The sequence below is a fragment of the Bifidobacterium sp. JNUCC 75 genome (assembly GCF_054819865.1).
Window position 1 is genome coordinate 1,843,032 of the sequence record NZ_JBTHIF010000001.1, and the last position, 429,932, is coordinate 2,272,963.

General features: G+C 60.0%; 344 protein-coding genes, 9 tRNA genes, 2 other RNA genes, 9 pseudogenes and 1 riboswitch (1 of these 365 only partly in view). Of the genes and pseudogenes, 219 read left to right on the forward strand and 145 right to left on the reverse strand.

What is annotated here, in order from left to right:
• Positions 1–330: the 3' end of an ATP-dependent helicase gene (locus ACVWNW_RS07300; protein WP_454482001.1), read on the forward strand. It extends 1,161 nt beyond the left edge of the window; 330 of the gene's 1,491 nt are visible here — the last part of the coding sequence; its start codon lies beyond the left edge, outside the window; it ends in the stop codon at positions 328–330.
• 25 nt (positions 331–355) lie between these two features.
• Here the strand turns inward: ACVWNW_RS07300 and ACVWNW_RS07305 are convergent, their stop codons facing one another.
• Positions 356–1,993: a zinc-dependent metalloprotease gene (locus ACVWNW_RS07305; RefSeq protein ID WP_454482003.1), complete on the reverse strand. Its 1,638-nt coding sequence runs from the start codon at positions 1,991–1,993 to the stop codon at positions 356–358.
• Positions 1,994–2,087: 94 nt separating this feature from the next.
• Here ACVWNW_RS07305 and ACVWNW_RS07310 point away from each other — a divergent pair, with 94 nt between their 5' ends.
• Both ACVWNW_RS07310 and ACVWNW_RS07315 read left to right on the forward strand, forming a co-directional pair.
• Positions 2,088–2,954 (forward strand): S16 family serine protease, encoded by an 867-nt coding sequence (locus tag ACVWNW_RS07310; protein ID WP_141650048.1) that lies wholly within the window; start codon positions 2,088–2,090, stop codon positions 2,952–2,954.
• A gap of 51 nt (positions 2,955–3,005) precedes the next feature.
• Complete coding sequence (locus tag ACVWNW_RS07315; RefSeq protein ID WP_024627263.1) at positions 3,006–3,422, forward strand: DUF3052 domain-containing protein; 417 nt, start codon at positions 3,006–3,008, stop codon at positions 3,420–3,422.
• Between the two features lie 146 nt (positions 3,423–3,568).
• Here ACVWNW_RS07315 and ACVWNW_RS07320 read toward each other — a convergent pair whose 3' ends face one another.
• Positions 3,569–5,113, reverse strand: a complete 1,545-nt coding sequence (locus ACVWNW_RS07320) for an MDR family MFS transporter (protein WP_198229588.1) — start codon at positions 5,111–5,113, stop codon at positions 3,569–3,571.
• Between the two features lie 120 nt (positions 5,114–5,233).
• Between ACVWNW_RS07320 and ACVWNW_RS07325 the strand changes: the two genes are divergently transcribed.
• The 9 genes from ACVWNW_RS07325 (at position 5,234) to ACVWNW_RS07365 (ending at position 15,848) form a co-directional block, all read left to right on the forward strand.
• Positions 5,234–5,307 (forward strand) — tRNA-Val (locus ACVWNW_RS07325).
• Between the two features lie 100 nt (positions 5,308–5,407).
• A complete protein-coding gene (locus ACVWNW_RS07330) occupies positions 5,408–7,180 on the forward strand; it encodes a DivIVA domain-containing protein (protein ID WP_052733284.1) in 1,773 nt (590 codons plus the stop codon).
• Positions 7,177–8,451 (forward strand): 1-deoxy-D-xylulose-5-phosphate reductoisomerase, encoded by a 1,275-nt coding sequence (gene dxr, locus ACVWNW_RS07335; RefSeq protein ID WP_248004213.1) that lies wholly within the window; start codon positions 7,177–7,179, stop codon positions 8,449–8,451. The genes ACVWNW_RS07330 and dxr overlap by 4 nt, the downstream gene beginning before the upstream one ends.
• Positions 8,448–9,677, forward strand: coding sequence for a flavodoxin-dependent (E)-4-hydroxy-3-methylbut-2-enyl-diphosphate synthase (ispG, locus tag ACVWNW_RS07340; protein ID WP_176694635.1), 1,230 nt, complete (start codon positions 8,448–8,450; stop codon positions 9,675–9,677). The genes dxr and ispG overlap by 4 nt, the downstream gene beginning before the upstream one ends.
• Before the next feature lie 101 nt (positions 9,678–9,778).
• Positions 9,779–11,431: an alpha/beta hydrolase family protein gene (locus tag ACVWNW_RS07345; RefSeq protein ID WP_313840265.1), complete on the forward strand. Its 1,653-nt coding sequence runs from the start codon at positions 9,779–9,781 to the stop codon at positions 11,429–11,431.
• A gap of 15 nt (positions 11,432–11,446) precedes the next feature.
• Positions 11,447–12,169, forward strand: a complete 723-nt coding sequence (gene recO, locus ACVWNW_RS07350) for a DNA repair protein RecO (RefSeq protein ID WP_198207233.1) — start codon at positions 11,447–11,449, stop codon at positions 12,167–12,169.
• 3 nt (positions 12,170–12,172) lie between these two features.
• A complete protein-coding gene (locus ACVWNW_RS07355; protein ID WP_046322639.1) occupies positions 12,173–12,967 on the forward strand; it encodes an isoprenyl transferase in 795 nt (264 codons plus the stop codon).
• 165 nt (positions 12,968–13,132) lie between these two features.
• Positions 13,133–14,563, forward strand: a complete 1,431-nt coding sequence (locus ACVWNW_RS07360) for an amidohydrolase (RefSeq protein WP_198190585.1) — start codon at positions 13,133–13,135, stop codon at positions 14,561–14,563.
• Between the two features lie 88 nt (positions 14,564–14,651).
• On the forward strand, positions 14,652–15,848 hold the full coding sequence (locus tag ACVWNW_RS07365) for an MFS transporter (RefSeq protein WP_198190586.1): 1,197 nt from the start codon (positions 14,652–14,654) through the stop codon (positions 15,846–15,848).
• Positions 15,849–16,056: 208 nt separating this feature from the next.
• Here ACVWNW_RS07365 and ACVWNW_RS07370 read toward each other — a convergent pair whose 3' ends face one another.
• The 4 genes from ACVWNW_RS07370 to ACVWNW_RS07385 form a co-directional block, all read right to left on the reverse strand.
• Positions 16,057–17,580: a glycoside hydrolase family 32 protein gene (locus ACVWNW_RS07370; protein WP_198190587.1), complete on the reverse strand. Its 1,524-nt coding sequence runs from the start codon at positions 17,578–17,580 to the stop codon at positions 16,057–16,059.
• Between the two features lie 52 nt (positions 17,581–17,632).
• Positions 17,633–18,925, reverse strand: coding sequence for an MFS transporter (locus ACVWNW_RS07375; protein WP_198190588.1), 1,293 nt, complete (start codon positions 18,923–18,925; stop codon positions 17,633–17,635).
• Between the two features lie 263 nt (positions 18,926–19,188).
• Complete coding sequence (locus ACVWNW_RS07380; protein ID WP_198190589.1) at positions 19,189–20,262, reverse strand: LacI family DNA-binding transcriptional regulator; 1,074 nt, start codon at positions 20,260–20,262, stop codon at positions 19,189–19,191.
• Between the two features lie 60 nt (positions 20,263–20,322).
• A complete protein-coding gene (locus ACVWNW_RS07385; RefSeq protein ID WP_046322648.1) occupies positions 20,323–20,658 on the reverse strand; it encodes an MTH1187 family thiamine-binding protein in 336 nt (111 codons plus the stop codon).
• A 197-nt stretch (positions 20,659–20,855) separates the two neighbouring features.
• On the opposite strand from ACVWNW_RS07385, the gene ACVWNW_RS07390 reads away from it, so the two are divergent.
• The 16 genes from ACVWNW_RS07390 (at position 20,856) to glnA (ending at position 39,225) form a co-directional block, all read left to right on the forward strand.
• Positions 20,856–22,373 carry a glycine--tRNA ligase gene (locus ACVWNW_RS07390; protein WP_046322650.1) on the forward strand — a complete coding sequence of 506 codons (1,518 nt, stop codon included), beginning with the start codon at positions 20,856–20,858 and terminating at the stop codon, positions 22,371–22,373.
• 31 nt (positions 22,374–22,404) lie between these two features.
• The gene (gene dusB / locus ACVWNW_RS07395; protein ID WP_232339376.1) at positions 22,405–23,538 is read left to right on the forward strand and encodes a tRNA dihydrouridine synthase DusB; all 1,134 of its coding nucleotides are present in this window, start codon (positions 22,405–22,407) and stop codon (positions 23,536–23,538) included.
• Between the two features lie 231 nt (positions 23,539–23,769).
• Positions 23,770–24,948 carry a cell division protein FtsZ gene (gene ftsZ / locus ACVWNW_RS07400; RefSeq protein WP_198190591.1) on the forward strand — a complete coding sequence of 393 codons (1,179 nt, stop codon included), beginning with the start codon at positions 23,770–23,772 and terminating at the stop codon, positions 24,946–24,948.
• An 18-nt stretch (positions 24,949–24,966) separates the two neighbouring features.
• Complete coding sequence (locus tag ACVWNW_RS07405; protein WP_121913743.1) at positions 24,967–25,434, forward strand: cell division protein SepF; 468 nt, start codon at positions 24,967–24,969, stop codon at positions 25,432–25,434.
• Positions 25,435–25,475: 41 nt separating this feature from the next.
• Positions 25,476–25,760, forward strand: a complete 285-nt coding sequence (locus ACVWNW_RS07410; RefSeq protein WP_198190592.1) for a YggT family protein — start codon at positions 25,476–25,478, stop codon at positions 25,758–25,760.
• Between the two features lie 91 nt (positions 25,761–25,851).
• Positions 25,852–27,156, forward strand: coding sequence for a DivIVA domain-containing protein (locus tag ACVWNW_RS07415; protein WP_198190593.1), 1,305 nt, complete (start codon positions 25,852–25,854; stop codon positions 27,154–27,156).
• A 30-nt stretch (positions 27,157–27,186) separates the two neighbouring features.
• Entirely contained in the window at positions 27,187–27,699 is a 513-nt protein-coding gene (locus ACVWNW_RS07420; protein WP_198190594.1) for a signal peptidase II, read from the forward strand.
• Complete coding sequence (locus tag ACVWNW_RS07425; RefSeq protein WP_198190595.1) at positions 27,696–28,625, forward strand: RluA family pseudouridine synthase; 930 nt, start codon at positions 27,696–27,698, stop codon at positions 28,623–28,625. Before ACVWNW_RS07420 ends, ACVWNW_RS07425 begins: the two co-directional genes overlap by 4 nt.
• A gap of 43 nt (positions 28,626–28,668) precedes the next feature.
• Positions 28,669–32,226 carry a DNA polymerase III subunit alpha gene (gene dnaE, locus ACVWNW_RS07430; RefSeq protein WP_198207208.1) on the forward strand — a complete coding sequence of 1,186 codons (3,558 nt, stop codon included), beginning with the start codon at positions 28,669–28,671 and terminating at the stop codon, positions 32,224–32,226.
• 82 nt (positions 32,227–32,308) lie between these two features.
• Positions 32,309–33,706 carry a histidinol dehydrogenase gene (gene hisD / locus ACVWNW_RS07435; RefSeq protein WP_198207206.1) on the forward strand — a complete coding sequence of 466 codons (1,398 nt, stop codon included), beginning with the start codon at positions 32,309–32,311 and terminating at the stop codon, positions 33,704–33,706.
• A complete protein-coding gene (locus tag ACVWNW_RS07440) occupies positions 33,703–34,851 on the forward strand; it encodes a histidinol-phosphate transaminase (RefSeq protein ID WP_198207204.1) in 1,149 nt (382 codons plus the stop codon). Before hisD ends, ACVWNW_RS07440 begins: the two co-directional genes overlap by 4 nt.
• Positions 34,852–34,950: 99 nt before the next feature.
• A complete protein-coding gene (gene hisB / locus ACVWNW_RS07445; protein WP_046322665.1) occupies positions 34,951–35,553 on the forward strand; it encodes an imidazoleglycerol-phosphate dehydratase HisB in 603 nt (200 codons plus the stop codon).
• Positions 35,550–36,302 (forward strand): hypothetical protein, encoded by a 753-nt coding sequence (locus tag ACVWNW_RS07450; RefSeq protein ID WP_313840274.1) that lies wholly within the window; start codon positions 35,550–35,552, stop codon positions 36,300–36,302. The genes hisB and ACVWNW_RS07450 overlap by 4 nt, the downstream gene beginning before the upstream one ends.
• A gap of 32 nt (positions 36,303–36,334) precedes the next feature.
• Complete coding sequence (hisH, locus tag ACVWNW_RS07455; RefSeq protein WP_454482015.1) at positions 36,335–37,108, forward strand: imidazole glycerol phosphate synthase subunit HisH; 774 nt, start codon at positions 36,335–36,337, stop codon at positions 37,106–37,108.
• 1 nt (position 37,109) lies between these two features.
• Positions 37,110–37,841: a bifunctional 1-(5-phosphoribosyl)-5-((5-phosphoribosylamino)methylideneamino)imidazole-4-carboxamide isomerase/phosphoribosylanthranilate isomerase PriA gene (priA, locus tag ACVWNW_RS07460; protein WP_198207198.1), complete on the forward strand. Its 732-nt coding sequence runs from the start codon at positions 37,110–37,112 to the stop codon at positions 37,839–37,841.
• 46 nt (positions 37,842–37,887) lie between these two features.
• Entirely contained in the window at positions 37,888–39,225 is a 1,338-nt protein-coding gene (gene glnA / locus ACVWNW_RS07465; protein ID WP_110425037.1) for a type I glutamate--ammonia ligase, read from the forward strand.
• A 9-nt stretch (positions 39,226–39,234) separates the two neighbouring features.
• Here glnA and ACVWNW_RS07470 read toward each other — a convergent pair whose 3' ends face one another.
• From ACVWNW_RS07470 to ACVWNW_RS07480, 3 genes are read right to left on the reverse strand one after another with little or no spacing between them, the layout of a single operon-like run.
• Positions 39,235–40,122: a hemagglutinin gene (locus tag ACVWNW_RS07470; RefSeq protein WP_198207196.1), complete on the reverse strand. Its 888-nt coding sequence runs from the start codon at positions 40,120–40,122 to the stop codon at positions 39,235–39,237.
• A complete protein-coding gene (gene hrpA, locus ACVWNW_RS07475; RefSeq protein ID WP_198207194.1) occupies positions 40,119–44,210 on the reverse strand; it encodes an ATP-dependent RNA helicase HrpA in 4,092 nt (1,363 codons plus the stop codon). The genes ACVWNW_RS07470 and hrpA overlap by 4 nt, the downstream gene beginning before the upstream one ends.
• Entirely contained in the window at positions 44,207–44,869 is a 663-nt protein-coding gene (locus tag ACVWNW_RS07480) for a class I SAM-dependent methyltransferase (RefSeq protein WP_046323699.1), read from the reverse strand. The genes hrpA and ACVWNW_RS07480 overlap by 4 nt, the downstream gene beginning before the upstream one ends.
• Before the next feature lie 84 nt (positions 44,870–44,953).
• Between ACVWNW_RS07480 and hflX the strand changes: the two genes are divergently transcribed.
• The 3 genes from hflX to ACVWNW_RS07495 all read left to right on the forward strand — a co-directional run bounded on the left by hflX (position 44,954) and on the right by ACVWNW_RS07495 (position 48,619).
• Positions 44,954–46,558, forward strand: a complete 1,605-nt coding sequence (gene hflX / locus ACVWNW_RS07485; RefSeq protein ID WP_408610680.1) for a GTPase HflX — start codon at positions 44,954–44,956, stop codon at positions 46,556–46,558.
• Positions 46,559–46,655: 97 nt separating this feature from the next.
• Positions 46,656–47,618 carry an L-lactate dehydrogenase gene (locus ACVWNW_RS07490; protein ID WP_198207190.1) on the forward strand — a complete coding sequence of 321 codons (963 nt, stop codon included), beginning with the start codon at positions 46,656–46,658 and terminating at the stop codon, positions 47,616–47,618.
• A gap of 71 nt (positions 47,619–47,689) precedes the next feature.
• Positions 47,690–48,619, forward strand: coding sequence for a cation diffusion facilitator family transporter (locus ACVWNW_RS07495; protein ID WP_121913731.1), 930 nt, complete (start codon positions 47,690–47,692; stop codon positions 48,617–48,619).
• A 3-nt stretch (positions 48,620–48,622) separates the two neighbouring features.
• Here ACVWNW_RS07495 and lexA read toward each other — a convergent pair whose 3' ends face one another.
• Complete coding sequence (lexA, locus tag ACVWNW_RS07500) at positions 48,623–49,336, reverse strand: transcriptional repressor LexA (protein ID WP_232346878.1); 714 nt, start codon at positions 49,334–49,336, stop codon at positions 48,623–48,625.
• Between the two features lie 839 nt (positions 49,337–50,175).
• On the opposite strand from lexA, the gene nrdR reads away from it, so the two are divergent.
• Positions 50,176–50,658, forward strand: a complete 483-nt coding sequence (gene nrdR / locus ACVWNW_RS07505) for a transcriptional regulator NrdR (RefSeq protein WP_198190605.1) — start codon at positions 50,176–50,178, stop codon at positions 50,656–50,658.
• 164 nt (positions 50,659–50,822) lie between these two features.
• Here the strand turns inward: nrdR and ACVWNW_RS07510 are convergent, their stop codons facing one another.
• Entirely contained in the window at positions 50,823–53,057 is a 2,235-nt protein-coding gene (locus ACVWNW_RS07510) for a HelD family protein (RefSeq protein ID WP_454482020.1), read from the reverse strand.
• Positions 53,058–53,334: 277 nt separating this feature from the next.
• On the opposite strand from ACVWNW_RS07510, the gene mraZ reads away from it, so the two are divergent.
• From mraZ to ACVWNW_RS07570, 12 genes are all read left to right on the forward strand, one after another.
• Entirely contained in the window at positions 53,335–53,817 is a 483-nt protein-coding gene (gene mraZ / locus ACVWNW_RS07515) for a division/cell wall cluster transcriptional repressor MraZ (protein ID WP_198190607.1), read from the forward strand.
• Between the two features lie 11 nt (positions 53,818–53,828).
• Complete coding sequence (gene rsmH, locus ACVWNW_RS07520; protein ID WP_454482023.1) at positions 53,829–54,920, forward strand: 16S rRNA (cytosine(1402)-N(4))-methyltransferase RsmH; 1,092 nt, start codon at positions 53,829–53,831, stop codon at positions 54,918–54,920.
• A complete protein-coding gene (locus ACVWNW_RS07525; protein ID WP_046322682.1) occupies positions 54,917–55,408 on the forward strand; it encodes a hypothetical protein in 492 nt (163 codons plus the stop codon). Before rsmH ends, ACVWNW_RS07525 begins: the two co-directional genes overlap by 4 nt.
• Positions 55,405–57,186: a peptidoglycan D,D-transpeptidase FtsI family protein gene (locus ACVWNW_RS07530; RefSeq protein ID WP_454482025.1), complete on the forward strand. Its 1,782-nt coding sequence runs from the start codon at positions 55,405–55,407 to the stop codon at positions 57,184–57,186. The genes ACVWNW_RS07525 and ACVWNW_RS07530 overlap by 4 nt, the downstream gene beginning before the upstream one ends.
• 46 nt (positions 57,187–57,232) lie before the next feature.
• Positions 57,233–58,114: a hypothetical protein gene (locus ACVWNW_RS07535; RefSeq protein WP_046322684.1), complete on the forward strand. Its 882-nt coding sequence runs from the start codon at positions 57,233–57,235 to the stop codon at positions 58,112–58,114.
• Between the two features lie 9 nt (positions 58,115–58,123).
• The gene (locus ACVWNW_RS07540; RefSeq protein ID WP_454482028.1) at positions 58,124–59,650 is read left to right on the forward strand and encodes a UDP-N-acetylmuramoyl-tripeptide--D-alanyl-D-alanine ligase; all 1,527 of its coding nucleotides are present in this window, start codon (positions 58,124–58,126) and stop codon (positions 59,648–59,650) included.
• Between the two features lie 74 nt (positions 59,651–59,724).
• A complete protein-coding gene (gene mraY, locus ACVWNW_RS07545; protein ID WP_110425045.1) occupies positions 59,725–60,828 on the forward strand; it encodes a phospho-N-acetylmuramoyl-pentapeptide-transferase in 1,104 nt (367 codons plus the stop codon).
• Positions 60,829–60,908: 80 nt separating this feature from the next.
• Positions 60,909–62,348, forward strand: a complete 1,440-nt coding sequence (gene murD / locus ACVWNW_RS07550; protein ID WP_454482030.1) for a UDP-N-acetylmuramoyl-L-alanine--D-glutamate ligase — start codon at positions 60,909–60,911, stop codon at positions 62,346–62,348.
• On the forward strand, positions 62,332–63,555 hold the full coding sequence (locus ACVWNW_RS07555; RefSeq protein ID WP_121913723.1) for a peptidoglycan glycosyltransferase FtsW: 1,224 nt from the start codon (positions 62,332–62,334) through the stop codon (positions 63,553–63,555). The genes murD and ACVWNW_RS07555 overlap by 17 nt, the downstream gene beginning before the upstream one ends.
• 70 nt (positions 63,556–63,625) lie before the next feature.
• Positions 63,626–64,858 (forward strand): UDP-N-acetylglucosamine--N-acetylmuramyl-(pentapeptide) pyrophosphoryl-undecaprenol N-acetylglucosamine transferase, encoded by a 1,233-nt coding sequence (locus ACVWNW_RS07560; RefSeq protein WP_454483432.1) that lies wholly within the window; start codon positions 63,626–63,628, stop codon positions 64,856–64,858.
• A gap of 130 nt (positions 64,859–64,988) precedes the next feature.
• Complete coding sequence (gene murC / locus ACVWNW_RS07565; protein ID WP_415873612.1) at positions 64,989–66,566, forward strand: UDP-N-acetylmuramate--L-alanine ligase; 1,578 nt, start codon at positions 64,989–64,991, stop codon at positions 66,564–66,566.
• Positions 66,563–67,840, forward strand: a complete 1,278-nt coding sequence (locus ACVWNW_RS07570; RefSeq protein WP_332461916.1) for a cell division protein FtsQ/DivIB — start codon at positions 66,563–66,565, stop codon at positions 67,838–67,840. The genes murC and ACVWNW_RS07570 overlap by 4 nt, the downstream gene beginning before the upstream one ends.
• On the opposite strand, the gene dtd is transcribed toward ACVWNW_RS07570, so the two are convergent.
• From dtd to ACVWNW_RS07585, 3 genes are read right to left on the reverse strand one after another with little or no spacing between them, the layout of a single operon-like run.
• On the reverse strand, positions 67,833–68,333 hold the full coding sequence (dtd, locus tag ACVWNW_RS07575; RefSeq protein ID WP_198207174.1) for a D-aminoacyl-tRNA deacylase: 501 nt from the start codon (positions 68,331–68,333) through the stop codon (positions 67,833–67,835). The genes ACVWNW_RS07570 and dtd overlap by 8 nt on opposite strands.
• A gap of 18 nt (positions 68,334–68,351) precedes the next feature.
• On the reverse strand, positions 68,352–69,218 hold the full coding sequence (locus ACVWNW_RS07580) for a helix-turn-helix domain-containing protein (protein ID WP_461196365.1): 867 nt from the start codon (positions 69,216–69,218) through the stop codon (positions 68,352–68,354).
• A gap of 57 nt (positions 69,219–69,275) precedes the next feature.
• The gene (locus ACVWNW_RS07585) at positions 69,276–71,594 is read right to left on the reverse strand and encodes a beta-L-arabinofuranosidase domain-containing protein (protein ID WP_198199018.1); all 2,319 of its coding nucleotides are present in this window, start codon (positions 71,592–71,594) and stop codon (positions 69,276–69,278) included.
• A 458-nt stretch (positions 71,595–72,052) separates the two neighbouring features.
• Between ACVWNW_RS07585 and ACVWNW_RS07590 the strand changes: the two genes are divergently transcribed.
• Entirely contained in the window at positions 72,053–73,618 is a 1,566-nt protein-coding gene (locus ACVWNW_RS07590) for an oligopeptide:H+ symporter (RefSeq protein ID WP_198190616.1), read from the forward strand.
• A gap of 215 nt (positions 73,619–73,833) precedes the next feature.
• Here the strand turns inward: ACVWNW_RS07590 and ACVWNW_RS07595 are convergent, their stop codons facing one another.
• Positions 73,834–74,352 carry a GNAT family N-acetyltransferase gene (locus ACVWNW_RS07595; RefSeq protein WP_454482035.1) on the reverse strand — a complete coding sequence of 173 codons (519 nt, stop codon included), beginning with the start codon at positions 74,350–74,352 and terminating at the stop codon, positions 73,834–73,836.
• Between the two features lie 69 nt (positions 74,353–74,421).
• Positions 74,422–74,739: a DMT family transporter gene (locus tag ACVWNW_RS07600; RefSeq protein WP_454482037.1), complete on the reverse strand. Its 318-nt coding sequence runs from the start codon at positions 74,737–74,739 to the stop codon at positions 74,422–74,424.
• A gap of 8 nt (positions 74,740–74,747) precedes the next feature.
• Positions 74,748–74,811: riboswitch (guanidine-III (ykkC-III) riboswitch) on the reverse strand.
• A gap of 202 nt (positions 74,812–75,013) precedes the next feature.
• Here ACVWNW_RS07600 and ACVWNW_RS07605 point away from each other — a divergent pair.
• On the forward strand, positions 75,014–76,453 hold the full coding sequence (locus tag ACVWNW_RS07605) for an FtsX-like permease family protein (protein ID WP_454482039.1): 1,440 nt from the start codon (positions 75,014–75,016) through the stop codon (positions 76,451–76,453).
• Between the two features lie 323 nt (positions 76,454–76,776).
• On the opposite strand, the gene ACVWNW_RS07610 is transcribed toward ACVWNW_RS07605, so the two are convergent.
• From ACVWNW_RS07610 to ACVWNW_RS07630, 5 genes are all read right to left on the reverse strand, one after another.
• The gene (locus tag ACVWNW_RS07610; RefSeq protein ID WP_454482041.1) at positions 76,777–77,055 is read right to left on the reverse strand and encodes a type II toxin-antitoxin system RelE/ParE family toxin; all 279 of its coding nucleotides are present in this window, start codon (positions 77,053–77,055) and stop codon (positions 76,777–76,779) included.
• Positions 77,048–77,302 carry a type II toxin-antitoxin system RelB/DinJ family antitoxin gene (locus ACVWNW_RS07615; RefSeq protein WP_454482043.1) on the reverse strand — a complete coding sequence of 85 codons (255 nt, stop codon included), beginning with the start codon at positions 77,300–77,302 and terminating at the stop codon, positions 77,048–77,050. The genes ACVWNW_RS07610 and ACVWNW_RS07615 overlap by 8 nt, the downstream gene beginning before the upstream one ends.
• Before the next feature lie 240 nt (positions 77,303–77,542).
• Positions 77,543–77,941, reverse strand: a transfer-messenger RNA (tmRNA) gene (gene ssrA / locus ACVWNW_RS07620).
• Positions 77,942–78,344: 403 nt separating this feature from the next.
• On the reverse strand, positions 78,345–78,563 hold the full coding sequence (locus ACVWNW_RS07625; RefSeq protein WP_454482045.1) for a hypothetical protein: 219 nt from the start codon (positions 78,561–78,563) through the stop codon (positions 78,345–78,347).
• 807 nt (positions 78,564–79,370) lie between these two features.
• On the reverse strand, positions 79,371–80,372 hold the full coding sequence (locus tag ACVWNW_RS07630) for a LacI family DNA-binding transcriptional regulator (protein ID WP_082097731.1): 1,002 nt from the start codon (positions 80,370–80,372) through the stop codon (positions 79,371–79,373).
• Between the two features lie 307 nt (positions 80,373–80,679).
• Here ACVWNW_RS07630 and ACVWNW_RS07635 point away from each other — a divergent pair, with 307 nt between their 5' ends.
• The 4 genes from ACVWNW_RS07635 to ACVWNW_RS07650 all read left to right on the forward strand — a co-directional run bounded on the left by ACVWNW_RS07635 (position 80,680) and on the right by ACVWNW_RS07650 (position 86,495).
• Positions 80,680–83,085 (forward strand): glycoside hydrolase family 3 N-terminal domain-containing protein, encoded by a 2,406-nt coding sequence (locus tag ACVWNW_RS07635; RefSeq protein WP_454482047.1) that lies wholly within the window; start codon positions 80,680–80,682, stop codon positions 83,083–83,085.
• 108 nt (positions 83,086–83,193) lie between these two features.
• Positions 83,194–84,474: an ABC transporter substrate-binding protein gene (locus tag ACVWNW_RS07640; protein ID WP_198207153.1), complete on the forward strand. Its 1,281-nt coding sequence runs from the start codon at positions 83,194–83,196 to the stop codon at positions 84,472–84,474.
• A gap of 128 nt (positions 84,475–84,602) precedes the next feature.
• On the forward strand, positions 84,603–85,622 hold the full coding sequence (locus ACVWNW_RS07645) for a carbohydrate ABC transporter permease (RefSeq protein ID WP_454483434.1): 1,020 nt from the start codon (positions 84,603–84,605) through the stop codon (positions 85,620–85,622).
• Between the two features lie 9 nt (positions 85,623–85,631).
• Positions 85,632–86,495 (forward strand): carbohydrate ABC transporter permease, encoded by an 864-nt coding sequence (locus tag ACVWNW_RS07650; protein ID WP_232346793.1) that lies wholly within the window; start codon positions 85,632–85,634, stop codon positions 86,493–86,495.
• A gap of 362 nt (positions 86,496–86,857) precedes the next feature.
• Here the strand turns inward: ACVWNW_RS07650 and ACVWNW_RS07655 are convergent, their stop codons facing one another.
• A complete protein-coding gene (locus ACVWNW_RS07655) occupies positions 86,858–87,757 on the reverse strand; it encodes a carbohydrate kinase family protein (protein ID WP_313840295.1) in 900 nt (299 codons plus the stop codon).
• Positions 87,747–89,024, reverse strand: a complete 1,278-nt coding sequence (locus ACVWNW_RS07660) for an ROK family transcriptional regulator (RefSeq protein WP_454482050.1) — start codon at positions 89,022–89,024, stop codon at positions 87,747–87,749. The genes ACVWNW_RS07655 and ACVWNW_RS07660 overlap by 11 nt, the downstream gene beginning before the upstream one ends.
• A 409-nt stretch (positions 89,025–89,433) precedes the next feature.
• On the opposite strand from ACVWNW_RS07660, the gene ACVWNW_RS07665 reads away from it, so the two are divergent.
• The 11 genes from ACVWNW_RS07665 to ACVWNW_RS07715 all read left to right on the forward strand — a co-directional run bounded on the left by ACVWNW_RS07665 (position 89,434) and on the right by ACVWNW_RS07715 (position 112,275).
• Positions 89,434–91,440 carry a glycoside hydrolase family 20 zincin-like fold domain-containing protein gene (locus ACVWNW_RS07665; protein ID WP_454482052.1) on the forward strand — a complete coding sequence of 669 codons (2,007 nt, stop codon included), beginning with the start codon at positions 89,434–89,436 and terminating at the stop codon, positions 91,438–91,440.
• A gap of 453 nt (positions 91,441–91,893) precedes the next feature.
• A complete protein-coding gene (gene xylA, locus ACVWNW_RS07670) occupies positions 91,894–93,237 on the forward strand; it encodes a xylose isomerase (RefSeq protein ID WP_045935202.1) in 1,344 nt (447 codons plus the stop codon).
• A gap of 1,149 nt (positions 93,238–94,386) precedes the next feature.
• Positions 94,387–97,545 (forward strand): alpha-mannosidase, encoded by a 3,159-nt coding sequence (locus ACVWNW_RS07675; RefSeq protein WP_454482054.1) that lies wholly within the window; start codon positions 94,387–94,389, stop codon positions 97,543–97,545.
• 30 nt (positions 97,546–97,575) lie between these two features.
• A complete protein-coding gene (locus ACVWNW_RS07680) occupies positions 97,576–100,722 on the forward strand; it encodes an alpha-mannosidase (protein ID WP_121913702.1) in 3,147 nt (1,048 codons plus the stop codon).
• 21 nt (positions 100,723–100,743) lie between these two features.
• On the forward strand, positions 100,744–102,018 hold the full coding sequence (locus tag ACVWNW_RS07685) for an ABC transporter substrate-binding protein (RefSeq protein WP_454482056.1): 1,275 nt from the start codon (positions 100,744–100,746) through the stop codon (positions 102,016–102,018).
• Positions 102,018–102,992 carry a carbohydrate ABC transporter permease gene (locus ACVWNW_RS07690; RefSeq protein WP_121913700.1) on the forward strand — a complete coding sequence of 325 codons (975 nt, stop codon included), beginning with the start codon at positions 102,018–102,020 and terminating at the stop codon, positions 102,990–102,992. Before ACVWNW_RS07685 ends, ACVWNW_RS07690 begins: the two co-directional genes overlap by 1 nt.
• Entirely contained in the window at positions 102,982–103,815 is an 834-nt protein-coding gene (locus ACVWNW_RS07695; RefSeq protein ID WP_454482058.1) for a carbohydrate ABC transporter permease, read from the forward strand. Before ACVWNW_RS07690 ends, ACVWNW_RS07695 begins: the two co-directional genes overlap by 11 nt.
• 16 nt (positions 103,816–103,831) lie before the next feature.
• Complete coding sequence (locus ACVWNW_RS07700) at positions 103,832–105,100, forward strand: glycoside hydrolase 5 family protein (RefSeq protein WP_454482060.1); 1,269 nt, start codon at positions 103,832–103,834, stop codon at positions 105,098–105,100.
• Between the two features lie 87 nt (positions 105,101–105,187).
• On the forward strand, positions 105,188–107,743 hold the full coding sequence (locus ACVWNW_RS07705) for a glycoside hydrolase family 31 protein (protein WP_454482062.1): 2,556 nt from the start codon (positions 105,188–105,190) through the stop codon (positions 107,741–107,743).
• A 58-nt stretch (positions 107,744–107,801) separates the two neighbouring features.
• On the forward strand, positions 107,802–108,896 hold the full coding sequence (locus ACVWNW_RS07710; protein WP_232350488.1) for a LacI family DNA-binding transcriptional regulator: 1,095 nt from the start codon (positions 107,802–107,804) through the stop codon (positions 108,894–108,896).
• Between the two features lie 55 nt (positions 108,897–108,951).
• Positions 108,952–112,275, forward strand: coding sequence for a glycoside hydrolase family 2 TIM barrel-domain containing protein (locus tag ACVWNW_RS07715; RefSeq protein WP_461196354.1), 3,324 nt, complete (start codon positions 108,952–108,954; stop codon positions 112,273–112,275).
• Positions 112,276–112,294: 19 nt separating this feature from the next.
• Here ACVWNW_RS07715 and ACVWNW_RS07720 read toward each other — a convergent pair whose 3' ends face one another.
• Positions 112,295–113,836: a xylulokinase gene (locus tag ACVWNW_RS07720; RefSeq protein WP_454482066.1), complete on the reverse strand. Its 1,542-nt coding sequence runs from the start codon at positions 113,834–113,836 to the stop codon at positions 112,295–112,297.
• A 192-nt stretch (positions 113,837–114,028) separates the two neighbouring features.
• Between ACVWNW_RS07720 and ACVWNW_RS07725 the strand changes: the two genes are divergently transcribed.
• The gene (locus ACVWNW_RS07725) at positions 114,029–115,264 is read left to right on the forward strand and encodes an ROK family protein (RefSeq protein ID WP_454482068.1); all 1,236 of its coding nucleotides are present in this window, start codon (positions 114,029–114,031) and stop codon (positions 115,262–115,264) included.
• A gap of 40 nt (positions 115,265–115,304) precedes the next feature.
• On the opposite strand, the gene ACVWNW_RS07730 is transcribed toward ACVWNW_RS07725, so the two are convergent.
• Together ACVWNW_RS07730 and ACVWNW_RS07735 are read right to left on the reverse strand one after the other, a co-directional pair.
• Complete coding sequence (locus tag ACVWNW_RS07730; protein ID WP_261254219.1) at positions 115,305–115,847, reverse strand: NUDIX hydrolase; 543 nt, start codon at positions 115,845–115,847, stop codon at positions 115,305–115,307.
• A gap of 3 nt (positions 115,848–115,850) precedes the next feature.
• The gene (locus ACVWNW_RS07735) at positions 115,851–117,452 is read right to left on the reverse strand and encodes an aminopeptidase P family protein (protein ID WP_454482071.1); all 1,602 of its coding nucleotides are present in this window, start codon (positions 117,450–117,452) and stop codon (positions 115,851–115,853) included.
• Between the two features lie 155 nt (positions 117,453–117,607).
• Here ACVWNW_RS07735 and ACVWNW_RS07740 point away from each other — a divergent pair, with 155 nt between their 5' ends.
• Together ACVWNW_RS07740 and smc are read left to right on the forward strand one after the other, a co-directional pair.
• Positions 117,608–119,029 (forward strand): bifunctional folylpolyglutamate synthase/dihydrofolate synthase, encoded by a 1,422-nt coding sequence (locus ACVWNW_RS07740; RefSeq protein WP_198229444.1) that lies wholly within the window; start codon positions 117,608–117,610, stop codon positions 119,027–119,029.
• A complete protein-coding gene (gene smc, locus ACVWNW_RS07745) occupies positions 119,029–122,667 on the forward strand; it encodes a chromosome segregation protein SMC (RefSeq protein ID WP_454482073.1) in 3,639 nt (1,212 codons plus the stop codon). The genes ACVWNW_RS07740 and smc overlap by 1 nt, the downstream gene beginning before the upstream one ends.
• Before the next feature lie 177 nt (positions 122,668–122,844).
• Here the strand turns inward: smc and ACVWNW_RS07750 are convergent, their stop codons facing one another.
• Positions 122,845–124,413: a UDP-N-acetylmuramoyl-L-alanyl-D-glutamate--2,6-diaminopimelate ligase gene (locus ACVWNW_RS07750; RefSeq protein WP_454482075.1), complete on the reverse strand. Its 1,569-nt coding sequence runs from the start codon at positions 124,411–124,413 to the stop codon at positions 122,845–122,847.
• A 206-nt stretch (positions 124,414–124,619) separates the two neighbouring features.
• Positions 124,620–125,378, reverse strand: a complete 759-nt coding sequence (locus ACVWNW_RS07755) for an exonuclease domain-containing protein (protein ID WP_454482077.1) — start codon at positions 125,376–125,378, stop codon at positions 124,620–124,622.
• 154 nt (positions 125,379–125,532) lie between these two features.
• Between ACVWNW_RS07755 and ACVWNW_RS07760 the strand changes: the two genes are divergently transcribed.
• Together ACVWNW_RS07760 and ACVWNW_RS07765 are read left to right on the forward strand one after the other, a co-directional pair.
• On the forward strand, positions 125,533–126,153 hold the full coding sequence (locus ACVWNW_RS07760; protein WP_046323714.1) for a sigma-70 family RNA polymerase sigma factor: 621 nt from the start codon (positions 125,533–125,535) through the stop codon (positions 126,151–126,153).
• Positions 126,154–126,192: 39 nt separating this feature from the next.
• Positions 126,193–126,480, forward strand: a complete 288-nt coding sequence (locus ACVWNW_RS07765) for a hypothetical protein (protein ID WP_232348604.1) — start codon at positions 126,193–126,195, stop codon at positions 126,478–126,480.
• A gap of 158 nt (positions 126,481–126,638) precedes the next feature.
• Here the strand turns inward: ACVWNW_RS07765 and ACVWNW_RS07770 are convergent, their stop codons facing one another.
• Positions 126,639–126,713, reverse strand: coding sequence for a 50S ribosomal protein bL37 (locus ACVWNW_RS07770; RefSeq protein ID WP_099327425.1), 75 nt, complete (start codon positions 126,711–126,713; stop codon positions 126,639–126,641).
• An 85-nt stretch (positions 126,714–126,798) separates the two neighbouring features.
• A complete protein-coding gene (locus ACVWNW_RS07775; protein ID WP_454482079.1) occupies positions 126,799–127,767 on the reverse strand; it encodes an aldose 1-epimerase family protein in 969 nt (322 codons plus the stop codon).
• 172 nt (positions 127,768–127,939) lie between these two features.
• Between ACVWNW_RS07775 and ACVWNW_RS07780 the strand changes: the two genes are divergently transcribed.
• Complete coding sequence (locus ACVWNW_RS07780; protein ID WP_454482080.1) at positions 127,940–129,007, forward strand: 4-hydroxy-3-methylbut-2-enyl diphosphate reductase; 1,068 nt, start codon at positions 127,940–127,942, stop codon at positions 129,005–129,007.
• A gap of 19 nt (positions 129,008–129,026) precedes the next feature.
• On the opposite strand, the gene ybaK is transcribed toward ACVWNW_RS07780, so the two are convergent.
• Positions 129,027–129,533, reverse strand: coding sequence for a Cys-tRNA(Pro) deacylase (gene ybaK / locus ACVWNW_RS07785; RefSeq protein WP_198207115.1), 507 nt, complete (start codon positions 129,531–129,533; stop codon positions 129,027–129,029).
• 76 nt (positions 129,534–129,609) lie between these two features.
• Here ybaK and ACVWNW_RS07790 point away from each other — a divergent pair, with 76 nt between their 5' ends.
• Positions 129,610–130,206 carry a DedA family protein gene (locus ACVWNW_RS07790; RefSeq protein WP_261254232.1) on the forward strand — a complete coding sequence of 199 codons (597 nt, stop codon included), beginning with the start codon at positions 129,610–129,612 and terminating at the stop codon, positions 130,204–130,206.
• Between the two features lie 73 nt (positions 130,207–130,279).
• Here ACVWNW_RS07790 and gap read toward each other — a convergent pair whose 3' ends face one another.
• From gap to ACVWNW_RS07815, 5 genes are all read right to left on the reverse strand, one after another.
• On the reverse strand, positions 130,280–131,335 hold the full coding sequence (gene gap, locus ACVWNW_RS07795) for a type I glyceraldehyde-3-phosphate dehydrogenase (RefSeq protein ID WP_110425080.1): 1,056 nt from the start codon (positions 131,333–131,335) through the stop codon (positions 130,280–130,282).
• Positions 131,336–131,524: 189 nt separating this feature from the next.
• Positions 131,525–131,950, reverse strand: coding sequence for an arsenate reductase family protein (locus ACVWNW_RS07800; RefSeq protein WP_454482083.1), 426 nt, complete (start codon positions 131,948–131,950; stop codon positions 131,525–131,527).
• A gap of 42 nt (positions 131,951–131,992) precedes the next feature.
• Positions 131,993–132,793: a thiamine diphosphokinase gene (locus ACVWNW_RS07805; RefSeq protein WP_461196355.1), complete on the reverse strand. Its 801-nt coding sequence runs from the start codon at positions 132,791–132,793 to the stop codon at positions 131,993–131,995.
• Positions 132,793–133,149, reverse strand: a complete 357-nt coding sequence (locus tag ACVWNW_RS07810; protein WP_454482087.1) for a branched-chain amino acid transporter permease — start codon at positions 133,147–133,149, stop codon at positions 132,793–132,795. The genes ACVWNW_RS07805 and ACVWNW_RS07810 overlap by 1 nt, the downstream gene beginning before the upstream one ends.
• Entirely contained in the window at positions 133,146–133,883 is a 738-nt protein-coding gene (locus tag ACVWNW_RS07815) for an AzlC family ABC transporter permease (protein WP_454482089.1), read from the reverse strand. The genes ACVWNW_RS07810 and ACVWNW_RS07815 overlap by 4 nt, the downstream gene beginning before the upstream one ends.
• A 172-nt stretch (positions 133,884–134,055) precedes the next feature.
• Between ACVWNW_RS07815 and msrB the strand changes: the two genes are divergently transcribed.
• The 13 genes from msrB (at position 134,056) to ACVWNW_RS07880 (ending at position 146,491) form a co-directional block, all read left to right on the forward strand.
• Positions 134,056–135,033, forward strand: coding sequence for a peptide-methionine (R)-S-oxide reductase MsrB (msrB, locus tag ACVWNW_RS07820; protein ID WP_144176855.1), 978 nt, complete (start codon positions 134,056–134,058; stop codon positions 135,031–135,033).
• A gap of 238 nt (positions 135,034–135,271) precedes the next feature.
• On the forward strand, positions 135,272–135,967 hold the full coding sequence (gene infC / locus ACVWNW_RS07825; RefSeq protein ID WP_082097735.1) for a translation initiation factor IF-3: 696 nt from the start codon (positions 135,272–135,274) through the stop codon (positions 135,965–135,967).
• Positions 135,948–136,142 carry a 50S ribosomal protein L35 gene (gene rpmI, locus ACVWNW_RS07830; protein ID WP_015021617.1) on the forward strand — a complete coding sequence of 65 codons (195 nt, stop codon included), beginning with the start codon at positions 135,948–135,950 and terminating at the stop codon, positions 136,140–136,142. Before infC ends, rpmI begins: the two co-directional genes overlap by 20 nt.
• A gap of 48 nt (positions 136,143–136,190) precedes the next feature.
• On the forward strand, positions 136,191–136,574 hold the full coding sequence (gene rplT / locus ACVWNW_RS07835; protein WP_015021618.1) for a 50S ribosomal protein L20: 384 nt from the start codon (positions 136,191–136,193) through the stop codon (positions 136,572–136,574).
• 291 nt (positions 136,575–136,865) lie between these two features.
• Positions 136,866–138,452 (forward strand): spermidine synthase, encoded by a 1,587-nt coding sequence (locus ACVWNW_RS07840; protein ID WP_461196356.1) that lies wholly within the window; start codon positions 136,866–136,868, stop codon positions 138,450–138,452.
• 109 nt (positions 138,453–138,561) lie between these two features.
• Positions 138,562–139,491 (forward strand): site-specific tyrosine recombinase XerD, encoded by a 930-nt coding sequence (gene xerD / locus ACVWNW_RS07845; RefSeq protein ID WP_454482094.1) that lies wholly within the window; start codon positions 138,562–138,564, stop codon positions 139,489–139,491.
• 45 nt (positions 139,492–139,536) lie between these two features.
• Positions 139,537–140,376 (forward strand): ParA family protein, encoded by an 840-nt coding sequence (locus ACVWNW_RS07850; RefSeq protein WP_046322744.1) that lies wholly within the window; start codon positions 139,537–139,539, stop codon positions 140,374–140,376.
• Positions 140,373–141,176 (forward strand): segregation and condensation protein A, encoded by an 804-nt coding sequence (locus ACVWNW_RS07855; RefSeq protein ID WP_454482096.1) that lies wholly within the window; start codon positions 140,373–140,375, stop codon positions 141,174–141,176. Before ACVWNW_RS07850 ends, ACVWNW_RS07855 begins: the two co-directional genes overlap by 4 nt.
• Complete coding sequence (scpB, locus tag ACVWNW_RS07860) at positions 141,173–141,835, forward strand: SMC-Scp complex subunit ScpB (RefSeq protein WP_454482098.1); 663 nt, start codon at positions 141,173–141,175, stop codon at positions 141,833–141,835. The genes ACVWNW_RS07855 and scpB overlap by 4 nt, the downstream gene beginning before the upstream one ends.
• A 114-nt stretch (positions 141,836–141,949) precedes the next feature.
• Positions 141,950–143,869 (forward strand): translational GTPase TypA, encoded by a 1,920-nt coding sequence (gene typA, locus ACVWNW_RS07865; RefSeq protein WP_454483438.1) that lies wholly within the window; start codon positions 141,950–141,952, stop codon positions 143,867–143,869.
• A gap of 71 nt (positions 143,870–143,940) precedes the next feature.
• A complete protein-coding gene (locus tag ACVWNW_RS07870; protein WP_454482100.1) occupies positions 143,941–144,405 on the forward strand; it encodes an alcohol dehydrogenase in 465 nt (154 codons plus the stop codon).
• Entirely contained in the window at positions 144,402–145,388 is a 987-nt protein-coding gene (locus ACVWNW_RS07875; protein WP_454482102.1) for a prephenate dehydratase domain-containing protein, read from the forward strand. The genes ACVWNW_RS07870 and ACVWNW_RS07875 overlap by 4 nt, the downstream gene beginning before the upstream one ends.
• 65 nt (positions 145,389–145,453) lie before the next feature.
• The gene (locus tag ACVWNW_RS07880; protein ID WP_454483440.1) at positions 145,454–146,491 is read left to right on the forward strand and encodes a prephenate dehydrogenase; all 1,038 of its coding nucleotides are present in this window, start codon (positions 145,454–145,456) and stop codon (positions 146,489–146,491) included.
• Here the strand turns inward: ACVWNW_RS07880 and ACVWNW_RS07885 are convergent.
• A complete protein-coding gene (locus tag ACVWNW_RS07885) occupies positions 146,481–146,753 on the reverse strand; it encodes a DUF6725 family protein (RefSeq protein WP_454482104.1) in 273 nt (90 codons plus the stop codon). The two genes, ACVWNW_RS07880 and ACVWNW_RS07885, sit on opposite strands and share 11 nt — an antisense overlap.
• A gap of 78 nt (positions 146,754–146,831) precedes the next feature.
• On the opposite strand from ACVWNW_RS07885, the gene ACVWNW_RS07890 reads away from it, so the two are divergent.
• The 13 genes from ACVWNW_RS07890 to acnA all read left to right on the forward strand — a co-directional run bounded on the left by ACVWNW_RS07890 (position 146,832) and on the right by acnA (position 166,238).
• Complete coding sequence (locus tag ACVWNW_RS07890) at positions 146,832–147,803, forward strand: tyrosine recombinase XerC (protein WP_232339324.1); 972 nt, start codon at positions 146,832–146,834, stop codon at positions 147,801–147,803.
• A 137-nt stretch (positions 147,804–147,940) separates the two neighbouring features.
• Positions 147,941–149,620 (forward strand): peptide ABC transporter substrate-binding protein, encoded by a 1,680-nt coding sequence (locus ACVWNW_RS07895; protein WP_454482106.1) that lies wholly within the window; start codon positions 147,941–147,943, stop codon positions 149,618–149,620.
• 193 nt (positions 149,621–149,813) lie between these two features.
• Positions 149,814–151,484, forward strand: coding sequence for a peptide ABC transporter substrate-binding protein (locus ACVWNW_RS07900; protein WP_454482108.1), 1,671 nt, complete (start codon positions 149,814–149,816; stop codon positions 151,482–151,484).
• Positions 151,485–151,613: 129 nt separating this feature from the next.
• Entirely contained in the window at positions 151,614–153,275 is a 1,662-nt protein-coding gene (locus tag ACVWNW_RS07905; protein ID WP_454482110.1) for a peptide ABC transporter substrate-binding protein, read from the forward strand.
• Positions 153,276–153,465: 190 nt separating this feature from the next.
• Complete coding sequence (locus ACVWNW_RS07910) at positions 153,466–154,392, forward strand: ABC transporter permease (RefSeq protein WP_015021632.1); 927 nt, start codon at positions 153,466–153,468, stop codon at positions 154,390–154,392.
• 31 nt (positions 154,393–154,423) lie between these two features.
• Positions 154,424–155,413, forward strand: a complete 990-nt coding sequence (locus tag ACVWNW_RS07915; protein ID WP_454483442.1) for an ABC transporter permease — start codon at positions 154,424–154,426, stop codon at positions 155,411–155,413.
• 11 nt (positions 155,414–155,424) lie between these two features.
• Positions 155,425–157,422: a dipeptide ABC transporter ATP-binding protein gene (locus ACVWNW_RS07920; RefSeq protein ID WP_454482112.1), complete on the forward strand. Its 1,998-nt coding sequence runs from the start codon at positions 155,425–155,427 to the stop codon at positions 157,420–157,422.
• A gap of 37 nt (positions 157,423–157,459) precedes the next feature.
• Positions 157,460–158,308, forward strand: coding sequence for a DUF3710 domain-containing protein (locus ACVWNW_RS07925; RefSeq protein ID WP_454482114.1), 849 nt, complete (start codon positions 157,460–157,462; stop codon positions 158,306–158,308).
• A gap of 4 nt (positions 158,309–158,312) precedes the next feature.
• The gene (locus ACVWNW_RS07930; RefSeq protein ID WP_110425098.1) at positions 158,313–158,999 is read left to right on the forward strand and encodes a DUF3159 domain-containing protein; all 687 of its coding nucleotides are present in this window, start codon (positions 158,313–158,315) and stop codon (positions 158,997–158,999) included.
• Positions 158,992–160,278, forward strand: coding sequence for a class I SAM-dependent RNA methyltransferase (locus ACVWNW_RS07935; RefSeq protein ID WP_198207093.1), 1,287 nt, complete (start codon positions 158,992–158,994; stop codon positions 160,276–160,278). Before ACVWNW_RS07930 ends, ACVWNW_RS07935 begins: the two co-directional genes overlap by 8 nt.
• Position 160,279: 1 nt before the next feature.
• Positions 160,280–160,924 carry a substrate-binding domain-containing protein gene (locus tag ACVWNW_RS07940; protein ID WP_198207091.1) on the forward strand — a complete coding sequence of 215 codons (645 nt, stop codon included), beginning with the start codon at positions 160,280–160,282 and terminating at the stop codon, positions 160,922–160,924.
• On the forward strand, positions 160,908–163,394 hold the full coding sequence (locus tag ACVWNW_RS07945) for an HAD-IC family P-type ATPase (RefSeq protein WP_454482117.1): 2,487 nt from the start codon (positions 160,908–160,910) through the stop codon (positions 163,392–163,394). The genes ACVWNW_RS07940 and ACVWNW_RS07945 overlap by 17 nt, the downstream gene beginning before the upstream one ends.
• A gap of 111 nt (positions 163,395–163,505) precedes the next feature.
• A complete protein-coding gene (gene acnA / locus ACVWNW_RS07950) occupies positions 163,506–166,238 on the forward strand; it encodes an aconitate hydratase AcnA (protein ID WP_454482119.1) in 2,733 nt (910 codons plus the stop codon).
• A 51-nt stretch (positions 166,239–166,289) separates the two neighbouring features.
• Here the strand turns inward: acnA and ACVWNW_RS07955 are convergent, their stop codons facing one another.
• The 3 genes from ACVWNW_RS07955 to ACVWNW_RS07965 form a co-directional block, all read right to left on the reverse strand.
• Positions 166,290–167,093 carry a Bax inhibitor-1/YccA family protein gene (locus tag ACVWNW_RS07955; RefSeq protein ID WP_454482121.1) on the reverse strand — a complete coding sequence of 268 codons (804 nt, stop codon included), beginning with the start codon at positions 167,091–167,093 and terminating at the stop codon, positions 166,290–166,292.
• Positions 167,094–167,191: 98 nt separating this feature from the next.
• Positions 167,192–167,329: a hypothetical protein gene (locus ACVWNW_RS07960; protein WP_261254253.1), complete on the reverse strand. Its 138-nt coding sequence runs from the start codon at positions 167,327–167,329 to the stop codon at positions 167,192–167,194.
• 60 nt (positions 167,330–167,389) lie between these two features.
• Positions 167,390–170,950: an RCC1 domain-containing protein gene (locus ACVWNW_RS07965; protein WP_454482123.1), complete on the reverse strand. Its 3,561-nt coding sequence runs from the start codon at positions 170,948–170,950 to the stop codon at positions 167,390–167,392.
• A 324-nt stretch (positions 170,951–171,274) separates the two neighbouring features.
• On the opposite strand from ACVWNW_RS07965, the gene ACVWNW_RS07970 reads away from it, so the two are divergent.
• Positions 171,275–172,114, forward strand: coding sequence for an aldo/keto reductase (locus ACVWNW_RS07970; protein WP_454483444.1), 840 nt, complete (start codon positions 171,275–171,277; stop codon positions 172,112–172,114).
• A gap of 120 nt (positions 172,115–172,234) precedes the next feature.
• Here the strand turns inward: ACVWNW_RS07970 and ACVWNW_RS07975 are convergent, their stop codons facing one another.
• Positions 172,235–172,945 carry a GTP pyrophosphokinase gene (locus tag ACVWNW_RS07975; RefSeq protein ID WP_046322765.1) on the reverse strand — a complete coding sequence of 237 codons (711 nt, stop codon included), beginning with the start codon at positions 172,943–172,945 and terminating at the stop codon, positions 172,235–172,237.
• Between the two features lie 151 nt (positions 172,946–173,096).
• Between ACVWNW_RS07975 and miaB the strand changes: the two genes are divergently transcribed.
• From miaB to ACVWNW_RS07990, 3 genes are read left to right on the forward strand one after another with little or no spacing between them, the layout of a single operon-like run.
• A complete protein-coding gene (gene miaB / locus ACVWNW_RS07980) occupies positions 173,097–174,497 on the forward strand; it encodes a tRNA (N6-isopentenyl adenosine(37)-C2)-methylthiotransferase MiaB (protein WP_454482125.1) in 1,401 nt (466 codons plus the stop codon).
• Positions 174,484–175,488, forward strand: coding sequence for a tRNA (adenosine(37)-N6)-dimethylallyltransferase MiaA (gene miaA, locus ACVWNW_RS07985; protein ID WP_454482127.1), 1,005 nt, complete (start codon positions 174,484–174,486; stop codon positions 175,486–175,488). Before miaB ends, miaA begins: the two co-directional genes overlap by 14 nt.
• A 34-nt stretch (positions 175,489–175,522) precedes the next feature.
• Positions 175,523–176,044, forward strand: a complete 522-nt coding sequence (locus ACVWNW_RS07990; RefSeq protein ID WP_454482129.1) for a MerR family transcriptional regulator — start codon at positions 175,523–175,525, stop codon at positions 176,042–176,044.
• A gap of 10 nt (positions 176,045–176,054) precedes the next feature.
• On the opposite strand, the gene ACVWNW_RS07995 is transcribed toward ACVWNW_RS07990, so the two are convergent.
• Entirely contained in the window at positions 176,055–176,786 is a 732-nt protein-coding gene (locus ACVWNW_RS07995) for a Fic family protein (RefSeq protein ID WP_454482131.1), read from the reverse strand.
• A 100-nt stretch (positions 176,787–176,886) separates the two neighbouring features.
• Between ACVWNW_RS07995 and ACVWNW_RS08000 the strand changes: the two genes are divergently transcribed.
• The 8 genes from ACVWNW_RS08000 (at position 176,887) to ACVWNW_RS08035 (ending at position 184,414) form a co-directional block, all read left to right on the forward strand.
• Positions 176,887–179,586, forward strand: coding sequence for an FtsK/SpoIIIE family DNA translocase (locus ACVWNW_RS08000; protein WP_454482133.1), 2,700 nt, complete (start codon positions 176,887–176,889; stop codon positions 179,584–179,586).
• Between the two features lie 107 nt (positions 179,587–179,693).
• Complete coding sequence (pgsA, locus tag ACVWNW_RS08005; protein ID WP_046322772.1) at positions 179,694–180,299, forward strand: CDP-diacylglycerol--glycerol-3-phosphate 3-phosphatidyltransferase; 606 nt, start codon at positions 179,694–179,696, stop codon at positions 180,297–180,299.
• Positions 180,300–180,310: 11 nt separating this feature from the next.
• Entirely contained in the window at positions 180,311–180,865 is a 555-nt protein-coding gene (locus ACVWNW_RS08010; protein WP_046323724.1) for a CinA family protein, read from the forward strand.
• 256 nt (positions 180,866–181,121) lie between these two features.
• The gene (locus ACVWNW_RS08015; protein WP_110425112.1) at positions 181,122–181,640 is read left to right on the forward strand and encodes a helix-turn-helix domain-containing protein; all 519 of its coding nucleotides are present in this window, start codon (positions 181,122–181,124) and stop codon (positions 181,638–181,640) included.
• 145 nt (positions 181,641–181,785) lie between these two features.
• Positions 181,786–182,019 carry a DUF3046 domain-containing protein gene (locus ACVWNW_RS08020; RefSeq protein ID WP_024627845.1) on the forward strand — a complete coding sequence of 78 codons (234 nt, stop codon included), beginning with the start codon at positions 181,786–181,788 and terminating at the stop codon, positions 182,017–182,019.
• Between the two features lie 228 nt (positions 182,020–182,247).
• Entirely contained in the window at positions 182,248–183,402 is a 1,155-nt protein-coding gene (gene recA, locus ACVWNW_RS08025; protein WP_046322775.1) for a recombinase RecA, read from the forward strand.
• Between the two features lie 275 nt (positions 183,403–183,677).
• Entirely contained in the window at positions 183,678–183,974 is a 297-nt protein-coding gene (locus tag ACVWNW_RS08030; protein ID WP_218054071.1) for an intermembrane phospholipid transport YdbH family protein, read from the forward strand.
• Positions 183,975–183,976: 2 nt separating this feature from the next.
• A complete protein-coding gene (locus ACVWNW_RS08035; protein ID WP_454482137.1) occupies positions 183,977–184,414 on the forward strand; it encodes a regulatory protein RecX in 438 nt (145 codons plus the stop codon).
• 36 nt (positions 184,415–184,450) lie between these two features.
• Here ACVWNW_RS08035 and rnpB read toward each other — a convergent pair.
• An RNA gene (gene rnpB, locus ACVWNW_RS08040) (RNase P RNA component class A) lies at positions 184,451–184,828 on the reverse strand.
• A gap of 177 nt (positions 184,829–185,005) precedes the next feature.
• Here rnpB and hpf point away from each other — a divergent pair.
• The 4 genes and pseudogenes from hpf (at position 185,006) to trpD (ending at position 190,191) form a co-directional block, all read left to right on the forward strand.
• Positions 185,006–185,680, forward strand: a complete 675-nt coding sequence (gene hpf, locus ACVWNW_RS08045; protein WP_454482139.1) for a ribosome hibernation-promoting factor, HPF/YfiA family — start codon at positions 185,006–185,008, stop codon at positions 185,678–185,680.
• A gap of 225 nt (positions 185,681–185,905) precedes the next feature.
• Positions 185,906–188,414, forward strand: a pseudogene (gene secA, locus ACVWNW_RS08050) (preprotein translocase subunit SecA); the annotation flags it as partial.
• A gap of 251 nt (positions 188,415–188,665) precedes the next feature.
• Positions 188,666–188,860 (forward strand): annotated as a pseudogene (locus ACVWNW_RS08055) (SEC-C metal-binding domain-containing protein); the annotation flags it as partial.
• A gap of 230 nt (positions 188,861–189,090) precedes the next feature.
• Positions 189,091–190,191, forward strand: coding sequence for an anthranilate phosphoribosyltransferase (gene trpD / locus ACVWNW_RS08060; protein ID WP_110425116.1), 1,101 nt, complete (start codon positions 189,091–189,093; stop codon positions 190,189–190,191).
• Positions 190,192–190,287: 96 nt separating this feature from the next.
• On the opposite strand, the gene ACVWNW_RS08065 is transcribed toward trpD, so the two are convergent.
• Positions 190,288–190,833, reverse strand: a complete 546-nt coding sequence (locus tag ACVWNW_RS08065) for a hypothetical protein (RefSeq protein ID WP_454482141.1) — start codon at positions 190,831–190,833, stop codon at positions 190,288–190,290.
• Positions 190,834–190,881: 48 nt separating this feature from the next.
• On the opposite strand from ACVWNW_RS08065, the gene ACVWNW_RS08070 reads away from it, so the two are divergent.
• Entirely contained in the window at positions 190,882–191,571 is a 690-nt protein-coding gene (locus ACVWNW_RS08070; RefSeq protein WP_454482143.1) for a lysophospholipid acyltransferase family protein, read from the forward strand.
• Between the two features lie 25 nt (positions 191,572–191,596).
• On the opposite strand, the gene ACVWNW_RS08075 is transcribed toward ACVWNW_RS08070, so the two are convergent.
• Both ACVWNW_RS08075 and ACVWNW_RS08080 read right to left on the reverse strand, forming a co-directional pair.
• Positions 191,597–193,846: a protein kinase domain-containing protein gene (locus ACVWNW_RS08075; RefSeq protein WP_454482145.1), complete on the reverse strand. Its 2,250-nt coding sequence runs from the start codon at positions 193,844–193,846 to the stop codon at positions 191,597–191,599.
• On the reverse strand, positions 193,839–195,074 hold the full coding sequence (locus ACVWNW_RS08080) for a polyprenyl synthetase family protein (protein ID WP_198207065.1): 1,236 nt from the start codon (positions 195,072–195,074) through the stop codon (positions 193,839–193,841). Before ACVWNW_RS08080 ends, ACVWNW_RS08075 begins: the two co-directional genes overlap by 8 nt.
• Positions 195,075–195,265: 191 nt before the next feature.
• Here ACVWNW_RS08080 and ACVWNW_RS08085 point away from each other — a divergent pair, with 191 nt between their 5' ends.
• The 5 genes and pseudogenes from ACVWNW_RS08085 (at position 195,266) to ACVWNW_RS08105 (ending at position 204,910) form a co-directional block, all read left to right on the forward strand.
• Positions 195,266–195,871, forward strand: coding sequence for a DUF4192 domain-containing protein (locus tag ACVWNW_RS08085; protein ID WP_454482149.1), 606 nt, complete (start codon positions 195,266–195,268; stop codon positions 195,869–195,871).
• A 113-nt stretch (positions 195,872–195,984) separates the two neighbouring features.
• Positions 195,985–197,406 carry an RNA polymerase sigma factor gene (locus ACVWNW_RS08090; protein WP_232346789.1) on the forward strand — a complete coding sequence of 474 codons (1,422 nt, stop codon included), beginning with the start codon at positions 195,985–195,987 and terminating at the stop codon, positions 197,404–197,406.
• 130 nt (positions 197,407–197,536) lie between these two features.
• A pseudogene (locus ACVWNW_RS08095) lies at positions 197,537–198,260 on the forward strand (ATP-binding protein); the annotation flags it as partial.
• Positions 198,261–198,562: 302 nt separating this feature from the next.
• A pseudogene (locus ACVWNW_RS08100) lies at positions 198,563–199,951 on the forward strand (toprim domain-containing protein); the annotation flags it as partial.
• 48 nt (positions 199,952–199,999) lie between these two features.
• On the forward strand, positions 200,000–204,910 hold the full coding sequence (locus ACVWNW_RS08105; RefSeq protein ID WP_454482151.1) for an ATP-dependent helicase: 4,911 nt from the start codon (positions 200,000–200,002) through the stop codon (positions 204,908–204,910).
• Between the two features lie 17 nt (positions 204,911–204,927).
• Here ACVWNW_RS08105 and ACVWNW_RS08110 read toward each other — a convergent pair whose 3' ends face one another.
• A complete protein-coding gene (locus tag ACVWNW_RS08110) occupies positions 204,928–207,561 on the reverse strand; it encodes a DNA gyrase/topoisomerase IV subunit A (protein WP_454482153.1) in 2,634 nt (877 codons plus the stop codon).
• A gap of 112 nt (positions 207,562–207,673) precedes the next feature.
• On the opposite strand from ACVWNW_RS08110, the gene ACVWNW_RS08115 reads away from it, so the two are divergent.
• Positions 207,674–208,897, forward strand: a complete 1,224-nt coding sequence (locus ACVWNW_RS08115) for an alkaline phosphatase family protein (RefSeq protein ID WP_454482155.1) — start codon at positions 207,674–207,676, stop codon at positions 208,895–208,897.
• A gap of 23 nt (positions 208,898–208,920) precedes the next feature.
• Here the strand turns inward: ACVWNW_RS08115 and sepH are convergent, their stop codons facing one another.
• Positions 208,921–210,006 carry a septation protein SepH gene (gene sepH, locus ACVWNW_RS08120; protein ID WP_454482157.1) on the reverse strand — a complete coding sequence of 362 codons (1,086 nt, stop codon included), beginning with the start codon at positions 210,004–210,006 and terminating at the stop codon, positions 208,921–208,923.
• A gap of 167 nt (positions 210,007–210,173) precedes the next feature.
• Here sepH and ACVWNW_RS08125 point away from each other — a divergent pair, with 167 nt between their 5' ends.
• The 3 genes from ACVWNW_RS08125 to ACVWNW_RS08135 all read left to right on the forward strand — a co-directional run bounded on the left by ACVWNW_RS08125 (position 210,174) and on the right by ACVWNW_RS08135 (position 213,375).
• On the forward strand, positions 210,174–210,467 hold the full coding sequence (locus ACVWNW_RS08125; protein ID WP_024627827.1) for a DUF4193 domain-containing protein: 294 nt from the start codon (positions 210,174–210,176) through the stop codon (positions 210,465–210,467).
• Positions 210,467–210,931: a dUTP diphosphatase gene (gene dut, locus ACVWNW_RS08130; protein WP_454482159.1), complete on the forward strand. Its 465-nt coding sequence runs from the start codon at positions 210,467–210,469 to the stop codon at positions 210,929–210,931. The genes ACVWNW_RS08125 and dut overlap by 1 nt, the downstream gene beginning before the upstream one ends.
• 83 nt (positions 210,932–211,014) lie before the next feature.
• Complete coding sequence (locus tag ACVWNW_RS08135) at positions 211,015–213,375, forward strand: RelA/SpoT family protein (protein WP_232348601.1); 2,361 nt, start codon at positions 211,015–211,017, stop codon at positions 213,373–213,375.
• Between the two features lie 217 nt (positions 213,376–213,592).
• Here the strand turns inward: ACVWNW_RS08135 and ACVWNW_RS08140 are convergent, their stop codons facing one another.
• On the reverse strand, positions 213,593–215,155 hold the full coding sequence (locus ACVWNW_RS08140) for a DUF349 domain-containing protein (protein ID WP_454482161.1): 1,563 nt from the start codon (positions 215,153–215,155) through the stop codon (positions 213,593–213,595).
• Positions 215,156–215,239: 84 nt separating this feature from the next.
• Here ACVWNW_RS08140 and hisS point away from each other — a divergent pair, with 84 nt between their 5' ends.
• The 7 genes from hisS to ACVWNW_RS08175 all read left to right on the forward strand — a co-directional run bounded on the left by hisS (position 215,240) and on the right by ACVWNW_RS08175 (position 224,929).
• Positions 215,240–216,625, forward strand: a complete 1,386-nt coding sequence (hisS, locus tag ACVWNW_RS08145; protein WP_454482163.1) for a histidine--tRNA ligase — start codon at positions 215,240–215,242, stop codon at positions 216,623–216,625.
• 39 nt (positions 216,626–216,664) lie between these two features.
• Positions 216,665–218,467, forward strand: a complete 1,803-nt coding sequence (aspS, locus tag ACVWNW_RS08150) for an aspartate--tRNA ligase (RefSeq protein WP_454483447.1) — start codon at positions 216,665–216,667, stop codon at positions 218,465–218,467.
• 183 nt (positions 218,468–218,650) lie between these two features.
• Entirely contained in the window at positions 218,651–219,466 is an 816-nt protein-coding gene (locus ACVWNW_RS08155; RefSeq protein ID WP_454482165.1) for an amino acid ABC transporter ATP-binding protein, read from the forward strand.
• 43 nt (positions 219,467–219,509) lie between these two features.
• A complete protein-coding gene (locus ACVWNW_RS08160) occupies positions 219,510–220,340 on the forward strand; it encodes a glutamate ABC transporter substrate-binding protein (protein ID WP_046323731.1) in 831 nt (276 codons plus the stop codon).
• 1 nt (position 220,341) lies between these two features.
• Positions 220,342–221,019, forward strand: coding sequence for an amino acid ABC transporter permease (locus tag ACVWNW_RS08165; RefSeq protein ID WP_110412705.1), 678 nt, complete (start codon positions 220,342–220,344; stop codon positions 221,017–221,019).
• A gap of 6 nt (positions 221,020–221,025) precedes the next feature.
• A complete protein-coding gene (locus tag ACVWNW_RS08170; protein WP_198190685.1) occupies positions 221,026–222,216 on the forward strand; it encodes an amino acid ABC transporter permease in 1,191 nt (396 codons plus the stop codon).
• Between the two features lie 109 nt (positions 222,217–222,325).
• Complete coding sequence (locus ACVWNW_RS08175; RefSeq protein ID WP_454482168.1) at positions 222,326–224,929, forward strand: DEAD/DEAH box helicase; 2,604 nt, start codon at positions 222,326–222,328, stop codon at positions 224,927–224,929.
• Positions 224,930–224,939: 10 nt separating this feature from the next.
• Here the strand turns inward: ACVWNW_RS08175 and ACVWNW_RS08180 are convergent, their stop codons facing one another.
• Positions 224,940–225,755, reverse strand: a complete 816-nt coding sequence (locus ACVWNW_RS08180) for an amino acid ABC transporter ATP-binding protein (RefSeq protein ID WP_121913337.1) — start codon at positions 225,753–225,755, stop codon at positions 224,940–224,942.
• Entirely contained in the window at positions 225,752–227,266 is a 1,515-nt protein-coding gene (locus ACVWNW_RS08185) for an amino acid ABC transporter substrate-binding protein/permease (protein ID WP_183122257.1), read from the reverse strand. Before ACVWNW_RS08185 ends, ACVWNW_RS08180 begins: the two co-directional genes overlap by 4 nt.
• Before the next feature lie 268 nt (positions 227,267–227,534).
• Here ACVWNW_RS08185 and ACVWNW_RS08190 point away from each other — a divergent pair, with 268 nt between their 5' ends.
• Positions 227,535–228,929: a replication-associated recombination protein A gene (locus ACVWNW_RS08190; protein ID WP_046322803.1), complete on the forward strand. Its 1,395-nt coding sequence runs from the start codon at positions 227,535–227,537 to the stop codon at positions 228,927–228,929.
• 185 nt (positions 228,930–229,114) lie between these two features.
• A complete protein-coding gene (locus ACVWNW_RS08195; RefSeq protein WP_454482171.1) occupies positions 229,115–230,512 on the forward strand; it encodes an MFS transporter in 1,398 nt (465 codons plus the stop codon).
• Between the two features lie 129 nt (positions 230,513–230,641).
• Here ACVWNW_RS08195 and ACVWNW_RS08200 read toward each other — a convergent pair whose 3' ends face one another.
• On the reverse strand, positions 230,642–231,082 hold the full coding sequence (locus ACVWNW_RS08200; RefSeq protein WP_046322805.1) for a MarR family winged helix-turn-helix transcriptional regulator: 441 nt from the start codon (positions 231,080–231,082) through the stop codon (positions 230,642–230,644).
• A gap of 403 nt (positions 231,083–231,485) precedes the next feature.
• On the opposite strand from ACVWNW_RS08200, the gene ACVWNW_RS08205 reads away from it, so the two are divergent.
• Complete coding sequence (locus ACVWNW_RS08205; protein ID WP_046322806.1) at positions 231,486–232,064, forward strand: haloacid dehalogenase-like hydrolase; 579 nt, start codon at positions 231,486–231,488, stop codon at positions 232,062–232,064.
• Between the two features lie 86 nt (positions 232,065–232,150).
• Here the strand turns inward: ACVWNW_RS08205 and ACVWNW_RS08210 are convergent, their stop codons facing one another.
• From ACVWNW_RS08210 to ACVWNW_RS08230, 5 genes are read right to left on the reverse strand one after another with little or no spacing between them, the layout of a single operon-like run.
• Positions 232,151–233,197: a Gfo/Idh/MocA family protein gene (locus ACVWNW_RS08210; protein WP_454482174.1), complete on the reverse strand. Its 1,047-nt coding sequence runs from the start codon at positions 233,195–233,197 to the stop codon at positions 232,151–232,153.
• Positions 233,163–233,654: a very short patch repair endonuclease gene (locus tag ACVWNW_RS08215; RefSeq protein WP_454482176.1), complete on the reverse strand. Its 492-nt coding sequence runs from the start codon at positions 233,652–233,654 to the stop codon at positions 233,163–233,165. The genes ACVWNW_RS08210 and ACVWNW_RS08215 overlap by 35 nt, the downstream gene beginning before the upstream one ends.
• 12 nt (positions 233,655–233,666) lie before the next feature.
• On the reverse strand, positions 233,667–234,206 hold the full coding sequence (locus ACVWNW_RS08220; protein WP_211120363.1) for a peptidylprolyl isomerase: 540 nt from the start codon (positions 234,204–234,206) through the stop codon (positions 233,667–233,669).
• Between the two features lie 13 nt (positions 234,207–234,219).
• Positions 234,220–234,591 carry a YccF domain-containing protein gene (locus tag ACVWNW_RS08225; protein WP_110425138.1) on the reverse strand — a complete coding sequence of 124 codons (372 nt, stop codon included), beginning with the start codon at positions 234,589–234,591 and terminating at the stop codon, positions 234,220–234,222.
• Positions 234,582–235,355: a TetR/AcrR family transcriptional regulator gene (locus ACVWNW_RS08230; RefSeq protein WP_110425139.1), complete on the reverse strand. Its 774-nt coding sequence runs from the start codon at positions 235,353–235,355 to the stop codon at positions 234,582–234,584. The genes ACVWNW_RS08225 and ACVWNW_RS08230 overlap by 10 nt, the downstream gene beginning before the upstream one ends.
• Before the next feature lie 182 nt (positions 235,356–235,537).
• Here ACVWNW_RS08230 and ACVWNW_RS08235 point away from each other — a divergent pair, with 182 nt between their 5' ends.
• The 16 genes from ACVWNW_RS08235 (at position 235,538) to ACVWNW_RS08310 (ending at position 254,085) form a co-directional block, all read left to right on the forward strand.
• Positions 235,538–237,193 carry an MFS transporter gene (locus ACVWNW_RS08235; RefSeq protein ID WP_461196357.1) on the forward strand — a complete coding sequence of 552 codons (1,656 nt, stop codon included), beginning with the start codon at positions 235,538–235,540 and terminating at the stop codon, positions 237,191–237,193.
• An 84-nt stretch (positions 237,194–237,277) separates the two neighbouring features.
• A complete protein-coding gene (locus tag ACVWNW_RS08240; RefSeq protein ID WP_110425141.1) occupies positions 237,278–238,951 on the forward strand; it encodes an NAD+ synthase in 1,674 nt (557 codons plus the stop codon).
• A gap of 5 nt (positions 238,952–238,956) precedes the next feature.
• The gene (locus ACVWNW_RS08245; protein ID WP_144176940.1) at positions 238,957–239,193 is read left to right on the forward strand and encodes a hypothetical protein; all 237 of its coding nucleotides are present in this window, start codon (positions 238,957–238,959) and stop codon (positions 239,191–239,193) included.
• Positions 239,194–239,435: 242 nt separating this feature from the next.
• Entirely contained in the window at positions 239,436–241,811 is a 2,376-nt protein-coding gene (pflB, locus tag ACVWNW_RS08250) for a formate C-acetyltransferase (protein WP_046322815.1), read from the forward strand.
• Between the two features lie 98 nt (positions 241,812–241,909).
• Positions 241,910–242,791, forward strand: a complete 882-nt coding sequence (gene pflA / locus ACVWNW_RS08255) for a pyruvate formate-lyase-activating protein (RefSeq protein ID WP_015021700.1) — start codon at positions 241,910–241,912, stop codon at positions 242,789–242,791.
• Between the two features lie 351 nt (positions 242,792–243,142).
• Positions 243,143–244,429 (forward strand): HRDC domain-containing protein, encoded by a 1,287-nt coding sequence (locus tag ACVWNW_RS08260; protein ID WP_046322816.1) that lies wholly within the window; start codon positions 243,143–243,145, stop codon positions 244,427–244,429.
• Positions 244,430–244,478: 49 nt separating this feature from the next.
• Positions 244,479–245,855 (forward strand): trigger factor, encoded by a 1,377-nt coding sequence (gene tig, locus ACVWNW_RS08265; RefSeq protein WP_454482181.1) that lies wholly within the window; start codon positions 244,479–244,481, stop codon positions 245,853–245,855.
• A gap of 181 nt (positions 245,856–246,036) precedes the next feature.
• A complete protein-coding gene (locus ACVWNW_RS08270) occupies positions 246,037–246,624 on the forward strand; it encodes an ATP-dependent Clp protease proteolytic subunit (RefSeq protein ID WP_029678947.1) in 588 nt (195 codons plus the stop codon).
• A gap of 9 nt (positions 246,625–246,633) precedes the next feature.
• Positions 246,634–247,302 carry an ATP-dependent Clp protease proteolytic subunit gene (locus ACVWNW_RS08275; RefSeq protein WP_015021704.1) on the forward strand — a complete coding sequence of 223 codons (669 nt, stop codon included), beginning with the start codon at positions 246,634–246,636 and terminating at the stop codon, positions 247,300–247,302.
• A 144-nt stretch (positions 247,303–247,446) separates the two neighbouring features.
• On the forward strand, positions 247,447–248,760 hold the full coding sequence (gene clpX, locus ACVWNW_RS08280; RefSeq protein WP_198207026.1) for an ATP-dependent Clp protease ATP-binding subunit ClpX: 1,314 nt from the start codon (positions 247,447–247,449) through the stop codon (positions 248,758–248,760).
• A 70-nt stretch (positions 248,761–248,830) separates the two neighbouring features.
• Entirely contained in the window at positions 248,831–249,769 is a 939-nt protein-coding gene (locus tag ACVWNW_RS08285; RefSeq protein WP_046322819.1) for an NAD kinase, read from the forward strand.
• On the forward strand, positions 249,769–251,541 hold the full coding sequence (locus tag ACVWNW_RS08290; protein ID WP_454482184.1) for a DNA repair protein RecN: 1,773 nt from the start codon (positions 249,769–249,771) through the stop codon (positions 251,539–251,541). Before ACVWNW_RS08285 ends, ACVWNW_RS08290 begins: the two co-directional genes overlap by 1 nt.
• Before the next feature lie 6 nt (positions 251,542–251,547).
• Entirely contained in the window at positions 251,548–251,793 is a 246-nt protein-coding gene (locus ACVWNW_RS08295) for a hypothetical protein (RefSeq protein WP_461196358.1), read from the forward strand.
• Positions 251,794–251,985: 192 nt separating this feature from the next.
• The gene (locus ACVWNW_RS08300; protein ID WP_454482188.1) at positions 251,986–252,393 is read left to right on the forward strand and encodes a GntR family transcriptional regulator; all 408 of its coding nucleotides are present in this window, start codon (positions 251,986–251,988) and stop codon (positions 252,391–252,393) included.
• A 22-nt stretch (positions 252,394–252,415) separates the two neighbouring features.
• Positions 252,416–253,372 (forward strand): ABC transporter ATP-binding protein, encoded by a 957-nt coding sequence (locus ACVWNW_RS08305; protein WP_454483449.1) that lies wholly within the window; start codon positions 252,416–252,418, stop codon positions 253,370–253,372.
• Positions 253,369–254,085, forward strand: a complete 717-nt coding sequence (locus ACVWNW_RS08310; RefSeq protein WP_454482190.1) for an ABC-2 transporter permease — start codon at positions 253,369–253,371, stop codon at positions 254,083–254,085. The genes ACVWNW_RS08305 and ACVWNW_RS08310 overlap by 4 nt, the downstream gene beginning before the upstream one ends.
• Before the next feature lie 17 nt (positions 254,086–254,102).
• Here ACVWNW_RS08310 and thrC read toward each other — a convergent pair whose 3' ends face one another.
• Positions 254,103–255,584, reverse strand: a complete 1,482-nt coding sequence (thrC, locus tag ACVWNW_RS08315; protein WP_454482192.1) for a threonine synthase — start codon at positions 255,582–255,584, stop codon at positions 254,103–254,105.
• A gap of 202 nt (positions 255,585–255,786) precedes the next feature.
• Between thrC and glyA the strand changes: the two genes are divergently transcribed.
• The 12 genes from glyA to ACVWNW_RS08375 all read left to right on the forward strand — a co-directional run bounded on the left by glyA (position 255,787) and on the right by ACVWNW_RS08375 (position 266,782).
• The gene (gene glyA / locus ACVWNW_RS08320; protein ID WP_454482194.1) at positions 255,787–257,094 is read left to right on the forward strand and encodes a serine hydroxymethyltransferase; all 1,308 of its coding nucleotides are present in this window, start codon (positions 255,787–255,789) and stop codon (positions 257,092–257,094) included.
• A 119-nt stretch (positions 257,095–257,213) separates the two neighbouring features.
• Entirely contained in the window at positions 257,214–258,527 is a 1,314-nt protein-coding gene (locus tag ACVWNW_RS08325; RefSeq protein WP_454483451.1) for a glutamate-5-semialdehyde dehydrogenase, read from the forward strand.
• Complete coding sequence (locus ACVWNW_RS08330) at positions 258,524–259,081, forward strand: phosphoribosylglycinamide synthetase (protein WP_121913321.1); 558 nt, start codon at positions 258,524–258,526, stop codon at positions 259,079–259,081. Before ACVWNW_RS08325 ends, ACVWNW_RS08330 begins: the two co-directional genes overlap by 4 nt.
• Positions 259,082–259,086: 5 nt before the next feature.
• Positions 259,087–259,767 carry a nicotinate-nucleotide adenylyltransferase gene (nadD, locus tag ACVWNW_RS08335; protein ID WP_121913372.1) on the forward strand — a complete coding sequence of 227 codons (681 nt, stop codon included), beginning with the start codon at positions 259,087–259,089 and terminating at the stop codon, positions 259,765–259,767.
• A gap of 103 nt (positions 259,768–259,870) precedes the next feature.
• On the forward strand, positions 259,871–260,887 hold the full coding sequence (locus ACVWNW_RS08340) for a ribose-phosphate diphosphokinase (protein WP_029676331.1): 1,017 nt from the start codon (positions 259,871–259,873) through the stop codon (positions 260,885–260,887).
• A gap of 82 nt (positions 260,888–260,969) precedes the next feature.
• Positions 260,970–261,040 (forward strand) — tRNA-Gln (locus tag ACVWNW_RS08345).
• Between the two features lie 67 nt (positions 261,041–261,107).
• Entirely contained in the window at positions 261,108–261,905 is a 798-nt protein-coding gene (locus ACVWNW_RS08350; RefSeq protein WP_015021717.1) for an HAD-IIA family hydrolase, read from the forward strand.
• Between the two features lie 14 nt (positions 261,906–261,919).
• The gene (glmU, locus tag ACVWNW_RS08355) at positions 261,920–263,296 is read left to right on the forward strand and encodes a bifunctional UDP-N-acetylglucosamine diphosphorylase/glucosamine-1-phosphate N-acetyltransferase GlmU (RefSeq protein WP_461196366.1); all 1,377 of its coding nucleotides are present in this window, start codon (positions 261,920–261,922) and stop codon (positions 263,294–263,296) included.
• 41 nt (positions 263,297–263,337) lie between these two features.
• Positions 263,338–263,814 carry a ribosome silencing factor gene (gene rsfS, locus ACVWNW_RS08360; protein WP_110417073.1) on the forward strand — a complete coding sequence of 159 codons (477 nt, stop codon included), beginning with the start codon at positions 263,338–263,340 and terminating at the stop codon, positions 263,812–263,814.
• On the forward strand, positions 263,807–264,547 hold the full coding sequence (locus ACVWNW_RS08365) for a histidine phosphatase family protein (protein WP_198216539.1): 741 nt from the start codon (positions 263,807–263,809) through the stop codon (positions 264,545–264,547). The genes rsfS and ACVWNW_RS08365 overlap by 8 nt, the downstream gene beginning before the upstream one ends.
• 94 nt (positions 264,548–264,641) lie before the next feature.
• Positions 264,642–265,568, forward strand: coding sequence for a hypothetical protein (locus tag ACVWNW_RS08370; protein WP_454482198.1), 927 nt, complete (start codon positions 264,642–264,644; stop codon positions 265,566–265,568).
• 128 nt (positions 265,569–265,696) lie between these two features.
• Positions 265,697–266,782 carry a glycerol dehydrogenase gene (locus ACVWNW_RS08375; RefSeq protein WP_454482200.1) on the forward strand — a complete coding sequence of 362 codons (1,086 nt, stop codon included), beginning with the start codon at positions 265,697–265,699 and terminating at the stop codon, positions 266,780–266,782.
• A 92-nt stretch (positions 266,783–266,874) separates the two neighbouring features.
• On the opposite strand, the gene ACVWNW_RS08380 is transcribed toward ACVWNW_RS08375, so the two are convergent.
• From ACVWNW_RS08380 to ACVWNW_RS08390, 3 genes are all read right to left on the reverse strand, one after another.
• A complete protein-coding gene (locus ACVWNW_RS08380) occupies positions 266,875–267,840 on the reverse strand; it encodes a PfkB family carbohydrate kinase (RefSeq protein WP_267444613.1) in 966 nt (321 codons plus the stop codon).
• Entirely contained in the window at positions 267,833–269,299 is a 1,467-nt protein-coding gene (locus ACVWNW_RS08385; RefSeq protein WP_267444614.1) for a purine-cytosine permease family protein, read from the reverse strand. The genes ACVWNW_RS08380 and ACVWNW_RS08385 overlap by 8 nt, the downstream gene beginning before the upstream one ends.
• A 153-nt stretch (positions 269,300–269,452) precedes the next feature.
• Positions 269,453–270,448 (reverse strand): ADP-ribosylglycohydrolase family protein, encoded by a 996-nt coding sequence (locus ACVWNW_RS08390; protein ID WP_198203898.1) that lies wholly within the window; start codon positions 270,446–270,448, stop codon positions 269,453–269,455.
• A 457-nt stretch (positions 270,449–270,905) separates the two neighbouring features.
• On the opposite strand from ACVWNW_RS08390, the pseudogene ACVWNW_RS08395 reads away from it, so the two are divergent.
• A pseudogene (locus tag ACVWNW_RS08395) lies at positions 270,906–272,070 on the forward strand (IS1249 family transposase).
• On the opposite strand, the gene ACVWNW_RS08400 reads toward ACVWNW_RS08395, so the two are convergent.
• From ACVWNW_RS08400 to ACVWNW_RS08415, 4 genes are read right to left on the reverse strand one after another with little or no spacing between them, the layout of a single operon-like run.
• On the reverse strand, positions 272,045–273,403 hold the full coding sequence (locus tag ACVWNW_RS08400) for an ABC transporter ATP-binding protein (RefSeq protein ID WP_101433109.1): 1,359 nt from the start codon (positions 273,401–273,403) through the stop codon (positions 272,045–272,047). The pseudogene ACVWNW_RS08395 and the gene ACVWNW_RS08400 sit on opposite strands and share 26 nt — an antisense overlap.
• Before the next feature lie 8 nt (positions 273,404–273,411).
• Positions 273,412–274,857, reverse strand: a complete 1,446-nt coding sequence (locus ACVWNW_RS08405) for an FtsX-like permease family protein (protein WP_045924218.1) — start codon at positions 274,855–274,857, stop codon at positions 273,412–273,414.
• A 47-nt stretch (positions 274,858–274,904) separates the two neighbouring features.
• Entirely contained in the window at positions 274,905–275,603 is a 699-nt protein-coding gene (locus tag ACVWNW_RS08410; RefSeq protein ID WP_045924347.1) for an ABC transporter ATP-binding protein, read from the reverse strand.
• 51 nt (positions 275,604–275,654) lie between these two features.
• Positions 275,655–276,002, reverse strand: a complete 348-nt coding sequence (locus ACVWNW_RS08415; RefSeq protein WP_454482204.1) for a class III lanthionine synthetase LanKC N-terminal domain-containing protein — start codon at positions 276,000–276,002, stop codon at positions 275,655–275,657.
• A 465-nt stretch (positions 276,003–276,467) separates the two neighbouring features.
• Between ACVWNW_RS08415 and ACVWNW_RS08420 the strand changes: the two are divergent.
• Positions 276,468–277,632, forward strand: a pseudogene (locus ACVWNW_RS08420) (IS1249 family transposase).
• Between the two features lie 126 nt (positions 277,633–277,758).
• On the opposite strand, the gene ACVWNW_RS08425 reads toward ACVWNW_RS08420, so the two are convergent.
• Positions 277,759–277,831 (reverse strand) — tRNA-Ala (locus tag ACVWNW_RS08425).
• Positions 277,832–278,044: 213 nt separating this feature from the next.
• Here ACVWNW_RS08425 and ACVWNW_RS08430 point away from each other — a divergent pair.
• From ACVWNW_RS08430 to ACVWNW_RS08505, 16 genes and pseudogenes are all read left to right on the forward strand, one after another.
• Positions 278,045–279,070 (forward strand): D-2-hydroxyacid dehydrogenase, encoded by a 1,026-nt coding sequence (locus tag ACVWNW_RS08430; protein WP_454482206.1) that lies wholly within the window; start codon positions 278,045–278,047, stop codon positions 279,068–279,070.
• Positions 279,071–279,075: 5 nt separating this feature from the next.
• Positions 279,076–279,888, forward strand: a complete 813-nt coding sequence (locus ACVWNW_RS08435; RefSeq protein ID WP_454482208.1) for a DUF1287 domain-containing protein — start codon at positions 279,076–279,078, stop codon at positions 279,886–279,888.
• A gap of 106 nt (positions 279,889–279,994) precedes the next feature.
• Positions 279,995–280,945 (forward strand): magnesium transporter CorA family protein, encoded by a 951-nt coding sequence (locus tag ACVWNW_RS08440; protein ID WP_046322833.1) that lies wholly within the window; start codon positions 279,995–279,997, stop codon positions 280,943–280,945.
• A gap of 9 nt (positions 280,946–280,954) precedes the next feature.
• Positions 280,955–281,785 carry a glutamate ABC transporter substrate-binding protein gene (locus ACVWNW_RS08445; RefSeq protein WP_313840365.1) on the forward strand — a complete coding sequence of 277 codons (831 nt, stop codon included), beginning with the start codon at positions 280,955–280,957 and terminating at the stop codon, positions 281,783–281,785.
• A gap of 75 nt (positions 281,786–281,860) precedes the next feature.
• Entirely contained in the window at positions 281,861–284,830 is a 2,970-nt protein-coding gene (gene leuS / locus ACVWNW_RS08450) for a leucine--tRNA ligase (RefSeq protein WP_454482211.1), read from the forward strand.
• 99 nt (positions 284,831–284,929) lie between these two features.
• A complete protein-coding gene (locus ACVWNW_RS08455; RefSeq protein ID WP_198229376.1) occupies positions 284,930–285,595 on the forward strand; it encodes a ComEA family DNA-binding protein in 666 nt (221 codons plus the stop codon).
• Between the two features lie 1,184 nt (positions 285,596–286,779).
• A pseudogene (locus ACVWNW_RS08460) lies at positions 286,780–287,589 on the forward strand (ComEC/Rec2 family competence protein); the annotation flags it as partial.
• 223 nt (positions 287,590–287,812) lie between these two features.
• Entirely contained in the window at positions 287,813–288,790 is a 978-nt protein-coding gene (gene holA / locus ACVWNW_RS08465; protein ID WP_454482213.1) for a DNA polymerase III subunit delta, read from the forward strand.
• Positions 288,787–289,389, forward strand: coding sequence for a tRNA (adenosine(37)-N6)-threonylcarbamoyltransferase complex ATPase subunit type 1 TsaE (gene tsaE / locus ACVWNW_RS08470; RefSeq protein WP_454482215.1), 603 nt, complete (start codon positions 288,787–288,789; stop codon positions 289,387–289,389). The genes holA and tsaE overlap by 4 nt, the downstream gene beginning before the upstream one ends.
• Positions 289,386–290,174 carry a tRNA (adenosine(37)-N6)-threonylcarbamoyltransferase complex dimerization subunit type 1 TsaB gene (tsaB, locus tag ACVWNW_RS08475; RefSeq protein ID WP_121913309.1) on the forward strand — a complete coding sequence of 263 codons (789 nt, stop codon included), beginning with the start codon at positions 289,386–289,388 and terminating at the stop codon, positions 290,172–290,174. Before tsaE ends, tsaB begins: the two co-directional genes overlap by 4 nt.
• Positions 290,171–290,683, forward strand: coding sequence for a ribosomal protein S18-alanine N-acetyltransferase (gene rimI / locus ACVWNW_RS08480; RefSeq protein ID WP_454482218.1), 513 nt, complete (start codon positions 290,171–290,173; stop codon positions 290,681–290,683). Before tsaB ends, rimI begins: the two co-directional genes overlap by 4 nt.
• The gene (gene tsaD / locus ACVWNW_RS08485) at positions 290,676–291,719 is read left to right on the forward strand and encodes a tRNA (adenosine(37)-N6)-threonylcarbamoyltransferase complex transferase subunit TsaD (RefSeq protein WP_110425172.1); all 1,044 of its coding nucleotides are present in this window, start codon (positions 290,676–290,678) and stop codon (positions 291,717–291,719) included. Before rimI ends, tsaD begins: the two co-directional genes overlap by 8 nt.
• Positions 291,720–291,797: 78 nt before the next feature.
• Positions 291,798–291,870: transfer RNA gene (locus ACVWNW_RS08490), tRNA-Asn, on the forward strand.
• 371 nt (positions 291,871–292,241) lie between these two features.
• Positions 292,242–293,777 carry an arabinosylfuranosidase ArfA gene (gene arfA / locus ACVWNW_RS08495; RefSeq protein WP_454482220.1) on the forward strand — a complete coding sequence of 512 codons (1,536 nt, stop codon included), beginning with the start codon at positions 292,242–292,244 and terminating at the stop codon, positions 293,775–293,777.
• Between the two features lie 194 nt (positions 293,778–293,971).
• Complete coding sequence (locus ACVWNW_RS08500) at positions 293,972–294,640, forward strand: M23 family metallopeptidase (RefSeq protein ID WP_454482222.1); 669 nt, start codon at positions 293,972–293,974, stop codon at positions 294,638–294,640.
• A gap of 110 nt (positions 294,641–294,750) precedes the next feature.
• Entirely contained in the window at positions 294,751–296,586 is a 1,836-nt protein-coding gene (locus ACVWNW_RS08505; protein WP_121913305.1) for an AMP-dependent synthetase/ligase, read from the forward strand.
• Here ACVWNW_RS08505 and ACVWNW_RS08510 read toward each other — a convergent pair.
• Both ACVWNW_RS08510 and ACVWNW_RS08515 read right to left on the reverse strand, forming a co-directional pair.
• Positions 296,556–298,118, reverse strand: a complete 1,563-nt coding sequence (locus tag ACVWNW_RS08510; protein ID WP_454483455.1) for a type 1 periplasmic-binding domain-containing protein — start codon at positions 298,116–298,118, stop codon at positions 296,556–296,558. The two genes, ACVWNW_RS08505 and ACVWNW_RS08510, sit on opposite strands and share 31 nt — an antisense overlap.
• A 235-nt stretch (positions 298,119–298,353) precedes the next feature.
• Positions 298,354–299,604 carry an NADP-dependent isocitrate dehydrogenase gene (locus ACVWNW_RS08515; protein WP_121913304.1) on the reverse strand — a complete coding sequence of 417 codons (1,251 nt, stop codon included), beginning with the start codon at positions 299,602–299,604 and terminating at the stop codon, positions 298,354–298,356.
• 163 nt (positions 299,605–299,767) lie between these two features.
• On the opposite strand from ACVWNW_RS08515, the gene ACVWNW_RS08520 reads away from it, so the two are divergent.
• The 24 genes from ACVWNW_RS08520 (at position 299,768) to ACVWNW_RS08635 (ending at position 321,248) form a co-directional block, all read left to right on the forward strand.
• A complete protein-coding gene (locus ACVWNW_RS08520; protein ID WP_046322843.1) occupies positions 299,768–300,892 on the forward strand; it encodes a GuaB3 family IMP dehydrogenase-related protein in 1,125 nt (374 codons plus the stop codon).
• Positions 300,893–301,043: 151 nt separating this feature from the next.
• A complete protein-coding gene (locus ACVWNW_RS08525; protein ID WP_121913303.1) occupies positions 301,044–301,598 on the forward strand; it encodes an Rv3235 family protein in 555 nt (184 codons plus the stop codon).
• Between the two features lie 38 nt (positions 301,599–301,636).
• On the forward strand, positions 301,637–303,619 hold the full coding sequence (locus ACVWNW_RS08530) for an AMP-dependent synthetase/ligase (protein WP_046322845.1): 1,983 nt from the start codon (positions 301,637–301,639) through the stop codon (positions 303,617–303,619).
• Between the two features lie 3 nt (positions 303,620–303,622).
• Positions 303,623–304,105 (forward strand): peptide deformylase, encoded by a 483-nt coding sequence (locus ACVWNW_RS08535; protein WP_015021747.1) that lies wholly within the window; start codon positions 303,623–303,625, stop codon positions 304,103–304,105.
• A gap of 225 nt (positions 304,106–304,330) precedes the next feature.
• Positions 304,331–305,200, forward strand: coding sequence for a 30S ribosomal protein S2 (gene rpsB / locus ACVWNW_RS08540; protein ID WP_046323753.1), 870 nt, complete (start codon positions 304,331–304,333; stop codon positions 305,198–305,200).
• A gap of 50 nt (positions 305,201–305,250) precedes the next feature.
• A complete protein-coding gene (gene tsf / locus ACVWNW_RS08545; protein WP_110412759.1) occupies positions 305,251–306,102 on the forward strand; it encodes a translation elongation factor Ts in 852 nt (283 codons plus the stop codon).
• Between the two features lie 228 nt (positions 306,103–306,330).
• The gene (gene pyrH / locus ACVWNW_RS08550) at positions 306,331–307,086 is read left to right on the forward strand and encodes a UMP kinase (protein ID WP_198190762.1); all 756 of its coding nucleotides are present in this window, start codon (positions 306,331–306,333) and stop codon (positions 307,084–307,086) included.
• A gap of 116 nt (positions 307,087–307,202) precedes the next feature.
• Positions 307,203–307,757, forward strand: coding sequence for a ribosome recycling factor (gene frr / locus ACVWNW_RS08555; protein ID WP_046322848.1), 555 nt, complete (start codon positions 307,203–307,205; stop codon positions 307,755–307,757).
• Positions 307,758–307,781: 24 nt separating this feature from the next.
• On the forward strand, positions 307,782–308,771 hold the full coding sequence (locus tag ACVWNW_RS08560; protein WP_198190763.1) for a phosphatidate cytidylyltransferase: 990 nt from the start codon (positions 307,782–307,784) through the stop codon (positions 308,769–308,771).
• A gap of 70 nt (positions 308,772–308,841) precedes the next feature.
• Complete coding sequence (gene rlmN / locus ACVWNW_RS08565; RefSeq protein WP_415873492.1) at positions 308,842–310,029, forward strand: dual-specificity RNA methyltransferase RlmN; 1,188 nt, start codon at positions 308,842–308,844, stop codon at positions 310,027–310,029.
• A gap of 114 nt (positions 310,030–310,143) precedes the next feature.
• The gene (gene hisF / locus ACVWNW_RS08570; protein ID WP_198190764.1) at positions 310,144–310,920 is read left to right on the forward strand and encodes an imidazole glycerol phosphate synthase subunit HisF; all 777 of its coding nucleotides are present in this window, start codon (positions 310,144–310,146) and stop codon (positions 310,918–310,920) included.
• Positions 310,921–311,082: 162 nt separating this feature from the next.
• Positions 311,083–311,517 (forward strand): phosphoribosyl-AMP cyclohydrolase, encoded by a 435-nt coding sequence (gene hisI / locus ACVWNW_RS08575; protein ID WP_046322851.1) that lies wholly within the window; start codon positions 311,083–311,085, stop codon positions 311,515–311,517.
• A 43-nt stretch (positions 311,518–311,560) separates the two neighbouring features.
• Positions 311,561–313,666 carry a tryptophan synthase subunit beta gene (gene trpB / locus ACVWNW_RS08580; protein ID WP_144176996.1) on the forward strand — a complete coding sequence of 702 codons (2,106 nt, stop codon included), beginning with the start codon at positions 311,561–311,563 and terminating at the stop codon, positions 313,664–313,666.
• On the forward strand, positions 313,666–314,547 hold the full coding sequence (gene trpA / locus ACVWNW_RS08585) for a tryptophan synthase subunit alpha (RefSeq protein ID WP_198191114.1): 882 nt from the start codon (positions 313,666–313,668) through the stop codon (positions 314,545–314,547). Before trpB ends, trpA begins: the two co-directional genes overlap by 1 nt.
• A 37-nt stretch (positions 314,548–314,584) precedes the next feature.
• Positions 314,585–315,496, forward strand: coding sequence for a prolipoprotein diacylglyceryl transferase (gene lgt / locus ACVWNW_RS08590; protein ID WP_198190765.1), 912 nt, complete (start codon positions 314,585–314,587; stop codon positions 315,494–315,496).
• 90 nt (positions 315,497–315,586) lie between these two features.
• The gene (rpe, locus tag ACVWNW_RS08595) at positions 315,587–316,252 is read left to right on the forward strand and encodes a ribulose-phosphate 3-epimerase (RefSeq protein WP_198190766.1); all 666 of its coding nucleotides are present in this window, start codon (positions 315,587–315,589) and stop codon (positions 316,250–316,252) included.
• Between the two features lie 31 nt (positions 316,253–316,283).
• Positions 316,284–316,547, forward strand: a complete 264-nt coding sequence (locus tag ACVWNW_RS08600) for a phosphoribosyl-ATP diphosphatase (RefSeq protein WP_046322855.1) — start codon at positions 316,284–316,286, stop codon at positions 316,545–316,547.
• 49 nt (positions 316,548–316,596) lie between these two features.
• Complete coding sequence (gene hisG / locus ACVWNW_RS08605) at positions 316,597–317,448, forward strand: ATP phosphoribosyltransferase (protein WP_198190767.1); 852 nt, start codon at positions 316,597–316,599, stop codon at positions 317,446–317,448.
• Between the two features lie 4 nt (positions 317,449–317,452).
• On the forward strand, positions 317,453–318,067 hold the full coding sequence (locus ACVWNW_RS08610) for a CDP-alcohol phosphatidyltransferase family protein (protein ID WP_198190768.1): 615 nt from the start codon (positions 317,453–317,455) through the stop codon (positions 318,065–318,067).
• Positions 318,060–319,016 (forward strand): DUF881 domain-containing protein, encoded by a 957-nt coding sequence (locus ACVWNW_RS08615; RefSeq protein WP_198190769.1) that lies wholly within the window; start codon positions 318,060–318,062, stop codon positions 319,014–319,016. Before ACVWNW_RS08610 ends, ACVWNW_RS08615 begins: the two co-directional genes overlap by 8 nt.
• Before the next feature lies 1 nt (position 319,017).
• Complete coding sequence (locus ACVWNW_RS08620; RefSeq protein WP_015021764.1) at positions 319,018–319,350, forward strand: small basic family protein; 333 nt, start codon at positions 319,018–319,020, stop codon at positions 319,348–319,350.
• A gap of 4 nt (positions 319,351–319,354) precedes the next feature.
• Positions 319,355–320,188 carry a DUF881 domain-containing protein gene (locus ACVWNW_RS08625; protein WP_082097744.1) on the forward strand — a complete coding sequence of 278 codons (834 nt, stop codon included), beginning with the start codon at positions 319,355–319,357 and terminating at the stop codon, positions 320,186–320,188.
• A gap of 6 nt (positions 320,189–320,194) precedes the next feature.
• Positions 320,195–320,638, forward strand: a complete 444-nt coding sequence (locus ACVWNW_RS08630; protein WP_046322859.1) for an FHA domain-containing protein — start codon at positions 320,195–320,197, stop codon at positions 320,636–320,638.
• Between the two features lie 13 nt (positions 320,639–320,651).
• Positions 320,652–321,248, forward strand: coding sequence for a MerR family transcriptional regulator (locus tag ACVWNW_RS08635; RefSeq protein ID WP_046322860.1), 597 nt, complete (start codon positions 320,652–320,654; stop codon positions 321,246–321,248).
• Positions 321,249–321,484: 236 nt separating this feature from the next.
• On the opposite strand, the gene ACVWNW_RS08640 is transcribed toward ACVWNW_RS08635, so the two are convergent.
• The 7 genes and pseudogenes from ACVWNW_RS08640 to ACVWNW_RS08670 form a co-directional block, all read right to left on the reverse strand.
• Positions 321,485–322,201: an HAD hydrolase-like protein gene (locus ACVWNW_RS08640; RefSeq protein WP_454482233.1), complete on the reverse strand. Its 717-nt coding sequence runs from the start codon at positions 322,199–322,201 to the stop codon at positions 321,485–321,487.
• The gene (locus tag ACVWNW_RS08645; protein WP_045935333.1) at positions 322,194–322,541 is read right to left on the reverse strand and encodes an RNA polymerase-binding protein RbpA; all 348 of its coding nucleotides are present in this window, start codon (positions 322,539–322,541) and stop codon (positions 322,194–322,196) included. The genes ACVWNW_RS08640 and ACVWNW_RS08645 overlap by 8 nt, the downstream gene beginning before the upstream one ends.
• 84 nt (positions 322,542–322,625) lie before the next feature.
• On the reverse strand, positions 322,626–325,190 hold the full coding sequence (locus ACVWNW_RS08650; RefSeq protein ID WP_454482235.1) for a DEAD/DEAH box helicase: 2,565 nt from the start codon (positions 325,188–325,190) through the stop codon (positions 322,626–322,628).
• A gap of 13 nt (positions 325,191–325,203) precedes the next feature.
• Positions 325,204–325,527: a hypothetical protein gene (locus tag ACVWNW_RS08655; protein WP_110425190.1), complete on the reverse strand. Its 324-nt coding sequence runs from the start codon at positions 325,525–325,527 to the stop codon at positions 325,204–325,206.
• Positions 325,528–325,548: 21 nt separating this feature from the next.
• A pseudogene (locus tag ACVWNW_RS08660) lies at positions 325,549–326,646 on the reverse strand (helix-turn-helix transcriptional regulator); the annotation flags it as partial.
• Positions 326,647–326,720: 74 nt separating this feature from the next.
• Positions 326,721–327,504: pseudogene (locus ACVWNW_RS08665) on the reverse strand (helix-turn-helix transcriptional regulator); the annotation flags it as partial.
• Positions 327,505–327,647: 143 nt separating this feature from the next.
• A complete protein-coding gene (locus tag ACVWNW_RS08670; protein ID WP_454482237.1) occupies positions 327,648–329,078 on the reverse strand; it encodes a UTP--glucose-1-phosphate uridylyltransferase in 1,431 nt (476 codons plus the stop codon).
• Between the two features lie 179 nt (positions 329,079–329,257).
• Between ACVWNW_RS08670 and ACVWNW_RS08675 the strand changes: the two genes are divergently transcribed.
• Positions 329,258–329,331 (forward strand) — tRNA-Pro (locus tag ACVWNW_RS08675).
• A gap of 388 nt (positions 329,332–329,719) precedes the next feature.
• On the opposite strand, the gene ACVWNW_RS08680 is transcribed toward ACVWNW_RS08675, so the two are convergent.
• The 3 genes from ACVWNW_RS08680 to ACVWNW_RS08690 all read right to left on the reverse strand — a co-directional run bounded on the left by ACVWNW_RS08680 (position 329,720) and on the right by ACVWNW_RS08690 (position 334,544).
• Positions 329,720–330,310, reverse strand: coding sequence for a helix-turn-helix domain-containing protein (locus ACVWNW_RS08680; protein ID WP_454482239.1), 591 nt, complete (start codon positions 330,308–330,310; stop codon positions 329,720–329,722).
• Positions 330,311–330,990: 680 nt separating this feature from the next.
• Positions 330,991–332,571, reverse strand: coding sequence for an ATP-binding cassette domain-containing protein (locus tag ACVWNW_RS08685; protein ID WP_454482241.1), 1,581 nt, complete (start codon positions 332,569–332,571; stop codon positions 330,991–330,993).
• Between the two features lie 1,163 nt (positions 332,572–333,734).
• Positions 333,735–334,544, reverse strand: a complete 810-nt coding sequence (locus ACVWNW_RS08690; RefSeq protein ID WP_211120591.1) for an alpha/beta fold hydrolase — start codon at positions 334,542–334,544, stop codon at positions 333,735–333,737.
• A 656-nt stretch (positions 334,545–335,200) separates the two neighbouring features.
• Here ACVWNW_RS08690 and ACVWNW_RS08695 point away from each other — a divergent pair.
• On the forward strand, positions 335,201–336,217 hold the full coding sequence (locus ACVWNW_RS08695; RefSeq protein WP_461196359.1) for an alpha/beta hydrolase family protein: 1,017 nt from the start codon (positions 335,201–335,203) through the stop codon (positions 336,215–336,217).
• Positions 336,218–336,285: 68 nt separating this feature from the next.
• Here the strand turns inward: ACVWNW_RS08695 and ACVWNW_RS08700 are convergent, their stop codons facing one another.
• From ACVWNW_RS08700 to ACVWNW_RS08720, 5 genes are all read right to left on the reverse strand, one after another.
• Entirely contained in the window at positions 336,286–336,960 is a 675-nt protein-coding gene (locus tag ACVWNW_RS08700) for a response regulator transcription factor (protein WP_454482245.1), read from the reverse strand.
• Complete coding sequence (locus ACVWNW_RS08705; RefSeq protein WP_461196360.1) at positions 336,957–338,237, reverse strand: sensor histidine kinase; 1,281 nt, start codon at positions 338,235–338,237, stop codon at positions 336,957–336,959. The genes ACVWNW_RS08700 and ACVWNW_RS08705 overlap by 4 nt, the downstream gene beginning before the upstream one ends.
• A 108-nt stretch (positions 338,238–338,345) precedes the next feature.
• The gene (locus ACVWNW_RS08710) at positions 338,346–339,146 is read right to left on the reverse strand and encodes an ABC transporter permease (RefSeq protein ID WP_454482249.1); all 801 of its coding nucleotides are present in this window, start codon (positions 339,144–339,146) and stop codon (positions 338,346–338,348) included.
• Positions 339,143–339,994 (reverse strand): ABC transporter permease, encoded by an 852-nt coding sequence (locus tag ACVWNW_RS08715; RefSeq protein ID WP_454482251.1) that lies wholly within the window; start codon positions 339,992–339,994, stop codon positions 339,143–339,145. The genes ACVWNW_RS08710 and ACVWNW_RS08715 overlap by 4 nt, the downstream gene beginning before the upstream one ends.
• Entirely contained in the window at positions 339,991–341,010 is a 1,020-nt protein-coding gene (locus ACVWNW_RS08720; protein WP_454482253.1) for an ABC transporter ATP-binding protein, read from the reverse strand. The genes ACVWNW_RS08715 and ACVWNW_RS08720 overlap by 4 nt, the downstream gene beginning before the upstream one ends.
• Positions 341,011–341,362: 352 nt before the next feature.
• Between ACVWNW_RS08720 and ACVWNW_RS08725 the strand changes: the two genes are divergently transcribed.
• Together ACVWNW_RS08725 and ACVWNW_RS08730 are read left to right on the forward strand one after the other, a co-directional pair.
• The gene (locus ACVWNW_RS08725; RefSeq protein ID WP_454482255.1) at positions 341,363–342,166 is read left to right on the forward strand and encodes a MerR family transcriptional regulator; all 804 of its coding nucleotides are present in this window, start codon (positions 341,363–341,365) and stop codon (positions 342,164–342,166) included.
• 84 nt (positions 342,167–342,250) lie between these two features.
• On the forward strand, positions 342,251–342,778 hold the full coding sequence (locus ACVWNW_RS08730) for a VOC family protein (RefSeq protein WP_454482257.1): 528 nt from the start codon (positions 342,251–342,253) through the stop codon (positions 342,776–342,778).
• A 221-nt stretch (positions 342,779–342,999) separates the two neighbouring features.
• On the opposite strand, the gene ACVWNW_RS08735 is transcribed toward ACVWNW_RS08730, so the two are convergent.
• The 15 genes from ACVWNW_RS08735 to ACVWNW_RS08805 all read right to left on the reverse strand — a co-directional run bounded on the left by ACVWNW_RS08735 (position 343,000) and on the right by ACVWNW_RS08805 (position 357,825).
• Entirely contained in the window at positions 343,000–343,629 is a 630-nt protein-coding gene (locus tag ACVWNW_RS08735; RefSeq protein ID WP_454482259.1) for a response regulator, read from the reverse strand.
• On the reverse strand, positions 343,626–345,008 hold the full coding sequence (locus ACVWNW_RS08740; protein ID WP_454482261.1) for a sensor histidine kinase: 1,383 nt from the start codon (positions 345,006–345,008) through the stop codon (positions 343,626–343,628). The genes ACVWNW_RS08735 and ACVWNW_RS08740 overlap by 4 nt, the downstream gene beginning before the upstream one ends.
• Positions 345,009–345,125: 117 nt before the next feature.
• The gene (locus ACVWNW_RS08745; protein ID WP_198208556.1) at positions 345,126–346,751 is read right to left on the reverse strand and encodes an MFS transporter; all 1,626 of its coding nucleotides are present in this window, start codon (positions 346,749–346,751) and stop codon (positions 345,126–345,128) included.
• A gap of 509 nt (positions 346,752–347,260) precedes the next feature.
• Positions 347,261–347,665, reverse strand: coding sequence for a DUF2511 domain-containing protein (locus ACVWNW_RS08750; protein WP_015021789.1), 405 nt, complete (start codon positions 347,663–347,665; stop codon positions 347,261–347,263).
• Between the two features lie 17 nt (positions 347,666–347,682).
• Positions 347,683–348,582, reverse strand: a complete 900-nt coding sequence (locus ACVWNW_RS08755; protein WP_454482264.1) for an ATP-binding cassette domain-containing protein — start codon at positions 348,580–348,582, stop codon at positions 347,683–347,685.
• 31 nt (positions 348,583–348,613) lie between these two features.
• Complete coding sequence (locus tag ACVWNW_RS08760) at positions 348,614–349,372, reverse strand: murein hydrolase transporter LrgB (protein ID WP_454482266.1); 759 nt, start codon at positions 349,370–349,372, stop codon at positions 348,614–348,616.
• On the reverse strand, positions 349,369–349,986 hold the full coding sequence (locus ACVWNW_RS08765) for a hypothetical protein (protein ID WP_454482268.1): 618 nt from the start codon (positions 349,984–349,986) through the stop codon (positions 349,369–349,371). Before ACVWNW_RS08765 ends, ACVWNW_RS08760 begins: the two co-directional genes overlap by 4 nt.
• 107 nt (positions 349,987–350,093) lie before the next feature.
• Complete coding sequence (locus ACVWNW_RS08770; RefSeq protein WP_454482269.1) at positions 350,094–350,939, reverse strand: hypothetical protein; 846 nt, start codon at positions 350,937–350,939, stop codon at positions 350,094–350,096.
• 14 nt (positions 350,940–350,953) lie between these two features.
• A complete protein-coding gene (locus ACVWNW_RS08775) occupies positions 350,954–351,550 on the reverse strand; it encodes an RNA polymerase sigma factor (protein WP_454482271.1) in 597 nt (198 codons plus the stop codon).
• A gap of 201 nt (positions 351,551–351,751) precedes the next feature.
• On the reverse strand, positions 351,752–352,285 hold the full coding sequence (locus tag ACVWNW_RS08780) for a ClbS/DfsB family four-helix bundle protein (RefSeq protein ID WP_144177066.1): 534 nt from the start codon (positions 352,283–352,285) through the stop codon (positions 351,752–351,754).
• A gap of 312 nt (positions 352,286–352,597) precedes the next feature.
• Positions 352,598–353,983: an ABC transporter permease family protein gene (locus ACVWNW_RS08785; protein WP_454482273.1), complete on the reverse strand. Its 1,386-nt coding sequence runs from the start codon at positions 353,981–353,983 to the stop codon at positions 352,598–352,600.
• A gap of 32 nt (positions 353,984–354,015) precedes the next feature.
• Positions 354,016–354,747 (reverse strand): ABC transporter ATP-binding protein, encoded by a 732-nt coding sequence (locus ACVWNW_RS08790; protein ID WP_229281689.1) that lies wholly within the window; start codon positions 354,745–354,747, stop codon positions 354,016–354,018.
• Positions 354,748–355,062: 315 nt separating this feature from the next.
• Positions 355,063–356,103 (reverse strand): zinc-dependent alcohol dehydrogenase family protein, encoded by a 1,041-nt coding sequence (locus ACVWNW_RS08795; protein ID WP_454482276.1) that lies wholly within the window; start codon positions 356,101–356,103, stop codon positions 355,063–355,065.
• A gap of 303 nt (positions 356,104–356,406) precedes the next feature.
• Complete coding sequence (locus tag ACVWNW_RS08800; RefSeq protein ID WP_454482278.1) at positions 356,407–357,030, reverse strand: endonuclease III domain-containing protein; 624 nt, start codon at positions 357,028–357,030, stop codon at positions 356,407–356,409.
• Between the two features lie 120 nt (positions 357,031–357,150).
• Positions 357,151–357,825: an HAD family hydrolase gene (locus tag ACVWNW_RS08805; protein ID WP_261254367.1), complete on the reverse strand. Its 675-nt coding sequence runs from the start codon at positions 357,823–357,825 to the stop codon at positions 357,151–357,153.
• Positions 357,826–358,109: 284 nt separating this feature from the next.
• On the opposite strand from ACVWNW_RS08805, the gene ACVWNW_RS08810 reads away from it, so the two are divergent.
• The gene (locus tag ACVWNW_RS08810) at positions 358,110–358,448 is read left to right on the forward strand and encodes a metalloregulator ArsR/SmtB family transcription factor (protein ID WP_045924406.1); all 339 of its coding nucleotides are present in this window, start codon (positions 358,110–358,112) and stop codon (positions 358,446–358,448) included.
• Positions 358,449–358,458: 10 nt separating this feature from the next.
• Positions 358,459–359,187, forward strand: a complete 729-nt coding sequence (locus tag ACVWNW_RS08815; protein ID WP_454482281.1) for an SdpI family protein — start codon at positions 358,459–358,461, stop codon at positions 359,185–359,187.
• 446 nt (positions 359,188–359,633) lie between these two features.
• Here the strand turns inward: ACVWNW_RS08815 and ACVWNW_RS08820 are convergent, their stop codons facing one another.
• The 3 genes from ACVWNW_RS08820 to ACVWNW_RS08830 all read right to left on the reverse strand — a co-directional run bounded on the left by ACVWNW_RS08820 (position 359,634) and on the right by ACVWNW_RS08830 (position 363,235).
• A complete protein-coding gene (locus ACVWNW_RS08820) occupies positions 359,634–360,110 on the reverse strand; it encodes a GNAT family N-acetyltransferase (protein ID WP_454482283.1) in 477 nt (158 codons plus the stop codon).
• Positions 360,111–360,356: 246 nt separating this feature from the next.
• Positions 360,357–362,465: a bifunctional cytidylate kinase/GTPase Der gene (gene der, locus ACVWNW_RS08825; RefSeq protein ID WP_454482285.1), complete on the reverse strand. Its 2,109-nt coding sequence runs from the start codon at positions 362,463–362,465 to the stop codon at positions 360,357–360,359.
• Positions 362,462–363,235: a pseudouridine synthase gene (locus tag ACVWNW_RS08830; protein WP_144177075.1), complete on the reverse strand. Its 774-nt coding sequence runs from the start codon at positions 363,233–363,235 to the stop codon at positions 362,462–362,464. The genes der and ACVWNW_RS08830 overlap by 4 nt, the downstream gene beginning before the upstream one ends.
• 170 nt (positions 363,236–363,405) lie before the next feature.
• On the opposite strand from ACVWNW_RS08830, the gene ACVWNW_RS08835 reads away from it, so the two are divergent.
• Positions 363,406–364,674 carry an MIP/aquaporin family protein gene (locus ACVWNW_RS08835; protein ID WP_454482287.1) on the forward strand — a complete coding sequence of 423 codons (1,269 nt, stop codon included), beginning with the start codon at positions 363,406–363,408 and terminating at the stop codon, positions 364,672–364,674.
• Between the two features lie 30 nt (positions 364,675–364,704).
• On the opposite strand, the gene ACVWNW_RS08840 is transcribed toward ACVWNW_RS08835, so the two are convergent.
• The 17 genes from ACVWNW_RS08840 to ACVWNW_RS08920 form a co-directional block, all read right to left on the reverse strand.
• Positions 364,705–365,052 carry a hypothetical protein gene (locus ACVWNW_RS08840; protein ID WP_046323764.1) on the reverse strand — a complete coding sequence of 116 codons (348 nt, stop codon included), beginning with the start codon at positions 365,050–365,052 and terminating at the stop codon, positions 364,705–364,707.
• A 160-nt stretch (positions 365,053–365,212) separates the two neighbouring features.
• Positions 365,213–366,586, reverse strand: a complete 1,374-nt coding sequence (locus ACVWNW_RS08845; RefSeq protein WP_454482289.1) for an NAD-dependent succinate-semialdehyde dehydrogenase — start codon at positions 366,584–366,586, stop codon at positions 365,213–365,215.
• A gap of 131 nt (positions 366,587–366,717) precedes the next feature.
• On the reverse strand, positions 366,718–368,319 hold the full coding sequence (gene purH, locus ACVWNW_RS08850) for a bifunctional phosphoribosylaminoimidazolecarboxamide formyltransferase/IMP cyclohydrolase (protein WP_454482291.1): 1,602 nt from the start codon (positions 368,317–368,319) through the stop codon (positions 366,718–366,720).
• A 52-nt stretch (positions 368,320–368,371) separates the two neighbouring features.
• On the reverse strand, positions 368,372–369,748 hold the full coding sequence (locus tag ACVWNW_RS08855) for a cell division protein PerM (protein ID WP_454482293.1): 1,377 nt from the start codon (positions 369,746–369,748) through the stop codon (positions 368,372–368,374).
• Positions 369,745–370,668 (reverse strand): succinate--CoA ligase subunit alpha, encoded by a 924-nt coding sequence (sucD, locus tag ACVWNW_RS08860; protein WP_144177084.1) that lies wholly within the window; start codon positions 370,666–370,668, stop codon positions 369,745–369,747. Before sucD ends, ACVWNW_RS08855 begins: the two co-directional genes overlap by 4 nt.
• Positions 370,665–371,879: an ADP-forming succinate--CoA ligase subunit beta gene (sucC, locus tag ACVWNW_RS08865; protein ID WP_144177086.1), complete on the reverse strand. Its 1,215-nt coding sequence runs from the start codon at positions 371,877–371,879 to the stop codon at positions 370,665–370,667. Before sucC ends, sucD begins: the two co-directional genes overlap by 4 nt.
• A 22-nt stretch (positions 371,880–371,901) precedes the next feature.
• Positions 371,902–372,486 carry an adenine phosphoribosyltransferase gene (locus ACVWNW_RS08870; protein ID WP_144177088.1) on the reverse strand — a complete coding sequence of 195 codons (585 nt, stop codon included), beginning with the start codon at positions 372,484–372,486 and terminating at the stop codon, positions 371,902–371,904.
• Between the two features lie 108 nt (positions 372,487–372,594).
• Entirely contained in the window at positions 372,595–373,218 is a 624-nt protein-coding gene (locus tag ACVWNW_RS08875; protein ID WP_144177090.1) for a preprotein translocase subunit YajC, read from the reverse strand.
• Positions 373,219–373,284: 66 nt separating this feature from the next.
• The gene (gene ruvB / locus ACVWNW_RS08880; protein WP_232346972.1) at positions 373,285–374,361 is read right to left on the reverse strand and encodes a Holliday junction branch migration DNA helicase RuvB; all 1,077 of its coding nucleotides are present in this window, start codon (positions 374,359–374,361) and stop codon (positions 373,285–373,287) included.
• Between the two features lie 3 nt (positions 374,362–374,364).
• Positions 374,365–374,976: a Holliday junction branch migration protein RuvA gene (ruvA, locus tag ACVWNW_RS08885; RefSeq protein ID WP_144177092.1), complete on the reverse strand. Its 612-nt coding sequence runs from the start codon at positions 374,974–374,976 to the stop codon at positions 374,365–374,367.
• A 42-nt stretch (positions 374,977–375,018) separates the two neighbouring features.
• The gene (gene ruvC / locus ACVWNW_RS08890; RefSeq protein ID WP_110412913.1) at positions 375,019–375,600 is read right to left on the reverse strand and encodes a crossover junction endodeoxyribonuclease RuvC; all 582 of its coding nucleotides are present in this window, start codon (positions 375,598–375,600) and stop codon (positions 375,019–375,021) included.
• A 4-nt stretch (positions 375,601–375,604) separates the two neighbouring features.
• The gene (locus ACVWNW_RS08895; protein ID WP_110425236.1) at positions 375,605–376,360 is read right to left on the reverse strand and encodes a YebC/PmpR family DNA-binding transcriptional regulator; all 756 of its coding nucleotides are present in this window, start codon (positions 376,358–376,360) and stop codon (positions 375,605–375,607) included.
• 61 nt (positions 376,361–376,421) lie between these two features.
• The gene (locus tag ACVWNW_RS08900; RefSeq protein WP_144177094.1) at positions 376,422–377,708 is read right to left on the reverse strand and encodes a glycosyltransferase family 4 protein; all 1,287 of its coding nucleotides are present in this window, start codon (positions 377,706–377,708) and stop codon (positions 376,422–376,424) included.
• Complete coding sequence (locus ACVWNW_RS08905; RefSeq protein ID WP_144177097.1) at positions 377,683–378,693, reverse strand: phosphatidylinositol mannoside acyltransferase; 1,011 nt, start codon at positions 378,691–378,693, stop codon at positions 377,683–377,685. Before ACVWNW_RS08905 ends, ACVWNW_RS08900 begins: the two co-directional genes overlap by 26 nt.
• Before the next feature lie 4 nt (positions 378,694–378,697).
• On the reverse strand, positions 378,698–379,372 hold the full coding sequence (pgsA, locus tag ACVWNW_RS08910) for a phosphatidylinositol phosphate synthase (protein WP_144177099.1): 675 nt from the start codon (positions 379,370–379,372) through the stop codon (positions 378,698–378,700).
• A 3-nt stretch (positions 379,373–379,375) separates the two neighbouring features.
• Positions 379,376–381,421 carry a threonine--tRNA ligase gene (thrS, locus tag ACVWNW_RS08915; RefSeq protein WP_144177101.1) on the reverse strand — a complete coding sequence of 682 codons (2,046 nt, stop codon included), beginning with the start codon at positions 381,419–381,421 and terminating at the stop codon, positions 379,376–379,378.
• A 77-nt stretch (positions 381,422–381,498) separates the two neighbouring features.
• Complete coding sequence (locus ACVWNW_RS08920) at positions 381,499–382,329, reverse strand: PAC2 family protein (protein ID WP_024628113.1); 831 nt, start codon at positions 382,327–382,329, stop codon at positions 381,499–381,501.
• A 162-nt stretch (positions 382,330–382,491) separates the two neighbouring features.
• Here ACVWNW_RS08920 and ACVWNW_RS08925 point away from each other — a divergent pair.
• The 4 genes from ACVWNW_RS08925 to ACVWNW_RS08940 all read left to right on the forward strand — a co-directional run bounded on the left by ACVWNW_RS08925 (position 382,492) and on the right by ACVWNW_RS08940 (position 382,861).
• Positions 382,492–382,564, forward strand: a tRNA-Gly gene (locus ACVWNW_RS08925).
• A gap of 27 nt (positions 382,565–382,591) precedes the next feature.
• Positions 382,592–382,662: transfer RNA gene (locus tag ACVWNW_RS08930), tRNA-Cys, on the forward strand.
• Between the two features lie 23 nt (positions 382,663–382,685).
• Positions 382,686–382,757 (forward strand) — tRNA-Val (locus ACVWNW_RS08935).
• Positions 382,758–382,788: 31 nt separating this feature from the next.
• Positions 382,789–382,861: transfer RNA gene (locus ACVWNW_RS08940), tRNA-Val, on the forward strand.
• Positions 382,862–383,418: 557 nt separating this feature from the next.
• On the opposite strand, the gene ACVWNW_RS08945 is transcribed toward ACVWNW_RS08940, so the two are convergent.
• The 3 genes from ACVWNW_RS08945 to ACVWNW_RS08955 form a co-directional block, all read right to left on the reverse strand.
• On the reverse strand, positions 383,419–384,072 hold the full coding sequence (locus ACVWNW_RS08945) for a helix-turn-helix transcriptional regulator (RefSeq protein WP_144177103.1): 654 nt from the start codon (positions 384,070–384,072) through the stop codon (positions 383,419–383,421).
• Between the two features lie 723 nt (positions 384,073–384,795).
• Positions 384,796–388,236: an InlB B-repeat-containing protein gene (locus ACVWNW_RS08950; RefSeq protein ID WP_186363884.1), complete on the reverse strand. Its 3,441-nt coding sequence runs from the start codon at positions 388,234–388,236 to the stop codon at positions 384,796–384,798.
• Positions 388,237–388,520: 284 nt separating this feature from the next.
• Positions 388,521–389,396: an undecaprenyl-diphosphate phosphatase gene (locus tag ACVWNW_RS08955; protein ID WP_144177105.1), complete on the reverse strand. Its 876-nt coding sequence runs from the start codon at positions 389,394–389,396 to the stop codon at positions 388,521–388,523.
• Positions 389,397–389,541: 145 nt separating this feature from the next.
• Between ACVWNW_RS08955 and ACVWNW_RS08960 the strand changes: the two genes are divergently transcribed.
• A complete protein-coding gene (locus ACVWNW_RS08960) occupies positions 389,542–390,336 on the forward strand; it encodes a fructosamine kinase family protein (protein WP_144177106.1) in 795 nt (264 codons plus the stop codon).
• Between the two features lies 1 nt (position 390,337).
• Here ACVWNW_RS08960 and dnaJ read toward each other — a convergent pair whose 3' ends face one another.
• Together dnaJ and hrcA are read right to left on the reverse strand one after the other, a co-directional pair.
• Entirely contained in the window at positions 390,338–391,474 is a 1,137-nt protein-coding gene (dnaJ, locus tag ACVWNW_RS08965) for a molecular chaperone DnaJ (protein ID WP_144177108.1), read from the reverse strand.
• Positions 391,475–391,558: 84 nt separating this feature from the next.
• Positions 391,559–392,632, reverse strand: a complete 1,074-nt coding sequence (gene hrcA, locus ACVWNW_RS08970; protein ID WP_454482302.1) for a heat-inducible transcriptional repressor HrcA — start codon at positions 392,630–392,632, stop codon at positions 391,559–391,561.
• A 184-nt stretch (positions 392,633–392,816) separates the two neighbouring features.
• Here hrcA and tkt point away from each other — a divergent pair, with 184 nt between their 5' ends.
• The gene (tkt, locus tag ACVWNW_RS08975) at positions 392,817–394,919 is read left to right on the forward strand and encodes a transketolase (RefSeq protein WP_198190816.1); all 2,103 of its coding nucleotides are present in this window, start codon (positions 392,817–392,819) and stop codon (positions 394,917–394,919) included.
• Positions 394,920–395,076: 157 nt separating this feature from the next.
• Positions 395,077–396,186, forward strand: a complete 1,110-nt coding sequence (gene tal, locus ACVWNW_RS08980) for a transaldolase (protein ID WP_198190817.1) — start codon at positions 395,077–395,079, stop codon at positions 396,184–396,186.
• A 77-nt stretch (positions 396,187–396,263) separates the two neighbouring features.
• Here the strand turns inward: tal and hemH are convergent, their stop codons facing one another.
• From hemH to ACVWNW_RS09040, 12 genes are all read right to left on the reverse strand, one after another.
• A complete protein-coding gene (gene hemH / locus ACVWNW_RS08985; RefSeq protein WP_454482304.1) occupies positions 396,264–397,187 on the reverse strand; it encodes a ferrochelatase in 924 nt (307 codons plus the stop codon).
• Complete coding sequence (locus ACVWNW_RS08990; RefSeq protein ID WP_198190819.1) at positions 397,180–398,526, reverse strand: MFS transporter; 1,347 nt, start codon at positions 398,524–398,526, stop codon at positions 397,180–397,182. The genes hemH and ACVWNW_RS08990 overlap by 8 nt, the downstream gene beginning before the upstream one ends.
• A gap of 57 nt (positions 398,527–398,583) precedes the next feature.
• Positions 398,584–399,342 carry a hydrogen peroxide-dependent heme synthase gene (gene hemQ / locus ACVWNW_RS08995; protein ID WP_198190820.1) on the reverse strand — a complete coding sequence of 253 codons (759 nt, stop codon included), beginning with the start codon at positions 399,340–399,342 and terminating at the stop codon, positions 398,584–398,586.
• A 363-nt stretch (positions 399,343–399,705) separates the two neighbouring features.
• Positions 399,706–399,954, reverse strand: coding sequence for a preprotein translocase subunit SecG (gene secG, locus ACVWNW_RS09000; RefSeq protein WP_046322919.1), 249 nt, complete (start codon positions 399,952–399,954; stop codon positions 399,706–399,708).
• 60 nt (positions 399,955–400,014) lie between these two features.
• Positions 400,015–400,797 carry a triose-phosphate isomerase gene (tpiA, locus tag ACVWNW_RS09005; RefSeq protein WP_121913405.1) on the reverse strand — a complete coding sequence of 261 codons (783 nt, stop codon included), beginning with the start codon at positions 400,795–400,797 and terminating at the stop codon, positions 400,015–400,017.
• A 90-nt stretch (positions 400,798–400,887) separates the two neighbouring features.
• Positions 400,888–402,084, reverse strand: a complete 1,197-nt coding sequence (locus tag ACVWNW_RS09010) for a phosphoglycerate kinase (RefSeq protein ID WP_110425251.1) — start codon at positions 402,082–402,084, stop codon at positions 400,888–400,890.
• A gap of 79 nt (positions 402,085–402,163) precedes the next feature.
• Positions 402,164–403,123 (reverse strand): DNA-binding protein WhiA, encoded by a 960-nt coding sequence (whiA, locus tag ACVWNW_RS09015; protein WP_046322922.1) that lies wholly within the window; start codon positions 403,121–403,123, stop codon positions 402,164–402,166.
• A gap of 120 nt (positions 403,124–403,243) precedes the next feature.
• Complete coding sequence (gene rapZ / locus ACVWNW_RS09020; protein WP_121913408.1) at positions 403,244–404,137, reverse strand: RNase adapter RapZ; 894 nt, start codon at positions 404,135–404,137, stop codon at positions 403,244–403,246.
• Between the two features lie 2 nt (positions 404,138–404,139).
• Complete coding sequence (locus tag ACVWNW_RS09025) at positions 404,140–405,183, reverse strand: shikimate dehydrogenase family protein (protein WP_454482309.1); 1,044 nt, start codon at positions 405,181–405,183, stop codon at positions 404,140–404,142.
• A 60-nt stretch (positions 405,184–405,243) separates the two neighbouring features.
• Positions 405,244–407,544 carry an excinuclease ABC subunit UvrC gene (gene uvrC, locus ACVWNW_RS09030; protein ID WP_454482311.1) on the reverse strand — a complete coding sequence of 767 codons (2,301 nt, stop codon included), beginning with the start codon at positions 407,542–407,544 and terminating at the stop codon, positions 405,244–405,246.
• Entirely contained in the window at positions 407,541–410,498 is a 2,958-nt protein-coding gene (uvrA, locus tag ACVWNW_RS09035) for an excinuclease ABC subunit UvrA (RefSeq protein WP_454483457.1), read from the reverse strand. Before uvrA ends, uvrC begins: the two co-directional genes overlap by 4 nt.
• A gap of 126 nt (positions 410,499–410,624) precedes the next feature.
• Complete coding sequence (locus ACVWNW_RS09040; protein ID WP_454482313.1) at positions 410,625–411,227, reverse strand: DNA-3-methyladenine glycosylase I; 603 nt, start codon at positions 411,225–411,227, stop codon at positions 410,625–410,627.
• A gap of 184 nt (positions 411,228–411,411) precedes the next feature.
• Here ACVWNW_RS09040 and ACVWNW_RS09045 point away from each other — a divergent pair, with 184 nt between their 5' ends.
• Both ACVWNW_RS09045 and ACVWNW_RS09050 read left to right on the forward strand, forming a co-directional pair.
• A complete protein-coding gene (locus tag ACVWNW_RS09045; RefSeq protein WP_454482315.1) occupies positions 411,412–412,644 on the forward strand; it encodes a TspO/MBR family protein in 1,233 nt (410 codons plus the stop codon).
• 117 nt (positions 412,645–412,761) lie between these two features.
• Complete coding sequence (locus ACVWNW_RS09050) at positions 412,762–414,363, forward strand: ABC-F family ATP-binding cassette domain-containing protein (protein ID WP_046322930.1); 1,602 nt, start codon at positions 412,762–412,764, stop codon at positions 414,361–414,363.
• A gap of 49 nt (positions 414,364–414,412) precedes the next feature.
• Here ACVWNW_RS09050 and ACVWNW_RS09055 read toward each other — a convergent pair whose 3' ends face one another.
• Positions 414,413–415,102: an MgtC/SapB family protein gene (locus ACVWNW_RS09055; protein WP_046322931.1), complete on the reverse strand. Its 690-nt coding sequence runs from the start codon at positions 415,100–415,102 to the stop codon at positions 414,413–414,415.
• Positions 415,103–415,236: 134 nt separating this feature from the next.
• Between ACVWNW_RS09055 and ACVWNW_RS09060 the strand changes: the two genes are divergently transcribed.
• The 3 genes from ACVWNW_RS09060 to ACVWNW_RS09070 are packed head-to-tail and all read left to right on the forward strand — an operon-like array spanning position 415,237 to position 418,920.
• Entirely contained in the window at positions 415,237–417,144 is a 1,908-nt protein-coding gene (locus ACVWNW_RS09060; RefSeq protein ID WP_454482318.1) for a bifunctional ADP-dependent NAD(P)H-hydrate dehydratase/NAD(P)H-hydrate epimerase, read from the forward strand.
• Positions 417,145–417,174: 30 nt separating this feature from the next.
• On the forward strand, positions 417,175–417,957 hold the full coding sequence (locus ACVWNW_RS09065; RefSeq protein ID WP_454482320.1) for a 2,3-bisphosphoglycerate-dependent phosphoglycerate mutase: 783 nt from the start codon (positions 417,175–417,177) through the stop codon (positions 417,955–417,957).
• Between the two features lie 24 nt (positions 417,958–417,981).
• Complete coding sequence (locus ACVWNW_RS09070; RefSeq protein WP_198229309.1) at positions 417,982–418,920, forward strand: LysR family transcriptional regulator; 939 nt, start codon at positions 417,982–417,984, stop codon at positions 418,918–418,920.
• A gap of 110 nt (positions 418,921–419,030) precedes the next feature.
• On the opposite strand, the gene ACVWNW_RS09075 is transcribed toward ACVWNW_RS09070, so the two are convergent.
• The 9 genes from ACVWNW_RS09075 to ACVWNW_RS09115 all read right to left on the reverse strand — a co-directional run bounded on the left by ACVWNW_RS09075 (position 419,031) and on the right by ACVWNW_RS09115 (position 429,932).
• Positions 419,031–420,146 carry a DsbA family protein gene (locus ACVWNW_RS09075; RefSeq protein WP_454482322.1) on the reverse strand — a complete coding sequence of 372 codons (1,116 nt, stop codon included), beginning with the start codon at positions 420,144–420,146 and terminating at the stop codon, positions 419,031–419,033.
• Between the two features lie 156 nt (positions 420,147–420,302).
• Positions 420,303–421,049, reverse strand: a complete 747-nt coding sequence (pyrE, locus tag ACVWNW_RS09080) for an orotate phosphoribosyltransferase (RefSeq protein WP_454482324.1) — start codon at positions 421,047–421,049, stop codon at positions 420,303–420,305.
• Positions 421,046–422,017 (reverse strand): dihydroorotate dehydrogenase, encoded by a 972-nt coding sequence (locus ACVWNW_RS09085; RefSeq protein WP_261254307.1) that lies wholly within the window; start codon positions 422,015–422,017, stop codon positions 421,046–421,048. Before ACVWNW_RS09085 ends, pyrE begins: the two co-directional genes overlap by 4 nt.
• Positions 422,014–422,859: an iron-sulfur cluster-binding protein gene (locus tag ACVWNW_RS09090; RefSeq protein WP_261254305.1), complete on the reverse strand. Its 846-nt coding sequence runs from the start codon at positions 422,857–422,859 to the stop codon at positions 422,014–422,016. The genes ACVWNW_RS09085 and ACVWNW_RS09090 overlap by 4 nt, the downstream gene beginning before the upstream one ends.
• Positions 422,856–423,917: an orotidine-5'-phosphate decarboxylase gene (gene pyrF / locus ACVWNW_RS09095; protein WP_454482327.1), complete on the reverse strand. Its 1,062-nt coding sequence runs from the start codon at positions 423,915–423,917 to the stop codon at positions 422,856–422,858. Before pyrF ends, ACVWNW_RS09090 begins: the two co-directional genes overlap by 4 nt.
• Positions 423,905–425,338 carry a dihydroorotase gene (locus ACVWNW_RS09100; RefSeq protein ID WP_454482329.1) on the reverse strand — a complete coding sequence of 478 codons (1,434 nt, stop codon included), beginning with the start codon at positions 425,336–425,338 and terminating at the stop codon, positions 423,905–423,907. Before ACVWNW_RS09100 ends, pyrF begins: the two co-directional genes overlap by 13 nt.
• A 1-nt stretch (position 425,339) precedes the next feature.
• Positions 425,340–425,753, reverse strand: a complete 414-nt coding sequence (locus ACVWNW_RS09105; protein WP_454482331.1) for an aspartate carbamoyltransferase regulatory subunit — start codon at positions 425,751–425,753, stop codon at positions 425,340–425,342.
• Positions 425,750–426,757, reverse strand: a complete 1,008-nt coding sequence (gene pyrB / locus ACVWNW_RS09110; protein WP_046322941.1) for an aspartate carbamoyltransferase — start codon at positions 426,755–426,757, stop codon at positions 425,750–425,752. The genes ACVWNW_RS09105 and pyrB overlap by 4 nt, the downstream gene beginning before the upstream one ends.
• A gap of 70 nt (positions 426,758–426,827) precedes the next feature.
• Positions 426,828–429,932, reverse strand: coding sequence for a bifunctional [glutamine synthetase] adenylyltransferase/[glutamine synthetase]-adenylyl-L-tyrosine phosphorylase (locus ACVWNW_RS09115; RefSeq protein ID WP_454482333.1), 3,105 nt, complete (start codon positions 429,930–429,932; stop codon positions 426,828–426,830).

Genomic DNA, 429,932 nt, shown 5'->3' on the forward strand with positions numbered 1-429,932 from the left:
ACGGAGTCAGGCTGGCAGAACCAGTCGGTCGATCTGAGCAAGCAGGAGGTGCTGGAGCAGCTGGAGGGTGGCATGGGCCAGGGGAGGGTCACGGTCTCCACCATTCATGCCGCCAAAGGATTGGAGTTCGCCCATGTCTTCATCGTGGGCTGTGCCGAGGGGCTGATTCCCTTTGGCTCACCGCCGGAAGGGGATGCCCTGGAGGAGGAGCGTCGCCTCATGTATGTAGGGGTGACCCGGGCCGAGGACACTCTCCACCTTTCCTACGCGGAGCACAAGGACGGCAGCGCCTTCGTCCGACGCGCCCCAAGCCGGTTCATTCACCACTGAGCGCTACCGATTCGGCCCCCGGAACTCAGGCTTGGTTGCTGTCTGAATCGCCTCTGTCTGGGTCATCCTGGTCGGTATTGCCGTTGTCGGTGTCCTTGGAATCCTTGCCGGCACTCTTTTGGTTGCCCGGGACCTCATGGTCCGAAGGTTCCTGATCATTTGAAATGTCGGAATCAGAAGCTTCGGAGTTGGCGGAAGCGGTCGAATCGGCAGAGGAATCTTTCTCCTCGGCATTCAATAGCTTGTCCAGCTCGGCATCCCAGTCCACCGAGGTGGCGGAAGTGGCGGTTTTCTGCTCGGATTGCCCGTCTGCAGAGATCGAAGTCCGACCTTGGCCGCCTTCATCCTTGACAGGCAGGGAGGGCAGTAGATCAGGATGGGACCAATGGCTGTCACGGCCCTGGACTCCCTCCTCGGTGGTGATGCGTTCCCAGAGGTCGGCGGCCTCACGTAGCTGCTTGGGGTGAAGATGCAGGCCCAGCAGGGACTCGAAGGTCTGTTCGGCCGGTCCGCCCACGGCGCGCTCGCGTCGGGTCATCTCCCGCAGCTGTTCCAAATGGGGCAGGTGGGCCATACCGGCGTTCCAGACCACGCAATCTACCCAGCCGTCGACTAGTGCCAGCAGGTCGCCCAGGCTGTGCAGGGCCTCCTTCTGCTCAGGGGTGTCCTCGATGCCGACATTGCTGAGATTGATGGCGCCAGCGATGGATTCGGGGTTGATTTGCTCAGCATCGCGCAGCTGGTCCTCCACAGCGTCCAGGTCGATGGAGACTCCACGGGCGTACTTGCCAATCAGGGCCTCGAAGCGTGGCATCAGCCAGGGGACGGCGGCGTAGAGCCGGGCATGGGCGGCTTCCTTAAGGGCCATGTAGCGGGTGACCTCGTCCAGATCCAGCTCCAGGGATTTGGCGTAGACCTTGATGTTCTGCGGTATGAGGGCTCCAGCAGGGTTCTTCAGTAGCGGGATGCCCTGGTCGAATCCTCCGCGGACCTCCTTGGCCAGCTCGCCAGCGGCCTGCCCCAGCTGCATGGCGAATGAGGTGTTCCCCAGCAGCCTCATCAGCGTGGTCGGATCCTTGAGGTTGTCGGGAAGGGGGATGGGCACAGGTCCAGCGAACATTCCTGAAATCTCGCCTTGGTCGAAGCCATGGAAGCGTTGGCTTATGACGGAGGTCAAGGCCTCGCTGACCGCCTGGGCCACTGGCGAGGCGAACTGAACCCAGGCGTCTATGCTGCCCTCGATCCATCCGGCACGGGTCAGGGCTTCGGTTTGGCCTGGGGCGGGGTCAAAGGCACAGACGGTGTCTAGCCAAAGGTTGGCTTCGCTCATGACTCGGGCCACCCGGTCGCTGTCCTCGGCTGTGACAGTGGTGTCAGACTGGTCGGCCCGGGTGCGCCCCAAGGCGATGTTCTTGGCCAGTGCAACGTTGATGGGCCCCTGGTCGGCCTGGGCCTGCATGTCGGCCGGGGTATTCAGCCCTCCGGCAGTAAAGGCTTGGATCAGGGCCTGGACCTCGGCGGGTTTGGGCAGCTGATCGGCTCCCTGGGCCGCCATCTGGGAGCGGATGGACTCAGGCAGTTGAGAGAACTGACTCCAGGCCAGCTCGCCCTGCACCGGGCCGAAGCACTCGATGAGCCATTGGTGGATTGCATTCTCGTCCATTGCTTTGTTTCCAGTCCTCGCCAAGGCAGGTCGTCCGCCATCAAGGTTGGCGCCTGCCGGGATTATCGTCTTCATCAACCATAATATTGGAGCTATGACACTTCCGCACGGGAAATCGGATCACTGCGCCACAGGCGCACCCGAAAGGCGAATCGGGACGCTTGGCGGACCCACCCGGAAAATGCTGGTCGGCGGTCTTTTGATCATTTTGGCCCTCTTGGTGCTTTTCCTCCCCTCGCCTTATACCATCGAGACACCGGGCCCTACCCAGGATGTGCTGGGAAGTTCAAAAGGCTCACCGGTCATCAAGGTGAAAGGCGGGCAGGTCCACCATGACAAGGGCCGCTTGCTGATGACCACGGTCAATGCCCGCGGAATCCCCGGCTACCCGGCCTCCAATCTGGATGCCCTGGTGGGCTGGGCCGACCCCCACGCGACGGTTCTTCCACAGGAGGCCGTGGTGCCTCCCGGGCAGAGCGTTGAGGAGTACAAGCGCCAGGAGCAGGGCGACATGCACGGCTCCCAGAAAGCCGCCTCGGCCCAGGCCCTGGCCTTTCTCAAGGCTCGTGGGTATGACGTGTCAGGCCTGCAGTTCAGCATGAGAGTGGCCGACATCGGCGGTCCCTCGGCGGGGCTCATGTATACCCTGGGGGCCATCGACAAGATCACCCCTGAGCAGGAAACCGGCGGTTTGACCATCGCCGGAACCGGCACTATTAACCAAAAGGGACAGGTCGGTGCTATCGGCGGCATCCAGCTGAAGATGCTGGGCGCCAAGCGGGACGGCGCCACCTGGTTCCTGGCCCCGGCGGCCAACTGCTCACAGGTGGCAGGCCATGTGCCACAGGGGCTGCGTGATGTGCGGGTGTCCACCTTGGACGAGGCTTACAAGGCCCTGGTGGCCATCGGCCATGGCCAGGGGGAGGGGCTGCCCCACTGCACGGCCACCAAGGGCAAATAAGACAAGGCCGGTCCAATTGGTGAATTCCGGCAGTGTTGTTATGCTGAAACCGTGGCTGAGACTACAACCTATACAGCGGAAGAGTTCGGGTTTCATCCCGGCGATATTGTTCAGGAATGGATGTGGGACGACGATGTCGACGACGGGATTCGGACCAGGATCGAGGATCTGACCGGCGAAGAGCTGGTGGATGAGGACTATGACGCAGCCGTGGATGGGGTCATCATCTGGTGGCGGGACGGCGATGCCGAGGACGATCTGGCGGACACCATAATGGATGCCTCGGCCATGGTCAACAAGGGCGCGCCTTTCTGGGTGCTGACCCCGAAACCAGGCAGACCTGGGGCATCGGCGCCGGGGGTCGTCTCCAATGCGGCCAAGACGGCGGGCATGAACGCCTTAATGCCTACCACCGTCAGCAAGGATTGGAACGCCACTCAGCTGCGGGCCTTCGGTAAGGGCAAGTAAAACTTCTGGCTGTTCCGAGGCTTACGGCAGTCAGACATATTGCATAAGCGCCAATGAACGAGGTGGTGGGCATCGGTTGAGCCCGATGCCCACCACCTCGTTTTCATCATGAGAAATTCCCGAAGGAATCCGGACGGCCAATGGAATTACTGCTTGTCCTTCTTGGCAACGGCAGGAGCCACCGTCGTGGCCTTGTTCTGATATTCGGCCAGCAGGGTCCGCGAGCGTATGTCGCAGAGGTTGGCCACCAGAGCCATGAGCAGGATGATCAGGCCCACTAGGAAGATCCAATGCAAACCGTTGAAGACGATGGTGCGGGCTGGGCCAAGCAGGCGGGAGGGGATGCTCCCTGCCGTAGCCGGGTTGATCATGCTGTTCATCATGTCCTCAGTCAGTCCCTTATGCTGAGGCACCTCGCGAGCAATTACCGTGTTCATGACGATGCCGAAGATGGAGACCATCAGGGTTTGCCCCAGGGAACGGGCCAGGGTGTTGAAGCTGGTCGAGGCGCCTACGTCGCCTGCGGGCACCACGCTCTGGGCGGTGATGGTTGATGTGGTGATGGTTAGGCCGAAGCCGAAGCCGACCACGGCCGAGATGATCAGAAAGACCCAGTAGGCGGTGGCCTGGGGAACGGCTATGTAGCAGATGCAGGCCGTCAGGATGAAGGCCAGGCCGATGTTGGTGGCCCGGTGTGGCGGATGGTGCATGGTCAGCGGTCCAGCAAGGTAGGCGCCCAGGAGCCAGAGAATGGAGGATGGAGTGACCACAAAGCCGCCCAGGGAGGGGTTCATCCCCAGCACGGATTGCATCCAGATGGGCATGTAGGTGTCGAAGCCCATGAGGAATCCGGCCACCAGGAGCATGCAGATGTTCTGGATGACGAAGGTCCTGATGCGGAAGAGTCGCAGAGGCAGGATGGGATCCTCCTGGTGGCCCTCCACATGAAGAAGCAGGGCAAAGGTGACCACGGTGGCCGCAGCCAGGATCAGGGTGATGCGCGCATCGCCCGCCGAACCCAGGCTCTGCAGGCAGAGCATGAGACAGATCAGGCAGATGCTGAGCAGTCCGATGCCCATGTAGTCGACGCGGGTTTCACGCGCCTGGATATGCTCGCTCAGGAAGAGCTGAATCATGATGATGACCAGCAGTCCGATGGGCACATTGATGGCGAAGACCCAGTGCCAGCTTATCTGCTGGACGATGAAGCCTCCCAGCAGAGGGGCGATGATGGAGGCGATGCCCCAAGCCGAGCCGTTCAGGCCGATCATGCCCGCCCGCTTGTCCAGTGGATAGATGTCGGCCAGAACCGTGTAGGTCAGCGGCTGGATGGCACCTGCCCCCAGGCCCTGCAGAAAACGGGCGCCGATCAGCTGGGGCATGGACTGGGACAGGGCACACAGGGTGGACCCGATGACGAAGACCAGCAGGCCGATGGTCAGCAGCGGTTTGCGGCCAAAGCGGTCTGAAAGCTTGCCGTAGATGGGCGTGGTAACCGCCGTCATGAGCAGATAGATGGAGTAGACCCAGTTCATGATGGACAGCCCATGCAGGTCCCCGATGATGGTGGGCATGGCGGTGGAGACGATGGTCCCCTCGATAGCCGTCATAAAGGTGGCAATGAAGACCGCCACCGTCACCAGGGTGCGATTGGTCTTCCTGCCACTGCCTGTATCGACTGTCTGTGACAATCCGAACCCCCTGTCGTATGGTGTGTTGCTCTTGTTTGCGGACAATGGCCGCGAATTCCTAGTGGATTATAGCCGCACCGTGCGGCCTTGTCACCGTGTATTCTGGTAAGGTAGTGTGCTGGTCCCGTGGCTCAGTTGGTTAGAGCGCCACCTTTACACGGTGGATGTCCCCGGTTCGAGTCCGGGCGGGACCACAGGGGTCATTAGGGGGCGTGCCCGAAGTCGAGTCTTAACGCTCACGTAGAATCGATGCACGACGATCGTTGACAAGAAAGGTCAGGAGGTCGATGCCTGATGTCAGCTAAGCCTGATGCCCGTGGAACCGAGGCGACCATCGCGCGCTCGGGCAAGCGCAAGTGGGGATATGACACCAAGCAGGTGGATGCCTTCCTGGAGCGGGCGCACTCACTTTATGAGAGCCAGGACCCTGATTTGACCCAGGAGGAGATAGCCAATGCCTCCTTTGACCTGTGCAAGAACGGCTATATCATCACCCAGGTAGATGCTGCCCTCTCCCGACTGGAGAGGGTGATTTCCGACAGGCAGACCAGTCTGGAGATAGCCCGGGTGGGCGTGGATGGTTGGACGACCAGGATGGTCAGTCTGCAATCAGAGCTGACCGCTCATGCCGGCAGACCCTCGGGCAGCGTTTTCAAGCGCGGGGATGCTGGTATGCCCTCATACGACTGCAGGCAGGTGGAGCGGCTGATCGAGCAGGTTCTCAACAAGACTTCTGACCAGCTCAACCTGCAGGAGGGTCGGAAGACGGACTCGGGCAAGTCGAAGAACACCGACATCACGGCTGACCGCGTCTCCAATGTCATCTTCACTCAGCGGCGAGGGTCCAAGGGTTATGACGAGCGTCAGGTGGACTTCTTCCTGGCCAAGGCAGTTGAGCTCCTGGAGCAGCTTGAGTCCTTTGCGCGGGTTAGCGAAAAGGCAAAGAGAGCCAGCGAGAGTTCGACGGCGCCCGCTGCTGTTCCTGCGCAGCCGCGGCTTCCGGTCCAGGACTCTTCATCTTCCGGCGTTCAGCCGCTGATCGGACAGAGCCAGGCACCGGCATGGAGCACTCCCAGTGCCTCCGCTCTTGCGGGTGACCAGAGCAGTCAGGATGATTTCGCTCAACTGCACCAGGCAGAGCGGGCCATCTTCGAGGCTCCGGCCGCCAGCACGAAGACGACACCTACGACGCCGACGGCGCAGCCCAACAGTTCTCTGAGTGCTCTGGCTTCGGCGGTCAACCAGCGGCTTGCCCAGGAAGGCGCTGGGGCAGCCGTAGGTGCTGGCGCCACAGCTGTCGGTGCAACGGGTGTTGATACACCATCTTCGGCAGCGGCGGCGGCAGCTCCTGCCTCTTCTTCTGCGAGGTCGGCCTCATCGTCCGGATTCAGCGGTGGATCTGCTATTGCCCCTGCCAATCCCGCAGTCTCCGGTCAACAGGAATCGGTCATGCCCGCTTCGGTGCCGCCAGCGGCTACAGACCCGGCATCTGCACCAGCCCGTACCACTCCTGCGGCACCTGCGTCGGCTGTACAATCAGTGCCGTTCAGCTCTGCGGCACCTTCTTCCTCTTCTCCCGCACTGCAGACTCCAGAGCCGACGGTATTCCACCAGACCGAATCGGCACCTGTCGCTTCCGCCCCCTCCACCTCGGCTGGGACTGCGTTCGTCCCCTCCGCAAGGCCAGAATCGCCAGCGTCTGCCTCGGCAGGTGCTGACGCTGCCGCTTCGTCTACACCAGGTGCCGCCTCGGTTATCTCTTCGCCATTCGTCGATGGCCATCTGGGCGCGGGCGGACCCTTGGGCAGTTATGAGGAACCGGCACCAGCAGCGCCTGAGACCCGTGAACGTCCCTGGGCAGAAACAGCCGGAAGCAGCACAGATACGCCCGACTGGGCCAAGCCCCGGTATTCGCAAAACACGCGTGGGAATAAACAGGACCAAGATCCGGATTCTTATCTGGCCTCCCTGCTCAATCAGGATCTGCCCAAGATGGATCTGGACATCCCCGATATTTCTTTCCCCGCCTTCGGTGACGAGGGAGAGCAGGATAAAGGCGGTCGATGAGTCATCTTGCAGTGATGAGTGAAGGTAGGCAGGCCGATTTGTTGGCCGGTAGTGAACGCACCTTGGCAGATTGGTCGCCCAGGGATGATGACCAGGAGCCTCGTAGCCTGGTCATCCTGGGATCCACAGGGTCCATCGGCACGCAGGCTCTGGATCTAATAAGTCGTCATAGGGATCGGTTCCAGGTGACTGGATTGGCCGCTGGCGGCGCGCATGTCGAGCTTCTGGCCCGCCAGGCCCGCGATTTTGGCGTGACTCGTCTGGCTCTGGCCGACAAGGCCCAGGTTCCGGCTCTGCAGCAGGCTCTCGAAGCCATTGGATTGACTGGCATCCAGGTGGAGGCAGGCATGGAGGCGGTTCAGGCTCTGGCCGGTTCCGGCAGTGATCTGGTCCTCAACGGCATCACTGGATCTGTCGGTCTGCGTCCATCCATTGCGGCCCTGCAGGCCGGATCCCAACTGGCTCTGGCCAACAAGGAGTCCGTGGTGGCCGGAGGCCATCTGCTCTTTGACGCCGAGATACGGCCGGGCCAGATCAACCCGGTCGACTCCGAGCATTCGGCCATCTGGCAATCCCTGCGTTCGGGGCAGCATGGAGAGGTGGCCCGTCTGGTGGTCACTGCCTCAGGAGGTCCCTTCCGGGGTTGGAGTCGTCAAGCCATGCGTGAGGTCACCCCTGAACAGGCCTTGAACCATCCGACCTGGTCCATGGGTCCGGTGGTCACCATCAACTCCTCCACCATGGTCAACAAGGGTCTGGAGGTCATCGAGGCCAGCAGGCTCTTCCGCATCGAGCCCGAGCGGATCACCGTGGTGGTCCACCCCCAGTCCGTGGTCCACTCCATGGTCCAGTTCCAGGACGGGGCCACCATAAGCCAGGCCTCGCCTCCTGACATGCGTCTGCCCATTGCCTTGGGCCTGTCGGCGCCCGCCCGTCTTGACAATGTGGCTGCGGCTTGCGACTGGTCCAAGGCCAGCACTTGGACTTTCGAGCCGCTGGATGACGAGGCCTTCCCGGCGGTAAACCTGGCCAGGCGGGCTCTGGGAAGCTGCGAGCCCATGACTGCGGTCTTCAATGCCGCCAACGAGCAGGCGGTCCGGGCCTTCCTGAATCATCAGCTGCCTTACCTGGACATCGTCAAAACCATTCGTTCTGTCATGGACGCCATGGAAACGCATCTTCCGGGAACATTCACATCCGTGGAGGTAATGGAGCAAGTCGAGCATGAGGCACGCCAAAGGGCCGATGCTTTGATAGACATGACAGCGTGAGTAGCATTCTCAAGACCGAACAGTCAACATCTTCCCAAGGGTTCCGCAAGACAGGCGAGCAGGCCATCAGTCAGACTCCGCTGCATCCTCGTCGCCGTTCCCGTCGGATCATGGTGGGGCCTGTGCCGGTCGGCGGGGGTGCCCCAATTTCGGTGCAGTCCATGACCAACACGGTCACCGCTGACATCAATGCGACCTTGCAGCAGATCGCCGAGTTGGCCGCCGCCGGCTGCGATATCGTACGAGTGGCCGTGCCCAGTCAGGATGATGCCGACGCGCTTCCCATCATTGCGAAGAAGTCGCCCATCCCGGTCATCGCCGACATTCACTTCCAGAGCAAGTACGTTTTCCAGGCCATCGACGCGGGCTGCGCAGCCGTCAGGGTCAACCCGGGCAACATCCGCAAGTTCGACCAGGTCGGTCCAGATATCTGCAAGGCTGCTACGGATGCGGGCATCTCCCTGCGCATCGGAGTCAACGCCGGCAGCCTCGACAAGGACATCTACGCCCGCTACGGCGGCCCCACCCCTGAGGCCCTGGTGGCCTCGGCCTTGAAAGAGGCCCACATGTTCGAGGACGTGGGCTTCCACGACTTCAAGATCTCCGTCAAGCACCACGATCCCGTTACCACGGTCCAGACCTACAGGCTCCTGGCATCCAAGGGCGACTGGCCCCTGCACCTGGGCGTGACCGAGGCCGGACCATCCTGGCAGGGGACCATCAAATCCTGCCTGGCCTTCGGCGCGCTCCTGGCTGAGGGCATCGGCGACACCATCCGGGTATCCCTGTCCGCACCGCCTGTGGAAGAGGTCAAGGTGGGCTGCAAGATTCTGGAATATCTGGGGCTGCGCCAGCGCCATTTCGACATCATCTCCTGCCCCTCCTGCGGCAGGGCCCAGGTGGATGTGATCGAGCTGGCCAAGGAAGTGACCGAGGGTCTCAAGGACATCACCGCCCCCATCCGGGTGGCTGTCATGGGTTGCATCGTCAACGGCCCAGGTGAAGCCAGGGAGGCTGACCTTGGGGTGGCTTCGGGCAACGGCAAGGGCCAGATCATCATCAAGGGCAAGGTGGTTCAGACAGTGCCTGAGGATCAGATCGTCCCCACCCTGCTGGAACGGGCCAAGGAAATCGCTGCCCAGATGGATGCCAAGGCGGCGGTCCAGGGTGAAACCCTGCCGGAGGTAGGTCCCATGGTGGTTCCGGTCACCGGCCGTGCCAGCTGAGCGCGTAAGCACCATCCTCGCCACCGGTTACAATGGCCGTCGTGTCCCAAGAGGTTGAGCGTTCCCTCCCCGCGATCCGGTGGAGCAGGGTCAGGCGGCTGATGACCAGTCTGCCTGTCTTCGTCATCCTCATGGGTCTGCTGGCCTCTGTCTCCCACCTGACCGCCGTCCCCTGGAAATACGAACCAGTGGATCAGAATTTTCCCACGCTGACGCCGGACACCGCGGTCACCTTCGACTGGCCTGCCGGGGTTGCCAGGGATACCGTGGGGCAGTATCAGGTCGAATCCCGCCACCAGGAAATGAGCGTGGAGAGGCCTGCCACAGGTGAGCACCAACGCATCCGAATATTGATTCGCACTCCTCAGGGGGCTTCAGGCCATAGGCCGGCTGTAGTTTTCATGCATGGCGCCGGTTACGGCACCTGCGATAACTCCTTCGGAGACGTAGCCCGGACCCTGGCCTCTGCTGGCTTCGTCACCGCCGTGCTGGACAAGCCGGTCTGGTCTACGACGGATGCTGATCGGGATTATCCAGCCTCAGCCAGGGCCTACGAGCGGGTTGCCAATCTGCTGCGCGACCGGGATGATGTGGATGCATCCAAGGTAGGCATATATGCCACCAGCGAGAGCACTTGGATCGCCGCCATGTTGCTGACCATGGATCACAGGATCGCCTTCCAGATCCTGCTGAGTCCCATGGTCTATTCACCACGGCATGCTATGGGCTTCTTCGTGGCCCAGGACTTTGCAATTGCCGGGGCCAACCAGGGCTATCAGTCGGTGGTCCGTCGGCTCTTCAGCACTGATGCCACCCTCTTGGGCCTGAACAATCTGGACATAGACCCTACCGACCGCTACACCTATGCCATTCCCACCCTGCTGGCCTACGGGGCCAAGGATGTCATGACTGCCCAGGTTGAAGGGGTGCAACGCGTGCTTTCCCAGGCCCACGCCTCTGGCAATGAGAACGTAACTGTGCGGTCCTACCCCGTCTCCAACCATGTGCTGCGGCTGGGGGATGAGGCCCAGACCGGCACGCCCCTAGCCGACCACTACCAGCAGGACATGATTGACTGGGCGGTGGGTCAGGTCCATGGCCTGCATCAGACCAGTCCCAGTGTGGGTGGGGCCACCATCCACCAGTCCATTGCCGTGCCTACTGACCTGCGGGGGCGGCGTTCGCTGACCATCTATATGCTGGTCCTGCATATGCTGACCCTGGTTCTTTTGCTGGCGGCCCTGGTCATGGCAGCGGTGGCAGGTCTGATGAAATTGTTCCGTCTGCGCCGACGCAAGGACCCGGTTCTGGGTTTCAGCCATGGTTTCGGCGGCACCTTGGTCACCATCACTGGTACCACCCTAGCTACCCTGGTCCTTTTCGGAGCTGGTCTGGGTCAGGTCATCATGGCCGTGGTACGCCTGGGCTGGGGTGGCGTGCCCGACCAGGCGGGGGTCAGCTACTGGAGCTGGCCGGTCATCCAGGTGGTCTGCGCACTGGTCATCTGGGCCTGGTCGCGCACCTTCGCCCGTATGGTTGAAGTAGCCTCCCTGAGGGGACTGAACCGGCTGCCCGACCAGGTCCGCACAAGCAAGGCTGGCGGCCCCACTTTGCGCCAGCAGATGCGCAACCTGGATCCCAGGCCTGTTTTGGCTTCCACCCGCTTCGGCGTTGCCCTCTTCGTCGTCACCACTCTGGCCATGTTCGGAGTCCTGCTGATCTTTGCTTTCTGGGGCCTGTTCATCTACCAATGAAAGGACGGGGCCGTCGTGGCCATCTATCGTGACGAGGGGCTGGTCCTCAGAACGGTCAAATTGGGCGAGGCCGACCGCATCGTCACCATTCTTACCAGGGGGCACGGCAAGGTCAGGGCCGTTGCCAAGGGGGTGCGACGGACCAAGTCCCGCTTCGGTGCGCGGCTGGAGCCCTTCATGCGTGACGATCTGCTCATCTCCCGAGGCCGCAACCTGGACATCGTCTCACAGGCGGTCTGCATAGCCCCCTATGCGGATGCCATATGTGCCGACTACGACCTCTACGCCAACGGGGGCGTCATGCTTGAGACCGCCGACAAGCTCGTGGTGGGTGAGCACGAGCCGGCCCCGGAGCAATACCGTCTGCTGGTCTCCGCCCTGGCCAGCCTGGCAGGTCATCGACATGACCCCCGTGACATCGGCTCCTCCTACCTGCTGCGCTCCCTGGCGCTGGCGGGCTGGCGGCCCCGGCTGGATTCCTGCATCGTCTGCGGCCGTACCGACCAGCTGACCCACTTTTCTGTGCCCGGCGGCGGGGTGGTCTGCAGTCGGGACAGGCCTACCGATGCTGTGGCGGTGGATCCCGCCACACTGGCCCGCTTCCGGGCGCTGAGCAGTGGGGACTGGTCCAATCTGGACGGCAAAGGCTCCACCCCCCTGTGCGACGGTCTTGTTGAGAAATGGGGCGAATATTACCTGGAGCGGCCCATCAGGTCCCTTAGGCTATTAGATTCTTGAAGCATGAGCTTTGACCCCGTCGACTACACCTCCCTGGATGTGCCTGCAGCCCCATTCTCCGACCCAGCGCGTATTCCGCAATTCCCCGAGGGCTCAGTCCCGCGGCACCTGGGTGTGATCATGGACGGCAATGGCCGCTGGGCCAAGCAGAGGGGTATGGAGCGTACCCAGGGTCATCGGGCTGCCGAGCCTGTGGTCTTCGACACCATAGCCGGGGCCATCGAGGCCGGGGTCCGATATCTGAGTCTGTATACCTTCTCCACGGAGAATTGGAAGCGCTCGCCGGCCGAGGTGCATTTCCTGATGGGTTTCTCCCGGGACATCATCCATCGGCGTGTGGCCCAGATGGACGACTGGGGAGTGCGCGTGCGCTGGGCGGGCCGTCGCCCTCGGCTTTGGAAGTCAGTCATCGACGAGCTGGAGGCGGCCATGGAGCGTACCCGCCACAACACCAGGATCGATGTGATCTTCTGCATCAATTACGGGGGCCGGGCTGAGCTGGCCGACGCAGCCACCGACATCGCCCGGGAGGTGGCGGCTGGGCGGATCAAGGGCTCCAAGGTGACGGAAAAGATGATCGCCCAGCATCTCTACAACCCCGACATACCGGACTGCGACCTGGTCCTGCGCACCTCGGGGGAGCAGCGCACCTCCAACTTCCTGCCCTGGCAGGCGGCCTATGCGGAGCTGGATTTCGTGCCCGAGCTCTTCCCCGACTGCGGGCGCGAGGTGCTTTGGCGGGCCATCGACGATTACATCCATAGGGACAGGCGCTTCGGAGGCGTGGAGAATGCCTGAGAAAACAAGGCATCTCAATTTGTGAAGTTAGCCATAGTCGTCCAAATTTACATGTCTGAACACTCTCGTAATGCCCTTGAAAGGTAGTCTGTGTCATATCGCAGCGGAGCAAGCCTTATCCGCTGTGGCGATTAGGGCAGCAAACGAAGCGAAGGAGTGACAGGCGTGGACGACAAGCAACGCATCATGCAGATCATCGAGGACAAGTCACAGGAGTTCATCGATGCCGCCGACCATATTTGGGGTACCCCCGAGACCAGATTTGCCGTGAGGGAGTCGGTCCAGCAGCATTACAAGGTGCTGGAGCAGGAGGGCTTCGACATCGAAAAGGGCGTGGGCCATATGGACTATGCCTACGTGGCGACCTGGGGCTCGGGTCGTCCGGTAATCGGCATCACCGGCGAATACGACGCCCTGGGAGGCCTCAGCCAGGTGGCTGATTTGGGCGAGCACAAGCCCTTGGTTGAAGGCGGCAACGGGCAAGGTTGCGGTCACAATATTCTGGGTATGGCAGCTGTCGCGGCCGGAGTGGGGATCAAGACCTTCATGGAGGAGAAGGGACTCAAGGGGACCATCAAGGTCTTTGGCTGCCCAGCTGAGGAGTCGGGCTACGGCAAGGCCTTCATGGCCAGGGACGGGGTCTTCGACGGGCTGGATCTGGCCCTGTCCTGGCACCCCTCGGATGTGACCCAGGCCTGGGGCTCCTCCAGCCTGGCGGTCCTGCAGGCCTACTTCGACTTCACCGGTGTGCCGGCGCACGCGGCTGCGGCCCCTGAGCTGGGCCGGAGCGCCTTGGATGCCGCGGAGCTGATGAACGTGGGAGTGCAGTTCCTGCGTGAGCACATGATCGATGAGGCCCGCGTGCACTACGCCTTTATCGACGCAGGCGGCGAGTCGGCAAATGTGGTGCAGTCCCATGCGCGGCTCTACTATTTCGTGCGCGCTCCCAGGATGGATCAGGCTCAGGATCTGTTCAAGCGTGTGGAGAAGATCGCCCAGGGTGCAGCTCTGATGACCGAGACCCAGGTCAAGGAAGAGTTCGACGCGGCCTGCTACAACTTCATCCCCAACCATCCGCTGACCGAGGCCATAGACAGGAACCTGGACATCGTTGGCCCCCTGCCTCTGGACCAGCAGGAGCTGGACTATGAGCGCCGCTACACCGACACGGTCCCTGAGGCCGGCAAACAGCGGGTGCTCAGCCGCACCAAGGCTACCTTCCCTGATCTTCCGGATGAGGAAGTCAGGAAGATGGCCGAGTCCACCATGGCCCTGAAGAAGTATCCACTGGCCTTCACCGATACGGCATCGGGGTCCACAGACGTCGGCGATGTCAGCTGGCAGACACCCACCGCCCAGTTCAGCGGCGGCTTCGAGCCTCAGGGTACCTCAGCTCATTCCTGGCAGTGGGCGGCCAACGGCAAGTCCTCGGTGGCCCACAAGGGTCTGCTTGCGGCAGGTAAGACCCTGGCTCTGACTGCTTATGATGCATTTACCAACCCGGATCTGGTCAAGGCTGCCAAGGAGGACTTCAACAAGACATTCGCCGGCCAGGAGTACAAGGTCGTCATCCCAGACGATGTGATGCCCCACTGACCTACTATTCGGCTGTCGCCGTGCCCTGTGATCCCTGCGGATCACTCCGCCCGGCGGTGGTTGGCTTCGACTGAAGGATGACGGACCAATGGCAATCAAGCAATCCTCAAAAACGGCGAGCGGAACGCTGATCTTCTCCCTGATGGCCGGTTACTCGATCGTGTACATGGACAAGAACATGATCTCGACCGCCATCATCCCCATCTCCGAGCAGTTCCACCTTGACTCGGGGCAGACAGGCATCATCATGTCGGCCTTCTTCCTGGGCTACTCGCTCATGCAGATACCCAGCGGCTGGTTGGCCGATCGGCTTGGGGCCAAGCGTGTGCTGATGGCTTCGATGATCATCATCGGCCTGTTCAGCTACCTGTTCGGCCTGGCTAATGGTCTGGTCTTCTTCATCATCGTCCGGTTCTTCGCTGGCATGGGCCACGGCGGCTACCCGCCCTCCTGCTCCAAGTCGATTGCGGAGAACTTCCCGCAGGAACGGCGTACATTCGTTCAGTCCCTGATTCTGTCGACCTCGGGCATCGGCGGCATCCTGGCCTTCGTTCTGGGCGCCAACCTGGTCGCCATCAACTGGCACCTGGCCTACGGTGTGCTGGGCACCCTCTATCTGCTGGCTTTTGTCTGCATCCTGATTTTTGTGCCCTCCCAGCCTCGCCAGCCCGAAGTCGACCTGAAGCCGGGAGCCAAGGGGGCAGGGTTCCTTGAGGTCTTGAAGAATCGGAACGTGCTGGTCCTCTTCGTGGCCATGCTCCTGCTCAATATCCTCTTGTACGGCAATATTTCTTGGATGCCCACCTTCATCAAAAATACCTTCGGGCTCTCGATTGGTCAGGCCGGCATCCTGCTGGCGGTCAATTCGGTATTCACGACCGTCGCCACCATCTATGCCGGCCAGTTGCTCTCGAAGCTCTTCCTGGGCAGGGAGAAGGTGGCCATCCTGGGCGCCGGGGTAATCAGTGCCGTCCTGGTTGTCTGTTTTGTCTTCTCGCGCAACATCTGGCTCTCCCTCCTGCTGCTGATCCTGGTCTCCTGCGTCTCTGTGGTGGCCTTCACCGGCATCTTCACCTGGCCGCACAAGATCATGGACCCGCACATCATCGGTTCCGCCATAGGCATCATCAACACCGGTGGCACCTTGGGCGGATTCCTGGCTCCCATGATCATCGGCTACCTGGTCAAGGCAGCCGGCGGCTCCTTCGTTGGAGCCTTCCTCTTCATGGGTGCAGCAGCCATCGTTTCGGGGCTGATGGCTCTGCTGGTTAAGGTCGGCAAATAAAGCCGAAGCCGGATCGACCGCATCAACGGCTTCTGATCTCGAAGATCAAACATCTGTGGAGTTATTGTCAAAGGGCCAGTGCTCCTTTTGGGAGTTTCGATGCTTTGGTTCTGACCACAGGTGCTTGTAGGTGGATGTTTGCCAGAGAAATGCCCGTCCCTGAGTAATTTCAGGAACGGGCATTTCTCTGTCGACCAGAGGAGTTGGGTCAGCGATCCGGCTGCTCCCAGATGGTGTCCAATTTGGCGATGGAGAGGGAGTCGATCAGCGCCTTGCCCTCGCCGGACTCGGCGATCAGTCGAATGCCGCGTGGTCCTTGGGCTGGGAAGGAGTAGGAGGACATGATCTCCAGCCCGTCGTTGACGACGACCTCGATCGAGCCCCTGTCCACTATGACGCGTAGCTTGAGTTTGCCCGAGGACTTGTCGACGGGAGCGGTGCGGTAACCCCGGTCCCCGTAAGTGTTGCAGTGGCGGTCGAGCACAACGCGGCCCAGCTGGTCGTCATAGCAGACCAGCGTATGGTCGCCTGATTGTGTCCGATGAATCTCCAGGCCGATGCGCTCGGCCTGGGACTTGTTCAGATCGATCTCCATATTGATGTCGGCGGTCTGCGCGTCGTCCACCAGATTCCGGCTGCCGTTGACCTCCAGCTCGATGGGACCGAAGTTCTGCTGGTCTTGGTCCAGGTTGGAGAACTCGCGTACGGGCAGGCAGCGCAGATGATCACCGGCCAGGGTGACCTCGCGGGGCACGGTGAACTGGCCGCACCAGCTATCCTCCTGCATGGGGATGGGTTCGGTGAAGGGGCTCATCCAGCCGAAGACCAGCCGACGGCCGTCAGGGGCTTGGAAGGTCTGCGGTGCATAGAAGTTGTGACCGTCATCCCAGAGGTGGAACTCAGTCTCCTGATGAAAATCGCCGCCGGGCTGCCAGCTGCCGATCACATAGCCGGCGTTGTTGTGGTTGCGGGCTTCGAATCCGTGGGGCTTCAGGCCCATGGCCGAGTAGCAGACCACCCACTTGTCCTCCAGGGGGAACATATCGGGGCATTCCAGCATGAAGACCTGAGGGTCAGGATGCCGGTAGATCACACGATCGAAGGTCCAGTGCTCCATGTCGTTGGAGGTATACATCCAGATTTCGCCCCGATGGGCGGGAGTGCTGACTCCGAAGACCATGTACCAGAGCCCGCCCATCTTCCACACCTTGGGATCGCGGAAGTGCAGGATCTTCTCGTCGGGGCAGGGGACTACAACACCCTTCTTTTCGAAGTGGATGCCGTCTGAGGAGACCGCCATGCACTGCTCCTGGAGGTTGCCGTCGTCATCGTTTACCCCGTTGCGCCAGCGGTGACCGGTGTAGTAGATGGTCAGACGGCCGTCGTCGCCCACCACGGCCGATCCGGAGAAAACCCCGTCCTTCTCGACCTCCAGGGTGGGTGCCATGGCCAGAGGCTCGCGCCGCCAGGTGACCAGGTCGGCGCTGGACACATGCCCCCAGTGCATGTTTCCCCATTCGCTCCCGTAGGGGTTGAGCTGGAAATAGGCATGATAGCGGCCCTGGTAATAGATCAGACCGTTGGGGTCGTTGATCCATCCGGCCTTGGATGCAATGTGGCACTGGGGATACCAACGATCATTGCGGGTGGTGAAGAGCCGATCGATGCTTTTCTGGGCCTTATCCAGCTGATCGCTCATATCGGTGTTTTCTTTGGTTGCTGCTTGGTTCATCCTTGAATCCTTTCGGGGTTGGGCGGGGTGCTGATGATGGTCGATCTGCGAATCAGCCCTGCGTTATGGCGGACTTCTGTGAGTCCCTGATGAAGGGATCGCCCTCCACCTGCTGATCGTCGCGCTTGAGTACGAAGATTCCGTAAATCAGGGCGACCAGCACCACCAATGAGATGGTGTAGAAAGTGACCCGGTCGCCGGCCCGATCGTGGAGCATGCCCAGCGGGGTGGACAGGGCCACCTGACCGACCTGGGAGGCAATCTGGAAGCCCACCATGTAAAGGGTGGCGGACAGCTTGGGGTTGAAGTGCAGGGTGAAGTAGCGGAAGGCCGGCAGGCTGAAGAGCGGGACCTCGATGGAGTGGAAGAGCTTGACGATGGAGACCATGACCGGGTCGTGGAAGAAACCGCACAGTCCGATTCTGGCGAACATGACCGTAGCGCCCAGCAGCAGGGAGTTGCGGACGCCGATCTTGCGCATAATGACTGGAACTACGCCCATCATGGCCGATTCAAGGAATACTTGGAAGGAGTTGAGAATGCCATAGATCTCGTGACCCTGTTCCGGGGTGGGGAAGAGGTTGGCATAGTAGTTGGGGAACATCTGCTGGTCGAAGACCGTGTAGAAGGTGTTGGTGAAAATCATGAAGACAATCAGGAGCCACAGGGCGGGCATGCCCAGGACATGGATCATGTCGCGCAGGGAGGGCTGGGACTTTTCGCCCTCGGGGGTGGATTCCCGCTTGATTTCTTCGCGCTGCTCATCAGGAATCCAGAAGGCATAGACCAGGAGCATGCACGCGCCGAAGGCTGAGCCCAGCCAGAAGTTGATCATCGGGTTGACGTTGAAAGCGAACCCGGCAATCAGGGCCACAATGGCGTAGCCGAAGGAGCCCCAGGCGCGGGACTGGCCGTATTCGAATCCGAATTTACGACTGTACCGCTCGGTGAGGGCTTCGATCAGAGAGCAACCTGACATGAAACCTGCGGATAGAACGACCGAACCGAGTAAGGCTCCCAGGATCAAGTTGGAATGCATGAGGGGGGCGTAGACGAACTGCACGAAAGGCCCAACCAGCGCCGCAATGGCCGCGATGAATATGGCGAGCCTACGCTTGACTCCCAGCTCGTCCTGGATTACCCCGTAAACGAACATTATTATGAGTGTGCCCACGGAGTTGATGGAGTAGATTTTGCCAACCTGGGTGTTGGTCATACCGAGGCCGTTGATCAGCCAGGGCGAGTAGAAGGACCACCAGATGCCCCAGGCGCAGAAGAAGAAGAATATTCCGGTGGAGGATTCCAAATATGATGGGTTCCTCCATGCTGATGATTTGGCGGCCATGCTAACCCTCTCTCCTTGTTGTGCACCGCTTCTCCGCAGTGCCTCACGGTCCGATGCACTTACTGTGTGCAGAGCGAATCCTGGTAGGTATAGTAGGTCGTCAATCGATTTACGTCAAACGATTGACGATTATTGCATCTCCCTATCGAAGACGATGAGCAACTAGCAGGGGATGCTGACTGATTGGTGACTGGCGACAAGCCAGCCGGATCTGAACTTGGTTCGCCATCTTGCGGCGGGAAAGGGGAGATGTGATTCTGGCATTAGTGGTTGGCCGAGACTGGGTCCGAGGTGGCATCTAGGCGGGTGGAACCCTTACGGATCAGGGCGCAATGGATGCGCACCCCGCCAGCTTGATCAAGCGGCGGCAGGACGGCACGGGTATCGGGCAGCGGTAGGGCAACGCGACGCGGGTTGATTTGTGCCAGCAGTCGCCGCGCCGCCCAGAATCCCATCTCGTAGTGGGGAAGCTCGACCGTGGTCAGTGGGGGTGCCGTGGTTTCTGCGATGACCTGGTGGTTGTCCACGCCTACCAGGTTCAGATCTCTGCCGATTATCAGATGGCGGGCTGCGGCGGCCTGGTATAGGTAGAAAGAACGTGAATCATTGAAGCAGAAGACACCATCGGGGTGCTGGTTCTCCATCAAATCGTCCACTTGGTCCATGGCTTCCTGGTTGAATCCCACCAGTCGGATCAAGGCCTTACTTGCAGGTAGGCCGGCCTCCTTCAGGGCGGTCTGATATCCGCGCATTCTGTCTTCTTGCGCTGGCAGATTCTGTGTGGTGCCTAGGTAGGCCACCCGGCGGCAGCCTGATTCAATCAGGTGATGGGTGGCATCGTAGCCGATTAGAAACTCGTCAGGTGCGATGCTGGGACAGCGTTCGGCGCGCTCCACTGCGTTGACCACCACGGCAGGGCAGGAGCGCAGAGCCTGGGGCAGGTCGATATTCTGGTCGTACATTTTGGCGAAGAGGAAGCCGTCCACCCCATAGCGCTTTAATGCCTGGATCTGTTCGGCTTCCCGAACGCCCTCATCAGTGGAGACGGTGAGAAGCAGATAGCCGCGCTCAGCGGCCGCATCCTGTGCGCCCTGAATGATGGCGCCCGCGTAGGGCGTGGTGGCTACCTTTTCGCTGATGAAGCCCAGCATGCCGGTCTTGCTGGTACGTAGCGACCTGGCCATGGGATTGGGCCGATAGCCCAAGGCTTTGGCTATGCTGCGCACCTTTCGTGCTGTATCCGACTTGACTCTGCCCTTATCGCGGCCGTTGAGCACCAGAGAGACTGTGGAGACGGATACGCCTGTGCGTTCGGCGATCTGCTTCATCGTGATCATGGGCACACCTTAACTTGTTCAGGCGATTTCAGCCCGACTGATCTTCAGCGACAGGGAGTTTTAGCGGTTTTCCCCGCCCAGGATCCGATCGATCCGTTCCACCTTTTCGTGGATCTGGTCCCGCTTCCCGGGACGGATGTCCAGCCTGAGGCTGACGCCGGTCCGATATCCCTGTTCGGCCAGGACCCGTGTAGCTTCTTCCACGACCTCCATGACCCGATGCAGATCCCCTTCGACGACGGTGCTCATGGCATTGGTCTGATTGGGCAGACCTGAATCCCTGATGACCTTGATGACCTGGGCCACATAGGTGGACAGCTCCTCACCCTGACCAGAGGGAGCAATAGTGACCTCGGCTACGGTGTTTAGATAAGATTGGTCATTCGTATCTGGCATATCGGAAACCTTTCCACATCGATTGGTGTTCGTAGGCAGGATGCCCGGTGTCCCCAGCGGTCACCTGCGCGGCCTCCCGCACATGCCTCGATGGTAGGCCTCTACGCTGACAGCAGGTCACCCGTCGAAGGTATGCTGGAGGCCGGTCATCAGGTCGTATGCCCCAAGGAGGGGCTCCCGAACAGAAGGTGTAATCAGTGGCAGTATCGAAACTGGATGAGGTCATCTCCCTGGCCAAGCGCCGAGGGTTCGTCTTTCCCGCAGGGGAGATCTATGGCGGGACGCGCTCGGCCTGGGACTATGGCCCTTTGGGCGTGGCCCTCAAGGACAACATCAAGCGTGAGTGGTGGCGGACCATGGTGGTCACCCGCGACGACGTGGTTGGCGTGGACACCTCGGTCATCCTGCCCACGGCGGTCTGGGAGGCCTCGGGCCATGTCTCCGTTTTCAACGACCCCCTGATCGAGTGCCTGAACTGCCACAAGCGGCACCGAGCCGACACCCTGGAAGAGGCCTACGTCGAGAAGCACGGCCATGATCCGGAAAACGGCCTCAAGGACATCCCTTGCCCGGACTGCGGCACCAAGGGCCAATGGACCGAGCCTCGCGACTTTAACATGATGCTGCAGACCCACCTAGGTCCTGTCCAGGACGAGAAGAGCCTGCACTATCTGCGCCCCGAGACCGCCCAAGGCATTTTCGTGGACTTCAAGTCCGTCATGGCCTCATCGCGATCCAAGCCTCCTTTCGGCATCGCCAACATGGGCAAGAGCTTCCGCAACGAGATAACGCCCGGCAACTTCATCTTCCGCACCCGCGAGTTCGAGCAAATGGAGATGGAGTTCTTCGTCCACCCTGGCACCGACGAGGAATGGCATCAGTACTGGATCGATGCCAGGACCCGTTGGTACGTGGACCTGGGTGTCAAGCCGGAGAACCTGCGGCACTATGAGCACCCCAAGGAGAAGCTGGCCCACTATTCCAAGCGGACCGTGGACATCGAGTACCGGTTTGGCTTCCAGGGTTCCGAGTGGGGCGAGCTGGAGGGCGTGGCCAACCGCACCGACTACGACCTCAAGGCCCATGCCGAGCACTCGGGCGAGGATCTGAGCTACTTCGACCAGGCCAGCGGGGAGCGTTACATCCCCTATGTGATTGAGCCTGCGGCCGGACTGACGCGCTCGCTGATGGCCTTCCTGGTGGATGCCTATGACGTGGACGAGGCTCCCAACACCAAGGGCGGGGTCGACCGGCGCACCGTGCTGCGTCTGGATCCGAGGCTAGCCCCGGTCAAGGCCGCCGTCCTGCCCCTGTCCAAGAAGCCAGATCTGCAGCGGATCGCCCATGACCTGGCCGCCGACCTGCGCCAGAATGAGTGGATGGTGGACTATGACGAGTCCGGCGCTATCGGCCGCCGCTACCGTCGTCAGGACGAGATTGGCACGCCCCTGTGCATCACCGTGGACTTCGACACCCTGGACGACAAGGCGGTTACCATCCGTAACCGTGACTCCATGCAACAGGACCGAGTGGCCTTGGACCAGGTGGAGAACTACGTGCGTCGGGTCGTCGGCGAACAGCGGGTGCGCTATCCCATGGGCCCCTCCGACCTGACCGGCGCGCGCGCCGCCGACGGCTACACGGACCTAGCCAGCGAGCCGGGCACGGACGAGAGCGAACCCATCAAGGTGGCCGAGGCCGGTGGCCGGTACTGAGACTGATCACTCGACCCAGAAGATCGCTCCGATGCAGCTGGGCCCTATAACCGTGCCTGTTCCGGTCATGCTTTCGCCCATGGCGGGTGTGACCAACTGGCCTTTCCGTTTGCTCTGCAGGGAGTATGGACCGGACGGACTGTATGTGGGGGAAATGGTTACGGCTCGGGCCCTTGTGGCGCGCAACCCCAAGGCCTTCCGGCTGTGTCGCTTCGCTCCTCAAGAGAAGGTGCGCTCACTGCAATTGTATGGGGTGGATCCTCAAATCATGGAGCAGGCCACCAGAATGGTGGTTGATGCGGGCTGGGTCGATCATATCGACATGAACTTCGGCTGCCCAGTCCCCAAGGTCACCAGACATGGTGGGGGATCCGCCCTTCCCTGGAAGACCGACCTCTTCACCGAACTGGTTCATCGAGTGGTTGCTGTCTGCTCGCCTGCCGGAATCCCCGTCACCGCAAAGATCCGGGTGGGCATCGACCACCAGCACGAGACCTTCTTGGAAGCGGCTCACATCGCCCAGGAAGAGGGTTGCGCCGCCGTGACTTTGCATGCCAGAACCACGGCTGAATACTATGGCGGCCATGCCGACTGGGATCGGATCGCTCAGCTGGTCCAGTCCGTAGACATCCCCGTCTTCGGCAACGGCGACATTTGGACAGCCGAGGATGCCCTGGACATGTTCGCCCAGACAGGCTGCGCAGGCGTGGCCATCGGTCGGGGCTGCCAGGGCCGTCCCTGGCTCTTCGCCGACATCGCTGCGGCCCTGGCCGGCTCGCCGGAACGGCAGGAGCCCACCTTGGGTCAGGTCGGGGCGATCATGGCCCGCCATGCCCGGCTCCTGGTCGAGTTCTACGACGGCGACGAGCGCATGGCCGTCCATGATATGCGCAAGCACGTGGCATGGTACCTCAAGGGTTTCGCCGTGGGTGGGCAGGTGCGCCGCGACTTCATGGCATGCGAGAACCTGGAGGATCTGGATCACTGCATCGCCGACCTGGACCAGGACATGCCCTATCCGCGTGCCGTGGCCGGCAAGCCCCGGGGCCGAGTCCGCTATGCCAAGAAGGTTCGCCTGCCCTATGGCTGGCTGGATTCGCGGACTACCACCCATCAGGAGCGCGAAACGCTCTTTGGCAATGATCCCATGGACGCCTCCTACTGAAGCCGGAAATATCCCTCTCGCCAAGCATGTGCATCCGGGTCTAGAATCAGGGTTTAGAATACGGACAGAACGGCGTGGAGGTTCTTTCGGAAGACCAGGGCGGTTGGCTCTGACCTCCCGGACCCTAGGCCCACGGCCGTCAGGGAGGGTCGGAACGCCTGTGGGCAAATGCGTGTTGGCGTATATGACCTGCGCTAGAGTTGAGCGTAACGTGAGTGACGGGAGCATACTGTGAGCGAGATTGCCCAGAATGACAATTTCAATGACAAGACCAACATCAAGGTCGTTGGTGTTGGTGGAGCCGGTGGCAATGCTGTCAATCGCATGATCGCCGAGGGTCTGCAGAATGTCGAGTTTGTGGCCATCAATACCGATGCCAAGGATCTCCTGCGCTCAGATGCCGATGTGAAGATCTCCCTTTCTGATGCCAACAGCCGTGGCCTGGGGGCCGGCGCTGATCCGGAGAAGGGCGCCAAGGCTGCCCAGGACCATCAATCTGACATTGAAGAGGTCCTCAAGGGTGCCGACATGGTCTTCGTCACTGCTGGGGAGGGCGGCGGCACAGGCACCGGCGCCAGCCCCTTGGTTGCGCGTGCAGCCCGTCAGCAAGGCGCGCTCACCATCGCCGTGGTCACTCGGCCGTTCACTTTTGAAGGGCCCAGGCGCTCCGCTTCCGCCGAATCGGGCATCGAGAACCTGCGCAAGGAGGTCGATGCCCTTATCGTTATCCCCAATGACCGGCTTCTGGATCTCTCGGATCGCACGGTCTCGGTCATGGATGCTTTCAAAACCGCCGACACGGCCCTGCTGGCCGGCGTTCAGGGCATTACCGACCTGATTACCATGAACTCCTACATTCACGTGGACTTCTCCGATGTCACCGCTATCTTGAAGGATGCCGGCACTGCCCTCTTTGGCATCGGCGCAGCCAGGGGTGAGGATAGAGCCACGCAAGCTGCTGAGATCGCCATCTCCTCCCCGCTCTTGGAGGAGAGCATCGAGGGCGCCCATGGAGCTCTTATCAATGTGGCCGGCCCCAGCGACCTGAGTATGCAGGAGGCATCTGCTGCCGCCCAGCTGGTTCAGGATGCCATCCATCCTGAGGCGCAGATCATCTGGGGTCTGGCCTTGGACGACGCCTATGGGGACGAGGTGCGGGTCACGGTCATCGCCGCCGGATTCGATCCCACCCCAAAGAAAGATGAGATCAAAGCCTCCGTAGCAGACTCGGCCACTGCACCGGTAGCGGCCACCCCGGTCCAGGAGCCCCAGCAGCCTATGGCGGATCCGTCCGTCCAGGCGGAGTCGGAGTCCGATGAGACCTCCGAACACGATGTGGTGCCCCCAGCCTCTGGCGATGACGGCACCTCCGACCCGGGATATCTGGATATCCCTGACTTTCTGCGGTAATCAGGCGAAGGAGCAGATATGGCAGGATTGATGAAAAACGCGATGTCTTTTTTCGGCATGTCGGATGTCGTGGACGACGATGACGACGATCTGGCCGACGATGACGAGGCTCGCGACGGTTTCGACACCGATCACTCTGTGACCCCCATGGCTCAGCAATCTGCATCCAACAGCCAGGAAGCCGAGCCCACACCTTTCCAGAGCCGGATCAACCGCATCACTACCATTCATCCCAAGTCCTACGAGGATGCCCAGATGGTCGGTAGGGCCCTGAGGGACGGGGTGCCGGTGGTCCTCAACCTGACTGGGGTGTCCGAGTCTGTGGCCTACAGGATTGTCGATTTCTCCGCCGGCGTGGTCTTCGGGGTACGCGGGTCCATTGAGCGGGTCACTCCAAGGGTCTTTCTACTCAGTCCTGCACAGGTCAACATCAAGGTGGAGGAGCCTGAGTCGGGCTCTTCGGCCAAGGGGCTTTTCGCCCAGTGACTGACACCCTGGCAACCGTGTCCGCAGGAGTCTGAAGACGCATGCTTGTACCTTTTGTTCGTTATCTGGTAGACATCCTTATCGAGACCTACCTGCTGGTTCTCTTCGTGCGGATGATTCTGGACTGGGTTCTGGTATTGTCGCCTCGCTGGTACCCTCGTGGCTTCGTAGCCTCGCTCATCCGGGTTATCTATGCCTTGACTGAGCCGCCGCTTCGCTGGCTTCGCCGGTACATTCCGCCCCTGCCCATGGGCAGGATCCAGCTTGATGTCTCCTTCATGGTGCTCTACGCCGGACTGATCATCATCCAGGTGCTTATAGGCTAGAGACAAGACCGCGGATACGGCATACTCCGTGCTAGCATGCAGTAAGAGAACACAATCGGGCTGGTTGGCCTGAAGCGAGGTGGAGAAACATATGGCTCTATTGACGCCTAATGATATAAGGGAGCATACCTTCCAGACAGTGCGGTTCAAGGAAGGCTACGACGTCGACGAGGTCGACGACTTCCTGGATCAGGTCACAGACACGGTTGAAGCGTTGGGCAAGCAGGCCGTGCAAGGAAGTGCCGCTTCCACCCAGTCCCTGGGCACCGATGTGGCCTCGTTGAACTCCAAGATCTCCGATCTGACGGCTCAGGTGGAATCGCTGCAAAAGGAGAATGGGGATCTGAAACAGGCCCAAGGCTCCGCAGCCCAGCAGCCCGCCGTGGATGCGCAGACCAAGCGGTTACTGGCCGAGTCCCAGAGTCAGGTCAAAACCCTGTCCTCCCAGAATGACCAGCTCAAGCGTCAGGTCGAGCAACTCAACTCCCAGATCGACCAGCTGACTGCTCAGGCCGCTGCGGGCAACAACACCCAGGCTCTGACCAACCAGCTGACGGCCATGCAAAAGGAACGCGACCAGGCCCGCCAGCAGGTCCAGGCTCTGACCAACCAGCTCAATGCCTCCCAGCAGAGCATGGCCACGGCCCGCCAGCAGATCGCACAGGCTCAGAAGGCCTCTCAGGAGCAGCAGCAGCGTACTGAGCAGCTGAACAAGCAGCTAGAGGAATCCCGCAAGCGCGAGGAGCAGTTGCGTGAGCAGGTCTCCAAGGCCGAGCCATCCACCGAAACGGGCAGTCTACAGCGGATTGCGGGCGCTGGCGCTGAGGCCAACAGCGAACCCGAGAGGGCCACCGCCATGCTCACGCTGGCCATGCAACTGCACGATCAGTACGTGGACAAGGGTAAGGCCAACGCCTCCCAGCTGGTGGCCGAGGGCCATGCCCAGCACGACGACATTGTCAAGAAGGCTGAGGACTACTCCAAGAGGACCCGCGCCGAGGTGGACGAGTACTCCAAGCGTGTGCACTCCGAGGCCGATGGCTACTCACAGCGCGTACGCTCCCAGGCCGACGAGTACTCGGTCAAGACCCGTTCCGATGCTGACGCCTATTCCAAGCGCCAGCACACCCAGGCCGACGAGTACGAGACACAGGTGCAGACTCGGGCGCAGGAGTACGACAAGAACACCCGCGACAGCGCGGATCGTTATGCCGCCGATGTCAAGAACAAGCTCATGGATCAGTCCAAGGTTCTCGAGGAGAACATCCAGGGGCTCAAGCAGTTCGAGGCGGGCTACCGCAGCAAGTTGACCGAGTTCCTCAACCAGCTGATCAACCAGATTTCAGACACCAGCAATTACCAGTCCATGGAAAAGAAGTCCGAACAGGCTCACTGATTCCATCCGGTAATGACGAAGAACACATCTATGAGACGGCTGCGCGGACGCGTGGCCGTCTTCGTCGCTCTGGCGGCAGTGGCCATAGCCCTGGATCAGCTGACTAAGGCCCTAGCACTGGCCCGGCTGGGCAACGGCATCAGGGTGGCTCTGCCGGGTCCCCTACGCGGTCTGCGACTGGTACGCAACCCCGGTGCATCCCTGGGATTGGGGTCTGGGAGTACCTGGGTCATATCCCTGATCGCCTTAGCGGCCTGTCTGCTCATCATTGTTCTGGCTCTGCGCACCACCTCCATGGTCTGGACCTTGGTCCTCTCCCTGGCCTTCTCCGGGGCAGCAGGCAATCTGATCGACAGGGTTGCCTATGCCTCCGGTTTTCTTGACGGTGCCGTGGTCGACTTTCTGGACTACGGCTGGTCGGTGGGCAACGTTGCCGACGTCTATCTGACTCTGGCAGGCGTGGCCGTAGTGGTGCTTATTATCTGTAATGTGCGGTTCAGCGACCGGTCCAAGACACTAAAACATGGGGGAGCGGCAAAGTGACACGGCTTCTTCCTGCGCCGGATGCCTTGGTAGGTCGGCGCTTGGATCTGGCCCTGTCCAAGATGCTGGGCCTGTCCAGGGCCAAGGCCAGCGATCTGGTGGCCCAGGGTCATGCGCGGATCATGGGCCGCCGGGTGAACAAGGCCACCACCTTGATGAGCGGTGATCTGATAGAGCTGGACGAGCCCGAGTCAACCAAACAGGTGGAGCCGGTGGCTGAGGACATGCCCGTGGTCTACGAGGATGAGGACGTGGTCGTCGTCGACAAGCCGGTGGGGGTGGCTGCACATCCCTCCATAGGCTGGACCGGTCCAACCGTTCTGGGCAGCCTCCTGCAGCGGGGTACCCACATCACCTCCATGGGAGCCCAAGGCCGCCAGGGTATCGTCTCTCGTCTGGACGCGGGCACCAGCGGCCTCATGCTGGTCTGCAAGTCCGACCTGGCCTACAAGGAGATGCGTCGGCAATTCGCCCGGCATGAGGTGATCAAGATCTACCATGCCCTGGTCCAGGGCAATCTGACCGAGGACAAGGCCACCATCGAGGCTCCCATCGGACGCGCCCGGGTCTCGGACTTTCGCTTTACGGTCACCCCTGCAGGCAAGGAGGCCATCACCCATTGGGATGTGCTGGAACGTTTCGGCTCGGCCACCCTGGTCAGCGTCAATCTGGAGACTGGGCGCACCCATCAGATACGCGTGCACTTCTCCTCCATAGGCCATCCACTGGTAGGTGATCACATGTATGGGGCCAACCCCGACCTGGCGGACAGGCTGGGCCTGAAGCGGCAGTGGCTACACGCCATGCGCCTGGAATTCCGCCATCCCCGCACCAAAATCTGGACCAAGGTGGTCTCCTCCTACCCGGCTGATCTGCGCCGCTCCCTGCAGATCGAACGTCAGGGCGCCACCGGTATACGCAGCTAGCGGACTCCGGCGATTCGGCCAGAGGCCTGGGTAAATTGGAGATATGTCCTCAACCCGGTCAGACTTCGTTCACCTTCACACCCATACCCACTATTCAACCTTGGACGGGGCCAGCAGAATACCCGACCTGGTTGCCGAGGTGGGACGGCTGGGGCAACCGGCTGTAGCCATTACCGATCACGGCAACATGCACGGGGCTTATGAGCTTTGGCGCACAGCTGTAGATGCTGACATCAAGCCCATCATCGGCATTGAGGCCTACGTGACCCCTGAGACTGCCCGCCAGGACAAGAGCCGGGTCCACTGGGGAACCGACGAGCAGCGTTCTGACGATGTCTCCGGCGGTGGCTTCATCACCCACATGACCCTCTGGGCCAGTGACGACACGGGCCTGGTCAACCTGATCAAGGCCTCATCGGTGGCCAACCTGGAGGGTCTGGTCGGCAAGTGGCCCCGTATGGACAAGGATTTGCTGTCCACCTATCACAAGGGGGTCATAGCCACCACCGGCTGCCCCTCGGGCATCGTCCAGACCAGGCTGAGGTTGGGCCAGTTCGACGAGGCTCTGCGGGCCGCCGGGGAGTTCCAGGACATCTTCGGCAAGGAGAACTACTACGTCGAGCTGATGGACCATGGGCTGGAGATCGAGCATCGGGTGACCAAGGATCTGCTGGAGATCGCCCGTCGTCTGGATGCCCCCCTGGTGGCCACCAACGACTCGCACTATGTGCGCAAGGAGGATGCCTCGGCCCAGGACGCCCTGCTCTGCATCAACTCGGGATCCCGGCTGACCGACCCCGGCCGCTTCAAGTTCGACGGCAGCGGCTACTACATCCGCTCGGCCCAGGAGATGCGTGAGATCTTCAAGGAGTTCCCCGAAGCCTGCGACAACACCTTGGAGATCGCAGAACGCTGCAACGTCATGTTCGACGACCACGAGGACGGGGCCTTCATGCCCCGTTTCGACTGCCCGGAAGGCTGGGACGAGACCTCCCTTTTCCTGAAGAAGGTGGACGAGGGGTTGAAGAACCGCTACCCGGACGGGGTGCCCGAGGAGGTATCCCACCAGGCCGACTACGAGTGCGGGGTCATCTGCCAGATGCAGTTCACCGGATACTTCCTGGTGGTGGCTGATTATATCAACTGGGCCAAGAACCACGGAATCATGGTGGGACCGGGCCGTGGATCGGCGGCAGGGTCCATGGTGGCCTACGCCATGGGCATCACCGAGCTGGACCCGCTCAAGCATGGGCTGATTTTCGAGCGATTCCTCAACCCTGAGCGCGTCTCCCTGCCTGATATCGACGTGGACTTCGACCCCGAAGGGCGCATGAAGGTCCTGGACTACGTGGGTCGTAAGTACGGCTCCGACAAGGTGGCCCAGTGCGTGACCTACGGCACCATCAAGACCAAGCAGGCCCTGAAGGACTCAGCCAGGATCATGGACTACGAATATTCCGTGGGCGACCAGGTCACCAAGGCCCTGCCGCCTACGGTCAATGGCAAGGACATGAGCCTCAAGGAGATCTTCGATCCCCAGTCCAAGCGCTACCCGGAGGCCAAGGAGTTCCGCGACTTATACGAGTCCAACCCGGACGTCAAGCGGATCACTGAAGAAGCCAAGGGCATCGAGGGCATCATCCGTCAGACCGGCGTGCATGCCTGCGCCACCATCATGGCCTCCAATCCCATCACCAATACCTCGCCGCTGATGGAACGCACCGACGGCACGGTGACCACCACCTTCGAGTACCACACCTGCGAGACCCTGGGGCTGGTCAAGATGGACTTCCTGGGGCTGTCCAACCTGACGGTCATCAGGGACACGGTCAACAACATCAAGCGCAACGGCAAGGAGCCCATCAGCATCGAGAAGGTCCCCCTGGACGACAAGGAGACCTACCAGTTGCTGTCCCGGGGCGACACCCTTGGCGTCTTCCAGCTCGATGGCGACGGCATGCGCTCCCTGCTGCGCATGCTCAAGCCTGACAATTTCAATGACATATCCGCCCTGATCGCCCTCTACCGGCCGGGGCCCATGGATATGAACTCGCACATCAACTATGCCAAGCGAAAGAACGGGCTGCAGAAGATCGAGCCCATCCATCCCGAGGTGGCCAAGCCCCTGGCGGGCGTGCTCGACGAGACCTATGGCCTGATCGTCTATCAGGAGCAGGTCCAGTCAGCGGCCCGAATTCTGGCCGGCTACTCCCTGGGCCGAGCCGATGTGCTGCGGAGGGCCATGGGCAAGAAGAAGCCTGATGTCCTGGCCAAGGAGCAAGTTCCCTTCTTCGAGGGCATGAAGGAGCACGGATACTCCCAGGAGGCGGCCCAGGCGGTCTGGGATGTCCTGGTGCCCTTCTCCGGATACGCATTCAACAAGGCGCACTCCGCGGCTTACGCCCTGATCGCATACTGGACCGCTTATCTGAAGACCCACTATCCGGTGGAGTTCATGGCCGCCCTGCTGCAGAACGAGCGGACCAACAAGGACAAGACCGCACTCTACCTGGGCGAGGCCAGAAGGATGGGCATCCGCATCCTGGCGCCTGACATCAACGAGTCCGTGTCCGAGTATTCCGCTGTCGGCGACGTGGTCCGCTTCGGCTTGGGAGCCATCCGCAATGTGGGCGACAAGGTGGTGGCGGACATCATCAAGGAGCGCCAGGGACCCCGGGGCAAGTATGTCAACTTCATGGACTTCATCAAGCGGGTGCCCATGGAGGTGCTCAACAAGCGAACCGTGGAATCCCTGATCAAGGGCGGTGCCTTCGACGGCATTGACCCCAACCGGAGGGCGCTTTTCCAGATTCACGATGAAGCCGTCGACCAGGTCATGCCCATCAAGCGCAAGCAGGCCGAGGGCCAGTTCGACCTCTTCGCCGACGCCGATGAGGACGCCCCCCAGCAGGATGCCTTGGGCGATGCCCAGGTGACCGTGCCCGACATCGACGAGTGGGACAAGTCCACCAAGCTCAACTTCGAGCGGCAGATGCTGGGCCTGTATGTGTCTGACCACCCGCTGAGCGGCATGACTTCGGTTTTGGCTGGTATGCGAGACATGTCCATCGCCCAGCTGCTCAACCGGTCTAACAGCATGGACGGCAAGGCGGTGACCCTGGCCGGGCTGGTCACTGCTGTGGACCGCCGGGTCTCCAAGAAGGGCAACCCCTGGGCCATCGTCACCATCGAGGACTTGGAGAGCTCCATCCAATGCATGTTCTTCGGCAAGGTCTACGACGCCCACTCCGACGACCTGGCCCTGGACTCGGTCATCAGGGTGAGGGGAGTGGTCGAGCTTCGTGACGAGGCCACCAACATCCGCGTCAACGATATGGAGGTGCCCGTCCTGGAGTCGGCGGATGAGCGGCCTCTGACCATAACCCTGCCCAAGCAGGCTCTGGACCGGGGGCACATGGAGCGGCTGGCTCGGATACTCAAGTCCCACCCCGGTTACTGCCAGGTCCGTCTGGCCGTCACCGACGACCGGGGCAACGTCCGTCTGTTGACCTTTGGAGACGGATTCCGCACCCGGCACGACACCTCCATGATGGCCGAGATCAAGTCCGTCTTCGGACCCTCCTGTCTGCCATCGGCCTAGGACGCACCCGGAGCTGTCTCACCATTTGGGACGGTGGTGAGTCGCTGGCTTTGGCGACACAAAAGTTCACTACCATCAAAGTATGTCAAAGCTCATCATGAGAACCATGGATCTGCGCGGGAAAACCATGTCCCGCGCCCAACTCCTCGCCGCCATGCCCCGAGCCGATATGGGTACACGGGAGGCCAGCGCCCAGGTGCAGCCCATACTGGACCAGGTGCGTGAGCATGGGGCTGCGGCCCTGCGCGACCTGGAGGAGAAGTTCGACCATGTGCGTCCCCATGATCTGAGGGTGCCGGCATCGGCCATGCAGGAGGCCCTGAGGCAGCTGGATCCGAAGGTCAGATCGGCAATCGAGGAGTCCGTTACCCGCATTCGTAAGGTCTGCACTACCCAGGTGCCCAAGCCTATGGCCACCGACCTGGCGCCCGGTGCCCGAGTCAGTGAGCGGTGGATCCCGATTGAACGGGTCGGTCTGTACGTGCCGGGAGGCAAGGCCCTGTATCCCTCTTCGGTGATCATGAACGTGGTGCCCGCCCAGGTAGCCGGCGTCGATTCCCTGGCCGTGGCCACTCCGCCCGAATCCGGCGATCCTCGCGGTCTGCCAGCGGCCATCATCCTGGCCACCTGCGCCATCCTGGGGGTGGACGAGGTCTATGCCGTGGGCGGCGCCCAGGCTGTGGCCATGTTCGCATATGGGGCCAGAGGGTCGGAACCGCAGGACGGAGAGATTCTCTGCGACCCGGTCGATAAGATCACCGGCCCGGGCAATATCTTCGTGGCGACGGCCAAGCAGATGGTCTCCGGTATGGTGGGAATCGATGCCGTGGCCGGACCTACGGAAATTGCCATTCTTGCCGACGGGCAGGCCAACCCCGACTGGGTTGCTGCAGACCTGATCGGCCAGGCCGAACATGACGAGCTTGCCGGTTCGGTGCTGATCACCGACAGCCAGGAACTGACCCAGGGCGTTCAGGAGGCTCTGGGGCGCAGGGTGCCTCGGACCGAGCATGCCGACCGGGTGCGCACCTCCCTGGGCGGCAACCAGTCGGGAATCATCCTGACCGACGGGATCGACCAGTCCATCGACGTGGCCAATGCCTATGCTGCCGAGCATCTGGAGGTTCAGACGGCCGATCCTGATGCCGTCATCGACAGGATTCGGAATGCCGGCGCCATCTTCCGCGGCCCCTATTCCCCTGTGCCTCTGGGCGACTATATGTCCGGGTCCAACCACGTTCTGCCCACTGGCGGCACAGCCCGGTTCGACGTGGCCCTGGGCGTCCACACCTTCATGAAGCCTGTCGAAGTCATCGAATATGACGAGGAAGGGCTCAAGCCCATCGCGGCCAAGATCAATGATTTTGCCGTATCCGAAGACCTGCCCGCCCATGGCGAGTGCATCCTGAGCCGGTTCCTGGACGACCCCTACAACAAAGCCGACCTGGAAGCCAACGAAGAGAAGGCTGGTCTGCTGTGAGTGCCATACCAGCTGATCTTCCCCTCCGCATGGACCTAATTGGGGAAGAGCCTTACGGCGCCCCCCAGCTGGATGTTCCGGTCTGTCTGAACGTCAACGAGAACCCCTATCCCCTGGACCAGGAGGTGGTCGATGCCATTTGCCAGCGTGTGCGCCAGGTGGCCCCCGGCCTCAACCGCTATCCGGACAGGGAGCATGAGGACCTGCGGCGGGCCCTGGCCGTCTACCTGAAGAAGGAGTCTGGTGCCTCGCTTGAACCCAAGCAGATCTGGGCGGCCAACGGGTCCAATGAGATCATGCTTCAGCTCTTCCAGGCCTTCGGCGGGCCGGGTAGAACCGCCTTGGGCTGCGACCCGACCTACTCCATGTATCCGGAGTACGCCCGTGACACCTTCACTGACTGGGAGTTGGCCCACCGGCTGCCTGATTTCAGCCTGGATATTGAAACGACTATCGGGCGCATCAAGGCTTTGAGACCAGCCATGGTCCTGGTAACCAGCCCCAACAATCCCACGGGGACGGCCCTGCCCATGGATCAGCTGACCAGGCTCCTGGAGGTCTGCTCTAAGATTCCCGTGGCGGGCGCGGACCCGTCCGCCCGGCCCATTGTCGTCGTGGATGAGGCCTACATCGAATTTCGAGACCCGGGCACGCCCTCGGCGGTCAGCCTGATTGGTCAGTACGACCATCTGGCAGTCAGCCGGACCATGTCCAAGGCCTTCGCCTTCGCCGGCGCCAGGGTGGGTTACCTGGTTGCATCCCAAGGAATAGTCGACGCAGTCCGCATCGTCCGAATGCCCTACCATATGAGCGCCCTGACTCAAGCTGCGGCCCTGGCTGCCCTGGAGCACACGGACCTCCAGCTGGCTCGGGTGGATCAGCTTCGCCAGACCCGTCGGCAGACAGCCGAGTGGCTGGCCGGACAGAAGTTCCATGGTCAGCCCTTGACTGTGGTTCCCTCGGCCTCCAACTTCATCCTCTTCGGCATTTTCCCCGACCGGGATGCCGTATTCGAGGCCATGAAGGATGAAGGCGTGTTGATCCGGGCCGTAGGTCCCCAGGGCTACCTGAGGGTCTGCATGGGCACGGACGTGGAGATGGAGCGATTCCGCCAAACGCTGGTCCATGTCCTCAAGCGGTTCTAGGAGGATGCGGACCAGCGGCACGGCTATGCTGGTGGTCTAGACGCCGCGCAGAAGATACAGCGCGAACTGGAGTGTGCGGCAGAAAGCGGAGGAGCAGCAATGGCAGGCAGAACAGCCACCATCACCCGCCAGACCAGTGAATCCAAGGTGAGCCTGAGTCTGGATTTGGATGGCACCGGGGTGACCGATATCGACACCTCGGTTCCTTTCTATGACCATATGATGACGGCCCTGGGCAGGCATTCCCTGATCGACCTGACCATCAAGGCAAGCGGGGACACCCAGATCGACGTCCATCACACCGTCGAGGACGTTGCCATCGTCTTTGGCGAGGCCCTGGCTCAGGCCCTTGGCGACAAGCGGGGTATCAAGCGCTTTGCCGATGCCACCGTCCCTCTGGACGAGGCCCTGGCACGAGCCGTGGTCGATATTTCCGGCAGGCCCTATGCGGTCTGCACGGGCGAGCCTGAGGGGTTCCAGTACGCCATGATTGGCGGGCACTTCACCGGCTCCTTGGTCAGGCACGTCATGGAGTCCATCGCCCTACATGCCGGCATCTGCCTTCACCTGACCCTCTTGTCGGGCAGAGATCCGCACCACATCGCCGAGGCAGAGTTCAAGGCCGTAGCCAGGGCTCTGCGCTTCGCGGTGGAGCCTGATCCCAGGGTGAAGGGCATCCCCAGCACCAAGGGGTCGCTATGAGCGCGGATGAATATGACAACAATGACAGCAGGGATCAAGACCTGCCGGATTCCGGCCATCATCTGAGTGAGGAAGAGGTTGAGCGGGCTCTGGCCAGCTTTGAGGCTGAGTTCAATGAGGGCCAGAATCAAGCGGATCAGCCCGTTGATCACTCCGGATCAGGCGTGGATGACGAGGCTGGTTTGGATTCCGCGCCCGCTGACGAATCTTCGGTGAAACCGGATGGGGCTGATGGCGTTGCTGCCGATTTCGACCAAGAGCTTGAAGGCCTGATCGGCAACCGGGCCAAGGCCGCCGTAATGGTGACACGCCTGGCATCGGCAGAGCTTCTGGCGGCTTTCTGCCAGATATCCGATATCTCCGCCTATTGCATCCAGGCCCGTGAGGGTGCTGTGGCCGTCCTGAGAAATCTGGACGGGGACGGACCCGAGGCAGCCATCCGCGATTTGACCACGGTCGTATCCGGGCTCAGCGCCATCCTGGCCGTCAACCGGGCGGACAAGCTCGAGGTGACCCTATGGATCAGCGGGCAGTCGGGACAGACGCTCGCGCCGCCCATCCTCTTTGCCGCCACTGCAGACTTCGTAGAAGACCTGATGATCGGGACCACCACAGTGGATAGGCTGCGCCAGGATGGAGCCGCCATCTTCGACTCGGGGGAGTACAACCGCGAGAAGGCCATGGGCATCATCGCCTCGCACACCAGGTTCGGGGCCGGAGGATCGACTCGCAAGGGTCGCGTCGAGTAATCGCGCAAGCAAACGGCTTGGCTAGGAGGAACATGACCAGGATACAGGTGCTTGACTATGGGTTCGGCAATGTCAGATCCATGGTGCATGCCCTCTCCCAGCTGGGGGTTGATGCGCAAATCAGCGCCGACCCGGACCTGGCCATGAAGGCCGACGGCCTGGTCATTCCCGGAGTGGGGGCCTACGGGGCCTGCATGGCGGGGTTACGGGCTGTCGGCGGCGACCGCATCATCCTGGATCGACTGGCCCAGGGGCTGCCGGTTCTTGGGGTCTGCATAGGCCTTCAGGTCATGTTCCAGTTCGGGGACGAGGACGGCCACAGCGAGCCCGGTCTGGGTTTGATACCCGGTCGGGTGACGAAACTGGACGCTGATGTAGTGCCCCATATGGGCTGGGATCATGTCCAGGCGCCCCAGGGAACACGACTCTTGGCAGGGGTCCAGGATCAACGCTTCTACTTCGTCCACTCCTATGCCGCCATGGCGGCGAAGGGGGATGACCGATCCGTTGGGACCCAGCCCGATTTGTCCCTACGAGTGTCAGCATTTACTCGAACGAGTGACAGCCAGCCAAGGTTAGCTCAGTCAGTGTCTGAAAAGATTTCACAGGGTGCTTCTTTCGGTGAACCGCTGGTTACCTGGGCCACCTATGGACGCAGCAGGTTCGTGGCGGCCTACGAATGCGGACCCTTGAGCGCCACTCAGTTCCATCCTGAAAAGTCCGGCCAGGCCGGAGCACGGTTGCTGACCAATTGGGTACGGACCCTTTCTGGGGCTTTCGGACTCTCCTGCGAGAAAGGTGAATGAGATGCTCACGCTTTTACCGGCTGTCGATGTCCGCGACGGAAAGGCGGTTCGCCTAAGGCAAGGGATCTCCGGCTCCGAGAAGGTCTACGGTGAGCCTGCCGATGCAGCCAAGACTTGGGTCGACCAAGGTGCCGAGTGGCTCCACCTGGTCGACTTGGATGCGGCCTTCGGCACCGGAGACAACCGTGACAAGCTGGCTGCCCTGGTCAACGAACTGGGGGATCGTGTCAAGGTGGAGCTCAGCGGCGGCATCCGCGACGATGCAAGCCTGGAGGCTGCCCTGGACGCAGGTGCCACCCGGGTCAACATCGGCACGGCGGCTCTGGAGGATCCAGAGTGGACCAGCCAGGTCCTGGGTCGTTACGGCGAAAGGGTTTGTGTGGGTCTGGACGTACGCGGACACACCCTGGCCGCCCGGGGTTGGACCAGACAGGGTGGGGACCTTTTTGATGCCATGGAGCGACTGGACCGGGACGGGTGCAGCCGATACGTGGTCACCGATGTGACACGCGACGGGATGATGACCGGCCCCAACCTGGATTTGCTGGGTCAAGTGGCTGACCGGACTCCGGCCAAGGTGACCGCCTCTGGGGGCATATCCAGCCTGGATGACCTGAGCAGGATTCTGGACCTGGCCGATCGGGGCGTGGACAGCGCTATCCTGGGCAAGTCCCTTTATGAGGGGGCCTTCACCTTGCAACAGGCGCTGAACCTGGTCTCGGGTCATTGTTAACGCTATAAGCAAGTCTGCGAAATATAGGAATGGGAGCATAAGCTCTATGGATAAGCAAGAGGAGTTCGCGCTGCGCACTGTCGAGGAGCGCGATGTCCGGTTCATTCGTCTCTGGTTCACTGACGTATTGGGCACCCTGAAGTCGGTGGCCATAGCGCCCACCGAGCTGGAGGTGGCCTTCGAGGAGGGGCTGGGTTTCGACGGCTCGGCCATCGAGGGCATGACCAGGGTCTCCGAGGACGACATGATCGTCAAGCCAGATCCGTCCACCTTCCAGATACTTCCCTGGAGGGGCGGGCCACAGGGCACAGCGCGGATCTTCTGCGACGTGCTCACCCCGGACGGCGAGCCCAGCAGCGGGGATCCCCGACACGTGCTCAAGCGGGCCCTGGCCAAGGCCAAGGAGAAGGGCTTCATCTTCTATACCCATCCGGAGATCGAGTTCTACCTGTTTGAGAACCAGGATGATTGGTCCCAGGTCCCGACCCCTATCGACGAAGGCGGCTACTTCGACCACGTGCCCCGTAGCCCGGGGATGGACTTCCGTCGGGCCTGCGTCAATATGCTGGAGCAGATGGGCATCTCGGTGGAATACTCCCATCACGAGGCCGGTCCGGGGCAGAATGAGATCGACCTGCGCTATGCCGACGCCCTGACCACCTCTGACAACATCATGACCTTCCGGACCGTGGTCAAGGAGATCTCCCTGGAGCGGGGAATCTACGCCAGCTTCATGCCCAAGCCCTTCACCGATAAGCCAGGATCGGGCATGCACACCCATCTGAGCCTGTTCGAGGGGGACACCAACGCCTTCTACGAGGTGGGCCAGGAGTTCAACATGTCCCAGACGGCCCGGCAGTTCGCCGCCGGCATTCTGGCCCATGCGGCCGAGATCTGCGCGGTGACCGACCAGTATGTCAACTCCTACAAGCGTCTCTGGGGCGGGGCTGAGGCACCCAGCTACGTCTGCTGGGGTCACAACAACCGGTCTGCCCTCTTACGCATCCCGCAGTACAAGCCCGGCAAGGGAAACTCGGCCAGAATGGAGTTCCGCGGGCTGGATCCGGGGGCCAACCCCTATCTGGCCTACTCGGTGCTGCTGGCTGCCGGACTGGACGGGATCGAGCAGAAGATGACCCTGGGCGAGCCTACCAGCGACGACGTCTGGGAGCTGACCGACGCCGAGCGGCAGGCCATGGGCATCGAGCCCCTGCCTGACAGCCTGGACGCGGCGCTCAAGGTCATGGAGAAGTCGGATTTCGTGGCCCAGGTGCTGGGCGAGCAGACCTTCGAGTACTTCCTGCGCAACAAGCACCGGGAGTGGGCCGGATACAGCCGGCAGGTCACCCCCTATGAGCTGGCCTACTACCTGCCCAAGCTTTGAACCCGGGGCCTACTGGTCTGATCGGCCGAACCAGCTGTTGTAGATGATGACGAAGTTGCGGTTGCCATAGCTCGAGCAGCTGTCGCCCTCGCCGTCGCCTGCCCGTAGCGCTGCCTCGTTGGGCTGGTAGGGCGTGTAGATGTAGAGCAGGGCAGTGGCATCGTTCTCGATGTAGACCTTGCCGCTGCCACAGGAGGTATCGGGGCTGAAGCGCACATCGTTCAGGGCCTTGGTCTGGTAGGCGTAATGGTCCCGATGGGCTTGGTAGTAGCGGAATCGATGGGCGGCTCCGTAGACCTGGTTGAAGAATCCGGCATAGCTGGCGTCACAGTGTGAATCATCAGGGCAGGAAAGGCCCATGGCCGACTTGAGCTGGACCTGGGTGGCGGGCTGGTCTGTGGCCACCAGGTGCTGCTCTTTTTGCAACATGGTCAGAAGGACCTTCTGACTGATTCCACAGGAGCGGGCGGACCCGTCGATGATCTGAGCCGCGCTCTGCCCCTTGCCGCCCTTGTAGGCATCACATAGACCGTCGCTGGGGCGGTCAGGGACATCCATATGCAGGCTGCGCAGGCAGGTGGATCCGTTGCAGGATGCCCCCTTCTGGTCCAAGAAAGCCTGGACGTCGTCGGCATTCATGTCCAATGTGTCATGGAAGCGGTGATCGGTGATGATTCTGCCCGGATTGAAGACGTACTCCTGGGAGAGCTGCTCCTGGTGGCGGATGGCGCGGCCGACCATCAGCCGGTAGGAGACGAAGCGGACGGCCAGGATGCATAGGGCGACCACCAGGACTATCGCCATCAGGGTGGCCCCCAGGGTCTGCGCGCGGCGGAGGGTCATTCGTCCGCGTTTGGTGCCGCCCCTTTGTCTTCGTCCCGATGGCCTTGTGCTCATGGTTTTTCTTCCAGCGCCTTCCTGATTCGTTGCAGGCTGACAGGAATGGCCGTCCCCAACTCCTGGGCCCAGATGGAGACAAAGTACTCCTCCATCATCCAACGTCCCCTTCGCGCACGGTCCATGGCCTGGTCTCGTCCGGGACCGGCGGGTAGAGCCTGGGCCGCCTGGGCCGCCTGGTCTACCAAATCCTGGGCGGTCTGCGCCTGCCACGCCCATCGTACGTCACGGTCCTTATCCCTGCGGGCCTTGTCCAAGCGCATCAGATCCGCCTTCAGATACGTGCGCAGGCGGGGGATGGCATAGGGCGGGTCGGCACCGATGAAGCCCTTGGCTACCAGATCCGCCGAATGCTGGCGTATCCACTGCAGGACAGAGAGTAGGGGAAGATCGGCCGGGCCAGACACGGCCTTGTCCACCTGGGCCGAGGTCTCCAAAATGGCGACCACATCCTTGGCCACCTGGTAGACAGTGTCCTCGTAGACCTGGCTGACGCCGGTCACAGCCTCCTGCAGGGTCTGGTCGTTGGTGATGGCCTCGGTGTGGGGGATCAGGCGCTTGACGGCGGCCATCTGCAAGTCCTCGGCCAGGGCGGAGGTATCGGGATAGGGGGCCGATGCCAGCATCAGGGCCTCCCGGCTCAGCCAGCGCGAGGAGATCCGCTGTGCAGGCAGGTGGAGCTTGTCAAGGGCGGCCTGCCAGATCAGTTCCTCGCGCGGTTTGGTCGTGGCGCCGGACTTGTGGAGCAGATCGGCGCTTTTGACCACCTGACCCTGACGGGCGGCCTTGCTGGCCTGGGAGTCCACCCGGGACCGGGCCGACTGCCGGGCCTGTCCGGCCAGGTCACGCTGCAGATCGGTCAAGGACTTGGACCGGCCCAGGACCTTGGGGCGGCCTTGGCTCTTGCGGCCGGGGCTGTGGCCCTGGCGCCGATCATCCTCCACCTGGAAGGTGGGCCGCAGGTAGTCGGGCAGTCGTTCCAGCCTGGCTTGAGTGAAGACCTCCGGATGCAGCTGGGCTCCGATCGTGTCTATGGCAGCGGCGGTGAAGGCCTGCTCGAAGTCCGGCCAGCCCCCGGCGGGGATGGCTCCGGCACCGTTTTCATCCCTGGGTACAGAGTGCTCTGCCGACCCGTAGGTGGCCTGTTCTGCCGACGCAGGGTCGGTGCCGGGCAGCAGGGGATAGTGACCGTCTATCCAGGCGCGGATGGTCCGGGCGGCGTCTGGTGCGGGAACGAACTGGACTCGCAGGGCCTTGGGCAGGGACTTGATGGTGGCTGTGATCAGATCGTCCAGAAGGCCTGGCACTGTCCAGGTGAATTGTCCGGGTGTCAGCTGGTTCAGGCAGTGCAAGGGGATGTGAACTGTGATGCCGTCATCCGGTTCTCCCGGCTGATAGCGATAGGTCAGGGGCAGATCCATGGGCCGACCGTCGATGCCCAAGGTGTGCCAATGGTCGGGGTAGTCCCCGGGTCGGTAGGAGGCGGACTGGTCGTTCAGACGCTCCACTTTGTCAGGATCGAAGTCCAACAGGTGCGGGTCCGCATCGTGATGCTTCCGCCACCAAGAGCCCAGTGCGGCCAGTGATGTGGCCTCCTGGGGAATGCGCTCCTGGTAGAAATCGTAAAGGTCCTCCTCGGTGACGGTGCTGGTTACCTGGCGAGTCCGGCTGGTCTGCTCGCCGGCCTCGCTGAGCACCTGCCGGTTGGCCTTGATGAAGCCGTCATGCGGGAAGCGCTCGCGCACTTCGCCCTGGACCAAGCCCTGGCGTATCAACATGTCCCGGGCTTGGCCGGGGTTGATCCGGGCCCATTGGACCGTCCTGTCGCGCACGATGGGCAGGCCGTAGAGCAGGACCTTGGAAGTGGCCACTGCGGCGCCACGGGAGGCCGACCAGTGGGGTTCGGCGTAGGTGGTCCTGGTCAGGGACTTGGCCAGCGGTTCGGCCCAGGCCGGATCGATGGCCGCACAGCAACGTGCCCAGAGCCGTGATGTCTCCACCAACTCGGCAGCCATGATCCAAGGCGGATTGGCCTTGGCCAGGGCAGAACCGGGGAAGATGGCAAAATGCGTGCCGCGCGCCCCTTGATAGTCGTTCTTGGCTTGCCGGCGCGCCCGTTTCATGGCCTTGGTCCGTGCTGCGCCATGCAGGCCAGCGAAATCGGAAGCCTTGGGCTCGTGGACCACCTGCATGCCCATGCTGGAGAGTAGACCGGCCAGCATGGACCGGTGGATGCCCTGGTCGTCCCAGGAGCAGACCAGGGCATGGGCTGCCTGCTGCCCAATAGGCAGGGCCAGCAGGGCCTGATCCGGTGCTTTGACGGGGACGGGGGAGCCTACCTTCATATGCAGACCCCGGCACATCTGGGTCAGCTGCTGGTAAAGGTCATGCCACTGCCGCATGCGCAGGAAGGCCATATACTCCTGCTTGCAGGCCTTGCGCAGAGCTCCGTTGGAGGGCTCTTTGTCCTGCGGGAAGAAGCGGTTCCAGATGTTCAGTGCCGTCAGGAAATCGCTGGAGGGGTCCTCGTAGCGGGCATGAATCCGGTCGGCCTCCTCGCGCTTCTCTTCCGGGCGTTCACGAGGGTCCTGCAGGGAGAGGAAGGCTACGACCACCAGAACGGCGGCCAGGGTGTCCGGGGTGGCATCCTGGCCGGCCTGCAGGATCATTCTGCCTAGACGGATGTCGATGGGGATCCTGGCCAGCTGTCGTCCCAGCTTGGTCAGCCGGATAAGGCCTTGCTGGCGGGAGATGGCCTGCAGCTCGGTCAGTTCACGCAGACCATCACTGACTGCCCGCGTGTCGGGTGGATCGATGAAGCCGAAGTCGGTGACATCCTCGGCCGTATGGGCCACGCCTACCGAGAGCATGTGCAGGATGACCGAACCCAGGGAGGTTCGCAGGATCTCCGGGTCGGTGAACTTGGGGCGGGTGTCATAGTCGTCCTTGGCATAGAGGCGGATGGCAATGCCGTCGGCCACACGTCCGCAACGGCCCGCACGCTGATCAGCCGAAGCCTGGGAGATGGGCTCTATGGGCAGCCGCTGGACCTTGGCCGACTTGGAGTATCGGCTGATCCTGGCCAGTCCAGGGTCCACCACGTATCGGATGCCCGGCACCGTCAGGGAGGTTTCGGCCACGTTGGTGGCAATGACGATGCGCTGATGGCCGTGGCGTTCGAAGACCCGGTGCTGCTCTTTGGCCGACAGGCGGGCGAAGAGCGGGATGATCTCCAAAGCGTCCGGGCGGCGCATGTCGGAGGTCCGCGGGCCGAAATGGCGCCGCAGTGCGGTTTCGTACTCGCGGATGTCGCGCTCGCCGGCGGCGAACACCAGGATGTCCCTGGGGCCGTCCGTGTGGGTGGAGTGAATGACCAGCTCGGCGCAGGCCCGGGCCACCGCCTTGGGAATGTCCGGATCCTCCCTGTCCTGGCCATCCTCGGAGTCGAATCCGGGGACGTGTCGCATCAGGGCCGGAGCCGATCCGGCGGGCTCATAGAGGGTCTGGACCGGATAGGTGCGGCCCGAGACCTCGAGTACGGGCACCTTAGCGTGCAAGGCCTTGGCGAAGTGATCGCGGAACTTGACCGAATCGATGGTGGCCGAGGTGATGATCAGTTTCAGGTCGGGCCGTTTGGGCAGCAGGGCGGTCAGATACCCCAGCAGAAAGTCGATGTTCAGGCTGCGCTCGTGGGCCTCGTCGATGATGATGGTGTCGTAGGCCCGCAGCTGGGGATCGCCCTGGATCTGCGCAAGCAGGATGCCGTCGGTGACCACTCGCAGGCGGGTGCTGCGGCTGGACTTGTCGGTGAAACGCACCTGGTAGCCGATCTGGTCGCCCAGCCTGGTGCCCGTCTCCGAGGCAATGCGCTCAGCTACGGTTCTGGCGGCGATCCTTCTGGGCTGGGTGTGCACGATTTGGCGGCCGTGGTCGCCGCGACCCATTTCCAGGAGGATCTTGGGGATCTGAGTGGTCTTGCCCGAGCCGGTCTGACCCGAGACGATGACCACCTGGGAGGACTGCACGGCATGGACGATGTCCTCCTTGGCCGCGCTGATGGGTAGCTCGGCAGGATACTCGAACCTCATGCCCGGCCCACCTCGATGATCCTGTAGCCCTTGGCTGAGGCATACTTCTCGGCCGTCCAACCGGGGCCCAGGGCGTCAGCCAGCCAGGGGATCAGGGAGTCGGCACCAAGATTGCGTTGGACCACCAGATAGGCCCGGCCCTGGGGCTTCAGTCTGGGCAGGTAGGTCATCAGCAGGTCGTGCAGGACCGTCTTGCCCACTCGGATGGGCGGGTTGGACCAGATCAGATCGAAGCGCAAATCGTCCGGCACCTGCTCCGGGGTCAGGGTGCGCACCTTGTCAAGGTCCTGGGATCGGGCGTTGCGGGCAGTCAGATCCAGGGCCCGCAGGTTGGTGTCCACAGCGTAGACGTTGGCCTTGGGCGACTGCATGGCCATGCTCAGGGCGATGGGCCCCCATCCGCAGCCCAGGTCCAGAAAGTCGCCCTCTGTCGGTGGCTGAGGGACGCGTTTGAGCAAGACCGAAGTGCCCAGATCGAGCCTGCCCGACGAGAAGACCCCGTGAGAGACCTCCACCTGGCAGGTGCGGTCGGCCAAGTCCACCTTGATGGTCCGCCGTTGGTCGGGGGAGGCCGGACGGGCCACGAAGTACTGTTCGCCTCCGTCCGTCTCGGTCCTGGAGGATTGCCCCCGGCTGCTGCCATGGTCCCTGTGCGTCATGTCCATCCCATCCGTCTTTGAAGTCTGCCCGTCCCTCGGGCACCCGCTGATGTCTGCTAAGAAGATGATAATAAAGACTGTGTCATGATTCCGCCTATACCGGATTCGTTCCCTAGTCCACAGATCAACGCAGAGGTGCCTTTGACCCAAGAAAAACCGACCCAAGAGCATGGTTCAGCAGTTGACGATGCCCATCAGGACCCGCTCTCTCACAAATCCGAGGTACTGACCGGCAGTGAAGGGCAGGCCGGGCAGGACCAGGATCAGGAGTGGGAGGAGCGCAGTCGGCGCAATGCCTTCCGCCATGTCGAGGGGCTGGGTGAGCTCCAGGACGTGACCGAGGTGGAATACCGCAAGGTCCGTCTGGAGCGGGTGGTCCTGGTCGGCGTCTGGTCGGGTTCGCGGACCACGGTCGGTCAGGCCGAGGAGTCCCTGCGCGAGCTGGCTGCCCTGGCGAGGACTGCCGGGGCCGAGGTGCTTGACGGACTGCTTCAGCAGCGGGTCAAGCCGGATCCGGCCACCTACCTGGGTTCGGGCAAGGCGCGGGAGCTGGCAGATATTGTGGCCCGGCTGAGCGCCGACACCATCATTACCGATGACGACCTTCATCCCTCCCAGCGACGTGCCCTTGAGGATGTCACCAAGGTCAAGGTGGTCGACAGGACGGCCCTGATTCTGGACATCTTCGCCCAGCATGCAACAAGCCGCGAGGGCAAGGCCCAGGTGGAGCTGGCTCAATTGGAGTATATGTTGCCCAGGCTGCGTGGCTGGGGTGGATCCCTCTCCCGCCAGGCTGGTGGCCAGGCTGCCGGGCAGGCCGGCGGCATAGGCTCGCGCGGCCCAGGCGAGACGAAGATCGAAACAGACCGGCGTGTCATCAGACGGCGGATTTCCCGGCTGAAGCGCCAGATCGCCCAGATGGCCCCCTCTCGTCAGGTCAAGCGCGGATCCCGGCGGCGCTACCAGCTGCCGGCTGTGGCTGTGGTGGGGTACACCAATGCCGGCAAATCCTCGCTGACCAACCGGCTGACCGGTTCCGAGGAACTGGTGGAGAACGCCCTCTTCGCCACTCTGGATACGGCCGTCAGGCGCACCAAGGCGGCAGACGGCCGGATCTACGTCTATGTGGACACCGTTGGGTTCGTCCGCCGCCTGCCCACCCAGCTGGTCGAGGCCTTCAAATCCACGCTGGAGGAGGTGGGGCAGTCCGATTTGATTCTGCACGTCGTGGACGGCTCCCACCCCGATCCTTTTGGCCAAATCAGAGCTGTGGACGCCGTACTGGCAGACATCCCCGGCGCCGAGTCCATTCCCCGCCTGCTGGTCTTCAACAAGGTGGATCTGATCGACCAGGATGCCCGACAGCGGCTTGCCAATCTTGAGCCGGAGGCCTTCCTGGTCTCGGCCAGGCAGGGTCAGGGTCTGGAAGCTCTGCGCAGGCGGGTGGAGGAGTTGTTGCCCGCCCCTGCTGTGCATGTCCAGGCCATCCTGCCCTATACCAGCGGCTCCCTGCTGGAGCAGGTACGGCAGTTGGGACGGGTGGATTCATTGGAATACCGGGCCGATGGGGTTGCGCTGAGCGCTGACGTGGATGACCGGCTGGCGGCTGCCGTGCTTGACCAGGCCATTGATCAGAAGCCCTTGCAGGCTCCAGCGGGTGACACGCCATCGTCCGGACTGAACTCGTAAGGGCAGAAGCGAACCAGGTCACCTATGCTGGGTAGACTACGTATGTTGTCAGCGGCAAACCCGTTTATCGGGTTCCGATAAGAGAGGTCCATAAAATATGGCGGAATCATCAATCAAGCCAACCAAGCTAGCGATCGTGGGAGCTGGAGCCGTAGGGTCGACTCTGGCCTTTTCAGCGGCCCAGCGCGGCGTGGCTCGAGAGATCGTTCTTGAGGATATCAACGCCCAGCGTGTTGAGGCCGAGGTCCGCGACATGCAGCACGGATCCAGCTTCTACCCCACGGTCACCATCGACGGCTCGGATGATCCGCAGATCTGCGCCGATGCCGACATGGTGGTCATCACGGCCGGAGCCAGGCAGAAGCCGGGGCAGACGCGGCTGGATCTGGCAGGCGCCACCATCAATATGATGAAGTCCATCATCCCTCAGATGGTCGAGGTGGCCCCCAATGCCATCTTCCTGCTGATCACCAACCCCGTCGACATTGTCACCAGGGTTTCGCTGGAGCTGTCCGGACTGCCTGTCAACCAGATGTTCGGTTCGGGCACCAACCTGGACTCCGCCCGCCTGCGCTACCTGATCGGTCAGCAGACCGGGGTCAATGTCAAGAACGTCCATGCCTACATCGCTGGCGAGCACGGCGACTCCGAGGTCCCGCTCTGGAGCTCGGCAACCATCGGCGGCGTGCCCATGTGCGACTGGATGGAGCTGCCCGGCCATGAGCCTTTGGATGCGGCCAAGCGCGAGAAGATCCACCAGGAGGTGAAGAACGCCGCCTACCAGATCATCGAGGGCAAGGGGGCGACCAACTTCGCCATCGCCATGTCCGGCGTGGACATCATCGAGTCCATCCTGAACGGCACCGACCGGATCCTGCCGGTCAGCTCCCTGCTGGAAGACTTCCACGGCATATCGGACGTGTGCATGTCGGTGCCCAGCGTGCTCAACCGCGAAGGGGTCAACACCCACATCAACACCCCGCTGAGCGACGGCGAGCTGGCCGCTCTGAAGCGTTCCGCCGAGACCCTCAAGGAGACGGCAAGCAAGTTCGGCTTCTGAGTATTTCACAGAAAACTCTTGCCTCGCAGTCCCTGGTGGCATACCTTGGTGATTGATGAAACGGGGTATGCATGAGCGCTCATGAAGGTGTTGTTCAGGGTGGCGGATCCGCCCATCGTCGACAGTTGCTGACGACCTTGGCTCTAACTGGGTCGGTCTTCGTAGCTGAAGTCGTCGGCGCCTTGGTCACCCGCAGCCTGGCCTTGCTGGTCGACGCTGGGCACATGATGACCGACATGGCCGTGCTGATCGCATCCACTGTCACCGCTGTGTTGATGGAACGCCGCCCCACAAATCGGCGGACCTGGGGCTGGTCCCGTCTGGAGGTCATCACGGCGGCTGGCGGGGCTTTGGTTCTGTTGGCTGTGGGAATTTACGCCATTGTAGAGGCCGTCTTGCGGCTCTTGTCACCCGGGCGGGACCAGGTCCAGCAACGGGGGCTCCTGCTCTTCTTCGGCATCTTGGGTCTGGCTGCCAATGTGGGGTCCATCCTGGTCCTGGCCTCCGGCCATAAGGACAACCTGAACATGCGTGCCGCTTTTCTCGAAGTGGTCAACGACGCATTGGGCTCTGTGGCGGTCCTGGTATCAGCCGTGGTCATGATGGTCACCGGCTGGGCTGGATTCGATGCTGTAGCGGGAGGCGTAATTGCTCTGCTGATGATTCCCCGCGCAATCAAATTGCTGGCCAGCAGCGTCTCTGTACTTCTTGAGGAGACCCCAGCGGATCTTGATATGGCCAAGGTCAGGAAGCACCTAGAGGGCGTACCCGGCGTACTTGAGGTTCATGACCTGCATGCCAACAGTGTCTCCACCGGCCTGCCGCAGCTGACAGCACACGTGATTGTGCGTCAGGGCACCTCGCCTGTCGAAAACGAACGTATTCTGACCAGCATGCAACGCTGCCTGCGTGATCATTTCCCAGTCTCGGTCGAGCACACTACCTTTCAGATAGAACAGCAGGGGCACCGGGACAGTAGCGGCGAGCATTTGGACATGTAGCCTTCAGACTTTGCGCAGGACGGTGACCACCTTGCCCATGATGACGGCGTGGGTGCCGTCAATGGGGGAGTAGGCAGGGTTGTGGGGAATCAGCCAAACGTGACCGTCCTCGCGGCGGAAGGTCTTTACCGTGGCCCCATCGTCCAGCAGGGCTGCGACGATGTCTCCGTTTTCAGCCTCCTGCTGGCGGCGGACGACCACAAAATCTCCGTCGCAGATGGCGGCATCGACCATGGAATCCCCGTGGACCTCAAGCATGAAGAGCTCGCCGGATCCAGTCAGACGTTCGGGCAGACGCATGACATCATCCACATGCTGCTCGGCCAGAATGGGCTGACCGGCGGCGATTCTGCCGACCAGGGGCACGTCGCGCGATTGCATGATGGCCTCGTCGGTCTGCGTGTCAGGGAAGGGCACGATCCTGGCGGTTCCTGCAGTCGGCTCAGGCTGGTCCTGGACCAGCTCTATGGCACGGCCCTTGTTGGCAGTCAGGCGAATGTATCCCAGATCCTGCAAGACCTGAAGCTGATGCTTGACGGAAGAAGTGCTGCGTAGTCCTGCGTCTTTGCCGATTTCCCTATAGGAGGGCAGGAATCCACGCTCTGACAGGTGCCGCTTGATAGCTTCCAACACCCTGGCCTGGCGATCAGTCAGCTTGGGCCTGGACCCATGCTTCAGGCTCTCGGCGCCGGCTGCTTTTTCTTTCGTTGTGTTCATGGCTGAAGTTTCGGCTGTTTTCTGAGAGTCGGTGCTCTTAGACGCAGTGGATTGGTTGAGAGAGCCCATGGGCGTGGATCCGACAAAAGGGATGGTACTCACGATGGGCTCCTTTCCTAGGAAACTGAACTCAGTCTAACCCGCTTGAAGTGAAAAATCAAACAAATGTTCGAATCGGCCTTGCCAAATGACTATCGCGGTGCCAGAATGAGAACATCTGTTCGATAGAACAAATGTTCGAAAGAGGTGTGCCATGGTTGTTCGTACCTGTGCCAGTTCCAGCATGTCTGCGCCGTCGAACCTGTTTTCGGCCTGCCGGGCGTATGTAAGATCTGTGTTCTCGTCCGTCATGGCTCGTCTTCTTGGAGCTGCAAAAGTATGTGTGTCCGGGCAAGGTTTTGTAGGCGTCATTGTGCGTAGATTCGCGGTTTCTTTGGCTGTCGGCGCTCTGACCCTTGCTGGGGTCGGATGGATGGCTCGACCGGCCAGCTCCGCTCCAGGACCGCAGGAGGTTGTCACCAGAACGGTTCGACCGGGTGATAATGTCTGGTCCTTTGCGACTTCGATCACTCCGCAAGGCGAGGATGTCACAAAAAACGTAGACCGTATCATGCAGATCAACAATATGTCCTCGCCCAATCTGCGCGTTGGTGACCGAATTCTGATTCCCAGTGACGATTGAGGCAGTGTTTTTCGATCCAGGAAATAAATGACGGGACTTCAATGATTTTTCGCATGGATGAATGCACTAGCTGAATTCGAGGAGTATGTCCAGGGTTGTATGCTGATAGGCCCGGTATACGTGGGTCTTGCGGTCCTTAGGCGCTATGATATTGCATATGCACTGTCCTTTCTGCCAGAATCCCGATACCAAGGTTGTAGATACGCGAATCAGTGACGACGGCCATGCCATCAGGCGTCGTCGTGAGTGTCCGCAATGCTCGCGTCGGTTCACCACGGTGGAGACTTCAATCCTCCTGGTCATGAAACGCTCAGGCAATGCTGAGCCCTTCAACCGCGACAAGGTCATCTCTGGCGTGAGGAAGGCCTGTCAGGGCAGGCCCATCGATGAGAATGACCTGAAGCTCCTAGGCCAGCAGGTTGAAGAGGATCTGCGTTCACGCGGCCTGGCTCAGGTCGATTCGGAAGAGGTTGGCAGGGCCATCCTCAAGCCCCTCAGGGAGCTGGACGAGGTGGCTTACCTGCGCTTTGCTTCGGTTTACCGCAACTTCAGCAACCTGGAGGACTTCCAGCAGGCCATTGACACCCTGCGCGCTGAAGATCAGTCTGCTGAAAGCCAATCTCCTACTGTGCGGTCCTGAAATTAGCAATTTTGCCACCGGCCATTGTGACCGGAACAGGTCCACATTGCAGCAGGCTAGTTGCCTCTGTGGGCGTGCGATGGGATTGGCCTATGGCGGGATTGAACTGTGACGGGGAATAAACAGAGGAGCCAGGCATTATGCAGGCCTGGCACCCAGGTACATCATCCCAGATCCAGCAGCCTCTGATCCTCAGAAGTCTGGGCGATGACCAACTCCTGAGTGGGTCGCGTCATGGCCACATAAAGGTCGGCCGCTGCGCTCAGCCTAGAAGGGGCTTCATTCTGGATGGCTCCAGGCTCAACCAGAACCACGGCATCGAATTCCAGCCCTTTGGTGTGGCTGGTGGTAGTGACCGTGATTTGGTGCTCCTGAGCCTTATCAATATGCAGCCGTGAGCTGACCTCCGCTTCCAGAGCGTTGGGAACGATGATCGCCAGGCGTCCGGTACCGTCTTTGCCCAGATGGCGTTCCGTCAGTTCGCCCACCAGGGCAGGCAGCTGGTCCAGCAGGTTGGCCTGATCGTCAGCTCGCAGGTGGCTGACCGATCCTTCAACCTCGCGGACTGCCTTCAGCGTTGAAACCTCGAGACCCTCGGAGGCTGCGAAGGAGGAGGCCAGGTTGGATACCTGACGAGGGTTGCGATAGTCGATGGTCAGCTGCCTCAGGTCCCATCCGTCCGGACCGAAAAGCGTGTCCATGGTGGAGGCCCAGGACCGTGTGCCGCCAAGGGCCGCCGTCTGGGCCACGTCTCCTACGATGGTAAAGGACCGGGAGGGGCAGCGCCGGACCAGCATCCTCCAGTCCATGGCCGTCAGCTCCTGGGCTTCGTCGACCACGATGTGTCCGTAGACCCATTCCCGGTCGGCGGCCGCCTGAGTGGCTGCCTGGTTATCGTCCTGGCCATTGATGGAATCCAGCAGCATCTGCGAGGTCACGATGCCTGTGCCGATGCCGTTCTGGGCCAAAGTGTCGCTGGCAAACCGGCGTTCCTCTTCACGCCGGGCCTTTTCGGCCTGATCACGATCCGCTTGGCGTGGGTCGGGGCCCAGCAGTTCCATGGCCTCATCCAGGATGGGGATGTCGGATACGGTCAATTCGGCACCATCCTGGCGGGTCAGTAGGTCAATCTGTTCCGGGGTCAGCCAGGGGGCGAACCGGCGCAGACGATCCGGCCTGGACCAGAGGTCGTTGACCAGCCAGCGTGGGTTCATAGGCAGCCAGGCCAGATTGAGGGTCCTCCGCACCTGGTCGTTAAGCCGCAGCAATGAGGTGACCCGGGCGAGTTCCTCGGCTCCGGGCTCGTAGTCCACTCCTTCGGCATAACGGGCGGTCATGGCGTTCAGGGCCGAGCGCACGAAGGTGTTTCTGGCCTTGTTGTGGGGCTGGTGGCTGCGCCGGGCATCGACCAAAGCTTGTTCCAGGTCAACTGCAAGCATGGGTACGGCAACCCCGTCCACCTTGACCGTGGGCAGGGAGGCAGGCACCCGCTCCCGAGAGGCGACGGCGTTGGCTACGGCCTCGGCCATGCGGATGTCTCCCTTGAGCCGGGCCACGTGCGGATCCTCCTGGCGTTCGGTGCTGATGCCGGGGATGAGGTCGCCCAAGGTACGACTGAGCACTCCGGTCTCGCCCAGGGAGGGCAGGACCTGGTCGATGTAGTGCAGGAAGGCGTTGCTGGGCCCGACGATCAGTACGCCTGAACTTTCCAGTCTGCGCCTATGGGTGTAGAGCAGATAGGCTGCCCGATGCAGGGCCACGGCCGTCTTGCCGGTGCCGGGTCCTCCCTGGACCACCAGCGGGCGGGTCATGGGGGAGCGGATGATCCGGTCCTGTTCAGCCTGGATGGTGGCTACGATGTCGGTCATCAGCCCGGTCCGGCGGCTGGACAGGGAGGCCATCAGCGCACCCTCGCCGGCAAGCGTACCGCCCTGGGCTGCCTTGTCTACCTCAGGGGCCGACAAGTCCAGGACCTCATCTTCGATGCCGGTGACCTGGCGGAAGTTAAGGGTGATGTGCCGACGCATGACGATGTCACCGTGGTCCGCCGGTGTGGCCTCGTAGAAGGGGCGTGCGGCCTCGGCCCGCCAGTCGGTCAGGATGGGCTCGTGGTTGCTGTCCAGAAGGCCCAGCCGTCCGATATATCGCCGGCTGCCCTGGTCAGTATCCAGTCTGCCGAAGACCAGACGGTCCTCCACGGCCCGCAGTTGGGTGAGCCGGTCCTCATACATGTTGGCAAAGGAATCCCGCTCGGTGCGCTGGGTAGGGGATCCGTGGGAGCCGGCGGCCCGAACCGCGTCCAGTCTGGTCCTGGCCTGCGTCCGCAGCTCGTCCAGACGGCCGTAGGCCCTGTCCACCGCCGCCTGCTCTTCATGCAGCTGTGAGGAATAGCTCGACATGTGTGTCCGTTCTGTGGAATGTTCAAAAATCGGATGATCCAATATACCGCTCGACCTCTACTTTTTCAGCCCGGCAGACCCTTGGTCGCATCGTCTTTGCCGGGTGGCGAAACGCCGAGGCGGACCCTTTGGTGAGGCAAATGGTTGGGTTTGGGCCTGAAGTGGTGCCGCGGTGGTGAGCAATGGGGATAAGTGGGGTAAAGTGGGGAGCATTGCGTAGGGGACGCTACCCGATGGGGCCGTCTCTTGATTACCAAACTGGCATTGGAGGTGGGGCATGGCCGATACATACAACGCAGATGCCGCCTCGCCTTCCCTGCCGCCCATGCTTCTGGGCACCTACTCGCCCAAGATGGATTCCAAGGGCCGCCTGGCTCTGCCGGCCAAGTTCCGCGCTCAGCTGGGTCAGGGCCTGGTTATGTCCCGCGGCCAGGAACGCTGCGTCACTCTGTTGCCCCCTGAGGAATTTCAGCGGATGGCCGTGCGCATCCAACACACCTCCATGGGCGACAAGTCGGCCAGAGACTACCTGCGTGTATTTCTGTCCGGCGCCGTCGACCAGGTCCCTGACAAGCAGGGCCGCATCCTGGTCCCGCCCATGCTTCGATCTTATGCACGGCTGACCGGCCCTGTTGTGGTCATCGGTGTGGGCACCCGTGCTGAGATCTGGGATCAGGATTCCTGGACTGCCTACTTGGAGAGCAAGGAGCAGGGCTACGCCGATATCGCTGACGATGTTCTTCCGGCGGTGGATTGCTGATGGAGACCCTCATGGAAAATCGCAATCCACTCGACCAGGAAGCTGTGGACAGGGGCATGGTCCACCGTCCCGTTCTGCTGGAGCGTTGCCTTGCACTGGCTCGGCCTGCCTTGGAGCACCCGGGGGCGGTGGCTGTGGATTGCACGCTGGGTTTGGCTGGTCATGCCACCGCCTTCCTCAGGTCCTGCCCTGAGGCCCGTCTTATAGGCATTGACAGGGATCGTCAGGCCCTGGGTCTAGCCACTGGCCGGATGCGTGACGAGGGTCTTGCCGATCGCTTCACGCCGGTGCACGCCCCCTTTGACCAGCTGGACCAGCAGCTGGATGCGCTGGGAGTAGGCCAGGTGGATTTGGTCTTCATGGATCTGGGGCTCTCCTCCCTGCAGATTGACCAGCGCGACAGGGGATTCACCTACCGGCAGGACGCTCCGCTGGACATGCGCATGGATACCAGCCAGGAGCTGACGGCCGCGCAGGTTCTGGCCGAGTATGACCAGGAACACTTGGCCGACATTTTCTCCCGGTATGGGGAGGAGCGCTATGCAGGACGCATCGCACGGGCCATCATCGAGGCCAGGCAGGAACAGCCACTGACCACCTCGGCGCAGCTGGACCGCCTGGTCGACAGGGTCGTGCCGCGTGGCCACCGTCCCCCGGGCAATCCGGCCAAGAGGGTTTTCCAGGCGCTGCGCATCGAGGTCAATGGGGAACTGGACCGTCTGAGGCGCACCTTGCCCCAGGCCATTCTGCGACTGGCTCAGGGAGGTCGTTTGGTCGTGGAGTCCTATCACTCCCTGGAGGACCGCATGGTCAAGCGCTTCATGGCGCCCGGGCTGCATGTGGACCTGCCGGCAGGCATGCCGGTGGTGCCCGATCAGGCCCGCCCCTATCTGTCGGATCTGACTCATGGGGCCATCAAGGCCGATCCTGCCGAGCGGGAACGCAACCCCCGGTCCGCCTCAGTACGCCTGCGGGCCGTGGAGATGATCGGATCCATTCCCGAGGAGCGTCGTCGTCGGCTTCAGGCCGAGGCACGTGGTGAGGTTTCAGATGGTCGCCACCGCCATGTTGGCCATGGTTCGGAATCGAGGCGCCGGTCATGAGCATGCCAGCACGTTCAGTCCGTTCCAAGGCATCCCCGGACAAAGGGCATCCCCGCATCCAAGAGATGCCCACCAGGCCTGAGCTCAGTCTGATCAAGGGCACAGGCAAGGCAGGCAAGGCGCGCCAGCCGGAACGAGGTCCAGTGGCTGAGGGAGCCCGGCGTCTGATCGGCTGGACGCGAACCCGCGGCAATCCTCTGCTGCGTATCATGACCTCGGTTGTTTTTCTGGCAGCCTGCATGTTCGGTTCCCTGATGTTGCGCACCCAGATGGTTCAGGACTCTTTCGAGGCCACCCGGGTCCAGCATGAGATCAGTAATCTCAACCAGGATGTCCAGGATGACCAGAACAAGCTCGACCAGCTCCAGGCCTCCCTGCCGGACAAGGCCCAGGAGTTGGGCATGCAGCCCCAGCAGGGTCTGAACTCCATCGATCTGCAGGGCTACAAGCCTCCTCAGAACGCCCAGGGCAAGGCGGGGCAACCATGAGCCGCAAGGGAACCAAGGGTTCTTGGCACATCTCCTTCTGCAAGCGTTCGTTGTCTGTAGGCCTGATCCTGATCGTGGTGGCTGCATTGGCCCTGGGCAAGCTGGCCTACATCCAACTCTTCGATGGAAGGTCCATAGCCCAGGCCGCTGCGGCGAGTCGCACCGTGCCGCACACCATCAAGGCCCAGCGTGGCCGCATTCTGGATGTCAATGGCCGGGTGCTGGCCCAGAGCCTGGAGCGTTACAACATCATTGGTGACCCCGAGGCTGCGGCTTCCTTCATACCTATCAACTGCACCAAGCGCACAGGAAGCGACTGCCACAGTATCAAGGGTCATCCAGTGGGCGCCGACGGTGCTGCCGGCGTGGCCCGCCTCCTGGCGCCGGCCCTGGGGATGAACGCCATGGAGCTGGGTGGCAAGCTCAGCGTCCCTGGAAGATATGTGGTCCTGGCCAAGCGGGTGACTCCCGAGGCCAAGCGCGCTATTGACAAGCTCGGGTTGCAGGGGATCATCACGGCCGAGCTGAGCAGTGAACGCACCTATCCGCATGCGGATCTGATGGGGGCCCTGATCGGGGGCATCGACGACAGCGGCAAGGGCGTGGCCGGGATCGAGCAGATGGAAAATCGGCGGCTGACCGGCACTGACGGCTATACGGTCTATCAGCAGGGAATGCTGGGCCAGGAGATCCCGGGAACCTTGACCCGTCAGCGCAATCCGGTCAACGGCAAGGACGTGACCCTGACCATTGATCAGGACGTGCTTTGGTACGTTCGTCAGGTCCTCAAGTCAGGCTGCCAGCGCTATCAGGCGGACTGGGGCTTGGCGGTGGTTCAGGACACCCGCACCAATGAGATCGTGGCCCTGGCCGACACTGACGATTACCAGGCGGGCAGCGACCAGGCCAAGGTCAACTCCTCCAGGGCGGTCGCGGAGACCTTCGAGCCCGGTTCCATAGGCAAGACCATCTCTGCCGCAGGCATGCTCCAGGAGCAGTTGCACTCCATGGGCGACCGCTTCACCGTGCCCGACCACATCACCGTGGACAACCAGCAGTACAAGGACGCCTTCTACCATCCCGCCGAGCACTGGACCCTGGCCGGCATTTTGCAGAACTCCTCTAACGTGGGCATGATCATGGCCGCGGATCACTACTCTGATCAGAAGCGTTACGACTATCTGACCCGTTTCGGCATCGGTCAGGCCTCGGCCCTGGGCCTGCCAGGGGAGTCCAAGGGCCTGCTGACCACGCCTCAGACCTGGGACCGCCGCACCCGTAACACGGTTCTGTTCGGCCAAGGCTATGCCACCAACGCCGTTCAGTTGACCAATGCTGTCGCCACCCTGGCCAACAAGGGGGTCCGGTCCGACCAGACCATCATCCGCGGGCAGGGCGCGGTCAAAGCCAATCAAGTCAGGGTCGTGGATGAGAAGGTTGCGGCTGCGGTCATGAACGGCATGGAATCGGTGGCCGAGAAGTACGAGAACACGGCCAAGGTGGAAGGCTATCGGGTGGCTTCCAAGACCGGAACCGCCGAGGTGGCTGACAGCTCGGGTCACCTGGGCGGCATCATCAGCGACTGGGTGGGGATCCTGCCCGCCGACGACCCCCATTTTGTGGTCACTGTGGCGCTGAAGAACCCTCACAGTAGCGATGGGGTTTTCGGCAGTATGACCGCCGGACCCATCTTTGCCCAGATCGGTGAATTCCTTATGCAGAAATACCAGGTACCCGCGTCGCAGCCAAGGACCGATGCTATCCCGGTAACATGGTGATACCGGCAGGCATCATGGCGTTCCCGGACGAAGGAGAGATTGCAGCATGAGCGCGCTGAGTGAATCAATCTCCCGACGGTTGACCCTGGGGCAGCTCAAAGGGCGCTACGGGTTGACCCTGGTCCCTGACTTCGCTGAACCAGTCACGGTTACCTCATTGGTGGACGACCTGCCCTCAGTGCGCCCCGGCAGCCTGTACGTGCCTGCAGACCAGCAGGTGGACCAGGGCATGATCGAGGAGGCCGAGCGCCGTGGGGCCTATGCAGCCCTGCTGCCGACTTCGGCTCGCCAAGAGGTGGGACGAGCCCGCATACCCCTGCTCTTCGGCACCATGCACCCCTGGCAGATGGGCCAGCTGCTGGCCAATGCCGCAGGGGATCCTTCGGGAGCCCTGGCTGTCTTCGCCTTGGTCGGTTCCCAGGTGCAGGACCAGGTGGATCTCCTGGCCGACTTCCTGCACGTGTTGGGCAATCCCGTCGGCATTCTCAGTGCCAAGGGCTCGTATTCGCTGGATCGCCGGTTGGACCTCGAATATCCCCTGAGCATGTTCGATGTGCAGCGCAGTCTGTCCATTACGCTGGAGGACGGGGCGGCCGCTGTAGTCATCTCCGTGGATGAACAGACCCTGGCCAAGGATGCCCTGCAGGCGGTGGATCTGGATGTGGTGGCTCTGGGCGCCCAGGAGGGCTCCACCCGCGATATGCGACACTTGCGGCTGATTTCCAAGGCCCGCCGATATGGGTTCAACCTGGGCGGGCACACCATCGTGGCCCGGCGCAACGAGGAATCAGACGGACTGGCCCGCCAGTCCCTGCCCGCAGACGCAGAAAGCGACGACCTGTCCCTGTGCATCGCCATGACCATGGCCGCCGGCGTCAAACGCAACAACATCAGGAGCGCCCTGCGCGTCTCCCGTGAAATGTCCTGAGAGGTGAGGATGAGTCAGTCTGTAGGGGCCGGGTCCATGCCTATGACCCTGGAAGAGGTCGTCGAATATGTGCACGGTCGGCTGGTCGAGGCCGGTCCTGGTCGCGAACCCGATCGCAGGTCTGTGCGCATGCGGGTGGTGACGGACTCCCGGCAGGTGGAAGCCGATGGGCTCTTCATAGCCATCAAGGGCGAGCACGTGGACGGGCATGACTATGTTCCCGGCCTGGGGGCCAAGGGCTGCCGCGCGGCCTTGGTCGATCACCTCGTTCCGGGCGCTGACCTGCCGCAGATTCTTGTGGACGATACGGTTGCTGCCCTGGGGCTGCTGGCACGGGCCAACATAGACCGTCGGCGCAAGGACTCAGGCCCCTTCACGGTCATCGGCATCACCGGTTCTGTCGGCAAGACCACGACCAAGGATCTGCTGGCTTCCCTGCTGGGCCTGTTGGGTTCTGTGGTGGCTCCGGTCGGGTCTTTCAACAACGAGATCGGTCTTCCTCTGACTGCCTTGGAGGTCGGGCCGGACACCCGCTACCTTGTGGCGGAGATGGGTGCCAGCCACGTGGGCGAGATAGCCAGCCTTACCAGGATTGTTCCTCCGGACATGGCCCTGGTCCTCAAGGTGGGGGTGGCCCACCTGGGTGAATTCGGCTCCGTGGAGCGCATCGCCCAAGCCAAGAGCGAGATCGTGCAAGGTTTGGTGCCGGGTGGGACCGCCGTGCTCAATGCAGACGATTCCCGGGTGGCGGCCATGGCCGATCTGGCCTCTGGGCCTGTTCTGCGGTTTGGCTTGGCCACTGAGGACAGCGGGCAGGACCGCGACCTGGATGGTTCGGCTCGCTACTTGGACAGTGACAGCCTGGACAGGCCGACCTTCGAGCTGCGCCTGTGTGGCCAGCAGCCGGTTCGGCTTCGTCTGGGCATCCCGGGACGGCACAATGTCATAAACGCCCTGGCTGCCGCCACGGTGGCCCATGCCCTGGGTCTGGACGCAGAGCGCATCGCCGATGAGCTCGGTCGACAGCGCCGGATCAGCCCGCATCGGATGGCCGTGTCTTCGGTCCAGCTGCCGGGTGCCTCCTTCACTCTGATCGATGATTCCTTCAACGCCAATCCCGACTCCGTGCGGGCAGGTCTGGATGCCCTGGCCGCCTGGAGGGGATTCGATGGCCCGGTCTATCGGATAGCGGTCCTGGGGGTCATGCTTGAGCTGGGCGATCGAGGGGAGCAGCTGCACCAGGAGATCGGTGCCTACTGCCGTCGTCAGGACATTGATGCATTGGTCGCAGTGGGTTGCCGGAATCAGCAGATGGACGGTTTGGTCCAGGCCTTGGTCCGTGGTGCCGGCGGCCCATCTGATCCGAGCGATGATCAGCCGGGGGCCATGCGGGTGCTCTTTGCTCAGGACGCTGACCAGGCTGACCAGATGGTCCGCCGTCTGTGCGCCAAGCATTCGGACCGGAAGAATCTTGTCCTGCTCAAGGGCTCGCACATGTCCGGCCTGTCCGCTCTGGCCGACCGGTGGCAGGGCTGAGCTATGAATCTACTGGCATCCCCGCAGCGGGGTCTAATGTTCAAGGACAGAATCCAAGAGTTGGAGTACACACTGTGATTGCCCTCATCATCGGAATCCTGGTCGCCCTAGTGGTGACGCTGGCGGGGACCCCCCTGCTGATACGGCTGGTCCATCGGTTGCACTACGGCCAGTACATCCGCCAGGACGGGCCCAAGTCCCACCTGGTCAAGCGTGGTACGCCGACCATGGGCGGGCTGGTTATCAACCTGGCCATCCTGCTGGGCTGGGCAGCCTCGGCGCTTTACCGCTACCTGTCGCGGGGGGAATCCGTGTCCCTGTCGGCCATGCTGGTTCTGTTCGCCATGCTCTCCATGGGCTTACTGGGCTTCATTGACGACTTCGCCAAGGTGCGCAAGAAGCAGAACCTGGGCCTGTCGGTCAGGGCCAAGTTCACCGGCCAGTTTATTTTGGCCACCATATACGCAGTGCTCGCCCTGAAACTGCCCACCAAAAATGGCTATCCCAGCGCACAGGCGGGCATATCCTTCGTGGAGCAGCCCATCATTGACTTCCGAATGGCGGGCAGCGTCCTGTCTGTGGTGCTATTCATCATCTGGGTCAATCTGCTGATGACGGCTTGGAGCAATGCGGTCAACCTGACTGACGGCCTGGACGGGCTGGCGTCGGGCTCCTCCATGATCGCCTTCGTGGGTTACACGATCATCGCCTTCTGGGAGAGCTACCACTTGAAGGGCGGCGGCCATCCAGGCCATGCCTACGCTGTCTCAGACCCCCTGGACCTGGCCATCATCGCCTGCTGCGCGGCTGTGGCCTGCTTCGGCTTCCTCTGGTACAACACGAATCCGGCCTCCATCTTCATGGGAGATACGGGATCCCTGGCTCTTGGCGGGCTCTTCGCAGCCCTGTCCATCGCTACTCATACCGAACTGCTGGCGGTCATCCTGGGCGGGCTTTTTGTGGGAGAGGCCGCCTCCGATGTCATCCAGGTGGGCTACTTCAAACTCACCCACAAGCGGGTCTTTAAGATGGCGCCCATCCACCACCACTTCGAGCTGATGGGCTGGCAGGAGTCCAAGGTGGTTGTCCGGTTCTGGATGGTGGACCTGATCTTCGTCCTGTTGGCCTTGGTCTGCTTCTATGCAGACTGGGTGGTTCGCTCCGGGTTGCCCATCTGAGTGTGTCCATTCACGGTACCGGACTTTCGGCAGCCGGTATCATGCCAAGCAGATGCCGGAGCTAGCGGAATGAGGTGTTCATGGATATGGACTTGAGCCAGAAGCGTGTACTGGTTGCCGGGCTGGGCATTTCCGGACGGAGCGTGGCCGCAGCCCTGCGAGATCGGGCGGCCGGTGTGACCACTGTGGACCAGCGCGCCCCGCAGGCCGATCTTCGTGACTTTGACCAGGTGGACTGGAGTCGGGTGGATCTGGTCATGGCTTCGCCAGTCTTCAATCCGCGCACCCCATTTATCCTTGAGGCGCAGCGTCGGGGCATCCCCGTGGTCAGCGAGGTGGAGATGGCTTGGCTGCTACGGGTGCCCTCGGCCCGGACAGGCCGGCCGGCACCCTGGATCGGGATCACCGGCACCAACGGCAAGACCTCGACCACCAGGATGGTCTCCGCCATGTTGCAGGCCAGCGGGTTCACGGCCCCTGCGGTGGGCAATATCGGCAAGGCCGTCTCCACTGCCGTCCTGAATCCCGACAATGACATGCTCTGCGTTGAGCTGAGCTCCTTCCAGCTGCATTTCACCTTCTCGCCGGCCCTGGAGTGCGCGGCCATCACCAATCTGGCCGAGGACCACCTGGATTGGCACGGGGGCTTCGAGGCCTACGCGGCCGACAAGGCACGCATCTACCGTGGCGTGCGCAAGGCCCTGGTCTACAACGCCGATGACTCCCGGGTCTCCAACCTGGCCAGACAGGCGCAGCCAGCCCCAGGTTGCCGACTGGTGGGCTTCACCCTGGGCCGGCCTGAGTCTGGGCAGCTGGGCGTGGAGGACGGCTGGGTCATGGACCGCAGCGGAATGACCGGTCAGGACCGTGATGAGGGCGTCAGGCTGGTCCGGGTGGCCGACCTGACGGATCTGTGTGAGCCTGACGGCACGGTCTATCCTCACCTGCTGGCCGACGCTCTCTGTGCCCTGGCTCTGGCACTGGGTGCTGGAGCCAAGGTCGATGCGGCGATCGAGGCCATGCGCGCTTTCACGCCCGGCGACCACAGGATCAGCACCGTGGCCTCTCTGGGCCAGGGTGCGCAGGCCATCCGCTTTGTAGACGATTCCAAGGCCACCAACGCCCATGCAGCCGAGGCTTCCCTGGCCAGCTACCATGACGGCCAGGTGGTCTGGCTGGCCGGCGGACTGGCCAAGGGCGCCCGCTTCGACGATCTGGTCCGGTCCCGCAGGTCCAAGCTGGCCGCAGCCGTGGTCATCGGTCAGGACCAGCAGCCTATGGTCCAAGCCATCAAGGACCAGGCGCCCGATCTGCCGGTTACCCTGATCGATCCTGGTGCTGGAGATCAGGTTATGGCCCGGGCTGTTCGTGCGGCCGGCTCCTATGCACAGCCCGGCCAGGTGGTTCTGCTGGCACCTGCCTGCGCCTCAATGGATCAGTTCGCCTCCTATGCTGACCGGGGCGACCAGTTTGCCCAGCAGGCCAAACAGTGGGTCCACGAGCATGAAACGCGACACTGATCCGAGCAAGGCCCACTCACGAGGGTCTGGCGGCAAGGGGGACTACCGGGGCTGGCGGGCCATTCTCAACCCGCTCTGGTGCTACTACGGCTTTCTGGCCACAGTCGTCGCCACCACGGTCTTCGGCCTGATGATGGTATTCTCCTCTTCGGCTGTGGATCTGGTCGCCCAGGGCAGCTCACCCTGGAGTCAGGTCATTCGCCAGACCATATACGCAGTGTTGGGGCTTTTGCTGGCCCTTCTGGCCGTGAGGATCAGCATTGATCACTACCGGAACTGGAGCACCTGGTTTCTGATTGCCAGCCAGGGCATCCAGCTGTTGACTCGCACCCCGCTCGGGCGCTCCGCCAACGGCAACGAGGGATGGATCTCGATAGGGGGCATCTCCATGCAGCCGGCCGAGCTACTCAAGCTGGCCCTGTGTCTGTGGCTGCCCCAGGCACTGATCGAAGCCCAGCGGCAGGTCGGCAAGGATTCCGATCTGAAGAGCCTGGCCAAGGCTTATGCCAAGCCGGCCTTCGGCTTTCTGATCAGCTTCATGTTCATCATGCTGGGCAAGGATCTGGGGACCGCCATGATCATCGTCATCATTGGCTTCGTGGCCTTCCTGGTCTCAGGCTTCCCCTTGCGATGGCTGCTCAGCCTGGCGGTCCTGGGGATGGCTGCGGTCATCGGTTTTTCGGTCTATGGCAACAGTAACCGGACCCAGCGGATCATGGCCGCCTACGGCAAGTGCTCGGCGGATGACATTCAGGGTGTCTGCTACCAGTCCATCCATGGGCTCTACGCCATGGCTTCGGGAGGATTGACCGGGGTCGGTCTGGGCAACTCCAGGGAGAAGTGGAACTATCTGCCCGAGGCGCACAATGACTTCATCTTCGCTGTCATCGGCGAGGAGCTGGGTTTTGTCGGGGCGGCTATGCTTATTCTGGTCTTCGTGGTCATGGGCTGGTGCATGCTGAGAATCGCCCTGACTACCAGGAACCGATATGCGGGCATGGTGCTGATTTGCCTGGATGTGTGGCTGGTGGGCCAAGCCCTGATCAACATCTGTGTGGTTCTGGGTCTGCTGCCGGTCATTGGGCTGCCCCTACCCTTCGTGTCGGCTGGAGGGACCGCCCTGATCTCCTGCCTGGCTTCGGCAGGGGTGGCTCTAAAGATGATTCGGACCCAACCAGACGTGATGGCGGCCACAGACGGGTCCTGAGATGCGGAATGGACATGGCGGAAAGGAAGCGGATTCGCGGATGACGACAGCGACGAGGACCGAGAAAGGGATGCCTGGGGATGCCCGGGAGCATTCCGGGAAAGGTGCTGGTCCCCATCTGGTGCTGGCCGGGGGAGGGACGGCAGGGCATGTCAACCCCCTGCTCAGCGTGGCTGCGGCCATTAGGGAGCGCTGCCCGCAGGCTTTTGTCAGCGTAATTGGCACTGCTGTCGGGCTGGAGCACGACCTGGTGCCGGCCGCCGGACTTCCCCTTGACCTGATTGAGAAGGTGCCCTTCCCTCGCCGTCCTGGCAAGGCCGCACTGGACTTCCCCCGGCGTTGGCGGCGTGAGGTGCAGCGAGTACGAGGGTATTTGCAGGATCGGTCAGCCGACCTGGTGGTCGGCTTTGGCGGTTATGCCTCGGCGCCGGCATACAGGGCCGCACGGAACCTGGGTCTGCCCATCGTCGTCCACGAGCAGAACGCCCGGGCGGGCATGGCCAACAAGCTGGGTGCCCGCTGGGCCGATTTCGTAGGTACGGCCTATGAGAATACAGGCATACGGGCCAGGTCCGGAGTACCAGTGCGCCGCGTGGGTCTGCCTTTGCGGCCGACCATCGCCCGACTGGCCAAGCAGATGGAGGCTGACCATGCAGGAGCCCGCCGGGAGTCTGCGCATTCTCTGGGGTTGGATCCCGATAGGCCCATCCTGCTGGTGACTGGAGGATCCTTGGGAGCGCTCAGCCTGAACAAGGCGGTGGCTGGCGCAGCCCGGCAGCTGCTGGATCGAACACAGATCATCCATCTGACGGGCCGTGGCAAGGCCGCCCAGGTCAGGGAGCAGGTGACGGCTGACCTGGGCGATGCGGCTATCAACAATCTGGACCCGGCTCACCGGGGCCAGGGGGACTACCACATGGCTGAATACCTGGAGCGGATCGATTTGGCCTTCGCCTGTGCTGATCTGGTGGTCTGCAGGGCTGGTGCAGGCTCTGTCAGCGAGCTGGCCGCCCTGGGCGTGCCGGCCGTCTACGTGCCCCTGCCCATCGGCAATGGTGAGCAGCGGTTCAATGCCCAGCCGGTCGTTGATGCCGGGGGAGGACTCATGGTCGATGATGCGGCCCTGGACGCTAAATGGATAGCCAGCCACATTCCTGCTCTTATGGCCAATGGGGATAGGCTGGCTGACATGCGCCGCCGAGCCTGGGGGTACGGGATTCGCGATGCCGCTCAGGTGATGGCCGAGCAGATCCTGACCATGGCCGACCAACACCTTGCCCGCAAGGACTCTGGGAGGGACTAATCGGGCATAATGGAGGCAGAAGATGCGCGGCCGTCCTGAATGGTCCTGAACTGTTGGAGGAGATGCAACAACTGTGCCCAAGCATGAATTGAATACAGTGCCCGGTCGGCAGGACGGCGGTGACAGGTCCCTGCCGGTCCTGGATCCCCGCCTGCCCGCTCTGGCCCAGGCCGGAGTGTGCGACCCAAAGGATCTGGGGCCCACACACTTCATCGGCATCGGCGGGGCCGGGATGAGCGTGCTGGCCGAGATGCTCCACCAGGAGGGGGTGCAGGTCTCCGGATCCGACCGTGCTGAGGGGGACAAGACCCGACGCCTGCGTCAGCTAGGAATCCGGGTCGTCATCGGTCAACAAGCCAGCAATGTGGCCGGGGCCCGCACGGTGGTCTGGTCCAGTGCCATCAAACCTGACAATCCCGAGATTCTGGCAGCTCGTGACGCGGGCGCCCGGCTAGTCCATCGCAGCGACATTCTGGCCCTGCTCATGGCCTCTAGGATTTCGGTCACCGTGGCCGGAGCCCACGGCAAGACCACCACCAGCGCGCTCTTGGCTCACCTGCTGACCAAGGGCGGCCGAGGGGATCTGGCTGATCCCAGCTACGCCATCGGGGGCAGCCTCCAGAGCAGCCAGGGGCCCATGGACGGCGGGCATGTGGGAGCCGGACGGGTTCTAGTGGCCGAAGCGGACGAGTCCGACGGCAGCTTTGGCAAGTACACTCCCGACATCGCCATCATCACCAACGTGGAGCCCGACCATCTGGACCACTACGGCACGGCTGATGCCTTCCACCAGGCCTTTGTGGAACATGCCCGGCATGCCCGACGTTTCCTGGTGGTTTGCGGGGACGACCAGGGGGCCCTGGAGGTGTTGCGGCGGCTGCAAGGGGACTGCCGCGCCAAGATTATCGTCTATGCATCAGATCCCCAGCTGAGCATTGACTCCCTGCCTGGGGTTCTGGGCTTGGTCCGCATCGGGTCCGAGTCCGAGAGCAGCGGCAGCGGCCGTGAACATTGCCGTCTGGCTCTCCCCGTGCAGGTGCTTCAGGCGGCAGGGTTGGATGCCAGCAAGCCGCTCGATCTGCAGGTGGATTTGGCGATTCCCGGCATCCACAACGCCCGCAATGCAGCAGCAGCCGTCATCGCCGCCGTCCTGCTGGGGATGGATCCTGATACGGCCGCCGCTTCCGCCGCCGACTTCCGTGGTGCCTCTCGACGCTTCGAGGTCCGCGGATGCCAACATGGGGTCACCGTAGTGGACGATTACGCCCATCATCCCACGGAGATCGCCGCCCTGCTCACCGCCGCCAGGCGACGCTATCCGGGCCGGACCATCAGGGTGCTCTTCCAGCCTCACCTGTATTCGCGCACCGCCATCTTCGCCGACCGGTTCGCTGCCGCTCTGTCCCTAGCGGACGATGTGACGGTAACTGATATCTTCCCCGCCCGTGAGCTGGCCAGCGATTTTCCGGGCGTGGATGCCGGCACCATCCCTGCCGCCGCCCGCAAGGCATCGGACCACAAGCCCCAGGACTCAGGGCATAAGTCGACTGAGACCGTCTTTCGGGCCTGCTCGGACATGCGTCAGGCCGCTCTTGAACTGGCCGAACGAGCGGAACCTGGGGATGTGATCCTGACCGTGGGCGCCGGCGATGTCACGGCCATGGGGCCGGTCATTCTCGACAAGCTGGCTGAACGGGATGAGCAGTGAAGAACGGCAAGAGTAGCAGGGCCTCCAGCGGAGCCTCGTCCAGAACCAGGGCAGTCCGGGCTGCAAAGGCCGCACGGACTGCCCGGTCTAGGCGCACCAGGCCTTCGGAAGAGGAGCAGCGGACCGGTAGAACCGCCAGATCGGGCAAGTCGGCCGCCTCCGATGCTTCGGCACAGGCCAGCCGGTCCAAGGTGGAAAAAACAGGTGGTGAGGGCAGGCGCCTTAAGCGGTCCAAGCGTTTCAAAGGTTCGAAGCGTTTCAGGGGTCGTCCGAGTCGTTCCAAGAATACAAGCGGCACACGGACTCGTAGCGCCAGATCCGCCTCATCATCCTCCCGCTCTCTGATAAAAGGCAGTAGCGTATCAGTTTCCAGGTCTGCGGCATCCAAGTCCGCGACCTCACGCTCGACAAGTTCGGCCGGAGGATTCGTCGATGCCCGGGCCATACCGCCGGACCGACCCGTCTCAGGCAGAATAGGCACTGATCAGGAAGATCAGGGGCTGGGGATTTTTGTTCGGCCCAAGGTTCTGGATTTTCAGGCTCGGGTGCGCGAGAAGAAGAAGGTCAGCCGCAGGCTGGTCCTGATCCGGACGGGTGTCGTCGTCGTGGTCATGGCTCTGATAGCAGGACTGGCATGGTTGCTCTTTCTCTCGCCGGTCTTTCGCCTGCAAACCGACAAGATCGATGTCAGTGGCGGCAATGCCTGGGTGTCCAACGATCGAGTGGTCTCAATCGTGGCCAATCAGGGTGATCGCTCTCTGCTGCTGATTTCCACCAATGGCGTCGAGCAGGAGATCAGCGGCATGGCCGGGGTGACCGATGCCAAGGTCCGTAAGAGTTTTCCGCATGGTCTGGAGGTGACCTTCGATGCCCAGGAGCCTACTGCGGTCTTCAAGGATGCGCAGCGGAAACTGACGGCTGTAGACAGACAGGGCAGGGTGCTCAATACTGTGTCCAAGCCAGTGGAGGGGGTGCCGGTCATCCAGGTTACCACTGTCAAGCGTGCCCAGCAGGATCAGGCGGTCAGGCAGACTCTTCGGATTCTGTCAACCATGCCGGAGGCCATGCGCCATTCGGTGACCAAGGTGACTGCGAAAACCCAAGACTCCATCACCACCGAGCTGGACCAGGGCAAACATGTCATCATCTGGGGTGACGGCTCCGATCTGAAGCTCAAGCAGGCCGTGGTCGACAAGATTATCAACGATCCATCCAAGATTGGCGATAAGCATCAGCTGGATGTGTCGGCGCCTCTTAGGCCCATTGTCAAATAGTCGCTGAAGGAGCTGCCGGCTTCATCAACCTGTCGGTGTCGAGCAGGATGGTCACCGGTCCGTCGTTGACCAGATCCACTCGCATGTGGGCGCCGAAGCGTCCGACGGCAACCGGCACACCGGTTACCGCCAGGGCCCGGTTCAGATCCTGCCAGACGCTTTGGGCATGTTGGGGCTCTCCCGCAGCCATGAAGCTGGGACGGTTGCCGCGACGAAGGTCCGCGTAGAGAGTGAACTGGGAGATGGAAAGGATGGAGCCGCCGCAATCAAGGATTGACCGGTTCATCCGGCCCTTCTCGTCGGGGAAAATGCGCATCTGAGTCAGCTTGCGGACGGCATAGTTCACTTGCTCAACCCCGTCTCCATCCTGGACGGCTACCAGGAGCAAGAGCCCCATGCCGATGCTCTGGGGTTTAAAATCGGGATCCGGCCGCCCTTGCTCATCGACCACATCGACCCGGGCACGGCTGACCCGCTGTATGACGATTCTCATGGTTCCAGTCTAAGGACTTCAGGCGTTGTTGTAGTGTCGCTGGGAAAAGCTGGATCGGTATCTGGTTGGGGTCAGGCCGGAGAACCGTTTGAAGACGCGCATGAAATATTTGGGGTCGTCATATCCGCAGGCTTCGGCTATCTGTCTGACGCCCATAGAGGTCGACAGGAGCAGCTCCTGAGCTCGTTCGATGCGGATCCGCCTGATCTGTCCGGTGATACCGATGCCGAACCGCCGCTTATAGATGGTCGACAGGTACGAGGGCGAATAGTTGAAGTTTTCTGCTACGCTGGCAACACTGATCCGGTCGCAGGCGTTGATACGGATCCAATCTTGGACCTTCTGGAGGGTGCTGTCCTCGTCGTCAGCTTCTTGACGGTCCTTGGGCGCGGGCCTTCCCATGGCGATCTCCATGAGCAGGCAGGTCATGAAATAGCTGCAGTAGGGGCTGGGATCCGGGTAGGTGCGCTGGTAGATGTCAAGCAGCTGGTTGAACATGACGGTCAGCCGATTGTTGTCTGCCAAACGAAAATCCAGGGGCAGCACCACGCGTGCCGCGCCCTGGTCATTTCCATCCCTTTGTTCGTCAGGCAGGCCTTGAACCCTATGCCAGTCAGGCAAGGTGAAGTGGGCCCAGTAGAAGGTCAGAGGCTCCTGTCCCAGCCGTCGACTGCCCTCATGAGGGGTGCCGGGCGGGATCAGCAGCAGGCCGCCTGCCTTCAGATCATGATGCCGTCCGGCTACGGTCAGCGGAAGGATGCCCTCTTCAACCAGAATCAGCTCAAAGCTGTCAACGGTGCGGCGCTCGTGGATCCATCCGGGGGTGCCGATGAAGCGCCCTGCGGATTTGAAGACCGCCGCATCGTTGGGGAAACTGGTGATGATTGCCTGATCCGTGCTGACCGTCCTCCCTGTAGCTGAAACCTTGGCCTTGGGACGCGGTCAGTGGCTGGCCACTTCGACGTAGGCATGATATGGCTGGTTTTCGTCAATGGTCCAGAGGGGGACGAATTCCAGGCCGCTGTCCCGGTGACGGAAGACCAGCTTCTCGCCCTGGCGCTCGAAGGCGGACCCAGGATCCTTCCGGTCGATGTTAAGGCTCTGCATATCGGTGCTGGGGCTCAAGGCGGCAAGCACGTAGGGTCCCCAGGCCACGGCAGCCAAGGCGGGTCTGTCCGGGGTGCCGATCAACCGGATGGTCGGGTCGAATGTCAGCGTAATGGTGGTTCCTGACCAGGAATTCAGACCGCAGGCGCTCGCATCAAGGACCGCTACAGCTGGGTCGGTGCCCATGAGAGCCTGGGACACCGGGGTTCCGTCGATGTCTATGTGGACCCTGCCGCGGGTCCAGGCGGGAATGCGAAGGGCCAGGCGCGGTCTGTCCAGGGCTTCTATGGTGATGGTTACCTTCTCGGGGTGGCGGTCGTCCACGTCCACGCTCAGCGCCATCTTCTGGTCGATGTCGTTCAGGCTGCAGGGCAGATACTGCTCGATCCACAGGGTCTTCTCATCTGTGTAGAAGGCTCCGTCGGCGTAGTAGAAGTGCGATTCCAGGCCGGTGCCGTGGCAGCAGCTGTTCTCCTCATCAAACTCCTTGCGACCGCCCGGCTGGGTGGGGAAGAAGTAGAGACTGCCGCCCTGGGGCACATGGTCGGTGCTGGCGGCGATGTGGTTGAGTGTGGTCAGCTCGGTGTAGTCTGCATACTCCTGATCCGGGTCGAATGAGAACAGGAGCGCTGACAGCTTGAGCAGGTTGTAGGAGGCGCAGGACTCGGCGGTGTTGTCCTTGAGCAGGGCGCCAATCACGTCGGGCTGCTGGAACATCTCGCCCTGCCCGGAGCCGCCCATGGCGTAGATGTGATGACCCATGACCGACTTGAGGAAGAATTCCGCCTGCTGCAGGTAGTAGGGCAGACCGGTCTGGCGGAAGAGCTCCACCGAGCCGATGACCTGGGGGATGTGCTGGTTGCCATGCAGTCCGCCCAAGGCATCCACCTTCTGACGCATGGGAACCATGAGGCGGTCGTTGTCGAAGAGCCGGGCGGCATCCAGGTGCTCCTTACGGCCGGTGATGGCATACAGATGGGCCAGAGACTCGTTCATGCCGCCAAACTCGCCGGCGATGTACATGCTCCACATGTTCTGGAGCTGCTCATGGGGGAGCCGGTGGACGCGGTCATAAACCCAGTCACCCAGGTCCGAGGCCACACGCAGAGCCGTTTCATTGCCCGCGAAGTGGTAGGCGTCGATCAGCCCGGCCAGGATCTTGTGCAGGGTGTAGTAGGGCGCCCAGATGGTGGGGTAGGGCGCATACTGCTCCAGCTTGTCGAACTGACTCTCGTCGTAGGCCGACAGGAAGCCCGGCTTGGTGGTCCCGCTCTTTGCGAAGGCGGCCTGGACCTCAGCCAGCCCGTCGACCAGATAGGTCAGCTTGGTCCGAATGTCCTCGTCGCCGGTGGCGGCATATCCCAGGGCATATGCGGACAGAACATGCCCGGTGGTGTGGCCGCGCAGGTTGGAGTCCGGAGCGTCCCAGCCGATCATGGGCTTGGCTCCCTTGGTGTCCAGGTGGGCGGCCCGGCGGAACTCCACCAGGAGCTGATCGTCGTCCAGAGTCTTCAGGAAAGCTATCCGTCGGCGCTGGTTGCCTGCCAGCATGCCATCACCGGTCAGCCGCACCCGGGAGATGGGCACGCGGCGGACCTTAGGGCTCGAATCTACTGGTTGTTCGGGGTCTTCATCGATCACCAGAACCTTGCATTGCACACGGATGTCGCTGCCGTCGATGGATCCTTGGAAATCGTGCTCGCCGGTCTGTTCGTCCCGCTGCTCAACGCCTTCGTCCCAGTTGACCCGCTGGGAGACCTTCTGCCCGTCTTTGGTCAGCACGGCCGTGAACATGGGCAGATAGTAGGTGGCGCCCTTGCGCGCCTTGATCTCGATGGGGTAGACCTTGCGCACTTCGATCTTGTTGGGCATCTGCAGCACGGTCACATCGAAGTTGCGCTGCGCCTTGGCGCCGCCCTTGGTGACGGTCGCGGTCAAGGTTACATTCCGGTCGCCTCGACCATATTCGGGTTGATTGACCTTGCCTTGAGGGTTCACCCATCGATCGTCGCTGCTGGCCCATTCGATGGTGGTTCCCTCCACCCCCTCGGTCGGTAGTTTCAGGTCGAAGTCCACGGTGCCTGTGTTGCCGATGTAGATCTGACGGGCCGCCTCGTCAACGCAGTCCTGATCAGTGTGCATGGATGATGTCATGATGAATTACCTACTTCCTCCGTTGCCAGGCGGATTCTGGCCGGTCATGGTTTCCGTCGGGTCGTCTCCGATCCGTCGGCGCCGCTCTGCCCCGACGCCTTCGTGCGCCTTACCTCATCAGTCTATGGACGGAAGCCCGACCAGGAAGGTGGGGGAAATCGTCGAATGGGTGGACAATCTTGTGCCTTTGGCTTGGAGTTGTTCTGGTTAGCTTCTATTTCTTCCCAATCCTTGCAATGGCGGGCTTTCTGAGCAAGGAACGACCTGCCCGGGAAGCCTTGTCCGGTAGCGGCCAGGTGGCATTACCGAGAAATATCCACCTTTTTCCGCTCTCTTTGCACCTACGCCCGACGGGATGAGGATTTACGGTTCAGAGTGGAACAGCCTGTGGTTCCACGCAGAGCAAAGGGGTGCCCGCACAACGAGGGTAGGCACCAGTGAGAAGCGAGGAGAAACGTATGGCAACACCAACGGAAAACGGCGGCGAACAACCGGACATTGTGGTCGATGAATCCGGCCTCAAGGTTGACCGACGACAGGAGGAGGAGCTGAACCAGCTGAGAGCGGACCGCTCCTTCTTCGGCTACCCCAAGGGCATCGGTGCCCTGGCAGCCGGCAATTTCTTCAATTCGATCTGTTGGGCCTCTTATGGGGCCGTGACGATCTACTACCTTTATAAGCCTTGGACCCAGGGTCTGGGATTCAGCCAGGGGGAGGCAGCACAGCTTATAGCCATCGTTGCGGCCATCAATTCCATGTTCGGCATCGTGGGCAGCTGGCTGGCGGATAGGGTGTTCGGTGCGCGCAAGGCCCTTGTCATCGGCAACATCGTCAAGGGACTGTCCTGCGGGCTGTTGGCCATTCCGGCATTCTCGATCGGTCAGGGCCGAGCCATGGCCATCGTGGGCATGATCCTCATGAACCTGCCCATCATGGGGGCATCGAACGCCTCGCTGACCGGCATGCTCTTCCACCGCAAGGACAACCGTCGTGACGGCGCTTTCGCCATTCACGCCATTGCCAACAACATCGCCGGGTTCATCACCCCAATCATCTCTGCTCAGCTCGGTCTGCTCAACTATCATTACGGATTCGCCATCGGAGCAGTAGCCGCGCTGATTTACGCCGCCATCATCGGCGTGCCGGGCAATCGTTTCTTCGGTTCGCTGGGCTCCAAGCCCTCACGCCCGCTCAACAGCCAGGAGCGTAAACGCTACGGATGGGGTGCCCTGGGTGTGCTGGTGGTGATCGGCCTGTTCATCGCCGTCCTTCTTGTCACCCACAAGATCAGCGTCAATGCGCTGGCCAATACGGTCAGCTCCTGCACCTTCGTGGTGGCCATCGCCTTCTTCTTGGTCATCTGGCGTTCCAAGAGAATCGTCGGTGTGGAGCGTCGTCGGCTCAAGGCCTTCGTACCCATCGTGATCATGCAGATTGTTGCAGGGGTGGATTACGCCATTCAGGGCACCACCCTGCTCATGTTCCTGGACCAGCGGATCAACAGAAAGTTCGGCAGTATTGAAATCGCGCCGGGCTCCTTCAACACTCTCGTGGGCATCATCGCCATGCTGGCCGGCATCTTCTTCAGCTGGTTCTGGCTGACCGACACGGGCAAGCGTTGGAAGTCCACCAACCGTCTCTGGTTCGGATTCGCTTTCTTCGGCATCTCTAATTTGCTGCTGATCGTTCCCACTGTGGTGCTCAATCCTCATACGGCTAGATATTCCGTGCTCTGGCTGCTGCTCTACTATGTGGTCTCCAACTTCGGCGGCTTCCCCTACGGCGTTGCAGCCAACTCGACTGTAGCGGCCATAGCCCCCAAGTCCTATGAGACACAGATGCAGACCGCTTTCACCCTGTCAGCTGCCATCGGCACGGCTATCATGCTGCTGGTTTATGGCAAACTGACCACCCTGGACCAGCAGCTGCCGTTGATGCTGATCATCGGCATCATTGAAATCGTCGTGGCTGTGGCGGTCATGCTCTTCCGCGGCAAGATCGACGCGACGGTCATGTCGGATTGAGCAACTGGTTCCCTGCCGGAAGATCGGCCTTCTGCAGGGAACCGTGATACATGACTGTTGTGTGTATGAATGACCTGCGCGTCTGGTGCTCGGGTCAGGGCTGATTGCTCTGATTCAGGCGTCAGACGCGCAAGTTTGTGCTTGGGATTGGTGATGCCGGGTATCGCCGATTTCTAAAGCGGGACCCGGTCCTCGTGTTTGCACAGAGGTAGCCATCAATTGACCGCTGCGGTCATAATCCAGTCGGTCTGAATGTCTGTGCCCAAGGTGAATGTGTGCTCGCCGGTCCGTTTGAAGCCCATGGCTTGGTAGAAACGTTGAGCGGGTTCATTGCGCTCCCATACGCCCAACCAGATTTTGCTCAGATCCCGGTTCCTGGCTCGTTCGAAGGCCTGATTGACCAGCATGGTGCCCAGTCCCTGGCGTTTGAAGTCTGATAGAACGTATAGCCGCTCGATCTCCATGGAAGTGTCACCGAACTGCTCCGTCTGGGCCTTCCCAGTGTTGAGCTGCATGTAGGCTGCGGGAGTGCCGCCCACGCTGGCCAGCATAAAAACGGATTCGGGTTCAGACAGTTGCGACTTGACCAGTTCGGGGGAGAAGGAGTGCCGGAGGTAATCTTCTATGTTCTCCCGGCTGTTGTCGGCGGCGAAGGTGTCACGGAAGGTGGTCATGCCCAAGGAACGTATCAGCCCGGCATCATCCGAAGTGCATTGCCGTATTACTGCGGTCATGATGGCGACTCCTTTCCTCTTGATTTTGTATGTTGTTGGGATATATCTGTGTTGATGGGGGCATTATTCTCAATTGACGATCTTGAGCCCGATCACGCAAGCGACCAAGCCGATGATGAGCAGAATTCGGGCAAGCGAAATTGGCTCCGATCCTGTAGCCATGGCGTATAGGGCAGTCAAGGCAGCTCCGATACCGACCCAGACCGCGTAAGCTGTACTGGTAGGGATGCTGTGCATGGCAAAGGCCAGACCAACCATGCTGAGAATCAATCCCACGATAAAAACGATGTCAGGGACGATTTTGGTAAAGCCTTGGGACTTGCCTAAGGCGGTGGCCCAGACCGATTCACAGATGCCGGCGAGTATGAGTACAATCCACGAGGACATGGCTTCCTTTCGGCAAGTCTTGTCGCTGTCCGGGTACTTGACCATCGTCCGGGAACCTGCACTAGATTCTGAGCATCAGAATAGCGCGGGGCAACACTCTGATGCTTGAATGAGCAGGGGGAGTGGCCAACGGTCCATTGTAAGAAGGAATCAGGGTTAATTCAGGGTCGTTTCAGGGGTTTGCCGGATGTTGTCTCCCGCGCCGATCGGCTATTCATATAAATAGAGGGATCTGGCAGAGTGTCCGCACGAGGATGTGGCAGGTGAATGAATCATGACTTGGGCCTTACGTGATCTGAAAGCCAATAGCGGCATTTGGGCTGGCGTCTTTATCGTTCTTGTGGTCACGCAAACTCTGCTCTGTGCCATGAGTGTGAGCATGGGAGTCAACAGCTATTACCAAGGTCTGTCGGTCAAGACCAGGGATCCTGCCAAGAGTCTGGCTTCGGCCCTGAGTCTGGTCTTCCTCACGGTCATTGTGCTCGGCTGTTTGGTGATCAAGCAAACCCTGCAGGCATCAATTCGCCAACGTCGGCAGGGGCTGGCCCTTCTCTCGCTGCTGGGAGCTACGCCTAAGCAGGTCCTGGTGCTTACACTTTTGCAGGTGATGATTTTGTTTCTGCCGGCCTCCCTTATTGCCGTGGCTCTTTCACCTGCGCTGGCTGGAAGTATCCTCGATTGGTATTCCACCGGGATGCGAATGTCGGTACATTTCGCTTTTACCTGGCACAGGTTTCCCAGGTCTGCCCTGACTGGTCTTGCAGTGGGATTGGCCACGGCCGTCTTGGCGACCAGCCGGACATTGCGGGATTTGGAAAAGATGACACTAGTCCGGATGGTGCACCGTGCTGAGGAGAGCGAATCGGTTGAACGGCCGAGACATGGAGGTGGTCTTGTGGCCCTTTTCCTTGGGCTGGCCTTGCTGCTGTTGCCGTTGCCTGTCTTTGCCTATCTTTCGCACAGCGGCTCTGGGCCCTTGGATCCTAAGCGAATCCGGGCGGTCATAAGTGCCGTTGGAAGTGGACCGCTTTTCGCCATTCTCTTGCTGCTGATAGCCTTGGCTCGCGCTGGTGGGCCGGTTATAGGCAGGGTCACTCAACTCTGGACTGCTCTGGTGCCGTCATCGTCTGCCGTCTGGCGGGTAGCGCGTTCACAGGCTGTGGTCAGAAGCAAAGACACGACATTCGGCTCAACGGTCATAGCGTTGACCGCCTGCATGTTTCTGGTCGGCGGTCTGCTGACTGCCGGAGGCACCAGTACCGTCGCCATGAACAAGGTACCGGGAATACCGAGTGCCACAGCGGGCGGGACTTTGGAGTTGCTCTATGGTTTCTGGGCAGCGCTGCTGGTCGCCCTGGTCGGCGTGATCGCGGGGTTCGCCATCGCCGCTCGGGATCGTGACCTTGATCTGGCGCTCCTGTCAATCGCTGGGGCAAACCCGCAGCAGCTTACTGCTATATCTACATTGGACGGCACCATCGTGATGACTACAGGCATTATCATCGCAGCAGGCGGCACCGGACTGGTCGGACTGAGTACAGCCATGGTCTATTGGCCGCTTGTCCACAGTTTGTCCATAGTCTTTCCTTGGCAGTTCTTCCTTATATGCGGGTTGCCGATCATCATTGTCGGGTCACTGGCGACCATGCTGACGGCGCGGCCTGCTTTGAAGCGCTCGCCCATAGCCATTTTGCAAGGTGCTATAGGCGAATGATCGGCAGTGAGCTTTAATTGTTGGGTCCGCGATGTGTAGTTGAGCGGTCTTGCCAAGCATTGATTTCGGCCATGGCTGTGTGTGGCATATTCATCAACGGGCAGTTCCTTGTCGTATAGGCCAACACAGGTCAATACGACAAATACATGCTGGACGCTCGAAGATGAGTATCGCCATTATGGCAAGTTAATCTTTAGGAGATCCTGTGGACGGTTAACCTTTAACATAGGAGTAGATAAACAATTGGCGGTCAAGTTTGTGTATTGAGTAAAGTGAGTCGTGTCAGTCGGAACAAGGCTTGATTGCCGAGACTTTCACTTATGTCACAGTGTTTGGTCGTTGCTGCCGGTGGTCATCAAGGTAAGAACCATTCGATTCTTATCGTGCTTGTACACTAGGAGCCAGTCTGCGTCGACATGGAGTTCCTCGTATTCGGACCAGCGTCCTTTCGACTGGTGCTTTCGATATTTACGTTTAGGCAGTGCTGAATTGTAGTTAGTCAAATCGTCGAGCACTTGATCGAGCATGCTTAAGTCAAAATGCTTTTTCTTGGTTTTCTTGACATCGCGCAGGAATTTTTGCGTATATGCAAACTCATACATGATGGATGATGTCTTTCATATTCTCTACATCACCCATGTGAGTGACCGGTGAAGCCTCGGCCTCCTCCATTTCTCTGTCAAATTTGGAAAGTTGAGAGCGGAATGGAAGCCCTCCCTCGCGCAACGACTGAGAGAGGAACATCTTAATTGCCGTGCCGAGATCAAGGCCTAGGTCTTCAAAAAGCTGTGAGGCCCGACGTTTCATATCCTCGCTGGTGCGAATTTGAATTCTCGCTGTCTCTTTCATTGCTTTCACCTGCTTCAATTGCTCAATTATTTGTCTTAGCTCCAAAATTATATCATTATTGCTCCGGATGGAGTTATCTTGGAGTCATTTAAACACTGCAAGTAAAGAAACGAGAATGGCCTGAGATTCATGATTAAGGTTATTGACAATGTGATGCACAAAGTAATCCGGAAAGATGGATCCTTGAACTGTAAAACGGTATGATAAGGGCCAGCCAAGTTGCCTCGGCTGGCCCTTATCTTGTGGAGCTGCGGGGAATTGAACCCCGGTCCGGTGACCGCACCCTCAGTCTTCTACGTGCGTAGTCTGCTGGCCTTTGTGGCTATCTGTCTGCCCCCACCTGTGTCGCAGACAACCGGTGGCGGGCATAGCCGCAGAAAAAGTCCCCGAACCGCCCTGTGGCGCGGCAGTCCAGGCAAGTCTTCTTAATGACGCTCAGCATCCCCCCGAAGGCGAAGGGGAGTGAACGGAGCAGCTGCTCACTGGTTAATCCTGGCGCGAAGCTCAGGCAGCGAGAGCGAACTCAGTGCGGTTAGATTTAGCACTTGTTGTTTGCGGGAGGACATTAACGAGCGGACCCCCGCGTTCTCGGCACGCTTCCCTGCGACGAACAGGTCACCGTCGAAACCGATCAGCCCCAATCTTGAATTATCAAGCTCCGCTGGTGCCATTGTGGACCAGCCTCGTCAGTATACAACAGATGGACGCTGTGTATATTCCCGCTTCTCCCTGGGCATTGTCTTGGAACCCGATCAAGCCACAGAACCCAGTCGGCTGGCGGCATAGTCGCTAAGGCGTTCACCTCCTCCACGTCCTCATGGAAGGCCTTCCGTTTGGTGTCGTTGAAGAGGAAGATGTTGAAACGGGGCATGTCATCGCCGACAAAGGGAATGAAGCGCAGACCGTCGCCAGGGATGTACGCCGGCCTAGGCGATCAGGCTGCAGATCAGGCCGGAGTGGATACCATTTTCAGAGTTTCCACGTCGGAGACCTCGATCAGGTGGCTGACTGGTTCAGATAGGTGAATCAGCCGTTCCGCTGCTTAGGTATGGACGAAATTGCGGTTGAGGGTGGCGAAGGGGACATTCCCTGGGAGCATGGACAGATTCTTGGGGTGCAGACTGGTCATTTCTGCCGCACCCAATCGTTCGTCCATGGACTGGGTACAGCCCATGCCGAAAGGGAGGGAGGCCGGCTTGGTCGTTTCAACGCCATCCACGCCCAACGGCTCGTCGACGCTGGCCACAGCCCAATAGTCCACGCGGTGGGCCTCTATCTGACTCAGCAGCTTTTGGGATCCTATGGTTTCTACGAGCCTGTTCTTGTCTGGTTCACACTGCTCTTGCTGCCCTTGTCCGGAGCTTGGCAGCGATGAGACGATAGGCGGCAGGGCAATGCTTCCGTACGTTGTTAGTCGCGTGCTATCTCCGGCGCCAAAACGCTGACATTGGACCCAGGCTTGCCCCCCCCCCCCATTATTCTTTTCCAACCTGCTGATGTACTTTGAAATCGCAGGCTGCGATAAAGCCACCTCCAACGCGATGTCGTCGGAACTGTCATATTGGATCAACTGGGTTGGTTGCTCGTTTCATATGTGTATAGGTCATAGGTTGTTTCCCGGATTGTTGTTCATTCGTCCAAATTTTGGCGGAAGGATGCATAAATTGCGCTATAACTGTTGGTAAGATGCGTGCCGATTAGCACTTGAGAAAATTGATCTGATTTCAAACATGACTGGAACCTTTTGTCACACTCCAAGGTTTATTGGACGAAGCCGCCATGAAATTGCCGTAGCGATTGTATCCGACTCAACCGAATGGGTTGGCTACACAGTCAGGATTTCCTGCGTGGTTTTACGATTAGTGTCAATACATTTCATCATTAAGTTTGTGTTGTCACAGTTAGGGCAAATTCAAGACACATATTTTGTTGTTCTAGTTATATAGAAATGGTTAAGTGATGGTGTTGTCTTCTTACCGATCTTGATTTGGATAAATCGTACATCTCATATAACTTTTAAAACCTGATGAAATTGGTTGACTTTCGAATTTCTCTAAACCCTGTACACCTAGTCTATGGATTGCGTGCTGTTGCGTATGATGAGTGAGGTAGGCAAAATGACAGAGTTGTGTGTCTGATTCCTTCCTTGTCTGGACTTGAGCAGCATTTCGGCGGCACAGCTGGCCATTTCTCTCAAGGGTTGTCGGACGGTGGTCAAAGAAGGGCCCATGTATGCAGCCGTTTGTATGTCATCAAAGCCCACAACTGATAAGTCTTGAGGAATGCTGAATCCTAACCTCCTGGCTGCTTCATAAACTCCCATTGCCTGGCGATCGCTGCATGTGAAAATTGCTGTCGGCGGTTGCCTCATGCTTAACAGTGACTCACCTTGAACTAGCCCGCCAGTTTCTTGGAAGTTGCCTTCTCGACACAAGTTATCATCTATTTTAATTTCAGCTTCTTCAAGTGCGGCATGATAGCCATCGAGGCGTGCTTTGGAGCACAGCATATTGCTCGGACCTGTAATGATGCCGATTCGGCGATGGCCTAATGCGATTAGGTGTCTTGTAGCCAAGAGGCCTCCTGTCCAGTTGTCGGCTCGAACTGACATGCTGTTGGGAGAGGGTGCCCCTGATGGATCAAGGATGATGAAAGGTATGTCCTTTGAGGAGAGAAGGCTGGCTTCGTTTTCGGTTAAGCTGGAGAAGACAAGGATAACGCCGACTGGATTTCTTGCGATAACTCCGCTTGCCCAATCACTAGCAGGATGTTGGTGGTCGCCACTTTCTGTGACTACGACACTCAGACCGTGTTCGGCGGCGCATTCGGTCAGACCACGCAGCACCTCGATCTCCCATAAGTTTTCCAATTCCTGGAAGACGATTTCTATGCATTGGGCTTTTTTATTTTGTGCCTTTTTGCGATAACCGCTGTCTTTCAGTGCCTGCTCTACTTTCTTCTTAGTGGCTTTGGATACATCAGGTTTATCATTGATAGCCTTTGAAACAGTCGCTGTAGATAAATCGAGGGATTGCGCGATTTGGGCAAGCGTGGGTTTGCCGGCACCCATGTTCTTTGTCCCGGCAATATGAACATTTGTAGGCACTAATCCTCCTCTAATCAGCATAAATACGACCTATAAAATAGTGTACTAATGGTGTTTACGTAATATTTCGTAGACCAACATTCCTTATCTTCTATAAGCGTACAAAATTTCAGAATCTCCGATGGTTTGAGACAGCAGAAAAGCTGAAATCTATAACAAAACCGCAAAGTTCATGATTTCGTTTGACATTACTTAATATTCGACATATATTAAGTAAATAATCAATGTAGCTTTCGTTGCGACGTAGTCGCCGTCATTTATGGGAGAAGAAATGGCATCCGATTCAAAGCAAGTGGACAAAAAGATAGATTCTGTTGATAAAACAGTCTTGAGAGGACCATGGAATGATCCAGAGTTAGCGGTAGAAAAGCGCGTTAACAGCTTGCTGGAGGTAATGAATCTTCACGAAAAAGTTTCGCAACTGACTTCGATTTGGATTGGGGCAACGACAGAAGGCCAAGAAGTTGCACCCCAACAAAACGAAATGATGGATTACGTGGATTTCAACAAAGCAGTTGACGGAGGAATCGGACAGGTCACCCGTCCTTATGGCACTGCCCCGGTTAGTGCAAAGAAGGGTGCTCGCCGGCTGTCTCAAATACAAAGAGAGATCGTCAAATCTAATCGTTTCGGGATTCCGGCTTTCGTGCATGAGGAATGCTTGTCGGGTTTTACTGCCTATGGTGCGACTACCTATCCAATACCTCTGTCTTGGGGAGCTTCCTTCAATCCTGAGCTCATTGAGAATATGGCGAAAGCGATAGGAAGCACAATGCATGAGCTAGGCGTGCACCAGGGGCTGAGCCCCTTGATGGATGTAACTCGCGATTTGCGCTGGGGTCGTTGTGAAGAAACCATAGGTGAGGACCCCTATTTGGTCGGCAGCATAGGAACAGCTTATGTTAAAGGGTTACAAAAATCGGGGATCGTGGCAACCCTGAAGCATTTTGCTGGATACTCGGCCAGTAAGGGCGGGAAGAACCATTCTCCCTCACAGATCTCTACCAGGGAGCTGTTCGATGTTTTCCTCCCACCTTTTGAGATGGCGATCTCCGAAGGCCACGCACAATCTGTCATGCCTGCTTATACGGCAATAGATGGCGTGCCATGCTCAGAAAATCGAGCTCTGTTAACCGATGTGCTCAGGAAAGACATGGGCTTTGATGGTACGGTCGTTTCAGATTATTTTGCGATCATTCAGCTGGCCGTTAATCAGCATACTGCGTCCGATCCGACTGAAGCAGCTCGACTGGCATTTATGGCCGGCATGGATGTTGAACTTCCTGGAATGAAGTGTTTCGATGAGGATTTCGAGCATCTTATCGAATCTGGAGATGTGCCGATCGAGATGGTAAATGCTGCCGTCGGTAGGGTTTTAAGGCAAAAAATTGAATACGGTCTCATGGATGAAGATTGGAATCCTGATCCGCATGTACTGCGTGCCGATATGTCTATGCAGAAATCTGTTGACTTGGATCCTCCGGAAAACCGTGCGCTCGCAAGGCATGTTGCTGAAGAATCTGTCATTCTGCTCAAGAACGACGGGGTTCTGCCTTTGGATGCCAATAGTCCTAAGCGTATAGCAATCGTAGGTCCAGCCGCTAATGACTACAGACCGTTTTTGGGTTGCTACAGTTTCGAAATGCATGTCAGGGCAAACCATCCTGAGTGTGAGCCCGGTATTCGTATTCCTACGGTACTGGATCGAATTCGTGATGAGTTTCCTCTTGCCAGCATCTCTTATGCGCAGGGCACCTCCATCCTTGCTCATAATGAGGGGGCTTATCCTGATGAGAAGGAACAGATAAATGAAGCTGCAGCGTTAGCAGCAAGCTCTGATGTAGCCATAGTTGTAGTAGGCGATATAGCCGGTCTGTTCGGCGCAGGGACTACAGGCGAGGGTTCTGATGACTGCGACCTGCACCTCGCGGGTCACCAACAAGAACTCGTGCAAGCTGTTGAAGCGACGAATACACCAGTAGTCCTTGTCCTGTTAACTGGTAAGCCCAGAATTCTAAGCGAAATCGAACCTGGGGCAAGCGCGATATTGCAAGGTTTTTACCTCGGTGAAGAGGGAGCCGAGGCTGTGACCAAAGTAATATCCGGGGCGGTTAATCCATCAGGCAAACTGCCAGTATCAGTTCCGTTGGTTTCAGGATTACAACCTTCTACATATTGGGTTGCGCCTATAGAGCGCAACGAGCATGTTACTGATGTGGACAGTTCTGCCCTTTTTCCATTTGGATTCGGGCTTTCTTATACATCCTGGGCACTTTCTGACGTGTGCTGGGGGGCGACAAGGATGAAAACTGATGGGTCTCTCGATGTAGAAATGACCTTAACTAATACTGGCGAACATGCAGGTGCGCAAGTGTTACAGCTCTATGTTGAGGATGACATTACGAGTGTAGTGAGGCCGATCAAATTCCTGGCAGGCTATTGCAAGCTTCATCTAGATCCCGGGGCTTCAAAGCGTATTCACTGCCATTTAAGTTCTGATGTCTTAAGTTTCGTGGGGAAGGATTACCGAAGAATCGTAGAACCTGGAACAATCCAACTTGTTCTGGGCTTCGATTCTGAGGAAGTGCAAGCGCAACACACGGTCCAGGTTACTGGGCCTGTACGTGAAGTCGGCTCCAAGCGCGATTTCGCTGCAGAAATCACAGTGTTGGCGTGATGCGCTAGCTGGAAGGAGGCATATTCGTAAATCTGGCCAGAGGATTGTTGGGAACCAGATGAAGTCTGGATTTCAGAAAAAGAGTCAAAGTCGACTTAAGGAGATTTTATGAAGCTCAAAGTAGCAGCTGCTTCTCTACTTTCCGTTGTGTTGCTAGCAACGTGCGCGGCCTGCGGAGGCAATTCCGCTAGCGGTGATGGAAAAGTCAATATGACAATGATGCATAACTCGACATTGGCATCGGGTAAGAATTACTACGAGAAAATGGCAAAAGAATTTGAGAAGGCCAATCCAAACGTTTCCATCCAAATACAGGCTATACAAAACGAGGATTACGAGGGAAAGATTCAGACAGCAATGCAGGACCAAGATTCTGCACCTGACATCTTTTACTCTCGTGGTGGGCAGAAGTTGCGCGATATGGTAGAGGCGGGGCAGGTTCAGGACATCACCGATACCATATCGTCCACGGTCAAACAGCAGATGAAGACTGGCTTGGCTTCCCATACGGTCGACGGCAAAGTTTATGGTGTTCCGTCTTCGATGCAACCAGGAGGCTTCTGGTATTCAAAGGACTTGTTTAGCAAAGCCGGAATTGCGCAGCCCCCGAAAACACTGGCCGAGTTGAAAACTGATGTGCAACTGCTGCAATCAGCTGGTATAACTCCAATTGGCTTGGCTGCAAAGGATGCCTGGCCTGTGGGCCATTGGTGGTACCACTTTTCGATGCGGGAATGCCCAACAGCTGTTTTTAAGAAGGGCATGATTGACAAAAAATTTGATGATCCATGCTGGACCAAGGCCGGCGATGATTTGAAGAATGTCATTGGCTGGGATGCCTTCAACAAAGGGTACTTGACTACATCGGCTCAGCAAGGTGCTAGCTCTTCAGCCGGCCTATTGGCCAACCACCAAGTGGCTATGGAGCTCACAGTTGCCAGCGAACCTGGCGTGATCAAGGACTTAACCGCTGATGGCAAGGATATGACAGACTTAGGCTTTTTCGCTTTTCCTGCTGTAGATGGTGCCAAGGGTGATCAGACTGCCATGATGGGTGGAGCCGACGGCATGGCGTGCAGCGTCAAGGCACCGAAAGAGTGTGTAAAGTTTCTGAACTTCCTGTCTGAGAAGCAGAATCAGGAGGAGTACGCAACCGTCATAGGTACGATTCCTGCTTCAGTAGAAGCACAAGGCGTAGTAAAGAATCAAGCCTTAAAAGAAGACATAGATGCGTTCAATAAGGCTTCGACAATGTACTTGTGGATGGATACACAGCTGGGGACCAACGTTGGTACTGCTCTCAATACGTCGGTTGTCAATTTGCTGACTGGCAAAGGTTCACCTCAGGACATCGTCAAGGATGTCAAGGAGGCAGTAAAGAAGGGTTGATTCTCTGTGGGACAGTGGGGTAGCAGCTTGTGTCTGCCCCACTGGTCTTCTATCTATAAGGAAAGGTCAGCTTAATTATGGGTCAGCGAAAACTGCGAAAAAATGAGGCAACGAAGCCTCGTCTCAATATGAAGAGGCAAAACCGTAATGTTGGCACAATTGGGATTTCAGCACGGAAAACCATGGAAATCACCGTACTATCTGCCCCGGCATTAATTGTCTTTCTTGGATTCGTTATTCTACCGGTCATCTTGGCCATGTATTACGGGTTCTTTAAGTGGAAAGGCTTTGGGACGCCATCAGCCAACGGGAAGTTTATTGGTTTTGAGAACTACAGGGTCATCCTTGAAGATGTCAACTTCCAGCAGGCGGTTTACCATAACGCATTCATTGTGATCGGCTCGCTGATCGTGCAGCTGCCATTTGCTATTTTGTTTGCCCTGCTGATCAACCAGAAAATGAAAGGCCGTGGGCTCATTCGTACGCTGATTTTTGTACCTTATGTCGTTTCGGAGGTCATAGCTGGAACCGGCTGGTCTCTAATGTTGAAAACGACAGGCGCAGTTAATGACTTGCTTTCACGTTTCGGGTTACATGGTCTGGATTGGATAGCTGATCCAAAAATTGCTTTGTGGACCCTGCTATTTATTATCTCTTGGAAATATATAGGTTTTTATGTGATACTCATGCTCGCTGGCATGCAATCCATACCGGAAGAGTTATATGAAGCAGCCGAGGTGGACGGCGCAGGTTTTTGGCGAAGGCAGTGGAGCATTACACTTCCTCTGCTTGGTCCCACTATCCGAATCGCTGCCTTCCTGTCTATGATCGGTTCTCTGCAACTGTTCGATTTGGTCTATGTGATCTGGGGACAGTACGTCTCTGCAACTGCAGGTACATCAACGATGGCGACCTACATGGTACTGCAGGGCAGGATGGCTTCTAATTATGGATACGGCAGTGCTGTTGCTGTAATTATCTTCTTCATCTCCTTGGTACTTGCTCTGGCCTATCAGCGCATATTCCTGAGCCGGGATCTGGAAGGAGCAGTCACGAAAGATGAGTCGAGACAGAAAAAACACAAGTTTAGTGCCGACAGATTTCTAATTGCCAAAAAAGCAGGCACGCAACAGGTTTCAGTCAAGTAGGTGAGTAATTTGTCACAAGGCAAGAAAGTTACGGCTGAACTGCGTCGTTCAGCGAAGAACCCTTGGGGTAGCCCATTGGTGTACTTCCTCTCTTTAGTTCTTATCGGTATCTGTGTTGGTCCGGTTCTCTATATTATTTTCGGTGGTTTCAGAACAAACTCGCAAATTACCTTACGTCCTGCAGGGTTGCCGGATCCTTGGGTTTTAAGTAATTATGCCGCAGTGTTGTCCTCTAGTGAGTTTTGGACTGAACTTGTCAATTCTCTGATCGTTAGTGTCTTCACGATGCTAGGGACCGTGGCCCTAGGTCTTATGGTCGCTTTTGTCATTGCCCGCTATGAATTTAAGCTGAACACAGCAATGTATATGTTGTTTACAGCTGGGCTCATGTTCCCAATCACCGTAGCGATTACTCCACTTTATCTGCTTATCAAAAATATCGGCCTTTCTAATTCCCTTCTAGGACTTATCCTGCCTCAAATCGCCTTTGCTTTGCCGCAAACGGTTATCATACTGGTGCCTTTTCTCAAATCCATACCTATGGAACTTGAAGAAGCGAGCGCTCTAGATGGATGTAGCAGACTTGGGTTCTTCTGGCGTATGGTGATTCCTCTTTCCATGCCCGGCGTAGCTACGACAGGCATACTTTCCTTTGTCACAAGTTGGAATTCATACATGTTGCCACTATTTATTATTAATTCAAGCAGTAAATATACTTTGCCTCTAGGCGTGCAACTGTTTAGCTCGCAATACTCTGTGGATACAGCCAAGGTGCTGGCATTCACTTCTGTATCAATGATTCCTGCATTGGTCTGTTTTACGGTCTTCCAGAAGCAGATCGTTGGAGGACTTACCGGGGCCGTAAAAGGTTAGAGCGTTATAGACTTTCACGGTGTTGTTTGCGGGTTTCTTCGTTTGCGGCTGTTACGGCAGTTTCTTTTTACTACTGTTATACCTGAGCTGAGGACGTAGCTATGGAATTCATGTAGTTAAAATACATTGCCTGCGAACAAGCGATTGTGTCGCAGGCAATGCTATACCTGCTCTGCACTGACTTATTTGGTTTCAGCAAATTGTTTCTATGCTGAATAGCGTATTACACCTCTCTGGCTTTTTTGTGCAGACATATAACTGAAGTAGGTCAAGCATAGAGCGCAGGATAGCTGCCTTTTGTCTTGAACTTCCCGTCGGAGTCGCGCAACCTCACTCGACGGGAAGATCATGAACTCAGCTTATCAATTGCCTTGTTCACCCAGATAGTCGGGGATATGCTCAGGATATTCGGGCCAAGCGCCCTGCTGGGTGCAGACGAAGGCAGCGGTGTTGACTGCAGCCCGGTGGGCCTGAGTCAGGGAGGCCCCCAATAGGCGGTTGATTGCGAAGGTGCCGGAGAAGGCATCGCCGGCCCCGACCGTGTCAGCCACGGTGATTTTAGGCGTGGGCAGGTGTGAGGACTGGCCGTCCGCCAAATAGATCGTGCTGTAGTCGCTGCCGGCGGTCAGCACGATGGTGTCCAGATGCCACTGGTCCATGAACCAGCTGCAGAGTTCGTCGTCGGTGGCCCCAGGAATGTGGAACATGTCGCGCAGGGTGACCAGTTCCTCGTCGTTGAGCTTGAAAACCGTGGCCATGTCCAGCAGTTCCTGGATCAGATCCTTGCTGTAAAAGGTGCCGCGCAGGTTGATGTCGAAGAAGCGCATGGCATGGCTCTTAGTGTGGCGCAGGACCTGCAGGCAGGTTTCGCGGGACCCACTGCTGCGCATGCTCAACGTGCCGTAGCAGACGGCGTCGGCCTTGCTGGCCAGCCCGGCCAGGTCATCCGTGTATTCCAGATGATCCCAGGCCACATCAGGCTTGAAGACGTACTGGGGGATGCCCTCGGTCAGTTGGACCTCGACGGTGCTGGTGGGGTGGTCGTTGTGCTGTAGGAAGGCATCGACGCCGGCCTTCTGGACCGCCTCCTCAAGCTCCCGGCCCAGGTCGTCCCGGCCCACGGCGCTGAAGGCATAGCCTTCCGCACCGTTCTTTGCGGCATGATAACTGAAGTTGACCGGTGCTCCACCGGCCCGCTTGCCTGTTGGCAGGACGTCCCAGAGGATCTCGCCGATGCTGAGGACCACGGGTTTACTGGTCATGGTGTTCCTTTCCTGACGACGGGCGATGTGCCCGCCTTGTGTTTGCTGATTTCACAGTTGTGCGGCCCATGCTGGCCGGGTGCTCCAAAAATTGGCTGGCCGCCACCGCAGCGGCTCCGGTCAGTGTGGCATCGGCTGGAAGACGGGAGAGCATAATCTGCGTGTGCTCGCGCAAGCCGGGCAGGGCGCGTTGGGATACTATGGTTCGAACTCGTTCCAGTAGGCGGGAACCAGCGGCGGCCACCATGTCTCCGATGACGATTTGAGCAGGGTTGTAGGCGTTGACGATGGTCACGCAGCCATAGCCCACGTAGTCGGCTATTAGATTCACTAAGGTCTGGGCGACCTGCTGGCCTGAGCGGGCCTGATCGAACAGACTTGCGCAGGCCTTGGCGTGGGTCATGGCTTCGATTCCAGGGAAGTGATCCCGCATATCCGGCTGGCACATGCGGCGGTGGATGGCTACCGCCGAGCAGTAGCATTCCAGGCAGCCGCGGTTGCCGCACTCGCAGGGCAGGCCATTCAGGTCGATGCTGACGTGGCCGATTTCGGTGGCCGCTCCCTGGCTTCCGTCCACCAGGGTGCCTCTGTCTATGACTCCTAATCCCACGCCTTCGCCCACCAGGAAGTAGGCCATGCTGGAAGCGCTCACGCGGGGGTCGAAGAGGCTCTGGGCCAGCGCGCCAGCTCGTGCATCCTGCTCGATGAAGGTGGGTACGCGGAAAGCCTGGCCGAATTCGTGTATAAAGTCCACGCCACGCCAGCCGGGCATGCTGGTAACCAGGGCGATGCGGCCGGTCTCTCGCAGGTAGGGGCCCGGCACAGCCATGCCCACGGCCACGATGGTGGGGTTTGTCTCCAGACGTTTTCTCACTCGTGTTCTGACTTCAGTTACTGTGCCGGGGATGTCATCGGGATTGACGGGGGGCAGCTCCTCCGAGTCCAGGAGATGGCCGCTGATGTCGAAGAGTCCGATGCTGACCAAACTGCGGGCGAACTTGACTCCGATGACCTGGTAGCGGTCGGCGTTCAGGGCCAGGCCGATGGATCGACGGCCGCCCTCTGAGTCCATGCTTCCGGTCTCGCTGATTAGGCCCAAGCTGATTAGGCGGGCCACCAGCTTGCCTACGGCCGCCGGCGTCAGGTTGAGGTCCCGTGCCATCTGGGCTCGTGAACTGGTGCCGTGCTGATGCAGATATTGGACGATGCGTGACTGATTGAGTTCGGAGAGGGCCTTTGGTGTGCTGGCGTATGGACTGCCGCGCATGTCGACCTCCTCCTTGAGTAGTACAGTCTCACGATCTTCGTGCACTTTATGAACAACGTTTATATATTAACACTGTTTATTATCCTTGCACAAACTTTCAAAGTTGTTCAAGGTTTCTCGACAAGACAATCCCGTCGTTGGCCGCTTCATCGCAGCCAAGAAGTTCATCAGCCTCTGCTTCTTCACCAGTGCGATGGATAGCAGGTTCTTGTAGGCTCGCAGTCCTAAGCGAGCTGCTTGTGCGGTGGATATCTGGCTCTGCCGGTGCCCGTTCGCCCTAAACACCGGAATCTTTTCTCGTCTCCGGCGTATGGGTAGACTGATGAAGTGGCCATCGCTGGCCATGGCTGGAGCATGTCAAGGACGCGGTCGTCAGTGGCATCAGCCTGTTACAGGAAAGGTATGGATCATGAGTCTTGATAATGGTATCGACGCCGTCGTCGATCCGTCGATGGAGCGACCGTTGGCCTTGATTCCTCGGCCGCTTCACATGCAAAGGGATCGGGGTCAGCTGCTGTTGCCAGTGGCGGGTAGAATTGTCTGCGGTTCAGCAGTTGACCAGGAGCTGGGTTCCGTCCTGAGCGACCAGTTGGCAGGTACCATCAAGCAGGCTACGGGGATGGTCTGGGATCATTCGCGAGGGGGGGCTTGGACTGGCGCAATCAGTCTGGACCTGGACCAAAAACTTGGTCCTCAAGAGTATCTTCTGCGCATCGCCGATCAGGGGGAGCGCCGCCCGATTGTGGATGTCCGCGGCGGCGACGGTCAGGGACTGCGATGGGGGGTACAGACCCTCCGCCAGGTCATCATGCAATGCGGTCCGGTGCTTCCCGCCTTGCACATTCAGGACCGCCCCGCCTATCCAACGCGCATCTACAGTCTGGATGTGACCCGCGGTCGGGTGCCCACCATGGAATGGCTGCGGCACTGGGCGGACATATTGGCCCTGTATAAGTTCAATCAGCTGCAGCTCTACATTGAGCACACCATGGCTTTCCCGGGCATGAGCGAGGCCTGGAGGGGCACAAGCCCTCTGGAGCCCGGGCAGATCACCGACTTCGATGACTATTGCGCCCGCCTGGGAATCGAGTTGGTGCCTTCGATTTCCACCTTCGGCCACCATTACACCAGCCTTCGCACTCGCGGATTCAGGGATCTGGGCGAGTTTCCCGAGCAGGCGGACCGGCCCTACTCTTTTATAGAGCGCCAGGAGCATCACACCATCAATGTCAACCATCCACAGGCCCTGGCATTCTCCACTGGGCTGATTGACGCCTATGCGCCGCTTATGCGTACGCGTAACTTCAATATCGGCGGAGACGAGACCTTCGATCTGGGCAAGGGGCGTTCGCGGCAGGATGGTTCCAGTAAGGATCCTGCTGACATGTATGCCGATTATCTGATCAGCCTGTGCGATCACCTGCATGCGCAGGGCCGCCATCCCATGTTCTGGGGCGATGTCGCCGTGTCCATGCCCAAAGTCTTGGACAGGCTGCCCGAGGACTGCACGCTGCTCAACTGGCTCTATGATCCGCAGGTAGGGCCGGACAAGGTTGCCCTTGTAGCCTCGACGGGGGCCCGGCAGGTAGTCTGCTCGGCCGTTCACGCCTGGAATCTTCTCCTTCCTGGAATCGACAATGCCTGGAAGAACATCAGCCGTCTGAGTCAATATGGGATCCAGTACGGTGCCGTTGGAGCCATGGTTACCGACTGGGGCGATTATGGGCACATCAACGACCCGCGCATGAGCTTGCCTGGCATGGCCTACGCTGCGCAGTGCTTCTGGAACCCCAATGACGATGATCGAGACCGGGTGGACAGGGATCTGGGTCTGCTGGTCTATGGGGATGCGGCGGGGGACTATCTGCCGGCACTGATCCAAGCTGGCTCCAGTGCGGTCTTCGGCTGGGACGATATGGTGCGTTACTGGGAGCTTGATGACGGACATGGGGGCCTCAACCAGGATGTGGCCTCTACATTGCCGGGCGCAGGCGTGCCTGCACTGGATTCGTCTGCCGATCTCGACGAAGCTCGACGGAGCCTGCTTAAGGCTTTGCGCATTCGTCTTGAGCAGGTGGATCAGCGTGACGCTCTGCTGGTCGACGCGGCTGTACGCATGGGCAGGGCGGCCGCCGGATGCCGGGCTGATGCGCGCAGAACTTTGCAGGCTCAGTTGATAGCTGTCCATGGTCAACGCCTCTTTAACGCACTGGGTCGTAGTCTGGCCGTTCGCTATGGCGTTCTGCCTGGAGCTCCGGATGCAGAAGGCGATCGGGGCCTGGCCGATGCTTTTGAGATCTGGTTTGAGTCTTACGCTACGGTCTGGCGTCAGGTCAGTCGGGAATCGGAGTTGGGAAGGATCGCCTCTGTGATTTGGGGCTTCGCCGACATTCTTCGGAAGGGAGCGAACTCCTAATCGGATCGATTGCGAGTTCATATCGAAAGGCGGGAAGAGCGCGAGAATGATCATCAATGAGTAGAGTATGGCTCTGCGGCTTTTTGGACGTTTCTTGCACGGAGTCTTAGGATTGCATAAATCTCGAGCCAGGAAAATGGTCTGTGCCTTGCCTGACGGTTTCAAGCTTTGGCCGGTTTTTATGCCAAAGCTTGAAACCGACAGGATAATTGTCCTACCAAGACGCGTTCGGCTTTCATCGTTCGATGCTAGTTGAGTACTGGGTCTTATACGGCGAAGGAGCTTCTCGAAATCAGCTGAGTAGTATCAGGGGTAGTGATACCGCTTCTATATAATTCAACGAATTGACAAAATCGATTCATCCCTCTACCCTTGATGTTCAGGAGGCAGGAACTGATTTCCTCCCCTGTGAACGCCGTAAAGGCAAATGCAATAGGCAAAGGAGCATTTCGGATGGGTTTGTGGGACGTTGACAAAATCGAATACGTGGGTCGCCAGGGTGTCAAGGAAGGCCTGGGATTCCGTTACTACGACAAGAACAAGGTGGTGGCCGGCAAGCCCATGAAGGACTGGCTGCGTTTCGCCGTGGCCTGGTGGCACACCTTCAACCAGGGTCTGGTGGATCCCTTTGGCGATCCCACCGCTCAGAGGCCCTACTACCGCTACACCGATCCCATGGATCAGGCGCTGGCCAAGGTGGATTACGCTTTCGAGCTCTTCACCAAGCTGGGGGTCGAGTTCTTCTGCTTCCACGACCGTGACCTGGCTCCCGAGGGCGACACTCTGCGCGAGACCGATGCCAATTTGGACAAGGTGATCGACCGTATCGAGGCCGCCATGAAGGACACGGGCGTCAAGCTACTATGGAACACCTCGTCGCTTTTCACCAACCCTCGTTTTGAGGCCGGTGCCGGCACCTCGCCTTTCGCTGATATCTATGCATATTCGGCAGGCCAGCTCAAGCACAGCCTGGAGATCGGCAAGCGGCTCGGTGCTGAGAATTACGTCTTCTGGGGTGGTCGTGAGGGCTACGAATCCCTTTGGAACACCCGGATGAAGGAAGAGCAGGACCATATGGCCGCCCTCTTCCACATGTGCGTGGACTATGCCAAGGAGATCGGCTTCGACGCGCAGTTCCTGATTGAACCCAAGCCCAAGGAGCCTACACTCCACCAGTACGATTACGACGCGGCCACCACCATCAACTTCCTGCGCACCTACGACCTGCAGGATAACTTCAAGCTCAATATCGAGGGCAACCACGCCAACCTGGCCATGCACACCTATCAGCATGAGGTCCGCGTAGCCCGAGAGGCCGGCTTCCTGGGATCCCTGGATGCCAACCAGGGCGACAAGCTGATCGGCTGGGACATGGACGAGTTCCCCTCAGACCTTTACGATGCCACTGCCGTCATGTGGGAGGTGCTGGCCAATGGGAGCATCGGGCCCCGCGGAGGCTTGAACTTCGATGCCAAGCCGCGCCGTTCCTCCTTCCTGCCTGAGGACCTCTTCAGGACCCACATCGTGGGCATGGACACCTATGCCGCTGGTCTGCTGGTCGCTGCCAAGATGCATGAGGATGGTTATATCGAGCAGCTACAGCAGGAGCGCTACTCCTCCTTCGAATCCGGCATCGGCGCCACTGTTGAGGACGGCACGGCCACGTTGGCCTCCCTAGAGGAGTACAGCCTTGACAAGCCACAGGCCGAACTGATCGCCGCCGACAAGTCCGACCATCTTGAAGTGGTCAAGGCCACCATCAACAACTATATTGTCGAGGCTCTGGCTCAGGCCTGATGATAAGAACATTCTGTTTTCGGCCTCATGCGATGCTCCTGGCACTGTGTGGGGCCGAATTCTCTTATTTGAGGTCTTGTGCCTGCAGGTTCGCGATGAATTAGGACTAGTCATATTTGGTCCTCGTATCGTTGACTGAAGTTAAGAATGATGGCTATGTCAGGCGTGCTAATGGTGCCTCCCGGGGTCTGCATTAAGTAAGCAGGTGCCGCCATTGCCAATTCCATGCAATGGCGCAACGACACTAGTCAGGAATTTATCTAGTCCGCCAACCCGTCGAATCCCAACCTAAACAGTTCAATGTGAGTGCTCCTCGGTTCCAAGTCTTCACGCGGCCACTGTCTTGTCGGCCGCGCCTCCCGAATACATCGAGAGGCTGCCGGTCAGCGCCGTATGTCAGGACTAAACAACTGGCAATGTCTGTCGGTTTTGTCAAGCGGCCGATTGATTCTTTTGAATTCATTAATCTCGCCATAGTTTCAGGAGCCTTTGCCAGCGTTTTCAAAGATTTGAATGCTCAGGACTTCATGGAGGGGGGGCAGACTATTTCGATGGTCAACGAGTTAATGAGGACTTTAATCAACACTCAAGAATATTCGCTTAGCCTGGCAATTCCAGCTTTATCGGGTCTGTGTCAACTCTAGTGTGAACAGTACAATCGGCAAGACCTATGAAGGCTGAGCCTGCTTCAAATACATGCTGAAAGTCTTCCAAAAGGATTTGGTTAAGAAGAACAATGAAATAGTTTTACGCAGTGACGGATCTGTGATTCGATTCATAGGGTAGATCCCCTTCTGGTACGAAAGATAAGGCTCGTCAAAGATATCTTAAAACTTGAACAGGGGAAATGGTATCGGTATCTCAATCGTGTACTGACAGTCGAGTTGCGTCAATGGGTTTTTCGTTGGCATGGTCTATGTTCGTGCGCTGCCTACTTGCACCTCAGACAGTAGTCTGAAGATTAGTGATTGCTCTGAATTTTCTCCGTTTGATCATCGGCCTTTGACGACACGCCGGCAATTTCGGTTATCAGCCTGGATTATCGGGTTTTATCGTGTGAGTCATTGCTTCTCTGCGAATCGTGCTACAATTTAACTAAACCGCTTTAGTTATCAATGTTGAATCGGCTGAAACGAGGAGGTTTGCGGGATGCAGCTAAACGTGAGGCGTGAACTCGACAGGTGCGATCGAGTCATGAGGCAACGACTGTTGCCCTATGTCGATCGGCCGGTTGGCCATTGCAATGTCAGGGCCTACCGGATTCCTGGCGAGCCTATTGCTTCCCAGGACTTCTTCGCTCGCTTGGCTAAAGGAGATATTCCCTTTGAGCACATGGCCGTAGGTGAATCCTGGGGGACCACCTGGGGGACCACCTGGATGGAAATTTCAGGAAACATTGACCAGGATCACCGCGATGAGACCCCGTTGGAACTAATCGTGGACCTTGGATGGCAGCCAGACTCACCGGGGAGCCACTACGAGGCAGAGGCTTACCGTCCCGATGGTTCCATAATTAAAGCCGTTAACCCGAAGAATAAATGGATTCCCCTGGATGGCAGAGACTGGAAAGGGTCAGCCATTGATGAAGAACCTTCGCTTATCAGGTCCGATGGCACTTTTACCCTCTATCTGGAGGCAGCCTGCAACCCGCTCATTCTCGGGGTTCCTCCATTCGTTAAGACTCGTTTGGGTGAAGGCACCACGGGCCGACCCGACGAGCCTAACGCTCTGAATCAACTGGATGTCTGTCATTTCGATTATGAGATGTGGAACTATGCCATGGATCTGGAAGCGGTCAGCCAGATCATCCGGGAGTGCGACCCCAAGCAGCCACGCTATTGGAGGCTGGGTAAGGCCCTGCAGACTTCCTTGAACAGCTATCGGGAGGGTGATGCAGCTAGTCTGCAACAGGCCCGTACGGCCCTGGCCGAAGAACTCAGCCTGCCGGCTGTGTCAAGCAGTTTGGATCATGCAGTGGTAGGTCATTCACACATTGATTCGGCCTGGCTTTGGCCCAAGCGTGAAACTCGCCGAAAGGTAGCCCGTACAGTCTCTAATATGCTGGCGCTGATGGAGCGAGATCCCGATTTTATCTATGTAATGAGTTCCCCACAACAGTATGCCTGGCTTGAGGCTGATCATCCAGATCTGTTTGTTCGCCTTTTGCGTCGCATCAAAGAGGGACGCTTCATTCCTGTGGGTGGTATGTGGGTCGAATCTGATGGGATGTTGCCAGCGGGCGAATCATTGACACGCCAGTTCAGCTATGGAAAACGCTACTATCGTGAGCATCTAGGCGTAGATACCGATGTAGTCTGGGAGCCTGACAGTTTCGGCTATACGGGCCAGTTCCCTCAAATTGCCCGGCGTGCTGGCATGCGTTACTTCCTTTCGCAAAAGATCTCATGGAATGACACTACAAAGTTCCCTCATCATACTTTTGACTGGCAGGGTATCGATGGCACGCCTATATTCACTCACTTTCCACCGATGGATACCTACTCCTCAAGCATGACTGCCCGGGAGCTTAATCATTCTGAAGAAAACTACCAAGACAAGGACTTCTCCGATAGAGCCATAGTCCTGTGCGGCTATGGTGATGGAGGCGGCGGCACTACTCGCGAAATGCTGGGTCGGTTTGACCGTCTGCACGATGTGGAAGGTGTTGCAAAGGCACGTTATGAGACTCCGGATGATTTCTTCCGTGAGTCCTGTCAACAGATTCATCAGCGCGCTGGTCGAGAGATGCCGGTCTGGAAAGGCGAACTCTACCTGGAGCTCCATCGTAAGACACTGACTTCCCAGCAGGATATGAAGCGTGGCTGCCGGCAGGAAGAAGCCATGTTGCGTACTGTGGAGTACTTGTGCGCTTATGCTTCCCTGGCTGATGCGAATTATGACTATCCTGACACTGAGCTGGATCAAATCTGGCGAACTTTGCTGCTGAACCAATTCCACGACATTCTGCCCGGTTCAGCCATCTCTTGGGTTCATCGACTCGCTCGCGAGGATTATCAGCGTGACATTGATCGCCTGCGAGAAATCGGTCAAGAGGCCGCTAGTGTAATCGCCAGAGTACAGAGGGGGATTCAACGTGTGCCTGCTGCTCTAATAAACCCAATGGATACTGACGGGGACGACGCTTGGCGGGCTGTACCGTCAGTGCCCAAGACAGGCGGTCCAACGTCTATGGTCCAAGTTTCTGCTAACGAGCAGGGATATATTCTGGACAATGGCCTTATCAAGGCGGTTGTGGGGACTGATGGCACAGTCCACTCCTTGCTGGATGTCGTTTCCGGACGAGAGCTGATTCCCAGGGGTTCAACAATGGGTGGCTACGAACTGCTCAAGGATGAGCCCACTATGTGGGATGCGTGGGATTTGGAACGTGACGCCCTTCTTACCGCCATGCCGGTGGATGACCCTGTTCAGATCACTGCAAAGAAGTCCGGGGTGGACGTGGTTCGAAACCACGGTGACACGCGGATCACTACTGGCATCAGCCTGTCGCCTGGGGCCAGGAGGCTGGACTTCACCGCTTCCGTGGACTGGCATCAGGATGAGCAGTTGCTGAAAGTGGATCTTCCCTTGGCTATCCAAGCACGTTATGCCCAGTTTGAATGTCAATACGGATTCATTGACCGGCCTATACAGAAGAACAATGCGGCCGAAGAGGCGCAATTCGAAAGTTGCACCCACAGGTTTGTGCGGGTTAGGGATGACGACCTAGCCGTTGGCGTGGTAAATGCCTCGACCTATGGCGGCGATACCACACCTATTCCAGCTGATCCGGCTCGTGGTAAGGAGGCAGGAACCTTAGTTCGCCTGACACTGCTTTCTGCACCTGTTTTCCCTGATCCGGATACTGACCGGGGTCATCATGAGTTTGCCTGGTCCGTGGTTCCTAACGAAGACCAAAACGCTGTTCTAGCCCAAGCTTATCGGCTTAATGCTCCTATCTTCCTAGATGGTCTGCCTGACGCAGAGCCTCTGGTGAGTTTGGACACCATCTCTGGAAGGCTAGTCATTGACTGGATGAAGATGGCTGACGATGGCAGCGGTGATCTGGTGATTCGTGTGTATGACCCTGATTCCTCTCCTGCCCGTGGTCGTCTGAAACTGGGGCCGTTGCTGAAGGGAGCTACGGTACGAGAGACCGATTCCTTGGAGGAGTCGCCCTTGCCTGACGATTTGCGTCATGGATTGGTAGATAAAGGTGAGGTGAATGCTGAAGGTGCCTCTCTGGAGTTTATGCCTTTCCAATTCACCACCCTCAGACTGCATCAATCACAAATTACCGGCAAATAAGATCGAAAGAACAATGAAGGGTCATTGATTATGTTGCTTAAAGTACAGCGTGAGGTTGATCGCTGCAAGCGGGTCATGAATGAGCGGGTACGCCCTCATATCCACCATGTGCTCGCCCAGTGCGATGTACAGGCTGTTTGTTATACGGGGGAACCGGTGAATCCGTCAACGTTCCTTGATGAAGCACGGCATGGCGGTGTGGCATTCACCCCTCTTGCCGTCGGTGAGCCATGGGGCACCACATGGGGGACGACGTGGATGAAAGTGACTGGACAATTGCCTCGGAGCTCGGGCAATGGACACCCGATTGAACTGCTTTTTAACCTGGGTTGGCTGGATTGGCCAGTTGGCGGACACATCGAAGGAATGGTGTATCGGCCTGATGGCTCGGTGATCAAGGCCATCCATCCACGTAACTACTGGATTCCATTGGTTGATGATCAAGGCAAAGCGGACCAAGTCGTTGATCATGACGGAGCCTTCACTGTCTACGTTGAAGCGGCATACAATCCTAACGTCCCGTCTTTCACGGTTACGAGTCTCGGTGATGCCCCCACGGGCAAGGCGGATGAGCGTTACGTCTTTGAATCGGTGCAAATCGCCGAATATGATCACGAAGTCCACGAATACTGGATAGACCTCGACATCGTCAGCGGCGCTGTAGAACAGTTGGATGCCGGTTCGCCACGGTATTGGAAGCTGGCCAAGGCGCTGCAGCGTTCCATGAACATCTTTGATGGAGCTGATGAAGAGACTGTGAGAGCCACCCTGCCTGCTGCGCGTGAAGCGCTGGAAGCGGTGATGAATAAACCCTCCGCACCTTCTGCTTTGCAGCTATCCGCCATGGGGCATGCTCACATCGATTCAGCTTGGCTTTGGCCTGTGCGTGAGACCAAACGCAAGGTAGGACGGACAATCGCCAATGTGCTGACCCTCCTGGATAACGATCCAAAGTTCTGCTACGTCATGAGTTCTGCCCAGCAGTATGCCTGGCTCGAGGAACGGCACCCGGATTTGTTCAAACGTGTGCAGCGCTACGTACAGGAGGGAAGGTTTATACCTGTAGGAGGCATGTGGGTTGAATCGGATGGAATGGTTCCCTCAGGCGAGTCGCTGATTCGTCAGCTTTCTTATGGGCAACGGTATTTTAAGCAAAAGTTCGGCGTCGAAACCCATGGGGTTTGGCTGCCGGACAGTTTTGGATATTCAGGTTCATGGCCCCAAATCGCTCGCCGATCGGGAGCACGTTGGTTCCTGACGCAAAAACTCTGTTGGAACGATACAACACGATTGCCGCATCATTCGTTTATGTGGGAAGGGATTGACGGTTCCAGGATCTTCACCCATTTCCCTCCGGCAGATAAGTACGATTCTGACATGTCCCCCAAGGACCTGCACTATGCGGAACAGAATTTTAAGGATAAGGATCTGTCGGATCACGGGATTCTGCTGTTCGGCTATGGAGACGGCGGTGGTGGACCGACGAGAGAGATGACCATGAGGGCTGAGCGGCTTCGTAGCTTCGAAGGTCTTCCTCGAGTGGAATATGACAATCCAGATCATTTCTTTGACGTGGCTTATCACGATATGGCTGACCAGGCTGGCAGTGAGATGCCCACTTGGAAAGGCGAGTTGTATCTCGAGCTCCATCGCAAGACGTTGACCTCCCAGCAGGACATGAAACGTGGTTGTCGCAAAGAGGAATCATGGCTGCGCATGGCGGAATATTGTTGTGCCTATGCCGAATTGGTCAATGAGGAATATGTTTATCCGCGAGAAGAGCTTGACAGAATTTGGAAGACCTTGTTGCTCAATCAGTTCCATGACATTTTGCCTGGATCCGGTATCGCATGGATATACCGAGTGGCTCGCAAGGAGTATGCAGAAGATATAGTCCGGCTGCGGGAGTTGACCGCCGAAGCCTTGCGTGCGGTCGAAGCATCTACTAAGACCAGAATTCGGCCTGAGGCACGAATCATGCAGGTCGGACGAGCTGAATCAGGACAGGCATCCTGGAGTCCGGTTAATGCAAAGGGAATAGTCAGGAATGCTTCAGCCGTCGCTGTATCTCATAATGCAAACAGCGAGTTGATTCTGGACAACAGCCTTTTGCGCGTTGTCATTGCTCAATCTGGAGCAGTGACATCCATATGCGATCTGACAACCGGCAGAGAAATGGTGGCACCTGGCCAATCCTGTGGGCTTTATCAGGTACTCAAAGATGAGCCCGGCGTCTTTGATGCTTGGGATGTAGAGCGCGATGCATTCTTGGCTGTCTCTGATTTGGATCAAGGCCAAATCGAAGATGTGAAGACTGACGAGGACGGTACTGTTCACGTCCATGTGATCAATAAGTACCGCGCCAGCACTATTCGGACCAGCATCAGTTTGCGTCCCGGTTTGAGGCAGCTTGATTTTCATGCTGACGTTGATTGGCTCGTTCCGGAAAAGCTGCTCAAGGTTGCTCTTCCACTTGCTGTCAGAGCAGACCGTGCCCAGTATGAAACACAATTCGGCCTTATCGAACGTCCTATCGTGAAGAATACCGAGGGTGATGAGGCACGTTTCGAGAGTTGCACGCATCGTTTCGTCCGCATAGCTAATGAAGAATTTGGCGTTGGCATCGTCAATGGATCGACTTATGGATCCGATGTGTCCGCTATATATGGACCAGAGAATGGTCCGGAAGTCGGCACTCAGGTACGCCTGACCTTGGTAGGTGCTCCTAAAGCACCAGACCCCCATGCAGATCTGGGCCACCATGAGTTTGATTGGGCTCTGGTGCCTGGTCATGATCTGGATTCGACCTTGGCTGCAGCTGCGGAAATCAACGCACCAGTGTTGAAGGATGTGCCTGATATGGAGCCCTTAATTGGTCTGCAAAATGTGAAGGGCTTGCCTGTCGTCGATTGGATCAAGATGGCTGACGATGGCTCAGGTGATTTGATAGTGCGTATCTACGAGGCCAACGGCCAACCGGCATCTGCATCGCTGGCAGTGAATGGCCCCATGGTGGGGGCACAGGTCTATGAGACCGACTTGCTGGAGCGGGACCGCCACTATCAGGGTGAGCCTGATGCTCTCAAACAGCCTGGGGCTGCTGAGGGGGCTCGGCTTGATCTGGGACCTTTCCAGATTGCTACTCTTCGGCTTTCTCAAGCCGGAATTCAAGGATGAATTAGTAAAGGAGAAATCACAATGAACAAAACTATAAAAACGGCGCTGTCGTTGCTGTGCTCAGCAGCGGCAGTCGTGAGCTTCGGAGGATGCGGGGGAAGCGCATCCTCCGGGTCTGGTCCTATCGAACTGAAGTTCCAGACATGGAATCTCAAAAACGACAAGTTCACAGGATACTTCCAGGATCTGATCAAGCAGTTTGAAAAGGAGAACAAAGGCGTCCACATTAAGTGGGTTGATCAGCCGGCTGACAACTATGAGGACAAGCTCTCAACCGATGCCGCTGCAAATTCCCTGCCCGATGTAATTGATATGGGGCCTGAGGCTGCGTATACCTTGGCTGGTGCTGGTGCGTTGCTCAACATTGCCAAGGAGGAGCCAAACGCCAAGGATCAATATCTTGATGCTGCATGGCAATCAGCCACTTTCAAAGGCCCCCATCTGGAGGAGGGCACCTATGGGTTGCCTTGGTACCTGAACACAGGCCCTACCCTCTATAACAAGGCCTTGCTCGATGAGTGCGGGCTTGACTCAAGCAAAGTGCCGAAGACTCAGGATGAAATGTTTGCCAATGCTGAAATCTTCGGGCCGAAGTGTGGTGGCAAGTATGCTATGACCACTGGCCTTCCCAGCATCCAGGATTTCGGTATGTACGGCGTTCCCCTGATGAATAAGGATCACACCAAGTTCACCTTTAATGACCCTAAGGGAGTGGCCTTTGTCCAGCATTATGTGGACATGTATAAGGCCAAGGCCTTTACTGACGAGATGCTGAACACCTCCAATAGCGGCGAGTCAAAGAGCTTCAACTCAGGCTCACAGGTTTTCCTCAATGGCAGCCTGTACAGCATTGACGATATGAAAAAGAATGCCCCCAAGGTTTATGAGCATATGGGCATTACCAGCATGGTCGCCAACACTCATCCGAACATGATGATGGAAATGATGACTGTCAATGCCAATTCCAAGCATAAGGATATGGCGCTGAAGCTGGCCAAATTCGTGACCAACTCCAAGAACCAGCTGGCCTTCGATAAGAAAGCCAATGTCTTCCCATCCTCTAAGGGCACCATTGATGATCCATTCTTCAACCCATCTGGTGACGATATGAATGCTGTAGGCATGAGAATGGTCGCCAAGCAGGTGCGTGAAGGACGTATATGGGGTCCTCCGCAGTTTACTGCAGTAGACGGCACCAGACTTCAAGAACAAATCGCCCAGGCCCTGCAGGGCAAGGTGACTCCCAAGCAGGCACTGGACAATGTTGTTGAGTACGCCAACGGCAGGTTGAAGTAATGGTCCAGTCGTCTCATAGACAGCATAAGGGCGTCGGTTCCGCCGGCGCCCGGCGCCTTAACCCTGACGGCACCTATGTGCACCCTTTGGGAGCCAACAGGAGCGGTCGTGTCGCTCCATGGCTCTTCGTGACTATCCCGATTTTGTGGATTCTGGTCTTTTCCTTGTTGCCGTTCCTGAACACAATCCGCTTGTCCTTCACGGATTCGACCTTGTTGCGTCCTGGAAAATTCATCGGATTCCAGAATTTCATCGATATGTTCCATGATCCACATTTCAGAACGGCAATGACAAACTCATCTCTGTATGTCGTCTGCGTTGTGCCCTTCATGATTATCCTGCCGTTGATTCTTGCGGCGTTGGTGGCCGAAAAAACCAGAATAATGGGATTCTTTAGAACATCGTTCTATGTCCCGGTAATCATGTCCAGTGTGGTGGTCGGATTGATTTGGACCAACCTGCTGGATTCCAAGGGTCTGGTCAACGGTCTGTTCCGTGCCTTGCACTGGATAAGCAAGCCCATTCCATTTCTCACTGATCGTTGGTTGCTCTTGTTCAGCGCCATGACTATTACCATTTGGACCGGCCTGGGCTACTACATGATTATCTATTTGACGACTATCGCCAATATTGACCCGGTCTTGTATGAGGCTGCACAAATTGACGGAGCAGGCGCAGTTCGTCAATTCATCCATGTAACCCTACCTGGATGCACCTGGACTATGATTCTGATCTCCCTGCTGTCTTCTATGTCAGCTTTCAGAGTCTTTGGTGAAATTTACATGTTGACTAATGGCAGCGGTGGAGTCGGCGGGGCCGACATAACGATGACAATGCTAATCAAGAACGAAGGCACTGGCATCAATGCCCGAACCGGATATGCCGGGGCATTGGGTCTGGTTATGTTCTTTGTGCTCGGTGCTCTGATTCTCTTCGAATGGTTCCTGGAATCGAGGTCCTCTGATGACGAGTAAGCATATAACAGTGGGCAAGGTCGTGAAGTATGCCGTCTTGGTCCTGCTCTTCCTTTTCCTTGCCTGCCCGTTGCTATGGCAGATATCCTTGGCTTTCAAGGGTCCTAAGGATGATATGTATGCAGTTCCGCCATACTTCTGGCCTCGCGACCCTACGGTCAGTAACTTCAGCGGAGTCTTCAAGCGTCTGCCGATAGTTGGCTATGCCTTAAACACACTGGTCGTGGCTGCTATCAATATTATCGGCAATGTCATCAGCGGCACTATGGCCGGCTATGCCATTGCTTTGCTCAAGTTCAAAGGCAAGCGGATCGTAGTAGGAATTCTGTTCCTCTCCATGCTGATTCCTGGAGAAACAGTTATGATTACGCAGTTCCTGATCATCCGTTCTTTGAACTTACAGAACAACTTGATAGGTGTCGCCTTGCCCGGCATTGTAAGCGCGATGAACATTCTGCTGTTCGTTAATGCATTTCGTGCGATACCTCGAGATCTGATTGAGGCCGCGGAAATGGATGGCGCTAACGTTTGGCAAAGGTTCACCATGATTTGTGCGCCGCAGGTCAAGGGGACCATGGCTCTAGTGGCTATCTTCTCATTCATGGGTTCGTGGAATGACTTCCTCTGGCCTCTGATTGTTCTGACAGACGACAGTCACTACACATTGACGCTAGGGATGTCTCGTTTGCAGGGAACATTTGTCTCGGATCCCAGATTGGTAGCCGCAGGGACTGTCATTGCCCTGGTGCCTATTCTCATCTTCTTCTTCGTCTTCCAGCGCTATATTTTCCACGGACTGGAAGTCGGCGGGGTTAAGGAATAACGGAATACAGATACTCATGAAATACGGCGTTAATTACACACCATCCGCCGGTTGGTTCTATACATGGCTTCATCCTGATTGGGGACGTATCAGAGAAGATCTGGAACAGATAGCCTCGATTAGGGTGGACCATGTAAGGATCTTCCCTTTATGGCCTATCCTGCAACCGAACAGAAACTATATCAATCCTCAAGCGCTGGATGACTTACGGCATATGGGGGAACTGGCAGCGGAAGCAGGTTTGGATTGTTATGTAGATGTGCTTCAGGGGCACTTGTCCAGTTTTGATTTTCTTCCATCCTGGCTGCGCTCTTGGCATTCTCGCAATATGTTTGTCGATGCTCAAGCTGTACAGGCTCAGATCCAGCTGGTTATAGCCATCTATGACGCTATGGCTGATGTTCAAGGCTTTGCCGGATTGACTCTAGGCAATGAATGCAACCAGTTCGCGAGTATGACGCATCCTTCGCCAATGCCACTGACAAAGGCGCAGGCTGATGCCTGGCTTCGCGCTTTGCTGTTGCCTTTGCAGGAACGTGCCCACCACGATGGGAGAGTACTTCTGCACAGTGAGAATGATGAGGTCTGGTATGCCGACGGTCATCCATTTACTCCCGGCCAGGCAGCGAATCTGGGAGATGTGACAGCTATCCATTCGTGGGTCTTCAACGGAACTGCCCAGCATTACGGTGCTCTGAGCGTCGAAAGTGTTGGTCATGCTGAATACCTTGTCGAATTGTCCAAAGCATTCGCACGTCATGATCATCGGCCGGTATGGGTCCAAGAGATTGGGGCTCCGAATAATGTGATAACCAATAGTGAATCTGGGGTTTTCTGCTGTCGCTCAATCCAGAGGATGCTGCGTTGCAGCGATCTCTACGGTATTACCTGGTGGTGTTCCCACGATGTCGATGGGCGTTTTGTTGACTTTCCGGAATTGGAGCATCACCTGGGTCTGTTTGATCTAAAAGGGAATCTAACGGAGGTCGGCAAGGCATTTTCTCAGATAGTGGCTGAGCCCTTGCCCATGGTTGTCAATAGACAGGTCGCTGTAATAGTCGATGTGGACGAGCAGGGATTGCCGCTGTCGCGGGGCTCCTTGGCTCCTGGAGGATCTGTGTTCGAAGCCTGGATGCAGTTGTCGCGCTCAGGAGAGCATCCTGCAGTGGTCACATCTGCCTGTGTGCATGACGAGCAGAGCCTGAATGCAAGGGGCATACGTGAATGCCTGCCAGTTGAGCTTCGTACAGGGAATGTGTACAGCAATGTAGCCCGATCGGATTGAATCTAACTCGGAGCGCGACAGTGGGGATCCTTCGAGAACGAACGAAGGATCCCCACTTGAAGCAAGTAAACAAAGGGAGATACACGGATGGTTGATTCTCGCTTGTTCTCGTTGGAGAGCATGGGGGCGCATCCTCGGATGTGCGAAGGTTCGGTTGTGCAGGGCGACCGATGGAGAATAGGCATTCTTACGGATGCGCTCATACGTTTCGAGTGGTCAGATACTGGGGTGTTTGTCGACGATGCCACGACTATGGCCATTAATCGGCGATTCGAGCCAGTTCCGGACTACACAGTCACGCACAATGACGATGGTTCGTTGGAAATTGAAACTTCAGAGTTAAGAATATTCTACGACAGGCAGCCCTTCAGTTCTGAGGGACTGTACATCTATATGAAGCATTCTGGAGCTCAAGAGAGTACCTGGCATTATGGAGATGAGCAGAAAGGCAATTTGGGAGGAACCACCAGAACTCTCGATCAAATCGACGGCTCCACTGCATTGGATCCAGGCCTGATATCCAAATATGGTTGGGCAGTGATTGACGATAGCCGAACCAGCCTGATACGCAAAGCGGATCAGGTAGGAGGGAAGCCCAATCCTTTCGGTACCTGGGTATTCCCTAAGGAAGGGCCGAGCCAGGATTGGTATTTCTTTGGCTACAATCAGAAGATAACCGAGGCTGTAAAAGATTTTTATCATTTGAGCGGGCACACTCCGCTCTTGCCTAGATACGTCTTGGGTAACTGGTGGAGCCGATACCATCGGTACTCGCAGGATGAGTATGAACAGCTTATGGAACGGTTCAACCATGAAGGCATTCCATTCACCGTAGCCGTCATCGATATGGACTGGCATCTTGTCGACATTGATCCCAACTTAGGCTCAGGTTGGACGGGCTATACCTGGAACAAGGAGCTATTCCCCAATCCAAAAGACTTTCTGCATTGGTTGCACGATCATGGCATGCGAACCACGCTCAGCCTACATCCGCGTGATGGGGTTCGGTCGTTTGAAGAACCATATGAGCGTGTAGCTAGAGCCGCCGGAATCGATCCTGCATCGAAGAAAACAGTTGAATTTGATGTGACTTCGCCCGTCAGTATGAACGCTTATTTTGATGCCCTTTTGCACCCGATGGAAGAACAGGGTGTTGATTTTTGGTGGATTGATTGGCAACAGGGATCAGTTGCCAAGCAGAAGGATTTGGATCCGTTGTGGTTGCTGAATCATCTGCATTATTTGGATTCTGCTCATATGCCGGGGCATAGACCTCTGACTTTCTCCAGATATGCCGGTCCTGGCTCGCACCGTTATCCGGTAGGATTCTCTGGCGATACTGTTGTTAGTTGGAAATCACTCAGATTCCAGCCATATTTCACTGCCATGGCCAGCAATATCGGTTATGGGTGGTGGAGTCATGACATCGGCGGCCATATGTTCGGTTACCGTGATGAAGAGTTGGAGGCTCGATGGTATCAGTTGGGGACCTTCAGCCCCATCAACCGATTGCACTCAAGTTCGTCACCTTTCAATGGCAAGGAACCTTGGAACTTCCGCGTGGATGTTGCTCAGAGTATGGTCGGGGCCCTTAGACTGCGGCATGCGCTGATTCCATATTTGTATTCCATGAATAGACGTGCCGCATATGAGGATCTGCCATTGGTGGAACCGATGTACTGGCATTATTCCGGCGGCAATGTGCCCACTCAGTTCATGTTCGGCACCGAGTTAATCGTCTCTCCCATCCTGGAACCGGCTGATCGTGCCTTGCAGAAAGCCAAAGCACAAGTTTGGTTTCCACATGGTCTTTGGTTCGACTGGTTTGATGGCCGCCATTATGACGCAGAACAGAAGAATGGGCGCAACATGGAAGTCTGGCGTGGGCTGGACCGGATGCCGGTTTTTGCCAAGGCAGGAGGCATCGTTCCGCTTCAGAGTCACATTGACCATAGGGTACAAACTGATGACGATTACGATTACTCGTTGAACACAGTGGAAAACCCTCAAGGTCTAGACTTGCGTATTTTCCCTGGCGATGATGGGCATTTCACCCTTTGGGAGGATGACGGTGCACCCCAAGGCAGGATTACATGGGTGCGGACTGATCTGGACTTGAACTGGAAAGAGGGAAAGTTCACTATCAGTCCGGCTCAAGTATGTCCGGAAGAGGGGGCAGCGGGGGTGTCCAATGACCCGGGGCTCGTAGTGCCAAAGCGCCGGGATTGGACACTGACTTTCCGCGGCTTAGCCCCAGTGGACGCATCGAGGATCACAGTACTGTCAGACGGTCAGGCGGTTCCTTTTTCCTGCACCTACGATGAGGAACGACTCAGCTTGATTGTATCCTTACGAAGTCTGTTGTGTACTTCGCAAATTGATCTGGTCTTCAATGATCGACCACAAGTTGCGCACAACCCTATGAATCATGATGCTCTGCAATTGTTGCAAGGTGCACAAATGTTCTACTTCACTAAGGAGCAGGCCTGGGATCAAGTCAGGAATCTTGGCGTCAAAGCAGTGTCAGCACTTCATACTCTCGAAATGCCTCCTGGAGATTATGGTGAACCTTCCTGGTTCCAATCTCACATGCCGCAGGAGGTAATACGAGGTCTGGAGGAAATTTTCCTTAGGGATCAGTAAGTTATCTGAACGTTCAGGGTAAGGTGACGGTCAGTTGGCGATGGAGCGGGGGAAGGGTATGAGTCGAGTCAAAACAGATATGGAGCGACAGGATTCGTCTTCGGAACCACAGCGTGTCAGTCTGAAGGATATCGCTAAAGAGCTTGGCATATCCCAGACGGCTGTTTCGTTTGCGATCAATGACAAGCCTGGCGTCTCCAGGCGCACCAAGCGACGGGTCAAGGATGCAGCGGCCAGGCTTGGTTGGAGTCCTGTGTATGCGGCCCAGGCCCTGGGCTCCTCTCGTACCATGACCATTGGGTTTGCTCCAGCGCGATCGATAGATGCTTTCCAGACGGAAACTTTCATGTTGCATTTCATGGCTGGAATTCATGCATCCCTCAGCGATCACGGGTATGGCCTTTTGTTTCGGCCCTGCCGTTCCTTGGAGGAGGAATTAACAACATACGAGGATTGGGCTCGACGCAAAAGAGTTGACGGGGTCATCCTCGTGGATTCGTTGATTGACGATCCGAGACCGGGCAGACTCAAGGCTCTGGGAATGCCGGCCGTCTTGGCGGGTGGTCCCGATACCCATCATGAACTGCCTTCACTCTCGATTGATGATTCCAAAACCATGACCACTATTCTCAAACATCTGAGATCTCAAGGCCATAGGCGAATTGCTTACCTTTCCGGAGATCCAAAGTTGGATTACAGCAGGGCTAGGGCCTCAGCATTCCATCATTTTGCGCAAGGTAATGGCCTGGATTCAGCTATAGTCAAATTCACGGATTTCGATCCTGATGAAGCCGTAAACCAGACATTATCGTTGTTTTCGGGCGCGCACCCTTATACAGCGTTTATCTATGAGAATGAAATTCTGGCGGCTGCAAGCCTGCGATCCCTAAATATGCGTCGTTCGGATGACGCTGCTGTAGATCTTCCAGCTAGGACTGATGCGCTGCCGGGTATCGTCAGTTTCGAGGACAGCTTCATCTGTCAGTCCACCAGTCCATCGATAACCGCAGTACATCGTGATGCAGGGCTATACGGTACAAAGGTCGCCAATCTGCTATTAAAGGTCTTCGACGGCGGTGCTGTTAGCAGCAACCGCCGAATTCTGACCCCCAAGCTGGTCATCCGTGAGAGCACGGCACGTCCAGTGCGATGAAATCCGTGACAACCCCCGGGAAGTCTGTGCTATGGCACCGGTATCATGGTCGCATGTGAGCGTAAACAGTCATACCTGTGAAACGTCTGCTGCCAAGGCCACCGAGGAGGATGGAGTCGTCATGTTCATACCACGTTATTACGAGGATCCAGCCACACTGCATGTGGGAACCGAGCCCAACCGTGCTTATTTCGTGCCGGCCAGCGCCTCCATGGACACGCGTGGCGACCTGCGAAGGCGCTCTGATCGGTACCTGGATCTGGATGGAAACTGGGACTTTCGCTATTACGCCAGCATCGACCAGCTGGATGCCGAGGTTCAGTCCGCCAACGAGGCTAAGGATCCGGTCTTTTTCGAGGCCGACTACAGCCCTTCTCGGGATGCGGGCCAAGGGGTATACCAGCCCATCCATGTGCCAGGAGTCTGGCAGACCCAGGGCTATGACAACCCCCAGTACACCAACGTGCGTTATCCGTTCCCATACGATCCGCCCAGGGTGCCTGCCGACAATCCCTGTGGCATCTACCTGCGCGCTTTCGACTACGAGCCTGATTCCTCGGCGCCCCAGGCCTTGCTCAATTTTGAGGGAGTGGACTCTTGCTTCTATCTCTGGGTCAATGGTGATCTGATCGGCTACAGCCAGGTCTCCCACGCCACCAGCGAGTTCGATGTGACCGACCACCTGCGGCCGGGCCGCAACCAGCTGGCCGTTCTGGTGCTCAAGTGGTGCGATGGCAGCTATCTGGAGGATCAGGACAAGTTCCGGATGAGTGGCATCTTCCGCGATGTCTACATCCTGCGTCGACCCAAGGCACGTCTGCGTGACTGGTTCGTCCACACCGACCTGGACGAGGACATGAGTCATGCCAAGGTGACCCTGGACTTGGATCCGACCGGCGTATCGGGCCAGAACGATGCTGCTATTGATGTCCAGGCTCTGCTGGCCGACCCCGATGGGGTGGAGGTGGCCCGGGCCGAGCTGACAGGTTGCAAGGAGCCTGCGCAATTTGTCCTGAAAGTCAGCCATCCTCGCCTCTGGAATGCTGAGGATCCTGAACTCTACCGGCTGACGCTGACGACTAGGTCCAGCGCATCTGACACCGGCGATTCTGCTGAGTCCATGCCGGGGGAGCATCCCGACGAGGTCATCACCGAGTACATCGGTCTTCGCACCATCAGTGTGGACGGCCAGGTGGTCAGGGTCAACGGCAGCCCCATCAAGATTCATGGGGTCAACCGCCATGACGGGGATCCACGCACCGGCTTTGCCATCAATCAGGAGCAGATCATGCGCGACCTGACTCTGATGAAAGAACACAACGTCAATGCCATCCGCACCTCCCATTATCCCAACAGCCCCCAGTATTACGCCCTCTACGACCAGCTGGGCTTCTACCTGATCGCCGAGGCCGACCTGGAGACCCACGGCATCGAGACCCTCTACCATAGTCCGGACTGGAAAGAACCCGATTACTGGAATGGCCGCATCGCTGACGAGCCGCGCTTCACCAAGGCTATCGTCGATCGGGTCCAGCGCAGCGTGGAGCGGGACAAGAACCATCCTTCGATTCTGATCTGGTCCATGGGCAACGAAAGCGGATACGGCTGCGGCATCGAGGCGGCTCTGGCCTGGACCAAGTCTCGGGACCCCTCCCGTCTGACTCACTACGAGTCGGCCATCCACGGTTCGCCCCGGAAGGATCTGGACTATAGCAATCTGGACATCACCTCAAGGATGTATCCCAGCATCAAGCAAATCAAGGATTACTTCACGCCGGAGGGTCCTCACGGCATCAGCAGCCACGGGGATGACGGGGACGGAGGCCGTCGGCCTTACTTCCTCTGTGAATACTGCCATGCCATGGGACTGGGCCCAGGGGATCTGGAGGACTACTTCCGAGTCATTCAGGCCTATCCAGGGCTTCTGGGCGGCTGCATCTGGGAGTGGGCCGACCATGCCATCGATCAGGGCAGGGACCGCAAGGGCCGTCGGATCTATGCCTATGGTGGCGACCACGGTGAGTACCCCCATGATGACAACTTCTGCATGGACGGCCTGGTCTACCCCGACCGGCGGCCCCATACTGGCCTCAGGGAGTTCAAGAACGTTTTCCGCCCGGCCCGTCTAGTCGGATACGATCCCCAGACCCGGCTGCTCACGCTGCACAACTATCTGGACTTCACCTTCTTGGATGAGTACCTGAGCCTGAAGTGGACCCTTCTGTGCGATGGGGAGCCGGTGGCCTCCGGAACTCCGGAGCTTGACCGAGGGACCGGCCTGCACATCGCCCCCCATGCCGAGGGCACCGTGGGTCTGCCGACGATGGATCCGCCCGAGAAGGGCCGTCTGACCCTGCTGGTGGAGTACGCTCTGGCCAAGGCCGATCCAGTGCTTCCGCAAGGGCATCTGCTCGGCTTCGATCAGCTTGAAGCTGCCGATATGGGAATGCCTGAACGTCCCAATGGCGTGGCCAGGGTCATCAGTTCCGATCCCGGCAGCGGAGCCCGGGGCGCCCACCGGCCGGTGGTCAGGCAGACTGATGCCCGCTTCGATGTGGAGGGGGCTGATTGGCGCTACATCTTCAACCGCCGTACCGGCATGGTGGAATCAATGAGCGTCGACAACCGTTCGCTCTTGACCGCCCCTATGGAGATCAACCTCTGGCGGGCGCCCACCGACAATGATGCCACCATCAAGCAGGAATGGCGCAAGGCCGAATACGACCGTGCCAGTACCAGGGCCCTATCCTGCCAGCTGCAGACTGATCAGGAACGGGGGTTGACCACAATTAAAGCTGAACTGTCCTTGGTGGCACCTTTCATTCAGCCCATGGGCAGCATCCTTGCTACCTGGACACTGAGCGACCAGGGTGGGCTGGATCTGAAGATGGAACTGCACCGTGATCCTGAGTTCCCCTATCTGCCCCGGTTCGGCCTGCGGCTCTTCCTGCCCAAGAGCCTGCAGCGGGTCACCTACTGCGGCTATGGGCCCTATGAAAGCTACCGGGACATGCACCGTGCCAGCCACTACGGCGTTTTCCGCAACACTGCGTCAGGCATGGTAGAGCACTACCTGCGTCCCCAGGAGAACGGCTCCCATTATGGCTGCGACTACGTCCTGGTGGAGGATGACCGTTCCCTGCTGCAGGCAGCGGGGGATGGGCCCATCAGCTTCAACTGTTCCCCCTACACCCAGGAGGAGCTGACCGCCAAGGGGCACGACCACGAGCTGGAGGAGTGCGACTCGACCGTGCTCTGCCTGGACTATGCAACAAGCGGCGTAGGCTCCAACAGCTGCGGACCCGAGCTGGATCCCGCTTACCGCTTGGATGAGACCGATCTGGTCTTCGGACTGCACCTGCGGGTCCGTTCCAAGTGACCAAGGCTGGCGGGGCCTTTCATCCCCGCCAGCGCAGATACTGCTGGTAGACCTGCTCGCAGGGGGCTCCCGTCAGCGTGGTGTCGATGTTTACCGACCAGACGGGAGGCTCCTGTTCTCCAGTCAGAGCCCAGGCCGCCTGGCGAGCCGCACCGATGGCCACATACTCATCCGGCTGCGGCAACTGCACATCCATGCCTAGGATTCCTGGGGCATAGGCTCTGACTGCTGGAGACTTGGCGCCGCCGCCGACCAGGAGAATTCTGGAGACCGTGGTGCCCAGCCGTTTCAGCAGCTCCAGACAGTCGCGTTGGGAGCAGAGCAGTCCTTCCACGAATGCTCTGGCCAGGTTGGTGCGCGTCGTGTTGGCCAGGGTCAGTCCCTCCAGTCTGGCGTGGGCATCAGGGCGGTTGGGTGTGCGCTCGCCGTCGAAGTAGGGGATCAGAGTGATTCCTCCGGCCCCCGGCGAGGACTTCTCCGCCAGCTCGGCCAGACCGTCATAATCCGTCCCGAGAGCGGCCAGACCTGCGTCCAGGATGCGTGACGCGTTGATGGTGCAGGCCAGGGGCAGCCAGTGGCCGGTGGCATCCGCGAATCCGGTCACCGAGGCGCTCATGTCATAGGCGGGAACCGGGCTGACCGCTGCAGCGACACCCGAGGTTCCCAAGGAGATTGAGACGTCGCCCACCTGCATAGCCAGGCCCAGCGCTGTCATGGCGTTGTCGCCGCCGCCCGGTGCGATGATGCAGCCGCCTGGTACATCTCTGCCGGCGATGCGTGGGTCAGCCTTGGCTCCGACCTGGTGGGGGCCAAGGACCTTAGGCAGAATCACACGCTCGGCCATGCCCTCGGGCAGGGCCATGTCCAGCAGGTCACGCCGGTAGCAGTCAGCGGCAGGGTCGTAGTAGCCCGTGCCGGAGGCATCCGAGCGATCGGTGAAAAGGTCTTCCAGCCCTGGTTCGGTCTCCGGGTCGGCTGCGGGGCCATGACCGGCGATGACCCAGCTCAGCCAGTCGTGGGGAAGGCATATGGCCGCGATAGCCCTGGCATTATCCGGCTCCACCCTGCTGACCCAGGCCACTTTGGTGATGGTCAGCGAGGCAACGGGGGAGGAGCCCACAGCCCGCACCCAGGCTTGTTTGCCGCGCATGGCCAGGTCCTGATCCGAGTTCGGGTCCTTGCTTGGCCCGTCGTTTTCCGTTTCGGTGCTTTCAGCTTCTCCGGTCTTGGACTTGGCTAGCCGGATGATGAGATTGTCGGCATCAGGAGCCGAACGCGTATCGTTCCAGAGCAAGGCATCCCTGATTACCTGCCCCTGACGGTCCAGCAATACCATACCGTGCTGCTGGCCTCCCACGCTGATGGCTGAGACATCGTTCAGACCTCCTGCCTGGGCTGAAGCCTCCTGAAAGGCCTTCCACCAGGCCATGGGGTTGACGCTGGTGCCTGCCGGGTGTTGAGCTTTGCCGAAGCGGACCAGCCGACCGGTCCGGGCCTCGGTGACCCTCACCTTGCAGGACTGGGTCGATGTGTCCACTCCCGCCACCAGGATCTCATTCATGTCAGCCTCCTTGCTTTCCGGGCTCCGGTCATTGGAGCACTCCATCATAGTATCTCAATTATTAAATCGATAAACTAAATGTCGTTGCTCAGGGCATCTCAATTGCTGAACTGCCGTCAGACTGGAACGTAAGATATTGGAGAGGCCCAGAATTTAGCGGGCCTATGTTCGTTCATGAAAGGTTGTTGAACCGTGACTGCCCTGCGCTCTATCAATCAGGATGATCTGAGGAACCACAACCTCTCGGTCATCATCGACACCATTCTGCGGTCGCCTACCTCGCTCAGCAGGGCGGATCTGGCCAAGGCCACCGGGCTGACCAAGGCCACCATGTCGCTCCTGGCGGGGCTCCTGCTCAGGAATCGGGTGGTGCGCGAGGAGGAGCCTGAGACCTCGCAGAGCAACCACGGACGACCCAGCACCCCGCTGTCCATCGCACACGGGCGCTGGGCCGGCCTGGGCTTGCAGATCAATACCGACGGCTACGGCTGTCTGGCCATGGATCTGGATGGGACCCTAATCGATTCAGCCTGGGTCAAGGACGATATGCACGAGGCGGAGCCCGATCAGGTCTTCACCAACTTGGAAAAGCTGGCCAAGCCCATCGAACGTAAGTTGTCACGTCGCCATTACCTTACAGTGGGTTCGGGCCTGGCCCTGCCCGGTCTGGTCGGCGGCGACACCACCCTGCTTATGGCCCGCAATCTGGGATGGGAACGTCTGGATTTGCAGGACTTCCCCCTGGTTCGCCGTCTGGCCCCCCGAGTGGGCAACGAGGCGCGTCTGGCAGCCCTCGCACAGATTCCCGGCTACGCTGCCCAGCGTCCCGCTGACGGGCATGAGGGACCGCTTTCACCCACAGACTCTTTTATCTACATTTCAACTGACATAGGTATAGGCGGGGCTGTGGTGCGCCGTGGAGCCGTGGAGACAGGGGATCACGGGTTCGCTGGCGAATTGGGACATGCCTCGGTGGATCTGAACGGGCCCACTTGCCGTTGCGGTCGCCGTGGGTGCCTGGAAACCTATGCCGGGCGCAGGGCTCTGGTTGAGGCAGCGGGCATCGCCACCGGAGCCGAGGCGGTCACGCCCCAGGCCATGGAGGAACTCTACCAGCGCTGGCAGCAGGGAGACGCCAAGGCCGTTGATGCCATTGACCGTGGGCTCGATGCCATGATCTCGGTCATCGCCTCTGCCATCAACATTGTGGATGTGGATACAGTCATCCTGGGGGGATTCTGGTCGCACTTCGGGGGAAATCTGGCCCAACGTCTGCAGGATCGTCTCAATCAGCTGACGCTAGGTCGGGATGCCGTGGACATCCGTGTGCTCATTCCCGCCCAGGCCGATTACCCGGCCCTCAAGGGAGCAGCGCTGGTAGGTCTGCGCCGATTCATCGACGATCCGCTTGATTTCTTCGAGGACTGAGTTGCCAAGACCTGAGCCGTGCAAGGGTTCAATGACCAACCTAAGATTGGTCGGAATTGGCGGGCAGCTGTCTGCCACCGACCTTGAAGAGGGCATGGGCATCTCCGCCATGCAGGCGTTTCAGATAGGTTCGGGCCCGAGCCATGCGTTCTACAGTAGTCTGGGCCAGCGGGTCTGGGAGTTGATTGGAGTCGAACCAGCCGACTGACAAGCTTTCCTCGTCACCGACATAGGGGTCGGCATTGCCGTTGAGGTCGGGCCGGCAGATAAATAGATGATCCATGTACATGGTCCGGTCACCGTTGGCATAAGTAACCACCTGTCGGGAGGATGTGACCGCTGCCAGGTCAGAAACGATCACATCCACTCCGGTTTCCTCTTTGACCTCGCGGACCACGGTGTCGGCCGGGTCCTCGCCGGGTTCGTTGATCCCGTAGACCAAGGCCCACTGGCCGGTGTCAGAACGCCGGCCCAGCAGGACGCGGCCCTGGCCGTCAGTGACGAAAGCCGTCACGCCGTTCAGCCAAAGCAGGTCATGGCCTATGGACCGGCGCAGTCTGAGCACGAAGTCAGGGGTGGGCATGTATCAGTCCCGGCCCGGATCAGCCAGAGCGGCCCGCTCCGCCATCCAGGCCTCCACCTCTTCCACGGTCTTGGGAATGCCTGCAGACAGCCACTGGGGCCCCTGTTCGGTCATGAGCACGTCGTCCTCTACGCGCACGCCAATGCCGCGGAACTCCGGAGGCACCAGCAGGTCGTTCTCCTTGAAGTAGAGTCCGGGCTCGATGGTGAAGATCATCCCAGGGGCGATGGGGGCACCCTGGTAGGACTCGTACCTGGCCTCCGCGCAGTCGTGCACGTCCAGGCCCAGGTGGTGGGCACATCCGCAGGCGTGCCAGCGGCGGTGCTGCTGGCCTTGCGGGGAGAGCGACTCCTCCACACTGACCTTGAGGATGCCCCACTCGTGCAGCGTTTCGGCCAGCACCCGCATGATGGCATGGTGGATGTCCGAGTAGGTGGCGCCGGGCTTAGCGGCTTCGAAGCCGGCCTGCTGGGCCTTGAGCACGGTCTGGTAGATCCGCTTCTGCAGGGGGCTGAAGGTGCCGCTTACAGGGAAGGTGCGGGTGATGTCAGCCGTGTAGAGGCTGTTGACCTCCACGCCCGCATCGATCAGGAGCAGGTCGCCCTTCTGGACTGTCCCATCGTTGCGCATCCAGTGCAGGATCGGGGCGTGCTTGCCCGAGGCGATGATGGAACCGTAGCCCACGTCGTTGCCCTTCTCACGGGCGTTTGCGTTGAAGACACCCTCCAGCATCCGCTCGGAACGGGGCTTGCCTACCACTTGAGGCAGATGGGTCAGGATCCGGTCGAACCCGTCCTTGGTGGCCGCTATGGCCTTGCGCAGCTCGTTTACCTCATAGTCGTCCTTGATCATACGGGCCTCTGAGGTGAACTCTTCGAGCTTGTCGTCGGCTTCCTCATTGCGGTCCGGACCACCGATGCCGTTGGCCTTGCGGGCGGCCTCCACCTGGTTCAGGACCTCCTGGTCTGCAGTACGGATCACACGCAGCTTGACCGCTCCCTGGTCAGGCCCCAGATCCTTGGCGATGGCATCAGGGAAGGAGGCAATGTCCTTGGTGGGGATGCCGGTCATGACGGCCAGCTCCCGCAGACCTGCCCGGGGACCCACCCAGTACTCTCCGTACTGAGCGGACCGATAGTAGTCGCGGGTGGACTGATCGGCCCGGGGGTGGACGAAGAGCTCAGGGGTATGGGTCAGGCCCTTGGCGGCCTCAGGACTGTCAGGGTCCACCGGGTCCAGGACCAGGATGGCTCCGGGTTCGTAGTCCTCGCCCAGGCCCGTGTAATAGGCGAAGGTGGTGTCTGGGCGGAAGGCGTAGTCGTTGTCGTTGTTTCGGGTCTTGTAGGAACCAGCGGGGATGACCAGACGCTCACCGGGGAAACGCCGGCCCAGCTCACGCAGGCGGCGCTCGGTGTATTTGCTGGATTCCAATGGCTCGATCTGGGGCTCCTGGGCCTGCCAGCCGGTGGTCATGAACTTCTGGAAGGCGGGGGAGTTGGGTCGCAGGGTTCGGTTGTTCACCCGATCGTCCATGTTCTGCTCATCCAGGTCCACGTTCTTGGGATCGGTGTCTCCTTGTAAATGCTCCTGTGCGGATGCGGTCACGTCCGGCCTCCTTGAAATTTCGGTTCTTACTATGTTGGTTCCATGGTAGTGCGTTTGGCCGATGTGACAGTCGGCTGTTTCGGCCTTCAATCGGGGTCGGTCGCGCATAGAATAGGCGGGAAGCATCCACAGCCAGCAGGAGGCGCAGGCAGAATATGTCATTCGAACACCCCAATAGCAAGGGTCAGAATATTCGCGATGTCGAACGGGCCATCATGGCGCGTCCCGCTGAGCATGACAGCCCCAATCTGGACTTGGACAGGATGGGGATGATGCTGGACCTGCTGGGCCACCCTGAGCACAGCTTCCGGGTCATCCATGTCACCGGGACCAACGGCAAGGGATCCACCGCGCGGATGGCCGAGGCTCTGGTGAGGGCCTACGGTCTGCGCACCGGGCTCTATACATCGCCCCACCTGGAGCGGATCAATGAGCGGATCGCCATCGACGGCAAGGAGCTCTCAGACGAGGACTTCGTAGACCTTTACCAGCAGATTGAGGATTTCATCGCCATGGTGGACGACCGCTTCGCTCAGAAGGGCAGGGCTCCCATGAGCTTCTTCGAGGTCCTGACCGCCATGGCTGTCTGGGCCTTCGCTGATGCCCCCGTGGATGTGGCCATTGTCGAGGTGGGGATGGGCGGCCGCTGGGATGCCACCAACGTCCTCGATGGCGATGCCTCCATCATCGGGCCGGTGGACATGGACCACATGCAGTGGCTCGGAGATACGGTCGAGCAGATAGCAGGGGAGAAGGCCGGGATCATCAAGCCCAAGTCCACGGTCATCGTCGGCGCCCAGCCTCATGAGGATGCCGTCATGCCCATCATCGAGCAGGCTGTGCGCGAGCAGGGTGCCCCCACTCTGCTGAGGGACGGCAACGAGCTGGAGGTGGTCTCCCGCATGCCCGCAGTGGGTGGTCAAGTGGCCACCTTGCGCACACCCCAGGGGCTCTACAAGGATGTGCCCATCGACAAGTTCGGGGAGCACCAGGCCCACAACGCCTTGGCAGCCCTGGCGGCAGCCGAGACGGTCATCCCCGTTAACGGGGCCCTGGACCAGGATCTGGTGGCCGAGGCCTTAAGTCAGGTGCGCATTCCTGGACGGATCGAACAGGTGCGCACCTCGCCCACCATCATCATCGATGGCGGACACAACTTGAACGCGGCCCAGTCCCTGCGTGCAGCCATCGAGGAGAACTATGACTTCAAGCAGCTGGTGGGCGTGATCTCCATGATGGCCGACAAACAGGTGGAGGATTATCTGGGCATACTGGAGCCCGTGCTGGACAGCGTCGTGGTAACCGAGAACTCTTGGAAGGGCCGGGTCATGCCGGCCGAGGATTTGGAGCGGGTCGCCGTACGGGTCTTCGGAACCGACAGGGTGGTCCGGCGCGACCGGATGCCCGATGCCATCCAGACGGCCGTCGACATGGTCGACAGCGAGGATCAGACCGGCGTGGGCTATGGCCGTGGGGTGCTGATCTGTGGCAGCTTCGTCACCGCCGGCGATGCCCGCACCCTGCTGGCCGAGCGTCCCAACCCCGATCTGGCCAAGCCTAAGGCGGAGCGCGCCTGATGTATCTCAAGGAGCTGACCCTCAAGGGCTTCAAGTCCTTCGCCTCGGCTACCACCCTGCGCTTCGAGCCGGGCATCACCGCTGTGGTGGGCCCCAACGGATCAGGCAAATCCAACATAGTCGACGCTTTGGCTTGGGTCATGGGCGAGCAGGGGGCCAAAAGCCTGCGCGGCGGATCCATGGAGGACGTTATCTTCGCAGGCACCTCCTCCAGGCCGCCGCTGGGCCGGGCGCAGGTCACCCTGACCATCGACAACACCGATCGGACCTTGGATATCGACTACACCGAGGTCACCATCAGCCGGACCATCTACCGCAACGGCGGGTCCGAATACGCCATCAACGGTTCCGACTGCCGCCTGCTTGACATCCAGGAGCTGCTCAGCGACACCGGGCTAGGGCAGCAGATGCACGTGATCGTCGGCCAGGGGCGGCTGGATGCCATCCTGCGGGCTGATCCCGCCGGCCATCGGGCTTTCATCGAGGAGGCGGCCGGCATCCTCAAGCACCGCAAGCGCAAGGAACGGGCCCTGCACAAGCTGGCCAACACCGAGGCCAATCTTTCCCGTCTGGATGATCTGATTGGCGAGATTCATCGGCAGTTGGGACCGCTGGGTCGCCAGGCCAAGGTCTCCCGCCGGGCAGACATGATCCAGGTCAGTCTGCGGGACGCCCAGGCTCGTATCCATGCCGATGATGCTCTGACTTCGCAGAAAAAGCTGGAGGATCTGCGTTCGCAGATGGTTGAGACCCGGGGGCGGCTGGCCAGGGGACAGGAGGACCTGACCAGGGTCAAGCTGCGCATCGAACAGCTGGAGGGGCTGGATAGGCAGTCCAGTCCGGCCCTGGATGCGGTCAACCAGCAGTGGAATGACCTGACCAAGCTCGGTGAGCGTGCCGGGTCCCTGGCATCCCTGGCCAGGGAGCGTAGCCGTTCGCTGGAGGCAGGCATGGTGGCCGATCAGGGTCAGGATCCTGGGTTGCTCAGGCGGCGGGCCGACGAGCTCAAGGGCCAGGCCGACCAGGAGGAGGGCCAGGTCGGAGCCGACCGGATCGCCCTGGATGGCTGCGTTCAAGCTCGTGCGGATCTGGAGCGGCGGCTGGCCGCTCACCGGCAGACCATGACCGAGCTGCGGCAGGCTGCCAGGAAGCGACAGGCTCGGCTTGGTGACCTGGCGCAGCTGGTGGCCAAGGAGGAATCGGCCCTGGAACTTTCCAGGCAGCGTGAGCGCGACCTGACCCGCCAGCAGGATCAGGTCAGGGAAGGCCTGGAGCGTGCTAGAAACCGGGTGCGAGATCTGGATAATCAGGAGGAAAACCCTGAGCAGGACGGCAGACAGGCCCTGGATCAGGCGGGTCAGGTCAGGGACCAGGCCCGCAGCAGACTCAACGATCTTCAGGAGCGGGAACGTCGAATTCAGTCCGATGCCATCTCTGCTCAGGCCAAGGCTGATGCCTTGGCGGACACGCTGGACCATCGCGGCGCCGGCGAGGCCCTGTCCCAGGCCGGGGATCCGGCCCTGCTGGGCCTGCTGACCGACTTCGTCCGAGTAGAGGATGGCTGGGAGGAGCCCCTGGCCCAGGCCCTGCATGACTATGCCTCGGCCCTGGTGGCCAAGGATGAGCAGACGGTCGATCGAACCCTGGAGCGGGCCCGCCAGGATCGCTTGGGACGCGCCGCGCTGATCTCGGCATCAGGCCCGATCAAGGGTGCAGGCGTAAGGCATGGTGACGGCCCCTGGCGGCCGGCCGCCGACCTGGTGACCCTGCGGGAACATCCTGCCGATCCTGACCGGGCCCAGGGGGTGCTGGATGCTGTCCGCAGTCTGCTGGCCTCTACAGCTGCCGTCGATGACGTTAATCAGGCCCATCATGCCCTGGAGGACGGGTGGCAACAGGCGCTGACTCGCCTGGGCGACCTCTACGACCGGGTAGGCGCCGTAGGTGGATCCGCTCCAGCCACCAGCGACTTGGCGCTGACCGCGCGTAGGGATAAGGCCCTGGCGCAGGTTGAGGCCCTCCAGGAGGAATCCAAAACACTGCAGCCCCAGATGGAAGCGGCACGTGCCGTCCTTGAGCAGGCAGAGCAGAAGCTTCAGGAGGCGCGCAACCAGTGCACTGAGGCCCGGGTCAAAGCTGAGCAGGCCGCCCGGGATCTGGCGGCAGCCCGCAAGGAGTCTGATCGAGCCCAGGCCGGAGTCAAGGATCTGGATGACCGGCTGGCCCAGGTGCGCGACCAGGTGCGCACCCACGAACTCAAACTGGAAGATCTCAAGGCCGGCCTGGCCCGTGCCCAGGAAGACGGGGAATCTGACCCTGATGACCCGGAGGGCATGGAAGACCGGCAGCATGAATTGGAGACGGCTCTGGACCAGGCCCGCACCGCCGAGATGGAAGCCAAGCTGACCTGGACCGAGAGCGACCGGCGGCATGCCTCCCTGCTGCGTCAGATCGATCTGCTGCGGGATCAGGCCGAGCAGGCCGAACGCCATCGTCAGCGAATAGGTGAGGAGAATCGTCGGCGCAAGGCTGGCATGGCTTCCCTGGGGCTGATCGCTCTCAGGGCAGACCTGCTGGCCCAGCTGATCAAGGAGAGGATGGAGCGTGCTGCCCGCCGCCGGGATCAGCTCAGGGCCAAGGCCTCGGCCCATGACAAGGAACTGACAGATCTGCGTGCCAGCAGGGACGCTCTGGAACCCAAGGTGGCCGGTCTGCGCCAGGATGAGCACGGTCTGGACCTGGAGCGGGAGCGTCTGGCAGGTGAAGACGGCCGTCTGCGTCAGCGCATCCAGGATGACCTGGGCATGGAGCCGGAGGAACTGATCCGCGAATATGGCCCCGACCGTCCGGTTCCTGTTCTGGATGACGAGGGCAACCCGGTGCCCCTGGACCAGGAGGGGATGGGCGAAGATGGGGATTCGCCAGCTTTCAAAACAGTGCCCTACCGGCGCGGTGAGCAGGAAAAACGGCTGGCCAAGGCCAAGCGGGACCTGGCCGCCCTAGGCAAGGTCAACCCGCTGGCCACCGAGGAATACGAGGCTCTAGAGTCCCGCAACCGCTACTTGCACGAGCAGCGTCAGGATGTAATAGGCTCACGGGATGACCTGATGGCCTTGGTCAAGGATCTGGATTCGACCATGGTCACAGTCTTCAAGGAGGCCTTCGACGACACCGCCCAGGCCTTCGAGCGTATCTTCGCTACCCTCTTCCCAGGCGGGCGCGGGCGACTGCGGCTGGAGGACCCGGACGACCTTCTGACCACCGGTGTTCTGGTCGAGGCCAGTCCGGCCGGCAAGAAGGTCCGCAGGTTATCCCTGCTTTCGGGTGGAGAGCGGTCGCTGACGGCCCTGGCCCTGCTTCTGGCCATCTTTACGGCCCGGCCCAGCCCCTTCTATGTCATGGACGAGGTTGAGGCCGCCCTGGACGACGTCAACCTGACCAGGCTGCTCAAGGCCTTCGAGCAGCTGCGGGAGCATGCCCAGCTGATCATCATCACCCACCAGCAGCGGACCATGGGCATCGCTGACGCTCTCTATGGGGTCACCATGCGGGGGGACGGGGTGACGGCCGTCATCTCCCAGCGGCTGAAGGATCCGGATCGTTCAGGCCGCAAAGAGTCCGAACCCGATCAAGGTTGACCTGTGTCAGGACCGCCTGAGAGTCCACGATGGGCCGCTGCGGCATGGCGGGATCCTTCTCTGCCCTGTATGACCGGCTGGAATTCTTTGATCTATTTGAAACCACCTGCCAGGTGGTCGTGCGTCCAGTTCTGCCACGGGGCATCGGATTCCCGTCTTAGGGGCTTGTCGGGATAGTCATCCCTGGGCTGTTCCGGTGGCTCCCAGATTGTAGCTTTTCGTACCCAGCAGGCGAGCCACCACATGGTCGTCGCCCTCATAGGGCACGTGGCTGCCGTCCTTCTTGATCCAGCGTTCCTCGCCCTTACCGATGACCAGGGTGACGCGTAAACGGTCCCCTGGCCGGCCCGGATCCCCTACGGCCTGCTTGATGGCCTGGGCCCTGTCCGGCTCGATGCTGACATCCAGGTTGGGGTTGGTCACAAAGCCCAGCATCTGCTGGTCCACCTGGTCCGAGCTCTCTCCGTCCTCATCGTCGGCGGTCAGGATCAGCCGATCGACACGGTCCTGGGCGGCGCTGACGATGCCCTCCCTGCGATCGATGGCCTTGCCGCCAGCGGAACCGGAAACCAGAGTAATCAGGGGTTTACGCTCGCCGTAGCGCTCATCTACAAAATTCAGAAGAGCTGTGACCGAGGCCTTGTTGTGGGCGTAGTCGACGTAAACCACCCGGTTGTCGGCCTTGAAGTGTTCCATCCTGCCGGCGATTCTGACGTTCCCCATGGCCTGGATGGCTCCGGAATCAGGCTCCAGACCTAGACGGGTCAGCATGGCCAGGGCGGCGGCCGCGTTCAAGGCGTTGAAATCCCCGTCCATGGACAGACTGACCGGTCGCAGGGTTCCGTCGGAGGGCCCTATCAGGTAGTCGTCGCCCTCACCGGGAGCCTTGCGGACCAGGAAGTCGGCCTGTCGAGTTCCATCGCCGAAGGTGGTCACTGGAACTCCGGCGGCGCGGGCATCCTGACGGATCAGGTCGGCTCCGCGCGCATTGGCTCCCAGGACCAGCTGCCGGCTGTTGTAGGTTATGCGGCGCTTGCAGTAGAAATAGTCCTCAAAACTGGGATGCTCGATGGGGCTGATGTGGTCTGGGGAGATGTTCAGGAATGCCCCCAGATCGAAGGTCAGCCCATAGACCCGGTCCACCTTGTATGCCTGGGAAGAGACCTCCATGACCATGTAGCGCATGCCCGCATCCACCGCATGGCGCATCATGCGGAAGAGGTCCAGCGACTCGGGAGTGGTTAGCTGGGATTCCTGGTAGTGTCGGCCGTCCAGGCAGTTGTCCACCGAGGAGAGCAAGGCGGCGCGGCCCCCGGAGAGCCTGGAGAGCATGGCTTGCAGGAAGTAGGCAGAGGTGGTCTTGCCCTTGGTGCCGGTGATTCCCACCAGGGTCAGCCGGTCCTGGGGGCGGCCATAGAAGGCTGAGGCCAGCAGGCTCATGGATTTGCGCACGTCGTTGACGATGATCCCCGGAGCTTTGGTGTGTGCGGACAGATCCTGCTGGGCCACGTAGGCCGCCGGTCCTTCCGGGCCGCAAGAATCCAGATATTCAGGCCGGAAGTGTCCCTTGCAGAAGAGCAGGCTGCCAGGTCCCGCCTGACGGGTGTCGTAGGTGACATCGGTGAAGGGCCTGGATGGCTGGATATCCTCGGGCGAATCCAAGGTCCACCGGTCGCCTTGGATAACCTCGCGCAGCTGATCATGCTCTTGCAGTAGCTCCAAGGTCGAAGCCATCGTCAGCGCCATGCCGTTTTTCCCCCTTGTCCGTTGGGTTGTGCCTGTCCCGATAGGAGATCTGACCGAGACCAGACCCAAGTCTATAACCCCGTTGAGGCCGAAGAAGGTGGGTCCGGCGACCCTTTGACTGAATGGTCAAATGCGGGTAGCCGCTTATCTTGATCACTCCTTGCTCTGTATTTCCAGGCAGAGGCCTGTGGGCATTAGGGCCGGGGTCAGAGCCAGTTGTCAGTGACCGGTCGACGCCCTTGTGAGATCAGGTGCTGGTTGAACTGGTCCCGCCACTTGGCCTGCGCCTGCCGCTGCCAGTCCATAAGGGAGTCCATGGTGATTCGGGCCACCTGGGGGAAGAGGGTGGTCATTGGTTTAATCAAATCCACTGCCGCCACCGTATCCGCCGTGGCATTGTGGAAGTTGCCATGGGGGATGACGCCGTAGTACTCGCTGGTCATTCCCAGGGTGCGGCGGCCCGACCGATGGGAGATCTCCCTGTCCAGGACCAGAGGGTCCACCACCAGCAGATCCCCTTCGCTCAGGGGCTTGACTGACCCTGAGCACCAGTGGGCGATGTCCCCGTCCAGCATCTGCACGTCGAAGGGGGCGTTGTAGGCCAGCAGGGGGATGCGCTTGTTCTGGGCACAGGCGATGAATCCGGCCATCTGCTCGGTGGCCAGCTCAGGCTTCATGCCCTCAGTGGCCAGCTGATCATCGGTGAACCCGTTGACCCTGCTGGCCCCCTTGCTGATATGCCGATGCGGATTGACTATCCAGGTGGCTACTACATCCCCTGCGTAGCCCTTGGTCGGGTCACGCAGAACCAGACTGGCCGAAACAATGCCGTCCTTGCCTGGTTTGGTGCCCGTGGTCTCGGTGTCGAACCCCAGAAGCCAGGAGTCCCCTAGGCGTGTCGACCCCTCCTGTTGCGGGGCTGACTGAAGCGCCTGCTCCATGCTTGTGTACTCGGTGTTTTCCATAAGCGTGATTTCTCCTCAGTCTTTATGGTAACCGAGGAGCGACCGGCCCGCGACCGGGTCGGAACCGCGACGGGCGAGGGGGGATGGCACAATAGGGGATGTGGCAGATACCAGCAAACTCGAAAGCAGAAAACGTCAATTCGAGGCCCTGGCCATGCCTGCGGTCGATGTGCTTTACCGACAGGCCATGCGCCTAACCAACAACCCCGACGATGCCCAGGATCTGGTTCAGGATACTTTCGAGCGCGGATTCAAGGCCTTCGACCGCTTCCAACCCGGCAGCAATTTCGAGGCCTGGATGACCACCATCGAGCGCAACGCCTACTTCAATCAGTATCACAAGGCCAAGCGGCGTCCGCAAAGGGCCAACGACTCGACTGGCGAGTACAACGACTGGGATATTTATTCGGCATCGGAGCACGGGTCCGAGGGGCTCAAATCCGCTGAGCAGGAATACATGGAGACCTTCGCCCCCGAGGAGATCATGGCCGCGCTGAATCGGCTCAGTCCGGAACGCCGGCGGGTCTTCATCGACGCTGCCATCGATGGCAAGAGCTACCAACAGGTCGCCGACGAGGAGGGCATCAAGATCGGCACAGTCATGAGCCGACTGAACCGTGCACGCTCGCAGCTACGCCAGGAGCTGGAGCGGTATGCCAAGGAGCGTGGCTACCAGCAGGAGCGCGGGGCTGCAGGCAAGCCCTCAGCGGAACGCCATGGACCTGTTGAGGTCAGGCCTAGTATAAAAAAAGAGATCAGCAGCAAGGGGCATTGAGGGCCCCCGAAGATCGGGTATCAGGAAGTGGGCAGGAGCATGGACGGACGCGTGGAGATGAGTCACTACGCATACGATGACGGCGGCTCTGTCAGGGTGACCCACACCAGCCTTCGCATCTACCAGGATGCCTCCTGCGTTGACCCCAGCGACTGCTTCGATCCGGATTCCTGCTGCGACGAGCGGGAGCGCATGGTCATCGAGGAGCTGCGCCGGTACCTGCGTCCCGAATGTGCACCAGACTGTCTGCTGGACCGGCTCAGGCACATGTTCGATCAGATGGATGAACTGGAGCAGGGGACCACGGAACGCACTGCGGACAAGTAGATTCAGTTAGGTAAATCTCGTCGATTCCTTGGCAGTACGACGGTTCTATCCGACTGTTCAGGCTATTGCAGGGATCATGGTCATGTCTATGCAACCATGGTTTTTTTTTTTTATGTATATATGCAAAACCCCGGCACCGTTGGTGCCGGGGCAGACGATCAGGTGTTCGGCCTCTTGCCGTGATTGGCGGCCTTCTTGCGGCGATCCCTGCGCTTGCGTCCGCGCATGCCCATGATTGGACTCCTTTGCTACTGATGAACCTATAAGCCTTGCCGATTATCGCACACCGGGCTGACCTTTGTCGATCAACCAGTCTGTTCAGACCTCTTGTGCCCGGTAACCCACCTGGGTGGTGTAGACGGCTGCAGGCTGCAGAATGACCAGATTCCGACCAGTTCTGAAGGCGTTGGCATATGCGGTCATAGGCTCCACGGCAACACCGGCCGGGCGCATGTCCGCCTCAAAGCCGGTTCCAGTGCAGACCTGCCATGAGGTGATGGTCTCATCGCCCCAGAGCTGAATTCGGATGCCATCCGGCCTGGTGAACCAGGCTGAGCAAGTGCCGTCGTCGTCCCGCTCCACATCAGTCCAGGCGTCGTCGAAGTCCGCATCCTCACCCAGCGCAGGGCCTTGGCGCAGATCTGTTCGCCCTTGGACGGGTTCGGTACCGGTGGGCAGCAGCCTGTCGGGATCGACCATCACGTGGGTACGGCAGGGAATGGACAGGGTGCAGGGGGCGTTGTCTTTCTGAATCTGGTCACCGACGCCCTGTTTGCCGTTGGCTAGCCAGGGGTGGATGCCGAAGGCCCAAGGCGCAGCCTCGTCGCCTAGGTTCAGAGCACGGGTGGTCATGGTCAGCCCCTGGTCGTCCAGGGTGTAGGTGACGGTAACCACCACGTCGAAGGGGTATCCGCCCATGTCTGGCACCCGCCAGGAGAGGCTGACGGAGTCCTCGGTCAGGGCTTGCAGCCGCCAGTAGGCCCGGTATCCGTAGCCGTGAATGGCGGTGTTCCGTTCATGCTCGTCGATGGGTAGGGTGTAGGTGTGGCCCTGAAATTCGTAGGTGCCATCCTCGATCCGGTTGGGGAAGGGTACCAGCACGTTCCCGTTGCTACATGGTACGGTTCCATCCGGGTCAAATGAGGCCAGCAAGTCTTTTCCCCGGTATTTCAGGAAACGCAGGATGGCTCCCAGCTCGGTCACCACCGCCTCGTAGTCCCCATGACGGATGCTGTACTGCTGTCCTGTCCGGGGCACGGCCCCGCCCATCATCTCGTTCGTATGCATGCTCCCACTTCCATAGTGCCGTTGATGCTTGGTACGCCACCATCCTAGCGCCTGGGCGGTCTTGGCTTCTTGGTGAAAGAGTGGCGAATGGACTATCGGGGGCCGCTCTGGCTTTCTACCATGGATTTGCAGCGTCCGGAACCGTCCGGATTGACATCGATAAGGAGCGGCAGTGGCAGGATTTCGGACCACCGTGTGCGAACAGCCGATCCCGCAGGGGCATGGCCGGGTCATCCTTGCTGATCCGCGCGGGTTCTGCGCGGGGGTGGACCGTGCCATTCAGACTGTGCAGACCATCCTGGATGCAGACAACCCCCACCAGGGTCTGCCACCGGTCTATGTGCGTCGGCAGATAGTCCACAACCGGCATGTGGTTGAGGACCTGTCCCGGCGTGGGGCCGTGTTCGTGGATGAGTTGGACCAGATTCCCGACCAGGCCGTCCGCGCCGGGGTTCCCGTGGTCTTCTCAGCCCATGGCATCGCCCCCTCGGTCGTCAAGGAGGCCCAGCGGCGGGGGATGCGCGTGGTCGATGCCTCATGCCCCCTGGTCAGCAAGGTCCACCGGGAGGTCCAGCGTTTCGTTCGGGACGGCTACTCGATCATTTACATAGGCCACCGGGGGCACGACGAGGCTATTGGAGTCATGGGGGAGGCACCTGACCGGGTTCATCTGGTGGAGCATGAGGCCGATATCGAGGCTTTGGATTTCGGACCGGACACGCCTCTGGTCATGCTGACTCAGACCACACTGAGCCTGGATGAGACCGCCGATCTGGCTGCGGCTCTGCGTCGACGCTTCCCCTGGATAGAGGAGCCGCCGGGTTCCGACATCTGCTATGCCACCCAGAACAGGCAGCAGGCGGTCAAGCTGGTGGCCGGTCAGGCGGACTGCATGATTGTGGTGGGGTCGGCCAACTCCTCCAATTCAGTGCGTCTGGTCGAGGTGGCCCGTCAGGCCCTGAATGCGCGCTTTCCTGGTCAGGGTGAGCAGAGGGCCCACCGGGTCGACGATGCGGGTGAACTGGATCCGATCTGGCTGCAGGGCATGGACTCGGTAGGGCTCACCTCGGGTGCTTCGGTTCCAGAAAACCTGGTTCAGGGGGTGCTGGAGACCCTGGCATCCCGAGGATTCACCCGGGTAACCCGAGAACGAGCAGTCGACGAGCACATGCATTTCGTCCTGCCTACGGCTCTGCGCTCTGCACGTGCATCCAGGAAAGTTCCACAGCCGCAGGGCTAAGCTCCAGCGCTAAAATCTCTCAGTTGGTGGCCAGAGGTGCGGTTTTGGCCTTGAGGACACGGATAAGATCTCGGGGGTCCAGACCCAGGCTGATGCCGCGCTTACCGCCGGAAACCATGATGGTGTCGAACTCTAATGCGCCCTGGTCCAGCACGGTGATGTGTGCGGTGCGTTGGCCGAAGGGCGAGATGCCGCCCAAGACATATCCGCTCTCCCGCTCGGCCTGGGCCTTGTCGGCCATACGAGCCTTTTTGGCACCCACGGCAGCGGCCAGGTGCTTGAGGTTCAGATGGCCGGTCACCGGAACAATGCCGATGACCCGCTCCTTACCCGTGTCGGCCATCAGGGTCTTGTAGACCGTACGCGGATCCAGGCCCAGTTTTTTGGCAGCCTCGATGCCGTACCCCTGGTCCATGTGGTCAGCATTGTGATGATACTCGTGGACGGTGAAGGGAACCCCTAGACGCTCCAGCTGGGCCATGGCCGGCGTCGCGGCATCCGAGTCTGCCCGCTTCTTCTTGCTCATGACTCCATGCTAAGGTACTGACCGTTTGCGTAGGCTTAGGGGTGTCTTTGGTGCGATCTCGCGGAAAGGGTAGTCCATGACCGCTGTCAATGCCTGGCTGCTCGATGCGGTGACGGGCGGATGGGGGCTAGCCGTGCTTTTCCTGGCAGCTTTTCTGGATGCGCTGATCATTCCCATACCTACGGAGCTTATGGTCCTGGCCACGGCTTCGGCCTTTCGAGCCTCGGGGCGACCCCTTCCCATCCTGGTCTTTCTGGTTTGCGCCCTGGCCTTTGCGGGCGGCGATGCCTGCACCTATGGGCTGGGGCGACTTGTCCCGTTGAATCGTCTGGCCGTCTTTCGAGGTGCCGCAGGCAAGACTGTGACATCATGGGCCCACCGGGCGCTACTGCAGGGAGGCGGCTTCTTCACACTAGCCTCGCGGTTCGTGCCCTCGGGCCGGACCGTGGTAAATCTGACTGCCGGGGCGGCGCGGTATCCGTTGACCCGTTATCTACCCCTGGCTGCACTGGCTGGTCTGCTCTGGTCCATGTATATGTGGACCTTGGGGTATCTGGCCGCCTCTTGGCTGGAAAACAACCCTCTGGCCGTCATGGCCATCGGGTTTCTGGTGGGCATGGTCGTAGGCCTGGTCTGCGACTTGGCCATGCGGGCGCTCACCCGGAGGCGCTGATTATAAGCAAGAGGTCCGCCCCCGAAGGGAACGGACCCCGAAATCGCCATGGCCGGAGGAACCGGCCGGATGCTCAGTCGCCCAACTTGGCGAAGTAGAGCAGGGTGCGGATCATGTTGCTGGTGAAGCCGTACTCGTTGTCATAGAAGGCAACGGTGCGAACCAGCTGGTCGTCACCATAGGTGTTGACATCAGTCTGCGTGGGGTCGAAGATGCCACCGTGGGTGTCGCCGATCACGTCGGAGGAGACGATGCCCTCGTCGTTGTAGCCGAAGTAGTCCTTGCCTTCGAAGGCCTTCTTGGCGGCGTTGTTGATCTCGTCGACGGTGACCTTCTTGTCCAGGACGCAGGTCAGCTCGGTGACGGAGCCGGAGGGAACGGCCACACGCTGTGCATGGCCCTGCAGCTTGCCGTCAACGGAGGGAACGACCTTGCCGATGGCCTTGGCGGCACCGGTGGAGTGCTCAATGGTGTTGATGGCAGCGGCGCGGGTGTTGCGTGGCTTGTTGCCCTTGGGGCCGTCCAGCAGCATCTGGGAGCCGGTGTAGGCGTGAATGGTGGTCATGTAGCCAATGCGGATGCCGAAGTTGTCATCCAGCATCTTGACCATGGCGGCCAGGGAGCCGGTGGTGCAGGAGCCGGCGGAGATGATCTTGTCGGAGGGCTTCAGGGTCTCCTGGTTGACGCCATAGACCACGGTAGGAGTGGTGTCGTCCTTGGCAGGGGCGGAAATCAGAACCTTCTTGGCTCCGGCGTTCAGGTGGGCCTGGGACTTCTCGGCCGAGGTGTAGAAGCCGGTGCACTCCAGCACGTAGTCCACGCCGTCGTTCTTGACCCAGGGGATGTTGTTGGCATCCTTCTCGGCGTAGACCGGGTACTCCTTGCCGTCCACTACAATGGCAGTGTCGGTGGAGGTGACCGAGACAGGGGTGCCATCGTCGTGACGGAAGGTGCCCTGGGTGCTGTCGTACTTGAGCAGATAGGCCAGAATGGCCGGGGTGGTCAGATCGTTGATGGCGGCAACCTCGATGTTGGAGGCGTCGCCGCCACGGGCCTGGAGCTCAAAGATGCGCCGGAAGGCCAGACGACCGATACGTCCGAATCCGTTGATGCCAATCTTTACTGTCATTCAATTCTCCCTTGGAGATTGGCCGTATACAGCACAAAAATTACCGGACCGTATATGGCCGATTACTGATAACATCTCATAGTTTATAGAACCCTGTGTACTTATAGCAAGCGATTACGCGGGTTGTGCCGAGGAAAAAACGAACAAAAAAAATGGTAGGTTTTGTTGTTTGTTTGTGCAACAAAACGATCAGGAATTGTGAGAATTTTCGTTCGTATTGGCCAGCCAATCCTCCCACTGCTGCTGACGGAATCCGACCAGGACATGCCGGCCATCCAGCAGAATGGGACGCTTGACCAGCATACCGTCGGTGGACAGCAGCTGCAGAGCCTGCTCCGTGTCCATCTGCGGCAGGCGTTTGCTCAACCCCCGACTGCGATAAGCCTGACCTGAGGTGTTGAAGAATCGCCGGACGGGCAGGCCGCTCATGTCCAACCAAGCGGTCAGTTCATCCTGAGTGGGGCGGTCCTCCTTGATGTCGCGCTCGGTGAAGTCCACATTGTGGTCACGCAGCCAGGTGCGGGCCTTGGCGCAGGTGGTGCAGCGGCTGTAGCAGATGAAGAGCGGGTGCTCGGCTGTCGGGGTCGTTGGCTGCTTGGTTGATGATGCTGTCATAGATTGTTCCTTTCCACGTGGGTTTTCAAGTCAAAAGAGGGCTCAGGCCAGACGACGGGAGGGTCGGGTCTCCAAGGGGCCCAGGTCGGCCTTGGGTTCCAGACTGGTGCTCCAGACCGGCTCGGGCGCTGATGTGGGGTAGGTGACGAACACTGTTCCTTGCTTCAGTGCTATGTGGGCCGGTCTGCTGGGCAGGAACTCGTTGCTGACACCGGTGACCTGCTGGTTGGTCATGGTCATGCCGTCCGTCTGGTATTTGAGGCCCTGCTCGACCACACCCAGAGCCTGGTCGTCGGCCGCCAGGACGGAGACCATGGACCTGGGCGGGCAGTCCCAGGCCGGAAAGTCCAGGCTTCCGGGTCCAAGAGCCGTGACCAGCATTCCCTGGCCCCAGAGTTCGGCCCGGCCACCGCTGGCAGCAATCAGATGGATCAGGTTCAGATTGGCCAGCGTGTGGTCCATACGCCCGCCCAGACCACCATATATAAGGAATCGTCGGCAACCCCGCTGCCAGCCTACCTTGACTGCGGCCAGCAGGTCGGTGTCGTCCTTTTCAGCAGGCAGGACACGGCGCGGGATGTCTGTGCGCAGCTTTCGGCTGCCAGCGGGCAGGGAGTCGAAGTCGCCTACGACCAGGTCGGGTTCGTCACCGTGCTCCAGAGCCGGCTCCAGTCCTCCATCCGCTGCTATGACCAAAGCTTGTTCGCCGCGTGCCGTCTCTTCACCGAAGTACTGTCCGGCACCCCAGATTCGGCAGAGCGATGCCTGGCCTGTACGGTCCGACTGACCGTCATCCTGCATAAGATTCTTCTTTCTGCGCTCGCCCATTGGACGCACACTCATCATCCCAGACCAACCAGACGGATCAGGAAGAGCAGCCACCCTTGCACCAGGGCCATGTAGGTCAGGGTGCCGCAGGCGATGCTGACCATCATGTTTCGCCAGCGCAGGTGGACCAGGGCTGTGACCAACAGAGCCAGGGCCTCGTAGAGCCCGTGGTCGTCTCCGACCAGGTTGGTGTGCCTCAACGAATAGACCACCAGCAGTCCCATGACGGCGGCTGGCAGCAGACGTCCCAGCCTGGTCACCAGGGCCGGTGGCCGACGTCCCTCCGGCCAGATTATGAAGGGCAGGAATCTGGTGGCCATGGTTCCCAGGACCACAATGCCTATGGTGATCAGTTGCTGTGCAGTGGTCATGAGGCCTCCCTTTGGCTGCGGAAGTCCAAGAGGATGAAGACGGCCAGGATGACAGCCATGGACGGAATGATGAACCGGTCAGGTCCAAAGACCAGCAGACAGGCCAAGGAGGCCAGAAGACCGATCAGGGCCGGCACACGGGCCTCGGCCTGCCGCCACTGTTCCAGGAAGAGCACCAGGAACATGGCGGTCAGTACGAAATCCAGTCCCCGGGTGTCGAAGTTCGCCAGGTTGCCCAGCACAGCGCCCAGGGTGGCGCCGCCCACCCAGTAGATTTGATTGAGCAGAGTGACGAAAAAGAGGTACCAGCCCTTGTCGGTTCCGGCCGGGTGAGGATCGGCGGACTCCAGGGCGAAGGTCTCATCGCACATGCCGAAAATCAGGTAGGGTTTCTTCCGGCCCGTCCCTCGAAAGACCGGCAGCATGGCCAGGCCATAGAAGAGATGGCGTGCATTGACCATCAGGGTCAGCATCAGCGCGCCCCAGGGATTGAAGGTGGACATGAGCAGGTCCACGGTCACGAACTCCATGGATCCGGCGTAGATCAGGGCACTCATGGCCAGCGGGTAAATCACCGGGAATCCGCGGCTGGTCATCAGGAAGCCGTAGGAGATCCCCAGCACCAAGAATCCGGCCATGATGGGCAGGGTCCGTGGGAAGGCCGCAGCCAGGGAGCCCAGGATGGTCCCGGAGGACCTCGTGTCTTCGTCAGCGTCTTGCTGCACTCGTGGCATGACCCGCCTCCTGACTTCGATTTGGAGATGGTCATATGATAATCGCCTCTTGCGCCGCAAGGACAGACTGGTCGACAATGTGAGAAGGCTGTCAAGAGGCTGGAAGGACGGAATAGGGGCTCTCCGGATTTTGTTGAAGCTAGCGATAGGTACCGGTATGTGAGGAGGAATCATGGACAAGAACAAGATTTCGACCAACAACCCGGCCACGGTCGTTCTGGCCGGGGGATGCTTCTGGGGCATCGAGCGGTTCTTCCAAGAGGTGGACGGGATTATCGACACTCAGGTGGGATACGCCCAGTCCACAGTGCCCAACCCCAGTTATGAGCAGGTCTGCAGCGGTGTCACCGACGCTGTGGAGAGCGTGCGGTTGACCTATGATCCCCAGACGGTCAGTCTGCGGACCCTGACCCTGCTTCTGCTGGATCTGATCGACCCCTTCTCGGTGGATCGGCAGGGCAATGACCGGGGCAGGCAGTACCGCAGCGGCCTCTACTGGGATTCCGAGCATCGCGAGCAGGAAGAGCCTGTCTTCCGTCGCGCTCTGGAGGAGCTGGAGCGCAGGACCGGCCGTCAGCCAGCTGTGCAGGTGGAAGCCTTGATCAACTTCTATCCGGCGGAGGAGTCCCACCAGGACTACCTGCTCAAGAACCCCGGCGGATACTGCCACATTCCTCTGGAGGCCATCGCCAACGCCGCCTCCCGCCAGCGCTACATCGAGCGCATCTGGTCCCTGGACCCTGAAAGCTACGAGGTCACCCAGCACTCGGCCACCGAACGGCCCTTCGCCAACGCCTACGATGGGGAATTCCGCCCGGGCATCTATGTGGACGTGGTCAGCGGGCAGCCACTCTTCTCCTCGGCGGACAAGTACGACTCGGGTTGTGGCTGGCCGGCATTCACCAAGCCCATAGATCCCGACCTGCTGGTCAACCGCAAGGACTACAAGCTGCTGGGTCGTCCTCGGATCGAGGTGCGGACGGCACAGACCGGAATCCATTTGGGACACGTCTTCGACGACGGCCCGGCTGACCGTGGCGGGCAGCGCTATTGCATGAACTCCGCCGCCCTGCGGTTCGTTCCGCGGGACCGGATGGAGGAGGAGGGTTACGGAGACTACCTGCCCCTGGTGGACGGAGCAACCGCCTGACTAGGCCCGGTCCTAAGGGTTGTGTTATACTACTACTCGGCTTGAGAAATCAAGAAAGCGGATGATCCCACCTGGGAGCCTTCCATGGCTTCGGGTTCGACCCGCGCCGGTGACGGTTGACCGTCAGTATTACGGTGCAGGCATTGACGGTTTCGTTGCTATACGGCTGCGACGGTCATGTTCGAAACCTATGGGTTCTTCGCCGGGCAGTGGATGTTGTGGTATTTGAGAAGGAGTCATCATTAGCGACGAACCAAGGATTAACGACGATATACGAGTGTCTCAGGTACGCCTGATCGGGCCCAACGGCGAGCAGGTGGGAATCATTGCGACCTCCGTCGCCCTCAACCTGGCCAAGGAGGCCAACCTTGACCTGGTCGAGGTTGCGCCCAAGGCCAAGCCTCCGGTCGCCAAGCTCATTGATTACGGCAAGTTCAAATACAACGAGAAGATCAAGGCTCGTGAGGCGCGCCGCAACCAGAGTATGTCGGAGATCAAGGAGATCCGCTTCAGATTGAAGATCGACGACCACGACTTCGAGGTCAAGGAAGGGCATGTGCGCCGCTTCCTGTCCGCCGGAGACAAGGTCAAGGTCACCATCATGCTGCGTGGACGCGAGCAGTCACGGCCCATCGGCGGCGTGGAGCTCCTGCGCAAGCTGGCTGACGACGTCGCGGATCTGGGCTCCATCGAGTTTGCCCCCAAGCAGGAGGGGCGCAACATCATTATGACCCTGTCACCCAAGGGCAAGAAGGTCCACACCCAGTCCGAGCAGCGTCGGCGGGGCGGACAGGCCCGTGCCGAGCGCAAGGCCCGTCAGGCGGCCCATCTGGCTGCCAAGGCCGATGAAAAAGAGACTGCGGGCTCCAACAACAATACTTCTCCCAAGCAGATGAAATCCAAGGAGGGCAGCAATGCCGAAGATGAAAAGTAACTCCGCCGCATCCAAGCGCGTCCGGACCACGGGTTCGGGCAAGCTTATGCACGCCGGGACCGGTATGCGCCACAATCTGGAGCACAAGTCGGCCAAGAAGCGTCGTCACCTGTCCACTGACGAGGTGCTCGCTCCGACCCAGTCCAAGAACATGAAGAGGATGCTGGCCCGCTGAGCGGGTGCTGTCGCGTCGAGTGAGATTTTAGAAAGCTGAGGAATATCTATGGCACGAGTCAAGCGGGCAGTCAACGCGCATAAGAAGCGTCGGGTCGTCCTGGAGCGGGCGTCAGGCTACCGTGGCCAGCGCTCCCGTCTCTACCGCAAGGCCAAGGAGCAGCTGCTCCATTCATATACATACAATTTCCGGGACCGCAAGGCTCGCAAGGGCGACTTCCGCAAGCTGTGGATCCAGCGCATCAACGCCGGATGCCGCGCCCAAGGAATCACCTACAACCGCTTCATCCAGGGTCTGCGCCTGGCCGGGATCGAGCTGGACCGCCGCGCCCTGGCCGACCTGGTCGTCAACGACATCGACACCTTCAACGCCATCGTGGCTGAGGCCAAGAAGGCCCTGCCTGCCGACGTAAATGCTCCGGTCGCTGCCTGATCAGCGGACCTGAACACTGTATTGCAAGAACCTCGCCTTTCGCGGGGTTCATTGCATATTTGACCATTCCTCAGGGGAACGGTAAGTTGATTGACGACAATGATGCCGGGAGCCGCCATGAACGATAACCACAGCCTAGACGCGTCGGCTGTCCCGGCAGAATCAGCAGGTCAAGCCGGTCCATCATCTCGCAGCGGTACATCCATACTGGCCAGAATTAATCAGCCGCGCCCCATCCTTCGGTCGCGGATCTTTCTTTATGTGACGGAGTTCTTTTCTGGCATGGCCGTCATGGCTGCCGAGCTGGGGGCCTCCCGCCTATTGGCTCCTTACTTCTCGTCCTCCCAGATTGTATGGACCATCATCATCGGGACCATCATGATCGCCCTGGCCCTGGGTGCCGTCGTCGGAGGCCGCTGGGCCGACAGGAACCCAGACCCGGACAGGCTCTACCTGTGCATTATGGCTGCGGCCGTCTGGATCGCCCTGATTCCTTTGGTCGGCAAGTATCTGATCATCCTGGTTTCAGGACTGCTGATCGTGGCCGTTTCCACCAACTTCCTGGTCCTGGCGGCCTTTATCTCCTGCCTGATAATCTTTGTTCCGCCTCTCTTCCTCCTGGGCACCATCACCCCGGGCCTGGTCAAAAGCGCCACCGACTCCCTGGACGACAACGCCTCGGTGGTCGGCCGGCTCAGCGCCTGCAATACCGTGGGATCCATCCTGGGCACCTTCCTGCCCACCTTTGTGACCATCCCGGCCGTGGGGACCTTCGTCACCTTCCTGATCTTCTCCGGAATACTGCTCCTAGTGGCCTTGATCTACTTTCTTTCCTCCCACGTGCATCGCCTGGCCTGCTTCATGGCCACGGTGGCCTTTGTCATCTCGGCCGCCCTGTCGCCGATGACGGGGTTCGCCTTCTGGGAAAAGGGCCTGGCATATGAGGGCGAGTCCATCTACAACTACCTGCAGGTCAAAACCCAGGCGGATAGAACCATCCTTTCCACCAACGTCCTCTTCGGCGTCCAGTCGGTGACCATGAAGCACCCCGGGATGACCGGCATGTACTACGACACGGCTTTGGCAGCGCCGCTCATGGCCAATCAGGCCCGCTCGGCCCTGATCCTGGGCATGGGGACCGGGACCTACGCCCGGCAGCTGAAGCGGTACTATCCGCGGATGGCCATCCAGGGGGTGGAGATCGACCAGTCCATCAGCAACCTGGCCATCAAGTATTTCGACCAGCCTGCTGATGTTCCGGTTTCGACCTATGACGGCCGAGCATGGCTGGCGGCCAGTCGCCAGTGCTACGACCTGATCATGGTCGACGCCTATCAGGACATCACCATACCCTTCCAGATGAGCTCCACCGAGTTCTTTACCCTGGTTAGGAACCACCTGAATCCTGGCGGGGTCATGGTGGTCAACATGAACATGATCGACGACGGTCAGGGGTCCATCAATGCAGCCCTGACCAATACCATCACCAGGGTCTTCGGCTCCGATGCCATCCTGACGGCTGATGTGCCCCAGACCACCAACCGCGAGCTCTTTGCACGTCGCCCCGCTTCCGAGGATTTTTCGGGAGCAGGAGGGGATAAGAGGGAGGCCATGAGGGACTATCCTGGTTCCGACCTGCTGGCGGAGGCCGCTGCCAGGGTCAGCCCTGATCCAGACCTGTCCGAGATGATGAAGCAGGTCAGCTCCCGCCTGAACACGGTTGGGGAAGTAAATGGGAGGGTATTGACTGATGACAATGCGCCAGTGGAGCTGCTTGGCATGCACGCCATTGACGGAATCATCAGCAGGGAGGCCGGCCCCTATCGACGGATCCTTCGGCAAGAGGGGATTCAAGGACTGATCCGGGATGTTTCCTGAGCTGCCGCCTCAATCCCAAGCACGTTGGATGTATGGGAACAGGGGAGTGGAGCGTTAGAATATGCCCTAAAGACCAGCACTGATGAAGAGAACCGGAGGTTAAGCAGTAGTGGACGGTGATCATCAGGAGGGGCTGACTGCATTGCTGGATCAGTTCCTGGCTTACACCGGTCTGGAGCGGGGCCTTGCCCCTGCCACGGTCAAGGCTTATAAGTCCGATCTGACTATGTACATCAACTGGTTGTCCGGCCACGGCATCACCAGCATGGGGCAGATCCAAACCGCCGATGTGGAGGGTTTCCTGGCCCATCTGGCCGACGAGAGTCCAGCCAGCCGCTCGCGGAGGATGGCCGCCGTCCATGAGTGGCACCGGTTCGCTCTCAAGCAGGGAGTGACCGACCAGGATGTTTCCCGTACGGTCAAGGCTCCCAAGGGCACCTCGGCCCTGCCGGATGTGTTGGACGTGGATCAGGTGACCCGTTTGCTGGATGCGGCTGCGATGGGCGGGTCCAAGGATCCAGTGGTCCTGCGGGACAAGGCCCTGCTTGAGTTCATGTACGCAACCGGCTGCCGGGTCTCGGAGGCCGTCGGCACGGATCTGGAGGACATGGACTTGGACGAGCGGGTGGTCCGTCTGACCGGCAAGGGCGACAAGCAGCGTCTAGTGCCGATAGGTTCCTACGCTTGCCAGGCCATGGAGGCCTACCTGAATCTGGGACGGGCCAGCCTGTGTGATCGAGCCACCAGGAGCAGGGAGCTGAGGGCAGTCTTCCTTAACAAGCGGGGCAAGCGGCTGACCAGGCAGACCGTCTGGCAGGTGGTCAGGGACGCCGGTCGCCGGGCGGGCCTGAACAGACCTCTGCATCCCCACACCCTGCGGCACTCTTTCGCCACTCATCTGTTGGAGGGAGGCGCCGATGTGCGTTCGGTCCAGGAGCTGCTGGGCCATGCCTCGGTGACCACGACACAGATTTACACACACGTCAGTCCCCAGGCCCTTATGGAGACCTACCAGACGGCCCATCCCCGCGCCCGCTGACCCGCCAACCCGCGAATGCGGGTGGAAACTTGATAGGGTAGAGGCATGCCTACGGATTTGTTAGGGCGCGAGTATGAGACGTTCGCTGCCCCGGAGCCTTTGAAACAGCACGGCCCGGCCCGTGTCCTCGCCATGTGCAACCAGAAGGGCGGTGTGGGCAAGACCACCTCATCAATCAACATCGCTGGGGCCATGTGCCAGTATGGGCGAAGGGTGCTAATTGTGGACTTTGACCCCCAGGGTGCAGCCACTGTGGGTCTGGGCATCAATGCCAACAGCGTGGACAACACCATTTACACTGCCATGTTCGACCCGTCACTGGATGTTCACGAGGTAGTCAGGCACACCCGTTTTGACGGGCTGGACATCATCCCGGCCAATATTGATCTGTCGGCCGCCGAGATTCAGCTGGTTACCGAGGTCGGTAGGGAACAGGCTCTGGCAGCCACCATCCGGCCCCTGCGGCAGGAGTATGATGCCATCATCATCGACTGCCAGCCCTCGCTTGGACTGCTGACCGTCAATGCGTTGACTGCCGCGGACGGGGTCATCATTCCCGTGGCGGCCGAGTTCTTCGCCCTGCGCGGCGTTGCCCTGCTCATGCAATCCATTGAGAAGGTCCGTAGCCGCATCAATCCTGACCTGCAGGTTTACGGTGTTCTGGTCACCATGTACACCAAGACCCTGCATTCGGACGAGGTGCTTCAGCGTATCTACGAGGCCTTCAGGGGCAAGGTCCTGCACTCCATCATCAGCCGGTCCATCAAGCTGCCCGACGCCACGGTGGCCGGTGAGCCCATTACTATGTTCGCACCCGAGCACAAGACCGCCAAGGAGTATCGGGAGGTTGCCCGGGAGCTGATCGCCCGCGGCATCGTGGCGTGAGCGGATCAGCGGACGGCTTCGCCGTCGACCTGGATGTCTACCAGGGGCCCTTCGATCTGCTGCTGGGCATGCTGGCCAACCGAAAGCTCTCCCTGACAGAGGTTTCGCTGGCCTCCATCACTGGGGAGTTTCTGGACTACGTGCGCACACTGGACTTCAGTCAGGGTCTGGATCAGGCCAGCGCCTTCCTGGACGTGGCCTCTGTTCTGGTAGAGGCCAAGAGCGCTGCCCTCCTGCCTGTGGAGGATGAATCCATGCGTGACCAGGCCTCCATGGATGCCCTTCGTGAGCGTGATCTGCTCTTTGCCAGACTTCTGCAGTACAAAGCCTTCAAGCAGGCTGGACAGGACTTTCGAGCCAGGCTGGCCGCCAACTCGGGCCGCTATCCTCATCCCGGCCATCTGGAGCCCCAGCTGGTCCATCTGTTGCCTGATCTGGTCTGGACCCTGAAGCCAGAGGATCTGGCCCTGCTCTGTGCCAATGCCCTGGTCAACGCTCCGGCCTCCCAGGTTCGTCTGGACCAGTTGCACGTGCCCCTGGTCGACCTGAACAAGGAGGCCGACCAGGTTCGCCAGGCCCTGCTGGCGCAGCCCGGTCAGCCTGTGGCTTTCGCCGACCTGGTCGCCTCCTCGAAGGGCCGGGCGCAGGTGGTGGCCCGATTCCTGGCTGTGCTGATTTTCTTTAGGCAGGAGCTGATCCAGTACCGTCAGGATGGCCCCTACCAACCGCTCTATCTGCGCTGGGTTGGGCCTATCCAGGAGCCGGAAATGGCCTTGATCAGTGAGGGGGACTTCGCATGAGCCAATCCTCGGCTCCCGATACCCGTCCCGAATATGTGGACTTCGACGTGCAGGACTTTCCCGGCGGGCTGGCCACCTGTCTGGAGGCTATTTTGGTGGCCACGGATCGGCCGCTGACTGCAGAGGACTTCTCCCGGGTGCTGGCCGTGGATCCGGGTCCGGTCAATGTCGCCCTGGAATCGCTGGCCGAATCCTATAGCGACCGAGGATTTGAACTGCGCCGGACCGCCCGAGGCTGGCAGTTGACCAGCCGGGCCGCCTATCAGCCCGTGGTGGCGGCCTTCGTCAAGGACGGTCAGACGGCCAGACTTTCCCAGGCGGCCCTGGAGGCCCTGGCCATCGTGGCCTATCGCCAGCCCATGACCCGTGCCCAGGTGGGCCAGATTCGCGGGGTCAATTCAGACGGGGTCATCCGGGCCCTGCTGGTGCGTGGCTTGGTCCGGGAGGAGGGGCTGGATGAGCAGACCCACGCCGCGCTGCTGGTTACCACCGACCTCTTCCTTGAACGGATGGGCCTGCAATCCTTGGAGGATCTGCCCTCCCTGGCCCCCTTCCTGCCCGATGAGGACTCGGCTCTGGCCCAAGTACGCCAGGAGCTGTCTGGGCAGCCCGAATCCCCGGATCCTGCCCAGGGTTCTCCCCAGGGCGAGGGGGAGTGAACGCCTGTCACACAAGGCGGTTACACTTGTCTCTGTTTGTCCAATTCCTGGACCACGCCAGCCGGCAGCTAGGCCGGTGGGGGCATGGATAGCATTCACGAGAATGAGGTTTTGATGGCGGTACGCGGCGATATACGAAATGTGGCGATTGTGGCACACGTTGACCACGGCAAGACCACCCTGGTCAACGCCATGTTGCAGCAGTCGCACGTCTTCTCCGAGCGGGAGGAGGTGCCCGACCGGGTCATGGACTCCAACGACCTGGAGAAGGAGAAGGGCATCACCATCCTGGCCAAGAACACCGCCGTCAAGTACACGGGCCCCCTGGCAGCCAAGCTGGGCGAGCCTGACGGCATCACCATCAACGTGGTGGACACCCCTGGCCACGCCGACTTTGGCGGCGAGGTGGAGCGCGGCATCTCCATGGTCGACGGCGTAGTCCTGCTGGTGGACGCCTCCGAGGGGCCTCTGCCCCAAACCCGCTTCGTCCTGCGTAAGGCCCTGGAGGCCAAGCTGCCAGTCATCCTGGTCATCAACAAGACCGACCGTCCCGATGCCCGCATCTCCGAGGTGGTCTCGGAATCCACCGATCTGCTCCTGGGTCTGGCTCAGGACGTGAGCGAGGAGGGGGTGGACCTGGATCTGGATTCCCTCCTGGACCTGCCGGTCATCTACTGCGCTGCCAAGGCTGGTAAGGCGTCCGTCAACCAGCCGGCCGACGGCGCTGTGCCAGACAACGACGATCTGGAGCCTCTCTTCGAGGCCATCCTGAATAACATCCCCGCCCCGGAGTATGAGGAAGGCGCCCCCCTGCAGGCCCATGTGACCAACATTGACGCGTCCGATTATTTGGGCCGTCTGGGTCTGGTACGCATCTACAACGGCACCCTGGCCAAGGGCCGCCAGTACGGCCTGTCGCGTGTGGACGGATCCATTGAGAACTTCAAGCTGACTGAGATCCTGCGCACCAAGGGCCTGCAGCGCTCCCCAGTGGACGAGGCAGGCCCCGGCGACATCGTGGCTGTGGCCGGTGTTGAGGACATCATGATCGGCGAGACCATCGTCGACCAGGACGATCCCCGCCCCCTGCCTCTGATTCACGTTGACGACCCGGCTGTCTCCATGACCTTCGGCACCAACGACTCGCCGCTGGCCGGCACTGAGGGCAAGGACCATAAGCTGACCGCCCGCATGCTCAAGGACCGTCTGGACCGCGAGCTGATCGGCAACGTCTCCATCAAGGTGCTGCCCACCGATCGGCCCGACGCCTGGGAGGTTCAGGGCCGTGGCGAGCTGGCCCTGGCCATTCTGGCTGAGCAGATGCGCCGCGAGGGCTACGAGCTGACCGTAGGTCGTCCCCAGGTGGTCACCAAGACCGTGGACGGCAAGATTCAGGAGCCCATGGAGTCCGACACCATCGATGTGCCCGAGGAATACATGGGCGCAGTCACCCAGCTCATGGCCGATCGCAAGGGTCGCATGGAGACCATGACCAACCACGGCTCCGGCTGGGTCAGGATGCAGTTCACCGTGCCCTCCCGTGGCCTCCTGGGCTTTCGCACCGCCCTGCTGACCGCCACCCGCGGCACCGGCATCTCCTCGTCGATCTCCGCCGGCTACGCCCCCTGGGCAGGTGACATCAAGACCCGGCAGAACGGATCCATGGTTTCCGACCGCTCCGGCAAGGCCAGCCCCTATGCCATGCAGAAGCTCCAGGCCCGCGGTGAATTCTTCGTCAAGCCGCAGTCGCCCGTCTACGAGGGGCAGATCGTGGGGATCAACAACAAGCCCGGCGATTTGGACATCAACATCACCCTGGAGAAGCACATGACCAACATGCGTTCCTCCACCGCCGACGTGTTGGAGACCCTGACCCCGCCCATCGACATGAGCCTGGAGGAGTCCCTGGACTTCGCCAACGATGACGAGTGCGTGGAGGTGACACCCGAGTCCATCCGCGTGCGCAAGATCATCCTGGACAGGGACGCCTGGTATAAGTGGAACGCCCGTCAGCGCAGGGCCAACAATAAGTAAGCCTTCTATCAAAATCAGATCAGTCCGACCCGGCCGCCCCATGGTGACCGGGTCGGACTAGTCTTGAATCCATGAAGTCTCAGGTTTCCAAATCCAAGGACCAGACCGTCTCCCATTCGACGGGGGAGTCTGGCAAGGCAAGTCCCTTCCGTTGCCTGCTTGGCCTGCCCATCGGGCTGGCGGTGGGCGTGCTAGGGACTCTGGTCCAGCGCTCCGGAGCCGCTCAGGGTCTGCCTTGGGGGATGGTCCTGGCCTATCTGCTGGTGGCCCTGGCCGCCTGGTGGGTTCGTTGCGATAGCGGCATCATGGGCCTGGCCCTGCATCTGGTGGCCTCCACGGTCACGGTCTGGCTGCTCTCCATGCGGGGGCCGGGCGGCGATGTACTCATGCCCTATGCCAACTTCCCTACATTCTTTGCCAAGTATGCGGTCTTCCTCTGGATGGGCGGGCTGGTCCTGATCCAGACCTTGGCCATCTGCCTGCCGGCCTCCTGGTTTTCTGACGGCCCCTTGCGTCGTCAGGGGCGATCCGCATGAGCCAGGCTCTGTCAGAATCACCGGCGACTCTGCCCGACCGTATTCCCCTGCACTTCCTGGGACCCGTGGGGACCTTCACTCATCAGGCCGCCCTTGAGGCCGCCAACCTCATGGCAACAAGGCTGGGCTGCCAGGCGGATCTGAGGCCCTGTACGGATGCGGCTGCCATTGTGGCGTCCGTGGAGGAGGGCCAAGGCTGGGGAGTGCTGGCCTGGGAGAACAACGTTGAGGGCCATGTGGTGCCCAACATGGACGCCTTGATTGACGCTCAAGCGGTAGCGGGCTTCGGCATGGTCCGCCTGCCCATTGTCTTTGACGCCTTCGTCCGGGCTGATCATGGCCGCCTGCGCCAGGTCGGTGCCCATCCCCACGGACTGGCCCAGTGCAAGGGCTTCATCAAAGAGACCGGCTTCAATCCGGTGCCGGCCAATTCCAACGCTGCCGCCTGCCGTGATCTGGGCTCCGATCAGGTGGCTCTGGGGCCGCGCATCTGCGGGAGCCTCTACGGGCTGGAGACCTATCGGCGTGAAGTGCAGGACTATCAGGGGGCCCGAACCGACTTTCTTCTGTTGGCTCCCCGGGATCAGGCCGCGGGGCTGGCACGCCGCCTGGCGCCGGGCGGTGATTTCGAGTCCATCATCACCTTTATTCCCCTGAATACGGGGCCGGGTGTGCTGGCCAACCTGCTGGACCGTCTGCGCGATGCAGGCCTGAACATGACCTCATTCATGTCCCGGCCCATCAAGGGGCACGACGGGACTTACAGCTTCGTAGCCAGCATCGATGCCGCACCATGGCAGAAGGGTCTGCATCAGGTGTTGGCCGACCTGCTGGAAAGGGGAGACTGGCTCAAGACACTGGCGGTTCATCCGCGCACCCCGCATCCAGCCCCACCCATTCGTGAATGGATGTTGCCCAGGGCGGGGGCCTTCCGGGGTGAGGACCCCGATTCCGAAACAATCAGCAAGGAGTTGTTATGGTAGATGAATCCGCGCCTTTCCCACATATGGACCTGTCTGGGCCCGAGCACATGCACCCGATAGCAGGCATGGCCGCCTCGCCGGTGCTGACTTCGGCCCACAAGATTGCCATTGCGGGGCTTGGTCTAATCGGCGGATCGCTGGCCCGACGCCTGGCCGCCCGGGGTCGATTCGTGATTGCTTGGAACCATAACGACCGTCCCTACGAGCAGGCCCGCAGCCAAGGGATCCATTGTGTGGACACCTTGGAGGAGCTGGCTAAGGGCAAAGCAGACGTGCTGGTACTGGCCACACCCTTGCGTGCCATGCCCGACGTGCTCAAGGTCTTGGCGCCGGTGCTGACCCGTGGTACCACCCTGACCGACGTGGGCAGCGTCAAGGGTCCGGTCCGTTGTCAGGTCGAACAGGCAGGTCTGGCCGATCGTTATGTAGGCGCCCATCCCATGGCCGGCAGCGAAGGTTCCGGCTATGAGGATTCGGACCCGGCCCTCTTGGAAGATGCCCTCTGGGCCCTCTGCGTCGATGAGCATACGGATTACAGCCGCTTTTTGACGGTGGCCGACATGGTCACCCAGGGGCTGGGCAACCGGCTGATTGCCCTGGACGATGCCACTCATGACCGGGCTGCGGCACTGATCTCGCATATGCCTCATGTGGTGGCCACCGCCCTGGCCAACATGCTGACGAGATCGTCTGACCGTCGTGTGGCCTCGGCTCTGGCGGCCGGATCCTGGCGGGACATGACCCGTGTGGCCCTGACCGACCCGGAGCGGACCCGGGCCATGGTGGAGGAGAACGCCGACCAAGTGGCCGATCTTCTGGATGTCCTGGTCGAGAATCTGCAGAGCATAGCTTCTCTTTTGCGGGACCAGGAGCCAGAGGCCGATGAAAAGCGTCAGGACTTCTTCCTTCAGGCCGATCCCTTCCGGCGCTACAAGGCAGCCATGGTCGACCAGGAGCAGATGTCCGCAACTGATTTGGAATTGGATCCGCAGGAGGGCAACTGGCGGCAGGAGCTGCTGGATTCGGCCTTGCGCGGTGAGCAGGTCTCGGCCTTCCTGACCACCAGCAGGGCACGGGTGCTGCACCCACCGGTCATCGACTGAAATTCTGGGGGTCCGGGCGAGGTGAACGGCGTTCCGGAACCGGCTTCAGTGCCACCATGTCTTCTGCTTGGATGGTCACGCGCTCCCCGGGACGCGATCCGTTGGCCGCTGGATCCCTGTCCAGGATCAGCCGCCGTCCGTTCCAGTCAACCACATGCCCTATGTAGTCGCGGAACTTGGGCCTTCCGTCTTCCGGGTCTGGCCCCAGAGCAATCCTGACCACCAGCCGCGCTCCGGCCGGTATGGTTGCTGGCAAACGCATGGCCATCCACCTCCTGGATCAGTATCACCTGCGGCTGCGACGAGGACGAAAGCGCCTAGACTGTATTGCACATACTGCATGGAGATGAAAGGCAGCCAAGCGAAGGGAGTGCCCGCAGTGGACCAGGATTTGCAGGACTTCACCGACTATCTTTCCCGGGTGGCAGGCAAGAGTCCCAACACCGTGCGCTCCTACCGGGCCGACTTGGCGGGCTTTCTGCACCTGATGCATCTGCATGGCATTGATGACCCCTCGCAGATCGATCTGGCCACTATCAGGTCCTGGCTGGCCCACGAGGCATCGACCCACGCCCGCTCGACCATGGCCCGAAAGACGGCCGCACTGAGGTCCTTTTTTGGCTGGCTGAGCCGGCACGGCCGGATCCAGGCCGACCCCACCCTGGCCCTGAGCAGTCCCAAGCAGTCCGAGCACCTTCCACGGATCCTGACACACGATCAGGCTCGCACCCTGATGGATACGGTCGACCATAGTTCGGTTGAACCCCAGGAGAATGAGAAAGTTCAGGCGGCCCTACAGGTGCGTGATGCCGCCATGCTGGAACTGCTGTACGCCACGGGTATGCGTGTTGCCGAGCTCTGCGGACTGGACTTGGATGATGTGCACCAACACAGCCGCACTGTAAAGGTCCTGGGCAAGGGTTCCAAGGAGCGGGTTCTGCCATATGGTCTTCCCGCCGATCGTGCGCTGGATCGCTGGCTGGGGGAGGGGCGGCCGGTCCTGGCGGGTGCAACGGCCAAATCGGCCCGCAAAGCAGGTCAAGCCCTCTTTCTGGGTCAGCTGGGCGGCAGGGTTGGCCAGCGGCAGGTCCGCAAGGTGGTTCATCAGGCGGCTGGTAAGGCCGGGGTTCCCGACATAGCCCCCCATGCCCTTCGTCACTCGGCAGCCACGCATATGCTTGATGGGGGAGCCGACCTGCGCGAGGTTCAGGAGATGCTGGGTCACTCCTCCCTGCGGACCACCCAGCGTTACACCCACGTCTCCATCGAGCAGCTGCGGGCCCGGTACAGGCAGGCTTTTCCACGGGCTTGAGATTCGGCAAGTGAGACAAGACTTGTCTTGGGAAACATCCTGGTATCAGAATGTGGCGTATCGCAGCCTACACGTCAGTCAGGAACCTTCGAAGTGTACGCGCGACATTGAGAACCGGCAAAAGGGGAGCAGTAGCAATGAAAAAGGGCTCAAAGCTAACGCTCGTATCCGCAACCGTCTGTGCCTTGGCACTCTTGGCCAACGGCTGTGGCAGTGGCAGCAGCGGTACCAACACCGAGGGTGCCGAGCAGTCGTCCAGCACCCAGTCCAGCAACAACGCCGTGGTCTCGGTCCACGGATGCGAACCGGCCCAGCCGCTCATTCCCAGCGGCACGGCGGAGAGCTGCGGCGGGCAGGTCGTTGATGCCATCAACTCCAGACTGGTCCGCTTCGACGACCAGGGCAAGGCCCACAATGATCTGGCCTCGGAGATCAAGGGCAACGATGACATGTCCCAGTACAAGATCACCCTTGCTAACGGACGCAAGTTCTCGGACGGCACTCCTATCAACGCCAAGTCCTTCACCAGGGCCTGGTCCTGGGCTGCCAATGTGAACAATGGCCAGCTGAATGCCAGCTTCTTTGCCAACATCAAAGGCTTTGAAGATCTGCAGAAGCAGGGTGTGCCTGCGGATGCCCAGTTCTCCGGATTGAAGGTCATCGACGACAAGACTTTCACCGTGGACCTCATCTCGCCCTCGTCCACTTTTCCCATTCAGGTGGGCTACGGCGCTTTTGCGCCGCTGCCTGAGTCCTTCTACAAGGATCCCAAGGCCTACGGGGAGAACCCGGTCAGCTCGGGTCCCTACAAGTTTGAGTCCTGGCAGCACAACGCCATGGTCAAGCTTCGCAAGAACAGCGATTACGGCGGGGAGGTCAAGGTTCAGAACGGCGGCATCGACTACAAGGTCTACACTGATATGGGTTCGGCATATTCCGATGTGCAGGCAGGCAACCTGGATGTGATCGACAGGATTCCAACCTCTGCTGTCAAGACTTTCATGACCGACAGCATGGTGCAGAGCTATAACAAACCCGGTTCCGGCCTGCAGATGTTCACCATCCCCACCGCCATGGAACACTTTGGGCAGGATCAGGAGGGCCACCTGCGCCGTCAGGCCATCTCCATGGCAATTGACCGCAAGATGCTGATTGACAAGGTTCTGGGCGGTCTGGGTGTGCAGCCCACCGACTTCACCGCACCGACTATCCCAGGCTATGCCAAGCACCTCAAGGGTTCGGACAACATCAAGTACAACGCCAAGAAGGCCAAGGAGTACTGGGCAAAAGCTGATGCCATCAGCAAGTGGCCTGCTGACAGGAGCTTCCGGATGCTCTACAACGCCGATGGCGGTTCCAAGGACTTCTATGACGGCATGGCCAACTCCATCAAGAACACGCTGGGCATCAAGGCCGAGGCCACCCCTGTGCCCACCTTCAGTGAGTTCCGTGGCAACATCAAAAAGCGCCTTTACAATGATGCGGCCTTCAGATCCTCCTGGTCGCCTGACTATCCCTCGCCTGAGAGCTACCTGATGAGCAACTTTGCCAGCTCTGCGGCCGATGGCAACGGGTCCAACGACGGCGATTACAAGAATCCCAAATTCGACTCGTTGCTGAAGCAGGCTGCCAAGGCCAAGGACACCAGTGAAGCCAACAAGTTCTTCCAGCAGGCCGAGGAGATCCTTTTGCAGGACATGCCTGCGGTGCCACTCTACAACCCCACCAACAATGGCGCCTCCGCCAAGAGGGTCCATGGGATGCGTCTGGGCTGGGACGGTTACCCGATCTTCGCGGAGCTTTCCAAGGACCAGTGATGACAAGTAGCTGCGGGCCTGAGACCGGCTAATGAGATGAGACTTGCCTTACGAAACATCTTCGTACCAGAATATGGCGTATTGTGGCTTACACGTCTGTCAGGGATCTTTGAGGTTCGGTCATCCTAGTGTCCTTGGTTGGAGACGTTATGTTGACACTCAGCAAATTATATAAATATAGGGAGTAGCAGCAATGAAGAAAGGTTCACAGCTTACGCTCGTGTCCGCGACCATCTGTGCTTTGGCGCTTTTGGCAAGCGGCTGCGGTGGTGGTTCAGACACCAAGGGCGCACAGCAATCGTCCAGCAGCCAGTCAGGCAACAATACCGTCGTTTCGATCCATGGGTGCGAGCCTGCCAAGCCGCTCATTCCCAGCAACACAGTGGAGAGCTGCGGCGGGCAGGTCGTTGATGCCATTAACGCCAAGCTGGTCCGCTTCGACGACCAGGGCAAGGCCCACAATGATCTGGCTTCAGAGATCAAGGGCAACGATGACATGTCCCAGTACAGGGTCACCCTGGTTGACGGGCGCAAGTTCTCGGATGGCACTCCCATCACGGCCAAGTCCTTCACCAGGGCCTGGTCCTGGGCAGCCAATGTGAGCAACGGCCAGCTGGGCTCCAGCTTCTTCGCCAACATCAAGGGTTATGACGATCTGCAGAAGCAGGGCGCGCCCGCGGACGGGCAGTTGTCCGGCCTGAAAGTTGTGGATGACAAGACCTTTACCGTGGATCTGAGCTCGCCCTCGTCCACCTTCCCCATCCAGGTGGGTTACACCGCCTTCGCGCCGCTGCCTGAGTCCTTCTATAAGGACACCAAGGCCTATGGGGAGAACCCGGTCAGCTCGGGTCCCTACAAGTTTGAGTCCTGGCAGCACAACGCCATGGTCAAGCTCCGCAAGAACACCGCCTACAAGGGCGATGTCAAGGTCCAGAACGGCGGCATCGACTACAAGGTCTACACCGATGTCGGTTCGGCATACTCCGATGTGCAGGCAGGCAACCTGGACGCGATCGATACCGTCCCCACCTCGGCCCAGAAAACCTTCATGACTGACAACTTGGTTCAGGGCTACAACAAGCCTGGTTCCGTTCTGCAGATGTTTACCATCCCCACCACTATGGAACACTTCGGCCAGGATGAGGAGGGCCACTTGCGTCGTCAGGCCATCTCCATGGCTCTGGATCGCAAGATGCTGATTGACAAGGTTCTGGGCGGTCTGGGGGTGCAGCCCACCGATTTCACCGCGCCGACCATCCCTGGCTACTCCAAGAATCTCAAGGGCTCCGATAATTTGAAGTACAACGCCAAGAAGGCCAAGGATGCTTGGGCCAAGGCCGATGCCATCAGCAAGTGGCCTGCTGACAAGAGTTTCCAAATGGTCTACAATGCCGACGGCGGTGCCAAGGACTTCTATGACGGCATGGCTAACTCCATCAAGAACACGCTTGGGATCAAGGCCGAGGCCACTCCCGTACCCACTTTCAGCGAGTTCCGTGGCAACGTCAACAAGCGCGCCTACAAGGATGCGGCCTTCCGGTCGGCCTGGTCACCCGACTATCCTTCTCCTGAGAGCTATCTGTTGAGCAACTTTGCCAGTTCTGCGGCCGATGGTAACGGGTCCAATGATGGCGATTACAAGAACCCCAAGTTCGATGATCTGCTAAAGCAGGCAGCCAAGGCTAAGGACACCAGTGAGGCCAACAAGCTTTTCCAGCAGGCTGAGGAGATCCTTCTGCAGGACATGCCTGCGGTGCCGCTCTACTACGCCAATAACAAGGGAGCGTCTGCCAAGAATGTGCAGGGATTGACTCTGGGCTGGAACAGCTATCCAAACTTCGCGGAGTTAACCAAGAAGAAGTGATGATCGTGCCGGAAACGGCATAATCCGTCGTCGCTGACCCGGCCGGATCCACACCAAAGCGGATTCGCGCCCGGGTCTTATGTACTGGCAGCGGATTCGGGAAACCAACTAAAGGAAAGAGCAGTATATATGAAGAAGCAATCGGCCCTGACCATTGCTGCCGCCGGACTGTGCGTCATGGCGCTCACGCTGGGCGCCTGCGGCGGTTCCGGCGGATCCGACTCCTCAGCCAAGGGGACCAACGGTGGTAGCTCGGATGCCATGATCTCGGTCTTCAACCCGGAGCCGGCCAATCCACTCATCCCCAGCATGACCAACGAGGTGGGCGGCGGCAACCCCATCGACGTCATGTTCTCCAAGCTGGTCCGCTTCGACGACAAGGGCAAGCCAGCCAACGAGATCGCCAAGCAGATCAAGGCCAACGAGGACAACACCCAGTACACGGTGACCATCAACGACGGCTGGAAGTTCTCGGACGGCACCCCGGTCACCGCACAGTCCTTCACCAAGGCCTGGTCCTGGGCATCCAGCATCGCCAACAAGCAGCTGGGATCCAGCTTCTTCGCCAACATCAAGGGCTATGACGATCTACAGAAGGATGGCACCCCTAGTGATGCCCAGTTGTCTGGCCTTAAGGTCATCGACGACAAGACCTTCACCGTGGATCTGACCTCGCCCTCCTCCACCTTCCCCATCCAGGTGGGCTACACCGCCTTCGCGCCGCTACCTGAATCCTTCTACAAGGACACCAAGGCCTTCGGCGAGAAGCCGGTGACCGTGGGACCTTACAAGTTCAAGTCCTGGGAGCATAACAAGTCCATTAAGCTGGTCAAGGATCCTTCATACAAGGGCGGCGTCAAGGTCAAGAACGGCGGCGTTGAGTTCCGCGCTTACACCGATGCCACAGCAGCCTACCGCGACGTTCAGGCCGGCAACTTGGACGTGCTGGATACCCTGCCTGCCTCGGCTCGCAAGACCTTCCAGACCGACAACACGGTCCAGGCCATCAACGACCCGGGCTCGGTCATCCAGATGTTCACCATCCCGACCTACATGAAGCACTTCGGCCAGGATCAGGAGGGCAAGCTCCGTCGCCAGGCAATCTCCATGTCCATCGACCGGCCAACCATCATCAAAAAGGTGCTGTCCGGAACCGCCAAGGAGGTCCACGACTTCACCGCCCCAGTCATCCCCGGCTATTCAACCAGCATCAAGGGATCCGACGTGCTCAAGTACAACCCGTCCAAGGCCAAGGAGCTCTGGGCCGAGGCCAACAAGATCTCCCCATGGGGCGAGGGCGACACCTTCAAGATCGCCTACAACGCCGATGGTGCCCACAAGGAGATCTACGACGCCGTCACCAACTCCATCAAGAACGCCCTGGGAATCCAGTCTTCAGGCAATCCTCTGCCTACCTTCAGCGAGTTCCGCTCCAATGTGCAGAACCGCAAGTTCACCGACTCGGCCTTCCGCTCCGGTTGGCAGCCTGACTACCCCTCGCCTGAGAGCTATCTGTCCAGCAACTTCGCCAGCTCGGCCGCCAATGGCAACGGGTCCAACGACGGCGACTACAAGAACCCCGAGTTCGACGACCTGATGAACAAGGCAGCCTCCGCCAAGGGTATTGACGAGGCCAACAAGATCTATCAGCAGTCCGAGGAGCTGCTCTTCCGTGACCTGCCCGCAGTCCCGCTCTACTACCAGAATTCCAACGGCGTGGCCGCCAAGAACATCAAGGGATTCTCCTTCAATTGGAAGGGTGTTCCCGCTTACTACAACATCAGCAAGTGAGGTGGCGGGAGCCTGAATCCCGCACCTTAAAACTGACACCGCCCGGGCCGGCGCGGAAGGATTTACTCCGCGCCGGCCCTGGTGTTCTTACACCCCTGTTGAGGTGTGCTGGTAGACTCAAACAAGAATTTTTGCGGCGGCCCCGATCCCCATGCCGATCCCGGTCGCGGATGACAAAGGAGAATAGCCGATGGGAAAATATCTTCTGCGACGTATTCTGCAGATGATCCCCGTCGTTCTCGGCACGACACTGCTGATATACGCGCTGGTCTTCGCGCTTCCTGGTGACCCTGTGGCCGCCATGTTCGGGGACAAGCCGGTTAACCAGGCCGTTGCCGCACAGATACGTTCGGAATATAATCTCGACAAGCCCTTCATCGTGCAGTATGTGCTCTTCCTGAAGAACGCGCTAACACTGAACTTCGGTAACACTTTCGCCGGTCAGCCCGTGATCAGCGTAATCGGCAGGGCCTTCCCGGTAACCATCAAACTGGCCCTGATGGCCTTCGTCTTCGAGGGCATCTTCGGTGTGATCTTCGGCATCATCGGCGGCCTGACCAAGGGCAAGTGGTCGGACAACATCATCCTGGTCCTCTCCCTGCTGCTGATTTCGGTACCTACCTTCGTCACCGGCTTCATCCTGCAGTACTTGTTCGGGGTCAAATGGCATCTGCTGCCAGCCACGGCCGGGGCCAATCCGGGCTTTATTGATCTGCTCATGCCGGCCGTCGTGCTGGGGTCGGTTTCCATGGCCTCCATCATCCGTCTGACAAGGACGGAGATCACCTCTAACATCTCCGAGGATTACGTACGCACGGCCCGGGCCAAGGGCATGAGCAACCGGTCCGTCATCGTGCGGCACGTGCTGCGCAACTCCCTGATACCCGTGGTCACCTACCTAGGCGCCGACATCGGCGGACTCATGGGCGGAGCCATGATCACCGAGCGCATCTTCAACATCCAGGGAGTGGGCAACACCCTCTACCAGGCCATCCTGAGGGGCGAAGGCACCCTGGTGGTTTCCATCGTGACCATTCTGGTCCTGATCTTCGTCATCACCAGCCTCCTGGTCGACCTGCTCTACGCAGTGCTCGATCCGCGAATCCGGTATGCGTGAGGGAGAGGGACCGACTATGAGTGAAACGGCAATGAACGAGTCAAGCGAACAGAACGAAAGCCAGGTCCACGTATACTTCCCGGACCCCCTGCCGGGGCAGGAGCGGTTCGTGGCCCCCATTGACGAGACGCCACTGCGCGAGGTGGATTCGGTGGATGAGGACGTGCCGCCTACCAGCATGTGGGCTGATGCGTGGAAGACCCTGAGACGCAACCCGCTCTTCATCATCTCTGCAATCCTGGCGATTGTGGTCATCCTGGTGGCCCTCTTCCCCAACCTCTTCGCCAAGCAGGACCCCATGGCCTGCAACCTGTCCAACTCTGTGGAGCCAGGTCGGCCGGGACACCCCTTCGGTTTCGACCTGCAGGGCTGCGACGTCTACAGCCGCGTCATCCACGGTGCACGGACCTCGGTGGCCATCGGCATCATGACCACCATCCTGGTCACCGTCTTCGGCGGACTCATCGGCGCAATCGCCGGATTCTTCGGGGGCTGGGTTGACGCAGTGCTCAGCCGCATCACCGACATCTTCTTCGCGATCCCCATGATCCTGGGTGCCATAGTGCTCCTGCAGATGTTCCGTACCTCCACATCACTGTGGAAGATTATACTGACTCTGACTCTCTTCGGCTGGGTCAACATGGCGCGTATCACCCGAAGCGCCGTCCTGGAAGCCAAGAACCTGGAGTTCAATACCGCATCCACGGCCTTGGGCTCCACGCCTCTGCGCAACCTCTTCCGGCATATCCTGCCCAACTCACTGGCTCCGGTCATTGTCATGGCTACCATGTCGCTGGGTAGCTACATCGTCTCTGAGGCCACTCTGAGCTTCCTGGGCATCGGCCTACCCTCCACCGTGGTCTCCTGGGGAGGGGATATCTCGACGGCCCAGAGCCTCCTGACCACCAATCCCTCGGTCCTCTTCTATCCCTCCGCAGCCCTGGCCATCACTGTGTTGGCCTTCATCATGATGGGTGACGCGGTCAAGGATGCGTTGGATCCCAAGAGCAGAACGGCCTGAGTGGAGGAAGCATGACTGAAGCAGACAAGAACATGACCACCAATCAGGAGAATCAGCCCCTGCTCGATGTACGGGACCTGCAGGTGGACTTCACCGCCGATGGGCGCACCGTCCACGCAGTTCGCAATGCCTCTTTCAACGTCTATCCCGGCCAGTGGGTGGCCATCGTGGGGGAGTCCGGCTCGGGCAAGTCCACCTCGGCCATGGCTGTGCTTGGTCTTCTGCCTGGCACCGGCAAAGTGACCGGCGGCAGTATCCGACTCAAGGGTCGCGAGCTGGTGGGCTTGGACCGCAAGGACTACGAGGCACTACGCGGCTCCCAGGTAGGCCTGGTCCCGCAGGACCCCATGAGCAATCTGAACCCGGTCTGGCGCATCGGTTCCCAAGTCAAGGAGGCGCTGACCGCCAACCACATGGATGTCTCCCGGGAGAAGCGCTCCCGGCTGGCCAAGGCTCTGGCTAGCGACGAAGAGGTGAAAGTAAAGAAGTCTGACGACGAGCTCTTCATCTCCTCCAAGGACCTGCCTGGTCTGCTCGAGGCCGCTCGCCAGGCCCTGAGCGACGCCGGGGTTGCCGACGTGGACAAGACCATGGAGGCCATGAAGGCCGAGTGGGATGTGGGTTCCGAGACCCGATGGGGTGTGGCCAAGTCCCTGATCGATGCCGGTGTGAATGACGACAAAGCCTGGACGCTGGCCAAGGAGCATGTGACCGGATCGGATATGGATGACCGTATTGCCGGTCTGCTGTCGGAGGCCGGGCTGCCTGAGGCCGCCACCAGGGCCCGGCAGTATCCGCATGAGTTCTCCGGCGGCATGCGCCAGCGCGCCCTGATCGCTATCGGCCTGGCTTCCCGCCCTGACCTGCTGATTGCGGATGAGCCCACCAGCGCCCTGGATGTGACGGTCCAGAAAAGGATTCTGGACCACCTGCGCAGCCTGACCGAATCCCTGGGCACCGCGGTGCTCTTCATCACCCACGACCTGGGTCTGGCAGCCGAGCGCGCCCAGCACATCGTGGTCATGTACCGGGGTCAGGTGGTGGAGTCAGGGCCTAGCCTGGAGGTCCTGCAACACCCCCAGCACCCTTACACCAAGCGGCTTGTCCAGGCTGCGCCCTCGCTGGCCTCCCAGCGCATCATATCCGCCAAGCAACGTGGTCAGGATGCCGAGGGGCTGCTGGAGCATCATGTCAAGGGCGAGAGCACCCTGGAGCGCAGCGAGCACGTCATCACTGTGGAGCACTTGACCCGCGAGTTCAGGCTGCCGCGTCGTAAGGAGATGTTCAAGGCAGTGGACGACGTCTCCTTCTCGGTCAAGCGGGGAACCACCCTGGCCATCGTGGGGGAGTCCGGCTCGGGCAAGTCCACCGTGGCCAACATGGTTCTGCACCTGCTCAAGCCCACCTCGGGCCGCGTGACCTACGAGGGCCAGGACATCGCCGACTTCGGCAGCCGTCAGCTCATGGAGTTTCGGCGGCACGTGCAGCCGGTCTTCCAGAACCCTTACGGCTCCCTGGACCCCATGTACTCCATCTACCGCTCCATTGAGGAGCCCCTGCGCATCCACAAAATCGGCAACGCCAAGTCCAGGCAGAAGCGGGTCAAGGAGCTGCTGAACATGGTGGAGATGCCCGAGTCGGTCATGGGGCGCTATCCCAACGAGCTTTCCGGCGGTCAGCGTCAGCGCATAGCCATCGCTCGGGCCATGGCCCTGAATCCGGATGTGATCATCTGCGACGAGGCCGTCTCCGCCTTGGACGTGCTGGTCCAGGACCAGGTGCTGCGGCTGCTCAACGACCTTCAGGCCGAGCAAGGTCTGAGCTACCTGTTCATCACCCACGATCTGGCCGTGGTCAGGCAGATCGCCGACGAGGTGGTGGTCATGCAGCACGGTCGGCTGGTGGAGCACGCCACCACCGACGAGGTCTTCGACCATCCGCAGCGCCAGTACACCAAGGATCTGCTGGACGCGATCCCAGGCGGTAAGCTGCGCCTGGGTCTCGACTAGGTATCCTTTGCACAGACTCACAAGGAAATGAGGCATCATGGGATTGTTCGGTTTCGGCAGGAAACGCGCCAAGAGGCAGGCAGAGGAGGACGTCAAGGATGAGGAGGACAAGTCCAAGGGGCTCGACAAGTCCAAGGACGCTGAGGAATCCACTGAGCAATCTGATCTGACGTCAGAGACGGATCGTGACGAGACGGCTGCGAAGCAGGACGAAGCCGAGCAGAGCGGCCAAGGCCCTTGGGACAGCATCGATCCCGAGGCGCCCGACACCGATGAGTACCTGGACATCGGCGCCCTGATGCTTCCCTTCCTGCAGGGCAGCGAGCTGAGGCTCAAGGCCAACTCGCAGACCGGCGACGTGCTGGGAGCCACCATCACCTATAAGTCTTCCAGTCTGGAGTTGGAGCCCTTCGCTGCCCCCAAGTCCCTAGGCCTGTGGGACGAGGTTCGGGCCGACCTGCTAAAGGCCAACCCCTCCTGCAAGGAGGTGGACGGCGTCTTTGGCAAGGAGCTGACCCTGCCTGTCAAGGTCAAGGGCAAGAACCTGCTGACTCGGGTGGTGGGCATCGACGGACCCCGTTGGATGCTGCGTGGCATCTTCTCCGGCCCGGCAGCCAAGGGCGGCAAGGAGAAGGATGTTCTTGACGGTTACCTGGCCGACCTGGTGGTGGTCCGTGGCGATGAGCCTCTGGCCCCTCGTGACCTGGTTCCCATGCATGCGCCCATCACCCCCAATCAGCGCCGCGGGGAAGCTGAAGACTCGGAGTCCAAGGACGATGAGAGCGCGCAGATCCCTGGCAAGCCGGAGGGGCCCTTCGACTCGGACCAGCAGACCGAGGTGAAGACCACACTGTCTCGCGGACCCATGTTCTCGGAGGTTCGCTAAGGCTGTGAAGCAGAAGCATTCCGGGCTGGCAGCGCTGGCCGACGACGATTTCTCCGTCATGGAGGCCATCGGCGGATGGCGGGGGATCGTCGAGTCCCTGCTGCCAGGACTGGTATTTCTGCTTTTCTTCCTGGTGACCGGCCGTCTGGGTCTGACCGTTGCGGTTTCAGCAGCCCTGGCCCTGTTGCAACTCTTGATTCGTCTGGTCCAGCGGCAGTCTTTTCTGGGAGCTCTGACCGGTTTGCTCTCGGTGGGCATCTGCTTGGTGGCTGCATGGTTGACCCGGGATGCCCGCAACTATTACCTGCCAGGATTCCTGACCAACGGATTCTGGATTATCGTTTTGGCCGCCTCACTGCTGGCACGGATGCCCGGCATAGGCCTGCTGGTGGAGTATTTGCGCCGACCCGTCGTCTCAGGCTGGAAGCAATGGCTGGTCTCCTGGCGGGGCGAACCTGATCTGATTCGGGCCTATACCCAGGCCACCTTGGTCTGGATCGCCGTCTTTGCGCTTCGTCTGCTGGTTCAGCTGCCGCTCTACATGGCCGGCTCCGTCGGGTTCCTCGGCGCAGCGCGTTTGATCCTGGGCCTGCCCCTGTTTGCTCTGGGCATCTGGATCAGCTGGCTGCTGATCGGAGGCCCTTATCATCGTCGCCAGGTCGACCAGGAGGTCCATGCCGATCATGACTGAAACCAGGGTTCGTCTGCGCATCGAACGCTATGCCGACCAGGGCCGTTGCGTGAGCCACTTGGAGGACGGCCGGGTGGTCTTCGTCCGCTTTGCCCTGCCTGGGGAGCTGGTGGAGGTTCTTTTGGACGAGCCTCACGGCCGAGCCGGTAGATTCGCCACAGGCGAGACAACTCAAGTGCTGGAGGCCAGTCCTGACCGCCGTGAGCCAGTCTGGCCCCTGGCTGGACCGCTGGCCTGGGGAGGAGGACTGGGCGGCGCCGATTTGATTCACGTGAGCCTTCCCGGTCAGCTGGCTTGGAAGGCCGATCTGATCGGCCAGCAGATGGCCCGGCTGGGTGGGGTGGATGTCCAGGTGCCTGTGGCTCGGGTTCCAGGCGATGAAGAGTTGGGCGGTCTACACTGGAGGACCCGAATCGAGCTGGTGGCCGACGAACAGGGCCGTCCCTCCATGCGTCGGAGGGGTTCGCATGACCGTCTACCGATTCAGACCATGCCCCTTGCTACGCAGGAGCTGCTGAAGCTGGCCGAGGACCTGGGTATCTGGGAAGGCGGCCTGCCCGCCGGTGCACGCATACGCCTGGCCGTGCCACAGTCACGTGATGGGGGACCGGTCGGCGATAACTACGCCCTGCTGGTCAATGGCCGCTTGCGCCAGGGGAGCCGCCTGCTAACAGAGCGGTTGGAGGCAGGGACGGGACCTGAGTACCGGGTCCAGGCTGACGGATTCTGGCAGGTTCACCGTCAGGCTCCGGTCGTACTGGCCAAGGCGGTATTGGACCAGGCTAAGCGGGCCCTGGCTGGGGTCGCTGAGCCGGTTATCTGGGATCTTTACTGCGGATCAGGTCTCTTCACCCTGCCCCTGGCTGCCCTGGCGGACGGACGAGCCCGGCTCCTGGCTGTGGAGGGTTCCGCCGGAGCCATTGCCAGTGCGAAAAACAATGTGAAACGGGCTGGACTGGACCGAGTGGTCCTGCGTCGAGGGGATGTGGCCAAGGTTTTGACTGGAGGTCCGGCCAAGGGACTGGGCCATCCCGACCTGATCCTACTTGATCCTCCTAGAGCCGGCGCCAAGGCTGCGGTCTGTCGACTGCTGGCCGCCAGCGGGGCTGGGACCATCATCTATGTGGCCTGCGATCCGACCAGCCTAGCTAGGGATACGTCCACCCTGATTTCCCTAGGCTATAGTCCCAAGCATCTTGAGGCCTTTGACATCTACCCGATGACCCACCACGTGGAGACGGTGGCGGTCTTCACCCGCACGGCGGGAAGGCGGCGCTGACTTGAACCGCGCCGGGCGGGTCTTGGCAGTGGTCAGGCGGCTCTGCGGTCTGTTGATGGCGGTCGCCCTGTTGGCAGGCTTGCCCATGCTGACCGGCTGTGCCCCAAAGGGCAGGGCAGTGGGCGACTCCTGGAATGATGGCACCGTGCCCCATGACGGTGTCGATCGCTCCGACATACTAGTGGCTTTGATTGGCTGCCCGCAGACAGGTGACAAGGACCCAGATGCCGGTCTTGACAGCCGCATCCTGGCATCGTTGAAAGCGGAGCGTATAAAGGGCTATTTCTCCTCAGCGCAGTCCACTAGCGATCAGCAGGATGGGGTGCAGGACGCCGTCAACCGGGGTGTCAGTCTGATTCTGATCCGTCGGCCCGGGGCCGGGAACTGGACTCCCGTCCTGAAGGCGGCCCGGAAGGCGGGCATCCCTGTGGTAGAGTTCGCTCAAAGCGCCAAGGCTTGGACCCCTGACCCAGGTAGGCTCTACTATGCGGCTACGGTCCACCCGGTGGATCCTGCTGGGCATCCGCACTCGCCTATGTTGGCTGACGCTCTGCAGACCATAGTGGACGACGGGCCGCATGCCAGGATCATGGCCGTGCGCCTGAGCGCCGACCGAGAGGGGGCCGAGGATGAGCACAGGCAGTGAGCAAGAGCCGACAGTGGGCACAGGCTTTCCTGACACTGACCGGCCGGGGCTGAGCTCGCAGGAGGTGGAGCAGCTGAAGGCCCAGGGTCTGGTTAACGTCTCCCAGGACCAAACCTCGCGCAGCCTGGGCCAGATTATCCGTGACAACGTCTTCACCCTCTTCAACGGGATCATCCTGACCGCCATGGTGGTGGTCCTGCTGACCGGGCAGTGGAAGGACGCGGTCTTTGGCCTGATCATCATCATCAACACCGGCATTGGCGTGGCCACTGAGCTCAAGGCCAAGCACACCCTGGACGGACTGTCCATCCTGGTGGCCTCCGATTACACGGTGCGCAGGGATGGGCGCAACTTGACCGTGCCCCACGATGCCATAGTCAAGGGGGACCTGCTCTGGATCCGCTCTGGGGACCAGGTGCCCGCAGACGCGCAGATCATCGACACCTACGGTCTGGAGCTGGACGAGTCCATGCTGACCGGTGAGTCGCGCACAGTCAAGCACAAGCCGGGCGACCAGGTCTACTCGGGTTCCACAGCCGTCTCGGGCATGGCTCTGGCCCAGGTGACCGCCGTGGGCGCCGACTCCTACGCCGCCACGCTGACGGCCAAGGCCAAGGTCTACAAGAAGGTTCGCTCTGACCTGAACGAGGGCATCAACACCATCCTCAAGGTCATGACGGTAGTGGTCATTCCCCTCTGTCTGCTGCTCATCTTCACCCAGATGCGGACCGTGGGCGGCTTCCAGACGGCGCTGGCCACGGGAGCCTGGCGGCAGGCTGTGGTGTCTGCCGTGGCCGGTGTTGTGGGCATGATCCCCGAGGGTTTGGTCCTCTTGACCTCCCTGAACTTCGCCCTGGCCGCCATCCGCCTGGCCCGGCATCAGACCCTGGTCCAGCAGATGGAGTCCGTGGAGACCCTGGCCAGGGTGGATGCCCTGAATCTGGACAAGACCGGCACCATCACCGACGGGGGCATCGTCTATGACGACCTGCACCAGCTGGCCGAGGATCTGCCGGCACAGCAGCTCCGGCAGGCCCTGGTGGACGTCTGCGCAGAGGAGAGCCCTAACGCCACCGGCCGAGCCATCCTCAAGGGGATGGATGATCCGCACCCCGGCAGAGCCGTCAGCCGCCTGCCCTTTTCCTCGGCCCGCAAGTGGAGCGCCGTGGCCGACCAGTCCGGGCGGATCTGGTACTTCGGCGCCCCGGAGGTGCTCCTGGCATCCCAGGCGGGCAGATGGCCCCAGGTGGATCAGCAAGTGGCCGACCTAGCCGACCGCGGCTACCGGGTGCTGATGCTGGCCGCCCCCGATGGGTATCCGAGCACCGACCAGTCTGACTACTTCACCAGCAGTCCCGATCTGCCCGGGAACCTGAAGCCCCTGGCCCTGATCACCTGCTCTGAGCACATCCGCGACGACGCTGCCGAGACCCTGGCATGGTTCCGTCAACAGGGCGTGCGCTGCCGGGTCATTTCGGGCGACAACCCGGCCACGGTGGCGGCCATCGCCAGCAAGGTGGGTCTGACCGGCGACCGGGCACCCCGGGCCATGGATGCCCGTCAGCTGCCTGAAGACACGGCAGCTTTGGCCGAGGTTCTGGAGGACGTGGACGTGCTGGGCCGGGTTTTGCCCGACCAGAAGAAGGCCATCGTCCAGGCCCTGCACTTGAAGGGTCACACGGTGGCCATGACCGGCGACGGGGTCAACGATTCCCTGGCCCTGAAAGAGGCGGACCTGGGCATCGCCATGGGCAATGCGGCGGCCGCCACCAAGGCCGTGGCACAGCTGGTCCTGGTGGATTCGCGCTTCTCCCATCTGCCTGACGTAGTGGCCCGGGGTCGGCAAGTCATGGCCAACATGGAGCGTGTGGCCGGCCTCTTCCTGGTCAAGACTGTCTACTCGGCCCTGATCTCCCTGGGCGTGGTCCTGACCGGCATCCCCTTCCCCTACCTGCCACGGCACATCACCTATATCGGCGCCCTGACCATCGGCACGCCGGCCTTCTTCCTGGCGCTGGCCCACAACACCAGGCGCTACCGGCCCGGCTTCCTCAAGCGGGTGGTTACCTTCGCCCTGCCCTCGGGCATCGCCACGGCTTTCATTGTGCTGGCGGCGGCCTGGAGCCTGCCCGGTCTGCTGGGCCTGAACCTGGCTCGGCCCGGGGATCTGGGACGCTGGCGGTCCGTCTGCGCCATCATTCTCTTCTGCATGGGCGTGCTGGTCCTGACCCAGGTGGCCCGACCCCTGCGCTCCTGGAGGGGCCTGCTGGTCCTCTTCTTCACCGCAGTCGGAGTGATCGGAGCCCTGATTCCCATAGTGGCGCAGTTCTTCGCCATCAGTCTGCCCACCGGTCCTGCCCTGGCCGCCACCGTGGCCTTCGCCCTAGTTGGTGCTCTGCTCATGGTCCTGGCCGTCCTGGGCTATCCAGCATGCGCACGTTACATCCGTCAGGTAACACATGGGCGTTAAGAATGAACCTCAAAAGCACAGATAAGCGTCGCTGACGGCTTGGGGTTCTCCCGCCGCCGGTCCACATGGGCGCAAGGACTAATGCCTGAGCGTCCAAGGAAGGGGTGGTGCATGTCAGAATCCGCACAAGATGCCGGTCGTTCCAAGCTCAAGGTGGGCTCTGAGGAGTTCGAATACTACCGGATCAGCGATTTACCGGGAATCGACCACCTGCCCTACAGCCTGCGCATCCTGGCCGAGAACCTGTTGCGGCACCAGAACGGAACCACGGTGACCCGCGACCAGCTGGATCAACTTCTGGACTGGGACCCCAAGGCCCAGCCCGACAGGGAGATCCAGTTCAGCCCCGCCCGGGTGCTCATGCAGGACTTCACCGGCGTGCCCTGCATGGTCGACCTGGCCACTATGCGTGATGCCGTCAATGTCCTGGGCGACGATCCCTCCCTGGTCAACCCGCTCATCCCTGCGCAGATGGTCATCGACCACTCCGTCCAGGTGGACAGCTCCGGCGTGCCCGGCGCCCTGGAACACAATATGGACATGGAATACCGGCGCAACAGTGAGCGTTACCGCTTCCTGCGCTGGAGCCAGCAGGCCTTCCAGAACTTCCGCGTGGTGCCCCCGGGCACCGGCATCATCCACCAGGTCAACCTGGAGTACCTGGCCCAGGTGGTCATGCGCAGGGACAGGACCAAGGGGGAGGGGCCGGCCCTGGTCTACCCGGATTCCTGCGTGGGCACCGACTCCCACACCACCATGGTCAACGGCCTGGGCGTGCTGGGCTGGGGCGTGGGCGGCATCGAGGCCGAGGCGGCCATGCTGGGCCAGCCAATTTCCATGTTGGTGCCCCAGGTCTTGGGCTTCAAGCTGACAGGATCCATTCCCGAGGGGGTTACCGCCACCGACGTGGTGTTGACCGTGACTCAGATGCTGCGCGAGGTGGGCGTGGTCGGCAGGTTCGTGGAGTTCCACGGCAAGGGCCTGGCCCAGGTCCCCCTGGCCAACCGGGCCACCCTGGGCAATATGAGCCCTGAGTTCGGCTCCACCTGCGCCATCTTCCCCATCGACCGAATCACCTTGGACTACCTGCGTCTGACCGGCCGCAGCGACGAGCATGTGCGCCTGGTGGAGGCCTATGCCAAGGCCAACGGCCTGTGGATGGACCCGGAGGATGCCGACTGCCCCGAGCCCGAGTATTCCCAGGTGCTGGAGCTGGATCTGTCCACGGTGCGTCCGTCCATTGCCGGCCCCCGGAGGCCCCAGGACCGCATCCTGCTGGACCAGGCCCAGCAGACCTTCCATCGGGACTTGAAGGATTACAGCGACCAGGACAGGGACGGCGACGGCGAGGCTGTGCCGGTCAAGAAGGCCGACGGCAGCGAGTTCAGCCTGCGGGACGGGGATGTGGTCATTGCGGCTATCACCTCATGCACCAACACCTCCAACCCCTCGGTCATGGTGGCTGCTGGTCTTCTGGCCCGCCTGGCACGCGCCCGGGGCCTCAAGCCCAAGCCCTGGGTCAAGACCTCATTGGCTCCTGGCTCCCAGGTGGTGACGGACTATCTGACCCGGACCGGCTTGAGCGAGGACCTGGACGCCCTGGGCTTCGAGCTGGTCGGCTACGGCTGCACCACCTGCATCGGCAACTCCGGCCCCCTGGACCCGGCCATTCACCAGGCCATCGCCGATCATGACCTGACGGTGACGGCTGTGCTCTCGGGCAACAGGAACTTCGAAGGGCGCATCAGCCCGGATGTGAAGATGAACTACCTGGCCTCGCCGCCCCTGGTGGTGGCCTACGCCCTGGCAGGCACCATGGACTTCGACCCCTGGCGCGACCCCCTGGGCCAGGACAGCCAGGGCAAACCAGTCATGCTGGCGGACATCTGGCCCTCCCAGGAGGCCATCGAGTCCGTGGTGGGCACCGCCCTGGACCGGGACATGTACCTGCGCGACTATGCGGATGTCTTCGGCGGGGATGAGCGCTGGCGGAAGCTGGAGGTGCCGGAGGGCGAGCTCTTCCACTGGGACCAGGATTCCACCTACATCCGCCGCCAGACCTTCTTCGACGGCATGAAGGCCCAGCCCGACCCCCTGGAGGACATCCATGGGGCCCGGGTGCTGGCCCTGCTGGGGGATTCGGTCACCACCGACCACATCTCGCCCGCAGGGGCCATCAAGGCCGACGCACCGGCCGGCCGCTACCTGCAGGAGCATGGCATAGCCCCCAGGGACTTCAACTCCTACGGCTCCCGGCGCGGCAACCACGAGGTCATGGTCCGGGGCACCTTCGGCAACATCCGCCTGCGCAACCAGCTGCTGGCCTCGGCGGGGCTGGATGTGCGCCCGGGAGGGTTCACCTACGACTTCCTGGACGGTCAGGAGACGACCATCTTCGAGGCGGCACAGGACTACGCCAGGCAGGGCACGCCCCTGGTGATACTGGCCGGCAGTGAGTACGGCACAGGCTCCTCAAGGGATTGGGCGGCCAAGGGCACAAGGATGCTGGGCGTGCGAGCCGTCATCGCCAGATCCTTCGAGCGCATCCACCGCAGCAACCTGATTGGCATGGGCGTGTTGCCGCTGGAGTTCCCAGCGGGTCAGTCGGCCCAGAGCCTGGGTCTGGATGGCCAGGAGACCTATGACCTGATCGGCGTCGATGCCCTGAACAGCTCCCTGCCCGAGCAGGTTCAGGTGCGGGCTCAGCGGCCCGATGGTAGCAAGGTGGAGTTTGCGGCCAAGGTGCGTATCGACACACCTGGCGAGGCCGAGTATTACCGCAACGGCGGCATCCTGCAGTACGTGCTGCGTGGTCTGCTGTCCAGAGCTAACCAGGAAGCCTGAAGAAGATATAAAAAATCCCCGCCACCAATGCCAGGGGCGGGGATTTCCTTGTCAGTTGCGATCGCCGACCAGGTCCAGGATGTAGAGGAAGAGATTGACGAAGTCCAGGTAGAGGTTGAGTGCGCAGAGGATGGAGACTCGCTTGATGGCTTCCGGCCCCTGGCTGCGGTAGGTGGCGAAGATAACCCTGGTCTGTTGGGCGTCGTACATGGTGAGCCCGGCGAAGAGGATGATGCCGATGGCCGAGACCACGCGCAGGGCCGTGTTGGAGGGGGCCACGAAAAGCATGACCACCTGGACCAGGATCAGCATGAGCAGGCCGGCCATGAAGATGGACCCCATGCCCAGCATGTTGCGCCGCGTGGTCAGCCCCAGCATGCTCAGGACGAAGAAGAAGCCTGCGCTGATCACCAGGGTCAGCATGATTGACGGCAGGGAGTAGGTCATGAAGATGGTGCTCAGGGTGAAGCCCATCAGGGCCGCATAGATGTAGAACATGACCCGGGCGGTGGAGGTGCGCATGCGCATAACACGGACGCTCAGGACCATGGCGAAGGCCACCTGGACCACGGCCATGCCGATCCAGCCCAAGGTGCCCGTGGCCTGCATGAAGGCCAAGAGCAGACCGGTCCGAGCAGTCAGGTAGGCGGTCAGGGCGGTGACCAGCAGGCCGACGGCCATCTCCGCATAGGCACGGGACATGGAGACCCGTTCCGCCTTTTCAAAGCTGTATGCTGCGTTGGTGTCGATGGGCGAACCCATGCCGTAGGGTTCACCACCCTGCGTGGTAGGCATCGGTTGCTGTGCGTACTGACTGTATGGGGCCTGCGGCCGCGGATTCCCGTTGAAAGCCATCTGCTCCTCCTTGTCGTTCCCGCCTGTGGCGGATGATCATCTTGTTCAATTCTACATGGCCGGTTTGGCCATATAAAAGGTATTTGCTCTGGCTGGAATCAGGCGAGGATGGCTGCCATGGCGGGATGGTTGCATGCCCACTTCTCGTCGTCGCGGTTGCCCAGCACTTGGCAGGATGGACGTGGTGGGGCGCGGGAGGAGTATCGGCCCCGGGGGGTTTGAGCCTTGACTGGCACGTTCCTCCCTGCTCCCCTGTGTAGGTCAGGGCGGGGGATTGATACGCGTCCTGGCCTCTTTTATTCGGGCGAAGCGTGTGACAGCTGTTGCTGTTCTCTTCGGTGACGGCGGGATGCCAGGACCCCGCCCATGCTGGTCATGCCGGTGGTCAGGACGAGCAGGATGCCTTCCCCTCCGGCCTGGGGGAGTACGCCCGCAGGCGTGTACGTGTATTTGAGGGAGGTGTCCGGCTGCTGGGGTGCGCCGCACAGCGTATAGTCTACGCTGACCGTGACCGTGCTCGGCAGGTGTTCGGGCGTGGTCACGGTGACGCTGTTGCCATCGCCGCTGGTCAGCCCTGATACGGGGGTCTGGTCGAACCAGACATCAGTGATCACCAGCTGCAGTTTGAAAGCCACTGGCACAGGAACACTCGAGCTGCTCGTGGTGCCGTCGCCGAGCCGTCCAGAGTCGTTGCGTCCCCATGCTTTGGTGTTTCCGTCCGTGTCGATGGCCAGCGAATGCTGGTCACCGGCGATTATTTGCACGGCGTGCAGCCAGGGGCCGGCCTTGCTCGAGGACTGCTCGGAGGCGAGCACCTTCACAGGGTAGGAATAGTAGCCGCTGGTTGCGTTGTTGCCGAGCTGGCCCTTGTCATTGTTTCCCCAGGCGTAGGCGTATCCGTCGCTGCCCACGGCCAGCGAATGCTCGTATCCGCCGTCCACCTGCGTGGCTCGCAGTCCTTTATCATCGTCATTAGGGCTGGCGGGGTCGCGCACGTGCACAGGAACAGTTGAATCCGTTGTGCTGTTGTTGCCGAGCTGACTACAGTAGTCGAATCCCCAAGCGTAGGCGTATCCGTCACTCCCTACAGCCAGCGAATGAGAGTATCCGCCGCTGATCTGGATGGATTGTAGTCCTTTGCTTGCGTCCTCGGGGCTGGCGGGATCGCGCACCCGGACAGGAACAGGATTCGCATTCTCGCCGCTGATGCTGTTGTTGCCGAGCTGCCCATTTTTGTTGTATCCCCAGGCGTAGGCGTAACCGTCGCTGCCGATTGCCAGCGAATGCCTCCATTCCGCGCTCACCTGAATGGCTTTCAGTCCTTTGCTTGCGTCAGCGGGGTCGCACACGTGCACAGGAACATCAGACGGATGGTTGTTGTTGTTGCCGAGCTTGCCATACTCGTTGTATCCCCAGGCGTAGGCGTGTCCGTCGCTGCCCACGGCTAGCGAATGAGAGTATCCGGCGCTCACCTGTACGGCTTGTAGTCCTTTGCTTGCGTCCTCGGGGCTGGCTGGGTCGCGCACCCGAACAGGAACAGGATTCGCATTATTGCCGCTGGTTGTGTTGTTGCCAAGCTGGCCATACGGGTTCCATCCCCAGGCGTAGGCGTATCCGTCGCTGCCTAAGGCCAACGAGTAATAGCTTCCAGCGCTGACCTGCACGTAGGTGAAATCCGCCGGCAGGTCCGTATACGTCTTACGATCAGGCTTCTTCACCATGACTGGTGTATGCCGGCTGGTGGTCGTGCCGTCGCCGAGCTGGCCATACCTGTTGTCGCCCCACGCGTAAGCGTTCCCGTCACTGCCCACAGCCAAGGAAAAACCATAGGGAATACTGCTGTCGTTTTTTGATCCGCTGATTTGGTTGAATCTGACGCCTCGACTCGTGTTGTCAGGCGGGGTGATGGTGGTGGTTTCGTTGCCCAGCTGGCTGCCCCTGTCGGGGTTGATGGTCCATCTGCCTGGCGTCCATTTGGCGGTGAGGGTGAGGTTCTGGGTGACGGGTTTGCTGAAGTCGTAGGCGACCTGCCCGGTGAACCATCCGTCGAACTGGTAGCCGTCGCGTACCGGGTCGGGGGAGGGTCGTTTGGCCCTGCCGTACGGGTAGGTGACCTGCTGGTCTGCGGGTTTGGTGTTTGCTTCGCCTGTGTCGAAGGTGACTGTATGGGTGGTGTCTGTAGTGGTGTCTCTGGTCAGGGTCTGGTCGACCGTGTAGTCCAGGCTCCTGGTGAAGGGCTGGCCGTATTGGTTGCCGGTGATGGTGATGGGGGCTGGTCCGGGCTTGCGGGCGGGCATGTCCGTCTGCCAGGCGTCGCCGGTGTTGGTGAGTGTGAGCGTCTGGCCGTCCAGGCTGGCTGTTTCCAATGTGGGCGCGGTGCTGGTGTCGAGCTTGGATGGCTTGCCGGGCTTGCCTTGAGCGTCCGGGCTCCACTGGTATAGGCTGCCTTGTCTGCTGATGGCGGTGATCCTGCCGTCGGCTTCGGCGGCCTGCGTGTACTGCTGGCTGCCGTCGTCCGCCCGCTTGGGTGCCTCGCCGGGCTTCCAGGCCCGGATGCAGCCGTCCGTGCCGGTGATGATGGCCTGGTCCTTGTCGCCGGCGATCCTGCCGGCTTTCATGCTTTCCGGCAGGCTGGCGGCTGTTATTTTGGTCGAGCCGTCGGCCAGGTACCAGGCGTGTCCGTCCGCGTCCAGGAGGATGAACCCCTTGTTGAGGGCTTGGGCTTGGATGATGCGCCTGCCCTGGCCCTGCATGACGCGTTCGAGTTCGGCTTTCCCAATCTTGCTCGTCTCCCAGGTCCAGGCCTGCCCGTCCGCGTCCAGGATGAGGATCCGCTGGTCGGAGGCCACGGCGGTCACGGCATGCGCCTGCCCGGGAAGGCCGGCCCTGACCTGCTGGGTGAATTCCGGGGTCTGGTCCTGGCTGCCGGCCTGGTAGGCGTGGACGTATCCCTGCCGATCCACCGCCAGGAGGCGGTCGTCATTCATGCTGATGCTGGTGAACCCGGTGTTCCGGTCGGTATTGAGGATCGTGGGCGTTGCTTGTTGGCTGGTCCAGGCGTAGATCCGCTGGTCGGATCCCAAAGCGGCCTGCAGTCCGCTGCCGGCTGCGGCCTGCAGGTAATGGAACCCGCTGGGAGCCCGGGCGGGGAAGGGAACCTGTTTGGGCGGGCTGTCTTTCGTCCATGTGTAGATGCGGCCGTTGCCGGTCAGGCCGACGGTCTGGCCGCCTACTGCGTGGATGCTGACGTAGTACGGCTTCTGCAGGCCGGGCGGGCTGATGGTCAGCCTGGTGCCGGAGGCGGGACCATGGTCCGGACTCAGCGTCCAGTCCGTGGTTTTCGACCACCGGGCTTTCAGAGTCGTGTCCTGGAGGATGGGGGTCCGCAAGTCGAAAGGCTGACCGTCAAGCGTCCACCCGTCGAACCGGAAGCCCTCACGCTGAGGATTGTGTTCCGGAGGGGAGGCGAGAATCCCGGTCTTCACGCTCGCCTGGGTTGGCTTGCTCCCGTCGGCCGGGTCGAAACGCACCGTATGCGAGGCCTGGTCATCCGTCTGATCGGATGGCTTGTCTGAAGCGGAGTCTGTGTTTTCTGGTGTGCCCGTTGGTGATGACGATGTTGTAGCGCTCGGCGTGGGGTTCAGCGGCGAGGCGGTTTCCAGAGGTGAGGGTGAAGACAGGGGGGTGCTGGGTGTGCTGCTGGGGAGAGAGGCGGGATTTTGCTCAGCTACGCGAGGGCCTGATCCGGCGGGTGCAGGAGCGTCCGCTTGGGCGGATGCGACGCCCAGGCCCGCCAGCAGGCCCAGCAGGACAATCATCATCGCACAGATGCGACGCAGACGGGAAACCAGACGCATGAAACCAACCCCCCACCGGCACCATGCAGAATCAGCGCCGTTTGCCTCCTAAAGTTCTGCCTGTCGGAAGCCCTTCTGCCTGCCGACGTAAGATGTGTATCAGATTGCGCGAATCCCGGCGGAAGCCAGTCGTCTCTCGACATCCCGCCCTTTACCCTACCACCAAGACAACAGATAATGTGCGAGTTGTAAATGCATAAAGTTAGGCGTGTGCAGCAGCCGCCAATCGATAAAGTCGTGATTGGCATTTTTCCATCTTGCCTGCCAGCTAGAATGAACACAACACGTCGCGACCTTCGATTGGTCGACAAGGAGTATGCCTATATGACAGGAAACGTCACCGATACCGTCACCACCCTCAACAACGGGGTCAGTATTCCTCAGCTGGGGCTCGGGGTCTTCCAAACGCCCGATGGCGAAGCCACCAGCCAGGCCGTCACCTGGGCTCTGCAGGCTGGTTATCGCCACATCGACACGGCCATGATCTACGGCAACGAGCAGTCAGTGGGGGAGGGTCTGCGTCGCTCTGGTGTAGACCGGCGGGATGTCTTCCTGACCACCAAGCTTTGGAACGACGATATCCGTGCAGGGCGGGCCAAGGAGGCCTTCAAGGAGAGCCTGGACCGGCTGGGCGTGGACTACCTGGACCTCTACCTGATTCATTGGCCCGCCAAGGGCTGGCAGCAGGCTTGGGAGGACATGGAGGAGCTTTACACCCAGCGGCGGGTGCGGGCCATCGGGGTCTGCAACTTCCAGAAGCACCACCTGGACGAGCTGCACACCATCAGCGGCACCAAGCCGGCGGTCGACCAGATCGAGTCCTCGCCCCAGTTCGTCAACGACGACCTGATCGACTACTGCCATGGCACCCTGCGCGTGGATGTGGAGGCCTACAGCCCCCTGGGCGGCACCGGCGGCAACCTGCTGGCCGACCCCGAGCTCAAGGCCATGGCCGAGCGCTACGACCGCTCCCCGGCACAGATCGTGCTGCGCTGGCACCTGCAGCGCGGGGTCATCGTCATCCCCAAGTCCACCCACAAGGAGCGGATCGAGCAGAACGCGCAGGTCTTCGACTTCGAGCTGAGCGACGAGGACATGAAGGCCATCACCGCCATGAACAGGGACGAGCGCACCGGCGGGGATCCCGACAACTTCGACTTCTGAGTGATGGTGGTACAGGAGGAGACCCGACCTTGAAGGCGGGGCCTCCTCCCGGGACCCGGCAGAAGCCCCAACCCTTCCACCTGGCCTGATTCCTATGGTAAAGGATTTGTGAGGATTCAGCTAATCGTTATTCCCACTGATGGCTTCGTCGTCGGACTCCTGCTCCTGGGGCGAACCTGAAATGTCTCGGTGGATGGACTGCATCTGCACCTCGATGTTCTGCAGGGAGCGGGCGCAGTCCAGCAGGGTCTGCGAATGTTCGGCCAGGCGGGCGTCGGGCAGGTCGGACTTGTAGCGCAGCTGGTGCTCCAGGGAAGCCCAGTAGTCCATGGCGATGGTGCGAAACTGCACTTCGACCGGCGTGTAGTGGGGGCCCGAGGTCAGAAAGACCGGCACGGCGTAGATGACGTGCAGGCTGCGGTAGCCGTTCATCTTAGGGTTGCGGATGTAGTCCTTGACCCTCAGCACCTGGATGTCCGACTGGTCGGAGAGGTAGCGGGAGACCGAGTAGACGTCGTCCCGGTAGTTGCAGATGACGCGCACGCCGGCCACGTCGAAGATGTGATCGCGCACCGAGGGGATGGTGACGGGCAGGTTCTTGCGGTGCAGCTTGCCGATCAGGGAGTCCACGCTCTTGAGTCGACGCTCCATGTGGTGGATGGGGTTATGACTGAACCGGACCTGGAACTCGGTGTCCAGCACGTCCAGCTTGGTCGAAATCTCGTACATGGCCCCCTCGTAGGTCTGCATGAGATTGACGAATTCCGTTATCTCGTCGATGTCCAGCTTGGGACGGTCCTTTTCGTCCAAGTCTGACAGTCGCTGCTTCATTTCGGATGCGCTCATGGCACTGTTACGGTCAAGTATCACATGAACCTCCCATGCCGCCGTTCGTAACCAAGACTCATGGTACGCACAGGCCCCGATGGCCGCGGGACCCGACCTGCGCATACAATCATTGCTTATGGAAGCAGGCGAGGGTATGAGCGTGACCGCTCAGCGTAAGGACAGCAGGGGCGTCTACTATGTACGGACCCTGGGCTGCCAGATGAACGAGCACGATTCCGAGCGGATCGCTGGGGTGCTCCGGGACCAGGGCTACCAGCAGGCTACGCCCGAGCAGGTTCGCGCGCGCGAGGTGGATGTGATGGTGCTCAACACTTGCGCCGTACGCGACAACGCCACCCAGCGCATGTACGGGACCATCGGACGCTGGCACAGGTTCAAGCAGCACAAGCCCGACACGCGCATCGCTGTGGGCGGCTGCATGGCCCAGAAGGACCGGGAGCGGATCGTAAAGGCGGCGCCCTGGGTGGATGCGGTCTTTGGCACGAGGGACATTGGCTCGTTGCCCGGCTTGCTGGACAAGGCTCGCAGGGACGGGCGACCCCAGGTGGGGGTTTCGGAGGAGTTGCGGGATCTGCCCGGGAGGCTGCCGGCGGTCAGATCCTCGCGCTCGCAGGCCTGGGTGTCCATATCGGTCGGCTGCAACAACACCTGCACCTTCTGCATCGTGCCCTCCGTGCGCGGGCGGGAGCGGGACCGGTCCATGGACGACATTCTGCAGGAGGTTGAGGACTGCGTGCGATCCGGGGCCCGCCAGGTGACTCTGCTGGGGCAGAACGTAAACTCCTACGGCTGGTCCACGGGGGATCGCTACGCCTTCGCTCGGCTTCTGCGCGCCTGCGGCCAGGTGCCTGGGCTGGAGCGGATCCGCTTCACTTCGCCCCACCCTGCGGCCTTCACCGACGATGTGATCGCGGCCATGGCCGAGACGCCCACGGTCATGCACCAGCTGCACATGCCCCTGCAGTCGGGCTCGGACCGGATTCTGCGGGCCATGAGGCGCTCCTACCGGTCCCAGCGTTTTCTGGACATACTTGACAAGGTGCGGGCCGCCATGCCCGATGCCCTGATCACCACCGACATCATCGTAGGTTTCCCCGGAGAGACCGAGGAGGACTTCCAGGCCACCATGGATGTGGTGCGCCGGGCGCGCTTCTCATCGGCCTACATCTTTGAGTATTCGCCCCGTCCGGGCACGCCGGCCGCGCGCATGCCCCAGCTGCCCAAGGCCGTGGTTCAGGACAGGTTCGAACGGTTGCAGGCCCTGCAGGAGTCCATCACCATGGAGTACATGCAGGCCTTCCTGGGCAGGCAGGTGGAGGTACTGATCGGCGACGGGCACGGTCGGCATGACGGCAGCACCCATCGGGTGACCGGGCACGAGCGCACCGGCGTGCTGGTCCACGTCGGCGTGCCCAAGGGGATGCCTGCGCCAAAGCCCGGGGACCTCGTGACCTGCACCGTCACCCAGGCCGGACCCCACTATCTGATTGCTGATCCGGATCCCCAGGCGGGGCAGGTCTATGACATCCGCTGAACCCCGCATCGTCTCCATCGTGGGTCCCACAGCCTCGGGCAAGACCGCCCTGGGCGTGGCCCTGGCACAGGCTCTCCAAGCCCGCGGGCAGACGGCTCATATCGTCAATGCCGACGCCTACCAGATGTACCGGGGGATGGATGTGGGCACGGCCAAGCCTTCGGTAGGTGAGCGGCAGGCGGTGGTCCACCACCTGATCGACATCATCGAGCCGGAAGAGGCCATGAGCGTGGCCCGCTTCCAGGCCATGGCCCGGTCCCTGATAGCCGACCTGCGGGCTCAGGGAATCAGGCCCATTCTGGTGGGAGGCTCAGGGCTCTATACCCGGGCGGTCATCGACGATCTGTCCTTCCCCGGCACCGACCCGGCGGTCAGGGCCAGGCTGGAGGAGCGGGCCCAAGAGGAGGGACCCGGGCTGCTCTTCCGCGAGCTGCAGGAGCGGGACCCGGAGGCTGCGGAGCGGATGGACCCTCGGAATGTGCGGCGGACCGTGCGGGCTCTGGAGGTCATGGAGATCACCGGACGGCCCTATTCGGCCAGCCTGCCCCGGTACCGCTACCTGCTGCCCGCCCTGCAGCTGGGGCTGGACCTGCCTCGGGAGGAGCTGGACCGCAGGATCGACCAGCGCACCCAGGCCATGCGCGACCAGGGGCTGGTCGACGAGGTGAGCGGGCTGCGGAACCGCCTGGGGACCACGGCCTCACGCGCCCTGGGCTACCAGCAGATTCTGGACTACCTGGACGGCCGCACCGACCTGGATGCCGCCTTCGGTCTGATAGCGCAGAAGACCAAGCGCCTGGCCCGCAAGCAGATGGGCTGGTTCGGCCGGGATCCGCGCATCCACTGGCTGAATGCCTTGGCTCCGGACCTGGCCCGGCAGGCCCTGGAACTGGTGGACCAGGCTGACTGCGGCTGCTTCGACCAGACGGACGTCCAGACCGACCAGTCGGACCAGGGGAGGGTGACCAGACACCATCTGGGCGCGCTTTGACTTCAAGTACTTGAAGTTCCTAGGCTGGACGGGTATGACCACCATCACGCAGCCTCAGGCTCAAACTCAGCCCGACCAAACCCAGCCCGACCAGGGATCCGGTCCTTGGTACACCATCCGCCAGGCCTCGCTGATGTCAGGGATGCCGGAGACCACCCTGCGCTACTACGAGACCATCGGCATCATTCCGCCTATCACCAGGGACCCTTCGAGTGGCCACCGCTGTTACAACCAGGATGATCTGGACCTGCTGGAGACCGTCTCCTGCCTGAGTGCCACGGGCATGTCCCTGGAGCACATGCGGGAGTATCTGGGCAACCGCGCGGGGGGAGCCGAGGCCGCCGGACGGCAGATCGAGCTTCTGGCCGAGCAAGGACGGCGGCTGGACCAGCGGATGGCCGACCTGCGCGCGCGGAGGCGATATGTACAGCTCAAAATACAATACTGGGGGCGCGTCCGCGACCACGATCAGGCCGGGGCGACACAACTGATCAATCAGAGTGCCCCGATCATCGAGGCCGCCAAGCGCAGCGGCAACGAGCGGCTGCCAGGCTGAGGCTTTCGGCTCAGTGGGCCGGACCCTGGTCCCATCCGGCGATCAGAAATATACGGGTTGGGTTGACCGGGCGGACCATGCCTGCAATCAGTGCTTGCATGTCATCGATGTTGCCCCTGAGCGCTCGCTGCATGGCCCGGCGGTGGGTGATCGGATCAGCCCGTCCCCAGTCCAGGTCCCAGCCGGCATCGTGGGACAGGCGCGAGAGGAAGATGCGCAGGGTCATGCCGTTGCAGTCGGCGAAGGGGTGCAGGTAGGAGAGCTCATCGTAGTAGTGGGCCAGACGCTGCACGAAGACCGGACGGTCCAGGCTGGCCAGGTTGCATTCGGTAGCCAGTTCCTGACCGATGGCTGCTGCTCCCTGCTCCAGCATGGATGCCGGGTACAGACTGGCATCGTCGTCTGGTTGAGATCGGCGCAGGATCTGTTCTTCTGACAGGCCTGGCAGCAGTCGGCGGTGGATGGCCCGCAGCTCTGCGAGATCGCCCTCAGTCGCCCAAGGCCGCTGACAGACCAGGATGGTCCGCAGAAAGAGGGCATCCGTCGGGGCATTCGCCCCGGCGTTCATGCTGCCACCTTCGGTCTCCAAGCGTCGGGCCTGATCGGCCAGCGCCTCGGCCTGCCTTCTGCCCGCCATAAAGTCGCTGGCCACCTGAAGGGCCCAAGGACCGGGCTGACGGTCATCCAAAAGCAGGTTGCGCAGGGCGAAGGCCACGGCGCTCTGACGTTCGGCTGGTATCATGCCAACGATGCTAGCCCTGCAGGCCCCCGTCTGGAAGAGTTGTGCACACTGATCGGTCGGGCCCGACGCGGACTGGGGTTCTGGGTAGGCTGAAGGGGTTATGACACGTAAGCAGCAAGCAGACGCACGCGGTCGCGGCCGGACCACAACCAAGGAGAGCCAGGACTCGGAACCCTTCTGGCACAAGGCCTTGCTGGCCCTGCCCCGGGGCTTGGGATCCCTGGTGCGTGCGGTGGCCGGCAAAAATGGCGACAACTCCGCCTACCGCAAGGACGGGCTCTGCTTCGTGCTGGTCATTCTGGCCGTGCTTTTCTGTGCCAGCGAATGGTTCCGCGTCAACGGCTTCCTGGGGCGGGGGCTGCACGCCCTGGCTGCGGGCGTTCTGGGACTCTGCAGCATCATCCTGCCGGTGGTCCTGCTCTTTGCAGCCTTCCGGCTGGTCTGTTACACCGGGCGCGAGGCCGGCAACCTGCCTGTGGTGGGCGGTCTCATGATGGTGCTCTGGTCGGTCTGTTCCATTCTTGACGTGCTCATGGCCTCGGATTATCGCGGCTTCGACATGAAGGCCATAAGCGACTCAGGCGGCCTTCTGGGGTTTGCCCTGGGGTCGCCCCTGGCCTGGGGGCTGTCCAAGGTCTTCGCCGTCATCATCTTCGTCCTTGTGGCCGTTTTCGGTCTCTTCATCACCTTTAGATTCCATATGAGCGACCTGATGGCCTGGCTGCGAGGCAAGAGGACCAATGCCTCCAGCTCGGCTTCCGCTCCGACCGCTCCCAACGAGGTCAGGCTGGGTGATAATACCCTGCCCCTGGCTCCCGGCGTGCCCACCCACCAGGAGCCGGATCAGGAGGTTGCCAAGGACTCCGGCCGGGGCGGGTTGGCAGGATGGTTCAGTCGCTTGCTACATGGCCGTATCGGCAAGGATACGGACACCCATCTTGAGCGTTACGAGGCTGATGAGCCCTTCTCCCAGGCGGCTTCGCTGGAGGGGGCTGACCAGGGTGATCAGTTGGCGCAGGGTCCCGAAGCCGACCAGGTGTCCACGCAGAACATGCCTGCGGTGGAGGCCCCGGCTACGGCCGCCCTTCTGGATGCCAGGGAGCAGGGGCACCCCAAGGTGGATGCGGCCGCCCTGTCCGGCGTGGGAGCATCGGATCCATGGGCCGCTGCCGCAGCTGCAGCCGACACCGTGCAGATGGAAGCCCAGACCGCTCCGGGAGCAGGGGACCAGACCCAGGCTGCCGACGCTTCAAGCTCCTCCGATGACCGCCAGGTGGACGAGAGCCGGCCCTATGTGCTGCCCAGCACGGACCTGCTGGTCAAGGGCAAGCCCCACGCAGTCAGAACCTCGGCCAACGATGCGGTCATCAAGGCCCTGCAATCAACCTTCCAGCAGTTCGACGTGGACGCCAAGGTGGTGGGCTTCCTGCGCGGTCCCTCGGTCACCCAGTACGAGGTGGAGTTGGGCCCGGGCGTCAAGGTGGAGAAGGTCACCAACCTTCAGCGCAACATCGCTTACGCGGTGGCCAGCTCGGACGTGCGCATCCTCTCGCCTATTCCTGGCAAGTCGGCCATCGGCATCGAAATTCCCAACGTGGACCGCGAGATCGTCCACCTTGGTGATGTGCTGCGCTCCGACAAGGCCCAGCAGGACGACAACCCCATGATGACCGCTGTGGGCAAGGACGTGGAGGGCCACTATGTGACCGCCGACTTGACCAAGATGCCTCACCTGCTGGTGGCCGGTGCTACGGGTTCGGGCAAGTCAAGCTTCATCAACTCCATGCTGGTTTCGCTGATCATGCGGGCCACGCCGGAGCAGGTCCGCCTGATCATGGTGGACCCCAAGCGCGTGGAGCTGAGCGCCTACGCCGGCATTCCCCACCTGCTCACGCCCATCATCACCGAGCCCAAGAAGGCCGCCCAGGCCCTGGAGTGGGTGGTCAAGGAGATGGATGCCCGCTACGACGACCTGCAGTTCTTCGGATTCCGGCACATCAAGGACTTCAACAAGGCCGTGCGCGAGGGCAAGGTCCACGCCCCGGCCGGTTCCAATCGCAAAGTAGCCCCTTATCCCTACCTGGTCGTGGTCGTCGACGAGATGGCTGATCTGATGATGGTGGCCAAGAACGACGTGGAAAGCTCCATTCAGCGGATCACCCAGCTGGCGCGTGCCGCCGGCGTCCACCTGGTCCTGGCCACCCAGCGGCCTTCAGTGGATGTGGTCACCGGCCTGATCAAGGCCAACATTCCCTCCAGGCTAGCTTTCGCCACATCTTCCTCCACGGATTCCCGAGTCATTCTTGATGCCACTGGCGCTGAAACCCTGATCGGCCAGGGCGATGCCCTCTTCTTGCCCATGGGCCAGGCCAAGCCCACCCGTGTCCAGGGAGCCTGGGTTTCTGAGTCCGAGATTCGCAAGGCGGTGGATTATGTGCGCACCCAGCGCAAGCCCCACTACCGCGAGGACATTGAGCAGATGGCCGATAAGGCCGACCACAAGAATGAGATCCAGGAGGAGATCGGCGACGACATGGACGAACTGCTCCAGGCGGCCGAGCTGGTGGTGACGACACAGTTCGGATCCACCTCCATGCTCCAGCGCAAGCTGCGTGTGGGCTTCGCCAGGGCAGGGAGGCTGATGGACCTGCTGGAGTCGAGGGGAATCGTAGGGCCATCGGAGGGTTCCAAGGCCCGCGAGGTGCTCATTCAGCCGCCGCAGCTGCAGCAGGCTCTGGCCTTCATCCGCGGTGACGCCACCTCCATGGATCCCGCCCCGGATGAGCAAGCGCAGGGCTGAACATCGGTCCAAAAAGCTAGGCCTGGTCTACCGTTATGATGAAACTGCCGTCCGGCAAGTATTGTTGGACGGCCCGAGCGCACCAGTATCGCGTATAAGGAGTGGCAATGCAGGAGCATGCCGAGTCAGAGACCGGTCGTGAGAGGCGCAGGCTTCTCGAAGGATGGAATTCACCCCCAAATCTGGTCACCTACACCCGTATCCTCCTGGTCCTGGTCTTCATCGCCCTGGATCTGATGGCCGGTCCCTGGGGGGAGCGCAGGCCTGGTATGCGGTGGACCGCAGCAGTGCTCTTCATCCTCGCCGCCTCGACCGACAAGCTGGACGGGTGGCTGGCCCGCCGGTACAACCAGGTGACCGAGCTGGGCAAGCTTATGGATCCCATCGCCGACAAGTTGCTGATCTGCTCGGCGCTAGTTGTGGCATCCGTCTTCGGCGAACTCTGGTGGTGGGTCACCCTGCTCTTCCTGGTGCGGGAATTGGGCATTACCCTGCTGCGGGTCCTGGTCATCAATAGGCAGGGACGGGTCATCGCCGCTTCCCAGGCTGGCAAATACAAGACCTTGTTTGAATGCATCGGTCTGGGCATGCTCATGGTGCCCCTGTCGCCGGTCTGGCCCTGGTACCTGGTGACCACCCGCGTGGTAATTCTGGTGGCCCTGGCCCTCTGCCTCTATTCGGGAGCGGAATACGTGATAGGGATGCGGCGATGATTGGCAAGAGCATGCAGGGCCGCTGCGATGACCTGGCTGGAAGGATTATCGACACCTGCCGTGATTCGGGCCTGCTGCTGGCCGCTGCCGAATCGCTGACCGGGGGACTGCTGGCCGATGCTTTCGTCAGGATCCCCGGCGCATCAGACGTCTTCCTTGGGTCAGCCGTCACTTACGACATCGCCGCCAAGGCTGCCATCCTCAAGGTGGATCAGGACCTGCTGGCCACCCAGGGCGCAGTTCATCCACGCGTCGCCCAGGAGATGGCCGAGGGCACGGCCAGGCTCTACACCCGGCCAGGGCACGAGGACACGGTCATCGGCATGGCCACTACAGGTGTAGCTGGTCCGGGTCCTGATGGGGATGATCCAGCCGGACTGGTCTACATCGGTCTGGCCCTACCAGTCCGGGTGATGGGTGGCCGTATGGAGACTGGCCTTCAGTCCCATGCCTACCGGACCTATGCTTATGAGTTGCACTTGGATGGCGACCGGGAACAGGTGCGCAGGGGCACGGTCATGAGGATTCTGGACCAGCTGGATCGGGCCCTGCATTCGCGGGGCTGAGGGCATGATGTGGTAAGTTGCTTTTACAGCTTCTGCAAGCCGATGCCGGGTCTTGCGCCTGCAGTATTTGCTGTAGCTGGCAGGCCTAGGGAAAGAGGCTAGCTGTATTGAGCCATCCCTCCTGGCTCTGGTCTTTCACATACGTGACGTTGGTCACAAAACGGGCCTTTCGGGTTCCTCCCCTGGAATAATCTATGGGCTCGTCTGTTGGTCATTGCGTAAGAAGTTGAACGCGATAATGGCGAAAGGGGCTGCTATGGCCAGCACCGAGACCGTGATGACTCGAACCAACAATACCTATGATGTCAAGCCAGCCGCACCCGGAGTGGAGCGCAATGCGCGGGTTCGTGATCTGACACCCGCCCAGCGTCGTGCCGTTGTCTTCGCCCAGCAGCAGGTGATTCGTGCCAAGGCCGCTAAGAAGGCCAAGGAGGAGCGCCAAGCCAACCTGAACAAGATGTGGATGGAGGAGGACGGCATGGAGGCCAGCCGTCAGCGGGCAGCCTCCGCCAACGACGGCCGTGCCGTCACCCACACCGTCTCTCTGCGCGAGGCCCTGGGCCACGTGCTGCGCGAGCTGAGAACTAATGATCACAAGACCTTGCGTGAGGTCAGCGAGAAGGCAGGCGTCTCTCTGGGCTACCTGTCCGAGGTGGAACGTGGTCAGAAGGAGGCCAGCTCTGAACTGTTGAGCTCCATCGCCGACGCGCTGGGCCTGGGTGTGCCTCAGACACTGCGGATGGTGGCGGACTATCTGGAGTCTACTCAGGAGTAAGCACGTCCGATCCGGCTGGTTGATCCGGCGGACCGTTCTTGAGGGCGTCCGGTTCTTATGAACCAGGCGCCCTCTTCTGCTGACTGTCGGTTGCTACCGTAGAAGGGGTGTGACAAGGTGGGCCTTGGACGAAAGGTGATGTCGGGTGCGTGAACGGGAATTCTGGCAACTGCTGGAGGAGGTCTTTGGCCGGGTCTACGGACGCAGTCTGGCCCGCGACCAAAGGCTGACCGCCTTGGATGCCATGACCGTTATAGAGGCCCTGGATGCAGGCGTGGAGCCGCGCGTAGTTTGGAACGTGCTCTGCGATCAGATGGAGATCCCAGACTCCCGCCGCTGGGGGAAGGACCACAATGCGCCGCCCTTGCCGGCAGCCTGATCAGCGGGTTTTATCCTCCGCGAATTTATTTCCTGCCCCAGGCGATTTTCGAACATTTGTTCGCATGGTCGGGTATACTGATACCCATGGTCCGGTGACCATCGGCACGTTCGACCACATCGGGCGCCGGGACTGCAGACGGGTTCCGACGACGGATAGGCTGTCAATCGTGAGGTTGTCAATCAGGATGTCGTCATCGTGAGGTCGGTTACGAAGAAGGAGAGCCATATGGCACGTCAGAGCAACAGTGGCAAGGCGAAGAAGGAAGAGGAGAGCGGGATCGACCCCCGTCGCCAGGCAGCCTTGAACACGGCCCTCGCGCAGGTGGAAAAGAGCTTCGGCAAGGGTTCGGCCATGCGCCTGGGTGATAAGCCTGCCCAGGACGTGGAGGTCATCCCCACCGGGTCCCTGGCTTTGGACATGGCCCTGGGCATCGGTGGACTGCCCCGCGGCCGCATCGTCGAGATTTACGGTCCTGAGTCCTCGGGCAAGACCACCCTGGCCCTGCATGCGGTGGCCAATGCGCAGGCTGGCGGTGGAGTGGCTGCCTTCATCGATGCCGAGCACGCTTTGGATCCCGAGTACGCCAAGAAGCTGGGTGTGGACACGGACTCTTTGATCGTCTCCCAGCCAGACAACGGCGAGCAGGCGCTGGAGATTGCCGACATGTTGATCCGTTCGGGCGCCTTGGACGTTATCGTCATTGACTCGGTAGCCGCCCTGGTGCCCAAGGCCGAGATTGAGGGCGACATGGGCGACAGCCATGTGGGTTTGCAGGCCAGGTTGATGAGCCAGGCCCTGCGCAAGATGACCGGTGCCCTGTCTCAGGCCAACACTACGGCCATTTTCATCAACCAGCTCAGGGAGAAGATCGGCGTCTTCTTCGGCAGCCCGGAGACTACCACTGGCGGCAAGGCCCTGAAGTTCTATGCCTCGGTCCGCCTGGACATCCGCCGTATCCAGACTCTGAAGAACGGCGACGAGGCGGTGGGCAACCGCACCAAGGTCAAGGTGGTCAAGAACAAGATGGCTCCGCCTTTCAAGGTGGCCGAATTCGACATCCTCTACGGAGAGGGCATCTCCAAGGAGGGTTCGGTTCTGGATATGGCCTTGCAGACCAATATTGTCAAGAAGTCGGGGTCCTGGTTCACTTATGAGGGCGATCAGCTTGGTCAGGGCAGGGAGAACGTCCGTCAGTTCCTCAAGGACAACCCTGGCTTGACTAAGGAGATTGAGGATAAGGTCAAGGTTGCCTTCGGCCTTATCCCTGCTCCCTCCGAGGATAACAACGACGATCAGGCTGATGCCGACCAAGGCAGCAAGGAAGACGACTCAGCTCCTGTCGACGTCAACGGCACTGTGCCTACTGCCCAGGCTGCATGACCCGATGATCTCGGCTGAGGACTTCCTCAAGGAAAATCCTGTCCGACTGGTTCAGGCCGAGGATTCTGCCGACTCCAGCACAGAGCCGCGGGATTCTCGACCGGACCGGTTCCAAGCAGACTCCGCAGGTGCGCCTGGCTCGACAGGTTCAGTAGGTGTGGCGGGTATGGGAACAGTCCCAGATTTCGCTACTGATTCGCGGTCTGACTCAGGCTTTCCGCATACCGTAAATTCCCCGCCCACTGCGGATGTTCGCCTCGTTGCTAGCCAGAAGAATGACAGCTACAAGGAAGACAGCAGCCCAGTGCAAGCCGCTGCCCTGGGGCTGGAGCATGGCGCTCGATTTGGAGGGAGTCTGGAAGATATTGACAGTGCTGCCAATACTGATATGTCTGACGAATCACTGGCAGGTCACCATCCTTCCCAGGGGCACCGTTCTTCCCGGGGTTTTGACAGAAAGGCCCGCCGTCGTGGCCGTCACCCACGTGCTGGCGGCTTTGGCGGAGGTTCTGCGCCTGCAGTCCCACGAGCAGATGCGGATGACGCAGATGTTTGCAGGGAGGCTGCCCTGACTTTGCTGGATGCGGCGGCCCGTTCAAGCGGAGCCCTGGCCCGTCGTCTGGCCGACAAGGGGTTCGACACGAACGTGATCAATCAGGTGATCGACCGGTTGACCAGACTGGGTCTTGTGAATGACCGGGCCTATGCCCAGGATCTTCTGCGTTCCTGCCTGCATCGAACACTGGGGGAGCGGGGCGTGCTCTCGGAGATGACCCGCAAGGGTCTGGATTCAGGACTGGCTGCGCAGGTGGTGGCCCAGGCCTCTCGTGAGGGACTCTTCGTCGACTCAGCCTATGAGCTCGGTCGCAAGGTGGCCCGCAAGACAGCCGGACTCGATCTCAAGGTACGCAAACGGCGATTCTGGAGTGCTGGATCCCGCAAGGGCCACAGTCCCGACCTCCTCAACCAGGTCGCAGCAGACCTTTTCGCTTCTGACGACCCTCTTGATTGAGCTGATTGCTGCCAAAGCACCACACAGTAGAAGAGAAGATGAGACCTCTCATATACCCCGGGTTCTGTCATCGACCGGATAGAAATCCGGACGACGGATGGCCATCCATCTCGACCTGACGTTGCCGCCAGGCTCTAGCGGCCTACCCGAAGGCGGGACGAGCAACCCCTGAATGCCTTCTGCTTGGCCTTGCTCCCGATGAGGCTTGCCATGCGGTCGGCGTTACCGTCGACCCGGTGGTCTCTTACACCGCCGTTTCACCCTTACCCGTCTTTACTGGACGAGCGGTCTGTTCTCTGTTGCGCTATCTCTCAGGTCGCCCTGGGCGGACGTTATCCGCCATCGTGCTCTATGGAGCCCGGAAGTTCCTCAACCCTTCCCAAGAGGAGGGGCCGCGGCCATCCGAGAGGTCTCGGGGATACAGCATAGCGGAACTGAACGACCGTACCAGTGGTGATGATTCCGCTGTGGCCTCAAGCTCAATCAGTGAGTCAGCCTTGCTCTTCGGATACAATCGGAAGCACAGTCGATGGTGACTAAGTCCGCCATCGCACCAGCGGTTCGTCCGCTCACGAGTGCAAGGAGATTCCCATGGAGATCGTCATTACCGGTCGACATACCCAAATCAAGCAACGGTTCCGCGATGTTGTGGACAGCAAGATGAACAGGGTGACGGCCATCGCCCCCGATGCCCAGCGCATCCAGGTCGTTCTGACACATGAAGGCAATCCCCGCCAGGCTGACAGCGCCAAGAGGGTGGAGCTCACTGTCCAGGCCGGCAAGACCGTGATTCGCGCCGAGGCCTCCAGCGCCGACGAGTTCAGCGCGCTGGACATGGCTTTGGACAAACTGACCCAGCGTCTGCGGCGAGTCCGCGACCGCCGCAAGGACCACCGCCGTGGACTGGAGCATCCGCCCCTGCCCGTCGATCTGCCCGTGGATGACCAGGCAGGCGATCAGGGAGAGCAGGGCCAGGAGTCCAATCCCGACAACAGCGCCCAGAGCGCCGTGGCCTCGGACCTGGCGCCGGGCCAGTCGGTCGAAGTGCAGGTGGGGGACACCCCTATCGTCATTCGCCGCAAGCTGCACATCGCAGAGCCCATGAGTATCGACGAGGCCCTATACGAGATGGAGCTGATCGGCCACGACTTCTTCCTCTTCGTCAACAAGGAAACTAAGCGGCCATCGGTGGTCTACCGTCGGCACGGATGGAGCTACGGCGTCTTCGAGATCGATACGCCTGAGCATGTAGGCCGGAAGCGGTAATCGAAGAACGGATATTGAACTGTGGGGCGATTCCCCGGCGGCAGGTTGTCTGACCTCCGGAGAATGGCCCTTCTTCAATGCCCGGTCCGGCTGCCAAGGCCACAGCTGGGTTTGTGGAACAATCGGTTTCGAGAAAATCGGTGCATTCGCGTAAGATAATCAAGGTCTGGGCCTACGCCAGCTGAGGGCGTGTGAAGGCCATAAAGAAACGGTAGGGAGCGCAACGTGGTAGCAGTCTTGGACAAGGTCCTCCGTATGGGCGAGGGTCGTCAGATTCGCAAGCTTCAGGGGGTGGCCAAGGCGACGAACGCCTTCGAGGATCAGATCTCGGCCATGAGTGATGAGGAGCTCAAGGCGCAGACGCCTAAGTTCAAGCAGCGATTGGAAAACGGCGAATCCCTCGATTCCCTAATGCCCGAAGCCTTCGCCACAGTACGCGAGGTTTCCAAGCGCACCCTGGGCCAGCGGCATTTCGATGTCCAGCTGATGGGTGGAGCGGCCCTGCACTGGGGCAACATAGCCGAGATGAAGACCGGAGAAGGCAAGACCTTGGTGGCTACCTTGCCCAGTTATCTGAATGCCCTGGAGGGTAAGGGCGTGCATGTGGTTACGGTCAACGACTACCTGGCCTCCTACCAGAGCGAGCTTATGGGGCGCATCTTCCGCTTCCTGGGCATGAGCGTGGGCTGCATCATCACCGACCAGCGCCCCGCCGAGCGCCGCAAGCAATACCAAGCGGATATCACCTACGGCACCAACAACGAATTCGGCTTCGACTACCTGCGCGACAACATGGCCTGGGACAAGGACGAGCTGGTTCAGCGCGGACACCACTTCGCCATCGTGGACGAGGTGGACTCCATCCTGATCGACGAGGCACGAACTCCTCTGATTATTTCCGGCCCGGCCGAAGGCGACGTGACCCGATGGTATCGGCAGTTCGCCAAGCTGGTCCCCAAGCTCACCAGGGATGAGGACTACGAGGTCGACGAGAAGAAGAAAGTCGTCGGCATCCTGGATCCCGGCATCACCAAGGTGGAGGACTACCTGGGCATCGACAACCTCTACGAGCCCGCTAACACCGCCCTGATCGGGTACCTGAACAACGCCATCAAGGCCAAGGAGCTCTTTCTGCGCGATCGCGACTATGTCGTCCAGAACGGAGAAGTCCTGATCGTGGACGAGCACACCGGCCGTTTGCTCAAGGGACGTCGCTACAACGAGGGTCTCCACCAGGCCATCGAGGCCAAGGAGGGTGTGGAGGTCAAGGCCGAGAACCAGACCTTCGCCACCATCACCCTGCAGAACTACTTCCGTATGTACGACAAGCTGGCGGGCATGACCGGCACGGCAGAGACCGAGGCCGCCGAGTTCATGAATACCTACAAGCTGGGTGTGCTGCCCATTCCCACCAACAAGCCCATGATCCGCAAGGATCAGGACGATCTGATCTATCGCTCCAAGAAGGAGAAGCTGGCCGCCATCGTCCGCGATGTTGCCAAACGGCATGCAAAGGGCCAGCCGATTCTGCTGGGCACCGCATCCGTGGAGTCCTCCGAGGTGGTCTCCTCCCTGCTGGACGTGGCCGGCATCGACCATCAGGTCCTCAACGCCAAGCAGCATGCGCGTGAGGCTGCGGTTGTGGCAGTCGCAGGGCGCAAGGGGGCCGTGACCGTGGCCACCAACATGGCTGGACGCGGCACCGATATCATGTTGGGCGGCAATGTGGAGTTCCTTGCCGATCAGAAGCTCAAGGAGCAGGGCTACTCGCCAGACGACACACCAGAGGAGTATGAGAAGCGCTGGCCCAAGATGCTGGACTCCGTTAAGGAGCAGGTCAAGGACGAGCATGAGGAGGTCGTCAAGCTGGGCGGCCTCTATGTGCTGGGCACCGAGCGGCACGAGTCCCGCCGAATCGACAACCAGCTGCGCGGCCGTTCCGGCCGTCAAGGCGACCCCGGTGAGTCCAGGTTCTATCTGAGCTTGGAGGATGACCTGATGCGCCTGTTCAACACCCAGCTGGTGGCCCGAATGATGTCCTCCAAGAGTCTGCCCGAAGGTCAACCCATTGGCACCAAAAGTGTCTCCAAAGGTGTGCGCAATGCACAGAAGTCCGTTGAATCCCGCAACTACGAGATTCGCAAGAACGTGCTCAAGTACGACGACGTGATGAACAAGCAACGTCAGGTCATCTATGGCGAGCGTCAGGCCGTGCTCAAGGGTGAGGACATTCATGAGGACATCCTCCGCTTCATCCGAGAGACCGTGACCTCATACATCCGCGGGGCTCAGAACGGTTCGGACAAGCCAAAGGACTGGGATGCCGACGGGCTCTGGAAGGCGCTGGCCTCCGTGTATCCGATCAGTCTTGATCAGGATGAGACCATGGACTCCTTGGAGGATCTAAAGGGAGACAAAGCAGTTAAAGCCTTGGCCGACAAGGTCGTGGAGGATGCCGATTCCATCTACCAGGAGCGTGAGGATGAGCTGGGCGAGAAGGGCTCCAGGCAGCTGGAGCGCCAGGTGGTCCTCTCCGTCCTGGACAGCAAGTGGCGTGAGCATCTCTACGAGATGGACTACTTGAAGGACGGCATCGGCCTGCGCGGCATGGGTCAGCGTGACCCTCTGGTCGAGTACCAGCGTGAGGGCTACCAGATGTACAACTCCATGATCGATGCCATTAAGGAGCAGACTGTACAGCTGCTCTTCAACGTGGACCTCAAGCAGATCGCGGCCAGCCAGGAGAACGAGCGGCGGGCCCGCGAGGAGCGCAAGGAGAATGAGGAGGGCCAGTCCGAGCCGGTCAACTATCAGGCGCCTGAAGAGCCTGATGCCGAGGACGAGACCACTGACATCGACGAGACAGTCGAGGAGCGTGACGAAGGAGCTCCTGCTGGCAGCGTCCAGGAGGATTCGGAAGAGGATTCCGATAAAGACTCTTCCGAGGATATCGCTGAAGCGAGCGAGACTGATGACGCTAGCGCTCCGGCTCCGGTCGGACCTGCGCCCATCAGTCATGCCGAGGGCAAAGTTCCTGCCAATAAGAGACCTAAGGCCGTAGAAGATCACTCGCCCTGGGCCGATGGCCGTACCTTCCCAGGCACGCCTCGAAACGCTCCTTGCCCCTGCGGGTCTGGACGCAAGTACAAGATGTGCCATGGCCAGAACGAGAAGAAATGACACTTATGCATAATCTGCAGCGGACTGCCTAGGCAGGGTTACTGATCTACTTGACGGCCATCGCTCATTAGGGCGGTGGCCGTTTCCATATATTGGATTAGGTGCTTCCATATATTGGTAGACAAGTGACCGAAATGTGGGATGTCCTTGTGTCAGGGAGGGGCAGGGCAGTAAACCTAGAGCAAACAGCGGGGCATCCAGCCCCGCTTCTTCGAAGGAAAAGAGTCATCATGCGGCCACTTAGCTGGAAATCCGTCCTGAACTCCTTGGTGTCCGGTCGACACCTGAGCGCGGATGAGGCCGAGTGGTGCATGAACGACCTGATGGACGGAAATGCCGACCCGGTGCAGGTGGGGGCCGCCCTGTCCATGCAGTCCACTCTGGGTCTGACCAGTCCGGAGGTCGAAGGGGCTGCCAAGGCCATGGTGGGTCATGCGGTGCCGCTGAAGGTCAGTGGCGACGTGACCGACATCGTCGGTACTGGCGGCGACGGGGCTGCAACAGTCAACCTGTCGACCATGGGCGCCATCGTGGCTGCAGCAGCAGGAGTCAGGATCGTCAAGCACGGCAACAGGGCCGCATCCAGCAAGAGCGGCACCGCCGACTGTCTGGAACAGCTGGGTCTTCCCTTGGATCTGCCGCCCAAGGAGGTGGCCGCCATGGCTGACCGTTACGGCATCACCTTCGTCTTTGCCAAGACCTTCCACCCTGCCATGCGCTTTGCAGGACCTGTCCGCTCGTCGCTGGGCATTCCGACCGTCTTCAACCTGCTGGGACCCTTGACCAACCCGGTTAACCCGCGCTATGTGGCCATTGGATGCGCCCAGCGTCAGTTGAGCCCCATGATGGCCCAGGTTTACGCCTCACGCGGTCAGGAGGGCATGGTCTACACCTCGGTCGAAGGCCTTGACGAGATGGCCCCGACCGGCCCGGTTTCCATTTGGGAGATCCACCAGGGCAAGGTGGAGGAGCGGTCCTTCGACCCGACTCGTGAGCTAGGTATTGATCCGGTCGATCTGGATGACCTACGCGGCGGCGATCCAGCTTTCAATGCCAGTGTCGTCAGGGATTTCCTGGCTGGAAAGTCGATTCCCTCCCGTTCAACAGCCCTGCTCAATGCAGCGTCGGCCATCGTAGCTGACGGCACACAGATCGAAGCTGATCCCGAAGCCGATCTGAGTGTCCGGTTTGCTCAGGCCTACCAACTGGCTACGGAGGTTGTGGACCAGGGCAGGGCCGCCGACCTGCTAGCCGCCTGGATTCACGGAGCCCAGGAGGCGCAGACCCGCTGCCAGCAAGAGGAACGGGCACGTCGCCCGATATTGGTGTAGGTTCACGGCTACCACAACTGTTCGGGCCTCGCTGGCAGAAGCATCAGCCAGCGAGGCCCGAACGTATTGGCGGTTTATATATGGCGGATCACAGCTTCATCGCCGGTAGTGTCGTTCGTCATCATCGAAGAGGCCGCTTGAGGCATCGCGGAAGTTCTTCCGGTCAATGATCAATCCTGCGATGCCTATCAGCAGAAGCAAGCCCGCCAGCAGGCCGGTCAAGCCGGACCAGCGGGGGATCAGGATGGTCAGGAAGAAGCAGACCAGGCCCAGCACCGTCATGATGATGAAGGCCATCCGCCTTTTGCCAAGGTCGCTCAGGTCAGGGTTAGGCGGCACAAAGTTCGACGACTGGTCCATGACCTCGTCGGTGTCCAGCCAGCTCCTGCCTTGGAAATCGCGTGGCCCGGAGCCGCCGACGAAGGAATCGCGCTTCAAGTCCTCGGCCCTCAGCGCCGCCTTCTTCTCGGACTTCCGAGCTTTCTTTTCGAATTCCTTGGCCGTCTTGGACGATTCCAGGGAATCTAGTTCGTCAGCGTGCGAGTTCAGGAAGTCCATCCACTCATCGTTCCCCTGTGAGGACCCGGTTCCCGCCTCGCTGTTATACTGATTCCCGGCGTCGTTATGCTTGTGCTCGGTCATAGAACCATCGTAACCTCGGCCGCACGCATTCGCTACCAAGGAGTCTCTGTGCTGTACTGGTTCTTCGTCAAATTGCTCGGTCCGTTGGCGCGTACCTGGTTCAAACCGTCCGTTGAAGGCACGGGGAACATTCCCAAGCATGGGGCTGCCATCATCGCTTCCAATCATCTGGCCGTCATCGACGATGCCCTCCTACCCATCACCTGCCCGCGGATGATCCACTTCATGGGCAAGGCCGAGTACTTCAACGGCAAGGGAATAAAGGGCAAGTTCAAGAAGTGGTGGTTCAGCTCGGTCGGAGTCTTCCCCGTCGACAGGTCGGGCGGCTCCAAGTCACTGGGAGCCATGGAAACCGCACGTTCCATCCTGGAACACGGACATATCTTCGGCATCCATCCAGAGGGTACGCGAAGCCCTGACGGCAGGCTCTACCGCGGGCACACCGGGGCGGCGCGGCTTGCCTTCGAGACTGGAACGACAGTGGTGCCCACCGCTATCATTGGTACTCGGCAGCTTCAGGAACCCGGCCATGTGCTTCCACACCGCGGCAAGACCAAGGTCATCTTCGGCAAGCCCATTACTGTGCCCTACGTGCCTGTCAACAGCCTCACCCACGAGGAGATCCGCAACCTGACCGACAGGATCATGCAGGAGATCGAGGAGATGAGCGGGCAGCGCTACGTGGATGTGTATGCTCAGGTCATCAAGGCGCATGAGAGCAAAGAAGAACTGGGCTGACGACGGACTGCAGGGAATAGCGTAGTCAGACCACAGTCAGAGTCACGACGGCTGGTGAGCCGTCATCATTGACCACCTTGACTCGGGTGCCGGGGTTGGGATCCTGAATTCGCACCGTATGGGTCAGGTTGCCCAGCGGTGCGGAGATGTTGACTTTGAGTCCGTATTTCTGCAGGATCTGGGTGGCCTCGTCCTGGCTCTTGCCCTTCACGTCGGGCATGGTGATGGACTGCGGCCCCTTGGAGATCACTACGTTGACCGCATCGCCCCAGTGAAGCTGTTCCTGGGCCTGGTGGGAGGCGGAAATCACCTGGTTGCGGGGTACCGTGTCTGACCAGTCCTCGCTGTAGTTGACCTTGAGCCGAAGGGCTTCCAGGGCCGCCTTGGCATCGTCCCTGGCCTTGCCGATGATGTCGGGCATGGCCACGGGCATCCGACCCTTGGACAGGACCAGGCTGACCTTGGTATCGTGCCGGGTCTTGGTCCCTGGGGCCGGCTCCACTGAAATCGCCGCTCCTTCGGGTATATCCATGGAGTACTGGTCCTTGGATGAGTCATGGACGATCTTGTCGAACCCAGCCGCTTTCAGGGCTTGGACGGGGTCCTTGCCGTTGGAGGTGTCTGGCATCAGGATGTCCTTGGGCACTGTAGCCTGGCGAACCCCTTTGGAGACGGTCAGGTTGAGGCGACCGCCACGTTTGCTGATATGGGCCCCGACCGCATCGGGATCCGCAGCCATGATGGTCCCTTTGGGCACTTGATCGCTGAAGTCATAGTCGGTATAGACCTTAATGCCTGCGACCTTAAGCGTGCGGGTATACTTGGCGTAGTCGGCGCCAATAACCTTGCAGTCCTGATTCTCGGAGCAGGAGATGTCATCCGGTTTGGGCAGTGCGTAATAACTGCCCGGACCCAGGTAATACCACCAGGCGCCTCCGCCGCCTCCGGCCAGGGCCAGCACCAGCAGAATCACCAGCACGATGATCAAGCCCCGATGCCGGTGCTTGGGTTTCGCTGCTTCAGCGCCTTGCTGCATGGTCTGGACAGAAGCCGGGACAGCCGCCACATCGGCGGGGGAAGTCGTCGGGTCCTGAGGCTGTAGAACGGTTGTAGTTTCGGCCTGGGAGGGAGTGTCCACGTCGTTGAGCCGATAGCGTCTGGTCGCTGCGTCCGCATCGGTTTCGGGCGGGGCGGGCACAGCCAGGACCGTGTCTGAACCCTCCGGGTCGGTTACTGCAGCAATGGTATGTGTGGCTGCATCTTCGGCATCGTCACTGGGTGCCGTAGCTCTTTGAGTTAGCGATTCGGGCATCTCAGGGTCGTGTCCAGGGGTCCCGGCGATGGTGAGTTCGGGCTCTCCGCTTGCTGCGTCTGCTGCGGCCGCTGTGGCTGTTGCAGGCAACATGTAGTCCATGGCTTGCCGGTCTAGTCCCCTGACCACCTTTCTCAGGCTCTCCAGGGCCTTGCCTGCGTTGTCTGGGCGATTTTCGGGGGAGCGGTCGGTCAGTCCGGAGACGAGGGCGGCTACGGATGGGTCGATTCCCGGGCAGACCCTGGCCAGGGAGGGGACATCCTCGTGGACGTGCTTGAAGACGATGGTTACCGGATTGTCACTGGCGAAGGGGACCGTGCCGGTCAACATCTCGTAGGCGATGATGCCCACGGCGTAGAGGTCGCTCTGGGGTGAGGCCTCATTGTTCTCAATGGTTTCAGGGGCCAGGTAGGCGGCCGTGCCCATGAGCATGCCTGTCGAGGACAGAGTGGCTTGAGCGGCGGCGCGGGCCAGGCCGAAGTCGGTTATCTCCACATGGCCGCGGTCGTTGATGAGGATGTTTTCCGGCTTGATGTCGCGATGGATGACGCCGGCTCGGTGGGCGGAGGCCAGGCCGTCCAGGATTTCGCCCACGATGCGCAGGGTCTCCTTCAGGGGATAGACGCCCTGACGGGCCATGTCCCTCCGCAGGCTTATTCCGTGGACATACTCCATGACCAGGTAGTCCAGCCCCTGGTCGACGCCGGTATCGTAAACCTGGACAATGTGGGGGTTGGCGATGGCGGCCGCAGACCTGGCCTCCCGGCGGAAACGCTCCTCGAACTGGGCCCTGTGCGGCCCCTGGGCCAGCATGGTATGCATGATCTTGACCGCCACATGCCTGGACAGCCGCAGATCCAGAGCCTCGTAGACCGTGGCCATGCCACCTTGTGCAATCTCGCGCAGAATGCGGTAGCGCCCGTCTATGATCCGGTCGCTTGTCCTCTCGTCCGCTTCACTCATGCTCGTCTTGTCCGGCCCTCTGCACCTCGGAGGCCTGACCGGCCTCGGCATCAATGGAAGATACACGTTCATGATACCCGGCGGTGGTGGCAAGCGGCAGGAAGCGTCGGCAGGCCTTCAGGAAGATGGTTCGGCCCCTGGCAGACAGGTGCAGGTCGTCGGCCAGGGCCTGGGCTCGGGCCTGGGCTCGGACGGACAGGTCGGCTATGCGTCGACGACTGGCCTCTACGGCCCCGCAGGACTGCATCAGGTCACGGACCATATTCACCTGGGCATCCTTGCGGCGTTGGGAGGGGGAATCGTAGAGACGGCGAACCTCCTTGGCCTGGTCAGGATTGGCCATGGCCAAAGTGTCGGCCAGGAGGACGGTCCGCTTGCCCTCGCGAATATCGCCTCCCACGGGTTTGCCGGTGTGGCGGTCGTCGCCTGCCACATCCAGCAGATCGTCCGACAGTTGGAAGGCCAGTCCCAGATCCAGGCCTAGGGCGTGCACTGACACTTTATGCTCTTCCAGGTCCGTTCCGGCAGCTAGCAACCCCAGAGCCAGGGGGGCCATGGTGGTGTAGGAGGCGGTCTTCCATGCCATGGTGTGCATGGCCTGGCTGCGCAGACGTTCCGGATCGTCCAAGGAAGCCTCTTCCATCCCCATGTCCAGGACTTGTCCGGTGACCACAGCTGTCTGTATAGCTTGGAAGACCCTGCCGATGGCCGGCCCCTGAGGCAGGTCGGCAGCCGCCTGGAGGGCCAGGGCCGTGCTCAGCGATGCCAGCAGGTCGCCAAGGAGGATGCCCAAGCCAGTGCCGCGAGCATCAGGTCGGGCGGGGGCCCGGTCGTTTGGATTGTTTTCGGCAACCGGCCGGCTCAGAGCCAGATGCGCGGCAGGGCGGCCCCGGCGACGGGGAGAGCCATCAATGATGTCGTCGTGGACTAGGGCGCTAGTCTGGTAGACCTCCAGGGCACAGGCAAGGTCCACTACCGCCTGTTCACGGTCTGGATTCTGCTCGGATTCCAGAGCCCTCCAGACGTCGCAGAGCAGCAGGGCACGCAGCCGTTTGCCGCCTCGGCCAGCTTCGATTGCCTGGAGAATAACCGCCTGCAAAGCCTCCTGGGAGGGGTCCTCATCTAGGGGATGGTCCGGTCCGGGCCCTGTAGCAGTCAGGTAGTCGAAATGGCGCTGGAGCAGTTCCTCCATACGCTGTTCGACCCGTGCTGCTGTCACGCTCTTCATGCCTTAGAGCCTATCTGCATATCTGCCCAGCGGGTGGGCTGCACGGCCCATGGCTGCAAGGAACATGGTGGATGGATGACCCCACTTGACCACATGATCGGCTGTGGCCTTCCCAACGGTTCCAACTGGTTCAGGATGGTGCCAAGGCTCCCCGGACCACAGACCGGGAGCGGATGGGAGGCGATGACTGTATGAATGACATGCACGAAGACGGCATGACAAAACTTGTTGAGAACTATCGAGAGGGCCGACGACGATGGGGTGTGGAAGATGCTGACAGGCGATGGCTCCGGCAACCCTTGACGGACTGGACTGCCGGCTTGAAAGGGCAGCAGCCGTACCCGCCTTTGGACTCCGATACAGCTGACCGTCTGGCTGTGGCCATCAAGGAGACCCTGGCCATACGCGACGGGCTTATTCTGTCCATCCTGGCACCTGAGCCTGGTCTGCACAGGGATCGGTTGCTGGACCTGTGTGTTCGTCCCAACGATCCATCCAACGTCACGGCGCTCTGCAGCATTCTGGATGCGGTCTTCAAGGATCCTGCGACACGGCCGGACCAACCACGTTGTCAGGCTGGACTGGCCATGCTTGAGGCTATGGCGGATAAGGTTCCGCCGGGGTTCCGGTCCCAGCCCTTGGCGGTCGCGGCCTATGTCGACTGGTGGAGTGGGGGATCCCTGGCGTCCGGTCTTGCTGAGGGAGCCCTGGACGACGACCGCTCATGCAGCTTGGCCGCCATCGTTCTAGCACTGATCGGCCGCAGTATCGACCCAGCTTGGAGGCAATCGGGCTGAATCGGGAATAATCGTCCCCCTGGGGTGGTTCACTTAGTGAGTTTACGATTTGACCTTGCCATAGCTGTGCCTTAAAAGCAGTGTCGGCGGGTGGGATGATCCAGGAGGAGAATTTGGCCACGAAGGACACCAAGTCAGCCAAGACAGCCACAGTGGATACCGGAAAGGGCCGGACCAGTTCAACCGCAGGCAAGACCAAGACCGCCACCAGGTCCAAGACCAGCAGCAAGGCGTCCCGCAAGACCACAGCCCGCAAGACCGCCACTGCCGGCACTTCGGCTACCAAGACGAACCGCCGCCCGGCATCCAAGACCACGAAGAAGGTCGAAGAGGAGCCCGTCCTGCAGCAGGAGGAGCAAGAGCCCGACGAGGACCTGCTAGAGGACCAGGAGGACGACGACCAGCTGGACAAGGGCGAGGATCAGCTGGAGGACGAACCCGACGAGGACGATCAGGAGGAGGATGAGGCCTCCCAGGTCGAGGATGAGGCCGAGGAGGACCGCAAGGCCGCTCATGCCCTCGCTGCCAAGGTCAAGGGTGCCTTCGTTGTCGACGATTCTGATGACGACGAGAATGTCACCCCCTCAGGCAACCCCAAGCGTCGTGTGGTCACCGCTGGCGCCACTGCCGATCCTGTCAAGGACTACCTCAAGCAGATTGGCCGAGTTAGCCTGCTGAACGCCGAGCAGGAGGTGGACCTTTCGGAGCGTATCGAGGCCGGCCTCTATGCCCAGCATCTGCTGGACACCGAGGGCGAGGGCATGGACTTCAAGCGCCGCCGCGAGCTCAAGTGGGCTGCCAATGACGGGAAGAAGGCCAAGGATCATCTGCTGGAGGCCAATCTGCGACTGGTGGTCTCCCTGGCCAAGCGTTACACCGGCAGGGGCATGCTCTTCCTGGACCTGATCCAGGAAGGCAACCTGGGTCTGATCCGCGCTGTGGAGAAGTTCGACTATACCAAGGGCTACAAGTTCTCCACATACGCCACCTGGTGGATCCGCCAGGCCATCACCCGTGCTATGGCCGACCAGGCCCGAACCATCCGCGTGCCCGTCCACATGGTCGAAGTCATCAACAAGCTTTCCCGCGTTCAGCGTCAGATGTTGCAGGACCTGGGCCGCGAGCCCACCCCCGACGAGCTGGCGCGGGAGCTGGACATGCCTGTCGAGAAGGTTCAGGAAGTCCAGAAGTATGGGCGTGAGCCCATCTCCCTGCACACCCCTCTGGGTGAGGACGGCGACTCGGAGTTCGGTGATCTGATCGAGGACACCGATGCCATCGCCCCATCGGATGCTGTGGCCTTCTCTCTGCTGCAGGAACAGTTCCAGCAGGTTCTTGAGACCCTGAGCCCCCGCGAGGCCGGCGTCATTAAAATGCGCTATGGCCTGGAGGATGGGCAGCCCAAGACCCTGGACGACATCGGCCGTGTTTACGGGGTCACCCGTGAGCGCATTCGCCAGATCGAGTCCAAGACCATGTCCAAGCTACGGCATCCTTCGCGCTCACAGACCCTCCGGGACTTCCTGGATCAGTGACCTCTACGCCCGGTGGGGAGACTCTGACACTGTCGAGGCCTCCTTGCTAGAAATGGTCATCGGTGCGTAAGCGACGGCCCATGTGGGGAGCTGTATCCTCCAGGGCGCCATGAGGTGAACGGCGAGGTAAATGGTGGCGAAAAAGCCTGATGAAAGAAAGTCCTATGGTGCCGGCAGTCTGACGGTCCTGGATGGCTTGGATGCAGTACGCAAGCGTCCAGGCATGTACATCGGGACCACGGACAGCCAGGGGCTCATGCATTGCCTTTGGGAGATCATCGACAATGCCGTGGATGAGGCCCTGGCTGGCCAGTGCGACCACATCAAGGTCATCCTGCACCGGGACGGCTCTATCGAGGTTGACGACAACGGCCGAGGCATCCCTGTCGATATTGAACCTCGGACAGGGCTGACCGGCGTGGAGGTGGTCCTGACCAAGCTCCACGCCGGCGCCAAGTTCGGTAACTCTTCATACACGGCTGTGGGCGGCCTGCACGGAGTGGGCTCTTCGGTGGTCAACGCCCTGAGCTCCCGACTGGACGTGGAGGTGGACAGGGATGGCAAGACCCATCGGATGCGGTTCCACCAGGGTCATCCTGGCACCTATCAGGACCCAGATTCGGAGCATCCATCGCCTGACTCGCCCTTTAAACGCACCAGGAAGAACCGGCCTACGCCCCTGGAGGTAGTGGGCAACGTGCCCAAGTCCCGTACCGGCACCAGGGTGCGTTACTGGGCTGACCCAGAAATCTTCAACCCCACGGCCCGGTTCAGCTACGCCCAGCTGATTGACCGGGTGCGTCAGACCAGCTTCCTGGTGCCCGGCCTCAAGATCACCGTGATTGACGACCGCATTCCGGCCACAGGAAGCGCCGAACAGGACCTGCGACTGGAGGTTGACGGCGACCCCGCTCCGGTCCAGGACGATCAGGACATTCATGAGAACCTTCGTGAATCGCCTGACAGCGGCGATATCTCTGAAAAAGGTGCCGGAGACGAACGTGCCGAGGACACGCAGGCAGATGCTGCACTAACCTCGGTCGGACATTTAGATGGCTCTGATTCCGACGGATCGGATCATGAGAGAGATGACGCCAATCTTTCGGCCACTGAGCGGGCTGACCGGCTCATGCTGCAGCCGGAGGACGAGTCCGGCCATCAGCGAGTGGAGGAGTTCCTTCACACCGGTGGAGTGACGGACTTTGTTGACTTCCTGTCCAAGGGTGAGCCGGTCAGCGACATCTGGCGGATCAGTGGGCAGGACACCTACCAGGAGGAGACCCAGCGTGTGGGTTCGGACGGCGAGCTGCATGCCGAGCAGGTGGAGCGTGTCTGCGGGGTGGATATCGCCCTGCGCTGGGTCAATGACTACGATTCAGTCGTCCGTAGCTTCGTCAATGTGGTAGAGACACCCGGCGGAGGCATGCACGTGGACGGGTTCATGAACGCCGTGACCCGTCAGGTGCGCAAGGCCGTGGAGGCCAATGCCCGCCGCCTCAAGGTCAACCTCAAGGACTCTCACACTAAGGTGGAGCGCGACGATGTCTTGGCTGGGCTGGTGGCCGTGGTTACGGTACGCATCGCCGAGCCGCAGTTCCAGGGCCAGACCAAGGATGTGTTGGGTACAGCCCAGGTCAAACCCATCGTCACCCGAATGACCGACGATCAGTTCGGCCAAATGATCAGTGGCTCCAAGCGCGGCTTCAAGGAGCAGTCCGGCCAAGTACTGGAGAAGATCGTCGGCGAGATGCACGCCCGCGTCCAGGCACGCAAGACCAAGGAGGTCACCAGGCGCAAGAACGCCCTGGAGTCAGCTTCCATGCCCTCCAAGCTCTCGGATTCCATGCCTGGCAACGACGACATTGCTGAGCTGTTCATCGTCGAGGGCGACTCCGCTCTGGGTACGGCCAAGGCCGCCCGAAACTCCATGTTCCAGGCACTGCTGCCCATCCGCGGCAAAATCCTCAACGTGCAGAAGGCATCCCTGTCCCAGATGCTGACCAACAAGGAGTGCGCCTCCATTATCCAGGTGGTCGGTGCTGGCTCGGGAGCCAGCTTCGACATCGACCAGGCCCGCTACAACAAGGTCATCATGATGACCGACGCCGATGTTGACGGCGCACACATCCGCATCCTGTTGCTGACCCTCTTCTACCGTTACATGCGGCCCCTGATCGAGAACGGGCGGGTCTATGCAGCCGTGCCGCCCCTGCATCGAATCGCTCTTGCAGGCAAGAACAAGGGGAAGTTCATCTACACCTATTCGGACGATGAGCTGGAAGGCAAGCTGGCCGACCTACAGGCCAAGCACATCGACTACAATCCCGATGTGCAGCGCTACAAGGGTCTGGGTGAGATGGACGCCGACCAGCTGGCTGACACCACCATGGACCCCAGGACCCGCATGCTGCGCCGTATCCGCATGGAGGATGCCGCTCAGGCGGCCGGCATCTTCCCCCTGCTCATGGGCGACGACGTGCCGCCCCGCAAGCAGTTCATCGTGGACAATGCCGACGACTTCGACCGGAGCAAGATCGATACCTGATTGACCTTCAGGAATGTCCAAAAGGACGGGGAGAGGAGCGTGACGCATATGGACGATCCCTTGGGTAATTTCTCCCCGCAGACGGCGGACTGGTTCCGTCAGGCCTTTCCCGAAGGTCCCACGCCGACCCAGGTACAAGCCTGGCCGGCCATCCGCTCGGGCGGCAATGCGCTGATCATCTCGCCCACCGGTTCAGGCAAAACTCTGGCTGCCTTTCTTTGGGCCATTGACGAGCTCGTGACCAGGCCTCGGCGCTCTCGGGAACCAGGTGTCGCTGTGCTCTACGTCTCGCCCATGAAGGCCCTGGGGACGGACGTGGCCCGCAACCTGCAGAATCCGCTGGACGGCATTGCCGAGCGCTTCGCCAGACAGGGACGAAAAGTGCCCAAGGTCCGGACGGGCATCCGCACTGGGGACACCGATGCCCGCGGCCGTAGGGCTCTGGCTGCTCATCCTCCGGATATTCTTGTCACCACCCCCGAATCGCTCTATCTGATGCTGACCTCAAAGACGGCCAGCACACTGAAGAACGTCCAGACCGTTATTGTGGACGAAATCCACGTTTTGGCGGGCAACAAGCGCGGGGCTCATCTGGCGCTGAGCTTGGAGCGGCTGGACGACCTGGTCGGACGGCCAGTGCAGCGGATAGGTCTGTCGGCTACGGTCCGGCCGCCCGAGCAAGTGGCCCGTTTTCTGGGAGGCAGCCGTCCCGTCAGCCTGATTCAGCCCAAGTCGTCCACAGCCATGGACCTGCGGCTTATCGAACCCCTGGAGGACATGGGCGATCTGGCTGCGCCGCCCGGCCAATCGGGCCAGGATGGGCAGGATGGCGACCAAAGAAGCGGATCCATCTGGCCTGCCGTCGAACGGGCCATTCTGGACCAGGTCCTGTCCCACCACACCACCCTGGTCTTCGTCAACTCACGGGGCCTCGCCGAGCGCCTGACCGCCCGGTTGAACGACCTGCACCAGTCAGATCTGCAGGCCTTGAATCACGACCAGCCAGGTTTATCCCATGAAACAGTCAAGTCCACCGGCAGGGCTGGGCAGGCCAGGGAGCCCGCCCACTACGATTCGGCCACCGGGTCCACTTCCGATAGGACTTCCGGCCTGAGTGTCGACCAACCCATTGCCATGGCCCACCATGGTTCGGTGTCCAAGGAGCGCCGCCGCCAGGTTGAGGACGACCTCAAGGCCGGCAGGCTGCGGTGCGTGGTAGCCACCTCCAGCCTGGAGCTGGGCATCGATATGGGCTCGGTCGATCTGGTCATCCAGGTCAATGCCCCGCTGTCGACCGCCTCGGGGCTGCAGAGGGTGGGCCGGGCCGACCACCAGGTGGGACGGGTGTCGCAAGCCAGGCTTTTCCCCCTGACTCGTGAGCAGATCCTGGAGTGTACGGCCAGCATGGAAAGTATGGTCCAAGGTGATATAGAACCCATCATCATGCCCAGCAGTCCTTTGGATGTTCTGGCTCAGCAGACGGTGGCCGCAGCTGCCATGGGGCCACTCAAGGAGCAGGACTGGCTTGCCACGGTCAGACGGGCTGCACCCTTCGTCCACTTGGACCAGCAAGTCTATCGGGCGGTGCTGGGCATGCTCAGTGGCGCCTACACCTCCCAGGACTTCACCGCTTTCCGCCCCATCTTGGTCTGGGACCACCAGACCGGCACATTGACAGCCCGCCCCGGCGCGCAACGCCTGGCGGTCACCTCCGGAGGCACCATTCCCGACCGTGGCTCCTACAGTGTGGTCATGCCTTCAGAGGCCGCCGGCGGCAAACCCCGTCGAGTAGGAGAGCTGGACGAGGAGATGGTCTATGAGTCCCGAAAGGGAGACGTGATCACCCTGGGTACCACCTCTTGGAGGATCCAGCAGATCACCCGCGATCGTGTGGTGGTGGTACCCGCTCCGGGACGCTCAGCCAGACTGCCCTTCTGGCATGGTGAAGGCACTGGACGTGACCCTGCCTTCGGCCGTCGCCTGGGTAAGCTTGCCAGGGAACTGTCCCAGGGTCTGATACCGGCGGTCCAGACTGCCTCCGGTCGGCCAGGCTTCACTCAAGCCGTCTGCTCTCGTCTGTTGGAGGACGGCTTGGACTATCCTGCTATCAACAATTTGGCTGCCTTTCTGGCCGAGCAGCAGGCCTCTACGGGCCAGGTGCCCGACGACCGGCATCTGGTGGTCGAGCGTTGCCCCAACGAGGAGGGCGACCTGAGGATGGTCCTCCATTCGCCATACGGCCGCAGGGTCAACGAGCCCTGGGCTCTGGCCATCACCGCACGGCTCTCCCGCGAGCGCGGCTACGACGGATCCGTCTGGGCAGGTGAGGACGGCATCGTCGTGCAGATTCCAGACACGGATGCCTTCCTGGAAGATCAGCGAATATTCGTATTCACCCCCGATCAGGTGGAACGCGAGGTTCGACGGCATCTGGTTGGCTCTGCGCTCTTCCAAGCCCGCTTCCGCCAGTGCGCAGCCCGCTCGCTCTACATGCCCAGGATGGAGCCCGGCCGCAGGGTTCCGCTCTGGCAGCAGCGTCTACGGGCCTCCCGTCTGCTGGATGCAGCCCTGAAGGAGGATGACTTCCCTCTGGTCTTGGAGACCATGCGCGAGTGCCTGCAGGACGTCTACGACATGCCTGCCCTGCGCGAGCTGATGGCCGACCTGGAGCAGGGGAGCGTCCGTCTGGTCCCGGCCTCCACCAAGACCCCCTCGCCCATGGCCTCAGGTCTGCTCTTCGGTTACCTGGGTACCTTCATGTACCAGTACGACATGCCCAAGGCCGAGCGCGATGCCGCCATGCTGGCCATCGACTCCGACCTGCTGGAGCAGATGGTCGGCCAGGTGGACATGGCCGACCTTCTGGACCAGGAGACAGTAGACCAGGTGACCGCTGATTTGCAGCGACTCTCGCCCAGGACCCGGGCCAAGGGGGTCGAAGGATTGGCCGACCTGCTGCGCATCCTGGGCCCCATGGATTTGGCGGGGATTCGTCGGCGCATGCACGGGCAGGAGGACGAACCGGCGACGGAGGCACAGGTTCGTGTCATTTTGGAAGAGCTGAAGGCCCAGCACAGGGTGGTACAGATCAGGCTAGGCGCTCGCGACTGCTGGGTATGGGCTGGTCAGGCGGGGCGGCTTACGGCGGTCCTGGGCCCAGGCATCCAGCCATTCGTCCAGTCAACAAAGGAATCAGACAGCGAGGCCTTCGACCAGCTGGTCAGGCAATACGCTGCAGTCCATGGGCCGTTCACTACCGCGGACCTGGCTGGCCACCTGGGCCTGGGCAGTGCCCTCTTGGAGGACAGACTGCGTTCCTTGGTCGCACGCGAGCTACTCATGACCGGGGTCTTCCCCCGTCCTGACCTGAGTGCCTATGGCGAGCCAGGATGGGAGGGAGGCGAACCCCGTCGAGGATGGCTGGATCCCGAGGTCTTCCGTCGACTGCGCTCGAGGTCCCTGGCCAAGGCGAGCAAGGCCGCCAGCCCCGTTCCCGGCCATGTCTACAGCGACTTTCTTCTTCATCGGCAGGGTCTGGCACTCCTCGGTCAGGAACCCCTGATGGGCACTGAGGGGCTGCTGGAGGTAGTCGGGCAGCTGGAAGGGCTGGCTCTTCCGCCTGCGCTCTGGGAATCGGCCATCTTCCCGGCCAGGGTGCGTGATTACGGTCCCGCATTGATAGACGATCTGCTGGCCTCGGGCCAGGTGGTCTGGGTGGGTTCCGAACAGGGCGAGGGGCCTCTGGGCGCCATGACCTTTTATCTGGCCGAGGACCTAGATAAGGAGCTTCCAGCACAAGCTGCCGGTTCTTTACCAGTCACGGATGAGGCCGACAAGTCGAGCAACTCGGGCAACGCGGGCGATCTGGAAGAGACCTTGCTGAATGTTCTGGCTGATGGCGGAGCCTACCGCTTCGATCGGCTTCTGCGAGCCTGCGCCGATCGGGGCAGGGGTGACATTGATTCCACTGATTCTGAGACCCCCGACCAGGAGGCTCTGGCCCGGTCGCTCTGGTGGCTGGTCAGGCGTGGAGTGGTCACCAACGCCTCCTTGGCTCCAGTACGGCGCCTTGTCCGAGGGTCAGGCCCACAGACCTCAGGTAGGACCCGCCGTTTGCCTTATGGATTGCGTGGACGCGGCAGGCCCTTGGGTCGTTCGGCCTTGACGCGGACAGCCGGCTCATCAGCGCTGTCAGCGGCTACGGAGGGGTTCTGGACTCTGGTTGCGGATGAGCGCGGAGCAGCGGGAGGTGCGTCAGGGACTCACAAGGATGATTCAAGCGATGAGCTTAGAGGTAGTAGCCAGTACGCTGACCGGCAGCGGACCGTCCGCCTGGTCCACGAGGAGCAAGCCATCCTGGACCGTTATGGGCTCCTGGCTCCGGTACTGTCTGAAGTGCGGTCCCTCCCTGGCGGATTCTCGGCCCTCTATCAGGTCTGCAGACGCATGGAGGAGGCCGGCCAGCTGACGCGCGGAGTCATCGTTGATGGTTTCGGCGGCGCCCAGTTCGCCCCCCGGGAGGTGATTGACCAGCTCAGAGGCTTCCAAGAGGATGAGCGCGCTAACGAAGATTCCGAGCAGCGGCCCCCCGAACCCGTGGTCATGGACGTGACCGATCCAGCCAACCTCTATGGCACGGCTCTTGCCTGGCCAACCACATCGGGGGATGGCAGTGGTCGGCCCATTCGGCGTATGGGGAACCTCATGGTGCAGAATCGAGGCCGCGCCCTGGTCTATGCGGCGCCCAAGGGTCATCATCTACTGGTCTTCGGCAAGCCGGACCGTGGATTGCTGGAGGCCGCCTTCGCCCAGCTGGCCTCATGGCTGAGGCGGGGTGGGCAGGGACGCATTCTCTTCAGTGATGCCAATGGCCGACCCCTGACTATGCGCGAACCGTTGGGCATGGCCATGTCCGCTGCCGGATTCACGGCCGGGCCGGGCGGCATGGCCCTCTACTGAGCCTTTGCTGAGCGTCCTCATGCCACGAAGGCGATAGGTGCCGCCAGTTCCTGGCCGGAGGCATCCCGTCGCATGTCCACGTCGGGCAGTTCGACCGGCGATCCGGCAGCAGTGCTGGCGTGCAGGGGCCAGGAGCCCACCCGGGCCAGCAGCAGGGTGTCCTGACCTTTGAGGAAGCGCTGGGAGCGCACACCGCCCGTGCCACGGCCCTTGACCGGATACATTTCCAGCGGCGTCAGCTTGGCCGATCCGTTCTCGGTGCCTGGCAGGGCCTCGGAGTCGCCGGCCACGGTCAGGACCACGGCCCCGGCCTGGGTGCTCATGCCATCCTCGCCGGTCTCCTGGTAGGTCCAGCCGATCTCCCCGGCCGGTACGACCGCGAAGGTGGCGACCTGGCAGTCCTGGGCCAGACGTATGCCCGCCATGCCTGTTGCATTGCGGCCCTGGGGTCGGACCTTGTCCCCGGTGAAGGTCAGCAGGCTGGCATCCGAGGAGATAAGGACCATGCGGTCCCCGTCCTGGCAGGGGGCTGCGAAGACCACCTGGTCGTCATCCTTGAGGTCGATGACCGACCAGGAGTCCATGGTGGTCGGCGACTCGCGGTTCCAGCGCTTGACCTTGCCCAGGCGTGTGCCCAGGGCCAGAGGCCGGGAGTCGGTCATATTGATGACGGTGACGGCGTGCTCGTCGGCCTGGGGTTCGGTGCTGGCCGTTCCGCTCAGGAGCTCGTCGGCCACGATGCCTCCGCTCAGGTTGGGGTTGGCGGTGGCCGGGATCAGCGGCAGGTCGGCCACAGGAGCGGTGATCAGCCGTCCAGCCGTGGTGACCAGGCCGTATGTGGCCAGGGTGGTGGTGGCGAATATGGCGATGATCTGGTCGTCATGCCCACGGTCCTGGTTGCGTGGCCGGGACCGCCATGCATCCAGGGCGCCTGGAGTGCTGCGTGCCAGCAGTCCGGTGGCGCTCATCATGACCGTGCAGGGCTTGTCCTCCATGTGCAGATCGCCACCATCTTCGCTGCGGCTGGTTCCTCCGTTGACCGCCAGTGCAACCTTTCGGCCAGCACTGGCCTTACTGGTGGTCTGTTGAGCGGTCTGCTGATCACTGGCTGCCGACTGCACAGGGGCCAGATCTCCGGATGGCTCCTGGTCCAGGATGACCGTGCGCCTGGGTGTGCCCCACTGGGCCACCGCCTGATCCATCTCCTGGATGACCACCCGGTCCAGCTCGGCCGAGGAGTCCAGAATCCGCTCCAGTTTTTCCAGCTGCTTCTTGAGGTCGTCGCGCTCGCCCTCAAGCTCGATCCTGCTCATCTTGGTCAGCCGCCGCAGCCGCAGGTCGAGAATATACTGGGCCTGGGTCTGATCCAGGTCGAAGACCGCCATCAGCTTGGCCTTAGCCGCATCCGCGTCGTCCGAACTGCGGATGACCTGGATGACCTCGTCGATGTCAACCAAGGCCAGCAGGAGCCCCTCGACCAGGTGCAGACGCTCCAGGGCCTTCTTGCGGCGGAACTCGCTGCGACGGTGGATGACCGTCCGCCGGTGCTCCACCCAGACCTCCAGCAGCTCCTTGAGCCCCATGGTTCTGGGCCGTCCGTGGACCAAGGCCACGTTGTTGATGGTGAAAGAGTCCTCCAAGGGCGTGTACTTGAAGAGCTTGCCTAGGACCTTGCCTGGGTCGAATCCCGTCTTGATCTCGATGACCAGGCGGGTCCCGTTGTGCCGGTCGGTCAGATCGATGGCGCTGGAGATGCCCTCCAGCTTGTGGTTGCGCACCCCCTCGGAGATGCGCTCCAGAACCCGCTCAGGGCCCACCATGAAGGGCAGCTCAGTGACCACGATGGCCTTCTTTCGGGCGGTCACGTTCTCCAGGTGGGTGACGGACCTGGTCACAAAGGCCCCCCGACCGTGCTCGTAGGCCTTGCGGATGCCGTCCCGCCCTACGATGATCCCGCCGCCGGGCAGATCCGGACCGGGTACATAGCGCATGAGTTCATCCAGCCCTGCGTCCGGGTGGGCCATCAGATACTTGGCGGCGGCCACCACCTCGCCCAGGTTGTGGGTGATCATATTGGTGGCCATACCCACGGCGATGCCCGAGGCTCCGTTGACCAGCAGGTTGGGGATGGCCGAGGGCAGGACCTGTGGCTCCTTGAGTTTGTTGTCGTAGTTGGGGGAGAAGTCCACCGTGTCCTGGTCGATGTCGGCGTTCATGCCCAGAGCCGCCGGGGCCAGCCGGGCCTCGGTGTAACGGGAGGCCGCCGGTCCGTCGTCCAAGGATCCGAAGTTGCCGTGGCCGTCGACCAGAGGCAGGCGCATGGCGAAGGGCTGGGCAAGACGGACCATGGCCTCATATATGGAGGAGTCGCCATGGGGATGCAGCTTGCCCATGACCTCGCCCACGGCCCTGGCGGACTTCATGTACGGGCGGTCCGGGTTGAGGTTCATCTGGCCCATTTGGTAGATAATCCGTCGCTGGACCGGCTTGAGTCCGTCACGGGCATCGGGCAGGGCCCTGGCGTAGATGACCGAGTAGGCGTATTCCAGGAAGGACTTGCTCATCTCCTCGTTCAGGGGGGTTTCGACGATGTGCTCCTTGACCTGCCGGGGGTCGTACCCCGCCGCCTTGCTCCTGCGATGAGTTGCCATGCTCCAGCTCCTGCTCCTTCACGTTCCGCCTTATGATAACCGGACGGTCCGCCAAAGCGTGCCTGCTGGGTCCGGTGTCGGCCTGGGGTCTGACCGTGCTTGAATGGAAGGTATGGGTCTGGATACACCTGACATGAAGGAACTGCTGGAGCCGAGTCTGCCTATCCAATACGGGGACCAGGCGGGGGACAATCTTGTTGGCGGACCTCGGCATCTGTCCGCTGTCCTGCCCGCCCTGAGCGCATGTCTGGGAGTGCCTGTGGCCACTGACGTCCATCCGTCTGCCAAGGCCCTCCAGGAGGCCCTGGGGCTGCCTGATGCCCGGTCGGTTGTCGTCGTCCTTGTGGATGGTCTGGGATTCTGGAACCTGGTCAGCCGTCAGGGCCATGTGCCCTACCTGCGCTCGCTGCTGTCCGAACCCATCAACCAGCGTCCCCTCTATACCAGCCTGCCCTCGACTACGGTGGCGGCCATGGGGGTCTTCGGCACTGGGACCAGCCCTGGACTGACCGGTATGACCGGCTACACACAGCTGAACCCCGACACCGGCCAGCTTGGTCAGATGATTCAGTTCAGAGGCGCCCAGGACCCCGAGCGCCTGCAGCGCCGTCCAACTGTCTTCGAGACCCTCCAGGCGCAGGGGGTCCGCGTGACATCTTCGGGCCTGCCGCGTTTTCGTGACTCCGCCCTGACCCGTGCGGCTCTGCGCGGCGGAGAGTACCTGGCCCACAACCACTCCCGTCAGCGTCTCCTGGCCGCCTGCCAGGCTGCCCGCCAGCCAGGGCTGACCTACCTCTACATCCGCGATGTGGACAAGGTGGGCCACCACAGCGGTTGGGAGGGCGAAGAATGGGTGGCCGCTCTCGAAGCGACCGATGCACAGCTGGCCGAGCTTCATCGCCGCCTGCCAGCCGGGACGCTGACGGTTATCGTAGCCGATCACGGCATGGTCGAAGCTGATCCGGATCAGCGCATTGACATCGCTCAAGACCCGGAATTGAACCGGGAAGTGCGACTGGTTGGCGGCGAGCCCAGGGCCGTCATGCTCTATCTGGACCAGAGGGCGGATCCCAAGGTCGTGGCCGCCCGTTGGCGGGAGCGTCTGGGGGAGCGGGCCTGGGTGCTGACCCGGGATCAGGCCATCGAAAGGGGAATCTTCGGCCCGGTGGACGTTCGGATTCGCCCCATGATCGGTGACCTTCTGGTTCTGGCCGGTGACCGGGTCACCATGGTGAATTCGGCTGATCAGACTGATGCAGCGACCAGACTGCCTGGCGTCCACGGCTCCTGGACCCGTCTGGAGACGCAGATTCCCTGCCTGATCGATCTGGTCTGACTGCTGGGGATAGAACCCTACAGCTACTTGCCGAAGAGGATTTCGTCCCAGCTGGGTACGGCCGACCGTCCGGAGTGCTTTTTGGCGCGTTTGCTCCGGCGACCCTCCTTGGGTTCGTCCTCCTGACCGTCCTGACTGGCATCATCGCCTTGATCCGGCTGCTGGAGCTGCTCCTGGTCAGCCTGGCTCTGCCCATGGTTCTGAACAGGCAGGACCATGGTGGACTCGGTGTCCCTGATTGGGGGATGCTCAGCCGTGTCGGGGTCCTCAGTCAGCTCGGCACTGAGGTGGTTGGGTTCTCGTTCGGCTGTCCGCTCCTGGCCTTCCTTGGGTTTGCCATAGAGCCAGGCCGTGAGCGCCGCCTGACGCTCCCCGTTCTCCTGGTCGCCCGATCCATGGTCCTCTTCCTCGTCCTCTATTTGGGCAAAGGCATCGTCCTGGCTTGGAGGGCGCCTGTCAGTCTGGTCATCGATCTCTTCGGCTGTGCCCTGGTCCAAATCGGGCCGATCCTGGCCATGGTCGTCTTCGGAATCATCCAGCAGCATCCTGGCTGCCCTGTTCAGGCAGGTCACAGTGTTGTCATGCATGTTCCAGGCCCAGCGGGCGTTGAAAATCCGCTTGTCCAGCGTAAACACGCCGTTGATGTTCCAGGGTTCGTACCCTCGTCTGGTGGCCTGCCAGGAAACCTGTGCCAGGCTGACCCCGGCACGGGCCAGCACCTTGCCGATCAGTTCCTGATAATTTCGCCCGCCCGACCCTTTGGGCGCCGGCATGGTCAGGAACTGCTCTATGGCATATTTCTTTTCGGTCTCCACCGGGGCCGCGAAACGCCGTACCAGCGCTTCGTTGACAGCGTATTGTTGTGCCACCTGCTCGGGGCGGGCGCCGGCACGCACAGCCGCCTGGATGGCCGAGACAGGTAAGGGCTTGGACTTGCCGGTCTGGGGATCCACATCCTCTTCCTCCTTGACCTGCTTGGCCTCAAGAATGGCGCGATCAAGCGCATCGTCGACCCGTACGGCGAAGTGCCGGTGGTCACAGACGAAGACCAGATCGCCCCTGTCGTCGACATGGTCAAAGCTGGCCATCCTGGTCCCATTCTCAGACATGCACGCCCCTATCCTCTTACGGTTCCTTTACACGGCCTCAGGTATTTCCATTGTGCCCTACGGTTGGTATTTTACGTGCTTTTGAAATCGTGTATCCTATGCGCAGTACATATCGTGTGGAATGACCGGTATACGAGGTGACTGGTCGAACAAGGAAAGGGTACACGATGGCACAAGATTACGATACCCCGCGAGACAAGGATGAAGACGAGGAATCCCTGCAGGAGCTCGGCAAAAGCGGCCAGGATGCCGGGGCCGATCTGGACGACGACGAGAACGCCATCGCCGAGGACTACGAGCTTCCTGGCGCTGACTTAAGCAATGAGGATTCTTCGGTGACCGTCATCCCCATGCAGGGCGATGAATTCATCTGCTCCAACTGCTTCCTGGTCAAGCACCGGAGCCAACTGGCCTACACCACCCCCGACGGCAAGCCCGTCTGCAAGGAGTGCGCCGCCTGATGGCCTATGACGAGTCCTACAACGAGCCCGAAACGGTCGAGGTCCTGTTCAAGTCCTTGGGCGGGGCCGACGTGCCGGAATACGCCATGCCCGGCGATGCCGGGGCCGATCTACGAACCAGGATGGCTGTGGATCTGGCTCCCTTCCAGCGGGCGCTAGTTCCCACGGGAGTGGCCTTGGCCCTGCCCAACGGGTACGTCGGCCTGGTTCACCCGCGCTCGGGGCTTGCAGTGAAAATGGGGGTGACCGTGCTCAACGCGCCGGGGACGATTGATGCTGGGTACCGGGGCGAGATCAAGGTGCCGTTGATCAACCTGGATCCTCATGAGTCGGTCCACTTCGAGCCTGGGGAGCGCATCGCCCAGCTGGTCATCCAGCGTTACGTGCAGGCCCGTTTCGTGTCTGCTGAACGCCTGCCTGGCTCGGCGCGTTCGGATAGCGGATTCGGCTCGACCGGCCGCTGAGGCGCGGTTCGGACACGAGCGACCTGAATGGGCTATATCGAAGTGTAGGATTGGTGCATTATATCGGGATATTGGAGGCTTGAATGGTCACTCAGGAGGGCAGCGTCTGTAGCAATGATGTCGGCGACCAGGCCCCTTCTGGCTTGTCCTCCAGAGCCCTGGGCTGTGAGGTCAGCGACGATCCGCTCAACCCCCTGATGCCAATCTGGGAGATCTGCGCCGCCCATCATCCTGATGAGGATTTGTCCATGCTTCAGCGCGCCTATGACCGGGCCGTGGTCCAGCATGCCGACCAGAGGCGCAAGTCTGGCGAGCCCTACATCATCCACCCACTGGCTGTGGCACAAATTCTGGCCGACCTTGGCATGGGGCCCACGGTGGTTTCGGCCGGTCTACTGCACGACACCGTGGAGGACACCGACTACACCCTGGAGCAGTGCAGGGACGAGTTCGGCGACACGGTGGCTGGTTTGGTGGACGGGGTCACCAAGATATCCAAGATGGATTACGGCGATTCGGCCCAGGCTGAGACCATCCGCAAGATGATTGTGGCCATGAGCCGGGATGTGCGCGTCCTGGTGGTCAAGCTGGCTGACCGTGTGCACAACGCCCGCACCTGGCGCTATGTCAAGGCTTCATCAGCCCAGCGCAAGGCCCGTGAGACCCTGGACGTATATGCGCCCCTTGCCAACCGGCTGGGCATGAACGCCATCAAGACCGAGCTGGAGGAGCTCAGCTTCAAGACCCTCTATCCCAAGATCTACAATGAAATCGTGGTTCTGGTCTCCCGCAGAGCCGGCCAGCGGGAGGTCTACCTGCAGCAGATCCTGGACGAGATTCACGAGGATCTGGATGCTCAGGGCATCAAGGCTCAGGTGACAGGGCGGCCCAAGGACTACTTCAGCATCTACCAGAAGATGATCGTGCGCGGGCACGATTTCGCCAACATCTACGACCTGGTTGGGGTGCGCATCATCGTGGATACCATTCGCGACTGCTATGCTGCCCTGGGTGCCGTCCATGCCCGTTGGAGCCCGGTGCCTGGGCGGTTCAAGGACTACATCGCCATGCCTAAGACCAACCGCTACCAGTCCCTGCATACCACGGTGGTGGGCCCGGGCGGCAAGCCGGTCGAGATCCAGATTCGCACCTGGCAGATGCATCGCCGCGCCGAATTCGGCATCGCCGCCCACTGGAAGTACAAGGAGAACGGTTCTGCAGGCCGCGAGCTCTCCCAGCCCGACAAGTCCGACGTCAAGCGTGAGCGCCAGGAGGGGGAGCTGAGCCAGGAGGACAACCTGACCTGGATCCAGCAGTTGGCCGACTGGACCAGCGAGACTCCGGACTCCAACGAGTTCCTGGGCTCCCTTAAGGATGATTTGGGCGCGGCTGAGGTTTACGTATTCACGCCCAAAGGCAAGATCATCTCCCTGCCGGCCGATTCAACGCCCGTGGACTTCGCCTATGCCGTCCACACCGAGGTTGGCCACAGAACCATGGGCGCCAGGGTCAATGGCCGCCTGGTCCCCCTGGACACCAAGCTGCGCAACGGGGACACGGTAGAGATTCTGACCAGCAAGTCCGACACCGATGGGCCCTCGCGCGACTGGCTCAGCTTTGCCAAGAGCCCCCGTGCCCGCAGCAAAATCCGTCAGTGGTTCAGCAAGGAGCGCCGTTCGGAGACCATCGAGGAGGGCAAGGACGAGCTCATCCGCGCCATGCGCAAGCGGAACCTGCCCGTGGCCAGCCTGCTGACCCCTGAAGCCATGGTGGGGGCTGCCGACGAGCTCAACTATCCCAATGAGAAGGCGGTTTACGCCGCTATTGGCGACGGACAGGTCTCCACTCAGAACGTGATCTCCCGGCTGGTACATGATGCCGGCCGGTCGGCCCTTGAGGACGAGGTGGAGCAGGAGGCCATTCCCCTGCAGCGGGTCACCAAGTCCAGCCGGCCGGAGACCTCCCAGGGGATTTCGGTCAAGGGCGTAGACGATGTCTGGGTCAAGCTGGCCCGTTGCTGTACTCCAGTGCCAGGGGACCCCATCACCGGGTTCATCACCCGCAACCAGGGCGTCTCGGTTCATCGGTCCGACTGCCAGAATCTTCTGGAACTGCGCAAGAAGCAGCCCGAACGCATCATAGAGGTCTCCTGGACGGGCAAACAGGGCACTTTCATGGTCCAGATTCAAGTGGAGGCCCTGGATCGGCCCCACCTGCTCTCGGACATTACTCAGGTCCTGTCCGACCACGGGGTCAACATCCTGTCGGGCAGCCAATCCACCGGTCGTGACCGGGTTGCGGTCAGTCAATTCGTCTTCGAGATGGGCGACCCCCAACATCTGAATACGCTCCTGTCGGCTGTCAGGAAGATCGACGGTGTCTTCGATGCCTACCGGCTGACCGGAGCCAAGGGCTCGACCAGACCTCATATGCGGGCCATCTGACTTTCCCTGCAATCACCGTTATGCCTACTTTTCCTCTTACTCTCGCGACGGCATTTTGCCGGTATCTCGTCAAACCTATTACTTGCTTTCAGCCTTGAAAATTCAACGGCTCAAAGTCTAAAAGACGGTTATTAAAAAGACGGTTATTAACGGTTATTACAGAAAGACCCCCGGTGGTCAATGACCAAGCCGGGGGTTCTAACGGAAACTGCTACAATCAGCGCACGGCGTTCATCCACTGCTCCTTGGTGGCCTTCTCGGCCTCCAGTTCCTGCTTCTTGGCCGGATCCTGCTCGGCGGCGATTCGCTGATCCAGGTCCTGAAGCTGGGCGGCCAGCTGCTGCTCGAAGCTGGAGACGCGGGCATCGGCCTCGGGGTCGGACTGGTTCCAGGCCGCATCTTCCACGGCCTTGATTTGCCGGTCCACGGCATCCATCCTGCCCTCGATTCGGCGCACGTCGTCACGGGGGACGAAACCAATGGCGTCCCATTCCTCCTGAATCTTGGCCAGCTCCTGCCGGGCTTGCTTGGCGGCCTTGGAATCCTTGACGGGCAGCAAGGCCTCGGCCTTGGCCACCAGGGCCTCCTTCTTGGTCAGGTTCTCGCGCTCGTTGACCGAGGTCTTGTCCCGGTCGGCCTGACGGGCGTTGAAGAAGACATCCGCGGCCTGACGGAACCGAGCCCAGAGGGCGTCGTCATCCTGACGTCCTGCACGCCCGGCCTGCTTCCAGCGGTCCATGAGCTCGTTGAACTGATGGGAAGTGGGTCCCCAGTCAGTGGAGTCCTTGATCTGGTCGGCCTCGGCGATGATTTCTTCCTTGATCCGCTTGGTCTCGGACCGCTGGGCGTCACGCTGCTGGGCCCACTTGCGGCGGGCCTGGTTGAAGGTGGTGCGGGCGGAGGAGAAACGCTTCCAGAGCGCGTCCGCGTCGGCCTTGTCGATGCGGATGGTGGTGCGCTGGTGGTGTTGCCACTGCTCGAAGAGGGAACGGAACTTGTCTGCTGTGGATCGCCAGTTGGTGGAGTCGCCCAGGGAGGCTGCCAGCTCTTCGGCCTTCTCCACGATGGCGGTCCGCTCCTTGATGGCCTTGGCCATGGCATCCTTGCGTGCCTGCGCCAGTTCAGCCTTGCGAGTCTGCCCCTTTTCGGCCAGCTGCTCCAGTTGCGTGCGCAGGGCGGCAAGGTCGCCGACTGCTTCAGGCTGACTGGTCTCCTCCTTGAGTGAGGTTATGGATTCGTCGATCTCGTGGGCCTTGATCTTGGGACTGCGCAGTCTGGAGGCGAATAGGTTCAGCTTCTCCTTGAGGTCCAAGTATCGGCGAGCGTAAAGGTCCAGGGCCTCCTTGGCATCAGCATTGGGGAACTGGCCCACCTGGCGCTCCTGGTCACCTTCGCGGACGAAGACGTTGCCCTGCTCGTCCACCCGGCCGAAGGCTTCTGCCTTGTCGATCTCCTCCTGGCTGTAGGTGGGAGCGGCCGGGGCGGCCTTGACGTGAGGGGCCTTGTGGGCCAGAGCTGCGGGGGAGGGAACCGCCTTGGGCTTGGGCGCAGCAGGTGTAGCTGCTGGCGCGGGTGCTTCCGCAGTTGCAGGCTGTGGCTCAGCCGGTACCGGTTCGCTCTGGGTTGGTGCATCCTCAGTAGATGCGGTCTGTCCGGGGGCAGCCTGTTCCTGCCCGGCTTCGGGCGTTGTCGCAGCGGCGACCTGGCCCTCCGCGTCCGCGGTGTGCTCCTCCTGCGGTGTCGAGGTGTTCTCGGGTGTGATGGCGGTGTTGTCGGCCATGGCCAGCTCCTTAGGCTTGTGTGTTGGAGAGATCGCAAAATATGGCAATACCATTTTCCTTGACCTCCTATAGTATAGGTTCTTATGGCAAAAGGCACATCTCTATCCGGTTTCCCAGAATGGCTTCCTTCGCAAAGAGTGGTGGAGCAGCGCATCCTCGACACGCTTCGCAAGGTCTTCGAATTGAACGGCTACATCGGCATTGAGACCAGAGCCGTAGAAGAGGGCTCCAGCCTGCTCAAGAAGGGGGAGACCAGCAAGGAGATCTACCTGCTTTCCCGATTGCAGGATCTGGGCCAGGAAAAGGATGTGCCAGTGGAGCGCCGGCTGGGCCTGCATTTTGACCTGACCGTGCCGCTGAGCCGCTATGTGGTGGAGCACAGCAACGACTTGACCTTCCCCTTCAAACGCTGGCAGATTCAGAAGGTCTGGCGAGGAGAGCGCCCCCAGGAGGGACGGTTCAGGGAGTTCGTTCAGGCTGACATTGACGTAATTGGCAACGGAGAGCTGCCCGACCACTACGAGGTCGAGGTGCCCCTGGTCATGCTGAGTGCTCTGGAGGAGCTGCGGGCCTTCGGCCTGCCCAAGCCCACTGTGCACACCAACAACCGCAAGCTTTCCGAGGGATTCTACCGGGGTCTGGGTCTGGAGGATGTCGAGGGCGTTTTGCGCGAGATCGACAAGCTGGACAAGATTGGCCCTGACGAGGTGGCCAGCCTGTTGGTCAGTGAGTGCGGCGCCAATCAGGACCAGGCCAAGGCCTGCCTGGATCTGGCCGAGCTGACCGCCGACGATGGCAAGCAGCTGCGCCAGCGGTTCGATGCCTTGGTTGACAAGGTTGGCATCGATAAGGAGTCTTCTTCGTACGCCTTAGCCAATGAGGGGCTGGAGACGCTGGCCATGATCATCGACGAGGCCGCCCGCATTCGGCCGGGCTCGGTCATCGCCGACCTGAAGATCGCCCGCGGGCTGGACTACTATACCGGCTCTGTCTACGAGACCTTCCTGGAGGGGGCGCAGTCCCTGGGATCCATCTGTTCCGGCGGCCGCTATGACAATCTTGCTAGCCAGGGCAACCGGACCTATCCAGGCGTAGGGCTGTCCATTGGGCTTTCTCGCCTGCTCTCCTACCTGCTGGCCCACGGGGTTCAGGCCTCCAGGGTTTCTCCGGCTGCGGTCATGGTCGCCGTCTGGGACGAAGAGGATCGGACCATCAGCAACCACATCGCCCAGGATCTGCGGGCCAGGGGTATTGCCGCTGATGTGGCGCCTACTGCAGCCAAGATTGGCAAACAGATCCGCTATGCCGACCACCTGGGCATCCCCTATGTCTGGTTCCCTGCCAAGGAGGGCCAGCAGGAGGGCGACCAGGTCAAGAACATCATCACCGGCGATCAGACTCCGGCTGACCTGGTGTCGTGGACGCCGGATAGCCTGTATGCCCGGCAGAGTGTGGAATACCAGGCCTGACGCAGGGGCAGGTCGAGCATTATGGAGGTACAGGAAAGCATGGGCCAGTCGGCTTACAGAACGAGCTACGCCACGGATGTCACTGAAGATATGGTCGGTCGCCAGGTGACGGTGGCCGGATGGGTGGATCGCCGCCGTGATCACGGAGGCGTGGCCTTCATCGACCTGCGTGACCGCTCCGGTCTGGTGCAGATCGTCATCTATGACGAGGAAGAGGCCCGGCCCCTGCGTAGCGAGTACGTCATCCAGGTCACCGGCAAGGTTCGCGAACGTCCTGAGGGCAATGACAACGAACACCTGTCCACCGGACACATCGAGATCGTTGCAGACAAGATTGAGGTTCTGGCCAAGTCGGCAGCCCTGCCCTTCCAGGTGTCCACAGCCCTGGAGAACGAGGCCGAGAACAAGCTGCCCGGCGAGGATGTGCGGCTGCGCTACCGTTATCTGGACCTGCGTCGCCCCTCCATGCAGCACAACATCCGTCTGAGGGCCGCCATGAACCGTGCCGCCCGTGCTGCCCTGGACAAGATGGATTTCTGCGAGATCGAGACGCCGACCCTGATCAAGTCCACCCCCGAGGGCGCCCGTGACTTCCTGGTGCCGGCCCGCCTGGTGCCCGGATCCTGGTACGCCCTGCCGCAGTCTCCCCAGCTGCTCAAGCAGTTGCTGATGGTGGGCGGCTTTGAGCGTTACTACCAAATCGCCCGTTGCTACCGCGACGAGGACTTCCGCGCCGACAGGCAGCCTGAGTTCACCCAGCTGGATATCGAGATGAGCTTCGCCTCCCAGGAGGACGTCATGGCCATGGCCGAGCAGGTCATTGCCGAGGTCTGGAAGGCTGCAGGATTCGAGGTCACCCTGCCCATCCCCAGGATCAGCTGGCAGGAGGCCATGGACAAGTATGGTTCCGACAAGCCTGACCTGCGCTTCGGCAACCCTATCGTCGAACTGACCGACTACTTCAAGAACACCCCCTTCCGGGTCTTCCAGGCTCCCTACGTAGGCGCCGTGGTCTACCAGGGTGCGGCTAACCTGCCCCGCAGGCAGTTCGACGCTTGGCAGGAATGGGCCCGCCAGCGTGGTGCAAAGGGTCTGGCCTATGTCCAGTTCACCGGCGACGGCACTCTCAAGGGCCCGGTGGCCAAGAACCTGTCTGATGCCGAGCGCCAAGGCCTCAAGGAGGCCGTAGGCGCCACGGACGGGGATGCCGTCTTCTTCGCAGCCGGTCCCCGTGAGGCTTCGCAAACCCTGCTGGGCGCGGCCCGTGTGGAGATCGCCCGTCGCCAGGGGCTGCTCAAACCCGACGAATTCGCCCTGACCTGGGTGGTGGACTTCCCGCTCTTCAAGCCCACCGACGACCCGGACGACGACGATGTGGCCGTGGGACATTCTAAGTGGACCTCCATGCACCATCCCTTCACCATGCCTTCGGTCGACTGGATCGACCGCTTCGACAAGGATCCCGAACACGCCATGAGCGACTCCTATGACATCGTCTGCAACGGCGAGGAGATGGGCGGCGGCTCGGTGCGTATTCACCGCGACGACATTCAGGATCGGGTCTTCAAAGTGCTGGGCATCGGCCCCGAGGAGGCCCAGGAGAAGTTCGGCTTCCTGCTGGAGGCCTTCAAGTACGGCGCTCCGCCCCACGCAGGCATCGCCTTCGGTTGGGACAGGACTGCCCAGATCCTGACCGGAGCGGACTCCATCCGCGATGTCATCGCCTTCCCCAAGTCCGGTGGCGGCCAGGATCCCATGACCGGGGCTCCGGCGCCCATCTCCGACCAGCAACGCGCCGAGACCGGCGTGGATTGGGAACCGGATCAGGAGGATACCGACTGAGCGCACTTCGTCACTGGTCGACGAGAGTCTAAAAGGGCTGGAATTCTGCGGGATTTCGGCCCTTATTGTTTAGGCCAGTTTATGCGCTGCGGGTCAATCGGTCGCGTTCGGCCAGTGGCTCCGCTTTTCAGGAGAACCGTTTCTATGGCCGCTCTGCAACAAAGATTGAGTAAACTGCCCAATATGAGCGAAACAACCAAACAGCCGTCGGAGCGGATTCTGCCGGAGAAACCGGCCTCAGATCGCCCCGTCCAGGATAACTCCGGGCCGCTGGTCGAGCTGGCGCACGTCGAGAAGCATTTTGGCAATCTGCACGTCCTCAAGGACATCAACCTGCAGGTTGATACCGGCGAAGTGCTGGTGGTGGTCGGCCCCTCAGGCTCCGGCAAGTCCACCATGTGCCGGACTATCAATCGTCTGGAGTCCATCGACTCCGGTGTCATCAGGATCGAGGGAGAGCCTTTGCCTCAGGAGGGACGTGACCTGGCTCGGCTCAGGGCCGAGGTGGGCATGGTCTTCCAGTCCTTCAATCTGTTCGCCAACAAGACCATACTGGAGAACATGACCCTGGCACCCATCAAGGTGCGCCATATGCCCAAGAAGGATGCTGAGGACCTGGCCATGGACCTCTTGGCCCGGGTGGGCGTGGAATCCCAGGCCTCCAAGATGCCCTCCCAGCTCTCAGGCGGCCAGCAGCAGCGTGTGGCCATAGCCCGCGCCCTGGCCATGCAGCCCAAGATCATGCTCTTCGACGAGCCCACATCGGCTCTTGACCCGGAGATGGTCAACGAGGTGCTGGATGTGATGATTCAGCTGGCCCAGGAGGGCATGACCATGATTTGCGTGACCCACGAGATGGGCTTTGCCCGCCAGGCCGCCGACCATATCGTTTTCATGGCCGATGGACGGATCCTGGAGAAGGACGACCCCGACGACTTCTTCGATCACCCCAAGACCCAGAGGGCCGCCGACTTCCTGTCCAAGATTCTGGCCCACTGAAGCAGGAGGGAAGCGTATCCGCATGAATGCAAGCATGCATGGCATGGGCCAGCCGTTGAAACGGCTTGCCAGGAATTTGACCGCGATCCTGTGCGCTTTGGGTTGCCTGATCTCCTTGGCGGCCTGCGGCTCCGACAAGGAGGCAGGCAAGATTCGGGTGGGCATTAAGTTCGACCAGCCTGGTCTGGGCTTCAAGAAGGCCGGAACCTATGTGGGCTTTGACGTGGACGTGGCCACCTACATCGCCGACAAGCTAGGTTATAGCCCCGACGACATCGTCTGGAAGGAGGCCCCCTCCAAGCAGCGTGAGGCCATGCTCCAGAACGGCGACGTGGACATGATCCTGGCCTCCTATTCCATAACGGATGAGCGCAAGCGGGCCGTCTCTTTCGCTGGACCCTACATCGTGGCCGGACAGGACCTGCTGGTGCGCAAGGAGGACCACCATATCCGTGGCCCCGAAGACCTCAACGGCAAACGACTGTGCTCAGTGACCGGATCCACCTCAGCCGTCACCGTCAAGAAACGGTTCGCCAAAGAGGTCCAGCTGATGGAGCAGCCGGGCTACGCCGAATGCGCCACCGCCCTCTTCTCCGGCATCGTCGATGCAGTCACCACTGACGACATCATCCTGGCTGGTCTGGCTTCCGCCTCCCGTGGAAGGCTGCGGCTGGTCGGCAAACCCTTCACCCAGGAGTACTACGGTGTGGGCATCAAAAAAGGCAATACCAAGCTGGCCCACAAGATCAACGCGGCTCTGGCCGACATGGAGGCCAACGGCTCATGGCAGCGGGCGCTCGAGAACAACACCCGGGGCACCCACTACAAACCCGATCCGCGCTACAACCCACCTAAGCCCAAGGAGGGGGAGTGAGATGTCAACCATCATCGAACTGTTCACCGACTACGACATCCCGGCAGCCTTCTGGGTCAACATCCAGTTGACCCTCTGGTCGGCCCTCTTCTCGCTGATCCTGGGCATCATCCTGGTGATCATGCGCATCTCGCCCATCTCCTCCCTGCGGGCCGTCGGCCGAGGGTATGTGGAGTTCTTCCAGAACATGCCTTTGACCATCATCATGGTCTTCATGGTCCTGGGTGCCTTCGCACAGCTCAAGATCAGCTTCTCGCCGGAATTCTCCGTCAACTTCTTCTGGCTGGCAGTGACGGGCCTGTCCCTGTATACGGCAGCATTTGTCTGCGAGTCCTTGCGCTCGGGCATCAACACGGTGCCTCTGGGCCAGGCCGAGGCGGCCCGTGCCCTGGGGCTGAGCTTCTTCCAGTCGGCCTCGCAGATCATACTGCCCCAGGCCTTCCGCGGCTCGGTAGCGCCCTTGGGCAACACCTTCATCGCCCTGCTGAAGAACTCCACCGTGGCTGCAGCAGCCTCCGTGGCATCCGAGAGCTCCTCCCTGATGAGCGAGATGATAGAGTTCCACGCCAATGCCATTGTGGCCATCTTCCTGATTTTCGCCCTAGGATATGTGATTCTGGTTTTGCCCATCGGAGCTTTGACCACGTACCTGTCCAACAAGCTGGCAGTGAGGAGGTGAGCGGCCATGGCACCAGATAATGAGAGCTCGCTGCTCTTCGATCAGCCCGGTCCCAAGGGTCGGCGCACCATACGAATCGCCAATTGGATAGCCGCTATCATCTTCGCCATAGTGGTCATTCTGGTGCTGATGAGGCTGCACAATCCTCCTGATGGGGAGAACCAGCTCAGCTGGGAGCTTTGGCGTCCGGCCCTGGACTACGAAGCTTGGTCGGACTTCTATCTGCCTGGGCTCTGGCTGACCATCAAGGCTTCGGTGGTTGCAGTGATTGGCTCGGTCATCTTCGGGTTTGTCTTCGGCCTTGGCCGTCTGCTGCCCAACTGGCTGGTAAGGGCAGTCTCAGGCATCATCGTGGAGTTCTGCCGGGCCGTCCCGGTTCTTATGATGATGATCTTCTTCTGGCGCTGGTTCGCCTTTGCCGGAGTCAGTCAGGCCTCCTATTGGGCCGTCGTGCTGGGCCTCATTCTTTACAATGGCTCCGTGGTGGCTGAGTTGATTCGTTCGGGGGTGGGCAACCTGCCCAACGGCCAGCGTGAGGCCTCCCTGGCACTGGGGCTGACCAGGACCCAGTCGCTGATGCAGATCGAGGTTCCCCAGGCCGTCTACGCCATGCTGCCGGCGGCTGTGACCCAGCTGGTCGTGGTTCTCAAGGATACGGCTCTGGGATCCATCATCATGTACACGGATCTGCTGCAGGAGTCCCGTCGTCTGGGCTCCATGTACTTCAACATCCTGCAGACCCTGGTGGTGGCCTCGGTGGTCTACTTCTTCGTCTGCTTCCTGCTGTCGCACTTCGCCCGTTGGCTGCCCAAGAAGATGCAGGAGCGCACTGCCGCCCCCGCCGACTTCGTGGAGCCGGCCGCGCCCGTGGCCATCATGGATCCCTCCAACGTCAACCAGATAGCCGTAGCCAAGGAGGTGGACGAGGACCGGTACGGCGGTGCGCCGTTGCAGTACCACGCCCACCACCGTGGATCCAATGCCTCCATCCAGCACTGGAGGAAGACCCGCTACATCCAGGGCTATGACCGGACCCAGCCCGACACGCTGGTCGATCCGCACAAGGCGAGCCTTGAGATTCCGGACTTCCTTAAACCCGGCCGTGGCAGCCGCTCCGGTGGTGAGCAGAAAGCCGAGGGGAAGACCAGGAAGGAGAAGAAAGGCGGCAGCGACAAAGACAGCAAGAACAGGAGCTGACGAAGAGCTCCTTGCTGTTCCCTGTCTGGCGGCTTTCCCGTTTCTGGACTTAGTTGACGAAGCCTGTGTCCGGCCGTACTTGTGTGCCTGGCCGGATAGACTGGTGGACATGGTCCAAGAACATGCTGATTCCTCAACCGCCTCAACCGACCAACCAGTCTCCTTGGGCGACTTGGTCCCTGAGGCGGGGGGCCCCCGCAATCTGACCGAGGATCAGATTTACGACCGTTTCTTCTCCTGGGTGGCTTCCCGGGGCATCACCCCCTGGCCGCATCAGGAGGAGGCTGTCCTCTCCCTGGTTTCTGGCGACCATGTGATTCTGTCGACCCCGACCGGCTCGGGAAAGTCCATGGTGGCCCTGGCCATGCATTTCATCGCCCTGTGCACTGGGCGGCGCTCCTATTACACGGCTCCCATCAAGGCCCTGGTCTCCGAGAAGTTCTTCGACCTGGTTTCGGTTCTGGGTCGCGACCGGGTGGGTATGATCACCGGCGACACCCATATCAACACGGATGCCCCGGTCATCTGCTGCACTGCCGAGATCCTGGCCAACCAGGCGCTCAGGGAGGGTCGCCATGCCGATATCGGCTGTGTGGCCATGGATGAGTTCCACTATTACGGGGATCCGGACCGAGGCTGGGCCTGGCAGGTGCCCCTGCTGACCCTGCCCGATGTGCAGTTCCTGCTCATGTCGGCCACCCTGGGCGACGTGGATCAGATCGCCCAGGACCTGGAGCGCAAAACCGGGGTGGGGGTGGACATCGTCGCCGACGCCCCCCGACCGGTTCCACTGGATTACCGTTATGTGGACACCCCATTGCCCAACACTGTGGAGTCCTTGCTGGCCGATGGGGATTCGCCGGTCTACATCGTCCACTTCTCACAGGATGCCGCCCTGGAGACGGCCCAGGCCCTGTCCAGCACGGGGGTCTCCGACCGGGGCCAGCGCGACCGGATCAAGGAGGCCATGGCCGGCACCCGCTTCACCACGGCCTTCGGCAGGATTCTGCAGCGGCTGCTGCGCACCGGGGTCGGGGTCCACCATGCGGGCATGCTGCCCCGGTATCGGCGTCTGGTGGAGCAGCTGGCCCAGGATGGCCTTCTGCCGGTCATCTGTGGCACGGACACCCTGGGGGTCGGCATCAATGTACCCATCCACACGGTCCTGCTGACCGGACTGACCAAGTTCGACGGCTACAGGATGCGTCGCCTGAGGGCTCGGGAATTCCACCAGATTGCTGGCAGGGCCGGGCGCATGGGCTTCGATACCAGCGGGCTGGTCGTGGCCGAGGCCCCCGAATACGAGATTGAGAACGCCAGGGCCGTGGCCAAGGCTGGCAACGACCCCAAGAAGCTCAAGCGGATCAAACGCAAGAAGCCACAGGAGGGGTTCGTAACCTGGGGCAAGGGAACCTTCGACAAGCTGATCGAGGCCCGTCCCGAGACCCTGACGCCGCACCTGAAGATCTCCCATGCCATGGTGCTCAACGAGGTCGACCAGGGCGGGGATGCCAGGAGACGGGTCGAGGACCTGATCGAGGACTCCCGTCAGACACCGCAGCAGAAGGAGCATCTGCAGGACCGGGCCGACGAGATCTTCCAGACCCTGACCGACACCGGGGTCATCGAGACCGAACGAAACCCGGACGGCGGCCTGGACTACTTCACGACCGTGGACCTGCCCGAGGACTTCGCCCTGGACCAGCCCCTTTCGCCCTTCCTCCTGGCCGCCCTGGAGCTGCTGGATCCCGAGGACCCTGACTATGACATGAATCTGCTCTCCATGGTCGAGGCCACCCTGGAGGATCCCCGGCAGATACTCAAGGCCCAGCAGCGGCAGGCCCGCGACGCGGCCATCCAGCAGATGAAGGTGGACGGCCTGGAGTACGAGGAACGGATGGAGCGTCTGCAGGAGGTGACCTGGCCCAAGCCCCTGGAAGAGCTGCTGGGGGAGGCCTTCGACCGCTACCGCCGGGATGTTCCCTGGGCCAACGACTATGAGATCCATCCCAAGTCCGTTTTGCGGGACATGCTCGAGACGGCCTCGGACTTCAACGGCTACATCGCCCGCTACGGAATATCCCGGTCGGAGGGGACCCTGCTGCGCTATCTGTCCGATGCCTATCGGGCGCTCAGCAGGACGGTTCCCGAAGAGTTCATGGATGAGCGGCTGGAGGACATCCTGGCCTGGCTGGGACTTATTGTGCGCTCGGTGGACTCCAGCCTGGTGGATGAGTGGGAGGCCGCAGGAAGGGCCGAAAACGGCGAAGCCGCAAGCGGCCTGGATGCCGCCCCGCCCAAGGTGGAAAACCAGGTGGTGGCGGACCGGCGTGGGCTGACCCTGCTGGTGCGCAACGCCATGTTCCAGCGGGTGGAGCTGGCGGCCGCCGACCGGCCGGAGGCCCTGGCCGACCTGGATGCGGACTGGGGCTACGGCCTGCGGGCCTGGAGCGACGCGCTGGACGACCTCTACGAGGACCATGAGCAGATACTTACCGATGCTCAGGCCAGGTCCTCGGACTTCTTCAGCCTGGATGACCGTGACGAGCGCCAGGGGCACACCTGGCGGGTCCAACAGATCTTCGACGACGTCGAGGGGGAGCGCGACTGGGGCATCGCCGGCATCGTGGACCTGGATGCCACCCAGGAGAGCGGCCAGGTGGTCTTCAAGGAGTACCGGGTGGGTCCCATCGAGGAGCTGATGGACCTTTAGACCCCGGTCCTTACAGGACCTTGGAGAGGAAGGACTGCAGCCGAGGGCTCTGCGGGTGGCCGAAGATCTGCTCGGGCGTGCCCTCCTCCTCGATGATCCCGGCATCGGTGAAGATCACCCTGGAGGAGACCTCCCGGGCGAAGGCCATCTCGTGGGTGACCAGAATCATGGTCATGCCGCCCTCGGCCAGGGAGCGGATCACTTGAAGCACGTCACCCACCATCTCCGGATCCAGGGCCGAGGTGGCCTCGTCGAAGAGCATGATGTCGGGTTGCATGGCCAGGGCGCGGGCGATGGCCACACGCTGCTGCTGCCCGCCTGACAAATCCGTGGGCCGCGCGTCAGCCTTCTCCTGAAGCCCTACGGTCTCCAGCAGGTCCAGGGCCTGCTGCCGGGCATCCTCCTTGGGCGTCTTGTGCAGCATGTGGGGGGCCAGCATGATGTTTTCGGCCACGCTCATGTTGGGGAAGAGGTTGAAGTGCTGGAATACCATGCCCACGTGTTCGCGCAGCTTGTCGATGTCGGTCTTTGGATCGGAAATGTCGATTCCATAGACGCTGATGGTGCCCGAGGTCGGTATCTCCAGGGCGTTGATGCAGCGCAGCAGGGTGGACTTGCCCGCGCCCGAGGGGCCGATGATGGAGATGACCTCTCCAGGCTTGACCTCCATGTCGATCCCCTTGAGGACCTCGGTGTCGCCGTAGCGCTTGTGCAGGTCGCGGATGGATACGGCCGCCTGGGACTCTCCCTGGTTGCGGTGACTTTGGTTCTGACGGATGCGACGGGTCAGTCGTCCGGTGTCCATGTCCGGGTCCTCGAAGTTCATCGATGCAGCCTCCTATCGAGCATATTGGCCATCCAGGTCAGGGCGCTGATGGCGACGAAGTAGATGACGCCCACCATGAACAGGGTTTCGGTCACGCGGAAGTTGGCCGCGTAGATCTGTTGGGCCTGGTAGAGCAGTTCGCCGAAGCCGATGGCCAGCAGCAGCGAGGAATCCTTGAGCATGATGACCAGCTGGTTGATGATGGATGGCGTGGCAATTCTGACGGCCTGGGGCAGGATGACCCGGCGCAAGGCCATGCGACGGGTCAGGCCCAGGCTGCGGGCCCCCTCCATCTGCCCGACGTCGACCGAGTCGATGGCTCCACGCACGATCTCGACCAGGTAGGCTCCGGAGTTCAGGGACAGGGTCAGCGCGCCGGCCAGCCAGATGCTGATGCGGTGGCCGATCAGCTGGGGAACGCCCAGGTAGAAGAAGAAGGCCCAGACCAGGACGGGTGTGCCCCTGAAGACAGCTACGTAGATGCGGGCAATCCAGGACAGGATCCGGTTGGGGCTGATCCGCCACAGTCCCAGGATGACGCCGATGGCCAGGGCGATGACGAAAGATATGGCCGTGATGGCCAGGGTGTTGCGCAGGCCCAGCATCAGGGAGGGGAATGCTTGGCGGACCAGTCCGAAGAATCCTGGCCGGGTGACGGAGGCCTTCTTGTCAGAATTGCTGTTGCCTACATAGGAGTCGACCAGCTTCTTATAGCTGCCGTCCGCCTTCATCTTGGCCAGGCCTTCGTTGAAGGCGGCCACGAATTCCTTGTTCTCGCCCTTGCGGACGGCCGCTCCGTAGGAGGCGCCAGGCTCCTTCTTGGTCACGGTCTTCAGCCCGTTGCCCTGGGCGATGCCGTAGGCCAGGACCGGGTAGTCGTCGATGACCGCCTGGGCATTGCCGGACTTGACCATCTCATACATGGTGGAGGACTGGTCCACCGCCTTGACCGTGAAACCGTACTGGGCCGCACGCTGCTTGGCGAAGGCCTCGCCCTCGCTGCCCGTCTTGACGGCCACCACGCTGCCTTGCAGATCCTTGTAGCTGTGGATCTGGTCGTTGTCCTTGGCGATGGCCATCTGCACGCCGGAGTCGAAATAGGGGTCGGTGAAGTCGTAGACCTGCTTGCGCTGGTCGGTGATGGTCATACCGGCTATGACCACATCGGCCTGCTGGGAGTTCAAGGCTTGAAGGGCGGCGTTGAAGCCCAGGGACTGAATCTGCACCGAGAACCCCTCGATGTCGGCGATCTTGCGGATCAGATCCATATCGATGCCGACCAGCTTGCCGGAGGAGTCCCTGAATTCAAAGGGGGCGAAGGTGGTATCGGTGGCGACACGGAAGGTGCGTCCTTGGACCGCTTGGGCGGCGGGAGAGTCCTCGGCCGCCTGCGCCGGCGTGGCCAGGGGGGCGACGATCAGGGCTGAGAGCCCCAGGACCAGGGCGAGCAGGCCGATGGCCCACCTGCCTGGACCCGATGTCCATCCCTGGCGAACATGCTTGGCGATCACTGGCGATTCTCCTTATTGTTCCGACTGTGCCGGTCCTGGTTTTTTGAGGCGGCAGGCCTTGCTGCTGCCTATGGCCTTCCTGAAGATATCCAGGCTGATGACCAGTAAACTGTACACATACCGTGTTTCCAGGACCCAACTACGCGCTGGGCGATACGGCCATATGGGTTCCCAGTCTAGCGCGTTCGTCTTTCTATTTGCGGCAGACGCAGGCCTATGCTGGTGAGGGCGGGGAGCCATAGGAGCCCCGAGGAATGAGGTATTGCAGATGGTTGATGATCTCTTCCAGGCGGCGGACCCCCCCGAGGAGCACACTTTGCCTTTGGCGGTCAGGATGCGGCCCAGAAGCCTGGACGAGGTGGTCGGCCAGGATAAGGTCACGGCTCCCGGTACCCCCTTGGAGCGGCTGGCCCGGTCGGATCCGAACAACCGTCTGACGGCTCCCAGCTCGGTCATTCTTTTCGGTCCTCCTGGGGTGGGCAAGACCACCCTGGCCTACATTGTCGCCCGACAGTCCGGACGGCATTTCGAGGAGCTTTCGGCCGTCACCTCGGGTGTCAAGGAGGTGCGGCAGGTCCTCGCCCAGGCTCGGGAACGGCTGGTCAGTCAGGGGCAGGAAACGGTCCTCTTCATCGATGAGGTCCACCGTTTTTCCAAGTCGCAGCAGGATGCACTGCTGCCCAGCGTAGAGAACCGGGATGTGACTTTTATCGCAGCCACCACGGAGAATCCCAGCTTTTCGGTCATCTCGCCCCTGCTTTCGCGCTCGGTGGTGGTCAAGCTGGAGGCCTTGGACGATCAGGACCTGGCCAAGCTGGTCCGCAGGGCTGTCAAGGACCAGCGGGGGCTCAAGGATCAGGTAAGACTGGATCCAGAGGCTTTGGACCAGATCGTGCGTTTTTCCGGAGGTGATGCCCGTCGTGCTCTGACCATTTTGGAGGCTGCAGCGGGAGCTGTCACCGAGGACGGGCCTCGTGCCAAGGGGGCGCGTCGGCCGCTGATCAATGCCAAGGTGGTCTCCTCGGTCATGGACGTGGCCTCTGTCCGCTATGACAAGAAGGGTGACGATCACTACGACGTGGCATCGGCCTTCATCAAGTCAATGAGGGGTTCCGACGTGGATGCAGCCCTGCACTACCTGGCTCGGATGATCCGGGCTGGCGAGGATCCGCGCTTCATCGCCCGACGAATCATGATCGCCTCTGCCGAGGAGGTAGGCATGGCTTCTCCGGAGGTGTTGGAGATCACGGTCGCAGCTGCTCAGGCGGTGGCCATGGTGGGCATGCCTGAGGCCCGCCTGATCCTGGCCGAGGCAGTTATCGCCGTGGCTACCGCACCCAAGTCCAACGCATCCTACCTGGCCATCAACCAGGCCCTGGAAGACGTGGACGCCGGGCATATCGGTCAGGTTCCCCTTCATCTGCGCAACGCTCCCACCAAGCTGATGAAGGCCTGGGGCAACCACGAAGGCTACCAGTATGCCCACGATGCACCGGACGCAGTGGCACCCCAGCAGTACATGCCGGACGAACTGGTCGGACGACGCTATTACCACCCGAATAATCGGGGCTATGAGCGCCAGCTGGGTCCCCGGCTGGAGGCCATCAGGGCCATCCTGGACAGGGCCGCCGGACCGGAGGGAAACGCCGGGTCTAGGCAATGACCGCCGAGACTCCTATACTAAACACCCAATAGACGTTGAGCAGCCACACAATGACCGAAACGCCGCAGGGTCCAGGCCTTCCATATTGACGGTCGCCACGCTCCCACAAGGAGTCTGTCGTCGTCGGCAGGCCTGGCATGGACGCATGGGGTTTGCCTGCCTCATGCACGGGCGCGAGGGTGACGATGTCGACAGCGGTCATTGACAAAGCAGACATATCCGAACAATCAAAGGGTCTCGGTGTGGCCGAGGACGACCTGGCGGTCCGCGAGATTACCCGGCGAGTAGACAATGCTCGTGAATCGGCTACTTTTTACAAGATCGTGGCCCTGGTGGCTGCGGGAATGCTCATGGACAGCATCGATGTCTATGTGGGCAGCGCAGTAGCCAGTTCGGCCTTGAGCACCGGATGGTCCACGGTCGCCCAAAATTCCCTCTTCCTGTCGGCCGGCTTCCTAGGGCTCCTGGTGGGTTCGCTGCTGGCCGGGTTTATCGGAGACCTGCGTGGACGCAAGACCGCCTATCAGATCAACCTGTTGCTCTTCGGAGGCTTTACCCTGCTGGGCGCTCTGGCACCGAACATGGCCGTCCTTTCGGTCTGCCGTCTAGGGGCCGGCTTGGGGCTGGGCGCCGAGATTGTCACCGGCTTCTCCATGGTCAACGAATTCGCTCCCATCAAGCACCGCGGCCGCTGGAGCGCCATCGTCTCGCTCGTGGCTAACACCGGAGTCCCCCTGGCCATGCTCCTGTGCGCCTGGATTATTCCCCGCTGGTCATGGAGGCCGCTCTTTGTGGGCATTGGCTTGGCAGCTGCGCTGATCTGGTACCTGCGGCGTGACATCCCTGAGTCTCCTCGCTGGCTTGCCTTGCATGCGCGGATGGCCGAGGCCACCCAGGTGGTTGAACTTCTGGAGGCCGATAACGGTCGGGAAGAGTCAGAATCTGGCACTGTCAGTGGTTCCGCCCTCGCCGGAAAAAATGAGGGGGATGAGGTACCTGCCAAGGCATCGGGTAGCGTTGTCCGTGGCCTGATTGTGGCAACTGTGGCAGTTTCAGCCACTAACGTCTGCTCCTACGCTTTCACCTCCTGGGTGCCCACCATCCTGCTCAAGCGGGGTATTGATTTGAGCGGATCCCTGTGGATCAGCACTCTGATGATGCTGGGTGCCCCTCTGGGCTGCCTGATTGGATCCCTGCTTCTGGACCGGATTGGCCGCAAGCGGATCATCGTCACAGCCTTCCTGCTGACGGCGGTCTTCGGTCTGCTCTATGCCGCGCAGACCAGCCAGGTCACAGCCATTCTGGTGGGCATCCTGCTTATGGCCAGCCTCTATGTCCTCATGTCTTCGGTGGTGGCGGTCTATGCGCCCGAGCTTTTCCCGACCACTGTCCGCTTCCGTTGCGTAGGCATTGCCAATGCCGTTGCCAAGCTCTGCAATGTGCTCATGCCCGTGCTCATTGGAGCCATGCTCAGCCGGTGGGGGAGCACTTCAATATTTGTCACCATCAGCCTGGTGGCCCTGGCCTCCATGCTGGTTGTGGGCCTGATGGGCTGGGAGACGTCCGGCCGTTCGGTGGGCTGATAGGGCCGATCCAAGGGCGTAAAGGATATAACAGGTAAAAGGCCTGGCATGAGCCTGGTACCGTCGACGGGCGGTCAAGGGATCGGCCAGGTCCTTTTCTCAGTATTAATCCTTTCTCAGGAAGAGAGATCAGAGCTGGTTAGCCAGCAGCCGGTTGTAGACGCAACGTAACTCGGTTTGAAAGGTCTCGGGGTCGATGTCGGGATTCTGCTTGAACAGGTCAATCCACCAATTGTTGACCAACCTGATCCTCTTGCGAGCCATATCTGCGCCTGACCTGGTCAGGGCGATGATATTGACTCGGTGATCAGCGGGGTTCTGTTCACGGCTGACCAGGCCCTGGGCTTTCAAAGCCTTGAGATCCCGAGCCAGCAGACTGGGATCCACGCACAGGTCCCGGGCTATCTGGCGCTGGCTGAGGCCTGGATGATCATAGAGGTATACAATCAGATCACCCTGGGTGCCCCGCAAGGTGGAGTCGCCTGTATAGCGGCTGGCATCGTTGCGTGCATGCCGATAGATTCCGGCTATGCAGCTGCTCAGGTTGTGGTAGTGGCTCTTCTTTAACATCGCTGCTGCCCCCTAGCTGGTAAGGAAGATCGAAGAATTCTGCGGGCATGGTTAACCCGATAACCGCATGGACCCCTTCGGCGCCGTTCCCCTTCCAGGCCTATTCCCGGCAACTCCCTAGCCTCGGCCTAGCATGGACGACGCATTTTTCATCATATCAATACCGTCGACACCATGGGGATGGTCCACAATCGGAACAGAGGCCAGGCGCATCATAATTCCCCAGGCTGCCCCTACTTGATGTCTGTACCAGTCGATCATCCAGGAACTTTCTGTCTACCTCAGGCTCTTGGGTGAAAAGGAATTGCCCCTTTGCTCGTCCAAGGTCGGGGACTATCACCGTCGTTGCTCCACGGTATGCTAAAATGTTCTCTTTTCGCGACCTAATCTGGAAAGGGCTGGCATGCGGGTACTGGACTTCGACGGCACCATCTACGATGGCGAGAGTTTGCTTGACTTCTACCTGTTCACTGCCCGCAAGGATCCGCGGGTGCTGCACTACCTGCCGGTTGCCCTCTTCTATGCCGTCCGCTACCGCTTGGGCCGGGTCACCCTGGAGCAGCTGGATTCGGCCATGCGTCGGGTGGGCTCGCGCTACCTGCGACGGTTGACCTCGCGTCCCGGCTTTGACATGGACCGGCTGGTCAGCCAGTTCTGGGATGCCAACATGCACAAAATCATGGATTGGTACACCCCCCAGGCCGACGACGTGGTGGTGACCGCCTCATTCGATCTGGTGGCCGGGGAGGCCTGCCGACGACTGGGCATCAACCACTGCATCGGCTCCACTCTGGATTTGGAGTCCCTGACCGTGGGCTACCTCAACTTCGGACCTGACAAGCCCCTGCACTTTCAGCGGACCCTGGGCCAGGAGGCGGCTATTGACGCCTTCTACACCGATTCGGCCTTCGACCTGCCCATGATCGATCTTGCCCGGCGTGCCTACCTGGTCGAGCATGGCAAGGTCCGCCGCATCAAATAGGCCAAGTCTGCCTGCATCCTCCTCCTCATTGGCAAAGACTCCTTCTGGAGGGATGATTCCATCATTGAAGCGGCCTGTGTGCTAGTTCATGATTCGAAGGGGAAGACCAATCCCCACTGGCGGCGCAGGGAGTCCATGAGCTCCATGATGCGCAGCGTGTCTTTGTGGGGCATCTGGGCGCACTCGGTCTTGCCGTCCAGGATGGCCTGTGCGGCGCTGGCCACCTCGTACTCATAACCGGTCAGCTGGTCGGGGATGGGGTAGCTCTTCCTCAATTTATGGTCCTCGTCGTACAGGTCGATGGACTCCACATTGTTGATATTGGCACACTGCAGGTAACCCTGGTCTCCCCAGATGCGGCCGGTCCGGTCGCTGACTGAGACCATGGAGCTGGTTGCTGCTCCCATGGATCCATCCTGGTAGAAAATGGTTGTGGAGTTCTGGCTGTCCACACCCTCCGGGCTGCGGACCCAATCCGTGCAGACCCGTTCGATGGGCTTGGGTCCCATGACCATGTCGATGAAGTTGAGAGGGTAGACACCCGCGTCGAGCAGGACGCCACCGGCCAGGGCGGGATCGGTCATTCTGGCCTTGCCCACGGTTACATATCCCAGGTTGGCGGTCACGGTTTTGACGGTGCCTATTTCTCCCGAGGAGATGACATCGTCGATGATGGAGCGCGAGGGCATGTACCTGGTCCAGATGGCCTCGGTGCAGAGCAGGCCGGTGCTCTCGGATGTCTCCATGACCTGCCTGGCTTGGTCGGCGTTAGCGGTGAAGGACTTCTCAACCAGCACGTTCTTCCCGGCCTTCATGCAGGCGATGGCCTGCTCGGCGTGGAGGCTGTGAGGCGTGGCGATGTAGACCAGATCCACCTGGGGATCATCCAGGAGTTCCTGGTAGGAGCCATAGGAATGCTGGAATCCATATTTTTTGGCGAAGTCGGCTGCACGATCCCCGTCCCTGGCGGCCACAGCATAGGGGGCCACCAGGTGGCTGTACTGCGGATCTTGGGCCATCATGACCACCGTTTTGGCTAGGGCGTTGGCTATACTTCCAGCGCCGAGAATGGCGAAGTTGACCCGCATTCCCTTCTGCTCAGCCTCTTGTCGTTTGCCGTTCAATCTGCTCATCCTTGACTCCTTCGTTCGAATGGCCATCTGCTGTGATGGCCTCATACAATTTCTGCAGGGTTTCTTGGGCATGACGTGCATCCAGCTCGCACTCCCAGACGGTGAAAACCCGCCAGCCCATGGCTTTCAGCTTATCGCCCTGCTCCTGATCCCGCAGACGGTTCCTTGTCAGCTTTGTGGTCCAAAACTCCACATTGGATTTGGGAAGGGAGAATTTGGCACAGCCCTGATGCATGTGCCAGAAACAGCCATTGACGAATACCATGGCCCGCCACTTGGGCAGAACCACATCAGGATGGCCCGGATACCTCTTGTCGTTCTTGCGGAACCGCAGACCGCGCGAGAAGAGGTAGGACCGGACCTGGCGTTCTATTGATGTTTCTGTGCCCCTGATTCGGGACATGGTGTAGCTGTGTGTGCCGGGCTGGAATCTGCTGGGTGTCTTTTTCGAAACCATCCCCGACACGGCTCAGAGGACTTCGACGCTGTTGATGAAGACCGGCTCAAGGGGACGGTCGCCCGAGTCGGTGGCCACGGCATCTAGCTTGTCGACCACCTGCCGGGAATCCTCATCGGCAACCTGGCCGAAGATAGTGTGGTGCCCGTTCAGCCAGGGGGTGGGAACGGTGGTGATGAAGAACTGTGATCCGTTGGTGCCATGGGTCTTTCCGGTGGCGGGGTCCCGGCGCAACCCTGCATTGGCCATGGCCAGCTTGTAGGGTTCCTCAAAGGTCAGAGAGGGGTCGATCTCATCGTCGAATTCGTAGCCGGGGCCGCCTGTGCCGGTGCCCAGCGGGCAGCCGCCCTGGATCATGAAGTCCTTGATGATCCGGTGGAAGGTCAGCCCGTCATAGAAAGGATCCTGACGCTTCTGGCCCGTCTCAGGGTCGGTCCAGTCCTTGTGGCCGGCGGCCAGATCCAGGAAGTTAGCTACGGTTTCCGGGGCCTTATCGTCAAAGAGGTCCAGGCGAATGTCGCCTTCTGAGGTATGCATGATGACTTTGCTCATATCCCCAATCCTTTCATAAGACGGCGACGCGCACCGAGGATCCAAAAGGCATCAGGGCCAGGCGGGCCATCTTGAAGGCCTGCAGGCCGAATGGTATGCCCACCACGGTCAGCATGGTGACCAGTCCGGCCGCCAGATAGGCCAGAGCCAGCCACCAGCCACCCAGGATGATCCAGAGCAGGTTGGCCAGCCAGGATCCCAGCCCGCCTCCGTAGATGACCTGTCGGCCAAATGGGGTCAGGGTGAGTCTGGCCATCTTGAAGGCCTGGACACCCAGGGGGATACCCACCACCGTCAGGCAGAGCACGATGCCCATCAGGGTCCAGGCCAGTGCAATGGCCAGTCCTCCCAGCAGCAGCCAGCAGATGTTGCCGATCAGGCGCATGTAGGTCCTTCCGTCAGTGTGGCGATGACGGCCTTGGCGCAGGCGGTCACTTTTTCAATGATGATGGTCAGCCGTTCCTGCCGCTGTTCGGGCGCTAGATCCTGGTCCAGAGCATCGATCAGTCGCATGCCGGATTGGACGATGCCACGTGTCACTTCCACGCCCATGGCAGGATCTGTTGGCCGCAGGGCTGCCCATGCCTGGATCAGCGGCTGGTTGACCTGCCGGTGGAAGTCCAGAAGGGCTTGGGCCTGCCGGTCCGTGGGTCGATCGCTCCTTGGGACGGGCTCCTGGGGGTTGGAGGGATTGCCGTAGATCAGGGTCTGGCGTAACTGTTCGTCGTGCTGCTCGGCATAGAGGTTCATCAGCCAACCATGTCCGTGCAGCCCGGCTTGTTCCAGATTGGTGCGGGTCCAAATCTCGACTGTCCGGCGCGGGTCGTCTGTCCTGCCCAAGGCTTGGTCCAGGGCCTGACCCCAGTCGGGCAGGTGCCGTTCCATGACCATGTCGCAGAGCTGGTCGGCATCCCGGGCATAGCGGTAGAGGGAGTTCCGGGCCAGATTGGTGCGTCGGGCCACCTCAGCCATGGTCAGCCGGTCGCGTCCGCCGGTGCGCAGGATGGCCTCGGCGGCGGCAATGATCTGGTCTAGTGTTTTGGCGCGGTGTTCCTGGAGCGTGGATTCGTGGATCCTGGGCATGGTCCTCCTTGGTTCGGCCTCCTGGTTGCAGCGACGATGAATCAAGCTCAGCCGGTCATGGGGCATATGATATGGCCTATTTACAGCAGAGCCAAGCCGTAAGGGTCTCTTTAGCGTGCGGCTTGTCCGCGCTGAGTGAACTTGCCAGATGGATTTTCGCGACGTATAGTCGCAAAAAATTCGCAGACCAGGGCGAGGGGGGAGATCTGATGAATGGATCGGCAAGCATAGACGTGAAGAAAGGCAGTATGAAAGGCAGCCAGGGTTCTCAGGAGACGACACCGCCCTGGCGTGCCCTCTGGGTGTTGGCCCTGGGTCTGGCCATGATTGTGCTGGATTCGTCCATTGTCAACGTCTCCATTCCTTCCATCATCGCTGCCATCCACATCAACTTGGCTCAAGCTCAATGGGTGACCGCTCTCTACAGCATCGTCCTGGCGGCCCTGCTCCTGCCTTCCGGTCGTTTGGGGGACATGATCGGACGCAAGCGGATCCTGCAGGTGGGTACGGTCATCTTTGTGTTGGGTTCCATCTTCGCTGCATCGGCCTCCTCCGGCACAATGCTGCTTCTAGCCCGGCTTGTTCAGGGAATCGGCGGCTCCCTGGTCATGCCTTCCACCTTGTCCACCGTTTCCGCCACCTTCCGGGGTCGTCACCGGGCCACTGCATTCGGCATCTGGGGGGCCGTCATGTCATCCGCTGCGGCGGTCGGTCCCTTCCTGGGCGGGGTCTTCACCAGCACCATCGGATGGCGGTGGATCTTCCTGGTCAATCTGCCTCTGGGACTGATCGTTCTCGTGACCAGCGCAGTCTTTGTGCCCGAGACCAAGTCCGCTCCCCGGCAGACTGGTGACCGGTGGGGAATGCTTGCCGACTGGAAGGGCATACTTCTTTCGGCTCTAGGGTCGGCCCTGGTGGTCTTTGCGCTGATCGAGGGGCAGACCTACGGCTGGTGGCATCCGCGTGCCGCATTTGAACTGGGCCCACTGCACTGGTCTGCAGCAGTGCCCCTGTCGCCGGTTCCGGTCAGTCTGATCCTCGGATTGGTCCTGTTGGCCGCCTTTGCGCTGACCGAGCTGGCCAGGGCACGAAAGGGCAAGATGGTCATCCTGGACGTGTCCATGTTCGCCATTGGCACCTTCGGCTGGGGCAACCTGACGGCCGCCATCGTCAACGCCGGTCAGTTCGCGGTCATGTTCATCCTGCCTCTCTACCTGATCAACGCCAGAGGCCTGAGTCCCCTGGGGGCAGGATCCATCCTGGGCGTCATGGCCCTGGGGTCAGTTGTTTCGGGGGGTCTGGCTCGAGTGGTCTCAGCCCGGCTGGGAGCTGGAGGCACGGTGCAGACGGGCCTGCTGATGGAAATCGTCGGCGTGGCCCTGTCCATTCTGCTCATGCGTGGGTCGGTGCCAGTTTGGCCCATGACCCTGACTCTGATTATCTACGGTGCTGGTCTGGGCTTTGCCTCGGCACAGCTGACCAGTCTGGTGCTGTCCGGTGTTCCGGTATCCCAGTCCGGCCAGGCTTCAGCCACCCAGTCCACCATTCGTCAGTGGGGGACTGCCCTGGGCGCTGCAGTTTCCGGTTCCGCCCTTTCCCTGGCTCTGAGTCTGGTGCTGCCAAGACATCTGACGGCCCTCAAGGGGATTTCAGTGCAGATCGCCGATGGCCTGGTCAGATCGGTTCAGTCCTCTGCAGGTAATGCCATCGTCGGCATGCGAGCTCAAGGCACCCGGGGCCGACTGGGAGCCTTGGGTCCTCAAGTGACCAATGCCTTGACTGAGGGATTCACTCAAGGCGCTCAGTGGGCCATGGGCTTTGCAGTTCTGTTGCTTCTCCTGGGACTGGTCGCCTCGGTGCTGGTGCGTCGGGCTGCTCGCAAGGCTGGGGCCGATAAGGTCTGAGGCATCCGCACCCTGCTTCTTTGCCTCGGTTTTTTGGGATTGTCTGCCGGTCAGCAGGCCCAGGCACGGTTTAGAATCATTGGTATGGTCAAACAAGAGGAACAGCCGCGGCGGGATGGCGATCTGCTGGTGGCTCTGGCTCAGATCGACACCTGTGTGGGCGATCTTGACGGCAACGCCGACATTATTATGGACTACTCCCGAAAGGCAGCCGAGCAGGGAGCGACCCTGGTAGTCTTTCCCGAGATGAGCCTGACCGGTTACCCAATCGAGGACCTGGCATTTCGTGCCAGCTTTCGTAGGGCCGCCTGGTCTAGGGCCGACCGCCTGGCCAAGGAGCTGGACGAGCAGGGTCTGGGCCATCTGTATGTGATCGTGGGGACCGTGGGCACTGATACGGATCAGGACAGGCCCCGCAATCGGCTGGTGGTCCTGCATCAGGGGCGGGTCGAGGCCGGCTACGACAAGCACTTCCTGCCCAACTACGGGGTCTTTGACGAATACAGGATTTTTACCCCGGGGGATAGGACTGTGGTCCTGGAGGTGCAGGGGCACCGGATAGGGCTGGCCATCTGCGAGGACATCTGGCAGGAGGGCGATCCCATCAGCGACCTGGCTGGCAGGGGCATTGACCTCCTGGTGACCATTAATGGCTCTCCCTTCGAGGAGGGCAAGGGGCATGTCCGCTACGAGTTAGCGGCTCGCCGGGCCAAGCAGGTCGGTGCGCCTCTGCTCTACCTGAACCAGGTGGGCGGGCAGGACGATCTGGTCTTTGACGGCGGCAGTTTCGTGGTGAACCAGGATGGCACCTTGCTGGAGCGCTCGCCTAGATTCGTCCAGGATCTGTCTACTTGGACCCTTCCTGCACCAGGGGAGCGCCCACTGCCCAGTGAGTCATGCATGGCCGAAGAGATGCCCGGGGATGAGGAGGTCTATAGGGCCTGCGTGTTGGGGCTGAAAGACTATATGGCCAAGAACCACTTTACGGGCGTCTGCCTGGGGCTGTCAGGCGGAATCGACTCGGCCCTGGTGGCCACCATGGCCGCCGATGCCTGCGGGGGGGAGCATGTACGCGGCATCTCCATGCCCAGCCGTTATTCTTCGGAAGGTTCCCGGGATGATGCTGCCGACCTGGCCCAGCGTTTGGGCGTGCGTTACGTGGTCCAAGCCATAGGCCCGGAATTTGATGCCTTCCAAGGGCAGTTGCATCTGGAAGGGGTAGCGGAAGAGAATCTGCAGGCCCGGATACGCGGCGTCATTGTCATGGCCTACGCGAATGCCGAGGGGCTTCTGGCCCTGGCCACCGGAAACAAGTCCGAGCTGGCTTGCGGCTATTCAACGATCTATGGCGATGCGGTCGGCGGCTACGCACCCATCAAGGATCTGCTCAAGACCCGTGTCTGGCAGCTGGCCCGCTGGCGCAACGCTGAGGCCCAGGCAAGGGGTGAGCGTGAGCCCATCCCGGTCAATTCCATCGTCAAGCCTCCCTCGGCCGAGCTGCGCCAAGGGCAAAAAGACTCTGATTCCCTGCCAGACTACAGCCTGCTCGACAAGGTCCTTGAGGCATACATCGAGCATGCGCATGGTCGGGCCGACCTTCTGGCCGACGGCTTCGATCCCGACACGGTCGACACGGTCATGCGGCTGGTGGATCGGGCCGAGTGGAAGCGGCGCCAGTACCCGCTGGGGCCCAAGGTCACCTCCCTGGCCTTCGGCCGGGACCGGCGGTTGCCCGTCACCAACGCTTTCAGGGAGTGATCGCTATGGGCTCCGAAGAGCAGCGGACGGCCTGGTACTTCAATACCGTCACTGGCAGACCCGAGCAGGGCAAGCTGTCTCCGCAGGACAGGCGGATGGGCCCCTACCACAGCAGGCAGGAGGCCCTCGATGCCTGGAAGATTGCCAAGCGCCGGAACAAGGAATGGGATGAAGAGGACCGCCGTTGGCGGCAGGCCTGGGAGGGTGATCCAGGGCAGGAACAGTCCTCAGCTGACAGATGAAGCTTCCGCTGGATCGCACACCAGCGTTGGCAACCAGTTGGCTGAGCAATCAGAATGGATCGGGGCTCAGGCGGTGTGCCAGGCGAGCTTGCAGGATATGGGCGTGGCGCCTATTGCGAGTCTGCTCGCAGTGTGATATAGCTCACGTCGTGATTCGGTTTCCCGTGGTAATGCGCCCCCTATACTTGAAAGTGACAGTGGTGTGAGGAAGCGCCATTGACCATATCAACAAGGAGTTGACTATGACAGCAGTTGAGACCAATACCGTCTCTCCCGCAGAGCTGCAAGCCAAGGCTTGGAAGGGCTTCAAGGGCGAGGACTGGAAGAAAGACATCGACGTTCGCGACTTCATTCAAAAGAACTACACTCCGTACACCGGTGACGAATCCTTCCTCGCGCCGGCTACAGAGAAGACCAAGTTCCTGTGGAACTACCTGGATGACAATTTCCTTGCCGTAGAGCGCAAGCAGCGCGTCTACGACGTGGACACCCACACTCCGGCGGGCATTGACGCCTTCCCGGCCGGATACATCGATGGCAAGCCTGCCGGCGAAACACAAGACGACGTGATTGTCGGCATTCAGACCGATGTCCCCTGCAAGCGTGCGATGATGCCCTATGGCGGCTGGCGTATGGTTGAGCAGGCCCTCAAGGAGGCCGGCAAGGAGCCCGATCCTGAAGTCAAGAAGATCTTCACTCGGTATCGCAAGACCCACAACGATGGAGTCTTCGATGTTTACACCAAGAGGATCAAGCTGGCCCGCCACAACAAGATTCTGACTGGTCTGCCCGATGCTTACGGCCGTGGCCGCATTATTGGCGACTACCGTCGTGTGGCCTTGTACGGCATCGACGAGCTGATTGCCCGCAAGAAGGCCGACAAGGATTCGATTCCTTACCGTAACGACTTCACCGAGGAAGAGATCGAGCACTGGATCCGCTTCCGTGAGGAGCACGCTGAGCAGATCAAGGCTCTGAAGCAGTTGCTGAACCTGGGCAAGGAGTACGGCCTGGACCTGAGCCGTCCTGCCATGAACGCCAAGGAAGCTGTGCAGTGGACCTACATGGCTTACCTGGCTTCGGTCAAGAGCCAGGATGGTGCCGCTATGTCCATCGGCCGCCTGTCTGCTTTCTTCGACGTCTACTTCGAGCGTGATCTGGCCGCTGGCCTGATCGACGAGACCGATGCCCAGGAGATCATCGACAACATCGTGATGAAGCTGCGCATCGTGCGCTTCCTGCGGACCAAGGACTACGACAACATCTTCTCGGGCGACCCCTACTGGGCCACTTGGTCCGACGCTGGCTTCGGCGACGATGGCAGGCCCATGGTCACCAAGACCTCCTTCCGTCTGCTGGCTACTCTGACCTTGGAGCACCTTGGACCCGGTCCCGAGCCCAACATCACCATCTTCTGGGATCCGAAGCTGCCTGAGGGCTACAAGCGCTTCTGCGCCCGTATCTCCATCGACACCTCCGCCATCCAGTACGAGTCCGACAAGGACATTCGCGCCCACTGGGGCGATGACGCTGCCATCGCCTGCTGCGTGTCCCCCATGAGGGTCGGCAAGCAGATGCAGTTCTTCGGCGCCCGCGTCAACTCCGCCAAGGCCCTGTTGTACGCCATGAACGGCGGCCGTGACGAGATGACCGGCATGCAGGTCATCGACAAGGACGTGATCAAGCCAGTCACCCCCAAGGAAGACGGTTCTCTGGACTTCCAGGAGGTCAAGGACAACTACGAGAAGGCCCTGGAGTGGCTGAGCGAGACCTACGTCGAGGCTCTGAACATCATCCACTACATGCACGATAAGTACGACTACGAGTCCATTGAGATGGCCCTGCACGACAAGGAGGTCTACCGCACCCTGGGTTGCGGCATGTCCGGCCTGTCCATCGCCGCTGACTCCCTGTCGGCTATCAAGTACGCCAAGGTCTACCCGATCTACAACAAGGATGCCAAGGGCACCCCTGAGTATGTCGAGGGCGCTGACGACGATCTGATCGTCAACTACAAGACCGTCGGCGAGTTCCCGATCTACGGCAACGACGACGATCGCGCCGACGACCTGGCCAAGTGGACTGTCTCCACCGTTATGGGCCAGATCAAGCGTCTGCCTGTCTATCGTGGCGCTGTGCCGACCCAGTCCATTCTGACCATTACTTCCAACGTGGAGTATGGCAAGAACACCGGGTCCTTCCCCTCCGGCCACAAGAAGGGCACCCCGTACGCTCCCGGCGCCAACCCCGAGAACGGCATGGATTCGCACGGCATGCTGCCCTCCATGTTCTCCGTGGGCAAGATCGACTACGACGACGCCCTGGACGGCATCTCGCTGACCAACACGATCACCCCTGACGGCCTGGGCCGCGACGAGGATGAGCGCATCAACAACCTGGTGGGCATCCTGGACGCTGGCAACGGCCACGGGCTCTACCACGCCAACATCAACGTCCTGCGCAAGGAGCAGCTGGAGGATGCCGTCGAACACCCCGAGAAGTACCCGCACCTGACCGTGCGCGTCTCGGGCTACGCCGTCAACTTCGTCAAGCTGACCCGCGAGCAGCAGCTCGACGTGATCTCCCGCACCTTCCACCAGGGTGCGGTGACCGACTGATCGCCCTTGTGCGATAGTCAACCGTTGATGAGACGGTGAATCATGGGGCGGGGCGCACCAAGGCCCCGCCCCCTTTTCGTCTTTTTCAGGAGGATCCAATGACGGAGACCACCACCTTCCATACCACACAGCCGCACATGCTCAAGGAATCCAAGGTCTACCAGAGCCAGACCCTGATGGGCGGCCTTTCGGGGTTCGAATCGCCCATTGGACTGGACCGGCACGACCGTATGAATGCCCTGCGCACGGGCGACATCGGATTTGTTCACTCCTGGGACATCAATACCTCAGTGGACGGGCCGGGCACAAGGATGACCGTCTTCATGAGCGGATGCCCCCTGCGCTGCCAGTACTGCCAGAATCCTGACACCTGGAAGATGCGCGATGGCCAGCCCGTATACCTGCAGGCCATGATCGATAAGGTGGCCCGCTACCAGGACCTCTTCAAAAGTACGGGCGGAGGAATCACCTTCAGCGGCGGCGAGTCCATGATGCAGGCAGCCTTTGTCTCACGCGTCTTTCGGGCCGCCAAGGAGATGGGCGTCCACACATGCCTGGACACCTCAGGCTTCCTCAATCGCAACTACACCGATGCCATGATTGACGATATCGACCTGTGCCTGCTGGACGTCAAATCCGGCGACGAGGCCACCTACAAGAAGGTGACCGGCGGCACGCTGGCCCCCACAATCGAATTCGGCAAGCGTCTGGCTGCCCGTGGCAGCAAGATTTGGGTTCGCTTCGTGCTGGTGCCTGGGCTGACCGACTCGGAGGAGAACGTCGAGAATGTCGCTCGTGTGTGCGAACAGTTCAAGGATGCCATTGAGCACATTGATGTGCTTCCCTTCCATCAGCTTGGACGGCCCAAATGGCATGAGCTGCGCATTCCCTACCCACTGGAGGATGCCAAAGGCCCCTCGGCGGCCCTGAAGGATAGGGTCAAGAAGCAGCTGGAGGCCCATGGCTTCGTGGTCTACTGAGCCTCAGAACCCTTTGTGGTTCCATGACGGACCCAGGAGAAAGCCAATTAATTTTCTTGTGACTCCCCACGGCAGATGTCGTGGGGAGTTTTGTTTGCTTGAGCGGAGACCAGCCAGCCAATCAGCGAATGACAGACTCACTCACTGTCAGATTCACTAAATGACGGGCACGCTGAATGACCGGCTTGGTAAATGATCAACCCCGTAAATCGATCAATTGTCGACGAAGTCTGCTTAGCAAGGGTTTATCGGTGGGTTGAGGCCATGGACTATGCTTTCAGGCGTGTGTTTTCCGGGCCGGTCGGTCCGGTAGCGTGATGGAAGACAAACTAAAAAAGAGGTTGAGCGCAGGTGACCACGGAACCTAAGACGCAGCTGCTTTCAGAGCCCGCCCAGGGTGTGCCGTCGGTCATCGACGATATGGCCGAATACCGCCGGGCCTGTCGAATGCTGTCAAAGGGGAGCGGTGCGCTGGCCGCGGATGCTGAACGGGCCTCTGGCTTCCGCTATGGCCACGACGACTACCTGGTCCAGTTCAAGCGCCGGGGAGCGGGGATATTCCTGCTGGACCCACCGGCGCTGATGAAGGCGGGCTGTGACTGGTCGGAATTCAATAAGGCTGTTGATGGTGCCCAGTGGATCATTCATGACTCTCCTCAGGATCTGCCTGGCTTCTATGCGTTGGGCATGAGGCCCTCCTCTCTCTTCGACACCGAGCTTGCAGCCAGGATGCTTAATCTGGGGCATTACGGCCTGTCTGCAGTGACCGCGCACTACCTGGGGCTGACGCTGGCCAAGGAGCATTCTGCCGCAGATTGGTCCTACCGCCCACTGCCGCGTGATTGGCGCAATTACGCAGCCTTGGACGTGGAGCTGCTGAATCAGGTGCGAACGCGCGAGCTGGAGGACCTGCGCAGTCACGGCAAGAATGAATGGGCCAGGCAGGAATTCGCCTGGTTGTTGGAGCAGGGCAAAATCCCCAAGCCGGAGCCTGAGCAGCCCTGGCGACATATCTCGCATATCAACGCCTTGCACAATGACCGTCGAGGCCTGGCTGTGGCCCGCTCGTTGTGGACCGTCAGGGATCAGCTGGCCAGACGCAACGATATCGCTCCGACGCTCCTCCTGCCCGACAAGGCCATCATCGAGGCCGGCAGACTCAAGCCGCACAACAACGCGCAGTTCCGAGCCATCCGATCCTTGAACGAGCGGGTCAGGATCCACACCGGCGGCGAGCAGGACCGCATGTTCGAGCGCTATGCGCCCATCCAGCGCCGGGTCAGGTCCGCAGTCTGGAAACAGGCTATTCTGGAGGCGCTGAGTCTGCCTACCGAAGAGCTGCCGGTGCCTCCCAAGCCGCGGTGTGAGGAGACCAATGCTCCCAAGTCCATGCAGATCTGGCGGCATCGTCATCCGGACCGGTTTGCAAGGCTGGAGGCAGCGCGCAAGGCGGTGACTGAAGTGGGACGCCGGACCAACACACCCGACGAGATTCTGATCAAGCCCCGCTACCTGCGCAACCTCTGCTGGACAGACGAACCGGAAAAGCGCGATGTGGCCGACTTTTTGCATCAGGAGGGTGCCCGCCCCTGGCAGGTTTCACTCCTGTCAGAGTCTCTGACTCGCGCTATTATGTAACGGTTGCCTTACTGGCAGATCAAACGGTTTGGATGAATTGGAGCGCAGCGTGAAAATCAGCGTCAGAAACCTCGAGCCCACCAAGGTCAGGCTCACCATCACCGTCGATCCCGATGAGCTGAACCCCTACCTGGATCAGGCCCGTAAGGAGATCGGCAAGCAGGTGACCATCCCCGGCTTCCGCAAAGGCCATGTGCCTGGACCCATCATCGATCAGCGCGTAGGCTTTGCCAGCGTGGCGGGCGAGGCCGTCAACGCGGGCGTGCCCGAACTCTATTCCAAGGCTCTGGAGGAGAAGCAGCTGCACGCCATGGCCCAGCCGCAGATCGATGTCAAGGACATTCCTTCCTCGGCCAAGGACGACACCAAGCTTAAGTTCACCGCCGAGGTGGAGATTCGTCCCAAGTTCGAGCTTCCCGACATTGAGGGCATGGAGATTGAGGTCCCCAAGCCTGCCGTCACCGACGAGGACGTGGACAAGCGTCTGGACAACCTGCGTCAGCGTTTCGGCACCCTGGTCAGCGTGGATCGCCCCGCCACCAAAGGTGACTACGCCAACATCGATCTGGATGCCGTCATCGACGGTGAGTCCGTGGACTCCCAGCAGGGGGTCAGCTACGAGCTGGGCTCCAACACCATGCTGGATGGCCTGGATGAGGCCCTTGACGGGCTGTCCGCCGGGGAAGAGACCACCTTCGAGGGTACCTTGGAGGCCGGCGAGCACCAGGGCGAGAAGGCCCAAATCAAGGTCAAGGTCAACTCGGTCAAGGCCGAGGAGCTGCCCGACCTGGACGACGAGTTCGCCAAGGAGGCCTCGGAGTTCGAGACCCTGAAGGAGCTGCGCGAGGACGTAAGCAAGCAGTGCCAGGTGGATGCCGAGGGTCGGCAGGCCACTGACGCCCGCGATGCCTTCATCGCCAAGCTCCAGGACGGCCTGGACATCCCGGTGCCCAAGGGCATCAAGCAGTCCATGGTGACCGATCAGCTTAAGAACACCGGCAAGGATCCCGACAAGGCCAGCAAGGACGAGAAGGCCGAGGCCGAACAGACTGTGGAGAAGGAGCTGCGCGACCAGATGACCCTGGATGCCTTGGCTGAGAAGCTGGGCATCACGGTCAGCCAGGCTGACGTGACCAACTTCCTGGCCTCCATCGCCCAGCAGTATGGTATGGATCCCAGCGCCTTCATCAACGGCATCGTCCGTAACGGCCAGCTGGGTTCGGCCGTGCAGGAGGTCGGCCGCTCCAAGGGTATGCTGGCCGGAATGCGGGCCGTCACCTTCAAGGATCCCGATGGCCAGGAGGTGGACCTGAGCCGCTTCCTGGGCGAGGATGAGTCCGAGGTCCAGGAGGAGCAGGACGAGAGCGTCCAGGCTGCCTCTGCTGCGGCTGAAGTGGCCGACCAGCTCTCCCAGGATCAGGAGTAGCTTTTTCAAAGCAGCGAACAGGGCCGCACCCAGTGGCGAAACAGCCTGGGTGCGGCCCTGTCGTAGCGGTTGCGCAAAGAGCAGAAAGACTGTGGACGCGTCGATTGCGGGGGCTACTCTCAATACAGATACGTTTATCGAAGGAGACAGGGTGAACAACTCATTGGCAACCAGTCCCGTGATGGAGGAGGGGGAGGCCCCTACGCCGACCGATCCCATCTTCAACCGACTGCTCAAGGACAGGATCATCTGGTTGGGGGACGAGGTCAAGGACGCCAACGCCAACGTCATCTGCGCACAGATGCTGATGCTGGCGGCCGAGGATCCCAAGAAGGATATCTGGCTCTATATCAACTCGCCTGGCGGCTCCATTACGGCCGGCATGGCCATCTACGACACCATGCAGCTGATCGAGCCCGACGTGGCTACGGTCGCGGTCGGCATGGCTGCTTCCATGGGCCAGTTCCTGCTTTCTAGCGGGGCCAAGGGCAAGCGCTTCGTCACCTCCCATGCGCGGGTGCTCATGCATCAGCCCTCGGGCGGTGTCGGAGGCACGGCCACTGATGTCAGGATCAACGCCGAGCTGATCATGGACATGAAGCGTACACTCTCCCAGTTGACAGCTGAGCAGACCGGCCACACCCTGGAAGAGATCTACCGGGACAACGAATACGATCACTGGTTCACGGCCCAGCAGGCCCTGGAGTATGGCTTCGTCGACCGGATCGTGACCACCCACGGCACTATGACCGCGGATCAAGGGAAGTGAGCACTCCACATGGCATCTGAAGAAGCGCAATTCGTAGCACGGGCCCGTCGACTGGCAGGCCCTCGCGGCCTGGCCGCTGTGCCCACCGACCGCTATGTGCTGCCGCAGTTCGAGGAGCGCACCCCATACGGCTACAAGCGCCAGGACCCCTACACCAGGCTCTTCGACGACAGGATCATCTTCATGGGCGTCCAGGTGGATGACACTTCATCGGACGACATTATGGCCCAGCTCCTGGTTCTGGAGAGCCAGGATCCCAATCGCGACGTGATCATCTACATCAACTCGCCGGGGGGATCCATGACGGCCATGACCGCCATCTATGACACAATGCAGTACATCAAGCCCGATGTACAGACTGTCTGCCTGGGCCAGGCTGCTTCGGCCGCTGCAGTTCTCCTGGCGGCAGGCACCAAGGGCAAGCGCTTGATCCTGCCCAACGCCCGTGTGCTGATTCATCAGCCGGCCATGGAGCAGGACTTCGGCAAGGCCACCGAGATCGAGATCCAGGCCAAGGAGATGCTGCGCATGCGCACCTGGTTGGAGGAGACCCTGGCCAAGCACACCGGTCAGGATGTGGAGAAGATCCGCAAGGACATCGAGGTGGACACCATTCTGACCGCCCAGCAGGCCAAGGACTACGGGATGGTGGACGAGGTCCTGGAGCACCGCAATTAGCACCGGTGACTGCGCGTATGATTGATCGTCCGGATGGCGGCGGGCCCCTAGGGCCTACGGCCTCCGGACGTTTTTGGCATCATGGACGATGCCAGTCAAATTTGATTTCGCCGATCCTTACGGATTCTCCGGGAAGGGAGAGCCATGGGCCGTGTGGTCAGCTACAATGACGGACTGAATCGCTGCGAGTTCTGCGGCAAGGATGAGCACCAGGTGCGCCGCCTGGTCAAAGGTCCTTCCTGCGCCATCTGCGACGAATGCATACGTCTATGTGCCCAGATCATTCAGGAGGACATGGCCAAGGACGCTGCCGACCAGCGGGTGACCCTGCCTGCACCCTCAAAGATATTCGCCTATCTGAACCGGTATGTCATCGGTCAGGAGGCCGCCAAGCGCACGCTGTCGGTGGCGGTCTACAACCACTACAAGCGCGTCAACATGGACCTGGGCGACCATGGGCGTGCTGCAGACACTGCGTTTGAACGCAAGGATGCGGTCCCACGCGTCCAGGTGGACAAGTCCAACATCCTGCTTATGGGCCCCACCGGAGTGGGCAAGACCTACCTGGCGCGGACACTGGCCACCATCATGAACGTTCCCTTCGTCATTGTGGATGCCACCAGCCTGACCGAGGCGGGGTATGTAGGCGAGGATGTGGAATCCGTCCTGCAGGGGCTGCTCCAGGCTGCCGACGGCAACATGGACCTGGCCCAGCGGGGGATTATCTACATTGATGAGATCGACAAGATCGCCAGAAAATCGGGGGAGAACACCTCCATCACCCGGGACGTGTCCGGCGAGGGGGTCCAGCAGGCCCTTCTCAAGATCATCGAGGGCACCCAGGCCCGCGTGCCGGTACAGGGTTCGCGGCGGCATGGTGATGTCCGCACGGTCATCATGGATACGTCCAATATCCTCTTCATCTGCGGCGGCGCCTTCGTCGGTCTTGAGGAGATTGTTCGTCGGCGGCTGGGCCTGCGGGAGAGCGGATTCTCGGCTACTCAGGGGAGCGACAGGGTGCCCGACGATCGGGTCATGAGCCAGGTCAGGGCCGAGGACCTGGAACAGTTTGGCTTGCTTCCCGAGTTCGTGGGGCGGTTGCCGGTGATATCCACCCTGGAGCCGCTGGGCGCCGATGAGTTGCGGCGGGTGCTGACCGAACCGGACAATGCCCTGGTCGACCAGTACCGGCGCATGTTCCTGGATGACGGGGCCGATCTCGTCTTCACTGATGCCGCCCTGGACCGTGTTGCCGCCATCGCCCTGGAGCGCAAGGTTGGCGCCCGAGGGCTACGTGGTATCATCGAGCACACCCTGGAGGCGACCATGTTCGAGCTGCCCGACAGGACGGATGTCTCCCGTGTTGTGGTGGATGCCGATGCCGTGGATGGGACCGGATCGCCCCGGTATGAGACCGGGCGAGGCATGGCCGCAGCTGCTGGTCGTCGTTTGGCCTGACCCCGCCGCGATGAGCATCGCTGTTGGCCGGGCCCGATAGGATGATCATTGTTGCCGGAAGGGAGGCCCCATGGGTGCTCGTAGCGCTGTCGTGGTCACGCATAGTCGGGTCCGGGCAAGCGGCCACCTGGTTGACGAGGTCGAAAGGCAGCTGCGCCGGGACGGATTTCGCGTCTCGATTGTCGACAACATCGCCGCCCCGGAATTCGGCAGCCCCAGTCAGAAGGTGGCCGACGACACCGAGATAGTCATAGTCCTGGGTGGCGATGGGACCATTCTGCGTGCTGCAGAGCTGGTCAAGGGCACCCAGGTGCCCATCCTGGGGGTCAACCTGGGTCATGTGGGATTCCTGGCGGAGTTCGAGAGCTTCCAGATAGGGGAGGCCATTCGCAGGGTGGCCGATCATGACTACTCCATCGACGAGCGCATGGTGGCCCATGTGGACCTGTGGATACCCGGGGCCGATCGACCACTGAGCGACTGGGCCCTTAACGACATGACCCTGGAACGATATGATCGGGGCAAGATGATCGAGGTATCGGTCCGAGTGGACGATGTGGAAATGAGCTCCTTCGGCTGCGACGGCATGATTGTGGCCACCCCGACCGGATCGACGGCCTATGCCTTTTCGGTGGGCGGGCCCATCGTCTGGCCGGATGCGCAGTCGTTGCAGATGGTGCCCATTGCTGCCCATGCCCTTTTTGCCCGATCCCTGATCATCGGTCCAAAGTCGCAATTCACCCTGGATATCCTGAGTGATTCCCAGTCGGCCGGTTGGATTTGCAATGACGGACGCCGTCAGCGGCCAGTGCCCAAGCGCTCCCGCATCGTGGTGCGGCAGTCCCATGACATCCTGCGGCTGGCCAGGCTGTCGGGGGTGCCCTTCACCAGACGGCTGGTCTCCAAGTTCGACCTGCCGGTGGTCGGCTGGAGGGAGCAGCACCGTCCTTCGGCGGCTGCGAATGGACAGGACCAGGGGGAGTCGCAGGAGTCGAACAAGGAGCACTGATGCTGGAAGAGCTGGAAGTACGAGACCTGGGTCCCATCCATCATGCCCTCCTGCGACCTGCTGCTGGCATGACGGCCATCACCGGGGAGACCGGGGCTGGCAAGTCCATGCTGCTCAACGCCATCAGGCTGATCTCGGGGTCCACTGCCCGTCCGCAGTTGGTGTCTCCCGGAGCACGTGAGTCGTGGGTCCAAGGGATTTTCGATGCTGGAGCGGCAGGAGCCGAGAATCCAGTGACCGCTGCCGTAACTGAGGCAGGCCTGCCCGCGGAGGATGAGGGACAGATCTTCCTGGCCCGAACCATGCCAGTCAAGGGGCGTTCCCGTGCCGCTCTGAACGGTAGGACGGCCCCTCGTGGCCTGTTGGAGGAGGTGGCTGGGATGCTGGTCACTGTTCATGGTCAGGCGGATCAGATGCGTATGGCCAGTCCGGCCCGGCAGCGCGAATTTCTGGATGACTATGCCGGTGACGGCCCACAGCTGGAGGCTTTTTCCAAGGCCTTCACGCAGTACCGACAGGCTCAGGACCATCTGGAGGAGCTGCGTAACCAGCAGTCCGGCGCGATGGCCCAAGCTGATTATCTTCGTGAATCCATTGCCCGGATTGACAGCGTTGACCCTCATTCCGGCGAGGATCGTGAACTCAAGGCTCAGCGGGACCGGATTGAGCATGCTGCCCAGATCAGTCAGGGAGTCATGTCCGCGCTGTCCGCCTTGGACTCCGGCCAAATCGACCCTGATGCTGACGCACCATCGGCCACGGCACTGGTCGAACGGGCCATTGCCGCTTTGGAAGGCATCGGTGTGGAGGGGGTCTTTCAGGAGTCGGCCCAGCGGCTGCGGTCGCTGAATGCCGATCTGTCTGATCTGGTCTTCACCCTGAGTAGCCAATTGGATGACGAAGGCCAGGAGAGCGATCTGGACAAGATCAACGCCCGGATTCACGATTTGGATGAGCTGACCCGACGCTGGGGACCAGATATCGACGACGTTCTGGCTTGGCGCAAGAAGGCTGCATTTGACCTTGAGGACATGGATGCCTCACCCGAGAAGCTGGAGGATCTCCAAGGGCAGGTTGAGCAGCTTCGCGGAAGCGCCTTGAAAGCGGCACGGAAACTGTCAGCGTCGCGGGGCAAGGCTGCACGAAGACTGAGCAATCTTGTCGATGGCGAATTGCACTCCCTGGCCATGTCGGGCGCCGGGCTGGAGATCCGCGTCAGGCCACGCCAGGACCAGGACATGGACGGGCATGGTCTGGACCAGATCGACTTTCTCTTCAGGCCATATCCCGGTTCGGACCTTCTGCCCATGGGTAAGAGCGCCTCGGGCGGCGAACTCAGCAGGCTCATGCTGGCCCTGGAGCTGGTGGCCGCCGAAAGCCGGACCTCATCGGGGCCTGACGGTTCTGATCATGGGCAAGCTAGCCTTGATTCCCAGGTTGGCGACCCAACGATGACCTTCATCTTCGACGAAGTGGACGCTGGTGTCGGCGGTCGGGCTGCCGTAGAGCTGGGTCATCGTCTGGCCCGATTGGCTGTCACCGCCCAGGTGATTGTGGTCACCCACCTGCCGCAGGTGGCTTCCTGGGCCGACCGACAGTTCGTCGTGGCCAAAGGACGTGAAGGTGGCGATGCTGTAGAGACCCTGGTCCGCCAGGTAGAGGGCGAAGACAGAGAGCGGGAGATCGCGCGAATGCTGGCTGGCAGCGAGTCTACGACCTCCCTGAAGCATGCTCGGGAGCTTCTGGCCTCCAGCAGGCTCCAGGCCCGATAGGTCCGGTTGTCGTCTACGCTTTGTCGTGCCAACGTTCGTCAATTTTTAGTGACTTTGACAAGTCTTGGCGACATTGCCGCCTTTTGCGGCCTTGCCTCTGCGTGTTCGACATCTGTCTTTTTGCCGCTTTTCATTTTGATGCTTTTGACTGTACTCATTTTGCTGTTGGTGGCCATGCTGTACGATGATGTTGGATTTTTCGTTGCGTACACCGTGTCCGTCCTCGGCTTGAGTAATGAGGCGGCAACCTGATTCTGATGGCCGTTTGCCTGAATTTGTGATCGTTCAGAACTTCCGCATTGCAGAGCCGTTTTGATCGAATCTTGAACCAAGTAACAGAAGATCAATGGTGAGTTGTCTTCACGGTCAAACTGTTATAGTGTATACATGAACACCGGAACAGCTCAGCCAGGGTTGTGTCGACAATCAATGAAAGGGGCTTGGATGAAGCTGATCATCTCATCCCTGTCCGGACAGCCGATTTATCTGCAGATCGAGGACCAGATACGTTCGGCCATCCTGACCGGAGATCTGAAAGCGGGGGAGGGACTGCCTTCCCTGCGACATCTCTCGCAGGAGCTCAGGGTGTCCGTGCTGACCGTGACCCGCGCTTATACCGAACTCGCTCAAGAGGGTTTGGTGGAGAACATCCAAGGCAAGGGGACCTTCGTGGCCGACAGTGGCGACCAGGTCATGCGGCAGCATCTGGAGGACCGCGTGCAGTCCCTGCTGGGGGAGGCGGTCGATGCAGCTCGTCGGGCCGGCATGGAGCCGGACCGGATTCGCGGCCTGCTTGACGGCCTGCTTGGCGACAAGGGTTCTGCATCCGCGTCCGAAGAAGGGAAGGAATAGCAGTATGCGTGCATCACCGCCGATGACGACTTCAGGTGAAGAGGTCGACTATGCGCTGCGCGTCAGTGACTTGGGAAAAAACTACGTTAAGGCTGACGGCACGGGTTTCCGCCTGCACCAGGTCACCATTGATCTGCCCATGGGCTACATCATGGGATTGATAGGCCCCAACGGTGCAGGTAAATCCACCCTGATCCGGCTCTTGCTGAATATGACTCGCCGAGACAGCGGAGAAATCAGCATTCTGGGCCGTGATCCCTTGAGTCAGGAGGAGGAGGTCAAAGCAGACCTGGGTGTGGTCTTCGATTCCATTTATTTCCTTGAGGCATGGAAGGTCAAGGCCATCGAGCCAGTGATGGCACCCATGTATCCCTCTTGGAACAGTGATCGCTATCAGGACTATCTGCGTCGGTTCGGTCTGCAAGAAAACCACAGAATCGGCAAGCTCTCCCGTGGAATGCAGATGAAACTGATGCTGGCTGTTGCCCTCAGCCACGACGCAAGGCTCTTGATTCTGGATGAGCCCACCAGTGGTCTGGATGTCCTGGCCAGGGATGAGCTCATGGACGTTCTCCTGGACTACATCGGCGATGGTCGTCACTCGGTGCTTTTCTCCACGCACATCACCGAAGATCTCGAACGGGTGGCTGACTTCGTTACCTACATCAATCGGGGGTCTGTCTTCTACACCGGCCCCAAGGACGAGTTGATGGAGGCTTTCCAGGTAGTGAGAGGAGGGCCGGACGATCTGGCTAGAGCTCAAATGCCGCATCTGATGGGCTTGCAACGTTCCGCCACCGGTTTCGAGGCTCTGGTGCCCACTGAACACTTGAAGGATTTTCTGGCATCGGCTTCTCCTGCCGCCGTGGAGCCTTCAGAGGACCGCTACCTGGTGGAGCAGGCCGACTTTGACAACATCATCAGACTGACCGCGGGCTCACTTGCCGCGACTGACAAGAATAAGGAGGTGGAAGGATGAAGGCGATAGCCAAACAGATCAGGCTGGACATGCAACGTTTCTCAGGAACAGGGAGACCTTGGGTTGGTGTGCTGATTTTCATGTCCGTGCCCTGCATCGGAATCCTGCTGAACCTAGTCATGGCCCTGACAGGCAATGATGGGGAAGATGCAAGGACTGCGTTGACGGGGGCAGTAGCCGGCATGGGAATCGGACTGATTGTAGGCCAAGTATTTGGTTTGTTCGCCGATTTCAACAATACGGCAGTTCGGTTGAACGGTCTGCTGCCCATAACACGTGATCACCAGGTATTTGGACGCTATGTTGCTGTAAGTCTGCTGGTCCTAGCTCAGTCTTGCGGCTATGCAATATTCTTCTTCTACGCTACTGATTCATTTTTGCATGGTCAGGACCATTGGCGCGACACTGTCTTGTTTACTCTGGGGTTGTTCCTGTTGGAGTCTTTGCTCTTTGCAGTAGCTACACCCTTGTTTTATTGGCTGGAACCAGTTAAAGCAATGATAGTCTTCCTGGCGCTTCTTGGTTTGGTACCAATCATGGCCCTTATCGGCAGTTTGCTGCCCTTGGACTGGGGGACCTTCTGGAATTCAATCATGCGATTTTTGACATCCGGCCTGTGGCAGCCAGTGCTCCTCGGGCTGGCCTTGATTCTGGCGGTTGATATGGTTTCGATAGTCTTATCTCGCAAGGTCTATGCCAGGAAGGAGATCTGAGCCAATTCGCTCAGGCTTCAGGACTGCATGACCGTGTGGCGGACGTAGTCGGACATGTCCCCTGAATCGATGCAGTCCTGGAAGCGCACAGGTGCGTTTTCCAGGGCGCGCAGAGCCTTGGGGGGCCTGGTATTGGTGGCCTCGGCCAGGATGTCCATGCAGTCGAAATCACTGTTCGGGGTCTCCAGGCCCAGGGATTGGCAGACCACCCGGGGGAACTTGTAGGGGCTGGCTGTAGACAGCAGCACCCGGGGCACTGCAGGATCCCTGTCGGTCTGCCCGGTCATGACCTGGTATCCGCAGGCCGTGTGCGGATCGATCAGGTATCCCCGGTCCTCCCAGCAGTTGCTGATGGCCGACGCCACCTGGTTCTCGTCGGCCCAACCGCAGGAGAAGAGCCTGCGGATTCTGGTCATCAGGGCTTTAGGCACCTGGTAGTGTCCTGTGGACTCCAGGTCGGCCATAAGCGAGGCAATCAGTATGGTGTCGCCGTCGGCCATGTAATAGAGCATCCGTTCCAGGTTGGAGGAAATCAGGATGTCCATGCTGGGGGAGGTGGTGGTGTAGAAGGGACGGTTGCGGTCATAGACACCTGTGGTCAGGAAGTCGTTGAGGACCCGGTTGCGGTCCGAGGCCACGGTCAGACGGGCCACCGGAAGGCTCATCATCTTGGCATAGTATCCGGCCAGCACATCGCCGAAGTTCCCGGTGGGCACACAGAACTCGACCGGATCCCCGGGTCTGATCACCCCTCGTTCCATCAGGGAGCCATAGGCCCGGAAGTAATAGACGACCTGCGGTGCCAGGCGGCCCACATTGATGGAGTTGGCCGATGAGAGAACGGTCGAGGCTTTCTCTTCCAGTTCACCAGCCAGGTCGGCGTCGGCAAAGATGGATTTGACTGCGGACTGGGCATCGTCGAAATTGCCCCGAACTGCGCAGACCTGTAGGTTGCCGCCCTGCTGGGTGACCATCTGCAGGCGCTGGATCTGACTGACCTTGCCCTGTGGGTAGAAGACGGTGATGCCCGTGCCCGGCGCGTCTGCGAATCCGGCCAGCGCCGCCTTGCCTGTGTCTCCGGAAGTGGCCGTAAGCACCATGATTCGCTCATCATCGTCTCCGGCCAGCGCCATCAGTCTTGGCAAAAGCTGCAGGGCCACGTCCTTGAAGGCCGAAGTGGGCCCGCGGAAGAGCTCCAGTACGAAGTCGTTACCGCCCAGGTCCACCAGAGGGGTGATTGCCGTATCGGACCACTGTTCTCCATAGGCTGCGTCCAGGCAGGAGTCCAGCTGAGCGGAAGAGTAATCACTCAGCAGTCTCGAAAGGACCAGTTTGGCTGTGCCCTTGTAGTCCAGACCGGCGACCGATGCAGTGTCGATGGTCTCAGCGTCCAGTTCATCGCTGACATAGAGTCCGCCGTCAGGAGCCAGGCCTCGTCTGATGGCCTGCTTGGACTGCAGTTGCTCCTTGCCGCCTCGGGTGCTGTGGTATGTGCTCATGGTTGCCTGCCCCTCCGCCATGTCGCCGAACAGATCATTACCAAGGCATTCTACCCCGTACAGGAGTCCGAACCATGGCCTTGCTCGGCTCGCGGAGGAAACCGTCTATGGACGCCACGGCCTGCCAGGGGTTGGCATGGCGTACAGTATTGCCCACCAGCCCTGTATCCGTGGCTGGACCTTATAGACAAAGGAGTGACCCATGGTCGAAGAGAACCCGGTACAGCAATCCTACGATGTCCTGAACTCTTCGATCTCGCAGGTGGATCCGGAGATCGCTGCACTGCTGGATGGAGAGTTGGAGCGCCAACGCGGTGGTCTGGAGATGATCGCCTCAGAGAACTTCGTGCCTAAGGCCGTTTTACAGGCCCAGGGATCCGTACTGACCAACAAGTATGCCGAGGGCTATCCTGGCAGACGCTACTACGGTGGTTGCGAGTGGGTGGACCAGGTCGAGAACCTGGCCCGGGACCGCGCCAAGGCCCTGTTCGGCGCCGAGTACGTCAATGTCCAGCCTCATTCGGGCGCACAGGCCAACGCCGCCGTCTATCAGGCCCTGATCAAGCCCGGCGACACAGTGCTGGGCCTGGCCCTGGATCATGGCGGCCATCTGACCCACGGTATGAAGATCAACTTCTCTGGACGTTTTTACCATGCCGAATCCTACGGGGTCGATCCGAAGACCTTCCGCATCGAGCCCGAGATCATCCGCCAGCGGGCCCTGGAAACCCACCCAGCCCTGATTATCGGCGGATGGAGCGCCTATCCGCGTATTGAGGACTTCGCAGCCATGAAGGAAATCGCCGACGAAGTGGGAGCCAAGTTCTGGGTGGATATGGCCCACTTCGCGGGTATGGTGGCAGCCGGCCTGCATCCCAGCCCGGTGCCCTATGCCGATGTGGTCTCCTCCACAGCTCACAAGACCCTGGGCGGACCCCGCTCCGGGTTCATCCTGGCCCGTCAGGAATATGCCAAGAAGCTCAACTCCTCGGTCTTCCCTGGCAACCAGGGCGGCCCGCTTATGCATGTGATCGCCGCCAAGGCTGTGGCCTTCAAGCTGGCCGGAACGCCTGAATTCAAGGAACGCATGGAGCGCACCCTGGAGGGTGCAAAGATCCTGGCTGAACGCCTGATGGCCAAGGATGTGGCCGACAACGGCATCACTGTGCTCACTGGAGGTACGGATGTCCACCTGGTCATGGTGGATCTGCGCAACAGCGAGATGGACGGCCGCCAGGGTGAGGACCTGCTGGCCAAGATTGGCATCACCGTCAACCGCAATACAGTGCCCTTCGACCCTCGCCCGGCCTCTGTGGCCTCCGGTCTGCGCATCGGGACTTCCGCCCTGGCTACTCGCGGATTCGGCCCGGCTCAGTACGAGGAGGTGGCCGACGTGATCGGCACTGCGCTGGCCCAGGGCCCCCAGGCGGATCTGGATGCTCTCAAGGACCGGGTGGACCGGCTGGTTGAGGCCTTCCCGCTCTATCCTGAGCTGGACCAGACCCACTGATTGGCCCTTGGAGGAGGGAGGTGCAGCAATGCCCTCCCTCCTCCTGTCATCATTGCCCTCACTGAGGGTTACAATCGGTACAGAATATGGGTCTGGCTGACCCGCGAGGGCGAAAGGATCTGACGAACATGACTGAAAACGAGAACTCCAATCGTCAGGGTGTGTTCGATCGGGTCTGTGCCATGGCCGATGCAGCGGCTGTTGCACAAGCAGGTATGGCAGGCATGACCGGTCAGGCCAGGAACGCTCTCTTGCTGGCCCTGGCCGATGCACTGATCGACCAGGCCGATCAGATTGCAGCAGTCAATGAGCAGGACTGCACGCAGGCTTTTGAAGAAGGAATGAGCGCCGGTCTGATCGACCGTCTGCGCTTGGACAAGGTTCGCATCGCGGATGCCGCCAGCGGCGTGCGCATGGTGGCCGGGCTGACCGATCCCCTGGGCGAGGTGGTTCGCGGCCATGACATGCCCAACGGCATGCGGCTCAATCAGGTGCGGGTTCCCCTGGGGGTGGTGGCCATGATCTATGAGGCCCGCCCCAATGTCACCATCGATGTGGTGGCCCTCTGCCTCAAGTCCGGCAATGCGGCCCTCCTACGAGGGGGTCACGCGGCCGAACGCACCAATCGGGTGCTGGTGGAGCTGATAGGTGGGGTGCTTCGTGAGCAGGGGCTGGATCCGGCTCTGGTGGCTTCCGTGGACCGATACGGTCGCGAGGGGGCCCAGGCTCTGATGAAGGCACGCGGTCATATTGATCTGCTGGTGCCCAGGGGTGGCCGAGGGCTGATCCGCAGCGTAATAGAGCAGGCCACCGTGCCCACCATCGAGACCGGGGCTGGCAATGTCCATATTTATGTGGATCGCTCGGTGGATATGGATCATGCCATTCCCATCATCGTCAACGCCAAGACCCAGAGGGTGGGTGTCTGCAACGCCGCTGAAAAACTGATCGTCCACAGGGATGTGGCCGCTGAGTTCCTGCCACGTGTGGCGCAAGCGCTGACCCAGGCCCAGGTCGAGTTGCACCTGGACGCGGTCTCCATGGACATCCTGGCCGGGCATGGTCTGCCTGAAGAACTGCTGCTCCGCGCTGAGGAAGCCGACTGGGACCGTGAGTATCTGGATTTGAAAATGGGAGTGCGCGTGGTGGACTCCCTTGACCAGGCCATCGAGCACATCAACCGTCACTCCACCGGCCATACCGAGGCCATCCTGGCCCGGGATTATGAGGCTGTTGAAGAGTTCTCCCGTCGCGTGGATTCAGCTGTGATCATGGTCAACGCCTCAACGCGATTCACCGATGGAGGCATGTTCGGCATGGGTGCCGAGCTGGGCATCTCCACACAGAAGCTGCATGCCCGAGGACCCATGGGTCTGCAGGAGCTGACCACCACCAAGTGGATTGGCTACGGCAGGGGGCAGGTGCGGCCGTGAACGAGAAGATCGAAGAGCTCTTCCAACGCGAGCACGACAATCCACGCATCTGGCTGAGGGTGGCTTCAGAGCGGCTGAGCCTGCTGCGGTACGTCTTTCTGGTCCAAATCGAGGACGGCATCCCGGATGCAGATCAGCGCTCCTGCCTGGAGTACGCCGATGCGGTCCTGATTGGCTGGCCCGACGAACATGCCGATGATGTGTATGACTTGGACCAGGACCAGCTCAACAAGGTCAGGCACGACATCACCGTCATGGAGGAGCGGGTGCCTGTCTTCCGCAAACAGGAGCAGGAGGGACGCATCGCCGATCTGTCTGATTCATTGGTAGCCATCACTGGATGCGTGGCTCAGGTCCGTCGAGCCTACCAGCCAGGCTTTCCCCTGCCCACCTATTCCGAGATCCGCCGTGTGGTTCAGGAAGAGTGGAATGCCGATATGGAGCGGATCGATCCCGACAGGGTCAACCCCAGCGCCGAGCAGATGCGCCAGGAGGCCGAGTCCGAAAACGAGGAGAACGCCTCGGAAGCCAGACAGGAGGGCGAGCAGGCGTGAACCGGATGATGTCTGAACTGTCCAAGGAGGGGGAGTCTGGGCAGGAGCCATCAGATATTGATCGGGCCTGTGGGCCATCCCACCATAACCGTCGACCCCGGGTGGGAATCATGGGCGGCACCTTCGACCCCATCCATAATGGCCACTTGGTGGCTGCCTCGGAGGTGGCCTGGGTCTACGACCTGGATGAGGTCATCTTTGTGCCTACCGGCCGCCCGGCCTTCAAACTGAACAAGACGGTGACCAATGCCGAGGACCGCTATCTGATGACCGTGATCGCCACGGCCTCAAACCCCAAGTTCACGGTCTCCAGGGTGGACATTGAGCGTCCTGGCATCACCTATACTGTGGACACCCTGCGCGACATCAAGCGGATGCGCCCCGACAGCGATCTCTTCTTCATCACCGGGGCGGATGCCGTAGCTGAGATCATGCGTTGGAAGGATGCTAACCGGATGTGGGATCTGGCCAAGTTCGTGGCCGTCTCCCGACCCGGCTACTCCTCCAGCCTGGACAACCTTCAGGTGCCTGCTCAGCGGGTGGATACCTTGGAGATCCCGGCCCTGTCCATCTCGTCCACGGACGTGCGCCGTCGCTCGGCCCGGGGTATGCCGGTCTGGTACCTGGTCCCGGATGGGGTGGTGCAGTATATCAACAAGCACGGGCTCTACCGTTCGGCTTCCTGAGCTTCGTATACCGTCGGACTCGCCAACACGAACTGCCCTGCTGTGTCAGCGCGCGCCATTATTATGGAGGCTGTCCGCTTCAGCGAAAACAACGTTTGGAGATATGGTGAGCGCGATACTCAAAGGCAGACCAGGAAAAAATCTCATACTTGTCACAGGCCGGACCCATCCCAGACTCGCGGCGGACGTGGCCGATCAACTCGGCATTGACGTCTTGGAGACGACAGCATACGACTTTGCCAACGGCGAGATGTATGTGCGTTATACGGAGTCGGTGCGTGGAGCCGATGTCTTCGTTTTGCAGACCCATTCCGACCCGGTCAACAAGTCCATCATGGAGCAGCTGATCATGATCGACGCCCTCAAAAGGGCCTCGGCGCGGTCCATCACCGCTGTCTGCCCACTCTTGGGCTACTCCCGTCAGGACAAGAAGCATCTGGGCCGCGAGCCCATCTCCTGCCGACTCATGTTCGACCTGCTCAAGGCCGCCGGTGCGGACCGAATCATGTCGGTCGACCTGCACGCCGCCCAGTCCCAGGGCTTCTTCGATGGGCCTGTGGATCACCTGATTGCCATGCCCGTGTTGGTGGACTATGTGCGCGACCGGATGGATCTGTCCAAGGTGGCCGTGGTCTCTCCCGATGCGGGCCGCATCCGGGTGGCCGAGCAGTGGGCCCAGCGTCTGGGAGGTGTGCCCCTGGCCTTCATCCACAAGACCCGTGACATCACCCAGCCCAACAAGGCTGTGGCCCATCGCGTGGTAGGCGACGTGCGCGGCCTGGACTGCGTACTGGTAGACGACCTGATCGACACTGGCGGCACCATCGCCGAGGCCTGCAACGTGCTGGATGAGGCAGGTGCCAACTCCATCACCATCGTGGCCACCCATGGCGTCATGTCCGGACCTGCCGTGGAACGGCTCAAGTCCTGCCAGGCCAAGGAGGTCATTCTGACCGACACGGTCCCCATTCCCCAGGAGAAGCGCTGGGACGGGCTGACCGTCCTGTCCATCGCGCCCCTGCTGGCCTCGGCCATCAAGGCCGTCTTCGAGGACGGCTCGGTGGCCCGCCTCTTCGACACTTATCCAGCCCATCACGGCCAGGGCTTCCTCTTCGCTTAAAGCCTTGCCTATCTGGCATGGCGTGGCGTAATCGTCCGGCTGTGGCATAATGAACCTGGCGGGGCCCGAAGGGCTCCGTCCTTCCCCCATGGTGTAAAGGCAGCACACGGGTCTTTGGAACCCTTAGTCTTGGTTCGAATCCAGGTGGGGGAGCTTACGCTCGCCGATTCCGGTCGGAGACGGCCTCCTTGGGGTCGGTGACCAACCGAAAGGAACTGTCTTGGCAGTCAAGAAGATCGAAACCTGGCTCACCGATATGGACGGCGTGCTGGTGCACGAGAACACGGCCCTGCCCGGCGCTGCCGAATTCATCGACACCCTCAAGCGCAATAACCGCCAGTATCTGGTGCTGACCAACAATCCCATCTACACCCCTCGCGACCTTTCGGCCCGCCTTGGGCGTTCGGGCATCGACGTGCCCGAGGATAGGATCTGGACCTCGGCCCTGGCCACCGCCGACTTCGTATCCCGGACCATGCCGCGGGGATCGGCCTATGTGATCGGCGAGGCCGGGCTGACCACGGCCCTGCACGAGGCCGGGTTCATCCTTTCCGACATCAACCCGGACTATGTGATCCTGGGCGAGACCCGGACGTACTCCTTTGAGTCCATCACCACAGCCATTCGCCTGATTCTTGGTGGGGCCCGCTTCATCTGCACCAATCCTGACGCCACCGGTCCCAGCGAGAACGGCGTCCTGCCGGCGGCTGGCGCGGTGGCGGCCCTGGTGACCAAGGCAACCAACCGTGAGCCCTACTTTGTGGGCAAGCCCAACCCGATCATGTTCCGCACGGCCCTGAACAGGGTGGGTGGCCACTCCGAGACCACAGCCATGATCGGCGACCGGATGGATACCGATGTGGTGGCTGGAGTCGAGGCTGGTCTGAATACCTTCCTGGTGCTGACCGGCATCACTACACGATCCGAGGTGGAGACCTTCCCCTACCGCCCTGACCAGGTGGTGGACTCCATTCAGGATCTGATCGACATCGCCGAGAGCGGGGTGGTGGAGTTTTGAGCGGGGGGCAGACGCTGACCGCTGGCATCATCCTGGCCGCAGGCGAGGGTGTCCGCATGCGCTCGGCCCATCCCAAGGTTCTGCACAGCCTGGCCGGCAAGACCTTTCTGCAGAGGGTCATGACCTCGGTGACCTCCCTCAATCCCGAGCTGACGGCAGTGGTGGTTCATCATCAGGCCGACCTGGTGGCGCAGGCTGCACGGTCCTACGATCCCCAGGTGCGCATCGTGCGCCAGGACAGCCGACCAGGCACGGGGCGTGCGGTCCAGTGCGCCGTGGACCAGCTGGATGGCGAGCTCCAGCACGACGGCCAGGTGCTGATCGTCGCCTCGGACATGCCCCTGCTGGACGCGGACACGCTGCATAGCCTGCTCGACTACCATGTCAGCTCCGGTGACGGAGCCACGGTACTGACGGTCAATCTGGATGATCCCACCGGATACGGCCGCATCATTCGCGACCAGGATGGACGGGTCCTGCGCATCGTCGAACAGCGGGATGCCACCGGCACTGAACTGGCCGTCAAGGAGGTCAACACCTCCGTTTACGTGTTTGAGGCTGACCTGCTGCGACAGGCGGTCCGCGGCCTGGACGACAGCAATGCCCAGGGAGAGTTCTATCTGACCGATGCCTTGGAGACGGCCCGCCGCCTGGGTCGGGTCGGGGCCTTCGCCGCTCCTGATCCGCTCAAAGTCGAAGGCGTCAACGATCGGATTCAGTTGGCTGATCTGGCCAAGGCCCATAACCTGCAGGTCTGCCGAGAGTTCATGCGCCAAGGGGTCACCATTCTGGATCCGTCCACCACCTGGATCGATGACGACGTGGTCATCCAGCAGGATGCCGTCATTCTGCCCGGTTGCTTCCTGCAGGGTCATACCGAGATTGCCTCGGACGCGGTCGTCGGTCCCTATACCACCCTGATTGACGCCATCGTCGAGCCGCAGGCCAAGGTGGAGCGTTCCCATGTGCAGGAGACCCGGATCGGAGCCCGGGCCAACATCGGTCCCTGGACCTATCTGCGGGCTGGCAACGTCCTTGCCGAGGACACCAAGGCCGGGGCCTTCGTGGAGATGAAGAAGGCCACCATCGACCACGGGACCAAGGTTCCCCACCTGTCCTATGTGGGGGATGCTCATATAGGCCACGACAGCAACGTGGGAGGCGGATCCATCACGGCCAACTACGACGGTGTGCACAAGAACCGCACCGAGATCGGGTCGGAAGTGCACGTGGGCGCAGGGAACCTCTTCGTAGCCCCCGTCCAGGTGGGCGACGGGGTCACGACCGGGGCCGGATCGGTCATCCGCCATCCGGTCGAGGACGGAGCCATGGTCTATTCCACCAATGACCAGCATCAGGTTCCGGACTGGAAGCCCGCCTGGGAGCGGTAACCATGACAGCATCTTCTTCGCAACAAGGAAAGGCGTGACAAGTGCCAGCATTGCAGGAATCCATCGACGCGGTCCGGGTGGCCGCTCGGGCAGCCAACGATGTCAAAGCCATGGACATCGTGGCCTTCGATGTCTCCCAGCCCATCGCCATCACCGACATCTTCATGGTGGCCACCGGCAGCAACGAACGACAGGTCCTGGCCATCGCCGAGGAGGTGGAGAAGCAGCTGCATCTGCAAAAGAATCTGGATCCACGATCGCGGGAGGGCATCCAGGAGGCTCAGTGGGTTCTGCTGGACTACGGTGACTTCGTCATCCACATCATGCACAAGCAGGCCCGGGCCTACTACGACCTGGAACGGCTCTGGAAGGACTGCCCCCAGGTGGATGTGCAGTTGGAGCACCCCTTCACCCTTGCCGATGACGACCCGGATGACCAGGTGGCCTCCAAGGCGGATGATCTGAATGGGGATGATCTGCGCAGCCGTTTCGCTGACCCTCAGGACAACCATGACTGATTCGGATACCGCCGCTGAAAATGGACGGCATGTGCGCTCCTTGACCGTGGTCCGTCATGGGCAGACCGCATACAATGCAGGGCACAGGATGCAGGGCCAGATCGACATTCCCCTCAACAGCGTAGGCCGCTGGCAGGTGGAGAGGACCGCCGAGGAGCTGCGGGCCGAGTATGTGGATGGCGTCCCCCAAGACCGTCATCTGCTGGTGATCTCCTCTGACCTGGGCCGTGCTGCCGCCACCGCCCACGCCTTCGCCGACCCCTTGGGCCAGACGGTCCATCTCGATCCTGGGCTGCGCGAACGCGGCTTCGGCGAGTGGGAGGGAGCCAGCGCCGATGAGGTTCGTCAACGCTGGCCCGAGGATTACGAATCCTGGTCCCGGGGTGCCGGGGGAGAGCTGCTCCACGGTGCCGAGACCAAGGCTCAAGTCGGCAAACGAGGCCTGGAAACCCTGAACCGATGGATCCACCGGGCTGGTCCGGACACGGATCTCATGGTCTTCTCACATGGGTCTTTCATTGCCGAGGCCCTTCAGGCTCTGCTGGGCATGGCCAGTGCGTACCCCGAATACCTGGGTCTGGTCACCATGCGGAACGCCCATTGGGCCCGATTGATGCCACGAGACCTGCCAGGCGGTGGTCTGCGCTGGTCCATGATCGACTACAATCGTGGTCCGGCCATCGCCATGCGGGGGGATTGGGACAATCCCCGAGGGCTGGTCCAGATCGACTGAGGTCCTAGGCGGTCGGCCGACCATCACACTATCGCCATGACCACCAGCTACCATAAGAGCGCAGCCACCAGCCGTTGGATCAAAAGGGGTCGGAGTGAAGCAGTTCTTTCATGACATTTCCTGGGCGCAAATCATCGCCGGCGCTCTTGCAGCCATGACCTCCTTCTGGCTGGCCGCCAAGATCGGCGTGGCAGGATCCATCATCGGCGTAGCCATCGGTTCCATCGTCTCCGCCGTGGCCTCGCAGATCTACAAGAATGTTCTGGAAGCCTCCGGCCAGAAGCTGCAGGAGTCCGTGGTCGGCAGTGCTGACCAGGATGATGATGACTCCAAAACAGGATCGAATGACGATTCGGATGCCGATGGACAGACCACCATGTTGCCGGCCCAGGGCAAGGGTCGTTCTGACGATTACAGCGATGCTGCCGACGGATCAACCCAGGTCATGGCCCCTGTAGATGGTTCCACCCAAGTCATGCCTCCTGTCGGTGACGAAAAGTCGACAGCCAAGACCGGTAGGACCATTTCATCCAGCAATGGTCCAAGAACCCATGCGGCCTCCATTACGGCAACCAGCAGGAAAAAGCTGGATCAGCGCCACCGCAACGTCATCATCGTCTCCGTGGTGAGCGCCCTGGTGGCCGTACTGCTTTCCGCCTTGGCCATCAATGCCCTGACCAAAGGCGAAGGCACCGACAAGGTGGTTCGCAACGTCGTCAGCCCACCGGCCAGCCAGGTGGTAACCCCCAGCCAGGAGGAGACTCCCTCAAAGCCCGCGCAGCGCACAGAGGAGCCTGAGAACCAGCCGACCCCGGGTGCCCCTCAGAGCCAGCCGTCCGGAACAAAACAGAACCAAGGCACCGAACAAGGGTCAGGACAGGTGCAGCAGCAGGGAGGGAAACCCACGAGCTCACCTTCGCCGTCTGCTGATGCGACCGGCTCCACGCCCAGTCCCTCAAACACGGCTTCTACGCCGCAGTCGTCACCGACGAGCACGACAAATTCCTCGCCTCTTAACTGACCTGCCGTTCGGCGCGGCACACGCATCCCACCATGTAATGTGACTAGGGTCACTTTCGGTCGGTCCATAAGGTCCGTCCCCAAGGATCTGGTCCCGAAGGCGGGACCAGCAATGAGAAAGGTGTGTATATGCGCAAGGTTCTGTGCTCTCCGGGCTCCTATGTTCAGCAGGAGGGCGCCATGGGAAAGCTGGCCGGGGAATACGCGGCTCTGGGCACCAAGGGCGCCCATCTGATCGTCGATCCGGTCATCGACGGGCTCTACCACGACGACATTGTCGCCTCCTTTGAGCACGATGGGATCCCCTACGAACTGATGAAATTCGGCGGCGAGTGCTCCATGGAGGAGGTCGACCGCCATCGTGCCCATTTGGGCGACAGCGACGCAGTGATCGGCATAGGTGGCGGCAAGACCTTGGATACCGCCAAGGCCGTGGCCCACTTCGCCCACCTGCCGGTCATGATTGTGCCCACGGCGGCTTCATCGGATGCGCCCTGCTCAAGGCTCTCTGTGCTCTACACGCCTGAGGGTGTTTTCGACCGTTATCTGCCCCTGCCTGCCAACCCGAACGTGGTCCTGATGGATACCGACGTTATCGCCAGGGCCCCGGTGCGCTTCCTGGTATCAGGGCTGGGCGATGCCTTCGCCACCTACTATGAGGCGGCTGCCTGCGTGCAGTCGAACGCGGTGACCATGACCGGGGGGCACGCCACCATGGCCGCCTTCGCCCTGGCCCGTCTCTGCCGCGACACCCTGCTGGAGGATGGGGTCAAGGCCGTGGCCGCTGCCAAGGCCGGTGTGCGCACAGCCGCTCTTGAGAAGATCATCGAGGCCAACACCCTGCTGAGCGGTCTGGGCTTCGAGAGCTCCGGTCTGGCTGCCGCCCACGCCATTCATGACGGGATGACCGCCCTGGAGGGCACCCACTCCATGCTGCACGGCGAGAAAGTGGCCTTCGGCACCCTGGCCCAGCTGGTCCTTGAGGACCGTCCTCTGGAGGAGACCCGCCGGGTCTACGACTTCTTCCGCAGCGTGGGTCTGCCCACCTCCCTGGAGCAGATCGGCATCGGCCAGGCCAGCGAGGAGGATCTGCTCAAGGTCGGCGAGCACGCCTGCGGCCCTGACGAGACCATGGGCAACATGCCATTCGAGGTGACCCCGACCGATGTGGCTCACGCCCTGCGCGCAGCCGATCAGCTGGGCAAGCAGCTCTGATACGCCATTCTCTGGTCCCTCGTTGAGAGGCCAAGCGGCCGTCGGCATGAAGTTGGCGGCCGCCTTTGTTTCCTCCGGTTTTGCTCCGGTCATCATTGCAGGGAGCTGGCGGCCTTTCGTATGGCTTCTTCACTTGGGCATGTGGCTGGACCCCGCTGGGTAGTGGAAAGTGCTCCTGCACAGTTGGCCAGCACCAGGGCCTCCTCAATGGGCAGACCTTGGAAGATGCCCGCGCAGAGGACACCCGAGTGTGCATCGCCTGCACCGTTGGTGTCTATGGCATGGACCTGCGGGGTGGGAATGTACTGGCTCTGCATTGCATCCTTGGGCTGGCAGTACCAGGCACCGCGGGCGCCGGCTCTGAGAACCACCGGACTGTCCAGTCTCAACGAAAGCGAGCGGCAGAGGGATTCCAACTCAGTAACGTCGCCAGTTTCGGGTTGGCACCCCAGACGTTTCGCCAGGATTGGTCCCTCGCGTTCGTTGAGGGACCAGATAGGATGCAGACCGTTGACCGCATCAAGAACATCCAATGCAATATCGGCCACCATGGGTCCCAGGTCGAAGAGCACCGGAAATCCTTCGCCCTGGTGTTTCTCAGCAAAACCGAGCAGGCTTCGGGTGTTGTCCTTGTGGCAGAAGGAATACCCACTCAGGTAGATGACATCACCGGGAACCAGATTCATGCTTTCGTAGGTGCCCTCCGGTACCCGGGTCTCTGCGCCCCTCGCCGACACAAAGGTGCGTTCACCCGAGGGTTCGATCATGGCTACCGAGTATCCGGTGTCACAGTTATCCAGCACAGGCCCTTGTGCGGGAACCTGCAGGGCAGCAAGGGCTCCACGGGCCATGTCCGCCATCGGACCTGTGCCGATCGCCCCCATGTAGGCTATGGGTGCCCCCATCCGCCTGGCTGCCTGGATCACGTTGTATCCGCCGCCGACCTTTATGGCGGTTCGCCTGGCGAAAATGTCCCCGCCGCGTTCCGGGAGGTGGTCGATGTTCATGCTCAGGTCAATCACCACCTGACCGAGATGAAGGATGCTGGGTTCAGTCATTACTGCTGCTCCTCACCGCCACGGAGTCCTTGGAGAGGAGGTGCAAAATGGCATAGAGGATTCCTCCCAGCAGGAGGGATACCAGCCATGCCAGGCCGTTCCTGCCCAGGAAGCTGCCGGCCAGCGGTCCTGAGAACCAGACCTCGTTCTTGGAGACCTGGGCCGTCACGAACAGGAAGCCGACGACTATCCCCACCAGCCAGCTGACGATGGCCGGGAGGTTGATGCCGTGCCAGTACCAGTATGGGGAATCGGCTTGAAGATTCAGAAGGCCGTCCGAATCGTAGCGCTTGCGGAAGATCATATCTGACAGGAAGATGCCTGCCCAGGTGCTCAGCGGCACTGCCAAGAGGGAGATGAAGGTGACGAAGGGGCCGTAGAATCCGTCGGAGCCCAGCGTGAAGTACAGGGCTCCGCAGGTGGTCACCACCACATCGACGACGACCGCATAGACGCGGGGAATTCTGATGCCCAGGGTGATGGTGGTCAGGCCGGCCGAATATACGGACAGGTTGTTTGACATGAGCAACCCAGCGAAGGCGGCAATCAGATAGGGGATCGAAACCCAGGCGGGCAGGGCGCTTCGAACCGCGGCGACCGGATCAGCGGCGGAGGCAATGGTGGAGTTGCCTGCTGTCAGGACCGATCCCAGGCCGATAACCACGACCAGGGGGATGCCGGCGCCGGCTGCTGCAGTCAGGATCAGAGAGCCGGATTTTACCGAGGTCTTTTGGTAGCGGGCCATGTCTGCGCCGGAATTGACCCAGCCGATGCCCGTCCCTGCGGCTATGGTGCCGACTCCGATAAGGAAGGCGCTGGCTGACCCGGGGGCATTGCCGATGAAGGAGGACCAGTCGACGGTCGTGGCCAGATAGATGGCTACCAAGAGGGTAAGGGCTCCGAATATCCAGGTGGCCCACTTCTGCACAGTGAGGATGAAGGCGTGGCCTGCGGCCGAGACCACCACGGTCAAGGCTACGAAGACGGCAATACAGACGAAGGTCAGGAAGGGGGAGCGCTTGGCATCAGCTGATGTGCCGAAGATGATGGCGATCAGGGAGAGCAGGGCAAAAGCGCCAGTCATCGTGTTCACCGTCTCCCAGCCCAGCCTGGATAGCAGAGCCACCAGTGTGGGGCCCGCATTGCCTCTGACGCCGAAAATGGCTCGGGACAGGGTCAGCGTGGGGGCGCCGCCTCTTTTGCCGGCTATGGAAATGATGCCGACCAGTGCGAAGGATCCGAAGGCTCCGATGGTCGTGGCGAGCACGGCCTGCCAGAGGTTGAGGCCCTGGGCAATCAGGGTAGCTCCCAGAGGGATTCCCAGGATCGAGATGTTGGCGGCGAACCAGACCCAGAAGAGCTGACCGGGCGACCCGTTCCTCTGATCCTCGGGCACGGGTTCGATGCCCCTTTGCTCAACTCTGGAGAGGATGGTGCCCTCTTTTGGTGCAGTTGACATGGATTGTCTCCTTTGACTCACGATGTACTGGATGCAGCGATGGATTGTCTGGTCAGGCCTGTGGTGTGGTCTGGGTGGACCCCATGATCTCAGGGTTGACTGGATTTTATATTCTTGTATTCCTGAAGGATTCTGTCGTATCCGTTTTGCGCTTTACCTTAGGGTAATCAGGCCACGGGCAGTTTTCTGCAGGTCAAGGTGAGATACCGAAGCCACCTGGGAGCAGAGTGCAGGGTCGAACACCTCGGGGCCGGTGCATGCGCCGGTCATTGCGCCAGTCATGGCAGCGATGGTGTCCGTATCGCCGCCCAGGTTGACCGCGACGAATAGAGCCGATTGGGGATCGTCGGCGAATCTCCAGGCCAGGGCAAAAGCGGCTGCCACAGACTCATTGGCCTCCACCGAAGTGCCGCAGTCTTCGATGAGGTGGCGTTCGAAGTCGTCCTCATCGCTGAATTCTTCGGACACTTGTATTGCCTGGCGGGCCCGAGCGGGAACCGATGCCTTGGGTGTCCAGGCTCCGGCGGTTTCCATGGCGGGTACCAGGCGCAAGGACTCATTCAGTGCCTGGCGAACGGTCATTCCTTCAAGTCCCAGACTGACTGTCGTAGCGATCAGCGCTGCGCTTTGAAAGCCTGCGACCGTGTCGTGGGTGACCTGGCAGGACTCGTAGATGCGATTGGCCAGCCGTCTGGTGTCTTCGGGCCTGTTGGCTATCCCTACCGGGGCGACTCGCATGGCCGCCCCATTGGTGGTGCCGGTCCTTCCTGTTGCCATGATGTCCGCGCCATGGCGAACCTGTTCCAGGGCCAGCTTGGTGGATGGCCCGAGCAGGTCCAGTGATCCGCGTGACTTCATGCCGTCCTCCCAGGCCAGAAGGCGCTTAGCGAACTCTTTGGGATCGATGTGTCCTCTGCCCTCGATGATCAGCTCTGCGACAATCAGTGCCTGCTCGGTGTCATCGGTCACAGATCCCGCAGGCATACCTGGAGCGATCGGCTGATCCGCAATAGCATCACGAAGGGTGTCAACCCTGCCGTAGGCCTCATGGATGGCTGCTGGACTCATGCTCTGCGTGGGCATGCCCAGCGCATCTCCCAAGGACAGCCCAGTAAGTGCGCCCAGTGCGCCCTTTTCAGTTCTGGTCATTGTTGTGCAAGCCTCCAGAGTCGTTGCGATGAGCCCATGAATCTGTTTGCAGATAGACTGCGACATTTTTAATCAGAATAATTGTAAGGCCCTTGGAGGTTTGTCGGCACAAAGGTTGTGGCAAGCATGATTCACAATGAAGAATGGGAGTCTGAGCGAGCTCTATCCTGTTAGGTGGGAGATAAAAACAATGCTGGTTAGTCGAGGTTAAAGATTTGATCGAGGTGTGGGTTCTATAGATTGCCGACAGTGATTGGCGAAGATTATCCCTTGATGCCGTAACGGAGTTTGTCGGGGTGTCCTAATCTTGGCTTCGGCATGGGTGGGCTATAGGAACTAAACGCGTTGTTTATGTTGGGGGTTTGGCCTTGTGGCTGTAAGCGTGTTGGGTGGTTGTTAATAGGTCGGGTTGTTAATAGGGGTCTTGCTGGGGTGCCCGTTCCTGTTCGATTGGGGAATGAGAACCAGATCGAAGAGGGCCAGGCATTGCCCCATATGCCATGGGCGGATGCGCAAGCATGGGCGCAACAGATCAGGCACGCAGCGCCGGATGTGTCCGTCCTGCTCGATCGCGTCCACCGCGCGCAGGCAGGACCGGGCCCGCGCCGCGCAGTTGAGGGAGTTCCCGGACTGGCCGCTGACGGGCAGGACCCAGGAACAGATGGGGGCCATGGGCGCCAGGGCCTGGCGTAAACGGGTCGGCTGGTGCTGGAACATCAAGCCGGCAATCACACCGGACGGGGTGGTCCATCACACGCTCATGGCCGACGGCACGTATATGGCACACGGCTGGTGCCTCCTGATAGCGATCGACGGGCAGACGGGCCAGGTCATCGACCGGCAGTGGTGCCATCAGGAGAACACGGCGGCCTACACGGCCCTGTCCTCCCGCATCCCCGGGCCCGACGTGCTCATCACCGACGGCCTTCGCGGCGTGCAGAAAGCCTGCCATGCCTTGCTGGCCGGGCACGCGCATCCGACGCCGCCTGGTGCACGTGCAACGCAACACCAAAACCGACCTGACACTCAAACCACGACTTCAGGCCGGCAAGGAACTCAAGCGACTCTCCGACCAGCTCACCCGGGTCCATACCATCGAGGAAGCGGTGCGTTGGGGTGAGGCCTTGAACGCCTGGCACGAAAGATGGAAAACCCTCATCGACGAACGCACCATGGCCAAGGACGACCCAGCCAACCCCAAAGCCAGCCACCAATCCTGGTGGTGGACCCACCAGGAACTCCGCCGCTGCTACCGCAGGCTCGAACACCTCTTCCAAGACAGGCAGCCCTTCGCCTTCCCGGAACCCGAACTCACCGCCGGCGGGCCAGTGGAACGCACCACCAACCGGCTGGAAGGAGGAGTCAACCCACCCATCAAACGCACCCTCCTGCAACACCACGGCCTACCCGAGAGCCACATGAGACGCGCCTGCGAATGGCACTGCTACATGAAAACCGACAACCCCGACCCCGCCAGCCTGATCAGGGACGAACACCACCAGCCACAACCAGCACCCAAACGGGAAACCAGACAGGAACAGGACGAGCCCGAACACTACGGCACCGCCATCAACTGGAACGAGTTCCACACACCAGTCAGATACCCCAACACCACACTCTGACCAACACACAACCAAACCCACACACAGAACCTAAAACAACGCGTTTAGTTCCTATAGGCCCATTTAAATCAGTTGAGTCAACATTGTTGTATAGGATATGCCCCGAATCCGGCCTATAAAAAGCCTCCAATAGGGAAAGCAGCGTAGTTTTACCTGAACCCGACGAGCCCACGATGACGGTTCTTTGGTGTGGGACTGCGCTAAAACTAATGTTCTGCAGAGTGGTATTTCGTTCATCATCTTTGTCCGCTGTATTGTAAGAAAAGCATACATCTTTGAACTCCAGCGTAATGTTGGCTGTATCAAACGAGGAATGCCCATCTGGGGAAAGCATATTGCTCGAACTTACGGTTTCGCTTTTATCGCGCAAAGATTCAATGTCTTCTATTCTCCTGAGTGGTCCTAAAGCTTTGAAAGCCGTGGTTATAGATGAGGAAAAGGAGCTTAGCGAAGAAACAACCATAGTCAAATACATTGAAAAGGAGATGAAATTAGAAATATCAAGATCCCCTTTCGCTATTTCCGCGCCGCCAAAGGAAAAAACGATTAGTAAGGTCAGCTGTATGGCGCAGTTCACAATGGACCGAATGATTGTTTCCTTGTTGGCCACTTTTACTGTTGCCCGATACACTTCTTCTGCGGTACCGACTACTCTTTTCGTTTCAGGCACTGTTGCCATAAAGGCCTTAATTGTGCGAATTCCAGCTAATGATCGCAGTATGGCATTAGACAGTCTTGCTGTCTTAGCTTGTACCAGTTCGGTATAGGCCTGCAGACGAGAAGAAGCAGCAATCATCAACAGAATGGATGTGCACGAAGTTATAAGTGCCACGGCAAAGAGTCTGGTATCAATGAACAGCATAGCGACAGCTGATCCGCAAGCTGTTAACAGATTCGCGGCCACTTTAAAGAAGTCTGATGACAGGGCTGAGCGTAACTCATTAGTATCTGAGATGACAGTTGAGACATAGTCACCCGACTCCCTCTTATCATACTCTTGTACCGGCAGGCCGAGGATACAGGTAATGAGATTGCTACGTTTATCGAAAACTATTTTCGCCGCAAGGCGGTTTGCCATATTGGATCCCAAACCATCCAGGACGATGCCTGCTACAAACAAAAGCGCCAAGACTGCAATTGGTCTCACCAACTTCTGACTCTGTTCTATGGCGTGTAGAAGATAATTGACACACAGAGGTTGTAGTAACGCCAGACCTGAAGACACTATACCCACAGACATCACAACAACAGTGATAGCTGTGTGCGGTTTCAATAGTCTGAATACATTAAAAATTGTGGTTTTTTGACGTTGCTGAGTTTGCATAGTTGACATGATTTCCGCTATTCGCCTATGGCTGTTTGGACGGTTTCAATTGCCGATCGCTTCAAACTAGAACGTGCAGAGAAAAATGTGGAAAGTGTTCCCGCGGCGATAATGGGCACAGCAAGGATAATGAAGAACTTCCAGGGGAAGACCACTACAAAGAGATTCTTGGAAAGAGGGAGGAATGTCACAGCGGTGAAAACTCCGACGAGCAAGGTGGCCCCCGCAGAGATAAGGATACCGGTGGTCACGAGGATGAAACCATCCAAGGCCGATATGGCAAGTAGCTGTCCGGGCACAGCGCCCGCGATGGAGATAAGGGCCAGATCAAGGTTGCGTTCCTTGGCAGAGATGGCGAAACTGGCGACCGCACCGATTACAGCAATGAGCAAGGCCGACCACAGGCTGGACATAAGCTCTATCGGTGTGGCTGATCCCATGTCTTTCAACTGGGGAAAGCCACTTATGGCAGCAGTACTGGTTTGACCTGTGATTAACAATCCACCGAGCAGGAACAGGCAAGCAGTCAGTGAGATGATGGTGGAGCCGAATGCCTTCCCGCGACTTCTCACAATGGCTTGTGCCCGTGCGATCTTCCAGACATCGGATTGCACAGGAACCAGATTCGTCCATGTTTTGGTGGCCCATTGGATGATGGGTCCTCCAGAATAGGCCAGAGCGACCAGAAACAGCAGTATCGCGATGATCGGGCCTAATGACATGGGTTGCATGATGATGCCCAATTGGGTCTTACTCAGAGTTTTGGGGTCGTTCAACACCAGGATGACGGCAGCGACAGCCGGTGCCAGCAGGGCGATGAAACCACCGATAATAAGGAATCTCCTCAGACCGCGCCCAGCTCTCGTGACGTGGACTTCCTCAGTTCCTGAACCTCTCAGCAGCTCAACCGGAAGCACTTTCCTCAAAGCACGCAGAGTAAAGAGAGCACCCAACAAAGCCACAATGAAACCGACTGCAAGCCCCCTCAAAGCAAAGTCTAAGAAACCCTGCCAAGTAAAAGTGATAAGCGGCGGTAACAGCACGGCCTCCAACTGGAACTTTAGAATCCGTGGGGCAAGAATTGGCGCCAGCGCCATACCAACGATGGAGGAGATCAGAGTCAGCACGAACACCTGCACCATGGTGAGGGTCAGCACCTGCCTAGGTGTGGCACCAAGCAGGGACAACAATGCAAGTCCCTTCCGCCGCTGCCTTATGGAAGCCTGAATCGTCACCATAATGACCAGGCAACCCAGGACCATTGCTATCTGGTAGACCGAGTCCACGTTAGTGCTGAGATGGTGAGATACCACACCCACTTCCCCCGGGGAATCATGTTTGAGATCATTGATTCCCTTGCATACACTCATGGCGCACAGAATCGTCTGCGTGACCACAAGCACAAGAAACACACCGGCCCAGATTCCTCTATTGGCTTTCAGATCATTCAACGCCCACTTCATGACTTACACCTTTCACGCCGCATCGCCATACAGAATCAGGGCAATAACTACGCTTGCTCTTCCACATTCCCTGATGCGACAAATCCGCCATCACTCATGGTGTATACGACGTCGCATTGCCGGGCCAGGCGGAGATCGTGTGTGACCACGACCACGCATTTACCGGGTCGATGGGAGAAGTCCCGCAACTGCGAGAAAACCAACTGTCCGGACTTCTGGTCAAGAGCACCTGTCGGCTCATCGGCGAACACAACATCGGGATCCGCGACCAAGGTGCGAATCAAGGATACCCGCTGCTGCTCACCACCTGAGAGCGAACTAGCTGCGTCATTGTCGTGCCCGCTCAAGTGGAACTTATCCATGAGGGCATCGATGCTTCCTTGATCGACCTTGCGATGGCTGAGAGTCAAGGGGAGCAGGATATTGTCACGAACGGTCATGGACGGGACAAGATTGTAGGACTGAAACACAAACCCGATATGCGATCTGCGAAACAAAGCCAAGTTACGCTGGTTCTTCTTAGTTAGTTCCTCACCCAGCACCCACACATTTCCTTGAGATGGCTGTTCAAGACCAGAAAGGCAATATAGCAAGGTGCTCTTACCACATCCAGAGGGCCCTGTAATTGCGGTCATGGCACCACCAGCAGCAACAAAAGAAAGATCATTGAACACCACAGTGGGAGTCCCGTCACCCGAGACGAAATTCTTACTTAGCTGTTCAGCTACTACCACACCATCACGCATAATATTAACCTTCATGGTACTGAGATCAGAGTATCGCCAGACCTCATGCGATTATAAAGCCCCACGACAACGAGTTCGGTACTGTTGTTTATCCCTGAGATATTTGAACATAACATGCTCTGAAATACAGATTTTAGAAACTTTTTCTAAAACTGATTGTGCATTGTCAAGGGAAGCCGTCACATGAATTTTCCATCCGTGGGTCCTCATTATGCAAGCAGTCGGCTGCATATATGTCCATACTACGGATTTATTTGAAGCCCATCCTATCGGACAGTCAGGTTCAGGATCCCATGACTCTTCGGCATGTGCCATGAGACTACGGCTATCGACAAAGAAAGGAGATCCTGGGTGCGTCGCCCGCATGTATACAGCTTCCCCAATAATTGCGTCTCCCATCGTTGCGGACTATGCTTTGTAGTAATATTATCAGAACCCGGTTCAGTGTCAACTTCTGTTTTAACTCGCTTCTTGAATATTAATAACTTGCTCATTGCCTTTGATAGCTAAGTACCCATACGTCGCCTTTTAAGATGGCAACTTTCCTTTGAGTAGAGATGGACCTTCAATTGCTGCATCCAATGATGTCAAGACACCAAGCCGTTTGCATAGCAAACTTTTCCCAGCGTCTATACTTACCTGATCCTCCCCCGTGGCTTCCATTCTGAATGATATTAACGACTGCGTCTGCACCGATTTCCTGGAGCAGTGACACCCACTTCAGAGATTCTGGGCTATAGGAACTAAACGCGTTGTTTATGTTGGGGGTTTGGCCTTGTGGCTGTAAGCGTGTTGGGTGGTTGTTAATAGGTCGGGTTGTTAATAGGGGTCTTGCTGGGGTGCCCGTTCCTGTTCGATTGGGGAATGAGAACCAGATCGAAGAGGGCCAGGCATTGCCCCATATGCCATGGGCGGATGCGCAAGCATGGGCGCAACAGATCAGGCACGCAGCGCCGGATGTGTCCGTCCTGCTCGATCGCGTCCACCGCGCGCAGGCAGGACCGGGCCCGCGCCGCGCAGTTGAGGGAGTTCCCGGACTGGCCGCTGACGGGCAGGACCCAGGAACAGATGGGGGCCATGGGCGCCAGGGCCTGGCGTAAACGGGTCGGCTGGTGCTGGAACATCAAGCCGGCAATCACACCGGACGGGGTGGTCCATCACACGCTCATGGCCGACGGCACGTATATGGCACACGGCTGGTGCCTCCTGATAGCGATCGACGGGCAGACGGGCCAGGTCATCGACCGGCAGTGGTGCCATCAGGAGAACACGGCGGCCTACACGGCCCTGTCCTCCCGCATCCCCGGGCCCGACGTGCTCATCACCGACGGCCTTCGCGGCGTGCAGAAAGCCTGCCATGCCTTGCTGGCCGGGCACGCGCATCCGACGCCGCCTGGTGCACGTGCAACGCAACACCAAAACCGACCCGACACTCAAACCACGACTTCAGGCCGGCAAGGAACTCAAGCGACTCTCCGACCAGCTCACCCGGGTCCATACCATCGAGGAAGCGGTGCGTTGGGGTGAGGCCTTGAACGCCTGGCACGAAAGATGGAAAACCCTCATCGACGAACGCACCATGGCCAAGGACGACCCAGCCAACCCCAAAGCCAGCCACCAATCCTGGTGGTGGACCCACCAGGAACTCCGCCGCTGCTACCGCAGGCTCGAACACCTCTTCCAAGACAGGCAGCCCTTCGCCTTCCCGGAACCCGAACTCACCGCCGGCGGGCCAGTGGAACGCACCACCAACCGGCTGGAAGGAGGAGTCAACCCACCCATCAAACGCACCCTCCTGCAACACCACGGCCTACCCGAGAGCCACATGAGACGCGCCTGCGAATGGCACTGCTACATGAAAACCGACAACCCCGACCCCGCCAGCCTGATCAGGGACGAACACCACCAGCCACAACCAGCACCCAAACGGGAAACCAGACAGGAACAGGACGAGCCCGAACACTACGGCACCGCCATCAACTGGAACGAGTTCCACACACCAGTCAGATACCCCAACACCACACTCTGACCAACACACAACCAAACCCACACACAGAACCTAAAACAACGCGTTTAGTTCCTATAGGCCCCGATCTGGCGTTTGCAAGCCCAACGAATATAAAAAGATCCCGAGGTGACCTCGGGATCCTATCTGTGGAGCTAGGGGGATTCGAACCCCCGACCTTCTCCATGCCATGGAGACGCGCTACCAGCTGCGCCATAGCCCCGTGCTTGCCTTGCTTGGTGAAGCCTTGCTTATAGTACACCGGGATTGGCGAATGGAGCAACTCAGTGTGTTGCCCCGGAATTGCGGGGATTGTGAGCTAATTGATGGATTTTATCCTCGAATGGTCTGGAGTCATTCCTGAGCTTGCAAGTGCGCTAGCATGATGAACAAGGGGCGACCAAGGGGGTCGGCAGCAACGGAAAGGCGGCGGACCATGACCGGCAAAAACGATGCCGAAGTGCGGGCTGAAAAGCGGAACGAGAACCATCCTGGGGACCAGCTCATCATCAACTGCTTGCCCTTGAACCAGAGTGAACGACGGGAATTCCTCCAGGCGGCTCCAGGCGTTCATCAGGAGTTCATTGTCGACACGGACATGCGGCAGAGCATGCATTGGCTCATCGATGTCCCTCAATTCCTCCGATCGGAGGCCACGATCATTTTGGGTAATCCGCCGGCCGAACAGGTGGTTGCCTGCCCTAACTTGGTCTGGCTGCAGACCAGCAGCGCGGGTGTGGATGCCTACCTGAAACCGGGGGTTCTGCCTCCGGACGCCATGTTGACCAGTGCCTCAGGCGCATACGGGCAGTCGGTCTCAGAGCACATGTTCGCCATGATGTGGGCTCTGATGAAGGACCTGCCGGCCTACCGGGACAATCAGCGTTTGGGCCGTTGGGAACCTCGCGGGGCCGTCCTTTCGCCGCATGGCTGCCAGGTCCTGGTTTTAGGCACAGGGGATATCGGAGCCTCCTTCGCTCGTCTGGCCAAGGCCGTAGGCGCTCGGACCATCGGTATCAGGCGCCATCCCGACCAGCCGGTGGAGGGGTTCGACCGTCTGGCTGGTTTTGACGATCTGGATGCCCTGCTGCCTGAGATGGATGTAGTGGCTCTGGCCCTGCCTGCAACGCCGCAGACCCGGCACATCATCGATGACCATCGTCTTGCATTGATGAAGTCCACCGCCGTGCTGATCAACGCGGGCAGGGGAGATGCCGTGGATTGCATGGCTCTGGCGCAAGCCTTGGATAAGGATGGCATTTTCGGCGCAGGCCTTGATGTGACCGAACCGGAGCCCCTGCCCGAAGACCATCCGCTCTGGAGCCAGCCACGCTGCCTGCTCACCCCGCACGTTGCTGGTGGAGCTCATCTCCCCTCCAACATGGACAAGGTTCGGGAAATTTGCCTGGATAATCTTCGTCGGTTCATGGATGGCAGACCCCTTCGCAACCGGATGAGGTGACCGCCGTGCCGACAGAGCAAAGCCGTAGCGGCAACAGTCGTGGGCGGACGACTGTTCTGCGGTGGGTGGCCGTTCTGCTGGCGCTTGCTTTGATTGTGGCGGGCTCCTTGGCCTTGGCTGGCAGGCTGATGGGTGTCGGATCTGCTCGCCATGATAATCAAAGTTCCTCTGCAAACGACCGCAAGACCGCTTCCCATAGCCCTCCCGGGTATTCTCCTGAGCAGACTGCTGTCCACCCGCCTCTGATCTCGCCTGTGGACTACAACCACGACGGTGTGGACGATTACACGGCTATGGTGCGTGGAGCCCATCAGGAGGCACGCATCCATCCACGTTATGACAGCGGCTACTATCAGGGCGGCTATCCACCCGATGACCGGGGTGCCTGTACCGATGAGATCTGGAGGGCCTTCCGACAGGCCGGCTACGATCTGAAAGCCATGGTCGACGCTGACATCGCCTCGTCTCCTGGGGCCTATGCCGGAGTCATCAGCAGGCCTGATCCGAACATCGACTTCAGACGCACCAACGTCCTCGGCGTATTCCTGTCCCGGCACGCCCAGCGTCTGACCAACGACATCGCGGCCACCGACCAGTGGCAACAGGGCGACATCGTCATCTTCGGTACCTCCTGGCACATCGGCATGGTCTCGGATAAAAGGGACAGCCGGGGTATTCCCTTGCTTCTGCATAACATGGGCCAGCGCGCCAGGGAGAACGACTACCTGGGATCGCCCGGTCATCGTCCCATCACCGGTCATTTCCGCTTCGACGCCTCCAAAATCCAACCCGCCGTCCTGCGCCCATGGAGGGGGTGACCAGGGACTACCCTGCGAAATTGAACACGGCGGCAACTGGTTATCTGCTACTATCGGTTCGGCCAGACACGTCGGCCAGGTTCGAGCACGAGAGGCGGTGATGGCGATGATGAGAGTATTCAGCACCATGAACGGGCAGATCGAGCAGATCGGCAAGGCTTCCAAGGGCTCATGGATATGCTTATCGGCTCCAACTGATGTCGAGCTGGCTAATGTCTCCCAGACCACCGGCATAGACCTGGCAGACCTGCGTGCACCCTTGGACGATGAGGAGCGTTCGCGTGTGGACGTGGAGGACGAATACACCATGGTCATCGTCGACATTCCCCGGGCCGAGGAGCGCGATGGGCGTGACTATTACGAGACCATTCCTCTGTCCATCATCGTTACCGAGGACCTGATCGTCACCGTCTGCATGCAGGACACGGTTCTGCTCCATCCCTTTATGGAGGGCACCATTCGGGGTTTCAACACTTTCATGAAGTCCCGCTTCATCCTGCAGATCCTTTACCGTAACGCCACCCTCTATCTGCGCTACCTGCGCATCATCGACCGCGAGTCGGACCGGCTGGAGCTCAAGTTGCGCCACTCCATGCAGAACAGAGAGATTCTCATGCTGTTGGAGCTCAACAAGACCTTGGTCTACTTCGCCACCAGCCTCAAGTCCAACGAGATCGTCCTAGAGAAGCTGACCGGCCTGGAGCGGATCAAGCGCTACCCGGACGACGAGGATCTTCTGGGCGACGTGATTACCGAAAACAAGCAGGCCATCGAGATGGCCAACATCTACTCAAGCGTGCTTTCAAACATGACTGACGCCTTCGCCTCCATTGTCTCCAACAATGTCAACAACGTCATGAGGATCTTCACTATCATCTCCATCAGCCTGTCGGTGCCCACGCTGATTTTCTCCATGTATGGCATGAACTTCAACCAGGGTATGTTCGGCATGCCCTTTACTGACAAGCCTTGGGGATTTGCGGTCGTGGTGATTCTGTCAGGCCTGCTGACCGCCCTGGTAACCTGGTTCCTGACGCGCTCGAGAATGTTCAAGTAGGGGCCGATTATGTTTGCACGCAGGATTGCGGCGGCTCTGGTGGCGCTGGTTCTGGCGGTGCCCCTGAGCGGGTGCGACCGCCAGGAGGATCGCTACCGGGCTGGTTCCATCGGGCCCAAGATCAGCGTGGGCATCTCCTTCGACCAGCCCGGGCTTGGATTCGCCCAGTCCGGCCAGTACCGGGGTCTGGATGTGGATGTGGCCCGGTACGTGGTCCACGAACTTGGATACGCCGAGTCGCAGATCGTTTTCCGTCAGGTGAAGCCTGCGGACCGCGAGCGCATGCTCGAACAAGGCCAGGTAGACATGGTCGTGGCTGGCTATTCCATCACCCAGGAACGGCAAAAGCTGGTGGATTTTGCCGGACCCTATCTGGCTGCGGGGCAGGACCTGCTGGTTCGCCGCACTCAGAACGACATCGCCGGGGTGGATGATCTGGCCCAAAAGCGGGTCTGCGTGGCAGCTGGGTCCACCTCCGGGACTCTGGTGCGCTCGCTGGCCCCCCAAGCCCAGGTACAGGAGCGGGAGGAGTTCCCCGAGTGCATCACGGCCCTGCTCAGCGGGGACACTGATGCCGCCAGCGGGGACGACTTTGCCCTGGCCGGCCTGACTCATGTTCGCGGCGGCGGCCAGCTGCGCCTGGTCGGCAATCCCTTCTCCCATGAACGGTACGGTATCGGCGTGCCCCACGGGGATCCGGAGCTGGTGGATGTCATTGACCAGGCCTTGAAGAGGATGATGCGGGACGGATCCTTCAAGGCCGCACTGGGTCGGGCCTCCAAGTCCATCGGCTTCTCTATCAATGCCGCAGCTCGCACCCTGCAGCCTGGCGACCACTGAGCACAGCTCCGGTTAGGATGACGGATGCTGGACATAAGCCTGGCTGTGTCCATGTGAATGGCGATAATTCACGATATGAACGCGAATGAAGACAGGGATCATCAGCAGACCCAGGAATCCGAACAGCCTCAATTCCGCTACGATGCCGCCATGGCTCAGACCATCGAGGAGCGCTGGCAGCAGCGCTGGGACAAAGAGGGCACCTTCTGGGCCGCCAACACCAAGGGCGACTTGACGGATGCCCAGGGAGATCATGCTGGGGGCCGCAGTCCCTACTTCGTCATCGACATGTTCCCCTATCCTTCGGGCAAGGGCCTGCATGTGGGCCACCCCTTGGGCTACATCGCCACCGATGTGGTCAGCCGCTATCACCGGATGAAGGGCGAGAACGTCCTGCATGCCATGGGCTATGACGCCTTCGGCCTGCCCGCCGAGCAGTATGCGGTCCAGACCGGCCAGCACCCCCGGGTCACTACTGAGCAGAACATCGCCAACATGCGGTGGCAGCTGCACCGGCTGGGGCTCAGCTTCGACGACCGCCGCTCCTTCGCCACCATCGATACCGACTACGTGCGCTGGACACAGTGGATCTTCTCGCGCATCTACGAGTCCTGGTATGACCCCGACTACCGCCGTGCAGATGGAGGGACGGGCTCGGCCAGGCCCATCAGCGAGTTGGTTGAGGCCTTCAAGTCCGGAAGCAGGCCCATCCCCGGCCATGCCGATGCCTCCTGGGATGACCTGGACGAGGCCGAGCGCTCCGAGGTGCTCAACGACTTCCGTTTGGCCTACATCTCTCGCTCGCCGGTCAACTGGTGCCCCGGACTGGGCACGGTCCTGGCCAATGAGGAGGTGACCGCCGAGGGGCGCTCGGAACGAGGTAACTACCCGGTCTACCAGCGTGAGCTCAAGCAGTGGTCCATGCGCATCACCGCCTACGGCCACCGGCTTCTGGAGGATCTGGATATCCTGGACTGGCCCGATAAGGTCAAGCTCATGCAGCGCAACTGGATCGGGGAGTCACACGGGGCTTCGGTGGACTTCACCGTGCCCAGCCCTGACGGCGATCAGACCATGGAGGTCTACACCACCCGTCCTGACACGCTTTTCGGTGCTACCTTCGCTGTGGTTTCCCCAGAGCACGACCTGCTGCAGCACTTGCCACAGGAGTGGCCTGAGGATGTGCCCGAGCAGTGGAAGGGCGGCTATGTCAATCCTGCTGAGGGTGTGCAAGCCTACCGACGGGCCGCCGAGGCCAAGACCGCCAAGGATCGCGTGGATGAGGGCGGAGCCAAGACCGGCCTGTTTACTGGGCTGTACGCGATCAACCCCATCACCGGGGCCAAGTTGCCCATCTTCACTGCTGACTACGTGCTGATGGACTACGGTACCGGAGCCATCATGGCTGTGCCAGGCGGTGACCAGCGCGATTACGACTTCGCCGTCAAGTACGGCCTTCCCGTCGTCTACACGGTCAGTCCACTGGCTGAGTCCGGACAGACCTTGGACGACTATCGGGGCAAGGCACCTTTCGTCTCTCACGACGGCATTGTGGTCGACTCTTCGGTTCAGACAACCCAGGCCGCTGGCGACTCGCTCAGCTTGGATGGTTTGCGGGTTGACCAGGCCATCGAGAAAGTCACTGCCTGGCTGGAGTCGGCAGGCGTGGGCCATGGGACAGTCTCCTACCGGCTGCGCGACTGGCTCTTCTCCCGTCAGCGCTACTGGGGCGAGCCCTTCCCGGTGGTCTATGATGATCAGGGCCTGCCCCACCTGCTGCCCGACGATCAGCTTCCGGTGGCCCTGCCGGACGTGCCCGACTACTCGCCTAAGACCTTTGATCCCGAGGATGCCCAGTCCAGCCCGGAGGCCCCGCTGAGCCGCAACCAGGATTGGGTGAACGTGACCCTGGACCTGGGTGACGGACCCAAGGTCTACCACAGGGACACCAACACCATGCCCAACTGGGCCGGCTCCTGCTGGTATTACATGCGCTACATCGATCCCAAGAATGACCAGCACATGGTCGATCCGGAGGAATACGACTACTGGCTGGGGCCCAGGCACAACGCCACGGCCGGGGAGTCAGGCGGTGTCGACCTCTACGTGGGCGGTGTTGAGCACGCGGTACTGCATCTGCTCTATGCCCGCTTCTGGCACAAGGTGCTCTATGATCTGGGTTACGTTTCGTCCAAGGAGCCCTTCCACAAGCTCTTCAACCAAGGAATGATCCAGGCCTACGCCTTCACGGACCAGCGCGGTCAATACGTGCCCGCTGCCGAGGTGGAGGAGCATGATGAAGGCGGCGAGGTCAGCTACACCTGGCAGGGACAGCCGGTCAACCGCGAGTTCGGCAAGATGGGCAAGAGCCTGAAGAACATCATCACCCCTGACGACATGTACCGCACCTATGGGGCCGACACCTTCCGCCTCTACGAGATGAGCATGGGACCCCTGGACGAGTCCCGGCCCTGGAATACGCGCAACGTGGTGGGCGGCATGCGCTTCCTGCAGCGGCTCTGGCGCAACGTGATGGACGAACGGACCGGCGAGGTGGTTCTGGACGAGGGTGAGCTCGACCAGAAGACCCTGAAGCTGCTCAACGCCACCATCCACGACGTGACGGTGGAGATGGAGGCCATGCGGCCCAACACGGCCATCGCCAGGATGATCGTGCTCAACAACCATCTGACCGGGCTGAATCCGACGCCCAGGGCAGCCATTGAGCCCCTGGTACTTATGCTCTCGCCCATCGCCCCCCACATCTGCGAGGAGCTCTGGAGCCGTCTGGGACACAAGGAGTCCCTGGCGCACGCCCAGTGGCCGACCTGGGATGATCGCTATCTTGGCGAGGACACAGTCACCGCCGTTGTCCAGGTCAAAGGCAAGGTCCGCGGCAAGCTGCAGGTCAGTCCCGACATCGCGCCTGATGAACTCGAGGCCATGGCCCTGGAACTGCCCGCCGTCCAGGAGCGGCTGGGTGGCAAGGAGCCGCGGAAGGTCATCGTCAAGGCCCCTAAGATCGTTTCGGTCGTGCCGGCCTGATCCTGTACTGTCCGCAGCCAGGCTGTGGACGGATGACGACCTTCGACCACATAGCCCCCCGACCTCATATCGGGGGACTTTTCATGCCAGGCTGGGTCCATGAGCATCAACATCACCCAGCCGCCAGCGCCGCCCCTACAGGCTTTGGCCCTGAATCAATCGGTTCGTTCGGAGGGGTCAGCCGAAGGCAAGGCCAAGTCCCAGGTCCGACGGGATCGGCCCGTCTGGTCGTTTACGCCCCTCCAGGCCTTGACAGCCATCCTTATTCTGGTGTCGGCTCTTGCCCTAAGTCTGACCCTGCTGGCCCAGCAGGGACGGGCGCTGGCTGCAGGAGCAGCCGTTGACGGATCCGGGACCAGTTCATCGGCTCCTGCGAACGGTAATGTGAACAGCGCTGCACACCGAGGCAAGCAAGCCTCGGGTAACGAACGTAGCCGGGACACTTCGAGCGCAGTAGTAAGCGAGCAGGCCGATCCGGCCTCAGACTCCGCCCAACATACTGAAAAGACCGACAATGCTCATGCTGTGCCGGCCCCCAGTTCCTCTTCGGAGTCAGCAGACCAGGCGGGACGCGTGAATCTTAACAGCGCCAGCCAGCAGGATCTGGAAAATGTCAAGGGAATTGGCCCGGTCAAGGCTGCAAAAATATTGGAGCACCGGCGCGCCATCGGCGGTCGGTACACTTCGGTAGACCAGATCCTGGATGTTCCCGGCATCGGTGCCAAGACCTTGGCCCGCTTACGCCCATATTTGATGGCGCAATGATGGCCGTTCATTCAAGAGTTCACGCTGGGGTTCACGATGCAATTGATCAGGAGAACGGCAGCTGCAATCTTCGAATGCTCCCCGCTGCCTGTCTGGCCTGGGCGGTTGCACTACTGGTCCCATGGCTTCTGGACAGGAGCATGGGCGGAGTCATGCCAGTATCAGGCAAGAGCGGTGATTGGGCCAAGACGGCGGAGGATTCCAGAGGCGCTATGGCCGGCGGGAGTACACCCGGTGGAAGCATGGGCATGGCGGTCTGGATAATGCCGCTTGCCCTAGCGCTTCCATTACTCCTTGCAATGGTCCTGCTTGCCATCAAACTCGTCTGCTTGTCCGCCACCGTGGATCCCAATTGCAGAAGTCAGATATGTCGGCGGTCCCCTCGCTTACGCAGACGGAACCAGCTGTCCCGAGTTTGTGCGAGTCCTGGGCAGAAGAATCATAGGGACAAAAGTCGTTGGAACGAAAACCATCGGAATGCACCCTGCGTGAATACCACGAACACCAAAGACACCGTTTATAAGAATACGACTCATCGGGATATCCGGATTCAGTGGTTGCGCCGGTTCTCAAGCAAACGCTCATACCCTGGGTTCAGGCGCTATTCTGATTGCAAGTCTTCCTCATTCCGTTCTTCTTCCATGCTTGTTTCCGCCTTGCAAACATTGGTGTCCGCTTGGTTTGGTCCTCGGAGGCTACCAATGCTCGCCGTTCTGACTGCGGTGGCTTTGGCTGTAGCAACTGCCGCTGCAGTTGGTCATGAATCAGTCCGTAATGGGCCTGCAGCCCGTCAGATTCGGCAGGGGAAGGCACTTGCCGAGGTGCATGGCCGAGCTGTGGGCCCTATGAGCGCATCCTCTCGGCGAGGCTGGGACTGTCAGGCGGAATTAAAACTGAAATGGGTGACTTTGACCGGGGTGCGCATGCCTTCCGATGAACGGATCGTGCTCTTCGCCCGCAGCCGGTCATGCCTGTTGCAGCAGGGCGGACAGTATCGTGCGCGAGGCCTTTTGGAACCCCCCACGTACGGCCGTCCTATGCCTTGGCTGGACGTGGAGGATGGCTTGCAACAGGTCAGGCCGCCAGGACCCTGTAGACGATTGATAGCTCGTATGCAAAAGGCCTTTCTTGAACAGACCAGCAAGCTTGATGACCAGGGGCGAATCCTGGTGCCGGGGTTGACCATGGGCATCCTTGGTAACCAAGCCCTACCCGGGTCGGGTGGTTCTCTGGGCAGACCGGCAGTGGAGCCTGCATATGCTGCTCGTCTAACCCAGGATTTCCGGGCATCTGGCATCCTGCATCTGATGGCCGTCTCCGGCGGACACTTCATGATCCTGGCCTCGCTGCTGGTTTCGATCATGCGGGCCCTGCGCTCGCCGCCCTTGCTGATGTCCTTGGTTTTGTCTGCAGCCTATATGGGTTTGGGTATGCTGATGGTTCCCGGGGATTCAGTCTTGCGAGCTCAGGCCATGGGACTTCTTTCGGCATTGGCTCTGGCTGCCTGTCGGCCTGCCCAGTCATTGAACACCCTGTCCTGGTGTGTGCTGCTGATACTAATTCTGCGGCCTTCCATGGCAGCAAGTTTCGGCTTCGCGCTCTCCTGCGCAGCCGTGCTGGGCATCGGTCTGGGCAACCGGCGTTTGACGGCCTTTCTTGAAGACCATCTTCCTGCACTTCTTGCACGTCCATTGGCCCCGACCCTGTGTGCCCAGGCCGGGACGCTGCCCGTGCAGATGCTGATGAGTCCAGGACTGCCTCTGCTGGCCCCGCTGGCCAACCTGTTAGTCACTCCTGTGGTCGATGCTGCCACAGTGACCGGCCTGCTGGCTCTGCTCACCTCCTGGCTGTGGCCTCCAGTGGGGCTCTTGCTGGCACGACTGACCTCCCTGGGTACCGGAGTTATGGCTTTTACCGCCAAGTGGATGGGCGAGGCTATTGCTCCGGCGGCTTGGCCATCGGGGCCAGTTGGCAGTGCCTGCCTGCTTGGTCTGGGTCTCATGGCCGTGACTGATCACCGGCTGATTCGACTCATCCGCGTCCGGAGGCGGGACTGTTCATGGTCAACTGTGACAAACGTGGCTCCGGGGGTGCCCTTTCGGCCGTCGGCCTGGGCGTCAATCAGGGGCTGGCTGCAACAGACCTATGGACTTTTGGCCCAGTTAGTCTTCAAAAACAACCGACGTCAATGTCCAGTGATGAAGGGAGATTTGAGGCATGACCAAAGCTCAGCAGGAGAACCCTTCCGTCCATCTGGTGGTTGGTGGCGATCCCTTCCTCAACGGGCAACGCGTCAAGGAACTGTGTGCACAGGCATGTGCAGCCCATCCGGACAGCGAATACATAGAAATGGACGCGTCAGACTGCGACGCTTACGCCTTTCAGGAGGCAGTCGGACCCTCTCTGCTCAGTCAGACGGCCGTGGTTCTTCTGGATGATCTGCAGGCGGCCGATGAGGCCTTGACTCAGGCCCTGGTGGATTTTTGCCGGGATCCGGCAGAATCCGAATCCAGCATTGTCATCGCACGTCATGACGGGGGCAACCGGGGCCGCAGGCTTCTGGACCAGATGGAACGAGTCGGAGCAGTCATAGAGCGGATGCCGGATCTGAAGAAGTTCGATGACAAGATCGACTTCGTCTATGGACAATTCAAGGCCCATCAGCGCCGCATCCAGCCAAGGGCGGCCCAGCGTCTGGTGGATGTCCTGGGCGAACGTACTCCTGAACTGGCCGCCATGTGCTCCCAGCTCTGTTTCGATTTTGACCAGGAGCCCATGACCTTGGAGATCGTTAACAGGTATTTGACTGATAATCCGGCTGTATCCGGATTCGCCGTGGCGGACAGGGCCCTTGCTGGGCGACCGGCCCAAGCCGTTGTCGCCCTGCGCTCAGCTTTGGAACAGGGCAATGAACCGGTTTCTCTAATTGGAGTACTGGCTCTGAAGTTGCGGACGCTCGGCAAGGAGGCGGCCATCGAATCGGGATCCATCACAACAGCCGAGGCCAAGGCCGCCTACTGGCAGTTGCGGGAGGCAAAACGGCAGCTGCATGGATGGATCTCCTCCGGTCTTGCGGCCTGCATTGAGGCCTTGGCCCAGGCAGATGAGGTCAGCAAGACCAGCAGCGGCGATGCTCGCTATGCACTGGAACGGGCAGTGGAGCTGATTGCCGCCAAGGGAAGGACATTGGCATGAGCCTGCAGGGTAGCGCCGGTCAGCAGGATGGATTTGAGCTGGCCGTGCCTACGGGCGAGGACATGCAACGCCTGGGCAGAAACCTGGCCTCGTGTGTGCATGGCGGGGATGTGATTCTTCTGTCCGGTCCTCTGGGGGCGGGCAAGACCACGCTGGCCCAGGGGCTGGGCAGCGGACTTGGAGTGGACGGCCCTGTAGTCTCGCCCACGTTCACCATCGCAAGAGAGCTGCACGGCCATCTGTCCGACGGCTCACCTGTGACCCTGATTCATGTGGATGCCTATAGGCTGGGCGGACAGGATTATCTGCCTGGCGAAGATGGCGTGGATCGGCTTCTGGACGAGCTGGAGTCCCTTGGTCTGGACGAGGAATTGGAAGATCCGGGTCAAAGCACCATCATCCTGATGGAATGGGGGGAGCAGATGGCCTCGGCGCTGGCCGATCAACGTTTGGAAGTGACCATCAGTCGACCCGTGGATGCCCGTGAAGATCCTGACGCGCCACCCAGCTCCCAGGGTCAGCGTATGGTACGTCTTCGTGGAGTGGGACTTTCATGGGCCACCAGACTGGAGGAGCTGAGAAAGGCGATGACGGCATGAGCGGGAGCGATACGCCCCTTTTAGTGATCGATACCTCATATGGCTCGACTGTGGGGCTGCCCGGGAGGGAGCCCTGCATCGAGACCGACTCGCGCTCGCATGTGGAACGTCTTCAAGTCAATATCGCCAAGGTCATGGACCAGGCTGGATTGTCTGCCGACGAGCTGAGGACCATCGTAGTGGGACTGGGTCCTGCGCCTTTCACTGGTTTGCGGGCGGGCATCGTCACCGCCAAGGCCCTGGCTTTTGCCACGGGTGCCCGTCTGCTTGGCCAGGACATCCTGGAGCCACAAGCCCGCTATGCCTACAGGCGGTTCAAGCAGCAGGACCAAGACCATACCCGGCTCCTGGTCTTGGCAGTCAATGACGCTCGGCGTCGCCAGCTCTACTATCGTCTTTTTGACGACTTTGGAGACGTGGAGGACCCGGCCAGGCCGCTGACCGAGATGAGCATCGACTATCCAGCAGCTATCTGTGAGAAGATCGCGGCCATGGTAGAAGAGCGGAAGTCACCGGACCAAGATCCTGTCACCATGGTCGTCAGCGGCCACGGAACCGGTCGCTACGCTGACCAATGGGAGCGTCTGAACAAGCAATCTGATATACGGGTTGTGCTGGATGAGGGATCTTTCCTAGAGGATCGGATTGACGGGACAAGCCTGATGGCTGCTTGTGCATGCCGACGTGCCCAGCAGGGGCTGATCGATCCTGTGGAGCCGCTTTACCTTCGCAGGCCGGATGTCTCCGTGCCCAATCCGCTCAAACACGTAGCCGTCCAGTCATGATTCGCGGGGTGGCCTTGGGGGATTTGGACCAGCTGGTCGATCTGGAGGCGAGGGTTTTCGGCGACCAAGCCTGGAGTCGGCAGGCGCTGCGGTTCGAGCTGTCTGCGCCCTCACGCACCTACTTGGTATGGGATGACCAGGGAGCCATCCTGGGCTACGGAGGTTACTGGTCTGGTGAACGGGATGCCGAGCTGATGACCATCGGGGTGTTGCCGGAAGCCCGGAATCGAGGTATTGCAGGATTCTTGCTGGCCAGGCTGATCGCTGGAGCCGATCGCGAGGGTCTGCAGTGCATGAACCTGAAAGTGCGCGTAGACAACTGCGCTGCCATCGACCTCTACAAGGACTTTGGCTTCTCACAGACGGGTCTGTGCAAAGGCTATTATCAGCCTGAAGATGTGGATGCTTGGGCTATGACCAGGCCCTTAATCTCGGTGGGACCGGGCCCGGTGGGCTTTGGCAGCAACAAGCTTTCGAAAGGACAGGAAAGGATCATTGACCATGAGTGAGCCTCTGGTGCTTGGCATCGAATCCACCTGCGACGAGACCGCGGCCGCCTTGGTTCAGGGCAACCGGCTGTTGTCCAACGTGGTGGCATCCTCCATGAACGAGCATGCCCGCTATGGCGGCGTCATACCCGAGATCGCCTCACGGGCACACGCTGAGTCCTTTGTGCCGGTCGTCTCCAAGGCCCTGAACGATGCGGATATGAACCTGTCCCAGGTCGATGCCATAGCGGTCTCGGCCGGTCCTGGGCTGGCTGGATGCCTGGCCGTAGGCGTTTCCGGTGCCAAGGCGCTGGCTTGGGCGGCGAAAAAGCCCTTGTACGGCATCAACCACGTCATCGGCCATATAGCGGTCACCCAGCTCCAATTCGGTCCATTCCCCCAGAATGCCCTGGCTCTGATTGTCTCCGGCGGCCACACCTCGCTGCTGCATGTGGATGATCTGGCGCGATCGGTCCAGGTGGTGGGCACCACACTGGACGATGCGGCGGGGGAGTGCTTCGACAAGATTGCACGTTTGCTCGGCTTCCCCTATCCGGGCGGTCCCCACATCGACCGTCATGCCCGTCTGGGCGACCCCCACGCCATCGCCGTGCCCCAGGGGCTGACAAAGGGCCGGGCCGGAGCCGAGCATCCTTATGACTTCAGCTTCTCGGGGGTCAAGACCGCAGTGGCTCGATGGGTTGAGCGCAGACAGCAGGCCGGGCTCGATATTCCCGTGGATGATGTCTGCGCCTCGCTGGCGGACTCCGTGGCCACCGTCCTCTCCCGCAAGGCCATGGCTGCCTGCCACCGGTTCGACACGGATACCCTGATTGTCGGCGGCGGGTTCTCGGCCAACTCGCAGCTGCGCGGCAGGCTTCAGGAGTTCGGCGACGAGGAGGGCGTCAAGGTCCGTATTCCGAAGATCAACTTGTGCACGGACAACGGTGCCATGGTGGCCATGCTGGGCGTCAATCTGGTTCAGGCCGGCCTGCCTCCCTCTGCTCCTGACTTCTCTATTGATTCAGCCATGCCAATGGACAAGATCCTCATGTAATCGACACGCCAAGTTGTCGGATACGAAGGTCCTGACTATAGTATGGTAATTGTGTTCAGCGAGAGTTGAACGGGACATTCCCGCATAGCTCAGTTGGCAGAGCGTTCGACTGTTAATCGAAATGTCGCTGGTTCAAGCCCAGCTGCGGGAGCTCTCAACCGCCGGTCTTCCGGCGGTTTCTTTATATTGTGCGATTTTTCAGACACATGCAATCCTGTTATCCCCAATGGTCTTAGTTGTTGTCAACACGAGTATCGGGACGATCAGTCTATTGAATTGCTGTTGGAGTCTCCTAATCCAGGAATTGATGATGTCAGTTTATTTTGGAGATTCGCTTCTTTCATGACAGCTGAATGATTATGTAGCCTTGCGTTTGGCACCCGGAAGGCACCTTTTCGGTATTGCATGAGGCGACAGACAGGTGCCTGGCCGAATTAACGACGTTGTACTATTCAGATGATCCATAGTTTTGGAGATGGACGAGAATCATTGACGATAAAGTCAGAACGAAGGAGCCAGACAGTGACGCAAGGGCAGCAAAATCACAAGAGCGTGGCACAGTTCAAGGTGGATGAGGAGCAGGAGTCTACGCCCATTGACGATCGCCTCTTCGGATCTTTCGTGGAGCACCTGGGTCGGGGCATCTACTCGGGTATCTATGAACCGGGGCATCCGACAGCAGACGAGCAGGGCTTCCGCCGCGACGTCATGGATCTTGTGAAGGAATTAGGCGTAACAACCATCCGATACCCAGGTGGCAACTTTGTTTCGGGCTATCGCTGGGAGGATGGCGTGGGACCGCGCGAAAGCCGTCCTCGCCGTCTCGATCTGGCCTGGCACTCCGGCGAAAGCAACGAATTCGGACTGCACGAGATGAGCGACTGGTTGGACAAGCTGGGCGGCAACGAGCTTATGGAGGCCGTCAACCTGGGTACCAGGGGCATGCAGGAAGCCCTGGACCTGCTCGAATACTGCAATGTGCCATCGGGCACCGAGCTGTCCGAACGGCGGCGGGCCAACGGCCATGATCGTCCCTTTGGCATCAAGATGTGGTGTCTGGGCAACGAGATGGATGGCGACTGGCAGATTGGCCACAAGAGTGCACAGGAATACGCTGATCTGGCCAACCGGACGGCTGTGGCCATGCGGATGATCGACCCGGACTTGGATCTGGTTGTATGCGGGTCTTCCTCGCACACCATGCCCACTTTCGGCCTCTGGGAGCGTACAGTCCTGGAGCGCTGCTTTGAAAATGTGAACTTCCTCTCATGCCATGCCTATTACGCACCCAAGGATGGAGACATGGCCAGCTTTCTGGCTTCCGGCGTGGACATGGACAGTTTCATCACCGATGTGGCGGCCATCATCGCCGCCTCGCGTGCCCGGCTGGGCAGCGATCATCAGGTTTTCATCTCCTTTGACGAGTGGAATGTATGGTACCAGGAGGCTCAGGCCAGCAGATCGCCCGAAGGCATCGGCAATTGGCCTCTAGGCGCACCGCTTTTGGAGGATGTCTATTCGGCAGCAGATGCCGTGGTGGTGGGCGACTTGCTGATTACCCTGCTCAGGCATGCCGATGTCGTTCATGCAGCCAGCCTGGCCCAGCTGGTCAACGTCATTGCCCCCATCATGACTGAGCCCGGCGGTCCTGCTTGGCGGCAGACCATTTTCTACCCCTTCGCCCTGACAGCTCGTTATGCACGAGGCGGCAACGTGCTCAAGAGTCTGCAAAGCGGCGACACCTGTGAGACTTCGCGCTATGGTCAGGTGCCCATGACCGATTCAGTGGCCGTCAGAGGTGCCGATGGTTCACTAAGCGTTTTTGTGGTCAACCGCAGCCCTGACAGTTCTGTTGATTTCAAAATCGCCTTGCCTGAACAGGATCGACGCAGACAAGCCACAGTCAGCACTCTGCATGAGGACGACCCCTCGGCACGCAACACTCTTGAAGACCAGGAACGGGTCGTCATGCATGCCCGGAAAGACATCAAGATGGATGAGGATGCCTTGAATCTTCAGCTGCCTCCCATCTCTTGGACGGTCATTCATTTGGCTTAAAAGGCCGATAAAGGCATCTGGGCTGGCAACCCTTTCAGGGTTTTCGGGTATGGTGCCTTTACGGTCCATCTGGATGTGGACGACTGGATATTCGACCACATGCCTTTTTCCGGTTCACGCGGCCTTGGCATCGAATCCATCCTGATGGTGGACGCTCAATCGGGCGTCCACGATGACGGAGGGAAGGTGCACCTATGGCCTGTGCGCGTGACCATAAGAACAAGGGCATCAAACGGATTACCGGCCGGATGCCCATTATGCCTTCCGGCTGTCGGCCTCCTTGGTTCCCCAGGACTCTGCTGGTGCTGATGCTGGCACTGGTCCTGTCGGCCGCAGGACCCACGGCAACTGTCATGGCTCAGCCTGCACCGATCCTACCTTCGGCTGCAATTCCGGCGCAGAACGGTCGAGTTACATCATCGACTGCAGCCTGCCGCCGGGGCTGGCTGTGGCCCCTTGAACCCCTGACTGCAGATAATGCCGCATCGCAGGTTATTATTCGTCCCTTTGATCTGCCGGATCATCCTTGGCTGAGCGGTCATCGTGGGATTGACCTGGCAGCGCAGCAGGGCAGGCGTATCAGGACTCCGGCAGACGGTGTCATCGCCTTTGCAGGTTCCGTAGCAGGCAAGGACGTGGTCTCCATTCGTCACGGCAATCTGGTCTCCACCTACGAGCCTGCGCAGAGCTCTTTGCCGACGGGAACCCGACTTCAGGCCGGCACGGTCTGGGGGAAAGTAGAGGGGGTCTCGGACCACTGTGCTCAGGATTGTCTGCACTGGGGTCTCAAAGACGGTCAAGGCCGCTATTTGAATCCCGGCGCTAAAGTCGGAAATCATAGGATTCGTCTTAAACCCTTATAGCAGCGCCACAGTCGTTCAGATGACGCGCGCGTCTGCAGACCGGGTATATCGCTGGCCCGGGGGAGCGGTTAGAATCGTTAAGCATAACGCCGTTTCAGCAGGGAGTGGTCATGCAGAACATTCAGCAAGAATTCACGCGTCCGCTTGAGGAGCCCATAGATGCCGATGCCAGCGTCTTCTCCCTGCTTGAAGACAGGGTGGTGCGCCTGGGGGACGATTCTTTGATTGAATACCGAAGCGGACGTGAGTGGAACACCATCACGGCCCGTGAGTTCCGGGATCGTGTGGTCGGGCTGGCCAAGGGGCTTATGGCACGAGGGATAGGTCGGGGGGATTCGGTGGCCATCGTCTCGCACACCCGATGGGAGTGGACTGCCCTGGACATGGCTATCCTGTCCATCGGAGCGGTTACGGTGCCGGTCTACGAGACAGACTCGCCCGATCAGATCCGCCGTATCTTCAACGACTCCCACGTGGGCATGGCCTTTCTGGAGGATGACGACATGAGGGCCCGGGTGGACGCGGTTCGTTCCCAGTGTGCCTATCTGAACGATCTGTATGTGATAACAAGGGGGGCGCTGACCACCATGACCGCCTACGGACGGGCGGTGGACCAGGCAGACTTCCAATCCCGGGCCGACTCGGTGCGAGGCTCCGACTTGGCAACTATCGTCTACACTTCAGGCTCCACGGGCAAGCCCAAGGGCATAGAGATCAGTCACAGCAACATCGTCTTCACCGTTCGTTCGGGTGCTCAGGCGGTTCCTGACATCTGCTTGGGCGAGGGCAGGCGGCTTCTACTCTGTCTGCCTCTGGCCCACGCCTTTGCCCGCTGCCTGCAGTTCTTCGCCATCGCCACGGATCTCACCCTGGGGCTCACCGGGTCCATCCGCAATCTGCTGCAGGACACGCAGACTTTCAAGCCCACCTTCATCCTGGCTGTGCCGCGAATCTTCGAGAAGATCTACAACGCCGCATCCCAGCGGGCCGGCACAGGCGCTAGGGGCAGGATTTTCCTGGATGCTGCAGGGGTGGCCAGGCAGTGGTCCCGTCACCAACAGAACGGCACCCGCGTTCCCATGTCGTTGAAGACCAAGCACCTCATGTACACGGGCACCGTCTACGATCCCATCCTCGAGGCCTTGGGCGGCCGGGTCAAGTATGCCATTTCGGGCGGAGCACCCCTGGACAGGGACATCGCGGACTTCTTCAACGGCATAGGTCTGCCCCTCCTCGAGGGCTACGGCATGACCGAGACCATGGGTCCGGTGACGGTCAACCCTACCAAGGGCTACCGGCTGGGCACCATCGGCTTGCCCATGCCCGGCATCACCGTGGGCATCGACCAGGAGGGCCAGCTCTGTGTCAAGGGCCCCGATGTCTGCATGGGCTACCACAACCATCCAGAAATCACCACCAGGCAGATTCGCGACGGCTGGTTGCTGACCGGCGATCTGGGAAGTCTGGACGAGGACGGGTTCGTTCGGCTGACTGGCCGGCGCAAGGAAATCATCATTACTGCTGGTGGCAAGAACATCTCGCCGGCGCTGCTGGAGACGGCTGTTGAACGTTCGCCCATTATCAGCCACTGTATGGTCATCGGAGACCGCAGGCCATTCGTCTCGGCCTTGATCACCCTCAATTCCGAGGAGGTCGACCGCTGGTTGCGGGACCAGGGCGCTGAGCCCCTGAAAGAGGCCGCTCCGGCTGGGGAGAACCCCATTATCCGCACCGAGGTCGACCGTGCAGTGGACGCGGCCAATGCTCAGGTATCCCGGGCCGAGGGCATCCGCCGCTATCTGATTCTGGACCAGGACTTCACTCGTGAAAACGGTCTGCTCACCGCATCATACAAGCCCCGCCGTCAGGAGGTTCTCAAGCGGTATGAGGATCGGATCGAGCAGGAGATCTATGCTCAAAGACCAGCATCGGCAGGTTTGATGTAGCCGGTGTCGATCAGCGTCGCCTTGAGGTTGGATACCGAAACCGCAACTAAAGGTCTTGACAGACGGTGTAACTGTTTGCCATCCTGATTGACAGTCTGAATCGTATCCATGGCTGGCACCTTCCCCTGGCTGTTGAGGTTGACGCAAGCCTTGGCAATATCACCCGCAAGCCCCAGTCTGTCTTCCAGCCCGGTCATCCACTGCTGTCCATCCACGATTTGGGGGATGTTGTCCGCATAGGCGCCATACCCACTGATGATGGGCCAGGCGGTGTGGTCGTCGGAGGACGTGGATTCTTGGGTCTTGCCCGTGTTCTGCGAAGAATCCGCTTGCGACCCCGACGAATTCTGGCTTGCAGGGCTCTGGGCGGGTTTGGGCACGCGCTGACGGTGCAGATCCTGACGGCCGGCCATGGATCCCACGATGCCGGATATGGAAATTTCCGGGTTGACGTCCGCCGACGAACCTCGATATCCTAAATCCCTGAGCTCAGAGACCACTCCGGAAACGATGAAGTCGTTCATGGCCAGAATGCCGTCTACCTCGGTATGGGATTTGGCGTCGTCGTTCATGGATAGACGGGTTGCCAGCTCTTTGCCTGTAGCCGAGGCATCCTTGCCTGGATCGAAGGCGACAGACTGCCAGTCCCGTTCGGTACTGTCGGCCTGCAGGCGTCCCGAGGGACTGTCGGCCCTTCCATCCTTGAAATATGGACCTAGCACCTGCCAGATTCCGGCGAAGGCCTGGGCAGGGAAGGAATTCTGATCCTCTTGTTGGTCCTGTTCAGCCTGGTTGGCTTCAGCACCCGTGTCAGTAGAGGATGCATCAGAGGATGCATCGGCCGGACGGTTCGGCAGCAGGATCTCGATGCGGCAGGGGTTGTCCTTGCTGGCCTTGTCCAGCTCCAGCTTGCTGGCCAGCTTCTCCGCCTGCATCTGACCAATGGCCCGTGCGTCAGACAACTGTACGAATAGATCCGGCTGAATGCCCGGTACTTGGTTGGCCATCAGCACCACGTGCATGCCCGCACCAGCAGCCAGACGCAGAGACGAGACCAGACGTGAACTCGCCTTGTCTTTGGCATCGACATCGAGTGACTTGCTGATATAGTCGCCATACTGGCGGGTAATGGAGTCTGGCGAGGTCATGGGTGCCACCACCAATGTGGTCGGCTCTGAGGTCTTTTCGGTCTTGCGCTCCGAAAGACGGTTGACCACGTAATCCTGCAGTTCCTTGCTTTGATCCTCCAGATTCCCGCTGGTGTATGCGTCGATGCGCTTGCTGGAAAGATGCTCCTTGGTCAGTGCCGACTTGAGCTCTGGAACCAGGGCGGCCCATTTGTTGATGGGTGTGTGCTGGGAGAGGGTGATGCCGTCAGAGGGAGTGAAAATGGCCACCCGACCGGGTACTTCGGCAGTTGACGTGGAGGTCGCCTGGCTCTGCGGGGCGGTCGGGGATTGTCTCCCCCCGCTTATGGCTGGACCGCAGGCACTTGCTGATGCGACCATGACCAGGCATGCCAGCAGGGTCATCAAGCCGGACAAATGCCGTGCAAAGCCGGTCTTCTTCACATTCGCTCCTTCGTCCCGACAGAGCCCGACTCTGGCCGGGTCCCGAGCAACCATTGTATGGCTCCCGGGCAGGAGCGTATGGAGCCTCCTTGCTTTTGTGACAAGATTCTCGCCGAGGGGCAGACGGTCAAGACCGATCCGAACAGATTAACCGTCTGCAATAGCTGGGAGATGATGCTCTGTGTGATGTGATCTGTTAGTCCGCCTTGCTGTCCCTGGCCTCTGTCGCAGCTGAAACCATACGTTCGGCAAGGGCATGGTCCAGGGCATCCATGAAGCCCTCGGTGTCCAGCCAGGGCTGATCAGGACCGACCAGGCTGGCCAGATCCTTGGTCATACGGCCGGAGCGCACGGTCTCGATAACCACAGATTCCAGAGTTCGCGCAAACCAAGCTACCTTGGGCGTATCATCCAGCCGAGCCCGTTGCTTGAGTCCGCCGGTCCAGGCGAAAATGGAGGCGATCGGGTTGGTGGAGGTGGTTTCGCCCTTGAGCCAGCGCCGGTAATGCCTGGTCACGGTCCCATGGGCAGCCTCGGCTTCTACAGTTTGCCCGTCGGCCGTCATCAGCATGGATGTCATCAGGCCAAGAGACCCGAACCCTTGAGCTATTGCATCAGACTGGACATCACCGTCGTAATTCTTGCAGGCCCAGACGTATCCTCCCGGCCACTTGAGCGAGGAGGCCACCATATCGTCGATCAGCCGATGCTGATAGGTCAGTCCCTCTTCCTCGAACCGACTCTGGTATTCCTGCTCGTAGACCTGGGCGAAAATATCCTTGAACCGACCGTCATAGGCCTTGAGGATGGTGTTCTTGGTGCTCAGGTAGACCGGATAGCGCCTCTGCAGGGCATAGTTGAAGCAGGAACGCGCGAAGTCACGGATGGAATCATCAAGGTTGAACTGCACCTGGGCCACGCCCGGACCTGGGTAGATTGTCACCTGTCTGGTCACAGGGTCGCTCCCGTCATCAGGAGTGAACACGACGCTTAGCTTTCCCGGCCCGGGAACGGTGAAATCAGTCGCCTGGTACTGGTCGCCGAAGGCATGGCGGGCCACCACAATGGGTTTGGTCCATCCGGGAACCAGCCGGGGAATATTGTCGATAACGATGGGCTCGCGGAAGATGGTTCCACCAAGGATGTTGCGGATGGTGCCGTTGGGTGACTTCCACATGCGCTTAAGACCGAATTCCTTTACGCGGGCCTCGTCCGGAGTAATGGTGGCGCACTTGACTCCCACGTGCTCGCGTTGAATGGCCTGAGCCGCCTGCACGGTGACCTCGTCGTCGGTGGCATCCCTGTTGCGGATGCCCAGGTCGTAATAGTCCAGGTCCACGTCCAGATAGGGCAGAATCAGCCGTTCCTTGATCATTTTCCAGATGACCCGGGTCATCTCGTCACCGTCGAGCTCGACGATGCGTCCCTTCACGGCGATCTTGTCCATGGCGGCCTCCTATCGGTCGGCGGGTCGGGGGCCGGATCCTGCTCCCGATGCCGCAATTGCGCTCGCGAACAGTTCTATCCCAAGTTTGTTACTCTCTGTTCCCCTGCTCGTAACCCGTTCGTAGCACGCCGGAGCGTCATCATGAGGCGCTAGGCTGACAGACATGACACAGGAAATCGAAATTGGTCTCGGCAAGAAGGCTACAGTCGCCTACACGCTCGATGATGTTTCCATACTCCCTTCAAGGAGGACTAGGGATCCCCAGGATGTCTCCACGGCTTGGCAGGTGGATGCCTACGAGTTCGACCTGCCTTTGCTGGGGGCGCCTATGGATTCGGCGACCAGCCCCGAGACGGCAATTGCCTTGGGACGGTTAGGTGGATTGGGTGTGCTTGACCTGGAAGGATTGTGGACCCGATATGAAGATCCGCGTCCGCAGCTGGACAGGATAGCCCATGCCTCGTCGGAGCAGGCGACTGGGGTCATTCAGGAGGTCTACCGGGAGCCGGTCAAGGCAGAGCTGATTACCCGCCGTCTCCAGGAGATTCGCAAGGCCGGAGTCACAGTGGCCGGGGCTCTGTCCCCTCAGCGCACGCAGGAGTTCTACACTACGGTGGTTGATGCGGGCGTGGATCTCTTCGTAATCCGTGGGACGGCGGTCTCGGCCGAGCATGTCTCTACCAGCCATGAGCCCTTGGATTTGAAGAAATTCATCTACGACCTGGACGTTCCGGTCATCGTTGGCGGGGCCGCCACCTACCAGGCGGCTCTGCATCTGATGCGTACGGGTGCCGCTGGGGTCCTTGTCGGGTTCGGCGGGGGAGCCTCCTCAACTGACTCCGCCACCATCGGCATTCAGGCCCCCATGGCTACGGCCATCTCGGATGTGGCTGAGGCGCGTCGCGACTACCTGGATGAGTCCGGCGGACGCTACGTTCAGGTCATCGCCGACGGTGAGACGGGCACATCGGGGTCCTTTGTCAAGGCCTTGGCCATGGGGGCCGACGCGGTCATGCTGGGCACGCCTCTGGCTAAGGCTACCGATGCTCCCGGCCAGGGCATGCATTGGGGGGCCGAGGCCCATCATCCTGAGCTGCCAAGGGGTCGCAGGGTCCAGGTCGGCCAGGTGGGGAGCCTAGAGCGCATACTTTTTGGACCCAGCGATCGCACCGATGGCAGTCTGAATTTTATCGGAGCTCTGCGGCGAGCCATGGCTTCCACCGGCTACGTGGATGTCAAGAACTTCCAAAAGTGCCGTGTGGCAGTGACTCCTGCTCCACGCAGCTAAGCAGAAGAAGACATCCACAACCTATTTATTCATAACACTTACATTTACAATCCCTCTGCGCATTCCTGTTCTGAACGTAATCGCTGTCGTTGCGTCAGTTGCCCGGTGCGCGGAGGGGGATCAGGCACGCCGAAGTGCAAGGAGAAGAAGTATGACGGAGTATATGGATCTGGCACCGGCCTGGGATAGTGATCAGGCAATCGAGGATCCAGAAGGACAGGAGTTCGACAGCTGGTGGCCGTCCACCTGTACACAGGTGCCGCTCGGACTCGGCGACATCAATCTGACAGTGCGAACAGTCAATTTCGTTCGGCCGGAAGATGTTGCTGAGAATGAGGGTCTGCCAGGGGGTCTCAAGCGAATTCTCGTCAACCTGTGCGCACTGGCTTCCAGGGTTTTCGATGTGCTAAGGGGCCGTCTGCCGATGAAGAGCCTGGAGCGTGTGCTCAACCGCGTATGCATGGAACGGCTGGCCCTACTGGCCCGGTTGCTGAATGATCGGCATCTGGGCATGGTTCGTACTGCAGATCATGCCAGAATGACATACTTGCCGCTGATTCCTAAACTGGTTGAGATCTACCGCGTGGACCGTGACCGATACGAAACCACTATCGGATTCCTGGTCGGCGAGCGCACTGTGCTTGCCAACATGATTGTTGCAAGGAGCGGTTCGCGCTGGGTCTGTGTACGCTTCGACATGGGCTAGGCGGCGGCTTTGGCGGGTTGACCCATATGATGGTGGGTATGTTGCGTGAATATACGGTCGAGCTTCAACACCCGACGACGGACAAGGACACCATCTATTCGCTCCTGGCAAAACGCACCGCTCGCGATCCTGAGGAGCTGGTTGCCCAGTGGCAGGATCCCATGACCAGAAACTGGCACGATGTCAAGGCCGGGCAGATGTCCGCACGGGTTCGTGCCGTGGCCAAGGGCATGATGGCCCTGGGTGTGGAAAAAGGCAGCACCGTAGTCATCTACGCCTCGACCAGCTATGACTGGGGGGTCACGGACTTCGCTTGCGCGGCCATCGGGGCGGTCTCTGTGCCCATCTATGAGACCGACTCGCCCAGCCAGGCCCAGAAGATCGTTCAGGATGTGGACTGCGTTCTGGCCTTTGCCGGCGACTCGGAGCATGCGCAGATCCTTGAGCAGGTTCGGGGGTCATCGCCCAAGCTCAAGTATGTCTTCAATTTCGAGGCAGGGGGCCTGAATGCAGTCAGCGAATTCGGCCAGGGGATTGACGACGAGCGCCTGGATCAAGCCATCGCCCAGGTCAAAGCCGACGATTTGGCCACCATCGTCTACACTTCGGGCTCCACCGGTGAGCCCAAAGGCGCTATGCTTTCCAACCGGAACTTCGTCCACATCGTTTTCGTCGGCTGGGATGTGCTCTACCACATGCTGGCAGCCCCCTCCCGCCTGATGCTTTTCCTGCCCCTGGCCCACTGCTTCGCCCGCTACATCCAGTACGTGGCCATCGGCGCTCAGGGCGTGGTCGGATACGTCTCCAACGCCAAGCACCTGCTGACTGACCTGCGCACCTTCCGGCCCACCTATCTGTTGGGCGTGCCCCGCGTCTTCGAGAAGGTCTACAATGCCGCCTCGCAGAAGGCCGGCACAGGTTTGGCCGGCAAGGTCTTTGCCAAGGCCACCAGGCACTTCATCAAGTGGTCAAAGGACGAGCAGGAGGGGCGCGGCCACTCGCCGCTGACCCGCCTGGCTCACGCCTTCTACACCAAAACCGTCGGCAACACAATTGAGTCCGCCCTGGGTTCCAACCTGAGCTATCTGGCTTGCGGCGGCGCACCCATGAACGCCGACCTGGCCCACTTCTTCAACGGAATCGACGGGATCACCTTCATTCAGGGATACGGAATGACCGAGACGGCGGCCCCCTGCATTGTCAACTTCGAGGATGCCAACGAAGTTGGGTCGGTCGGTCGACCTGGCTCGGGCATCACGGTCAGGCTGAGCGACGACGATGAGCTTTTGGTCAAGGGCCCCAGCGTCTTTATGGGCTATTACCACCAGCCCGAGCTGGATTCCACCGTGCTTGATAAGGACGGCTGGCTGCATACCGGCGATTTAGCCCAAATAGACGATCAGGGCTTCGTCTTCATCACCGGCCGAAAGAAGGACGTCATCATCACCGCCGGCGGCAAGAACGTGAGCCCGGCACCTTTGGAGGATGTGATCAGCACCTGTCCGATAGTCTCTCAAGCCGTGGTCGTGGGCGACGGCAGACCCTTCGTGGGCGCCCTGGTTACTTTGGATGTCGGCATGCTGAAATCGTGGCTGACCTCCCAGGGTCTGGACGCTGACATGAGCATGGAGCAGGCCAGCCATAACGATGCGATCCACGCCTTCATCCAGCAGTATGTGGACAAGGCCAACTGCAACGTCTCGCGGGCCGAGTCGGTGCGGAAGTTCCTGGTGCTGGACAAGGACTTCAGCCAGGAGGACGGTACCCTGACCCCCAGCCTTAAGGTTGTGCGCCCCGAGGTGCTCCGCCAGTATGCCGAACTTGTGGACAAGGTCCTCTATGCGCCCAGAACGCCAGCCAAACCCGCTGCCAAAGAGAACGACATCGTCAGCAGGGCACGGACCACTATGAGCGATTCCCTGGCCAGCATGACCGGACGCAAGCGTGATGGTCGCCAGGAGGAGGAAGCGGCCCCGGAGGACGAGAAGGACGGCCACGACGGCCGGGATGACGAGGAGTAGGCAGTGGCGATTCGTACAATCAGAGTGGTTCCCGATCCGGTTTTGCGTACCCCATGCGATCCTGTGACCAGCATCACCCCGGCTGTGCGCAGTCTGGTGCGTGACCTGGTGGACACCGTCGACGATCCGGGCAGGGCGGGCCTATCGGCTAATCAGATCGGCGTGGGCCTGCGAGTCTTCTCGTATAATATTGGCGGCAAGGTGGGCTACATCATCAATCCGGTCATCGACAAGACCTCGGGCGAGCAGTATGGCGAGGAGGGATGCCTGTCCCTTCCAAACCTTTGGTATCCGACCAGACGGGCCGACTACGCACGAGCCCACGGCATCGATCTGGACGGCAAGACAGTGACTCTCGAAGGCCATGGCATCATGGGTCGGATGATCCAGCACGAGTGCGATCACCTAGACGGCCATGTCTATGTGGATCGGCTGGAGAGCGATGTCCGCCGCAAGGCCATGCAGCAGCTGAGATCAGCCAGGTAGGCAGAGGGCGAACACGGTGCCCGAGGTCATTGGCCTCGGGTATCATAGTAACTCGGCGTGTCATTGCGCAGGTCCGCTGTCACGGGTGGGCAGGCGCGCCAAGAGTATTCCCAAACACACGCCGTAAATTCGCGCCATGTCCGCGACGTCCTGTGTCGGTCGGCTCCTCGGAGTTGCACGCAGGTGCACATGGCCAGGCAATAACCGACAATGAAAGGTATGGACATGGCACAGATCACCATGAGCGAAATGCTGAAGGCCGGCGTCCACTTCGGACACCAGACCCGTCGTTGGAACCCCAAGATGAAGCAGTACATCCTGATGGAGCGCAACGGCATCCACATCATCAATCTCTTCAAGTCGCTCGGTCTGATCGACCAAGCCTATGACTTCATCAAGCAGACTGTGGCTCACAACGGCACCGTGCTCTTCGTGGGGACCAAGAAGCAGGCCCAGGAGGCCATCAAAGCTCAAGCCACCCGGGTGAACATGCCCTACGTCTCCGAGCGCTGGCTGGGCGGCATGCTGACCAACTTCCAGACCGTGACCAAGCGGGTCGGCCGCTTGAAGGAGCTGGAGGAGATGGACTTCGACGACGTGCATGGCTCGGGACTGACCAAGAAGGAGCTCCTGCTCCTGCGGCGCGAGAAGGACAAGCTGGAGCGTCAGCTGGGCGGCATCCGCAATATGAGCCGCACCCCTTCGGCCCTGTTCGTGGTCGACATCAACAAGGAGGCCCTGGCGGTCTCCGAGGCTAACAAGTTGGGCATCCCGGTCGTGGCCCTGGTGGACACCAATACGGATCCTGAGCTTGTCACCTACCCTATTCCGGCCAACGACGATGCTATTCGCGGCGTCGAGCTGCTGACTCGGCTGATGGCCGATGCCGTGGCTGACGGTCTGCTGGAGCGCTCTGGCAAGGCCGCCAAGACCGAGGAGGCCTCTGACCAGCCCATGGCCGAGTGGGAGAAGAATCTGCTGGAGAACAAGGATGGACAGCCGCAGGAGCAGGCCCAGGAGACCGCCCAGGCTCCCCAGGCCGAGCAGCCCGCGCAACAGCAGCAGGAGACCCCTGCTGCCGATCAGGCCGCCTGAACTTTGGCGTCTAGATGATGCATTCAGGAAAGACCAGATAGGAGAGTTTTATGGCAAAAATCACCGCTGCACTGATCAAGGAGTTGCGTGACCAGACCGGCGCCGGCATGATGGACGTCAAGAAGGCCCTAACCGAGGCCGAGGGCGACATGGCCCGCGCCAAGGAGATCATCCGCGCCACCGGCATCCAGGCCGCAGGCGCCCGTGAGGGCCGCAAGGCTCAGGAGGGCCTGATCGCCTCCACCGTCATCGAGGGCGGACAGGGTCAGATCGGCTACGCCGTCGAGCTCAACTCCGAGACTGATTTCGTGGCCAAGACCCCTCAGTTCATCGAGTTCGGCCAGGAGGTCATCGATGACGTGGCCAAGGCTGATGCCTCCAACGCCGAGCAGGTCGATGCCGCTCCATCCAAGTCAGGCACCGTCAAGGAGACCGTGGAGGAAGCTGGTGCTCTCTTCCATGAGCACGTCAAGGTCGGCCAGGTGGCCCGAGTCGAAGGTCCCCGTGTAGAGATTTACGCCCATCGCAAGTCTGTGGAGATGCCCCCATCCATCGTGGCCATGATCGCCACTGATGAGGCCGGCGCCCAGGTCGCCCATGAGGTGGCCCTCCAGATCTCCGCCATGAGCCCCAAGTGGCTCAGCCGCGAAGATGTGCCCGCCGATGTGGTGGAGTCCGAGCGTCGCGTGGCCACTGAGAAGTCCCAGGCCGAAGGCAAGCCCGAGAAAATCATTCCCAAGATCGTCGAGGGACGTCTGAACGCCTTCTTCAAGGAGACCGTTCTGCTGGAGCAGCAGTACGTCAAGGACACATCCAAGACCATTGGTGACCTCTTCAAGCAGGCAGGCGGCAAGGCTCTGGCCTTCGCCCGTCTCGAGGTCGGCAAGGGCGACGAGGAGTAGTAAGTAGCCAGCAATGTTTTGCGTCGTCTGCTTGATCTTGTCTAAGGGACCGGCAAACGTTCGGCATTGATGGCAGGGGAGTGGCTTTCGTAGCCGCTCCCCTTCTTTTGTTCTAAGTCAGTTCCCAGGGCCTATCCCCTCGGTCTGCTCAAGAGGGGTTGTCGCCTAGCACGGATACCCTGTTAGCGGCGTATACCGCCCGTCATCATGTCTGGAGAAAGGGCTTTTATGACCGGATCCGATTCAGCGCAAAACCAAGCATCGCCTCGTCGTGTGCTGCTCAAGCTCTCCGGAGAGGCCTTCGGGGGAGGCGAGGTCGGCATTGACGTGAAGGTGGTCAAGCGGGTGGCCAAGGAGATCGTCCAGGCGGTGCAGGGCGGCGTTCAGGTGGCCATCGTGGTGGGCGGTGGCAACTTCTTCCGCGGAGCCGAGCTCAGTCAGGCCGGAATCGAACGTTCGCGCGGTGACTACATGGGCATGCTGGGTACGGTTATGAACTGCCTGGCCCTGCAGGACTTCCTGGAGCAGGATGGTCAGGCCACCAGGGTGCAGACAGCCATCACCATGGGCCAGGTGGCCGAGCCCTACATTCCGCTCAAGGCCATCCGCCACCTGGAGAAGGGACGCGTGGTCATCTTCGGCGCCGGATCCGGCATGCCTTACTTCTCAACCGACACGGTCTCCATCCAGCGGGCCTTGGAGATACATTGCGTCGAGGTCCTCATGGGCAAGAACGGCGTGGACGGTGTGTATACGGCTGATCCGCACAAGCAGGCTTCTGCGCGCATGTTCACCAATCTGAGCTACCAGCGGGCCCTGGTGGACAACCTGGCCGTCATGGACGCAGCAGCGCTGTCCATGGCCCGGGACAATGACATGCCCATACGCGTCTTCGGACTGGAGGGTGAAGGCAACGTGACCGGGGCGCTTAAAGGTCAGCGCCTGGGCACCTTGGTCCACGGCGGTCCTGATCGTACCGTGTGACCGGTTGCGGGCACACACCCCGCGCCGCTTGGCCCCTGAGGCCCCATGGCCGTAGAGTATAAGAATGACGGACCTCGCGCGTACAGGCGGATGGTCCATACAGCAAGGAGCAGATCATGACCACAGTGGTGGACCAGGCCGGAAGGCAGATGGACAAGAGCATCGAGGCGACCAAGGAGAACTTCTCGGGAATTAGGACCGGGCGTGCCAACCCCTCCTTCCTCAACGACATCATGGTGGAGTACTACGGCACTCCGACGCCCATCAAGTCGCTGGCATCCATTGGCGTCCCGGAACCCCGCACCCTGGCCGTTACCCCCTTCGACCCCTCTCAGGCAGGCGCAGTCGAGAAGGCCATCCGCGACTCGGACCTGGGCGTCAACCCCAGCCGTGACGGCAACGTCATCAGGGTCACCATGCCCGAGCTGACCGAGGAGCGTCGCCGGGACTATGTCAAGCTGGCCAAGAACAAGGCCGAGGAGGGCAAGGTGGCTGTCCGCAACATTCGACGTAAGGTCAAGGAAGAGCTGGAGGGCAAGGTCAAGGATGGCGATCTGGGCGAGGATGAGGGCAACCGGCTGCAGAAGGAGCTGGAGACCGTCACCAAGCAGAAGAACGACATGATCGACCAGCTCCTGGATGCGAAGGAGAAGGAAATCCTCGAGGTCTGATTCGCCTGGGAGGATCCACTGTTCATGAGTACCAAGGAAAGCTCCGCTGAGAAGACAGGTCAGGATGCCGTCGAAACCCTGAACAAGCGGACCGGGCGCAACATGCCGCAGGCGGTGGCCACTGGCGCGCTTCTGGTCGTCATCATCCTGGCCTGCATCCTTGTGCGAATCGACGCATTCATCTATCTGATTGTGATTTTCATGACCCTGGGTCTCTGGGAGCTCAGGGTGGACTTTGCCACAGCAGGTCTGCATATACCGGTGATAGAGCTCTGGATCTGCTCGGCGGCCACCATGCTGGCCTCGTTCTACGCGCCGGACCACGTGGTGGTCATGACCGCTGGTGTTCTGGTCACTGCCTTGATCGGGGCTCTTGCGGCCACTCGCAATCATCGCCTGGGTGGCCGTCTGCTCAAGGCGGTGAATGCCAAGCTGTCGGGCAAGGATGCACAGACCATGGTCGATGCCTCCTACGGTGCTGCAAAAGCGGAGAGCCAGTTAAGCAGCCTTGCCAATGTGGGCGTCACTCTTTTGACTGTTGTCTACATCACCCTCCTGGCCTGTCTGATAACCTTGCCCACTACCTTCGGCGGGCATCCTGCCGCGCACGCCTTCATGGTGATTTTCCTGCCTGCCCTGAGCGACATCGGCGGACTTCTCTTCGGCTCGCTTTTCGGCAAGCATAAGATTGCGCCCCGCATCTCTCCCGGCAAGTCCCTGGAGGGTCTCCTAGGCTCCATGCTCTGCTGTCTGGTCGGCGCTCTGGTCATCTTTGCGGCCACCTATCCTATGGCGGATTGGGGGCGGATCTGGTGGGTCGCCCTGCTCATGGGCATCATGGTCGGCGCCACTGGCACTTTGGGCGACTTGAGCGCATCTTTGATCAAACGAGACCTGGGGATCAAGGACATGGGCCACCTGCTCAAGGGCCACGGCGGAGTGCTGGACAGGGTGGATTCCATCCTCATGTCCGCACCATTCATCACACTGGTCCTTTTGATCACTGGTCTGTAATCGGAATTGACTGTACGTGTTTTCCATAGTTTTGGCGGGTTGAGTAGCTGATACAGGATGAGGTAGAGGTATGACAGATGTCGACATGACCGGTGCCGAGCCTGAAACCGGCATCACCCCCGGAGGCAAAGATGGTGCCTTCAGGGACGTTCTGGCGGCCGACCATGCACGTCGAGGTAAGCCGCCGCGCCACTTTACGGACATGGACCAGCAGGAGCGTCAGGAGGTCTGCGCTCAACTGGGCCTGCCGAAATTCCGTGTCTCTCAGCTGGCCAACCATTACTTCAATCACCTGTCCATCAATCCGGGTGACTTTACGGATTTCCCTGCGGCCAGTCGTCAAGAGGCTGCTCGCCGCTTTTTCCCTGAATTGATCACCCCAGTCACCGTCCAGAAAGCGGATCAAGGGACGACCATCAAGACTCTCTGGGAGCTTTTCGACGGGTCCAGAATCGAGTCCGTGCTCATGCGATATCCCTCCAGGGCCACCCTCTGTATTTCCAGCCAGGTCGGTTGCGGCATGGGCTGCCCCTTCTGCGCCACCGGTCAGCTTGGGTTGACTCGGAACATGTCGACTGGCGAGATTCTGGAACAGGTCAGGGCCGCCTCTCACATGATGAGGTCCGGACAGGTTGCCGGGGGCCCGGGACGTCTGAGTAATATCGTCTTCATGGGGATGGGCGAGCCCATGGGCAACTACCGGGCTGTCATGTCCGCAGTCAGGCAGATCAGTGCCCTGCCGCCCAAGGGATTCGGCATCTCGGCCAGGAACATCACTGTGTCCACGGTGGGCGTGGTTCCCGGCATCCGCAAGCTGACCAAAGAGGGAATTCCGGTCCGTCTAGCCGTCTCCCTCCATGCCCCCAGCGACAAGTTGCGCGACGAGCTGGTGCCCATGAACAGGCGCTTCAACACGACCCAGGTTCTGGATGCAGCTCACGACTACTACCTGGCCAGCGGCAGACGGGTCAGCATCGAGTATGCCCTAATGCGAGGCATCAACGACCAGGCCGAGCATGCCCGTCTTCTGGCCAAGCGCCTCAACCACTATGGGGACGACTGGGCGCACGTCAATCCCATACCTCTGAATCCGATTGAGGGGTCTCGTTGGACGGCCTCCAAGCCTGAGGATGAGCAGCGCTTCTTGGATATCCTTCACAAGGCCGGTATCACTGCAACCATGAGGGACACCCGCGGATCGGACATTGACGGCGCCTGCGGACAGCTGGCAGCCAAGGCCGTCAAGCTTCAGGCCTGATTTAGCGTTTTGCAATCTTGTCATGCCATAGTGTGGACATGCGGTAGTCATCAGACACTGCAGAAGCTAAAGTTTTGACTCAAACAATTTGGTTCAGGCAGGAAGGCAGGTCGCATGACGGTTGCGGTTCGTGTCATTCCCTGCCTTGATGTCGACCAGGGCCGTGTGGTCAAAGGCGTCCACTTCAAGAATCTGCGCGATGCGGGTGATCCGGTCGAACTGGCTTCCGCCTACTACCAACAGGGAGCCGACGAGCTGACCTTTTTGGATGTGACTGCTTCGGGCAGCGGGCGAGCCACCATGGTGGACCTGGTCAAAAGCACTGCCGACCAGATTTTCATTCCGCTGACTGTCGGCGGAGGCGTGCGCACCCCGCAGGATGTCGACACTCTCCTGCGGTCCGGGGCTGACAAGGTCGGCATCAATACAGCAGCTATCGCCAACCCGCAGGTCATCGGCGATATCGCCCAGCGGTTTGGTCGCCAGGTTCTGGTGCTCTCGGTCGATGCCCGCCGATCTAATGCACAGGGCATTACCTCGGGATATGAAGTGACCACCATGGGCGGCCACCAGTCTACCGGCATCGATGCTGTTGACTGGGTCAAGCAGGCTCAGGAACTCGGAGCCGGCGAGGTTCTCCTCAATTCCATGGATGCGGACGGCACCCGTCAAGGGTTCGATCTGGAAATGATCGCCGACGTGCGCAAGGCAGTATCCCTTCCGCTCATCGCCAGCGGCGGGGCAGGCAAGGCTGCCGATTTTCCTCCTGCGGTCAAGGCTGGGGCTGATGCGGTCCTGGCGGCTTCCGTCTTCCATTTTGGCCAGGTGTCCATCAAGGACGTCAAGCAGGCGCTCCATGCGGCCGGGTATCCGGTTCGATGGCAGGCCTGAACCAATCCCGCAAAGAATTTCGGCACCATACGGTGCATGGCTTGTGCAGGCCTTGTTGGCAGCCATCGGGAAACCATACCCATACCGTGAACAATCAATCGCCAAGGTTATGTCGGACAAACTAGCCGAATTAATTAGCTGAATAAAGGAGAATGAGGATCAATGTCACAGTCTTCGAAGGACCAGGAAGAGCGTTTGGACCCGAGCATAGCGGCCAGGCTCAAGAAGGACGCCAAGGGACTTGTGGCCGCAGTGGTCCAGCAGTATGACAGTCGCCAGGTGCTCATGGTCGGTTACATGGACGAGGAGGCCCTTAGACGGACCCTGACAACAGGAAGAGTCACATTCTGGTCCCGCTCTAGGCAGGAATACTGGCGGAAAGGGGACACCTCCGGGCATGTCCAGTATGTCAAGGGGGTCAGTATTGACTGCGACGGGGACGCGCTTCTTGTGGAGGTGGACCAGGTAGGGGCGGCCTGCCATACCGGGACCAGGTCGTGCTTCGAAGCCGGCGGACCGCTTCCGGTAGTGCAAGGCAATCGCACTCAGGCGGAAATGCAGAGTCAGGAAGGGCCATCCAGTGCAGAAAGACGCTAAGGTTGTTGCAGGGAACACACAGAAAACTGGAGGGAAGGGCTCTATGACCGTCTTGGATGAACTGGTGGCCGGCGCCGTGGAGGATGCTAGGGGCCGGGTACAGAAGATTCCCTTGGAAAGCCTCAAGCAACAGGTCAGGAGCATGAAGCGCAAACCTCTGGATGCCGCCCGACTGCTCAGGGAGAGCGTCGGCATTCCGATTATCGCAGAGATTAAGCGCGCCTCGCCCTCCAAGGGGTATCTTGCCGACATCAAAAATCCTGCTGCCCTGGCCCGACAGTATGCCAACGGGGGTGCCTCAGCCATATCTGTCCTGACTGAGGGCAGACGCTTCCTGGGGTCCTTGGAAGATTTGCGACAGGTCAGGCAGGCAGTGGGCATTCCCGTGCTCAACAAGAACTTCATCGTCTCCGACTACCAGGTCTGGGAGTCCAGAGCCAATGGGGCCGATATGATCCTGCTGATTGTGGCGGCCTTGGATGACACCCGCCTCAAGCACCTGCTCGATCTGGCCGGGAGTCTGGGCATGACCGCCCTGGTCGAGACGCATGATCGTCAGGAAATCGAGCGTGCCATTGCGGCCGGAGCCAAGGTGATTGGCATCAACGCCCGCAACCTGAAGGACTTGAGTGTTGACGTTGACCAGTATGCCCGTCTAGCTTCCAACCTGCCCAAGGACGTGGTCAAGGTGGCTGAGTCCGGAGTGTTCGGGACGGTCGAGCTGGAGCGGTACGCCCGGGCCGGGGCCGATGCAGTCCTGATAGGAGAAGGTCTGGTCACCTCCCAGGACCAGGAGGGGACGGTTCGCTTGCTGGTTCAGGCTGGTCATCGATTCAAGGCTGCCGAGGCCAGGCCCCTCTCTACCCATGACGGTCCCTATTTCGGCCCCTATGGCGGTCGTTATGTACCTGAGGCCCTGGTTGGCGCCCTTGACGAATTGGAGCGTGTCTACAAGGAGGCCAAGGCCGATCCGGCCTTCCGTGAGGAGCTGAATAGGCTCAACCGGGTCTATGTGGGGCGTCCCTCGGCTCTGACGCCTGCGCCTCGGTTCGCCAAGCTGATCAGCGATCGGGTCGGCGGCCAGGTCAGGGTCTTTCTGAAACGGGAGGATTTGAACCATACGGGCGCGCACAAGATCAACAACGCCCTGGGTCAAGGGCTCCTGGTCAAGCGCATGGGCAAGACCCGCGTGATCGCGGAGACCGGAGCTGGGCAGCACGGTGTGGCCACGGCTACGGTCTGTGCCCTCCTTGGCTTCAAATGCCGAATCTACATGGGGCAGGTCGACGCCCGCAGACAGGCCCTGAACGTGGCCAGGATGCGAATGTTGGGCGCCGAAGTCGTCGAGGTGACCACTGGAACCAGGATTCTCAAGGATGCCATCAACGAGGCCCTGCGCGACTGGGTGACCAACGTGGAGTCCACCCACTACCTGCTGGGCACGGTAGCAGGACCCCATCCCTTCCCGACCATCGTCAGGGACTTTCAGAAGATTATCGGCGAAGAAGCCTCCGCTCAGCTGTCTGCGTACGGCATCGACCATCCTGATGGGGTTGTGGCCTGCGTCGGCGGAGGCTCCAACGCCATCGGCATCATGAACACATTCCTGGATGATCCCCGAGTCTCCCTTTACGCATACGAGGCTGGTGGAAACGGGCCCAAGTCAGGCGAGCACGCCATCCGCCTGTCGCCAGGGACAGGCCAGATCGGCGTCTTCCAGGGGACCAAGTCCTATCTTTTGGAGGATGACCAAGGCCAGACCATGGACACCTACTCGATTTCCGCCGGCCTGGACTACGCTTCGGTGGGACCTGAGCATGCCTGGTTGCACGACATAGGCCGGGTCAAGTATGACTACGCAACCGACAAGGAGGCCATGCAGGCTTTCAGCGACCTCTGCCGGACCGAAGGCATCATCCCCGCCCTGGAGTCTTCGCACGCCTTGGCCGGAGCCAGCAAGGCGGCCACCGACCTTTTGCGCAAAGGAATCAGGAATCCTGTCATCCTGATCAACATCTCGGGCCGAGGCGACAAGGATGTGGCCACTGCGGGCAGATGGTTCGGCTACCTGTCCGAGCAGGAGGCCAGTGCGCTGGAAGCCCAGGCCGGGCACGGCAAGAGTGATCAAGCGGAAGAGGAGGCCAGATGATGGTCAACCAGATATGGCAATGGCAAAAAGCCCCCGCCCAGCCCAAAGGGTTCAGCCGCGCGACCAGCCCGGTGGCATCCACCTTGCAGGCCCTCCGGCAGCAGGGCAGGCCTGCCTTTATCGGCTACTTCCCCTACGGATTCCCCGACGTGCCAACATCCCTGGAGGCCATGCGGGTCATGGTGAAAAGCGGAGTCGACATCGTTGAGATCGGACTGCCCTATAGCGACCCGGTCATGGATGGCCCAGTAATCCAGGCAGCCAGCAAGTGCGCCATCGACAATGGCGTTAAGGTCGAGGGTGTCTTCGATGCGGTTCGCCAGGTCCAGGCGGACGGTGCAAGGGCTCTGGTCATGAGCTATTGGAATCTGATTCTCCATCATGGCGTAGTGGACTTTGCCCAGCGCATGGCCGAGGCTGGCGGGTCCGGGCTTGTCACCCCGGATTTGATTGTCGATGAATCCGGGGAATGGATAGAGCAGTCTGACCGCTATGGGCTTGACCGGGTCTATCTGGTCTCGCCCGACTCCACTGATACACGCCTGCAGATCACCTCTCGAGCAGCCAGAGGATTCGTCTATGCGACCTCACGAATGGGAGTGACCGGCGAACGAACCAGCATGTCCAATTCGGCCCAGAACCTGGTGGCAAGAGTCAGACATGCGGGCGCTCCTTATGTGTGCGTGGGCATCGGGGTTTCGACTGCCCAGCAGGCCTCTCAGGTTGGCGCCTATGCAGACGGGGTAATCGTCGGATCGGCCTTGGTCCACTGTCTTCTGGATGACGAGGGCAGACCACGGAAAGACCGCAGAAAGGCTCTTGCGGCCCTGGCTGAGATTTGCTCCGACCTGCGCTGGGGCATCTCCCAGGCCAGGAAGTGAGTGGGGCTGTAAGGCCCAGGGTCTAGATTGGGGCTTTATGACGCTTGCCTACATTCCATCGCCGGGAATATCCAGCTTCCATCTGGGGCCGGTCACCATCCGGTTCTATGCCCTGACCATGCTCCTGGCCATCATCGTGGCTGCCTGGATTACGACCAGGCGGTGGAAGAAGGAGGGTGGTCGGACTGACCAGATTCTGGACATCGCCATCTGTGCGGTTCCAGCTGGCATCGTTGGTGCAAGGCTCTATCACGTCATCACCACCCCCGAACGCTACTTCGGAGCTGATGGCAACCCAGCTGACATCCTGCGCATCTGGCGCGGAGGCCTGGGCATCTGGGGTGCGGTTTTCCTGGGAGCTCTGGCAGCCTGGGCCTGGTGCCGTCACAAGAATTACCCGACCGCCCTGCTGGCCGACAGCGTGGCTCCTGCCCTTCTGGTGGCCCAGGCCATCGGGCGGCTGGGCAACTGGTTCAACCAGGAGCTCTACGGGGCTCCCACCACGCTGCCTTGGGGACTGAAGATCGACGCTGCAGGTTCCGCCATCGGCAGTAGCGAACAGTGCTATGACGGGACCACTTGTCCGACCGGCACCCTCTTCCAGCCCACTTTCCTGTATGAGATGATCTGGAACCTGATTGGTGCGGCCCTCCTGGTCTGGATCGGCCACAAGGCCGTGAACATCCTCAAGGCCGGCTCCCTCTTCGCCCTCTATGTCATGTGGTACACCCTGGGGCGCACCTGGATCGAGGCCCTTCGCATCGACTTCGCCCACGAATTCCTAGGTGTCAGGATCAACGTCTGGGTGTCCATGACGGTCTTCTTCCTGGCGGCTGCAGCCTTCGTCCTCATAGCGCGCAAGGGCAAGCCGACCTCCTTGCTGTCCGAAAAGCTGAGGACCATTACCGAGCTAGAGGTACGTCAGGAATCCGAGGGCCAGAGCAAGTAGGTCAGGGCTCGGTTGCCAGAAGGCCGGGACCTGTGCAATTGAGCCACAAACCGGTGCCGCCGGTCTTCCGTACAACATAGAATAATCTCCATGAGCATTCAGATAGCACCCAGCATTCTTTCCGCCGATTTCGCCAACCTGGAGCGGGATCTCAAGGCTATTGCCAATGCCGATATGGTCCACGTGGATGTGATGGATCACCATTTTGTTCCCAACCTGACGCTTGGCGAGCCCGTGGTGGAGCGCATCTGCAAAGTGACCGACCTGCCAGTGGACGTACATCTGATGATCGAGGACCCCGACCGCTGGGCCCCTGAATTCGCCAAGCTGGGTGTTGCCTCTGTCACCTTCCATACCGGAGCCGTCCATGCCCCGGTCCGTCTGGCCCGCCAGCTGCACGACATGGGGGTCAAGGCCTGCCTGGCCGTGCGCCCTGCCGAACCTGTGGAGCCGATCTTCGATATTCTCGAAGAGTTTGACATGATTCTGGTCATGACCGTGGAGCCAGGCTTCGGCGGCCAGAAGTTCCTGAACAATCAGATGCCTAAGACCCGCCGCCTGCGTAACCAGATCACCGCTCGCGGTCTTAAGACCCACATCCAGGTGGATGGCGGGGTAAGCCCCACCACGGCTCCCATCGTGGCAGAGGCTGGAGCCGATGTCCTGGTGGCAGGCTCCGCGGTCTACGGCGCAGACGACCCGGCCAAGGCCATTGACCAGATCAGGCAGGCCGCGCAGGTAAGCTACAAGGACTGACAGGTTTTGCGGGAAGAATGGAGATAGCCAGATGAAAACCTTCGATGGGTTGTTTGAGGAGCTCACGACCAAGGCCAAGGAGCGCCCAGAAGGGTCCTTGACAGTAGACGAGCTGGACAAGGGCACGCATTTCATCGGCAAGAAGATCAATGAAGAGGCTGGGGAGACCTGGATTGCCGCCGAGTATGAGGGCAAGGAGCGGACGGCTGAGGAGATGAGCCAGCTGCTGTATCACATTCAGGTCATGATGATTGATCGGGGCATTACCTTGGAGGATGTCTACAGGTACCTGTGACCCCAATCCTGTCCCACTGTAGATTCGCTTCCGCAACTAGGAGGTTGCCGTGTTGAAGGTCGCGGTGCCCAATAAAGGCATGTTGTCCCAGCCCGCATGGAGGCTGCTGTCAGAGTCTGGCTATCGTCTGCGCTCCAATGATCGGCAGTTGGTTGTTGATGACGTTGACAACGACATCCAGCTCTTTTACTTAAGGCCCAACGACATAGCGGTCTATGTCGGCCTTGGAACCATTGATCTGGGCATCACGGGGCGTGATCTTCTGCTCAACTCTGGTACTGGGGCCGTCGAGGTCACGCAGCTGGGATTCGGCGCTTCCACTTTCAGGTTCGCTGCTCCAGAAGACAGCTCCATCAGCACCTTGCAGGACGTGGACGGCAAACGGATCGGCACCACTTTCGACCGGCTTCTTGAGGATTACCTGACCAGCAAAGGGCTCAAGGCTGAACTGATCCACTTGGACGGGGCAGTGGAGTCGTCAGTCCAGCTGGGAGTAGCCGACCTGATCGCCGATGTGGTCTCCACCGGCACCACCCTGCGCAACGCCGGGCTTCGGGTCTTCGGCGATCCCATTTTGAAATCGGAGGGGATTCTCATCAGGTCGCCCCGCCTGGATCCGGATGATGAGCGGCTGGCGGTCATGTCCCGTAGGCTGGAGGGTGTGCTGACAGCCCGTCGCTATGTACTGATGGATTACGACATCCCGGTCGAGCGTGTAGCCATGGCTGTAGGCATCACGCCCGGGTACGAGTCGCCGACAGTCTCCTCCCTGCATGACAAGCAGTGGGCGGCAGTCAGGGCCATGGTCCCCAGGGACCAGGTGAACAACCTAATGGACCGCCTCTATGAGATTGGTGCGCGTGCCATCCTTGTAACAGCCCTTCAAGCTTCTAGAATGTAGTCGGATGGCACTGATTGATCGAATTTCACGCAGCAGGTACAGCCCTGAGCCGCGGTCTGTGATTTTCACTGTACCGAATGTCATCAGCCTGCTCCGTATCCTATCCATACCTCTTATTGCCTACCTGGTGGCCAATCGGCACCTGATCATCTCTCTGGTGGTCATGCTGATTTCGGCCCTGTCAGATGGGGTGGACGGAATCATTGCCCGTAGGTTCAACCAGGTCAGCAAGCTGGGGCAGATCCTGGATCCGGTTGCCGATCGTCTACTCATTCTCTGCTCCGTCCTCGCCCTGAGCATAGCCTCAATCCTGCCCTGGTGGCTTCTGGCCCTGGTCGGGGCCCGGGACGTGCTCATGGGTCTGCTGGTTCTGGTGCTGGCTCAGCACAATTATGGTCCTCTGCCGGTTCACTTCGCGGGCAAGACTGGCACAGCCGTGCTCATGCTGGCTATACCGGCCCTGATCTTTGCGGATGTCGGTACTTCACCCTTCTTCCGCTTCTTTCATCTGGTGGCCCTGGCAGCCGTCATTTGGGGGGTGGGCCTCTATTGGCTGGCAGGGCTGATATACGCACGTCAAGGCATCGGACTGATTCGTCAGGACCGCCATCATGACTGAACCGCAGAGGATGCCTGAATCCTTCCCCGTGCCGCCCGACCGTGCCCTGATTCACCGCCGGGCGGCTTTTTCGCATTCCACTTCTGGTCTGGAACGCCACTATGTTGATGAAGAGAGCTCTGAGCCCTCACAGGAGTCCATTCGTCGGCGCATGGCCGATGAGTCCTTGAGGCTGATAGACGATCTGACCAACCGCCCCATGGATCCTATGTTCGAGGATGCCCGCCTGCTGCCTGCTGAACGCAGATCACCGCTGAGCGTCTGGGTCAACAGGATCCTGGTCTTTGTCATCTGTGTGCTGGTTGGTTTGGCTGGCACGGGCATAGTGCAGGTGCTGCACCGGGACCCGCGTCAGAAGGTACGTGAAAAGCTGATCTCCCAAGTGGAGGTGGTCAGCAAACGTGCCAATGACCTCAACAGCCAGATTTCAGACCTCAACGGAAAGATCGACACGCTTTCGGGTCAAGTTGGCGGCCAGGGGCAGAACGGCACCCAGACCGCCGACGATCTGACCAACGGTACCAGCAAGGTGCAGGGCCAAGGCATCGTTATCACCCTGGCTAACCCTATTGCCTCCAAGGATGTCCGAGACAATGCGGATCAGATCAAATTGGTCACCGACCAGGATCTGCAGTGGTTCCTGACTAAGCTCTGGTCCGCGGGAGCCGAGGCCATTGCCATCAACGGCAATAGAATAGGGACACAGACATCAGTGCGCACGGCCGGTCAGACCATCCTGGTGGGGACCGCCTCCATCGAGGCACCCTACAAGATTGAGGCCATAGGCGACCAGGGTGCACTGTCTGATCTGATGTCTCGCAGCGATCTGCAGAGCCGCCTGCATGACCTGAAGAATGCGAACATTACCGTCAATGTAAACAAGCAGCGGCGCCTGAACCTGAATGCAGTCGGTCTGCCCAATCTGTCCTATGCCGGAAGGAGTCATTGACATGTCGGCAATTCTAGGCCTGATCCTAGGTGTGGTGGCGGGCATCTTCCTCAAGCCAGACATTCCCATCGTCCTGCAGCCCTACCTGCCCATTATGGTGGTGGCGGCCCTGGATGCACTCATGGGCGCGGTCCGTTCCTACTTCGAGCGCAGCTTCTCGGACCGGGTCTTCGTGGTTTCCTTCATCTCCAACGTGATCACCGCCACTCTGCTGGTCTTCCTGGGCAATCAGCTGGGCGTGGGCTCCCAGCTGTCCACAGCTGTCATCGTGGTCTTGGGCATCCGCATCTTCTCTAACGTCTCCGCTATTCGACGGTTCATTTTCAAGGGGTGAGTATATGAGACACACCCTCAGGAAGAAGCGCGATGAACGGATGCCCGAGAGTATTCCACCCAGGCGGCCTGGGCGGGTCAGGGCTCCATCCGACGATACGCAGACCGGTGCTTTCCCGGTGGTTCGGCGGCGGCCTCTGCGCACACTCAATTCCAACGCCACCAGGGTCAGGCTGGTCACCAGCGTCTTGGTGGCCCTTATGTGCGCCTTGCTGGGCTTCGGGTACGCCGTCCAAGTGCGCAACAACCAGTCCTCTTACCAAAGCCTATCGGAGGAAGAGCTGGTGCGGGTGTTGGACGAAACCAGCAATCAGGTCGATAAGTTGGAGGAGCGCAAGAGCCAACTCAACCAGCAGCTGACCTCTATAAAGTCCGCCGCCGACAAGCAAAAGGAGGCCGCCCGCATCGCCCAGCAGAACGAGCAGAGCAGCGGCATCCTGTCCGGACGGTTGCCAGCCCAGGGCAGGGGAGTAGTGGTGACTGTCACCGAGGACAGCGACCGTGTGGATGCCTCGACTATGTTCAACCTGATCGAGGAGCTACGCAATGCAGGGGCTGAGGTCATATCCTTCAACGATGTCCGGGTGGTCACCAACACCTATCTGCTGGATACGCGCACCGGCCTGCAGTGCGACCACTCCAAGCTGCAAAGCCCCTATGTCGTCAAGGCCATCGGGGACCCGGACAGCCTGCAGAATGCCATTCAGATCGCCGGGGGAGTGGGTTCGCGGATCAAGGTCCAATTCCACGCATCCGTGTCCGTGGAGCAGTCCGATAGTGTCAGAATCGACCAGGTTCGACGCGTGCAGGACTATCAGTATGCAAAGCCTGTAGAATAGACAGTTATGACAGAACCTATTCCCACTGCGGGCGAGACGACCATCATTGGCATGCCGGCCCTGAACATTCCAGTCACCTCCAACGGTGACCGTCCACTGACCAAGGACGATCTGGAGACTATGGCCCGATTGCCTGAGGGTACAGCCCTGCTGATCTCTACTAGGGGAGCGGTGTCGGGATCGCGTTATCTGCTGGATGAGGACCAGGTCAGCGTGGGCCGTGATCCCAAAGCGGATATTCTGTTGGACGACTCGACAGTCTCCAGGGCGCACGCCATATTTGTACGGACTGACCAAGGCTTCAGGGTCGAGGACACGGGCAGCCTTAACGGCACCTACGTCAACCGTGAACGCGTGGACCAGGCCGACCTGCACAACGGCGACGAGATCATGATCGGCAAGTTCAGGCTGGTCTACTTCGACAATCGGGCAGTCATCGCCAAGAGCTGATAGGGGGCATGGCATGGCCGAAGAGGTGCCGAAGCTGGTGCAGGGGGAACTCTTCTCGGCTGAGCAGGCCGAGGGCACGACCCGAGGCTACCGGGGAACTGTCGCGGCCAAGGTGGCCGGCATCACCTATCGACAGCTGGATTACTGGGCCCGCAAACGGATTGTAGAGCCCTCAATTAAGGCCTCACACGGATCAGGCTCCCGCAGGCTATATTCTTTTAAAGATGTGGTCATCCTGGCGGTCCTCAAGCGACTTCTGGATGCCGGCGTCAACCTGGTCAACGCAACGAGCACTGTGGCTTATCTTGAGCATCGGACAGTCGGTCAGCTTGAGCATGTGACTGTGGTTTGCGACGGGGACGAGGTTAGCGAGTGTTCAGGCCCGGATCAGGTCTTCGCTTTGATGCAGTCCGGGCGTGCCGTCTTTGCTATCTCTGTGGGTGCTATCTGGCATCGGATGGATCTGGAACTGCAGACCTGCGACCATGTGGATTTGACTACCGGACAGCTGACACCAGGCTTGCCTGAGCGGCCCATCGACGAGCTGACGGCTATGCGTCTGCGCCAGCGTTTGGAGCACCAGCACGAGCAGCGTCAACGGGCTGCATGATCGACGAGGACAACATTGTGCGAAGGCCATGTGGCGGCCTAAATGGGGGAGAAAAATAATAAGTAATTTGACATAACGTACATTATCGGCTTACTGGCATTTCATAGCAATTTGCTTTGTTGACTGTGATTTCAGGGTTGTTACTGTCATGGCTTGGAGCTTTGCGATTGTTTGCACAACAGTTTGTCGCGGATGAGTGTGCGATTGTTTGCGCAAGACAGATCCTGAACAAGGCGTTATTCCTGGAAGTAATCCTCGGCAGCTTGGCACAATTGGCCGACTTGGTCTATGACTCGGTAGCACCCGTGAGACTCAAGTTCTCCTGGCTCGGCATAGCCCCAGCCGCAGCCCAGGCAGTCCAGACCGGTTTCCAGCGCGCCATCGGCATCAGTCCAACGGTCGCCGACCATAAGGGCCCGGTCGCCGTGTTTGGCATCGAAACCAAGCCGCTGCAACGCGTAGGTGATGACTTGGCCCTTGGTGACCCTTGTGGTGTCCTTGCTGGCGCCATAGACTCCATCTACCAGTGGCCTCAATCCGAAATGGTCACATACGGGCAGGGCCTGATACTCAGGCTTGCAGGTTGCCACAGCCAATGTCAGACCATGCTCGCGGATACGGTTGAGCTGCTCGGGAATGCCATCGAAGACCGTGGCGAGTAGGCGTCCAGGGACACGTTGTCCCGGATGCCTTGGATCTTCGAATGATGCTGTCTCACTGTAATAGCGCCGGTAGATTTGAACGCCCCTATCTACGTCCTCCTCTTTAATGCCGTTGTTGCGCAAGGATACTTCGATAGCTGGTCCGATGAATCGTCGAAGCTCGCTCTCGTCGGGCACAGGATGACCAAGCTCTTTGAAAGTCTGCACCACAGAGGCGATAATGCCCGGATGAGAAGCAATCAGGGTACCGTCCAGATCCAGCAGAACCAGGCGGCGCGGTGATTTACTCATAGTCGGGGAACCATCCTTCGCGGTGCATTTTCAGACGCTTGTCAAGCACAGCCTTGAGCTCATCCTCGGACCGACGCTCCAGCAGCATGTCCCAGTGGGTCCTGGTCGGTTTGCCAGTCTTGCCGGACTCCTGCTCGTCGTGTCCCTCAAGGTGAGCGATCTGCCCACAGCGGCACTCCCACTCCTGCGGCACCTCAGCGCCCTCGGCCAAGGGCAGGATAGTCCGATGGCCCTTGGGGCAGATGTAGGCGACCTCGCTGCGTGCCGCGAAGTCCACATTCTGATCAGATTCCAGGGACTTCGCCCCAATACTCATACCGCGAAGACTACGCTCTGCCATGATTCCTCCTTACTCGTGTCCGTCACTGCCTCCAAGCTACAGAACAGTGTTGACCTGAAACTTATTCCCTGTCTGCGGCCGTGTTCACTCCACGCCTGTGTATGCCACAATGCCGCGATTGACCTGGTCGGCGGCGATGCTGGCTGCCCTGGCCAGGTGATGCCCTCCCCTGCCCAGGTAGGGTTCCACTTGGACGATCTGGGTGAGCACATCGGACAGGCGCTTGGCGTTGCGCACGAAGTCCCCCGCCGTCAGATCACTGTCACGCAGGATGGTGGTCAGAGAGTCGCCGCAGGCCCAGTCGTAGATGGTCGGCCCTAAGTCAAAATCAAGTTCCGGGGGCAGTTCCAACCCGGCCTGATCGCAACGTTCCTGCACCTGGGACCACTGACGCTTCATATCATCCATGGCCTCGACCAGCCTGGGAGCTCTATATCCGGCCCTCTCCCCCGGCTGCTCCCCTACCCCACGTCGGGATTCGTAGACCAGTCCGGAAACGGCGGCCGCCAGTTCTGCGGGCTCCAGATCGTTGAGGAGGCCCCGATCCAGGATCTCGGCAAGGCTCAGATCCTGCTCACTGTAGATGCGCCGAAGCAGCTGCCCTTTGCGTGTCAATCGGCAGTCATCAGGGTCGACGGGACGGGTGTAGTGCAGGTCAGCCAGAATCTGGCAGATTCTGTCGAACTGGCGCGAGACTGATCCTGTTTTGGACTCGTACTGTTCTCGAGTCCTCTGCAGCTCCTTGTCCATGCGGATCCACCGGTTCCCCCAGCGCAGGTGCTTGGGCAGGTCCGGGCACTGGCGGCAGGGATGGTTGCGTTCCTGCTCGCGCAGCTGGTCGATGTGCCGGTCAAGGTCGCGGAATGCCTGGTCGCGAGCTTTCTCGCTGGTGAACCTTTGACGCTTCAAACGGCGGCGATCGTTCTTCTGGGCCGAAGAGAGGGCTGCACGGATGCGCATGAACTCAATCAGATCGCCACGGCTGCATTGGGCGGCCTTCCGGTAGTCCTCCAGGCCGCTGGTCAGAGTCTCGATGCGCTCCTCCAGCTTTGAGGCTGATCGGTTGGCTTCCCACTGAGCAAAGGAATGGTCCAGGGTATCCCGGGCACGCGTGTAGCTGGAGGAGTTGAGCAGGTTGACGGCCATGTTGAAGGTAGGTCGGAAGCTGGAGTGCAGCGGATAGACTCTCCGGCTGGACAGGGCTGCCATGGTCTTTGGGCTGAAGTCCCGGTGGTCGACCACTACTACATGGCCGATGTCGTCGATGCCGCGCCGGCCGGCTCGACCGGTCAGCTGGGTGAATTCTCCGGGCGTCAGGGCTACATGGCCGGTGCCGTCGAACTTCTCCAGCTTCTCGACCACGACGCAGCGGGCAGGCATGTTGATGCCCAGAGCCAGGGTCTCGGTGGCGAAGACCACCTTAAGTAGTCCCAGTTCGAACAGATGTTCGACTATCTGCCGGAAGAGGGTGACCACGCCAGCGTGATGGGCGGCGAAGCCCTGCTCCAGAGCGAAACAGAACTGGGAGAACCCCAGCGCCTTGAGATCCTCCTTGCTGAGCTGGCCGGCTGCCATGGAGTCCACGATGTGCCGTATTCGGCGGGCCTCCTCATCAGTAGTCAGCTGCAGGCCTGCCCGGATGCACTGCTGGACGGCCTGGTCGCAGCCGGTACGGGAGAAGATGAAGTAAATTCCGGGCAACATGTCCATGAAGTCAAGCTCATCGACCACGTCGGCTCGGCTTGGACGATACCGCTCCCCCATCTGTCGCTCCGGCCTGCCGCCGCGACCATGGTGGTGATGGTGTCCTTGGTCGCGGGCCTGGGCGCGCTCCTGTCCGGCCTTGTCCAGCTGGGCCAGCCGGGAGACCAGACGTGGGTTGATCTTTGGGGTCTGCCGTCCTGAATTGTCGTGTCGATACAGGTCCAGGATCTCGGGCTCGGTGTGCCTGTCGGCCTGGACCAGGACGTGCTGCTCCAGCGGTACGGGCCTGCGTTCGGAGACCACAAGATGGGTGCGTCCACGCACCGATGAGATCCAGTCGGAGAATTCCTCCACGTTGGACACGGTGGCCGACAGCCCCACAATGCGGATGGAGGCCGGAAGATGGATGATGACCTCCTCCCAGACGGGTCCCCGGAAGCGGTCGGCCAGATAGTGGACCTCATCCAGGATTACGTACTTGAGGGCCGTCAGGGTGGAGGACTGCTCATAGAGCATGTTGCGCAGAACCTCGGTGGTCATGACCACGATGTCCGCCTCGGAGTTGATGGAGGTGTCGCCGGTCAGCAACCCTACCCGATCCTCGCCGTAACGGTCGACCAGGTCATGGTATTTCTGGTTGCTCAGCGCCTTGATTGGGGTGGTATAGAAGGTCTTGACGTTCTGCTCCTGAGCCAGGAATACTGCGAAGTCGGCCACGATGGTCTTGCCGGCGCCGGTCGGAGCGGCAACCAGAACGTTGTCGCCATCCTCCAAAGCCGTGATGGCCTCCAGCTGGAAGTCATCCAGAGGGAAGGGCAACTTGGACTGAAAACGTGCGGGCGCTCCGGTCATTCGCTTACGGTGACGACTGAAACGGGCATAGCGTTCCGCCGGCCCCGGTTCGGATGTTGATGAATCCTGTCCGTGGTGACGATGACCTGACATATTCCTCCAAGAACTACTTATTGAACTGCTTCCACCGCCGCCAGACGCGGGCATGATTCCTCCTGCGCTGCTCCTTGCGCTGCAGAACCTGGGCGTGGGCCTGGCTGTAGCGTTCGGTTGAGTGCGACAGGGGCAGGGCGAAAGCCGGACCTTCAGCCCTATCTGTTGCCTGGGACTGTCCTGCAACTGGGGGCTGGGGCATGTGTCGGTTCAGATCGTCTGAGACCCGCCCTATGGATCGGCCAGCTGTCATGGCGTGGCGGATGGCGTAGACGGCTCCGCCGATCAGCATGGCCAGCATGAAGATCACCAGAAAGATCCAGATCCATCCAGGCATGGCACTCCTCTCCGACCGGGACTAGTGCCGGTCTTGCTCCTTGTCGTGAGCGTCGCTGATGGTGATCTCGCGCTGGGCACGGGCCAGGATCATGGTGCGCAGGGTCTTGGGCGCCACTGCGGTGATGTGCTTGGCGTGGGCAATGCAGAAGGCCACGAACCATGAGTCCGAGGAGACGGTCAGGTGGACCTTCTGCCCGGATCCGCATGGCTCGACCGAGGCGCCCGGCAGGGACTTGATGTAGGGCAGATCCGGCCGGTCGGTGATGAAGACCGCAGCCGTGCCATTGTCGAAGGACCACTTGCGCAGCTCGCTGACCGGCACATCCGGGAACTCCACCTTATGGCTGGGCTTGACGATGGTTGCGTGCTCGATTCTGGCGATTCGCAGAACCTGCCACTGTCTGTTGCGTCCGGTGCCCTGCTTGAGGTGGCGGCTGGAATCCGAGGGAGCATCCGCAGCCTCAGTGCCCTCTGCTGCATCGCCTATATCGGTCCAGGCGGCGACATAGTAGACGCCCTCATCCACGAAGATCTTGGCAGGTGCCACCACCTTGCGGCGGGTGCGGCCGGCGGCGTCCGTGTACTCCATGTCCAGCAAAGACTCGGTCTTGATGGCACGTCGGACTACCGAGAAGCTCTTGGGCTCAGTCTCATAACCGGTCAGGGAGAGCCAGGGTGTCTCCCCCGGCCCTACATGCGTGCGCAGGCGCTGGTAGAGCGACTCGGCCTGGGTGCGGGACTGCTCGGGCAACAGGGGCGAATGGGCCAGGTAGTTGAGTGAGGCGGTCAGCATACTCAAGTACTGGGGAGAAATGCCGGCCAGTCGTTCCAGCCCCAGCGAGTTGGTGGCCGAGACGATGCCGCTGTCATCAAGCAGGGACCAGTCAATGTCGAAGAACTGACTGCCGGCCATCTCGCCATCGTCCGAAACCGTGGTCAGGGTGTTGATGTCCTTGTGAATGGTATTGACGTACTTGCGCAGTTCTTCCTTGCTGTTGGGATGGCCGATGAAGCGATCGGCCAGCTCGGCCAGGGAGAACTCCTCACCCAGGTGGGCGGACAGGAAGAGCATGAGCCGCAGGCGACGGTCCACCTCGGATCCGGTCTGGAAGGAGGATGCACTGACCCGACGGGCGTGGCGAAGGTCGGTGTCGTCGTCGCTTAGGTCAGTGGCGAAATGCTCGACGCTGGTCCGGGCAATCTCCGGAGAGATGACCGTTGCCGCGCCAGGACTCAAAGACTCGTCGGCCAGCTTGAAGCGGGCGGCTGCATCCAGCCGGCGCCGGAAGGCATCTGCGGCCTCCTGAGGGCTGACGATGGAGGCATCGGGGTGCTCCAGGACGAACATGGCCAGGTCATCGGAGTCGGCATAGGCCACGTTGAGGTTCTCCCCGTCCACGTCCACAGTGGCGGCGAAGCGGCGGGAATCGATGACCTTGACCAGATCGTCGGGAATGCGCTGGGTGCCCAATCCAGGGGCTATGGAGTCCAGGCCCAGGCCGGGAATGGGCACCTGCGGTACCCGGGGCGTGGTGCGCGAGACCGGTCGGGTCGGCTCCTCGCTGGCCTCCTGGGACATGGCTATGGATCGCGCTAGGTAGTTGGCCGCGGCCAGCACCGGCATGTCCTCCTGATTGAAGTGCATACGGATGCGGGGCTCATCCCCCAGCTGCAGACGGTAGGAGGCGAAATCCTGCCCCTCTGACTTGGAGGAATACTCGGGCTGACGGGATTCTATGGCTATGCCCATAGCTGCCAGCTTGGCGCGGTCACGCTGGAACTGCTTGGCGAAAGCTGCCTTGGCGGCCTGGTCAGCCAGCTCGCCATAGGAGTCGGCATAGGCCTTGACCCGTTGGGCTATTTGCCGAGATGTAAGCCATTGTGGGAAAGCTGACGATAAGACGGCTAGGACATCAAGTTCGTGCTTGCCCCATTTATCCGAGAAACGCCGTCTTCCGTTCGTGCCTTCTGCCATCAGTCCTCGCGTATCGTTAAAATTTGTGTATTAGTGCGTCTAACGCACGTTTATCTATCATAGATTGATTTTCAGGACCGTGGGAGCCAAACACCCAAATACGGTACCTTTTCTTGACAGGCTGAACCCTGCTGAGATTGGCCTTAGACCCACTCGTCCGGTTCGATTCCCTGGGGTCCCACATACTGACCATTGGGCACGTATGAGGAGCGCTCCCGATCACTCAGATGAGCATCAGCATACAGGGTCACATCCCTGCCGAAGGTCCAGTCGCCTTCGATCGTGACCGAGTTGGCAGCCGCCAGGCTGGGAACCCCGTAGGGGAAGCGCTCGTCAAAGTCGGCGATGTACTTGTAGTAGCGCTCATCCAGCTGAACGTTTGGGAAATCGTAGTTGCCATCCTCCATCTCATAGGAGTCGGTCAGATGGAAGCGGTCGGAGCGCATGATGAACAGGTCGTCGGTGGTCTTGACCGGCAGAAAGCGCATACGGTCCACCTGTACGCAGATGGCCCCTTCGAAGAGCGTGGCGGCAGAGCCCATGGCGGTCTCCAGTTGCACCACGGGGCGGGTGGATGGATCGGTGGGGTCCACGGTCTTCCGGTTCTCGATGATGGGCAGCGGCAGCACGCCGTTGTATTCGGTCAGCTTGTCGCGCAGGGCATCGACCCTGACCCAGATGCTGTTGGTATTGAAGTAGGGATGCTTGCGAATGGACATGGCTGAGCTGCGGTCGTGCGGGTCCACCTGGGACATCTCCCGCAGGATAAGGCGTCCGCTGGCCTTATCGATAACGATATGGCCGCCCTTCCGGTCAGCATCGGTGCGCTTGGCCACCTCGATCATGAAGGGCGCTCCGGACTGCGCGAAATAACCGGCCAAGGTCCTTGAAGGCCGGGCGCCCAGGTTGTCGGAGTTAGAGATGAACAGATAGTCGATTCCATGCTCCTTGAGTGTATCCAGTAGGCCCGTCTCCCAGATGGTCGAGAAGATGTCGCCATGGCCGGGAGGGCACCATTCAAGGTCGGGGTTGGCTGGGAAGTCGACAGGACGGCCGGTGTCAGCGTCGATCTTGGGCTCGATGTGCTGAATGATCTCCACGGGCACGTCTTTCTGAACAAAGCGGCGGTCCTGCTTGACCGCGCGCATGGTGTCGCGCGAGGTGCGGAAGGAGTTCATGAAGATCAGCGGCAGCGGAACCCCTAGGCGCTTGCGGGCCGTCAGCACCTGGCCCATGATGATGTCCAGGAAACGCATGCGACGGGCCTTGTGGCGACGGATGGGCAGCAGGGATTTGGCCTTCTCCAGGCCCATGGAGGTGCCCAGTCCTCCATTAAGCTTGATGAAGGCGGTGCGGGAGAATGCATCCAGGGCCATGTCCATGTCCATGGTGTCGTGGATATCTTTGGTACGGGGCACGTCCTTGAGCGGAGTGACATCCTTCTCGCGCACGCACGCCTTGGCGTCTCCCCGTTCCCAAGTTTCGTAAAGCTGCTTGAACTGGTTGATGGAGACTTCGCTCATGCCCTTGTCTCGCATCTTCGCGGCCGAAAGGTCGAAAACGTCTGTGCTCATGGAACCCCTTCCGGGCTGGGACGACTTGCGGTCGACGCGGGTTGCGTCGACCGTCCAGAAACATGATAGCAAGTTGATCACGCGGCCCGGTCTGTCTGGACTTGTTTGCTGGGACTCGCCGGACCATTGTCGGTCCAGCTACGCTGTGCTAATATCTCTACTCGGTGCTGATGCACTGTCGGGCCGTAGCGCAGTTTGGTAGCGCACTTGACTGGGGGTCAAGGGGTCGCGGGTTCAAATCCCGCCGGCCCGACAAGAAACCAATGGTTCCAAGGCTCCTTCGCCTCGGAACCATTCTTATTTCCGGAATCGGGCACATTTCGGGCGCATCGTTTATGCAAGGCCCTCTCCCAGCTTTTGCCGGCCGCATTGTGTTTCGTGTTATACGCCAAAACAATGCTTATAGAACTGCACGGAGTCAAGTGTGCCGTATGGCATAACAGGCTGCATGCTGGTATGAGCCCCCCCTCTGTCGCTCTCCGATGACTGATGGCTGAACCTTAAATGCACTCGAAGTCAAAGCAAGAAGAAGATTTGTATCCGGTTGCTTGCTGGAACAGAGATGCCTTCTCGTGGTGGCCTTATCCGTTAAGTTGGCACAGGTAAAGCTCCATTTTCCGTTGCCAGCCAAGGAGGGGCTGTCACCAGAACAGGGCCGCAAGAGCATACCCGGCAACAGCGCAGACCACGATTACGAGCAGCAGCAACAACAGCCTCTTCCGAAGGCTGGGCAGACGGCCACGATCAGACCGGTCCACCTCCTCACCCGCCAGGAAAGCCTTGATCTCCCTGTAGGTGCAGATATTGTTTCGTCGTTTGATATTCTCCTCAAGGCCGCCGATCAATCCCAACAGGACCAGAAGGGCGAAGAGCCCCAAGAGTGAAAGCAGCCACGGCCACTCCCGCTTGGCAACTGCAACCCCATACAGCACCAGCCCATCCACAATGAAGATGACCGCGGCCAAACCATAGAGGATCAGATTCAGGATCTTCATGCTTCGTACGTCCTTATCGAGCGCCTGCTTCATGGTGTCGAGGTCTCCTTTGATCAGCTGGTCGATGCTCACGTCGAAGAGGTTGGACAGGAGGAGCAGGTTCTGCACGTCCGGGTAGGTGCGGTCGTTCTCCCAGTTGGATATGGTCTGGCGGGACACGAATATCCTGCCGGCGAGATCGTCCTGGGACATGCCCCGCTCCGAGCGACACCGGCGAATCTGACTGCCCAGTTCCATACCCCTGCCCCCCGCCTTCCCTGGCCATCGTCCGCCGGCCGATTGTTGGTTGATGACTGTGTACCTGCATCATCGAGGCCTGCGCACGCCTGACACCCTCACGCTATCAACCAAACCCCTCACCCGCCAAAAATTCCTCTGTCTAAAGTCTTTGACATCCTTGTTTTTCAAGGATTATCGGCATAGATCAGCCTAAATGCAGGTTGGGGAAACACTCCGGACAGGTTATCGGCACAGCACCAAACATGCTCACATCCTATTGCCCATTACCAAGCTGCTGATCCCGGCGGAGGCGGACGTACCAGTTCATCTCGTCTCGGTTAGTTCTCGGAACACACTAGTATCGGCAGTATTCCAGTCGTTATTAACAACAGTTACGGGCAGCTAGCATGTACACGTACAGTAGCTTTTCTCAACAAGATGTTGCTGGTTCAAATCACGCCGGCACGGCCAAATAACAACGAACCCGAGGTTTTAAGCCATGGAATTATTTGTATTCCCTGACGTTGGGCGCGTATTTGGTATAACACCGGCCTTCCGGTGTTATTCGTTCTTTTCTGCACCGCGCTGTTGCGGATTGGGAGTGGCATATTTATATGAAGGGCACAATGCAACCGGAATTTCACTAACTCGCGTCCCCTACCCTTCACACCCATATCGGGCTGCCGGATGTCCCGCGATCATTCGACCTCCCAGCGAATCGAACTTACAGCGTCCAGCAGGCCTTCATCGTGGGAGACGACCACTAGGGCTCCCTGGTAGGGTGTCAGCACCTCGGCTAGAGCTGCCTGGGAGCGAAGGTCCAGATGATTGGTCGGTTCGTCCAGAATCAGTAGCTGGGGATGTTTCAAGAATCCCAGGCACAGCAATAGTTTGCGGCCTTCGCCCGCAGAGAGTTCGTGACCGGCCAGGAGATCTTCTGGGTCAGCGTTGAGCTGGGCGTATGCCGTCATCAGTTTCTTTCGCTGAGTCCCCGGCAGCGCGACTGCGTCCTCCAAGGCCTTGTGTATTCGTGCCGAGCCAATGATCTGAGGCAGGATCAGGCGCGGTAGATCCGCGGGCAGACCGGCGACCAGCAGCTCGAGCAATGTGGATTTGCCTCGTCCATTCGGCCCACTGATGCCGATGTGGTCTTTCGGCCCGATGCTGATGGTCTCTATGGCTGGACCATGCTGGCTGTCTGCCCCTCTGTCTGTAGCTGCATTCCCGCGCAGATACAGGCGGAAGTCTTCGACACCATGCCTTTCCATCCAGTCACTTAGGTCGCCGCCATCAACCCGGACCAATTCACGTTTGTGGCTGGCTTCGGCCTGCAGGCTCATGCTCCCGTCATAGCGTTTAGCGGCAGTCTGTAGGTCGGCGTTCTTTCTGCTGGTTGCGACGATGCGCGCTTCAGCTTGCCGGTAGCTGCGGGCAGCTGCCGTTCCCGAGGCCCCGGGTTTAGCCAGTTTGTGAGTGTTCCGGGCGTCGTGGTCGTGTGGGTCGATTCGGCCTCCCTGCTGTCTCAGAGCATCTACATGCTGGAGTTTCTGGAAGCGGGCAGCCTTGAACCGCTTGAGCCTGCTCAATTCCCGGCGGTTGCTATCCAATTCCTCCTGGGCGTGACGGTCTTCAGCCTTCTCCTGCTCCTCGATCTGCGCCAGCCTGCCTTTGAACTGGGTCAGCGTCTGCACATTGCCGGCCTGCATGTGACGTGTGCGGAAGACCAACGACCTGGGGCAGCTGGCATCAATCAGGGCCCGGTCGTGAGAGATTAATAGACCGATGCCTGCGAAGCTGTCCATGGCCTGGCCGATACGAGTCCTGGTCACTTCATCCACATGGTTGGTCGGCTCGTCCAGGACCAGCAGGTCAGGTTCCCGGCTGAGGGAGCAGGCCACTTGCAGGCGCTTCGCCTCACCGCCGGAGAGGGTCGGATACCGGTAGACCCAATCGTCTGCTATGCCCAGGGTCCGCCTGATGGCAACGGCCCGCTGTGACCAGTCGTTGGCAAAATCGTCCAGGTTATGCGGTTGCTCGGCGATGTCCTGGGGGCAGTATTCGCAGACCAGGCTGCTTGGTTTCGGGCTGATGCTTCCCTGGGTCGGCGATAGGCGTCCGCACAGGAGCAGAGCCAAGGTGGTTTTACCGCAGCCGTTATCGCCAAGCAGGGCGGTCCAGCCCCGATCCAAGGTCGCGGACAGATGCTCGAAAATGGCGGATGGGCTGCTCGTATAGGCGAAGCCGAGGTCGGTGATGGTGATGATACTAGGGTTCGACATGGGTTTCCTTCTGATGGTGATGCGGTTTGGTTCATCATCAGGGGAATCGTCGGCTGTGACTGGTCGATCAGTTTCTCAGCCCGTCAACTTGTAGCTGCGGTCCACTGGCATCATGTGGGCATTATCGCAGTGGATCTGGTGAATGCGGGTGACAGAAGTTTTGGCCTGAGGACTCCCCTGCCGGGGACAGTCGCCGTTAATTACTGGGGAGTTCATGCTTCGGCCACTTCATTAGGACGGAAGACTGTAAACAAAACTCACCAATTTTGACGGTCTATGCCGACCGCCTGGGCAACCGTCTCATCACAGACGCAAGTCGAAGTCCTCTTTCACTTGGACCACCTTGGCATATGGGGCAGCCCCTCCGAATAGCTTTCTTCGCTCAACTTTAGCCCAGAACCTCCCCTTTTGCATGGAGTTACGTCCAGATACTGGTTTCCGGGTTGCTTGTAGCAGACCGGTCCTCGAAGTCGGCAGGATTCTTATTCTCATCTTTAGGCCCTTGCGGATCTGAAAGCTGATCGGACTGATAGATGGTAAGGGCTGAAGTCGCGACTCTCCTATGGAGAACCGTTTATGATTGCTCCCGTATCGGGCAGAGCACGCATATCTATCTGAGTAATCTCGCCTGGGATCGAAAAGTTATGACATAGAAAGTGGCAGTCTTCAATCTGCGAATCACCTTTGTCAATGTCACCGTTAGCTGCATTTTATAAAACCCTTGCGCAGCTTCCTTTCCTTTCGAGATAAATGCATGCGTGTTTTCATTTTGCTTCAATGATTCACTGTTAATACTCACTGTTATTCGTGAGAAGTGTCGAATTAAATCATGCAGGCTTATAGAACTAAAATACGCTAAGTCACGAGTTTCCTATTCTGGCCCGTCAGTGTATTCTAGGATTCTGTTTATAAAAACTCCCAATTAGCCCATAGGAGCATCCGTGTGGCCAAGCTGATTGGCATTTTCTGCATTAAAGCTATTTTTGCACGGGATTTTTGGCGTTAAACAAAAAGTTGATTGGTCATTGATTAAATTGCTTACGTAAGAATTTGCTTCTGTGACTTCCGGAAGGTTGTGATAAAAGATTTGAAGAATTACATTTCATGCTTGACGACGGCAAATCAAAAGACAACAATATTTAGCATGCACAATATCTTTCCTTTCAAGGTGTAACCCGTGCGTTCAAATTACGGAGCCAATCGGTAAAAATCTCCTTTATTATTGCTGGCCTATCAAGGTGGAGAGTATGTCCCGCTTTTGATATACACACAAACTCTGCTTCCTGCAAAGTGCAATAAAGAGAGAAAGCATCCTGAAATCCAACCATATTGTCATTTTGACCTGTAACGATTGTTACTGAACCCTTATATGATTTTAAATATTCGGAGGGCTCTTTTGCCAATTTAGGATTTTCAGACAGATATCGGACGATTTCATTGTCTTCGTTAGAGTTTAACCCCGGAAGTATATACTTTTTAAATAGATTGAAGTTATCCTGACTCTCCAATACTACGGTGGCTCTGTATGCCAAGAGTTCATCCTGGTCAATTCTTGAATCCAAATTAGACATATGATAAACGGCTCTCTTAGGCAAGGTTCGTTTAGCTGTTTCTGCCTCAGTTTCTGGTGCAAGTAAAAAGAGTGATTCTATTTGATCAGAAAATTGTTCTGCCAATGCAGTAGCCAATAAAGCACCAAACGAATAGCCGACGATAGCAAATTTACGATCATTGAATTCTTCTTCAATATACTGAATTAAAAATTGAAGAACATCCGAGGCGGATTGTATTACTCCAGCACCGCGGCTCTGTCCCATACCCGGTAAATCTATATAGTACCTCTGCCATTTATTGTCTTCATCAAAATATGATTCGAATGGCATTAAGGAGTTGTGGTCTAAAGGAAACCCATGAAGCATAATAATGGGATAGCCCTTACCGATTTTATTGACATACATTTTTTCAATATTCATGGCTCACTAAGATTCGCCTTTCTTTGATATCCGATATTTTACTCAAAACATTGCAGGCAGCCAGTCTTGGTATGCTGTTGAGTTTTAGTCCTGGAGAGCGTGGCTTAAGGTGTCCCGAAGGAACTGGGAACGCTTTTCCTTCTTCGACTTAGCCTTGAGATCTATGGTCCGGAGAAGCGATTGTGGAAGCCGCACCGAGATCCTTGTCAGATCTTCATCTGATATGTGAGGACGTCCGGCCTTGCTCGGCCCTACCTCACCATGCCAGCTCCCCTTCTCGTATTCTGCCGCCATGCTGTCGAGCATATGGTCGTCTACATTATTGATTTCATTACGCTGGTCTGCGTTGCATTGGTTTGCATTGCACGGTGGTAGATAATCCATACAAATGGAACCATTCTCAAACAATCATCGGCTAATAAGATTCTGACTACCTCTGCCATATGAATAGGAGGACAAATACTTACAAACAGCCGATTACAGCATTGCGATACCGATTAGTTGGCCTGGCTTCATAGCTGTAAAGTTTATAGTTATACAAACAGACAATGGGGTGCCGATCAGGGAGTGAAATGTCCGAAAAACCGGGCGGGACAAAGCCCAAAAGCAATTGGAGGCGGGTCCTTCTTGCCCTGGCAATAGTACTTGTTCTTGTCATGGTAATCATTCTGCCGGGGGCTTCCATTTTGGTCTATGAGGACACCTTCGGAAAACGGTATAACACTCCCGGATGGATGCGTTATGCGCTCGCAGACTTTCCCGGCTTGCGCATGAAGCGGTGCGTCTTCCGGTCCAAGGACGGTAAGGAACTGGCGGGATATCAGTATTCAAGAAATAATCCGAACCAGCCTGGGGACAAGGCTGAGGGCCTTGTGGTCATTGCTCATGGTTTCGGCGGCGGCGGACAGAATACCTACATGGATGTTGCCAACTATTTCACCGCCCAGGGCTTCCTGGTCTTCGCCTATGACGCCACCGGCAACGATGAAAGCGCCGGCAAGTCCGTCAGGGGCCTTCCTCAAGGGGTCGAGGATCTTGACCAAGCCCTTCGTTTCGTGGAGGGTGAGCAATCATATAAGGGCCTTCCTCTTTTCCTGTTCGGGCAGAGCTGGGGAGGTTATGCGGTCGGCGCTGTTCTCAACCTTCACCCAGAGGTCAAGGCTGCAGTCATGGTTTCTGGATTCAATCGTTCAATCGATATGATGCGTCAGCCCGGCAGAAAAATCGCTGGGCCTGCCGTCTCGCTTATCCTGCCCTGCCTGGGTTTATATGAGCATGTAAAGTTCGGGAAGTTTGCTGGCTATACTGCTTTGGATGGCTTGAAGAAATCCAAGGCGGGAATTTTCATCACTCAGAACCGGGACGATCAGGTGGTACCGGTCAGATATAGTTATGACCTCTTCCGTGAGGAATTTCAGTCCAACCCACGATTCCGGTTCCGTGAATACCAGGATCGCGGGCACGCCTATGTCTACTATTCCCAGGACTCGGTGCGATACCGAAAGCAATTCGACCAGGAATACAAGGAGCGCATGAGACAACTGGGTCAAAAGCCTTCTAACGAAAGCTATAACGCATATTCGGCCAAGCATTTCGACAAGTCGAAGGGCTTCGAGCTGGATGTGCCGTTGATGAACCAAATGGCGGACTTCTATCGCCAATATATGGATTAAGCCGTAAAGATACAGCCGGATGCAGCCCTCTTCCATCTACGGATAAGCCCGCTTGCATTCAGTGCTATTCAGTGGTTTGCAATGTTGGCCTGATACCAAAGGACGGCAATGTTGATTCGGTCCCTGACCTTGAGTTTTGCCAGTATGCGGCTGACGGTCTTTTTGACCGAATCAGGCTGCAGCTGAAGATGCTCAGCAATCTCCGCATTCGTCAGGCCTTGGCTAACCAGCGAAGCGACCTCAAGTTCGCGCTTACCCAGCTGGGCGAATTTTTCGCGAGCCTTAGACTCATCACTGGCTCTTGTCTTTGGGACTCCTCTCCTGATCACTTCGGCCGTGATGCGCGGCGTGAGAATTGCATCGCCTGCATGCACCGCATGGATGGCTCTGTTCAGATCGGCTGTCTTGACATCCTTGAGCAGGAAGCCAGATGCGCCTGCCCCTAAAGCTGTGAACGCATAGTCGTCCTCGTCGTAGGTGGTCAGAATGAGAATGCTTATTTCAGGATGGAGCTTTTTGATACGGTTGGTGGCATCCAGCCCGTCCATGACAGGCATGCGCACATCCATCAGAATCACATCGGGCAGAGGCTGTTGATTTTCGGCGGAAGTGGCCAGTTTATCCAAAGCTTCTTGGCCGTTGACCGCCTGTGCTACCACATGCAAGGTTGGATCCTTGGCGACCATGAGTGCCAGTCCCATGCGGGTCGGGCGCTGGTCGTCGACGATCATGACGCGGATCATGCGTTCTCCTTCATGCCTATATCGTTAGCTGACGTTGCAGCTAGTGAGGGTATGCGGGCCTGCAAGGTCCAACCATCAGAACCAGGACCCGAATGGAAGCTGCCACCATGAGCTTGCACTTCGGCCCTTAACCTGGCAAGGCCTGTACCATTGCTACCGATATTGTCGGCTTCGTTATTCAAGATTCGTCCATCATCGCGAACGGTGATATCTATGCCCCCCTGGCTGTCGTGATCCCAGGAGACCACAATACGGTTAACCTCCTGTCCGTGGCGGAGGGCGTTGGTGATCGCCTCCCTGGTGACAGTGAAGGCAAGGTAGGCCTGTTCGGAATCCTGTGGCCGACGGCCTGTCTCCGTCAGGGCAGTGCTGATGCCGACATGCCGGGCGTGGTCGAGGATGGGTTTGATGTCATCCCAGCTATGCCTCTCCCCTGTGGTTGGCTGTGGGTCGTTTTTTGGATCTGTTTCTGATTGCAGGGCTTTAACAGCCGTTCGGGTGTCATCCAGTCCCTGCCGTGCCAGGTCGTTAATCATCGAGATAGCCTCATCAATTTCCGGCTTTCCGCTGGCATGATCCAGTCCCTCAGATAGGGCGATAATGGCGGTCAAGTCGTGACCCACGCTGTCATGCAGTTGGGCGACAACCCTGGACTGATGCATGGCCTGGTCCCGCTCATGGGCCAAGGTTAGAGCATGCGAGCGCTCCTCCTCCAATGCCTGCTCTGACAAGCGTGATTGCCTTACGGAGCGTGAGAGGAAGGCGACTGTCAGGCAGAGGGCGAAAGTCAATCCAGTCGGATACAGAAGGTCGGTGAAGTGGACATCACGATGCCAATTAGCAGAGAATGCAATGCTGAGCAGGCCCAGAATAGCGGAACTGCCCAGCCCAGCTGCCAGTGATGCCATGCTCTTAGATTCTACCGCGCACGCGTAGAGGCTGACGAGCCAGAGAATGGTCAGGTAGGTGCATCCCGATCCATAGATTGCGGCAGTCAGGGCAAGCAGGCCACTGACCACCAGCAGGGTCGCCATAGGATATAGACGGCGCAGGCATAGGGTGACAAGTGCGAGAACAATAATGACCACAAACAGGGGCAAGCCCCAGCTGGCAGACTTCATGACCTGGTAGAGGGTCTGGTTCGCGCTGCTTGGGACAAGGATCAGCCTGGTCAGCATCCCTGTCTCGTAGAGGGTGCAGAAAAAGACTGCCACGAAGGTCATATATGGCCGGTTCCACAACTGAATCCAGCCTTGAGTCTTCTTGCCTGCTCTCATCGGTGAGCCTCTTCCTGATAACTGCCGGTATTCCATTATGCTGTCAGACACTGTGATGTGCGACCTGGCAAGTGCTGCATCCTCACTTAATTGATGTTGTACTTGAGACTAAATGGCTCTGCGAGCCTGGTGCCGAAATATAAGGAGGCTGATCAACACCCAGAGGATTGCTGCCATAGACGAAGCCACCATAGAGGCCGTAGACGTAATATTGCCCATGTCACGGGCTGCGGATGCAGTGGTGATCAGGGCCAGAGGATAAGGCAGCGCCAAGGACGGTGCGGCAAGCGACAGCGCACAGCCTGCCAGAGTGAGCAGAAACATGATGCTCATAGTCGAGGCAAAGGATTCGGCTCTGGCAGCTATGGCCTGGGTCAGAGTCATAATGGCCCACACTGCCAACGTCATTGGTACGCCACGTAAGAGATAGGGACCGAGTTCCACTGTGCTGAATCCTCCTACAAGAACACCCACGAGTATGAATTCGGATTCGAAGATGGCGACGGTAAGGAGGGAGGCCAGCAGTCCATGCATCACCTTTCCGGCTAGGGCAGTCCCGACCATGCCTGAGGCATTAAGACGCTGCCAGTTTCGTCCCTTATGCTCGTTGGCTTCAACCTGGGCTGCAAAGGCCGCGACCAGGACTGGCATGAAGACCATGCTTGGCAGAAGGATCGCCTGCCCCCAGACCGCAGCCCAGGTCACCCCTTGAGCCTGGAAGTCCGGTTTGTAGCTCTGATACTGGTCCCAACCGTTGAAGATTCCGACGGCGTCGAAGAGCATGGTGGCCAGCCAGTACCAGAGATTGCCGACCTTGCGAATCTCCCATTTGAAGGCGGCGGCGATTGATGGCTTGTGGCGATGCATCGGGGTGATGGTTATAGCGTTTGCAGGGTATTGCCTGTTCATCGGCCTGACTCCTTGACCTTGACGATGAGTGCTGATATTCCCGACCAGATAATGCAGGCCAGAAGGCTAGTCAGGACTTTTGGCCAGGGATTGGCGACCAAGGTCATTCTGGCAAAACCATCAGAGCTGGCTGAAAACAGGAACGGGCTGGCCGCGGAACTGATCCCGGCTGGGAAGAACCAGCCCAGACCCGGCATACTCATCGGGCCCAGTCCAGTCCCGATCAGACCGGCTATCACACCCAGTCCCAGGCCTATGGCCTGCCTTTCGATAGTCAGGGAGAGGGCGAGTTGTATGGCCGTGACAGCCATGGATGAGAAGCAGGCAATCAGTGCCGGAAGGAGTATGTATTCGGCCAGACTGCCCTCGAGATGAAACCCTTGTGCCAAGGCCGTCAACGGTATCCAAGTCAGAGGAATTACGAAGCAAAGTGTAAGCGCGCACCCCGCAACTACGAGCTTGGCAAGAAACATCCCCATCGGGCTCTGGCCCAAGGAGAGCCATTTGAGATCCATGCGCTCGCTGCTCTCCATGACGGCAAGCCGGCTGGTCAGCAGGGCCGCGAGGATAGGTGCCAGCAGGCCTACGGTCTGGAAGATCTCACCTTGTGCAAGGGCTACGGTACGAGTGGCGGGGTTCGAAGATTCAGCTCGTTTCATGAATGCCAAGCCTGACCATGACGAAACCAGAACAATCATGCCCAAGGCCATCCACCAGAATGAGGAGCCTTTCAACTTGCGAAGCTCCATGGAAAGCAGAACAGGTAGCCCTCCTGGATGGGATGAGCGTGGCGGTTTTCCCAATCGAAATTCTTCGGACCGCATGGAGATTGATTCGACAGAGCTCATCGTGTGCTCCTCCGTTTAAGACCGGACAGCTTCATACCACTCTGCGCTACATGGTTCTGTAAGACATAGTTTTGTGGAATATGGTTCTGCGGGTTTTCCACTAGTTCGAGGAAGGCCTCTTCCAAGCTCTTTCGTTCGGAAGCGACACGGTATACCTGCAGACCATGCGAAACCAGTCGATTTACCAGCGACCCGATTTGTGGATCGGGTATCTCGGGAATGCGCAGGGTTGCGCTCTTGCGGATATATTCGTGTTGAATGCCTTGAGCTTCGAGCATCTCTGATGCGAGCCCAGGATCGGACACCCGTAGATTGATATGACCCTCTTCCCGCAGATTTTCCAATGTCCCCTGGTAGAGCAAATGACCATCGGCAATGATGCCAACCACCGGAGCCATCTTTTCAATCTCCGACAGGATATGGCTGCTGATGATGACAGTGACCCCCTCCGAGGCGGCCAAGTCCATAATCATTCGTCGCACCTCGACCACCGCCTCGGCATCCAAGCCATTGGTGGGCTCATCCAGGAGCAGGAGCTCCGGATGCGAGATCAGCGCCATGGCGATGCCCAGCCGCTGCTTCATCCCCAGAGAGTAGGCGCCCGCCTTCCTCTTCTCGTATCCCCGCAATCCAACCTTGGTTAGCACTTCTGATGTAGCTGAAACTGGCAGACCCAGATAATCGGCTACCATGCGGCAGTTGTCCAGGCCCGACAGGCCTGGATAGAAGCTGGGTCCTTCAATCATGGAGCCCACACGGCCCGGCTGGATCGTAGTCTTCTTTCCGACTTGCTGTCCTAGCAGCCACATGCTTCCGGCAGTCGGTTTTGTCAATCCCAGAAGGAGCTTCATGGTGGTCGATTTTCCGGCTCCGTTTGGTCCCAACAGTCCATAGACCCCGCCAGCCGGCACTTGTAGATTCAGCCCATCCACGGCTTTGAAATCTCCATAGGCCTTGACCAGCCCCTGTGTAACCACAGCCAGTTGCGGGTCATTGTTTCCGTCCGTATATGTCATTGTGCCTCCCCTTCCAATCGGAATTCAACTGATTCCTATGCAAGTTCGGCGGATGCAATCCCTCAACGCGGGAAAAGAAACTGTCCCCTGCAGGGGACAAGTCGCTGCTGATGAGGCTGATTTGTATCCATAGGAAAAGAGTCTTGCTGGATTTAGTCGTCTTCATGATTGAATAGGGGCTACTTTGCAAACAAGCAGAACTAAAAGCGTCCTCATCAAGAACCTGTTACTGGGTATTGGGACGCTAGGGTATTGGGACGCTAGGGGCCGGCGTGTGTATGCACTCACTCACCCATCCCCCAGAAAACAAACGATTTGACCTTGACATAATGGCAAGGTTTAGGGTCAAGGCATGACACGCGAAAGTAAATTCAGTGGCGAGGGCAGCAGGAGCGGCTTGAGCATCGGTCAGATGTCTGAGCTTACTGGGTTCAGTCGGAGAATGTTGCGTCACTGGGAGGAGGAAGGACTGATCTCCCCCTTTCGCGACCAGTCGAATTACCGGCATTATCTGCAGGATGACGTCGCACGGCTGGAGCGAATTGTGACCTACAGGGAGATGGGATTCAATGCCAGACAAATCAAGGCATTGCTCGATTGCAAGACACCGCTTGCTTTGGACGAGTTGCAGGGACAGCGCTCGCGAATTGATGAGAAAATCCAGCATCTTAGGAAAGCTGCGGATCATCTGGACCGACTCATAGCCCTTGCCGAGGGAAAGTCAGGTAATGATTCAGTTCCTACGAAGATCGATCAGGAGGACCGGTACTTTTCGGAAGCATACGAACGCTGGGGTGCTAGCAGACAGTGGCTTGAGTATGCGGAGCGAAAAGCTTCCCGCTCCGAACAAGAACAGAAAAAGGACATGACCCGGCTTAAAGACGTGGAAAGTGAGCTTGCACAAGCCAAACAAAAAGGTCTGGCTCCGACATCAGATAAGGTTCTCGAACTGATTGACGAGCATCGGCAGGCTCTGTCATGGTTCCATGTGACGCCGTCCATGCATGTCATTCTGGGGCGGATGTATGTGGCCGACCCGCGTTTCAGGCGCTATTACGAACAACTGGAACCTGGATTGGCGAAATGGATGCTGGTTGCAATCGAAACTGCAGCGCGTGCAAACGGGATAGATCCGGCAACCGCCAAATGGGAGTGACGCAGTCAGTACCTTCCATCTACGTATCAGGTTTTCTGTTTGACAACCCAATTGAAAATCCTTCAATTAAGGAACGAGGTAACCATGCACAACCATGACCAGACCAGAGCTTCTGCTTATACAGGCGCAAGCATCAGTCCCGTGCCGGAGCCGGGAAAGAATGCGGAACCGCCGGAGCCTTATAGGGGCATCTATCTCATGCCCATGTTCATGTGCCTGTATAGCCACGATCTAGAAGAATCAGAGGTTTTCTGGACGCAGGGACTAGGCTTCATCGATTTATACACCATGCCGGGCATGATGATTCACTTGAGGCGCTGGGCCTTTCAGGATGTGCTGATTCGTAAGAGTGGTTCCAATACTGGCGACTCTGATACGGATATGGAGTCCATAGGAAGCCTGAGCGTAGCAGTCACGGAAAAGCAAATCAGCAAGATTGTGGATGCATGCGAGCGCCTTCGTCCTGGCTCCACTTCAGCTCCATTACGTAAGCCGTGGAACTCACTCGAAGCCAGGATTCACACTCCGGAAGGCCTGATTCTTATTCTGACAGCCGCTTTGGCTGTCGACAAACAGAAGGCTCAAGTTTATCTGAACTCGCACGGTCAATGAACAAAGATGAAGTACCTCCCCTACTCGTGATTTGATTGAAAGAGCAACGATTAGATGTCTCGAACGGCCGAATGGAAAATATATAAGACTTATAACGTTTGTTCTTGTATAAAGCCGGTTCTTGCCCCTGGATTCGAAAGAGGCTATCGCTTAAGGGGCTTTCGGTTAGCGGGCTATTGGGTATTGAAGTTAGTCCAGTTATGGAAGTTAGGCCAGCAGGTTTACTGCTCGGATTTCAAGCCTAGAGTTTCGATGGCTTCCGCTACTGCAGCCGTGCGATCGCTGACCTCCAATTTGGCGAAGATCCGACTGAAGTATGTTTTCACTGTTGACTCGCTGATGTATAAGTGTTCTGCGATTTGCCGATTGGTCATGCCTTTGGCGGCCTCGCGCAGCACACGTGTCTCTTGTTCGGACAGTGCTGGTCTGGTCGCAGGGCGCAGCGCCTTGCTGACTGCTTCCGCGGCGGTCGGATTCAGGACAGTGGACCCTGCAACAGTGTCACGGATAGCTTGGGCCAAGACATGAGGTTCTACGTCTTTCAGCAGATAGCCATTGGCTCCGGCTTCTATGGCCGGCAGAATATCGTGGTCGGAATCGTAAGTGGTAAGGATCAATACCTTGGTTTTGGGATAAGAAGCCAGCACTTTCCGGGTGACTTCAGGACCGTTCATATCAGGCATCCGCAGATCGAGTAGCAACAAATCCGGACGTGTTTTCGCTACAGCCTCTATGGCCTGGGCGCCATTACATGCTTCGGCAACCACTTCAAGGTCTGCATGGCGTTTCAGCATGCTGCGTATGCCCTCCCGAACCATGGGGTGGTCGTCGGCCATGACAAGTCGGATCATCTTTCCTCCTTATATAGTCGAGTAGAGTTACCTGGTCTTTCGACAGGAATATTTACAGTTATGGAGGTGCCTTGCCCGGGAACTGAGGTTACCGTACAGCGCCCACCCGCGTCTTGAGCTCGTTTGGCCATATCTCGCAGACCATAGCCATGCCCGGCCTTTTCCATCTCCTGGAAATCCAAGTTTTGAATATCAAAACCACGACCATCATCCTTGATCCGAAGCTGTAACAGTTCCTGCCCTTTCAAAAGCAAGCTCACCTGTACATGCTGGGCATTGGCATGCTTGGAAATATTAGTCAGGGACTCCTGGACTATACGCAGCAGGTTGACCTCGGTCTGCTTAGGCAAGGGCGGCAAGGTTCGTTGAATCCGACACTGTGATTGAAAACCTGTCTTTGCTGCGGTGGCATGCACTGTCCGTTCCAGGGCCGTCTTCAGGTCCCTGCCATCCAGATCAGCCGGTGCCGAATCCGCAATCATTCTTCTGGTGTCATCCAAAGAACCCTTCGACGTGCTGGCGATCATTTCCAAATGCTTCTGAGCTGCAGGTATGTCGTCGATCAGTTCTTCATGAGCTACCCTGGCCAAGGCCAGAATGGAAGTCAAAGACTGGGCGATCGTGTCATGCATTTCGTTGGCCACACGTTCACGCTCGATGGACGCTCCTTCAGCTCTGCTGAGTCTGCGAATCGTCTCTTGTTGAGACTCCATTTTGTCCAGCAGCATTTGATTATGTCCGTTGGTCAAAGCCAGGACATTAAAGGACTTTCCAATCATTGCGGAGAATACCACTACGAGAATCATGAGCATAAGATTGCCGGTTAGATCTGTACTCAAGAACCTTTTCCCAGCCAAGACCATAGCCAAATAGGCTATATTCAGGACTCCTACCAACCCCAGAGCAGGAAGGTAGGAAAAAGCGATAAAGAGTTGTGGCACGATAAACAGCTGAGCCAGAATAGCGGTACCATCCAACCAGGCGCCCATAGGCAGGCAGACCAGCGTCAGCAGGGCAAAAATCCAACCATATGCTCCTGTTTTGCTTACTGGCTGATCTGCCGTTTGCCGGTCAGACCCTTGAGGCTTGTCATATACCCTAGGCAGAACCAAGATCATGAAAAATAGGCAGGGCAATAAGATGAGAAGGCTTGAAACAAGCTTATGGATCATGGTTGCAGTCGAGAAGAAGCAATCGGCTCCTGTTACGCAGCCTGCTTCCACAATGAAATACCAGTTCCAGGTGTTATGAAGACGTCGACGCTGGGCATCGGTTCTTGCGGTCGCGTCAAGTTGTCCGTCGCCGCAATCACCATTTAGATTCATTGAAAGCTGGTCTTGCTGTTGGTTTTCTCGATTAATTCCCTCAGTGATTTTCACTCATGTCTCCCATGACTTGCACACTTATTCACCCTACTGCCAAAATGCCTGTAGAAATCGTCGGGTTTTTCTGTTTCCGAGCCTCGAAACCGGGATCTTCATTGGTTTTTGATTGTCTTACCAGCGAAAATTTGCTTGCCTTTTCGGGGGATACAAGAGAGCCAGGGGAATGAATAGCAAGGACAGGCAACCCATTGCTAGGAAGACCTTGCTGCTACCGCTGGCATAGGAGGCCCTGATCAGAGGCATGATCATATTCCGCATGGATCGGGGCATACTGGCGAATTGTGATTGAGCACCTGCCGAAGTTCCGGATCCAATAGTATCTGCGATGGCTTGCGCTCGGGATGCACTTACTCCGTACTTGCCCAAGGCCTTATGAATATCCAGAGCAAAATAATGGGTACACAATGGTCCAAGCATTGCCATGCCTAAGGCGCCGCCGAAGTTTTTGAAGGTCTGATTGATGGCAGTGACTTCGCCATAAGAGGCGTTGATGGCCCGATTGACCGCATCAGTGGATGATGGCGAGAACATGAATCCGATCCCTGCACCCGCAACCACCATGGAAAGTGACAGCCAGACGGTATTGGAGGGCAGTCCTTTATCGAGCGAACCGGCTGTAAGCGACATGAGGGAGAAACCCGTTGCGGCTATCAAGCCGGCAATCAGCAATACGGGTTTCATGCCATGTCTGTTGAAGAGTTGGGCGCCTAACAAGGCGGAAACCAGGAAACCTAAGAAAAAGTAGAGGATGAATAGGCTGGTTATCAATGTTGACCGGTTGAGTGCAAGGAGGCCATAGACGCTGAGGAAGTACATGATGGGTTGGAAGATCACGGCGGCTACCAACATGGCGAGCTGGGAAATGTCGAATGGTGGGTTGCGGAAGATTCTGAGTTTAATGATTGGATTGTCAACGTGCGAATCCCAGAAGCCGAACACCAGGAATAGCACAAGGCTGGCACCAAAACTGGCAATAATGCGCCAATCCGACCAGCCAACGGTGCTGCCCTGTTGAATCGGCACGATCAGAGCTATCATGGCGAGTCCTACGGCCAGGCCGCCAGCCCAATCAATATGCTGACTGCCGTGTTCGGTTGTGGGTGAGTCCTTCGGAATCATCGTGACGATCATGGCGATTGCCGCCAGAGCCAGAGGTAGATTGATGAAGAAGATGTCGCGCCAGGAGTATTGAATCAGCCAAGAGCCCAGAATGGGGCCCAAACATGTCATGGCTCCTGTGATGGCGAAGAACAGAGCCATGTTTCCGGCCCTCTTGTTTTCGGCCGAGTAGGAGAACAGAATACCGATAGCGGCCGGGAACATCATGGCTGAACCAATGCCTTGGAGCGCTCGGGAGAAGATCATCAGCATCAGCGAGAGTGAATTTGCAGGAACAAGTCCGCAACATAAACTGCCCATTCCAAAAAGGAATGTACCTGAAAGCATGATGCGCTTGTAGCCCGCTAGATCAGACAGATGCCCGCAGATGGGGAAAGTGGCGGCCGCAGCCAGCATGTAGGCGTTGACAATCCACTGTATGCCGCTTGCGGTCAGACCCAGACCTGATTGGACTGCCTGACTCGATAAGGAGACGATTGTCGAATCTATGTTGGTCATAGAGACGGCGACAATAAGTCCAATCATGATCAGGCTGAGTTTTTTGTGATTGATAGGAGGTTGTGAACCCTCAATCACTGGCAAGGGGTCTTCTTGTCTCTTGACTTCGCAATCTTGCATGCTGTCTCTCTTTCGTGTTCGCGCAATTGGTATCGCCGTAATCTGCTTTGGAGGCGCTACACCATGAGAGTAAAAAGATCTGCTCGCTTCTTATGTCATCCCAGTCGCTATATCTCTGTCCCCCATTCGGATGACATGTTGACTGCTGTGTCAGAGCTGGGACTAGAAGATCAGCAATACAACTGTTTGCGGAAATCGAAAATCGGACTGTGTGAGTTATAGGGCCGTCTGGTACTGGCAAAAGCACTGTCTTGCAGTTTATCGAGCGATTTTATGAGCCAATTGGTGGGGGGGGGGAATCAATAGTTATGGCAGGCAGATTACCCAGAAGATCCGTGAGCAACTGCCTTCTCCACTGGCCAATGTGAGCGGGATTCGCCTGACGCTATGAATGAGTAATATCAGCGACAGACAATGCAATGTGAGGACATTCTCCACGCGGTCAACCTGGATGACCTGTCGTCATTGTTGCCCACCGTTTGGCTATCTGTTGGGCACTGTAAATTGGTTTATTTTGATATGTCGCAGACCGAGAAGGCGAAACTCATCAGAGTTCCTACTGACTTACTCTTATCTGATTTTAATGTTTCAATGCTTTTGAGATTCTCATTGTCTTGTACCTGGTTCAGCGCGTACTGTGCGCCATCTGAGGTGGTAAAGCGGAGGATGGGGTCTCCATGCTTACTGAGCTTGCATGATACGGTGCCCTCATCTACCTTGAGAGGCCAGGTGTGTCCCAGATTTTCTTTGGAAATTGTTTGTGGGTTACTGGTAGCTGCAACCCTGTTGCTTCCATCAGTGGAATATTCTTCAGGGTGCCTCATGCCATCAGTGCAGCCGCCAACCCCTACTGTCAGCATAATTGTGGCGCATATAAGGGAAAGGGTCCTGAGGCTCTGCTTGGTTCGCTTCATAATTGTTCGGCGTTCTTTCATACTTGAGTATTGGGTGTCCTTGTAAGAGGCGGTATCTGCTGCTCACTGGCTAAGGCCATATATCCGTCCTCAAGGTTGGGTGCGGTTTCGACAGAGCCTGCGGGCGGGGTATCGGTGACTATGCGGTACCTTGTCCCCTGTGGGGTGGGTTCCGCGTTGATGATTGTGGCATTATCCGGTGGGGCTGCGATGGGGGGCGTGACCCAGGTGTGACCGGCGGCTTCACGGATCAGCCCCTCTGTTGGCCCGTCATACTGTTTGCGCCCGAAACGTAATACGCACACCCAAGGGCAGGTTTGTGCAATATCATCGAGTATGTGGGTGGAGAGGATAACGGTTCGATCCTGTCCCAGTTGGGCAAGGAGTGTGCGGAACCGCATGCGCTCTTCGGGATCCAACCCTGCTGTGGGCTCGTCGACTACCAGCAGCTGGGGGTCGCCCATAAGGGCCTGTGCGATGCCAACCCTGCGCCTCATACCCCCGGATAGGCCCCGGATAGGTAGGTTCATCGCGTCTTCCAATCCCACTTGTCCCAGGAGGGTATGTGCCTGCTCCTGCCGTACGTGTTTGTCGTCAATCATTTTCAAGATGCCGATATAATCAAGGAATTCAAGTGGCGTCAGGTTGTCGTAGGGGGTGATGTGCTGAGGAAGATAACCCAGGTGTCGTTTTAAATTTCGCCTATTGGCCGGCGATGACAGGTCTTGCCCATCAATAATAACTTTCCCTTTAGTCGGTTTGATTATTCCTGTGAGAATGCGCATGAGAGTTGTTTTGCCGGCACCATTTTGACCAATAAGCCCTATCATGCCCTGTGGAAGATCAATGGTCAGATCGTTCAAAGCGGCCGGTCTCCCCCGAAAATCCTTGGTCAGATGGTCAATAGAGATAAACATGTGAGTAATTCCTTTCAAAGTCAGTGGATAGTCAGACCCGAACTTTCATGTGGTTGGAGGCTATGTTTGCGCCAGTGAAGAGAAGGAAGATAATACACGCCTGCCAGAGCAAGGATATGACTCCCGATTGGACGGTAAAGGGGCCGTTCGCCGGTACGTACATAGGATCTGTGTGGAACCATCCCTGCGCAATGGGATCACCAATAACGGCCAGAGGGCCACCGTTGAGCGTTGGAAGTGGTAAGAGGGGGGTATAGAAAGCCAGCCAGGCCCATACCAGGACGGCAAGAATTCGGGCTACGATTGTGGGCAACAGGGCTCCTAGCAGGGCGGATATCCCCATAGCGATCAGCATTGATGGTGAGAGTATGACAAGTGCTACTGCCAGGGCCACGAGTATTGCCTTACCGTTGCCGTGGATGGCTTGATGGACCGCGATCAATACAAGGAAAAGCAGGGAAGACGATATGCAGACAACCAAGGCTCCCAAGACATGAGCCGAGCGGATGACTGCCATCGGCAAGGGGGAGGTGGATTCAAGTTCGTCCATACCTGTTCGCCTGCCGGCGGTCATAAGGTCGCTAAAAGATGCTGCGTATGCCAATGGGGTGAACATAGCAAGAACCTGTCCCGTAAAGACCAGACCATCTATGTTGCTGAATCCAGGTGACATAGGAGAGGCATAGGCCAAAAAGAGGGCGAAGATCGCCAGCGGTATGCTGGCTATCCACAAGGCTTTGCGCCGATAAAACATCAGTAGCGTGATGCGTACAAGGCTCAGTATCCTCATAGGGTTGCCATCTTTATAACATTGCGCTCCGCATCATTGCAGATTTTCCATCCGAAGATGGCTCCTGCTGTTGCAATAAACATTGGGAGAAGTCGTTGCCGGACCGGATCGGTGATGTATGGATCCCATATAAAACATAAAAACAGCCAAATAGCTATGGAAGCCAGCGACGATGTTGGCATAGACGTGGTGAGTACGGCTATAAGGAAAACCAGACAGTTGACAATGAATATACTGCCAACCGGGGTAATGATGCTCACCCATCCCATATCACGTGGCCAAAGCCGCATCATATGCAAGCCGATAAAAAGAAGACCTGCGGCAGCAAGAAATGCTCCGGTAATGATAAGCAGCCTGGTCACTTGAACTTTCCGCCATCCAGTTGGAGTTGACTCAGCAAGTTCAACGATTGGGTCACCATTGAGCACAAAAGCTGTAGATAGGCCAGCAGCAATTACTGGCACCTGAGTAAGAACCATCATAACTGGCCGTATGCGGCTCAATGACCAGATGCCCTCCAGTACGAAGCCCGCAAGAAGGATACCTGCGGTCAGTATGAATGGCAGTAATACCAGCCTATAAAGCCTCTTGAGCTGTATACCTACGAAAGCCAACCTCGTCCACCTTCCTCATATCTGGTTTTGGCCTCGGCTGCCGCCAGACATTGCTCGCTACTCGTTCCGTCTGCTTAGTTAGTAGCGAGAGAGGATGGAAAGGTTCATTAATTTTTATCTCCACCGGCGAGTCGAGTATGCCAGGCAAGAGGGGCTGTAAGGATAACAGCAGATATGAGTCCCACTGTAACGAGGATGAACCCTGCCCAGGCTGCGGCGGTAGTGGGTGCCGAATTGACCCATGCCGGTAGGAAAAATGATGACCTAAAGTTCTGCAAAGTTCTCAATAGTGGTGCAAGTACTCCTAAGAGCAGTGCAATCCAAGAGCATTGCCATATGCATAAGAGGGCCACGATATTCGCCAGGAGTGTTATGGGGGCTATCGTTTGGGCAATAACTGGCAGGGGTCTTATTCCAGGGTTGATTGCAGTGACAATCAATAAGGCTACTCCCCCGACGACAATGTTGGAGATAAAGGCCAGCAATAGCCTAGTAGCTACTACAACTTGAGGTCCCAGGGGCATACTGAGCATTAATTCACGATCATCTTTAATGGAAAAGACCAGGATCATGGTCAGTGCCATGTTGAGCATGAGCATATTTGAAAAGATATGCATACCGAGACTGCCGTAACGTGCGCCTTGCATAACGTTGCTAATTAAAACAGAGCACGCTGCTATCGCAATTTCCACTAGTAAGATATATCGCGGTATGAGGCGGAATTGTGCCAGAACAAGTGGGCCACAGGAACGCACTCGACGCATGAATGGTATCGGTTGATCCGTTGCCAGCGACGGCTTCTGGTGGATGGCCTTCATTACGCTAGTAAAAGTCGGAACTGCCGGCTGGGCATTTTGCTCTTTCTCTCTAAGAACCTCCTGAACTTCACCCTGGTATTGTTCGGTAACTGAGCTTGTGTCATCTGGGCTTGTGCTCTTATATCGGTCTGCCATAATCACCCCTTCAATTATCTCTGGCTCTGCAGTTTTTGGGTTTTGACTGGAGCGAGGTCGGTCAACTGCGGGCGCAGGATCTGTCTTGCCCGAGCAATGCGAGATTTCACAGTCCCGACCGGAACGTCGAGCAGGGAGGCTATTTCCTGGTAGGGTAACTCGTGGAGCCAAGCCAGGGTTACCGTATATGCCATTTCTGCTGGGAGTGCATCAATCCTTTGCCGTATTATTTCCATCGTCAGGTCCTTATTGACCAGTTCTACAGGCTCCAGCTGATCATCGGTTATCGAGTCAAGTTCCACCTGATCCATTTGGTCAGGTGGTTTCGGTTTGCGACGTTTCATATAGATTTGCCGTCGGGCAATGCTGAGTATCCAGGTAAGCACCTTGCTGTCTGCACGGAAGGTTTTTGAGGAACGCCAGCAGCCCAGCCAAGTGTCAGCAAAAACTTCGCTGGCATCCTCATCATCGGATAATCGCAAGGAAATAAAGGTTTGGACGGTATGCGCATACTTATTGTAAAGTGCTTCAAAAGCCGATTCATTTCCGTCAGCCACCATCTTGATCAGCCTTATATCATCAGTATCTGGATCAATGCGAGATCGTTTCACTGATGATGTCCTTCTCCGTATTGTCTACATCCCAGATATCGTCTTGCGTACTGCTATGCAAGCGATTATCGCGGTTATGCTTCATTGCTATTACGAATATGCTGAGATGCTGCTTCTGGGGTCGCCCATACTGTGAATCTGGTCGCATGGCAACCCATTACTGTCTTGTATGAAACTGATTCTTTTCAGGTATCCTAGCGCTTATTTGCGCCCCTTCAAGTACTTCCGTATCTTCTTCAGGGCCCAGTCGTAATGGCTGGAGGTTGAAGAGATGAAGGCAGAGCCCAAGGTAGAGTTTCCTGTCCATGGGAGGGCGCCCTTGGTGAATAGCTGCTCGTTGGTGAACGATTGCGCCAGGGCCATGACCTTCTTATGGGATTCGATAAACAGGTTCAAGGCCTGATCATAGGTGGTGTCATCATGCTTGTCCCGCAGCTTCACATTCATCTCGCCGTAATTGCGCCAGTTGTAGCCGTCAGGAAGAAAGTCGTGGGTCCTGCCCTGCTGGTTGTCCTCCACCCAGTTCAACAACAGCTGATGCCACTCGTAGAGATGGACGAGCACATCCTTGATGTTCCTGTCGCGTGCCCAATGGGCCCCCTTCTCCTTGCTCAGATCGAAGGAAAAGCGGCCATTGCGTTCTTCAGGTGTCAGTGGCTCAAGCAGCGCCAGGAGTTTGTCGAAGCCATCATCAGCCGTCTTGATGAGTTCTTCCTTGGTAGTAGGTCGCGCCATGACGGTCCTCCGTTTGTCTCTGGTCGACAAGATTTGACTGGTTGATTGTCACCGGTCTCGGTTTGCCATCGACTGTACCCTATATGGGCCTTGCAAATGCTCGTGTGTAGGAAATCGTCGCATACTCCTGTGTTTACCTGTATTGGTGGAAAGCCATCAAGTGCTCACAGTTGTATCTACCAATTAAATTCATCAAGCCGAGCGCTGCATATACCGACTTAATTTATTTAACAATAGACATGGAGGAATGACAGAGGTCGGCAGGCCCGCTGTGGCTCAAATATGTATTCGCGTGCATGCAGCGAGGCTTTATTATTCGCCGATGGCATGAGATATGACACTGACTGAGTTCTCGAACCTGGTGGTCAGAGCTTGGATTCCTGTGGCTGCGGCACCAAGCAGGGATACGATGAGCACCACTACGATCCATGCGCCCCATTGCACGCTCATCTGTGCTTTGCCCATGAAGCGTGAGAGCATGAAAGTCAGGGATGAGGTGCAGAGCAATGTGATGACCAGGGAGAACAGTGCGCTGGTAATCATAGTGATGATGCCGTCAAGCGCGCCCAATACTCTGAGCTGGCCGATTCCAGCACCTGATACGTAGGTCAGCGCCAGATCAAGTCCTCTGCCTTTGGAAGTGATCAAGGTGCCTGCAATTGCACCTGTTATCGCGATGATTATTGGCGGTCCAGTGAGCGCCAAGAGACTCGCAAACATGTCTGTGGTCGCCGGAACGCTGCCTGGTGTGTGGGGAAAAGCGACTAGCAAGGTGGTGATCATTGTGCTCAACCCTCCGCTGACGGTCATCAGCAATGATAGACCCGCAGTCATCGGGATTATCGTCGCTCCCTGGCGCTGTATGCTGCCGACAGCCTGTTGGCCTGCCAGCCTCCAGGTTCTGGATGGCAACGCTACAATACGCGTCCATGTCGCCGTGAAGCCGGGCAGGAGATATGGCGCGAAAGCTGCCAGCGAAAATATCAGGAGGAACATGCCGCCCATGGCGAAGGCGAGAAATACCGTCATCCGATCTGGAGCGGCATCGCTGCTCATCTGACTGGCACGAGGGTTAGTTGCAAGTGCAAAAGCTGGAATCAGCAACATGCAGCCAGCACCAATCAAGCATACGATTCCCAGGAGGAAGCGGAAGACGCCTATCCGCTTTGGCGGATTCTGGGATTGCCTGAGGGCTTCCATTGGTCGTATTTTCGAGAGCGAACGGATAGTCAACAAGGTGCTTATGAAGATGGGCGCAGCGCTGAAAGCGAGGCCTTTGCCTAGCGAATCGAACAGGTGGCTGCCGGCATAGGTCAAATGCAAATCAAATGGATTTGTCACCATGGCGAAGGTCAAGGGCGTAATCACCGGCAGCAAAAGGCAGGTGGCTGCAATGGACAGGATGAATAATCCCATGACTATCAGCAGATTCCAGGCCAGCAGTTGCCAAGGCAGAGCGCCTTGCAAAACCATGAGCGCCAGTTGATGCCGGCGTTGATTCAGTGCTGAATTCATGACCCATAGCAGCACAGCTATGGTGATGATCACGCTGAATGCCAAGGCAGGACCAGTGTATGTGGATCCAAGTACCTGCTCCGGGCCCTGATAGTCCTGATCAATGATCGTGGCGATCGCGATGAGGGAGCAGATGACAGTCTGGGATACGACCATGGCCAGCAAGACGGCGCTCCAGACCATGGGCGCTGCTTTGAGTTCGGACAGAGCGCCTCTCATGCCATGGGCGCTTTCGCAGAGAATGACTGGCTGATTCGGCCATCGCGCACGGCAAACAACCGATCGCACTGACCTGCCACTTCATTGCTATGCGTCACCAGTATGATGGTTTTCTTCTCGTGGTTGGCGAGTTCCTTCAGCACCGATATGACCTTTTCTCCGGATTCCTGATCCAGGGCGCCAGTCGGCTCGTCCGCGAATACCACGTCTGCGTCGGATAACAGGACGCGGGCCAGGGCAACACGTTGCTGCTCGCCGCCTGACAGCAGGGTGACGCTTTGCTTTTTCTGATCGATCAAGCCAAAGTACTTCAAGAGTGAATCCGCCGTCTTTCTGGGAAAGCGGGATCCGCGAAGGGTGAATGGCAGAGCCAGATTCTGTTCGACTGTCATGCTGGTGATCAGGTTGTAGGACTGGAATACAAAGCCTAGATGCTGGCGTCTGAACTTGGTCATGGCCGACAGCCCCAGACGGGTTATGTCCTTGCCCAGCAGAAGCACAGTGCCGCTAGTGGCCTTCTCCAGCCCAGCCAGGCAGTACAGCAGAGTTGATTTGCCGCTGCCTGACGGCCCGATGATGCCGGTCATCTCCCCCGGATAGGCAGTGAATGAGATGTCATTGAGAATGGTCAGTGAATCGCCGCGGCGCGGGGAGACCACCATGGACAGCCCCGTAGCTTCAATCGTGGGTGTCGGGCCTCTGCTTTCGCTTACGTTGGGGTTATTCATGGTTGCATCTTTCCCTTGGTTGATCATCGACAACCTTCCAGACCGAGGCATCTACGCTCAGTAATGCTGATTCGCCTCGCAGATGTCATGTGCCCTCGTTCGTCGCTTGCCCCTGTATGACGGTCATCCTTGTCGTCATCAGTCACTTCCATTGATATCAGCGAAAGAAGGGATGAAATACCCTGATTTACCCTGAATTATCCCTGACTCGGCCCTGATTTTTTCGGAGTAAGAGGCATGTTCAGGCAGGCATGCTTACGCGGCGCCACCGGTAATGTCAGCAGCGCCGAGAATCAGCTGATTACTGCTGCAGCCTCATTCGCTAACAAGCAGCAGGGATTTGATGGCGGTGCGCTGGTCCATGGCCTCATAGGCCTCCTGGATGTGATCCAAGGCAAAGCGCTTGGTGAAGACCTTGCCTGGCTGGATGCTGCCCTTGAGCACTTGGTCAAGCAGCAGATGCCTGTCATATGTGGTGACTGCGGCCGTGCCTCCTCGCAGCCCAACATTGCGCCAGAACAGCTGAGAGGTGTCCATGGTAGCCTGCTGCGGTACGCCGACCCTGCCGACTACTGCGCCGGGCCGGGCTGCTCTGACAGCAGTGTCGGTGGACAGTTCGGTGCCCACGCATTCCAGAACTGCATCGGCTCCTGCTCCGTCGGTGAGAGCCATGACCTGCTCCACAGCAGCGTCGCCGCGTTCAGCCACGATGTCAGTGGCTCCGAATTCACGCGCCAGCTTCTGGCGGTCCTCATGCCGGCTCATGGCGATGATGCGTTCGGCCCCACGCAGCTTGGCTGCTATAACTCCGCACAGACCCACCGCTCCATCGCCCATGACCACGACCGTGTCGCCTTCTTTGACCTGGGCAGTTGCGGCTGCATGATAACCCGTGGCCATCACGTCGGAGAGGGTCAGCAGAGAGTTGAGCATATCGTCGCTGTAGTCCTCAGGCCGGCCTGGAATCTGCACCAGCGCCCAATCCGCATTGGTGAATCGTAGATACTCGCTCTGGTAGCCGCCGCTCCCCCGCCTGTCCGGATCAAGGCAGTCACCGTCGAAGCCGGCCCTGCAGGCCGCGCAGTGCCCGCAGCCATGGGTGAATGGCGCTATGACGAAGTCACCAGGTTTGACGTGGGTGACATCGGAGCCCACCTTTTCGACCAAGCCGATGGCTTCGTGCCCTACGTGACTGCCTGAGGGCATTGAGGAAATCCCCCGGTACCACCACAGGTCGGATCCGCACACGCAGGCCCGGACGATCCGAATCACGGTGTCTCCGGGCTTTTCGATGGTCGGCATCGGCGCTTCCTCCAGCTCGATCCGGCCCGGCTTCACAAACTTTGCTGCCTTCATGCTCTGCTCCCCATTCTTCACTACCTGGCGGATCCGTCTGCCAAGTATGCGGATGAAACATAGTCTACGAAGTTCAATCCGCTTGAAGTCAAGTCGATGCCTTATTGTGCGCGATTCACAGAGGTGTGGACAAGATTGTCACACCGGAATACGGTCATTAAGGTGCAGCCATATATAGGTACTTTATAGGGGCCGCATAGGGGTGCTATGTAGAGGTGGCGTACAGGGGTATCGTCATATGCTTTGTGACATAACCTATGCGTTCTTGCGTTCACGTCATAGGTCGAAACACTAGGGATCAACTCACTTGGAAGAGCTTTCAGGACTGCCAAGTTCCTTAAGGAAGGCGGCATAGGCTTGGGGATTGCGATGGTTTTTGCCTGCTTGGACGATCAGCCCGTGGTATTCGCGCAGATCATTCAGTGGCCATTGATCAACCCGGATAAAATCCGCCTCGTACTCTTCGCCCTCCTGGTATGACCGCAAGGAGGCCCACCCCAGACCGTCCAACATCCGGCGTGCATAGGCGTCCCAGATGAAGCAGCACTGGCCGAAGGCATAGAGCCGTATGACATCCGCCGTCTCGCGTCCAACCCCGGCAATGGTGAGCAGGTCGTCACGCAGACCTTCATCCGCGCAGTCCTCCACATCGGCCGTGCGGATGCCGTGAGCCAGCAGCCACTGAGCCAGGGCCTTGCATGTGCGTGCCTTGGCCTTCATGAAGCCGCTTGATCTGATCAAGTTCGTCAGCCTTGCCAGATCGACGTCGGCCATGTTGCAGGGGTTGAGCAGATCGGCCTTGCGCAGCTGCTCGATGGACATGGCCGCGTTTCCCCAGGCCGTATGCTGGACCAGCACAGCTCCGATCATCATCTCGAAGTCGGTCTCTGCCGGCCACCAATTCTGCAATCCCAGACGAGCGAGCAAACGTGAATACAGCCACTTTGAGCAACCGGCATTTATCCTGCCTGAATTGCCCATAACGCCTCCACCAAACTACTTGACGCTTTTCATGGTAACAGCTGGCTCCAGCCGGTGCGGAGCGAGTCAGAGAATGGCAGGCGCCTGGGCGAAGTCAGTGATAGCGCCATCGGCCTCAGAGCGAATGGCATCCCAATCCTTGGCCGAAGACTGGTCGTACATGGCCCAGACCTTCATCCCAGCCCGCTTGGCGGAATCGACGGCGACCAAAAGATCCTCGAACACTGTGCATTGGTTGGGCGCGAAGCCCAGCATCCGTGAAGCCAACAGGTAGATTTCCGGTTCCTCCTTGCCGATGCTTTTGGCATCATCCACGCTGCAGACCTGGTCGAAACAATCGGTCATCCCAGCGTGCTTCAGAGCAGCCTGTCGCAGGCGCGGAGGGAGGCTGGTTGCCACAGCCAGAGCGGCACCGCTGGCTTTTAGCGCCTGCAGGTAATCGAGTGCATGTGGCTTGGGCTGCACAGCTGTGGCGTAGAGCAGGAGTGCGTCCTCGTTCCACTCCTCCACAAGATCTTCTGGGCGCTCGTCAAGGTGGAAGCGGTCGATGGTGTATCTGGCAATGGCACCGGTCTGCATGGAGGCCACTGCAGATGCGTAATCGTCCGGCATGGGGATGTTGCGACGAGCAAAGAAACGTTGGTCGATTTCCTCCCAGACTCCCATAGAATCCAAAAGTGTGCCGTCGAGATCGAAGATGGCGGCCTTGCCAATGTTGACTTTTATTCCATTTCCGCCCATGCCGCAAATTCTCCTATTCGCCGAAGTTATTCATAGTAGCATGATCTCGGATCAGGTCTGGCTAACTGGATTTGAGCCAATGTTCTCCCCGATCAGCCTTGGCTTCAGAAAAGTAGGTATATTCAACAGTTTAATATTGCCATGCAAGCTATTAACCTCAGCGATTGTCAATTATTTTGCGCTCAGCGAGCGAAAAGCACATAAAAGTTGAAGAATATATACAATATTGGTTGAAACAATGTTAGCATGCAAATACTAGAGAAAATCATCGAAAAAGGAGACTTATGGCTATTCAAGAAACAACAGCGGCTCTGGCTGATCCCCTGCGTCGTCGTGTGCTGGATCTTTTGGAGCAGGGCGGCATGGAGGCGGGACGCCTGGCCGAAAAACTGGGAATGACGCCATCCAAGCTGTCCTATCATCTGCGGAAGTTGAAAGAAGCAGACCTGATTGTCGGCCACAAGCAGGGCACCAGGGTCATCTACGAACTCAATCTGAGTGTGCTGGACAGCACTATTCAGTGGCTCTACCGCCTGCGGACCAGCGCCAGCGACAAGAGAAGTCTGCCCGAGCCGCGGACTGTGAGCAAGGAAACTGGTTCGACGACAGTTTCCGAGTCCTAAGGAGACTCTCATGGCGGATGGCAGCAAAGCGGGTCGGTTCGTCCCGACCCTTGTCGCGGCTCAGTGGTTGCCGGGGATAATCATGCTGGGCGTAAGCCGCATAGTGGTCAATCGTCTGCCGAATGAAAACGTCCCGCTTCATTGGAATGCACAGAACCAGGTGGATCGCTGGGGTTCTCCCCAGGAGCTGGTTTGGATGCCCTGCTTCTGCCTTGTCATTGCGCTGATTTGGACCATCCTCATGCTCGTCCTGCGCGCATATTTGATTAAACGTGGTGATGAAGCGGGACATACCTTAACCGTTTTTCTGCTGGGTGGGCTAGGCATGCAGATTGTTTTCGCTGTTATAGATACGTTCTCCATAGCCGCTGCCGATCCTCATTGGGACTGGTGGCCGACGGATTTCGGCATCGATAAAGTCGCCATGCTATTGACCGGTCTGATTCTAATAGTCATCGGCAATCTTGCTCCTAAAATCAGACCCAACGGCATCAGCGGTTTTCGAGTGCCAGGTGCCTACTCCAGCCGCGAGGCTTGGCGCCGTTGTCAGCAATTTGGCGGGGTGCTCTCCATGATTCTGGGCGTGGTCATGATCCTTGCTGCCCTGGCTTATGGCGGAGTCAGGCTCTATTGGACCTGTGGAACCGCTCTGGCAATCGTCCTTGTACTCATATGTGCCTATGGTTCATACGCGGGCAGAAAGTATGCCGGACAGGGAGGACCTGTCTACCACCATTAGTTCCTGTATGCAATGCGTGAGCTAAAAGAGACTGTAAATGACAGATCGGGATACAAGTAAGAACTTCCTGAGTTCGTTGAAGGACTCAAAGCTGATTTAGATCAAATCAAGTACCCACCAATACGGTCCTTCATCATCAGCATCATTTCACGAGCCAAGCTGCAACAGTCTGGACAGGCGATCTGCTCTCACCCTAGAAACTGTAATAACAGACACCGCACAAACCCTGTATTTCATTGCAACAAGGTTGAATGCATTCGAAATGAGGATGAAAGCAGTGCACTTCTATCGGGGGATTGTTGGTGATGTAAGAGCTTTCACATCACCTTTCTCATCTAATTACCCCAATAACGACCGGCTACACACCCGGCGATCTTCTGCGTGCACGCTATAAAATTCGTTTAGCTTTTAGTCAGTTTAGATCTCAGAGAAGTTCGTACGTCCTATTACCGAGTCATAGTCTTGCTTAGATTAAGGAATTCATATACGCCATCATTCGATTTTTGCATTTTAGAACCCATTATTTTAAATCCTGCGCCCTGATAAACTTTAATTGCACGTTTATTGAAGCTGGCTACTGAAAGAACAATAATTCTATAATTAAAATTATTCTGTATGAATTCTTCGATTCCTTTGACGAAATTTAATCCCAACCCGTGTCCAGTCAAATCCGGTCTCAATCCTAAACCAACTTCTACTTTTTCCTCTGAAAGCCTTTCCAAGCAAAAATAACCAACCAGTTCATCTTTATCATTCAAAACCTGGTAATACTTATTTCCCCGTAACTTCGGAGTGATTATCTCTTCAAGATCCTCTGGATCATTTTCCATATCATAAAAGTGGTATTGGCCACTATAGTGCCATTTTCTAGCGATCTGGTCTGCATTTGCCTGAGTTAAGTATGCTATTTTCTTAAATATCATATTTACTCCTTACTTAATGTGCAGACTCCGAATTAATATTAGTAGTAATAGTCAAGAGTTTTTGTTTAAGTAACCCAAAGGTTAATCAATAAAACCCGAACTGGGAGACAGACACAAATACTGTCAGCCAAGTTTGCATTGCGAGGCTATTGGAGTGAGATGATCGATGTGCTGCGCCCAATCTGCAGGGGTATGGAAAGGTCCCTGGGCTGACTTAAGAGCCGGGCTAGGGACCTTCTACCATCTTTATTTGCGCTTCTTTTTCTCGCGGATATGCACGGAGATCTGGATGGGAGTGCCCTCGAAGCCGAACTCCTCGCGCAGGCAGCGTTCCAGATAGCGGCGGTAGCCGTGCTCCAGAAAGCCGGTGGCGAAGATCACGAAACGCGGTGGCCTGGTGGAGGCCTGGGTGGCGAAGAGAATCCTTGGCTGCTTGCCGCCCCGCAGCGGATGCGGGTGTGCAGCCTGAACCTTGCCTAGGAAGGAGTTGAGCTTGCCGGTCGGTATGCGCTTGTCCCACGATTCCAGAGCGGTCCGCATGGCCCTGGCCAGCCGGTTGGTGTGCCAGCCGGTCTTCGCAGACAGGTTGACCCGCTCGGCCCAGGTGACCCGGTCGAACTCGGTCTGCCAGAGCCGCTCAAGACGCTGCCGACCGAAGTCGTCCAGCAGATCCCACTTGTTAAAGACCAGGACGATGGCCCGACCAGCATCCACGGCCTGGCTCATGACCTTCAAGTCCTGGTCGGCTATGGGTTGGGAGGCATCGAAGAGGATCAGTGCCAGTTCCGAGCGTTCGATGGCCGCCTGCGTGCGCAGGCTGGAGTAGTACTCGGCACCCGAAATCTTGTGCAGGCGGCGCTTGATGCCGGCGGTGTCGATGAAAAGCCAGTCCTCGCCGTCCACCTGTACCACCTCGTCGACCGGATCGCGGGTGGTGCCCGCCACATCGTGAACGACGGCCCGCTCCTCGTGAGCCAGCTGGTTGAGTAAGGAGGACTTGCCCACGTTGGGTCGTCCGACCAGGGCCACCCGGCGCAGACCCTCCGGGGTGAGGAATCCCGAGGTCTTCTCGGTCTTGCTGAGCTGTTCCAGCGCCGCATCCAGCAGGTCGCCTATCCCCCGGCCGTGCATGGCGGAGATGGCATAGGGTTCACCCAGCCCAAGCTTCCAGAATTCGGAAGCGGTGTAGTCGGCCATCCGATCATCCAGCTTGTTGACGGCCAGGACGACCGGCTTGCCCGCGGCTCGCAGCATGGTGACGATCCGTTCGTCGCTGGCGGTCAGCCCCACCTGGCCATCCACGACCAGAATGACGGCATCAGCCAGTGATACGGCTACCTGCGCTTGGGATGCGATGGCGGATTCGATGCCCTCCACATCGCTCTCCCAGCCGCCAGTATCTACCAGCTTGAATTGGGTGCCTGCCCACTCGGCCTCGTAGCTGACCCGGTCCCTGGTAACGCCAGGGGTGTCCTCGACCACAGCGGCACGGCGTCCGAGAATCCTGTTGACCAGGGTGGACTTGCCCACGTTGGGCCTTCCCACCACGGCCAGAACGCCTACGGCCTTGGGACCATGGTCCTGGTCATCCTGGTCCTGGGAGCCGCCCTCCAGCAGGGCGCGGTCCTCTTCGTCCAGCTCATAGTCGTCCAGGTTCCGGGCGTACTCGTCGTAGGAGTCCTCCTCCATGGCCGAGGAGACCAGATCGATCAGGACCTGCAGGGTCTGCTCGAAGGTCAGATCGGAGTTGTCCACGGTGGTCACCCCGTCAGCGGCGCTCATGAAGGAAGTGACTTTGGAATCCCGGGCATCCCGGGCAGCCAGATCCTCGGCACCGGCTGACCCGGACTGGGCTTGGCCGCTGCGGCGGGCCTGGCGGACCTCCTCACGGGCTGTCAGCAGCACACGGACCTGGGCATCCGGAGCCACCACCGTGGTGATGTCCCGTCCTTCGGCCACCACACCCCGCTCCTGGTCGGCCATAATGGCTCGCTGAGCGGCGATGAGGACATGTCGCACAGCTGGAATCGAAGAGACCATGGAGACGTGTTCGGATACCTCGGTGGAGCGTATCGCTTCATCCACGTCACGGTCGTCCAGGCTGACTCTGGGATGTTCGGGGTCCAGTCCCATGACCAGGTGGCCGCCTGTGATGGAATCGGCAACGGCTTCAGTGATCGCCTCCTGGTCGGGTTGATCCGCGTCCAGGTCCAGCCCTCGGTCCATGCACCAGAGGGTGACCGCCCGGTACATGGCGCCCGTGTCCAGGTAGGCTAGACCGAAATGCTTGGCCAGAGCCCGCGAGGTGGAGGACTTGCCTACGCCTGCCGGGCCATCGATGGCGACGGTGATCACAGTCCGACCTCCTTATCCAGGGCCTTGATCTCGGTAGCGGAGAGCACTCGGTAGGAGCCCGGGCGGATCTCGCCCAGCCGGATGGGGCCGATCTGGGTGCGCACCAGCCGGGTCACCGGGTAGCCGATGGCGCCGAAGATGCGCCGAACTATCCGGTTTTTGCCCGAGTGCAGGACCACCTTGACGATGGTGTGCTCTCGGTTGTGGTCGATGATGGCGCAATGGTCCAAACGAATCAGGCCGTCGTCCAGCTCTACACCCTGGGTGACCAGCCGTCGGCAGACATTGCCGCCAATATGGCCGCTGAGTGTAGCGATATAGGTCTTCTCCACCTCGTAACGCGGGTGCATGACGTGCTGAGCCAGCTCCCCGTCGTCGGTCATGAGGATCAGGCCCTCGGAGTCATAGTCCAGCCTGCCCATGTGGAAGACCCGCTCGTAGCGGTCCCCGATGATGTCGCGCAAGGTGAACCGGCCCTTGGGGTCGTCCATGGTCGAAAGGACCTTGCGAGGCTTGTTCAGGGCCAGGGTGACGTGCTTGTCGTTCAGATGGATGCGGGATCCATCCACGCGGATCTGCTGGTGGGAGGGGTCAACCCGGCTGCCCAAGGTGGTGACCAGCTCGCCGTCGACCTCGACCCTGCCCTGGGTGATGATCTGTTCGCATTTGCGACGAGAGCCGAATCCGGCCTGGGCCAGCACCTTCTGGAGGCGGATGCCCTCCTCCCGCTGTTCGTGCGCTCTGATCGCCTGTGTGTATGGATGTGGCATCGTTCTCCCAACGTGGCCTGATGGATATGTAACGGATACCGTTCTGAGCGACCGTAGCCGCCGAAAGGTCATATCATACTATATCGGAGCCTAGGGAAGTGTTGTTGGCTTGCCCTAAGCTAGAAACTGTTGTTGTTCATTGTTGTCGAAGGGATTGCAAGGTGGGGAACATGACTATGGAAGCAAGTGCTGAACCGGTTCTCGAACAGGCCGACGGGCAGGTTGCCGCAAAGCCCGTCCGCAGGCGGATCAGACCTCGTGATGTTCGTTGGATTCGTGCGGCCGCAGAGCTGGTGGGCACCTTCTTGATCTGCGCGGTCATCTACCTGTCCTACAGCTTCGGCCAGCTGGTCATGGGCCAGCCAAGCGTGGTGCTGCCGGTCCTGGGAACCGCTCTGACCTACCTGGCCGTGACGGCCATGCTGGGCGGCGTCTCCGGTGGACACTTCAATCCCGCCGTGACCGTGGCCGCCATGTTCACCTCACAGATCAGCATGGTGGACGGACTGATCTACATCGTCGCCCAGGTGATCGGTGCTATTGGCGCCGGTGCGATCGCCGTCGCCCTTATTCCGGTCAGCAAGTCCGTGCCGGACAGGACCTGGCTCATGTTCTCTGTCAACGGTTTTTCCGGTGGTTCGCCTGCTGCAGCCACCCTGGGCCAGCAACACATCGCCTTCGGGGCGCCCATGGCCATCGTGGCTGAGCTGATCGGATGCATAATCGTGGTGGCTGCGGCCATCACCACCCTGCGCTCTGACGGCCGCGCACGTCGCAACCATGCCCTCTATACCGGGCTGGCCTATGGTGTCGGCGTGCTGGTCACCTACCCCATCACCTGCTCGGGACTGAACCCGGCTCGCTCCACTGGCATCGCCATCTTCGCCCAGTCCAAGCACATGGCCGTCAGCCCGATTTCGCAACTCTGGCTCTTCTGGATCTGCCCCCTGCTGGCTGCCTCTCTGGTGGCGTTGGTCATCATCATGACCAACATCGTCACCGACAATATGGCCTTGCGCGCCATGGGCACCGCTACTGATGCCCAGCCAGTTGCACAGGCAGGTGCAGATGCTCAAGCACAAACACAACCTGAAGCCTTTGCCGCGACCGGTGTCCAGACTCAGGCGGGCGCTGAAGCACAGGTTGATGCCTTTACTGCCTCGGGTGTCCAGGCTCAGGATCAATCGACCCAGGCATCTCCTGCACCGATTCAAAACGCTCCTGCAGACACCACGGCTCAGACTGTTGATGTATCGGCTCTCTCCGATGTCGATGCTGGCCAAGATGCCAATTCAGGCAAGAATGCTGAGGGTGGCCAGGATGATGTTGCCCCTGCCGATGCAGGAACCATTCCCGATCTTCAGGTAGAGCCCCTTCGCACTGCATCTAAAACAGAAGACGGTGACAAGGCATCCAAAAACAAGCCCACTGAAAACTGAACCACCGAGGACCGAAAAGCCTGAAAGGGGTCACAGCAACAGCTGAATGCTGAAGTAGGTGACCAGAAGGCCGATGCCCAGGGCGATGCTGATGAAGGCATCGAAGGGTACTGATCGAACCTTCCAAGGGCTGCGATCCTTGAGAGTCAGACGCAGAGCGCCACAAACCAGGGCCGCGACGGACACTAGTCCAGTTGCGGCCCAGGTGTATCCGAGGAAGGCCACGAGCGCGGCAATCAGCACCACCAGAAAGATGATGCCCTCACAGATAGGACGACCCTCCTGAGCCTCCGAGACGAAGGGATGGCCTCGACCAGATGACTTGGACGGCTGCGGGGGCTTGAGATCCGGGTTCTCGGCCTTATCTGCGTCTGCCATGCTCCCCAGTTTGCGCATTCGCGACGACCTCCATTTGTTGCTGCACTTGATCTGCCGGTTCGAGCCTACCAGCGCCGCTGACGCAAAGCGACCGTGCCGCCATCGCTCTTGGACGATGACGACACGGTCGCTGTTTCAACAAGAAGCCGGAGCAGTCGAATCAGTTCTTGTGCTGGAAAATCAGATGCTCGTTGGCGAAGGTGTCGAAGCCCAGGCTGTAGAGCTCGCGGCCGTAGCCAGAGTTCTTGATGCCGCCGAAGGGCAGCTCAGGCATGGTAACCCATCCGCCGTTGATGAAGGTCATGCCGGTCTCGATGCGACGTGCCAGAGCATCCGCATGGTCAGTATCCGAGGAGAAGACCACACCGCCCAGGCCGTAGCTGGAGTCATTGGCCAGTTCAATGGCCTCATCCTCGTTGGCCACCTTGTAAATGGATGCCACAGGGCCGAACATCTCCTGGTTGTATACAGGGTTGTTGCGGTCGATGTCCGTCAGAACCGTCGGGGTGAAGAAGGCCCCCGGCGAATCGTAGGGCTTGTTGCCGTAGGCGACCTTGGCTCCACCGGCCACGGCGCTTTCGACCTGCTTTGCCAGGTTGTCGCGGGCGGAGACCATACACATGGGTGCCAGCGTGGTTTCGGGGTTGCTGGGATCGCCCAGAACCGCATGCGAGAAAGCATCGACGATGAGCGAGACAAAGTCATCGTAGTGCTTCTCCGTGACGATGAAGCGCTTGGAGGAAGTGCAGACCTGGCCGGCGTTCATCAGCCTGGCACTTGGGGCTACCTTCTTGAGCAGATCCCAGTCAGCGTCATCCAGGACGATGAAGACGTCGTTGCCGCCCAGCTCCATGGAGGACTTCTTCAGGTTGGCTCCAGCCGACTTGGCCACGGAGGCACCACCGCGCTCCGACCCCGTCAGGGCCACGCCTGAGACGCGGGGATCGGCGATGGCATGGTCCACCTGCTTATAGTTGACGAAGAGGTTGGTCAGGCTCCCCTCGGGGGCTCCTGCTTCTCTTACGGTCTGCTCGAAGGCCACAGCCGAGCCGGGCACGTTGGAGGCGTGCTTGAGGATCATGGGGTTGCCCAGAATGAAGTTTGGGGCGAACACGCGCATGATCTGGTAGTAGGGGAAGTTCCAAGGCTCGACCATGAACACGATGCCGGTGGCCTGCTTGACGTAGTAGGCCTTGCCAGCGGGGTTGTCCAGGGGGACGGGAGCCAGCAGCTCCTCGGCGTGGTCGGCGAAGTAGTCGGCGATGTCTGCGCACAACTCCACCTCGGCGCGGGCCTCACCCACCAGCTTGCCCATGTCCAGGGTCAGGTTGGCAGCCAGGGTGTCCTCGTTCTGGCGGAAGAGTTTGGCGACCTGACGCAGTTGTGTGGGACGGTCTCCGGGGCCTTCTTGCTTGCGCCAGGTCTTGTAGAGGTCATGGCCGCGGGCCAGGGCATTCTCCAGGTCCTCGTCGGTGGCATCTGGATAGGTCTTGACCAGTTGATTGTTAAAAGGATTGACTGTCTGATAGGTCACAATATCTCCTTTGAATTATGAGTACCTAGTCAGCATCATCGCTGCTCAGTTCATTCAGCATAGCACCGTATTGGACCCCGCGGTCAAGGATTTTGTCGTAGGGCGACATTTGACCGCGGGGTCCGGTTTTATCAGTGGAAGAAGTGGCGGGTTCCGGTCAGATACATGGTCAGATCGGCATCCTGGGCGGCCTTGATCACCTCGGGATCACGGATGGACCCTCCCGGCTGTACCACGGCCCTGATGCCGGCCTGGATCAGGTACTCCAGACCATCGGCGAAGGGGAAGAAGGCATCGGAAGCGGCCACTGAGCCCTTGGCCCGGTTACGGCCTTCATCCAGAGTATTGGCCCGCTCGACTGCTAGGTGGCTGGAGTCCACCCTGTTGACCTGGCCCATGCCGATACCCACAGTGGCTCCTTGGTTGGCCAGGAGCACGGCGTTGGACTTTACGGAGCGGATGGCGCGCCAGGCGAAGGTCAAATCATCCATGGTCGCCTGGTCGGCGGGGTTGCCGGAGACCAGACGCCAGGTGGAGGGATTGTCGCCAGGGGTGTCAATCAGGTCGGGCGTCTGGACTAGTGCTCCCCCGTCGATGGGACGGATGACCGGGCGCTGACGCGGGCGACGTTGTACAGACAGGATGCGCAGGTTCTTCTTAGTCCGCAGCAGGTCAAGGGCCTCGGGCTCATAGCCTGGTGCCACAATCACCTCGGTGAAGACCGGCTTGATCTGCTGGGCCATGGCCAGGGTGACTGTGCGGTTGGCGGCGATGACCCCGCCATAGGCGCTCATGGGGTCGCAGGCGTGGGCCCGGCGGTGGGCCTGGGCGATGTCCTCACCCACGGCAAGACCGCAGGGGTTGGAGTGCTTGATTACGGCCACTGCGGGCAGGTCGGGGAAGTCCCAGACCGAGCGCCAGGCGGAATCCGCATCTACATAATTGTTGTAGCTCATTTCCTTGGCCCCGCCCAGGTGCTCTGCCGCAGCGAAGCCGTCCCGGTCCAACGGGTCCAGGTAGAGGGCGGCCTTCTGGTGAGGGTTCTCCCCGTAGCGCAGCTGGCTGGCTAGACGCCAGGTGTGAGTCAACGTCTGGGCTGGTTTCTGATCCTCTACCTTGTCCTGATTGTCGTCAACCCATGTGTGTGCTGTCCACTCGGCGATGGCCGCATCATAGGAGGCGGTCAGGGCGAAGGCTTTTGCAGCCAAGCGTGCGCGTTCGGCCAGGCTGAAACCGGTGCCTGAAGCAATGCGCTCGGCGGCTAGAGCATAGTCGTCCGCGTCGGTGATCACAGCTACGCTGGCATGGTTCTTGGCTGCGGCCCGGATCATGGCAGGGCCTCCGATGTCGATGCGCTCCAAGCACTGGTCAGCATTTGCACCATCAAGGACGGTCTGCTCGAAGGGGTAGAGGTTGACCACTACCAGGTCGAAGGGGGCGATGCCCAAGTCTTTGAGCTGCTGGACATGGTCGGGGTTGGTCATGTCGGCCAGCAGACCGGCGTGGATGTGCGGATCCAGGGTTTTGACCCGGCCGTCAAAGCTTTCAGGAAAGCCGGTGACCTTTTCCACCGGGGTGACATGGACACCCAGATCCTGCAGCTTCTTTGCGGTGCTGCCGGTGGAGATGACCTCGGTGCCTGCCTGGCGGAAGGCCGATGCCAGGGCCTCAAGTCCCTGCTTGTGGTAGACCGAGACCAGTGCTCGGTTGATGGTTCGATTCGTGGTGACCATGGAAACTCCTACTCCTATGCTTGAATGCCGAGGCGCCCTGCCACCCTCGGATCTATTTGCCTGGTCTGCGGGTGGACGAGATCTGTCGTGGTGTGTCTGCTCGGTCGGTTGCTTTGGGCTCCTTTCCCTCCTGACCGCGTGATTGGTTTTGTTTTTCCTTGTTTCCCGCCTTGGCGGAAGTTTTTCTGTGGTCTGCCTGGCGCAGATAGTCGAGCAGGGCGTCCTTGATGATGACTAGGGCGGCGAGGATGAGGGGCAGCAGCCATACTCCCAGCAGGCCAACCCCCAGGGAGGTTCCGATCATGCGTAGCGAGGAGGCAATGGGCACGCCCACCCCGGCCAGTCGCTGGCGGCCCAGAGCCCCGTTGGAGAGTTGGAAAAGCAGGGCAAGACCGAGCAGGTTGACCAGCCAGGTCAGGGCCATTGCCAGGGTTGCGATAAGGAAGCAGACTGCGGTATCTCGGGATTTTAACCCTGCTTGACGCACGGCGGCATGAATTCTGACTCCCCAGGGACCGGTCAGCAATAGAATGCCGGCAACAACTCCCGCCAGCAGAGGCAGGTTGAGCAGGATCAGACGAACCTCCTGCCGGGAAACGGGCTCTGGGAAAAGTCCAAAGAGGGGCAGCGAGGGCAGACTGGAGGCGTGGCCCGACCAAAGGGTGAAGGTGGCCAGCCTGCCGATGTTGAAACCGTTTCCGAAGAGCCAGGAGACAGCCCAGATGATCAGGTTGGGCAGCCAGACCAGGGATGCCAGACTGGTCATCACAGCCGAGGCAGTGCCCATACGCGTCAGTTTAAACAGGCGGCCCACATCTCCGTGATAGAGGGCGATCCAGACAACCACGGTGATCATACCGGCAACCAGCATGACTGCCAAGAGTATCGCGCCGGCCGTAAGTCCAAGCCTGATGGTCATGCGGACCTGGACTGGCAGGGTTTCTTTGATGAGTTTGGCAAAAGCCTGACGGAAAGGTTCAGAGCGAACCCAGGCCCAGCCGTAACCCAGCAGAAAGACTAGGCTGGTGCGCAGAAGAATAACCGTGGTGGTGTCGACCTGAATGGTCTGGCTACCCTGCATGAGGATGAGGCTGCACAGCAACCAGACTACCAAGCCGGCAATGCAGCCACCTACAGACATGCCCATGCGGCCGACCAGAGTACGGATTATCCATATCAGCAGGCCAGTCAGCAGCAGGGGGATGATGGTTAGGGTCAGGGCTCCGGCTGTGAACCCGCAGCCCTGGGTGAGCAGAGTGATCGTTTCTGTCAGGGCCACGGTGGCCATTGACAGGGATGGCCCGCCCTCCTCGATGGAAATGATGAGCAGGAGCAGGGCCATGCATGCACCGAGGGCGACGGTGTAGATAAGTATGGCTAGGAAGGCCTCTAGGGCCCCCCGGAGCCATACTTTTACCCTGTCGGTCATATGATGGCATGCTCCCGTAGCAGATCGCGGGCAAGCTGGGCAGTCTCGCCGGGTGTGGTGCCCACCTTGATGCCGACGGACTCTAGCACTTTCTTCTTGTCAGCGGCTGTGCCCTTGCCGCCCGAGATGATGGCTCCGGCGTGGCCCATCTGCCTGCCCTCCGGGGCGGTAAAGCCGGCGATGTAAGCCACGATGGGCTTGGTCATGTGGGTGGAGGCCCAATGGGCTGCCTCCTGTTCGGCCGAGCCGCCGATTTCGCCGATCATGACACAGGCCTTGGTCTCAGGATCTTTGTTGAAGGCTTGCAGAGCCTCTAGCATGGTGGTTCCCACGATGGGGTCGCCGCCAATGCCCAGGCAGGCGGTGAAGCCTATAGAGGACAACTCCCCCATGAGCTGATAGGTCAGGGTACCGGACTTGGAGACCAGGCCAAGCGGGCCTCGACCGGCGATGCCCTGCGGGATGATGCCCAGGTCTACGCCGACGCCGTTGGGCCGGCCAGACATGGTCATCAGTCCTGGGCAGTTGGGACCGACGATGCGGCAGCCGCGTTCCCTGGCCAGGGCCACGCAGTATGCGGTATCGGCCACAGGAATGCCCTCGGTGATTACCACGATTAGGGTGATGCCGGCCTCGATGGCCTCGACCATGGCATCCTTGGCGAATCTGGGCGGGACGAATACCACCGAGGTACGTGCTCCGGTCGCCTTGCACGCTGTTGCACAATCGGCGTATACGGGCACATGACGGGCCTGACCATTCGGACCGTCGAAATCCACCGTCATTCCGGCCTTACGGGCATTGACTCCGGCCAAGATATTGGTGCCGGCCGCCATCATGCGGGCCGTGTGAACCATGCCCTGGTGACCGGTCATGCCCTGGACCATAACGGGGGCGCCGTCCTCGATGAAGAGGGTCATCGTCCCGTCTCCTTTCCTGCCTGAGCGGCCAGGGCCACGGCCTGGTCTGCCGCCTCCTCCATGGTGCGGGCCACCTTGAGCCGAGGTTGCTGGGCCTTGGCCAGCAGGTCCAGTCCCTCTGCAGCCTCATTGCCGTCGAAGCGGACCACAATGGGCTGGTCGCCGTATTGGTCTTGCTTGCCTGCAGCATCCACGGCTGCCAGGATGCCCTGGGCTACCTGCTGGCAAGAGGTGATACCTCCATAAACGTTGACCATGACCGAACGAACCTGGGGGTCGGAGAGGATCACATCCAGGCTGGTGCGCATGACCTCTGGAGAGGCACCGCCACCGATGTCCAAGAAGTTAGCCGGTCCAATAGGAACACCCTGTCGGCGTCCTGACCCGGCGACCGCATCCAAGGAGCTCATGACCAGTCCTGCACCGTTGCCGATGACACCCACCTGGCCGTCAAGATGGACATAGTGCAGGCCTGCGGCCTTGGCCTTGGCTTCCAAGGGATCCACCTGTGCAGGGTCCGTGAAGCGTTTCCAACCGTCGTGTCGGAAGGCTGCGTTCCCGTCTAGGGAGATCTTGGCATCGAGGGCGTCCAGATGCTTGGTGGCCTCGTCATCCGGGTCGCCCACCTTGGCCAAGGGGTTGATCTCGACCAGGGTCGCGTCGCTGTCCTGGAAGGTGTGCCACATGCCTAAAAGTATCTGTGTGGCTTGCTCCAGATCTGCGTGGTAGAAGCCGATGCGCTCGGCCATGGTGCGGGCGGCCTGCCTGTCGAAATCCTCCAGAGGGCCGATGTGCAGGCGCCGGACTGATTCGGGGTGCTCGCGGGCGATGGTCTCCACCTCGGTGCCACCGCTGGCCGTGGCCAGGACATCGTAGTCCCGGGAGGTGCGGTCCACTGAGATGGACAGGTAATACTCGTGCAGGATATTGCGGGCTTCGGTAACCAGGATTCCGCTGACCGGATGGCCGTCAATGTTCATGGGCAGGATGGCCTCGGCCAGAGACACAGCCTGCCCGTGGTTCTCTGCTCGCTTGACGGCGCCTGCCTGTCCCCTGTGCCCGATGGTGGCTTGGCCTTTGATCATGCAGGGGTAGCCGATGACGTCGGCTGCCTGGCCGGCCTCTTCTGCCGTTGAGGCATAGACAGCCCTTGGCTGGGAGATGCCATGCTCAGCGAGCAGCTGCCTGGCCTGATATTCATACAAATCCATGGTGATGGTCCCCCAATCGTGCTCAGGCGGGCATGTTCATCAGGCAGGTGACCGGGTAGGCACCCAGGGCCTTGCGGCCGTTCAGACCATTGAGTTCCATAACGAAGCTGAAACCGGCCACCTGGCCTCCAGCCTGCTCCACCAGACGTGCAGCTGCCTGGGCGGAACCGCCTGTGGCGATCAGGTCGTCCACTATCAGGACTCGCTGGCCTGGTTGGAGGCAGCCCTGCTCGATTTCGATGCGGGCGTTGCCGTATTCAAGTGAGTATTCCTGGCTATATGTGGGTTCGGGCAGCTTGCCGGCCTTGCGCATAGGCAGGAAGCCCTTGCCAAGGTCGCAGGCCAGCTGAGGGCCGATCAGAAAGCCGCGGGCCTCAAGCCCGGCTACCAGGTCGAAGTCCTCTGGCTTGACAGGCAGGGTGCGCTTCATGGCGTCGAGGACGATGGCCAATCCTCTGGGGTCCGACATGGCAGGGATGAAGTCCCTGAAAAGGATCCCTTTCTTGGGAAAGTCCGGAATGGTACGGATCAATGAGATCAGATAAGCGGCGTCGTCATCGCCCACCTGCTTAAGTTTTCCAACCTTGATATCGTCCGATTGAGCCATGATCTTCTTTCTGTCTTGCTCCTTGGGAGTGGTTGCCGGGGCCATCATACGCGCACCGGGTTTCCGTTCAGAGTCAGCCTGACTGAAGGTGTGGCGCGCGTATGATGTTCAGGACTTGCCGGAAGTCGAATCTGAAGCCTTGGAAGCCTTGGAGTCCTTAGAGGCGTCAGGATCCTTGGACGCATCCGGTTCATCAGCGTCGTCGGACTTTTCCGCAGTCTCTGCCGTGTCTGATTCGTTCTTCGGCTCCGGCTCGGTACCCGGCTTGGCTTCGGCCTTATCCGTACCCTCTGAGGCAGCAAAGTTCTGTGTGGCAGTATCGTCGGCTAAGGTTTCTTCATCATCTGCATTGTCATCGTCTTCAGCGGCGGTGACCTCGACTGGGGCATCCGCATCCTCGGAGTGGCCTTCAACCTGCTCAGGCAGGGGGTTGCCGTTTTCGTCAACCTCGTCGTCGTGAACGTAAGCGGGGACGATTGGTGGCCTGGTGATGGCCTGGATGCGCCAGCGGGACTGCGAACCTTCGGAGTCGATGACTACCTGCTCCTTTTCCAGGTCGACTGAGACGACCTTGCCCAGAAGACCGGTGGTGGTGGCTACCTCGTCACCGGGCTGCAGGGACTGACGGAAGTCCTGGACGGCGGCCTGCTGCTGCTTGCTCTTGCGGGAGCTTCCCCACATCATGGCGATCATCAGGGCGATGATGACGATCATGAAAATCATGGATCCCATGGTTGTTTCCACTCCTTGTTTCGGCGGGTATCAAACGGCGATATGCATTGCTGCGAAGACCCCAGTCTAGAACAGCTTCATGACATCCTCGGGCGGTTTGCGACCTAGGTGCTCCCAGGCCTTAGAAGTGGCCACACGCCCTTTTGGTGTACGTACCAAGAAGCCCTCGCGCACTAGGTAGGGCTCACAGACCGTTTCGACCGTCTCGGCCTCCTCGCCCACCATAGCGGCCAGGTTGTTCAGGCCCACGGGACCACCGTCGAAACTGTTGACGATGGCCTTGAGGACGGCCAAATCCAGACGGTCCAGCCCCTCGGAATCGATCTGGTAGAGGGCCAGGGCCTGTTTGACATCATCAGGGCCAACACGGTCAAGATCGTGGACTATGGCCCAGTCACGCACACGACGCAGGAGGCGGTTGGCGATCCTGGGCGTGCCACGGGAGCGCAGGGCCAGCTGATGGGCGGCGTCATCCTGCAGGACAATGCCTAGCACCTTGGCTGATCGCTCGACCAACTTCTCCAGCTCTTCCTCCGGGTAGAAGTCCAGGTGGGCGGTGAAGCCGAAACGGGCTCGCAGCGGCGAGGGCAGCATGCCCTCACGAGTGGTGGCTCCGATGACCGTGAATCTGGGCAGGGTCAGCGGAATGGAGGAGGCTCCGGGGCCCTTGCCCACCATGACATCCACCCGGAAGTCTTCCATGGCGATGTAGAGCAGTTCTTCGGCGGCCCTAGGCAGACGGTGGATCTCGTCTATGAAGAGCACCTCACCGGCCTCCAGAGAGCTCAGGATGGAGGCCAGGTCGCCGGCATGCTGAACAGCTGGCCCCGAGGTGACACGAATGGGAACCTCCAGCTCATGGGCAACGATCATGGCCAGGGTGGTCTTGCCCAGGCCCGGGGGGCCTGCGAGCAGAATATGATCCGGGGCCACATCCCTCTTTTTGGCAGCCTTCAAAAAGAGGCTCAACTGGGCCTTGAGCCGGGGCTGTCCGATGAACCCGTCCAGGGTTTCCGGACGCAGCTCCTCGTCGCTGACCGGCTCGCCTTCGATGGGCCTGGCCGAGACCATCCGCAGGGATTCCTCTTGCGCATCACCATTCTGGGTATCTATATACCCTGTAGACATCTGCTTGTCAGCCATGGATCAGCGCCCCCTGTCCAGCAGGGTCAGGGCCTGCTTGAGCACCTTGGGAATGTCGGCAGACTGCAGGGGCAGGGTGTAGCCTCCATCGCGGCATGTCTGCTCAACAGCCTGCTCGGCATCACGTTGTAGCCATCCCAGGGAGATCAGTCCCTCAACCACCTGGTGGGCGCCATCGTCGGTCTGAGCTGGCCCCTGTCTGCCCGTGCCGGCATCCAAATCAAGCTTTCCGGAGAGTTCGAGGATGATCTTCTGAGCACCCTTCTTGCCTAGGCCTGGCGCCCGGGATAGGGCCACAGCATCGCCGTCAGCCACGGCTTGGGCCAGTTGGTCTGAGTTCAGGGTGGCAAGAATGGACAGGGCCACACGAGGTCCGATGCCGCTGACTTTCTGCAACTGGGCAAAGAGGGATTTGGAGGTGCGGCTGAGGAATCCGTAGAGGGTCAGCGCGTCCTGAGTCAGGGACAGAGCGGTGTAAACGGTGACCGTGGACTCGGCCCGCATGGAGGCTAGATCTGACTGAGGCATGCGCACCTCGAAACCCACTCCCGAAACATCAATGACCGCCGAGCCCGTTTCGATGGCGGCCACCCGCCCGGTCAGCATTGCCAGCACTTGATCACCCCTCGATAGAATCGAACGTCTGTTCGAATCAGCTTACATGTCTCGCTGGACTCCCCGGTGCTTGCCGTACTTGGCAGAGGCCTGGGCCCACTGACGCTGGGCCTGGGTCAGATGCTCCTCGCGTTCCCCGCCTTGGATGGCCCCGGCAGGCCTTAGGGCATGGCAGATGGCCTGGGCCAAAGCATCTGCGGCATCGGCAGGCTTGGGCAGCTGATTGAGCCCCAGGATGCGGGCCACCATCCGTTGCACCTGAATCTTGTCAGCCTGGCCGTTGCCGGTTACGGCCATCTTGGCCTCGGTGGGTGTGTGCAGGGCCACGGGAATCCCCCGCTGCGCAGCTCCCAGCATGGCTAGCCCTGCCGCCTGAGCGGTTCCCAGCACGGTGTTGTGATTGGACTGGGCAAAGACTCGCTCGATTGATACCACGTCGGGACTGAAACGGTCCAAGGCGGCCGTCAGCCCCTGGTAGATGGTCAGCAGACGCAGGTCCTGGCTCTGTTCGGGGTCTGAGCGCACGACGTCCACATGAACAAAGGAAAGCCGGCGCGATGCACCGGCTTCAATGACGCCAACGCCGCATCGGGTGAGCCCCGGGTCGACGCCGAGAACAATCATAAGGTCACTCGTCGTCCAACTGGGCCATGACCTCGTCGGGCGCAGTCCAGTTGCTGTAGATATCCTGCACGTCGTCCAGATCGTCCAGGTTGTCGATCAGCTTTGAGACCTTGCGGGCGGAGTCCAGGTCTAGGGTGACCTCGCTCTTGGGGTTGAGGACCAAATCGGCGGAGTCGTAGTCCATACCGGCATCCTGCAGGGCCTTACGGACGGTGACCATATCGCCGGGGGCAGTCAGTACGGTGTAGCTCTCGCCGTTGTCCTGCACATCCTCAGCACCTGCCTCGGCGGCCTTCTCGAAGACCGTATCGTAGTCCAGGCCCTCCGAGGGGACGATGATCTGGCCCTTGCGCTCGAAGTTGAAGCTGACCGACCCGTTTTGGGCCAGGGAGCCGCCGCCCTTGGTCAGGGTGGAACGGACCTCGGCGGCCGCACGGTTGCGGTTGTCGGTCAGGCACTCGATGATTATGCCGACGCCGGCGGGAGCGTAGCCCTCGTAGACGATGCTCTCGTAGTTGGCCGCTCCGGCCTCCTCGCCCGAGCCACGCTTGACGGCCCTGGTGATGTTGTCTGCGGGCACGGAGGACTTCTTGGCCTTGACGATGGCGTCGTAGAGGGTGGGGTTACCGTCGGGGTCACCGCCGCCGGTGCGGGCAGCGATCTCGATGTTCTTGATCAGCTTGGCGAAGAGCTTGCCACGCTTGGCGTCGATGGCTGCTTTCTTGTGCTTGGTGGTCGCCCACTTCGAATGCCCTGACATATGTCTCCTGACGGTACGAATGCGTAAACGAATGGAATTCTAGTTCCGCTCTTTGACAATTTTACGGGTTTTCAGGCCCCCCCGTGGGGGCTTCATCGTAAAGAGAACCAACCTTCCGGCCCACCAGTCTGCCCAGCAAGCCACGGCGATGATCAGGCCGAGCTGCCAGGGCCCGGGCATAGACGTCCAGAATCTGGTCGGTGACCCGCTCCCAGTCGTAGTCGCTGGCCCGACCCATTCCGCACGAAGCCAGACCCAGACGTGTGGGTCGGTCGTCCAGCAGTTCAAGGACCACCCGGGCGCAGTCCTGGGGGTCTCCGGTGGCGAACAGACGCGCGCTGCGGCCGTTCTGTGAGACATCCTTGAATGCTGGCAGGTCCGAGGCCACCACCGGGCAGCCTGCCGCCATGGCCTCGACCAGCACGATGCCGAAGCTTTCTCCCCCGGTCTGCGGGGCTACATACATATTCAGGCTGTGGTAGAAGGAGGCTTTGTCCTCGTCACTGATCCGACCCAGGAAGGTGAAGTGCTGGGCCAGTCCGGGATCAACAGCCTCAAGTACTTTCCTGGCATCTGCCTGGCCGTCACCTGCACAAAGGAAGCGGACTCCGGGCACACGCTGAAGAATGGCAGGTGCGGCCTGGGCCAAGATTCTGAACCCCTTGCGCTCTTCCTTCATCCTTCCCAGGAAGCCGATGGTGGGCTGCCGGTCGCTCCCCTGCCATTCTGGACGAGGCCTGGCATTGCGCAGAGCTCTCGTTTCGATGCCGTTGGGAATTATCTGGCTGGGGATGCCCGGCTCCAGCAGATTCCGGGCGTTCTGCATGGCTGAGGGGCTGACGAAGATAGCTTGGCTGATATTGGCCAGGTATCGGCGCAGGTAGCGCCTGGTCAGCCTCAGGGCCAGCGGAGTCGAATCGAAGGCCGCATGGAAGGTGGCCACATAGGGGCAGGGAATGAATCCGGGCCGCAGGGGCTTGTGGCTCAGGGAGGGCACCTCGGGCTCATGCAGATGCAGAATGTCGAAGTGGCCCTGCCTGACCCACTGTCTGGTCTTGTGGCCGGCCACGCCGAAGTAGCTCAGGTTGGCCACGGATCCGTTGTAGGGAATGGAGAAAGAGGAGCCGGTGGTCTGTACCCAAAGGGGCATGTCCTTGGTGCGTCGGCCCGGCGCCAGAACCTGCACCTGGTGGCCGCGGTCCATAAGATGCCTGGCGAAGTCGCGGATGTGCAGTTGGACGCCTCCTGGGGTCTCGAAGGAGTAGGGCGAGATGATCCCCACCCGCAGAGGGGCCTTGATAGCGGCACGTTCCGCCTCCTGCTCAGGCCTTTGCTCGGGTGCCTTCATGCCTGTTACCTCCCTTGTTCTTGGATGCCTGGGCCAGGATGAAGTCCGGAAGGTCGTGCATCCGAGAAAGATCCAGATCCTCAAGAAAAATCGGCTGGAGCATGTGCCAGTCCTCGGGATGCTCGCGAATACCCTGGGCCCACTGGTCCACCCAGGCCTGGGTCAGATCGTTGATGGCCTGCTTCCGGGGCATATCCAGGTAGGGTTCGATGGCGATAGGCCCGTCCACCTGGCAGACATAGCCGTAGGGGGCCTTGGCCTGCCGGCGGCGCTCCCCCGTCAGCTTTTCCCTGTGCATGTTCACGGTATACAGGGGCAGGCGGGCATCCAAGGCTATGACGGCAGGGCCAGCGGCCACGCGGATCCAGGAGTTAAAGGCTCTGACGAAGACGCCTCGGCGGCTCAGATCGCGGTCGGCCAGCAGGGGCACGACTTGATCAGGCTCCCGCAGCAGGGTTGTCAGACGGCCGGTGATGTTCGGCTCACCGGTCAGCAGAATGTTCATGCCCAGGCGGCGACGGATGTCCGCAAAGGTGTTGAGCATGCCTTGGTCCCGCAGCCGCTCTGCCACCGTGGTGACCTGCCCGACCGTGGAGCAGGCCCAGAACCCCGCGTAGTCCCAGTTGCCCTGGTGGCCCATGCCGATGGGCAGGGAGCGCAGGCCGATATCTGTCTTGGCTGGATCCGGGTAGGCGCTGCCGCCACCGTGTATACGTGCCAACAGCTGCTCCTTGGTGCGGGCCCCCACGGTCAGGGCCTCTACGAAGTAGACGAAGTAGGAGCGCATGCCCTGGCGCGAGGTGCGACGCAGACTGGGATGGTCGACCTCCGGCATGACATGGGCCAGGTTGCGCTCCAGCTGCCTGACACCGCCTATCCGAAACAGCCAGCAGAAGTCGGCTGCTGCCAGGAAGAGGCCGCGCAACAACCTCTCGGGCACCAGACGCGCATGCTGCGCCAGAAAGATGAGCAGTCGGTCCGGCATGGGCTCACTCGTGGTTGGGGTTGGCAGGCTGCGGGTTGCGGCTCATATCCTTGGCGACGTGGCTGATCCGCTGCCAGACGGTGACGATGCCCAGCAGGGCCAGCAGGACCAGGAAGCAGCTGAGCACGGCCAAGGGCAGCCCGGCCCCCGTCAGCGCCATGCCCACCAGGATGATGACCAGCCGGTCCGATCTGGTGGCGATGCCGTTCTTGGCCTCGAAGCCCTCCGCCTCGGCCCGTGCCCGAGCGTAGGAGGTGACAAAGGACGTCATGATAGCGAAGAGCGCTGCAGCCATGCCGACCTGGGCCCAGATGTCGGGATCCTGGTGGCCGCCATCCGCCACCCAGGCCAGTTCGTGGCGGCGCAGGTAGATGATGACCCCGGTCAGGACGGCCCAGTCGGCTATCCGGTCAAGGGTGGAGTCCAGGAAGCCCCCGAACTGGGTGCCTCCGCCGGTCAGCGAGGCCACGGAACCATCCAGGGAGTCGAAGGCCACCAGGATGGCCAGGACGATGGCCCCGGGCAGGAGCCAGCCGGTGAACCCGATCACGATGGCGACCAGAGTGGTGCCTACGGCTCCGATGATCGTGACACCGTTGGCGCTCACGCCCAGATGAACCAGGCCGCGGGCGATGGGGGCGATGATGCGTTTCCAAGGGCGCCGTAGATGCTCGAACATTGGTCAGTCCTGACTGCAGGAGGTGTTCGCTCGGAAGTCGTCTGCCGAGTTGATCTGTGCGCGGACCTTGATGGCCTCGTTGATCCAGGCGCGGGCCTGCTCCACAGGCACTCCGTTGAGCTGGCTGCCGTCGCGGAAGCGGAAGGAGACCGCGTTCTTGGAGACGTCCTCCTCGCCGGCAATCAGGATGAAGGGTGCCTTGGACTTGGCTGCGTTGCGGATCTTCTTGCCAAAGCGATCGTCGGAGCGGTCGATCTCGCAGCGGACCATGTCATCGCGCAGCTCGTCCAGCAGGTGCTCCAAGTGGGGGGCGAACTCGTCAGCCACGGGCACCGCCTGCACCTGGACCGGTGCAAGCCAGGCCGGGAAGGCGCCGGCGTAGTGCTCCAGCAGGATGGCGAAGAAGCGCTCGATGGAACCGAAGAGAGCCCGGTGGATCATGACCGGTCGCTGGTGGGAGCCGTCGGCGGCGATGTACTCCAGCTGGAAGCGCTCAGGCAGGTTGAAGTCAAGCTGAATCGTGGAGACCTGCCAGGTGCGCCCGATGGCGTCGCGCGCCTGTACGGAGATCTTGGGCCCGTAGAAGGCGGCGCCTTCGGGGTCGTCAACCAGTTCTAGCCCTGAGTCCTTGGCCACCTCGGCCAAGGTGTTGGTAGCCTCCTCCCAGACCTCGTCAGAACCGACGAACTTGTTGGGATCCTTGGTCGACAACTCCAGGTAGAAGTCGTTGAGGCCGAAGTCCTTGAGCACCTTGAGCACAAACTGGAGCAGGTTGGTCAGCTCCCCCTTCATCTGGTCACGGGTGCAGTAGATGTGGGAGTCGTCCTGGGTCAGGCCGCGCACGCGGGTCAGGCCGTGGACCTCGCCGGACTTCTCGTAGCGGTAGACGGTGCCGAACTCGAACAGCCGCAGGGGCAGTTCCTTGTAGGAGCGCTGCCGGGACTTGAAGATCAGGTTGTGCATGGGGCAGTTCATGGGCTTCAGGTAGTAGTCGAAGCCTTGGCGGGTGACCTTGCCGTTGGCATCCTTCTCCTCATCCAGGTGCATGGGCGGGTACATGCCGTCCTTGTACCACTGCAGATGGCCCGAGATCTCGTAGAGGTGGCCCTTGGTGATGTGCGGGGTCTGCACAAAGGAGTAGCCGTTGCGCCGGTGCATCTGGCGGGAGTAGTCCTCCATGACGTTGATGACGGCCGCGCCCTTGGGGTGGAAGACGGGCAGTCCGGGCCCGATTTCATCAGGGAAGGAGAAGAGGTCCATCTCGGCGCCCAGCTTGCGATGGTCGCGGCGGGCGGCCTCCTCCAGACGGGCGGTGTAGGCCTTCATATCATCCTTGTTGGCCCAGGCAGTGCCGTAGATGCGCTGGAGCATGGGGTTCTTCTCGTCCCCGCGCCAGTAAGCGGCTGCCGTTCGCATGAGCTTGAAGCAGCGGATGTAGCGGGTGTTGGGCAGGTGGGGGCCACGGCATAGGTCCTTCCAGACCGTGTTGCCCTCGCGGTCCAGATTGTCGTACATGGTCAGCTCGCCACCGGTGGCCACCTCAGTGGCTTCCTCACTATTGATCTCGGCCTCTTTGGCTCCGATCAGCTCCAGCTTGTAGGGCTGGTCGGCCTCCTCCTTGCGGGCCTCCTCCTCGGTCACCACGCGACGACGGAAGCTCTGGGAGGACTTGATAATCCGCTTCATCCGCTGTTCGATCTGCTTGAGGTCGTCGGGGGTGAAGGGCTTGTCCACGTCGAAGTCGTAATAGAAGCCATCCTTGATGGCCGGGCCGATGCCCAGCTTGGCGTCCGGGCGGATCTCCTGGACGGCCTGAGCCATGACGTGGGTTGCCGAGTGCCGCATGATGGCCAGTCCCTGGTCGCTCTCCAAGGTGATGGGATCGACCTTGTCGCCTTCGTGCAGGGGTGTGTAGAGGTCGCGTGGCTGCCCGTTGAGGTCGACGGCGATGATGTCCTTGTCGTCAGCAAAAAGCTGGACGCCAGTCTGATCCGCCGCCACCTCCTTCCGTTCGCCTTTGACGATGATGGAGATGTTCGACTGTGTCATGAATGCCGTCCTTGCTATCGGAGCCCGCGTTACAGGGTGCAGGCTGGACATGGTTTATCGACCCACAGCCTAGGTCGTCACTCAGACAAGGAGGGGCCTTTGTTGCCCATGGAGCGCAGATAATCCTCGGCTTCCCGGACCAGCTCTTCGGCGGCCGGCTCGTCCACCTGGGCCTGGTCGACATCCATCTCCAGACGGTGGACATAGTTGGCCAGGTCGTCGTTGCAGCGCAGAAGCATGCCGGCCTGGGCCTTCCATTCGGCGGCCTTGCGGGGCAGCTCCCCCTCGTCAAGGTGGACGCCAAGCATGGCTGAGAGCCTTTGCAGCAGCTGCAGGGTTCCCTGGGCGCACTCGTCGCTACCCAGGTACTGGGGCACGGAGACCCAGATGGATTCGGTGCTGTAGCCGTCCTGGGTGGCCAGGGCGTCCAGAACGGTGGGGATGCCTATGGGGCCGGAGTGGCCATCGGTGTCGGTCTTGGGCTGGTCGCCAGCCAGGTCGTCAATGGGCAGGGGCCTGGTGTGGGGGCAGTCGGCGAACATGGCACCCAGTGTGATGATGGCCTCCGCCTCATCGTCTTCGGCCCAGTGGATGCTGCGCCTGCAGAAGTCGCTCCAGTGGTAGTTGGGTTCCGGGCCCATCTCCAGCAGAAGCGTGTGGGTGTCATCAATCTGCACCCGGTAGATCTTGGTAGAGGGCCAGATAATTCGCCGCCGACCCTGCACGTGGCAGAGCATGGGCCGTGACATCTGATAGTCGTAGAACCCATCGCCCGGAATGCTGCCGATCTCATGGGACTCATAGACGTTCAACAGGTGGCGGATGACGTTGGTCGAGGCTGAGCACGCATCGTTCCAGCCATCGAAGGCGGCCACCATGGTGCAGTGCTGCCTGGCTTCTTCACTCATACCTCTCACCCTACCGGTAGGAAGCCTTGTACTTGGCGGCTTTGCCGTCAGCGGAGGGTGGCTCTATGACGCGGCGACACGCGCTTTTTGCCAAGTGCGGAGGTCTACGCTACAGTAGTGCAACGTGCTTCGGCAGTCACCACCACGGTGAAAGTTGAATGTGCGGGCATAGCTTAGTTGGTAAAGCGCGACCTTGCCAAGGTCGAGACCGCGGGTCCGAGTCCCGTTGCCCGCTCGAGGTTTCGAGCAGTTTAACCAATACGGTGGGTTAGCCAAGCGGTTAGGCAGCGGCCTGCAAAGCCGTATAGACGAGTTCGACTCTCGTACCCACCTCTCTCTCGAAACGAGAATGACCCGGGCGGTTGGCGCAGAGGTAGCGCACTTCCCTGACACGGAAGGGGTCACTGGTTCGAATCCAGTATCGCCCACGAGGATCACTTCGGTGGTCTTTTCCAATCCGGGCGATTGGCGCAGCGGCTAGCGCACTTCGTTCACACCGAAGGGGTCGCAGGTTCGATTCCTGCATCGCCCACCTGGATTTTCTCCTTCCCCCTCCCCTATCTTTTATCTACCGATAGTTCTAAGTCAGCGATTGGCATTTTACGAACTTTCTGAATTCTCGATGATCTTTCACTAGTCATTCCCCGGCAAAGATGCAAGTAATAAATTATTGTTACCAGCATGACTGAAGTTTGCTGTTCATGCTTAACTACAGTGGCTGTCGACCGGTTTTCGTGGCGGATAGCGAACGAAGTGTTGAGTATGTCCGGGACCTTGTGATAATTTGCTCTTAGCAGCAGGTCGGGGGACCTGCCAGAAACGGGAGTACCTGATACATCCTTGAAGAGGTGATAGCATGAAGAAAGGCCTAGGCCAATGAGGGCACGTATCTAGCCTGGCTGAATCTGCAATGCACCCCAGCTCGAGGAAACTGAGGGCTCCCTGTTTTACCTATGTGATACTTGCGTGGTTTGTATGTATGGCCACGTTCCGGTTGTCGCCAATGGCGGCGGCCGTGCTGTAAAGCTCCTCCGGCGGCACAGAAATATACCCCCCTCTCCTGCCGCCGGAGGTCTTACTTTTTAGCCCTTATTTCAGGGCCTGCAGGTACCGGTAGAGGGTGGGAATTGATATCTTGAGCTCAGGGGCTACGATGCCCACCGCGCCTTTGATGAGGAAGATGCCCCGGTCCTTGATGTTGCGAATGATCTCCAGCCTGTCCTGCTTGGTCAGCTTGTCCATAGGAATGTTGAACTGGCGGACCTCATCTCTGGTGATTCTGCGAATGTTCTCCGCGGGCTCCTCGCTCACGTGGTGGCGGGAGGTCTCAGTGGAGATCTGTACATCGTCGGAGTCGATCGAGGACAGCGTCTGCAACACATGGGCAGCCTGCTGCAACTCGGTAATGTTGATACTGATGCAGAGCAGACCAATGACGGTCTGCTCCCGGTTGCGGACCAGGTAGGAGGAGACGCGGAACTCGTGCTTGTTCAGCCGGCGCCCTCTGTAGTCGGAGACGAAGTCGGCCCCGTCCTGGTCGGCCCGTATGGCCAGTTGGAGCGTCTGATCAGTAATCCTGTCACCCAGGGAGCGTCCGGAGAGCTGTCCGTTGCGGATGAAGACAATGGAATTTTCTGGGCGTGTGATGTCATGAACCACAATCTCGGCCATGGGACCGAAGGAATCGGCTATGAATTCTGCCAGGGGAAATACCTCTTCAAGGTTGTCTACTGTGAAATGCATGGCTGATCCTCAACATCCTAACAGGGCGGCTTGTAACCACCGGTTGGTGCTGCGGGAAGCGAAAGGTATTGGATGGCGTGATATGGTCCATCACCTCCATACCAGCCAATCGGCCTCCTCTAATCCCGTATATTAGACCTTCTTTTGTGCACTTCAGTCCTTTACATACGACCTATTGAGACCGCAGGAGTGCTGAAGTGCCGAATGAATTTTCATGGTAACGCAAGAAGGCGGCTGAATCTTGCTTTTCGCAAACCCGGCCAGTCGAAATGGACTCGATGTTGTAGCGGAGCTGCCTTACACGAATCCTGCAGGTCTGGATGAGAGCGGAAACCTGGTAATCATGGGAAACTGAGTAATTCAGAAGCTGAGGATAAGTACCTTAGCATGCCTAGGACCAAGGTACAGGAACAATGTGAGCCTGATCACGTAGCTTTAGGTGTCAGCTGGATCTAAAGGCGACTTGACCAAAGATATTGAACGGGTTTATACAACACATGCCTATATGAGTAAACAGCGGCCAGGCTGGCTGCGGGTTTCTGCCCGTGGCTGGCCCGGCCGTGTTCGGGACGTGCATGCCTGCCTTGAACTCCAGCAGGCGTAAGTGTGGTGGGGGCGCGGGAGGGAGTGTCGGCTCACTTGGGGTTGAGCCTTGACTGACACTGGCCTCCCTGCCCCTTTTGTGGGCCGGGGGCGGGGGGATTGATCCGCCTCAGGCCTGTCTTACTCGTGTGAAGTGTATGACAGCAGGCGTGTCTCCCTCCGGTGGCGGCGGGATGCCAGGACCCCGCCCATGCCGGTCATGCCGGTGGCCAGGGCGAGCAGGATGCCTTCCCCGCCCGCCTTTGGGAGCACGCCTGCAGCCAGGTATGTGTATTTGAGGGAGGTGTCCGGCTGCTGGGGTCCGCCCAGCACCGTGTAGTCCACGCTGACGGTGACCGTGCCCGGCATGTGTGCAGGCGTGGTCACGGTCACGCTGCCGCCATCGCCGGGCTTCAGTTCTGATGCGGGGGTCTGGTCGAATCTGACGCCGGTGATCACCAGCTGCAGTTTGATCTCCACCGGCACTGGAACACTCCAGTTGTTGGTGGCGCCGTCGATGATATCACCGGAAGCGTCGTCGTATTGCCAGGTGTAGGCTTTGTATCCCCAGGTGTAGGCTTTCCCGTCGCTGCCCACGGCCAGCGATCGATACATTCCGGCGCTGACCTGTGTGGCTTTCAGTCCTTTGCTCGCGTCAGTGGGGCTGGCGGGGTCGCGCACATGAATAGGAACGCTCGAAGAGCCGCCGCTGTTGTTGCCGAGCCTGCCATACTTGTCTTCTCCCCAGGCATAGGCGTATCCGTCGCTGCCCACGGCCAGTGAATGATGGCTTCCGGCGTAGACCTGTGTGGCTTTCAGCCCTTTGCTCGCGTCAGTGGGGCTGCTTGGATCGCGCACGCGCACGGGAACAGACGAACCTGCAAAGTCACCTTCGCTGTTATTGCCAAGCTCGCCATCAACATTGATTCCCCAGGCATAGACGTTCCCGTCGCTGCCTATGGCTAGCGTATGAGCGTCTCCGGCGCTGACCTGCACGTAGGTGAAGTTCGCAGGCACGTCCGGATACGTCTTGCGATCAGGCGTCCTCACCATGACCGGCTTAGTCTGAGTGTAGGTGTCCGTCCCGTCTCCGAGCTGACCAGTGCTGTTTAATCCCCAGGCGTAGGCGTTTCCGTCGTTGCCTATGGCTAGCGTATGAGCGCCTCCGGCGCTGACCTGCACGAAGGCAAAGTTCGTGGGTGTGCCTTCAGGCTTCAGCGCTCTGTGCGACTCAAGCCAAAGGCCGCCCTCCATCCCGTCGCCGAGCTCGCCATCCCAGTCCCATCCCCAGGCGTAGACGTTCCCGTCGCTGCCCACGGCCAGCGAATCATCCTCTCCGGCGCTGATCTGTACGTAGGTGAAATCCGCTGGTAGGTCCGGACAATTCACAGGCTTGGGCACCTTGCCCGGCGTATTCCGTTCGGTTCTCGTCGTGTCGCCGAGCTCGCCATACCGGTTGAATCCCCAGCCGTAGATGTTCCCGTCGCTGCCCAGGGCCAGCGAATGGGCACCTCCGGCGCTGACCTGCACGTAGGTGAAATCCGCAGACACGCCGGCAGGCTTCTGCACCATGACCGGCGTAGTCCGGTCGGTGTACGTCCCGTCGCCGAGCTGGCCATGGTCGTTTTTCCCCCAGGCGTAGGCGTTCCCGTCACTGCCCAAAGCCAAGGAAAAATTGGTCAGATAGGTATCTTTCCCTTCTTTTCCTTCGCTGACCTGGCTGAACCTGATGCCTCGCCTGGGAATGTCTGGCGGGGTGATGGTGGTCTGTTGGCCTCCTGTCTGGCTGCCTTTGTCAGGGTTGATTTTCCACGTGTTGTTGGGGTCTTTGAAGGTCCATTTGGCGGTGAGGGTAAGGTTCTGGGTGACGGGTCTGCTGAAGTCGTAGGCGACCTCCCCAATGAACCATCCGTCGAACAGGTAGCCTTGGCGAGCCGGGTCGGGGGAGGGACGCTTGGCCCTGCCGTACGGGGTGGAGACACTCTGGTCTGCGGGTTTGGGGTTTCCGCCTTCTGCATTGAAGGTGACCGTGTAAGTGGGGCTTTGCACTTCCTCCCTGGTCAGGGGCTGGTCGACCGTGTAGTTGAGACTCCTGGTGAAGGGCTGGCCGTCCTGCCTGCCGGCGATGGTGATGGCGGTTTGCCCTGGCTTGTGGGCGGGAATCTCCGCCTGCAAAGCGTCGTCGTTCTTGCTGAACGTCAATGCTTGGCCGTCCATGCTAGCTGATTCCAGTGTGAGCGCGGTGCTGGTGTCGAGCCTTGCTGGTTTGCCGGGCCGGCCCTGCTCGTCCAGGCTCCACCTGTATATGTCGCCCGTCCTGCTGATGGCGGTGATTCTGCTGCCGGCGGCTTCGGCGGCTTGCATGTACTGCTGATTCCCATCGGTCGTACATGTGGGCGCTTCGCCGGGCTTCCAGGCCCAGATGCGGCCTTTTGAATCTATGAGAGTTGCTTGCATAACGTTACTGCTTATGGCTGTAACGGCAGAAAGTTCAGATGAAACAAGCGGTTTTGGCTGGCTTTGTTCGTTATCCAGATAGCTAATCTGACCTGTTAAGTCAAGAAGTATAAAGCCATGATCCACGGATGATATCTGAACAATGCGGCTGGTGACCTTGACGGGTTGTATCTGATTGATATCAACGGCATCCGGCTTCCAAGTCCATACCTGGCCCTTGCTATCCAAGGCGAGCAGGCGATCACCATTGCCAACCGCCTTGACTGCTAAGGCCTGCTTGGGCAGGCTCATGGCCTTTCCTGTCAGCTTCCCCTTACTGGTCCATGCGCATATAAGGCCATCTTGATTCACTGCTAAGAGGTGGCCAGGAGTCATGGCGATGCTGGCGTAGGTCGTGGAGTCTGAGGCGAGCAAGGCTGGTGTATCCCCGCTCCCATTCCAGGTGTAGATGCGGTGGTCCCGGCTCAAGGCCGCGTAACCGTTCCTGCCAACGACTCCAGTTATGAATCGCACGTCGCCAGACGTACTTCGAGGTGATGGCACCTGAACGGGTATCTTATCGTTCGTTGTCCACGTGAACAGGCGGCCATCGCCGGTCACACCGATCAGCTTGTCGTCACGGGCTTCCAACGTGCTAAAGGAAAGGGAATCCGCATTCGGAGGTGTAACGGTGATGCTGGTGCCGCCGGAAGCCGGACCATGGTCGGGACTCAGAGTCCAATCAGTAACCGCTGTCCACTTGGCCTTTAAGGTGATGTCTCTGGTGACCGGGGTGCGGAAATCCATGATTCCGTCATGCTCCGCCCAGCCGTCAAAACGATAGCCGTCACGCTGCGGATTGCGAATAGGCGGTGACGCCAAGGAACCATCCGGCACAGTTACGCGTTCTGCTTTGCCTCCATTGGCGGAATCAAATACCACAGTGTGGGAATCGGCAGTAGCTGACTGGGTTTTGGCATCCTCGTGAGAATTGCTCGGAGCTGATTCAGACTGAGATTGAGCAGGCGACGGTGAAACAGATGAGGTCGTCAGCGGTGACGGAGAAGGCAGACTAGTCGGTTGTAAATTGCCAAGCGAACCGTTATCTACCGGATCGGTATAGCGACCCCCCCCCCCCGTTGACATCTGCGTCGGAGGCGAAAACGGTGCCGGCAGCCATGCCGGTCAGAAGCAGGGGTATCAGCACCAATGTCGATATGAGTGACCGAAGACCAAACCTATGACTGCGAGAATCAGCAGACCTAGACGACGAAACCACTTCAAACCTCCCCAAAATTCATGATGCCTCATTGACCACAAACCTTATACAGGCCTGGACTGATTCCACCCCTAAGAACCATGGGCAACATGTGACAAAATATTATCACTTATTCAGGAGAGCGCTGAATTCCTCGGCAGTTCTTGCAGGCTCAGTTGGCCGCCACGCCGCCTACGGCGGGCAGGGCGCCGACCATGAGCATGATGGCCACGAAGATGGCCAGGCCGATCCGGTAGATGACGAATCCCCGGTAGGAGAAGCGTGAGACGATCTTCAAAAAGGCGATGATGACGATGTATCCCAGCAGGAAGCTGACCACTGTGGCGCAGATGGTGGCCCCCCAACCGGGGAAGGCAGCGTCCGCATTGATGTTCTTCAAGGACTTGATCGTCTCTAGGATGCCGGCACCGAAGACGGCGGGGATGGCCATAAGGAAGCTGACCCGGGTGGCGGACTCGCGAGTGTAGCCTAGTGCGCGGCCGAAGGTCATGGTGCCGCCCGAGCGGGATACGCCGGGGATCAGGGCCAGCATCTGCCCGATGCCGAAGAGCAGGGCGTCTCGGGCATTCATCTGGCGGATCTCCTTGTTTTGGCGGCCGTGGCGGTCAAAGTAGTCCAGTAGCAGACCGAAGACGATCAGCACTACCACGGTGATCCAGAGGTTGCGCAGCTTGGTCTCGATTATCTTCTGGAAGAGCAGACCCGCCACCACGATGGGCAGGGTTCCCAGAATGATGTACCAGCCCAGGGCCGCATCATGGTCCTTGGATCCCATCCGCTCGCGCCAGGAGGAGCCGTCCTTGCCGGCCAGGCAACGGAACCAATGGGTCAGTATGCGGGCAATGTCATGCCGGAAGTAGAGCAGGACCGCCAGCTCGGTGCCGAATTGGATGATGGCTGTGAAGGCTGCGCCCGGGTCCTGGCCCAGCAGGCCGCCCACAATGCGGATATGGGCGCTGGATGACACAGGGAAATACTCCGTCAGGGCCTGCACCAGGCCGAACAGAATGGCTTCGAAGAAATTCATGGACCCCTCTTGCTATGTCGGACAATAATGGCAAGCATAGCCACCGCGCAGGGCAGGAAGAACCAAGGGCCGGGCATGTCTCGCAGAATGCCCACAATGGATCTTGTCGGAATCGACGACTCGACGAATAGGGGTGTGGATCATCATGGCCAAGACCTACAGAAAATCCAGGGGCGGGGCCCCGGCAGGATTCTTCGAGTGCGAGGGGCGCGGACTTAAATGGCTGGGCGAGGCGCAGGCGCAGGGCGGTCCCCGGGTGGTGGACGTCTATGACTGGGGCTCGGACTACCTGGACATCGAGGAGGTGACCTCTGCCTCCCCCACGCCCGGCGCGGCCTACCGCTTCGGCGCCCAGCTGGCACACATGCATGATGCCGGGGCCGACCACTTCGGTTCCGCGCCCGAGGGCTACAAGGGCACCTGCTACTTCGGGCCCCTGCAGGATCCGCTGCCTATGGACGTGGGTGCCTGGGACGACCCAGCCACATATTGGGCCAAGGGGCGGCTTGAACCCATGGTGAGCATGGCCATGGATCGGCGAGCACTGAACCGCGAGGACATGAAGATGACCGAAGAGGTGATCCAGGCCCTGCCGGAGTTGCTGGGTGCGGCTGCCAATGACAGGCCAGCCCGGGTCCACGGGGACCTGTGGAGCGGGAACGTCATGTGGACCAGGAACGACGGGAACACCCAAGCAGTTCTGATCGATCCTGCAGCTCACGGCGGTCATCGCGAGGAGGACCTGGCCATGCTGCAGCTGTTCGGCATCCCCTATCTAGGGCAGATTCTGGATGGCTACCAGAGCGTGCATCCGCTGGCGGACGGTTACCAGAATCGGACTACACTCTGGCAGCTCTACGCCATCGCCGGTCACTGTGCCTTCTTCGGCGGCGGCTATGTGAGCGAGTACAGGTCCATGTGCCGGTCGCTGCTGGGCTGACTCAGCTGAAGATGTCCTTGAGCTTGCCGAAGATCCCCTTGCGGCCCCCGACTCCGGCAGGCTTGGCGCTCTGCGGGACCTGCTTGGCTTCGGAGTCGTGGCTGTTGGCGAAGTCCTCAATCAGGCGGCGCTGATCGTCATCCAGCTTGGTGGGAATCTGGACCAGCACGTGGACGATGATGTCGCCGCGCTCCTCACGATTGCCCAGCCTGGTGACGCCCAGACCCTTGATGGTGATCTCCTGGTCGGGCTGGCAGCCGGCGGGAATGTCCACCTGTCGCTGACCGTCGAAGGTTTCCAGGTCCACCTGGTGGCCCAGCACGGCCCAGGTCATGGGCACGGCAATCCAGCAGTGCAGGTCTTGGCCGCTGCGAGTGTAGCGCTTGTCGGGCTTGATGGTGATGTCCACGTACAGGTCACCGGCGGCACCGCCGCCCTCGCCCACCTCGCCCTGGGAGGCCAGCCGTAGCCGGGAGCCGTCAGCCACGCCTGCGGGCACGTTGACGCCCACCTCGCGCCGGGTGCGCACACGGCCGTGGCCGTTGCAGACCGGGCAGGGGTGCTCGATGATGGTGCCGTGGCCCTCGCATCGCTCGCAGGGTGCCTGGCTCATCATCTGGCCCAGCAGGGTTCGCACCACCTTCTGGGCATAGCCCTTGCCGTTGCAGACCGGGCAGGTCACCGGGGAGGTCCCTTTTTGGGCACCCGAGCCGCCGCACTCCTGGCAGAGGCCATAGGTACTGATGGGGGTGCGTACAACGCCGCCAAAAATGGCGGTCTTCATGTCCACAGAGACCTGGGCCAGTGCGTCCCGGCCGGGCTGTGTGCGCGGAATGGGCCCCTGGGTGGTGCCCCCGAAGCCGCCGCCGAAGAACTGGTTGAAGACATCGCCCATGTCAAAGGGGCCGTTTCCCTGGGAGGCCTGGGGGTCGTTGGGATCCACGCCCGCGTCGTACATACGCCGCTTCTCAGGATCGGAGAGCACCTCGTAGGCGCTGTTGACCTCCTTGAACTTGTCCTCGTATTCAGGCCCGGCGATGTCCGGGTGGTACTTGCGGCTCATCTTGCGATAGGCACGCTTGATGTCCTGATCGCTCGCGCCGCGGTCGACTCCCAAAACCTCGTAGTAATCTGCCACCGATCATCCTTTTCGTTTGATGCCCTCTCGACCCATAGTTGCATGGGCCCACGATACCTATGACTTGTGCCGTTGCCTTGACGGTCACGGCTCCCCGTCGCCGGCTAGAAAACCGGTCAAGTAAGAGGCCACAGCACGAACCGCGCTCATGGTCGCTGGATAGTCCATATGGGTAGGCCCGATGGAGCCCACAAATGCGACCGGCTCGTCGGCTTCGGAGCCGTCGGTCTGCCTAGCCCTGGCGTGCCCGTATCCACTGGTCACCACAGAGGCATGGGCCAGTTCTGGAGTCCGGGTCTCGGTGCCGATGGCCACGCTGACCCCGTTACTCTCACGGGAAAGCTCGCTCTGCGCCCGCATGAGCCGCATGAGCACCACCTGCTCCTCCAGGGCATCCAGCAATGAGCCCAGATCCCCCAGGGAGACGGCCTGGCTGTGAGTCAGCTGGGAGGTGCCAGCCATGTAGAGGCCGCTGGTCTGCTCTCGGGTAGCCATCTCGTCGAAGACTGTGGCCACCAGGCGCAGCATGGACTTGTCGCGGCCCTCGGTAAGGGAATCGGCAAGCATGCGGCAGCGGTCGGCGGCACGGTCAAGAGGCAGATCTTGGCATTGCCGGTTGATTTGGTCGGACAGATCCGCCAGAGCGTTCGGGTCCTCCTGAAGGGGCCCATGCAGGGTACGCTGGACTACCCGGCCCGTGTCTGTAATGACCACCATAAGTACGGTCCCCCGGCTGAGCCCTATAAGTTCGGCCCTACGTAGGTTCGAGCTCGCCAGTGAGGGCGAGGCCACCACGGCGATCTGCCCGGTAATCTGGGCCAGAAGCTGGGCGGCGTGCTGTAGAGTGTCCTCCAGGTTGACCGACCCGGAGAGAAAAGCGTTGATCCCCCGGCGCTGGGCGGCGGACAGGGGCACGATGGTGGCCAGCCTGTCGACGAAGTAACGGTAGCCCTTTTGGGTGGGGATGCGGCCGGCCGAGGTGTGGGGCTGGACCAAGTAGCCCTCGCTCTCCAGGGCCGCCATGTCGTTGCGCACGGTGGCGGAGCTGACTCCAAGCTGATGATTTCTGGTGAGCGAACCCGACCCTACCGGCTCGCGAGAACGAATATAGTCCTCGACGACCGCGCGCAGCACCAGCATGCGTCTGGTATTAGGCAATGTCGCTCCTTCCGTCATGGTTTCATTATTAGCACTCGGGCCATGAGAGTGCCAAAACGTCGCGCGAAGAGCCGAATTGTGTCGTCTCAAACCGATACCATGGAAACGCATTGTGAAGGTAATCGAACATTTTCGACATAAGTCGAACATGGAGACATCTAGATTGGAAGGAAAGCAGCACCATATGGCAGATTTCACATGGTCCGAGCTCGATGAGCGGGCTGTCAAGATGGCCAAGGTCCTCTCGGCCGATGCGGTCGAGAAGGCCGGAAGCGGTCACCCTGGCTCCCCTATTTCACTGGCACCCATCGCTTACGCGCTCTACCAGCACTTCATCCGTCACGACCCCAACGACCCTGACTGGGTTGGGCGTGATCGGTTCATTCTTTCCGGCGGCCACGCCTCGCTGACCCAGTACGTGCAGCTCTACTTCTCCGGGTATGGGCTGACCCTGGACGATCTGAAGCGTTTCCGCACCGCTGGCACCCGGACCCCCGGCCACCCCGAGTACGGCCTGACCCCCGGTATCGAAATGACCACCGGCCCGCTTGGCCAGGGTCTGGCCTCGGCCGTGGGCTTCGCCTATGGTCAGCGCTATGAGCGCGGTCTGCTGGATCCGGACGCACCTGAGGGCCAGTCCCCCTTCGATCATAAGGTCTGGGTCATCTGTGGCGAGGGCGACGTCGAAGAGGGAGTCTCCTCCGAGGCCAGCTCCCTGGCCGGCGACCAGCGCCTGGGCAACCTGACCGTCATCTTTGATGCCAACCACATCCAGATCGAGGGCGACACCCGCATCTCCCTGGGCGAGGACATCCTCAAGCGCTACCAGGCCTACGGCTGGTACACCGACGAGTTCAGCTTCATTCAGCCTGACGGCTCCTACAAGGAGGACGTCGAGGGCCTGGCTGCCGTCCTGGAGAAGGCAGAGCAGGTCACCGACCGGCCCAAGTTCATCAAGGTGGACACCCTGATGGCCTGGCCTACCCCCGGCAAGACCAACGATCCTTCAGCCCACGGCTCAGCCCTGGGTGCCGAGGCCGTCGCCGGCCTGAAGAAGACCCTGGGCTATGACCCGGAGCAGAGCTTCCAGGTTGACGAGGAGGCCCTGGCCCACGCACGCGAGGTCGCCCAGCGCGGCCTGGCCGCCCACAAGGACTGGGACGAGAAGTACCAGGCCTGGCGCAAGGCCAACCCCGACAAGGCTGCCCTCTACGACCGCATCCATGCCGGCAAGCTGCCCGAGGGCTTCGACAAGGCCCTGGACGACCTGGAGGCTGGCTTCGAGCCCGGCTCCAAGGTGGCCACCCGCAAGGCTTCAGGTGCAGTCATCAACGCCCTGGCCCCCATCATGCCCGAGCTTTGGGGAGGATCCGCCGATCTGGGCGGCTCCAACAACACCAACATCAACGGTGCCGTCTCCTTCGCCCCCGAGGCTGACAAGACCGTCCAATGGCCCAAGGCCAGCAAGTACGGCCGCCAGCTGCACTTCGGCGTGCGCGAATTCGCCATGGGCGCCATCACCAACGGCATCCTGCTGGGTTCGGACACCAGGCCCTACAACGGGACCTTCTTCCAGTTCAGCGACTATGAGCGCCCCTCGGTGCGTCTGGCCGCCCTGATGGACATCCCCAACCTGTATGTGTGGACCCACGACTCCGTGGCCCTGGGCGAGGATGGCCCCACCCACCAGCCCATCGAGCATCTGACCGCCATTCGCGCCATCCCCCAGATGGAGGTTGTGCGCCCAGCCGATCAGTACGAGACCGCTGAGGCCTACCGCGCCTTCTTCGAGAAGGACAACACCCATCCCACGGCCATGATCCTGACCAGGCAGGGCGTGCCCACCCTGGAGGAGACCAAGGCCAAGGCACGCGAAGGCGTACGCAAGGGCGCCTACGTGCTGGTCGACACCGATGGCCAGCCCGACGTGCTGATCATGGCCACCGGCTCTGAGGTGCAGCACGCTGTTGCTGCATCCAAGACCTTGGCTGAGCAGGGCGTAAAGGCCCGCGTCATCTCCGTGCCCTCGCTTGAGTGGTTCGAGGAGCAGGATGACGAGTACAAGGAAGCTGTTCTGCCTGCCTCCGTCAAGGCCCGTGTCTCCGTTGAGGCCGGACTGGCCACGCCTTGGTACAAGTACCTGGGCAGCTATGGCAAGCCCGTCTCCATCGAGCAGTTCGGCCTGCAGGGCAGCGGCGACGAGAACATGCGCGACCTGGGCATCACCGCCGATCATGTGGTCGAAGCAGCACAAGCTTCCCTGGAGGAAGTCCGTCGGGCCCGCTGAACCCGGCATCGTGATCAATCGGGGGGCCGTCCGTGACGCCGGCCCCCTCCCCTTGCAGGCACGCCCGAAACGCGGGTCTGTGGGAATACAGCAACAGACTTCCCGGTAGTGCATAGTGAATGTGATTCCATCGGGAACCCAAATAAGGAGTGACAAGATGGCAGAAAATGCAAACACCCAGCGCACCAGCGATTCAGGTGTCTCGATCTGGCTGGACGATCTGAGCCGCACCCGCATCGAATCGGGCAATCTGCAGCAGCTGATCGCCGAGCGCAATGTGGTGGGCGTGACCACTAACCCCTCGATTTTCCAGAAGGCCCTGAGCCAGGTGGGTCCCTACGACGAACAGCTCAAGCAGCTGGGCCGCATCCCCGTCGAGGAAGCCGTCCGCGAGCTGACCACCACCGACGTGCGCAACGCCACCGACATCTTCCGCGAGGTTGCTGAGAAGACCGACTATGTGGATGGACGCGTCTCCATCGAGGTTGACCCTCGTCTGGCCCACAACACCGAAGAGACCGAGAAGCAGGCTGAGGAACTCTGGGCCAAGGTCGACCGTCCCAACGCCATGATCAAGATTCCCGCCACTCTGGAGGGCCTGCCTGCCATCACAGCCACCCTGGCCAAGGGCATCTCGGTCAACGTAACCCTGATCTTCTCCCTGGAACGCTACAAGCAGGTCATCGATGCCTTCATCGAGGGCATGGTCCAGGCCGACAAGAACGGCCATGACCTGAAGCACATGGGCTCGGTCGCCTCCTTCTTCGTCTCCCGCGTGGACACTGCGGTTGACAAGCTGCTGGAGGCCAATGGCTCTGACGAGGCCAAGTCCCTGGAGGGCAAGGCTGCTGTGGCCAACGCCCGTCTGGCCTACGAGCTCTTCGAGAAGGCCTTCGACAGCGATCCTCGCTGGGCCGACCTGGAAGCCAAGGGCGCCAAGCGCCAGCGCCCGCTATGGGCATCCACTGGCACCAAGAACGCCGCCTATTCCGACTGCAAGTATGTGGACGAGCTGGTGGCACCTGACGTGGTCAACACTATGCCTGAGAAGACCCTGAACGCTCTGGCCGATCACGGCAACGGCGCTCCCTCAGTCAAAGGCACCTACCAGGAGAGCCACCAGGTGATGCAGAAGCTGGCAGACCTGGGCATCAGCATCAAGGATGTCACCGACAAGCTGGAGGCAGATGGCGTCGCCGCCTTCATCGACTCCTGGGATTCGGTCCTCTCCGACGTGCAGAAGGGTATCGACCGCGTCAACGGCTGAGCGCCTGACTGTCAGTCGCTGCTATTAAAGATTGTGCCCCGTCTGGTTTGAACCGGACGGGGCACAATTGGTATCAGTTACTCAGCCTTTGTCTCCTCGACCACCTGCTGCAGGGTGGCGATCAGGGCTGGGCTGTCATTGGGCATGTTCAGCCTGGTCAGGGTGCCTCCGGAGGATTCGATGGCCTTTGCCAGCTCCATGTCCACGTCATAGCAGATCTCCAGGTTGTCGGCAATGAAGCCGATGGAGACGGAGACGATGGTCTTCATGCCGTTCTTGGTGATCAGGTCCTTGGCCACAGTGACGAAATCAGGGCCGATCCAGGGTTCTTCGGTGCGGCCTGCTGATTGCCAGGCCAGCACGTACTGATCCTCATTGAGACCGGCGGCCTGAGCCACGGCATTGGACAGACCGATGACCTCATCCTTGTAGGGGTCCCCTCCCTGGATGATGCGTAGGGGCAGGGAGTGGGCGCTGAAGATCACCTTGGTGTCCGGCCGGTCGGTCAGATCCTTTTTGGCCACCAGCTGGTCGCTCCAGAAGTGGATCAGCTCCTGATGGTTCCACCAGGACCGCACAGGCAGGTATTCCATGCCCGTGTGGGCCTCTACGGCCTTGCGGGCGCGGTTGTGGTAGTCCTCGCTCGAATAGGAGGAGTACTGCGGGGCCAGGGGCAGGCCAATGACCCTGGTGATGCCATCTGCGGCAATCTGGTCGACTGCATCCTTGATGAAGGGAGTGATGTACTTCAGCCCTTCGTAGACCTTGTAGGCACCGGGGTGGGCCTTGTCCAGCGCAGTCTGGAGACCGTCGCGCTGGGCCGTGGTGATCCTGGCCAGGGGCGAGGGAAGACCGATGGCCTTGTAGCGGCCGACCAGCTGGTCCATGAGCGGTTTGGGCGGCTCCTGCCCATGGCGGATATTGGTGTAGTACCCCTTGATGTCGGACTCCTGGTAGGGGGTGCCGTAAGCCATGAGGAGGACAGCTGTAGGTTCAGTCATTAGCAACTTCTTTCTGTGAAAATGGAATGCAGTATGTCAGGACGATATTGACCAGGGCTATGACGATGACCACCAGGAACATGTTCCTGTAGGAGGCCAGCCCGGCCTTTCCGCCCACCTTGCCCAGTTCAATAGACGAGGCGAAGAGCAGTGGGGCGATGGTGGTGCCGATCTTCTTGCAGGCCGACAGCCCGCCGATGGCCTGCATACGGTTCCCGGGACCGGCCAGCCTTCCGGCGATGACTTGGAGCGGCGAGGACATCATGGAGCCCATGCCCACCCCCATCAGGAAGGACAGGACCATGAAGAGCTGCAGGTTGTGCAGGGTCAGGGTGATCATCAGGCCCATCAGGCCTATCAGCGATGAGGAGAAGACGAGCGTGGTCCGGTAGCCGAACTTGTCGACCAGGAGCCCGCCCAGCCAGGATCCGACCACAGAGCCGAGCCCGACACCGACCATGACCATGCCGGCCGAGCGGACCGGAAGCCCGAAGACAGAGTGGACATAGGTTGGAATGTAGACGAAGAGGGAGAAGAACATGCCTCCCAGCGTCCCCAGCAGCAGGGTGAGCCCATAGGAGGGCAGCTTCAGCAGGTGGATGGGCAGGAAGGGCATGGTTTCCTTTGAACCGTCCAGATTCCGCTCATGCACCAGGAAGATCACGCCGGCCACCACTGCGACCATGAGGCACCCAATGATCAGGGCCAAGTAGGTGGTTCCGTACTGGAGGAAGGTGATCGCTACCATCAGCAGGGCCAGAGCGATGCTGAAGGAGCCCAGGCCAAGGTAGTCGGTCTTCCAGGCGCGGTCGGTCTGGGAGTCGCCCATCATGAACCAGGCCAGGATGAACAAAACGGCCAGGAAGGGCAGCATCATGAAGTAGTAGGCCCGCCATCCGTGGGTGATGCCCAGGAGCATGCCAGACAAGACCGGGCTGACCATGGCGGAAAGACCGGCGATGATGCCCACCGTGGAGACCTTCCTACCCTGGTTGTTCCGGCGGGCGCGCTGCAGAAGGACGTTCATGGACAGGACCATGATGCCGCTGTCTCCCAGGGACTGGATGAACCGGCCCAGCAGCATGACCGCATAGTTGGGCGAGACCGCCGTCATCAAACATCCAAGGAACCAGAAGGACAGTTCCCAGAGGAAGACCTTCCTGGTCCCGTGGGCGTCAGAGAGGTTGGAGGTGATGGGAGTGCCCACCACCAGACCCAGGGTGTACAGGCCCACCACCCAGGAGGAGCCCATGGTGGTCAGGCCGAAGGTCCGGGTGATGGACGGTAGCATGGTCGGCACCGCTCCCCCATCCAGCTGGGTGATGAAGACGATGACCATGAAGAACCAAATGGGCGTGGAAAGAATCGATCTTCTCTCTCTCTTGTCGACATGGTGTTACTGTCCCAACTGGTCCGTGAGCAGCTTGTCAATACGCTCAGGATCAGCCTGGGTGCCTACCAGGAAGTAGGGAAATTCGCCGTAGATGGAGCTGGCTTCGATGTAGCGCATTTCGGTGACGATCTTCTTGAATTGAACAGGATCGTCGGCGAAGAGGGTGACGCCCCACTCGTAGTCGTCCAGGCCGATGGAGCCTGTCAGGATGATGGAGACCTTACCGGCGTAGGAACGGCCGATTTTGCCATGGTCGTGCATGTAGGCCTTGCGCTGGTCGTAGGGCAGCGTGTACCAGTTGGCGCCCGGAACGCGGGTCTTCGACATGGGGTAGAAGCAGATGTAAGGCTTGTCGGGCGTTTTGGGATGAAGGCTGGCATTGACGTAGGACCATCCCCGGTCCGTGGTCGGCTTGCCCGAGTAGAGGCCCACCTCAGTGACTGATACATAGGAGATGGTCGGCACCAGATAATCGGACAGGCGCAGCTTCTCCAGGGAGGTCTCGACCTCCTGGAGCTGGTCCAGGGTCTCCCTGAGGACCATCAGGCCCAGGTCGGCCTTTTGCCCATTGACCTGGCACCAGTAGTGGCTTCCCTTGCCCTGGGACTGGACAGCATCCAGCTGCGCGGCCAGGGTCTCGAACCCATCCAGGCATTCCCGGCGTTCGTTCTGAGGCACTCGGCGCCACTTGGCCCAATCGATCTTCCAGAAGAGGTGGAGGCAGAACCAGCCCTCCAGGCTCGGTGCAGCTTGCTCAGCCATGAGCACATCCTTTCGCTCGCTTCGCTTGCACGACATTGTGTGATGCGCCGCTCGTTCGGCACACCATTACCCACTCTATAGGTCAGGCGGCAGAATCGTTGGATTATTGATGAATTGTGAATGACTTATTGTGGTAATAGTCAAGGACTATGAGCCTTGCACTATCGATGAAGAAAACAGGTCTTGTGTACAGACCTCGTGTATAAGACATCCATATAGAATCACAATAAAGTGGCATGCAAAATAGGATGTCAAAGGCGCTGGTAGGTCGGCATGACCAACAGCTATAAGGGAAAAATCATCCAGATATGGAAAACCCCGGTTGATGCCGGGGTCAGGTATTTCAGGTATTGGTTGCTGGAATCAGGCCAGCTTGTACTTGGAAATGAGGTCCAGAGCTATGATGATGGCCACCCAGATCAGAGCCACAATAATGGTTAGACGGTTCAGGTTCTTCTCGGCTGCACCCGAGGTGCCTGCATTGGAGCCGATCCCGCCGCCGAACATATCGGACAGGCCGCCGCCCTTGCCCTTGTGCAACAGAATCAGCATAGTCAGCAGTACACTGGCAAGGATCACAACGACTTCAAGCACAATCTTGACAATGGTCACGGCGTATACCTCCATGTAAGGAACTGGGTACAAGTATACAGATACCCGGCGAAAAACGCATCAGCCCTTGGCGGCAAGTCGCACGATTCGCGCGAACTCCTCCACATCCAGGGAGGCGCCGCCCACTAGAAAGCCGTCCACGTCCGGCTGGCTGATCATCTGGGAGGCGTTCTTGGAGGTGACCGAGCCGCCGTAGAGGATGCGCACGGACTGGCCGGCTGGCTCTCCAAAATTGCTTGAGATGTGGTTGCGAATGGCACGTGCAGCTTGTTGGGCAGTGTCCGGAGTGGCCACCATGCCGGTGCCGATGGCCCAGACTGGTTCATAGGCCACAATCAGGTTGGCCATGTCCTCCTTGGCCAAGTCGCGGGTGACGTCGTTGACTTGGCCCACGGCGAAGTCCAGCTGGATGCCCTGGCGGCGCTCCTCGTAGCTCTCCCCCACACATAGGATGGGTTTCATGTCCGCAGCCAGTACGGCACGGACTTGGTCGACGATGTTGGCGTCGTCCTCAGGATGGTACTTGCGCCGCTCGGAATGGCCCACGATGACGTAGCTACAGCCCAGCTGAGCCAGCATGTCGGCGGACACATCACCGGTGAAGGCCCCTTGGGCAGTAACGGAAACAGCCTGGGCCCCATATTCGATGGGCAGGTTGTCGGCCTCCACAAGCACCTGGACGGAACGCAGAGCAGTGAAGGCGGGCATTAGAGCCACCTGGCAACGCCTGCGGTCGAAGTGGGCGTCGCGCAGGAGCCAGGCCAGCTTCTGCACGAAATAGGTGGCTTCCAGATGGTCGAAGTTCATCTTCCAATTGCCGGCCACCAGGGGAATGCGTGCCATACCAGACCTTTCCATCCGCGCAACAACAACAATGCCGGGCCGCCGGATGCGAAACCCGGTGACCCGGCATTGCCCGTCTGTTTGCCGATTTTACTCCAGCACCTTCAGGCCAGGGAGTTCCTTGCCTTCAAGGAACTCCAGGGAGGCGCCGCCGCCGGTGGAGATGTGCGAGAAGCCATCCTCAGGGAAGCCAAGGTTGCGCACGGCCGAGGCAGAGTCGCCGCCGCCGACGATGGTGAAAGCTCCGGCCTTGGTGGCATCGACCAGGCCCTGAGCTACAGCACGGGTGCCATCGGCGAATGCCGGGAACTCGAAGACGCCCATGGGCCCGTTCCAGACCACGGTCTTGGAGTCCACAATCTTGTCGTGGAAGAGCTTCTGGGAGTCAGGACCGATGTCCAGACCCATCTTGTCTGCGGGGATGCCGTCGGCAGGAACTACCTGGTGAGGCGAATCCGCCTTGAACTCGTCAGCCACCACGATGTCGGTGGGCAGGACCAGCTCCACGCCCTTCTCGCGGGCAGTGGCGATGTAGCCCTTGACAGTATCGACCTGATCCTCCTCCAGCAGGGAGGAGCCGACCTCATAGCCCTCGGCCTTCAGGAAGGTGAAGACCATGCCGCCGCCGATGACCAGACGGTCGGCCTTGCTGAGCAGGTTCTCGATGACGCCCAGCTTGTCGGAGACCTTGGAGCCGCCCAGGACCACAGTGAAGGGCCGCTCGGGGTTCTCGGTCGCCTTGGACAGGGCCTTGACCTCCTTCTCGACCAACAGGCCTGCGGCAGAGGGCAGGAACTTGGCCACAGAGTAGTTGGAGCCCTGGGCGCGGTGGACCACGCCGAAACCGTCGGAGACGAAGACATCGCCCAGGTCGGCGATTTTGCGGGCGTAGGCATCACGCTCGGCCTCATCCTTGCTGGTCTCTTCGGGGTTGTAGCGCACGTTCTGCAGCAGGACCACATCGCCGTCGTTCATGGCAGCCACCTTGGCATGGGCATCGGGACCGTAGGTGTCCTCCGCCAGAGGAACCTGCACGCCCAGCAGTTCGCCCAGGCGGTCGGCAACAGGGGCCAGGCTCAGCTCGGGAACGACCTTGCCCTTGGGGCGACCCAGGTGGGCCATGAGGATAACCTTGGCGCCCTGGCCACGAAGCTGCTCGATGGTTGGCAAGGCTGCGCGGATTCGGCCGTCGTCTGTAATAGTGGTGCCGTCCAGCGGCACGTTGAAGTCCGCGCGGACGAGCACGCGCTTGCCCTTGAGATCACCGAGGCTCTTCAGTGTTTTCATGCGTATCCTTTCTGACTGCGGGTCCATGCGCCCGCTCCCCTGCCATGGTACTCAGGCAGACCGACCTGTGTGAGCTATCTCACTCTTGTTTGGCCTGTTCCTCGGCCCTCTTCTTTTCGACCTTGGTGGCTAGCTGGAGCAGACGGCGGATGCGTCCGGCGATGGCGTCCTTGGTGACCGGTGGATCGGCCAGGCGGCCCAGCTCTTCAAGGGAGGCCTCACGGTGGTCCAGACGAAGCTGGCCGGCCGCACGCAGGTTCTCGGGGATGTCGTCGCCCAGAATTTCGAAGGCCTTGGTGACCTTGGCACTGGCCTCCACAGCTGCCTTGGCGGAGCGGCGCATGTTGGCATCGTCGAAGTTGGCCAGGCGGTTGGCCTTGCCGCGGGATTCACCGTCGCTGCGCTTGCCGGTCCACTCCCTGGAGGACTTGGGGGCGCCCATCAGGTTGAGCATGCGCTCAATCACATCTGGGTCACGCAGGGTTACGCGCTCGGAGCTGCGCACCTGGCGGGCCTTGGCGTTGACGCCCAGACGGCGGGCAGCGCCTACCAGGGCCAAGGCGGCCTCAGATCCGGGGCAGACGATCTCCAGGTAAGAGGCCTTGCCCGGGTCGGACAGCTCGCCATGAGCCAAGAAAGCTCCTCGCCAGGCGGCCTTGACCTGGGCGATGTTGCCGGAGACGATGTCGGCGGGAAGACCGCGAACCGGGTGCTTGCGACGGTCCAGCAGTCCGGTCTGCAGGGCCAGGGCACCGCCTGCCCGTAGCACGCGGACCGAGTAGCGGGTCAGGTTGCCGGTGGGGGCCTGTCGCTTGACCTGGATCAGATCGGAATCATGGCCGTAGACGTCCCTGATGGTGTTCTGCAACCACTGCGCTGCTGGAAGGGAGTCAAATTGCGCTTCCACCACAATGTGGCGCTGAATGATGTGCAGACCGCCACCGAAGCGGATCATGGCCGCCGATTGTGCTTTCTTGGCAGAGGGGGGTTCGTTGTCAATCGCGGCCAGCTCGCTTTTGACATCATCAAGTAGGGCCAAGAGCCGTCCTCCTACGAAAAAATACTGAAAAATGAATACTTCTTGGCCGCACGACACACCTGCCATGCCGACCACCGGATTACTGTGATATCGAATATCTTGGACAAATTGCGCCTTTGGCTATCCGCGGGGACGATGCGGCAGCTCGCGGGCCGAGACGGTCACCTCCATTCCCCGGGACCGCAAACGGGCGGCCAGAGCGTCGGCCATGGCCACTGAGCGGTGCTGTCCGCCAGTACAGCCAAAGGCGATGGTCACATAGTGTTTGTCTTCACGCGCATAGCCGCTGAGTGCGGTCAAGATGGCGGTGGTGTAGGCATCCAGAAACTCTTTGGCACCCTTGCTGGCCATCACATAGTCACGGACCGGGCCGTCATGGCCGTTCAGGTCCCGCAGCTCGGGGACCCAGTAGGGGTTGGGCAGGAAGCGCACATCCGCTACGAAGTCGGCATCGATGGGCAAGCCGTACTTGAATCCGAAGCTCATGATGTGAACGCCCACTGTGGTCGGGCCGGAGCCCAGAACCATTTCATACAGGCGAGTAGAGAGCTGATGGATGCTCAGATTGGAGGTGTCGATGACCATGTCGGCACGCTCCTTGAGACCGCCAAGTAGGCGGCGCTCCTCGTGGATGCCGTCGATCAGGCGACCGGAGCCCTGCAAGGGGTGGGGTCGGCGGACGGACTCATAACGCTTGACCAGAACCTGGTCAGAGGCATCCAGAAAGAGGATGCGGCAGCGCACGCCCAGGTCGTCCAGATGGCTGAGCACAGCCGACAGGTCGTCGAAGTAGGAGCGGGAACGGACGTCGATAACGGCAGCTAGGCGGTGCAGGGAGCTTCCGGCGGAGGTCATCATGTCGACCAGGGGTACAAGCAGACGCGGGGGCATGTTGTCAACCACATACCAGCCCATGTCCTCCATGGAGTCGGCAGCACGGGTGCGGCCTGCGCCGGACATTCCCGTTATTAGCAGTACCTCGAAGCCTGCGAAGGGCGGTTTTTCCGTCGTCATCGTCATGCCTCCCTCAAGGCTCGGTCCATAGCAGCTGCCGGAACAGCGGCCAGGGGTCGATCGGTCATCAGTGCCACCTGACGCACTGCTTGATAGAGCAGCATGCGTTCACCGCTGATGGCACGAGCGCCCGCCTGACGGCAGAAGGCCTTCATGAGCGGGGTGGGTCGGGGGTCATAGACCACATCAAGCAGGACCGAGCCCAGGCGTCCGTCTTCATCGGTACCAATGGCATCGGCGGGCTTGGCACCAGGAGTATCGGCCTTGGCGGTCTCTGTCTCGGAAGTTTTGGCGTCAGGAGTCTCAACTGTACTGAGTAGATCAGACAGGGGGTCGGCTGCTCCCGCAGGGAGGGTGGAGACGACAATATCGGCCTCGGTCAGAGCCTTTTTGGCTGTCTCAGATTGGTCCATGGCGGTGACGGCTGGCTCAGACAAATCCAATCGAGAAGCGAGGTCCAGCATGTGGTCACAGTGCTTCGGATTGCGGGCCAGCAGGTCTACACGCTTGACTCCCAACACCTTCAAGGCGCAGAAGGCGGACTCGGCGGTGTTCCCGTTGCCGATGACCAAAGCCCGCGCTCCTCCGTACGGTTGGTCGGGCAGCTGGTCTTGTTGCCCTTGACATGCTGCCTCCAGCAGGGCAGCCAAATCGTCAGGGTCTTCATCGGCATGGCAGCGGTCGGCAGCCTCCAGCAGGGCGGCTACGATACCCTCCACGTCGGTGTTGTAGAGAGACGGCCTTTTCCCGGGACCGCCTTGCTCAAAGACTATTGTGTTGGCCACCCTCAGGGTCTCAGACCAGAAATCACTAAAGTCTCCCAAGGCGCCGACAGCACTCTTTAAGGGCATGGTCAGACTGAGGCCGGCCCAGGACGGGTCAAGACCGTGGATAAAGTCCGCCAAGCCGTCAGCATCCACGCGCACACGGTCGTAGCGCCAGCCGTCCAGGCCGAGTGCGGCATAGGCTGATCTATGCAAAAGAGGCGAAAGGGAATGGCTGATTGGGTCGCCCAGAACGGCACAACGACGATCAGGTCCATTCATATCTGCAATCACGCACCAATCAAATCATGGCATGGCTCTTTGCCAGCCTCCTGAGCCATTTTATCGCTGGCTGTCCCCGGTCTGGTCCTGGTCACTATGCAAGGTCTGATAGATGGCCTTGGCCTTGGCAGAGCCGATGCCCTTGACGGCCTCCAGCTCTTCCTGTGATGCCTGGCGCATGCGCTTGACTGATCCAAAGTGATTGAGCAGCTTCTTCTGGTAGGTGGGTCCGATGCCCGGAATCTCGTCCAGAGCCGACCGGAGGGCACCCTTGCGCCGAGTCTGACGGTGGTAGGTAATGGCGAATCGGTGAGACTCGTCCCTCACGCGCTGCAGCAGGTACATGCCCTCGGACTGGCGCTTGAGGATGATGGGATAGTCATCGTCAGGCACCCAGACCTCCTCCAGTCGCTTGGCCAGCCCGCAGAGGGCCACATCGTCCACACCGCAGTCGTGCAGGGCCCGTGCCGCGGCTGTTACCTGAGGCTTGCCACCATCGACTACGATCAGGTTGGGTTTGTAGGCGAAGTGGCGGGCGGAGGTGTTCTGCTGAACGATGGCCCCCTCCTCCTGCTCCACCAATTCAGTCGCCTTGTCGCCGGCCTTTCGCTCGGCCTCCATGCTGTCGCCGCTGTCACCGGCTATGTTGCCGTGACGGAAGCGCCGGGTCAGAGTCTCATAGATGGCGCTCATATCGTCCACAGCGCCCCTGCCGTCCTCGCCTCGAATGGCGAATCGACGATACTCGGACTTCTTAGGGACGGCATCCTCAAAGACCACCATGGAGGCCACCTGGAACTGGCCACCCACGGTGTTGGAGATGTCGTAACACTCGATGCGCAGCGGAGCGCGGTCCAGCCCGAGGGCCTTGGCCACGTCGTTCATGGCCTGGGTGCGCGTGCCCATGTCGCTCATACGACTGAGCTTGCTGCGCTGCAGGGCCTGGCGGGCGTTGGCATTGGCCCGGTCCATCAGGGACTTCTTCTCACCACGACTGGCCACACGAATGGTCACTGCGGATCCGCGCAGCTCCCGTAGCCACTCCTGCAAGTCGCCGGTCCGATCCGGCTGGATAGGGACAATGACCTCGGGAGGCACTGGAGAAATGGGGGCCAGCAGGTCGGCACGTCCGGTCTGATCCTGATGCTGGTGTCGGCTCCTGGTGGCCTTGGCCCGAGCTTCGGCATCCAGGGCCGTGACCTTCTGGGTGGAGCCCATGGCATCCCTGTCCTGGCTGATGGAGACGGGTGTGTCCGACTCCGTTGGCAGCTTGTGAAGTTCGCTGTCGTTCTCATTCATCAGATCCGAGTAGACCTGTACCAACAGGTCGCTGATCAGCTCGCTGTCGGAGACGTCCTCGACCCGCTCCACGCTCCAGTTGCGTTCGCCGCGGATGGCTCCAGAGCGCACGAAGAAAGCGTGTACCGAGGCCTCCAGTTCGTCCGAGGCCACGCCGAAGACATCCACATCCACGTTGGAGGCGAAGGCCACGGCGTTCTGCTCGATGACCGTATCCAGCATGGCGATCTGGTCGCGCAGGCGGGCGGCCTTCTCGAAGTCCAGCTCCTTACTGGCCTTCTGCATGCTCCTGGTCAGGCTTGCCCGGTAGCTCTTGCCCAGCCTGCCGGTGATGACCCCAGTCAGCTCCGTACAGAGACGACGGTGGTCGCTTGCGCTGATCCGGCCCACGCAGGGTGCCGAGCACTTGCCGATGGAGGCCAGCAGGCAGGGGCGGCCGCTAAGCTTGGCCTTGCGGAAAACGCCGGGAGTGCAGGTGCGCACAGGATAGGTCTTGAGCAAGGCATCCAGGGTGTGCTTCATGTCCCAGACCTTGGCGTAGGGGCCGAAGTAGCGGGTGTCATGCCGCTTGCGCACGCGGGTCATCCAGACCCGGGGGAACTCCTCTCCCACGGAGACAGCCAGATAGGGGTAGGTCTTGTCGTCACGCAGCTTGACGTTGAAGCGGGGGTCGAACTCCTTGATCCAGGTGTATTCAAGGGTCAGGGACTCCAGGTCGGTGCCCACGACGGTCCACTCCAGACTCCGGGCCGTCAGCACCATGGTCTGGGTGCGCGGATGCAAGTTTTCCAGGGGCTGGAAGTAATTGGTCAGGCGGTTGCGCAGGTTCTTGGCCTTGCCCACATAGATAACCCGACCGTCGCCATCCCGCCACTTGTAGACACCCGGCTGGGCTGGAATGTCCGATGTTTTGGGGCGGAAGAGGTCACGGCTATCCCCCAGCAGGGGTGCGCCGTTCTTGTTGACGCCGGTGGTGGTGCCGGTGGCGGACTCCTCCTCCAGGGCTTGAGCGGTGCGTCGCCATACCTGCGGCGTGTGACGCTCGAAGCAGCTACGGGTCATGATCGTGCAGCCTTGGCTACCTTGGCGGGATCCAGCATGGGCTTCAAATACTTGCCTGTCCAGCTGTCTGGATTGGCGGCCACCTGCTCAGGAGTCCCTTGGGCCACCACTGTGCCGCCACCGTCGCCGCCCTCGGGTCCAAGGTCGATGATCCAGTCAGCGGTCTTGATCACGTCCAGGTTGTGCTCGATGACGATGACCGTGTTGCCTTTGTCGACCAGGCCATGAAGGACCTTGAGCAGCTTACGGACATCCTCGAAGTGCAGGCCCGTGGTGGGCTCGTCCAGGATGTAGACGGTCTTGCCGTCGGAGCGCCGCTGCAGTTCGGTGGCCAGTTTGACCCGCTGGGACTCGCCTCCGGACAGGGTGGGTGCTGGCTGACCCAAGCGGATGTAGCCCAGGCCCACGTCCACCAGGGTGTCCAGGTAGCGGGCGATGGAGGGATAGGCCTTGAAGAAGTGGGCTGCCTCCTCGATGGGCATGTCCAGCACGTCCGAAACGGTCTTGCCGTTGTAGGTGACTTCCAAAGTCTCCCTGTTGTAGCGCTTGCCGTGGCAGGTCTCGCACTGCACGTAGACGTCGGGCAGGAAGTTCATCTCGATCTTGATGGTTCCGTCACCGTGGCAGGTCTCGCAACGGCCGCCCTTGACGTTGAAGGAGAAGCGGCCGGGACCATAGCCACGCACCTGGGCCTCCGGGGTCTTGGCGAAGAGCTGGCGGATCTTGTCCCAGACACCGGTATAGGTGGCCGGGTTGGAGCGCGGGGTGCGGCCGATGGGGTTCTGGTCCACATGGATGACCTTGCGCACCTGGTCCACGCCCTCTACCCGGGTGTGCTTGCCGGGCACAATGCGGGCATTGTTGAGCTGGTCGGCCAGAACCGGATAGAGGATGGAGTTGACCAGTGTGGACTTGCCGGAGCCGGAGACACCGGTTACCAGGGTCATGACCCCCAGCGGGAAGGAGACCTTGAGGTTTTTCAGGTTGTTCTCCCGAGCCCCTACCACGGTCAGCTGTCTGGTCCTGCTGGTCTTGCGGCGGCGCTTGGGCACCTCGATGGAACGACGACCGGCAATGTAGTCTGCGGTGATTGAACGCGGGGCCTTGACCAGGTCCTGCGAGCGCCCGGAGAAGATGACCTCACCGCCATGCTCGCCGGCCCCGGGGCCAATATCGACCAGCCAGTCGGCCTGGCGTATGGTGTCCTCGTCATGCTCGACCACAATCAGTGTGTTGCCCAGGTCACGCAGCCGCTGCAGGGTCCTGATCAGCCGGTCGTTGTCCCGCTGGTGCAGGCCGATGGAGGGCTCGTCCAGAACGTACATGACGCCCACCAGGCCCGAGCCGATCTGCGTAGCCAGACGGATGCGCTGGGCCTCGCCACCGGAGAGGGTGGCTGCGGCCCGGGACAGGGTCAGGTAGTTCAGACCCACGTCGTTGAGGAAGCGCAGGCGTGCACGGATCTCTTTGAGGACCTCGCCGGCGATCTTGGCCTGGGCGCCCTCCATATGCAGGCCCTCCACCCACTTCAGGCTGGCGGATACGGCCATATCGCAGACCTGGGCGATGGACAGACCGTCCACGGTCACGGCTAGGACCTCTGGTTTCAAGCGCTTGCCTTGGCAGACCTGGCAAGGCACCTCGCGCATGTATGATTCGTAATACTGCTTCATGGGCTGCGAGTCGGTCTCGTCGTGGCGACGCATCAGGGTGCGGACCACGCCCTCGAATCCGGTGGTGTACTCGCGCAGGCGACCCCAGCGGTTCCGATAGGAGACATCCACCTTGAAGTCGTGCCCGTACATGACAGCATGGCGGACTTCTTCCGGCAGGTCCTTCCAGGGGGTCGAGGTGGAGAAGCCCATTTCCTTGGCCAGGCCATCCAGCAGGTGGCCGTAGAAGCGCTGCTGGCTCTTGGTGCCGCTCCAGGGTTCCACAGCCCCGTCCTTGAGGCTCTTCTCCGGGTCGGGCACTACCAGCTCAGGGTCGATCTCCAGGTTGAATCCCAGGCCGGTGCAGGCCGGGCAGGCTCCATAGGGAGCGTTGAAGGAGAAGGTCCGTGGCTCGATCTCGTCCAGTTCCAGTTCGTGGCCGTTGGGGCAGGACCGCTTCTCGGAGAAGGGTTGGCGGCGCTCGGGATCCTTGGCATCCATATCCACGAAGTCGGCAACCACGGTGCCCTTGGCCAGTCGCAGGGCAGTCTCCACGGAGTCGGTCAGCCGCTGGCGCATGCCTTCGCGGATGACCAGTCTGTCCACCACCACCTCGATGGTGTGCTTTTTCTGCTTGGTCAGCTTGATGGAGTCGGACAGCTGGTGCATGTCCCCGTCGATGATGGCCCGGGAGTAGCCGTCGGAGCGCAGGAGCTCCAAGGTCTCCACGAACTCGCCTTTGCGGCCCTTGACGATGGGGGCCAGCAGCTGGAAACGGGTCCCTTCCGGCCTGGACATAAGGGTGTCGACGATCTGCTGCGGCGACTGGGCGCGCACCTCGGCCCCGCAGACCGGGCAGTGGGGAATGCCGGTTCTGGCGAAAAGCAGGCGCAGGTAGTCGTAGACCTCGGTGATGGTTCCCACAGTGGACCGGGGGTTGCGGTTGGTGGTTTTCTGGTCAATGGAGACCGCCGGGCTCAGGCCCTCGATGAAGTCCACGTCGGGCTTGTCCATCTGGCCCAGGAACTGGCGGGCATAGGCGGAAAGGGACTCCACGTAGCGGCGCTGCCCCTCGGCGAAAAGGGTGTCGAAGGCCAGAGAGGACTTGCCGGAGCCTGACAGGCCGGTGAAGACCACCATCCGGTTGCGCGGTATGGACAGGTTGACGTTCTTAAGGTTGTGGGCCCGGGCGCCTTGGATGACGATTTTTCGATCGTTGGGCACCATGGACAGGTCCGCCACCAGGGACCCCTTGGATTCGATCATGCGCGGGTTTTCGATGGCCGCGTCCACTATCGACATAGGCTTGTTCTGCTGCTTCACGTGCTTCCCATCCGCTTCCCTGAAGACCCATGGCCAAGGCTGAGGCCAAAGCCTGACCATAATATCGCCTGGGCCGAATAATTCGAACAGTTGTTCGATGACGGCTTAGATGGACAAGTCCGGCGAATTCAGAGGCGGGCGGCTGCAACCGTTGAGGAAGCAGTCGTGCTGGTGGTCGTTGATCATGCCGGCTGCCTGGAGGAAGGAGTGGACGGTCACCGGGCCCAGGAAGCGCAGGCCCAGGTCGCGCATGTCCTTGCACACGATGGCTGACAGGTGGTCGTAGCGCGGTATGGAGGGATCGTCCGGGTAGTCGTGGTTGATTGTCAGCCCACCGGTAAAGGACCAGCAGTAGCGGTCGAATTCCTCCCCAGGGAATTGGCTGGCGATAACGGCGGCATTGGCCACCGTGGCTTCGATCTTGCGTCGATTGCGGATGATGGCAGGGTCGGCCATGAGACGGTCGATTCGGTCGGTGTCGAAGGCGGCGACAGCTTTAATATCGAAGTTGTTGAAATCCTTGAAGAAGGCCTGACGACGATGCAGGATCAGCTGCCAGCTGAGCCCGCACTGAAATATCTCCAGGGAGAGCATAGCGAAGAGCCTCTGTGAGCCATGCAGGGGGCGGCCCCACTCATGGTCGTGGTAGCTGCGCATGAGCGGGTCGTCTACTCGAGCCCAGTCGCATCGAAGTAAAGGTTCGGCCATGCTGTACTCCCCTTTCCGGCATTCGGCTTCAGGCTAGCACCGGCGGCAGTCCTGACCGGGTGGTCAATACCACCGAGCCAGGCTGGCCGATTTAGAGTTGAAGCAGAGGCCGGTCGGCCCATGCCCGGGGTCATCCCCATGGCGGCAGTACGGTTGCGGCCGGCAAGGAGAGGAAGCATGTGCCATGACTGACAAGGACAATCCGCGTAGACTCTGGACCGACAAGGAGGATCCGGTCGAGAGAGCCAAGCGTACCTCCCCTGCCATGCAGGGCAGCCAATCAGCCAAAAATTCAGCAGGTGCAGGTTCCACGAAATCGAGCTCTGCATCGGCAACTCGGAGTTCGACAGATGTGCGTTCGGCATCTACAAATCCGTCGACTTCGAATTCATCAACTCCAGACTTGTCTGCTTCGGGTTCATCGCTTTCGGGTACTGCAGCCAAGCAGTCTGATGATTCGTCAGAGAAGGCAGCGGCTGGGAAAACCAGTCCTGATGAGACCGCCAATGGAGGCAAAGGTCGCTCTGATCGCAGCAGCAATGAGGCGACGCAGGGATCAAATCGGGCTGAGGAACGAACAAAGGAGCAACATCAAAAGCAGGGTCAGCCTAAAAAGGAACAGGAATCCTCCAAGGGTCGCGGCTGGAAGCTCTTCGAGGACATCCTGCTCTGGGTGGCCTGGGTGGCAATGGTGGGCTTCAACGGTTATGCAGAGGTCTACCACTTCAACGGCACGACCGTGGGTGGCCTGGCCCGCAAGGTCGACCTCTGGATTATGCCCGCCGGCTACGTTTTCGCCATCTGGGGGGTCATCTACATTGCCCTGGCCATATGGCTCTTCCGCTTCTGCCTGGCAGGCCCCAGCCGCAAACGCCTGGGATTCCTGCCCTTCACGCTGAGCGGGTTGCTCTTTGTAGCCACTTGCTGCCTGAATATCGCCTGGCTGGCTCTGTGGCACATGGAGCGCAATTTCTGGGCCCTGGTCATCATCCTCATTCTGACTGTGTTGGCCTGGATGCTCTATGCCCTGGTGCGCAGGGACGCCACCAAGGCCGGAACCCCGACCGCCGCCAAGGCCCTGGACTGGATTCCCCTGTCCATCTACGCCAGCTGGCTGAGCGTGGCCACCCTGGTCAACGCAGGATACATGGTGGTCGCCGGGCACAAGGTCAGCAATGCCGTCCAGGGATTTGCCACCATCATCGTGGTCGGCGCACTCCTGGCCGTAGCCTATCTGATGAACAGGCATGGCAAGGACTGGGTCTTCGGCCTGGTGGTCATCTGGGCATGTCTGGGCATCGGCATCAGGATCTTCTCCTTCGCGGCCGCCATGGGTGTGTTGGTCATCGCCCTGACGGCCGTGGGCGCCTTCCTGGTCTACTTCCCCTGGAGCAAGTTCAGACTGGTCCGTCGCTGATTCATCCACGACTCATCCATTGCCCCGTCAGCCGAGACGCACTGGCAGGGCTTGCTTCTTGCTACCATGATTCCTTGCAAGTTTTGAATCCACAAGGAAAGCGGGGTCGGAGGCGGCATGGCTATTGAGGCGCAGGGACTTGAGATCCGAATAGGTGCCCGACTACTGCTGCAAGCCACCGACTTCCATGTGACCAAAGGCGACCGCATCGGCCTGGTGGGTCGCAACGGCGCCGGCAAGACCACGTTGACCAGGGTCATCACCGGAGACATGCTTCCCTCGGCTGGCAAGGTGAGGGTGACCGGACAGCTGGGATACCTGCCCCAGTCCACACATGCGGGTGATTCCGAGCAAAGCGCCCTGGACCGGGTCATGAGCGCCAGGGATATCGCATCCATCATCCAGCGGATGCGTAAGGCCGAGACCGAGATGACCAATCCGGATCCCAAAATCATGGAAAAGGCCATGAAGCGCTACGACAAGGCCCAGCAGGACTTTGAGAACGCCGGAGGCTATGCGGCCCAATCACAGGCCATCGTCATGGGTGAGAGCCTGGGGCTCAGCCAAGAAACACTGCAGCAGGCACTGGGTACCCTCTCCGGCGGTCAGCGCCGACGGGTCGAACTGGCCAGAATCCTTTTCTCCGATGCCGACACCTTGATTCTGGACGAGCCCACCAACCATTTGGATGCCGACTCCATTGAGTGGCTCAAAGGCTACCTGCGCCGATTCGAGGGCGGCTTCCTGATCATCTCACACTCCACCGAGCTGCTTGACGAGACCGTCAACCGCATCTGGCATCTGGATGCCCAGCGCTCCTGCATCGACATGTACACCATGGGATGGAAGGCCTACCTGCGCCAGCGGGTGGTGGACGAGGAGCGCCGACGCCGCGAACGCGAGGTGGCCGAGAAGAAGGCCGACCGCCTGATGCGGCAGGGCATCCGCCTGCACGCCAAGGCCACCAAGGCCGTGGCCGCCCAGAACATGATGCGCCGCGCCCAGCGCCTGCTGGCCGACACCCAAGAGGCGGAAAAGGCCGAAAAGGTGGCCGACCTGCGCTTCCCGGATCCCGCTCCCTGCGGCCGCACGCCAATCATGGCCGAGGACCTGTCCAAGGCCTACGGATCCAACATTGTCTTCGCCGGCATCAACCTGGCCATCGACAAGGGCTCCCGGGTGGTCATCCTGGGGTACAACGGCGCTGGCAAGACCACCACCCTGCGGTTGCTGGCCGGCATCGAGCAGCCCGACACTGGCAAGGTGACCCTGGGGCATGGGGCCAAGATCGGCTACTTCGCTCAGGAGCACGACACCCTGGATAACGATGTCACCGTTCTGGAGAACCTACAGCACGTGGCCCCGGACCTGGACAACACTCAGGCGCGAACCATCCTGGGCTCCTTCCTCTTCTCAGGGGACGACGCCATGAAGCCCACCAAGGTTCTTTCGGGCGGCGAGAAGACCCGCCTGGCCCTGGCCACCCTGGTGACCAGCCGGGCCAACGTCCTGCTGCTGGACGAGCCCACCAACAACCTGGACCCCGCCTCGCGGGACGAGATACTCAAGGCCATCGCCAAGTACGAGGGGGCCATTGTGCTGGTCACCCACGACGAGGGGGCCGTCAAGGCGCTCAACCCTGAACGGGTGCTGCTCATGCCCGACGGTGATGAGGACCTCTGGAGCGACGACTATCTGGATCTGGTGGCTGAAGAGTAGGTAGCCACCTATTGGCCCATGGCTGTGGGTCGTCTGTGTCGTCAGCGGGTTAGTCGTCCTCCCCCAGGACCTCAACCCCTTTGACCCCTGGAGTCTGACCTATGGATTCGACTAGCTCGGTCACGTCCCCCTTGCCCAACAGGTTGACGGTGACATCGGCGCCCTTCCAGGCATCCCGGTGCAGCTCGTGGATGGTCAGCACCCGGGACTCGAAGCCCATGCGGGTGGCCAGCAGCAGGGATTCACGCAGGCAGCCGTGGCCGTCTTGGTATACGATGCGCAGAACTGTGTTCTGACGGTTGCGCAGGAACCACTTGAGGATGGGTGCGATGACCAGAACGGCCAGGAAGTAGAAGACGACAGCCAGGATGGCTATGGCGAAGAGCTGGACCCCGCAGGCCATGCCCACAGCAGCGGCCACCCAGATGGCACTGGCCGTCGTCAGACCCTTGACAGAATCGTGGTTGAAGAAGATGACCCCGGCGCCGATGAAGCCGATGCCCGAGGCCACTCCGGCCGCAATTCGGGAGGCATCCCAAGAGTAGTTGCCTACAGCGGCTTGGATGCCGTAAAGGGAGACCATGGTGAACAGGCAGCTGCCCAGACCCACCAGAATATGGGTGCGGATGCCAGCGTCATGTTTGAGGAACTCGCGCTCGAAACCGATTAGGCCACATAGGACCACCGTCAGGACCACTGCCATAATCTGGCCCGGGTTCGGCATTGCGAATCCCTGCATGAATTTCCTTTCCTGCCCTCGTAAATAGGCAGACCTTATAACGCTTGCAGGACATGGCCATCGGATAGAGTGGAGCCAGCACGTGGCCGGCCGTGCCGCCGCACGTGGACCTTTTGAATGAGGGGTGTGATGCCATGAAGCCGTCACCAGATGAACGCCGCGAAGCCCGGCGGACCCTGGCCACCAGCGCCTATTCAGCCGACATGATCCGATCCCTGGAGCAGCCGTTTTTGGACGACGGGGTGCCTCTGATGCGCATTGCCGCCGGATCCCTGGCCTCCGTGGCCGATGTCATGCTGACCCAGGCTGGACTGGAGCCGGCAGGCGCCAGGATCGTCCTGCTGGCAGGGGCCGGCAACAATGGCGGCGACGGGCTCTATGCCTCAGCTGATCTGGCCGGGCACGGGGCCGACGTGACTGTGGTGGCCACCGGACGCAGCCTGCACCAGGGTGGGCTGGATGCTCTTCTACGCGCCGGCGGAGTGGTCACGGCCCTGGATCCCCAGGCAGCCATCCCCGGCTGCGAGACCCCCTCCGGACCGGACCAAGCATCCGAGGAGATGGACCAGGCCTTGGAACTGTGCCGACAGGCGGATCTGATTATCGATGCCATGACGGGTATCGGCCTGAAGGGGGCGTTGCGCGGCATTCCCGCTGCTCTGGCCGTAGAACTGGGCATGGAGAGCGGTCTGCCCGACAGACCAGCCTGGCACGACCCCGCCGGCCAGGATAGGCCCTTGGTACTGGCTGTGGATACCCCCTCCGGTTTGGACGTGGACGAGGGCACACTTCCCGGTGCCTACATTCCGGCAGATGTGACCGTGACCATGGGAGCCATGAAACCCTGCCTGATGCTGCCCCCGGCCGCCTATGTCTGCGGCAGAATCGTCCTGGTTGACTTCGGTTTTGACACCTCGGCCCTGGTCCCCAGCGTCTCCTGCATGAGCGCTGAGGACTGCGCCAGTCTCCTGAGAGTGCCTCGGGTAAATGACACCAAGTACAGTCGGGGCGTGGTCGGCCTGGTCACCGGATCCGCCCTCTACCATGGCGCCGGGCTGCTCTCCAGCAAGGCTGCTGCCAACGGCAACGTGGGCATGATCCGTTACTGCGGCCCCGAGCAGGTGGGCGACCTGATCCTGCAGGAGCTGCCCGAGACCGTCCTAGGCCGCGGAAGGGTTGAATCCTGGGTTCTGGGCTCGGGTGTACCCACCAGGCAAGCACAGGAGGCAGCTGGACCTCAAGGCCAGGACGATCAGCGTGATCTGATTGCCGATATACTCAGCCGTCAGGCCGCCGACCTGGACGAGGATGAAGCAGCAGCTGACCCGCCGGTAGTAGCCGATGCGGGTGCTTTGGATCTGTTGCCGGACCGGCTGGGCCCACGCACGGTGCTTACCCCACATGCTGGCGAAATGGCAGCCTTACTCAACTCGCATGGCGAGAACGTGGACGGCGACCAGGTCATGGCCGAACCCCTGCATTGGGCAATCCGAGCCTGTCAGCTGACCGGGGCCACCATTCTGCTCAAGGGGGCCATCACATTGGTCGTCGGCGAGGACGGCACCGACCGTCCCCGCGTCATGACCACCGGCTTCGGCCCAGCATGGCTGTCTACAGCCGGATCAGGAGACGTGCTCTCCGGAACCATCGGGGCCATGCTGGCACAAAATGCCGGACCAATCCAGGATGATGCCACGCTGATGGTGGATCTAACAGCTGCTGCGGCCTTCGTGCACGGGCTTGCCGGTTCTCTGGCCAGCGGGGGCAGGCAGACCGGCTGGGAGCAACCACTGATCTTCGACCCGCGTAAGCCTCAGGATTTTGCGGATCTGGTAGCCCAGGACAGCCAGCAGGAGGGCCACGGGATAGCTTTAGGGCTTATGGGGCAGCCGATCCGTGCCGGCCAGGTGGCCGATGCTCTGCCCAGGGCTATGGGTCTGGTCATGTCAAGAGCCGCAGGGTCTGCTGATCAAATCGACCAATCCGCCCAGGAAGTGGACGATGCTTCCCTCTTCTTCGAAAACAGCTCGCTCTGGTTCTAAAAACACGTCATCAGAAAAGGAGTTGATTTGATGACCTCGCAGCTCATCGTCATGCGTCACGGAGAAAGCGTCTGGACTCAGAAGTCGGTCAACCGTTTCGCCGGTTGGGTGGACGTGCCTCTGACGGATCGCGGACTGCAACAGGCCCGCCATGCCGGACAGCTGCTCAAGGAATCAGGCCTGCTGCCCGACCTGGTCTTCACCTCTCTGCTGACCCGAAGCATCGTCACTGCAAACACGGTGCTGGACCTGGTTGATCGGGCCTGGATTCCGGTAGAGCGCACCTGGCGGCTGAACGAGCGCCACTATGGTGCATTCCAGGGACAGACGCGACCGGCCATGCTGGAACGCTATGGTCAGCAGCAATTCGACATTTACCGACGTTCCTACGATGTTAGGCCGCCTGCCATCGAAACCGATTCACCATACTTTCAGGGACCGGATCCACGCTATTACCCTGCCATGGGCGACGGGCTGGACGGCCAGAATCCGGCCGAGATCCGCGCCGAGTGCCTCAAGGATCTGCTGATCCGTCTGCATCCCTACTGGCGAAGCCGGATAGCCCCCAACCTGGCCCAAGGTCGGACTGTGCTCATCGTCACCCATGGTTCCGTGGTTCGGAGCCTGATCAAGGTCCTTGAAGACGTTGATGACAAGGACATCCGGTCCATCAACGTGCCCACGGGCGTTCCTATGGTCTACAACTTCAAGACCGATGAAGATGGCAATCTTCAAGTCATGGGTCCGGGTCGCTATCTTGATCAGAAGGCTGCGAACCGGGGCATAGCTGAAACCGCGGCCCTGGGCCGATAGAGACTTGGGTATAGATTTGCTTACATGACACTGCTCCAACTGCGCTACATCGTCAAGATTGTTGAATGCGGCTCCATGAACGAGGCCTCGCACGAGCTCTACATCTCCCAGCCGGCTCTGAGCTCATCGGTCAAGGAGTTGGAGAACGAGCTGGGCATCGAAATCTTCACCCGCCACTCCCAGGGGATTGCTCTGACAGTGGACGGGGCGGAATTCCTGACCTATGCCAGGCAGATTCTGGATCAGACCGACCTGCTGGAGGCCCGCTACCGGCAGGTCAGGCCCCGCAAGCAGCTCTGCCGGGTTTCCACCCAGCACTACATGTTCGCTGTGGAAGCTTTCGTGGAGATGATCAACTCCATCGATTCGGATGAGTACGAATTTACCATACGAGAGACGCGCACCAGGGACATCATTGACCAGGTGGCCACTCTTCAGTCCGAGATAGGCATCATCTACGAGTCCGACTTCAACAAACGGGTCCTGTCCAAGATGCTTCGTGAGAAACACCTGGACTTCCATCCCCTCTTCCGTGCAGATCTGCATGTCTTTATCGCCCGGACCAACCCCTTGGCTGATCGGGCCATGGTGACCATGAAGGACTTGGAGCCCTACCCCTTCCTGCAGTATGAGCAGGGCGAGGAGGGTTCCTTCTATTTTGCAGAGGAGGCAGTCTGGCCCGACTACTCCCCCAAGCAAATCACCGTGAGCGACCGGGCCACCATGCTCAACTTCATCGTCGGGCTCAACGCCTACACGGTCTGCACTGGCATCGACAACGAGGACCTTAACAACGAGAAGATCGTCAGTGTCCCCCTGGAGTCGGATGAATCCATGCTTTTGGGCTGGATCGTCAACAGCCGGACCAAGCTGTCCCATGCCGCCGAACTCTACTTGGACAAGCTACGCCAGGTGGTGTCCAACCACGGATATTCGCTGATCGAGCAGGAGTCAGGCAAGTAACAGTCAAGCGAGCAACAGCCGAACCGACAAAGGCTAAACGCAAACGACTGATCTAATAATGGCGATCCTTAATTTTTTGCCACAGATCGTAGGCACTTAGCAGTTGCCGCTTATTCTGCTTTCATCGCTGTTCCTTGGGCTCCGATAGATGGCATCTTCCCTTGGTGACCCACATCCTGCGATTTCAGTCCCAGGGCTTTGAGCAGGGCCCGGTCCAGATGTTCCAGGCCTCCCTGGCTCTTTGCAGCTGCGGTCAGATCCCAGACTTTGCCGTTGATCATGATGGTGGGGGTCGAGAACTCTCCTTTGGCATCCTTGGCGTCCTTGCGGGTGATGGCATAGGCGTTGACCTTGTCCACCCATGGTCTGTAGGTGCCCTGGGCAAAACGGTCTGCCAAGGACCTGGGCACGCCCGCCCCTACAGCCTGGTCGGCCAGGCGCGCGTCGGAGACGGCCTGATAGGAGCTTTCATTGGGTTGGAAGTCGGCAGCAAAGATGGCGGCGGCGAAGGCCGGCAGATGATCCGGATCCTCCTGGGCCACCATAGCCAAGGCGTTGTCCACGCGGCTGGAGTACTGGTCACTGGAGGCCGAATCAAGGAAGTTCAAAAAGTTGTAGGTGACGTTGATCTGGCCTGCGCTAATCATGCGCTGCAGCTGGGGATCGATGACCCGGCCCACCTTGCCACACCATGGGCACATGGGATCCATGAAGATCTCAAGGGTAGGCACATCAGCAACCTTCTTCTTGCTGCCGACTCCCTTAGCTGAAACGGTCAGCCCTCCCTGGTCGTCGGCAACTGACGGCTTGACGGTGACCGCTTGCAGTGCCTTGTAGGCCTTGGCATCCCCAGTGGGGCCCTTGCTGACTTGGGCGGACGATACCTTCGAGGAAGGCTTTTGGGCTGACTGGTCGTCTCCTGAACGGTTAGTCCACAGCATGTAGAAGCCGGCTACAAGCACCAGCACAAGAGCAATCGCAACCAGTATTAGCGGTAGCCTCCGAGACCGCTGCGCAGGCCGGCCTGTCTCTTCCGGTTCCTCAACAGTCGAAGGAGGCTCATCAGCAGGTTCTGCCTCATTCGAAGATTTCTCTGCACTAGTTGCTGTGTCAGAAACGGCAGGCTTGGCCGTCTCCTCTGAATTCGCCTGAGGAGCGGCATTCACTTCGTCGACCTCAGTCTGGTCCGGTTCCTCATGACCATTCTGCTCCAGCGGTTTCGTCATGGTCCATGGCCTTCCTTGCGATGATAATCCGTCGGCGTGCCCGTCGGACCTTTACCAATCTACACGAGGGTCATCCGACAGAATGACCATTTGAAGAATGTGCGTCAATGCGGCCCTGCACGCACAATCAACATATCGTATGAGCCAGGCATTTGCTCAGGCACCGTAGCGCGCCAAATAGTTCCTGGCGGCATCAGCCGTGCGCTGGTCCAGAATGGGCGACCCGTCCGGACCCTTCATAGAGGCGGCCGCGCCAAAGATCTGGCGGACGTTGACGATGCTGATGACCGGGAAGTGGAACTCGTCCATGATTGACTCCACGGCCGAGCCTTGGCCCTGTCCGGTGCGCTCCATTCGGTCCACGGAGAGCACTAGACCGACGATGGTCACCTTGGCCCGGGACATGATCTTGGGCACCACCTGTCGGACCGCAGTCCCGGCGGTCATGACATCATCCACCAGCAGCACCCTCATGCCATCCCTGAGCTGGGTTCCGACCATGAGGCCTCCATCGCCATGGTCCTTGACCTCCTTGCGGTCAAAGGTGTAGCCGACCGGCATGCCGTGCGCCCCACTCAGCGCTATGGCGGTGGAGACGGCCAGGGGAATTCCCTTGTAGGCCGGGCCGAATACCGTGTCGATGTCTGCGGGCAGGGTCCCCTGCTTCACAGCCTGTACAATGGTCCGGGCGTAAAACTCACCCAGCAGGGCAATCAGCCGTCCGTCATTGAAGGCCCCGGCGTTGATGAAGTAGGGCGAGCGCCGCCCTGACTTCAGGGTGAAGTCACCGAACTTGAGCGCTCCGCTCTGCAGCAGGAAGCTGGTGAAACCCTCCTGGATGCGGCGGGTCTGTTCCAGGGCATCCCCGTCATGGTCGTTGTTTTCCGCAGCGGTTGCGCTCATCGCCAGCACTTCCCTTTCTTGAGCAATTCGGCCAGATCGGGCCGCTCGTCTAAAAGATCATCCAGTTCGCGGGCCACCCTCATGGGCGCCACAGGGTCCACCAGGGCCGCAGCCCCCACCTCCACGGCGTTGGCCCCCGCATAGAGGAATTCCAAGGCCGTGCGTCCCGAGTCGATTCCTCCGATGCCGATGATGGGAATGTCGGGCAATGCCTGGCGCACCCGCCAGACGAAGGACAAAGCGATTGGCAGGATGCAGGGGCCTGAGACACCACCGGTGCCTTGGGCCAGGATGGGTTTGCCCGTATTGATGTCGATGCGCATGCCCACCAGGGTATTAATCAGGCTGAGGGCATCTGCTCCCCCATCAACGGCCGCTCGGGCCACCTCCACAATGTCCGTGACGTTGGGGGTCAGCTTGACCACCATGGGCTTGTCGGTCAGACCCCGCAGCCGGGTGATCAACCGGTTCAGAGCCTTGGCATCAGTGCCTACGGACATCCCTCCATGTGAGACGTTGGGGCAGGAGACGTTGATCTCCAACATATCCGCCGGGGAGTCTGCCAGCCGTTGCACAACGATGGCGTAGTCCTCATCGCTGTGGCCGGCCACGTTGGTGACCACGGTGGCTCCCAGGGCCTTGAGCCTGGGCAGTTCGTCCACCAGGTAATGGTCCACGCCCGGGTTCTGCAGTCCCACAGAGTTGACCATGCCGGCTGGGCTTTCGGCGGTCCTGGGCGTTGGGTTGCCTTCCCAGGGAACCGGCGAAACCCCCTTGGTGGAGATGGCGCCCATCTGGGAGACGTCGTAATAACCCCCGCAGGCATCCAGGTTGAAGGTGCCCGAGGCGGTACCCACCGGGTTCTTCCAAGGCGTGCCGGCCACAACAGTGCCATGCCGCCAGACGTGCGGTTCCAGAGGATCCATGGCTATGGCCGTCTGCATCTCTGCTATTGTCTGCTGGCTCATCGCGGCATCTCCTTGCTTCCTTCTGCATCCCAGATAAGACGATCGGCAGCGAAGACCGGGCCGTCCTTGCAGACCTTGAGCCTGCCGTCAACGGTATCGACCACGCAGGCCACACAGGTACCATAGCCGCAACCCATCCGGGACTCCATGCAGCACTGGGCAGGCAGGCCGGTCTTGCGGGCCCAGGCGGCCACGGCTCGCATCATGGGCAAGGGTCCGCAGGTCAGGATGATGGTCCGTTCGGTATCGATGTCGCCGCGAACCCGATCCAAGAGGGTTATGACATCCCCGGAGGCATTGTCGATGGACTCCAGTCGATCGGTCAGCGAGCCCATGATGGCATCGGCGAACCGATGGTCCCGGTAGCCCAGCAGGGCGGTGGTGCTTACACCGGACCGGCCTTGGAGGCATTGGGCTGCGCGAATCAGCGGAGGAACACCCAAGCCGCCGCCTACCAGCAGATAGTCTGCGGGCTTCTCCAGGTCGAAGCCGTGGCCCAGGGGCCCCAGCAGATCCACAGCCATGCCCGGTTGCAGGAGGGAGAATTCATTGGTCCCCTGGCCGACTACGGCGAAGATGATCTCGATCTGCTCGCCCGCCAGAACCCGGCTGATACCGAAGGGTCTGGGCATCATGGTCATGCGGTCTGCAGAGTAAAGGTTGATGAAGGCTCCTGCAGGGGCGTGGGCGGCCAGGTAAGGGTCGCGGATGGTCATTCGCCAGACCTGCCGGTCCAGGGGCTCCATGCCGGTGACCTGGGCAGTACGCCGTCCAGGCAGCCGACCTGCCCGTTCGGCCTGTTCTTCCACCCGACTGGTGGATATAAAGAGGTTGGTTTTCATCGGGCCTCCTTGATCGCCTGATTGAGATCGTCCTTCATAGCCTGCGCAGCTTGGCGGGCATCGCGGGTGACCATGCCCAGGGCCGCCTGAACGCTGAGCCGCGGGCTGTAGTCCGGATCCTTCCGCCAGGCTGCGATGATTCCCCGAGAGGAGTTGACCACAGCGCCGCCGCCGGACTGGTCGAACATGGGCGCCACGTCGGCCGCTGAACCGCCCTGCGCTCCGTAACCGGGGACCAGGAAAAAGGTGTGGGGCATGGCCTGCCGCAGAAGGGTGCCATCCTCAGGATGGGTGGCGCCGACCACAGCACCAAGCCTGGAGTAACCCGATTCCCCGATGGAGGATTGTCCCCAGGATTCCACCAGATCGCCCAGGCGCTGATAGATGGTTCCGCCGCCTGAGGCCGTGTCCAGGCCCAGTTCCTGGATTTGGCTGCCCGAGGGATTGGATGTGCGCACCAGGGCGAATAAGTCGCCCTGGATGTGCTCGGCAGCCTGCAGGAAGGGTTCCACCCCATCGGAGCCCAGGTAGACATTGATGGTCAGGGCATCCTCGTACCAGGGGAATCTACCGCCACTGTGAGCCGGCCCGTCGATCGTCTGCCCAGGAGTGAAGGGTAGAGGAAGCCCGTCCAGGTGGGCGGCGTAGGCCTCAGCCGTGGAGCCGATGTCACCGCGCTTGACATCCCCGATGACATAGAGGCCACGGTCGGCTGCGGCTCGGCAGGTGCTGGTGTAGGCCCTGATGCCCCAGGGTCCCAGTGCCTCGTACATGGCAATCTGAGGCTTGACTGCAGGCACTAGGTCGGCCACGCCTTCCAGGATGGCCAGGTTAAAGCGCAGATAAGCCCTGGCCAGATGGTCCGCCCAGACAGCCTGAGCCTGTTCGCCCTGGGTCTGCTGCAGGTCCTTGGGGTCCAGGCCCATCTGAGCCATGCTCCCGGCTGCGCGCTGTCTGGCCTGTTCGATCAGCTGGCTGGGCAGCAGTTCCGGTCGCGGATCCAGACCGACCACGGTCGGATTGTTCTTGTCTTGGACGAGCGCAGTCAGTCGGTCCATACTCGGATCCTTTCCCTGGCGATGACGCGGCTTGCGGGCAGGCGGGAGAATACCAGACGCCCATCCTTTATGGTGGCCATGACCCGGCCGGTCAGCTCTGTTCCGGCGAAGGGGGTGTTCCGTGCCTTGGAATGGAAGCGGCTGGGATCTACCTCCCACTTGGCCCCGGGGTCCAAGATGACCAGGTTAACGGGTGGCAGATTGGCATCGCTATGACGGTCGGCCTCCAGCTGCAGGTGACCGGCTTTATTGACCTTGTTCGCCGTATGCGAGGGCAGGTCTTCAGGCAGGAGCCGACGCATGCCCATGAGCTCGGCTGGAGCCAGGGACATGAGTTCGATCAGGCGGTCATGGCTGACGAGCCCGCTCTTGACCAGGACCTGGTTGCAGACTGCATAGGCAGTCTCCAGACCGATGATGCCGTTCGGGGCATTCTTGAGCCCCAGTGCCTTCTCAGCAGCGGTGTGGGGGGCATGGTCGGTGGCAATCATGTCCACGGTGCCGTCGGCTACGGCCTCAAGTGCAGCCTGCTGGTCAGCGCGGGAGCGCAGTGGAGGGTTCATCTTGGCCATGCTGCCGCAACGCAGCAGGTCCTCGTCGCAGAGGGCCAGATAGTGGGGTGCGGTCTCGCAGGTGACCGGCAACCCACGGGTCTTGGCCCGGCGAACAGCCTCGAATCCCCCGGCAGTGCTGACATGCTGCAGATGCACCCGGGTGCCGGTACGTTCTGCCAGTTCGATGTCCCGGTTGATAATGGCGGTCTCGGTGGAGGCGGGAATCCCTTCCAGTCCCAGCCGGCGGCTGACGGCCCCCAGGTTGACCTGACCATGCTCGTGGTGTTCACAGTGATCCAGGATGGGCAGGTCGAATTCTCGGGCATTGGCAGCAACGGCATCCAGGGTCTGATCGGTTACTGCCGATCCGTCATCGCTGATGGCCACTACAGGATGGTCGTATCCGTGGCCAGGCAGGTGACTCGACCAGTCGTCTGGGTTTGAGGCCTGCCTGCCGGCCCGGTCCAGAGTGGCCGCCACGCAGAGGTCGTAGTCCACCGGCAGGCTCAGCCCATGGTCCTGCTCGTAGGATTCCAGGTAGTCGATGATCGTACGCCCATCGGCCATCCTCGCACGGCCGTCCATGGCTGGCTGGGTATTGGGCATGAGCAGTATCAGCCCGTAGCCTCCGGCAGCTGCGGCAGCTGTGCCGGTGACCATGTCTTCTTTGTCAGTTTGGCCAGGGTCGCGCAGGTGGACGTGCGGGTCTACCAGGGCCGGAGCCAGTACCAGCCCCGAGGCGTCTATCTGATCCACCTCTGCCGACATGGCGCCGGTCTCGTCAATCAGCGTGCTGTCAACCGTCTGGGGAAGCATCAGATCGACCGCCCTGCCGGTGCGCCAATCAGTCAACCCCAGCAGCCGCATGTCAGTCTTCTGCCTTCTCGTCGCAGTAGTCGCAGCGATAGACACCGGCAGCGTCCAGGTGGAAGCGCTGGTCCACACCAGTCTCCACCGTGGTGACGCAACGAGGGTTGACGCAGGTGATGACGTTGATCAGATGGTTTGGCCGGTCAGGCTGATGCTTGCTGACGATCCGGCCCTGCCTGACTACATCGACGGTGGCCTCGGGAGCGATGAACCCGAGGGCGGTCAGGTCCAGATCACCGGTCTGCTCGATCTTGATGATGTCCTTGGAACCGTACTTGCGGCTGTCCGTATTCATGATCAGGGCCAGCCGGGTCTTCGCCGGGTCCACGCGCAGGTAGTGCAAGACCTTCAGGGCTGTGCCCGCACGAACGTGGTCGATGATGATGCCGTCAACAATGCTGGTGACCTTCATGCCGCCACCTCCTTCTGCTTGCGATAACCGGGCAGCTCGTCGCCCAGCAAGGCGCTCTCCAGGGCCATTCTGACCAGCATGCCGTTGCGAACCTGCTGGAAGTAGGCCGCACGCGGATCATCGTCCACCTCCACGGCAATTTCGTTGACTCTGGGCAACGGATGGAGGATGGCCATGTCGGGGCGCGCAGCCCGAAGCTTGTCGGCATCCAGAATGTAGGTGTCACGCAGACGCAGGTAGTCGTCTTCGTTGAAGAATCGCTCCTGCTGGACGCGGGTCATATAGAGCACGTCCAAGTCGCCGATGACACCGTTCAGATCCCCGGTCTCACGGTAGGTGCAATCGGCCGAAGAGCGGATCCGTTCCAGAACGTATTCGGGAGTGCGCAGCTCGTCGGGGCTGATCAGGACGAAGTCTACGTGGCCCAGTCGGCAGAGGGTGGTGATCAGGGAGTGGACGGTACGACCGAAGGTCAGGTCCCCGCACAGACCGATGGTCAGATGGTTCAGCCGACCCTTGCGGGCGCGGATGGTGGCCAGGTCGGTCAGGGTTTGGGTCGGGTGCATGTGCCCACCGTCACCGGCGTTGATGACTGGGACCGTAGCCGCCTGGGAGGCCACCAAGGCAGCACCCTCCTTAGGGTGGCGGATGGCCACGATGTCAGCGTAGTTGGAGACCGTCTTCAGGGTGTCGCTGATGGACTCCCCCTTGGAGACGCTGGCCAGCTGGGCGCCGGCGAATCCTATGACCTGGCCGCCCAGACGGAGCATGGCCGTCTCGAAGCTGAGCCGGGTTCGGGTGCTGGGTTCATAGAAGAGCGTGGCCAGGACCCGGCCGTCACAGGTGTGGGCCACCTGACGGCGATGGGTGTCGATGTAGGCCGCCCGATCCAGCAGGTCCAGGATCTGGGTCATGGGAATGTCGTCGAGGGTAACCACACTTCGCCCACGAAGCGGAACGACGGCGGAAGAGGTGTTGGATGCGTGATCAACTTGTTGGGACAACGGCTCACCTTCCTCAAGGTGGCCACCTTATGTGACCTGAACAAGCATACGACCCCGGATGGACCCAGAGTCAGCGGCCGTAAAAGAGTCGTTCCATGACCTGCCTACAGCGGCGCATGGCCGCCAGCAGCTCGTTGACGAAGTGCTGGCCCCGGTGGGCCGGGTAGCCCAAGCAGACCGCGATGCCCCCCAGAACCTGCCCGTCGTCGGGCAGGATGTCCGCCTGGGAGACACGTCCGGACCAGAGGAAGTTGGCGTTCCGGGCTGCGGTGCAGAGCACCCAGCTGCGGCGCAGGGCCTTGGCATCCTTGGCCTCTATGAGTCCCGCAGACTCCAAGGCATCCAAGGCGGTCAGCGTCCCGGTGACCTGTAGCTCAGGCAGATTGTGGGCGTGACGCAGCTGGAGGAGCTGAACCGTCCATTCCACGTCAGACAGCCCTCCCCGGCCCAGCTTCAGATGCCGATCCCGACGCACGCCGCGCGGAAGTCGCTCCGCCTCCATTCGGGCTTTAAGACGGCGGATCTGCCCTAGCTCCTCCTCATTTGGCGGCTGCTCGGGGTAGCGAAGCGGATTGGCTATACCCTCCAGAAAATCCTTGGCCAGAGCAGCATTCCCAGCTGCGAATCTGGCACGGATCAGGGCCTGATGTTCCCAGGTTTCTGACCAGTCGCGGTAGTAGCGCTGGTAGGAGTCCAGGGAACGCACCAGAGGCCCCTGACGTCCTTCGGGACGCAGGTCGAAGTCCAGGTCGATGCCGGGCTCCAGGCTGGCCGGTCCAGCCAGGACGGCCCGCAGATCGGCAGTCACGCCACGTGCGAATTCAGCCGTCTGGTCCTGGTCGGCGCCTGATGCGGGACGGTATACCAGCATGATGTCGGCGTCCGAGTTGAAGTTGACCTCCCTGCCCCCGTAACGACCCATAGCGATCAGGGCCATTTCTGCCGGCGCTTGACGCGGTTCTTCATCACTCGAACCTGTCTGACCCAGACGGTTGCCCACGGCCCAGTCCAGGGCGGCATCGATAGCTGCATCGTAAACATCGGACATGCCCGCTAGGCAGGCCTGCTGATCGTCCACACCGCTCATCCAACCCAACCCGATCCGCTCGATTTCCTGGCGGCGCATGGCCCGCACTGCAGTGGCGAAATCCTCCAGCGAGTCCGCATGCCGGGTTCGATAAGCTACAGCGCGCTTGTCCAAGGTGGCTCGATCACGGGGGATCATATCCTGGTCGTGACCCAGCCAGGTCACCGACTGGACGGATCGAGCCAGGGCACCGGACAGGTAACGCGAGTTGGACAGGATATGGCAGAGGCGGCGGGCTGCCGAGGTGGAGTCCCGTAGAAAGCCCAGATAGGTGCTCTTGCCGCCGAAGTGCTCCTCCAGGGTTCGCCAGCCCAGGAGTCCCATGTCAGGGTCTTGCCCCTCCCCCAGCCACTGGAGGACGGCGGGCATGAGAATCCGGTTGATACGCGCCGATCGAGTGACCCCTGTGGTCAGGGCCGTGACATGGCGAATGGCTGCATCAGGGTCCGCGAAGCCAATAGATGCAAATCTGGCACGTGCCGCCTGGGGGCGCAGGCTGACCTCATCCTCGTCCACCTGGGCGTTGATGGGCAGCATGGGACGGAAATAGATGGCCTGGTGAAGGTTGCGGACCTCGATCCTGGTGGCTTGGTATTGGGCCAGCATCTGGTCGGCATGCAGTCCGAAGGCCCGGGCCAGTCGCCGAAGATCACGGTTGTTCTCCAGCTCTTCCAGGCTGGGTGGCCGCTGGCCGGGGGCGCCTGAACGGTTGATTTTTGGAAAGAGGTGGGTGCGACGCAGCTGCCACATCTGCAGACGATGCTCCATGACCCGCTCAAACCGGTAGTCATGGTCCAGCTGATCGCCGTGCTTGCGTGAAATGTAGCCGCCGCGCGACAGGGCCTGCAGGGCATCCAGGGTGGCAGGACAATGCAGATCCTCGTCGCTGGAGCCATGAACCAGCTGGAGCATTTGGACGGTGAATTCCACGTCCCGCAGTCCGCCCTGGCCCAACTTAATCTCGCGCTCCTTGCGGTCCTCTGGTATCAGCCGCTCCACACGCTGGCGCATCCGCTGGCAATCGTAGACGAAGTTGGGTCGCTGACATGCTCCCCAGACCAGGGGCTCGACCATGGCCGAATAGTCCTCGCCCAGGTCCTTGTCGCCCGCAACCGGACGGGCCTTGAGCAGAGCCTGGAACTCCCAATTCTCAGCCCATTGGGCATAGTAGTCAGCGTAGGAGGCCAGACGGCGCACCAGAGGGCCGTCACGTCCCTCGGGCCTCAGGGTAGTATCGACCTTCCAGAGCGGCGGCTCCGTCGAACCGGGGATGACCGACTGGCAGACCCGCTGCAGGAGGACGGCCATGGCAGTACCCACGGCGATGGGATCTGTCTCGCTTGTGTCCGCCCCCGAAGCCGGCTCCACCAAGTACATGAGATCCACATCGGACACGTAGTTGAGTTCCTGGGCACCCAGCTTGCCCATGCCAATGACCGTCAGACGGCATGAATCCGCATTGGGAACCTGACGACTGGCGATGCTCAGAGCCCCTTGTATTGCAGCGTCGGCCATGTCCGACAAAGCGCGGCTGATTTCCGGCTCCAGCTCTAGAGGATCCTCTGCTGCCAGATCCCGGGCCATGACGGCAGCCAGCTGCAGCCGGTATTCGAACCGCAGCGCATCGGCGTAGGTCGCCAGCGAGGGCACGGAGTCCGAATTTGCCTCCGCCTTATCCAAGGCGTCAAGAACCCGCTTCTGTCTGGTTTCCGCCGTGCAGTCAGCCAGGTGGTCAGGGTCGAAGGTGGCCGCCTCTACCAACTCCGGCCGCGAGCGCATCAGTCGGCCCATGGCCTCCGAGGCCCCCAACACCCTGATCAGCGACTGGGCGGCCTCTTTGTTTTCCATTGGGGATCCGGCAAGAAAGTCCGGCCGGGCTCCCTGTGGATACTGCTCCAGAATTCGTATCAGCCCAGCAAGGGCTTCGTCCGGATCACAGGCCTGGTCGAGGCTCTGGACCAGGGTTTGCTCCAGCTCCTGATCGTCCACCATGCGGGCAAGCCGATCCAGCCTAACCCGGGCCTTGTCCAGGTCGTGCAGCCCAAGGTGTATTAGGGTCGAAGTGGACGGTCGCGCCGGATCTGCCAT

Bases quoted from the DNA above. Each gene is read 5' to 3' on its own strand.
- ACVWNW_RS07305 (WP_454482003.1), bottom strand. From the start codon at position 1,993: ATGGACGAGAATGCAATCCACCAATGGCTCATCGAGTGCTTCGGCCCG.
- ACVWNW_RS07310 (WP_141650048.1), top strand. From the start codon at position 2,088: ATGACACTTCCGCACGGGAAATCGGATCACTGCGCCACAGGCGCACCC.
- ACVWNW_RS07330 (WP_052733284.1), top strand. From the start codon at position 5,408: ATGTCAGCTAAGCCTGATGCCCGTGGAACCGAGGCGACCATCGCGCGC.
- dxr (WP_248004213.1), top strand. From the start codon at position 7,177: ATGAGTCATCTTGCAGTGATGAGTGAAGGTAGGCAGGCCGATTTGTTG.
- ACVWNW_RS07345 (WP_313840265.1), top strand. From the start codon at position 9,779: ATGACCAGTCTGCCTGTCTTCGTCATCCTCATGGGTCTGCTGGCCTCT.
- ACVWNW_RS07355 (WP_046322639.1), top strand. From the start codon at position 12,173: ATGAGCTTTGACCCCGTCGACTACACCTCCCTGGATGTGCCTGCAGCC.
- ACVWNW_RS07365 (WP_198190586.1), top strand. From the start codon at position 14,652: ATGGCAATCAAGCAATCCTCAAAAACGGCGAGCGGAACGCTGATCTTC.
- ACVWNW_RS07370 (WP_198190587.1), bottom strand. From the start codon at position 17,580: ATGAACCAAGCAGCAACCAAAGAAAACACCGATATGAGCGATCAGCTG.
- ACVWNW_RS07375 (WP_198190588.1), bottom strand. From the start codon at position 18,925: ATGGCCGCCAAATCATCAGCATGGAGGAACCCATCATATTTGGAATCC.
- ACVWNW_RS07380 (WP_198190589.1), bottom strand. From the start codon at position 20,262: ATGATCACGATGAAGCAGATCGCCGAACGCACAGGCGTATCCGTCTCC.
- ACVWNW_RS07385 (WP_046322648.1), bottom strand. From the start codon at position 20,658: ATGCCAGATACGAATGACCAATCTTATCTAAACACCGTAGCCGAGGTC.
- dusB (WP_232339376.1), top strand. From the start codon at position 22,405: ATGCAGCTGGGCCCTATAACCGTGCCTGTTCCGGTCATGCTTTCGCCC.
- ACVWNW_RS07405 (WP_121913743.1), top strand. From the start codon at position 24,967: ATGGCAGGATTGATGAAAAACGCGATGTCTTTTTTCGGCATGTCGGAT.
- ACVWNW_RS07410 (WP_198190592.1), top strand. From the start codon at position 25,476: ATGCTTGTACCTTTTGTTCGTTATCTGGTAGACATCCTTATCGAGACC.
- ACVWNW_RS07415 (WP_198190593.1), top strand. From the start codon at position 25,852: ATGGCTCTATTGACGCCTAATGATATAAGGGAGCATACCTTCCAGACA.
- ACVWNW_RS07420 (WP_198190594.1), top strand. From the start codon at position 27,187: ATGAGACGGCTGCGCGGACGCGTGGCCGTCTTCGTCGCTCTGGCGGCA.
- dnaE (WP_198207208.1), top strand. From the start codon at position 28,669: ATGTCCTCAACCCGGTCAGACTTCGTTCACCTTCACACCCATACCCAC.
- hisD (WP_198207206.1), top strand. From the start codon at position 32,309: ATGTCAAAGCTCATCATGAGAACCATGGATCTGCGCGGGAAAACCATG.
- hisB (WP_046322665.1), top strand. From the start codon at position 34,951: ATGGCAGGCAGAACAGCCACCATCACCCGCCAGACCAGTGAATCCAAG.
- ACVWNW_RS07450 (WP_313840274.1), top strand. From the start codon at position 35,550: ATGAGCGCGGATGAATATGACAACAATGACAGCAGGGATCAAGACCTG.
- hisH (WP_454482015.1), top strand. From the start codon at position 36,335: ATGACCAGGATACAGGTGCTTGACTATGGGTTCGGCAATGTCAGATCC.
- priA (WP_198207198.1), top strand. From the start codon at position 37,110: ATGCTCACGCTTTTACCGGCTGTCGATGTCCGCGACGGAAAGGCGGTT.
- glnA (WP_110425037.1), top strand. From the start codon at position 37,888: ATGGATAAGCAAGAGGAGTTCGCGCTGCGCACTGTCGAGGAGCGCGAT.
- ACVWNW_RS07470 (WP_198207196.1), bottom strand. From the start codon at position 40,122: ATGAGCACAAGGCCATCGGGACGAAGACAAAGGGGCGGCACCAAACGC.
- hrpA (WP_198207194.1), bottom strand. From the start codon at position 44,210: ATGAGGTTCGAGTATCCTGCCGAGCTACCCATCAGCGCGGCCAAGGAG.
- ACVWNW_RS07480 (WP_046323699.1), bottom strand. From the start codon at position 44,869: ATGACGCACAGGGACCATGGCAGCAGCCGGGGGCAATCCTCCAGGACC.
- hflX (WP_408610680.1), top strand. From the start codon at position 44,954: ATGATTCCGCCTATACCGGATTCGTTCCCTAGTCCACAGATCAACGCA.
- ACVWNW_RS07490 (WP_198207190.1), top strand. From the start codon at position 46,656: ATGGCGGAATCATCAATCAAGCCAACCAAGCTAGCGATCGTGGGAGCT.
- ACVWNW_RS07495 (WP_121913731.1), top strand. From the start codon at position 47,690: ATGAGCGCTCATGAAGGTGTTGTTCAGGGTGGCGGATCCGCCCATCGT.
- lexA (WP_232346878.1), bottom strand. From the start codon at position 49,336: ATGAACACAACGAAAGAAAAAGCAGCCGGCGCCGAGAGCCTGAAGCAT.
- nrdR (WP_198190605.1), top strand. From the start codon at position 50,176: ATGCACTGTCCTTTCTGCCAGAATCCCGATACCAAGGTTGTAGATACG.
- ACVWNW_RS07510 (WP_454482020.1), bottom strand. From the start codon at position 53,057: ATGTCGAGCTATTCCTCACAGCTGCATGAAGAGCAGGCGGCGGTGGAC.
- mraZ (WP_198190607.1), top strand. From the start codon at position 53,335: ATGGCCGATACATACAACGCAGATGCCGCCTCGCCTTCCCTGCCGCCC.
- rsmH (WP_454482023.1), top strand. From the start codon at position 53,829: ATGGAAAATCGCAATCCACTCGACCAGGAAGCTGTGGACAGGGGCATG.
- ACVWNW_RS07525 (WP_046322682.1), top strand. From the start codon at position 54,917: ATGAGCATGCCAGCACGTTCAGTCCGTTCCAAGGCATCCCCGGACAAA.
- ACVWNW_RS07530 (WP_454482025.1), top strand. From the start codon at position 55,405: ATGAGCCGCAAGGGAACCAAGGGTTCTTGGCACATCTCCTTCTGCAAG.
- ACVWNW_RS07535 (WP_046322684.1), top strand. From the start codon at position 57,233: ATGAGCGCGCTGAGTGAATCAATCTCCCGACGGTTGACCCTGGGGCAG.
- ACVWNW_RS07540 (WP_454482028.1), top strand. From the start codon at position 58,124: ATGAGTCAGTCTGTAGGGGCCGGGTCCATGCCTATGACCCTGGAAGAG.
- murD (WP_454482030.1), top strand. From the start codon at position 60,909: ATGGATATGGACTTGAGCCAGAAGCGTGTACTGGTTGCCGGGCTGGGC.
- ACVWNW_RS07555 (WP_121913723.1), top strand. From the start codon at position 62,332: ATGAAACGCGACACTGATCCGAGCAAGGCCCACTCACGAGGGTCTGGC.
- ACVWNW_RS07560 (WP_454483432.1), top strand. From the start codon at position 63,626: ATGCCTGGGGATGCCCGGGAGCATTCCGGGAAAGGTGCTGGTCCCCAT.
- dtd (WP_198207174.1), bottom strand. From the start codon at position 68,333: ATGAGAATCGTCATACAGCGGGTCAGCCGTGCCCGGGTCGATGTGGTC.
- ACVWNW_RS07585 (WP_198199018.1), bottom strand. From the start codon at position 71,594: ATGACATCATCCATGCACACTGATCAGGACTGCGTTGACGAGGCGGCC.
- ACVWNW_RS07590 (WP_198190616.1), top strand. From the start codon at position 72,053: ATGGCAACACCAACGGAAAACGGCGGCGAACAACCGGACATTGTGGTC.
- ACVWNW_RS07595 (WP_454482035.1), bottom strand. From the start codon at position 74,352: ATGACCGCAGTAATACGGCAATGCACTTCGGATGATGCCGGGCTGATA.
- ACVWNW_RS07600 (WP_454482037.1), bottom strand. From the start codon at position 74,739: ATGTCCTCGTGGATTGTACTCATACTCGCCGGCATCTGTGAATCGGTC.
- ACVWNW_RS07605 (WP_454482039.1), top strand. From the start codon at position 75,014: ATGACTTGGGCCTTACGTGATCTGAAAGCCAATAGCGGCATTTGGGCT.
- ACVWNW_RS07610 (WP_454482041.1), bottom strand. From the start codon at position 77,055: ATGTATGAGTTTGCATATACGCAAAAATTCCTGCGCGATGTCAAGAAA.
- ACVWNW_RS07615 (WP_454482043.1), bottom strand. From the start codon at position 77,302: ATGAAAGAGACAGCGAGAATTCAAATTCGCACCAGCGAGGATATGAAA.
- ACVWNW_RS07630 (WP_082097731.1), bottom strand. From the start codon at position 80,372: ATGGGTGCCGGCAAACCCACGCTTGCCCAAATCGCGCAATCCCTCGAT.
- ACVWNW_RS07635 (WP_454482047.1), top strand. From the start codon at position 80,680: ATGGCATCCGATTCAAAGCAAGTGGACAAAAAGATAGATTCTGTTGAT.
- ACVWNW_RS07640 (WP_198207153.1), top strand. From the start codon at position 83,194: ATGAAGCTCAAAGTAGCAGCTGCTTCTCTACTTTCCGTTGTGTTGCTA.
- ACVWNW_RS07645 (WP_454483434.1), top strand. From the start codon at position 84,603: ATGAAGAGGCAAAACCGTAATGTTGGCACAATTGGGATTTCAGCACGG.
- ACVWNW_RS07655 (WP_313840295.1), bottom strand. From the start codon at position 87,757: ATGACCAGTAAACCCGTGGTCCTCAGCATCGGCGAGATCCTCTGGGAC.
- ACVWNW_RS07660 (WP_454482050.1), bottom strand. From the start codon at position 89,024: ATGCGCGGCAGTCCATACGCCAGCACACCAAAGGCCCTCTCCGAACTC.
- ACVWNW_RS07665 (WP_454482052.1), top strand. From the start codon at position 89,434: ATGAGTCTTGATAATGGTATCGACGCCGTCGTCGATCCGTCGATGGAG.
- xylA (WP_045935202.1), top strand. From the start codon at position 91,894: ATGGGTTTGTGGGACGTTGACAAAATCGAATACGTGGGTCGCCAGGGT.
- ACVWNW_RS07675 (WP_454482054.1), top strand. From the start codon at position 94,387: ATGCAGCTAAACGTGAGGCGTGAACTCGACAGGTGCGATCGAGTCATG.
- ACVWNW_RS07680 (WP_121913702.1), top strand. From the start codon at position 97,576: ATGTTGCTTAAAGTACAGCGTGAGGTTGATCGCTGCAAGCGGGTCATG.
- ACVWNW_RS07685 (WP_454482056.1), top strand. From the start codon at position 100,744: ATGAACAAAACTATAAAAACGGCGCTGTCGTTGCTGTGCTCAGCAGCG.
- ACVWNW_RS07690 (WP_121913700.1), top strand. From the start codon at position 102,018: ATGGTCCAGTCGTCTCATAGACAGCATAAGGGCGTCGGTTCCGCCGGC.
- ACVWNW_RS07695 (WP_454482058.1), top strand. From the start codon at position 102,982: ATGACGAGTAAGCATATAACAGTGGGCAAGGTCGTGAAGTATGCCGTC.
- ACVWNW_RS07700 (WP_454482060.1), top strand. From the start codon at position 103,832: ATGAAATACGGCGTTAATTACACACCATCCGCCGGTTGGTTCTATACA.
- ACVWNW_RS07705 (WP_454482062.1), top strand. From the start codon at position 105,188: ATGGTTGATTCTCGCTTGTTCTCGTTGGAGAGCATGGGGGCGCATCCT.
- ACVWNW_RS07710 (WP_232350488.1), top strand. From the start codon at position 107,802: ATGAGTCGAGTCAAAACAGATATGGAGCGACAGGATTCGTCTTCGGAA.
- ACVWNW_RS07720 (WP_454482066.1), bottom strand. From the start codon at position 113,836: ATGAATGAGATCCTGGTGGCGGGAGTGGACACATCGACCCAGTCCTGC.
- ACVWNW_RS07730 (WP_261254219.1), bottom strand. From the start codon at position 115,847: ATGCCCACCCCTGACTTCGTGCTCAGACTGCGCCGGTCCATAGGCCAT.
- ACVWNW_RS07740 (WP_198229444.1), top strand. From the start codon at position 117,608: ATGTCATTCGAACACCCCAATAGCAAGGGTCAGAATATTCGCGATGTC.
- smc (WP_454482073.1), top strand. From the start codon at position 119,029: ATGTATCTCAAGGAGCTGACCCTCAAGGGCTTCAAGTCCTTCGCCTCG.
- ACVWNW_RS07750 (WP_454482075.1), bottom strand. From the start codon at position 124,413: ATGGCGCTGACGATGGCTTCGACCTTGGAGCTACTGCAAGAGCATGAT.
- ACVWNW_RS07755 (WP_454482077.1), bottom strand. From the start codon at position 125,378: ATGGAAAACACCGAGTACACAAGCATGGAGCAGGCGCTTCAGTCAGCC.
- ACVWNW_RS07760 (WP_046323714.1), top strand. From the start codon at position 125,533: ATGCCTGCGGTCGATGTGCTTTACCGACAGGCCATGCGCCTAACCAAC.
- ACVWNW_RS07765 (WP_232348604.1), top strand. From the start codon at position 126,193: ATGGACGGACGCGTGGAGATGAGTCACTACGCATACGATGACGGCGGC.
- ACVWNW_RS07775 (WP_454482079.1), bottom strand. From the start codon at position 127,767: ATGCATACGAACGAGATGATGGGCGGGGCCGTGCCCCGGACAGGACAG.
- ybaK (WP_198207115.1), bottom strand. From the start codon at position 129,533: ATGAGCAAGAAGAAGCGGGCAGACTCGGATGCCGCGACGCCGGCCATG.
- ACVWNW_RS07790 (WP_261254232.1), top strand. From the start codon at position 129,610: ATGACCGCTGTCAATGCCTGGCTGCTCGATGCGGTGACGGGCGGATGG.
- gap (WP_110425080.1), bottom strand. From the start codon at position 131,335: ATGACAGTAAAGATTGGCATCAACGGATTCGGACGTATCGGTCGTCTG.
- ACVWNW_RS07800 (WP_454482083.1), bottom strand. From the start codon at position 131,950: ATGACAGCATCATCAACCAAGCAGCCAACGACCCCGACAGCCGAGCAC.
- ACVWNW_RS07805 (WP_461196355.1), bottom strand. From the start codon at position 132,793: ATGAGTGTGCGTCCAATGGGCGAGCGCAGAAAGAAGAATCTTATGCAG.
- ACVWNW_RS07810 (WP_454482087.1), bottom strand. From the start codon at position 133,149: ATGACCACTGCACAGCAACTGATCACCATAGGCATTGTGGTCCTGGGA.
- ACVWNW_RS07815 (WP_454482089.1), bottom strand. From the start codon at position 133,883: ATGCCACGAGTGCAGCAAGACGCTGACGAAGACACGAGGTCCTCCGGG.
- msrB (WP_144176855.1), top strand. From the start codon at position 134,056: ATGGACAAGAACAAGATTTCGACCAACAACCCGGCCACGGTCGTTCTG.
- rpmI (WP_015021617.1), top strand. From the start codon at position 135,948: ATGCCGAAGATGAAAAGTAACTCCGCCGCATCCAAGCGCGTCCGGACC.
- rplT (WP_015021618.1), top strand. From the start codon at position 136,191: ATGGCACGAGTCAAGCGGGCAGTCAACGCGCATAAGAAGCGTCGGGTC.
- ACVWNW_RS07840 (WP_461196356.1), top strand. From the start codon at position 136,866: ATGGCTGCCGAGCTGGGGGCCTCCCGCCTATTGGCTCCTTACTTCTCG.
- ACVWNW_RS07850 (WP_046322744.1), top strand. From the start codon at position 139,537: ATGCCTACGGATTTGTTAGGGCGCGAGTATGAGACGTTCGCTGCCCCG.
- scpB (WP_454482098.1), top strand. From the start codon at position 141,173: ATGAGCCAATCCTCGGCTCCCGATACCCGTCCCGAATATGTGGACTTC.
- typA (WP_454483438.1), top strand. From the start codon at position 141,950: ATGGCGGTACGCGGCGATATACGAAATGTGGCGATTGTGGCACACGTT.
- ACVWNW_RS07870 (WP_454482100.1), top strand. From the start codon at position 143,941: ATGAAGTCTCAGGTTTCCAAATCCAAGGACCAGACCGTCTCCCATTCG.
- ACVWNW_RS07875 (WP_454482102.1), top strand. From the start codon at position 144,402: ATGAGCCAGGCTCTGTCAGAATCACCGGCGACTCTGCCCGACCGTATT.
- ACVWNW_RS07880 (WP_454483440.1), top strand. From the start codon at position 145,454: ATGGCCGCCTCGCCGGTGCTGACTTCGGCCCACAAGATTGCCATTGCG.
- ACVWNW_RS07885 (WP_454482104.1), bottom strand. From the start codon at position 146,753: ATGCGTTTGCCAGCAACCATACCGGCCGGAGCGCGGCTGGTGGTCAGG.
- ACVWNW_RS07890 (WP_232339324.1), top strand. From the start codon at position 146,832: ATGGAGATGAAAGGCAGCCAAGCGAAGGGAGTGCCCGCAGTGGACCAG.
- ACVWNW_RS07895 (WP_454482106.1), top strand. From the start codon at position 147,941: ATGAAAAAGGGCTCAAAGCTAACGCTCGTATCCGCAACCGTCTGTGCC.
- ACVWNW_RS07900 (WP_454482108.1), top strand. From the start codon at position 149,814: ATGAAGAAAGGTTCACAGCTTACGCTCGTGTCCGCGACCATCTGTGCT.
- ACVWNW_RS07905 (WP_454482110.1), top strand. From the start codon at position 151,614: ATGAAGAAGCAATCGGCCCTGACCATTGCTGCCGCCGGACTGTGCGTC.
- ACVWNW_RS07910 (WP_015021632.1), top strand. From the start codon at position 153,466: ATGGGAAAATATCTTCTGCGACGTATTCTGCAGATGATCCCCGTCGTT.
- ACVWNW_RS07915 (WP_454483442.1), top strand. From the start codon at position 154,424: ATGAACGAGTCAAGCGAACAGAACGAAAGCCAGGTCCACGTATACTTC.
- ACVWNW_RS07920 (WP_454482112.1), top strand. From the start codon at position 155,425: ATGACTGAAGCAGACAAGAACATGACCACCAATCAGGAGAATCAGCCC.
- ACVWNW_RS07925 (WP_454482114.1), top strand. From the start codon at position 157,460: ATGGGATTGTTCGGTTTCGGCAGGAAACGCGCCAAGAGGCAGGCAGAG.
- ACVWNW_RS07935 (WP_198207093.1), top strand. From the start codon at position 158,992: ATGACTGAAACCAGGGTTCGTCTGCGCATCGAACGCTATGCCGACCAG.
- ACVWNW_RS07945 (WP_454482117.1), top strand. From the start codon at position 160,908: ATGAGCACAGGCAGTGAGCAAGAGCCGACAGTGGGCACAGGCTTTCCT.
- acnA (WP_454482119.1), top strand. From the start codon at position 163,506: ATGTCAGAATCCGCACAAGATGCCGGTCGTTCCAAGCTCAAGGTGGGC.
- ACVWNW_RS07955 (WP_454482121.1), bottom strand. From the start codon at position 167,093: ATGGCTTTCAACGGGAATCCGCGGCCGCAGGCCCCATACAGTCAGTAC.
- ACVWNW_RS07965 (WP_454482123.1), bottom strand. From the start codon at position 170,950: ATGCGTCTGGTTTCCCGTCTGCGTCGCATCTGTGCGATGATGATTGTC.
- ACVWNW_RS07970 (WP_454483444.1), top strand. From the start codon at position 171,275: ATGACAGGAAACGTCACCGATACCGTCACCACCCTCAACAACGGGGTC.
- ACVWNW_RS07975 (WP_046322765.1), bottom strand. From the start codon at position 172,945: ATGAAGCAGCGACTGTCAGACTTGGACGAAAAGGACCGTCCCAAGCTG.
- miaB (WP_454482125.1), top strand. From the start codon at position 173,097: ATGAGCGTGACCGCTCAGCGTAAGGACAGCAGGGGCGTCTACTATGTA.
- miaA (WP_454482127.1), top strand. From the start codon at position 174,484: ATGACATCCGCTGAACCCCGCATCGTCTCCATCGTGGGTCCCACAGCC.
- ACVWNW_RS07990 (WP_454482129.1), top strand. From the start codon at position 175,523: ATGACCACCATCACGCAGCCTCAGGCTCAAACTCAGCCCGACCAAACC.
- ACVWNW_RS07995 (WP_454482131.1), bottom strand. From the start codon at position 176,786: ATGATACCAGCCGAACGTCAGAGCGCCGTGGCCTTCGCCCTGCGCAAC.
- ACVWNW_RS08000 (WP_454482133.1), top strand. From the start codon at position 176,887: ATGACACGTAAGCAGCAAGCAGACGCACGCGGTCGCGGCCGGACCACA.
- pgsA (WP_046322772.1), top strand. From the start codon at position 179,694: ATGCAGGAGCATGCCGAGTCAGAGACCGGTCGTGAGAGGCGCAGGCTT.
- ACVWNW_RS08010 (WP_046323724.1), top strand. From the start codon at position 180,311: ATGCAGGGCCGCTGCGATGACCTGGCTGGAAGGATTATCGACACCTGC.
- ACVWNW_RS08015 (WP_110425112.1), top strand. From the start codon at position 181,122: ATGGCCAGCACCGAGACCGTGATGACTCGAACCAACAATACCTATGAT.
- recA (WP_046322775.1), top strand. From the start codon at position 182,248: ATGGCACGTCAGAGCAACAGTGGCAAGGCGAAGAAGGAAGAGGAGAGC.
- ACVWNW_RS08030 (WP_218054071.1), top strand. From the start codon at position 183,678: ATGACAGCTACAAGGAAGACAGCAGCCCAGTGCAAGCCGCTGCCCTGG.
- hpf (WP_454482139.1), top strand. From the start codon at position 185,006: ATGGAGATCGTCATTACCGGTCGACATACCCAAATCAAGCAACGGTTC.
- trpD (WP_110425116.1), top strand. From the start codon at position 189,091: ATGCGGCCACTTAGCTGGAAATCCGTCCTGAACTCCTTGGTGTCCGGT.
- ACVWNW_RS08065 (WP_454482141.1), bottom strand. From the start codon at position 190,833: ATGACCGAGCACAAGCATAACGACGCCGGGAATCAGTATAACAGCGAG.
- ACVWNW_RS08075 (WP_454482145.1), bottom strand. From the start codon at position 193,846: ATGAGTGAAGCGGACGAGAGGACAAGCGACCGGATCATAGACGGGCGC.
- ACVWNW_RS08080 (WP_198207065.1), bottom strand. From the start codon at position 195,074: ATGAAGAGCGTGACAGCAGCACGGGTCGAACAGCGTATGGAGGAACTG.
- ACVWNW_RS08085 (WP_454482149.1), top strand. From the start codon at position 195,266: ATGAATGACATGCACGAAGACGGCATGACAAAACTTGTTGAGAACTAT.
- ACVWNW_RS08105 (WP_454482151.1), top strand. From the start codon at position 200,000: ATGGACGATCCCTTGGGTAATTTCTCCCCGCAGACGGCGGACTGGTTC.
- ACVWNW_RS08110 (WP_454482153.1), bottom strand. From the start codon at position 207,561: ATGGCAACTCATCGCAGGAGCAAGGCGGCGGGGTACGACCCCCGGCAG.
- ACVWNW_RS08115 (WP_454482155.1), top strand. From the start codon at position 207,674: ATGGGTCTGGATACACCTGACATGAAGGAACTGCTGGAGCCGAGTCTG.
- sepH (WP_454482157.1), bottom strand. From the start codon at position 210,006: ATGTCTGAGAATGGGACCAGGATGGCCAGCTTTGACCATGTCGACGAC.
- ACVWNW_RS08125 (WP_024627827.1), top strand. From the start codon at position 210,174: ATGGCACAAGATTACGATACCCCGCGAGACAAGGATGAAGACGAGGAA.
- dut (WP_454482159.1), top strand. From the start codon at position 210,467: ATGGCCTATGACGAGTCCTACAACGAGCCCGAAACGGTCGAGGTCCTG.
- ACVWNW_RS08135 (WP_232348601.1), top strand. From the start codon at position 211,015: ATGGTCACTCAGGAGGGCAGCGTCTGTAGCAATGATGTCGGCGACCAG.
- ACVWNW_RS08140 (WP_454482161.1), bottom strand. From the start codon at position 215,155: ATGGCCGACAACACCGCCATCACACCCGAGAACACCTCGACACCGCAG.
- hisS (WP_454482163.1), top strand. From the start codon at position 215,240: ATGGCAAAAGGCACATCTCTATCCGGTTTCCCAGAATGGCTTCCTTCG.
- aspS (WP_454483447.1), top strand. From the start codon at position 216,665: ATGGGCCAGTCGGCTTACAGAACGAGCTACGCCACGGATGTCACTGAA.
- ACVWNW_RS08155 (WP_454482165.1), top strand. From the start codon at position 218,651: ATGAGCGAAACAACCAAACAGCCGTCGGAGCGGATTCTGCCGGAGAAA.
- ACVWNW_RS08160 (WP_046323731.1), top strand. From the start codon at position 219,510: ATGGGCCAGCCGTTGAAACGGCTTGCCAGGAATTTGACCGCGATCCTG.
- ACVWNW_RS08165 (WP_110412705.1), top strand. From the start codon at position 220,342: ATGTCAACCATCATCGAACTGTTCACCGACTACGACATCCCGGCAGCC.
- ACVWNW_RS08170 (WP_198190685.1), top strand. From the start codon at position 221,026: ATGGCACCAGATAATGAGAGCTCGCTGCTCTTCGATCAGCCCGGTCCC.
- ACVWNW_RS08175 (WP_454482168.1), top strand. From the start codon at position 222,326: ATGGTCCAAGAACATGCTGATTCCTCAACCGCCTCAACCGACCAACCA.
- ACVWNW_RS08180 (WP_121913337.1), bottom strand. From the start codon at position 225,755: ATGAACTTCGAGGACCCGGACATGGACACCGGACGACTGACCCGTCGC.
- ACVWNW_RS08190 (WP_046322803.1), top strand. From the start codon at position 227,535: ATGGTTGATGATCTCTTCCAGGCGGCGGACCCCCCCGAGGAGCACACT.
- ACVWNW_RS08195 (WP_454482171.1), top strand. From the start codon at position 229,115: ATGTCGACAGCGGTCATTGACAAAGCAGACATATCCGAACAATCAAAG.
- ACVWNW_RS08200 (WP_046322805.1), bottom strand. From the start codon at position 231,082: ATGTTAAAGAAGAGCCACTACCACAACCTGAGCAGCTGCATAGCCGGA.
- ACVWNW_RS08205 (WP_046322806.1), top strand. From the start codon at position 231,486: ATGCGGGTACTGGACTTCGACGGCACCATCTACGATGGCGAGAGTTTG.
- ACVWNW_RS08210 (WP_454482174.1), bottom strand. From the start codon at position 233,197: ATGAGCAGATTGAACGGCAAACGACAAGAGGCTGAGCAGAAGGGAATG.
- ACVWNW_RS08215 (WP_454482176.1), bottom strand. From the start codon at position 233,654: ATGGTTTCGAAAAAGACACCCAGCAGATTCCAGCCCGGCACACACAGC.
- ACVWNW_RS08220 (WP_211120363.1), bottom strand. From the start codon at position 234,206: ATGAGCAAAGTCATCATGCATACCTCAGAAGGCGACATTCGCCTGGAC.
- ACVWNW_RS08225 (WP_110425138.1), bottom strand. From the start codon at position 234,591: ATGCGCCTGATCGGCAACATCTGCTGGCTGCTGCTGGGAGGACTGGCC.
- ACVWNW_RS08230 (WP_110425139.1), bottom strand. From the start codon at position 235,355: ATGCCCCATGACCGGCTGAGCTTGATTCATCGTCGCTGCAACCAGGAG.
- ACVWNW_RS08235 (WP_461196357.1), top strand. From the start codon at position 235,538: ATGAAAGGCAGCCAGGGTTCTCAGGAGACGACACCGCCCTGGCGTGCC.
- ACVWNW_RS08240 (WP_110425141.1), top strand. From the start codon at position 237,278: ATGGTCAAACAAGAGGAACAGCCGCGGCGGGATGGCGATCTGCTGGTG.
- ACVWNW_RS08245 (WP_144176940.1), top strand. From the start codon at position 238,957: ATGGGCTCCGAAGAGCAGCGGACGGCCTGGTACTTCAATACCGTCACT.
- pflB (WP_046322815.1), top strand. From the start codon at position 239,436: ATGACAGCAGTTGAGACCAATACCGTCTCTCCCGCAGAGCTGCAAGCC.
- pflA (WP_015021700.1), top strand. From the start codon at position 241,910: ATGACGGAGACCACCACCTTCCATACCACACAGCCGCACATGCTCAAG.
- ACVWNW_RS08270 (WP_029678947.1), top strand. From the start codon at position 246,037: ATGGAGGAGGGGGAGGCCCCTACGCCGACCGATCCCATCTTCAACCGA.
- ACVWNW_RS08275 (WP_015021704.1), top strand. From the start codon at position 246,634: ATGGCATCTGAAGAAGCGCAATTCGTAGCACGGGCCCGTCGACTGGCA.
- clpX (WP_198207026.1), top strand. From the start codon at position 247,447: ATGGGCCGTGTGGTCAGCTACAATGACGGACTGAATCGCTGCGAGTTC.
- ACVWNW_RS08285 (WP_046322819.1), top strand. From the start codon at position 248,831: ATGGGTGCTCGTAGCGCTGTCGTGGTCACGCATAGTCGGGTCCGGGCA.
- ACVWNW_RS08290 (WP_454482184.1), top strand. From the start codon at position 249,769: ATGCTGGAAGAGCTGGAAGTACGAGACCTGGGTCCCATCCATCATGCC.
- ACVWNW_RS08300 (WP_454482188.1), top strand. From the start codon at position 251,986: ATGAAGCTGATCATCTCATCCCTGTCCGGACAGCCGATTTATCTGCAG.
- ACVWNW_RS08305 (WP_454483449.1), top strand. From the start codon at position 252,416: ATGACGACTTCAGGTGAAGAGGTCGACTATGCGCTGCGCGTCAGTGAC.
- ACVWNW_RS08310 (WP_454482190.1), top strand. From the start codon at position 253,369: ATGAAGGCGATAGCCAAACAGATCAGGCTGGACATGCAACGTTTCTCA.
- thrC (WP_454482192.1), bottom strand. From the start codon at position 255,584: ATGAGCACATACCACAGCACCCGAGGCGGCAAGGAGCAACTGCAGTCC.
- glyA (WP_454482194.1), top strand. From the start codon at position 255,787: ATGGTCGAAGAGAACCCGGTACAGCAATCCTACGATGTCCTGAACTCT.
- nadD (WP_121913372.1), top strand. From the start codon at position 259,087: ATGATGTCTGAACTGTCCAAGGAGGGGGAGTCTGGGCAGGAGCCATCA.
- ACVWNW_RS08340 (WP_029676331.1), top strand. From the start codon at position 259,871: ATGGTGAGCGCGATACTCAAAGGCAGACCAGGAAAAAATCTCATACTT.
- ACVWNW_RS08365 (WP_198216539.1), top strand. From the start codon at position 263,807: ATGACTGATTCGGATACCGCCGCTGAAAATGGACGGCATGTGCGCTCC.
- ACVWNW_RS08375 (WP_454482200.1), top strand. From the start codon at position 265,697: ATGCGCAAGGTTCTGTGCTCTCCGGGCTCCTATGTTCAGCAGGAGGGC.
- ACVWNW_RS08380 (WP_267444613.1), bottom strand. From the start codon at position 267,840: ATGACTGAACCCAGCATCCTTCATCTCGGTCAGGTGGTGATTGACCTG.
- ACVWNW_RS08385 (WP_267444614.1), bottom strand. From the start codon at position 269,299: ATGTCAACTGCACCAAAAGAGGGCACCATCCTCTCCAGAGTTGAGCAA.
- ACVWNW_RS08390 (WP_198203898.1), bottom strand. From the start codon at position 270,448: ATGACCAGAACTGAAAAGGGCGCACTGGGCGCACTTACTGGGCTGTCC.
- ACVWNW_RS08400 (WP_101433109.1), bottom strand. From the start codon at position 273,403: ATGTCAACTATGCAAACTCAGCAACGTCAAAAAACCACAATTTTTAAT.
- ACVWNW_RS08405 (WP_045924218.1), bottom strand. From the start codon at position 274,857: ATGAAGTGGGCGTTGAATGATCTGAAAGCCAATAGAGGAATCTGGGCC.
- ACVWNW_RS08410 (WP_045924347.1), bottom strand. From the start codon at position 275,603: ATGCGTGATGGTGTGGTAGTAGCTGAACAGCTAAGTAAGAATTTCGTC.
- ACVWNW_RS08415 (WP_454482204.1), bottom strand. From the start codon at position 276,002: ATGGGAGACGCAATTATTGGGGAAGCTGTATACATGCGGGCGACGCAC.
- ACVWNW_RS08430 (WP_454482206.1), top strand. From the start codon at position 278,045: ATGACCGGCAAAAACGATGCCGAAGTGCGGGCTGAAAAGCGGAACGAG.
- ACVWNW_RS08440 (WP_046322833.1), top strand. From the start codon at position 279,995: ATGATGAGAGTATTCAGCACCATGAACGGGCAGATCGAGCAGATCGGC.
- ACVWNW_RS08445 (WP_313840365.1), top strand. From the start codon at position 280,955: ATGTTTGCACGCAGGATTGCGGCGGCTCTGGTGGCGCTGGTTCTGGCG.
- leuS (WP_454482211.1), top strand. From the start codon at position 281,861: ATGAACGCGAATGAAGACAGGGATCATCAGCAGACCCAGGAATCCGAA.
- ACVWNW_RS08455 (WP_198229376.1), top strand. From the start codon at position 284,930: ATGAGCATCAACATCACCCAGCCGCCAGCGCCGCCCCTACAGGCTTTG.
- holA (WP_454482213.1), top strand. From the start codon at position 287,813: ATGACCAAAGCTCAGCAGGAGAACCCTTCCGTCCATCTGGTGGTTGGT.
- tsaE (WP_454482215.1), top strand. From the start codon at position 288,787: ATGAGCCTGCAGGGTAGCGCCGGTCAGCAGGATGGATTTGAGCTGGCC.
- tsaB (WP_121913309.1), top strand. From the start codon at position 289,386: ATGAGCGGGAGCGATACGCCCCTTTTAGTGATCGATACCTCATATGGC.
- rimI (WP_454482218.1), top strand. From the start codon at position 290,171: ATGATTCGCGGGGTGGCCTTGGGGGATTTGGACCAGCTGGTCGATCTG.
- tsaD (WP_110425172.1), top strand. From the start codon at position 290,676: ATGAGTGAGCCTCTGGTGCTTGGCATCGAATCCACCTGCGACGAGACC.
- ACVWNW_RS08500 (WP_454482222.1), top strand. From the start codon at position 293,972: ATGGCCTGTGCGCGTGACCATAAGAACAAGGGCATCAAACGGATTACC.
- ACVWNW_RS08505 (WP_121913305.1), top strand. From the start codon at position 294,751: ATGCAGAACATTCAGCAAGAATTCACGCGTCCGCTTGAGGAGCCCATA.
- ACVWNW_RS08510 (WP_454483455.1), bottom strand. From the start codon at position 298,118: ATGACCCTGCTGGCATGCCTGGTCATGGTCGCATCAGCAAGTGCCTGC.
- ACVWNW_RS08515 (WP_121913304.1), bottom strand. From the start codon at position 299,604: ATGGACAAGATCGCCGTGAAGGGACGCATCGTCGAGCTCGACGGTGAC.
- ACVWNW_RS08520 (WP_046322843.1), top strand. From the start codon at position 299,768: ATGACACAGGAAATCGAAATTGGTCTCGGCAAGAAGGCTACAGTCGCC.
- ACVWNW_RS08525 (WP_121913303.1), top strand. From the start codon at position 301,044: ATGACGGAGTATATGGATCTGGCACCGGCCTGGGATAGTGATCAGGCA.
- ACVWNW_RS08530 (WP_046322845.1), top strand. From the start codon at position 301,637: ATGTTGCGTGAATATACGGTCGAGCTTCAACACCCGACGACGGACAAG.
- rpsB (WP_046323753.1), top strand. From the start codon at position 304,331: ATGGCACAGATCACCATGAGCGAAATGCTGAAGGCCGGCGTCCACTTC.
- tsf (WP_110412759.1), top strand. From the start codon at position 305,251: ATGGCAAAAATCACCGCTGCACTGATCAAGGAGTTGCGTGACCAGACC.
- pyrH (WP_198190762.1), top strand. From the start codon at position 306,331: ATGACCGGATCCGATTCAGCGCAAAACCAAGCATCGCCTCGTCGTGTG.
- frr (WP_046322848.1), top strand. From the start codon at position 307,203: ATGACCACAGTGGTGGACCAGGCCGGAAGGCAGATGGACAAGAGCATC.
- ACVWNW_RS08560 (WP_198190763.1), top strand. From the start codon at position 307,782: ATGAGTACCAAGGAAAGCTCCGCTGAGAAGACAGGTCAGGATGCCGTC.
- rlmN (WP_415873492.1), top strand. From the start codon at position 308,842: ATGACAGATGTCGACATGACCGGTGCCGAGCCTGAAACCGGCATCACC.
- hisF (WP_198190764.1), top strand. From the start codon at position 310,144: ATGACGGTTGCGGTTCGTGTCATTCCCTGCCTTGATGTCGACCAGGGC.
- hisI (WP_046322851.1), top strand. From the start codon at position 311,083: ATGTCACAGTCTTCGAAGGACCAGGAAGAGCGTTTGGACCCGAGCATA.
- trpB (WP_144176996.1), top strand. From the start codon at position 311,561: ATGACCGTCTTGGATGAACTGGTGGCCGGCGCCGTGGAGGATGCTAGG.
- trpA (WP_198191114.1), top strand. From the start codon at position 313,666: ATGGTCAACCAGATATGGCAATGGCAAAAAGCCCCCGCCCAGCCCAAA.
- lgt (WP_198190765.1), top strand. From the start codon at position 314,585: ATGACGCTTGCCTACATTCCATCGCCGGGAATATCCAGCTTCCATCTG.
- rpe (WP_198190766.1), top strand. From the start codon at position 315,587: ATGAGCATTCAGATAGCACCCAGCATTCTTTCCGCCGATTTCGCCAAC.
- ACVWNW_RS08600 (WP_046322855.1), top strand. From the start codon at position 316,284: ATGAAAACCTTCGATGGGTTGTTTGAGGAGCTCACGACCAAGGCCAAG.
- ACVWNW_RS08610 (WP_198190768.1), top strand. From the start codon at position 317,453: ATGGCACTGATTGATCGAATTTCACGCAGCAGGTACAGCCCTGAGCCG.
- ACVWNW_RS08615 (WP_198190769.1), top strand. From the start codon at position 318,060: ATGACTGAACCGCAGAGGATGCCTGAATCCTTCCCCGTGCCGCCCGAC.
- ACVWNW_RS08620 (WP_015021764.1), top strand. From the start codon at position 319,018: ATGTCGGCAATTCTAGGCCTGATCCTAGGTGTGGTGGCGGGCATCTTC.
- ACVWNW_RS08625 (WP_082097744.1), top strand. From the start codon at position 319,355: ATGAGACACACCCTCAGGAAGAAGCGCGATGAACGGATGCCCGAGAGT.
- ACVWNW_RS08630 (WP_046322859.1), top strand. From the start codon at position 320,195: ATGACAGAACCTATTCCCACTGCGGGCGAGACGACCATCATTGGCATG.
- ACVWNW_RS08635 (WP_046322860.1), top strand. From the start codon at position 320,652: ATGGCCGAAGAGGTGCCGAAGCTGGTGCAGGGGGAACTCTTCTCGGCT.
- ACVWNW_RS08640 (WP_454482233.1), bottom strand. From the start codon at position 322,201: ATGAGTAAATCACCGCGCCGCCTGGTTCTGCTGGATCTGGACGGTACC.
- ACVWNW_RS08645 (WP_045935333.1), bottom strand. From the start codon at position 322,541: ATGGCAGAGCGTAGTCTTCGCGGTATGAGTATTGGGGCGAAGTCCCTG.
- ACVWNW_RS08650 (WP_454482235.1), bottom strand. From the start codon at position 325,190: ATGTCAGGTCATCGTCACCACGGACAGGATTCATCAACATCCGAACCG.
- ACVWNW_RS08655 (WP_110425190.1), bottom strand. From the start codon at position 325,527: ATGCCTGGATGGATCTGGATCTTTCTGGTGATCTTCATGCTGGCCATG.
- ACVWNW_RS08670 (WP_454482237.1), bottom strand. From the start codon at position 329,078: ATGAGCACAGACGTTTTCGACCTTTCGGCCGCGAAGATGCGAGACAAG.
- ACVWNW_RS08680 (WP_454482239.1), bottom strand. From the start codon at position 330,310: ATGGAACTGGGCAGTCAGATTCGCCGGTGTCGCTCGGAGCGGGGCATG.
- ACVWNW_RS08685 (WP_454482241.1), bottom strand. From the start codon at position 332,571: ATGTCGAACCCTAGTATCATCACCATCACCGACCTCGGCTTCGCCTAT.
- ACVWNW_RS08690 (WP_211120591.1), bottom strand. From the start codon at position 334,544: ATGAATATTGAAAAAATGTATGTCAATAAAATCGGTAAGGGCTATCCC.
- ACVWNW_RS08695 (WP_461196359.1), top strand. From the start codon at position 335,201: ATGGTAATCATTCTGCCGGGGGCTTCCATTTTGGTCTATGAGGACACC.
- ACVWNW_RS08700 (WP_454482245.1), bottom strand. From the start codon at position 336,960: ATGATCCGCGTCATGATCGTCGACGACCAGCGCCCGACCCGCATGGGA.
- ACVWNW_RS08705 (WP_461196360.1), bottom strand. From the start codon at position 338,237: ATGAGAGCAGGCAAGAAGACTCAAGGCTGGATTCAGTTGTGGAACCGG.
- ACVWNW_RS08710 (WP_454482249.1), bottom strand. From the start codon at position 339,146: ATGAACAGGCAATACCCTGCAAACGCTATAACCATCACCCCGATGCAT.
- ACVWNW_RS08715 (WP_454482251.1), bottom strand. From the start codon at position 339,994: ATGAGCTCTGTCGAATCAATCTCCATGCGGTCCGAAGAATTTCGATTG.
- ACVWNW_RS08720 (WP_454482253.1), bottom strand. From the start codon at position 341,010: ATGACATATACGGACGGAAACAATGACCCGCAACTGGCTGTGGTTACA.
- ACVWNW_RS08725 (WP_454482255.1), top strand. From the start codon at position 341,363: ATGACACGCGAAAGTAAATTCAGTGGCGAGGGCAGCAGGAGCGGCTTG.
- ACVWNW_RS08730 (WP_454482257.1), top strand. From the start codon at position 342,251: ATGCACAACCATGACCAGACCAGAGCTTCTGCTTATACAGGCGCAAGC.
- ACVWNW_RS08735 (WP_454482259.1), bottom strand. From the start codon at position 343,629: ATGATCCGACTTGTCATGGCCGACGACCACCCCATGGTTCGGGAGGGC.
- ACVWNW_RS08745 (WP_198208556.1), bottom strand. From the start codon at position 346,751: ATGCAAGATTGCGAAGTCAAGAGACAAGAAGACCCCTTGCCAGTGATT.
- ACVWNW_RS08750 (WP_015021789.1), bottom strand. From the start codon at position 347,665: ATGAAGCGAACCAAGCAGAGCCTCAGGACCCTTTCCCTTATATGCGCC.
- ACVWNW_RS08755 (WP_454482264.1), bottom strand. From the start codon at position 348,582: ATGTTTATCTCTATTGACCATCTGACCAAGGATTTTCGGGGGAGACCG.
- ACVWNW_RS08760 (WP_454482266.1), bottom strand. From the start codon at position 349,372: ATGAGGATACTGAGCCTTGTACGCATCACGCTACTGATGTTTTATCGG.
- ACVWNW_RS08770 (WP_454482269.1), bottom strand. From the start codon at position 350,939: ATGGCAGACCGATATAAGAGCACAAGCCCAGATGACACAAGCTCAGTT.
- ACVWNW_RS08780 (WP_144177066.1), bottom strand. From the start codon at position 352,285: ATGGCGCGACCTACTACCAAGGAAGAACTCATCAAGACGGCTGATGAT.
- ACVWNW_RS08785 (WP_454482273.1), bottom strand. From the start codon at position 353,983: ATGGTCTGGAGCGCCGTCTTGCTGGCCATGGTCGTATCCCAGACTGTC.
- ACVWNW_RS08790 (WP_229281689.1), bottom strand. From the start codon at position 354,747: ATGAATAACCCCAACGTAAGCGAAAGCAGAGGCCCGACACCCACGATT.
- ACVWNW_RS08795 (WP_454482276.1), bottom strand. From the start codon at position 356,103: ATGAAGGCAGCAAAGTTTGTGAAGCCGGGCCGGATCGAGCTGGAGGAA.
- ACVWNW_RS08805 (WP_261254367.1), bottom strand. From the start codon at position 357,825: ATGGGCGGAAATGGAATAAAAGTCAACATTGGCAAGGCCGCCATCTTC.
- ACVWNW_RS08810 (WP_045924406.1), top strand. From the start codon at position 358,110: ATGGCTATTCAAGAAACAACAGCGGCTCTGGCTGATCCCCTGCGTCGT.
- ACVWNW_RS08815 (WP_454482281.1), top strand. From the start codon at position 358,459: ATGGCGGATGGCAGCAAAGCGGGTCGGTTCGTCCCGACCCTTGTCGCG.
- ACVWNW_RS08820 (WP_454482283.1), bottom strand. From the start codon at position 360,110: ATGATATTTAAGAAAATAGCATACTTAACTCAGGCAAATGCAGACCAG.
- ACVWNW_RS08830 (WP_144177075.1), bottom strand. From the start codon at position 363,235: ATGCCACATCCATACACACAGGCGATCAGAGCGCACGAACAGCGGGAG.
- ACVWNW_RS08835 (WP_454482287.1), top strand. From the start codon at position 363,406: ATGACTATGGAAGCAAGTGCTGAACCGGTTCTCGAACAGGCCGACGGG.
- ACVWNW_RS08840 (WP_046323764.1), bottom strand. From the start codon at position 365,052: ATGGCAGACGCAGATAAGGCCGAGAACCCGGATCTCAAGCCCCCGCAG.
- purH (WP_454482291.1), bottom strand. From the start codon at position 368,319: ATGGTCACCACGAATCGAACCATCAACCGAGCACTGGTCTCGGTCTAC.
- ACVWNW_RS08855 (WP_454482293.1), bottom strand. From the start codon at position 369,748: ATGACCGACAGGGTAAAAGTATGGCTCCGGGGGGCCCTAGAGGCCTTC.
- sucD (WP_144177084.1), bottom strand. From the start codon at position 370,668: ATGACCCTCTTCATCGAGGACGGCGCCCCCGTTATGGTCCAGGGCATG.
- sucC (WP_144177086.1), bottom strand. From the start codon at position 371,879: ATGGATTTGTATGAATATCAGGCCAGGCAGCTGCTCGCTGAGCATGGC.
- ACVWNW_RS08870 (WP_144177088.1), bottom strand. From the start codon at position 372,486: ATGGCTCAATCGGACGATATCAAGGTTGGAAAACTTAAGCAGGTGGGC.
- ACVWNW_RS08875 (WP_144177090.1), bottom strand. From the start codon at position 373,218: ATGGGATCCATGATTTTCATGATCGTCATCATCGCCCTGATGATCGCC.
- ruvB (WP_232346972.1), bottom strand. From the start codon at position 374,361: ATGGCTGACAAGCAGATGTCTACAGGGTATATAGATACCCAGAATGGT.
- ruvC (WP_110412913.1), bottom strand. From the start codon at position 375,600: ATGATTGTTCTCGGCGTCGACCCGGGGCTCACCCGATGCGGCGTTGGC.
- ACVWNW_RS08895 (WP_110425236.1), bottom strand. From the start codon at position 376,360: ATGTCAGGGCATTCGAAGTGGGCGACCACCAAGCACAAGAAAGCAGCC.
- ACVWNW_RS08900 (WP_144177094.1), bottom strand. From the start codon at position 377,708: ATGAAGGCACCCGAGCAAAGGCCTGAGCAGGAGGCGGAACGTGCCGCT.
- ACVWNW_RS08905 (WP_144177097.1), bottom strand. From the start codon at position 378,693: ATGCCGGACCGACTGCTCATCTTTCTGGCGCAGCATGCGCGTCTGGTG.
- pgsA (WP_144177099.1), bottom strand. From the start codon at position 379,372: ATGTTCGAGCATCTACGGCGCCCTTGGAAACGCATCATCGCCCCCATC.
- thrS (WP_144177101.1), bottom strand. From the start codon at position 381,421: ATGACACAGTCGAACATCTCCATCATCGTCAAAGGCGAACGGAAGGAG.
- ACVWNW_RS08920 (WP_024628113.1), bottom strand. From the start codon at position 382,329: ATGAGTGAAGAAGCCAGGCAGCACTGCACCATGGTGGCCGCCTTCGAT.
- ACVWNW_RS08945 (WP_144177103.1), bottom strand. From the start codon at position 384,072: ATGCATTTCACAGTAGACAACCTTGAAGAGGTATTTCCCCTGGCAGAA.
- ACVWNW_RS08950 (WP_186363884.1), bottom strand. From the start codon at position 388,236: ATGTCAACGGGGGGGGGGGGTCGCTATACCGATCCGGTAGATAACGGT.
- ACVWNW_RS08955 (WP_144177105.1), bottom strand. From the start codon at position 389,396: ATGAATTTCTTCGAAGCCATTCTGTTCGGCCTGGTGCAGGCCCTGACG.
- ACVWNW_RS08960 (WP_144177106.1), top strand. From the start codon at position 389,542: ATGGCCAAGACCTACAGAAAATCCAGGGGCGGGGCCCCGGCAGGATTC.
- tkt (WP_198190816.1), top strand. From the start codon at position 392,817: ATGGCAGATTTCACATGGTCCGAGCTCGATGAGCGGGCTGTCAAGATG.
- tal (WP_198190817.1), top strand. From the start codon at position 395,077: ATGGCAGAAAATGCAAACACCCAGCGCACCAGCGATTCAGGTGTCTCG.
- hemH (WP_454482304.1), bottom strand. From the start codon at position 397,187: ATGACTGAACCTACAGCTGTCCTCCTCATGGCTTACGGCACCCCCTAC.
- ACVWNW_RS08990 (WP_198190819.1), bottom strand. From the start codon at position 398,526: ATGGTCATCGTCTTCATCACCCAGCTGGATGGGGGAGCGGTGCCGACC.
- hemQ (WP_198190820.1), bottom strand. From the start codon at position 399,342: ATGGCTGAGCAAGCTGCACCGAGCCTGGAGGGCTGGTTCTGCCTCCAC.
- tpiA (WP_121913405.1), bottom strand. From the start codon at position 400,797: ATGGCACGCATTCCCCTGGTGGCCGGCAATTGGAAGATGAACTTCGAC.
- ACVWNW_RS09010 (WP_110425251.1), bottom strand. From the start codon at position 402,084: ATGAAAACACTGAAGAGCCTCGGTGATCTCAAGGGCAAGCGCGTGCTC.
- rapZ (WP_121913408.1), bottom strand. From the start codon at position 404,137: ATGACGACGGAAAAACCGCCCTTCGCAGGCTTCGAGGTACTGCTAATA.
- ACVWNW_RS09025 (WP_454482309.1), bottom strand. From the start codon at position 405,183: ATGAATGGACCTGATCGTCGTTGTGCCGTTCTGGGCGACCCAATCAGC.
- uvrC (WP_454482311.1), bottom strand. From the start codon at position 407,544: ATGACCCGTAGCTGCTTCGAGCGTCACACGCCGCAGGTATGGCGACGC.
- uvrA (WP_454483457.1), bottom strand. From the start codon at position 410,498: ATGTCGATAGTGGACGCGGCCATCGAAAACCCGCGCATGATCGAATCC.
- ACVWNW_RS09040 (WP_454482313.1), bottom strand. From the start codon at position 411,227: ATGGCCGAACCTTTACTTCGATGCGACTGGGCTCGAGTAGACGACCCG.
- ACVWNW_RS09045 (WP_454482315.1), top strand. From the start codon at position 411,412: ATGACTGACAAGGACAATCCGCGTAGACTCTGGACCGACAAGGAGGAT.
- ACVWNW_RS09050 (WP_046322930.1), top strand. From the start codon at position 412,762: ATGGCTATTGAGGCGCAGGGACTTGAGATCCGAATAGGTGCCCGACTA.
- ACVWNW_RS09055 (WP_046322931.1), bottom strand. From the start codon at position 415,102: ATGCAGGGATTCGCAATGCCGAACCCGGGCCAGATTATGGCAGTGGTC.
- ACVWNW_RS09060 (WP_454482318.1), top strand. From the start codon at position 415,237: ATGAAGCCGTCACCAGATGAACGCCGCGAAGCCCGGCGGACCCTGGCC.
- ACVWNW_RS09065 (WP_454482320.1), top strand. From the start codon at position 417,175: ATGACCTCGCAGCTCATCGTCATGCGTCACGGAGAAAGCGTCTGGACT.
- ACVWNW_RS09070 (WP_198229309.1), top strand. From the start codon at position 417,982: ATGACACTGCTCCAACTGCGCTACATCGTCAAGATTGTTGAATGCGGC.
- ACVWNW_RS09075 (WP_454482322.1), bottom strand. From the start codon at position 420,146: ATGACGAAACCGCTGGAGCAGAATGGTCATGAGGAACCGGACCAGACT.
- pyrE (WP_454482324.1), bottom strand. From the start codon at position 421,049: ATGAGCGCAACCGCTGCGGAAAACAACGACCATGACGGGGATGCCCTG.
- ACVWNW_RS09085 (WP_261254307.1), bottom strand. From the start codon at position 422,017: ATGAGCCAGCAGACAATAGCAGAGATGCAGACGGCCATAGCCATGGAT.
- ACVWNW_RS09090 (WP_261254305.1), bottom strand. From the start codon at position 422,859: ATGAAAACCAACCTCTTTATATCCACCAGTCGGGTGGAAGAACAGGCC.
- pyrF (WP_454482327.1), bottom strand. From the start codon at position 423,917: ATGGACCGACTGACTGCGCTCGTCCAAGACAAGAACAATCCGACCGTG.
- ACVWNW_RS09100 (WP_454482329.1), bottom strand. From the start codon at position 425,338: ATGCGGCTGCTGGGGTTGACTGATTGGCGCACCGGCAGGGCGGTCGAT.
- ACVWNW_RS09105 (WP_454482331.1), bottom strand. From the start codon at position 425,753: ATGAAGGTCACCAGCATTGTTGACGGCATCATCATCGACCACGTTCGT.
- ACVWNW_RS09115 (WP_454482333.1), bottom strand. From the start codon at position 429,932: ATGGCAGATCCGGCGCGACCGTCCACTTCGACCCTAATACACCTTGGG.